We start from the raw sequence: 456,175 nt of genomic DNA, 5'->3' as shown, positions 1-456,175 counted from the left end.
ATGCCGGCGGCGAGTACCGCCCAGCCCAGCGCCAGGATCTGTTTTTCCGGGGTGCCGCCCAGCTGCGGCGCCAGCCATAGCGCACCGGCGATCATGCACAGGTTGAGGATGACCGGGGTCAGCGCCGGCATCGCGAAACGCTGGAAGCTGTTCAGCGCGCCACCGGCCAGCGCGGTCAACGAGACGAACAACAGGAACGGGAAGGTCAGGCGGAACAGGTCGACCAGCAGGGTCTGCTTGACCGGGTCGGTATCAGCACCACTCGAGAATGCGACCGCCAGCTGCGGCGCGAAGATCAGCGCCAGCGCGGTAACCAGCATCAGCACCCCACCCAGGGTGCCGGCGGTGCGGGCCATCAGTTCACGCAGCTCGGCATGGCTGCGGGTTTCCTTCACTTCCGTGAACACCGGCACGAAAGCGGTGGCGAAAGAGCCTTCGGCGAACAACCGGCGCAGGAAATTGGGTACCCTGAAGGCAACCCAGAACGCATCGGTAACCGCATTGGTGCCGAACGTGGTGGTGATCACCTGGTCACGGACAAGTCCGAGCACCCGCGAGACCATGGTCATGCTGCTGAACGACAGCAGGCCTCGCAACATCTTCGGTGAACTCACTCAGCGTCCCTCTTGACAATCGACTTGACGTGCATTTCTCGGGCCATCATACTAGCTAGCTTGCTGTTCCCATAACACCGATTTTTTCAGGAAACCACCACCGTGGCCAATATCAAGTCCGCCAAGAAGCGCGCCAAGCAGACCGTCGTGCGCAACGCGCGCAACGTGGCTCAGCGCTCGATGCTGCGCACCGCTGTCAAGAAAGTGATCAAGGCGCTGGACGCCAACGATGCCGCCGGCGCCGAAGCCGCCTTCGCCGTTGCCCAGCCGATCCTGGATCGCTTCAGCGCGCGTGGCCTGATCCACAAGAACAAGGCTGCTCGCCACAAGAGCCGCCTGAACGACCGCATCAAGGCCCTCAAGGCCGCCTGATCCGGCGTTGCCGCCCTGCCCCTTCGGGGGTCGGGCAGCAGAAAAGAACCCGGCCCCGGCCGGGTTTTTTGTTGCCTGCGATCCACGCGATCCGGTAGTGCCGGCCGCTGGCCGGCAACCCCGAGGAATGCCGGCCCGCGGCCGGCACTAATGGAAAATGAAAAACCCGGCCGAAGCCGGGTTTTTCGCATGGAACCACAACAGCATTACTGCGCGTTGCGGGCTTCCAGCTCGTCTTCCTTCTGGCGATCGAAGAAGGCCATGATCCGGCTCATGATCGGGAAAGTACCTTCGCGGCCCAGCGCGGAGACCAGGAACCACGGCTCCTTCCAGCCCAGCTCGGCAACGATCTGTTCGGCCGCAGCCTTCGCTTCGTCTTCGAACATCAGGTCGGCCTTGTTCAGCACCAGCCAGCGCGGCTTCTGCAGCAGCTCCGGATCATGCTTTTCCAGTTCGCGCTCGATCGCGCGCACCTGCTCGACCGGGGAAATGCCTTCCACCCCACCTTCCATCGGCGAGATGTCCACCAGGTGCAGCAGCAGGCGGGTGCGCTGCAGGTGGCGCAGGAACTGCGCACCCAGGCCGGCACCGTCGGCAGCGCCTTCGATCAGGCCGGGAATGTCGGCAATCACGAAGCTGCGGTAGTTCTCCACCTTCACCACACCCAGGTTCGGGTACAGCGTGGTGAACGGGTAATCGGCCACCTTCGGCGTCGCCGCCGAAACGGCACGGATCAGGGTGCTCTTGCCAGCGTTGGGGAAGCCCAGCAGGCCGACGTCGGCCAGCAGCTTCAGCTCCAGCTTCAGCGTGCGCTCTTCGCCCGGCTCGCCCGGCAGCGCCTGGCGCGGCGAGCGGTTGGTCGAGCTCTTGAAGTGCATGTTGCCGAGGCCACCACGACCGCCCTGCGCCACCAGCAGGCGATCACCATGCTGGGTCAGGTCGCCGATGATTTCATCGGTGGCGACGTTGATCACCACGGTGCCGACCGGCACGGTGATGGTCAGGTCTTCGCCGCCCTTGCCATAGGCCTGGCGGCCCATGCCGTTCTCGCCACGCTGCGCCTTGAAGATGCGGTCATGGCGGAAGTCGACCAGGGTGTTCAGGTTTTCGTCGGCGCGGATGTACACGCTGCCGCCCGCACCGCCGTCGCCGCCGTCCGGGCCGCCGAGCGGAATGAACTTCTCGCGACGGAAGCCAATGCAGCCGTTGCCGCCGTTGCCGGCGAACACTTCGATTTCTGCTTCGTCTACCAGTTTCATTGTTTCGATGCCTGCGATGGGCGCGGCCTGCCAGCCGTCGCCTTGAATGTTATGCCAGCCGCTGGCCGGCAACCCGGCCTGGCCGGTCTTGCTTTCACTCTAACGAAAAGCCCCGCCGAAGCGGGGCTCTTCATGCAGCACCCCCATGCCGAGGCACGGGTGCCGGCGATGCCTGGATCAGGCGTCGGCCGAGACGATGCTGACGGTGCGGCGCTTCTTGGCGCCCTTGACCGAGAACTCCACCTTGCCGTCCACGAGGGCGAACAGGGTGTGGTCACGGCCCAGGCCAACGCCCGAACCCGGGTGGAACTGGGTGCCGCGCTGACGCACGATGATGTTGCCGGCTTCGATGGCCTGGCCGCCGAAGATCTTGACGCCCAGGTACTTCGGGTTGGAGTCGCGACCGTTGCGCGAGGAGCCTACGCCCTTTTTATGTGCCATGACTGCTTCTCCTGATGCTTAGCCGGCGATGCCGGTGATCTCGATTTCGGTGTAGTACTGACGGTGACCCTGACGCTTCATGTGGTGCTTGCGGCGACGGAACTTGATGATCCGGACCTTGTCAGCACGACCCTGGGACAGGACCTTGGCGGTGACGGCAGCGCCCTTCAGCGCATCGCCCAGCTTCACGCCGTCGCTGTCACCCAGCATCAGGATGTTGTCAAACTTGATCTCGCTGCCGACTTCGACTTCGAGCTTTTCAATGCGGAGCTTTTCGCCCTGCGCCACGCGGTATTGCTTACCGCCGGTGACCAGTACTGCGTACATGACCAGGCCTTCCTCTGTAGTTATTGTGGTCTGAGCTGCCGCCATCGAGGGCGGACAGGAGCGGGATTGTACGCAGATCAGCGGGCGCGGGTCAAGTCAACCCCTGAACGGCCTGGAGACCGGGCCCTGTAGAGCCGGGCCATGCTCGGCTGAACGGCCCGGGGGTCCGGCCGGAACGGGGTCAGATCCCTTTTCACGTCGTGAAAAGGGATCTGACCCCTGCCTGTCGGCCTGTCTCATCAGGTGAGACATCGGGCTGGCATTGTCGCCCATTGCCCCCATCTGGTCACCTCGGTAGGCTGACCGATTGCCGTTCCCTGCTGGCCCGGCACCCAGCCAACGCCCCCACAACCGGATCCCCCATGGCGATGGATTTCATCCGCATCCGCGGCGCGCGGACGCACAATCTGAAGAACCTCGACCTCGACCTGCCCCGCGACAAGCTGATCGTGATCACCGGCCTGTCCGGTTCGGGCAAGTCCTCGCTGGCGTTCGACACCATCTATGCAGAAGGCCAGCGCCGCTACGTCGAGTCGCTGTCGGCCTATGCGCGCCAGTTCCTGAGCGTGATGGAAAAGCCGGACCTGGACCACATCGAAGGCCTGTCCCCGGCCATCTCGATCGAGCAGAAGTCGACCTCGCACAACCCGCGCTCGACGGTCGGCACCATCACCGAGATCTACGACTACCTGCGCCTGCTGTACGCCCGCGTCGGCACCCCGCGCTGCCCGGACCACGGCTACCCGCTGGAAGCGCAGACGGTCAGCCAGATGGTCGACCAGGTGCTGACGCTGGACCCGGAACAGCGCTACATGCTGCTGGCGCCGGTCATCCGCGACCGCAAGGGCGAACACGCACAGGTGTTCGACCAGCTGCGTGCGCAGGGCTTCGTGCGTGTGCGCGTGGACGGCGAGCTGTATGAAATCGATGCGGTGCCGCCGCTGGCGCTGCGCCAGAAGCACACCATCGAGGCGGTGATCGACCGCTTCCGCCCGCGCGAGGACATCAAGCAGCGCCTGGCCGAGAGCTTCGAGACCGCACTGAAGCTGGGCGATGGCATGGCCTCGGTGCAGAGCCTGGACACCGCCGACGCCACGCCGGCGCTGTTCTCCTCCAAGTACTCCTGCCCGGTGTGCGACTACTCGCTGCCGGAACTGGAGCCGCGCCTGTTCTCGTTCAACGCACCGATGGGCGCCTGCCCCGGCTGCGATGGCCTGGGCATCGCCGAGTTCTTCGATCCCTCGCGCGTGGTGGTGCATCCGGAGCTGTCGCTGGCCGCCGGTGCGGTGCGCGGCTGGGACCGCCGCAACGCCTACTATTTCCAGCTGATCGCCTCGCTGGCCAAGCACTACAAGTTCGACGTGGACGCCGCCTGGAACTCGCTGCCGGCCAAGGTGCAGCAGGCCGTGCTGTACGGCAGCGGCGACGAAACGATCACCTTCACCTACTTCACCGAAGCTGGCGGCCGCACCCAGCGCAAGCACCGCTTCGAGGGCATCATTCCCAACCTCGAACGCCGCTACAAGGAAACCGAGTCGCCGGCGGTGCGCGAGGAGCTGTCCAAGTACATCAGCGAACAGCCGTGCCCGGAATGCAATGGCGCGCGCCTGAACAAGGCAGCACGCAACGTGTTCGTGGCCGATCGCCCGCTGCCGGAGCTGGTGGTGCTGCCGATCGACGAGGCACTGAAGTTCTTCAGTGAACTGAGCCTGCCGGGCTGGCGTGGCGAGATCGCCGCGAAGATCGTCAAGGAGATCGGCGAACGCCTCGGCTTCCTGGTCGATGTCGGCCTGGATTACCTGACCCTGGAGCGCAAGGCAGACACCCTGTCCGGTGGCGAGGCACAGCGCATCCGCCTGGCCAGCCAGATCGGCGCCGGCCTGGTCGGTGTGATGTACGTGCTCGACGAGCCGTCGATCGGCCTGCACCAGCGCGACAACGAACGCCTGCTCGGCACCCTCACCCGCCTGCGTGACCTGGGCAATACGGTGATCGTGGTCGAACATGACGAGGATGCGATCCGGCTGGCCGACTACGTTCTGGACATCGGCCCGGGCGCGGGCGTGCACGGCGGCGAGATCGTCGGCCAGGGCACCCTGCAGGACATCCTGGAGGCACCGCGTTCGCTGACCGGCCAGTATCTGTCGGGCAAGCGCGCGATCGAGATTCCGGCGCGCCGGCACACGCCGAACCCGAAGATGACCCTGCACCTGCGCGGGGCGACCGGCAACAACCTGAAGGGCGTGGACCTGGCGATTCCGTCGGGCCTGCTGACCTGCGTGACCGGCGTGTCCGGCTCGGGCAAGTCGACCCTGATCAACGACACCCTGTTCTCGCTGGCCGCCAACGAGATCAACGGCGCCTCGCACCCGATCGCTCCGTACAAGGAAATCGATGGCCTGGACCTGTTCGACAAGGTGGTGGACATCGACCAGTCGCCGATCGGCCGCACCCCGCGCTCGAACCCGGCCACCTACACCGGCCTGTTCACGCCGCTGCGCGAACTGTTCGCACAGGTGCCCGAAGCGCGTGCACGCGGCTATTCGCCGGGCCGCTTCAGCTTCAACGTGCGCGGCGGCCGCTGCGAAGCCTGCCAGGGTGACGGTCTGATCAAGGTCGAGATGCACTTCCTGCCGGACGTGTACGTGCCCTGCGACGTCTGCCATGGCAAGCGCTACAACCGCGAGACGCTGGAGATCCTGTACAAGGGCTTCAACATCAACGACGTGCTGGAAATGACCGTCGAGGATGCGCTGAAGCTGTTCGAACCGGTGCCGTCGATTGCGCGCAAGCTGGAAACACTGGTCGACGTCGGCCTGAGCTACATCAAGCTGGGCCAGAGCGCGACCACGCTGTCCGGTGGTGAAGCGCAGCGCGTGAAGCTGTCCAAGGAACTGTCGCGCCGCGATACCGGCCGCACCCTGTACATCCTCGACGAGCCGACCACCGGCCTGCACTTCCACGACATCGAAGCGTTGCTGGGCGTGCTGCACAAGCTGCGCGACGAGGGCAACACGGTGGTGGTGATCGAACACAACCTGGACGTGATCAAGACCGCCGACTGGATCGTTGATCTGGGTCCGGAAGGCGGCCATCGCGGCGGCACCATCCTGGTCACCGGCACGCCGGAAGACGTGGCGGCCTGCCCGCAGTCGTACACCGGCCAGTTCCTTGCGCGCATGCTGCCGTCCACCCACGCGCGCCCGGAGCAGCCGGCCGCCGTGGCGAACAAGCCCGACGCCCGCCCGCCGCGCAAGGTGAAGCCTGAAAAGGCCGAGAAGCCGGCGAAGAAGGCCGTGGCTGCCAAGAGCACCGGCAAGACCAGCAAGACCGCCACTGCCAGCAAGAAGAAAAAGGACGCCTGATGAGCAGCGAACACAAGATCCTGGCCCGCATCCCGATCAGCGTGCGCTGGCGTGACATGGACAGCATGGGCCATGTGAACAACGCCAAGTACATCTCCTACCTGGAAGAAGCGCGCGTGCGCTGGATGCTGGGCGTGGAGGGTGTGTCGATGACCGACCGCATCGCACCCGTGGTGGCCGCGACCAACGTCAACTACCGGCTGCCGATCGTGTGGCCCAACGACATCCTGGTCGAGCTGTTCGTCGAGCGCCTGGGCAACAGCAGCGTGACCATCGGCCACCGCATCGTCGACCAGCAGGACGAATCGAAGCTCTATTCGGACGGCAACGTGGTGGTGGTCTGGATGGACACCCAGACCGGCAAGAGCGCACCGCTGCCGGAGGCGATCCGCAGCGCGTCGACCTGACGCGCCTGTGGTAGTGCCGGCCGCTGGCCGGCAACCTCCAGATGTATCGCGGATGCCGGCCAGCGGCCGGCACTACCGATCCAATTCAAAGGACTGACATGATCCACCAGACTGAACTGCGCGACCTGCTGCCCGGCATGGTCGCCTTCCCCACCGATGTCTTCCCCTCCGACCAGGCCTGGCTCGGCCAGCACCTGCTGCCGCTGCTGAAGATCGACCTCGGCGTGCTGCGCCCGGAACTGGCCGGCCAGGTGGCAACGATGCTGTGCCCGATCGAGCCGTATGACGGCTGCATCGGCGAGACCACAGAAGAACACCACAACGATTTCACCGGCACCAACTGGATCGCCTTCGAACTGACCGCCGGCAACGAGATGCGCTTCCTCGGCAACGCGGGCTATTTCATCGGTGATGCGGTGCAGGACAAGGATGCGCAGGAACACATCGCGCAGATGCGCGAGAGCTACGCCAAGGCCCGCGATTACCATGCCACGCATGGCCGTCTCGCCTGCTACTCGCGCTATGGCAAGGGTGAGGCCAGCGAGCGCGATTATCTGGATACGCTGGGTGGCCCGATCAGTTTCGGCAACTGGACCGAAACCGCAGAGATTCCCGCGGCATTCGAGCTGGGTTTCACCGAAGCTGCCGATGACCCCAACGCTGCGGACGATGCCGAAACAGTGATCATCACCCGCAATGGCAACAAATTCTTCGCCGTGGCCGACGTGGCCGGCTACAACTGGTGCGCCACCGGTGCCGATGCGATCGTGATGCTGTACGAGCCGGAAAGCCGCACGGTGCTGTTCTCGTTCGACTGGTCGTAAGCCCCCTGGTAGTGCCGGCCGCTGGCCGGCATTTCGCGTCCTGCCGGCCAGCGGCCGGCACTACCGGATATTCCGTTCGCGCCCAGCGTCCTCAACGCTACGGCAGCCATCCCAATCGTCGCTTCATCCGTAGAGTCGAGCTTGCTCGACTGCTGCAGGCCGGGGCCGTCGAGCAAGCTCGACGCTACGACGGCCATCCCAACCCCTTGCGTCAGCAGCAGCGTGCCGTTTCCCCGCGCGCTTACGGCGCGGCCTTGCGCACCACCAACGTCGCGCTCGCTTCGCCACCGCCTTCCAGCTGCAGCCGCAGCGGCAGCGCCTGGCCTTCCTTCAACGCGCCCTTGCCCTGCATCAGCATCAGGTGCAGGCCACCGGGCTTGAGCTCGGCGCGCGCGCCCGGTGCCAGCGGCAGACGCTCGATCGCGCGCATGCGGCTGACCCCATCGACGATCGTGGTCTCGTGCAGCGACACATCATTGAAGCTGCTGCTGGTCGCGCCAGTGATCGCCACCGCCTTGCTGCAGCCGTTGTGGATCACGCCGTAGCCGGCGGTCATCGGCATCGCCGGATTCGGTGGCAACCGCGCCCAGCCCTGCTCCACCGTGACGCAGTCCGGTTCCGCCGCCGACGCCGATGCTGCGGCCGCACACAGAACCAACAGTACGCCAACGAATGGTTTGGTTATCATCGCCCAGGTTCCTTCTTCGCAACGAGACCGCAGCATGACGACGCTCATCGAGGTGATCAACCATGGCCCCATCCGCGAACTGCGCCTGGCGCGGCCGCCGGTCAACGCACTGGACACCGAACTGTGCCGGCAGTTGATCCATGCCATCGAGCTGGCCATGGCCGAAGACGCGCACGGCATCGTGCTGTCGGGCAGCGAGCGCATCTTCACCGGCGGCATGGACGTGCCGCACCTGCTCTCGCATGGTGATGACAAGCACAAGTTGCTGGACACCTGGAACGCCTTCTTTGGCGCCGTGCGCACGCTGGCCGAGAGCCGGATCCCGGTGGTCGCGGCGATCACCGGCCACGCACCGGCGGGCGGCTGCGTGCTGGCCCTGTGCTGCGACTACCGGGTGATGGCGCGCAGCGCCGATCCGTCGCGGCCGTATGCCATCGGCCTGAACGAAGTGCAGGTGGGCCTGATCGCGCCGGAGGGCATCCAGCGCCTGCTGCGCCGCGCGGTGGGCGTACACCGCGCCGGCGTCCTGCTGACCACCGGCTCGCTGGTGCCGGCCGAACAGGCGCTGCAGATCGGCCTGGTCGATGAACTGGCCGAAGGCGACCTGGTGGTGGCGCGCGCCATCGCCTGGCTGCAGAACCTGCTCAAGCAGCCGCGCCAGCCGATGCTGCTGACCCGCGCCATTGCCCGTGCCGACCTGCACGAAGCCCTGCACCCGGACCTGATCCAGCTCGACCGCTTCGTCGAGGCCTGGTTCGCCCCGGACGCGCAGAATGCCCTGCAGGCGCTGGTCGCCCGGCTGGGCAAGTAACCGGTAGTGCCGGCCGCTGGCCGGCAACCGCAGGTGCCCCAGGAGGATCATGAGGTTGCCGGCCAGCGGCCGGCACTACCAATGATGGACTGGCCTGCAACGGTATAATCGGGGCCTCTTCATTGCTGTGGCCGCCCCCTTGAACGACACGCCCGAACCCGTCGTCTCCGAGCTGATCGACCTGCTCACCCTGGAGCGGCTGGAGGACAACCTGTTCCGCGGGCAGAGCCGCGACATCGGCACCAAGTACGTGTTCGGCGGCCAGGTGCTGGGCCAGGCGCTGGCTGCGGCGCAGGCCACGGTCGACAACGGGCGCCACGTGCACTCGCTGCACGCCTACTTCCTGCGCGCCGGCAACATCGACCACCCCATCGTCTACGACGTGGACCGTACCCGCGACGGCGGCAGTTTCTCGGTGCGCCGCGTCACTGCGATCCAGCACGGCAAGGTGATCTTCTTCTGCGCGGCCTCGTTCCAGCAGGCCGAGACCGGCGCCGAGCACCAGCACAAGATGCCCGAAGTGCCGCAGCCGGAAGACATCGAACCGAACCGCCCGCTGCCGGCCGAAGTGCTGGAGCGGCTGCCAATCAAGGTGCAGCGCTGGCTGTCGCGCGGCGGCCCGTTCGAGTTCCGCCACGTCTACCCGCGCGATGAACTCAACCCGCCCAAGCGCCCGCCCTACCACCAGGTGTGGCTGCGCCTGAGCGAGCCGGTCGGCGATGCGCCCGAGCTGCACCAGGCGCTGCTGGCCTATGCCTCCGACTTCCACCTGTTGGGCACCGCCACGTTCCCGCATGGCATCAGCTACTACCACCCGCACGTGCAGATGGCCTCGCTCGACCACGCGATCTGGTTCCACCGCCCGTTCCGCGCCGACGACTGGCTGCTGTACTCGCTGGACAGCCCCAGCGCGCAGGATTCGCGCGGCCTGGCCCGCGGCCAGTTCTTCACCCGCAATGGCGTGCTGGTGGCCAGCACCGCGCAGGAAGGCCTGATCCGCGTGGTTCCCGACCAGGCCGCGGCCGCCGCCGTGCCGGCCAAGGACTGATCCGATGCGCCAGATCTTCAGCAGCCAGCGTGTGGAAACCGTTGAAGGCGTCGCCGAGCTCCTGCGCGGGCATGGCATCGACGTCAAGGTGACCAATGGGCGCTCGTACAAGACCCGTCGCCGCGGCCAGTTCAGCTATACCGACCTGGGCAACGCCAACGCCTACCCAGCGGTGTGGATCGTGCGCGCCGACGACCAGCCGCGCGCGCGTGAAATCCTGCGCGAGGCGCGACTGCTCGACACCACCCGCCGCGACCATCCGACCGCCGAATTCGCCTTCCGCGACACCGCAGAGACGACCGGCGGCGGCCGTGGCTGGGCCTGGCGCATCCGCATCGCCCTGCTGGTGGTGATCGCCGGCGTGGCGCTGGTGATCGGCCTGCGCCATCGTGGCGCCCCGGCGCCGGTCGCACCGGCCCCTGCCCCGCAGACCCAGCCGCAGCAGGCGCAACCGGCTCCGCAGGCCGCACCGGAAGAGGAAGAAATCCGGGTTCGCATCCAGCCCTCGAAGTGACGCACGGGTAGTGTCGGCCGCTGGCCGGCAGCCGAAAAAGGGGACGGAGGGGATTAAGTCGTTTGTGGCACAAACGACTTAATCCCCTCCGTCCCCTTTTTTTGTCATGAGGTTGCCGGCCAGCGGCCGGCACTACCGTGCAGAAGGCCGGTCACATTCGGCGCGCGGCTCCGTCTTGGGACACAATCCCAGCAGGAGAGCCGCCGCCATGACGACGTTCGCCGCATCGATCGACCAGACACTGGAACGCGAACTGCCTGCCGCCGCCAGCGGTTGCCAGCACGCCTATGGCCGCATCGTGCTGGCCTGCCAGAACACGGTTACCGCCATCGCGCTGGCCATCACCCGCGATCGTCAGGCCAGTGAGGACATCGCCCAGGAGGCCTTCGTGAAGGGCTGGCAGCAGCTGCACCAGCTGCGCAGTTCGACCAGCTTCCTGCCGTGGCTGCGGCAGATCACCCGCAACCTGGCCCGCGACTGGCTGCGCGCGCAGCGCGGCCGGCCGCTGACCGGCGAGGCCGCCGAGGTGGCGATGGGCATGGCCGCCGACCCGGCCCCGGGCGCGGCCGACCGGCTGCAACGGGTGGAAGAAGAGATCGCCGCCGAGGACATCATTTCCGCGTTGCCGGCCGACAGCCGCGAAGTACTGTTGCTGTACTACCGCGAAGGCCAGCGCTCGCAGCAGGTGGCCGAGCTGCTTGGGCTCAATGACGCCGCCGTGCGCAAGCGCCTGTCGCGTGCCCGCGCGCTGGTGCGCGACGGCCTGCTGCAACGCTTCGGCGAGTTCGCGCGCAGCAGCGCACCCAGTGCCGCGTTCGCTACGGCGGTGGTTTCGATGGTACTGGTGGCTGCGCCCGGCACGGCCAGTGCTGCGGTGCTGCTCGGCACCGGTGTCGGCATCGGCGGCAGCAAGCTTGGCCTCGGCGGTGCCAGCGCTGCGGGCGGCACCGCGATGGGCTCGTTGACCGCCACACTGGGCCAACTGCACGTGCTGCCGGCCGAAAGCTGGGGGGCGGTCATTGGCGGCGTGGTCGGTGGTGCGATCGGCAGCTATCTGGGCGGACGCTTCCTGATGTCGTACACGGAAACGGCGTCCGAGCGCGCCGACGTGCGCCGCTTCCTCTACCTCAACATCATCACGGGCATGTTCTGGTGCCTGGCGATCCTGCTGGCTGTGATGCTGCAGGCGCCGGTCTGGGCGCAGCTGACGGTGCTGGCGGTAGGCCTGGGCGTGGTCAACTACCAGTGCCTGGTGCCGCTGCAGCGGGTGATGGCACCGATGATCGCGCGCGATTCGGCACGGCGCGGGCGCACCGGGACCAACTGGAAGTACGAAGCCATGTATGGCCGCACCGGCATCATCGCCATGAACCTGATGGTCATCGCGCTGGTGGTGTACTCACTGATGCGCAGCGGCCGCCTGTAACGGACAACGCCGGCAGTGCGCCGGCGTTGTCGTCATTCACTGCGTTGAACCTCAGCGCTGCGGCTTCGGCGCCGCGCCATCGCGCGGACCGCCGTGGCGCGGGCCACCGTGCATCGGGCCCTTGGCCGCGTCGAACTCGGCCTTGCTCAGCTGGCCATCCTTGTTGGTGTCGGCGGCGGCGAACCAGGCATCACGACGCTGCTTCATGCGCAGCTCGCGGTCGGCCTTGTCCAGGTAACCGTCCTTGTTGAGGTCGAGCTCGTCGAAGCGCGCGGCCAGGCGCGGATCGGCCTTGGCTTCCTCGCGGCTGATGCGGCCGTCCTTGTTGACGTCCAGCTTGGCCCAGCGCTCACCGCCGTGGCCACCACGGCGACCGTGCTGCCAGCGCGGCAGCTCATCGCGCGAGAGCTTGCCGTCCTTGTTCTTGTCCAGCTCGTCGAACTTCGCGGCCAGGCGCGGGTTGGCAGCGGCTTCGCTGCGGTCGATGACGCCGTCGCCGTTGGTGTCCAGCTTGGCCGGGCGCTGCGCCGGCGCAGTCGGGGCATCGGCGGCCAGCGCGATACCGGTAGCGGAAGTGCCGAGCAGCAGGGCCAGCAGCAGGGGGGTACGGATCATGAGGTCACTCCTGGGGATGGGAACAGCGTCGGGGTGATCACTTCACCCTCGGGGAACAACAACGCCCGGGCGCGACATCGGTTGACGCCACTGCCGGTTCCATTCATCCGGCGGACAGTCGCCACCACTGCGACAGGCTGGGGCTATGCTGTGCCCATGGCGATTCACGGCGACAGAGACGACGAACTGCGACTTTTCCAGACCGGCGAGCACCCCTGCGGGTACTGGTCGGACCGGGTGGCACGCGACCTGGTGCTGGATCCGCACGACCGTCGTCTCGGCGGCCTGTACCCGCTGGCACTGAGCTGGGGCTTCCGCCGCAGCGGCGACCTGGTCTACCGGCCGCATTGCGCGCACTGCCAGGCCTGCGTAGCGGTGCGCATCCCGGTGGCGCGCTTCGCCCCGGACCGCAGCCAGCGCCGTTGCGCGGCCCGCAATGAAGACCTGGAAGTACGCATCACCGCGGCCACCGCCCGCGATGACCTGTTCGCGCTGTATCACCGCTACCTCACCCATCGCCACGCCAATGGCGGCATGGATGACCACGGCCCGCACGAGTTCGAGCAGTTCCTGATCGGCAGCTGGTCACACACCCGCTTCATGGAGATGCGCCTGCCCGGCCACGATGGCCAGCCCAGCCAGCTGCTGGGGGTGGCGGTGACCGACGTCACCGAGCATGGCCTGTCGGCGGTCTACACCTTCTTCGACCCGGACCATGCCGCGCGTGGGCTGGGCACCTTCGCGATCCTGCAGCAGATCGAATGGGCGCGCCGCGAGGGCCTGCCGCACGTTTATCTGGGCTACTGGATCCGCGGTCACCAGAAGATGGACTACAAGCGCCGCTTCCATCCGCTGGAAGCCTACGATGGCCGCCGCTGGCACGATTTCGACAACGATCTGGACGGGCGCTGACAAACCGCTGACACCGGGCCGGGTGCACAATACGGCCCATGAACGCCAAACCCCTGATCCTCGCCCTGGCCCTGCTCTGCGGCGCCACCGCCCCCGCCTTCGCCACGTCCCCTGCGATGACCGAAAAGCCGTCCGCTGCGCTGCGCCTGGCCACCTACAACACCTCGCTGTACTCCGATGAGACCGGTGGCCTGATCAAGGAGCTGGAAGGCGACAGCGAGCACGCGCGCAAGATCGCCGCGGTGCTGCAGCAGGCACGCCCGGACCTGGTGCTGCTGAACGAGTTCGACTTCGACGACGCCCACCGCGCCGCCGACCTGTTCCAGAAGCGCTACCTGGAAGTGGCCCAGCCCGGCGGCGGCAAGCCGCTGCACTTCGCCTACCGCTACCTGGCCCCGGTCAACACCGGCGTGCCCAGCGGCCTGGACCTGGACAACAACGGCGTGGTCGGCGGCGAAGGCCGCAGCCGCGGCAACGATGCCTGGGGCTACGGCCTGCACCCGGGCCAGTACGGCATGCTGGTGCTGTCGCGCTACCCGATCGATGAAGCCAAGGTGCGCAGCTTCCAGCTGCTGAAGTGGAGCGCGATGCCGGGCGCGATCCGTCCGGTCGACCCGCGCACCGGCAAGAGCTTCTACAACGACCATGTGTGGTCGCAGCTGCGGCTGTCGTCGAAGTCACATTGGGACGTGCCGGTGAAGACCCCGGCCGGCGTGGTCCACGCGCTGGTCTCGCACCCGACCCCGCCAGTGTTCGATGGCCCGGAAAAGCGCAACGCCGCGCGCAACCACGACGAACTGCGCCTGTGGCAGGAATACCTGTCCAAGGGAGACAAGCCGTGGCTGTGCGACGACAAGGGCCAGTGCGGCGGCCTGGCGCAGGACGCGCGCTTCGTGATCCTCGGCGACCTCAACAACGACCCGGTCGACGGCGATGGCCGCCATGAGGCGATCGTCGAACTGATCGAGAACGCCCGCGTGTTGCGCTACCCCACCCCGCGCAGCGTTGGTGGCGAGCAGACCAGCCTGGCCTATGCGGCCAAGGGCATCGAGCGCAAGGGCGCACCGTTCCATGCCACCGGCGATTTCGGCCCGAAGTCCGGCACCATGCGCCTGGACTACGTGCTGCCCTCGACCGGTTTCGAGTACATCGGCAGCGGCGTGTTCTGGCCGGCCAATGAAAGCCCGGAAGCGAAGATCGCCGATGGCAGCGACCATCACCTGGTGTGGGTGGATGTGCGGTAGAGCAGCGTACCGACCAACGGTCGGTACCCACCGGGTTTCGGTAGGCGACGACCGTTGGTCGTCGCTCCTTTTTCAGGGGCGCAGTTCGACGCCGATGGCGTCGGCGGCATCACGCGCGATGGCGCGTGCTTCGTCGATGGTTTCCGCGCGCGCCAGGGTCACGCCCACGCGGCGATGGCCGTGCACGCTCGGCTTGCCGAACAGGCGCACGGCGGTGTCCGGCACCTGCAGGGCGGCGGCGACGTTGTTGAAATACGGCACGCCCTCGCCATGCGCCAGCAGCGCGCACGAGGCCGACGGGTCGCTCTGGCGGATCACCGGGATCGGCAGGCCAAGGATGGCGCGCGCGTGCAGCGCGAACTCGCTCAGTTCCTGCGAAACAAGCGTCACCAGGCCGGTATCGTGCGGGCGCGGCGACACTTCGCTGAACCACACCTCGTCGCCCTTCACGAACAGCTCGACACCGAACAGGCCCCAGCCACCGAGGTCATCGGTGATCGCGCGCGAAATCTCTTCGGCACGCGCCAGTGCCGCGCTCGACATCGGCTGCGGCTGCCAGCTTTCGCGGTAATCACCGTCCTTCTGCAGATGGCCGATCGGCGCGCAGAACGAGGTGCCGCCGGCATGGCGCACGGTCAGCAGGGTGATCTCGTAGTCGAAATCGATGAAACCCTCGACGATGCAGCGGCCGGCACCGGCGCGGCCACCGGTCTGCGCATAGTCCCAGGCGGGTGCGATGTCCGCCTCGCTGCGCAGGGTGCTTTGGCCCTTGCCCGAGGACGACATCACCGGCTTGACCACGCACGGCAACCCAATGGCAGCCACGGCAGCACGGTATTCGGCCTCGCTATCAACGAAGCGGTACGGCGAGGTCGGCAGGCCCAGGGTCTCGGCGGCCAGGCGGCGGATGCCCTCGCGGTCCATGGTCAGGCGGGCGGCGCGCGCGGTCGGGATCACCCGCAGGCCCTGCTCCTGCTCCAGCTGGACCAGGGTCTCGGTATGGATGGCCTCGATCTCCGGCACCACCAGGTGCGGCTGCTCCTGGGCGATCAGCGCGCGCAGGGCCATCGCATCCAGCATGTCGATCACATGCGAGCGGTGCGCGACCTGCATGGCCGGGGCATCGGCATAGCGGTCGGCGGCGATCACTTCCACACCCAGCCGCTGCAGCTCGATGGCCACCTCCTTGCCGAGTTCGCCCGAGCCCAGCAGCAGCACGCGGGTGGCGGAGGGGGACAACGGAGTTCCAAGCTTGGCCATGGCGGTTCCAGCAGCGATGTGAAGGCGGGTGGGCATTCTAGCTGGCCGGGCACCCCGGCCATGGCATCCGACGAACGGTAGTCGACAAGTGATATCACTTTGATATCTTAATTCCGAACCCTCAAGGACGTACCGCCATGAAAGAGAAGTCGCTGTCTTCGCTCAACGGCCTCGGCACGCTGGCCGGCGCCCTGCTTGTCGCCCTCGCCGGCGGCGCCCTGTTCGTACTGGGGGTAGCAGCCAAGGCCAGCACCGGTTCCCCCAACCTGCTGCTGATGCTGGCCGGCATCCTGGTGGCGGCGCTGGCGATCTTCGCCCTGGCCGGCCTGTACACCGTCCAGCCCAACCAGGCGGCGGTGCTGAGCCTGTTCGGCAAATACGTGGGCACCGTGAAGGACAACGGCCTGCGCTGGAACAACCCCTTCTACGCCAAGCGCCGGGTCAGCCAGCGCGTGCGCAACTTCGAGAGCGGCAAGCTGAAGGTCAACGAGCTGGACGGCAGCCCGATCGAGATCGCCGCGGTCATCGTCTGGCAGGTGGTCGATGCCTCCGAGGCGGTCTACAACGTGGACGACTACGAGAGCTTCGTGCACATCCAGTCCGAATCGGCGCTGCGCGCGATGGCCACCAGCTACCCCTACGACCAGCATGAGGATGGCCAGCTGGCCCTGCGCAGTCATGCCAGCGAGATTTCCCAGCACCTGAAGAACGAACTGGCCGAGCGCCTGGCCGACGCCGGCGTGCAGGTGATCGATGCGCGCATCAGCCACCTCGCCTACGCCGCTGAAATCGCCCAGGCGATGCTGCAGCGGCAGCAGGCCAACGCGGTGATCGCCGCACGCACGCGCATCGTTGCCGGTGCGGTCGGCATGGTCGAGATGGCCCTGGCCGAACTGCAGAAGAACGGCGTGGTGCAGCTGGACGAGGAACGCAAGGCGCACATGGTCAGCAACCTGCTGACCGTGCTGTGCTCGGACCGCGGCACCCAGCCGATCGTCAATGCAGGCTCGCTGTACTGAGCCACCCTCGCAACGGGGCGCCCCACCGCCCCGCCAGGAGCCCCCATGAGTGAGAAGAAAGCCTATCCGCTGCGCATCAATGCCGAGGTCCTGGCCGCGGCGCAGCGCTGGGCTGATGACGAACTGCGCAGCCTCAACGCTCAGATCGAATACGTGCTGCGCGACGCGCTGCGCAAGGCAGGACGCCTGCCCAAACCCACGCCATCGTCGGAGGACAAGGAATGAGCAAGCGCTGGAGCTACCAGACCATCGAGGTCAAGACCTCCATGATGGGCGTACTCAAGGCCGAGGATGTCCAGGCCGAGCTGAGCCGGCAGGGCCAGCTGGGCTGGGAGCTGGTCAACATCATCATCCCGGCGCCGATGCGCCCGGCGATGCTGGTGTTCAAGAAGGAGGCCTGAACCATGGGCGGCAGTGACCCGAAATCCTTTGACGTGGCCGAGAGTTCGCCGCTGCGCGTGCTGTGGATCGTGCTGCCGCTGCTGGCTGCCTTCGTGGCCTGCCTGTATGCGCAGCTGTACAAGGCACCGGCGAACGCACCCTGGATCGAAGTTACGCTGTCGCCGCCCTGGTTCCGGATGGGCGGCAGTGCGGCATGGAGCCTGATCGTCATCGCTGTACTCGCTGTCGGGCTGGGGGCCGCATTCTTCCGCCGCCGGGTGGAGCTGGCCGGCAACGTGCTGGACGTGCGCTCGACGATGTACCGGCGGCGCGTGCCGGTGGCGCAGCTGCGGCTGGACCAGGCCGAGGTGGTCGACCTGCAGCGTGACCGCCGCTATGGCATCCGTGTCAAAACCAATGGCTATTCAATGCCGGGCTTCTACTCGGGCCACTTCCGCCTGCAGGGTGGCGGCAAGGGCTTCGCGCTGGTCACCGACCGTGCGCGTGTCCTCGCCCTGCCGGTCAGTGATGGCAGCACGCTGCTGCTCAGCGTGGACCGGCCGCAGGCGCTGCTCGATGCGCTGCGCAAGGTGGCCGCGTCGGCACCACGGCAGTAAGCTGAGGCGATGCAACGACGCCCGCCCCTGCTGATCAATTCCGAGGCCATCGAGCTGTGGCCCGCCCACCTGTTGCGCGCACGCAGCAACCTGGATGCACGCCTGCTGTCGCAGGCGCAGTGGGTGCTGCGGCGCAAGCGTGATGGCCGCTATCTGGCGGCGGTACTGCCGCACGGCGTGCATTCGATGGTGCCGCGCCTGCCGCGCGAGCCCGGGGTCGAGGATGCACTGGCGCTGCTGGACACCGCGGCTGCACGGCCCTTCGGCGCCGGACTGGAAGATCAGTGGCTGCCGCTGGCCGGGTTACAGCAGCGCCTGCAGCAGCTTGGCCTGGACCCGCAGCGCTACGCCGACGACAGCGGCCTGCCGCTGGAACCCGAACCCTGCCTGCTGCATTTTGCCGGCCGCGATCGCTTCGCCCGCCCGCTATGGCTGCGCCGTGGCGCCGCGCAGGGCTGGCGACGGATGCGACTGCATGCGGCACAGGATGGCATTGCGCTGGACGCCATCTCCGGCTTCCGCAGCCATGCCTACCAGTTGGGCATCTTCGAACGGAAGCTGGCGCGCGGCCTGAGCGTGGCGGAGATCCTGAAGGTGAATGCCGCACCGGGTTTCAGTGAACACCACAGCGGCCATGCGCTGGACATCGGTACACCGGGCGACGCCCCGGCTGAAGAATCGTTCGAAGCCACCGACGCGTTTGCGTGGCTGCAGGCGAATGCCGGTGGGCATGGCTTCCAGCTGAGCTACCCGCGCGACAACCCGCATGGGATCGTCTACGAACCTTGGCACTGGTGCTGGAGACCGGCCAACGGCTGAGCCCCTCGTGGCGGCTGCACGGCGAACTTCATGGAGCTGTCCGGGCGGATTCCGCGCGCGCCCACCACGAGATGGAACAAGAAGGCAAAGACAGAAGCCGGTCGCTTCGCTCGAAGCCTCTACAACGGATCAGCGCGCGGCTGTTGGGTCCGCCTTCAAGCGAGCCGAGCACCGCAGGTCCGGCGAGGGCGAAGAGGTGCGGGTGTCTGAGCGCAGCGAGTTCCCGCACCGTCCCTCGACGGGCCGAGGAGCACAGGGGACCGGTGCGCAGCACCGGCTCGCGGCCGGCGGCGCGTTTCTTTTGGTTACTTTTCTTTTCGCGCGAAAAGAAAAGTAACGCCCATGGACCATCACGATCGCATCGGCATGGATCGGAGCGACAGCCCTGCGACCGTCACCGCCTCAACGCATTGATCGCCAGCAGCACCCATCCAGCCATCATGCTGGTGCCACCGATCGGTGCCATCCGTGTCGGCCACTGCCACAACGCACCGCCCACCAGGCTGCCGGAAAACAGCAGCACGCCCAGCAGCAGCACGTACAACGCCAGGTGCGCGATCGCGCCCTGCGTGCGCGGCCCGAGCGCCACCAGTACCGCGCCATGCGCGAACGCATAGAGCGCCGCCATGTTCAGATGCTGCTGCGCCAGCGGGTCGGCCACACCGTGCGAGGCATAGGCCGACAGGCCGATAGAGGCGGCGGCCAGCAGCGCCCCCAGGCAGGCCAGCAGTGATGGCTTACGTGCGCGACGTTCGAGATTGAACATGTGGGCTCCTTGCGCAGCGCCCTTGCCGGGCGCCAGATGAAAAAAAACGCGCCGCAATGAGCGGCGCGTTTTCGTGTCCAACACTACATGGGTCAGCCGAGGCTTACTTGACGGCCCAGTAGATGTCGTAGGTCGCTTCCGGGGTGAACGACTTGTCCAGACCGTCCTTCCAGGTTTCGTACGGGCGATCGACCACTTCCGAACCGTTGGTCACAGCCCAGGCACGCAGGCCGTTGCGGGCCACGTCCAGACCCGCCATGTGGCCGGTGTAGGCGGCATGCGCCGAACGGTGCGGGGCCACGTGCACGTACTTGACCGGAGCGCCGCCGTCGATCTTGACGGTCAGCTCTTCAGCGGTGGCACCTTCAGCACCCTTCTTCTTCACCGGCTGGGCGATGTCGAAGGCGTACTTCTCCTGACCGAAATCGGTGGTGATGATGCGGAACGGACCGGCGGCTTCAAGGCCGTTGGCCTCCATCACGCGCTTGATCCACTCCTGGTTGTCCTTGATGGACTTGGTGATCGTGTCCTGACCGCGGTCCACGTTACCGGCGTTGACGACCAGCAGGTCTTCAGCCGGCACATTGACGATGGCCAGATCGGTCAGCGGGGCTTCCGGGGTGCGGTAGTCCACGTTCGGAACGCTGGCCAGCATGTTGGCCATACGCGACAGACCCATCTTGATGTCGTCGCCGATCTGGCGGCTGACATACAGGCCTGCATAACGACCGAACAGGTCGAAGCCGTACTTCACCGAGTAGTCCTGGGTGATCTTGACGTTGCGGCCACCCTTGCCGGTCGGCTCCAGCGTGAAGGTGGTGATCTTGTCGTGACCCTTGGTGGCGTCATCGATGGCGATCGCAACACGCTTGTTCTCTTCGGCTTCGGTGATCTTCCAGGAACCGGTGCCCAGGTCCTTGGAGGTGAAGTCGAGGGTGGCACCGACGCCGGAGGCCGGGCCGGACAGCTTCAGTTCAACGGCGGGATCGCGCAGTACCAGCGGGTTCCAGTCCTTGAAGCGGCGCAGGCTGCTGACCGTGTCGTACACGATCGTCATCTTGCGGTTGGTCTCGATGCTTTCGGTGATGTGACGCTCGCCCGGCAGACATACGCCAATGATGACGAACAGGCCAGCCACGATCCCCAAGGCGATCAGGAACTCGATAATACGGGTCATTCAGAGAGTCTCCGGGGCCGATCCCACGGCCGGGTTGATTGAAGCGAAGCGCCAATCCTAGCAGGCTTCGCGGGCATTGTTTATCGGGATTGGCGCACCGGTTTCCCTGCCGGCTGCGTATTTGTATGGACAAAGAATTCGAAGGGTACCGCATACCGATACCCGTGAAGTAGGGGGCAACCCCACCCGAGGGCCATGACTGGAACTCAAGTCATTGTCCTGAAAAGGTTTTCCTCAGACCAGCTGGAGTTCGAACGCCTTCAGTACGGCGCGCGTACGGTCGCGCACGCCCAGCTTGGACAGGATGTTGGACACGTGGTTCTTGATGGTGCCTTCGGCCACACCCAGCGAGTTGGCGATCTCCTTGTTGGAGAAGCCACTGGCCATCAGGCGCAGGATCTCGGTCTCGCGGTCGGTCAACGGGTCCGGGCGGTCCAGGCTGACGAACTCGTTGCGCATGTGCTCCAGGCCGGACAGCAGGCGCTGGGTCACGGCCGGCTGCACCAGCGAACCGCCGTCGGCCACGGTGCGGATGGCACCGACCAGCTGCGCCAGGGTCACGTCCTTGAGCAGGTAGCCCTTGGCTCCGGCCTTGAGCCCGGCCAGCACCAGCTGGTCGTCATCGAAGGTGGTGAGGATGATGGTCGGTGGCAGCTGCTCCTGGCGCGACAGCACCTGCAGCGCCTCCAGCCCGGACATCACCGGCATGCGCATGTCCATCAGCATCACGTCGGGGCGCACCTGCGGTATCAGTTCGACCGCCTGCCGGCCATCGCCGGCCTCGGCCACCACCTCGATACCGTCGTCGAGCGCCAGCAGGGAGCGGATTCCCTGCCGCACCAGGGTTTGGTCGTCGACCAGGCAGACGCGAATCATCAACGCACTCCTTCAGGAACCTTGGTAAGGGCGGCCACCAGCACCGTTGCCGGCACCGTCGCCCGCAGCCGGAAGCCTTCACCGGGACGGGTTTCGACCTGCAGCTGGCCACCACATTGTTGCAGGCGCTCGCGCATGCCGCGCAAACCATTGCCCACATTGACCATATCCGCGCCGACGCCGTCGTCGCGGGCCTCCACCACCACCCGGTCGGGGGCTTCACGGTACACCTTGATCCACAGGTGGCGGGCGCCGGCATGGCGCACCGCGTTGGTGATGATCTCCTGGGTACAGCGCAGCAGCACGTGGGCCCGCTGCGGGTCCTCCACGTTCAGCGGATCCTCGATCTCCAGCTGGATGTCCAGCGAGGGCACGTTCTCGGTCAGCGGGCGCAGCGCCGCCGCCAGATCGATGGCGCCGGTCTCGCGCAGCTGGCTGACCACCTCACGCACGTTGCCCAGCAGCAGCTTGGCCAAGGCATGCGAGCGCTTCACATGGTCCAGCGCCTGGCCCTCGGCCAGGTGACCGGCCACTTCGAGGTTCAGGGTCAGTGCGGTCAGCTGATGCCCCAGAAGATCGTGCAGCTCACGCGAAATGCGGGTTCGCTCGTTGACGCGAGCGCTTTCGGCCAGCAGGGCACGAGTGGCACGCAGCTCCGAATTGAGCCTGCGCTGCTCGTCGCGGGCCTGGGTCTGCTGTCTCGCGACAAGGCTGGTCACGAAGATGAACATGGAAAAGCCGCCATACAGCAGCGATTGCATCACGGCTTCGAACAGCGGGAAGTTCAGCAGTATGTAATAGACCGGGGCCACCGCCAGCTGGCTGACCAGCAGCCACAGCACGCACAGGCGCGCCGACAGCATCCACGGAATGACGCCGGCAGCCACCATCATCAGGATGCTGCCCAGGCCCGAACCACTGAGGAAACTGACGCCCAGCGCCGAAACCGTCAGCAGCAGCAGCAGGCCGCGGTCCAGCCAGGTGGTGTGACTGTCGCTGTCACTGCGCAGGAGGCGGGTCAGCCAGTAGTACGCGGCGCCGAAGGACAGGTAGGCGACGAACAACAGGATCGCCCAGCTGCCCATATCGCTGCGGCTGTGCAGGTTCTCGAATTGCGAGTACGCCAGTGGCAGGCCGACCATGACCCAGGTAAACAGGCCGGCCAGACGGAGGACGCGGGTATGGCTGAGGACTCCCAACATGCCAGCACTCTACGGGCCCGGCCCGCGTCGCGCACTCCCACGGAAGTCATGCATCCGAGGTCCCCTGTTCATGCCGCAGCCCACCCCGGGCATGCAATAATCGTGCGCAGGGTCCAATTTGACGGACCAACCGCGTTACCCCACGGAGTCACAATGTCGATTGTCATCCGCGACGTGCGCGAGCACGAGCTCGATTCCGTCCTGGCTTTGAACAACAACGCTGGCCTGGCCATCCTTCCCCTGGATGCGGCCCGCCTGCGCCTGTTCTACGAAACCGCTGAGTATTTCCGCGTCGCCGAGCGCGACGGCAACCTGGCCGGCTTCCTGATCGGCTTCGGCAGCGACAGCCAGCACGACAGCAGCAACTTCGCCTGGTTCAAGCAGCAGCTGGACACCCCGTTCTTCTATATCGACCGCATCGTGGTCGCCAGCCGCCGTCGTGGCGGTGGCGTCGGCCGTGCGTTCTATGCCGACGCGCAGAGCTTTGCCGAGCTGCGCTTCCCGCAGATGACCTGCGAAGTCTTCCTCGACCATGGCGCCGATGCCGCCCTGCTCTTCCACGGCAGCTTCGGCTTCCGCGAGCTGGGCCAGAACACCATGCCGCAGGTCGACGTGCGCGCCAGCATGCTGGCCAAGGAACTGTGCAGCTACCCGTGGGTCCAGGAGACCTACGGCGGCAAGCTGCCGGATGTGGCATGGACACGTGCCCGGCATCTGCCGGCGCAGGCACAGCGGCCGACGGGGACCTGAGCGTGGCGGTGAATTTCGATTACGAACAGGCCGGTGAACTGAAGATCGGCCAGGTGGGCATCGCCAACCTGCGCATCCGTACCCTTGATGTCGAACGCCTCGTGCAGGAAATGCGCGAACGCGTCACCCGTGCGCCGAAACTGTTCGGCCGCGCCGCGGTGATCCTCGACTTCGGCGGCCTGAGCCAGGTGCCGGACGTGGCCACCGCGCAGGCGCTGGTCGATGGCCTGCGCAGTGCCGGCGTGCTGCCGGTGGCGCTGGCCTATGGCACCAGCGCGGTCGACCTGCTCTCGCAGCAGCTCGGGCTGCCACTGCTGGCCAAGTTCCGCGCCCAGTACGAGCGTGCCGAGGCCGAGCCGGCCCCGCCGCCGCCGCCCGCGCCGGAACCGCGTCGCGCAGCCCGTGCCGAACCGAAGCCGGCACCGGCCACGCCGGTGGCCAAGGTTGCCGACGCCGCCGCACCGCAGCCGGGCCGCATGCAGCTGGGCAACGTGCGTTCGGGCCAGCAGCTGTACGCAGAAAACTGCGACCTGACCGTGATGGCCACCGTCGGCGCCGGCGCCGAGGTCATCGCCGATGGCAGCATCCACATCTACGGCACCCTGCGCGGCCGCGCGCTGGCGGGGGCACAGGGCAACACCGCGGCACGCATCTTCTGCCGTGATTTCCATGCGGAACTGGTCGCCATTGCAGGCCACTACAAGGTACTGGACGATGTCCCGGACTCCCTGCGCGGCAAGGCCGTGCAGGTGTGGCTGGAACAGGACCAGATCAAGATCGCTGCGCTGGACTGACGCAGCACCCAAACAGAATCATCAGGAGAAGTCCTTTGGCTGAAATCATCGTAGTCACCTCCGGCAAGGGCGGCGTCGGCAAGACCACTTCCAGCGCGAGCCTGGCCTGCGGCCTGGCACGGCGCGGCAAGAAGGTGGCGGTGATCGACTTCGACGTCGGCCTGCGCAACCTCGACCTGATCATGGGCTGCGAACGCCGCGTGGTGTACGACTTCGTCAACGTCGTGCACGGCGAAGCGACCCTCAAGCAGGCCCTGATCAAGGACAAGCGCTTCGAGAACCTGTACGTGCTGGCCGCCTCGCAGACCCGCGACAAGGACGCACTGACCCAGGAAGGCGTGGGCAAGGTCCTGAAGGACCTGGCCGCCGACGGCTTCGACTACATCATCTGCGACTCCCCGGCCGGCATCGAGAAGGGCGCCTTCCTGGCGATGTACTTCGCCGACCGTGCGGTGGTGGTGGTGAACCCGGAAGTGTCGTCGGTGCGCGACTCGGACCGCATCATCGGCCTGCTCGACTCGAAGACCCACAAGGCCGAGTCCGGCCAGGACGTGCCGGCCTTCCTGCTGCTGACCCGCTACACCCCGCTGCGCGTGGAAAGCGGCGAGATGCTCAGCATCGCCGACGTCGAGGAAGTGCTCGGCCTGAAGGCGATTGGCGTGATCCCCGAGTCGGGTGACGTGCTCAACGCCTCCAACAAGGGCGAGCCGGTCATCCTGGATGTCGAGTCCGCAGCCGGCCAGGCCTACGACGACGCCGTCGCGCGCATCCTTGGCGAAGAACGCCCGATGCGCTTCACCAACGTCGAGAAGAAGGGCTTCTTCAGCAAGCTGTTCGGAGGGTAAGCATGGGCCTGTTTGATTTCCTCAAAGCGAAGAAGACCACCGCCGAAACCGCCAAGAACCGCCTGCAGATCATCATCGCGCAGGAGCGCAGCAACCGCGGCGGCCCCGATTACCTGCCGCTGCTGCAGCGCGAGCTGCTGGAAGTGATCAAGAAGTACGTGAACATCGACGTCGATGCAGTGAAGGTCGACCTGGTGAAGGATGGCCAGCACGATGTGCTGGACATCTCCGTGGCGCTGCCTGAAGGCCCGGACAAACCCTGATGCTCTGCCCCGCCCGTGCCTGCACGGGCGGGGCTGCCTGACCCGCATGACCGATACGACAACCGCCGTGGACATCACCTGCGTGGGCGACATCGCCTTCGCTGATGCGCAGTGCCTGCTCGCCGCGCATGGCCTGCAGCTGCACCACGTCGCGGCCGGTGAACCGATTCCCGGCAGCTACTGGGGCGAGCCCGAGGCCGGCATCATCGCCAGCAACGTGTACGTGCGCGATGACACGCCCGTGCACTCGATGCTGCACGAAGCCTGCCATCTGATCGTGCTACCGCCGGAGCGGCGTGCGCAGGTGCATACCGACGCCACCGACTCGGTGGCCGAGGAAGATGCCACCTGCTACCTGCAGATCGTGCTGGCCGGGCAGCTGCCTGGCGTTGGCTGTGCGCGGTTGATGGCCGACATGGATGCCTGGGGGTATACGTATCGGCTGGGGTCGACACAGGCGTGGTTTGAGCAGGATGCCGAAGACGCGAAGGCGTGGTTGATCGAACGCGGATTGCCGGTGGCGTAACGCATCGGTAATGCCGGCCGTTGGCCGGCAACCTCATGAACCCGTGCAGCATTACCTGGTTGCCGGCCAGCGGCCGGCACTACCCCATCAGCCCTGCCCTGCCAGCGCGCGCAGGGTAATGCCGACGATGTAGGCCAGGTAGGTGCCGGTGGCGTAGCCCATCGTGCCCAGCAACACGCCCACCGGCGCCAGGGCCGGATGGAAGGCTGCAGCCACCACCGGCGCCGAAGCCGGGCCACCGATGTTCGACTGCGAACCGATCGCGAAATAGAAGAACGGCACCTTCAGCAGCTTGCTCAGGCACCACAGCAGCGCGATGTGCACGGCAATCCAGATCAGGCCGAGCAGGAACAGCCACGGGCGGTCCAGCAGCGCCAGCAGATCCATCTGCATGCCGATGCAGGCAATCAGGAAGTACAGCAGCAGCGAACCCAGCCGCGAGGCGCCCGCACCTTCCAGCGTGCGGGCACGGGTGAAGCTCAGGCTCAGGCCCAGCGTGGTCGACAGCACCACCACCCACACGAACGGCGCATCCAGGCTGAACTGCGGGGCCCAGCTGACATTGGCCTTGAACCATGCTGCCAGCGGCGCACCGATCGCGTGTGACAGACCCACGCCGCCGAAGGCCACTGCCACGATCAGCATCAGGTCGGTGAGGCTGGGAACGCGCTCATGCTCGGCCTGGAAGCGCGCGATGCGCTCCTTCAGCTCATCGATGGCCGACGTGTCGGCACCGCTGCGCGCGTCGATCTTCGCTGCGCGCCCGGCCAGGAAGATCAGCGCGGCCATCCACACGTAACCGACACCGACATCGACCACCGCGAACTGGCCGAACGTGGTGGCGTTGACGTCGAACACTTCGCGCATCGCCAGCATGTTGGCCCCGCCGCCGATCCAGCTGCCGGCCAGTGCGGCCATGCCGGCCCAGGTGTCACCGGCCACCGTTTCCGGATGCAGCGCGCGCATCACCAGGAAAGCCACCACCGCACCCAGCATGATGCTGGCGGACGCACCCAGGTACATCAGCACCAGCTTCGGGCCGAGCCGCAGGATGCCTTTGATGTCCACCGCCAGGGTCAGCAGGATCAGCGCTGCCGGCAGCAGGATGTCGCGTGCGATCGGGTTGTAGAGCTTGGTGTTCTGGCCGTCGATCAGGCCGACGGTGTTGTAGATGCCGGGAATCAGGTAGCACAGCAACAGTGCCGGCACGAAGGTGTAGAAGCGTTTCCACAGGCCCTGTTCGCGCGAGGCGGTCCAGAACACGGCGCCCAGGGTGGCGGCGATCAAACCGAAGACGACGATGTCGTTCTGGATCAGGGCGGTCGAGGGCATGCAGGCGCTCTGGGTAGAGCCGGCCGCTGGCCGGCTGCTGTTGGCGGCAGATCAGGAAGGTGTGCCGACCAACGGTCGGCACCCACCGGTACAGCAGATGGCGAAACAAAAGCGCCGCCCCGAAGGGCGGCGCTGCAGTCATCAGTTGCCGATGTGCTGCTTCAGCCAGGCATTGACGGTGTCATGCCACAGGATGCTGTTGTTCGGCTTCAGCACCCAGTGGTTTTCATCCGGGAAGTACAGGAACTTCGATTCGATGCCCTGGCGCTGGGCAGCAGTGAACGCGGCCAGGCCCTGCTCGACCGGAATACGGAAGTCCTGCTGGCCGTGGATGACCAGGATCGGCTTCTTCCAGTCCGCCACGTGGTTGACCGGGTTGAACTTCTCGTAGTTCGCCGCCTTCTGGTACGGCGTACCGCCCTGCTCCCACTCGGTGAACCACAGTTCTTCGGTGGCGTAGCCCATCATGCGCTGGTCGAACACGCCGTCATGGTTGACCAGGCACTTGAACGGGCCGTTCCAGTTGCCGGCGATCCAGTTGACCATGAAGCCGCCGTAGCTGGCGCCCAGCGCACAGGCCTTGTCACCGTTGAGGAAGGAATACTTCTTCAGCGCCGCATCCCATCCCTTCTGCAGGTCTTCCAGCGGGCGGTCGCCCCAGTGCTGGCTGATCGCATCGGTGAAGGCCTGGCCATAGCCGGTGGAGCCGTGGAAGTCGATCATCACCACGGCGTAGCCCTGGCCCGCATAGGTCTGCGGATTCCAGCGGTAGCTCCAGCCATTGCCGAAGCTGCCCTGCGGGCCGCCGTGGATCAGGAACGCGACCGGGTACGACTTGCCTTCCTGGTAGTTGTGCGGCTTGACCACATAGCCGTGCACGGTGTCGTTGTTCCAGCCCTTGAACTCGAACTGTTCGTAGTCACCGAAGCTGACGTCCTTGAGCACGTCGCCAGCGGCCGGGGTCAGCGCGCGCAGCTCGCCGATGGCTTCGCCGGCGGCCGGCAGCAGGCCGACCAGCACCTGGTCGTTGCTCTTCAGGCTGTTGCGGGTGATCGCCACGCTGGTGCCGGCCACGTCCACCGAGGTCACGCTGCCGTCGCCGATCAGCTTGGTGGCCTTGCCGCTGGCCACGTCGATCTGGAACAGCGGGTGCTCGCCGAGGTCATCGGCGGTGGTGTAGATGCTGGCGCCGTCGGCGGACAGGGTGATGCCGCCAGCCGAGCGATCCCATTGCGGCGCGATCTCACGGCTCTTGCCGCTGGCCAGGTCCATCGCCATCAGGCCGAAACGGTCGGCCTCGAAGCCCGGGCGCTTCATCGCACGGTAGAACAGGGTCTTGCCGTCGGCACTGAACACCGGACCGGCATCCCAGGCCGGATTGGAGGCGGTCAGGTTGACCGGCGCCTGCTTGCCCGCAGCGTCGAAGCGGTACAGATCGAAGTTGGTCGACCACGGCTCCTGCTTGCCGGCCACGCGGATGCTGGCCACCACGCTGGCGCCATCCGGCGACCACGCGAAATCGTCATTGCCACCGAACGGCTTGGACGGTGCATCGCCGTCGATGGTCGCGCTCAGCGCCGAGGCGCCCTTGACCGCGCCGGCCTTGGCTGCCGGCAGCGGTGCCACGAACAGGGTGTTGCGGCGGCCGTCGTTCCAGGCATCCCAGTGGCGCACGAACAGCGAATCCCACACTTGGCCGCTGGCCTTGGCGTCCTTCTTTTCCTTCAGCTTCTTCTCGGTGCAGGCCAGATCCGAGGCACAGGCCTGGAACACGCCGGCACTGAACAGCACGCGGTCGTCCTGCGGTGACACGTGGTAGCTGTCAACGTCCACCGGGAAGTCGGTCAGCTGGCGCGGGGTGCCGCCGTTGATCGGCTGCGCGTACAGCTGCTGGCTGCCGTTCTTGGCACTGAGGAAATACACGGTCTGGCCATCGGCCGACAGCGACGCGGAATTGACGCTCCAGCCGGCCGGGGTGATCTGCTTCGGCGGGGCCGCGTCACGCGTGCGCAGGTTGCGCGCGAACAGCGCGGTGGAGGCCTTCAGGTTGGCGTCCACGCTGCGCTTGGCGAACACCACAGTGCCACCGTCCGTGGTCAGTACCGGCGCGGAGACGCGGTCCATGGCCACCATGTCGCGGACTTCCAGGCCACGGGCAGCGGCAACGCTGGGCAGGGCAGCCAGCAGGCTCAGTGGCAGCAGGGCATGACGCAGTTTCATCGGGGTCTCCGCAGGACGGCAAAAAACCGATGGTAGGCCCGTGCGGCCGGGGCTGCCAAGGCCATCGGTCATGGCTGCGCGCGGGGTTGGCCCCGCCGCCAGAAAAAGCAAACCGCGCCGTAGCGCGGTTTGCGGTAGTGCCGGCCGCTGGCCGGCAACCAGGGGTATCACGGGATTCCGGGATTGCCGGCCAGCGGCCGGCACTACCCATCCCTTACGCCTTGGTGTACTTGCCGGTGCGGTAGATCAGCCAGCCCACCAGGAACAGCACGGCCAGGCCGATCCACTGCGCGCCCGGCAGGTGGAACGGCACGGCCAGCACGTCGGCGCGGCTGCTGACCACGATCGGAATCGCGATAGCGATGCCCATCAGTGCCTCACCGGTGATCAGGCCCGCAGCGAACAGCACACCCGGCTTGTGCACGCGGTCGCGGCCTTCTTCGTCATCGGCACGCACCTTGTGGAAGCGCTCGACCAGGTGGGCGATCAGGCCGCCGAGGAAGATCGGCACCATCAGCTCCAGCGGCAGGTAGATGCCGATGGCGGCGGCCAGCACCGGCACGCGGAAGCGTGCGTTGCGCGACTTCAGCCAGCTGTCGAAGGCAATGATGGCGGCACCGACCACGGCACCGATGCCGATGAAGGTCCACGGCAGTTCGCCACCGAACAGGCCCTTGGCCACCGAGGCCATCAGGTTGGCCTGCGGCGCAGCCAGCGCGTTCGGGTGCAGCTCGGACTTCACGCCGATGCCGTAGGCGGTGGCCAGCAGGTTCAGCACCGGGGCCATGATCAGCGCACACGAGAAGGCACCGATGCCCAGCATCAGCTGCTGCTTCCACGGGGTGGCGCCGACGATGTAGCCGGCCTTGAGGTCCTGCAGGTTGTCACCGCCAACCGCTGCGGCGCAGCACACCACCGCGCCGATCATGATCGCCGCCACCGCGCCCAGCGGCGCACCGCCGGCACCGACCGGCTTGAGGCCATCGGCGCCCAGCAGCACCACCAGCACGGCCGAGGCGAACAGGATGGTGGAGATGGTGATGCCCGACACCGGGTTGTTGGACGAACCGATCAAGCCGGCCAGGTAGGCCGACACCGACACGAACAGGAAGCCGGCAACGATCATGATGATGGTCATCGGGATCGACACGTGCCACTGGCCGACGATGGCCTGGTACAGGGCCAGCAGCGGCAGCACGAAGACCACCAGGGCCACCAGCATCCACTTCATCGGCAGGTCGCGCTCGGTGTGCGCCAGCACCGGGCCACCGCTCTTGCGGGCAGCGGCAAAGCCGCTCTTGACGCCGTTGAGCAGCGACTTGCGCAGCGAGATCAGGGTCCAGATGCCGCCAATCAGCATCGCGCCCACACCCAGGTAGCGCATCTTCGCGCCCCAGATGGCGAACGCCGCCTCGGTGGAGGATGCGGTAGCCACCGAGGCGGCCAGGCCCGGATCGGTGTTCATGAAGAACGCCTGGTAGATCGGAATGGCGATGTGCCAGGTCAGGATCGAACCGGACACCACCACGATGCCGACGTTGAGGCCGACGATGTAGCCCACGCCCAGCAGTGCCGGCGACAGGTTGGTACCGATGAAGGCGGTGACCTTGGAGCTGCCGACGTAGGCCGAGGTGGCCCAGGCGTCCGGGATCAGGCGCATGCCGCTTTCCGCGGCCAGCTTGACGAAGGCACCGATCACCGCCGACAGGCCGAGGATCTTCAGGCCCGGGCCCGGATTCTCACCGGCCTTGAGCACTTCCGCCGCAGCCTTGCCTTCCGGGAACGGAAGCGGGTCTTCGACGATCATCGAACGGCGCAGCGGCACCGAGAACAACACGCCCAGCAGGCCGCCGAGGCCGGCGATGCCCAGCACCCACCAGTACTTGAAGTCCGGCCAGTAGCCCATGATCACCAGCGCCGGGATGGTGAAGATCACACCGGCGGCGATCGACGAACCGGCCGAAGCACCGGTCTGCACGATGTTGTTTTCAAGGATGGAGCCACCGCCCAGCAGGCGCAGCACGCCCATGGAAATCACCGCGGCGGGAATGGCGGTGGCGATGGTCAGGCCTGCGAACAGACCGAGGTAGGCGTTTGCGGCCGACAGCACCACCGCCAGCACGATGGCCAGGGCCACTGCGCGGAAGGTGAGCTGCTTTGGCGCAGCGTCGTGGTTCATGGAAGCCCCTGCTGGCAAAAAATCCCTGCCACGCTAGCGTTCAGGGCAGATCAAGTCCAGCGTGCCAAAGGATGGGGGCGTGTGCTGCAGCGCAATGGGCCAGTACGTGGACCGGCAATCGACCGACCCGGCAAAGTCCGGCTGGGCGCACAGCAAATGATATGTTATATCTTAATACTACCTTGCTGTTACTGCATCGCATGCCCCCTTCCCCCTCCTCTCGCCTGGCCTCCATCGACCAGCTGCGCGGCACCGTGATGCTGTTGATGTTGCTCGACCACGTGCGCGAGACCTTATTCCTGCAGCATCAGGTAAGCGACCCGATGGACGCGGCGACGGTCTCCCCCGCGCTGTTCGCCTGCCGTCTGCTGGCCCACCTGTGCGCACCCGTGTTCGTCCTGTTGACCGGCCTGTCGGCCTGGCTGTACGGCCAGCGCCAGGCGGATCCGCGCCGGGCCACGGCCGCATTCCTGCTCAAGCGCGGGCTGTTCCTGGTCGTGCTGGAACTGACCCTGGTGAATTTCGCCTGGACCTTCCAGCTGCCGCCGGAAACCCTGTACCTGCAGGTGATCTGGGCCATCGGGCTGAGCATGATCGCGCTGGCCGGGCTGCTGTGGCTGCCACGCCCGGCCCTGCTGGTGCTGGCAATCGCGGTGGTGGCCGGGCACAACCTGTTCGACGGCTTACGGGTGCAAGGCAATGGCCTGCTGGCGGTGCTGTGGAAAGTGCTGCACCAGCGCGACTGGATCGAGGCCGGCGCGCTGCGCCTGCGCACCTCCTATCCGGTGCTGCCGTGGATCGGGGTGATCGCTCTGGGTTATCTGTTGGGACCGTGGTTCGCCCGCGAGCGCGACCCGACGCAGCGCCAGCACTGGCTGCTGTGGGCAGGCGTCGGTGCGCTGGCCATGTTCGCGCTGCTGCGGTTCGCCAACCAATATGGAGATGCACCGTGGCAGTACCAGACCAGCGCGCTGCGCACCTGGATGAGCGTGCTCAACATCACCAAGTACCCGCCGTCGCTGCAGTTCCTGCTGTTGACTCTGGGCGTAGGGCTGTTGCTGCTGCGCCTGTACGAATGGCCGCCACTGGCGCGTGCGCTGCGCCCGCTGGCCGATATCGGCGCCGCGCCGATGTTCTTCTACCTGCTGCACCTGTATGTGCTGAAGGCACTGTACCTGGGCGCGCTGGCGGCCTGGGGGCCGACCCATGGCGAGTTGTATGCCCTGGACTCGGTCAGCGGCCTGCTGCTGGTGGCCTGCGCGCTGGCGGTGGTGCTGTACCCGCCGACCCGGGCATTCGCGCGGTTCAAGGCGCGAAGGCGTGACCTGGCGTGGTTGCGGTACCTGTGATCGCCCAGGCCAGTCCGGCAATCCACGCATGGCGTGGATCTACTGAAAGCGGATCGGGCCACAGGCCTATAATTCCGCGATGAATTCCACCGCTATCGCTTCCGACGACTTCCTGGGCCACCCCAAAGGCGTCTACGTCTGCTTCTTCACCGAAATGTGGGAGCGCTTCTCCTTCTACGGCATGAAGGCGCTGTTGCTGCTGTACCTCACCAAGTACCACCTGTTCGGCGACAAAGCCGGCCTGGACCTGCTCGGCGCCTACGGTGGCCTGGTGTACTGCATCCCTGTATTCGGCGGCATGCTGGCCGACCGCTGGCTGGGCATGCGCCGGGCCGTGCTGTTCGGCGGCATCCTGCTGGTACTCGGCCACCTCGGCATGGCCTTCGAAGGCCACGCTGCGTACCGGGTGAACGGCGACGTGGTGCGCGACACCTCGGCACTGGCGGTGACCTACCTGTCGCTGGCGCTGATCATCATGGGCGTCGGTTTCCTGAAACCGAACATCTCCACCATTGTCGGCAAGCTGTACGCCAAGGACGATCCGCGCCGCGATTCGGGTTTCTCGCTGTTCTACGCCGGCATCAACCTGGGCGCGCTGTTCTCATCGCTGGTGTGCGGCTTCCTCGGCGAGGCCTACGGCTGGAAGTACGGTTTCGGTGCGGCCGGCATCGGCATGCTGGCCGGCCTGGCCATGTTCCTGTGGGGCCAGAAGTACCTGCAGGGCCACGCCGAGCCGCCGCAACCGGCGGCGTTGAAGCAGAAGGTGCTGGGCCTGCCGCGCGAATGGCTCATCTATCTGTGCGCGGTGCTCGGTGTGTTGCCGGTGGCGTGGCTGATGTGGGCGGCCGGCAACGGCGCGTTCGCGCTGGGCGGTGAAATCAGCCTGGCACTGATGTTGATGGTGGTGGTGCTGGGCGGCGTGCTGGTCTGGTTCGCCTGGTTCACCGGCAGCAAGTGCACGCCGGTACAGCGCCAGCAGATGATCGCGCTGATGGTGCTGATCTTCATGGCGCTGGTGTTCTTCACCATGTACGAGCAGTCCTACGGCTCGTGGGTGACCTTCACCGACCGGCTGCTGACCAAGGACATCGTGCCCTCGCTGGTGATCACCGGCGGTACCCCGCTGCCCTGGTCGATCATCTCGCTGCTGCTGGCGCCGCTGGGCTTCGTGGTCAGCGCGCGGCTGTCCGAGCGCCGTCCGGGCTCATCTGCGCCGCGAACGTTCTTCGCCGCCATCGTCGTGCTGATGCTGGTGCTGCTGGTGCGCGACTGCCTGGTGATTCCGCAGACCGCCGGCTCGCTGACCTACCTCGGCGGCCTGTTCCTGGTGCTGCTGGCGCCGGCCTTCGCCGCACTGTGGACGTGGATGGACCGCCGCGGCTGGGAACCGGGCAAGCCGGTCAAATCGGCCTGGGGTCTGGTGATCGGCGCGCTGTCGTTCGTGCCGCTGGCATTGGCCGCACAGCAGGTCGGCGCCACCGGCGAGATGGCCAGCGTGTGGTGGCTGGTGCTGGCCTACTTCCTGCTGGCCAGCGGTGAGATGTGCCTGTCGCCGGTCGGCCTGTCGGCGGTGACCCAGCTGGCCGTGCCGCGGGTGATGAGCCTGATGATGGGCACCTGGTTCCTGGCAACCGCGTTCTCGGAAACGCTGGCCGCGCTGTTCGGCAAGCTGGCCGCGATCGAGGTACCGGAAGGCGAATCGCTGGACATGGTGGCCGCGGCCGGTGCCTATGCGCACCTGTTCTGGCTGCTGATGTGGATCGGCCTGGGCTGTGCGCTGGCCGCCTTCATCGCCGCGCCGCTGCTGAAGAAGATGATGCACGGGGTCAGGTAAGCCCGATGCAGGCGAACTCCGGGGGCGGCGGATCGATCATCCGCCGCCCCCGGCTTGTTCAGGGCGCGCTGCTCTTCTCCGCAGGTGCGGCCTGCCCGGCCACCTGGCCCCCCAGGCTGCGCGAGAGGAAGGCCAGCAACCTGCTGTAGTACGCACGTTGGTTGGCAGGGGAATAGAAACCATGCCCTTCATTCTTGACGTACAGGGTTTCCACCGGCGTGCCGGCCTTCTTCAACGCAGCTTCCATGCGTTCGCTGTGCACGATCGGCGCACGTTGATCCTGACCACCCGCGGCCAGGAATACCGGCACCCGCACCTGCGCGGCCAGATTCACCGGGGAACGCTCTGCAAGATCCTTGGGCGATCCCAGCCAGTTCCGCAGGTAGGCCAGGCCTGACTCGTCGCTCTGGATGTCTCCGCGGGCGTACATCAACGGCAGGTCGTAGATGCCGACGTAGCCGGCCGCGCACTGGTACAGGCCCGGTTCGCGCACCGCCCCCATCATCGCCGCATAGGCACCGTAACTGGCCCCATAGATGCAGATGCGGTTCTTGTCGGCCACGCCCTGTTCGATCGCCCAACGCGTGGCATCGGTGACGTCATCCTGCATCGACAGCCCCCATTGCTTTCGCGCGGCCTGCATGTGGGCCCGGCCATAGCCGGAAGAGCCGCGGAAATTCACCTGCAGTACCGCGTAACCTGCCGCCGCCAGCATCTGTGTCTCGGTGTCATAGGCGCCCTGGTCGGCAACACCGATCGGACCTCCGTGCGGCACCACCACCATCGGCAGCGCACGGGCCTCGCGGCCATGCGGGACGGTAAGGAAGCCATGCAGCGAACGCCCATCACGCGCCGTCAGGCTGATCGGACGCACCTCCGCCGCCAGCGCGGGGTCGATCCAGTCGCTGCGGCTGATCAGGTGCCGTGCACTCTTGCCAACCGTGTCATAGAGATAGAAATCGCCCGGATTGCTGCCTGACCAGGTTTCCACCAGCACCGTCTTGCCATCGCGCGTGCTGGAGGTGATGTAGACCGCTCCGCCAAGGCCGGCTTCGAGGCTGCGGTACAGGCGAGCGTCGTCCGAGGCGTCATCGAAGAATGCCGTTCGCGGCGCACTGCCAAGGAACAGGGCCCCGACCGGCACGCGGCTGCCGGGGCGCCGGATGATGCGCGCCGGGTCGGCACTCCCATCGCGCAGCACGGTGCGTCGTTCATTGCTCTGGGGGTCCCAGCTGACAATGGCATCAGGTCCATCTGCCTGCTCGACCTGCAGGTACGCCAGGCGACCATCGGCCGAGAAGCCGAGCGGCGCCTCGATGCGCTTGCTCAGGGATTCATCATTGAGCAGGACCCAGTCGCTGTTGCTGCCCGTGCGGTAGTAGAGCTTCTGCGTGCCATCGGTAACGACAGCGCGTGCGAAACGCACCTCGCCCTGCTCATCGGTCGTGAAGTCCGCATCGGGAATGGGAGCGCGCGCCACGGCGTTGCGGCGACCGGTGATCACGTCCATGCGCTCGACCTGCGCATGCGAACTGCCGACCAGCGGGATCACCGTCACCAGCGCGTTGCGGTCATCGTCCTTGAGCTCATCACTGAGGTAGGCGGCCACCAGGCCTGCCGGCTTGACCTTGATGTTGGTGCCCAGGCTCTGGTCGGCAACCCGGTACCCCACCAGCAGCTCGCCACCCTTGCCGTTGGCATTGATACCGAACAGTTCGCCGGTCGGCGTCGGCCGGTCCAGCACGCCGAACTTCTGTGCCATGCCCACCAGCAGCCGCTCGTTGCTGACCCAGTCGAAGGTGTGGGCGTGATCGTTGCGGGGCGGGCGGAAGCTGCCGACCATCTTCATGTCGGCAATGCGGTAGATCGCCAATGCGGTTCCCGCCTCCAGCGGAACCGTCGCGGCGATGTACTCGCCCCCTGGTGAAATCTTGATGTCGGTAAACGACTCCTGCCGCAGATAGCGATCCAGGTCCAGCGTTGCGGCCGATGCCCCACCCACAACCGCGCTCAACAGTACAGCCAGCACAATCCTGCGCATCCTTCCCCCATGGAAAACCGGACACCCTGTCCGGATGTACGATTCTAGGCACGTGACCGTTTGCCGCGCCACATCGGCAGAAAAAACGACGGCACCGTTGCCGGTGCCGTCGTTACCACTACCTTGGAGAGAGAGTCAGGACGTGGGTTCGGGGGGCGTGCGCCGGATCAGTGGACCCCGCGCACCGCCAACGTAAGGGCCAGGATGCTGAGGATCACGGCGATGGTGCCGTCGAGCACGCGCCAGGTACTGGGCTTGGTGAACAGCGGCGCCAGCAGGCGTGCGCCCAGGCCCTGCGCGGTCAGCCACAGGCAGCTGGCAGTCACCACACCGGCGGCGAAGGCCATGCGGGCGTTGCCGAAGTTCTCGGCGATCGAGCCGATCACCATCATGTCCAGCCAGAAGTGCGGGTTGATCAGCGAGAAGCCGACCGCGGCCATCAGCACCGCGCGGCGGCTGCCGTCGTCGCTGTCAGCCTCGCCCATGCCGCCGCCACCGGCAATCGCACGGCGTGCCGACTTCATGGCGTACCAGGCCAGGAACGCCACGCCCGTCCACAGCACGGCGGTGGTCAGCCACGGCAGCGCTGAAGTGAGCGTGCGCAGGCCAGCCACGCTGGCAAAGATGAAGATCGCATCGATGGCCGCACAGGTGGCAACCACCGGCACGATGTGCTTGCGCAGGATGCCCTGGCGCAGAATGAAGGCGCTCTGGGCCCCGACCACGGCGAACAGGCCGATGCCGGTAGCTGCACCAGAGAACCAGGCACCGAGGCCGGTGCTGGCGGAGATGACCGAGAACATGGGATTCACTGCCTTTACTTGCTTGGGGGGACGGTGCCTCGCGAAGGCGGACAGCACCGGAACGAGCGCCATTGTCGCGCCGCAACATGAAAAAGACGAGCTAAACTTCCTAAACCAACATTAGCGGAACTTAATTCGATGCGTATCGACCATGCCCAGCTGCGCGCCCTTGCCGCAGTGATCCGCGAAGGCAGCTTCGACCGCGCCGCGCAGTCGCTGAATGTCACCCCGTCCGCCATCTCGCAGCGGGTCAAGGCGCTGGAGGACCGGATCGGCCGGCTGCTGGTCAAGCGCGGCACCCCGGCCACCGCCACCGCCGAGGGGCAGTTGCTGGTGCAGCTGGCCGAGCAGACCGCCCTGCTCGAGCACGATGCGCTGCACCGGATGGGCCTGGCCGATGAGGACCTGCCGCAAGCCAGTATTCCGGTGGCGGTGAACCACGACAGCCTGGAAACCTGGTTCCCGCAGGCGGCCTACCAGTTCGCGCAGACCACCGGCACTACGCTGGACCTGCGCGTGGAGGACCAGGACCACACCGTCGAACTGCTGCGCCAGGGCACGGTGCTGGGTGCGGTGACCACCCTGGACGAGCCGGTGCAGGGCTGCCAGATCCATGCGCTGGGCAGCATCCGCTACGCCGCCACCTGTACCCCCGAGTTCCGCGAGCGTCATTTCGCCAAGGGCGTGACCGCGCAGGCGCTGGCGCAGGCCCCGGTGCTGGTGTTCAACCGCAAGGACGACATGCAGTCGCGCTTCGCCCGGCGCATGGCCGGCGACGACCTGCCCAGCACCGCGCCGACCTGGTGGATTCCGTCCACGCGCGCCTTCGTGCAGGCCAACCTTGGCGGCATGGGCTGGACGATGAATCCGTTGCCGCTGGTCAAGCGGCACCTGGACGCGGGCCGCCTGGTCTACGTGCGCCAGCGCGCGTGGGAAGACGTGCCGCTGTACTGGCAGCATTGGAAGGGCGACGTGCAAACCATGGCCTTGCTGACCCGCGCGGTGCTGGATGCCTCCTCAGCGCTGGTGCGGCGCAAGCGCTGAGGCAGCCCTGCAAAAAAGGGGACGGAGGGGATTAAGTCGTTTAAGGCCCATAGGACATTCTGGGCAAAGACGACTTAATCCCCTCCGTCCCCTTTTTGCTCCATCCAATCTCCACGAAGTCTCCACACCAGGTCCATGCGCGATGCGGATACTGGTCGGCCGATCACTGCAAGGATGCCCTGCATGCCTGTATTCGTCCGCGATGCGCGCCCCGAAGATGCCGCCGCCTGCATCGACCTGCGCGGGCGCACCCGCGAAAACGCCTTCAGCGCCGCGCAGTTGGCAGAGCTGGGCATCACCGAGGACAGCTGGGCGGCCGGCATCGCCCAGGGCGATTCGATCGGCCGCGTCGCCTGGGAGGGCGAGCGCATGGCCGGTTACTGCTTCGCCGACCGCGACACCGGCGAAGTGCTGGTGCTGGCCCTGCTGCCGGACTACGAAGGCCGTGGCGTCGGTCGGCAGCTGCTGCAGGAAGTGGTCAGCCTGACCCGCGATGCGGGCCATACCCGGCTGTTCCTGGCGTGCTCGGCCGACCCGCGTTCGCGCTCGCATGGCTTCTACCGGCGCCTGGGCTGGCGCCCGACCGGGGAGATCGATGAGGCCGGTGACGAGATTCTGGAGCTGGTCTGATTGAAGGCGTCGCCAGGCATGGCCTGGCGCTACTGGGGCTACGATCGCCAGGCTTGGGCCCGCCGCTCACGTGACGGGGCCGCGAAACGTCGGATGCTGCGTTGCATCAAAAACGGACCGGATCCGGTTAGAATCGCGGATGGATGGCGCAAGGCGTTGTTTCTTCACGCCCTTTCCCTGCCCCACGCGCATCCTGACCCCTTCCCCTCCGCCAACGATCCCGCCCCCATGAAGAAATTTGGCAAGGCCCTGCTCGCCCTGCTCGTGCTGCTGTTGCTGGCCGCCGCGCTGTTCCTGTACTGGCCGCTGACCCAGCGCTCGGTGCCCGCCGCCAGCAACGACAAGCCCGTCGACGTTGTGCTGGTCGGCGCCGGCATCATGAGCATCACCCTGGCCACCTACCTGCAGGAACTGCAGCCGGACTGGAACATCCAGGTCTACGAACGCCTCGACGGCGTCGCCGGTGAAAGCTCCGACGGCTGGAACAACGCCGGCACGGGCCACTCGGCCTTCGCCGAACTGAACTACACCCCCGAACTGCCCGACGGCAGCATCGAGACCAAGCGCGCGGTCGGCATCGCCGAATCGTTCGAGGTCTCGCGCCAGTTCTGGTCGCACCAGGTGAAGGAAGGCCGGCTGAGCCAGCCCAGCGACTTCATCAACCCGACCCCGCACATGAGCTTCGTCTGGGGCGATGACAACATCGCCTACCTGCACAAGCGCCAGCAGGCCCTGGTGAAGAATCCGCTGTTCTACGGCATGCAGTACTCCGAGGATCCGGCCCAGATCAAGCAGTGGGCCCCGCTGCTGATGGAAGGCCGTGACCCGAAGCAGAAGGTTGCCGCAACCTGGATGCCGCTGGGCACCGACGTCAACTTCGGCGTGATCACCCGCCAGCTGACCGCCGGCCTGCAGCGCAGCCCGAACTTCAGCCTGCACCTCAACCACGAAGTGAGCGCGCTGCGGCAGAACGCCGACAAGAGCTGGAACGTGACGGTGAAGGACCTCAAGGCCGGCACCGAGTCCACCACCCACGCCCGCTTCGTGTTCATCGGTGCCGGTGGCGCTGCACTGAAGCTGCTGCAGATGTCCGGCATTCCGGAATCGAAGGACTACGCCGGCTTCCCGGTCGGTGGCCAGTTCCTCGCCTTCCAGGGCCAGGACGTGACCTCGCGCCACGGCGTGAAGGCCTACGGCATGGCCGAGACCGGTTCGCCGCCGATGTCGGTGCCGCACCTGGATGCGCGCAAGCTGGACGGCAAGCCGGTGGTCCTGTTCGGGCCGTTCGCGCTGTACAGCACCAAGTTCCTCAAGCACGGCTCGTGGTGGGACCTGTACTCGTCGGTGAACCACAACAACGTCGGCCCGATGCTGGAAGTGGGCAAGGACAACCTGGACCTGGTGCAGTACCTGATGGGCCAGGCGCGCCTGAACGATGCCGACCGCCAGGCCGAGCTGGTCAAGTACTTCCCCAATGCCAAGCCGGGCGACTGGAAGCTGGTCACCGCTGGCCAGCGCGTGCAGATCATCAAGCGTGATCCGTTGAAGGGCCCGGTGCTGCAGTTCGGTACCGAGATCGTGACCGACAAGGATCACACCATCGCCGCCCTGCTCGGTGCCTCGCCGGGTGCATCGACCTCGCCGCCGATCATGCTGGACCTGATGGCCAAGGCCTTCCCGGACCAGATGAAGGCCGGCTGGGAAACCCGCCTGCGCGAGATCGTGCCGTCGTACGGGCGCAAGCTCAACGACAACGCCGCGCTGGTCAACGAGATCCGCACGCTGACCAGTCAGACCCTGCGCCTGCCGTACCTGGAGGTGCCGGTGGACGCGAACGCGGCGGCGCCGGTGCCGGCAGCGGTTCCTGCAGCGGCTCCGGCACCGGCCAAGGAAAAGCGCAACGCCAACGAGGAACTGCAGGCGCTGTAAGCCTGGCAGATTCCCTGCAGCAGACACTGACGGCCACCTTCGGGTGGCCGTTCGCGTTTGGGCCGCTCCCTGCTGCAGAAAGCGATGCCCGGCGCCGGGAATCCTATGCAAAATGACGCGAATTGTAATGTTGTTAAGAATTATTTACATTTGCGTCCTGCGCAGTGACCGCGCCCCTCCCAGATGGACCTGATGTGCCCGAAGCCGCCGCCCCGGGTGCTGGACGACTGTTGCCGCCCCCTTCCCGTCTCCGAGCTTCGAACCCACCATGTCCCTGACGTTCCGTAACCGCCTGCCCCGCCGTGCGCTGCTGCCGGCTGCCCTGCTCTCTTCGCTCGCGCTGGTCGCGTCTCCGGCGTTCGCCGAGGCCGCCGCCGATGCATCCGATGCCAAGACCCTGGACCGGGTCAGCGTCCGTGCCGAGCAGTCCGCTCCGCCATCCAGCACCACCCGCCTGCCGATCACACTGCAGGAAACCCCGCAGTCGGCCACTGCGATCAGCCTGAAGCGCCTGCAGGACGAGTCGCTGTTCAGCATCAACGACGTGATGCGCAACGTCACCGGCGTCAGCGTGTCCTTCTATGACACCCAGCGCCCGCTGTACTACGCACGCGGCTTCGCCATCACCGACTTCCAGGTCGATGGCATTCCCACCTACAGCGGTTCCACCAACCAGGAATACGACACCGCTTTCTACGACCGCATCGAAGTGATCCGCGGTGCCAACGGCCTGCTCAGCGGCGCCGGCGTGCCGTCGGCCACCGTCAACCTGCTGCGCAAGCGGCCGGGCAAGGAGTTCGATGCCTCGTTCGCGATCAGCGCCGGCAGCTGGGACTATCGACGCATGGAGGCGGACGTGACCGCGCCGCTGACCGATGACGGCCGTTTCCGCAGCCGCGTGGTCGCCGCCTATACCGATCGTGGCCTGTATTACGACCGCTACGACGAGAACAAGATGGCCGGCATGGCGGTGCTGGAAGGCGACGTCACCGACAGCACCACGATCACCCTCGGTTACCAGAGCCAGGACAACAATCCGACCGGCTCGACCTGGGGCACCGTGCCGTTCTTCGACAACCAGGGCAATTTCGCGCACCTGCCGCGCTCGACCAACCTGTCGCCGAAGTGGAGCTACTGGAAGCGCGAGAGCAACACTGCCTTCGCCAACCTGGAACAGCGCTTCGGCGACAACTGGCTGCTGAAGATCAACACCGCCTACACCCGTGGCAATGTGCAGAACGTGCGCCTGTACGGCACCGGCAACCCGGACCCGGTGACCGGCTCGGGCATCTTCCTGCGCGCGGCCGCCGGTGATTCGAGGGACACCCGGCGCAACGTCGATGCTTACCTGACCGGAAGCTTCGATCTGTTCGGCCGCGACCACGATGTGACCCTCGGCGCACAGTGGTCGGACCTGGAAGGCACCACCAACACCCTGGCGCTGAACTTCCCGAACGATTGGGCACGCTGCGGCGGCGAACGCTGCTACTACATTCCCAACGTGTACAGCTGGAACGGCGACATCTCCGAGGTCACCTACCGCCGTACCGGCGCGCGCCGCGTGGCCAAGACCACGCAGAGTGGCGTCTATCTGGCCACCCGCCTGCGCCTGGCCGATCCGCTGTCGCTGATTGCCGGCGCACGCCTGAGCCGCTGGGAAACCCTCAGCCGCTCCTACAACGCCGCAGGCGCCTACACCGGCACCAGCGGCGCGTACAAGGTGAGCGATGAAGTCACTCCCTACGTGGGCCTGGTCTACGACATCACCCCGAACGTCTCGGCGTACGCCAGCTACACCGAGATCTTCAACCCGCAGAACTTCAAGGACCGCAACGAGAACCTGCTGGCGCCAGTACAGGGCTCGAACCTGGAAGCGGGCATCAAGACGCAGTGGTTCGATGGCCGCCTGACCGCCAATGCCGCCGTGTTCGAAGCCAAGCAGGACAACTACGCGGTGCGTGACATGGGCGTGCCGGAGGGTTCGCTGAGCGATGGCACCTCCGCCTACGTCGGCGTCAACGGCACCAAGGCGCGCGGTTGGGAGATGGACGTCAACGGCGAGATCCTGCCGGGCTGGACGGTCAACGCCGGCTATACCCACGTCAAGGTCACCCGCGCCGCCACCGATCTGCTGTACGCCAACCCGCCGAAGGACCTGCTGCAGCTCAACACCCAGCTGCAGCTGCGCGGCGCGCTGGAGCGCCTGAGCATCGGCGGTGGCGTGCAGTGGCAGAGCAAGGTGCAGGGCTACAACATCGCCTACCCGCTGGGCGGCACGGTGACGGTGAACCAGCCGGCCTACATGCTGGTCCAGTTCAACGCCAACTACCGCATCAGCGACAACTGGACGGCAACGCTGAGCGTGCGCAACGCGCTGGACAAGACCTACTGGGCGAATCTGGACTACAACAACTACGGCGAACCGCGCTTCGTGTCGGCCAGCCTGCGCTGGAAGTTCTGAGCCACCAGAAACGGTAGTGCCGGCCGCTGGCCGGCTCCAAGCGATGCATCGATGACGCGGAGCCGCCAGCGGCCGGCACTACCCCGATCGATGCGGGTCATCCTCCATTTCAATCTGAATGGGCCCGCCTTCGCGCGGGCCCTTCTTTTTGCTGCAGTGCGGGTTGCATGCCCGAATGTAATTATGCCGTAATTACATCGACACCAATCGGAAGCCGGTCGATGAACCCGAGCTGGGATACGTTGGAACGCAGCCGCCAGGCCCGCCTGGAACGTGCCGCGCCGTGGGCCCGGGGACGTGAGGTCGCCGCCACCGACGTGGGCGAGCTGCTGCACGCACTGCTGGAGCCAGGCGACAAGGTCTGCCTGGAGGGCAACAACCAGAAACAGGCCGATTTCCTCGCCCAGTGCCTGGCCGACCTTGACCCGGCCCGGGTGCACGACCTGCACATGGTGCAGTCGGTGCTGTCTCTGCCGTCGCACCTGGATGTATTCGAGCGTGGCATCGCCTCGAAGCTGGACTTCTCGTTCTCCGGCCCGCAATCGGTGCGGCTGGCCAATCTGGTGGCCGAAGGGCGCATCCAGATCGGTGCCATCCACACCTACCTCGAACTGTTCGGCCGCTACTTCATCGACCTGACCCCACGCGTGGCGCTGGTCGCCGCGCAGGCCGCCGATCGCCACGGCAATCTCTACACCGGCCCGAACACCGAAGACACCCCGGTCATCGTCGAGGCCACCGCGTTCGGTGGCGGCATCGTCATCGCCCAGGTCAACGAGATCGTCGACACCCTCCCCCGCGTCGACATCCCTGCTGACTGGGTCAACTTCGTGGTGCAGGCGCCGAAGCCGAACCATATCGAACCGCTGTTCACCCGCGACCCGGCGCAGATCTCCGAGATCCAGGTGCTGATGGCGATGATGGCGATCAAGGGCATCTACGCCGAGTACGGCGTCAACCGCCTCAACCATGGCATCGGCTTCGATACCGCCGCCATCGAACTGCTGCTCCCCACCTACGCCGAATCGCTCGGCTTGAAGGGAAAGATCTGCCAGCACTGGGCCCTCAATCCACACCCCGCACTGATTCCGGCGATCGAATCGGGCTTCGTCAAATCGGTGCATTCGTTCGGTTCCGAACTGGGCATGGAGAACTACATCGCCGCACGCAGCGATGTGTTCTTCACCGGTGCCGATGGCTCGATGCGCTCCAACCGCGCGTTCTCTCAGACCGCCGGCCTGTATGCCTGCGACATGTTCATCGGTTCCACCCTGCAGATCGACCTGCAGGGCAACAGCTCCACCGCCACGCGCGACCGCATCGCAGGCTTCGGTGGCGCACCGAACATGGGCTCAGATGCACGTGGCCGCCGCCATGCCAGCGAGGCCTGGGTCAAGGCCGGCCAGCAGGCCGCACGCCCCGGTGAGATGCCGCGTGGCCGCAAGTTGGTGGTGCAGATGGTGGAAACCTTCCGCGAACACATGGCACCGGCCTTCGTCGATCGGCTGGACGCCTGGGAGCTGGCCGAGCGCGCGGACATGCCGCTGCCACCGGTGATGATCTATGGCGACGACGTCAGCCATGTACTGACCGAAGAAGGCATCGCCAACCTGCTGCTGTGCCGCACCCCTGAAGAGCGCGAACAGGCGATCCGCGGCGTGTCCGGCTATACCGCCGTGGGCATGGGACGCGACCGCGCGATGGTGGAGAACCTGCGCGACCGCGGCGTGATCCGCCGTCCCGATGACCTCGGCATCTCCGTGCGCGATGCCAGCCGTGACCTGCTTGCGGCGCGTTCGGTGAAGGACCTGGTGCGCTGGTCAGGCGGCCTGTACGACCCGCCCAAGCGCTTCCGCAACTGGTAAGGGGCTGAGCATGGAAACCCTCGACTATCGATTCGAAGGACACACGGCGGTGCAGTTTCCGCGCGATGCAATGCTGGTCGGCGTACTGGCCTCGGGCAACCTGGAAATCCTGCTGGAACCGGCCGCACTGGACGGCGCGATGATGGTGCGCATCATCACCGCCGCGCAGGGCTTTGGCCGCGTCTGGGAGGCGGTGATCGGTGATTTCGCACAGCGCCATCCACTGCGCGATGTACGCGTCTCGATCAACGATGCCGGTGCGACCCCGGCGGTGGTCAGCCTGCGCCTGGACCAGGCAGTGGAAACCCTGCTTGCTGGAGATCCACGATGAGCCGGACGCAGCGCCACAGTTACTACGAAGCCGATGCACGCGAGCGCATCGCCGGCCTGGCCGACGCCGGCTCGTTCCGTGAATTCCTCGGCCCGGCGCGGCGGATGATGAGCCCGCACCTGGCACAGCTCGACCAGCCCGCGGCGTTCGACGACGGCATCGTTGTCGGCGAAGCCACACTGCGCGGCCGACGCGTGCTGCTGGCCGCACAGCAGGGTGAATTCATGGGCGGCGGCGTGGGCGAGGTGCACGGCGCCAAGTTGACCGGGCTGCTGCACCGTGCAGCGGAAACCCGACCTGACGGTGTGCTGCTGCTGCTCGATACCGGTGGCGTGCGCCTGCACGAAGCCAATGCAGGGCTCATCGCCATTTCCGAGATCATGCGCGCCACGCTGGATGCGCGCGCTGCAGGCGTCCCCGTGGTGGCGCTGATCGGCAGCGGCAACGGCGCGTTCGGTGGCATGGGCATCGTCGCCCGCTGCTGCAGCACCGTGGTCATGTCCGAGGAAGGCAGGCTGTCGCTGTCCGGACCGGAAGTGATCGAAACCGTTCGCGGCGTGGAGGAATTCGATTCCCGCGATCGCGCACTGGTCTGGCGCGTAACGGGAGGCAAGCACCGCTACCTGATCGACCAGGCACAGGTGCTGGTGCCCGATGCCATCGAGGCCTTCGCGCAGGCGGCCAGCAACGCGCTGCAGCCTGATACCAGCAGCACCGATCCAGATACTGCACTGGCCGCGCTGCAGGAACGCCATGCGGCACTGAAGGCGCGCGTGCAGGCCTGGGGCGATTGCCGCGATGGCCTGGAGATCTGGGCGCGGCTGGGTATCACTGCCCCCGAGCGACTGCCGCTGCTCGACACCGATGCGTTCCTCATCGCCACCGCCGACCGGAGCCTGCCATGAGCATGCCGCTGCAGACCCTGCTCGATGCCCTGTTCCCGCATGGGCATGCCATTGCCGTGAACGATTCGGTGCTGACCGGCAGCGCCACCACCGAGGATGGCGAGGTGACCGTGATCGGTACCGCCGACAAACTCGAAGTCGGCGTGGACCACGCATTGGCACTGGCCGAAACCGTGCTTGCCAGCACCGCCGCGCTTCCACAGCGACCGATCGTGATGCTGGTGGACACCGCTGGCCAGCGCCTGGCGCGGCGCGACGAACTGCTTGGCATCAACGGCTGTTTCGCGCATCTGGCACAGACGCTGGATCTCGCGCGTCGACGTGGCGCGCGGCTTGTCACGCTGGTCTATGGTGAATCCGTCAGTGGCGGCTTCCTCTCATTCGGCCTGATGGCCGACCACATCCACGCCCTGCCCGATGCACAGGTGCGGGTGATGGACCTGCGCGCGATGGCACGGGTGACCAAGCAACCGCTGGAGAAACTGCAGGCACTCAGCCAGAGCTCGCCGGTGTTCGCGCCGGGCGTGGAGAACTACGTGGCGATGGGTGCGGTGGAATCGCTGTGGGAGGGGGATCTTGCCCAGCACTTGCTGCAGGCGCTGCGCACGCCCGCCGAAGGCGACCTGCGTGCCGCACGCGGCGCACAGCGCGGCGGTCGTGCCCTGGCGGCAGGGGTTTCGACTGCGGTGGCCCACGGCGATGCCTGAGCGGCCCGCCCGCCACACGCTGGCCTGGCTGTCGGCCGATGCCGACTGGCGGGCTGACGTGACTGCACAGGAACCACGCCTGGCAGCGTGGTTCGCGCAGGGCCTGCCGGCCATGGTGGCGCGCTGTGCGGCGGACGACCCCGACCCTCGGCTGCGCCTGGGGGTACCGCTACCGCCAAGCGAAGGCAAGCAACGGCTGGCGCTGCGCGTGGCCCTGCAGGACGTCCAGCAGCTGCAGCCTCCCCCTCCCTTGGATCACGTTCTCGCCGGCGGCGTTCCGGCGGATTGGCAGGCGGCGTTGCAGGCAATGCTGCGGCTTGCACCAGCCCGCGTATTCGGCGCCTTCGCATGGCAGCACCTCAGCGGACTGCCCTATGTGCACCCGCGCTCGGACATCGACCTGCTGTGGCAGGTGGATGACGCGCGCCAGGCCGACCTGCTGGTCGAACGCCTGCAGCACTGGGAAAGCGCCTACGGGCATCGCGTAGATGGCGAACTGTGCCTGGTGGATGGTGGCGCGGTGAACTGGCGCGAATACGCCGGTCGCAGCCGCGAAGTACTGGTCAAACGCATTGATGGTGCCGCTCTGGAACTGCGCGAGGCCTTGTTCAACGCCACTGGAGTTGTCGCATGAACGCTGTCGTGAAGCGCGTCGCCCGGTCCACCCCGGCGGTGGACAGCGCGCGCCTGGGGCGCCTTGCCATCGCCAGCCTGCACGCCGAACTGGCCCTTGCCCCCAAACCGGGACTGGTTACACCGTTCGATCGCGGCAGCCACCACGACATGGATGCCGGCACCTTCCTGCGCAGCCTGTTCGCGTTGCGCCACTATTTCATCGCCGTGGCCGACGCCGGTGCCGGCGCGGCGCCGTTCCAGACGCTGCGCCGGCATGGCATCGCCGCCGAGATATCGATGCTGAACGCCACTGCGGGCATCAACACCCATCGCGGTGCGATCTTCAGCCTTGGCCTGCTGGTGGCCGCGTCCGCTGCCTGCTGGGGCCGCGCGGGCCGTGTCGCCGCAGCCGAGCAGGTCTGCCAGGAAGTGCGCCGTTGGGCGCCCGAGCTCGCCGACGCGCCTCTGGATGCGAACAGCCCTGGCCAGCGCGCGCGTGCACGGCACGGCGTGCAAGGTGTGCGCGAACAAGCGGCCGCCGGCTACCCGCTGCTGCGCGAAGTGGCACTGCCTGCCCTGCGCCACGCACTGGCCAGCGGCCTGCCACGCGAGGCCGCGATGTGCCAGACCCTGATGCAGCTGATCGCGTGCGTGGATGACCTCAACCTGCTGCACCGCGGCGGCGCCGACGGCCTGCGCTGGGCCCAGCGGCAGGCACGCACCTTCCTGGACGCCGGTGGCACCTTCGCGCCGGACTGGCAGGTACATCTGCGTCGCATCGGTGACGGCTTCGTCATGCGCCGGCTGAGCCCGGGCGGCAGCGCAGACCTGTTGGCCTGCAGCGTGTTCCTGCTGCAGCAGGAGCAGGCATGAGCCTGGCCCTGCTCTGCCCTGGCCAAGGCGCGCAGCACGCGGCGATGTTCGATCGCGTGCGCGATCTGGCTGCCGCGCGGCCGGTGCTCGATGCCACGAGCGAACTGCTCGGCCGCGATGTATTCGCCGCTGCGGCGGCCGACGACCGCTTCGACAATGTGCGGGCGCAACCACTGCTGTGCGCAGCAAGCCTGGCGCATTGGCAGGGCCTGCGCGAGGTATTGCCAACGCCGACGGTGATCGCGGGTTACAGCATCGGCGAGCTGGCCGCACATGCCATCGCCGGCGGCGTCGATGCGGCCACCTGCCTTGCCCTGGCTGCGCAGCGCGCGCTGTTGATGGACAGTGCCAGCCCCGCCGATGCAGGCCTGCAGGCAGTGCTTGGCCTGGAACGCCATGTACTGCAGCCGCTGTGCGATCTGCACGGAGCGCACGTGGCCATCGCCAACGGGCAGGACCATTTCATCGTTGGCGGCACGCACGCCTCATTGCAGCGGCTGGCCGATGCCGCGCGGCCGCAGGGTGCGGACATCCGTCCACTGCCGGTGCACGTGCCTGCACACACACCGTTGCTGGCAGCGGCGGTCGCACCGTTCGCTGCCGCACTCGACGCCTCGCCACTGCAGGCCCCACGCCTGCCGCTGCTGGCCGGCATCGATGCGCGACCGGTGCGGGATCGCGCAACGGCAGTCCACACGCTGTCGGCGCAGCTCGCGCAGACCATCGAATGGGCGCAGGTGATGCGCCAGGCCTTCGAGCGTGGCGCGCGGGTGTTCCTGCAGCTGGGCCCGGGCAACGCATTGGCGCGCATGGTCGCGCCGGCCTATCCGTGCTGCGAGGTGCGCGCGGTGGAAGAGTTCCAGAGCCTTGAAGGCGCCGCGGCGTGGGTCCGCAGCGCGCTGGAGAGGCTGCAGTAACGGGTTCGAGCAGTACGTATCACGCAACACGCAGTACGTCGCCTTACCCCGGGATGGCGGGTCTCCATCCGCGCTGTACGTGAGTCACGTGTCTGGGAGGGCGCATGAGTCCACAAATCGCAACGATCATCGGTCTGGTGATCATGTTCATCGTCGCCACCGCGATGCCGATCAACATGGGTGCCGTCGCCTTCGCGCTGGCCTTCATCATCGGCGGACTGTGGGTCGACATGGGGGGCAAAGAGGTGCTGGCCGGCTTCCCCGGCGATCTGTTCCTGACCCTGGTCGGCATCACCTATCTGTTCGCCATCGCGCAGAAGAACGGCACCATCGACCTGCTGGTGCACTGGGCAGTGAAAGCCGTGCGCGGCCATATCGTGGCCATTCCGTGGGTGATGTTCGTGATCACCGCGGTCCTCACTGCGTTCGGTGCACTGGGCCCGGCGGCGGTCGCGATCATCGGTCCGGTCGCGCTGCGCTTTGCCAAGCAGTACAACATCAACCCGTTGATGATGGGCCTGCTGGTGATCCATGGCGCACAGGCGGGCGGCTTCTCGCCGATCAGCGTATACGGCAGCATCACCAACGGCGTGGTGCAGAAAGCCGGGCTGGAAGTGACCGAGATGGCGGTGTTCCTGACCAGTCTGGGCTTCAACTTCATGATGGCGACGATCTGCTTCTTCGCCTTTGGTGGCATCGCCCTGCTGCGCCGTGGCTCGATCACCGCAGCAGGAACACTCGGCAATGCCGAGCTGGCGATGGCCGGTGGCCCGCAGGCGTCGTCGCGCCAGTTCGCGATCGAAGGTCATGGCGCGCTGGTCGCGGCAGGCGGCGGCACGCTCAGCAATGATCCGGTGGCACTGGATGCGGTGAACCTGACCCGCGAGCGGTTGTTCACCCTGATCGGCCTGCTCGGCCTGGGCGTGGCCGCGCTGATCTACAACCTCAACGTCGGCCTGGTCTCGATCACCGTGGCGGTGGCGCTGGCGCTGTTGTCCCCGCAGAGCCAGAAGGGTGCGGTCGATGGCATCAGCTGGTCCACCGTGCTGCTGATCTGCGGCGTGGTGACCTACATCGGCGTGCTGGAACATGCCGGCGCGGTGGACTTCATCGGCAACGGTGTCTCCGACATCGGCATCCCGCTGCTCGGAGCGCTGCTGGTCTGCTATGTCGGCGGCATCGTCTCCGCATTCGCTTCGTCGGCAGCGGTACTCGGCGCGACGATTCCATTGGCGGTGCCATTCCTGATGCAGGGTCACCTCAGCGCCGCCGGCGTGATCTGCGCGCTGGCGGTGTCATCCACCATCGTCGATGTCAGCCCGTTCTCGACCAATGGCGCACTGGTGGTGGCCTCGGCCGCGAAGGAAGAGCGCGAGACCCTGTTCCGCCGCTTCCTGGTCTACAGCGGCCTGGTGGTTGCGCTCGGACCGCTGCTGGCCTGGCTGGTGTTCGTGGTGCCGGGCTGGATGTAACCGCCCAGCGGTAGTGCCGACCGCTGGCCGGCACTCTCATGAAGCCATCCAGCGATCATGGGTTGCCGGCCAGCGGCCGGCACTACCTGGCGGTACACTTCCACCATGGCCATTGCCCCTGCCCCGCGGTCACCGAAGAAGCGCGCACCTCTGTACGAAGAGGTGGCCGAACACGTGCGCGAGCGCATCTACGATTACCGGCTGCCGCCGGGAGAATGGATCGACGAGCCCGCGCTGTGCGAGGAACTGGGCATCAGCCGCACGCCGCTGCGCGAGGCGCTGAAGCTGCTGGCCGCCGAAGGCCTGGTGCAGATCGATGCGGGTCGTGGCAGCCGGGTCACGCGACTGACGCTGGAAGACCTCAACCAGCTGTTCCCGGTGATGGCGATGCTGGAAGGCCGCTGCGCGCATGAGGCGGTGAAGCACATCGACGATGCAGGCGTGCAGCAGTTGGAAGACCTGCATGCAGCGATGGAAACCGCGGCGGCCGAGGGCAACATCGCCGAGTACTACCGCAACAACTACCTGATCCACGAAACCGTGCAGCATTACGCGGGCAACCCGTGGCTGATCCGCATCACCCACGACCTGCACCGCATCCTGAAGATGCATCGTGGCCGTCAGCTGCTGACCCCGGGTCGCACCGCGCAGTCGCTGGCCGAACACCGCGAGCTGATGGAATGCTTCCGCCGCCGCGACGCGCAGGCTGCCGAACGCACCATGGAACGCCACCTGCTGAGCCAGGGCCAGGCGCTGGCCGCCTATGTGGCGGCGGGCGGGCTGTTGAACGTGCCGGCGCCGTTGCCGACCGAAGGCGGCGGCTGAGCTGTTGGGGTTGCCGGCCAGCGGCCGGCACTACCGGCCGCAGCCAACCGCTGTTCTGTAGAGTCGAGCCATGCTCGACTGCCTTTCGATCAGGCACCGCGGCGTTGGAGCGAAGTGCAGTCGAGCATGGCTTGTATGTTCCTCCCGGCTCCTACGCGGTATGTAGGAGCCAGGGTGGAGGGACCGTCAAGCATGCATCTGCGGATACTAGCCGACAGACGAGTCGAGCGATCCCCATCCCGCACACGAACGTCGATAAAGGATCGTACGGCCCCCAAAGGGGATCGTCGATGTAGGCAAGCTAACGTCGGTGCGGTACCACCCCAGCCCCTTAAAGATAGCTGGGAGCCGTACAAATGTCTGATTCTCTCGATATTGGCGTGGACGTGGACTCCAAGGAGTTCGTACCGGCAGTGGCCGACCGCAAGGCCGGCGACAGGATCGCCAACACCCGGGCAGATAGCCCAGTGGCTCAACACCTTGCCCCAGCGATGCCGGATTGGCATGGAGGCGACGGGGCGGTACTACGAGTTGTTGGCTCGGATGGCTGGCCAGGCAGGCCACGTTGTCTATGTGATCAATCCACGTCTGATCAAGTACTACGGCCGGGCGACGGGCTCGCGTGGCAAGACGGACGCCATGGACGCCGAAGCGATCGCCCGGTACGTGAAGAAGGAGAGCGATCGCCTGCGTGAATACGTACCGCGTACCGACGAGCAGCAGCAGATGCACGATTTGCTGCGCAAGCGGCAGACGCTGGTAAAGACACGCGCGCGCCTGGAGCAATCCTTCGGGGTAAGCAAAAGTGCCCCCGGGGAGCTGTCAGATCTGTTCTGCGCTCTGGCTGGGACGCTGTCCGAGCTGGAAAGCGAACTGCAGCGCTTGGGTCGCGATGGAGAGCATGGCGCGCTCTACAAGCGCCTGTTGACCATCCCTGGTATCGGCCCTGCCGTCGCCGCTCACCTGATCTACTACATGACGCGCTGGCCGTTGGCCAACGCCAACGCGTGGATCGCCTGCACCGGCCTGGATCCCCGGCCCAACGAGTCTGGCGGCAGAACGGGACGGCGTCGGCTGTCCAAACAGGGCGCGCCAGTGCTGCGCCAGATGCTCTACATGGCCGCAATGGGGCTCAAGCGGTGTCGCCGGGGGCAACCGCTCTACGACGAGCTGTCAAAACGCGGTCACCCCAGCACCGCCGTCTTCAACATCCTGGCCAGAAAGCTGGCCAGGATCGCCTGGGGTGTCTTCAAAAGCGGCCGGGACTTCGATCCGGCCATGCTGAAGGTGGGTCAAGCCTGCTTCCAGCAGGCTTGACCACGAACATAGGATCTCGACTCTACAGAGACCTCAATCGCTGCAGCTGCCACCACCACCGTCACCGCTGCCGCCGTCGCTTCCACAGTCGGAGCTGCTGTAGCTGTGATGACTGTGGCTGTCCCCGGAATAGCCACCGGAGAAATCGGCGGGCCCACCGCCACTGCCATCGCTCCGCGCGGGTGAGCCATCGGCCGTGGCCACTGCCATGCACAGGATCGCACCGACCAGCGGCAGCAGCCAGACCAGCAGCAGCTGCACCGTCCGGCCGCCCGCCGACAGGCCATCACGCCTGACGATCACCACGGTAGCCACCACGTTCAGGCCCAGCACCAGCAGGACCAGCAGAAGGGCAACGATCAGCATTCGGCGACTCCGTGCCTGGACTGGAGGCATTATGGCCTTCCACCCCGATGTTGGCCCTGCCTGTCATGAAGATGGGACAATGTAGGGCGCGCCGGCCTGCCTCCGGGCCGCCGGCGCCCCCCGCACCACACGGAAGAAGAAGAACAACAACATGCTGAAAGTCATTTTCGATACCGACCCGGGCGTCGACGACGCCCTGGCCCTGCTGTACCTGCACAAGCACGCCCAGATCGACCTGATCGGCGTCACCACCACCTTCGGCAACGCCTCGGTGGAGTCGACCACCCACAACGCGCTGTACCTGAAGCAGGCCTGGGGCTTTGCCGCTCCGGTCGCGCGCGGTGCCGGCGGCCCGCTGCAGCCGGAAGCCACCCCGGAAGCCTGGCCGGTGCACATCCATGGCCACAACGGCCTGGGCAACCACCCGGTGCCGGCCAGCCTGGACGTGGCCGCCGATGCGCGCCCGGCCCATCAGCTGATCATCGACCTGGTCCGCGCCCATCCGGGCGAGGTGACCCTGGTCGCGGTCGGCCGCATGACCAACCTGGCCCTGGCCCTGCAGCAGGCCCCGGACATCGCCGGCCTGGTGCGCGGCGTGGTGATCATGGGTGGCGCTTTCCACGTCAACGGCAACATCACCCCGGCCGCCGAGGCCAACATCTGGGGCGATGCCGAAGCCGCCGACGTGGTGTTCACCGCCAGCTGGCCGGTTACTGCGATCGGTCTGGACGTGACCACCCGCGTGGAAATGGACCGTGACGGCCTGGACAAGCTGGCTGCCATCGGCGGTGCCGACGCCGAGCTGGTGCGTGCGCTGTCGCAGGATTATGTGGACTTCTACCTGCAGGCCGGCCACAAGGGCATGGTCGTGCACGACTGCTGCGCGTGCATCGCGCTGACCCGCCCGGAGCTGTTCCAGTTCGAGCGCGCCAGCGTGCGCGTGGCCACCGACGGTGTCGCCCGCGGCATGACCATTCCCAAGCCGGAAGGCCTGGCGTTCGGTCCCAGCGTGTGGGATGGCCACGTGGTGCAGTCGATTGCCATCGGCGTGGATGCGGCCGCGGTACTGGCCGACATCGAGCAGACCCTGAAGGTCTGACCCGCTAGCGCCTGGCCCTGCCCGGGACCGTCTCGGGCAGGGTCCACAGCACCGGCAGCACCAGCACCGCCACCAGCGCGATCATCGCGCCCGGCGCCGCTGCCCAGCCGCTGCGCTCCACCCACCATTGCGCCAGCCATGGCGTTGCCCCGCCGAAGAAGGCGGTGGCCATGGTCACCCCCAGTGCCAACCCGCTGACCCGGCCCTCGCCCGGGAACTGCTCGGCCGTAGCCGGGGCCGCGACCGCGCTCACGCCACCGGCCACGCAGGCCAGCAGCACCGCCGCCAGCGCGATGCCCAGCGCCGTCGCCTCCGCCATCCACGCGAACAGGGACAACGGCAGCAGCGCCGCCAGCAGAGTCAGACCCAGCAGCATCGGGCGTCGCCCGACGCGGTCGGACAATGCGCCGCACAGCGGCGTGATCGCAATGACCGCCACTGCCGCAATCGTCGACAGCCACAGTGCATCACCTTCGTCATGACCCTGCGCATGCAGGAATGCCGGCACATAGGTGATGCCGACGTAATAAGTGATCGATCCCAGCGCCGAGATCGCAAACGTGCGCGCTACTGCCAGCGGGTGGTTACGCAATACGTGGCGAAGCGGCGTAGCCGGAATACTGCCCTCGCGACGCTGGCGTTCGAACTCCGGCGATTCGTGCATGCCCGAGCGCGCAACCAGGATCACCAGTGCCAGCGCGGCACCGAAGAAGAACGGAATGCGCCAGCCCCAGCTGTCCAGCTGCGCCGTGGGCAGCAGCGCAACCGTAAGCGCCGAGATCGCCACCGCCAGCAGCGCGCCCACCTCGCTGGCCGCCGATGCCAGCGAGGTCACCAGGCCGCGTCGCCGTGCTGGTGCGCTTTCCAGCAGGTACGCCACCACGCCGGTGTACTCACCGCCCACCGAAAATGCCATCACGCAGCGCAGTACCAGCAGCAGCACGCCCGCCGTAGTGCCCGCCGTGGCCGCTGTCGGCAGCAGCGCGGTGGCCAGCATCGCCGCTGCCATCAAGGCCATCGATGCCAGCAGCATCCAACGCCGGCCCAGCCGGTCCCCCAGGTGGCCGAAGCACAGTGCGCCCAGCGGACGCATCAGGTAGGACACCGCGAAGCCGGCCAGGGTGACCAGCAGCGCCTGTTCGCCGCCGCCGAAGAACACCCGCGACAACACCGTCGCGAAGTACAGGTACAGGGTGAAGTCGTACCACTCCACCACCGTGGACAGGCCCGCCACCCACATCGAGCGCTGCCGCGCCACGGTCATTGCGTATTCGCCTTCAACAGCCTCGATCCCGGATGTACAGGTTCCGCGCAGCGTGGCATGGACGGGGTGAAATGCCGGTCATCAGCTATCCACTGCCTGCATGTACTGGGTTTCATGGCCGGTGAAACGCTCACCGTCAAAGCCGAAACAGAAGCGCCCTTCCTCGAACACGCGGTACACCAGCAACGTGCCATCGAGGCAGAACTGCTGCTGGTCCACGCCCGTTTCCAGTGTCCCGTATCCGGTTGCATCACCGCCCTTCCCCGCCGGCCCGGTGAAGGCATCGAACGGCAGTGGCGTCGCCCTGCCCGTGCGGGTATCGACCAGCATCAGCGTGCGCTGGAAGTACTCTGGACGATCATCGACCTGTACCAGCAGGTAGTGCTGGTTGAAATTGGGCTCCTGGTGCTGGAGCGCATCGTCGATGGCTGCGCGGTGCCGCGCATCGCAGAAGTCGACCGGGCTGTAGCGGTAGCTGCAACCGTCGTGGTCGTAGGGCAGGTTCATGCCCGAGTAGCTGACGCCTGCCTGGCTGCCCACGTCGTCTCCCGGTTCCGGCGTGCTGCACAGCAGCCACGAACGCTGCGCATCCTCGGGGTCGGCCAGCAGCTTCGGCTCTCGGCCCTCCTCGTAAGCCGCACCACCCGGGAAGTCCTGGCCGAAACGCTGGCGGACGATGGGACGTGCCTTCTCCAGCGGCAGGCCGATCTTCACGCCACGGAACGAGACGAAGGTCATCGTCGGCAGGATCACCTCCTCCACCGGCAGCCCCTTCCACTGCCCCTGCACGCAGAACGTGGCGATCTCGCTCTCTTCGTCCACCTTGCAGGGTTTCGGCGCATTCGCGGCCAGCCAGGGATGTGCCGGGCGATAGGTCTGAACGTCGATGTACCAGCCGTCCAGCGCACAGCTCGGCAGGGCATCGAGCAGCGGAGAGAGGTCTTCTGCCATGGCCGGGGCGGCAAGCGGTGTGCCCGCTGCGGGTGCCCCGGTCGGCGCATCCGTTGTGCGCTGGCATGCCGCCAGCGCGAGCAGACCAACCAGCAGCGCGACGTGGCGCGGACGCCGGATTGAATGATGCGCTCCCTGCATTGCGTGTTTCCTGGTTTCAGAACCCAGTGCAGATGATCGCCGATCCGGGGCCGGCTGGGACGCTGGGTGCTGCGCGACCTCCACGCATGGCGTGGAGCTACCCGGTGTGCTGGCTTCCCGCCCGGTAGGCAGCGTAGGCATCGAGGTTCTTCTGCATCCGGGCCTGCTGCTTCGCGCCCATCGGCACCCGCTGCACGCGCTTCAGCAGCGTCTTCCACATGTATCCGGAACGGAAGAAGTACGGGCGCACCTCAAGGAAGGTCAGCACGACATCCACCGTATCTGGATCGCGTTCGGCAAGTTGCTTCAGCGCATTGGCGTAGCCACCCGGGAACGCAAGCTGTTCATACCGCTGGCGGTATTCCGCGCAGGCTGCCGCGTGCTGCTGCATTTGTTCCGGGCCACGCCAGCGCGCGCCAGCGGCTTCGCGGATGGCTTGGCGCAGCCGATTGATCTCGTCCGCATTGGCGCGGATCAGACGTTCCATGGGTGCGCGGGGATGGGCAATGGTTCCTTCCATGTGGTTTGTCAGGGGTCACGGGGCGCGGCGCAGGGTGATCAGGGTGATCTCCGAAGGAACGCCGATGCGTGCCGGGAAACCGGCCCACAGGCCAGCACCATTGCTCACGTACAGTGTCATGCCATCCACCTCGTAGCGACCGGACACATAATCGCCATTGGCGCGCTTCACCAGCTGGTCCATGCCGATGATCTGGCCGCCATGTGTATGCCCGGACAGCTGCAGCTTCACCCCGCGTGCGGCAGCCTCGCGCGCATTGCGCGGGCGATGGTCGAGCAGGATCACCGGCGCGCCCGGATCAGCACCGGCAAGCGCGGCCTCCAGATCCGGCAGAGGCAGGCCATAGCGCGCCGCCACCGGGTCGGTGACGCCGGCAATTGTCAGCGCCGCATCGCCCCGTCGTACCTGCAGGTGGCTGTTCTCCAGCACCTGCATGTGCAGCGCGCGAAACGCCTGCATCCACTCCTGGTACTGCGCGTAGTACTCGTGGTTGCCGGTGATGGCGATGACACCATCCGGTGCATGCAGATCGGCCAGTGGCCGCGCGTCGTCGCGGCGGGCCTCGACGCTGCCATCGATCAGATCGCCGGTAATCACGATCAGGTCCGGCTTCAGTGCGTTGCTCTCCTCCACCACCCTGCGCACCCAGTCGCCGGTCAGCAGGCGGCTGGCATGGATGTCGGTCAGCTGCAGCACGCGATAGCCGTCGAACCCGGCCGGCAACCCGGCGATGCTCACCTCGATCTGCCTGGGCTTGGGCACCGCCATTCCCTGGCTGACGCCATAGGCGCTGACCAGCAGCGCCAGTACACCCGCCGCCGGGCGCAGCTTCGGCGCGCGCAACGTCGATACAGCACGTGGCCTGCGCAGGATGCGCGACACCAGCAGGCCCGCGTCCAGCACCAGCAGGACCAGCGCCAGCAGCAGTACGGCAGTCGAACCCGTGGCCAACGAGGCGATGGCCAGCTTCGGGATTTCCGGCGAGGCCATCGTGCCCCAGAACATGGCGACGATGCGCAGCTGCACGGCAACGCTCACCAGCAGCAGCGACAGCACGACCTTCATCCAGAGGGGCATGCGCAGTGGCCAGAACAGGCGCCAGGCCACGTACAGGCCCATCAACAAACCGATCGTACTCAGCACTGCAACCATCCGGGAAGGAAAACGGGCCCGACATGGTGACGGTTGCCGGCAGTGTTGTGTAGAGCCGGGCCCGTACCCGGCTGCTCAGGAAGCAGTCGAGCATGGCTCGACTCTACAGAGGGCCAGTCGAGCATGGCTCGACTCTACGAAAGCCCGATGCGTTCCACCCGCAGGCGGGCGATGCGACGCTTCTCCATTGCCAGTACGGTGATGCGTACATCCGCAATCTCCACCGTGTCACCGATGTCCGGCAGGCGCCCCAGACGCTCCAGCACCAGACCGGAGATGGTCATGTAGTCGGCACTGCGTGGCAGCGAGACGCCGGCCAGGCGCTGCAGGTCGTCCAGGGTCAGTGCACCGTCGGCCTCCCACTGGTTCTCGCCCTGCGCCTCCACGCCATAGCGCTCGTCCTGGGTGTCGACCAGGTCACCGGCAATGGCCGCCAGCAGATCGTTGGCGGTCACCAGGCCTTCCACACTGCCGTACTCGTCCACCGCCACCGCCAACGGCACCGGGTGCTGGCGGATCAGTTCCAGCGCCTGCAGTGCGCTGGCGCTGGACAGCACGTACTGCGGCTCGCGCAGGTTGCCTTCCAGCTGCAGCGGCCTGCCCTGCAGCAGGTCGGCCAGAAGGTCGCGGCTCTGCACCACGCCGCGCAGGCTGTCCAGGTCGCCATCACCCACCAGCAGGCGGGTGTGCGGCGATGCCACCAGGCGTGCCACCACATCCTCCTGCCCACGTGCCAGGTCGATCCACTGCACGTCGGCACGCACGGTCATCACGCTCGACACCGGGCGATCAGCCAGGCCCAGCACGCTGCGGATCATCTCGTGCTCGGCCGGTTGCAACCGCTCTTCGGCATCGACGTGTTCGTCAGCGCTTTCGTCGTCGTGCCCATTGGCCGGGCGCGCGCCCAGCATGCGCAGCACGGCGTCGGCGGTACGCTGGCGGAAGGGCTGGCGGCGCTCGTTGCGCTCACGATTGAAGCGCACCCACTGGTTGAAGGCTTCAACCAGGATCGAGAAGGCGATCGCCGCGTACAGATAACCCTTCGGAATCTTGTAGCCCAGGCCTTCGGCCACCAGGCTGAAACCGATCATCAACAGGAAGCCCAGGCACAGCACGACCACCGTAGGATGCTTGTTGACGAAACGGGTCAGCGGCTTGCTGGCCACCAGCATCAGCACCATCGCGATGGTCACCGCGGCATACATCACGCCCAGGTTGTCGACCATGCCGACCGCAGTGATCACCGAGTCCAGCGAGAACACCGCGTCGAGCACCACGATCTGAGCCACCACCATCGCGAAGCTGGCGTAGACCTTCTTGCCATCCTCGTGATGCTCGCGGCCCTCCAGCCGCTCGTGCAGTTCCATCGTGCCCTTGAACAGCAGGAACAGACCACCGCCCAGCAGGATCAGGTCACGCCCGGAGAAGCTGTGGTCGAACAGCGTGAGCAGCGGTTCGGTCAACTTCATGATCCATGCCAGCGCGGCCAGCAGCACCAGCCGCATCAGCAGGGCCAGCGCCAGGCCGATCACCCGCGCGCGGTCACGCTGGTGCGGCGGCAGTTTGTCGGCCAGGATCGCGATGAACACCAGATTGTCGATGCCGAGAACGATCTCCAGCACGACCAGGGTTGCAAGGCCCATCCATATCGAGGGGTCAGCCAACCATTCCATTTCAGGTCCGTTTCGTCAGTAGGTAAGGGAAAAGGGGAAACACTCAGTCAGCCTCCTGCGCCTGCGCCGGGTCATGCCCGAGCAGGTCACCGGGCGTGCACTGCAGCTCACGGCAGATCGCATCAAGTGTGGAAAAGCGGATGGCGCGCGCCTTGCCGGTTTTGAGGATCGACAGGTTGGCCAGGGTGATGTCGATGCGCCCGGCCAGCTCGGACAGGGTCATGCCCCGTTCCTGCAGCATGCGGTCCAGGGTGATGACAATCGCCATCAGATGACACCGTCGAGGTCATCGCGCATTGCCGCACCCACGACAAACACGCGTGCCAGCACGAACAGCATCAGCACCGCGACCAGGCCGGTGATCGACATGCCGCCGCCCACCTCCATCCAGGTGAAGTCCGGGCCCATCCAGGCGGCGTAGGCGCCGATCAGGATCGACAGCACCTCCATCGACAGCATCAGCCAGGCCATGCGCTGCAGGCGCTGTGCATTGGCGTGGGTGAACGGCCGCTCGCGCGCCGCCGACTTCAACAGCCGCAGCAGGTGGCGCAGGAACATCAGGCACAGCACCAGCAGCGCGACGATCGCGCCCAGGCCCAGGCAGAAATGCAGGAACAGGTCGCTGCCATGCACGGCAGCGGCATCAGCGTCGTGGATGCTGTCGAGCAGCCAGCTGCGGTCGTGGGCGACCAGCGGCACGGCCAGCAGTGCGGCCAGGATGCCCAGCCAGCACATCGCCCGCACCGCCTGTACGGCGGCCTGGGCCAGGGTGAACAAGCCTCGCGCGGGTCTGGCGCGGGCGGGACGAGCGGTCAAGCGGCCTCCGGCATTGGGGTGGCCTCGCCGCCCCGGGTGAATTTATCGATAAACGATATACCACTTGCCGCGTGAAAGGCTGAATCGCGAGCGTGGGCCCTTCAGGGCCCAGGCGCGCCCTGCGCCAGCATCGCTTCGCCCGGGGCCGCCGAGGCCATCGCCTGCACGCCGGCTTCGGCCGCCTGCCGTGTGACCAGGCGGAATCGCACCTGCAGCTTGCCCTGCCCCGGCGTGGCCCAGCCGTACTGGATGGCCACCTGATCGGCCGACAGCGGCCCACGCCCTGGCAGCGACCGCACCTGCAACGGCTTCGGTGCGGCCTGCACCAACCGGGCGAATCCCTTCTGCACGACCGCCGCGTCGGCCTTTTCGGCGTAGACAGTACACGTGCCATCGTCAGCCCAGCTCACCGCATAGCGGCCACTGGCCAGAGGCACCATCCAGGCCACGCCCGATTGCCCCTGCAACAGCGTCGCGGCTTCGGCGGGCTGCAACGGCGACAGCCCATTGGATTCCATCAGCGACTGCAACCGCGCCGGGGCACCGATGTGCTGCATGCAGGCGGTGTCGAACAGCTCGCTGAAGGGATCCTGTGCAGGGGCCTTGGCCTTTGCAGTACGCGCAGGTTGCGCCACCGCCAGGGTGGGCAGCAGGGCCAAAGCCAGCCAGAACGCAGGACGCATCGGGATTCCACGCTACGGAAAACAGCAGGGAGGATGACAAAGCCCGGGCGCCACGCGCAACGGGTCATGGCTTGACAGCCGTCGCTGGCGGGAGGAGTATCAGTTTACGAATTAGTTAATTAGCTTGCCATGGACCGTATCTTCGAAGCACTCGCCTCCACCGCCCGCCGCCAGATCCTGGCCTATCTCAGCGCCGGTGAGCTGAGCGCGGGCGAACTGGCCGAACGCTTCGACTTCAGCAAGCCGGCGCTGTCCAGCCACCTGCGCATCCTCGAGGAAGCCGGCCTGATCGAACGCGAGAAGCGCGGCCAGTTCGTCTACTTCCGGCAGGTGCCCGACCGCTTGGCCAACACGCTGTTTTCTTGGGCCGCCGAAGTCTGCCCGGTCGGCGGCCCGCTGAAGCGCGAAGCACGCGCGCGCCGCAAGCCCCCTGCCCGCTGAACTGCCCCGCCAAGGAGCATGACCATGCCTGGTTCGACCCGCGACCGCCGTTCGTTCCCAGGGGTACAGCTTCCGGGGCAGGAGGGCGGAAGCCCGACCGAAGTCACCTTGATCGCGCAGCTCGGCATCGGTGCCGGTGATGCGCTGGTGACCGACGCCAGCCAGCGCCAGCACCACCACCCGGCCTTCATCGATGCGCTGGACGAGCCTTCGGCGCGACTGGGCGGCATGCATCTGCAGCAGGGCGACGCCTCCTCGCTGTACAGCTTCACCGTCGGTGCCGGTGGTCACCCGTTTCATCGCCATGCAGGCCCGCGCACGTTCACCGCCATCGCCGGAAGCGCGGGCGCCGAGCTGCGCTTCGCCACCGCCTCCGACGCGCAGCTGGCGCGCGATCCCGCTGCCTTCGCACGCACGCTGCGGCGTATCCGCATTCCACCGGACTGCCTGTTCACCGTGCGCTTCGGCGGCGGCACGTGGCACCAGTTCGCATCGAACCACCGCAACCATCCGGCGCTGTTCGCGCTGTCGTGCCACAGCAATGAACTGGCCGGTGCGTTGAGCGAGCACACCCGTGCACAGGTTCAACGCAATGCGGCCGATATCCCCAGCCTGACCGAGGTACTGCCCGATGCCCACTGGCCATCGGCCACTGCACTCTCGGCAGCGCCACTGCTGCGGCTGTCGCTGCAGGCCGCACCCCCCAGCCTGAGTGCCCGGCTGTGTGCGCGTACCCGTGCCCTGCTCGGTCCGCTGCGCCGGATTCCACTGCGGCCGCTGCGCGGGTTCGTCGAACGCGCCACACCGGCCTACCCGGTCCAGTCGCAGGCGCCACACAGCGACGGCCTGCTGGCCACTGCGCTGCCGCTCAGCCACTACCAGGACCTGACTACGCTGCAGCTGGACAGCACACAGCTGCGGCAGCGTTCCGCGTCGGCACTGCTGGCCGACGTACTGGAAGGCTTCCTGCGCAATCCCCCCGGCGGTGTGGGCCGGTTGATGGCGCTGCGTAACCGCCTGGTTGCGCCACTGAGACTGCGCACCTCACCGCTCGGCTGCCCGGTATCGTCACTGCTGTCGACCGACCGCAGCCGGTTGTTCGCCGGTCGCTATCCAGTGTTGGATTCGCACGTCGATGCAGAAGATGACTGTGCCGAAGTGCTGCTCGGCGCCGACGATCGCCATCTGCGTTTCCGCAGCAGCGTGCGCGTGCAGCGGCATGGCGATGGCCGCATCGAGATCAGCCTCGGTTCGCGCGTGCAGACCCACAATGCGTTCGGTCGCATCTACATGGCGCTGATCGACAGCACGCACCGCCACTACGTCGCACCGGCACTGCTGCGGCGTGCGGTCGAACATGCGCTGGCGCCGGAACTGGCCGATCTCGATGACTGGGCGGAGTACTCCGCGTACAGATGATGCCGGCCCGTGGCCGGCACCACCTGCCACATCAGCTCACAGGTGCTGCTTGAAGAAGGGAACGACCGCTGACAGGGCCTCGCGCACCGGCTCCGGCTTGTCATACAGGTCGTAATGCGACCAGCCTTCCACCACCTTCAACTGCTTGTGCTTCGACGCCGCACGGCCATGGATCTCCAGGCCATCGCGGTAGGCACCAAAGCCACCCGGCTTGTCACCGATCACCACCAGCAACGGTTGGGTCAGCAGGACTTCGGCCAGGTGGAAGGCATCCCACCCCACCGCTGCACCGCGATGCGAGAACAGCGCACTGACCACGCCGTTGGGCTGCGGCTCGCGCGTGCGGTAATAGTCCGTGGCCTCCAGCACATCGATATCCGTGATGCCGGCGGCGCGCCCCTGTTCCACCGAAGGCGGCAGGAACAGGTCCACACGGGCCTCGCCGCCGCGCATCTCGGCGGTGCGCTGGGCAGCGATGGCCTCCAGCGTGCCGATCGGATCGAATCCGCCAAAGCCCTCACGACTGAGCCGGCCAAAGTTGACACCGGTGATGCTGGTGACCACCTTGATGCGGCGCTCGGTCATGGTGGCGTTGATCGCGTAGCCACCACCGCCACAGATGCCTAGTACGCCGATGCGTTCGGCATCCACGTACGGCAGGGTGACCAGATGGTCGACCACGCGGCGTACATCCTCCACGCGCTGGGTCGGGTCTTCGACCCGACGCGGCTCGCCACCGCTGGCGCCCTGGAAGCTGGCGTCATAGGCGATCACCACGTAGCCCTCGCGAGCCAGGGCCTCACCGTAGATGTTGCCGGCGGTCTGCTCCTTGCAGCTGCCGATCGGATGCATGCTGATGATCGCGGGATAGACCCGGTTGCGGTCGAAGTCCGGCGGGAAATGCAGGTCGGCGGCGATCGGCCAGGCCATGTCCGGATTCTGGATGTTGATGGTTTCCATGCTGCGGCTCCTCGATAGCGGCGGGAGGCGACGGGTGTCGCCGTTGCAAGCACGATAGACCTGGGATTGGGGCCGAAAAAGCGGCCAATCACAACCAAAGTAGTAAGCTGCAATTACCAAATAGCGACAACCTGTGCCGCCATCTTCTCCCGCCGTCCTGCCGACCGAGCCCCATGAGCGCCCCCAGCCCGATCAACCCGGCCCTGCTGCCCCAGCTGGCCTGGTTTGCCCACATCGCCCACCACCGCAGCTTCACCAAAGCGGCCGTTGAGATGGGGGTCTCGCGCCCGGCGTTGTCGCAGAGCCTGAAGACCCTGGAGAAACAGCTGGGGGTACGCCTGCTGCACCGGACCACCCGTGACATGTCGCTCACCGAGGAAGGCCAGCGCCTGTTCGACGCACTGCGGCCATCGCTGAGCACCATCGAAACCGCAGTACGCGACCTGCGCGCCAGCCATGACGCTCCGTCCGGCCTGCTGCGCATCAACACCGCGCGCCTGACTGCCAAGACGCTGATCGAACCGCATCTACCGGAGTTCTTCGCGCGCTACCCCGAGCTGCGCATAGAGCTGGTGATGGACGACGGCCTGTCCAGCATCGTTGCCGACGGCTGTGACGCCGGCATCCGCCTTGGCGAGCGGTTGGCCGAAGGCATGATCGCCGTGCCGGTCACGCCGATGCTGGAAATGGTGGTGGTCGCCTCGCCGGCCTACCTGGCCCGCCATGGCACGCCCACCACGCCCGCCGAACTGGCCGCCCACGAGTGCCTGGGCTACCGGCAGACCGGCAGCGGCGGGGTCTATGCCTGGGAATTCAGCACGCCGGGCCAGCCCGGTCATGACTTTGAAGTGGAACCGCGCGGACGCTATGTCACCAACGACGATGAGGGCATGATCCGCGCCGCGCTGCAGGGATTGGGCGTGATGCAGCATATCGATCTGTCACTGCAGCCGATGCTGGCCGATGGGCGCCTGGTCCGCCTGATGCCGGCGTGGTCGGCACCGTTCCCCGGCTTCTACCTGTATGTGCCTTCGCGCGAGCAGATGCCACCTCGCGTGCGTGCACTGATGGAGTTCCTGATCGAGAAGCGCGAAGGCGTCGCCAAGGCGCTCGGCCGCACGGTACAGGCCCCCGCCACCCGCGGCTAGGCCTCAACGCGGGTAGCGGTACACCAGATCATCCGCATCGCTGCGCACGGCCTGCACATCGAGCACGCCGCCCAGCCGCTGCGCAACGGCCTGTGATGCCATATTGTCCGGCGCCATGTAGCTGACCAGGGTCGGCAGCTGCGCCACCACGAAGGCCCAGTCGCGCAGCGCGCCGGCCGCCTCGGTGGCGAACCCCTGCCCCTCATGGCCGTCGTACAGCAGCCAGCCCAGTTCCTTTTCCGGGAACAACGGACCGTGGTTGATACCGACCTGGCCGATGCAGGCACCACTGTCGCCGCGCTCGATCATCAGCGCACCGTGGCCGAACAGCTGCCAGCTGGCCAGGTCGTGGCAGAACTGCCCCCACGCGGCGACCTCACCAAACGGACCGCCCATGCCGCACGCACGCGGCGACGCCAGGAATGCGGCGTAGACCTCGAAGTCATCGAGCCGTTGCGGGCGAAGCCGCAAGCGTTCGGTGTAAAGCGTGGGAATCTCGAGCATACCGTCGCGCGACCTCAATACACCGCCAGGTGGCCACAACCGCGGCGCTGCGGCTGCCCTTCCATCGTCACCTGCACGCTGGCCAGGGTGTCCACACCTTCGGCAGTGCGGCACGACTCACGCTTGATCTCGACGATGGCGGGCTGCTGGCCAAGCTCGCCGTTGAGCACGATCAGCGAGCTCGGTGCATCGGCTGGCTGCCCCGGATAGCGCAGCGTGCCCTTGAGGGTACGGCCGTCAGCGCTGAGGCTGGCATCGTGGTTGCCCTGGCCGGTGGAGGCGATCTCAATGCTCCAACCCGCACCGCCGCCGGTGAAAGCCGGCACCGGGCTCAGGTCGGCGGCAACCGAGGGGTGGCGTGGCGCATCCGCAGCGGTCTGCGACGAAGTGGAGGTACAGCCGGCCAGCATCCCGGCCAGCAGCGCTGCAGCAACGACGGGGCGAACGGTCATGATGCGCTCCTGCCAAATGGTCGAAGGTCCAGTCTAGGCAGCCATGCGTGCGCCAGCGATGAACATGATGTTTCAGCGTGGAATGCGCCCACCACCGGCGACCCGCACGCGGTCGCGGCCCTGCGCCTTGGCCTGGTACATGGCCGCATCGGCGGCACGCAGCAGGGTCCGCCAGCCCAAGGCGTCGGTAGCACCGCGGGCCACGCCGAAGCTGGCGGTCACCCGCAGCACGGTACCGCCGGCCACCACGATGTCCAGCTGCTGCAGCGCAAGCCGCAGCGATTCGGCCAGCTGTCGGCCAGCGGCCAGGTCACCGTCGGCCAGCAGCACCAGGAACTCCTCGCCACCATAGCGGGAAATGCTGTCGCTGCGGCGAAGATGGCGCTGCAGCAGTTGTGCCACCTGTACCAGCACTTCATCACCCGCATCGTGGCCATGACCATCATTGATCGATTTGAAGCGATCAACGTCCAGCAGGATCACCACTGCGCTCATCCGCCCCTCGTCGTGGCGCTGCTGCACCAGTTCCTCCAGCGCGCGACGGTTCAGCAGTCCGGTCAATTCATCGGTGCCGGCCAGCTGGCGCAGCTCGCTGGTCAGCGCCGAGCGTTCGCGCGACTTCTCGCGCAGCACTTCAATCGCATCGAACAGGCGCTGCATCTCGGCCAGCGGATGGGTGACATGCTGCTCGGGCCCCGGCGCTTCGGAGGCAATCTGGATCACCTGCCGTTGTGCCTGCAGCAGAGGCCGCAGGATCTGCAGATGCGCGATACGCAGCGCCACACCCAGTACCACCAGGGTTCCCAGCGCGGTGGCCAGAAGTACCGCCAGCCGCGTGGCCTCCCGGTTGCGGGTGTGCTCGAACCTGGCGATGGACACACTCAGGTAACCGTCACGCAGCGCCTCAAGCGACTGCAGGGTCGGCACGTAGCGCGTGGTGAACTCGGCAGCGGTCCACGGCGGCGGCAGGCCACGCCGTCCGTCGTCGATCAGCTGTTCGATCATCGGCAGTGACTCGCCGAAGAACTGCCGGCGCGCCATATCCCAATGCCAGGACAGCGTCGGATCACTGCGGAACACCGATTCGTGGCTGCCGGCCAGCCGCCACAGTTCCAGCAGGCGGCCCTCGGTCTGCAGCGCCGCGCGCACCTGTTCGTTGCGCCAGGCACCGGGTACCGCCACCGGCGCCATCACGTTGGAGGCCAGACGCCCGCCGTGCTCGCGCAGGTCGATCAGCACCTGCCCCTGCATGGCTGGAATCGCCGCTTCGCGGTCGGCCCTGACCAGTACGTTGATCTGTGCCGAGGTCAGCAGGTGCAGGCGGTCGACCACGGCAAACATGCCGCTGATCGCGCGCTCCACGTCTTCGACGCGTCGTGCGTCGCGCGGCTGCGCTGCCACCCGGTCCACGCCCGCGCGCGCCGACTGCAGGCGACGTTGCGCGTCTGCCAGCATCCCATGCTCATCCACCACGCCCGGATCAGCCGTGAACACGGCATCCAGCTGCTGCAGCGCGGTGTCCACACGCCTGCGCACCACCGCCAGCTGCAGCGTAAGCCGCGCATGCTCGCTGGCATCGGCCGGGTCGGCACCGAGCAGGCTGTTGGCCGGGCCGCGTTCGGCCGAGACCAGGTTGGCCAGGTCGAAGGTCTGGCGCAGCTGGCGCAGGCTGACCAGGTTGTCCTCGGCAGCGCTGTAGCGCAGCGTGCCCTGGACCAGCGCGATGGCCATCAACGGCAGCGTACAGACCACGAACGACCCCGCCAGGATCCAGACCCAGGTCCGCAGTCCGATGGGCGATGCCTTGCCGGCCATGCAAATTTCCCCTGAAGTGCGGATCACTGTAGCCGCCGGTCCCGGCAGCGCCAAGCCAGTGCCGCGCGAACCGTGACCATGGGTATACCGCAGCCACCGCGAACGCGCCGGCAAGGTCTCACCCCGCGCCGGGCTGGGGCGAATGCGTCACACCCTGCCGTACTAGATCCAGCGCTGGTCGACCAGTTCGCGCTTCACGTAGGCGTAGAACACCGGCGCCGCCACCAGGCCGGGCAGGCCGAACGCCGCTTCCATCACCAGCATCGCCAACAGCAGCTCCCAGGCGCGGGCCTGGATTTCGCCGCCAACGATGCGCGCATTGAGGAAGTACTCCAGCTTGTGGATCACGATCAGGTACAGCAGCGCCGCCACGGCCACGTAGAACGAGACCGACAGCGCGACGATGGTGATGATGGTGTTGGAAATGATGTTGCCCACCACCGGCAGCAGGCCGGCGATGAAGGTGATCAGTACCAGGGTCTTGGACAGTGGCAGGTGCACGCCGAACAACGGCAGCACGCCCAGCAGGAAGATGGCGGTGAACACGGTGTTGAGCAGCGAGATCTTCACCTGCGCGAACACCACCTGGCGGAACGCAGTGGCCAGGCGGCTGGTGCGGCCGATCAGCTCCTGCGCCAGCGGGCCCATCTTCGGCAGCGGCAGTTCGTCATACAGCGCGATCATCGCGCCCAGCACCATACCGATCAGTACGCGTACGCCCACCTGCACCACCGAGGTACCGGCCACGCCCAGCTGGCGCTGATGCTCGGCGGCCCAGTCGTTCAGTGCCGTGCGCAGCGCCGGCATGTCCTCGGGGATGTACGGCTGCAGCAGCGCCGGCACCTGGTGCCGCGACGAATTGAGGATCTCCATCAGCCGCGCCAGCAATGCGTCCGGTCCACCGGTCTCGTTGCGGAAAAATGACGCCACGCCGATCCCGGCCAGCACCAGCGCGCTGATGATCACCGCTGACAGCACGATCACCGCGATCGCCCGCGCCCGGCCTGGCGGCAGCTTGCCCTCCACGGTGGAGGCCAGCAGGTGGGTCAGCTGGAACACCAGCAGGCCCGACAGCAGGGTCACCACCAGGCCCAGCTTCAACGCCAGCCACATGCCCAGCAGCATCATCAGCCAGGCCGCGATCCTCGGGACGGGGGGCTTGGGCTGGGCAACGAGGGCGTCTTGCATGGGCGGCACGTCCGGGCAGGGTGGCCCATGGTAGAGGATTGGCGGCGATGATTCCGGGTGCAGGATGAACAGGCAACACACGCGGATTCCGCCGCCCCTTCTCCGTCCATCGGCACGTCCGCAATCACGCCCGGATCACACCCGGTCCAGTGCCAGATACCGCGCCGTGCGCACGATCGTCTCACGCTCGCCGAAGCTGGCCAGCTCGCCGGCAACACGCCCGCTGTCGCCAGTCGCTGCGATCTCCTGCAGGGTGCGCTGCATGGCCCGGATCGCAGCGCGCTGCAGGTCCGAGGGAATGATCACCAGCCGGTAATCGAGTTCGGCCAGCCGCGCCACCGGCACCAGCGGCGTCTTGCCGCTGTGGAACATGTTGATCAGCTTCGGCCCGGGAACCTGCTGCGAAATCACCTCGATCTGCTCCAGCGTTTCCGGTGCCTCGACGAAGATCATGTCCGCGCCCGCGTCCACATAGGCCTGCGCCCGTTCGATCGCCGCATCCAGGCCTTCGCAGGCGATGGCGTCGGTACGCGCGATGATCATCAGCTCCGGGTCGATCCGCGACTGGCAGGCGACACGGATCTTCGTGCACATCTCGCCCGCGTCGACCAGCGTCTTGTCATCCAGGTGTCCGCAGCGCTTGGGGAAGGCCTGGTCCTCGATATGCAGGGCGGCAACCCCTGCCCTTTCGAACGCGCGCACCGTGCGTTCAACATTCGCGGTGCCGCCGAAGCCGGTGTCAGCGTCGGCGATCACCGGCAGATCGCAGGCATCGACGATCCGTTCAACCTGCGCAAGCACTTCGCTGAGGCCGAGCAGGCCGATGTCCGGCACGCCGGCCGAACGCGCGATGGCGCCGCCGCTGGCATAGACCGCATCGAAGCCGGCCAGCTCCACCAGGCGTGCCGACAATCCATCGAATGCACCTGGCGCAATCACGCTGCCCTGGCGGAGCAGATCGCGCAGCCGACGTGTCTTTTTCATGGGGTCTCCCTTGTCGTTGGACATCTGCCGTGGGATACCGATGATGTTGCCGCCAGCGGCGACCGTCCAATACCGTGTTCGTACAGCACCAGAACGTTTGAGGTTCCAATGGAACTGCGGCACCTGCGCTACTTCGTCATGACTGCCCAGCTGCAGAGCTTCACCAAGGCCGCCGAGGCCCTGCATATCGCCCAGCCGCCGCTCGGGCAGCAGGTCCGCGCCCTGGAGGAAGAGATCGGCACACCGCTGTTCCGCCGGCAGGGACGCGGCATCGTGCTCAGCGATGCTGGCCAGGTATTCTGGAAAGCCGCGGAGGACATCCTCGCGCGCGTCGACCAGGCCAAGGAGGAAGCGCTGCGCGCCGCACGCGGCGAGGTCGGCACGTTGACATTGGGGCTGACCGAATCGGCGACCTACAACGAGGCGGTCACCGCGCTGATGCGCAGCTTCCAGCGGGCACATCCGGCGGTGCAGGTGCAGCTGGTCGAAGATGGCAGTGAATCGCTGGTCCGGCGCCTCGATGATGGCGAGCTCGATGCAGTGATCGTGCGCCCGCCGTTTTCCGATACCGGTGAACGGATGACACAGCAACTCAGTGCCGAGCCACTGGTGGCAGTACTGCCGGCCGATCACCCGTTGGCGTGCCGGACGAGCATCGCGCTGATCGAGCTGCGCGACGAGCGCTTCATCCTGTTCTCGCGGAAATCGGGCCAGGGCCTGAGTGCAGATGTCGTCGCTGCCTGCCGCAGCCAGGGCTTTGCGCCTACCATCCAGCAGGAAGCGCCCCAGGTGGCTTCGGCGATCAACCTTGCCGCTGCCGGCCTGGGCATCGCCATCGTGCCGGCCTCGATGCAGAGCATGCACCGCAGCGGCCTGGCTTTTGTTGCGCTGGAACTGGGCATGCCGACCACTACGCTGCAGTTGGCGGTGCGCTGCAAGCCTCCGGCAACGGCCGCCCAGCTGCTGGCCTGCGCCAGAGACGTGTCAACACCTCATTCGCCATAGCTGGCGTTGTTCTTGCCCTGGCGCTTGGCGTGGTACAGCGCGCGGTCGGCCAGTGCCAGCCAGTCCTCGACGCTGCCACCGCGCGGCGTCGCCGCGATTCCGATGCTGACGCTGAACTCGATGCCCGGGGTTGCCTGCCGTGCTGCCTCCAGAAGTTGCAGCCGAACCCGCTCTGCCACATGCATCGCATCGACGGGCGCACAGTCCTGCAGCAGCACGACGAACTCGTCGCCTCCCAGCCGCGCAGGGGTATCGCCGGGCCGGGCGAAGGCGCGCAAGGTGGAGGCGATATGGCGCAGCACTTCGTCCCCGGCGCGATGACCGTGCGAGTCATTGATGCGCTTGAAGTCATCCACATCAAGCATCAGCAGGCAGGCAAAACCACCCTGCCCCTGCGCCTTGTCCAGTGCCTGCTGCGCACGGACGATCAGGAAGCCGCGGTTGGCCAGCTCCACCAGCGGGTCCATGCGGCTCAGCCGCTTCAACTGGCGGTTCTGCGATTTCACCCGCCGCGCCAGCTGCCAGCTGAGGATGCTGAGGCCGATGCCGTAGACGAACAGGAATGGCACGCTGAGCACGATCGTGCGCTGCGATGACACCGGCTGGTAAGGAAACCCGAGCCCCCACCAGGTGAGCGCGAATCCCGCTACCAGTGCCAGTGTGGCCCGTACCGCCAGCTTCACCCCACCGGCGGCGATCTTGTCGGCGACCAGCAGCGCGGCGAACAACGCACTGGGTACCACGCTGAGCCCCATGAAGGCGATCCAGCCACCGCCAAAGAAGGAATCAACCACCATGCAACGGAACTGGACCACCGCAGGCTGCCGTGAGCGCTGGGTCAGCACCAGCGCGAGCGCCGGCCAGGCCAGCGCGTTGAGCAGCAGCAACACCCAGGCCCACGGGCCGTCCTGACGTTCAAGAATGATCGAGGCGATGGGAATCGCGCCCAGCCCATTGCCCACGAAGCGCATCCAGCCGATGCGACGTGCCGCGCCGATGCCTTCGACCGCGACTTCCGTCGAGTCCGTCAAGAACGGCATTGCCGACCCCCTTGCGCGATCGCACGCCCTTGCCGGGCGGCCTGTGGTGAGTCTGACAGCTCTGCGTCAATTCGGGATCAAGGATTCACGGCGGTTACCCTGCCTCACCCACGCCTGGGTGGCGCCGTTGAACCCCGCAGCATCAGGCTGAAATCCAGCGTCTGCTGCAGCGGCACATCCATGTGCTCGATGATGGCAAGCAGCAGGTTGACCGCGCGCTCACCGATCTCCCGCATTGGTTGCCGGATGGTGGTCAACGGCGGCGTGAGGTAGCGGGAAGATGCCAGATCATCGAAGCCGACGATGGACAGGTCCTCCGGCACGCGGATGCCCAGATCGCGGCAGGCCGCCAGGGTGCCCAGCGCCATCTGATCGCTGAAACAGAAGATCGCCGTTGGCGCAGACATGCCGTCCAGCAGCGCCATGGCAGCCGCATGGCCGGATTCCACCGAAAAGTCACCCGGCACGATGTTCAGCTGGCGCAGGCGTCCACGCGCCTTGCCAGCCGCCCGCACCCCTTCCAGCCGTTGCTGGTGCAGCGGATTGTCCGGCGGTCCGCCGACCACGGCGATCCGCTCGTGTCCCAGCCCATACAGATGTTCCATCACCACGCGCGCGGCCGCGGCGTTATCGATATGGACGCTGGGAATGCCCAGTGCGGGGTCGAACTCGCAGCCGTTGATCACCGGCGCGGCGGCACCGCGCTGCTGGACGATCTCGCGCGCCGTGGGCGGCAGGCGGTGCCCCAGCACGATCATGCCGTCGGCCTCGTTGCGCCGGAGCATCTGCGCATAGCGCTCCTCGCGGTCGGGTTGATGCTGGGTATCGCCGAGCAGAACCGCATAGCCGACCGCCTGTGCGGCGTCCTCCGCCCCCTGCAGGATCTGCGCGAAGAACGGATTTGCGATGTCCGGGACGGTGACCAGGATCTTGCCGCTGCGCTGGGTCTTGAGCGTGCGGGCCACCGTGTTGGGCACATAGCCCAGTGCGGCGGCGGCCAGCTCGATGCGCGCGCGGGTAGCCGGCAGCACTTTGTCCGGCCGGGAAAGCGCCCGCGACACCGTGCCTGCGGAGACGCCGACGTGCTTCGCGATGTCGTAGATGGTGGCCATGGCGTTAGTTCTCCTGTCTGCTGTGCAGTGCACAACAGGTCCTGCGTGAGCCCCTGCTAGGATAATGCAATCGATTGCATCGAGGGCGAATCACGTTGAAGACGCTCAAGGGTCCAGCGCTGTTCCTGGCGCAGTTCATCGGCGACACGGCTCCTTTTGATCGGCTGGACACGCTGGCCGGATGGGCCGCGGGTCTGGGCTATTCTGGCGTACAAGTCCCCACCGGCGCGCCCCACCTGTTCGATCTGGCCGAGGCCGCGCGCAGCCAGGCGTACTGCGACGACGTCGCCGGCATGCTGGCCGGTCATGGCGTGCAGATCACCGAGCTGTCCACCCATCTGCAGGGGCAGCTGGTCGCGGTGCATCCGGCCTACGACAGCCTGTTCGACGGATTCGCGCCGGCGGACAAGCGCGGCGATCCGGCTGCCCGCCAGGCTTGGGCAGTCGAGCAGCTTCTGCTGGCCGCCAAAGCCAGCCAGCGCCTGGGGCTGACCGCGCATGCCACGTTCTCCGGCGCATTGGCCTGGCCCTATTTCTATCCCTGGCCGCAGCGTCCACCGGGACTGGTGGAAGAAGCCTTCGCCGAACTCGGCCGCCGCTGGCGCCCGATCCTGGATGCGTTCGACGCCTGCGGCGTGGACCTGTGCTTCGAGATCCACCCGGGTGAGGACCTGCACGACGGCGCGACCTTTGAACGCTTCCTCGATGTGGTGGACCATCACCCCCGCGCGAAGATCCTGTACGACCCCAGCCACCTGCTGCTGCAGCAGATGGACTACCTGGGTTTCATCGACCGCTACCACGCGCGCATCGGCATCTTCCACGTCAAGGACGCGGAGTATCGCGCCAGCGCGAGCAGCGGCGTCTATGGCGGCTACCAGGACTGGATCGATCGTCCGGGCCGGTTCCGTTCGCCCGGTGACGGCCAGATCGACTTCAAGGCGATCTTCTCCAAGTTCGCCCAGTACGACTTCCCCGGATGGGCGGTACTGGAATGGGAGTGCTGCCTGAAGCACCCGGAGGACGGCGCACGCGAAGGTGCCGCCTTCATCCGCGACCACATCATCCGGGTGACCGAGCGCGCCTTCGATGACTTTGCCGACAGTGGCACGGACGCCGCATCACTGCACCACATGCTGGGAATCTGAGCCATTACCGCCCCGGGAGGGCAAGCCATGTCGCACGCCATGTCGCGCTTGGGCGCGATGATGTTTCTGCAGTTCTTCATCTGGGGAGCGTGGTTCGTGACCCTCGGGACGTACCTGGTACAGGGCCCGCTGCAGGCCAGCGCCAGCCAGGTGGCCACCGCCTTCCTCAGCCAGTCGATCGGCGCGATCGTGGCGCCGTTCCTGGTCGGCCTGATCGCCGATCGCTACTTCGCCGCGCAGCGCATCCTAGCGGTGCTGCACCTGGCCGGCGCGGTGCTGATGTGGCTGGCGTCCACCGCCACCAGCTTCAGTGTGTTCTCGGCCTGCGTGATGGGCTACATGCTGCTGTTCATGCCGACATTGGCACTGGCCAACAGCGTGGCGATGCGGCACATGCAGTCGCCCGAGAAACAGTTCCCGCTGGTACGCGTGGCGGGCAGCATCGGCTGGATTGTCGCAGGCGTGCTGATCGGCTGGCTGGGCTGGGAGCAGGCCCATCGGCTTGAACTGACGTTCCGCATGGCGGCGCTGGCATCGCTGGTACTGGGCCTGTATGCGTTCACCCTGCCGCACACGCCGCCACTGGCACAGCAGCGCGATGCCGGGCTGGGGCAGATCCTCGGGCTGGATTCATTGCGGCTGCTGAAGTCGCGCGCCTACCTGGTGTTCTTCCTGGCTTCCATCGCCATCTGCATCCCGCTGTCGTTCTACTACAACTTCACCAATCCGTATCTCAACGACCTGGGCGTGCGCGGCGCCGCGGGCCTGCAGTCGCTGGGCCAGGTTTCCGAGGTGCTGCTGATGCTGGCCATGCCGTTCCTGTTCGTTCGCCTTGGCGTCAAGACGATGCTGGCGGTCGGCATGGCGGCCTGGGTGGTGCGCTACGTCCTGTTCGCCTTCGGCGATGCGGGCAGCGGCTTCTCGCTGCTGGTGATCGGCATCGTGCTGCACGGCATCTGCTACGACTTCTTCTTCGTCACCGGCCAGATCTACACCGATGCCCATGCCGGCCCCGCCGTGCGCAGCAGCGCGCAGGGCTTCATCACCCTGGCCACGTACGGCGTGGGCATGCTGATCGGCACCTTCCTGTCCGGCGCGGTGGTGGAGCACTTCACCACCGAGGCCGGCCCCGACTGGCAGCAGATATGGCTGTTCCCGGCCGCTGTCGCGCTGGTGGTGCTGATCGCCTTCCTGCTGCTGTTCCGCGACCGGCCCGCCGTGGCCGCCGCATCTTCCACACCCTGAGGATTCGAGCCGATGCCAACGCTTGGAATCGCCATCGTCGGCGCCGGCATGATCGGCGCCGTGCACCGCCGTGCGGCCTTGCTCGCCGGTGCCGAGGTACGCGGCGTTGCCGCTTCGTCAGCGCAGCGCGCGCGTGAGATGGCGCAGCTGTGGAATGTCCCGCGCGCCTATCGGGATATCGAAGAGGTGATCGCCGATCCGCAGGTGCAGGTCGTGCATGTCTGCACGCCCAACCATCTGCACCGCGCGATGGCGCAGGCCGCACTGGAAGCCGGCAAGCACGTGATCTGCGAGAAACCGCTGGCGACCACGCTGGACGATGCGCAGGCGCTGGCGGCGTTGGCCGCCTCGACCGGCTTGGTTGCCACGGTCCCCTTCGTCTACCGCTACCACCCGGTGGTGCGCGAGGCGCGCGCACGCATCGCCCAGGGCGATCTCGGGCCGCTGCACCTGATCCATGGCAGCTACCTGCAGGACTGGCTGCTGGACCCGGCCAGCAACAACTGGCGCGTGGACCCGGCGTTGGGTGGCGCATCGCGCGTGTTCGCCGACATCGGCTCGCACTGGTGCGACCTGGTGGAATGGGTCAGCGGCGAACGCTTCGCCGAGGTCAGCGCGGCGTTCTCTACGGTCATCGCCGAGCGCGGCGCCGTCAGCGGGCAGAGCTTCAGCACGCCAACCGCAGCCAGCGCAATGCAGGCGGTAACGAGCGAGGACGTAGCGGCGGCGATGTTCAGGACCGGCGCCGGTACGCTGGCATCTCTGACGGTCAGCCAGGTCTCGGCCGGACGCCACAACCGCCTCTGGTTCGAGATCGACGGTGCCAACGCCAGTGTGGCCTTCAACCAGGAGGACGCCGAGCGCCTGTGGATCGGCCTGCCCGACCAGCGCGAGGAGGTCTTCGTGCGCGGACCAGGCGCCGGCAGTGCCGATCAACGCCGCCTTTCCGTGCTGCCGGCCGGCCACGCGCAGGGCTACGCCCAGTGCTTCGAAGCATTCGTCGCCGACAGCTATCGCGCCATCGACGACGAGCGGCCGCGGGGCCTGCCCACCTTCGAGGACGGCCTGCGCTCGGCGCAGATCGTCGATCGTGTCATTGCATCGGCCAGGTCGCGTACCTGGACCACCATCGGTTGAAACCCGGGAGGATCTGTTGATGAAAGCCCTTGTCCATGGAACTGCAAGCCTCATTCTGCTGCTCGCTGCCCTGCCCGCTTTTGCAGTCGAAGCTGTCAGCACGCAGAAGCCGATCGCGGTACAGATGTACACCCTGCGCGATGCCGGCTCGCTCGAGCAGCAGCTGAAGATCGTCCACGACGCTGGCGTCCATGCGGTGGAAACGGTCGGCACGCAGAACACCAGCGCCGCCGAGCTCAAGCAGCTGCTGGACCGGTATTCGATCAAGGCAATTTCATCGCATGTGCCGCTGGCCGAGCTGCGCAGCAACCTGGATGGGGTGGTGACCTTCAACCGGTCGATCGGCAACACGACGCTGGTGGTGCCGTACCTGGACAAGAAGGATCGCCCGGGCGATGCCGCCGGCTGGACCGCCCTGGGCCAGGAACTGGGCCGCATCGCAAAGCAGGTGCGCGGCAAGGGCATGCGCCTGGCCTACCACAACCACGACTTCGAACTGGCCGACTTCGACGGCAGGACCGGACTGGAGCTGCTGTTCGCCGCCGCCGGTCCAGACCTGCAGACCGAGCTGGACCTGGCCTGGGTCGCGCGTGCAGGCCTGGACCCGGCCGTGATGCTGGCAAAGTTCCGCGGCCACGTGTTCGCGGTACACGCCAAGGACAATGCACCGAAGGGCCAGGCCCAGGACGAAGGCGGATTCGCCGCGGTGGGCCAGGGCGTGCTGGACTGGAACGCGATCCTGCCTGCTGCGGCAGCCGCCGGCGTGCATTGGTACATCATCGAGCACGACCAGCCACGCGATCCGGCCAGGATCATCCAGACCGGTGCGGACTATCTGCGTGAACACCTGACCACCCGCGTGCCCGCCCGTGCGCGGCGCTGACGCATCAAGGAGCCCCACATGAAAATGATCCTGGCAATGGCGGTGGCCCTGGGCGGCATGAGCGTTGCGACAACCGCCTGGTGCAAGGACGACCCGGCTGCGGGTGCAAAGCTCTACACCGCGAACTGCGTGGCCTGCCACGGCGCCGATCGTGCGGGCATGCCGGGCGCGTTCCCGGCGCTCACCGATATCGGCAAGCGCATGGCACCCGCACAGATCAAGGAAAAGATCAGCAAGGGCGGCGGGCTGATGCCGCCCTTCTCCCAGCTGTCACAGCAGGAGATCAATGACATCGCCAGCTACCTGGCGAAGTAAGCGGCCGGCGACCACGCCGGCCGCGTGCCCCTACAGCTCGCGCGCCCAGATGTTGCGGTAGCTGACCCTGGAGTCATGTTCCTGCAGATAGAGCGGCGCACACCCATGCGGCGCGTAGGAAGGCGCACCGATGTATTCGGTCTTGCCGGCCAGCACAGTGTCGTCCTGCACCAGCACGCCGTTGTGCAGTACCGTGATGCGCGCGGGCGAGACAAGCCCACCGCCCGCCGAGAAGCGCGGTGCTTTCCAGAGGATGTCGTAGGCCTGCCACTGTCCCGGTGCGCGCGAGGCGTTCACCAACGGCATGGCCTGCTTGTAGATCGAACCCGCCTGGCCATTGGCATAGGTCGGGTTGTTGTAGCTGTCGAGCACCTGCAGTTCATACAGCTCCTGCAGGAAGATGCCGCTGTTGCCGCGGTTCTGTCCGTCGAAGCCCTTCGTGTCGGTGGGCGTACGCCACTCGACATGCAGCTGGACGTCGCAGAAGCGTTGCCTGGTGCGAATGCCCTTGCTGCCGGGCACGACGGTCATGGCGCCATCGGCAATCTTCCAGGGCACGCGCCCGCCCTGCTCCGACTCCCACGCGGAGACATCCTTGCCATCGAACAGCACGATTGCGTCGGACGGTGCCTTGCCTGGCGGCGTGGCAACGGTCGCAGGCACCGGCGTCCACACCTCGGTCTTCTTCGGATCGCGCGCGGCGTCGGCACCGTTCTGCGCGAACAGGGGTGCGGCGGCCAGCACGGTGGCCGCGATCAGCAGCGGCTTGATCATCCTGTTGCACTCCATCAGCTGGTCCCCCAGGCGGGCGTGCCGGGAACATAAGCAAGATCGCCGTCGTAGCGCCCCGGCACGGCAACGTACTGCAGCACCCCGGTGGCACCGACCTTGGAGGTGAAGAAGCCGAAGATGGCCAGCTGCTTGAGCATCGTGAAGTAGTGCGGCATCGCCTCGCCTTCTTCAGGCGTACCGGTTTCGGTCACATCGGCATGACGTGCCTTGGCTTCTGCATCGAGCGTGCGCAGCAATTCGGAGCGGGCGTGCGGCGTGAGCGACACGAAGCGGCCACCGGCCCGTTTGTCGATATCGGTCAGCCCTGCGCGGAACGCCGCCTGCTGCCGGGCGGTGTAGCAGTCAGTGACGAACGTCGCCATGAACAGGCCGGCGCCGGCATCCTTCGCCCCTGGTGTCCGGGTCCGCGGCAGGATGGTCTCGGCGATCTCGTCCAGCGTAGCGACGTCGGTATCGGAGAAATGAATCTTGGTGGCGCCCGCCGGTGCCTGACCCTGCACAAGGGCAGGCAACCCAACCATGGCCGCACCGGTGGCGGCGACGATCATCTTCAACAGCTCGCGGCGATCCATCAGAGATTCCCCGCTTTCAGTTCGCGCACCGCATGATCTGCGGCCCGAGCCGTCAGCGCCATGTAGGTCAGCGAAGGATTCACGCAGGCGCTGGAGGTCATGCAGGCCCCGTCGGTCACATAGACATTGGGTGCATCCCAGACCTGGTTGTGCTGGTTCAGCACCGAGCTCTTCCGATCACGTCCCATGCGCGCGGTCCCCATTTCGTGGATGCCCTTGCCCGGGGCGTAATCGTTGTCGTGCATCTTCACGTCCTTGACGCCGGCCGCCTCCAGCATCTCGGCGGCATCGGCGGCCATGTCCTTGCGCATCGCCAGTTCGTTGGCGCGCATGGCAACGTCCATCGCCAGCACCGGCAGACCCCACTTGTCCTTGCGGTCGCGGTCCAGGCGGATCGTGTTGTCGTGGTGCGGCAGCATTTCACCGAACCCGGTCATGCCGATGCGCCAGTCACCGGGCACGGTCAGCGCCTCCTTCAGATCGGCACCGATGTTCAGCTCGGCGATCTCGCGCGACCAGCCGGTGCGGCTGGCACCGCCCTGGTAGCCGAACCCGCGCAGATAGCCGCGCTTGTCGGCCGCAACGTTGCGGAAACGCGGAATGTAGAAGCCGCAGGGGCGACGCCCGAAGTAGTACTTGTCTTCGTAACCCTCGACCCGGCCGGAGGCGCCCGCACCGAAGTGATGGTCCATCACGTTGTGCCCGAGCTCGCCCGACGATGAGCCCAGCCCGCCCTCCCACACATCAGTGGCCGAGTTCATCAACAGCCACGTCGAGTTGAACGACGACGCGTTGAGGAAGATGACCTTGGCCGTGTACTGGTAGGTCTGGCCGGTTTCGGCATCGATGACCTCCACACCGCGGGCACGCTTGCGGTCCTTGTCGTAGAGCACTTCCTTGACGATCGAGAACGGCCGCAAGGTCAGGTTGCCGGTCTTCATCGCCGCCGGCAGTGTCGCTGCCTGGGTGGAAAAATAAGCGCCGAAAGGGCAACCCAGGATGCACTTGTTGCGGTACTGGCAGTTGACGCGGCCCTGTTCCGGCATGGGCTTTGTGATGTTGGCAGTGCGCGAGTGGATCATATGGCGCGTTCCGCCGAAGGCCTTCTTGATACGCGCGGCCACATCCTTCTCGACGATATTCAAGGGAATCGGCGGCAGGAACTCGCCGTCCGGCAACACGTCCAGTCCTTCGCGCGTGCCGGCGATGCCGGCGAACTTTTCCACATGGTCGTACCACGGCGCGATATCGGCGTAGCGGATGGGCCAATCGGCCGCGATGCCGTCCTTGAGGTTCGCCTCGAAATCCAGGTCGGAGAAGCGATAGCTCTGCCGGCCCCATAGCAATGAGCGGCCGCCGACGTGGTAGCCACGGAACCAGTCGAAACGTTTGGTCTCGATGTAGGGCGAGTCCTGTTCGTTGGCCCACATCCCTTCCAGATTCTCAGCCAGGCCGTAGTCGCGCATCAGCACCGGGAAGTCGGCCTTCATCGCCTGCGTTGGCCGGTTGCGATGCGGGAAGTCCCACGCTTCCTTCATCGCATTGACGTAGTCCTTGACGTGCTCGATGTTGCGTCCGCGTTCCAGCATCAGGACCTTCAGGCCCTTTTCGGTCAGCTCCTTCGCCGCCCAACCGCCACTGATTCCCGAGCCAACAACAATGGCGTCGTAATGATTATCTGCCATGGGTTTCTCACCTGGGTGGATATCGTTTCAGACGTCGCAGAGGCGGATCGCCCCGCGCAATGAGCCAACGGGATCGGGCGCTGCAGGCGTGAACTCCTGCGCCAGATACCCCTTGAAACCGGTGTCGCGGATCGCGCGGCAGATGGCCGGATAGTGGAGCTCCTGCTGGTCTCCGATCTCGTTCCGGCCGGGCACGCCTGCGGTGTGGTAATGCTTGAAGCAGGCGTGATGCTTGCCGATGGTGGCGATGATGTCGCCCTCCATGATCTGCATGTGGTAGATATCGTAGAGCAGGCCGAAGTTGTCCGAGCCGAGTCGCTGGCAAAGCTCCACGCCCCATGCCGAGTGGTCGCACAGGTAGTCGCGATGATCGACCCTGGAATTCAGCAGCTCCATCACCAGCACCACCCCGCGCTTCTCGGCGTGCCCGAGTATGCGCTTGAGGCCGGCCTCGGCATTGGCCATGCCTTCGGCGGGGTCCATGCCGTTGCGGTTGCCGGAGAAGCAGATCAGGTTGCGATAGCCGGCATCGGCCACCAGATCAATGTGCCGCGTGTAGCGCTCCACCAGCTGGTCATGGAACTGGCGGCCGGCAAAGCCCTTGGTCAGGCCCAGCTCCGCGCCGTTGCACATCGAGCTGTACACGCCATTCGCCTTCAGCGTGGACCAGTCTTCCGGGCCGACCAGGTCGATCGCGGCAAAGCCGATGTCCTTCACCGTCGCGCAAAGCTGGGCGACGGACAGCTGCGGGAACGTCCAGCGGGCCACGGAGTGCTTCAGGTTGCCCTTGAGCGCTGCGGTGGCGGCGAATGCAGGCAACGCTCCCGCAGTACCCAGAGCTACGCCTCCAGCAACCGCCATGCGCAACGCATCGCGCCGCGTGAGGCCCGTCGCCGGGGCCGGTCTGATCGAATGGATGGACATCCACCTGCCGGCCTCCCAACCGGTATCAAACGCAACGATTCACGGCAATGCAATCGATTGCACCATAGGGGAGGAAATTGTCTGTTTGCAAGTCGCGGTGCACGAAAACCGATGCTGCGGGGCACAACTCCGAAGGGATTCCGGATAAAGAAAAGCCCCGCATGAGCGGGGCTTTCTTTTCTGCTGCGAACGAGCGTTCGATCAGAACGGAATATCGTCGTCAGCGAAGTCGTCCATCGGCGGCGCCTGCTGCGGCTGCGGGCGCTGGTTGCCACCCTGGTTGCCGTAACCGCCGCCCTGATTGCCGCCCTGGTTGCCATAGCCACCGCCCTGGCCGCCGCGCTGGCCACCGCCACCGCCGCCGTACTCCTGGCGCGGCGCCTGCTGGCGCTGCGGGCGATCGCCGCCGTAGTTGCCGCCACCGCCGCCACCGCCGCCTTCACCACGGCCGCCCAGCATCTGCATTTCATCGGCAACGATGTCGGTGGAGTACTTCTCCACGCCGTCCTGGCCGGTGTACTTGTCGTAGCGCAGGCTGCCTTCGACGTAGACCGAGCTGCCCTTGCGCAGGTACTCGCCGGCGATCTCGCCGAGCTTGCCGAAGAACACCACGCGGTGCCATTCGGTACGTTCCTGCTGGTTGCCATCCTTGTCCTTGCGGACGCTGGTGGTGGCCAGGCTGATGCGGGTGATCGCCATGCCGCTCTGGGTGTACTTCACGTCCGGGTCGTTGCCGAGGTTGCCGACCAGGATGACTTTGTTGATGCCGCGCGCCATAGGTAAGTGATTCCATTGTCCGGGGGCTGGTGCCTGTCATAGCACACAGCCGGAGTTGCCGATACCCGGCCGCCCATGGGTGGGCACTGCCAGAAACCCGGCATTCTATCATCGAGCCCCGGCCCACCGGGCTTGCCTCTACTCCCCCGACCGCCAGCGTGGCGACCGGGGCGGACGTTCACCTCTCCCGGATCAGGCCGCCTGCGACGGCACGCCGCCCAGGGTCACCTTGTCACGCCGGCCGGTGGCCGGATCGGTCCGGTGCATGGACAGACTGCGCCCCGCGAACGGCCCGGTCAGCAGATCGCCCAGCATGGCCTCGGCCAGGCCGTTGCCGGGCTGGGCGAAGGGGGTGATGAACTCGATCAGCCACAGGCGATCGCCGCTGTTCCAGTCGTCCAGTTCCAGCCGCTCGCCGGCTTCCAGCTTGCGCTCGGCCTCCTCTGACAAATTGGCCCAGATTGCAACTCCAAGCGGCAACTGTTCCAGCGCCTGCTGGGTCACCCCGGCGAAGGCCGCACCGGCCTCCTGCATGCCCGGCAACGGCGGCAGGGTGCCGAAACGGAACACCCGGAACTGCTCCTTCAGCAGCGGCGGCATGAATGACCATTCGAGGTCCTTCAACTGCATCTCACGGTGCAGCGGCGACTGTGAAAGCAGCCAGACGATCTGGCCGAGGGCCTCGGCAACGGTACGCGGCGCCCCGTCGGTGGTGGTGGTGGCGGTGGCGGTCGTGGACGTGATCATGAACGGGAAATCCTGTAGTCGGGAATGGCGGTCAACAGTTCCATGGTGGCCGGATCGCGCGCCGCTGTGCTGATGCCCTGGGCATAGGGCTGGGCGTCGAACGTGGACATCGCTTCGATCATCTGGAACCGCTTCTTCTGTGCCAGCGCCAGATTGTCATGCAAGGCTGAGCGCTGTGATGCCTGGCCGGAGGGAATGCTTTCGTCGATGGGAGCACGATGTTCCGAACGAGTCGATTGCTGCATCCGCTCGACGGCTGTGGGCTCAACGCCACCGAAACGATCCCCCGGTTCCGTCACTGCTTGCGCCACCGGGGCCTGCGGCAGGTCAGCTGCAGGCGCGAAGCGTGGATCGCCGCCTCGACGGTTGACCCGGCCGGAGGCGGCATCACCGCTGCCCAGGTCGCGTCCGCCCTTGCCGGCGCCAGCATTCAGATTCAGGCCGTCACCGTTGCCCTCCTCATCGCGCTGGCCGAAAGCGAAGAACATGTCCGACAGGGCCGCCTGGGTGCCATCGATACGGGTGTACTGACCGTTGGCATAGGTGGTGTTGTCCACCGATGTACCCGGCATCTGCCCGGTACGGCGCGCATCGAGGTTGATCGACGCCACGCCGGCCTGCTGCAACGTCAACAGCTCACCCGCCTGGCTGATGCCATCGCGGTTGGCGTCACGCCAGACCTGGAACTCTCCGAAGCGGGCGTCATTGGCATCCAGACGCCGATCACCATTGCTGTCATAGGCAGCCAGACCTTCGAGGTCGGAATGGGCCCCCTCCAGATCCATCGTGAACGAGATTTCGGCGCCGGAATCAATCGTGCCGTTGCGGTTGCGGTCGAGCACCAGTAGACCGTCGTGCGGCCCGACCCAACCGGTCAGATCACGCACGCCATTACCGTCCATGTCAAAGCGCGTGGCGCTCTGCGCCCAGCCCACGGTCTCCACGCCGTCGCCATCCAAGTCAAGTACGACCGGACCGAGGCGCCCGCCCCATTGGTTGACGACAAACTTCAAAGGATCACTCCACTGCCCTGCAGAATCCACCGCCTGAACGACGATTTCATACCAGGTGTCGTAGTAGGTTTCCTGGTAGTAGCCCGCGCCGCTGCCTCGCGGATCGCCCCAGTTTCCAGATATCTCCGTTCGACGGCCGCCACGGCCCACGATGCGCGAATCGAAGATGTTGCTTCCGTAAGAAGTAAGGAAACCATCGCCCGAGATACCGCGCGTTGTAATACCTCCATCGAGCATTTCGGTTTCACCCGAGTAGGTATCCCAATACTGGCTGGAGATGCCAGTGAACTCCACTGCACTGGTGACATGCATGATGGCGTAGAAGTCCTCCTGGTCACTCGCTGAGAGCACCTGATAGAAATTCCCATCCTGCCAAGTCACGACCGTCGGCCGCTCATTGACGTTCTGCACATTGATCGTCACCCAGGTGCTGCTGGACAAGCCACCACGATCGGTGACCGTCACCTGTATCTGGTGGCTCTGCGCGGTTTCATAGTCCAGCTGCCCGTGCAGCGCGATCTGACCCGTGGTGGCGTTGATGCCGAACAGGTTGCTGGCACCACCTGTGATGGCAAACCGGTGGTCGCGGTTGTACCACTGGCTGTCGGGGTCGGACCAGTTGGTGAACTGGAACACGGTCTGGCCCGCGCCCGGCGCCGATTCGGCCAGCGTCAGACTCTGGCCCCAGGTCGTCGGTGCCTCGTTGACGTCTTCGATGCGTACCGTGATCTCGCGATTGCCCGACACCAGCGCACCATCCGTGGCACGGACCGTGACGTTGTAGTAAGCCTCCAGCTGGCCGTCGCCGTCGCCGTCGATCAGCTGCAGGTACGGTGCAACCGCTTCGAAATCGAAACTGCTGACGTTGTACTTGAGCTGGTTTCCGGAAATGACGAACCAGGCAAAGGGGTCGTTGATGATCTGATACGAGGGTACGGTCCCGTCCGGATCAGACGAGGACAGCGTGGCTACCACCTGCCCGGACACGCCGGTGTTCTCGGAGGTGAGCGCCACGTGCTGTACGACGTCCGGCGTTCGTGGTGCTTCGTTGACGTTGGACACGCCCACTTGGAACACCTGGTCGCGGGTCGCGCCGTGGGTGTCGGTCACCCTCACCGTGATTGCATGCGAAGTGGCGGCCTCGTAGTCCAGCAGCCCGCCATTGGCAACGCTCAGTACACCAGCCGCGGTGATGGCAAAGCGGCCGCCAGCGTTGTTGACCAGGGTGAAGGTCAGACCGTCGGTAACGTCCTGGTCCTGGCCGCTGAACCTGCCGACCTCGGTGCCGTTGCCCGAGTTCTCGGCAATGCTGAGCGAGCGGTCGGCAGTGATGCCATGAGGCGCGTCATTGACGTCCTCCAGGCGTACGGTAATGGTGCGCGCACCTGCCGAGGTCAATCCACCGGATACCGCCTTCACCGACACCGAGTACACCACTTCCTGGCGGCCATCGCTGTCAGCATCGCTCAGGGTCATGCCGGCGGCCTTCAGCGCCTCGAAATCCAGTACCAGGCCATCACGGAACTTCAGCTGGTTGCCGACCAGGGTGAACCAGCCGCGCGCGTCGCCCTCCAGCACATAGCTGTAGGTGCCATTGCCACCGCTGGAAGCCAAGTTCGCAATCACCACACCACCCAATGCTGCATTCTCCGCAGCAATCGCCACCGGCTGGCTGGAGACGGTCGGCGTGGCCGGGGCTTCATCGACGTTGGTCACCGCGACGGTGAAGGTCTTGTCGCGGGTCAACCCGCCCGAATCGGTCACCCGCACCACGATCTGGTGCGAGGTGTTGGTCTCGTAGTCGAGCAGGCTGGCATTGGCCACGGTCAGCACACCGGCTGCGGAAATCGCAAAGCGGCCGCCCGCGTTGTTGGTCAGGCTGAAGGTGAAGCCATCGTTGTCCGCATCGACGCGGGCGAAATTGCCGAGCACCGTGCCATTGGCCACCGGTGCATCCGCGGTTGACTCGACCGTACTCAACGCGCGGTCGACAGTGATGTCGGTCGGACGCGCATTGATGGTGACCGACAGCGTCTGCGTCTTGCTGCTGGTCTTGCCCGTCGCGGTCTCCTTGGCGATGGCAGTCACCGTCAGCGCCGCAGTGCCGGTCAGGTCGGCCGACCACGTGGCCGGACCGACCAGCGCCAGACCGGCCAGCTGCGCCGGCGTCAGCGACCACACGCCGTTGCCCAGGTTCGTGCCCTTGTTCAGGGTCAGCCCGGTCGGCAGGTTCGAGATGCGGATCTCCAGGGTCTCCGAACCATCGGCATCGGACAGCGCCGCCTGCACATCCAGCGTCAGCGTGCCACTATCAAGTGTCTTGCCGACCTGCACGGCACGGGTAATCACCGGCGCGTCCACTACCGGCGCCACATTCATGAAGAACACGCGCTCGGTCACCAGCCCACCGGCATCGGTTGCGATCAGCTTGATCGCAACGCGTCCGCTGGCGTTGCCCTTCGGCACCAGCGTCACCGTACGCTCGCCGTTGGCCCCCGCAGTGATCGTCGGAGTATTCATCCAGGCCACCACCGTCGTGAGGTCAGTGGCATCCACCGCCAAGGCACGTACGGTGACCCCGGATGCCGGGGTCAGGTCATCACCGACGGTGAACTGCAGGGCGATCTGGCCATCCTCGTTGATCGACTGATCCGGCACGATGCTGATCGACGGCAAGCCGTTGCCATCCCAGTAGTGCCGCCACTGGTTCTCGAACGTGCCGTCGGCATGCAGTGCCTGATAGGCCGCGACCGTGGCCGGCCTGGTGCGACCGGCCATCAGCGCGACCAGTGCCTCCGCATTGATCGTGCTGCTGGCGTGCTCGCCGGCCAGGAAGAAATCAATCTTGTAGTTGGCGCGATCATTGGCATTGGTGGTCGTGTACCAGCCCTTGATCGTGGTCACCACGCTGGTGCCGATCACCGAGATCACCAGGTCATCGCCGGTTCGACTGAACCACAGATCATTGCGACTGATGTCGCGATAGCCGATGACGTCGATATCGTCGCCACTGGAGTCGTAGTTGCGGATTTCGTCGGCACCGGAGTTGCGGTCGATCAAGTAGACGTCGCTATCATCGCCACCAATCAGGATGTCGTTACCGGCGCCGCCATACAGGGTGTCATTGCCTGCCTGCGCATCGAGCAGGTCGTCACCATCACCGCCATACAGCGTGTCATTGCCAGCGCCGCCGTAGAGCTTGTCGTTGCCCGCGCCACCCTCGATGTAATCATCCCCCGCGCCACCAGTGATGACGTCGTCGAACCCACTGCCGATCACGCGCTCGAACGCATCTTCCAGCACATCGCCGGCGGCCGCCCCGCCATGTGTTCCGGTAGCCAGGTTCAGCACGATGCCCGCCGTCGCCGAGGCGTAGGTCAGCGTATCGACACCGGCGCCTCCGGACAGGGTGTCGGCACCGACGCCGCCATCGAGGATATCGTCGCCATCGCCACCGCGCAGGATGTCGTTGCCGACGCCGCCGCGCAGCGTGTCATTTCCGATGCCCCCTTCCAGCAGGTCATTGCCGGCACCGCCATCGAGGATGTCATTGCCGGCGTCGCCGTACAGGCGGTCATCACCGTCTTCGCCATACAGGTTGTCATCGCCATCACCACCACGCAGTTCGTCGACGCCTGCGCCACCGTACAGCGTGTCGCGACCCAGCTCGCCCCACAGTTTGTCGTCGCCAGCCTCACCGCGCAGATTGTCATCGCCATCGCCGCCGTACAGGTCGTCGTTGCCACCGCCGCCGTTGATGATGTCGTTGCCGCCGAGCCCCTGGATCACGTCCCGGTTGGCCTGGCCGACCAGCGTTTCGCCAGCGGCAGTGCCGTACAGGTAGTCATCCCGGTTGACCACGGTGAAGACCAACTGCTTGCTGACGCTCAATCCGGCGCCGCCGCGATCGGTCGCGGTGACCGTCACGGTGACGTTGCCTCCCGCTTCATAGTCAACGATCGCACCGGCCTTAAGGCGCAGCTGGTTGCCGTTGATGATCTCGAAGCGGCTGTCGGACACGCTGAACACCATCGTGGCGAAATCACTGCCGGCGGTGGTGTCTGGATCGGTGGCCGACAGCGTGCCGAGCAGGATCGCCGGCAGCGCGGTTCCGGTGGGAACGCGATCGGTTTCGCTGAAGCTGGTGGTGGTGGCCGCGAACACCACCGCCGTCGGCGCTTCGTTCTCATCTTCAATGGCATAGGTGAAGCTGAGCGTCGAGGCCGATGCCAGGCTGCCGTCGTACGCCCTCACGCTGGCGGTCAGCAGCACCTCCTTGATGCCATCGCCATCCAGATCGACCAGGGTCGCGCCCTGCGCGGCGGCCAGCGTCTCGAAGTCGATCGCAACGCCCGCACGCACACGCACCTGGTTGCCCACCACTTCCAGCAGGCCACCCGGGTTGGTCACCAGCTGCAGGGTCGGCGTGGTCTTGTCGGGGTCCCCGATCACGAAGGTGCCCACCACCGTACCGGCCCCGGTCTTCTCGCCGGCCAGTACGGCCGCAGTGTTCGGTGGCCGGGTCGGCGTGAACGGCGCCTCGTTGACGTTGCGGACGTCGATCTTGAAGTCCTTCTCGAACCACGCGCCGGCACCGTCGGTCACGCGCACCCGGATGGTGTGCGCGGTGGCGGTCTCATAGTCCAGCTTGGTGCCATCACGAACGCTGAGCGTGCCATCGGCGGTGAGCTTGAAGCGGCCGCCGCCATCATTGATCAGGGTGAAGCTGGCCGTATCTTCCGCGCCGTCGCGATCGACATGGCCGAAGCGGCCCAGCGACAGGTTGTTGGCGGCGTTCTCGTCCACGGCCAGCGGACCGGGTGCGAGGATGTCGCTGGGCGCGTCGTTGACCGAGCGCACCTCCAGATCGACGATCTGGTCGGCGGTATTGCCGTCGGCATCGGTGACCCGGACCACGAAATGGTCATTGCCGTGGCGGTCCGCCGCCGGCGTGTAGACCCAGGCGCCGGTGGCCGCATTAAGCGTGACGGTCCCCATGCCGGGGGCGGTGATCACCGTGTACCCGGTGATGTTCCCGTCATGGTCGACGGCATTGACGCTGCCACTGAGCGGCACGTCCTCGTCGGTGGCCAGGTACTGCGTTTCGACCAGCGGTGCCGGCTTGCTCGAGTTCTGCCAATAGCCGCCGAGCAGGCCCTGCAAGCTGGAGGACATCCCGGCCGGCACGGACGCCGATTCTGCGGCCATTGCCGCGAGCAGCGGCTCGGCGTGGGCAAGGAACAGCGAGCCCGCACCGGTCGCGATCTCGGTGATCCGGCTGGCGCCGGTGTAGTAGCCCGCGATGGTGATCCGCGTGCTGCCCCCGATCACGCTGACCAGCAGATCGTTGCCCACCTTCTGCAGCCAGACCTCGTGGTTGGCCACGTTCTGAAGCACGATGCGATTGACGCCCAGTGCATCTTCGATCCGGTCGTTGCCGCCGTCCCGATCGAACAGGTAGGTGTCATTGCCGTCGCCGCCCCGCAGCAGGTCGTTGCCGGCCTCACCGGCCAGGGTGTCGTTGCCGGTACCGCCGTCCAGCAGGTCGTCGCCCGCGCCGCCCACCAGGGTATCGTTGCCGGCCTCGCCGTAGAGCTGATCGTCTCCGTCCTGGCCCCCCAGGGTGTCATTGCCTTCGCCGCCCCAAGCCTTGTCGTTGCCCACATCGCCGCTGATCTGGTCGTCGCCCAGCCCGCCGTAAAGCTCGTCGGCACCGGCGCCGCCGGCCAGCACATCGTTGCCCCCGCCACCTTCAAGCCGGTCATCGCCGGCATCACCGGACAACGCGTCGTTGCCGTCGCCGCCCATCAGGGTGTCATTGCCATCACCACCGATGAGCACGTCGTCGCCCCCCCGCCCATCCAGCCAGTCGTTGCCACCCAGCCCGATCAAGCGATTCGCGCGTGAATCACCACTGATCGTATCGGCGAAGCCGTCGCTGCCAACTACGTTCTCCAGCGTGCTGACGCCGTTGACTGCAACCAGGGTATCGCCATCGGCGTGCCCGCCCGACAGAGTACCCGCAGCCAGGTCCAGCACCAGCGACGCAGTGGAGGTCACGTATCGGACGGTATCGCCATAGGCTTCACCCGCCACCGCGGCCTGGCCGAGGCTGATGCGATCGCTGCCGCCGTCGAGGATGTCGGCACCGGCGCCGCCCTCCAGCGTGTCGTCGCCGTCGCCGCCCCGCAGCGTGTCATTGCCATCTCCACCCGCCAGCACGTCGTGACCTGCAAGACCCGTAAGCGTGTCCGCGCCATCGGACCCGAACAATACATCGTCACTCGCGCTACCGCCTTGGGAAAGCTGGCGGAACTGGCGCAGATCCAGCACCAGTCCGTCCTTCAACTGCATGAACTCGACGCGACGCTGGGCATTCGTATGATTGGCGAGCTTGATCGTACCGTTCTGTGCGGCGAAGACATCCACCTGGAGCGTCGTCCCGCTCAGCGCCAACCGAAGATTTGAGAGGCTGAGCCCTGCTCCCAGTACCAGCGTATCCTGGCCCCCGTCGGTGGCCTGGAACACTTCGCGCACGATCTGTTGCCCATTTGGCCCGTTTCGCCAGGTCGACGAACGGAACTGCCCCTGCGCCGATGGCCACGTGGTGGAGGCTGGCGCGTTCGCCACTGGGGCGTCAAACAGGAAGTCCACCTTGTCCACGCTCTGGTAGACAACGGTGCCGGATGCGATCTCCTTGACCGTCAACCGATACTGATGCTTGTTGCCCGCCGTTGTCTCGCCAAGGCCCAGATACTCCCAGGACGCCGTGTAGGCTGATCCAAACGTCCCTGAGCTGGACATCACCTCATCCAGATAGAAGGCGCCTTCATAGATGACATCACTACCGTCGCCGACGTTGTACTCATAGGCATCGTCGCCCTCACCGCCGTACAGCGCATCCGCGCCACCACCACCGCGCAGCACGTCCGCGCCGATGCTGCCGCCGAGGCGATCGGCACCGGCACTGCCTTCAATACCCTCGATGCTGCTGTAGACATCTCCCTTGGCGTCGCCGGTATTGGCGAACGTGCCTTCCAGGTAAACGCGCACCGCCGCACTTCCCGCGTAAGAGGCGATGTCCACGCCACCGCCGCCGAACAGGGTGTCCGCGCCGGCACCGCCGTGCAGCAGATCATCGCCCTGGCCGCCGTACAGGATGTCGTCACCCGCACCGCCACGCAGCGTATCGTCGCCTTCGTTGCCCATCAGCAGGTCATTGCCCGCGCCGCCGTCGATGACGTCATCGCCACCGTTGCCGGTCAACCAGTCCTTGCCGGCCGTACCGGCAATGGTGTCATTGCCATCGCCGCCCCCCAGCAGGGTCATGTCGGTGAGCGCATGGCGGCCGGTCGCGGCAAACACCATGTTCTCGATCGATCCACCCAGCGCGTACCAGTCCTTGATTGTGATGCGGTCACTGGACGCCGAGAGGCGCTCCTTCTCACCATCGCGGCCGATCACCAGGCGCAGGTCATTGCCATCGCGCTGCAACATCACATCCTGGATGTCGATGCCAACGCCAAACTCCAGCGAATCAACACCCGCGTTGCGCGCAATCAGGCCATTGAGCGCGCCCTTGTGCCGGCGCAGCACCTGCGCCTCATCATTCCAGTCGTTGTGGCTGATCCAGGTGGAGCCATCGAAGTAGACCACGCCATCCTTGCTGACAGTGCCATCGGCATTGCGCACATAGCCGTTGACATAGGCGCCCCTTTCCCAGACCAGATCCCAGTTGTCGACATAGTCGTCCATGACGATGTCGTCGCCATCGCCGCGCTGGTAGCGGAAGACGTCATCGCCTTCACCGCCGACCACTTCGTCGTTGCCACGGCCGCCGACCACCAGGTCCGAACCCGTACCGCCATACACACGATCATTGCCATCATCGCCAAACACCGTGTCATTGCCCGCGCCGCCCAGCACCTGGTCGTTGCCGGAGCCGCCCATCACCCAGTCCTGGTCGCCGTCGCCAGCAACGAAATCGTCGCCCGAGCCACCATTGCCGAAGTCATTGCCGGCCAGGCCCCGGATCTCGTCATTGCCGGCGCCGCCATAGAGGAAGTCCGCACCGTAGGTGCCCAGGATCACATCCGAGCCACCGGTGCCGATGATGTACGAGGTCATGTCGCCGATGCGGATGTCCTCGCCATCGGCAAACCGCAGCCACTCCACGCGATGCGAGGATTCGAACCAGTCCTTGATGGTCAGCTCATCGCCGGTGAAGGTCGCGTTGCCGGCGGCGTCATAGCTGACCAGGGCGATGATCAGGTCGTTGCCGGCACCGCTGGCCGAGGAGCGGCGCATCTGGATGTTCTGCAGCGACAGGCCGGTGCCGAACACGATCGCGTCCTCACCGCCCTTCACCGAACCGTTGACCTCGTACTCGCCGCCACCGGCCCAGTTGCGCGCCAGCTGTCCATTGGCGATCTTGGCGAGGCGATCATTCAAGCTGTCGCCGCTGCCACGGATGGCGCCTGCGCCCTCTTCGTCGTAGATCACGTCGCGGCCGTCACCGAGCCGGAACAGGTACTGGTCCGCGCCGCCCCCACCGAACAGGCGTGCTTCGCCATTGGCACCCCGATCATCGCCGGCGCCACCGGCGATGATGTCGCCGCCCTCGCCACCCACCAGCAGATCGTTGCCGGCGCCGCCTTCCAGCCAGTCCGAACCGGTGCCGCCATACAGGCGATCGTCGCCGGCACCGCCGTCGAGGTAGTTGCCGTTGCCACCACGCGCGGCGATCGCCAGCGCCTGTGCGCTGGCATCACCGATGGCGAAGTTCACATTGGTGACATTGCCGGCGAACAGCACGTCGTTGCCGTCACCGCCAAGCAGCCAGTCATCGAGCAGGCCCCCCACCAGGGTGTCGTTGCCGCTGCCGCCGAGCAGATCGTTGCCGAGGTCTCCGCCGCGGACCAGATCGTCGCCAGCACCGGCGTCAATGACCGCAGCGATGCCAATGCGATGGGTGGCCGGGGCGGCCTTGCCATTGATCAGCAGGCCGGTGGTGCTGGACAGCGTGGCACCATTGACGATGATGCTGTCGTTGCCGATGCCACCGAGAATGCGATCCTTATCCGCGGTGACGATGGTGTCGCTGATCGAGAAGAGCTCTTCGTCGCTTCCGCCAGTCAGGACGAACTTTCTGCCATCAATGGCATTGTATCGCGCACTGACGTTCGCGGCGTTCAAGCCACGCCCGTCCAGCTCACCGTCAGGAAGCTGGTCCATCCACGCTGCAAATCCCCCTGTCCAATCGGTCGATGCGCGCTTGTTGAGGCCCAATTCGATCGCACGCGCAAGCGTGATCGCCCATTGAGCTGCCAACCCGCTGTCTGGCGCACCGGCGATGAGCGAATTGACCTGGAAAGGATCCATTACATACTGACCATAATCAGCAGCCATGGCCAAGTCGCCAATCATTGACGTCACATTGAAACCGCGAGGCGAAGGCAACATGCCCAGATGTTGGACGATGGCCCGCTTGATATAGATGTTTCCGCCAACCATCTTGTCCGCCATCCCCGCCAGAGCCAGCGCAGAGCCGTGACCGATAAGCTCCTCAGCCGTCGCAAACCCGACGGGCGTTGCAGACCAGTATCGATAGTCCTTTCCGTAGGTACCGTAGGTACCGCCATCGATGCTGGCCCCCGAAGCCACACGGCTTCCCGACATCTTCAGCACCGCGTTGAGGTTGTCCGCTACGGCATTGGCAAGAACCCTCGCCCCAGCCTTGGAGCCACCCGATCGGGAACGAATGCCGGTGACCACGAAGCCGTCCGATGCCTCTTCCCAGCTGACCGACGCCCACGAACGCGGCTTGCCACTTGAGAAGAACGAGCCAACGAGCCCGCCCAGGATGTAGCCCACCAGCGCACCGATTGCCGCTCCGATTGCGCCATACGCGGCACCTCCGACCTTGCTACCTGCTGCAGCCCAGGTGGTCGCAACGGACGCACCGACATAGGCGCCGATCGCCGAACCAACCTGTGCACCGATTTGCCCTCCGACCGTATCGAACTTGACCAAACTAGCGCCCAGCCGTGCGCCAACGTAGCCACCGACTGCGTTGAATATCTGCGTTGCACCCAGACCTTCGAACACGCTGATCTTGGCACCATCGGCGATCAGGTTCGCATTCTGGATAACTTGACTCAGTGCTGCACCAGCAGCGGTCTGTGCAATTTCACCGAGCGTCCCTTCGATACCCAGTGTCCTGAACAGCTCTGCGGTCAGGTAGGAAGAGACAGCTCCAGCCCCTGCGCTCCTGAGATTGGCCTGAAACTCCTCAGGAAGATCGGCAAGAATGCTGCTGAAGTCCCCACTGGACAGCCGAACCCCGAGGCCCCTGGCCGAGATCGCCTCGGCGAAGTTCTCTCCGATGGTCGACAGCGTTGCCGAGGAAATGACCTGCCATGCCGGGTCATTCAACTTCAGGGCAGAAGAGATTGCGCCACCAATCACCCCACCAAGCGCACCCGCCTGGGCAATCTGCTGCAGGCGCGTACGATCGAAGAAGGCATTCCATTGGTCCGGATCAAATCGCGGCCCCGTCGTGGTTCCGCTGCGCTGGAAGCCGTTGTTCGGGCCACCACCAAGGTCGGTATAGAAGAAGATATCTCCTTTGCCTTGGAATGTCAGACCCGCGACCTCCAGCGCTGCCTCTGTCGTTCCCAGAGCGGCAAGATTGATCTGTACCAGTGCCCTGTCGGGATCCCCGTACTGGTTGTTGTAGCGCTCCATGCGCACAATCAGGCTGACGCCGTAGGACAAGTAGTAATCGGTGTAGGAAGACTTTCCTTGAGGCCCCAGGCTTCCCTTGCTGCCATCAAAGTAGCACTTTGCGAATGCTTCAACGGATTGATCTGAAACATTTGCAGTGAGATCGGCATTCAGCACGATTCCGGCAGCCATCTGATAGACGCCATTGACCTCGATGACGCATCGCGGATTAACTTGGGCCATCCTCTCCAGAACTGCGGCTCGGTCTAGAGGACGGCCTCCACTGTCTGCGATCATCTTGGAAATGTTGGCGTTCCAGCCTCCGATAGCTGCGACAGCCTCATTCCTTCGTGCGGCAGCAAGGAAATTCTGGAGGACCGCGGTGTAATTGCGAGTCTCTGTTCTCTCAAACGCCAGCTTCTCTACTTCTTCACTCAGCACATTCAAGGCAAAGTCGTAGCCTTTATAGTGCGCATGCGCGATCTCGTGCCCCAAGGTATCGCGGAGCTGGTCCATGAACTCAGTGGTCGCGTTGCCCACGACGGCATCCCGGCCTATCGCGAGCACTCCCTCGTCCGACATATGAGCTCTTTCGGTCGCCGATCTAGGCAGCAACTCAATCGTTTTCAACTTGCCCTCGGCAATAGCCGATTCGAAGCGCTTGACCAAGCTTGGTGACGAGGAAATTGCCTGACGTAGCCTCTGCGCTGCGGTACGCGTATCCGCATTTCGCGATGCGAACTGGTCCAGCAAGGTGTTCAACCTGATGCTAAGTTCAGACATTGTCATGCTCCGGCGGGGCTATGGTCAGGGTATCTACACACTGTTCAGGCAGCGCGGCATTGATGGCCGCGTCGAACGTCGTGATATGGACAGAGACGGAACCCCGAGAGTAGGTTCGGGTGTCCGGGCTGAGCGGCGCGGCGTTCCTTCCTCCATGGAATCCCGCAGCCAGCATTGAAGACGTCATTGCGTCAGCCTTGAACGTGCATGGCCGTTCAAGATCGTTGAATCGGCGGGACGCCAATGCGTCGAATTTCACCGCGCGACCTTCCCGCCTGTACTCCACCTTGATTGCGGCGGACCACCCTTCACGTGTCAGCAGCCTCGACTGAATCGTTCTCGAGTTGACATCCAGAGATGACAGATGTACACCGAATCTTCGCTCGACATCCGAGCGTTCGACGCCACGCCAACTACCGTGGCGCGGTTGCTCCAGGACCAATGCGATAAGCATCTTCTCCAGCTCGGATGCTGCCCAGACGTGACGCTCCCGCGCGTTTGCCGGGGATGCCGCAGTGAGGCAAAGGACTGAAGCGCCCAGGATTTGCCAGAACGGCATTCTCCTCATCGCTCCCTCCCCGCTTCCTGCACGCGCCTGGACAGCGGCGACAACAGGTATTCAATGATGCGGCGGTCACCGGTCTTGATTTCCGCCGTTGCGGCCAGGCCCGGCGCCAGCGCGCGGCGCCGGCCATCCACTTCGATCCAGGGCCGCAGCAGGCGCACGCGCGCCGGATAGCGCAACCCCTCCTTCTCGGTCTGCACCGCATCACGGCCCACAGTCTCGACCACGCCATCCACCACACCGTAGCGGGTGAACGGATAGGCCTCCAGCTTCACCTCCACCGGCTGCCCGTCGCGGACGAAGCCGGCATCGCGATTGGGCAGCATCGCATCGACCACCAGCTCGCCGTCATGCGGCACCAGCACCATGAGCGCGTCAGCCGGCTTCACCACGCCGCCGATGGTGTGCACCTGTAGTTGCTGCACGACGCCATTCACGGGTGCGCGCAATACCGTGTGCCCAGCCTTGTCATGGGCCTTCTTCAATTCTTCGCCTCGCAACGCGCGTGCCGCTTCCGCCTCAGTCAGGGCGTCCAGTGCTTCACGTGCGAACTCGCTGCGGCTCTTGCTCATCTGCTGGCTGGCCGCCAGCTGCGCAGCGGTCGCTTTACGCTGCTCTTCGCGACGGATCGCCAGGTCCTGGCGCATGCCGACAACACGCTCCTTTACTTCGGCCACCTGCAGTCGCGGCACATAGTTGTCGCGGCTCAGCTCCTCCAGCTTGTTCAACTGGTCGGTAGCCAGCGGCAGCTGCTCTTCCAGCTTGGCGATCTCGGCCAGGATCATGCCGTGCTCGCCATCGCGCTGGCTGCGCTCCTGCTGCAAGCCACCCACAGTGGAATCGAACTCGCGCTGCTTGGCGGCCACCAGTGCCTGCTGGATGGCAATGATGCTGTCAGGTGCTCCCTCCGGTGCGATGAAGCGACCGGCCCGACCGGCAACGTGGTCAACCACGGCCTGCGCCCGTGCCACATCGATCTGCGCGGTCAGCAACGCCTGGCGCGCCTGCTCGACTTCGGCATGGCTGACCGTCGGGTCCAGTTCGAGCAGCGGCGTGCCGGCCTTCACCGACTGCCCTTCAACCACGTGGATCGCACGGACCACACCCTGGTCCGCAGCCTGGATCACCTTCACGTTGCCGCGCGGAATCACCTTGCCTTCGGCCACCGCGACCATGTCCAGGCGGCCAAGGCACGACCAGGCCAATGCGATGGCGAGAAAGGCGATCAGCAGCCAGAGAACGGTGCGGCCGATCGGGTTCGGGGGCTTTTCCAGGATCTCCAGCGCCGCCGGCAGGAAGTCCGGCGCCGCCGAGTCGCGTTGGTCCGGCTGCGCACGCTCCGCGCGCAGGCTCTCGCGCAGGATGCCCAGGTGATGCCTCAGTCCCTTCAACATGCGTGCTGTCCTTGGCTGGGCCCGCGGTGGTCAGTTCAGCGGGGCCGCCACGGCGGGCAGGCCCATCTGTTTGGTGTAGAGCAGTGAGTAACGGCCTCCCGCGCGGAGCAGATCCTCGTGCGTGCCGGTCTCGGTGATGCGGCCACGTTCGAGGGTCACGATGCGGTTGGCCTGGCGTACCGCCGAAAGACGATGCGCGATGATGATCACGGTGCGGCCAGCGGACATCCGCTTGAGGTTGTCCTGGATGACTTCCTCGCTCTCCGCATCCAGCGCCGAGGTCGCTTCGTCGAAGATGAGGATCTTCGGGTCGATGGCCAGCGCGCGAGCGATCGCCAGGCGCTGACGCTGCCCGCCGGAGAGGTTGCCGCCGCGCTCGTCGATGCGCGTGTCGTAGGCCTCGGGCAACTCCAGGATGAAGTCGTGCGCCCCCGCCAGCTTGGCCACCTCCACCACCCGGCTCATCGGCATCGCCGGGTCGGCCATGGCGATGTTCTCGCGCACGCTGCGGTTGAACAGCAGGTTTTCCTGCAGCACCACACCCACCTGTCGCCGCAGCCACGCCGGATCCACCATGGACAGATCGACACCATCCACCAGCACACGGCCGCGCTCCGGGGTGTGCAGGCGCTGGATCAGCTTGGTCAGGGTCGACTTGCCGGATCCCGAGGGCCCGACCACGCCGAGGATCTCACCCGGAGCAATCTCCAGACTGACCGACGACAACACTTCCTGCCCCTCAGGCCGATAGCGGAACGACACGTGCTCCAGCGCGATGCGGCCATCCACTGCCGGCAGGCTGGCACGCGAGGGTGAGCTGGCCGGTTCGGTAGGGGAGTTGAGGATGTCGCCCAGCCGCTCCACGGCAATGCGCGCCTGCTGGAAGTCCTGCGCCAACTGCGCCAGGCGCAGCACCGGCCCGGCAACCTGCCCGGCAAGCATGTTGAACGCCACCAGTTCGCCCACGGTCAGCTTGCCGTCAATCACCAGCCGCGCGCCGAAGAACAGGAGTGCCACGGTGGCCAGCTTGTGGATCAGCTGCACCGCCTGCGAGCCCCAGTTGGCCAGCATGCTGGCGCGGAAGCTGGCCTGGATGTAACCCGCCAGCTGCTTGTCCCAGCGGTTCTGCGCCTGCGGCTCGACCGCCAGCGCCTTGATGGTCTCCACACCGGTCACTGCTTCGACCAGGAACGACTGGTTTTCGGCACCGCGCACGAACTTTTCATCCAGGCGGCGCCGCAGCATCGGCCCGACCACCATGACCACCACCGCGTACAGCGGCAGCGTGATCAGTACGATCAGCAGCAATGCAGGGCTGTACAGCCACATCACGGCCAGGAACACGATGGCGAAGAACAGGTCCAGCACGACCGTCTGCGCCGAAGAGGTGAGGAACTCGCGGATGGTTTCCAGTTCGCGCACGCGCGCCACCGAATCGCCCACCCGGCGCGCCTGGAAATAGGCCAATGGCAGATGCGTGAGGTGGGAGAAGAGCTTCGAGCCAAGTTCGGCATCAACGCGGCTGGTGGTGTGCGAAAACAGGTAGGTGCGCAGTCCGCCCATCAGCACTTCGAACACCGAAACCACCAGCAGGCCGAGGGCAAGCACTTCCAGCGTGGTGATGCCTTTGTGCACCAGTACCTTGTCGATCACCACCTGGAAGAACAGCGGCGTGATCAGTGCCATCAACTGCAGGAAGAACGAGGCTACCAACACGTCACGCAGCAGGCGGCGATACTTCACCAGGGCAGGAATGAACCAACCGACATCGAAGCGCCTCACGGCGCCGGCCACGCTTTCACGCGTGGTCATCAGCAACAGGCGGCCATCGAACTCCTGCGAGAACTCGCCAAGGGACAGCGTGACCGGGCGTCCGTCGGCCGCCGCGTCGAAGCACAACACGTTCTCGGCGTCAGCCTTGAGCACGAGCGTATAGCGCCCGTCGGCCAGGCAGGCGATGGCGGGCAGCGGATGGTCGCGCAGCGCGGTTACCCGCGCCTGTACCACGCGTGCTTTGACGTCCATCCGCTTGGCCAGGCGCAACAGATCCTGTGTATCGATACGGCCTTCGGGGTGGCCCAGCTGGTGCCGGAGCTGGTCGGGGTCGGCAGGCCGATCCAGAAACCCCAACAGGGCGACGAAGCACGCCAGCGCGCCTCCATCGTCCACGCACAGTGACTCCTGCAGATCGATCCCTGATCCGTTACTGCCCACGTCAACTGCCTTGTTGTCCCCTGGTGCGCGGACTCTAGGGCCATGCCATGGCAGCTGTCCATCTGCTGAATGCGCTTTTGTGCAAATCAGGTCAAAGTGACAAATTGGTCACATTTTTCAACATCAATCCCGTTCATCCAGACAGGAGCGCACCTGCGAGCGGAGGGCCAGCCTCATGGCATCATGATCGCTGCACGTTCCCTATCCGTTCCCATGACGATCAAAGGCAAAGCCACCTCCCTGGACATCGCCCACCTGGCCGGGGTCTCCCAGCCGACCGTGTCGCGGGCGCTCCGTGGCAGCCCGATGGTCAATGCCGAGACCCGCGAGCGCATCCTGCGCATCGCCCGCGAACTGAACTACAAGGTCGACAAGAACGCCTCCAGCCTGCGCCTGCGCAACGCCGGCACCCTGGCCCTGCTGTTCTTCGAAGACCCGACCAACGACGACTCGCTGATCAACCCGTTCTTCCACTCGATGCTGGGCTCGATCACCCGCGCCTGCGCCCTGCACGGGCAGGACCTGCTGGTATCGTTCCAGCAGTTGTCCACCGACTGGCAGGCCGATTACGAGGACAGCAACAAGGCCGACGGCATCATCCTGCTCGGCTACGGCGACTACCACGAATCGCGCGACCGCCTGCAGCGGCTGGTTGAACAGGGCACGCACTTCGTGCGCTGGGGCGCCGCCCTGCCCGGCCAGCCCGGCTTGTCGATCGGCAGCGACAACTTCCAGGGCGGGCATGACATCACCACCCACCTGTTGCAGCAGGGCTGCCGCCGCATCGCCTTCCTCGGCCATGCCTCCAGCCATTACCCCGAATTCCAGGAACGCTACCGCGGCCATGTCGCGGCCCTGCAGGACCACGGCCTGGGCGCCGAACCGGCGCTGCAGCACGATGCGATCACCACCGAGGCTTCCGGCCAGGAGGCCTGCCAGGTGCTGCTGGCGCGCGGTGAACCGATCGATGCGATCTGCGCCGCCAGCGACCTGATCGCCATCGGTGCGATGCGCGCGCTCCGCGAGGCTGGCCTGCGGGTGCCACAGGACGTGGCGGTGACCGGCTTCGACGACATCCCACTGGCGGCCTCGGTATCCCCGGCGCTGACCACCGTGCAGCAGGACACCAAGCAGGCCGGACAGCTGCTGGTGGAGCGCCTGCTGGCACTGATCGGCCGGCAACCGGTGGAGAGCCAGAGCATCCCGGTGAAGCTGGTGGTGCGGGAATCTTCGCTGCGCGGGTAAGCGCTGCCAGGCCACCGCCCCACGCCCCAACGTGCGACGGCGGAATTCTCCCCCCATGACCAACGGCGGATGCGCACGGAGGCTGATGCGCGGATAACGCGCAGACATCGCCCATTGAAAGGTGTACGTCGCATGCTGAAGATCGATTCGCTGTCCAAGACGTACGCCAACGGCGTGCATGCCCTCAACAACGTCAACCTGGACATCCCGCGCGGCATGTTCGGCCTGCTCGGCCCGAACGGCGCCGGCAAATCGTCGCTGATGCGCACGCTGTCCACCCTGCAGGAGGCCGACAGCGGCACGGCCGTGCTCACCATCCCCGGCGAGACACCGATCGACGTGCTGCGCGACAAGGACGCGGTGCGCCGCCGGCTGGGCTACCTTCCGCAGGATTTCGGCGTGTACCCGAAAGTCAGCGCGCTGGACCTGCTGGAGCATTTCGCGGTGCTCAAGGGCCTGACCCAGCGCGCGCAGCGCCGCGAGGTGGTCGATGGACTGCTGCAGCAGGTGAACCTGTGGGACGCCCGCAAACGCAAGCTGGGCACCTACTCCGGCGGCATGCGCCAGCGCTTCGGCATTGCCCAGGCGTTGCTGGGTGACCCGCGGCTGGTGATCGTCGATGAACCCACCGCCGGCCTCGACCCGGAAGAACGCAACCGCTTCCTCAACCTGCTGGCGGCCATCGGCGAGAACGTGGCGGTGATCCTGTCCACCCACATCGTCGAGGACGTAACCGATCTGTGCCCGACGATGGCGATCATGAACAAGGGCCAGGTGCTGCTGACCGGCCGTCCTGCCGAAGCCATTGACGCCCTGCAGCACCAGGTCTGGCGCAAGCAGGTCGATCCTTTGGAACTGGCCGACCACGAAGCGCGCTATGTGGTGCTGTCGACCCGCCTGGTCGGTGGCCGCCCGGTGATCCACGTGCACAGCGCCAACGACCCCGGCGACGGCTTTGCGGCCGTAGCTCCCGACCTCGAGGACGTGTACTTCCAGCGCCTGCGCCTGCAGGCCCGTGCCCGCGCGGCAGCCTGAGCGGAGCACGCCATGATCCTCAACTTCTTCCGCTTCGAGCTGCGCGAGCAGCTGCGTTCCCCGCTGCTGTGGCTGCTGGCCGGGCTGTTCGCCCTGCTCGCCTTCGCCGCCGCCTCCAGCGACGCCGTGCAGATCGGTGGCGGCACTGGCAACGTGCACAGCAACGCGCCCACCGTGATCGCGCAGATGCTGGGCATCTTCACCCTGCTTGGCATGCTGGTCACCGCACTGTTCGTCAGCAATGCGCTGTTGCGTGACTTCGAACTCGGCACCGCCGAACTGATCTTCGCCAGTCCGGTGAAGCGCCGCGATTACCTGGCCGGGCGCATCGCTGCCGCCCTGGCGGCCGGGCTGCTGGTCTACGTCCTGATCGCGTTCGGCCTGTGGCTGGCGCCGTTCATGCCGTGGGTCGATCCCGAGCGCATGGGCCCGATCAGCTGGCAGGGCTATGCGTGGACGTTCGCGGTCATCGTCATTCCGAACCTGCTGTTCACCACCGCGCTGCTGTCGCTGCTGGCGGCGCTGACGCGCTCGATCCTGTGGGTCTACATCGGCCTGGTGGCCTACCTCGTGCTGTATGGCGTCAGTGCAGCCCTGCTGCGCGACATCGACAACACGTGGATCGCGGTGCTGAGCGAACCGTTGGGCATGCGCGCACTGGGCCGCACGATCCGCTACTGGTCCACCGCCGAACGCAACAACGGGATTCCCGAGCTGGCCGGTTACCTGCTGGCCAATCGCGCCCTGTGGTTGGGCGTGGCTGCCGCGCTGTTCACCGCCACCTTCGCGCTGTTCCGCACCGAACGCAGCGGCAGTGGCCGTCGGCGCTGGGGCCTCAGGCAGGCGCAACCGGTTGCCGATGCCGGCGCCGTCCGCCCCACCCGCGCAACGCTGCCGCGCGTGGTACCGGCGTTCACTACCACCACGGCGTGGCAGCAGTTCCTGCGCCAGGTCCGCTTCGATACACGTGGCGTCCTGCGCAGCGTGCCGTTCATCGTGCTGCTCGTGCTCGGCCTGGCCAACTTCCTGCCCAGCGCGCTGTTCCGGCAGACCCTGTACGGCACCTCGATCTGGCCGGTCACCTCGCAGATGATCATGGGCCTGCAGGGCGCCTTCAGCTGGCTGCTGGTGATCATCGTGCTGTTCTTCGCCGGTGAGCTGGTCTGGAAGGAACGCAGCGCGCGCATCAATGAAGTGACCGATGCCATGCCGGTGCCGAACTGGGTGCCGCTGCTGGCCAAGTTCACTGCACTGCTGGCGGTGATCGTCTGCTTCCAGGCCGCCGGCGCGCTGGCGGCGATGGGTGTGCAGCTGGCCAAGGGCTACACGCATCTTGAGCCGCTGCTGTACCTGCGCAGCCTGGCCCTGGATTCGGTGGTCTACATCCTGATGGGCGGCCTGGCGCTGGTGCTGCAGGTGCTCACCAACAACAAGTTCGTCGGCTACGCACTGCTGATCGTGGTGATGATCGGCCAGGGTGTGCTCGGCCTGCTCGACTACACGCAGAACCTGTACAACTTCGGCAGCTGGCCCAACGCGCCCTATTCGGACATGAACGGCTACGGCCACTTCCTGACCGGGCAGCTGGCGTTCCAGGGCTACTGGGCCCTGTTCCTGCTGACGTTGATGTGCCTGGCATCGGCATTCTGGGTGCGTGGCGTCAGCCAAGGGCTGCGCCAGCGACTGGCCCTGGCCGGCCGCCGCCTGCGCGGTCCGACCGGCGTCTTCGCTGGAGTAGCGGCCTTGGCCTTCATCGGCGTGGGCGGCTGGCTCTACTGGAGCACCAACATCCGCAACGAGTTCATCTCGCCCGACCAGCAGCTGGATCTGCAGGCCCGCTACGAGCGCGAGCTGTCGAAGTACCGCACTTTGCCGCAGCCTCGCATCGTGGCGGTGGACAACCGCGTGGACCTGTTCCCCGAATCGCAGTCGATGGTGATCGATGCGAACTGGACGGTGCGCAACACGCATGCCGTGCCAATCCAGGACGTGCATGTCTCGATGGGCGACGACAAGCAGCTGGTCGCGGCTGACCTGGGTGGGCAGACCTTGTCGATGCACGACGCCGACCTTGGCTACCGCATCTACCGCCTGGCCGCGCCACTGCAACCGGGTGAAAGCCGCAACGTCCACTTCCGGGTGGTGCAGAAACCCAATGGCATCACCGCCGGCCAGGCGCCGAGCAACATCGTCGACAACGGCACGTTCTTCAACAGCCGCGTACTGCCGTCGTTCGGCTACAACGAAGGCGCCGAGATCAGCGACCGCAACGAGCGGCGCAAGCGCGGCCTGGGTGAGCCGCGGCGCATGCCCAAGCTGGAAGACGAAGCCGCGCGTGCCAACACCTACATCTCCAACGATGCCGATTGGCTCGACTTCCGCACCACGGTCTGCACCGCACCGGACCAGGTGGCGCTGGCGCCGGGCTACCTGCAGAAGGAGACCGCGGTGAATGGCCGCCGCTGCTTCAGCTACGCCATGGATCGGCCGATGCTGAACTTCTACGCCTATCTGTCGGCACGCTGGGAGGTGCGCAAGGCGAAGTACAAGGACATCCCGATCGAGGTCTACTTCGACCCGGCGCACGGCTACAACGTGGACCGGATGATCGAAGCGGTGCAGAAGTCGCTGGCCTACTACGAAGCGAACTTCACGCCCTACCAGCACCGCCAGGTACGCATCATCGAGTTCCCAGGCTATGCGCGCTTCGCGCAGTCGTTCGCCAATACCATCCCCTACTCCGAGGCCATCGGCTTCATCGCCGACCTGCGCGATCCGGACAAGGTGGACTACGTGTTCTACGTGACCGCGCACGAGATCGCGCACCAGTGGTGGGCGCACCAGGTGATCGGTGCCAACGTGCAGGGCGCGACGGTGCTCTCCGAATCGTTGTCGCAGTACTCTGCGCTGATGGTGATGGAGCAGGAGTACGGCCGCCAGCACATGCGCCAGTTCCTCAAGCGCGAGCTGGATGGCTACCTGTCCGGACGCGGTGGCGAGGCCATCGAGGAGCAGCCGCTGGAGCGCGTGGAGAACCAGCAGTACATCCACTACCAGAAGGGTTCGCTGGTGTTCTACCGGCTGCGCGAGGAAATCGGCGAGCAGGCGCTGAACCGTGCGTTGAAGCGCTTCCTGCAGGACAAGGGCTATCAGCAACCGCCGTACACCACCTCACGCGAACTGCTGGGCTACATCCGGGCGGAGACCCCGGCCGACCGCCAGCAGCTGGTCACCGACCTGTTCGAGAAGATCAGTTTCTACGACAACCGGGTGATGGCCGCCAGCGCCCGCAAGCGTGCTGACGGTCGCTACGACGTGACCCTGGACCTGCACGCCGCCAAGCAGTACGCCGATGGCAAGGGCAAGGAGAGCGACGGCACGATGGATGACTGGGTCGAGATCGGCGTGTTCGCCAACGGGCCGTCGGGCAAGGAACGCGACCAGAAGGTGCTGTATCTGCAGCGCCACCACATCACCAGCGCCGCGCCGAAGATCACGGTGACGGTGGATGAAAAGCCGGATGAAGCAGGCTTCGACCCGTACAACAAGCTGATCGACCGCGTGAGCGATGACAACCGGCGCAAGGTGACGATGTGAGGCAACGGGGCGCCGGCCTGTCCGCCGGCGCTCCACGCAACACCTGCGGGCTTGGCTCGGCCTTACTGTAGTGCCGAGCCATGCTCGGCATACTGCCCACGGTGACCGCGAAGCTTCAGCGCACCGTCGCCTTCGGCCCCAGCAACGCCAGCAGCACATAGACCACGATCGAGGCGACGGTACCGAGCGCCGCCGGCAACCCGAATGCCCACGCCGAACGGCCCTGCTGGCGCGCCCACTGGGCCAGATGCCAGGCCGCGCCCAGGTTGATCAGCCAGGCAATGACGAAGACCGGCCACAGCACCATGCCCACCGCGCGCAGCAGGGGCATGGAGACCAGTGCGGCAACGATGGCTGCGATCAGGAAGATCAGTGCTGAGCGGGAGTGCCGGGCCGTTGCGGCGCTCATGCGGCCAACCTGCGCACCATCACCAGCACGCGGTGGCTGCGGTTGTCGGCTTCCTGCAGCGGCTTCCAGCCCAACCGCGCATACAGGCCGCCATCCAGGGATTCGGTCTGCAGGTACAGTTCGGAAACCCCCATCCGCACCGCCTGCGCCGCGGCCTGCTCGACCAGCGCGCCAGCCAGCCCACGCCCGCGATGACTATCGGCCACGAACACGCTGCCCAGCCAATGCTCGTACTGCGGGAAGGCCTGCATTTCCCGGCGCTTGAGCTGCACGGCACCGACCACCTGGTCGCCATCGAAGGCGGCGATCAGGTGCGGGAAACCCTCGGCGTCCTGAGGTGTGTTCAGCCGCTGCAGTTCCTGTTCCAGCGACAGGCCGGCGTCGCGGCCCCATTCGGCGTGGTACCACCGGGCCAACTGCTGCCGTCCCGGTGCGCCGGCGGGTAATACCCTGAATTCCATGGCAATGCCTCGATGGGGAAGCGTTCTGTAGAGTCGAGCCATGCTCGACTGATCTGGCACTGTGCGAAAGGCAGTCGAGCATGGCTCGACTTTACAAATATAGCGCGGTGGCGGTTCAGCTCTGGGCGAAGTCCTTCAGGATCTCGCCGACGCCGCTCGGCGAAATCTCAAAGCCCAGCGAAGTGCCCGGATTGATCACCACGCCATAGCCACCCGGCACGCGGCGCAGCACGTCCAGCATCAGCCAGCGGATCTGGTGTTCGGCCTGCTGGCTGTAGATGCCCACCCGCGACGGGTCGGTGAACACGGCCACGTGCAGGGTGCCCTGCTTGTCGAACAGCAGCGGGTCGAAGCCGCTGCCGTCGGGGGTGACCAGGCTGCCGGTCAGCAGCACCACTTCGGAGGCGACGAAGGCCTCCATGAAGGCGCGGATCGGCACCGCCCCGTCCATCGCCGCCTTCAGCAGGGTTTCGATCGGGGTCTGCGGGGCGAGGTCGGTCATGGCGGTACGGCGGGGCGTGAGGGGCGCCTATTGTGCCGGATGCAGGCAAACCAGGTAGTGCCGGCCGCTGGCCGGCACCTGAAGGTGCCATGGATTCATGGGTTGCCGGCCAGCGGCCGGCACTACCGCCCCAGCCGCTGATCCCGCGCCTTCTGGTCGGCCATCGCCTTGTCCAGCTCGGCCTGCAATGCCGGCTGCTGCACGGCGGCGTCCAGCACGTAGACCTTCACGCCGTGCGCGGGTACGTCGGCCTTCAGGGATGCATCCACCTGCAACGAACCGCCGTCCAGTGCATCGCGCCAGCGGCCCGCCTGCACGTAACGCGACACGGTGAGGGTCCTGGTCCGGTCGCCCTTGTTCAGCAGCACCAGCGCGGTCTGCGCCACGTCGCCCTGCTGCAGCACGCGGAAGAACACCGCTTCATCACCCTGCAGGCGCTCGTTCACCTGCAGGCCACGCTGCAGCGCCGGCGTGGCTTCGCGCAATCGCGCGATACGCTGCAGCGGCGCGAAGATCGGACTCTCCGGTGCGGCATCCACACGCGGCTGGCCGAAGTAGGCACGGTTGCCGGCATGCTCGGCACGACCACGCATGAAGCCGGTTTCCGAGCCGTAATAGACCACCGGAATGCCGCGTGCGGTGAACAACCAGTTGTGCGCATCGATGAAGCCGCTGTCGCTGGCCTGCAGGCGCGGCATGTCGTGGTTGTCGTAGAAGCTCATCAGCTCATACGGGTTGGCGTACGGGCCACCGCTCAGGTGCAGCGGCTCGGCCAGGGTCTCGAAGCCCTTTCCGGCGGTGCCGAAGGTCTGCTCCAGTGCGCCGCGCAGCGGGAAGTCGAGCACGCTGACATTGGCGTTGGCCGGCCAGGTGTGTTCGGCGATGCTCGCGGCGTTGTAGTCGAACGCTTCGCCGAACATGAACATGCCCGGATGCTCGGCGCGGATGCGCTTCACGAAGGCATGCCACCACGGGTGCGGCAGCCAGCCGATGGTGTCGATGCGCAAGGCATCCACGCCCTGCGCGGTCCACTGCAGGTAAGCACCCACCAGATAATCCATCACCGCCGGATTGTCCTGGTTGAAGTCGGACAGCTCGGCAAGGTTGCCGTCGAAGATCGATCCGTTCTTGCCGTCGACCGGACCGATGTTGTTGTAGAACGCGTGCAGCGGGTTGTGCTTCGGATCCAGCTTCCGCGGTGGCAGGTTCTGGTGGTCGGCGATCAGCGTTCCGCCCTTGTCGAAGATCTGGCCGAACTGCGGCTGCCGCGTCGGCATGGTCCAGGCCGGCGAGCCGTGGTTGCCGACGATGTCCAGCACCACCTTCAGGCCTGCGCCATGCAGGCCCTTGGTCAACCCCGCGAAGTCCAGGTCCTTGCTGGGCAGGTGCTCATCGAGCTTGTAGAAGTTGATGCCCCAGTAGCCGTGGTAGCCGGTTTTGCCGCGATCGGTCAGCGTACTGGTGCAGCTGATCGGCTTGCTGCCGGTGAACGCCTCGTCCGGGTTGTCAACGATCGGCGTGATCCATACCGCGCCGAAGCCGAGGTTGCGGATGTACTGCGCATTGTCGAGCACGCCGCGGAAGTCACCGCCGAGATAGCCGATGTTGCCGTCCACCTTGTCCGGGCACGGCACCGGGATATCGAAGGTGCGGTGCGTGCCGCCCTGGTCGCGATGATCATTGGACGGGTCGCCGTTGACGAAGCGGTCGGTGACCACGAAGTACACCGCATCGCTGGCGAACGGCTCAGTGGTGCCCACATAGTCCGGGCGTGGCGCGGCCGCCGCATGGCCGGCCAGCAGTACCAGGGAAACAGCAACAGACAGCGCACCACGCATCACACCACCTCCGGACGGGACGGAACCCGCAGCACGCACAGGCCGGCGACGAACAGGCTGCAGCCGCCCAGCACCAGCACATGCATCGGCTGGCCACCCAGCCAGGCGCGCAGGGCAAAGCCGAGGGCACTGGCCGCGACCAGCTGCGGGATCACGATGAAGAAATTGAAGATGCCCATGTACACGCCCATCTTCGATGCCGGCACGCTGTCGGACAGCAGCGCATAGGGCAGCGAAAGAATGGACGCCCAGGCGAAGCCGACGCCGACCATCGACAGCAGCAGCCAGTGCGGGTCGCGGATGAACATCAGCGAGACCAGGCCGGCGCCGCCCAGCCACAGGTTGACCAGGTGGCTCCAGCGCAGGCCGATCGCACGCACCATCGGCGGGATCAGTACCGCGGCCAGCGCAGCGAAGCCGTTGTAGGCACCGAACAGAACGCCCACCCAGTTGGCGCCCTCGTTGTAGGCCGCTGACTGCGGATCGGTCGAGCCGAAGTGGGTACCCGCCACCGCGGCGGTGGTGTAGATCCACATCGCAAACAGCGCGAACCACGAGAAGAACTGCACCCACGCCAAACGACGCATGGTCACCGGCATCGCGCGCAGGTCGCCGACGATGGCGGCCAGCATATGCGTGGCCGGCAACGCACGCGCGGCCGCCAGCAGCAGGCCGTAGCCGGCGCACAGTCCTGCCAGCACATACAGCATCCTGTCGCCCTGCCGCCAGGCGATCAGCAGCGCCAGCACCACGCCGAGCCCCAGCCACAGCGCCACCTGTGCCCACGGCGCGGGGCCACTGATCGCAGCCCCTGCGTGGTGCGCCGGCGGCTCGGCATCGTCAAACCCGGCCAGCTCCGCCGGCGAGTACTCGCGGGTGCTGACCACCGTCCAGGTGATCGCCGCCAGCAGCACCACCGCGCCGAAGTAGAACGCATAGCGCACGGTATCGGGCACTTCGCCGGCAGCTGCGGTATTGGCAACACCGAAGTGGGCCAGGATGAACGGCAGGAAGCTGGCGACGATGGCGCCCACACCGATGAAGAAGCTCTGCATGGCATAGCCGGCCGGACGCTGGCGCGGCGCCAGCTGATCGCCGACGAAGGCGCGGAACGGTTCCATCGACACGTTGATCGAGGCGTCCAGCACCCACAAGGTACCGGCGGCGATCCACAGCGTCGGCGAATTCGGCATCACCAGCAGCGCCAGCGTAGTCAGTACCGCACCGATCATGAAGAACGGGCGGCGACGGCCCCAGCGCGTCCAGGTGCGATCGGACAGGTAACCGATCACCGGCTGCACCAGCAGGCCAGTCAGTGGCGCCGCGATCCACAGCCCGGGCACCGCGTCCATGTCCGCGCCCAGTGTCTCGAAGATGCGGCTGGCGTTGGCGTTCTGCAGGGCGAATCCGAACTGGATGCCGAGGAAGCCGAAACACATGTTCCAGATCTGCCAGAACGACAACTGCGGTTTGGCGGGACGACTCATCGTGCGCCCTCTTCCATCGCCACCGGCGCCACCGTCAGTGCCTGCACCTGGGCCTGGTTGAGCACACCATCACGCCCGCCCTTGCCGCCGGTGTAGTGCGCGAAGTGCTGCAGCGCGCTCATGTTGAAGCCCTCTTCAAGCGCGACCGTGCATTGCCCCTTGGGCACCGTGAATGTCGCCGAGGTCGAGTCCTGCATCGCCACGCTGTGCGGCAGAGTGACCGTATGCCGCTGCAATGGCTGGCCCGGGCACTGCAGCACCAGCTGCTTGACCGCAGCGGTGACGCCGGTGTTGATCGGCCCGTTCGGGTTGCGGTACTGCAGGCGCAGGCGCACCTGCCCGGCCTTGACCGAGGTGAACTGCCAGCGTTCCTCGCCCTTCAGCACCTGCTGCGGACCGACGCAGAGCGTCGGGCTGTGCAGCGACTCCAGCGCACCCTCGCGCAGGGTCAGGCTGAGGCAGTGCTGCAGGCCATCGTCGCTGATGTGCACCGGGCCATTGCTGGCGACGAGGGCCCTGCCGTCCTTCCACAGAACCTGCTCGGCTTGCACCGGAACGTTCCAGCCCGTGCCCTTGCGCAGGGCCTGCGGTGCCGCCGGTGTTGCGGGCGCACGTGCGTTGGCATCCGCAGTCGTGGCAGAAAAAACGGTTGCTGCCGGGTCGGCGACCAGCTGCACCGTGGTAGTCGTGCCACGTGTGATGGCGCTGCCGGCCACCAGCAGGCCATCGCCCACGTTCTGCGGGCGCTCCAGCACATAGCGCCTGCCGTTGGCTTCCAGCGTGATGCGGGGGTGCGTGCCGAACAGCTCCGGCACCAGCACGGCCGGCAGCTTGGGCTGCACGCGGCCATCGTCCTGCACACCGAACACACCTTCAAGCACCATCGACAGGTAGCCGGCCACCGACCACAACTGGCGTTCGGAGTTGACCACCGGGCCGCTCAGCGCACCTTCCTCGACATGCACGGCCTGGCTGACCAGTTCGTAGTTTTCCATGTTGGAACCGGCCAGCGCCGCGCCCTGCATCAGCGAACGGATCTCAGCGGCGATGCGCGGCGCATCGTCCAGCTGCCGCGCCGCACGCAGAGAGTACGCGCTGACAAACGGCCAGATCGCGCGGTTGTGGTAGATCGGTTGCTGCGATTCCTGCGGCCAGACCACCGGGCTGCCGGCTGGCCCCATCGGGTAGGCAGCCAGTGCACGGCGCGCGCGCTCGGGCGGCAGCACCTCGGCGAGGATGCCCAGCGACAGCCCGAGCAGATCGACCTTGACGTACGGCACCGGGTGCGCGGCTTCGCCGATGTAGCTCATGTACTGGCCGATATCCTCGCGCCAGAAGCGTGCATCGATCTGCTGTGCCAGCGCATCGGCCCACGCCTTGTACTCGGCCGCGCGGGCGTCGCCGTGCTGGCCGGCCAGGCGTTCGGCCAGGCGCAGTGCCTGGTAGTGCAGCACGTTGGTGGACAGTGCGTAGGAATCACCGATGAAGCGCACGTCCTCGCGGGTCCAGTCCGGATAGGTCTGCTCGCGCCAGTCCAGGAACGAGGTCTCACCACGGTACAGGCCCACCTGCGCGTCGAACACCATCGCGCGGTCCTGCGCCAGCGTGCCCTGCAGCGCCTGCCAGACCTGGTCGGCAAACGCGCGATCGTCCAGCAGGTGGCGTGCCGCCAGGAACCACACCACCCGGTCGCTGCTGATCGGCCAGCTGCCGCCGGAACCGGTGTCCTGCGCGACGAACAGGCCGGGCGTATGGCCATCGCGCGCTGCCGAGAGCTTGAACTGAAGCGACTGCCGGGTGCGCTGCGGGTCCAGCCGCGCCAGCGCCAGGTCGGCGGCGAAGCTGACATCGCGGGTCCACACGTAGGGCCAGCGCGCGCCGGTCTGGAAGCACTCGCATGGCACCGGCCGGCCTTCATCGAACGCGGGATCGCGGATCGCATCCACGCGGTCCTGGTCCATCTCCTGCTGGGCCAGCGCGAACAGTGCATCGAACATCACGCTGCCGGTCTGGCTGCGCATCGGCATGGGCGCGATACGCACCTCAGCCTTCGGCGCATGCAGCACGTAGCTGCCGTTGGCAGCGGCTTCGGCGCGCGCATGGCGGCCGTCGAATTGCAGGTCGGCCGCCTGCGCGGTCGATTCCAGCGCTGCCCCCAGGGCAGCGGTCAGGCAAATGATCTTCAGCATCGAAGCGGCGGACCGGCTTTCGCCCGTCGGCCTCCCTCCCTCTCTGCACGCGTTGTAGGTCCGCACCGTCGTTGTCGGCGGGCGGGCGCGGCCCCTCCCTCAAGGTGCCTTGGCCCCATGGTAGACGCGGGGCTGTCGGCTGCGTCCAGCTGCATACGTATTCATGGCGTTGCGCGGTAGCGGGCCTGCCGCGCTGGCTTATGGTCCGGGTCTGCCAACGGCGCCTTGGGAGGGGAAATGCCGATGTCACCCACTGCTGTACGCGCGGTGTTCGCGCACCTGCTCGGTCTGGCTCTGCTGGGCCTGGCCACGCTGGCGCAGGCCGCGCCGCAGGTGGCCAGCGTCGAATCACCGGGAAAGGTGCTCAAGGTCAGCCTGGTGCTGGACGGTGGCACCGCGCGCTATCGCGTCGAGCGTTTCGGCGAGACCGTGGTGGAAGATTCGAAGCTGGGCTTTGCCTTGCGCGATGGGCACCTGGACCGGGATTTCGCCCTGCTCGGCCAACAGCAACGCAGCGTCGATGACCGCTGGGAACAGCCCTGGGGCGAGCGCCGGATTACCCGCAACCGTTTCAATGAGCTGACCGTGCATCTGGCCGAGACCACCGGCAGCAAGCGCCGGCTCGATGTGGTGTTCCGCATCTACGACGATGGCCTCGGCTTCCGCTATGTGTTCCCCGAGCAGCCGAACCTGCACGAAGCGATCATCGATGACGAGCTGACCGAGTTCGCCATCGCGCAGGATTCCACCGCGTGGTGGATCCCTGCCGGCGAACCGATCCACTACGAGTACCTGTACCAGCGCACGCCGCTGCGCGAGGTTCCGCTGGTGCATACGCCGATGACCCTGCGCAGCCGCGATGGCCTGCACGTGGCGATTCACGAGGCTGCGCTGGTCGACTACGCCGGCATGTGGCTGCGCCGCACCGAGGGCCAGCGCCTGCGCGCGCAGCTCTCGCCCTCGGCCGAAGGCTGGAAGGTGCGCCGCGGCCTGCCCTTCGCCACGCCGTGGCGCACGCTGCAGATTGCCGACCGTGCCGGCGGCCTGGTCGAATCGGACCTGATCCTCAACCTCAACGAACCCAATGCGCTGGGTGATGTGAGCTGGGTGAAGCCGGCCAAGTACCTGGGGGTGTGGTGGTCGATGCACCTGGACAACGAGAGCTGGGCGACCGGGCCGAAGCATGCGGCCACCACCGCGAAGACGAAGAAGGTGATCGACTTCGCCGCCGCGCACGGCTTCCGTGGCGTGCTGGTGGAAGGCTGGAATCCGGGCTGGGACGGCATGTGGGTGGGCAATGGCTACGACTTCGATTTCACCCGTGCCACGCCCGATTTCGACATTGAAGCGCTGTCGGCGTATGGCCAGAACAAGGGCGTGCACCTGATCGGCCACCATGAAACCGGCTGCGCCATCGAGCACTACGAGGACCAGCTGGGCGCCGCGCTGGACCTGTATGCGCGGCTGGGCGTGGACCAGTTCAAGACCGGTTACGTCTGCGACGACGGTCAGGTCGACCGCCGCAATCCCTCGGGCGGCCCGCTGTGGCGTGAGTGGCATGACGGGCAGTTCATGGCGCGCCACCACCTGAAGGTGGTCCAGGAAGCGGCGCGGCGGCACCTGTCGGTGAACCCGCATGAGCCGATCAAGGACACCGGCCTGCGCCGCACCTATCCCAACTGGATCTCGCGCGAAGGCGCACGTGGCATGGAGTACAACGCCTGGGGCCAGCCGCCGAACCCGCCGGAACATGAGGTCAACCTGGTGTTCACCCGCATGCTGGCCGGGCCGATGGATTACACCCCCGGCATCCTCAGCCTGAAGGGCCGCCACGGCCAGGCCATTCCCAGCACGCTGGCACGCCAGCTGGCGCTGTACGTGGTGCTGTACAGCCCGATCCAGATGGCCGCCGACCTGCCCGAGCACTACCTGCAGCATCGCGAGGCATTCCGTTTCATCGAAGACGTCGCCGTGGACTGGGAGCAGAGCCGCGTGCTCGATGGCGAAGTGGGCGACTACGTGACGATCGTGCGCCGCGACCGCAACAGCCGCGACTGGTTCCTCGGCAGCATCACCGACGAGCACGGCCGCGTGCTGCCGGTGTCGCTGGGCTTCCTGGAGCCGGGCGTGCGCTATCGCGCCGAGATCTACCGCGATGGCGAGGGCGCGGATTTCCGCAGCAATCCCTTCGCATTCGCGCGCGAAACCCGAGAGGTGACCAGCGCCGATGCACTGACGCTGGTGCTGGCACCGGGCGGTGGGCAGGCCATTCGCTTCACGCCGCTGTGAATGCCCCGGTAGTGCCGGCCGCTGGCCGGCAAGCCGGTGAACGCGATTGACCAGCGGCCGGCACTACCGCAAACAGAACCTGAAAGCGATTACATCCCTGCAAACGCCATTGAATACGTATGCAGGGTGATTCCCGCGAAGAACGCGCTGCCTACCATAGCGGCGACGACAGCGGCCACCGCGTCGCACGTCCACGGTCACTCCGGGACGTTCACGAATCGATCTGCAACATTGCCTGGGAGGGGAAAATGTTGAACCACAAGCGCAGCGCGCTGAGCATCGCGCTGGCCGTTGTCCTGGCGCCGACGCTGGCGTCGGCACAGTCCACGCAGAGCACCACCACGCCGGCCGCCACCGCCGCCACCAACCTGGATACGGTGCAGGTCACCGGCATCCGCCGCGGCATCGAGAACGCAATCGCGATCAAGCAGGACGCCACCTCGGTGGTCGAAGCGATCTCCGCCGAAGACATCGGCAAACTGCCCGACGTCAGCATCGCCGAATCCATCTCGCGCCTGCCCGGCCTGGCTGCCCAGCGCGTGGCCGGCCGTGCGCAGGTGATCAGTGTGCGTGGCCTGTCGCCCGACTTCGCCACCACCCTGCTCAATGGCCGTGAAGTGGTCAGCACCGGCGACAACCGCGGCGTCGAATTCGACCAGTACCCGTCCGAGCTGGTCAACGGCGTGACCGTGTACAAGACCCCGGACGCGGCGCTGGTCGGCCAGGGCCTGTCGGGCACCATCGACATGCAGACCGCACGCCCGCTCAGCTTCGGCGAGCGCGTGATCGCGGTCAGCGGCCGCTACCAGAAGAGCTCCCTGGGCCGCGCCGCCAACATCGATCCGTATGGCAACCGTTTCAGCGCCAGTTACATCGACCAGTTCTTCGACAACACCCTGGGCATCGCCATTGGTTATGCGCACAGCGACATGCCGATCCAGGAGAACCAGGTCGGCCTGTACGAGCCGTGGACCACCGAACACACCGACAAGGGCGAGCGTCGCGGAATCGCACCTGGCACCTACTTCACCGATGGCATCAAGGCGCTGCGCCGTACCGGCAACAACAAGCGCGACGGCGTGATGGCAACGATCCAGTTCCGCCCCAGCAACAGCTGGACCAGCACCTTCGATGCGTTCCATACCGAAGCCGAGCAGATCGACACCGCCAACCAGTTCGAGCTGAGCCTCAGCGGCAACGGCGAGGACAGCAACAATCCCAACGCGATCCTGCCGGTGTTCAGCAATGTCGGTCGCAATGCCGATGGCAGCTTCACCGGTGGCACGATCAACAATGCGTACCCGCTGGTGCGCGGCATGTACAACAAGCGGAAGGACAAGATCGATGCGTTCGGCTGGAACAACGAGTTCAACGTCGGTGGCGTGAAGCTGCTCGCCGACCTGAACTACTCCAAGGCGACCCGCCGCGAGATCAATCTGGAAAACAACCTGCAGCTGGTGCCGCGCCCGCAGTTCGACACGATCGGCCTGGTGGTGAACAACAACAGCTTCTCGCAGATCACGCCGGGTCGTGACTACTCCAATCCGGACAGCCTGTTCCTGACCAACACGATCTATGGTTCCGGCTACGGCAAGGTGCCAGAGGTCGAAGACCGCTTGAAGGGCGCCAAGCTGGCGGCCACGCTGCCGGTTCCCGAGGCCATGTCCAGCTGGTTCTCCGATGTGGACGTGGGCGTGAACTATGCCGACCGTCGCAAGCAGAAGGCTCAGGCCGAAGGCAACATCCTGCTCGGCGCCCAAGGCGAATCCACCATCGCACCGGACCTGCAGTACCGCCCGGTCAACCTCGGTTTCGCCGGCATCGGCTACATCCCGTCGTGGAATGTGCCGGCAGCCGTCGGTCGTTACATGACCTTCAACCCGGTCGACAACCTGGACTACCTGATTCCGAAATCCTGGACGGTCGAGGAGAAGATCACCACGGCGTGGGCACGCCTGAACATCAACACCGACATCGGCGTGGTCGGCGTACGCGGCAACATCGGCGTGCAGATGCAGCACACCGACCAGAGCTCGGATTCGCGCTACTGGGACAGCTCGCAGCCGGCGGGCAGCAACATCCAGCCCTTCTCTGCCGGCAGGACCTACAAGGATTGGCTGCCAAGCTTGAACCTGGTGTTCATGTTCCCGCACCAGCAGACGCTGCGCTTCGCCGCCGCCAAGCAGGTCGCGCGCCCGCGCGTGGACCAGATGCGTGCCGGCCTGGAATTCGGCGTGGATACCAACAACGGCCGCCCCGGTGGCAGCGGTGGCAATCCGCTGCTGGATCCGTGGCGCGCCACCGCGCTGGATCTGTCCTATGAGAAGTACTTCGGCGAGAAGGCCTACGTGGCTGCGGCGATCTTCTACAAGGACCTGAAGAGCTACGTCTACACGCAATCGGTGGACAACTACGACTTCAGCGGCCTGCTCGGCAACTACGTGCCACCGCCGGGAATGACCGCACCGGTGCTGACCACCGGCACCTTCTCCACGCCGCAGAACGGCAAGGGCGGCACGTTGAAGGGGCTGGAGCTGACCGGGTCGTTCCCGCTGGAGATGCTGACCGACAGCCTGCGCGGCTTCGGCGTGCAGGCCAGCGCGACCTTCAACAAGAGCGACATCACCATCCTGGATCCGGAGAGCGCCTCCAGTGTGGGCACCGACCCGATCAGCCTGCCGGGACTGTCCAGGCGCGTGTACAACTTCACCGCCTACTACGAGCGCAGCGGCTTTGAAGCACGTGTGAGCCAGCGCCGCCGTTCGGACTTCATCGGTGAGATCGGCAACTTCAACGGCAATCGCACGCTGCGTTACGTGGTCGGCGAGAACGTGACCGATGCACAGGTCAGCTACACCTTCAGCGACAGCAGCAGCCTGCGCGGGCTGACCCTGCTGCTGCAGGGCAGCAACCTGACCAACGAGCCGTACCGCACCTACGCCGGCAGCAAGGACCGCCCGCTGGAATACATCGAGTGGGGCCGCACCTACATGCTGGGCGTGAACTACAAGTTCTGACCACGACCGGGTAGTGCCGGCCGCTGGCCGGCAGCACAAGGGGAGCAGGACCGGAAACCCGCTGCGCAGGCAGCGGGTTTTCTTTTGCGCAGATGCCGGCCGTTGGTCGGCAAGGCCCATCCACGCATGGCGTGGATAAGGGCCATCCCCAGTAGATCCACGCCATGCGTGGATGCCCTTCACCGCAGGCCCACCCACAAAAAAGGGACGGGGCGCTTCGGCCCCGTCCCCGCAAGTACCGCCACCGGAGAAAACGGTCAGCTGCGTCGGGCGCAATACACCGCGCGCGGCGGCAGCTGGAGTTCATTGCCCTGCACCGTGCCCGCATCCGGGCCTGGCACCGCCACCTGCTGCCAGTTGCCCGGCGGCAGCGGATGGCTCACCGCCTCGGCCGACAGGTTGAAGGCCAGCAGGAGGGTTTCATCTGCAAGCATACGCTCGAACAGCAGCACTGGCTCGGCGCTTTCGATGAATCGGATGCTGCCATGCAGGAGTGCCGGCTGGCTATGCCGCCAGGCCAGGAACCCGCGGAACGCAGCCAGGACCGAGTCCGGGTCGCGCTCCTGCACCGCCACGGCCGCGGCGCGGTGCTCGGGCGGAATCGGCAGCCACGGCTGGCCGGCGGTGAAACCGGCCAGCGGCGCGTCGGTCCACGGCAGTGGGGTCCGGCAGCCATCGCGGCCCTTGAAGTTGGGCCAGAAGGTGATGCCATAGGGGTCCTGCAGGGCCTCGAACGGCACCTCGGCCTCGGCCAGGCCCAGTTCCTCGCCCTGGTACAGGCAGACCGAGCCGCGCAGCGAGCACAGCATCGCCACCAGCATCCTCGCCAGGCGCGGGTCAGCCGGGTGGCCGCCCCAGCGGCTGACCGCCCGCTCCACGTCGTGATTCGAAACCGCCCAGCACGGCCAGCCTTCGGTCATCACGGCTTCCAGGCGCGAGACCGTATCGCGGATGTAGGCCGCGCTGTAGTCGTCCACCAGCAGCTCGAAGCTGTAGCCCATGTGCAGGCGACCATCGCGGGTGTACTCGGCGGTGGTGGCCAGCGAGTCCTCCGAGGAGATCTCACCCAGGCTGACCGCCCCCGGATACTCGTCCAGCAGCGCGCGCAGCCTCTCCAGGAACGGCAGGTTCTCCGGCTGGGTGTTGTTGTAATAGTGGTACTGGTAGGCGTACGGGTTGTCCGGGCTGAAGCCGCGGCCGAAGCGCTTCTCCGCCGGCTTGGCCGGGTTGTCGCGCAGCTGCGCGTCATGGAAGCAGAAGTTGATCGCATCCAGGCGGAAGCCATCCACGCCGCGGTCCAGCCAGAAGCGCACGTTGTCCAGGGTCGCCTGCTGCACGTCCGGGTGATGGAAGTTCAGGTCTGGCTGGTCGACCAGGAAGTTGTGCAGGTAGTACTGCTCTCGGCGCGGCTCCCACTGCCAGGCGCCGCCGCCGAACAGCGACAGCCAGTTATTGGGCGGCGTGCCGTCCTCGCGCGGGTCCGCCCATACGTACCAGTCGGCCTTGGGGTTGGTCCGGTCCTGGCGGCTCTCGCGGAACCAGGCGTGCTCGATCGAGGTATGGCTCAGCACCTGGTCGATCATCACCTTCAGGCCCAGACCGTGCGCCTTGGCCAGCAGGCGGTCGAAGTCGTCCAGGCTGCCGAACAGCGGGTCGACGTCGCGGTAGTCGGCGATGTCGTAGCCGAAGTCGGCCATCGGCGATTTGAAGAACGGCGAGATCCAGATCGCGTCCACGCCCAGCGTTGCGATGTGGTCCAGGCGCTGGATGATGCCCGGCAGGTCGCCTACCCCGTCGCCGTTGGCGTCAAGGAAACTGCGCGGGTAGATCTGGTAGATGACGGCTCCGCGCCACCATGGATAGTGCGACATCGACAGCCCCCCTCCGGGCGTGCGGGACCCGCCGGGAGCGGGCCGAAATCCTGATGCCGCAAGCTTAGCGGTGGCCTCACGGGCATGGCGCAACCTGCATACGTATTCACGCAGGCGGCATCCGTGGCCGGGCCGCGGACGCCGGCCTGCCCGGTTTGCGCCCGAATTCACAGGCAACGCCTATAATCAGCGATGAGCCTGAAAGCCTGATCGCATGACCATCACCGAAGACACCCGTCCCGCCCTGGGCCTGCCCCAGATCCAGTCGCTTGCCGCGGCCGACATGGCCGCCGTCGACGCCCTGATCCGGCGCCGCCTGTCCTCGGACGTCGTGCTGATCAACCAGATCGCCGATCACATCATTTCCGCCGGCGGCAAACGCCTGCGCCCGATGCTGGTGATGCTGGCCGGCCATGCGGTCGGCCAGGCCGGCCCGGACCACCACCAGCTGGCGGCGATCATCGAGTTCATCCACACCTCCACCCTGCTGCACGACGACGTGGTGGACGAATCCAGCCTGCGCCGTGGCCGCAGCACCGCCAACGCGCTGTGGGGCAACGCGCCCAGCGTGCTGGTCGGCGACTTCCTGTACTCGCGCAGCTTCCAGCTGATGGTCGAGCTGGAGCGCATGTCGGTGATGCAGATCCTGGCCGATGCCACCAACCGCATCGCCGAGGGTGAAGTGCTGCAGCTGCTGCACGTGCACAACCCGGATACCGACGAAGCCGCCTACCTGCGCGTGATCGAGCGCAAGACCGCCGTGCTGTTCGCCGCCGGCACCCGTCTGGGCGCGCTGGCCAGCGGCGTGGACGAAGCCACCCAGCAGGCCCTGTTCGACTACGGCATGCACCTGGGCTACGCGTTCCAGATTGCCGACGACGTGCTGGACTACTCGGCCAATGCCGAGGAGCTGGGCAAGAACCTGGGTGACGACCTCGCCGAGGGCAAGGCCACGCTGCCGCTGATCCATGCCATGGCCCATTCGGACGCCGCCACCCGCGAACGCCTGCGCACCATCGTGCAGGACGGCGACGCCTCGGCGATGCCGGAAGTGCTGGCCGCGATCCGCGCTACCGGCGGCCTGGAGTACAGCCGCGCGCGTGCCGAGGAATATGCCGAGGCCGCCGAGCGCGCGCTCGATGGCCTGGCCGACAATGATGCCGTGGCTGCCCTGCGCGGCCTGGCCCGCTACGCGGTGCAGCGCTCGCATTGATGGGTTGAGGTGTGCCGACCAACGGTCGGCACCCACCAAACCGGCATTCCGGTGGCTGCCGACCGTTCGCATTGACCGCATAGTGCAGCTACCGCTGGCCTAGAACCTCATGATGCTGCGGATGTCACGGGAATGCCGGCCAGCGGCCGGCACTACCGCTGCACGGTTCAACGTTTCTCGAAGCGCTCCTCGAAGAACTCATCCAGCGCCTTCCACGCACGCTTCGCCGCGCGCTCGTTGTACTGGCAGCCCGGCGGGCTGTTGGCATCGCGCTCGGCAAAGCAGTGCACCGCGCCGCTGTAGTTGGTGAACTCCCAATCGACCTTGGCCGCGTCCATTTCTTTCTGGAAGCTGCCGATGTCCTCGGCGGTCACGCTGGTGTCGTCGGCGCCATTGAGCACCAGCACCGACGGGTGGCTGCCACCAGCCTGTGCCGGCAGCGGCGAACCCAGCCCGCCGTGCAGGCTGACCACCCCTGCCAGCGGCGCACCGGCACGGGCCAGCTCCAGCACCGTGGTGCCACCGAAACAGAAGCCCACCGCACCGATCCGGCTGGCATCGAGCGGCGCCTTGCCGGCCTGGGCCTTGAGCACGTTCACCGCCTCCAGCGCACGCGCACGCAGCAGCGGCCGGTCGTTGCGGAGCTTGGTCGCCACCGGCCCGGCCTCGGCATCGGTCTTCGGCCGCACGCTCTTGCCGTAGACATCGGCCACCAGCACCACATAGTCATCGCCAGCCAGCTGCTTGGCCTTCTCCACCGCCGACTCGTTCACGCCTTTCCAGTTCGGCACCATCACCAGCCCGGGCGTTTGTCATGCCCGCCATCGTCGTAGACCAGCACACCACTGAAGGTCGTGCCCTGATGCTTCCATTCCACCGGCTGGGTCTTCATCGCCGCCCACGCCGGCATCGCTGCCAGCCCCAGAACCACCGCCACACCGCATCGCCAACGATTCATGCGCCTGCTCCGCAAGAAAAAGGGGACGGAGGGGATTAAGCCGTATTCGCCCCTCCCGCGTCGCATTCTGCATTGGCGACGTGACGCAGGTGTGGTTGGATACGACTTAATCCCCTCCGTCCCCTTTTTTCGCATGAATCTTGTTGATCGCTTCCTGTCTGGCCTTGTTCCGCGTCTGCCTGCCGACGATGCCCCGCAGTGGGCTTGGGTCCAGGGCGCCAGCGCCGAAGACCTGCAGCGCCTGCGAGCGCAGTGGCCGCAGGTGCCGGACAGCCTGGTGGAACTGTTGTCCCGCGTGGATGGCACCCATTTTCGCGAGTACCCCGGCGGCGAGGTCTGCGTGCTGATGCTGGGTTCAGATGTGGGCGATTACCCCTACTACCTGCGCTCGGTCGCGCAGATCTTCGAGGACCAGCAGCAGTGGGACGACAGCATCCGTTCCATCTACGAAGAGTGGCTGGATGACGAGCCGGAGATCCTGGGTGAGGGCATCGACGCCGATCTGCCGATGAACCGCCGCCTGTGCTTCTCGCACTGCATGAACAACGGCGGCACCTCGATGCTGTACCTGGATTTTGATCCCGCGCCGGGCGGTACGGTCGGCCAGGTGGTGCGCTACCTGCACGATCCGGACAGCTATGCGGTGATCGCGCCCAGCTTCGATGCGTACCTGCAGCAGTTGATCGACGGCGGCTACGCGTTCATCGATCAGGAGCAGTAGATCCACGCCATGCGTGGATGAATTTCTCCGGAGGTTGCCGGCCAGCGGCCGGCACTACCTTCAAGCGATACCCAGCCCGGGAATCGCGCTGATGCTCTCCGGGTCAAACCCAGCCAGCTCAGCGAAATGACGGCCACGCGCCACGTAATCCCGGTAGGCACCAAAGCTCGGCGCGCCCGGCGACAGCAATACCACCCCGCCTTCAGAACCCAACGCGGCACGTGCCAGCGCCATTGCCTCAGGCAGATCCGCCGCCGCGTGCAGACCGAAGCGACCGGCATCGGCCAGCGGCTGCAGCATCGCGTGGATGCGCGGGCCGTTGCTGCCCATGGTCACGATCTCCACCGGCGGCACGTCGTGCGCCATGTGCTGCATGAAATCGGTCCAGTCCAGGCCACGGTCATGCCCGCCCACCAGCAACGCGATGCGCTGCCCGGCGAAGCACTCCAGCGCGGCCAGGCTGGCATGCGGCGTGGTGCTGATCGAATCGTTGACGTAGGTCAGGCCATCGGCCGCGCCGATGCGCTGCAGGCGATTCGGCAGCGGACGGAAATCCTGCACCGCAGGTGCCAGCGCCACGGCGTCCAGCCCCAGCGCTTCCAGCGCCGCCAGTACCGCACAAAGGTTGCCACGGTTGTGGCGACCCGGCAGCGGCGTGTTGCGGGTATCGAACACGGGCTGCTCGCCGCGATGCACGATGTCACCGCGCATATGCCAACCCTGCGGCTGGTTGAACCAGACCACTTCGCTGTCGGGCAGCGACAGCGCAGCAAGATGCGGATCGGTGGCATTGAGCACGGCGATGCGCGGTGCGGCTTCAGTCACCAGCCGCAGCTTGTCGTCGATGTAACGCTGCTCGCTGCCGTGCCAGTCCAGGTGCTCCGGGAACAGGTTCAGCACCACCGCCACCTGCGGATGGACGCCACTGCGTGCCACTTCGCCGGTCTGGTAACTGGACAGTTCCACCGCCCAGTACGCGGGTGCGGGCTGCGGGTCCAGCACTTCCAGCAGCGGCAGGCCGATGTTGCCGACCAGACCGGTGCGGTGGCCGGCGGCACGCAGCAGGTGCGCGACCAGCGCGGTGGTGGTGCTCTTGCCCTTGGTACCGGTCACGCACACGGTGTCGTGCACGATGCCATCGGCACCTGCATGTTCGGCAAACCACAGCGCGGTGCCACCGATGAAGGTGGTGCCCTGCCCCGCCGCCGCCAGCGCGACTGGCTGGTAGGGGCTGATGCCGGGCGACTTGATCACCACGTCGAACGCGGCCAGCGCTTCAGCAGAAGGCTCGCCACGCACATCCAGCGCGCCCCGCGTTTCTGCGCGTGCGGCCTCGACTTCTGCCGCCGGGCAGAACAGCCTCAGCGGCAGCGTGGGCAGGCGCTCGCGCAGCACCGCAAACGCAGCGCGGCCCTCACGGCCCCAGCCCCACAGCGCAACGCGCTTTCCTTCAAGCTTCGAAATCTTCACGCACCCGTTCCCACAGCGCAGCCGGAACGCGGTGCTCGCCCTGCAGCTGCAGCAGCGGTGCCAGTTCCAGTTCGGCGGCATCCAGCTGCGGCTGGATCTCATTGCAGAAGCGCTTCACCAGCACGTCTTCCTTCCACTCCGGGCGCTGCGCCAGGGTCGCCATCGCCGCACGCGATTCGCGGCCTTCGCCCACGCACTCGAACGGCTTGTGGTCCTGGAATTCCAGCAGTGCATCGAAGCCACCGGCCTGCTCGGCATCGTCCAGCAGGTTGCGGCCGAAGATGCGCACCAGGCGCGTCTTGGGCATGAACGGGGCCAGCGCCAGGAACACGAAATGGCACTTCGGGCAGACACCGCACCAGCGGTTCACCGGGCGCTCGCCGAGGATGTGGAAGTTACGGTTGCAGCTGGAGAAATGCGCGTCGTAGAAATCGGTCTTGGCGAACTGGCGGGCCACTGCCAGCTCCGACATCGGGCGCAGCAGCGAGTAGTACTGCAGGTCCGCCGCTACGTGCGTCTGCACATGGCTGCCGAACGCCTGCTCGAATGCCCAGCCCTTGGACCACTGGTGGTTCACTTCGCCGGTGCCCGGAATCTGGCTGCCGTAGCTGGCCGAACGTTCGTTGGAGAACACCACCTGGTCCACGCCCTGCAGCAGCGCGGCCAGCACCATGATCGCCGAGTTCACCGCAGTGACCGGGATATGCCCGTTCCACGCACCCTGGCGGTTCAGCTCGAACAGTTCCGGCGCCAGCGCGCGGCCCAGGTTCAGCGTCGGCAGGCCGGTGCGTTCAGCGCAGGCACGGATCAGCTGCGAGCCACCGATCCAGGTCACCGTCTCGTCCACGCCGGCACGGCGCAGCGCTTCGATGCTGACCAGCGAATCCTTGCCGCCACCGATCGCCACCAGCGCGTGCGGCTGCAGGCCCAGCACCGGCGCCTGCACTGCCTCGCCTTGCACCGGCAGGCGGAAGCGCCCGCGCAGGTTCAGGCCGTTGCGGTAGGCAAATTCACCCAGGCCATTGAGGTAGACCGTCTCCACCAGCGCAGCGGTATCGGCATCGATGGCGTAGCTGTCGATGCTGACCGTCTCCGGCACGCCCGCCTTGTAGTAGCTGACACCGGCGATCAGGTGCAGCAGCTGCAGCGCGCGCTGCACAGCGGCGGTACGCGCTTCGTCCAGCATGAACGGGGCGCCCGGCACGGTGATGGTTTCCACCATCTCCGGGCCGTCATCAAAGGCGTAGACCAGCTTGGCCACGCCGGTGTCCGCGGCGAATTCGCAGCGGACGAAGCGGAAGCGGGAAACCTGGTGTTTGTCGAAAGCAGTCATGGTGTATCCGGTCAGGCACGGGCCCGCGCGATGGCGCGGGGCGTGTCGGTGGGCGGGTGCAGGGCGCGCGCGGCGATCATTCGATCACGTCTTCGCGCGGCAGCATCCGCTGGTTGTAGGTGTTGGCCATCGAATAGCCGTAGGCGCCGGCATCGGCGATCAGCATCACGTCGTCCGGTGCGGTCGACACCGGCAGCTTGCGGCGCTTGCCGAACACATCGCTGGATTCGCAGATCGGGCCGACCACGTCGAATGCCGCTTCGGCATAACCGCCCTGGCGGCTGAGGTTCTCGATGTCGTGCCAGGCGTCGTACAGGGCCGGGCGCATCAGTGCGTTCATGCCGGCATCCAGGCCAACACGGCGCACGCCGTCCTTCTCCACCACCTGGGTGACATGGGTCAGCAGCACGCCGGACTCGGCCACCAGGTAGCGGCCCGGCTCGATCGCCAGCCGGAACGCCGGGTGCAGCGCCTTGACCTCGGCCAGGCCCTCGGCCCAGGCATCCAGATCGAACGGCTCGTCTTCGTCGCTGTACGGAATCGGCAGGCCACCGCCGATATCGATGGTGTGCACGCTGCCGATGCGGCGGGCGAAGCCGGCCAGCTCATCGCACATCAGGCGCCAGTGCTGCGCGGTTTCCACGCCGCTGCCCAGGTGCGCATGCAGGCCGACCACGCGGCTGCCCAGATCGGTGGCCGCGCGCACGAACTCATCGACGCGGGCGATCGGCAGGCCGAACTTGGAGTCCTTGCCGCCGGTGCGGACCTTGGCATGGTGGCCTTCGCCACGGCCCAGATCCACGCGCAGCCACAGCTCGCGGTTGCGGAACAGGTCCGGCCAGCGCTGCAGCGCTTCGACGTTGTCGACGGTGACGGTCACGCCCAGCGCGAACGCGGCTTCGTACTCGCTGCGCGGGCAGAAGCTGGGGGTGAACAGCACACGCTTGGGCGACAGTTCCGGCAGGTGCTGGAACACGTGCTTCAGTTCGCCGTGCGAGACGCACTCCAGGCCGAAGCCCTCGGCCTCCAGCAGCTGCAGGATGGCCGGGTGGCTGTTGGCCTTGATCGCGTAGTAGCGCTGGTCGATCGGCTTGATCGCGGCCAGCGCGCGGGCGCGGGCGCGCACCGTCGGCAGGTAGTAGACGTAGCGTGGCGTGCCAGCATCGGCCAGCTGCAGCAGGTGCGCACGCTGGCCCCGCCACCACGGCGTGCCACGCGGGCGCACGGTGCCGGCGATCTCGCGCCAGCGTGGGCCGAACACTTCGGTCTCTTCCACCGGCATCGCACCGCTGTCGATCAGCTCGGCGTGCAGGATCGGCAGCAGGCCATCGGCATCGGCTTCGTCGATGACGAAGGTCAGGTTCAGGTCGTTGGACGACTGCGAGATCATGTGCACGCGCTCGCGGCCGAAGGTGGCCCACACGTCCGACAGCTTGTGCAGCAGCGAGCGCATGCCGCGACCAACCAGGGTGATCGCCGCGCACGGCACGATCACCTTCACCTTGCAGATCTGCGACAGGTCGGCCGACAGCGCGGCCAGCACATCGGTGTTGACCAGGTTCTCGGACGGGTCCAGCGACACGGTGACGTTGGTTTCGGCCGAACCGATCAGGTCCACCGACAGGCCATGCTTCTTGAACAGGTTGAACACATCGGCCAGGAAGCCGACCTGCTGCCACATGCCGATGCCTTCCATCGACACCAGCACGATGCCGTTGCGGCGGCTGATCGCCTTTACACCCGGCACCGGCGCAGCGCTGCCATCGATGCTGGTGCCCGGCAGTTCCGGGCGCTCGGTATCGAGGATGGCCATCGGCACGCCGGCATCACGGCACGGCTTGATCGAGCGCGGGTGCAACACCTTGGCGCCAGTGGTGGCGATTTCCTGCGCCTCGTAATAGTCCAGGCGGGTCAGCAGGCGCGCGTCCGGCACGTCCTTCGGGTTGGCACTGAACATGCCCGGCACATCGGTCCAGATCTCCACGCGGCTGGCACCGAGCAGCGCACCGAAGTACGCCGCCGAGGTATCCGAGCCACCACGGCCGAGGATGGCGGTACCACCATCGGCATGCCGCGAGATGAAGCCCTGGGTGATCAGCAGGCGGGTCGGCTGCGCGCGGAAGCGCTGCATCCACTCCGCATCGGCGCGCCACTGGCAGTTCACCGACAGCCGCTGCGACCAGTCGCTCTGGTTCGGCTGCGGCGGCATCGCGTCCAGCCACTGGCGGGCATCCATCCAGCCCATGTCCAGGCCCGAGGCGTGCAGGTAGGCCGCGCCCAGGGTGGAGGACAGCAGTTCGCCCTGGCCCAGCACTTCGGCCTGCCACTGCAGCGGCCGGGTGGCCGCGCGCGCGTCGTCGAGCAGCCCCTGCAGCGCCGCCAGGCGCTCGGCCAGCACCTCGCGGCCCAGGCCGAGTTCAACCAGGAAGGCCTCGTGGCGTTCGACCAGCGCCGCCACGCGATCACGGCTGTCCGGCGCGCCATCGGCGATCGCGGTCAGTTCGTTGGTGACCCCGGACAGCGCCGAAACCACTACCAGCACGCGCGAGCCAGTCTCTTCCGCACGTTTTTTCGCCAGCTTCCCGATCGTGTCCCAGCGATGACGACGCGACACCGAGGTGCCACCGAACTTCAGTACGATCCAACGATCGACAAGGGGGGAAGCTGACATGGATTGGCTATGTAGAATGTGGGGAAGCCGCCCTCGGGGGCGGAACCTTTGATTCTAAGCGCAATATCCTCGTAGATGGCCGTCCTCCGTTACCTGCAGCTCGATGTCTTCGCCCCCCGCCCCGGCACCGGCAACCCACTGGGCGCCATCCTGGACGCCGACGAGCTCTCCAGCAGCCAGATGCAGGCCCTGGCCGCCTGGCTGAACCTGTCCGAGACGGTGTTCTTCCTGCGCCCCAGCGCGCCCGGCGCCGATTACCACATCCGCATCTTCACCCCGACCCGCGAGCTGGCATTTGCCGGCCACCCCAGCGTCGGCGCCGCCTGGGCGGCGGTGATCTGCGGCCTGGCGCAACCACGCGACGGTGCCCTGCTGCAGCAATGCGCGGCGGGGTTGCTGCCGGTACGGGTGAGCGGCCCGGCCGAGGCACTGCAGATCCAACTGGCCAGCCCACCGGCGCAGCAACTGGACACAGCGGCGGACGGAGCGCCGGAAACGCTGCTGGCGCTGGCTGCCAGCGGGCACGTACCCGAACTATGGGACAACGGCGCTCGCTGGTGGCTGCTGCCGCTGCGCGACGCCTCCGCCGTACGCAACCTGGTGCCGGACATGGCCGCACTGGCCGACTGGAGCCTCGCCACTGATGCCACCGGCCTGGCCGTGTTCGCCGACGAAGCTGGCACCGACCACACCCGGGTGGTGCGCGCTTTCTGCCCCGCTGATGCGGCCGCCGTACCCGAGGACCCGGTGACCGGCAGCGCCAATGCCCTGATCGGTGCTTGGCTGCGGCGGCGCGATGCCCTGCCGGGCCGCGAGGGCCACTACGTGGCGAGCCAAGGCCGCGAAGTCGGCCGCGATGGCCGCGTGCAGGTGCAGGTCGATGCGCAGGGCACGGTCTGGATCGGCGGCCAGGTGCAGCCGGTCATCGACGGCCACATCCGCTGGTAGCCCACGGAAAAAAGGGGACGGAGGGAATTAAGTCGCTTATGGCACATGGGGCAAAAGCGACTTAATTCCCTCCGTCCCCTTTTTGGTGCCCCGCGCTACGCTATGCGGCCTGTTTACTGGAGTGCCGCCTGATGTCCACCCGCCGTTTCCTGCAGCTGGATGTGTTCTCCCCGCGCGCCGGCGCCGGCAATCCGCTGGCCGTGGTGCTCGATGCCGAGGGCCTGGACGACGCCAGCATGCAGGCCATCGCGCGCTGGACGCGCCTGCCCGAGACCACCTTCGTGTTCCCGCCGCAGGTCGCCGGTGCCAGTTACCGGCTGCGCATGTTCAGCCCGCAGAAGGAAGTTCCGTTTGCCGGCCACCCCAGCGTCGGCACCGCGCATGCGGTGCTGCAGGCCGGCCTGGCCGTAGCGGTCGATGGTGTGCTGGTGCAGGACGGCATTGCCGGTGCCCTGCCGCTACACGTCAGCGGTGAGGGTGTGCAGCAGCGCATCGCCATCCGCACGCCGCGCGCGCAGCTGGCCGAGACTGCCGAGGCGACCGATCCACGCCTGCAGGCCGCACTGAAGGACTGGCCGCTGGGCACGCTGCCGCCGGCGCGGATGCAGGGCGGACGCAGCTGGTGGGTGGTGCAGGTGGCCGATGAGGCCGCATTGCGCGCGCTGCAGCCGGACTGGGATGCGGTGGCCGCACTGGCCGAGTCCACCGACAGCATGGGCGTGTTTGCCTATGCCTTCAGCGATGGCAGCGAGGGCTTCGATCTGGCCGTACGTGCCTTCGTCGGCAATGGACGCCGCTTCGAGGACGCCGCCTCCGGTGCCGCCAATGCGGTGCTGGCCGCATGGTTGGACCTGCGCGATGCGCTGCCCCGTGGTCGCGCACCGTTCGAAGTCAGCCAGGGCCGCGAAGTCGGCCACGACGCGCGCCTGACCCTTTTCGTCGATGAAGACGGGGAAGTCTGGTCCGGCGGCCAGGTGCAGACGGTGATTACCGGCACCCTTGATTGGTGATTGTGATGGGGGGTGGTAGAGCCGAAGGCAGCGGCAGGAGCCGCTGCCAACGTCGGACGCGACGGCCCGGAGGGTGGCGGCCAGGAAGGCCGCCATAACGCTGGCCGGCTGTTACCTGGACCTCGACATCATGCGGTTGCCGGCCAGCGGCCGGCACTACCCTCAGCCCAGCTCGGCTTCCAGGCTGATCGGCACCGCGCTCAGTGCCTTGGATACCGGGCAGTTCTGCTTGGCGTCATCGGCAATCGCACGGAACTGCGTCGCGTCGATGCCCGGCACCACGGCCTTCACCTTCAGCCGGATCTGCGACAGCTGCGGGCCGCCTTCCAGCGACAGATCGACCTTGGCTTCGGTATCCAGCGAGGTCGGGGTAAAGCCGGCTTCGCCGAGCTTGGCCGACAGCGCCATGGTGAAACAGCCGGCGTGCGCGGCAGCGATCAGCTCTTCCGGATTGGTGCCCTTTTCGTCGCCGAAGCGGCTGTTGAAGCCGTAGCGGGTCTTGTCCAGCAGCCCACTCTGCGGCGTGCTCAACTGCCCCTTGCCCGACTTCAGATCGCCTTCCCAATGCGCGGTGGCGTGTCGCGAGATTCCCATGTGCTGCTCCTGCGTGACGGTGATGAACGGTCACCCTCGCACGGGAGGCGTTAGCCCTGCGTCGCTCCGCCGCACGCCACAGGTCCGCCGGAAACCGGACAACTGGTCACTTCTTCGCCAGGCCGGCGCGCATTTTTCCCTTGTTTTCAGTGGTTTCGCGCATTCCTCCGATGGGCAGGCGCTGGCCATCGCGCGCGCTGCCACACCCCCTTCCCCCACTGCCGGCCATGTACTGAATCGGCCTGGATATGAAAAAACATGCACTTTCCGCGCTTCGGGCTATTGGCGGCGCCCGAGAGTTGCCCTACATTGCGCTTGCCGACGGGGTTCGGCGCCGACCAAACAACCAACCGTTCACGGAACAGGAAACCATGGCAAAGACCGCTAAGAAGGCTGCCCCGAAGAAGGCAGTGAAGAAAGTCGCGACGAAGGCAGCCGCCAAGCCGGCCGCTCCGAAGCCGATCAAGGAAGTGCTGACCAAGTCCGGCCTGGTTGCACACATCGCTGAAGCCTCCGGCGTCATCGCCAAGGACGTCCGCGCTGTGCTGGCCTCGCTTGAAAGCGCCGTCGCCTCCTCGGTGCACAAGAAGGGCGCTGGCTCCTTCACCCTGCCGGGCCTGCTGAAGATCACCACCGTCAATGTGCCGGCCAAGCCGAAGCGCAAGGGCATCAACCCGTTCACCAAGGAAGAGCAGTGGTTCGCTGCCAAGCCGGCCACCACCAAGCTGAAGGTGCGTCCGCTGAAGAAGCTGAAGGACGCCGCGCTGTAAGCGCGCGCCCCAACGCGGATTCCGACGGGACGGCTCTGGCCGTCCCGTTTTTTTTGTCCCAACCACAGCCCGCAACACAGCGTTGCCGCATCCCCGGGAATGCGCGTACAGGCCCGTCGCCATTGGCTGGGCGTGGTCCGTTGCGGCCCCGGAACGTACCGGGTGGAACACTGCGTGCAGCCCCGGCCATCGCCGCCGGGCACGGCCTTGCCTAAGGTGGGCACATCCTCCACAGCTACGGCGAGCACACCCTCATGGCCAGCCCCTCCACCCGCTACCGGATCTCGGTGACCCCCATCGAAAAGGACGGGTTGCAGTGCACCGGGCGCTGCACCATCGAACTGGAACATCGCGCAAGCCGCGACCTGATGCGCCTGCTGGAAGCAGCACCGCGTACCGCTGGTATCAGCGGTGACGAGCGCGCGACCCTGGTGATCGCCACCCAGCTGCTGCGCGACATCGTGCAGCGCCACGCCGACACCGAAGGCCATGCCCTGGCCGCCATCGCCACGCAGGTGCTGCCAGCGCTGGATGCACTGGAACAGCTGCCCTCCTCCCGCTGATCGCGGAACAGCCGATACACTGCCTCCTTCCGTTCGCCTCGGGGAGGAGGCAGACATGCGCAGGTTCCTGATACTGCTCGCACCGCTGGTGCTGCTGGCCTGTTCCCGGCCGACATCGCAATCCGATCCAGCGGATGCCACACCGTCGGTCACGGCCGAGGCAGCTGCCCGCACGAAGTCACAGGCCGCCGCAGAAGGCGATGCACCGGCCGTGCAGGCCATCGATGTTGATCCCCTGTTTGCCGCCGTCGCGGCCGAGGCCGAGCTGCCGGCGGGAATGCTCAATGCCTATGTCATGGCCCTGCTCAATCGCGATCGCAAGGCCGTCGACGCCGCGTGGACATTCCCGCCCAGCGATGCACGACGCGCCGACGATGCCGCATTGCGCCAGCTCAGGGACGTGCGCAGCCTGCGCCTGACCAGCGAACTACCGATCGCGCGCGACGGTCACCAGCCGCCGCAGCTGCTGGAGGTTCCGGTACAGATCCGCGCAGTGACCCCTGAGGGCACCTTCCGCTTCGGTGGCTGGTACCGGGTGCAACCCCGTGCCGATGGCCGCGCCTGGCAGATCCAGTCGGCGCAACTGCGCCCATCGCTGGACTGAACCGTTGCAGCGGCATGCACGCGCGATTCAGCCGGCACGGCTACTCTTTGACTCGTCCATTCATATCCACCGGTCACCGCCATGCGCCTGCGTTCCCTGATGACCCGCCTTGCCGCCTCCACCGTACTGATCGCCGCTGCGATCGGCGCCCAGGCCGCCCCTTCCATTTCCGGCCGCGAACTGTCGGTCGGCGCCAGCGACGTGCAGCAGTACCTCGATGGCAGCTTCCCGCGCACCCAGGACGCCCTCGGCGGCCTGATCGCCCTGACCATGAGTCACCCGCAACTGAGTCTTCCGGCCGGCGAACGGTTGAACCTGGGCATGGATGTGGCACTGGCCACCGCCGGTGGCAACCCGGCCAAGCTGGGCACAGTGAAGCTCAGCAGTGGACTGCGCTACGACGCGCAGACCCAGGGCTTCCACCTGCAGCAGCCGAGCGTGGATGACTTCACCCCGGCCAACCAGGGCGGTCGCCTCGATTCGCGCACCCGCGGCCTGCTCAATGCCTGGCTGAGCGACTACGCCCAGCGCGAACCGATCTACAAGCTGGACCCGGCCGTGGCCGGCCTGCTCGGCGCCCTGCAGGTGCAGTCGGCGCAGGTGAAGAACGGCAAGCTGGTGGTCACCTTCAACCAGAACCTGGGCAACCTGGTGCCGGCAGGCGTGCTGGGTAAGTAAGGTAGTGTAGGCCGCTGGTACGCGCCTTTTCACATGTGTGTAGGCCAGCGGTAGCTTCACCCGCTGCGGGTCAGCGCTTGGGCTGCAGCATGGTGCCGGTGCACTTGGGCGAGCCGCAGCGGCACTCCCAGATCTTCTTCAGCTTGGCGGTGTGACGCTCGGCCAGGGTGATGCCGTAGTTGTAGGTCAACTCTTCGCCGGCCTTGATATCGCGCAGCGCCTCGATGAACACCTTGTCGCCGCGGCTGTCGCCGTCCTCGTCTTCCTCGATCACCGCCTCGCAGTTCGGGTCGCAGCTGTGGTTGATCCAGCGCGCGTCATTGCCCTTGTAGTTGGCATCGATCACCCAGTCGTCGTTGAGGGTGAACAGGAAGGTATGGCCACTTTCGACGTCGCCGCTGTCATCGGCATCAACGTCGCCGTGGCTGCGCAGCAGGCCCTTGTACTGGATCACGCGCTCGCCCTGCTTGATCGGGGCCACGGCGAACACGCCGTTGCCATGGATGGCGGACTTGCGGGCTTGGATCTTCTTCGGCATCGGCACGGGCTGTTTGCAGCGAATGGAACAGGGATTCTCGCCCATTCCGGGTGATTGCGAAAATCACCCCGTTGGCGCAGCATTGCGCCCTGGCAACGGCCCCGGTGTGTCCTCCCGGCCCGGCCCCAGCGCCGGCTGAATGCCTGGAATGCCCGGGTTGGATGGCGGCGAATAAAAGCGTACAATTTCAGTCCGCTTTAAGAACCACTCGCATCCCCATGTTGCGCGTCACCAAACTCACCGATTACGCCACCGTCGTGCTGACCGTGCTCGCCGCCCGTCCGGGCGAGGTGCTCAGTGCCACCGAGCTGGCCGAATTCACCGGTCTGGAGCCGCCCACCGTCAGCAAGGTGCTCAAGCCGCTGGCCCAGGCCGGCCTGGTTGAAGGCCTGCGCGGCGTCCGTGGCGGCTATCGCCTGACCCGCCCGGCTATCGAGATCTCGCTGTTCGAAGTGGTCGAAGCGATGGAAGGGCCGCTGGCCCTGACCGAATGCAGCCACGACCACCATCAGTGCGGCATGGCGCCCAAGTGCGGCGCGCGCAGCAGCTGGCGGCTGATCAACGACGTGGTTTCCGAGGCCCTGCGCGATGTCACCCTTGCGCAGATCCTGCCCCCTCTCCCCCTTGCCGATGACGAACAGCGCCGCACCATCGCTGTCGACGTCGTCTCCTGATCCGTAGGCAGCCCCCCATGGCCACCGAAACCATCGAAAACGTCGCCCACGACGACACCCCCAACCGCGAGATCCACGAGCAGCTCGGCCGCAAGTATTCGGCCGGCTTCATCACCGAGATCGAATCGGACTCCCTGCCGCCGGGCCTGGACGAGGACACCATCCGTGCCCTGTCGGCCAAGAAGGAAGAGCCGGAGTGGATGACGCAGTGGCGCCTGGACGCCTACCGCCACTTCCTGACCATGCCGATGCCGGACTGGGCCAAGCTGGAGATCGCGCCGATCGACCTGCAGGCGCTCAGCTACTACTCCGCGCCGAAGGGCCCGAAGTACGCCTCGCTGGATGACGTGCCGAAGGAACTGCTGGACACCTACGACAAGCTGGGCGTGCCGCTGCACGAGCGTGCCAAGCTGGCCGGCGTGGCGGTGGACGCGGTGTTCGACTCGGTGTCCGTCGGCACCACGTTCCGCAAGGAACTGGCCGAGAAGGGCATCATTTTCTGCTCGATGTCCGAGGCCATCAAGGAACACCCGGAACTGGTCCGCCAGTACCTGGGCACCGTGGTGCCGGTGGGCGACAACTACTTCGCCGCGCTCAACTCGGCGGTGTTCTCCGATGGCAGCTTCGTGTTCATTCCCAAAGGCGTTCGCTGCCCGATGGAACTGAGCACCTACTTCCGCATCAATGCCGGCCACACCGGCCAGTTCGAGCGCACCCTGATCGTGTGCGAGGACAAGGCCTACGTGTCCTACCTGGAAGGCTGCACCGCGCCGATGCGCGACGAGAACCAGCTGCACGCTGCGGTGGTCGAGCTGGTCGCGCTGGAAGACGCGGAGATCAAGTACTCCACCGTGCAGAACTGGTACCCGGGCGACGAGAACGGCGTCGGCGGCATCTACAACTTCGTCACCAAGCGTGCCGAGTGCCGTGGTGCGCGCAGCAAGGTCACCTGGACCCAGGTCGAAACCGGCTCGGCGATCACCTGGAAGTACCCGTCCTGCGTGCTGCTGGGCGACGACTCGGTCGGTGAGTTCCACTCCGTGGCGCTGACCCATCACCGCCAGCAGGCCGACACCGGCACCAAGATGATCCACGTCGGCAAGCGCACCAAGAGCAAGATCGTCAGCAAGGGCATCAGTGCCGGCCGCGGCCAGAACACCTACCGCGGCCTGGTACGTGTGGACCGCAATGCCGATGGCGCGCGCAACTACACCCAGTGCGATTCGCTGCTGATCGGCAAGCAGTGTGGCGCGCACACCTTCCCCTACATCGAGGTGAAGAACCCGGGCGCCACCGTCGAGCACGAGGCCACCACCTCGAAGATTTCCGACGACCAGCTGTTCTACTGCCGCGCCCGTGGCATCAGCCAGGAAGACGCGGTGTCGATGATCGTCGACGGCTTCTGCAAGCAGGTGTTCCGCGAACTGCCGATGGAGTTCGCGGTGGAAGCCAAGAAGCTGCTGGAAGTCTCGCTGGAAGGTTCGGTGGGCTGACCGCCCGCCCCTGCCCCTCGCAAACGCATTCTCTTTACCGGCGGGCCGCGGCCCGCCCCACGGAAACCCCCACCATGCTGAAGATCGAAAACCTCCACGCCCGCATCGGCGACAAGGAAATCCTCAAGGGCCTGTCGCTGGACGTCCAGCCGGGCCAGGTGCACGCCATCATGGGCCCGAACGGCGCCGGCAAGTCCACCCTGGGCAATGTCCTGGCCGGCCGCGACGGCTACGAAGTGACCGGAGGCAGCGTGCAGTTCGACGGCGTCGACCTGCTGGAGCAGGACCCGGAAGCGCGCGCCGCCGCCGGCCTGTTCCTGGCGTTCCAGTACCCGGTGGAAATCCCGGGCGTGAACAACACCTACTTCCTGCGCGCGGCACTGAACGCCCAGCGCAAGGCGCGCGGTGAGGAAGAACTCGATTCCATGCAGTTCCTCAAGCTGGTGCGCCAGAAGCTGGCCGTGCTGCACCTGAAGGACGAACTGCTGCACCGTGGCGTCAACGAAGGCTTCTCCGGCGGCGAGAAGAAGCGCAACGAGATCTTCCAGCTGGCCGTGCTCGAACCGAAGCTGGCGATCCTGGACGAAACCGACTCGGGCCTGGACATCGATGCGCTGAAGAGCGTGGCCGATGGTGTCAATGCACTGCGCGCCGCCGACCGTTCGTTCCTGGTCATCACCCACTACCAGCGCCTGCTGGACTACATCAAGCCGGACGTGGTGCACGTGCTGGCCGATGGCCGCATCGTCAAGAGTGGCGGCCCGGAGCTGGCCCTGGAACTGGAAGCGCACGGCTATGATTTCCTGAAGGACCGGGTCGTGCCCGAGGCGGCGGTCTGATGAGCGCCCTGCTTGATTCGATGGCCCAGGCCTTCTGCGGCAGCGATGCGCGCCGCGAAGTGCTGGACGCGGCCCTGCGCGACGGCCTGCCGGCCGCCCGCAACGAAGCCTGGAAGTACACCTCGCTGCGCCAGCTGGAGCGCCGTGCGTTCGCGGCTGCACCACTGCAGGGCCCGGCGCTGGATGCCGCGCTGCTGGAGGACATCCCGGCACCGCGCCTGGTGTTCGTCAACGGCCGCCTGGATGCCGCGCTGAGCGACGTGCAGGCGCTGCCGGCCGGCGTGCAGCTGCAGCCGCTGTCGGCCGCACTGGCCTCCGGCGAAGACGCCGTGCGTTTCCTTGGCCGTCGCTACGAGCGCAGCGAAGAGATCTTCTCCCGCCTCAACGCTGCGCTTGCCGATGAAGGCGCGGTGCTGCGCGTGGATGAAGGCGTGCAGGTCGAAACGCCGCTGCAGCTGGTATTCGCCAGCGTCGCCGGCGACACCGACCTGGCCTGGCACCACCGTCACCTGATCGAACTGCGTGCCGGCGCCAGCCTGGGCGTGGTCGAGCATCGCTTCAGCGTGGGTGACTCCGCCCACCTGGACAACACCGTGCTGCATGCCCACGTCGCCCGTGATGCCGTGCTCAAGCACGCCCGCGTGCAGGCAGGCAGCGCGCGCCAGACCAGCTTCCTGCGCACCGACGCGGTGCTGGCCCGCGACGCGCAGTACCACCGCGTCGACCTGGAACTGGGCGCCGCGCTCAGCCGCCATGAACTGAACGTGCGCCTGGAAGGCGACAATGCCCAGCTGACCGCCAACGGCGTGCTGCTTGGCAATGGCCGCCGCCACGTCGAAACCCGCCTGGGCATCGACCACATCGCACGCGATACCGCCTGCGAACTGCTGTGGCGCGGCGTCGCCGCCAACCGCAGCCGCGTGGTGTTCCATGGTGGCATCCAGATCCGCGAAGGCGCCGATGGCACCGACGCGAACCTGTCCAACAAGAACCTGCTGCTGTCGGCCGATGCCGAGATCGACACCCAGCCGACGCTGGTGATCGACGCCGATGAAGTGAAGGCCGCGCACGGCGCGACCGTCGGCCAGCTCGATGCCAATGCGCTGTTCTACCTGCGCTCGCGCGGCCTGCCGCAGGCACAGGCGCAGGCACTGCTGAGCGCCGCGTTCTGCCACGAGCCGCTGAAGATTCTGCCCGATGCGCTGCGTGCGCAGCTGGCACGCCGCCTGGACAAGGCGCTGGCCGAGGCGGGTGTCGCATGAACCTGTCCACGCCGCGACCGATCGAAGAACGCACCGGCGCCCCCGACTGGGACCGCGTCCGTCTCGACTTCCCGCTGCTGATGCGTGAAGTGCACGGCAAGCCGCTGGTCTATTTCGACAACGCCAACACCGGCCAGAAGCCGGTGCAGGTGATAGGCGCGGTGGATGAGTTCTACCGTCGCTATAACGCCAACGTCAGCCGCGCGGTGCATGCACTGGGCAGCGAAGCCACCGATGCCTACGAAGGCGCACGCAACAAGCTGGCGCGCTTCCTCAACGTGCGGCCCAGCGACCTGGTGCTGTGCAGCGGCACCACCTTCGCCATCAACCTGGTGGCCTACTCGTGGGCGCTGCCGCGATTGAAGGCCGGCGACGTGATCCTGATCACGCGCATGGAGCACCACGCCAACATCGTGCCGTGGCAGCTGGTCGCGCAGCGCACCGGCGCCACCATCCGGGTGGCCGAGATCACGCCCGACGGCGCACTCGATCTGGATGCGCTGCGCGCGGCGATGACCCCAGAAGTCAAGCTGCTGGCGGTCACCCATGTCTCCAACGTGCTGGGCACGGTCAACCCGGTGCGCGAGATCTGCCGCGAAGCGCGCAAGCGCGGCATCATCACCGTGGTCGATGGCTCGCAGGCGGTGCCGCACCGCAAGGTCGACGTCGCTGCGATCGGCTGCGATTTCTACGCCATTACCGGCCACAAGATGTGCGGCCCGACCGGCACCGGTGCGCTGTGGGCCCGTCGCGAGCATCTGGATGCGATGCCGCCGTTCCTCGGCGGCGGCGAGATGATCAAGGAAGTCAGCTTCGACGGCACCGTGTTCAACGATGCCCCGCACAAGTTCGAAGCCGGCACCCCGAACATCGCCGGTTTCATCGGCCTGGGTGTGGCTGCCGACTACCTGCAGCAGCTTGGCCAGGAGAACGTGGAAGCCCGCGAAGCCGAACTGCTGGCGCACTTCACCGAAGAGCTGCGCCGCGTCGACGGCCTGCGCATCATCGGCGAAGCGCCGGAGAAGGCTGCGGTGGTCTCTTTCCTGATCGATGGCGCGCATGCGCACGACCTGGCGACCCTGCTCGACCTGGAAGGCGTGGCCGTGCGCTCGGGCCAGCACTGCGCGCATCCGCTGCTGCAGTACTTTGGCGTTGCCGCTACCTGCCGTGCCTCGCTGGCGTTCTATAACACGCACGCCGAGATCGAGCGGTTCATGACGGCATTGACGAAGGTGCGAAAGCTGCTGGGGTGAAGATTCGCCAGAATCGGGAAAGCATGAGAACGCCGCAGGAAACTGCGGCGTTTTTTATTGCGCGCTGGACGCAAGCAAGCAGAGGTGTGACCTGGAAACACCGAGTGATGCCAGGAATGGGCAATCTCACCGTAATGCCGATCCATCCACCATCAACAGCCTTGAGGCGCCGCCCCCTACATGCCGACAAGCATGGATACCCCGGAGGCAATCAAGAAGACGTACATCATCACGACGCCCCTCAACACCCACCGTTCCCCCTGATGGAGCGTCTGCCCTTTGGAAGTAAGGGCAAGCACTGCAATACCGCGCAAGCACCTAAGCCACCAATCAACCTTGATGATTCCGACTGCAGCGAGTACTTCCGGCCGTTCACGCTCGATTTTAAGCAACATCCTGTGAGCCGCAAATGCGTTTATCCACATGGCGCCTAGAATAATGGAAGCCAAAATGGGGAAGCTTTCAACAAGGCTTTTCATCGCTCTTCACCCTGGCGCCCCGCTATAAAAACTCGTCAAACACGCTCCGCAGATCAAATCAATCCGCAATTTCTGCAATACGGCAAACCCCTCCACCCACATCCACCCCAATCTTGACGTAGAGATTATTCGTAAAATACACATCCCCATGGCAAACCACGCGGACACTGCTCTCGTAGTAAGTTACAAGAAGTGAGGAATCAGTAGCGACCTCAGGCTTCACAACCCTACTTTCACCGACAGGAATTGATTCTACGCCTACCACATCACCACCAACCTCCAAGCTGACGCCATAAATCACGTCCCTTCCAACATTCTTTACAACAATCACCGGATCCGACAACCAATCACAACCCTGCAACCCCAGCGAAAGAACCACAGCAGCCAGGCATGATTGGATTCGACCACTCCACGCGGTTGAATACTCAGCATCCAGCTTGCATTTCGCCATCTCTTGCAGCCTCCGAACATGGAAACGGATTCCTGTGCGACTGCCGGAGCCACACAAGCCACGAGCACCCCCAACCGCGAGTACCACCCGAATCAACAGCGAACAGAGCCATTCATGGCTTAGTCCCAATTCAATACGCCGCGGGTGACGGGAAAGCCTGCGGAGCATGCCGAACAACCACCGGCGTTGCAGGCCCTTTGAAGCTACTCCATCACATAGCACCTGCACGCCCAATCTTCTACGCAGCAATCAGCTATGGAGTCGATGCGTTCAAGGGCGCAAGAAGCCCCTTGACGTACCCACCGAGGCCAACAACGTCCTCAGCTGTACCAATCAGGTCCCGTCGCATCATCTTCTCGACATGCTCTACACCACCAAGTCGCGCGACAACATCCGCAAGGAAAGTGACATCTCCCGCAAACAACGTCACGTCCTGATCCAGCTTTACAACCCAGCGACTATTACGCGAGAACAAAAAATGATCACGCATGAAGTTCCCATCTGCCAGCCAGTAGGAGCGCAGGCCATCCAGACCTCGCTCAATTTCCACGGGGCTCCCCCCGTCGGAGCACTCGGAACATGGAACCGCGCACATCGCGATATCTGCAAAGTGCTCCGAAAGTACTTTCAGCCACGCCACCCAAACATCATTCGGAGCAAAATCCTCATACAGGTTGCGATCAAACGCCATCCCCGCCCAGTCTTCCCGGAGAAGAGGGAGATCCGGAGGGGTAGCATCCGAGAGGGATGCCGCAATGAAGTCTGGCAAGCAACATTTATTGTTCATGGCTTCTCTGACTGCACTCAAGCCCACTCATCAATACTCTGCCTAACGGCCAACACCTGTGCTTCGGCATAGCGGGGATCGCGAATACGGATATCGGCGTCATCAAGATAGTGCCATATCACGTGAGGAACCCCGATTTCATACGAAATTTACCGAAGCACGTCCTTGATAAATTCCGCCCTCTGGCACCAGCCAGACGCCTGTTCCACGGAAGCAGGCTCGGATTCCAACAGTCTCCGCAGACAGGCTAAAACGAGATTCTTTTCATCGATAGCGCTCAATGCGAAACCTCATATTCATCAACCAAGAGGAAATTCCCACAAAGCCTATCGACGTGATCGATCAGTTCGCAATGGAAGCCGTGGCGTTGTCCTTCCCGTGGTTGCCCATGCTGCCCCACTGCACGTCGACCTTAAACATCATCTGCAGAGGTATGTAGTGACCTGTCGGCACCCGCCTCGGACACCAGCAGAAGAATCCCTGTTATCACGAACCGCTTCATGGGAGCCGCGATTGATACTTGAAACTCACTTCAGATCTTCGAGATCAACGGACACGTCTCCGAAAGTCGCTCTTGGAATCGGACCTGGGACCCTCAACGACTGAACGTCAAGCGGGGCATGCATTTCGCCGAGAAGAAGATCATCCGTCGACCCGTCCGTCTTCCTAAGCCTGAACTCTCCAGTCACTGATACCCACGAATAGGCATACCGATTAAACACGTCACGCTGGAGATCTATTGGGCCCTTGATGCGAACTTGGGTCTCATCAGTCACTCCAGCTTCGAACAGCTCCTTGCTGGAGTTCAATACAAAGAGCCCCCGACTAACTCCGAGATAGCCCTCCACGCGTATCGATTTCCCATCGAATAGACGGGGGGTCGAAGCCAGCGCCCGGAAGCTGACTCGGCAAACTGGTTTCTGACCGATCCCACAATCCTTTGCGAGCGGCATCTGCCGTCTTTCCTGATCACCGCAACCGACCACGAAAATCGCCAAGAAGAAGGCCACGAAAAGCTGATAATTTATTCTCATTTCACAACCTCCGACACACCATCCTTGTTCAGCCTATAGACACCCGACGGGTCCGAAACGTAATTGATCGAATTTGTTTTCTTGTACGTTTCCACATCCCAATAAGAGAATGGCGAGTAGGCACGCTTGTATCCGTCCAATGCTGGATGCGTGTGGATATTGATCCCCCCTACGAGAGGCCTACCGGCAGTCCCACCCAGCCAGTCCACGTCACGAACCTGACTGGATATCCCAATATCGGAAAGGTGAAAGGCACCGCTATTCTTCATCACGATTTCCGCACTCACTTCCCATCCAAATCTAACAGAGTACTTCTGATAAACCTTTGAAAAAATCTTGGCAGCGTTGTCTGAATTCGCGTTCGGAATTGACTCCATCTTTTCCTTCGTAGCATCAACAACACCCTTCATAGCATCATACCGAGCCTGTGCATTTTCCTTTGTAAAGCCAGACGGGAGAGCCCCTCCGATTGCCGCCACTCTTACCCCGGCCGCAATGCCATTGTTTTTTATTTTGCTCCCAGTAATAGCCTGCCGAGCATCCTTGGGCTGCCTTCCATCCGGATCAAGGAACCGATACGGGTTCCCCAGCGCATACGCGTAGCGCCCAAAAGCAGCCACTGATGAAGCTATTGGATCGGCGGATAGAAATGCCCCAGTCTCCACATCATAGTACCGCTGCTGCATGTAACTCAGCCCCGTGCCCGAGTCCGTCACATGCCCCGTATACCCCGGCCCATCCTTCAACGGCCGATTCACCACCGCCCCATACGGCTCATACACCGTACGCTCGATGACGTTTCCGCTGGCATCGGTGATCGCCACCGGTGAACCCAGTGCATCAGTGTGGATGTACTCGACGACTTCCTGTGCGACCGCCGGAGCCACACAGGCCGCCAGCACCACCACCGCGAGTACCGCCCGAATCAACAGCGAACAGAGTCCATTCATGGCTTAGTCCCAGTTCAATACGCCACGGGTGACGGGGAAGTCTGCGGACCATGCCGAACAACCACCGGCGTTGCAGGCCCTGACAATGTAGAGACTGGCGCAGTAGGTCCCGCCGCTCGACTGCACATAGGTCTTGGGGCCGGTGTACAGGCGCCGTCCAGCTCCGGAAGGCTCCAGCTGATACTCCGTTGCCCCCGGAACCGCGCGCCAGCCGACGCTGCACTGCACCTGATAGGGCGCCTTGCGCGTGCTGAGCCACTCCGCCACGTAGATCTGAGTGGCCGCGGGAGGAAGCACGACGGAGACACTGGCGATGCCCGAATAGGGACTGCACCCCGCGAAATTGCACGCCCTCACGCGATAGGCATAGCTGCCATTACCACGGCTGGCACCAAAGCTGTTCCCGCCGCCGTTATGCACCACCGTCCAGCCACCACCGTTGGCACTCTCCTCCAGCACGAAGCTCTCGCTGTTGGTCGGCACCGACCAGCTCAGGCTGTACTGCGGCACGTTCACCAGGCCCGGCGCGCTGATCACCGGCTCGATCGTCGGCGGCCCGATCACCGCTACCGTCGACGTGGCCGACCACGGCCCGCAGCCTGCGCCATTGCAGGCGGCAACCCGATAGCCATAGTTGCCCGCACCGCGCGCAGCGGTGGCATAGGAACCTGCGTTGCCGTCGAACAGCGTGACCCATCCGCCACCATTGCTGCTCTCCTGCAAGGTGTAACGCGTGGCACCAGCCACCCCGTTCCAGCCAATACCAATACTGCCCGGCGCAGCGCGTGCCGGCGCAGAGAGTCCGGGCGCAGTGGCAGGCGGATATACGACCGTCACCGCAGCCGTGGCGCTGTATCCCGTGCACCCCACCGGGTTACATGCGCGAACCCGGTAGTTGTAGCTTCCCGCTGCCTTGCCACTGAAGGCCTTGGACTGACCGATGGCGTTATGCACCTGGACCCAGGCGCCACCATTGGCGCTTTCCTCCAGCTCATAGCGCTCGGCACCGGAAGCCGCAGACCAAGCCACGTTGTAGCTGCCGTTGAAGGCCGTGGCAGGCAGGTTCAAGGTCGGCACGGTGGATGGCGCCAATGCCACGGCCACTGACGCGACATTGCTCCATCCGCCGCACACCGCCCGGCAGCCGCGCACCCGGAATTGATAGGTCCCCGTGACCAGGCCGGTGCTGGTGAACGATTGCGCCGCGCCATCGAAGACCGTGCTCCAGGTGCCCGCAAGGGCACGCTGCAACTCATAGCGGTTGGCACCGCCGGCCGGGCTCCAGGTCAGGTTCACGCTGCCCTGGGTGATGTAGCCCGGCGCACTCAGCGCGGGAACGCTGGGTGCCGCTTCGCCATGCACCTGGGAAACCAAACTGCCTGACAGGTAGAGATAGTCGGTCTGCTTGCCGGTACGTTCGTTGCGCTGGAATCGCAGCACGCCGCCGTTGTCGTAGAACGAGTAGATTGCCCCCTTGCCACTGGCACCAGCCTTCACCCGGCGACCGTGGGCGTCGTACTCGTAGCTCTCTGCTGTTCCGGCCGCGCGCAGCCGGTTGCCGTAGTCAAACGCGAAAGCCTGACCATTGCGCACCGAAAGATTGCCCTGCACGTCATAGCCAAGACCGGTCACGGTCGCCCCGGTTCCGGTTTCGATCACGTTGACCAGCCGATTGGTCGGATCGAAGTAGTGCGTACGATCGCGACTGCCGACCTTGGCACGGCGCAGGTTGTCCAGCGCGTCGTACTCATACAACGCGTTGCCGAAGCCCGGCGCAGTGACCGTCCGCAACCGGTCCAGGCCGTCATAGGTCATGTCCCGGTTGCCGGGCGCCCCGGGCAGGCCATCGGAAATGGCCATCACGTTGCCGCCGGCATCGTAGTCGTAGCTGTCATCCAGCACTGCGGCCGCTGCGGTGGCATCGCGGCTGCGGTCGGGCAGCCCTCGGGCATTCTGGGTCAACGTGTGCACGATCCCGTTGCCATAGACGAAGCGGGCCAACGCGCCGCTGGCGAAGTAACTGGCCTCCTTTGCATAGCCGCCGACCGTCGTCGCCCGACCCAGTGCATCCGGCGCATAGCTGACCACACGCCCACCCGGATAGGTATTGCTGGCCAGCGTGCCGTTGGCATCGTAGCCATATACCAGGCTCAGGCTTCCCAGATCCGGATGCTGCAGGGTTTCGCCGCTGAGCAGGCGGCGGCGGTTGTACTGGTAGCGGTTGACGACCATCGGCCGGGCCGGATCGTTCTGCGTGCTGATCTCGGCCGGCAGACCATCAGGCGCGTAGGACCAGTTCTGATTTCCGCGCCCATCCGGGAAGATCAGGGACGACAAGCGGTTGGCGGCGTCGTAACTACGCTTCACCGCACGTCCGCTGGCCAGGGCTTCACTTCGGTTGCAGTCGGTGGTGCTGGTCAAACCCGTGCCGGCCGCCGACCACAGCACGTTGCCTGCCGCGTCGTAGTCCTGCACGGTCGCACCGGTTTCCGGCTCGATGGTCTTGCACAGCTGCTGGTAGCCGTCATAGACGTAGCGGCGGGTGAGCGACTGGCTGCCGTCTGCATTGCGGCGGGTGATCGCCAGCGGCTTGCCCAGCGTGTCGCGCTGGATCTCGGTCACCACGCCTTCCGGGTGCTGCAGCGTCAGCGGCATCTCGTAGCTGGGCTGGTCGTAGGCAAGATGACGGGTCGTCGTGGCCTGGCCGCGGGGGTTGGTCACCTTCACCGACAGGTTGCCCACGTACTCGGTGCGGGTAACCAGTGCCCCAAGCTCGGACGATTGACTGACCACGGTGGGGCGGCCCAACGCGTCGTACTGCGTCGTGGTGCCGGTCAGGGCGGCATTGATATCGGAGAGCTGCCGCGTGGGATACGAGGCAAACACGGTCTTGCCGCTGGTGTCGTAGCGGGTCACCACGGCGCTGTCCAGCACGTTGTTGGCGTTCTCGGTCACCAGCACCGGGCGGAACATCGCATCCAGGTAGGTATCCGTACGCCGCCCGCCCTGCGTGCGCGAGTGCTTCCATGCGCCGGCGGGCACCCCCAGCTGCGCGCCACCCAGTCGCTGCAGGTCCATGGTTACGCCATTCCAGTTCACGCTGTCGCCGCCAGGGAACTGCTGGCTGCGCAGCCTGCCCATGCTGTCGTAGCTGAAGCTGGTGGTTGCGCCGGTTTCGTCGGTCAGCGAGGTGATCCAACCGTTGTCGTCGACGGCAACCGTGCGCACCGCACCATTGGGCGCTTCGGGCGTGGCCGGCATGCGGAGCTGCTGCGGAACACCACGCTTCCATCCCGATAGATGGCTGGTATTTCCACGGCCATCGGCCACCGAGGCAACCGTGCCGTCGGCTGCATAGGTCACCTGCTGCGCCAGGCGGCCAAATGCGTAGGCGCGCAGCGGCAGTGCTTTGGCCGTATCGAATTCGGTGCGGGACTGTTCGATGCCATTGAGCACACTGCGCGCTGTCTGGCCGTTCACCCATAGCGCAGGATTGTCGTAGTAGCTGGTGCTGGTGGTGCGACTCTGGCCTGCGGAATTCGCTTCAACGACGGTGACTTCGCGCGCAAATGCATCAAAGGCCTGCACGGTGCGGGTGAACTGCACGCCATCCTGTTCCACCACAGTGGATTGGACGGGGCGGTTGTAATGGGCCTTGAGATCGCTCGCACCGTACTTGAAGTCCTTGCCGGCCTCTTTCGGGAAGGGCGCCGCATCCAGCTGGGCATCTGGATAGTAGTTATTGCGGTCAACGCGCACGACCGAGCCGCCCGATCGCGTTGTCGTGGACAGCAACAGGCCGTCGTTGTAGGCAACTTCCTTGCCGAACTCGTAGACGCGAACGACACCATCGGGCAACGTCTCGGTGGTGATCTTCGGCTCTGCCTGGCCTACGGGGATTACTGGACCGCCCAGGTCCTGGGCGAAAGCACCATTGAGATTGGTGTATTGATAGGTCCACTGTGCAGTGGGCATGCCCGGACCGCTGATGGTCTTGGTCACCAGCGACATTGCGTCACGGTAGACCGGCGTGTAGTTCCAGCCATCGGCAAACAGGTGATTGTCGCCAGAGGTCTGGCAATCCAGCTTCACATTCTTGCGCCCATGGCGGAACGGCCGGAACAGGAACGTCCCCAGCGCACCCGACGGATGCTGGATGCTCAGGGTGATCTCGCTGGGCACGATCTTGTTGACGCGCGAACATGTGGCCGGGTAGTCCATGTACTCCCAGATGCTCTGCCCGTTATAGTCGGCGTACTTGTGGGTGACTGACAGCGGCGGCAGGTTGTAGACCCATTGGGTTCCGTCCGGCAGCGTCACTGTCCGCAGGATATCGGCCTCCGTGTATCCGTAAGTCCAGGTACGCCCAGCAGCGGTTGCGGATGCGATCAGTCCTTTCGCGTTGTAGCCCAGGCTGATCTCGCGGCCATCGTTGGCAACCATGCGCAACAGCCGGTCGCCACTCCACTCGTAGCGCACCCAGTTGCCGAAGCGATCCACAACCTGCGATGGGTACAGGAACACACGCTTTCGATTCAGCAGTGCATTGCTTTCTGGCCCGTAGGGTTGCAGCGTTGCACCGTTGTGGTGCTTGGCGACCATCCAGTCGAAGTAGTACTTGGTACCGTCCGGCGCATGACCAAGGAAGCCTTGTCCCGGCTGTCCGCTCTTCAGGGCGGTCAGGCAACTGAACGTCCAGCCGCCCTTGGTATTCCAAGGCGCCGGTTCGCCAAACTGTGGCTGCGGCTGGCGCGCATCTCCGCTGCCTCCCAGCACCGGCTCACTGCCACCACCCGGTAGAGAGAGTCGCACGCCATCCCAGAATGTAGTGGGACTGAAATTGACGGTCTGGGTTTTGCGACGGTTCCAGACCTCTAATGACGGAGGCGCCGCCACCGTACTGCAGCGCGCGGCAGGCGCCCAATAGCCGACAGACGCGGTCTCCGGCAGATCACCATAGACGCCGGACATGGACGGGATATCCAGGCCCCAATTCGAGAATGAGTTCTCTCCGCCGCCATCGTCATCGCTGTAGCTGCGGCCCAAGGTCATCGTCAGACTGCCATTGCCTGGAATCGAAATATCCGTGGCCTTGAAGCTGATCGAGCCGTCATAGAGGTTGACCTGCTCGCCGAAGATCTCGCCCTTCAGCGGTTCGACAAGGTCCCCGTACTTCAGCCGCTTGTCGTACTCCTGGCGCCAGGTGGGAACGATCTGGGCTGAAACGCCGACCGGTGCCAGCACACACAGGGCAATGACACCGAGAAACAGACCCTTGGCAGCCGTTGCGGCGCGCGGATGAGAAATGAGGCCAGACTGCATGAAGATCCTCCCTGGATCGACGTCCCTGTGTGCCCCACCTGCGCCGAACGGCAGTTGGCCTTCGACCAGGCGGCACCCACTCCGGCAGACAGCCACGCGTTGCTTCACGGTGGGCGGGTGCTGACCATGGATATGAACGAATAATGAAGACGACGTCAACCCTGCGTATTGGCCACACTCGGCAAAGTCGACCCAAGCGGCAGCCTCCCGCGCCCTTCCCCGCTCCACCTAGAATGTCCCCATGAGCACCCTGACCTTCCGCGCCGCCACGCCGGCCGACATCCCCGCCCTCATTGCCCTCGTCACCTCGGCCTACCGGGGTGATGCCAGCCGCGTCGGCTGGACCACCGAAGCCGACCTGCTGGACGGCGCCCGCATCGATGCCGAAGGCATCCAGGCCGACCTGGACCGCCCGCGCTCCACCATCCTGCTGGCCGAACGCGACGGCCAACTGGTAGCCTGCGCCCACGTCGCCGATGTCGACGGCAAGGGCTACTTCGGCATGTTCTCGGTCGACCCGGCCCAGCAGGGTGGCGGCGTCGGCAAGCAGCTGATGGACGCCGCCGAAGCGCACGCCGCACGCGAATGGAAGGTGCCGGTGATGCAGATGACGGTGATCGACGTGCGCGACGAGCTGATCGCCTTCTACGAGCGCCGCGGCTATCTGCGCACCGGCATCAAGAAGCCGTTCCCGTACGGCGACGAGCGTTTCGGCATTCCCAAGCGCGACGACCTGCGCTTCGAGATCCTGGAAAAGCCGCTGGCCGGAGCCGCCGCGTGAGCGATACCTGGACCTTCGTCTGTGCCGGCACCGAGCTGCTGCCGGGTGAAATGAAGAGCGTGTTCGACGAGGTAACCGGCACGCCGATCGTGGTGTTCAACCTCGACGGTGAGTTGTACGCGCTGGAAGACCAGTGCACGCATGAAGAGTTCGAGCTGTCCTCGGGCGAGTTCAACACCATCGAGGGCAGCGTGGAGTGCGTGCTGCACGGCGCGCGCTTCGACGTGCGTGACGGCCGCGCCCTGTGTGCCCCGGCCTACAGCCCTGTGCCCAAGTTTCCGGTGAAGCGCGAGCACGACGCTGTCTGGACCCGCGACGACCGGGATTGAGGCGGCGCTCGGCCCAGAGAGCCCCGCAGAGGGCGCCCCGCGGGAGAGCATCCACCCATGGGGTGGATCTACCGGAAGGCCATGAGGGCGCCCCCAGGCCGCTCCGGGGCGGCCCCAGCGGCCCGTCACGCCCCGCACATGCGAATCATTATCGTTGATGTTATTCTACGTAACATCTTCGTAACGACTCCGCCCCCGCGCCATGGCTTCGCCCGCGCCCACCGCCACGCTGTGCCAGCTTGCCCGTCAAGGGTGGCCGCTGCTCGTGGCCGCGCTGCTGACGCTGCTGCTGGGCTGGTCGGCACTGCACGAAGGACGCGGCAACAACCCGGCTACCCACGGCTGGCAGGCACACGCTGAAGATCTGCAGCAGGTCATGCCGGTGCCGGCCCCGCCGGCGGACGAGTGCCCGCACCATGCCGCGCCAGCACCCGAGCCGCCGCTGGATGGCGAGGGCGCCACGCCTTGTACCGGACTGGCTCCCCCGCGCGCCGCCCTGGTCGCGCATGTTCCGCTGTGGCGTTCCGACGCCCTGCACTGGCAGCTGCGCGATCCCGCACTGCGGTTGAACCCCGGCCACGCTCCGCCCGCACCGCACGCCAGCTGAGGCGCCCTGCGGCCGTTGCCGTGCGCCTGATTGCGTTTCCTGCCAGCCGAGCATGGCTCGGCTCTACAGAACCCACCTCCCGCCTGTCGCCGCACGTCCATCTGCGCCGGCTCGCGCTCGCCCTTTCCCGATCCAAGCCACCGCCACCCAGACCATGACCCACATCACGTCCCGCAAGCACGCCCCGCGCGTTTCCCTGCTCGCCAGCGCCACCCTGGCCGCGGGCTTTGCTCCGCTGGCTGCGCAGGCTGCCGACGGCGCCGACGCCGGTTCCCGCAACGCCACCGAGCTGGACAAGGTGCAGGTGCGCGGCAGCTGGTTCAACCCGTCCTCGCCGAAGTTCACCGCCGAGCTGCTGGACACCCCGAAGTCGGTGTCGATCGTGTCGGAGAAGCTGATCGCCGAAACCGGTGCGACCAACCTGCAGGATGCGCTGCGCATGGTGCCGGGCATCACCTTCGGTGCCGGCGAAGGCGGCAATCCGACCGGTGACCGCCCCTTCATCCGTGGCTTCGATTCGCAGAGCAACGTGTTCGTCGACGGACTGCGCGACGTCGGCTCGCAGACCCGCGAGATCTTCGACCTGGAGCAGGTGGAAGTGGTCAAAGGCCCGAGCTCGGCCTACGGCGGCCGTGACTCCGGTGGTGGCAGCCTGAACCTGGTGAGCAAGACGCCGAAGCTGAAGAACGAGACCAGCGCCAGCATGGGCATCGGCACCGACAGCTACGCGCGCGGCACCGTGGACGCCAACTACGTGCTGGGGGATGGCATCGCCGCCCGCCTGAACCTGATGAAGCACGAGTCGGACATCGCCGGCCGCGACGCTGCCAATGTCAGCCGCTGGGGCATCGCACCGTCGATCGCGTTCGGCCTGAACGGTCCGGCACAGCTGATCGCCAGCCACTACCACATGCAGAGCGATGACCTGCCGGACGCGGGTGGCTTCCCCTACAACAATCCGTTCTCCAGCGGCCCGAACGTGGCCAAGAACGGCGATGGCCGCCCGATGGTACCGGACCGCAACAACTACTACGGCCTGGTCGATCGTGACTTCCAGCGCACCCGTGCCGATATCAGCACTCTGGACGCCAGCTACGACTTCGGCGGCCACAAGCTGCGCAACATCGCGCGCCTGGGCAACACCAGCAACGACTACCTGTGGACCCAGCCGGACGACAGCAAGGGCAACCCGAACAATTACGGCACCTTGTGGCGCCGCACCAACAGCCGCGCCGTCGACGTCAAGAGCTTCGCGGACCAGCTGGGCCTGACCGGCGCGTTCCAGACCGGCGCACTGAAGCACAGCTACAGCGCCGGCGTGGAATACAGCGACGAGAAGATGACCCGTGGCAGCTACCAGATGACGCCGGGTACCGCCAACCCGCTCGAACCCCTCGCGGCCAACAGCTCGGTGTGCCGGGTGTCCGGCGCTGCCACCAACTACAACTGCACCGACTTCAATAATCCGAATCCGAACGATCCGTGGGCGGCCGGTCAGATCGTCTATCGCAGCAACAAGGCGCTGGACGTTGAACAGCGCACCAAGACCAAGTCCGCCTACCTGTTCGACACCATCGAGCTCAATGCACAGTGGAGCTTCAACGTCGGCCTGCGCTATGACGACTACTCCACCACCCTGCTCACTCCGGGCAGCGCCACTCCCCGTGTGCGCAATGACAACGACTTCCTGAACTACCAGGCCGGCGTGGTGTTCAAGCCGGCCGCCAACGGCAGCATCTACCTGTCCTGGGGCACCTCCTCGACCCCGCCGGGCATGGACGGTGGCGACGGTTCGGACGGCCTGAATGCCGGCGTCGCCGACCTCAAGCCGCAGGACACCAGGAACCTCGAACTGGGCACCAAGTGGGACCTGCTCGACAACCGCCTGAACCTGACCGCGGCGATCTTCCACACCGTGATGAACAACGCACGTGTGACCATCGACAACGGCACCAGCCAGAACGCCGGCAAGAAGGAAATCAACGGCTTCGAGCTGGGCTTCAATGGCCAGTTGACCGATGCCTGGAGCCTGTACGGCGGCTACACCTACCTGGATTCGGAACTGAAGGACAACGGCTTTGTCTGCGCCGTATCGGGCCGCACCTGCCCGAGCGGCATCTACGTGCCGTCGCCGAACAACGGCAACGTGTTCCCCAACACCGCCAAGCACAGCGCCAACCTGTGGACCACCTACCGCTTCCCGATCGGCCTGACCATCGGCGCCGGTGCGTTCTACTCGGACAAGCAGTACGGTGACGTCGCCAACACCAAGTGGATTGCCAGCTACACCCGCTTCGACGCGATGGCCAGCTACGCGATCCAGGACAACATCAGCCTGCAGCTCAACGTGCAGAACCTGACCGACAAGACCTACTTCACCAAGGCCTATGCCTCGCACTACGCGAGCATCGCCCCGGGTCGCTCGGCCACCCTGGCACTGAACGTGAAGTTCTGATGTAACTCCGCTCCACCACGGCGGCAGGCTCTCCTGCCGCCGTTTTTGTTTCCGGCGATACTCACCTCATGGCAACCCGTACCCCCATCGACAGCGACGCCCTGGCCGAGCTCCTGCAGCACGATCCGCAGGCCGCGTTCGCACGCGTGCGCGACGCCGCGCAGGCTGGACAGGTCGATGCACAACTGCTGCTCGCGCAGATGCACATGGAAGGCAAAGGCACCGCGCAGGACGCCTCGGCCGCGCTGCTCTGGTACGAAACCGCCGCCAACAACGGCGCGCCGATGGCGATGAACATGCTCGGCCGCTGCCATGAGCTGGGCCAGGGCACCGTCGCCGACCCGACGCTGGCCGCGGTCTGGTACCGGCGCGCGGCCGACACCGGGCTGGACTGGGGCCTGTACAACCTGGCCAACCTGCTGGCCACCGGCCGCGGTGTACCGCAGGACCGCGCGCAGGCGCTGGCCCTGTACACCCGCGCCGCGCACCTGGGCCACGCCAAATCGATGAACCTGCTGGCCCGCCACCTCGAAGACGGGCTGGACACCACGCCCGATCCGCAGGCGGCGCTCGCCTGGTACAAGCGCGCGGCCGAGGCCGGTGATTTCCGCGGCCAGGCCAACTACGCCTCGATCCTGCTTCAGGCCGGCCAGGTCGAACAGGCCGTGCATTGGCTGCGGCTCGCACTGGCGCACGGCAGCCCTTCGTTCATGGCGCACATCGTGCCGGAGCTGGCCGCGTCGCCGCATCCACAGGTGCGCGCCCTGGTCGCACCGCCGTCCCTCTGAGGAGTCCCGCATGCTGCTGCACATCCCCGACATTCTCAGCGCAGACCAGGTGGCCGACTTTCGCCGCCGACTGGATGCCGCCGACTGGACCGATGGCCGCGAGACCGTCGGCCACCTGGGCGCACAGGCCAAGCACAACCAGCAGCTGCCCGAGGCCTCGCCGCTGCGCCGCGAACTGGGCGAGATCATCCTTGTCGCGCTGGCCCGGCACCCGCTGTTCTTCAGCGCGGCGCTGCCACTGAAATACCTGCCGCCGCGCTTCAACCGCTACAGCGGGGGCGGCACCTATGGCTTCCACGTCGATGGTGCGGTGATGAACCTGGCCAACGGCGAGCAACTGCGCTCGGACATCTCCTGCACCCTGTTCCTGTCCGCGCCCGAGGAGTACGAGGGCGGCGAGCTGATCATCAGCGATACCTACGGCGAGCACGAGGTAAAGCTGCCGGCCGGCGACCTGATCGTGTATCCGTCCAGCAGCCTGCACCAGGTGCGGCCGGTCACCCGCGGTGCGCGCGTGGCCTCGTTCTTCTGGGTACAGAGCATGATCCGCGACGATGTGCAGCGCCGCCTGCTGTGGGAAATGGATGGCTCGATCGAGCGCCTGCGGCAGACCGGCGGTGACGCCGAGGCGATCCTGCAGCTGACCGGCGTGTACCACAACCTGCTGCGACGCTGGAGCGAAGTCTGAGCCCCATCCGGCCGACCCGCGACAATTTGGCAATCATTCTCATTTGCAACAGCTAACAGCTCTCATTACAATCACGCCCCGTTGATGCCGGCCGCTGCTGGCAGACCCTTGGGGACCCCTGCTTGCTGCGCCCGCTTCGCCCTCGCCCACTCATCCATCGAAAGATGGGCACCGCCATGCGCGGCCAGCGTCCTGCGCTGGCCAGCCTGCTGGCGTGGGTGGCGATGCTGGCTTTGCTGCTGGGCACCCTGCCGCTGCTGCCACACGGCCAGGCCGGAATGGCCGTGCAGATGCCGCTGGAAGAGCGCGGTGGCGAAGCGTCCCCGCAGGAAGAAGCACCGGCCAAACTGCGCCGCTGTGCTGCCGCCCCAGTGAAATCGGCCGAGAAGGCACGCCCGCCGTTGCTGCTGGCCAGCCAATGGCTGCGCACCGAGCTTGAACTCGTACCCACCACGCCGGCCATGCCCGGCGTGCGCCCGGACTGGCCGCTGGCCGCTCCGGACACGCCCTGGGCCGATGCGCCCGGGCGCCGCCAGCAACGCGGCCAGGCGCCGCCGCTCGCCTGATTCACGGCCCCGCGTGACCGCCTGCGCGGTCGTGCCCGCGCGCCGCTGCCTGCTTCATCCCTGCCGCCCCTGACCGGGCCTCCCCGTGCATGCCGCGCCGTTCGCGCCTGGCATCGCACCACCCTGCATCCTTCGAGGTTACTGCCATGGCCCAGCGCCATCGTGTCCGTTCGTCCCTGTCCCGTACCCTGCTGACCAGCGCCGTGCTGGCAGCCATGACCGCCCCTGCCTTCGCCCACGGTGACGCTTCCGGCGCGCCACAGACGCTGGACAAGGTGGTGGTCACCGCCTCCGGCTTCGAGCAGAAAATTACTGACGCGCCGGCCAGCATTTCAGTCATCACCCAGGAAGAGCTGACCAAGCGCCCATACATGACCCTGTTGGATGCAGTCCGCGATCTGGAAGGCGTGGACGTTGGCGAGACCCGCGACAAGACGGGCCAAGGCACCATTTCCATGCGCGGCATGGGCTCGGACTACACGCTGATCCTGATCAATGGCCGCCGCCAGAACAATCACGGCGACATCTACCCGAACAACTTCGGCGGCAACCAGTTCAACCACATCCCACCGCTGGACGCGATCGAGCGCATCGAAGTCATCCGCGGCCCGGCTTCCACACTGTACGGCGCCGACGCCATGGGTGGCGTCATCAACATCATTACCAAGCGATCGCTGGACCGCTGGAGTGGCTCGGCCACCCTTGCAGGCACCTTCGAGACCGATGACGATTTCGGTGACGACCGCACTGCAGACCTGTATGTGACCGGCCCAATCGTTCCCGGTGTACTGAACCTCAGCGCACGCGCCAGTTGGTATGACCGCGATGCTTCCAATCCCGTCTACTCGCCGGCGATCGACCCCAACGGCACCCCCCATGCGCGCACGCTGGGCTTTGGCGGCGGTGGTAAAACAGTCGACAACACGAATAAAGCAGGTGGTCTGAGCCTTGAATGGAACATCAACGAAGATCAACGCCTGACGCTTGACTACGACACTTCGCGCCAGGAATACGACAACTCGATCAAGATCAATGATGCCGGTGTCGAGGAGTACCCGGTTGGTACGGTAGACAACATCAACAGCATCTGGCGCACGGCCAATTTCTGCCGCAACGGCGGCGGTGCCAATGCCAACGCGTGCCGGACCAGTGGTGGTACGTGGGCACGCCGGGCCGACCCGCGCGTGGGCTATGGACCGACCCAGGAATTCACCCGCGATGCATGGGCGTTGACCCACGAGGGCAAGTGGGGCTTTGGTAACAGCCTGGTGTCCCTCTCGCACGTATCAACCAACAACGATGGCCGGACGATGCCATTCACTGTCGCGGAACGCGAGTTGCTGCTGCAGATGATCGACGGCACCGGTGCCTATAGCGGCCGCTCAACGGCTGAACGCCGCGCGCTGGCTGAATCGACCTTCCTGCCACGGCCTCGACGCACGCTCGAAAGCGCCCAGTACACCTTCGATGCAAAGTTGGACATTCCCTTCCAGGCCGCAGGCCAGCATGTCGCTGTTGTCGGTGCGCAGGTCATCCGTGGTGAACTGACCGACGGCGTGTTCGGCACCGAGCGCGGAATGCCCGGCCAGAAGCAGGAGCACAACATGTACTCGCTGTTCGCTGAGGACACCTGGACCGTCATCGCGCCGCTGGGAATCACCTATGGCCTGCGCTACGACGACCACGAGGTATTCGGCGACCACTTGAGCCCGCGCCTGTACGGTGTGTACACCGTCAATGAACAGTGGACGGTGAAGGGTGGTGTCAGCACGGGCTTCAAGACACCCAAGACCACTCAGCTGTACGACGGCGTCACCGGCTTCGGCGCGCAAGGCACGCTACCGATGTTCGGCAATCCGAACCTGAAGCCCGAAACCAGCACCAGCACCGAACTGGCGGTCTACTGGCAGCATCCAGACGGGCACAACTTCAATGCCACGGTGTTCCACAACCGCTTCGACGACAAGATCGCCTCACAACCCTGCGGCGGCCGCTTCGCTCTGGCCTGCACCTCAACGGGCGACTACGCCGAGCTGGGCTACGCCAACAGCAGCAAAACGGTGAACATCGATGAAGTGATCATTCAGGGCGCCGAAGTAGCTGGTCGATGGAACATCGGCGAGCGTTTCGGCCTGCGTGCGAACTACACCTACACGGACAGTGAGCAGAAGAGCGGCGCGGAGAAGGGCCTCCCGCTGGGCAACAGCGCGCGGCACATGGCCAATGCGACCTTCGACTGGCAGGTCAGCGAGCGCTTCAATATGTTTCTGACTGCAGAGGCGCGCTCCAAGCGCTTCCGTGGGCTCAACGCCACTACGCGCGAGAAGCTCTACTACAAGGACTACACCACTCTGCATCTGGGTGCTTCGTTCGAAGCGACGCAGTGGCTGACGGTCAATGCACGTATCAACAACCTGCTGGACCGCGATTTCACCACCTACCAAGCCAGCTTCACCGACCTGGACGGCAGTGGGGTATATGGCGATTCGAGCAATGAAGTGCTGTTCGAAGACGACTACAACAACAAGGACAAGGCCCGCAGCGTCTGGGTGAGCCTGAACTTCAAGTTCTGATCGTTAGCGCTCCATCCACGCATGGCGTGGATCTACTGATCCGCGGGATTGCCGGCCAGTCGGTAGTGCCGGCCGCTGGCCGGCAATTCCCCTCCAGGGATACAAAACGACACGCAATTGCGAGCTATTCTCATCAATGATGTAATGGGGAGTCCCCGTCCGCCTCGAACCGTGCCGTGAGCCGTCCTGCCTCTTCCACCGTGCAGCAGCAACAGAACCGTGGCTTCTGGCTGCGGACGCTGCACCAGTGGCACTGGATCAGCTCGGCGGCCTGCCTGATCGGCATGCTGCTGTTTGCGGTGACCGGCCTGACCCTCAACCATGCCGCGAAGATCGAGGCCAAGCCCGAGGTGCAGAACCAGCATCTGGAACTGCCGGCCGCGCTGCTGGGCCAGCTGGGCACGCGCGAGGACGGCAACGCGCCGATCCCGCGCCCGGCCCGGCAATGGCTGGACACGCAGCTGGGCATCGCCATCGGCGGGCGCCCGGCCGAGTGGTCGGCTGAAGAGATCTACCTGTCACTGCCACGCCCGGGTGGCGACGCCTGGCTGAGCATCGATCGCGCGACCGGCGCGGTGGAGTACGAATCAACCTCGCGCGGCGCGGTGTCCTACCTCAACGACCTGCACAAGGGCCGCAACGCGGGCCCAGCGTGGGGCTGGTTCCTGGACCTGTTCGCCGTGGCCTGCCTGGTGTTCTGCATCACCGGCCTGTTCCTGCTTCACCTGCATGCACGGCAGCGGCGCATGACCTGGCCGCTGGTCGGCCTCGGCCTGATGATCCCGCTGCTGATCGCCCTGCTGCTGATTCACTGACTTTCCTTCGTTTCCGGAGCCGCCCCATGCGCGTCACCCTGACCATCGCCCTCAGTGGCCTGCTGGCCACCTCGCCGGCCTATGCCACCACCCTCGACATCAACGTCGAAGTGCCCAAGCTCAACGTGGCCGAGTACCACCGCCCATATGTGGCGGTGTGGCTGGAAGGCGCCGACCAGAAGGTCGCTGCCAACCTGTCGGTCTGGTACCAGCAGACCAGCAACAGCGAAGGCCACGGCACCAAGTGGCTGCCCGACCTGCGCCAGTGGTGGCGCAAGAGCGGCCGCACCCTGCAGGTGCCGGTGGACGGCGTGACCGGCCCGACCCGCCCGGCCGGCAAGCACGCGCTGTCGTTCAACGACAAGCAGCCGGCGCTGAAGCAGCTGGCCCCGGGCAACTACACCCTGGTGGTGGAAGCGGTGCGCGAAGTCGGCGGCCGCGAGCTGCTGAAGATCCCCTTCACCTGGCCGGCCACCGCCGCACAGAACGGCAAGGCGCAGGGCGCCACCGAACTGGGCCAGGTCACCCTCGCCGTCAAACCCTGAAAAGGGGACGGAGGGGATTAAGTCGTAATTCCCCTCCCCTCGCCGCACCACCCTGCATCCACCTGGAGTCTTCCGCATGAAGCGCACGCTCGTCCTCGCCGCCGCTCTGGCCGCTGCCCTTCCCTTCTCCGCCCTGGCCCACAAGGCCTGGCTGCTGCCCTCGCAGACCGTGATCGCCGGCAACGCGCCGTGGATCACCGTCGACGGTGCGGTCTCCAATGACCTGTTCTATTTCAACCACGTTCCGCTGCGCCTGGAATCGGTGGTGATCACCGCCCCCGACGGCAGCACCGTGCAGGCGCAGAACGCCGCCACCGGCAAGTACCGCAGCGTGTTCGACGTTGAGCTGAAGCAGCAGGGCACTTACCGCATCGCGTCGGTCAATGACGGCCTGTTCGCCACCTACGAGCAGAACGGCGAGCGCAAGCGCTGGCGTGGTACCGCCGCCACCTTCGGTGAACTGCCGAAGGACGCGAAGAAGCTGGAAGTGAGCCAGTCGGTCGGCCGCGTGGAAACTTTTGTCACCAACGGTGCACCGAACGACACTGCGCTGAAGCCGACCAACCGCGGCATCGAACTGGTGGCCGTGGGCCATCCGAACGATCTGTTCGCCGGCGAGGAAGCGACCTTCCGCGTGCTGGTCGATGGCAAGCCGACCGCCGGACTGGAATTCGAGATCGTGCGCGGCGGCACCCGCTACCGCAACGCGCAGGACGAGCTGAAGCTGACCAGCGACGCCAAGGGCGAGATCAAGGTGACCTGGCCGGAAGCTGGCATGTACTGGCTGGAAACCGGCACCGAGGACAACAAGACCTCGGTGAAGCAGGCCGCCAAGCGCCGCCTCAGCTACGTCGCAACGCTGGAAGTGCTGCCGCAGTAATGTGGACTGCGATGCCGGGCAGCCCCCGGCATCGCCGCCGCTACGCATCACCATGACCGATTCCCTGCTCGACATCGCCCGCCTCGGCGGCACCACCATGGGCACCACGTGGAGCGTGTCGCTGGTCGCATCGCGCCAGCGCGACCTGCACCCGCTGCACGCTGGCATCCAGGCGCGGCTGGATGAAGTGGTCGCGCAGATGAGCACCTGGGAGCGTGGTTCGGATCTGAGTCGCTACAACCGCGCCGACGCCGGCCAATGGTGCGTGCTGCCGGCCGAAACCCGTCACGTTCTGGTCTGCGCACAGGCCATCGCTTCCGCCAGTGGCGGCGCCTTCGATCCCACCATCGGTCCGCTGGTTGCACTGTGGGGCTTCGGGGCACATGCCGGTGAACGCCGCCAGCCCGACGACGCTACCCTGCAGGCCACGCGTGATCGCTGCGGTTGGCAGCGCCTGCAGTGGCAGGACGATGCGCTGCTGCAGCCGGGTGGACTGGCACTGGATCTCTCTGCGATCGCCAAGGGCTTCGGCGTCGATCACGTGGCCGCCTGGTTGCCTGGACAAGGCATCACTGCCGCGCTGATCGAAGTCGGCGGCGAACTGGCCGGCTACGGCCGCAAACCGGACGGCCAGCCGTGGCGCGTACTGGTGGAATCCGCACCCGAAGAAGACGTGCACACCGATACCCCGCCACGGGTGCTGGCGCTGGACGGCAAGGCGGTGGCCACCTCCGGCGATCGCTGGCACCAGTACCAGGCCGATGGCGAGGCCTACAGTCACAGCCTGGACCCGCGCTCCGGCAGACCGGTGCGGCAGGTTGCCGCGGCAGTAACCGTGGTGGCCGACGACGCCATGCACGCCGATGCCTGGGCCACCGCACTGACCGTACTCGGTCGCGAACAGGGCATGGCACTGGCCGAGCGCGAAGGACTGGCTGCGCGCTACCTGCAGCGTGCGGCAGACGGCCCGCAGGAATTTCTCAGCAGCGCCTTCCAGCGCCTGCTCGACGAGCAGGACGCATGAGCGCACGTCCATCGCGCGCCTGGCTCGGCAACGCACTGGTTCTGCTCCTGCTGGCAGCGATCGGCTGGGCACTGCTTCGCCTGCATCTCGGCGAAGCGTGGTGGCGGGGCGCACCACCGGCGCGGCAGTCGCAGATCGCGGTGCTCGCCACGGTGCTGTATGCGCTGGCCTGCGCGGCCCTGTGGTGGCGTGGGCGCCCGCGCGACGACGCTGCAACCGGAGACACCGCGCCCATCCTGCTGGTCTGGTCCAGCCAGACCGGCTTCGCCCGCGAACTGGCCGAACGCAGCGCCGAGGCCCTGCGCGGTGCCGGCATGCCAGTGCGCGTGCGCGGGCTGCATGAGGTGGATGCAGCACTGCTGGCTTCCAGCCAGCGCGCGTTGTTCATTGCCAGCACCACCGGCGAAGGCGATCCACCCGACCACGCCCTGCCGTTCCTGCGCGGGGTGATGGCCACCCCGCCCCCGCTGCAGCACCTGCACTACGGGGTGCTCGCGCTGGGCGACCGCAGCTATGGCCACTTCTGCGGATTCGGCCACCAGCTGGACACTTGGCTGCGCCAACACGGCGCGCATCCGCTGTTCGACGCCATCGAGGTCGACAACGCCGATCCGGCAGCGCTGCGTCATTGGCAACAGTTGCTGGGACAACTCGGCGGTAACGCCAGCGAACTGCCCGACTGGAGTCCGGCCGAGTACCAGCCGTGGACGCTGCTGCAACGCGAGCATCTGAACCCGGGCAGCCCCGGTGGTCCGGTGTACTGGTTGCGCCTGCAGCCACCGGCCGATGCAAATGCGCAGTGGCAGGCCGGTGACATCGCCGAGATCGGCCCGCAGCACGCATCGCACACCGTGCGTGCATGGCTGGATGCACAACGCTTCGACGCGGACACCGTGCTGGATGACGGGCAGACGTTGCTGGCACGCGTCGCGCGCTCGCACCTGCCCTCATTGGTTCCCCCGGGTGATCTGCCTGCCTTGCTGGCGACCCTGCAACCGCTGCCGCATCGCGAGTATTCCATCGCCTCGGTCATGGCCGACGGTGCGGTTGAGCTGCTGCTGCGCCGCCAGCTGCGCGCTGACGGTACACCCGGCATCGGCAGCGGCTGGCTGTGCGACCACGCTGCCATCGGCGAACCGGTACAGCTGCGTCTGCGCCGCAACGACAATTTCCATGGCGCGCCCGCCGACGTGCCGCTGCTGCTGATCGGCAACGGCACCGGCATCGCCGGCCTGCGCGCGCATCTGCACGAACGCGTACGCAGTGGCGCACGCCGCACCTGGCTGCTGTTCGGTGAGCGCACCGCCGCGCATGACTTCCACTTCGGTGAAGAACTGCAGGCGATGCTGGCCGACGGCACGCTGGTGCGGTTGGATGCAGTGTTCAGCCGCGATGGCGGTGCGCACCGCTATGTGCAGGACCGGCTGCTGGCCGAAGCGGCAACGCTGCGCCAGTGGGTGGATGAAGGCGCCACGATCCTGGTCTGCGGCAGCCTGCAGGGCATGGCCCCGGCGGTGGATGCAGTGATCGAGCAGGTGCTGGGTACCGCGGGCAAGGAAGCGCTGTTGCTGGCCGGTCGTTACCGGCGCGATGTGTATTGAGGCCGCCGCATCCACGCATGGCGTGGATGTACTGCTCCACTTCAGCGGATGCGAATCGCCTTCTGGTGGGTGCGAACCGCTTTCTGGTGGGTGCGAACCTTGGTTCGCACCATGACGCGGTATCGGCGGCCGCATCCACGCATGGCGTGGATCTACTGAACAGATTCGGCTGGCGAACCGCATTCTGGTGGGTGCGAACCTTGGTTCGCACCGTGACGCGGTGTCGGTGGCCCCATCCACGCATGGCGTGGATCTACTGAACGGTGTGTCCAGACATGGTGGCAACCGCACCCCAGTAGATCCACGCCATGCGTGGATAGTGCCAACCGGCGCCCAGGAATCATCCCGCCGCCGCACTGATCCGGATCGCCAGCAATTCGCCACCGCCCTGCACCGCATGACGCTGCCGTTCACCGGCCGCCAACCACGCAGTGTCTCCCGCCTGCAGCGCCGGCAAGCCGCTATCTGCACCGAACTCCGCCTGACCAGCCAGCAGATGCAGCGCCCAGGCCACACCCGGTTCGCAGAAGAAGAACATCGTGCCCACCAGCGGCCGGTGCAGCAGTTCGGCCTGCAGCAGCTCGCGCTTCCACATCAGGTTGAAGTCGTGGGTGGTGCCGTCCACCAATTCGCCGTGCAGCGCTTCCTCGCCGGCAAAGCGCACGTGTCCGTGCGGCGGCAGCACCTCGGCCACACGGCCATCCTCGAAACGCAGGCGCACGCCATTGCCCTGCAGCAGCACCAGTTCGCGCTCCACGCCGGGGAAAGCAGAGAACGCGGCGTCCTGTTCGATCTCGGCCACCGACAGGCGCAGCGCCCAGTCGTCACCCTGCGCCGGCAGTCGCAGGATCTCGCGGGTCCAGCCCAGGCCGTTGCGCCAGCGTTCGCGGCGATAGTCCAGGCGGGAGATCACCTGGCTCGGAGTGTGCAGCAGGGAGTCGATGTTCATCGGCGCATTGCATCATGCCGCGCGCCGTCATGCATCACCGCGTGGCGAGCGTGCCCTGGCCACCGCACTCACCGCCTAGCAGCTGCGAGTGCTTCAGCCAATCCTGGTCGGGGTAGTAGGCGAACACCATCGTGCCGCCACGCAATGCGTCGATCAGTGGCTTGGCCACCGACAGGCGCACTGCCGGACAGCCCAGGCTCCGGCCGAGCCGCCCCTGCAGCTGTGCGGTGGCCGGATTCACGTAGGGTGCGCCGTGGATGACGATCGCGCGTTCGCGCGCGCGGTCGTTGAAGCCCGGCTCCAGGCCGGCCAGGCGCAGCGAATAGCCGTTGCCGCCCATGTAGGTCTCCTGCGCGGTGAACGCGCCAAGACTGGACATGAAGCTGCCATCGCGGTTGGAGAAGTGCTCGGTGCGGTTCTCGCCGCTGTTGCGGCCATGCGCCACCCATTCCTCGAACAGCAGGCGCTGGTGGGCCAGGTCGAACACCCACAGGCGCGGCTCGGTGGACGGCCGCGAATAATCGATCACGCTGAGGCGATCACCATTGATGCCCAGCTCCGGCCGCTGCAGCGCGCAGCGCATGGCGTGCGCCGCCAGCTGCAATACGTGGCGGTCGGCCTTGGGCGCACTGCGCGACAGCAAGGCGGCCAGATCATCGGCACTGGTGGCAAGGGCGGGCGTCTGTGCCAGCGCCGGGGCGCTGGCCGAGGTCGCCAGCAGGCCGAACGCGGCCAGCCGGCACAGGCGGGATGCAGTCATGGGCACAACAGGGGGACTCAGTTGCCCTTGAGGGTGGACCCTGGCGGCTCGGATTCCAAGACCGGCTGCATTCCGGATTCAGCCGGGCTTGGGCGGACCGCCGGCAGCGAGGTCACCAGCAGGGTCGTGCCCGGTACCAGCACCTGGTACAGCTGACGGGCGAAATCGGCCGGCAACGCCATCGGCAGCGAGGGCGTGGCCAGCAGGTCCGGCGTGGCCTGGGCACGGTCCTGGCCCAGCAGCGGATAGGCCGTCCACTGGTGCAGGCGCTGGTTCGCGTCCAGCGGGCTGGGCGTATCGCTGTAGCCCTGCCCCATCACGAACAGGGTGGTGCCCTGGAACGCCGGCAGGGCGTCGGCCTTCAGCGGCGACTCGCCAATCATCACGCCATCGCGCAGCACGTACAGGCGCTGGTGGTGCAGGCTGACCAGGATGCCGACCTGCCCGGCCGGGGCCGCGCTGTCATCCCACCAGGCCTGCGCCGGCGCCGCGCCCTCGGTCTCCGGCAGGGCCTGGCCGCGCGCGTTGACCGGTGCCAGCACCGACGGATAGGCCAGCGTCATCGGCGAGCTCTTGGCATCGGCCACGACCACGGTATCGCCGCGCTGGGTTTCACTGAACAGCTTCTGCGCGAAGGCCTGCGGCAGCCGCACGCAGCCATGCGAGGCCGGATGACCGGGCAGGCTGCCGCCATGCAGGGCGATGCCGTCCCAGGTCAGCCGCTGCATGTAGGGCATCGGCGCGCTGTTGTAGAGGTTGGACTTGTGGTCCTTGTCCTTCTGCAGGATGGTGAACACGCCGGTCGGCGTCTCATGCCCGGCCTTGCCCGAGCTGATCGTGGTCAGGCCGATGGCAATGCCGTTGCGGTACACGTACGCGCGCTGCTCATCGAGGCTGACCACCAGCACGATCGGGCCGGTCGGTGAAATTTCCGGATGCCACAGGTATTCGCCCGGCTTGAGGTCGGTCGGTCCGCGCACTTCGGCGGTGCTGGCTGCGCCAGCGGCAGGCTTGGCGGCCGGCGTCGGCGCAGCGGCATGGCCCAGCAGCGGCAGGGCCAGTGCAAGGGCGAGCATCAGGGTAGTGGGGCGGTGCAGAAGCATCCAGCGGGGGTCCTTTCCATGCGGTGCGGCCACCGTACACCATCGACCCGTGGTGGCCGCGGCAAAACCAGGCGCCGGAAATGAAACTGCCCGGCGACACAGCCATGTGTCGTACCGGGCAATCGTTACGTCCTTGTCGGCCTGCTGCCGCCCCCTCGCATCCTGCGCTGTGGGGGTAGCGTTGCATCCTGCACGCGGCCGCGTCTGTCCTGTTTGTATCTCAGCCCCTTCCACAGGTCTGTGATGCCACCATCCTGGTGATTGGTGCCGCGTCCTGCGGCGGTCGGTGGTCACGGCCTTCCTGTCCGTGTCCGGTGAACCAGCCTCCTGCCGGTTCCGACGATTCCTGCTGTCAGCGCCTGGGTACGGTTCGCACCGGTACCGATCCGGGTACCGGATCCGCCGGCAACAACCTGTTGCCTACGGTGATCCGCTGTCGATTCCGTTCGACGATTGCTTTCCCTATCCCCTTCACCTGCGTCAGGTCCTCGACGCGATGAAACGGGCCGTGTCTGCGCCGGTGCTCGACGATCGCCTCGGCCTTGGCGGCTCCGACCATCGTCAATCCCTGCTGCAGCGCCTGGGCATCGGCGCGGTTGATGTCGATCGGTTCGGCGGCATGCGCCCCAGCGATCCACACGACCAGCACCAGTGCCCTCAACACGACACTCCAAGGCACGACGTGTATCTCCTTGTGATTCTGGCCGTCCCGACCGGCAATCCCGTCGGTAGGAACAGTGTCCGTCACCACATGCACACAGCCTATCGGTTTCCTGGATTTCTAAAAGCCAGCCAAATACCCGACGTGATGTAGGAAAAACCCTACCCACGGCACAGGCGTAGAATGGCTGGATCAGCCCATGCAACCGGAGTTTCAGATGGACAGCGCCAAGCTCGGCCAATTCGTCAATGACAAGTGGGACAGCGAAATCGTCCCGCAGTTGGTCGACTACATCCGCATTCCCAACAAGTCGCCGATGTTCGACGCCAATTGGGTGCAGAACGGCTACATGGAACAGGCGGTCACCCTGATGGAGAACTGGGCCAAGGCCCAGCAGCTGCCCGGCCTGAAGGTTGAAGTGGTGCGTCTGGAAGGCCGTACCCCGCTGATCTTCCTGGAAATTCCGGCTACCGGCGCCGAAACCGGCGACGACACCATCCTGCTCTACGGCCACCTCGACAAACAGCCGGAAATGACCGGCTGGGACGACGACCTCGGCCCGTGGACCCCGGTCCTGCGCGGCGACAAGCTGTATGGCCGCGGCGGTGCGGACGACGGCTACGCCATCTTCGGCTCGCTGGCCGCGGTGCTGGCGCTGCAGGCCCAGGGCCTGCCGCACGCCCGCTGCGTGGTGCTGATCGAAGCCTGTGAAGAGTCGGGCAGCTATGACCTGCCGGCCTACGTCGACCACCTCGCCGACCGCATCGGCAAGCCGTCGCTGGTGGTCTGCCTGGATTCGGGCTGCGCCAACTACGACCAGCTGTGGTGCACCACCTCGCTGCGCGGCCTGACCGGCGGCAACTTCACCGTGAAGGTCCTCAACGAAGGCGTGCACTCCGGCGATGCCTCCGGCGTGGTGCCGTCCAGCTTCCGCCTGCTCCGCCAGCTGCTGTCGCGCATCGAGGACCAGGACACCGGCCGCATCCTGATCGACGGCATGAACGTTGAGATCCCGGCCGAGCGCCAGGAACAGGCCAAGCGCGCCGCCGAAGTGGTCGATACCGAGATCTTCGAGAAGTTCCCGATGGTCGACGGTCTGCGTCCGATGAACGAGGACCTGACCGAGCTGGTGCTCAACCGCACCTGGCGCCCGGCACTGTCGGTCACCGGCGTCGGTGGCATGCCGGCGCTGGAATCGGCCGGCAACGTGCTGCGCCCGCAGACCTCGGTGAAGCTGTCGCTGCGCCTGCCGCCGACCGCCGATGGCAAAACCTGCGGCGAGCTGCTGAAGGAAGCGCTGCTGCGCGATCCGCCGAACGGCGCGCAGGTCACTCTGGATCTGGAAAAGGCCTCCACCGGCTGGAACGCCCCGGCCATGGCGCCGTGGCTGACCCAGGCCATCGACGACGCCAGCCAGGCCTTCTTCGGCAAGCCGGCGATGTACATGGGCGAAGGTGGCTCGATCCCGTTCATGGGCATGCTGGGTGAGAAGTTCCCGGGCGCCCAGTTCATGATCACCGGCGTGCTCGGTCCGCACTCCAATGCACACGGCCCGAACGAGTTCCTGCACATTCCGATGGGCAAGAAGGTCACCGCCTGCGTGTCCAAGGTGATCAGCGAGCACTACGCCGCCAGCCTGCGCGGCGAGACCAGCGGTTCGCCGGTGGCTGCCGACAGTGGCACCCGCCACGGCGACCACGGCTGCTGCTGAATCCGGCACACCGTGACGGACGCAGCCTGGCCTTGCTAGGCTGCGTCCACCCTTGGTGGAAATCGCGCGCATGAATGGTCTGTTCGGCAGCAGCAGCTGGCTCTACATCATCCTGGTCGGCTTCTTCGTCGGCCTGCTCGGGCGATTCTTCATGCCCGGCAACAACCGCATGGGCTGCCTGCTGACCATCGTGCTGGGCATCGTCGGCGCGCTGCTGGCGGGGTGGTTCGGCCAGTACATGGGCTGGTACGCCCCCGGTGAGCCGGCCGGCTTCCTCGGTGCGGTGCTGGGCGCGGTGGCCGTGCTGGCCGTCCTGCGTCTGTTCAGCGGTCGCCGCTGATCCCGCACCCTCTTCCCTTCCTGTTCCCGACGTAGGCGCGCCCGGCGCGCCCGGATATGCCTGCATGACCGAACCCGCCTCCGATCCCCAGCGCAGCGCGCAGCGCCTGCAGTGGGCCCGTACCCAGCTCGATGACTCCAGTGCGGTGGTCGAACGCGCCTCGGTCGATGCCGGCATGCGCAGCTACTGGCGCACCACCAGCACGCGCGGCAGCCACATCGTGATGGATGCCCCGCCGGGGCTGGAAGATCCGCGCCCGTGGCTGCGCATGCGCGGCCTGCTGGATGACAACGGCCTGCGTGTGCCCGCGCTGCTGGCACAGGATCTGGATGCCGGCTTCCTGCTGCTGGAAGATCTCGGCGGCCCGACCCTGGCGAAGATCCTCGACGAGCGCAACGCCGATGAATGGTTCGGCCGTTCGATCGAACAGCTGCTGCGCCTGCAGGCGATCCCGGTGCCGGCCGACTTCGGCCAGTTCGGCGAAGCGCTGCTGCAGCGCGATGCCGGCCTGTTCGACGAATGGTTCCTGCAGCGCCACCTGAACCTGGAACTGGACTGCGGTGAGATTGAAGGGCTGCAGCTGGTACACCGCCGTTTGATGGACAACGCGCTGGGCCAGGCCCAGCTGATGAGCCATCGCGACTACATGCCGCGCAATCTGATGCCGGTCGAGAATGGTCCGGCAGTGCTGGATTTCCAGGACCTGGTGCGCGGCCCGATCGCCTACGATGCGATGAGCTTGTTCAAGGACGCGTTCCTGAGCTGGCCGCTGCAGCGTGTGGACGAGTGGCTGGCGCAGTATCACGAGCGCGCCCGCAACGCCGGCCTGCCGGTGCCCGACCGTGCCACCTTCCTGCGCGATGCCGACTGGATGGGCATCCAGCGCCACGTGAAGATCCTCGGCCTGTTCTGCCGCCTGCGCTATCGCGACAACAAGGGCCATTACCTCGACGACGCGCCGCGCTTCATCACCTATCTGGATGAAGTGCTGCCGCGCTACCGCGAGCTGGCACCGCTGCAGCAGCTGCTGGAAGACCGCATCAAGCCAGCGCTGGCCGACCTGACCGCACCGATGCGCGTGGCCCGATGAAGGCACTGGTCTTTGCTGCCGGCCTCGGCGAGCGCATGCGCCCGCTGACCCTGCACACGCCCAAGCCGCTGCTGGACGTGGCCGGCAAACCGCTGATCGTCTGGCACCTGGAACGCCTGGCCGCACTCGGCGTGCGCGAGGTAGTGGTCAACACCGCATGGCTGGCCGAACAGTTTCCAGCGACGCTGGGCGATGGCAGCCAATGGGGCTTGCGCCTGCATTTCATGTACGAAGGGCAGACCCCGCTGGAAACCGGCGGCGGCATCCTCAACGCGTTGCCGGTGCTGGGCGACGCCCCGTTTCTGGTCGTGAACGGCGACATCTGGACCGATTTCGATTTCGCCACGCTGCCGCGCGAGCCGCAGGGCCAGGCGCATCTGGTGCTGGTCGACAATCCGGTTCAGCACCCGAACGGTGACTACCGGCTCGACGCGCAGGGCGTGTTGCATCACGACCGCGAAGGCCCGTGCCTGACCTATGCCGGTATCGGCGTGTATCGCCCTTCCATCGTGGCCGACTGGCGCACGGTGATCGGTGATGCACCGGGCAGCGAGCGGCTGCCGCCGAAGTTCTCGGTGGTGCCGCTGCAGAAGCACTTCATGGCACAGGGGTTGATGACGGGGCAGCACCATCGCGGGCGCTGGACCGATGTCGGCACCGTGGATCGCCTGCGTGCGCTGGATGCGGAGTTGGCAGCGAACGGCTGAGCCCCTCGTGGCTGGGCTTATTGAAAGCAGAAGCCTTGCTTGGCCGGGCGGGGTGGGCTGCGCAGGGGACGCTGCAAGTCCCCCTCCGGGGCCCGGCCCAGCCGCTGGCGGCTGTGCGTTCAGGCGCTTGCGAAGCAGTGCTTCGCAAGCAAAGCGCCTTCACCCCTGTAAGCTCGGTCGCCGCATCCATGCGGCTCACGCCCCTGCGCAGCCCACCCCGCCCGGCCTCTGACAGTTTCCGTGGGCGACCAGCCACGGAAAAGAAAAAAGAAAAGCAAAAGCGGGTCGCGTCGCTGCGCTTGCTCTGGTGACGACCAACGGTCGTCACCCACCACAAGCAAGACACGTGTCGACCAAGGTCGACACCCACCAACAGCAGTGCAGTATGCAGTCCCGGCAGATCGCGGGAACCTGTCGAAGGCGGGGTGGCTCAGGTTGCGGGGGCGTGAGCGCCATGGATGGCGCGACCGAGGCTACATGGACGTACTTGCGCCGTCCCCCGCAACCTGAGCCACCCCGCCTCCCCTCAGGAAGCCAGCTTCTGCTGTTGCTTCAGCTCTTGCTGTTGCCGGCCAGCGGCCGGCACTACGGCGGGTGCAGGGCGCAGCCCTGCAAAGCAAACCCCACCCTCAGTAACGCGGCCGGCCTTCTTCCAGCACCTGGCGCAGGAACGGCACGGTGATCCGCCGCTTCGCCGCCAGCGACTCCCGGTCCAGCCAGTCCAGCAGCGTGATCAATCCACCCAGCTCGCGACCGGTGTGCGACAGCAGCCACTCGATCGAGGCCTCGTCGATCGCCAGCCCACGCCGCAGCGCGCGCTCACGCAGCACCGCTGCCCGTCCTTCCTCATCCAGCGGCTGCAGCAGCACACGCACGCACTGACCCAGCCGCGAACGCAGATCGGGCAGTACCAGGCCCAGTTCTTCCGGCGCCTTCTGCGCCGTGTACAGCACGGTCACGCCCGCAGCGCGCGCGCGGTTGTGGAAATCGAACAGCGCGATCTCGTCCTCGCGGTTGCCGGCCACCTCGTCCAGGCCGTCCAGCGCCACCAGCTCGCGCGCCTCCAGCCCATCCAACGCCGCGCGTACGCGGCCGGCGGCGCTGGCCAGCGGTACGTAGGTCGGCAGTCGCCCGGCCTGCTCGGCGCTGGAGCACATCGCCAGTGCCTGGTGGGTCTTGCCCGTGCCCGCCGCACCTTCCAGATAGACCCAATCGTGGCTGGCACCCACCGCGATCGCGCGCAGCTGCGCCAGCGCGCCGTCCGGCGCGCCGATGAAGGTCTCCAGGCGCTGGTCCCGCGGGTAATGCAGGGCCAGCGGCAGTTGCGGCACACCCATCACTTCAGGTCGGGGCCCTTGTCGTTCGGAATGATGATATGGGGGGCATCGACCACGCCATCAAGCACGATCGCCGGCTTCTCACCCACGTACAGCTCGCTCTGGCGATAACGCTGGTGCGCGTAGCGCAGCAGCACGTTGGTCACCGCTGCCACCGGCAGCGCCAGCAGCATGCCGAGGAAGCCGAACAGCTGGCCGCCGGCCATCACCGCGAAGATCACTGCCACCGGGTGCAGGCCGATCTTGTCGCCGACGATGCGCGGGGTCAGTACGTAGCTTTCCAGCAGCTGGCCCACGGTGAACACCACGCCGACCAGGATCAGCAGCTTCAGGTCGAAGCCCTGTGCCTGCACCAGTGCGGCGACCACCGCCATCAGGATGCCGGTGGTCGCGCCCAGGTAGGGAATGAAGCTGATCAGGCCGGCAATCAGGCCGATCAGCAGACCCAGCTTGAGGCCGACCAGCGACAGGCCGCCGGCATAGATCACGCCCAGCGCCAGCATCACCAGGAACTGACCGCGGATGAAGGCGCCCAGCACCTCGTTGGACTCACGCGCCAATGCGCTGATGGTGCCGATCTGGTTGCGCGGAATCACCGACGCCACGCGCTCGACCAGCTTGTCCCAGTCACGCAGGAAGTAGAACGCCAGGATCGGCAGCAGCAGGATGTTGACCACCCAGGTCACCATCGCAAAGCCCGAACGCGAGACGTAGCCCATGAACGTGGTGGCGAAGCCGCCGGCCTGCTGCCAGTGGCTGCGCACCCATTCGATCAGGCGGTCCGGGTCCAGCCACTGCATCACTTCCAGGCCGGTCTTCTGCTCGAACCAGGGAATGCCCTTTTCCATCAGCCACGCCTGTGCCTGCGGCGCGACCGCAATCAGGGTGGTGATCTGGCGCTCGATCATCGGCACCAGCACCAGCAGCAGCGCCACGATCACCAGCACCATCGCCGCGAACACCAGCACCACGCCGGTCATGCGCGAACGGCCGGTGGCCTCGATGCGGTCCACCAGCGGATCGCCCAGCCAGGCCAGCGCCAGCGCCAGCACGAACGGGGTCAGGATCGGCGCCAGCAACCACACCACCCAGCCGATCAGGCCGGCGAACAGGATGTACTTCAGGCGGCGCAGGAACTGCGCGATTTCCGCTTCCGGGGTCAGGTTCATCGCAGGCGGTACTCGTTGCTGACCGGCGCAGCGACCGGGGCACCGGTGGTGTCGTCGATCGGCGTCGGCAGGGCCGGCAGCGGTGCGCTCGGCACCAGCACGCCGTTGTCGCCCAGCATGCGGTTGAAGCCGGCCAGGCCGGTGGTCATCTCCAGGCTCAGCTCCAGCTGGCCGGCCGAAGCGTGCAGCGGGGTGACGTTGCGCACCACCGGCACCTCACGCAGGCCGGCAGCCAGGCGCAGGTAGTCGTCGGCACTGTTGATGCCGGTGACCACCACCCGATAGGTGCCGGCCTGGCCGACGGCCGCGCCGGCCTTGGCATAGCGCTTGACCAGCGCATCGGCGGCACCATCGGCACCGGCGGCCATCGCGCGCATGGCGTTGGCGTCCTTGCTGGTCCACTTGTTCAGCTCACGGCCGTTGTCGACGAACACCCAGTCCGCCTGCCAGCCGCCGTTGGCGCGGTACAGCTTGCCGATCAGCTGCATCGGCGGCGAGTAGCGCGAAGAGGCACGGGCCACGGCGGCACTGTCCTGGCGCCAGATGGCACCGGCCAGCGCCTGTTCGGCGGCACCACCGCTGGGCAGGCCCAGCTTGTAGCCGCGCTCGATGGCGCGGTTCAGCAACGGGCGGGCGGCATTGGCCTGCTGCACGCTGACCAGGCGCGGACCGCTGCCGTCATCGACGGCCAGCCACAGCACCGGCTTCGGTCGCGGCTGCGGCCACAGCGGCAGGCCCAGCGCCGACACCAGCGAATCGACATCGTCCTCGCGGAAGCGGGCCACCAGCAGGGTACGGAAGCTGGGGGCGCCACTGGCGCTCACGCTCTGGTCCTGCTTGTAGTCGTAGCTGGCCACGTAATCCTTGGCATTGCGCAGCGCCTGCGCCACGCCAGGGCGCGACATCACGCTGCGATCGCCGGACAACTTGCCCAGTACAACGCTCAAGGCGCGGGCCAGGGCGCCGTTGCGGTCGGCTTCGGCCTGGCTGTTGACGGGCACTTCGGCCTCGTACGCGCCAGTGGCGGTGGCAACATCACCCTCGGTGCGCAGGCCGCTCTGGGCCATCGTGGCCACCGGCAGGCTCAGCGCAAGGAGCAGGGTCAGAATCAGGCTGCGGCGCATCAGGACATCCATTGGCTCGACGTATCCGGGGGAATTGTTGCCCGAATACGGCCTTTGCGCCAATGCGGCCTGTTAAAATCGCCCGTTCAACCCCTGCCAGCGCCGACGCCCGTGACCAACACCCCGTCTTCCGCCCCCTCCCCCCTCACCTACCGTGACGCGGGTGTCGACATCGACGCCGGCAACGAACTGGTCGAGCGGATCAAGCCCCTGGTCAAGCGCAGCTTCCGCCCGGAAGTGATGGGCGGCCTGGGCGGCTTCGGCGCCCTGTTCGACCTGTCCAACAAGTACCGCGAGCCGGTGCTGGTGTCGGGTACCGACGGCGTGGGCACCAAGCTGAAACTGGCCCACCAGCTGAACCGCCACGATACGATCGGCATCGATCTGGTCGCCATGTGCGTGAACGACGTGCTGGTGCAGGGTGCCGAGCCGCTGTTCTTCCTGGACTACTTCGCCACCGGCAAGCTGGACATCGACACCGCCGCGGCGGTCGTGGGCGGCATCGCCAACGGCTGCACCGAGGCCGGCTGCGCGCTGATCGGCGGCGAAACCGCTGAAATGCCCGACATGTATGCCCCGGGCGAGTACGACCTGGCCGGCTTCACCGTCGCCGCCGTCGAGAAGAGCGAGCTGAAGGATGGCGCCAGCGTGGCTGCCGGCGACGTGCTGATCGGCATCGCTTCGTCCGGCCCGCATTCCAACGGCTACTCGCTGGTGCGCCGCATCTACGACCGCGCCGGCCGCCCGGCCGAGCTGGAGCTGGAAGGCGGCGTGAAGCTGGTCGATGCGCTGATGGCGCCGACCCGCCTGTACGTGAAGCCGATCCTGTCGCTGCTGAAGTCGCACGGCGCGGCCATCCACGGCATGGCCCACATCACCGGTGGCGGCCTGACCGAGAACATCATCCGCGTGGTGCCCGACGGCCTCGGCCTGGACATCCAGGCCTCGTCCTGGACCCTGCCGCCGGTGTTCCAGTGGCTGCAGAAGGAAGGCGCGGTCGCCGACAGCGAGATGTGGCGCACCTTCAACTGCGGTATCGGCTTCGTGCTGATCGTGGCGCCGGACCAGGTGGCCGCGGTATCCGATGCGGTCAAGGCGCAGGGCCTGGAGCACTGGACCATCGGCCAGGTGGTCACCGCCGAAGGCGCCGAGCGCGTCCACATCGCCTGATCCCGACAACCCAGGAGCCCGCATGGACGCAACGCCCCCCTTGTCGCCCGCCCCCGTGCCGCCGCCGCTGGCGACGGTACCGGTGTTCAACGCGCAGGATGCCGACCACCTGCGCATGCTGGCCATCGCGCACTACGTGGTCGGCGGCCTGATCGTGCTGTTCTCGCTGATCTTCATCATCCACATCGTGCTGGGCATCACCGCGCTCACCGGCAACCTGCCGATGAATTCCGGCGGCCAGCCGTCGTCGCCGGCCGAACAGCGCCTGTTCGGCTGGATGTTCACCCTCATCGGTTGCGTCGCCGTATTCGGTGGCGTCACCCTGGGCGCGTTCGTCGCCTATGCCGGCCGCTGCCTGGCCCAGAGACGCCGCTACCTGCTGTGCCTGATCGCGGCCGGCCTGGCCTGCCTGTTCACCCCCGTCGGCACGGTGCTGGGGGTGTTCAGCCTGATCACCCTGCTGCGCCCGCAGGTGAAGGCCGCCTTCGACCTTCCCGCCACGCCCGCATGACCGCCTCCGGCAATCCGCCGCCGCTGCCGCATCAGACCCTGGCGCAGCTGCAGCTGACCAGCCATCTGCAGACGCTGAAAGTGCTGTTCTACGCGTTGGCCGGCTTCCATTGGTTCGCCACAGTGGCGTTCCTTGGCCTCAGCGGATGGGTGGCCCACTCGCGCGGACTGGACGATGCCTGGATGCTGACCACGGTCTATGCGTCCATCGCCGTGCTGGCGGCCGTGCTGGGGTTCGTGCAGTTGTATACCGCGCGCCAGCTGTCACATCGCACCGGGCTGGCCTGGTGCCGGCGCGCGGCGTGGCTGGGCGTACTGGCCGGCCCGCTGGGCATGGCCTTGGCCGCCTATGCCTGGGTGTTCCTGTCCAAACCTGACATGGCCGCGCTGTTCGACCGCGGCGACCACCTCAGTGTCTGAACCTGCCGGCAAACGCCCCGTCCTTTCCTGATCGATTTCCCATGTCCGCGCCTGCCCTCCCGACGTCCGCTTCGCCCACCACCCACCGTTTCTCGGGCCCCAAGAAGCTGGCCTTTGCCGCCGTGCTGGCGGTGTTCGCAATCAGCTGGGTCCACCCGCTGTGGCCTACCGAACAGGCCCTGCACAGCACCCTGACCGTGATCGGGCTGGCCGCGCTGCTGTGGGTCGACCGTCGCGGCGGCTGGCTGGGCAATGGTGCCTTCATCGCGATCTGCGGCTTCATCGCCCTGCACTGCGTGGCCGCGCGCTGGCTGTATTCCAACGTGCCCTACGACGACTGGGCGCAGACGCTGAGCGGCTGGTCGCCGAATGCGGCCTTCGGCTGGCAGCGCAACCATTTCGATCGCCTCATCCACTTCCTGTTCGGCGTCTGCTTCACTCCTGCGCTGCTGCAGCTTGCCCGTCATGCGTGGCCGGCGCTGCGCCTGGGCCAGGCCTTCACCCTGGCGGTGATGACGGTGATGTGTGCCAGCCTGGTCTACGAATGGTTCGAGTGGGCCATCGCGCTGGCGCTGTCGCCGGATGCTGCCGAGGCCTACAACGGGCAGCAGGGCGACATGTGGGACGCGCACGCCGACATGCTGATGGCCACCCTCGGCAGCCTGCTGATCTGGCCGCTGATCCGCCGGAGCGCCCAGCAGTGACCGCGACCACCCGCATTGCCGTGCTCGCCTCCGGTCGCGGCAGCAACCTGCAGGCCATCCTCGATGCCATTGCCGACGGCCGACTGCCCGCCGAGGTGGTCGGCGTGTTTTCCGACCGCCCCGCCGCAGAGGCCCTGCAGCGCGTCGCACCGAACCTGCGCTGGGCGCATGCACCGAAGTCCTTCAGCGACCGCGCCAGCTACGAGCAGGCGCTCGGCGATGCGCTGGCCGCAGTACAACCGGACTGGATCGTCTGCGCCGGCTACATGCGCATCCTCAGCGCGGCCTTCGTACAGCGCTTCAATGGCCGGCTGGTCAACATCCATCCATCGCTGCTGCCGCTGCACAAGGGCCTGGACACCCACGCCCGGGCGCTGCAGGCGGGCGACGCCGAGCACGGTGCCAGCGTGCATCTGGTCGTGCCCGAGCTGGATGCGGGCGCCGTGCTGGCGCAGGTGCGGGTGCCGGTGCTGCCCGGCGATGACGCCGACAGCCTGGCCGCGCGCGTGCTGGCGGTGGAGCATCCGCTGCTGATCGCCACCCTGCAGCTGTTGTGCGCCGGCCGCCTGGCTGAACGGGAGGGCCAGCCGCAACTGGACGGTCACCCCCTGTTTAGCCCGTTGGCCCTAGATTCCGCCGGGAACCTGAACCGGTAGTCCCCATGCACACGCCCCGCTGACTGCGGGGCTGGCATCCTGCCCCCTCCTGCGGTCCCTGTCCTCCATGAAGACCACGACCCTGCTGTCCACTCCATTGCTGTTGTCGCTTGCCGTGTTCCCCGGCGTGGGCTGGGGCCAGGCACAGGGGCCCGCCCCCCCGCCGGCACCGGTGCCCGCAGCGCAGCCGCCAGCCGATGCGCCGGCCGTACCGATGCCACCGGCACTGGCCTGGGAGCCACCGCCGCTGCAACCGTTCAGCGCCACCTACCAGGCCTTCTACAAGGGCAAGGAAGCGGGCGATGCCAGCATGCAGGTCACCCACACCGGCGGCAGCCAGTGGCGGGTGGACATGCAGGTGGTCGGCCGCCGCGGCTTTGCCAGCGTGCTGGGCCTGAACATCGAACAGAGCACGGTGTTCGAGGAGCGCAGCGGCGTGTATGCGCCGCTCAGCCAGAGCACGGTGCGCAAGGGCCTGTTCCTGGGCAAGAAGGCGGTCGGCACCTACAACTGGCAGGCCGGCACCGCGCAATGGACCGGTGACGTCAAGAAGGAACGCGCGCAGCCGATCCCGCTGCAGGCAGGCGACCAGAGCGCGCTGCTGATCAACCTGGCGATCATGCGCGATGCGCGTCCAGGCGCCTCCATGCATTACCGCTACGTGGACATGGGCAAGGTCCGCGAACACGACTACCAGGCCGCGCCGCAGACCGAGAACGTCGAGGTCGGCGACCTGTCCTACAACGCACTGCGGGTCTACCGGACCAACGGTGGCAGAAACGAAACCATTCTCTGGATCGCCAACGGTGTCCCCACCCCGGTGCGCATCCTGCAACGCGAAGACGGCGAAGACCGTGTCGATCTGCGCCTGATCGAATACCAAGGAGTCTGAGCATGAATACCCTGACCCGCCCCCTCACCTGGATCGCAGCCGCTGCCCTGACCGTGGCCAGCCTGCCGGCCATGGCGCTGGAACCGTTCAAGGCCGATTACCTGGCCAGCTACATGGGCATGCAGGCCAACGGCACCATGACCCTGGCCAGCGAAGGCAGCAACAAGTGGCGCTACAGCCTGCAGGTGAAGAACCAGCTGGCCGACCTCAGCCAGAGCACGGTGTTCGAGGAAGTGCGTGGCCAGCTGCGCCCGCTCAGCAGCCAGGACCGTTCGGCGCTGCTGGTGAAGAAGCGCAACGTGCAGGCCAACTACAACTGGACCAGCAACCAGGCCACCTGGACCGGTGACATCAAGCCGGATCGCGCTGGCCCGATTGCGCTGAAAGCCGGTGACATGGACGCGCTGCTGATCAACCTGGCGATCGCCCGTGACCTGGCGGCGGGCAAGCCGCTGACCTATCGCATGGTCGACGAAGGCCGCATCAAGAACATGACGTACCGTGTGATCGGCAAGGAATCGATCACCGTGGGCGGCAAGAGCTACGAGGCCACCAAGGTCTCGCGCGCCGACGGCAACAAGGAGCTGATCGCGTGGATCGTGCCGGAATTCCCGGTGCCGGCGCGCATGCTGCAGCGTGAGAGCGGCCGCGATGCGCTGGACCTGACCATCAAGGCGATGAACTGACGGGAGATCCACATCATCCACGCATGGCGTGGATCTACTGGAAACCTGAAGTAGATCGACGCCATGCGTGGATGGGTGTACCCCAAAGAAAACGCCCGCTTTCGCGGGCGTCTTCTTATTTCTTCGCTTCAGCCGGTTTCTGTTCCTCGGCCGGCTTGAACTCGGTCCGGCAGTCCACGCGGATCTGCTCACCGGTGCTGCGCCAGACGAAGGTGCGGCAATGACGGTTGCCGTCCTGGCTGTCGTTCACTGCGACCGCATAGAACGACTCGATGATTTCATCACGCGAGACCGTGCCATCGCCGTTCCAGTCCATGTCCTTCTGCTCGATGCCCTGGGTGATGGCGATGTTGGCGTACCAGGCATAGCCCAGCCACGCCAGCACGATCAGCACCAGGGCCAGCAGCGCCTTGCGACGCGGGCTGAACTTGCCGCGCAGGATCATGGCACGCGCCGGATGGTGGCGCCGAGCGAAGACAGCTTCTCTTCGATGTTCTCGTAGCCACGATCAAGGTGGTAGATGCGGTCGATGGTGGTCTCGCCGCTGGCCATCAGGCCGGCCAGGATCAGCGAGGCCGAGGCGCGCAGGTCGGTGGCCATCACCGGCGCGCCGCTCAGGTGCTCGTTGCCACGCACGATGGCGGTATGCCCTTCGACCTGGATGTCCGCGCCCAGGCGCAGCAGTTCGTTGACGTGCATGAAACGGTTCTCGAAGATCGTTTCGTTGATCACGCCCACGCCGTCGGCCACGCAGTTGAGCGCCATGAACTGCGCCTGCATGTCGGTCGGGAACGCCGGGTACGGCGCGGTGGTCAGGTTGACCGCCTTCGGCCGCTTGCCCTGCATGTCCAAGGTGATGCTGTCGTCGGTGGTCTCGATCTTCGCACCGGCTTCGACCAGCTTGGACAGCACCGCGTCCATGGTGTTCGGGCGCGCACGGTTGACCGTGACCTTGCCACCGGTCATCGCTGCGGCCACCAGGAAGGTGCCGGTCTCGATGCGGTCGGGCAGCACTTCATGGCGGCCGCCGGACAGGCGCTCGACACCTTCGATCACCAGGCGGGCAGTGCCCAGGCCTTCGATCTTCGCGCCCAGCGCGATCAGGCAGTGCGCCAGATCGGTCACTTCCGGTTCCATCGCGCAGTTGTCGAGGATGGTGGTGCCTTCGGCCAGCACCGCGCCCATCAGCACGTTCTCGGTGCCGGTGACGCTGACCATGTCGAAGGTGAAGTGGCCCCCCTTCAGCCGCTTGGCGGTGGCCTTGATGAAGCCGTTCTCGACCACGATCTCGGCGCCCAGCGCCTGCAGGCCCTTGATGTGCTGGTCGACCGGTCGCGAGCCGATCGCGCAGCCGCCCGGCAGCGACACTTCGGCGGCGCCGAAGCGGGCCAGCAGCGGGCCCAGCACCAGGATCGAGGCGCGCATGGTCTTGACCAGCTCATACGGTGCGACGTGCTGGTTGACCGGACGCGGGTCGACCACGATCGCGCTGCCGCGCGACAGCGTGCCCTGGTCGATGGTGACCTTGGCGCCCAGCTCGCCGAGCAGCTTCACCGTGGTGACCACGTCGTGCAGGTGCGGCACGTTGGTGATCTCCACCGGCGCATCGGCCAGCAGGGTCGCGCAGAGAATGGGGAGGACGGCGTTCTTGGCGCCGGAGATGCTCACTTCACCGTGCAGCGCAGCGCCGCCGGTCACAACGATCTTGGCCATGTATTCGGGATCTTCTGCGGTTCAGCCGGCTTCGGCCGGGGTCACGGTTTTCAGCGCCAGCGCGTGGATCGCGCCGCCCATCAGGTCGCCCAGCGTGGCATACACCATGCGGTGGCGGGCCAGCGGCATCTTGCCGGCGAAGGCCTCGCAGACCACGGTCGCTTCGAAATGCACGCCATCGTCGCCCTGCACGTCGGCGCGGGCGCCGGGCAGGCCGGTTTCGATCAGATTGCGGATGGTGTCGGCGTCCAACGGGCTTTCCTAATAAAATGTGCCTCCATTCTACTTCCGCTGCGTGGCGTCCGCATGGCCGAATCCCTGTTGCCCCCCCGTTCCGTCGACCCTGCCGGCCTGGTCGCCAGCGGCCGCCGCGTCTTCGAGATCGAGCGGCAGGCGCTGGACGCCGTGGCCGACCGCCTTGGCGAGGCGTTCCAGCAGGCCTGCCAGGCGATCCTGGCCAGCCGCGGCCGGGTGGTCGCCACCGGCATGGGCAAGTCCGGGCACATCGCCCGCAAGATCGCCGCCACCCTGGCGTCCACCGGTACGCCGGCGTTCTACGTGCACCCGGGTGAAGCCGGCCACGGCGACCTCGGCATGATCACCGAGGACGACGTGGTGCTGGCGCTGTCCTATTCGGGCGAGTCGGACGAAGTGCTGATGCTGCTGCCGGTGCTCAAGCGCCAGGGCAACGTGCTGATTTCCATGACCGGGCGCCCACAGTCCAGCCTGGCCACCGCCGCCGACATCCACCTGGACGTGAGCGTGCCGGCCGAGGCCTGTCCGCTGGCGCTGGCGCCGACCTCCAGCACCACCGCCTCGCTGGCGATGGGCGACGCGCTGGCCGTGGCCCTGCTCGACGCACGCGGCTTCACCGCCGACGATTTCGCCCGTTCACACCCGGCCGGCAGCCTCGGCCGCCGCCTGCTGCTGCACATCACCGACGTGATGCACACCGGCGACGACCTGCCCAGCGTGGGCGCCGACGCCAGTCTCAGTGAAGCGCTGATGGAGATGAGCCGCAAACGGCTGGGCATGACCGCCGTGGTCGATGCCGGCGGCGTGCTGATCGGCCTGTTCACCGACGGCGACCTGCGCCGCGCGCTGGACAGCGCGCTGGACGTGCGCACCGCCAAGATCGCCGATGTGATGACGCGCAACCCACGCACCATCGGCGCCGACCAGCTGGCGGTGGAGGCGGCCCGGCTGATGGAGACCCACAAGATCACCGGCCTGATCGTGGTCGATGACCAGGGCCGTGCGGTCGGCGCCCTGAACATTCATGACCTGTTGCGGGCCCGGGTGGTTTAACCGACAGTCCGTAGACCCCATTCAGTCTGTACTGCCCCACCCGAACCCACCGAGCCTGCCGCCCTGATGCCCTGGTCCCCCCTGCCCGCCTTCCCTGCCCACCTGCATGCCGCCGCGGCCCGTATCCGCCTGGCCTGCTTCGACGTGGACGGCACCCTCACCGACGGTCGGCTGTACTACGACAAGGACGGCAACGAGAGCAAGGCATACTTCGTGCAGGATGGCCTGGGCCTGAAACTGCTGCAGCAGCACGGCATCCACCCCGTGCTGATCACCGCGCGCAACAGCCAGTCCGCGCTCAAGCGCGGCGCCGACCTCGGCATCGACACCCAGATCGCCGTGGGCGACAAGCTGGCCAGCGTGCAGGCGCTGTGCGCGCAGCATGGCATCGGCCTGGAACAGGTGGCCTTCATGGGCGATGACCTGCCGGACCTGGCGCCGCTGGGCGCGGTCGGCCTGGCCGTGGCGCCGGCCAACGCCCATCCGTGGATCGCCGAGCGCGTGCACTGGCAGACCCGTGCCGATGGCGGGCGTGGCGCCGCGCGCGAGCTGTGCGACATCCTGCTGGCCGCGCAGGGGCATGTGGATGCGGTGCTGGCGAGGTTCGGCGCATGAACCTGCCGACCGTGAACTGGCGCACCCTGCTCGGCATCGGCCTGCTGCTGGCCGCCCTGCTGAGCAGCTGGGCGGCGCTGCGCAACCGCGACAAGGGGCCAGCCAGTGGCGGCCAGGAAGTGGGCGTGGATTACATCCTGCACGACTTCCAGATCGTCGCCCTGGATGAGCAAGGCAAGGAATCGACCACGCTGCGTGCGCCGTTGCTGGAACGCCAGCGCGGTGACCAGACCATCAACATCGCCACGCCGTTGTTCGAGATGCCGGACAAGGATGGCAGGCACTGGACCCTGCGTGCCGAAACCGGCTGGCTCAGCGCCAAGGGCGACGAGATGAAGCTGCGCGGCAATGTCGCCGGCGACAGCCCGGTCGGCCCGGGCACGGTGCCGACCACCTTCCGCACCGATCATCTGGACGTGTTCCCGAAGGAAAACCGCGCCCGCACCGACGCCCTGGTGACCATGACCCGCCCGGGCATGGAACAGTCCGGCGTCGGCTTCGAAGTGGATTCGAAGAACAACACGTATCATTTCCTCAGCCAGTCCAAGGGCCGCTACACGCCCAAACGCTGATTCCGCCGCCAGCCTGCGACGTCTCCGGACAGGCGCAAGGCCGGCAGCCCCACCCGCCCGCCCCCGGTCCACCCGGGAGGCCCCCACCGGTAGAACGGACCCCGATGAAGATTCCCTTTGCCGCCGTACTCGCGCTTGGTCTTCTTGTCCCCAGCGCCGCCTTCGCCAAGTCCACCGACCGCAACGAAGACATGCACATCGATTCCGGCGCCCAGTCGGGCATGCTCACCGGCGACGGCAAGACCGTGCTGTCGCAGGGCGTGATCATCACCCAGGGCACGCTGGACCTGCGCTCGTCCGAGGCCGAGATCTACCTCAAGGACGGCGAAGCGGTGCGTGTGGTGTTCACCGGCAAGCAGGCCAAGATGAAGCAGCAGCTCGATGATGGCACCTGGATGGACGCGCTGGCCGATCGCATCGACTACGACATCAAGACCGAGATCATCACCCTGACCGGCAACTACAAGGTCACCAGCGCGCGCGGCACCAATGCCGGCCAGCGCATGGTCTACAACACCCGCACCGGCGAAATGAACTCCGGTGGTGACGGCAGCCGCGTGCGCACCGTCATCCCGCCGAAGAACAAGACCCCGGCCGCACCTGCGGCACAGCCCAAGGCCACCACAGCAAGCTGCAGCGGCAGAGCAGGAAGTAATGCTCGTCGCCAAGGGCCTGCGCAAGAAGTACAAGCAACGCGAAGTCGTCAAGGACTTCGGGCTGACCCTCGACGCCGGTGAAGTGGTCGGCCTGCTCGGCCCCAACGGCGCCGGCAAGACCACCTGCTTCTACATGATCGTCGGCCTGGTTGCCGCCGATGCTGGCAGCATCGTGCTCGACGGCAAGGACATCACCGGCGACCCGATGTATACCCGGGCCAAGCAGGGCGTGGGTTACCTGCCGCAGGAGCCGTCGGTGTTCCGCAAGCTGACCGTGGCCGACAACATCCGCCTGGTGCTGGAGCTGCGCGAGGGCCTGGATTCGGCTGGCCGCGAGCGTGAATTGAACAGCCTGCTCGACGAACTGCAGCTGGGCCACGTCGCCGACCAGCTCGGCGCCAGCCTGTCCGGTGGCGAACGTCGCCGCTGCGAGATCGCCCGTGCCCTGGCCGCGCAGCCGCGCCTGATCCTGCTCGACGAACCGTTCGCCGGCGTCGACCCGATTTCCGTCGGCGAGATCCAGCGCATCGTCACCCATCTCAAGCAGCGTGGCATCGGTGTGCTGATCACCGACCACAACGTGCGCGAGACCTTGGGTATCTGCGACCGCGCGTATATCCTCGCCGAGGGCAGCGTGCTGGCCCAGGGTTCGCCGGAAGCGATCCTGGACAACGCCGATGTACGTCGCGTCTACCTCGGGGATTCCTTCAAGCTGTGAAGCAGTCGCCGGGTTCCTCTCCTTCCCTTCGGCACAGGCATGAAGACTCGGCTGCAGACATCGTTGGGACAGCAACTGGTGCTCACGCCCCAGTTGCAGCAGGCGATCAAGCTGCTGCAGATGTCCACCACCGAGCTGGAGCTGGAAATCGCCCAGGCGGTGGAAAGCAATCCACTGCTGGACTGGGCCGACAGCAGTGACAGCAGCGGTGCCGCCAACGAAACCGGCGATGGCAACGACAGTGACGCGCCCGCAGAACGCACCGCTGCCGGCGACGACTGGGCACCGGCCGAACTGGACTGGAGCGCGGCCGGCAGCGGCGGCAGCTTCGACGATGACGACGACAATGGCAGCGCCGCCGAGCGCGTAGCCGAAACCGAAACACTGGCCGACCATCTGCTGTGGCAGCTGCATCTGTCGCATCTGTCCTCGCGTGATCGCAGCATCGGTGCCGCACTGATCGATGCACTGGACGACGACGGTTACCTGCGCGAGCCGCTGGCCACCATCGCTGAAACCCTGCTGCCGGCGATCCACGCCGGCGAGGACGAGATCCTCGCCGTGCTGCATCGCATCCAGCGCTTCGATCCGGTGGGTGTGGCTGCACGCACGCTGGGCGAATGCCTGCTGCTGCAGCTGGATGTGCTGGCCGGCGACACGCCCGGCCTGATCCTGGCGCGACAGATTGCCGCAGGCCCGCTGGAACGTTTGCCGCGCAGCGGCGTCGCCGGGCTGGCCCATGAACTGAAACAGCCCCTGGACGAGGTCGAGACGGCAGTCACCCTGCTGCGCTCGCTGGACCCGCGCCCGGGCACGCAGATCGCACCGCTGTCGCAGGACACCTACGTGGTGCCGGATGTGGTGGTGTGGCGGCAGAACGGCGTATGGCGCGCTGCGCTGGCCGCGCATGCCGGACCGAAGGTGGTGATCCACCGCGGTTACGAGCAGCTGATCCGACGCTGTGGTGATGCCGATGCCGGCTACCTGCGTGCCCAGCTGCAGGAAGCGCGCTGGCTTCTGAAAGGGCTGCAGCAGCGTGGCGAAACCCTGCTGCGGGTGGTACGCAGCCTGATCCTGCAGCAGGCTGGCTTCCTCGAATTCGGCGAGCAGGCGCTGCGTCCACTGACCCTGCGCGAGATCGCCACCGAGCTCGGCCTGCACGAATCCACGGTCTCGCGTGCGATCGCCCGCAAGCACGTGCGTACCCCGCGCGGCACCCTGCCGCTGCGCGCCTTCTTCGCCTCGGGCATCGATACCGAGGGCGGTGGCGAGGCGTCCAGCACGGCCATCCAGGCGATGATCCGGCGCCTGATCGACGACGAGAACCCGCGCAAGCCGCTTTCTGACGCCAAGCTGGCTGACCTGCTCAAATCGTCGGGAATTCCAGTAGCGCGACGCACCGTGGCGAAGTATCGTGAAGCCATGAACATTTCCGCCTCGCACGAAAGGGTCAGAATCGCTTGACGCGCCGCCGCGCCCGGCGGAGAGGTTCATTGGCACATCCGAACACAGGAGAAACCCGATGCGCATCGAAACGTTTGGCAAAGATGTCGAAGTCACCCCGGCCCTGCAGTCCTATGTAGAGGAGAAGCTGGCCCGGATCGGCAAACACTTCGACCAGCACTGCGAAGCGCGGGTGACCCTCAAGCTGCAGAAGACCGAACACCACGTCGACGCCAGCCTCAACATCCCCGGCCAGACCCTGCACGCCGAGGCCAATGCCCAGACCATGTATGCCGCGATCGACCTGCTTGCGGACAAGCTTGACCGTCTGGTGATCAAGCACAAGGAGAAAAAACAGCAGCACGCACCGCTGCCGGTGGGCGACAATGGTGGCTGATCGCCACCGTTCCCCGCAGACATGCCCCTGACTGACCTCCTGGCGGCCGTGCAGACCCAGCTCTGCACGGCCACCGACCGCGACAGCGTCCTGCAGGCCGCCGCCGGGTTGCTGGCCTGCCGCCAGGCCAACGCCGAACAGATCTATCTGAACCTGTGTCAGCGCGAAGCGCTGGGCAGCACCGCGATCGGTCACGGCATCGCCATTCCCCACGGCCGCGCGCCAACCCTGGACCGCCCCCGCGGCGCCCTGCTGCGGTTGGCCACCCCGGTCGACTTCGGTGGCGACGAGCCGGTGGACCTGGTGTTCGCCATGGCCGTCCCCGCCCACTACACCCACCAGCACCTGATGCTGCTGTCCGAGCTGGCCGAGCTGTTTTCGGCGCCCGACATCCGCCAAGCCCTGCGCGAAGCGGGCGATGCCCGGGCGCTGCGCGAGGCGCTGGACATGACCCCACCTGCGAGTGCCGCATGAATACCAGCATCACCGCCCGTGAACTGTTCGAACAGCAGCGCGAGCGGCTGGGGCTGCGCTGGGCTGCCGGCAAGTCCGGCGAGAAGCGCGAGCTGGAGGCCGGCAACACGGTCTCGCGGCGTCCATCGCTGGCTGGTTATCTCAATGCGATCTACCCCAACAAGGTGCAGATCCTGGGCACCGAGGAACTGTCCTGGCTGGATGCACTGGAACCGCGCCAGCGCTGGGAGACCATCGAAAAGATCATGCAGTCGCACCCGCTGGCGCTGGTGCTGACCCGCAACCAGGCCTGCCCGGAAGACCTGCGCGCCGCTGCTGACGAATCCGGCACGCCGCTGTGGCTGTCGCCCAAGCGCGGCCACGAACTGCTCAACCATCTGTCCTACCACCTGGCGCGTACGCTGGCGCCGCGGGTGATCCTGCATGGCGTGTTCATGGAGATCTACTCCATCGGCGTGCTGATCACCGGTGAGGCCGGATCGGGCAAGAGCGAGCTGGCGCTGGAACTGCTCAGCCGCGGCCACCGCCTGGTCGCCGATGATGCGCCCGAATTCACCCAGATCGCGCCCGACGTGCTCGATGGCACCTGCCCCGAACTGCTGCAGGACCTGCTGGAAGTGCGCGGCCTGGGCGTGCTGAACGTGCGCGAGATGTTCGGCGATACGGCTGTAAAGAAGAACAAGTACCTTCGGCTGATCGTCCACCTGACCAAGCCGATGACCGAACCCACCCCGCATGGCTACGAGCGCCTGACCGGCGACTCGGGCACCCGCCATGTGCTGGACCTGGATGTACCGCTGATCACCCTGCCGGTGATGCCCGGCCGCAACCTGGCCGTGCTGACCGAGGCCGCGACCCGCCTGCACATCCTGCGCACCAAGGGCATCGACCCGGCAGCCATGTTCATCGCCCGCCACAGCAACCTGCTGGAACGGCGAACACCCTGATTCCCCTGTCCTTCGAAGAGCCTGTCCATGAGCACCGTCACCCCCTCCGCCCCGACCCTGATCATCGTCAGCGGCCTGTCCGGCTCGGGTAAATCCGTCGCCCTGAAGACCTTCGAGGACCAGGACTACTACTGCTCGGACAACCTGCCGATCAATCTGCTGCCCGACTTCGTGCGCAGCCTGCTGGCCAACCACGACGGCAGCGCACCACGCCGCCTTGCCGTAGGCATCGACGTGCGCGGCCAGGCCGACCTGAGCCAGCTGGGCGACTGGCGGCAGCTGGCCACCGATGCCGGCGTGGAAGTGAAGGTGCTGTTCTTCGAGGCCAGCGACGAGGCCGTGCTCAAACGCTACGCCGACACCCGCCGCCGCCATCCACTGAGCCAGCTGGGCCTGTCGCTGCCCGAAGCGATCGCGCGTGAGCGTGAATTGACCGCACCGCTGCGCCGCGAGGCCGATGCGGTGATCGATACCAGCAATCTCAACGTGCATCAGCTGCGGCGGCGGATCATCACCGAGTTCACGATGGACCATGCCACCGGCCTGTCGTTGCTGTTCGAATCGTTCGCCTACAAGCGCGGCGTGCCGGCCGAGGCTGACTTCGTGTTCGATGCGCGGGTGCTGCCCAATCCACACTGGGACCCGGATCTGCGTGCGCTGAGTGGCCGCGAACCGGGCGTGCGCGACTACCTGGAAGCGCAGCCGGACGTGCAGCGCTACCTGACCCAGCTGATGGATTTCCTCGATACCTGGCTGCCGAAGCTGGGGGATGGCACCCGCAGCTATGTGACCGTGGCCTTCGGCTGCACCGGCGGCAAGCACCGTTCGGTGTTCCTGGCCGAGCGCCTGGCCCGGCATGCCCGCGAGATGGGCTGGGAAGACGTGGCGACCTACCACCGCGAACAGGATTGAGGGGTGCGGCCGGGCTGCGCCCGGCACCCGCGGGTAGCCACTGCCGGCTTGGCAACAGCAAAAGCAAAAGCGGCATTCCCTGGGATGGCGAGGCGGTGTGCTGTTGGTGGGTGTCGACCTTGGTCGACACAGTAGATCCACGCCATGCGTGGATGAATCCCGGTCAGGCATCGAAAAACGGATGGGGTCGGATCCTTTTCCAACGGAAATGGGCTCCGACCCGAGCAACACTGAATACGGGACACAGTGCCCCTCATCTGCTGCTATCGCCAATTCACCTTGACCTGTTAACGTGCAGTAATGACCTGTGGCATTCTCCTCGTAACACATCCCGGGGTCGGGACCGCCCTGCTAGACGTGGCGACCCGGCTCCTGCGGCAATTGCCGCTGAAAACCGAAGCTTTCGAAGTACCGTTCGACGCAGACCTGGACGCCCTGCTCCCGCTCGCCTCAGCCGCTCTGCGGCGGGTCGACAATGGTGAAGGCGTGCTGATCCTGACCGACCTGTACGGCGCCAGCCCCGCCAACCTTGCCGGGCAGCTGGCCCGGCTGGGGACCCCGGTTCGCCGGGTGTCGGCGCTGAGCCTGCCGATGTTGCTGCGGGTGATGAATTATCCGGAACAGGGACTGGATCAACTGCCCGCCACAGCCGCGGCGGGTACCCGTAATGGAGCGATAGTCGACGATGCTTGAACGAGAACTCACCGTGAGCAACCGCCTGGGCCTGCACGCCCGGGCCACCGCCAAGCTGGTGCAGACCCTGGCGCCGTTCCGCTGCAACGTGACCATGGCCGCCAAGGGCCGTGAGATCAACGCCAAGAGCATCATGGGCGTGATGCTGCTGGCCGCCGGCCAGGGCACCCCGGTCACGGTGCGCATCAACGGCGAGGACGAAGCCGCCGCGATGGAAGCGGTGGTCGGCCTGTTCGAACGCCGCTTCGACGAGGACAGCTGAGCGTGCCACGCGCGCGCGCCGGCCAGGTCCCTTCCGGCCAGCGGCCGGTACAGCTGCTGGCCGGGCACGGTGCTGCCCGTGGCGCGGCGATGGGCCGGGCGCGGGTGCGCCTGCCACATGCGCTGGAAGTGGCCGAGCAGCGCGTCGCCGCCCATCAGGTCGAGGCCGAGCTGGCCCGCCTGCACCGCGCGGTGGATGCCGCGCGCACCGAAATGCACGAACTGCGGCAGCGCCTGCATGGCGCCCTGAACCAGGAGGTGGGCGAGTTCCTCGACCTGCATGCCCTGCTGCTGGACGACCCCGAGCTGTTGTTCGGGCTGGACGAGCTGATCCGCAGCGGCCCGTACAGCGCCGGCTATGCGCTGCGCCTGCAGCGTGACCGCTTGGCCAAGGTCTTCGATGGCATGGACGATGCCTATCTGAAGAGCCGCATGGACGACCTCGACCATGTGATCGGCCGCATCCACGCCTTCCTGCAGCCCGAACGCCCGCCGGTGATGAAAGGCCTGGCCGGTGAAATCCTGGTCTGCGACAACATCGCGCCCTCCGAGCTTGCCCAGTTGCAGGCGCAGGGCGTGGTCGGCATCGTCACCGCCGCCGGCAGCGCGCTGTCGCACAGTGCGATCCTGGCGCGCAGCCTGCACCTGCCCTTGATCGTCAACGTGCCGCAGCTACTCAGCCGCATCGCCGATGGCGACGTGCTGATCATCGATGGCGCCGACGGCAGCATCACCGCCAACCCGCAGGCCGACAACCTGCGCGACTACCGCGCGCGCCTGAAAGAACATGCGCGCGAGCAGCGCGAGCTCGGCCGCCTGCGCAGCAAACCCAGCCGTACCCGCGACCAGGTCGACATCGCCCTGCTGGCCAATGCCGAATCGCTGGAGGACGTCACCCAGGCGCATGCGCTGGGCGCGCAGGGGCTGGGCCTGTACCGCACCGAATTCCTGTTCCTGCAGCGCAACGAGCTGCCGGACGAAGAAGAACAGTTCCAGACCTACCGCGATGCCGCGTTGGGCATGAGCGGGCGACCGGTCACCATCCGCACGCTCGATCTGGGCGCGGACAAGGCCGACCGCACCGGCCTGACCCTGAGCAACGAAGAAAACCCGGCCCTGGGACTGCGCGGCGTACGCCTGTCGCTGGCACGGCCCAAGGTGGCCGACACCCAGCTGCGCGCGATCCTGCGCGCCTCGGCCTACGGCAAGCTGCGCGTGCTGGTGCCGATGGTCAGCACCCGCGAGGAACTGCTGGCGGTGCGCCGGCGCATGCTCAAGCTGACCGAACAGCTGCGCAGCGAAGGCCACATGGTGTCCGACCATGTGCCGCTGGGGGCGATGATCGAGGTGCCCGCTGCGGCGTTGGCGCTGGAGAGCTTCATCGACCTGGTCGACTTCCTGTCGATCGGCACCAACGACCTGGTGCAGTACCTGCTGGCCGCCGACCGCAACAACGAGGCACTGGGCGAGCTGTATTCGCCGCTGCATCCGGCCGTGCTGCGGTTGCTGCAGATGGTGATCGAGACCGGCGCGCGGCATCGCATTCCGGTGGCGGTCTGCGGTGAGATGGCCGGTGATGCACGGATGACTCCGCTGCTGCTGGCGCTGGGCCTGAGCGAATTCAGCCTGCACCCCGGCACACTGCTGGAGGTGCGCCGCGCGATCCGCGAGGCCGACCTGGCCGCGCTGCGCGCGCGCGCACCGAAGCTGCTGGCCGCACGCGACCGCCGCGCGATCGAGCGCTGGCTGGCGCTGGTGGCGGATACGCCCTGAGCGCCAAGGGTAGTGCCGGCCGCTGGCCGGCAACCTCATGGCCTTCGATGGGGCCGCTTGCCGGCCAGCGGCCGGCACTACCACCGCCCGGCGGCTATGCGTTGAAACATCCCCTTGCGATAATGACGCGCTGAACACCCCTGTTGCCGCATCCTTGCCGGGATCGCGGCTTTTCTTATCCCGCGGGAGCTGCGATGGCTGAAGCTGTACGCCACGACAAGACTGCGCGCCAACTGCGGATGCTGTCCGACGCACTGGACAGCGGTCGGCTGGGCCCGGTGCGCCGCCTGGTCAACACCCTGGCCCCGGCCGAGATCGGCAACCTGCTCGAATCGCTGCCGCCGGGCAAGCGCGAGGTGGTCTGGGGCCTGGTCGATCCGGAAGATGACGGTGAGGTGCTGGTCCACGTCGGCGACGACGTGCGCGAGAGCCTGCTCGCCGACATGGACCCGGACGAGATCATCGCCGCGGTCGAAGACCTGGACATCGACGATCTGGCCGACCTGGTCGAAGATCTGCCGGACACGGTCATCGACGAAGTCCTCAAGTCGATGGACCGCGAGAACCGCGAGCGCTTGGAGCAGGTGCTGTCCTACCCCGAGGACAGCGCCGGCCGCCTGATGAACCCGGACGTGGTGACCGTGCGCGCCGACGTCAACGTTGACGTGGTGCTGCGCTACCTGCGCCTGCGTGGCGAACTGCCCGACCACACCGATCATCTGTTCGTGGTCAGCCGTCGCCATCAATACCTCGGCCGGGTGTCGCTGGCGGCACTGGTGACCCACGAGGACACCACCCCGATCAACCGCCTGATCGACGACGAGCAACCGGCGATCGATGTCGGCGAAAGCGACCAGGAGGTCGCCCGCCAGTTCTCCGACCATGACTGGATCTCCGCGCCGGTGGTGGACGACAACAACATCCTGGTCGGCCGCATCACCATCGATGACGTGGTCGACATCATCCGTGGACAGGCCGAGCACCAGGCGCTTGGCGCCGCCGGCCTGGACGAGGACGAGGATCTGTTCAGCCCGGTCTGGCGCGCCATGCGCCGCCGCCTGATGTGGCTGTCGGTCAATCTGTGCACGGCATTCCTGGCGTCCAGCGTGGTCGGCCACTTCGAGGGCACCATCGACAAGCTGGTGGCGCTGGCGGTGCTGATGCCGATCGTTGCGGGCCTCGGAGGCAACGCCGGCACCCAGGTGCTGGCGCTGATGGTGCGTGGCCTGGCGTTGGGCCAGGTGGGCGCCTCCAACGCGCGCACGCTGCTGTGGAAGGAAGTGCGGGTCGCCTTGTTGAACGGCGTGATGCTGGGTTCGGTGCTGGGCCTGATCGTACTCGCTTGGTTCCACTCGCCCGGGTTGTCGGCGGTGATCGCCATCGCGCTGACCTGCAACCTGCTGTTCGCCGCGTTGGCCGGCGTGCTGGTGCCACTGACCCTGAAACGCTTCGGCTTCGACCCGGCGCTGGCCAGCGGCATCTTCCTGACCGCCGTGACCGATTCGATGGGCTTCTTCACCTTCCTCGGCCTGGCCACCCTGGTGCTGCTGCACTGACCGCATCAAGGATCGGGCCCCGCCAAGCGGGCTCGGACCCCACTCAACGGGAACACCCATGGCAACAACGATAGAAAACTACTTCCAGCCCGGCTGGCGCGACCAGCAGCACACCTGCCCGGCCTGCGAATGGAAGGGCAGCTCGCGTGCCATGGAGATGGAGCTGGACGAGGACGCCACCGAGTACGACTGCCCGGTCTGCGAGAACCCGCTGCTGGTGGTGCTGCACCCGGATATGGCGCAGGTGCAGGCTGCGGCCGCCGAAGGCAATGCCGAGGCACAGGAGCAGCTGGACATCATCGCCAGCTTCCCGCGCCCGCAGTGACGCGGCGCATGATGCCGGGCCGACGTTGGCGGACTACGATGCAGGCGTTCTCGCCGCTTCGGAAAACCCCATGGTCCGTTTGCTGTCGCGCTGGCTGCCATTGCTGGCCCTTCTGATGATGAGCGGTTGCACTTCGCTGCCGGACAGCGCGCGTGGCCGCTTCGAAGCACGTGCGGTGAAGGTGGACGGGCACACGGCTTACTACCAGGTGTTCATTCCCGCGGGCCTGCAGGCCCGCAGCCCTGGTGGGCAGACGCCCGCAACCTCCAACGTCCCGGTCATCCTGTTCCTGCACGGTTCGGGCGAGCGCGGCGCCGATGGCATCAAGCAGACCCACGCCGGGCTGGGGCCTTATCTGCGCGAGCATCCCGACTTCCCTGCCCTGGTGGTGTTTCCACAGGTACCGGGCCATGAGGAATGGAGCGGCCGCAACAACCGTGCGGCCGTTGCCGCGCTGGACGCGACGATCACCGAGTTCGGCGCCGACCCGGCACGGCAGTACCTGACCGGCATGTCGATGGGCGGCTACGGCAGCTGGAACATCGCCCTGGATGACCCGCGCCGCTTTGCCGCGATCGTCCCCGTGTGCGGTGCCGTGCTGGCACCACGCGCAAAGCGCCCGACCCTGTTCGTCGAGCAGGTCGCCCAGGAAACCGATCCGTATGCCGTGATCGCGCAGCGCCTGCAGCACACGCCGGTCTGGATCTTCCACGGCGCGCTGGACGACGTGGTGCCTCCGGATGACGACCGCAGGCTGCATGCCGCATTCCAGAGCGCCAACGCACGCGATGTGCGCTACACCGAGTACCCGGAAGGCAATCACAATGCCTGGGACGCTACCTACGCCGACCCGGCCATGTGGGCGTGGCTGTTCGCGCAGAAGCGCTGAACCGCAGTTTCTGCTGGGAAACAACTGTTGGTGGATGCCTACCCGTTGCTCGGCTTGGGTATTGGTGGATGCCTACCGTTGCTCGGCTTGGGTATTGGTGGGTGCCGACCGTTGGTCGGCTTGGGTATTGGTGGGTGCCGACCGTTGGTCGGCACTATCTCTCCGCCTCGGGGTAATCCATTGCTTGGTACCTCCCATCGATCTCCCATCGGCACCAGGCATACGGATACTCTCCCACGCAGCTCACCAAGTTCGCCCTGACCGGGTTGGCGACGATGTACATCGCATGGCGAAACAGTGATTCTTCAGAACGAATGGCATGATCGTGATAGCTCGATTGCCAGAATGGTCCTGTCCTGCCCAGCATGCGGTTGATCCGCAATTCACTGCTCGATTTGAATCGTTGCATGATGTAGTCCAGCGAGAACGCACGGAGCTCCACAAGCCAATGGATGTGGTCCGGCATGACTACATAGGCAAGTGAGTACGTCAGGCCTTCAGTATCAAGGCGACGGACCACGTCCATCACCAACTGCGCCGCTGTGGCATCGTCGAAGTAGCGTCGACGCCCCTGGGTGACGGTCGTCAGGATGTAGGATTGCCCGATCCGGGAATGGCGGCCAAGCCTCAGGCGTGCGCGGTTCATGGGTACAAGCGTGTGCCTCCCGACCGCCTTCTTCTATCGGGCAACCCCATCAGTCCAGGTAGGCCCGTAGCTATTCAATGTCTGAGCCCGGCACTTCACGGGACTGATGGTTCTGTGCCGACCAACGGTCGGCACCCACCCAGACAGTTCAAGGTGAATCCTATTTGTGCCGACCAACGGTCGGCACCCACCCAGACAGTTCAAGGTGAATCCTATTTGTGCCGACCAACGGTCGGCACCCACCCAGACAGTTCAGGGTGAATCCCTTTTGTGCCGACCAACGGTCGGCACCCACCAGGGCAGGTCAGCCCAGCAGCGTTTCCAGCACGGCCATGCGCACGGCGACGCCGTTGGCGACCTGGCGCAGCACCCACGACTGCGGGCCGTCGGCCACCTCGTCGGTCACTTCCACGCCGCGGTTGATCGGGCCTGGATGCAGCACCGCGGCATCCTTGCCGGCGCGGGCCAGGCGTTCGTTGGTCAGGCCGTACTGCGCGTGGTACTGCTCCAGCGACGGCACCAGGCCTTCTTCCATGCGCTCGCGCTGCAGGCGCAGCATCATCAGCGCGTCGACGCCTTCCAGCATCGCGTCGAAATCATCGCCGACCACGCAGCCCTTCAGGGTCTCGTCGTCCGGCAGCAGCGACTGCGGGCCGCACACGCGGATCTCGCCCACGCCAAGCGTACGCAGCGCATGCAGGTCGGTGCGGGCCACGCGCGAGTGCTTCACGTCGCCGACGATCACCACTTTCATCTTCGAGAAATCCGGGCCCTTGGCCTGGCGCAGGGTCAGCATGTCCAGCAGGCCCTGGGTCGGGTGCGCGCTGCGCCCGTCACCGGCGTTGATCAGTGCAGTGCCCTCACCCGCTGCCTCGGCCAGTGCGGCCACGGCGCCATCATCGGGGTGGCGCACCACGAAGCCGCGCACGCCCATCGCCTCCAGGTTGCGCAGCGTGTCGCAGGCGGTTTCGCCCTTGCGCGTGGACGAGGTCGATGCATCGAAGTTCAGTACGTCGGCGCCCAGGCGCTGCGCGGCCAGCTGGAACGAGCTGCGGGTGCGTGTGGACGGTTCGAAGAACAGCGTGCACACCGCCGAACCGGCCAGCACGTGGCGCTTGTTGCCGACACGACCGACCGCGGCGTCGCGGATCTGCCCTGCCCGGTCAAGCAGCTGCAGCAGGGTGTCGCGCGGAAGGCCTTCGAGGGTCAGCAGGTGGCGCAGGCGGCCGGAGGCATCGAGTTGCTGGGCGGTCATGGCGGTGTCGGGCAGTCAGGGAATGGGGGTGGCGTCGTCCGGCGACGACAGCCAACGGTCGATGATCACCGCCGCGGCCACGGCATCGAGGGCGGCCGCATCACGGCGGCGCTTGCGCCCTTCGGCGCGCTCGACGGCGAAGCGGCGGGCGGCCTCGACCGAGCTGGAACGCTCGTCGATCATCACCACCGGCAGCTTGAAACGTTCCCGCAGCTGGCGGGCAAAGCCCTGCGCGCGCTTGCGGTTGGGCTGGTCCTGGCCGTCCAGGGTCAGCGGGTCGCCGACCACCAGGCCGTCGGGCTTCCATTCCTTGAGCAGGCGTTCGATCGCGGTCCAGTCCGGGCCGTTGCCGTGCACATCGACCACGGCCACCGCGCGCGCATGCGCAGCGAAGGCACTGCCGATGGCCACGCCGATACGCCGCGAGCCAACATCGAAACCCAGAACGGTGCCATCACGGCGGATGGCCGGGGCAGCAGAATCCGGCGCGGGCGCGATGGGCTCAGACATGGCCGCTGTAGTCGGTCAGCCGGAACAGGTCCACACCGATACGCGAGGCTGCACCCTGCCAGCGCTGCTCCAGCGGCAGCTGGAACACCAGCTCGGCATCGGCCGGCACGGTCAGCCAGCTGTTCTCGGACAGCTCGCTTTCCAGCTGCCCTGCGCCCCAACCCGCACAGCCCAGCGTGACCACGGCATTGGCCGGGCCTTCGCCACGTGCCATCGCTTCGAGGATGTCGCGCGAGGTGGTCAGGTACAGGCCTTCACCCACGATCAGGCTGGAATCCCATGCGCGTGCGTCGTCATGGATGACGAAGCCGCGCTCGGGATGCACCGGGCCGCCGTTGAGCACCATGCGCGCCTGCAGGTCGCCATCACCGGTGGTGATGTCCATCTGTGCAAGCACTTCCCCCAGCGTGTACTCGGAAGGCTGGTTGACCAGCACGCCCATCGCCCCGTTCTCGTCGTGCTGGCAGATCAGCGCGACGCTGCGGGCGAATGTCGCGTCGAGCAGCGACGGCAGCGCGACGAGCAGGTGATCGGCAAGGGAAGTCGGCGTAACAGGCATGGGCCCATTCTACCTGCTGGGGGCGGGATGGTCGCGCGATGGCGCCGAACCGCGATGGGCTAGGATGGTGCTTTGCCATGGAAGGTCATCGATGCAGTCTTCATCGCCCCTGACCCTGCCGGCACGCAGCGCCATCGTCCTGATCGCGCTGCTGCAGGGCCTGATGCTGTATGCCGCGCAGGAGCTGTCCGATGCGTGGCCGTTCCGCGATATCGGCTGGCGCTACTGCTGGTACGCCTGGGTGCTGGCCATTCCCAGCGCGGTGGCGCTGAGCCTGGTCGAGCTGGGCCAGCGCCGCCTGTGGCTGCAGGCCGCGCTCGGCTCGGCGGTGGTGCTGGCGCTGGCCGCCTGGACCGGCTGGAACCTCAACGGCGAGACCGCACTGGAATCGGGCGCGCTGCAGTTCCCGCTGACCCTGGGCATGGCCGTGGCGGTGTTCGTGGCCCTGCCCTGGTGGCAGTTCCAGCTGCAGCACGGGCATTGGCGTGCCAGCTACCCGGAGCTGTTCGAGCGCGCCTGGCAGAATGGTTTGACCCTGGCCCTCGCCGCGCTGTTCACCGGGCTGACCTGGCTGCTGTTGTGGCTGTGGGCGGCGCTGTTCCAGCTGCTCGACGTGACCGTCTTCCGCGACCTGTTCCGGCAGGACGCGTTCATCGCGCTGGCCACCGGCAGCCTGGCCGGGTTCGGCGTGCTGATCGGGCGCACCCAGCACCGCGCGATCCAGATCACCCGCCAGGTGCTGTTCGCGATCTGTCGCGGGCTGCTGCCGCTGCTCTCGTTCATTGCCGTGCTGTTCGTGCTGAGCCTGCCGCTGACCGGGCTGGAACCGCTGTGGAAGACCCGCTCGGCCGCCAGTCTGCTGCTGGTGCTGTCGCTGCTGCTGGTGTCATTCACCAATGCGGTCTACCAGCAGGGCGACGACACCGCGCCCTACCCCGTCGTGCTGCGCCGGCTGGTCGAGGCCAGCCTGCTGGCGCTGCCGGTCTATGCGGTGCTGGCGCTGTATGCACTGGGCCTGCGCGTGGTGCAGTACGGCTGGACCCTGGACCGCTTCTGGGCGGTGCTGATCGCGTTGGCCGTGGCCGGCTATGCACTGGGCTACGCGCTGGCGGTAGTGCGCCGGCAGGGCCGCTGGCTGCAGACGCTGGAGCCGGTCAACCGCTGGATGTGTTGGGCGGTGCTGGCACTGGCATTGCTGGGCAACTCGCCGCTGCTGGACCCGGTGCGGCTGACCCTGTCCAGCCAGTTGGCGCGCCTGCGTGCGGACCCGCCAGCGATCACCAGCAGTGACGTCAACGTGCTGCGCTTCGATCTTGGGCGCCGTGGCGTGCAGGCGCTGCGCGAGCTGCAGCGTGATCCGGCCATCACCGCCGATGCCAACGCGCCACAGGTGATCGCTGCCGCGCTGGCACGTACCTCGCGCTGGGACGATGGACAGCGCCTCGACAAGGGTCTGCAGGACGTCGCCGCCCTGCAGTGCGCGCTGAAGCTGGCCAAGGGATCCAGCTCGCCACCGGACGATTGGTGGCAGGCACTGGCCACCCGCGCGATCAATGGCGAATCGTGCGCCCAGAGCGAGCGCGACTGCCTGATCGTGCATCGCGACCTGGATGGCGACGGCAACGCCGAGGTACTGCTGTGCGAGCTGTACACCCACCGCGGGCCGGACTGCGTGCTGTACGCACGTGGCAGGGATGCCCAGTGGCGCCGCGCCGGTTCGCTGTTCGGCACCGTCAGCGGCCAGGCCGAGGCGATCAACCAGGCCCTGCGTGACGGCGAACTCATGCTTGTGCCACCGCGCTGGCCGATGCTGTCCATCGGCGGGCGCCCCGCGGTGGCCATCGATCCCGAACCCGAATCCAACGAGTCTTCTCCATGAGCGGTTACTGCCTCATCGCCCCGGGCCATCCGGTGCACGACTACTACCACGCCAACGAATACGGCTTCCCGCAGCGTGACGAGCGCGAGCTGTTCGAGCGGCTGGTGCTGGAGATCAACCAGGCCGGGCTGAGCTGGGAGACCATCCTGAAGAAGCGCGAGGGCTTCCGCGCGGCCTATGACGGCTTCGATGTGGACCGCGTGGCGGCGTATGCCGAGCAGGACATCGAACGCCTGCTGTCGGACGCGGGCATCATCCGCAACCGGCTGAAGGTGCTGGCGGCGATCCACAACGCACAGGTGATCCAGCAGCTGCGGGCCAGCCACGGCAGCTTCGCGGCGTGGCTGGACGCGCACCATCCGCGCAGCAAGGCCGACTGGGTGAAGCTGTTCAAGAAGACGTTCCGCTTCACCGGCGGCGAGATCACCGGCGAATTCCTGATGAGCCTGGGCTACCTGCCCGGTGCGCACGCCGAGGACTGCCCGGTGCATGCGCGGCTGCTGACGCTGTCGCCGCCGTGGTTGCAGGCCTCCCGGTAGCGCCGGCCGCTGGCCGGCAACCTCGGAACGCCTCAGGTGTTGCGCCACCAGCGGCCGGCACTACCGTCGAATCGTCACACGCCCATGTAACGGCCCGGGCGGTGGTTGAACATCAGCACCAGGCTGAGCACCACCGCGCCGATCGCCGAGTACAGCACCTTCGACGGCGACAGCACGAAGAACGCGGCCACCATCAGGCAGGCGTCGTAGGACATCTGCACCTTGCCCGCGCTCCAGCCGCGGGTGCGCTGCAGGTACACCGCCAGGATACCGATGCCGCCGAGGCTGGCGCGGTGGCGGATGAAGAACAGGATGCCCAGGCCGGACAACGCACCACCGACGATCGCCGAATACAACGGGTTGATGTGCGAGAAGTCGATCCAGCGCGGCAGCAGGTCGGTCAGCACGCCACAGGCGGTGACCGCGGCGAAGGTCTTCAGGGTGAATTCCCAGCCCATGCGCCGCAGCGCCACCCAGTAGAACGGCAGATTGACCAGCACGAACACCAGGCCGAAGTTCCAGCCCATCGAGTAGTGCAGCAGGAAGGCCATGCCGGCCATGCCGCCGATCATCAGCCCACCCTTGGCGAAGATGGCCAGGCCCAGCGAGGCCACCATCGTAGCCAGCACCATGCCCTGCACGTCCTCGGCAATCGAGTGGCGAAGCGCTTTTTCGTCGGCGGTGGTGCCGGCGCTGTCGGGCGGCGGGGTCAGCGGACCAGCGGTGACCAGGTGGCCGTCAGCGTCGTCGCACGGCGCAGAGCCATGGGCGGGAAGGGACATACGGGTGGGGAACAGCAGGTGGGGAGCGGTATTAGACACGATCTGCATGACAGTTGCAGATGAAATCGTTCAGCTGAATGCGCCCCGCCCGATCTCCGGCCCGCCGCTGCTCAGCCCTTGCCGGCCAGATGGTGCGCCACCAGCGCATTGGCATGGCCATGGCCCAGCCCATGCTCACTTTTCAGGAAGCTGACCAGTTCCATGTGTTTCAGGCCCTTCTTCCCGGCCAGCAGCCCGAACCAGTGCGCCACCGGCTGCCCGTAGGTCTTCTCGATGGAGGGGAAATACGAGGCCGGGCCTTTCGGCTTGGTGTCAGTGCTCATGTGCAGCTCCCGTTGAAGTCATTCATTCGACGAACCACAGTCCCTGAAATCGACACACCCTCACGTCGTGGGGCCGGATCCCGTGCCGACCAACGGTCGGCACCCACCAACAGCAGCGGGAAATTGTCGAAGGCGGGGCGGCTCAGGTTGCGGGGTGTAAGCCGCATGGGCCCGAGGCATGCCTCGGGCGGGTTGGGCAGGATGCCCAGCCCCGGTCTTGCCGTGTGCGCAGGACAGCGCACACGAGCAAGCGCGACCGAGCTTCATGGGTGAGGGCGCTTTGCTTGCGAAGCACTGCTTCGCAAGCGCCCGAACGCACAGCCGCCAGCGGCTGGGCCGGGCCCCGGAGGGGGACTTGCGCCGTCCCCCGCGACCTGAGCCACCTCGCCTCCCACGGGAAGCCAGCTTTTGACGTTGCCGTTGACGTTGATTCGGCAAGTGCCGGGCGCAGCCCGGCCGTATCATCCCGTCATGCCCCGCGAAAACCTCAACGACCTGCAGGCCTTCGTCCACGTTGCCCGCGAGGGCAGCTTCACCAAGGCCGCCGCCCAGCTGGGCGTGTCCCAGTCCGCGCTCAGCCATGCCATGCGCGGCCTGGAAGAGCGCCTCGGCGTGCGCCTGCTGACCCGCACCACCCGCAGCGTGTCCACCACCGAAGCCGGTGCGCGCCTGCTCGAGACCCTCGCCCCGCGCCTGGCCGAGATCGAGGACGAACTGGCCGCACTGGCCGAGTACCGCGAACGCCCGGCCGGCACCATCCGCATCAATGCCACCGGCCATGCCGCCGAATACATCGCCTGGCCGCGGCTGGCGCCATTGCTGCAGCAGTATCCGGACCTGAAGGTGGAACTGGCTGCAGACTACGGCCTGGCCGACATCGTCGCCGAGCGCTACGACATCGGTATCCGCCTCGGCGAACGGCTGGCGCGCGACATGATCGCGGTACCGGTCAGCCCACCGCTGCGCATGCGCGTGGTCGGTGCGCCCAGCTACTTCCGCCAGCATGTGGTGCCACGGCATCCGCACGACCTGGCCAACCACAACTGCATCACCCTGCGCCTGCCTACGCATGGCGGACTGATGCCGTGGGATTTCGGCCGGGACGGCAACGAACTGAGCGTGCGCGTGACCGGTCAGTGGACCTTCAACACCATGGGCATGACCCGCGCGGCTGCACTGGCCGGCAGCGGGCTGGCCTGGCTGCCGGAAGACCAGGTGCAGCCGATGCTGGACGATGGCCGGCTGCAGTCGGTGCTGGACGATTGGTGCCCGCACTTCGATGGCTACTACGCGTATTACCCGTCACGCCGCCACGTCACCGTGGCGATGCGCACGGTGCTTGATGCGTTGCGCGGGCCGATGGCTGGATGAGGTGTGCGGACCAACGGTCCGCACCCACCTCAGTTTGCACCCACCCCGGTCCGCACCCGCCAGAGTCAGGGTGGCCCGGCGGTCAGCCCTTGGCCTGCGCGGCGCGCTGCGCGTTGTAGCGCTCGCCGACGATGGAGATTTCCTCCAACGTCAGCGCGATGCGCTGCAGTTCCTCCGGCGCCAGCTGCAGGTCAGCCGCGCCCAGGTTTTCTTCCAGGCGATGGACCTTGGTGGTGCCCGGAATCGGCACGATCCACGGTGCCTGCGCCAGCAGCCAGGCCAGCGCTACCTGCGCCGGCGTCGCGCCACGTGCGGCAGCGATCGTGCTGATGCGGTCAACCAGCGCCTGGTTGGCACGACGCGCCTCCACTTCAAAACGCGGTACGGTGTTGCGGAAGTCGTTGGCGTCGAAGGTGGTATCGGCGTTGATCGCGCCGGTCAGGAAGCCACGGCCCAGCGGGCTGAACGGCACGAAGCCGATACCCAGTTCCTGCAACGTCGGCAACAGTTCGCGCTCCGGCTCACGCCACCACAGCGAGTACTCGCTCTGCACGGCGGCCACTGGCTGCACCGCATGCGCACGGCGAACGGTCGCGGCGCTGGCCTCGGACAGGCCGAAGTGGCCGACCTTGCCCTCGGCGATCAGGTCGCGAACGGTGCCAGCGACATCCTCGATCGGCACGTTGGGGTCGACGCGGTGCTGGTAGAACAGGTCGATATGGTCGGTGCGCAGGCGCTTGAGGCTGGCCTCGGCCACCGCGCGGATGTTCTCGGGGCGGCTGTCCAGCCCGGTATCGACGCGCGCATCCTTGAAGCCGAACTTGGTGGCGATCACCAGCCTGTCGCGGTACAGCGCCAGCGCCTCGCCGAGCAGGTCTTCGTTGGTGTAGGGGCCATACACTTCGGCGGTGTCGAAGAAGGTCACGCCACGCTCGACGGCGGCCTGCAGCAGGGCGATGCCCTGGCTGCGCTCCACCGGTTGGCCGTAGCCATGGCTCAGGCCCATGCAGCCCAGGCCCAGGGCGGAGACCTTCAGGCCACTGCGGCCGAGTTCACGTGTCTGCATCGTCGTGCTCCAGAGGGGGAGCGCTGACGATACGCCTGCAAGGGCAACCGATTGAATGGGCAGCGTTGCAGTTGGTCATGACTGGAATTCATCAATACGCGCAGCCGCCCGCCCGTAGCGTCGAGCTTGCTCGACTCGACAAGAACAGTCGAGCAGGCTCGACGCTACGGAACACCCAGGTCACCGGATCTCGGAAATCTCCACGCCATCCAGCCCCTGCGACAGGGTGCGGGCGTCGCCGCCCTGGCTGAGCTTGATGCGCAGGCGCACTTCGTTCTGCGAATCGGCGTAGCGCAGCGCGTCCTCGTAGCTGATCTCGCCCGCCTGGTACAGCTCGAACAGGCTCTGGTCGAAGGTCTTCATGCCCAGCTGGACCGAGTCCTTCATCACTTCCTTCAGCTTGTGGATCTCGCCGTCGCGGATGTAGTCCTGCACCAGCGGCGTGCCCAGCAGGATCTCCATCGCCACCTTGCGCGAGCGGCCATCGGGCGACGGCACCAGCTGCTGCGCGACCACGCCCTTGAGGTTCAGCGACAGGTCCATCAGCAGCTGGTTGCGGCGGTCTTCCGGGAAGAAGTTGACGATGCGGTCCATCGCCTGGTTGGCGTTGTTGGCATGCAGGGTGCACAGCACCAGGTGGCCGGTTTCGGCAAACGCGATGGCGTGGTCCATGCCTTCGCGGGTACGCACCTCGCCGATCATGATCACGTCCGGCGCCTGGCGCAGGGTGTTCTTCAACGCGGCTTCCCAGCTGTCGGTATCGATGCCGACTTCGCGCTGGGTGATGATGCAGCCCTCGTGCTTGTGCACGAATTCGATCGGGTCTTCAATGGTGATGATGTGGCCAGTCGAGTTCTGGTTGCGGTAACCGATCATCGCCGCCAGCGAGGTCGATTTACCGGTACCGGTGGCACCGACGAACAGGATGATGCCGCGCTTGGTCATCGCCAGCGTCTTGATGATCGGCGGCAGGCTCAGCTCTTCCACGGTCGGAATGCGCGTCTCGATGCGACGCAGCACCATGCCGACCTGGTTGCGCTGGTAGAAGCAGCTGACACGGAAGCGGCCGACACCGGACAGGCCGATGGCGAAGTTGCACTCATGGGTCTTTTCGAATTCCTCGCGCTGCGCCGGGGTCATCACGTTCAGGACCAGGTCGCGGCTCTGCTGCGGGGTCAGTGGTGTCTGGGTGATCGGCGAGATCTTGCCGTTGACCTTCATCGCCGGCGGCATGCCTGCGGTGATGAACAGGTCCGAGGCGCGCTGGTGCGCCATCAGCTTGAGGAACGAAGTGAAATCGATGGTGGTCGCGGTGGTGTTCACGGCGGGCTCCCAATGGGGCATGTACCAGGAAACGGTCGGAGGCGGAAACGGCGCGGAAACGGCGGCGCACTGGCGCCCGCCGCCCCGTTGCTGCCCGCCTTACTCGAACAGGCGCTTGTCCTTGGCGTAGTCGCGGGCCTGGTTGCGGGTGATCAGGCTGCGCTTGACCAGGTCCTGCAGGTGCTGGTCCAGGGTCATCATGCCGTACTGCTGGCCGGTCTGGATCGCCGAGTACATCTGCGCCACCTTGTCCTCGCGGATCAGGTTGCGGATGGCCGGGGTGCCGACCATGATTTCCCACGCAGCGGTACGCCCGCCACCGACCTTCTTCAGCAGCGCCTGCGAGATCACCGCACGCAGCGATTCGGACAGCATCGAACGCACCATCGGCTTTTCGCCGGCCGGGAACACGTCGATGATACGGTCGATGGTCTTGGCCGCCGAGCTGGTGTGCAGAGTGCCGAACACCAGGTGGCCGGTTTCCGCGGCGGTCAGTGCCAGGCGGATGGTTTCCAGGTCGCGCAGTTCGCCGACCAGGATAATGTCCGGGTCCTCACGCAGTGCCGAGCGCAGCGCTTCGTTGAAGCCATGCGTGTCGCGGTGCACTTCGCGCTGGTTGATCAGGCACTTCTGCGAGGTGTGCACGAATTCGATCGGATCCTCGACGGTGAGGATGTGGCCGTATTCGTTTTTGTTGATGTAGTCGATCATCGCCGCCAGCGTGGTCGACTTGCCCGAACCGGTCGGACCGGTCACCAGGATCAGGCCCTGCGGCTGCTGGATCACTTCGCGGAACAGCGGCGGGCAGGCCAGGTCCTCGAGGGTGAGCACCTCGGACGGAATGGTACGGAACACCGCACCGGCACCGCGGTTCTGGTTGAACGCGTTGACACGGAAGCGCGCCAGCGACGGGATCTCGAAGGAGAAGTCCACTTCGAGGAATTCCTCGTAATCGCGGCGCTGCTTGTCGGACATGATGTCGTACACCAGCGCGTGGACCTGCTTGTGGTCCAGGGCTGGGATGTTGATCCGGCGCACGTCGCCGTCCACGCGGATCATCGGCGGCAGGCCTGCGGACAGGTGCAGGTCGGACGCTTTGTTCTTTACGGAAAACGCCAACAGCTCGGCGATATCCATGAGCGGCTACTCCCCAATAACGGCTTCGACTGGAAGGATCTTTCCCCGGGCGGCAGTATAGCCTCCTGATTCAACGGAACGCGTTACGTGGCCACTCCCCTGCCCCAGATCCTGAGCAACCTGCACGCCGCCGCCGAGGCCGCTGGCAGGCCCGACCCACGCCTGCTGGCGGTGTCCAAGACCCAGCCGGCCGAGGCCGTGGCCGCGCTGGCCGCACAGGGCCAGCACGCCTTCGGCGAGAACTACGTGCAGGAAGCACTGGCCAAGATGCAGGCGCTGCAGCACCTGGCGCTGGAATGGCACCTGATCGGCCACCTGCAGTCGAACAAGGCCGATGCCGTGGCCAGCCATTTCGACTGGGTGCAGAGCGTGGACCGTTCCAAGCTGGTGACCGCGCTGGCACGCCATCGCCCGGCCGCGCGTGGCCCGCTGAACGTACTGATCCAGGTCAACATCGACGATGAATCCAGCAAGCATGGCTGTGCACCGGAAGAAGTGGATGCACTGGCCGCCGCGATTGCCGCCGAACCCAGCCTGCGCCTGCGTGGCCTGATGGCGATTCCCGCACCGTGGCCGGAAGCGGAGCGCCGTCGGGATGCATTCGTGCGCATGCGCACACTTTTCCAGTCGCTGGCTGCCCAGCACGCGCAGATCGACACGCTGTCGATGGGCATGAGCAGTGACTACGCCGAAGCCATCGCCGAGGGTGCCACCCTGGTACGCATCGGCACCGCCCTGTTCGGCGCCCGCCCGCGCCCGGCCTGATTTTCCAAGGAGACTTCCATGGCAGCTGATTCCATCACCTTCATCGGCGGCGGCAACATGGCCCGCAGCCTGATCGCCGGCCTGATCCGCCAGGGCGTGCCTGCCGCACACATCCACGTGGCCGAACCGATTGCAGCACTGCGCGAGTCACTGGCGGCGGACTTCGGCGTGCAGGTGCACGACAACGCCGCCGATGCCGCCGCGCACGGCCGCACCTGGCTGCTGGCGGTGAAGCCGCAGGTGCTGCGCGATGTGTGCCAGTCGCTGCAGGCGCTGGCGCAGGCGAACCAGCCGCTGGTGGTGTCCATTGCCGCCGGCATCACCAGCGCGCAGCTGGAACGCTGGCTGGGCGGCAATCTTCCGGTGGTGCGCGCGATGCCCAACACCCCGGCCCTGCTTGGCGCCGGCGTGACCGGCCTGTATGCCACGCCATCGGTGGATGCACAGCAGCACGCGCGCGCCGAACAGGTGCTGGCCAGTGCCGGGCGCACGGTGTGGATCGACAGCGAATCGCTGATGGATTCGGTCACTGCGGTGTCCGGCAGCGGCCCCGCCTACGTATTCCTGCTGGCAGAAGCGATGGAAGCGGCGGGCATAGCCCAGGGCCTGCCGGCCGACGCTGCGCGTGCGCTGGTGGTGCAGACCCTGCTGGGAGCCTCGCGCATGCTTGATGAGGCCGGTGAAAGCCCGGCCGAGCTGCGCCGTCGCGTGACCTCGCCGAACGGCACCACCCAGGCCGCGATCGAGAGCTTCCAGGCCGGTGGTTTCGAGGCGCTGGTGGACACCGCGCTGCGCGCCGCGCAGGTACGTGGGCAGGAACTGTCTGCGGCGAATGATTGATCCCGATGTGTGCCGACCAACGGTCGGCACCTACCATCATCCACGCATGGCGTGGATGTTCATTGCCCCAATGTGGCCATGACGAAATCGACGAAGCACTGCAGGCGCGGGCGCGGCCGTCGATCCGGCAGGTAGATCAGGTGCATCGGTCGCGGTTCGGGCAGGTAGTCGCGCAGCAGCGGCTTCAACCGCCCGGCCGCGATTTCGCCGGCCAGCAGCGCGGTCGGCTGCAGCACCAGCCCTGCGCCGGCCACGGCGGCCTCGCGCAACGCGACACCATCATTGCAGGTCAGGCGCGCTTCCCAGTCCACCTGTTCGCCGTTGGCCAGCTGCCAGCCATGGCCGCCGCGCCAGGCCAGGTGGCTCAGGCAGTCATGCCCGGCCAGATCCCCAGGGGTGCGCGGCGTGCCACGCCGGCGCAGATAGGACGGTGCCGCGCACAGGCTCATCGCGTACGGCGGCAACGGCCGCGCCACCACTTCCTGTGACGGCAGCGGCCCAACGCGGATTGCCACGTCGAAGCCATCCTCGATCAGGTCCACGCGGCGGTTGCTCAGGTCCAGTTCGATGTTCAGCAACGGCTGCTCACGCAATAGTCCGGACAGTACCGGCGCCAGCACGCAGCTGCCCCAGGTAGTCGGCGCGCTGACCCGCAGCAGCCCGCGGGGTTGTACCTGCAGTCCGGCCACGTCCGCCTCCGCCTGCTGCACCTGCTCCAGCACCTGCCGGCACCCGGCCAGGTAGGCGCTGCCGGCTTCGGTCAGGCGCTGGCGGCGGGTGTTCCGTTGCAGCAGCGCGGTACCCAGGTGCGCCTCCAGCTGCTGGATGTACTTGCCGACCATCACCGCCGACACCTGCAGCTGTTCGGCGGCGCCTGCAAAGCTTCCGCACTCGGCCACGGCGACGAAGGCCTGCATGCAGCGAAGCGTATCCATTGCTAATCCAGAGTTAGGAATCTGCGAAGCATACGCCGCTTACCTAACCCCACTGTGAGGGCGCAGACTGCGCCCATTCCCCCTCTCGCAAGGAACGGCCATGAAGATCCTCCTCGTCGGTGCCAGCGGCACCCTCGGCCAGGCAGTCGCCCACCAGCTCGGCCAGCAGCATCAGATCCTCGCCGCCGGCCGCAACAGCGGTGAGCTGCGCGTCGACCTGACAGACGACGCCAGCGTCGCCGAACTTTTCGCGCGCACCGGTCCGGTCGATGCAGTGATCTCCACCGCTGGCAAGCTGCACTTCGGTCCGCTGAAGGACATGACACCCGAGCAGTTCAACCTCGGCCTGCAGGACAAGCTGCTGGGCCAGGTGCGGCTGGCACTGGTCGCCCAGCACCACCTCAACGCCGGCGGCTCGATCACCCTGACCAGCGGCATCGTCAGCGCACAGCCGATCCGCGATGGCGCCAACGCCACCTCGGTGAATGCCGCGCTGGAAGGCTTCGTGCGTGCCGCCGCGTTGGAGCTGCTGCCGCGTGGCCTGCGCATCAACGTGGTCAGCCCGAACGTGCTGATCGAATCGATGGCGGCTTACGGCCCCTATTTCCCAGGCTTCGAAGCGGTGAGCGCGCAGCGCGCGGCGCTGGCCTTCCAGCGCGCGGTGGAAGGCATCCAGAGCGGCGAGACGATCACGGTCTGGTAAGAAAAAAGGGGACGGAGGGGATTAAGTCGTTAATGCACAAGCGACATAATCCCCTCCGTCCCCTCTTCGCGGATCACTCCCAGCGCATCGGGCCGTCGCCGCGTTCGCCGAGGACGTCTTCGGGGTTGGCCAGGCGGCAGCGCTGCAGCGACAGGCAGCCGCAGCCGATGCAGCCGGTCAGTTCATCGCGCAGCAGTTCCAGCATGTGGATGCGCTCCTCCAGCTCGGTGCGCCAGCGCGCGGACAGCTTTGCCCAGTCGGCCTTGGTCGGCGCGCGGCCCTCGGGCAGGCTTTCGAAGGCACGGCCGACAGCTTCCAGTGGCATGCCCACCCGTTGCGCGACGCGGATCACGGCCAACCGTCGCAGCACATCACGGCTGTAGCGCCGCTGGTTGCCCGAGGTGCGCAGGCTGCTGATCAGCCCCTTGCGCTCGTAGAAATGCAGCGCGGAAACCGCCACGCCACTGCGCTGGGAGACTTCGCCAACGCTGAGTTCCTGGGAAACCATTGCTTGACCTAAACTGCAGTTGAGGTGGCATGCTGCTATCTTCGCCGCCAGTTGACAAGCGCGGCCCGCATCTGACTCGTATGTCCCCCACTCTTTCGCCCGCCGACGCCCGTGCGCCGGCTGATACGTCGATCCTGTCTCCCCGCTATCGCGCCACCACCATCGGCATGGTGGCACTGGTGGCGCTGCATGCCTTCGAGGCCCTGGCGGTGGCCGCCGCCATGCCGACCGTGGCCGAGGCGCTGGATGGCCTGCGCCTGTATGCGCTGGCCTTTGGCGGCACCCTGGCCACCAGTGTCATCGGCATGACCCTGGCCGGACGCTGGGCCGACCTCCATGGGCCAGCTCGGCCGCTGTGGTATGGCCTGGGCTGCTTCGTGCTGGGCCTGCTGCTGGCCGGCTTCGCCATGCGCATGGGCATGCTGGTGGCCGGGCGCCTGCTGCAGGGCCTGGGTGCGGGCGCGATCTCGGTTTCACTGTACGTTATGGTCGGGCGCAGCTATCCCGAGCACCTGCGCCCGAAGGTATTCGCCGCGTTCTCGGCCGGCTGGGTGGTGCCGTCGATGATCGGCCCCGCGCTGAGCGGGTTGATCGTGCAGCATCTCGGCTGGCGCTGGGTGTTCCTGGCGGTACCCCTGCTGGCGGTCCCGGCCGCGCTGCTGCTGCGCCCGGCGCTGGCGCGCATGCAACCGACCGATGCAGGAAACAGCGACGATGGTCGCGGCAACGTGGTGCGTTGGGCCAGCGGCGCCTCGCTGGCGGCGCTGCTGCTGTACTTCGGTGGCCAGCAGCGCGGCCTGCCCGCCCTGCTCTGCATTGGCGCAGCGCTGCTGGCGCTGCTGTTCTGCGTGCACCGCCTGCTGCCGGCCGGCACGCTGCTGCTGCGCCGCGGGTTGCCCAGCGTGATCGCGCTGCGCGGCATCGCCGCTGCGGCCTTCTTCGCCTGCGAAGCCTATCTGCCGCTGCTGCTGCAGCGCGAACGCGGACTCTCGCCCAGCTGGGCCGGCGCGGTGCTCAGTCTTGGTGCACTGGGCTGGTTCGCCGGTTCATGGCTGCAGGGCCACCAGCAGCGCGGCTGGTCACGCCAGCAGCTGCTGCGCGTTGGCACACCGCTGATGACGATCGGTATCGCCGCCACACTGGCCGTGCTGTTCAACGCAGTGCCGCTGCCGGTGGCATTGGTCGGCTGGGCCATGACCGGCTTCGGCATGGGCATGATCTACGCTAGCCTGTCGGTGCTGACGCTGTCGTTGTCCGCACCGCACGAGCAGGGTGCCAACACCTCGGCGCTACAGTTGAGCGAGGCGCTGTCGGTGACCACCGCGCTGGCGGTTTCCGGTGCGCTGTTCGCGCTGTTCGTGGAAGCCGCGCCACACACCGGCTACCTGTTGTGCCTGGCGATCACCTTCGGCCTGGCGCTGCTGGCCACGGTGATCGCACGACGGGTGTAGCACCGCCGCATTGCGGTAGTGCCGGCCGCTGGCCGGCAACCTCCGCGCACTCGGGAATCCCGTGATGATGCCGGCCAGCGGCCGGCACTACCGGCTGCCGGTCCCCATGTCATCGATATCCCGGTGCAGGATGCGCCGCACTTCCAGCACCGCCTGCGGGGTCTCCTGCACGCTGTGACCGGAAATGATCACCTTCTCCGACAACGCACCCGGCAGGTGCGCACTCCAGTACGGCACCAGCCCATCATCGGATTTCTCCACCGGCAGCTCCGGCTTGCGCTGGGCGATGATCGAGTGGTACTTCAGGCCCGCCTCAATCGGCAGCTGTGCGGCGGCCTTCACGAACGGATCGCTGGCCTTGAGGTTGTCGATGCTGTTCGGGATCTTCGGCTTGGCGGTGCCATCGACCTGCTGCTCGGCCTGTGCCAGTGCCATGAACACGTCCTCGAACTTGCCGAGAATGGTCAGCGGCAGGCGTACCAGGCGACCGATCAGGCGACCGACCTTGTTGCCGGCAATGTCGGTGCCCTGGTGCGGCGCGGCGATGAAGATCGCACGCTCCACGTTCGGCTGTGCCTTGAAATGCAGCAGCGGGCCCAGCTTGTTCTGCACCCGCTTCAGCCGTTCCCCCTTCAGGTCGTAGTTGGCCAGCAGGTCGTTCCACAGTACATCGCCGGAATCGCTCACCAGCAGGCGGGCCAGCACGCCGCCCATGCTGTGACCGATGTAGACCATGTCCTTCGACGCACGCGTGCTGCCGTTGGGATCGAAATGCTTCAGCGTGTCGTTGAATGCATTGGCGATCTCGTAGCGGTTCAGCGCGATCGGCGCATTGGTCGGGTAATAGACCTGCCACACCTGGAACTGCTGGCGCAGCTCGGGGTCACCCATGATCTCGTTGGCCAGGTTCACCCACGCTTCCGGGCTGCTGGCCAGGCCGTGCAGCATGAAGATGATGCGGCGGTTCGGGTCCCACGGCTGCATCAGGTAGATGTGCGGCTCGCCGATGCCCTCGCTCATGCCGAACAGGGTACGCAGCGACTGCCGGGCGAAGCCACTCTGCGCCAGCCACAGGCCGTAGGCGGCAGTGAAGTTGCCGGCCAGCGGTACCTGCTCACCGTGCAGAGTGATGCGCTCGGTCGCTTCCGGCGAATAGGCATCCAGCTCGACCCGGCGCGTGCGCATCACGTCTTCCAGGCTGCTGCCCTCGAACCGCAGCAGTGCGGTGACGTTGATCGAGGACATCTCACTGAACTCGGGCACCGAATCGTCATGGCGGTGGCGGCGGCCACGACGCTCGTCGTCCTCGTCGTCCTGCGCGGTTTCAGCCTTCGGGCCGTCGGGCGCGATCACTGGCGCGACCAGTTTCGGCGGGTCCATCACCATCACCAGTTCGGCACCGAAGCCATCGCGGCGATAGGTGCTGCGCAGGCCAACGAAGCTGACCGTTCCCGCTGGCACCAGCTGCGCCGGAATGCTCTTCAGGCCCAGCTGCTGGTAGTTGGAGGCCAGCGACCAGCTACCGACCGTGAGCGGCTTCGTATAGTCCTCGCCGGCCAGCGCAGCGGCGCGTGCGCGCACGAACAACACCACCGCCGCCTTCTCGGCCGCGTAGTTGTAGTAGTCGCGCACCTGCGTCTGCCGGTCCTCGAAGGCCCGGTCGGACGGTGAGCGGCCACTGTAGAACAGGTAGGCATAGGCATAGCGCGCGGCTTCCAGCCAGGCATCCAATGCCGCATCGCTCATCGGCGGATCGCCTGCGGCGGTCTTCTTCGGCGTCATCGCCAATGCAGCCTTCACCCACAGCTCGGACAGCGCCGACAGCCGCTGCTCGACATTGAGGTCGTCGGTCATCAGCAACGTGCTGCGGCAGACCAGGAAGTCCTTCTCGCACTGCGATTCGTCCAGGCCCGCTGCGCTGAGCGTTTCACGCGCGGCGGGGCTGAGCTTGCCAGTGTTGAGCACATCCGCGCGCTTGTTGACCAGTGAATCACTGGATTTGACCTGCTTGACGGTAACCATCGCGCAGCCGCTGCTGCCCAGCAGCAGGAAGGCGGCGAACAACACCGGCAGCAGGCGCTGCCAGCGGGTCAGAAAGAGTTGGGTCATTACTGCGGGTCCTGCTCGGTGCCGGGCACGCCCTGGCGGATCACGGTGGAGAAATGCTCGCCATCACCCAGGTCCAATGCGCGCTGGGTGATGCGGCCCTTGTCGTGCAGCTCGGCGTACGGCATGCCCGGCGTGAGCGCACCGACCTCCTGCGCGTACTCGGCCAGATAGCCGGACAGCAGCAGGCGGTAGTCCAACGGCAGGCGCGGTGCGATGTGGCGGGCCAGGTCGAAGACGATGGTCGTGCAGTTGCTGGTCAGCGTGTTGTAGAAACCCGGCTTGGCATCCAGTTCACGCGCCTGTTCGATGTACGCAGCGAACAGTTCCTTCAGCTGCGCGCGGTCCATGCCATGCAGACGGTACAGGTAGACATCCTCGCCCCGCGCGTTGGTGCGGGTGCGGATGATGTCGGTCTCCTCCGAAGCCACCAGGGTCATCTCGAACTTGCGGAAGAAGCCGCCCAGCGCGGAGAACGACTCACCGCGCTCCTTGCGGATCTCCAGCGAGAACACCACGTGGCGACCATCCTCGAAACCGAACGAGATCAGCGTGTGGGCGATCGCCGGGCCCATCCAGTACGACAGCACCAGGTCGGCCGAGCGCAGCTGGTCCAGGTCGTATTCGCGGCGCACCCAGTGCGCGTCGTAGTCGGTTTCACTGCGCCAGCTGAAGTCGCGCACGTTGTCCAGCACCACATGGCGCCCGTCGAAGGACACCACATGCAGGCGCTGGGCCACGTCGTCGGCCCATACGCGGTCCTGGCGCGGGGTCAGCAGCAGCCACCACAGGCCGGCCAACGCCAGCGCCACACCGAAGGCCGTGCCCAGGCGGCGCGAGGCACGTCCCCGCGCGCCCCGCCAGGACGCCCACAGCGCCACCAGCAGCCACAGCACGGCCACACCGGTGGCCAGCCAATCCGGCCCCGGCAGCTGGTAGGCCAGCAGCCCGCTCACCCACAGCGCCGCCAGCGCCATGGCACTCCCTGTCATCCAACGTCCTGCGGCGTTCACTGGCATCCTGTCGCGGTCTTGAAGCCGCATAGTTAGCCACAAGCGGGTTCACCGTGGCATCTACGGACCGTTCAGGCTGGGCAGCGCACCGTCGGCGGCGGCCTCTGCGGCCAGGTTCACTTCACAGGAGCAACGATGGGCATCACTTCCGTGGCCGGCGTTCCGGTCCAACCCCGGCACCGAGCCACCTGCCACTGCGGCACGGTCGAACTGCTGCTGGACCTGCCGGACGGTATTGTCGAACCCCGCCGCTGCGACTGCTCGATGTGCCGGCGCCGGGGGGCCATTGCCGCCAGCGTCAGCCGCGCGGGCCTGCAGGTGGTGCGCGGGCAGAACCACCTGCAGCGGTACCAGTTCAACACCCATGTGGCCGAGCACTATTTCTGTGGCGTGTGCGGCATCTACACCCATCACCGGCGCCGCTCCAACCCGGAACAGTACGGCTACAACGTGGCCTGCCTGGAAGGCATCGACCCGTTCGCGCTGGGTGTGATCCCGGTCAACGATGGGGTCAACCATCCCGCCGACCGCACCGGTTAGTGGCGCGTGCGCCGTGGCGGTGCGGCAACCTTCTGCCAGGGGGCCATGCCGCTGCGGCCTGCCCGCACCGGGCGCTTCAGCCAGGGCCGGCGGGGCGTCGCCTGCGGTTCGGTGACGACCGGGGGAGGAACAGGCCTGCGGCCAGGCCAGAGATGGTCGAGCAGCCACATGGCAGGTCTCCGTGGGGGACGGGGACGACCTACGCTAGCGGCACCTGGGCAAAGAACGGGTGAGGGTGCTGCGGCAGCCAGATGACAGCCGCGCCCCCCTCAGTCCTGCGGCCGTGACCGGCCCAGGCGGCGCACCAGCACGAAGAACAACGGCACCAGCACCACTGCCAGCACCGTGCCGGAGACCATGCCGCCGATCACGCTCATGCCGATTTCACGGCGGCTGACCGCGCCTGCACCGGTGGCCAACGCCAACGGAATCACACCAGCCACGAAGGCCAACGACGTCATCACGATCGGGCGCAGGCGCAGGCGTGCGCCCTGCAGGGCCGCTTCCACCGCTGAACTGCCGGCACGATAGCGAGCCTCGGCAAACTCCACGATCAGGATCGCGTTCTTGGCCGACAGGCCGATGGTGGTCAGCAGCCCCACCTGGAAGTAGATGTCGTTGACGAACCCGGCCGCGGTGGTCGCCAGCACGGTGCCGATCACGCCCAGGGGAATCACCAGCACCACCGCCACCGGCACCGTCCAGCTCTCATAGAGCGCCGCCAGGCACAGGAAGATGAAGGCAATGGAGGCGGTGTACAGCCACAACGTCTGGTTGCTGGCCAGTTGTTCCTGGTAGGACAGGCCACTCCACTGCAGGTCGAACCCGGGTTGATCGGCAACCAGCGCCTGCATGCGCTGCATCGCTTCGCCCGAGCTGCGCCCTTCAGCGGCGCTGCCCTGGATCTGCATTGCCGGCAGGCCATTGAAACGCTGTTGTAGCTGCGGCCCGCGTGCCCAATGGCTGCTGGCGAAACTGGCGAACGACGCCATCTGGCCGTTGCCACCACGCACATACCACTGGCCGATGTCGTCGGGCACGCTGCGGTAGGGCTGGTCGCCCTGCATGTAGACCCGCTTGACCCGGCCACGGTCGAGGAAATCGTTGATGTAACTTCCGCCCCAGGCCGCGGACAACGTTGAATTGATGTCGGCCTGGGCCAGGCCGAGCGCGCTGGCCTGGGCATGGTCGATGTCCAGCCGCAGCTCGGCCTTGTCGCCCAGACCGTTCAGGCGCACCGAGGTGAGCCCGTCGTCTTCGCCGGCCGCACGCACCACCTGTTCCTGCGCTGACTGCAGGGCCACGCGCCCGGCCGCGCTGGTGTCCTGCAGCCACAGTTCGAAGCCGCTGGACTGGCCCAGTCCACGCACCGCCGGCGGTGCCAGTACATTGACCTTGGCATCCGGCAAGCTGCGGAAGTAGGCATTGGCGCGTGTGATGATCGCTGCAGCGGTGTTGTCGCCCGTGCGCTCATCCCAGGGTTTCAGTGCGAGAAAGCCCTGCCCCGCGTTCTGGCCGGTGCCGGCATTGTTGCGGCCGACCACCACGAACACCACATCCAGGTTCTGCTTTTCGTGCTCCATGAAGTAGCGGCTGATCTGCTCGCCCAATGCTTCGGTACGCGCCATCGGCGTGCCTTCCGGCGTGGAGAACTGGAAGGTTACCTGGCCCTGGTCTTCCACCGGCAGGAAGCCGGTGGGCATGCGCGCGTACAGCGCGACCATGGCGACCACCAGCAGCAGGTAGAACGCCATCCAGCGCCGCGGCCGGGTAACGACGCCACCGAGCTTTCCCTGGTAGGCCAACTGGCTGCGCTCGACGCCCCGGTTGAACGCCCGGAAGAAACGACCCTGTGGCTTCTGCGCCGAAGACGGCTTGAGCAGGGTCGCGCACAGCGCCGGGGTCAGCGTCAGCGCCACCAGCGCCGACAATGCCATGGCAGATGCAATCGTGATCGAGAACTGCCGGTAGATGATGCCGGTGGAACCACCGAACAGCGCCATCGGCAGGAACACCGCGCCCAGCACCACGGTGATGCCGATCAACGCGCCGGTGATCTCGCCCATCGATTTTTCGGTCGCTTCGCGCGGCGGCAGATGCTCGTCGTGGATGATGCGCTCCACGTTCTCCACCACCACGATCGCATCGTCGACCAGCAGCCCGATCGCCAGCACCATCGCGAACAGGGTCAGTGTGTTGATGGTGAATCCGGCAACGGCCAGCACGCCGAACGTGCCCAGCAGCACCACAGGCACCGTGATCGCCGGAATCAGCGTGGCGCGCAGGTTCTGCAGGAACAGGAACATCACCACCACCACCAGAACGATGGCTTCGATGAGGGTATGGATGACCCCCTCGATCGAGACCCGCACGAACGGTGTGCTGTCACGCGGGTAGGCCACCTGCAGGCCGGGCGGGAAAGTCGGCCGCAGCCGCTCGATCTCCGCGCGCACCGCATCGGCCGTGGCCAACGCATTGGCGCCGGAGGCCAGAGTGACCGAGAAGCCAGCCGCCGGATAGCCATTGAGATAGCTGCTGGTCTGGTAGTTCTCCGCGCCGATCTCGACCCGTGCGACGTCGCCCAGCAACACCGCCGCGCCATTGGGCAGCGTGCGCAGGATGATCGCGCGGAACTGTTCGGGCGTCTGCAGGCGCGACTGCGCGGTGACCGTGGCGTTGAGGCTCTGCGTCGGGCTGGACGGCATCGCGCCCAGCTCACCCGCCGTCACCTGGGTGTTCTGCGCCTGGATCGCAGCGCGAACGTCCGACGGCATCAGGTCGTAGGCGCGCAGCTTGTGCGGGTCCAACCACACCCGCATCGCATAGGCCGAGCCGAACACGTTGATCTCGCCGACACCGGGAATGCGGCTGATCGGATCCTGCACATTGCTGACAAGGAAATCGGAGACGTCCACGCGCTCCATGCGCCGGCTGGTGTCGTACAGCGAGACCACCATCAGCGAATCGCCCTGCGACTTGGCGACCGTCACGCCCTGCTGCTGCACTTCCTGCGGCAGCCGGTTGATCGCCTGATTGACGCTGTTCTGCACCTGCACCTGGGCGATATCCGGGTTGGCGCTCTGGTCGAAGGTGACCGTGATGCGCGCCTGCCCGGACGAGGAACTGGTGGACGAGAAATACAGCAGGTGGTCGATGCCCTTGATCTGCTGCTCGATCACCTGGGTGACGCTGTCTTCCACCGTCTGCGCCGAGGCACCGGTGTAGTTGGCGGTGATGTTGACCTGCGGCGGCGCGATGTCCGGGTACTGCTCCACCGGCAGCTGGGTCACCGCGATGGTGCCGAAGGCCATGATGCAGATCGCCAGGACCCAGGCGAATACCGGGCGATGGATGAAGAAGCGCGGCAGCATCTGCTCAGTCCTTCCCGACCGGTGCCGGTGCAGGCTTCACCCGCACCGTCATGCCATCGGCCAGGCCCTGCGCGCCGGCCACCACCACCTGCTCGCCGGCGGCCAGGCCATCAAGGACCAGCCACTGGTCGCCGATCGCACGCGCGGTGCGGAACAGCCGCAGCCGCGCCTTGCCGTCCTTGTCCACCAGCCACGCCTGTGCCTCGCCCTTGGGGCTGCGGTCGACCGCAGCCTGTGGCACCAGCAGCGCCTGCTGGCGGATTCCCTGTCCCACCAGCGCGCGCACGTACATGCCTGGCAGCAGCTGCCCATCCGGGTTGGGGAAACGCGCCCGCAGGGTGATGCTGCCGGTCTCCTGCTGCACGTCCACGTCGGCGAATTCCAGCGTGCCGGGCAGCGGGTAGTCGGTGCCATCGGACAAGCGCAGCCGCACCGGTGCTGTGTCGGCCTGCACGCCACCGTCGGCGATGGCGCGGCGCAGTGCCAGGTACTCATTGCTGGACTGGGTGATGTCCACGTTCATCGGGTCCATCTGCTGCACCCGTGCCAGTGGATCGGCCTGGCCCGAGGTGACCAGCGCCCCCGGCGTGAACAGCGCGCGGCCGATGCGCCCGGCAATCGGCGAGGTCACCGTGGCGAACCCCAGCCGTGTGCTGGCCGTGTCACGCGCGGCCTGTGCGGCCTGCGCCGCGGCGGCAGCCTGCTGGTCGCTGGCGATCGCATCGTCCACGTCCTGGCGCGCGGCCAGCTGGTCCTTGCCCAACGCCTGCATGCGCTGCGCCCGCAGGCGCGCGGTCACCGCAGCGGCCTCGGCGGTCTTCAGGTTGGCCTGCGCCTCGTTCAGCGCCGCCTGGTACAGCGCGGGCTCGATCTGGAACAGTGGCTGCCCGGCCTTCACCCACTGGCCCTGCTCGAACAACCGCTTCACCAGCACGCCATCGACCTGCGGGCGCACGTCCGATTCCTGCGAGGCGACGCTGCGCCCGGGTAGTTCCTGCTGCAGTGCCAGCGGCTGGCTGCGCAGGGTCAGCACGGTCACCTCCGGTGCCGCGGCGCCGGGCTTGGGCGCGTCCTTGCCGCAGGCGCTGAGCAGGCCCGCCAGGGCAAGCGCCAGCAGCGGCAGGCCCGCGGTTCGCGGCAGCCGCCAGGCACGGTACGGACGGGAGGGGTTCGGAAGGATCATCGGCTGCAGGGTTCCACGCGTGGGGGAGCGTTCGGCGCCGAATATAGAAGACGTGGCGGCACGATCCTGCTAAATCGCGCATGAAACATTTTTCATTTGCAGTCGCTGCCCACGATTGCGAGGATGCCCCTGTCCCACTCTGCACACTGGCCCATGCCGCGCGTACTCACCATCGAGGACGATCTTGTCACCGCCGAGGAGATCGCCACCGAACTGCGCAGCCACGGCTTCGACGTGGACCTGGCCAGCGACGGCAGCAACGGCCTGGCGCTGGCACGTGCAGGCGACTACGCGGTGATCACCCTGGACCGCATGCTGCCCGGCATCGACGGGCTGGCCCTGGTCACCGCCTTGCGCCGTGAAGGCATCACCACGCCGGTGCTGATGATCAGCGCACTGTCTGACGTGGATGAGCGCGTGCGCGGCCTGCGCGCCGGCGGCGACGACTACCTGACCAAGCCCTTCGCTTCCGACGAAATGGCTGCACGCGTGGAAGTGCTGATCCGGCGCCAGGGCCAGGCCGCTGCCATCGACAACGTGCTGCGCGCCGGTGACCTGGAACTGGACCTGATGGCCCGTTCGGCGCGACGCGGCGGGCATGAAATCGCGCTGCTGCCGACCGAGTTCAAGCTGCTCGAATTCCTGGTCCGCAACGCCGGCCAGGTGGTCACCCGCAGCATGCTGTTCCAGGAAGTCTGGGGCTACCACTTCGATCCGGGTACCAACCTGATCGACGTGCATATCGGCCGCGTGCGCAAGCGCATCGAACAACCCGGCCGACCGCAGCCGATCATGACCGTACGGGGAACCGGCTATGTCTTCGACGCGCAATCCTGACCACTGGCGCTCTTCCAGCAGCAGACTGCTGGGCCTGTACTGCATCCTGTTCGTGGCGTGGTCGAGCCTGCTGCTGGGCGTGATGTACTGGCGCATCTCGGATTACCTGAGTGACCTGACCGAATCGGGCCTGCAGCAGCGCGCGCACCTTTTCATGAGCTTCGACGGCCCGGCACTGGATGAAGCATTGCGCGACAGCCAGCGCTTCGATCTGCACCAGGTCTATACCTATGGGTTGTTCGACAAAGCCGGCATGCCGATGGCAGGCCCGCTGACAGCGATCCCCGCGGGACTGCCGCTGGATGGCAACTCGCATGCGGTGGACGGTTGGACGCTGGCTGATGGCCGCCACGACAACGGCGGCAGTGCGCTCGGCGTGGTGACCCGCGATGGCCGCACGCTGGTATTTGTGCGCCAGAACGGCAAGCTCATGGCGGTCAACAGCATCATCCTTGATGCACTGCTGTGGGGCGTGTCGCTGACCGTCATTCCCGGCCTGGTGGGCTGGCATCTGCTGCGCCGGCGCCCGTTGAAACGGATCCAGCAGATCGAAGCGGCCACCAACCGCATTGTTGCCGGCGACCTCGGCCAGCGCCTGCCGGTCTCCAGCCGTCGCGACGAGATCGATCGGCTGTCGAGCATCGTCAATGCCACGCTGGAACGCATCGAACAGCTGATGACCGAAGTCAAAGGAGTCTGCGACAGCATCGCCCACGATCTGCGCACCCCGCTGACCCGCCTGCGCGCGCATCTGTACCGCATGCGCGTGGGCCTGGACGAACAGAACCCGCATGCCGATCCACTGGACAAGGCGCTGGCCGAGACCGACATGCTGATGGCGCGCTTCGCCGCGCTGCTGCGGGTATCCGAGCTGGAGAGCCACCAGCGGCGTTCGGCCTTCGACGCGGTGGACATCGCCGATCTGCTGCAGGAACTTCACCAGTTCTACCTGCCGCTGGCCGAAGAGAAGCAACAGCTGCTGGAACTGCAGGTGGACCCGAAGCTCGGGCAACTTCGTGGCGACCGCGAACTGCTGTTCGAAGCGCTGGCCAACCTGCTGTCCAACGCCCTGCAGTTCACGCCGGCGCAGGGCCGCATCCTGCTGCGTGCGGTCGATGACCAGGGCGTCCCCAGGATCGATGTGATCGACAACGGGCCGGGCATTCCGCCACAGGACCGCACGCTGATCTACCAGCGCTTTTTCCGCGGCAGCAGCAGTGCCGGCCAAGGACCGGGATTCGGCCTGGGCCTGTCGATCGTGGCCGCCATTGCCGGCCTGCACGGCTTCCGTGTCCGCGCCGGCAGCGCCCCCGGCGGCGGCGCCTGGATGAGCATCCGCGGCGCGACGGACGGCCTGCCCTGAGCAATGGCCTTCGAGCCAATGCGCGGCCCCGCGCAGGAAAGGAAAATCAGCTGGCAACCGCCGCCCCCCCGGCTACCCGCGCGTGGTGACCGGCACCATCAGCTATCGGTTCTGATCACGGCCAACCCTGGCCGCCGCAGCAGCAGGTGCAACAGCACAGCGCATGCGGCAGTCAGCAGCGCCAGGACACGCAGCAGTATCGCCAGCGCCTCGGCACTGGCCTGCTGCAGCTGTGCGCCGCTCATCGCCGGAAGCAGTGCCTGCGCCTGTGCCTGCGCCCCCGTGGCCAGATAGGCACCGGCACGCGCCAGCGATGCAGGCGATGCTCCCTGCAACTGGTGGCCGATCAGCAGCGCAAGCAAGGCGGTGACTGCGGCCAATGCGATGCCTTCACCGGCCACCCGCACGGTTCCGAAGATGCCGGCGGCCATGCCCGCACGCTGTACCGGCACCACGCTGACCGACAGCCCATCCATCAGGCCCCACGGCAAGGCCGTTCCTGCGCCGATCAGCATCAGCAACGGCACCCACTGCGACGGCGACGGATGCGATGCATGGCGCGACAACAGGTACAGGCCAGAGGCACAGACCAGCAGGCCCAGCGTGCACAGCCGCGCACTTCCAACGCGCTCCGCCCAGCGCGCGGCCAGCATCGGCAGCACCAGCATCGGCGCAGACAAGGCCAGCATCTGCAGCCCGACCAATGTCGTGCTCTGTCCATGCACGCCCAGCAGCTGCAGAGGCAGCACCACCAGCAGCACCACGTAGCCGAAGCAGGTTGCGACCGGCAGCAGCTGGACACCGAGGAACGCCGGTTGCGAGAACAGCGAGAGGTCCAGCAACGGTGAGCGGTGCAGCCGTTCGATGTAGACGAACGCTCCACCCAGCAGCAGCGTCGCCAACAGCGCCAGCTGCACGCGCACGGCATGCAGGCCGAACTCACCCAGCCACAGCAGGGCCAGGGTCAACGCCGCCAGCATCAGGCTGAAGCCCAGCATGCCGCCGACATCCAGCCGCCCGCGTTCGCCATGGCTTTCGGACAACGCGCGCGCGCCCACGGCGAACGCCGCCAGCGTCAGTACACCGCCCGCGGCGAACACACTGCGCCATCCCAACGCCTGCAGCAGCAGACCCGCGAGCAGCGGCCCCAGCGCCAGCCCCGCACCGAATGTGGTGCCCAGCAGCGCGAACACACGGGCACGCACCGGGCCCTGCCAGGCATGCGCCAGCGCAGCGGTGCCGGACGCCAGCGCCGCTGCAGCGGCAACGCCCTGCAGCCCGCGCGCCAGATCCAGCCACAGCAGCGTGGGCGCAAGGCAGACGACGGCAGTGGCGATGCTGAAGCCCGCGGTACCCAGCAGGAACAACCGCCGTCGGCCATAGCGGTCCGCCAGGCCACCGGCAGCAAGCAACAGGCTGCCGAAGGTGAGCATGAAGGCGTTGGTCACCCAGGCCAGCGCAGTCGGCGACGACGCCGCGGAACGGGCCAGCGCCGGCACCGCGACGGCACCGGCCGAGAAGGACAACGGCAGCGCCAGTGCAGCCAGGCAGACGGCAAGCAGGGCCCAGCGCTGCTGCGTGTGGGAAGGTACGGGAAGCATCGAAACCGGGGCCATGCGGGCCTCCATCCATCAGGGGCATTGATGATGGACAGGCCGCTATTCCAGAAAAACAGGCTCGATGGACGTTGATTACGGCCCATGGTTCCGTAATCATGCCCCGCATGGATTCCATCTCTGCCCTGCTGGCCTTCGTCCGTACCGCCGAAGCAGGCAGCATCGTCGGCTCCGCTCGCGTCCTCGGCCTGTCCGCGTCGGCCGTGGGCAAGCGCATCGCCCGCCTTGAACAGGAACTCGGCACCCGCCTGTTCCAGCGCACCACCCGCCGCGTGCACCTCACCGACGAAGGCGAACTGCTGCTGCAGCGCTGCCGGCGGGCACTGGATGAGCTTTCCGAAGCGCAGGCGGATCTGGCGCAGCGACAGCACGCCCCGAGTGGACTGCTGCGCATCGGCCTGCCCACCATCGGCTACCGCTTCCTGCTGCCGGTGCTGCCTGGCTTCCAGCAACGCTACCCGCAGGTGCAGCTGGAACTGGACTTCAACGATCGCATCGTCGACGTGGTCAGCGAAGGCCTCGACGCGGTGATACGCAGCGGTGAACTGGCCGATTCCACCCTGACCGCGCGGCGACTGGGTGGCTTTCGCTTCATCCTCTGTGCGGCGCCCGGCTATCTTCAGGCGCACGGCACGCCCGGTGATGTGGGCGAGCTGCGCCTGCATACCGCGCTGCGCTTCCGTTACCCCACCACCGGAAAGCTGCACCCTTGGCAGCTGCCGGGCATCGAAGGCGATGCTGGAGCGCGCCTTCCCACGGCGATGACCTGCAACAACATGGAGGCCGTGCTGGCCGCTGCGATCGGTTGCATGGGCCTGGCCTGGATGCCTGACTTCCTCGCAGCCGACGCGCTGGCCGATGGCCGCCTGCAGCGGGTACTGCCCGCGCTGCCCACGCACCAGGGGCAGTTCTCATTGCTATGGCCCGGTGGGCGCCATCCCAGTGCACGCCTGCGGGTGTTCATCGACTATGCCGTTGCGCATCTGTTCCAAGGCGACAAGGCGTAGCAGGTCCACAGAATCAGTTGGTGCCCGCCGTCTGCAGGAAATTGCGCAGCACCGGCGACGGCTGTTCCGGCCGCATGCAGAACGGCAGGTCGAAACGCGCTGCTTCGTCCTCCAGCACGCGATAGACGATCTCCTGCGGGCGGAAGCTGGCCATGCTGGCCGGGACGATCGCCACGCCGGCATCCACCGCCACCAGCGACAGGACCGCATGCATGCCCTGCGCTTCCTGCACGACGCGCGGGGTGAATCCCGCCGCAGTGCACAGGCCCAGCACCTGCGCGTGGAAGCCGATGCCCTCGCCCGCCGGCCATGAAACGAACGGTTCTTCAGCCAGCATCGCCACACTGACCTCCGGCGCGTCGGCCAGCGCATGAGCGCGCGGCAGCGCAATCGCCAGGCGGTCATGGTCGAAGTCGTGCAGTACCAGCTCGGCGGCGGGAATCGGTGGAATCAACACGCCAACGTCGATGCGCTGCTCACGCAGCCACAACTGCTGCTGGCGCGACGTGGCTTCCTGCAGGTGCAACTGCACCTGCGGGTACTGCTGGCGGAAGCGGCGGATCAAACCTGGCAGGCGGCCATACAGCGCACTGCCGACATAGCCTACGCGCAGGCTGCCGGACTGCCCCGCTGCAGCTTCGCGCGTGCGCTGCAACCCCTGCTCGGCCTGCTGCAGCGTTGCCCGCGCCTCCACCAGCAAGGTCTTCCCGGCCACGGTCAGGCCCAGCGTGCGGTTGCCGCGCACGATCAGTTCACTTCCGAGCTCGTCTTCCAGCCGTCGTATCGCCGCGGTCAGCGGCGGCTGCGACATGTGCAGGCGGGCGGCGGCGCGGTGGAAATGCAGTTCTTCGGCCACGGCCACATACTGGCGAAGCAGGCGCAGGTCGATCATCTCGAAGCAGGCAGTGGGAACCCGCCTAGGGTACGCCCTCAGCCGCGCACGTCGACGCTGGCGCGGGCGATGGCCGGCCACTGCAGCGCCACCGACTCGATGCTGTCGGCACTGACCGCGCGCAGATCCCTTGGGTACGCCACATGCTCGGCCTCCTGCAGGCGCAGTGCGTGGAACTGGCCATTGCTTGCGCGCAGCACCCAGCCGCCGTCCTGGCAGCGCGTGGATGCCAGATAGGCCACACCTTGCGCAACAGCTTCCGGATGCAGCTCATCGGGCTCACCCTCGATGCCCCACATGCGCGTCTTTGCCACCGGCGAAACCCCATTGACCACGATGCCATGCTCGGCACCTTCCAGTGCCAGCACATTGACCAGACCGAGCGCGGCCAGTTTGGCCATCGCGTACGCAGACAGCCCACGCTGTGCGTACTGCGGATACAGCGCGCGATCGGACGTGGTGATGACGATGCGCCCACCGCCCGCCGCGCGCATTGCCGGCCACGCCGCCTGCGCCAGCCACAACGGCGTCTTCGCGGCCAGGCACAGCATCTGCTCCAACGCATCGTCCTCGATCGCTTCCAGTGGCTGGTACTCGACCCAGCCCGCGTTGTGGATCAGGAAGTCGATGCGGCCGTGCGCCTGCAGCAGTTCCTGCACCAGCGCATGGCAACCGCTGCGATGATCGATGGGACCATTTGCGGCCTGCACTGGCAAACCCTGCCGCTGCAGCGCTTCGACGCTGCGCAGGATGCGCTGTGGATCGGCGCCGCGGCCATCGGTACCGGCACCGACGTCATGCATCACCACCTGCGCACCGCGCTCGGCCAGCAGGCGGCTGTAGGCCAGGCCCAGTCCACCGGCGGCGCCGGTCACCAGACCCACCTGGCCTTCGAAGGAAATACGCGAGATCGGCTTCATGCGCCCAGCTTCAACCAAGCACGCAGGCCGCAGCCAATACTGTTCACCACCCTCCACGATACGCGCACGCTATCGTCGGAAAGGGGACGGAGGGGATTAAGTCGTTTCAGGCACAGCAGGGCCGATTACGACTTAATCCCCTCCGTCCCCTTTTTCGCTCAGCGGCTGAAGCGGCGCGCGCCGGCGACGCAGATCACCGCGACCACGGTCACCAGCACCATGCTGAGGCTGACCGATTCGTGCAGCAGCAGCGCGGCCAGGGCCAGGCCGAAGAACGGCTGCAGCAACTGCAGCTGGCCAACAGCGGCGATGCCGCCCTGGGCCAGCCCGCGGTACCAGAACAGGAAGCCGATCAGCATGCTGAACACCGCCACGTAGCCCAGCGCCCACCACGCCGACGCACCGACCGCGGTGAACGAGGCCGGGCGCATCAGCACTGTCAGCGGCAGCATCACCGGCAACGCCAGCAGCAGCGCCCAGCTGATCACCTGCCAGCCACCCAGATGGCGGGCGAGCCGACCGCCCTCGGCATAGCCCAGCCCGCACACCACGATCGCCGCCAGCATCAGCAGGTCAGCCTGCAGCGAGGCCTCGATGCCGTTGCGCACCGCATAGCCGACCACGCAGGCACTGCCCAGCAGCGAGAACAACCAGAACGCCGGGCGCGGTCGATCGCCGCCGCGCAGCACGCCGAACACCGCAGTGCTCAGTGGCAGCAGGCCGAGGAACACGATGGTGTGTGCCGATGACGCATGCCGCAGCGCGAGCGCGGTCAACAGCGGAAAGCCGACCACCACCCCCAGACTGACCACCACCAGGCCTGGCAGGTCATTGCGCCGCGGCCACGGCTGGCGCAGCAGAAGGAGCAGGCCAAGGCCGAGCACAGCGGCAATGGTCGCGCGTGCAGCAGTGACGAATCCGGCGTCCAGCTGCAGCACCGCCAAGCGGGTGGCCGGCAGGGAGCCCGCGAAGATCACTACACCGATGAAGCCATTGATCCAACCACTCGCCGACCGTTCCACGCCTGTACTCCTGAAGGTGCCGGACGATGCCCGGCTGGACCTGTATGGAAGCATCCAGCGCGGAACGACCCCAGCTACAATCCAGTACAGTCGCAAGTAACTGTACTGCCTACACTTCCACTACGGTTCCCACATGCCACGTTCGCTCACCCGCATTGAATCGGTCATCCAGACTGTCCGCGCCCGCATCGGTGCGCGGGTGGATGGCCCCGGCTCGCGCCTGCCTTCGGTACGTGCGCAGGCGGCGGCGATGGGGGTGTCGGTCTCCACCGTGGTCGAGGCCTACGAGCGCCTGGCCGCCGAAGGTCTGATCAGTGCGCGCGCAGGATCCGGCTTCTACGTCAGTGGGCCGACCGCCCCGCTGGCGCTGGCTGAAATGGAGCCGCGGCTGGACCGCGCGGTGAATCCGCTGTGGGTGTCGCGGCAATCGCTGGAAACGCCCGCGGGCCACCTCAAGCCGGGTTGTGGCTGGATGCCCAGCGATTGGCTGTACCACGATGGCGTGCGCCGCGGCCTGCGTCGGCTGGCGCGTGCCGATGCATCACAGCTGGTCGACTACGCCGGCCCGCTCGGGCTGCCCCCATTGCGCCAGCTGCTGCAACGGCGCAGCGCGGCACTGGGCATCGATGCGCCGATGGAGCAGATCCTGCTGACCGAATCCGGTACGCACGCGGTCGATCTGCTCTGCCGTTTCCTGCTGAAGCCCGGCGACTGCGTTCTGGTGGATGACCCGAGCTACTTCAACTACCACGCGTTGCTGAAGGCGCACCAGGTGCAGGCCATCGGCGTGCCGTACACGCACAGCGGCCCGGACCTGGAGGCGTTCGCGCAGGCAGTTCAGGCGCATACGCCGCGGCTGTACATCACCAACTCGGGCCTGCACAACCCGACCGGCGCCGTATTGTCGGCCAGCACCGCCCACCGCCTGCTGGGCCTGGCCGAACGCAATGAACTGATCATCGTCGAGGACGACATCTTCGCCGACTTCGAACTGCAGCCTGCACCGCGGCTGGCCGCGCTCGATGGGCTGTCGCGGGTGATCCACGTCGGCAGTTTCTCCAAGACGCTGTCGGCAGCTTCGCGCTGCGGCTACATCGCTGCGCGCCATGACTGGATCGAGGCGCTGACCGACCTGAAGCTGGCCACCAGCTTCGGCGGCGGCCATCTGGCGATGCAGTTGATGCACATCGCGCTGACCGACAGCGGCTACCGCCGCCACATGCAGTCGGTACGTTCGCGCCTGGCCGATGCGCGCCGGCACACGCTGCGGAAGCTGCAGGCGCTGGGCATCACGCCGTGGCTGCAGCCGGAAGCCGGGCTGTTCCTGTGGTGCCAGCTGCCCGATGGCCGCGATGCCGCCGCACTGGCCCGGCAATGCCTGCGCGAGGGCATCGTGCTGGCACCGGGCAACGCGTTCAGTCAGTCGCAGCGCGCGGCCGACTATGTACGTTTCAACGTTTCGCAGTGCCAGGACCCGAGGATCTGGCAGGTATTGGCGCGGGAACTGCGCTGAGCCGAGCACCGACCAGGCAGCGTCCACGCTCAGTCGCCCCGCAGGTAGGTTTCCGCTGGAATTTCCATCAACTCCGGCCCCGAGAGCATCGCACCCTTCAGATCGGCGCCTGCGTTCAGGGCATTGTTGATGGCGTTGAGCGACGAACTGCGTTGGCAGATCGCCTTGAATGCGCCACGTGGTCCCTGGTGGTACATCTTCAATGCACGCTCGAGACCCTCCGCCAATATCGGCTCGCAGTCCAGCGGCAGTTCATGCAGGACGCCCTGCCCATCGCGCGCGGTGAATGTATGCGGCAAACGCACTCCCAGTTCCATATGCGCGATCAGGGCCATGGCAAACGCTTCCGGCAGCCAGATCAGCAGACGGATCACCAACCCGCGGGCCACGCCACGCGCGACCAGGTCCCGCTCGGCCTGTTCCTCATCGACGTCTTCCCGGCCAAGCAACGACAACGCGAGCTCGAAGGCCTCGGTCGAGGGCATTGGAGGTGGGCGATGTTCCATTCGCTGTGTCCTTCAGCTCCAGACAGGCGCGCACCTTAGGCAAAGCAGCGCCGGCGCGCAATGCCTCTTGCGCGCCGCGCTACAGTGGTATGTCCCCCGCTGCAGGAATCCGCGCATGTCCACGTTCTCCGATCCGCAGGCGGTGGCCCGCTATGCCGAAGCGCCGCTGCGCCAGGTGCCCGGCTTCCTCGCCCTGCAGCAGATGAGCCGGCTGCTGCTGGCCGAACGTGTCCCTGCGCAGGGCCGCGTGCTGGTGCTGGGTGCCGGTGGCGGGTTGGAACTGAAGGCCTTCGCCGAGGCGCAGCCGGGCTGGCAGCTGCTGGGGGTCGACCCGGCCGCGCCGATGCTGGCCCTGGCCGAGCAGACACTGGGTCCGCTGATGTCGCGCGTGCAGCTGCTGGAAGGCTATATCGACGATGCACCGGATGCGCGCTTCGACGGCGCCAGCTGCCTGCTGACCCTGCACTTCCTCGATGCCGCGCAGCGCCTGCACACGCTGCGCGAACTGCACCGGCGCCTGCAACCCGGCGCGCCACTGGTGGTGGCGCACCACAGCGTGCCGCAGGACCCGGCCGGCAAGCTGCGCTGGTTACAGCGCTACGCAGCGTTCGCCGAAGCCTCGGGGGTTGCCCACGCCGATGCGCAGCGCGCGATCGACGCCATTGCCGAACGGTTGCCGCTGCTGGCACCCGAGCAGGAGGTCGCACTGCTGCAGGAGGCCGGCTTCGACGGTGTGGAGCTGTTCTACGCCGGCTTCAGCTTCAAGGGCTGGGTGGCGTACACCGGGTGATGCCTACGGCACCACGGTAATGCCGATACGCTGCATCAACAGCGCCACCTGCTGCACATCCAGCGTGGCGCCACGCAGGTTGGTGCTGCGCAGGTCCAGCTCGCCCAGCTCGGAGTTGGTCAGGTTGCAGTCGGTGAAGTTGGCACTGTTCCAGTCGATCCCCTCGAACTGGGCACCGGACAGATCCGAACCGGCGAAACTGGCACCGCTCACGTTCGCGCCATCCCAGCGGTTCTCCCACAGTTCGCACTTTTCCAATGTCACCCGCGAGAAATTGGCGTAGCGCAGGTTCGATTTCTTGATGAAGGCACTGCAGAACCAGCTGCGCGTGGTGATCTGGTTCATGAAGCTGGCGTTGCTGAAGTCCGCGCCCTGCGCACGGCACTCACTGATCTCCAGGCCCAGCGCCTTGATGAAACTGAAGTGGCACATGCTGATGTCGCAACTACGGAAGCTGGCTTCCTTCAATGTGGCGCCGTTGAAGCGGCAACCGGCGCGGTTTTCAGCGTCATAGAAGCTGCAGTTGATGAACTCGGTGGCGGTGAGGTCAGCGCCGGAGAAATCGCATTCGTAGAACTGCTGGTCGACCACTTTCTGGCCGGTGTACTGGTCCGCGCCGATGCGCAGCTTGCGGTGAACGGTGGAGGACATCAGGGATTCCATGCCAGGTGCCCCGCCATCATGCCGGGCCGCGAGGGCGATCCATAGACGTGGACGCGGGCGAATTCACCAGCAGTCCAGCCGCCCTGTGTCCCCCCAATGCCGGATGCACGTTGTTGCACGTTAATGCACGAATGTGCAGACTTGCGGCATGAGCTCCGATCCCAGCCCCCTCCCCGCCCAGCGCACCCTGCAGATCCTCGAGGAACTACGCCAGCAGGGCCGCGTGGTCGCCGCCGAACTGGCGCGCCGCTATGCCGTCTCCGAAGACTCGATCCGCCGTGATCTGCGCGAGCTGGCCGCCCAAGGCCTGTGCCAGCGTGTCTACGGCGGCGCCGTGCTGCCGCCCCCCAAGGAACGCCCGCTACGCGAGCGACTGACCCGCGACCGCGGCGACAAGGCCGAGCTGGCCGCCCGCGTCTGCGCGCTGCTGCAGCCCGGCCAGGTCGTACTGCTCGACGCCGGGTCGACCAACCTGGCGATCGCCCAGCAGCTGCCGACCGCTCTCGGCCTGACGGTGATCACCAATGCTCCGCAGATCGCCACCGCCGCCAGCATGCTTGAAGGCACCTCGGTGCAGCTGATCGGCGGCCGCCTGGCCAGCGGTGGCGGCGCGGTCGGCGCTGAAGCGTTGGCGCAGGTGCAGCGCCTGCGCGCCGACGTATACCTGCCCGGCCCCTGCGCGGTGGACGGCGACACCGGCGTCTGGGCAATGGATTCGGAAGAAGCCACGCTGAAACGCGCGATGGTGGCCTGCAGCAGCCGCGTCATCGTCGCCGCCACCATTGAAAAGCTCGGTGCCCGCGGCAACTGGCAGATCGCCAGCCTCGATGAAATCGACGATCTGGTGCTGACCACCTCGGCTCCGCCGGCGCTGGCCGCGCGCTTCCGCGCAGCCGGCATCGCGGTACACCCCACTCCGCCCTGACCGTACCGCCCATGTCCCTTGCCAACCGCGCGCGTGCCGAACAGCACGCGACCCGCGCTGCGTTCTTCATTCCCGGCTTCGCCACTGCGTTGTGGGCCACCCTGGTGCCATTCGCCAAAGCACGCACCGAGATCAATGACGCCACGCTGGGGCTGGTGCTGCTCTGCCTCGGTGCCGGTTCGCTGCTGGCGATGCCGTTGTCCGGCGTGCTGGCCGCGCGCCTCGGTTGCCGCCGGGTGATGGTGGCCAGCAGCCTGCTGATCTGCCTGACCGTGCCCGGCCTGGCGCTGGCCGGTTCGGCCTGGACGCTGGGGCTGGTGCTGTTCGTGTTCGGCGCCGCCGTGGGCGCGATGGACTGCACGATGAACGTGCAGGCCGTCATCGTCGAGCGCGAAGCACGGCGCGTGATGATGTCCGGCTTCCATGCCTTCTTCAGCATCGGCGGCTTCCTCGGCGCGGCCACCATGACCGTGCTGTTGTCCGCACAGCTGCCGCCACTGGCATCGGTGCTGATCGGCGTTGGCGCCATGCTGCTGGTGATGCTGTTGTCGGCAGCGCACTGGCACAGCGAACGCATGCCACACGACACACCAATGCTGGCCCTGCCGCACGGCATCGTGCTGTTCATCGGCGTGCTGGCCTTCGTTGCCTTCCTCGGTGAAGGCGCGATGCTGGACTGGAGCGCGGTCTTCCTCAGCGATGTGCGTCGCGTCGATGCCAGCCTCGCCGGTATCGGCTATGTGACCTTCACCCTGACCATGACCGTCGCGCGCCTGTTCGGCGACGCACTGGTGGAGCGCGTTGGCCGTGAGCGCGCGATCGTGTTCGGCGCGCTGCTGGCCGCCGCGGGCGTGCTCGTGCTGACCCTGGTCACGCCGTGGCAGGCGTCACTGCTCGGCTATGTGCTGGTCGGCCTTGGCTGCGCCAACATCGCACCGGCGCTGTTCTCGCTGGCCGGCCACCAGACCCGCATGCCCGGCGCACTGGCAATCACCGCGGTTTCCACGCTGGGCTTTGCCGGCATCCTTGCTGGCCCAGCACTGATCGGTTTTGCTGCCAACCACTTCGGCCTGATCGCCGCCTTCATCGGCGTGGCCATGGCCTTGTTGCTGGTGGCGATGTCCACGCGCTGGCTGCGGTTGTAACCCAAGGCATCAGCGCCGCCTGCGCCGCAGCTTCATCCGCAATCGCCGATAGCCGATCACCGTCGCCGTGGCACACAACGCGGTGCCAGCAGCGCTCAGCAGCAGCAACACCGCCAGCCGGGCACCCTCTTGGCGCAGCATCGCGGGCAGATCCCAGCTGTGCAGGAAGTAGAACAGCCAGCGTCCCACTCGTTCCCGATGCCCCATCGTCAGCAACGGATCGCCGGTAGCCAGATCGAGATAGACGCGCGTCGCCTCGGCATCACCGAAATCCGCCACCGCAACCGGGAAGCGCCGCACCGCCGCGCCGTTCATGGCTTCCGGTGCACGCGGATAGAAGTAGGCATCCGCTGCCTGCTGCACCACGAACTCCTGCATCGGCGCATCGGACAGCGCACGCACCTTCTGCTGCAGCCACGCGGCCGGCAGCAACCGCGCAACCTGCAGATGCCCATCGCTGCCGGACACGATGCGGGTATCGCCTTTCCCATCCAGCAGCACCGCGAACAGCTCGCCTCCGATGCGGCGCCACTGGATCTCGACCGGTTGGAAGCGCTCAGCACCGGCCACCGCCAGAAGCTTCGCCGGCTCACCCAACGCGCCATCCACCGTTACCGCGCTGCCACGATAGCGTTCAACATCGATCGCCTCGCGCGTGCTGCTGAAGACCCCCAATGGATTCATCGACATCAGCCCGCTGAAGATCCAGGTGAACACGAAGGCCGCAGCCATCAGTCCGATCAGATGGTGCCAGCGCATCCACGGTTCGACGTACGGCGTCTTCGCACCGGAGCGGTAGCGCCCGCGGAAACGCCAGCGCCACACACCCACCACGATGCCGCTGACCGCCGCCACCGTGCACAGCGCGGACAGCACGATCATCACCCACGTCCAGACCGGATCCACCGACTGCATGCGCAGGAAATACAGCCAGTGCAGCCAGGCCCCCACATAGTTCCAGCGCTGCTGCACATGCGGTGCGTCCAGCACCACTTCACCGGTGCGCGAGGACACATACAGGTCACCGGGCTGTGCGCCCCCCACCTCCACCCGGTACAGCGGCCGGTGCGCGTCCAGCGCGCGCGAATGCGTCCAACGGTCCTCTTCCACGCCCATTGCACCGACAAAGGCCGGGCCGCCAGCAAACTGTGCCGCTGACGCTTCGGCGCGCTGTGCCGACACTGGCAGCAGGGCCTGGCCGGTGACGGCTGACCACGCCCCCACGTTGCTTCCCGTGCGCACCACATACGCAGGCTCGCCACGCAGCGTGGTCAGCGCCACGGCCTCCGGCTCGGCCTGCACGGCTGCAGGCAGCACCGACAGCCCGCGCAGATCGCGGGCCTCCGGCAGCACCGGCAATGCCGCCAGACGTTCACCGGGCGTCAGCTTCGGGTAGCCAATGAACAACATCACCATGCCGCTGACGAACCACAACAGCATCAGCAGGCATCCGCCGATGCCGAGCCAACGGTGCACCAGGTAGGTCCAGCGCTTGGCAGTGGATCGCAGCGACATGGTGCGTGTCCTCAGAAGCGATGGTCGACGGTGAACTCGACGCGACGATCCGCGCCCAGCAGCCACTGCGTGCTGGTGTAGTACGCGGTGGCGTAGTACGCCTTGTCGAATACGTTGAACAGGCGCGCTGACAATCGCGTGCGCGGTGCTGCCTGCCAGGTCAGCGCCAGATCAGTGGTGCTGTAGCTGGGCAACTCCAGCGTGTTGGCATTGTCTGCGTAGCGCTTGCCGACATAGCGAACGCCACCCGCCGCGCTCCAGTCCGGTGCGAACTGCCAGCTCAACCACACATTGGCCAGGCGTTCGGCCACGTTCGGCGGCACGTTGCCATCGCGCGACACCAGCAGCGGCGGCGAACCGGTGGTCTCCAGGAAGTCCTCGAACTCGGCCTTCAGCACCGTGGCGTTGGCATCCAACGTCCAGTGCGGCGCGACGTTCCAGTTCAACGACGCCTCGATACCACGCGAGGTCTGCGCGCCCACCTGCACGCGGCGGTCCGGCACCAGCGGATCGCGGCTGAGCAGCCCGGTCTTGCGGATGCGATACGCCGCCAGCGTCCACTCGCCGCCATCGAAGGCCTGCTTCAGGCCCACCTCGATCTGCCGCCCCTTGGCCAGGTCGAAGGCACCGTTGGCCGGGCTGATCATCAGCAGGCCACTGACCGGGTCCGCCGCCTGCGAGTACTGCGCATACAGGCTCAGCGTCGGCTGCAGCGCGAATACCGTGCCTGCACGCCAGCCGGTGCTGCTGTAGGTCTTCGAGAACGCGTTCTGGCCGCTGATCAGATCGGTACGGTCGATGCGCGCGCGGTCGTGGCGCAGCCCCCCCAGCACCGACCAGCGCTCGCTCAGCGCCAACCGGTCTTCCGCGAACAGCGCGTACTGCTCGGCACGATTGCGGTAGCGCGGCAGGTTCGGCGCGTCGCTGACGAACTGGCCCGGCACCGGTTCGAACGGATCGACCGGGCCCGAGCTGCCGGCATAGGTGTTGTTGGTGTGCTTGAAGTGCGCGCGGTTGGCGTCCAGGCCCACCGCGAAGCTGTTCTGCAGGCCACCTGCGGTCCCCTGCACGCGCAGCGTCGAGGTCAGTCCGGTCTGGTCCTGGTTGTGGGTGATCTCGGTGTTTCCCGAGCGATCGATCAAGCCGGTAGCGCGGCTGTAGACATAGGCTTCGGCATTGCGCCAATCGCGCTGGCTGTCGATCTGGTAGAGGCGCGTGCGCCATTCCACGTTCGCGTTCGGCGTCCACAGCGCATCGAGCTGGGTCCAGCGGTCGCGATAGCGGATCTGGCTGTCTTCCACGTTGTGGTTGCGGTGGCGCAGCGCCTCCAGCTGGCGGCCCTCGACCAGCGGCGTGCCGAAGTAACGCATCGGTTGCTGGTAGCCCTGCGCATGGGAGAGGGTCAGCTGCAGGTCCGCGCGCGGCTGCCACAGCAACGCACCGGAGAATGTCGCGTCACTGTTGCGCCCACGATCGACCCAGCCACCGCTGTAGTTGCCACTCACGTCCAGCCGGTAGGCCAGCTCGGGCGTCAGCGCGCCACCGCTGCCGAAGCCCAGGCGCGCGGTGTCCTCGCTGCCCACGGTTACGCTGATCTCGCTCTCGATCGCACCACGCGTGGGCTTCTTCGGCACGATGTTGATCACGCCGCCGATCGCACCGTCGCCATGGATGACCGAGGCCGGGCCGCGCAGCACTTCGATGCGCTCGATCGACCAGGTATCGAACGGGAAGGTGATACCCACGCCACCGTACTGGCGCAGCCCGTCGTACAGGCGCATCACCGAAGCGCCATCGGTGAAGCCGCGGCTGGACAGCGCGCTCAGGCCGTTGCCCGGGTGCGGCATCGCACTGATCGCACCCGCCCGGCTGATCGCATCGTTGAGGTTGCTGTCGCCACGCTGCTCCAGTTGTTCGCGCGAAATCACCGTCAGGCTGGCCGGTGTCTGCAGCACGCTCAGGCCCAGCGCGGAACCGGCGTTGGCGGTGGACGAGAGCTCACCGCTGCGGGTATCGACCACCCGCACGGTGTCCAGCGTGGTCGGTGGTGCCGCATCGGCGGCAAGTACGGGGGCGGTGTGCAGGAGCAACGCGCACAGGACAGGCAGCGTCGCCCGGCGCAGGTGCGCGGAGTTGGGGTTCGTTTTCATTTTTTTCACGGCATGCAAGGCCACCCCGCAATGGCAGGGCAGCAATCAGAAAGGGGCAAACACGCGCGTGCGGGCACCGGCCGTGGCCGGCAACCTCATGGAAAAATGTTCAATGCAACGCGCGTGCGGCTCAGGCAGCCATCATGGCTGGCGGCCCACGCGCTCCCAATGTGCCGCTGATCCGTTGCGGCAACGCCCGCACCGCACCGCGCAGCGCGCGGCACACCGGTGCCATCGGCGCCAACAGCAGCACTGCCGCCACCAGCAGCGTGATGAGCCGTGCAGCGATCAGGCAGTAATCGCAGTCCACGCCCATCTCATGATCGGCGTGTGGATCGGCAGGTGGCTTCTTTGCGGCCTCGCCGTGCGGCATCGCCATCGCGTGGTGGTCGTGATGGCCTTCCATCGCGTGCTGCGCATGCTCTGCGTGCATCGCGTGGTCCATGGCGGCCACCGGTGCTGCAGCAGCCACGTGACCGTGCGCCTTCCAGCGGCTCACCAGCGGAGCGAGCAGCACCAGCAGCATGGCGAGCCATGCCAGGGCCTGGAACCGGCGGTGGAGGACAGAACGACGCACGCCGCCATTCTACGGGGCCATGGCCAACCTTGGACCCCGTTCAGGGTTTACCCCCTGCGACACGGTGACGCAGGGCTGTGCTGCCGGCCACAGCGATGGGCACGCCCTCCCTGCGCACGCCCACCACGCTGTGGATCCACGCCATGCGTGGATGCGCTTCGCGCATCAACTCACGTACTGCGCCTGCCCGTTCCCGAACGACCAGTTTTCCCGCTTCACTTCCACCAGGTTGATGAACACATCCTCTCGGCGGATACCCACCGCCGCGTGCAGGCCCTCGGCGATGCCGGCATACAGCGCCTTCTTCTGCTCCAACGTGCGCCCTTCGTTCCAGGTGATCTGGATGCAGATGAAGTCGTCGGTGCGGTCCACGCCCAGGTAGCCGGGGTCATAGATCAACGTGCCCGGCTCGTGTTGCTGGAAGATCTGGAAGCGATCATTCTCCGGCACGCCCACCGCGCGCATGGCCTGGTAGATGGTTTCGCCGACGCGTTGCAGGTAGTCGGCGGATTTACCTTTGCGCAGATCGATGCGGGCGAGCGGCATGGTGGCACTCCAGAGTGGATGGGCACGGCAACGGGCCGAGACTACGCCTGCCCAGGGCGGTGGGACAGCGCAGGAATGGAACCCTCTGCTTCCATTTGTGGCACGGGCCCGCCCACGTGCGTAACGAAGGCGACCCGGACGAACAGTTGGGCGCCTTCCACACCGACGGGCTGATCGTGGCCGCGCGACAGCTGGTACGCGAGGCACATCATTGCCTCTCCGGCGACGACGCCTGACCGGCCCGGATATGCGCCCGCTACAATCGCGCAGGGAGCGCAGGAGACCGCAATGGACGCCGAATACCTGGAGTACTTCAAGGCCGCACTGGAAGGCCGCGCAAGCGTGGGCTGGAACGTCTGGTTCACCGCCAACCAGCAGGCGCTGGCACAACACCTGAGCCGTCCTGCACTGCTGCGCTTGAAGTTCAGCAAATTGGATGAAGCCGAACGCCTGCTGGCCGAGGCCGGCATCGTGCCCTGCAGCACAGCGGGCAAGCGCTACGAAATGTACTGCGCGCAGTTCTCGGCGGACGTGGTGGACGCGAACGGTCGCCCGCTACCGGCCATCTGGCGCGCGGCGCACGGCGGTGCCATCGGCCTGCTTGCCGATGGTGAGCAGGAGGCCGGCCAGGCGAAGCTGCTCGCGGAGTTCCGCCGCGTCCGCAAGCGCGGACTGCAGCAGGCCCATGAATGGTTGGCCGATCTGTGCTTTGAAGGCGAGATGGAACTGAGCGGCGGCAATGCCGATGTGGGCCGTAGCCTGCTGGCGGTGGTGGTGCGGGCCGGCAGCGGTCACGACCTGCTGGATGCAACCGCGATGATCGCGCGCGAGCTGCTGGAGGACCTCGGCTGAAACGGTGATCGCTTCGGCGGGCACCACGGAATCACAGGCAACAAAAAAGCCCCCATTGCTGGAGGCTTCTTTCGTTCTGCAACATGGTGGGCGGTACAGGGATCGAACCTGTGACCCTTGCCGTGTGAAGGCAATGCTCTACCGCTGAGCTAACCGCCCGGTGTGTTGCTGAGCCGCTCATTATAGGGGCTTTTCAGAGGCCGTCAACACTTTTTCACATGGGTGTTCACGGGCATTTCGAGGGGCGCCGCCGGGCATGGCCCGGCGCTACCGAGGGCGGCTATCCGCGCGCCGTTACATCGTATGCGTCGGCTTGTCCGAGCTGGTCAGGCCGGCCAGCAGGGTCTCGATCTTGTGGCGCACGCCCTCGCCTTCGGCACCGTCGGCCAGCTGCACGCCGATGCCGGCGGTGCGGTTACCCTGCGCGCCGGCCGGGGTCACCCAGATCACCTTGCCGGCCACCGGCAGGCGCTCGCTGGAATCGGGCAGGGTCAGCAACAGGAACACTTCGTCACCCAGGAAGTAGCGCTTGGGCGTGGGCACGAAGATGCCGCCGTTCTTCACGAATGGCATGTACGCGCTGTACAGCGCGGCTTTGTCCTTCACGGCCAGGGACAGGATGCCCTGGCGGGCGTTGCTGGCACTCATCGATTTCCCCTTGCGGCAGGCCGCTCGTTCACCTTGTTCCAGGCCAGCAGCAACTCGACCACGGCAAGGTCTGCACGCACCGTGGTGCGCAGCAGGTCGCGGGTGCGGTTGGCCGCATCGAACCAGGCTGCAAGCTTGTGCAATCGCTCCGGCGTGGTCAAGGCATCGGTGCTGGCCTGGGCCAGCGCCAGGTCGGCGGCAAAGCGCAGGCGCAGCGCCGCGTTGTCATCGGCGCACCACTTCTGCGCCAGCTCCACCGCGCCGGTCTTGCCGGCGGCCAGCTGTTCCAGCTCGCGGCCCACTTCGCGGCGCAGGCTCAGGCCATCTTCGCGCAGCCAGTTGTCGGCCTGGCCGGGGTGGCCGCGCGCCGCGTCCAGCGCTTCGCGTGCCGATGCTTCGCTGTGGCCCTGCTGCTGCAGCCAGGCCAGCGCTTCGTGCTGCGGCGGCAACTTGAATTCCAGGCGCTGGCACCGGCTGCGGATGGTCTGCGGCAGGCGTGCCGGGTCGCTGCTGATCAACCACAGATAGCGGCCGGGCTGCGGCTCTTCCAGCGTCTTCAGCAGCGCGTTGGCCGCCGAGCGGTTGATCGCATCGGCCGGGTCGACGATCACCACCTGCGCCACGCCGTACTGCGGGGTCAGCGCCAGCTTGTCGGTGATCTCGCGCACCTGCTCGATGACGATCTCGGTGCGCAGCTTGTCGCCGCTCTTGTTCGGAATGAAGCTGACCAGCTGCAGGTCAGGATGGGTGCCGGCGGCGATCAGCTGGCGCGTGCGCATGGCATGCGCGGCATCGCCGCGCGCCAGCACGTGGTCGGCCAGGGCCAACGCCACCTCGCGCTTGCCCAGCCCGGCCGGGCCGCAGATCAGCAGGCCATGACCAAGGCGGTCGGCATCGAGTGCGGCCACGGTCTGATCGAAGGCGCGCTGCTGCCAGGGCGAGAACGTACTCATGCGCCCTCCCCGCCCTGCAGCCAGCGCTCGACCTGCGCGACCACATCGGCCGCTACACGCGCCTGCACCTGGCCGGCGTCGATCAGCGCGAAGCGCTGCGGGTCCTGCTGCGCGCGGCTGCGGAACACTTCGCGCACGCGCTGGAAGAAATCATCCTGTTCGCTCTCGATGCGGTCTGGCCACAGGTCGCGGCCATTGGCGCGCGCGCGGCCCACTGCCACGTCCACGTCCAGCAGCAGGGTCAGGCCCGGCAGCAGGCCCACCGCGCGTCGTTCCAGATCGGCAATCCACTGCGGGTCGAGGCCACGGCCACCGCCCTGGTAGGCATAGCTGGAATCGGTGAAGCGATCGCTCAGCACATAGGCGCCGCGCTGCAGTGCCGGCTGTATCACCTGGCGCACATGCTGCGCACGTGCAGCGAACACCAGCAGCAGCTCGGCTTCGGCGCTGAGCGGTTCGGCAGCAATCTCGGCATCGGGTTTCAGCACCAGGCCACGGATGCGCTCGGCCAGCGGCGTACCGCCCGGCTCGCGGGTCAGCACCACCTCATGACCGTGGCTGCGCAGGCAGTCACGGATGGCATTGATGGCGGTGGTTTTGCCTGCGCCCTCGCCGCCTTCCAGGCTGACGAAACGCGGGTGGCGAAGCAGCGCGGGACTCATTGCGCCGGGGTCTCCTTGGTACGTTGCTGGCGCAGCTGCTGCAGGTAGCGGGCCACTGCGGCGTTGTGCTGGTCCAGGCTGGGCGAGAACACGTGCGCGCCACTGCCATCGCCCACGGCGACGAAGTACAGCGCGTCGCCCGCTGCGGGTTGCGCGGCTGCCATCAGCGCATCGCGGCTGGGCATGGCGATCGGGGTCGGGGTCAGGCCGGCGCGGGTATAGGTGTTGTAGGGCGTATCGGTGGTCAGGTCGCGGCGGCGGATGTTGCCGTCATACGCAGCACCGATGCCGTAGATCACGGTCGGGTCGGTCTGCAGGCGCATGCCGATCTTCAGGCGGCGCATGAACACGCCGGCGATCTGCGGACGCTCGCTGGCCAGCGCGGTTTCCTTCTCGATGATCGAGGCCATCGTCAGCAGTTCGTAGGGCGTGTTGATCGGCAGGTCCGGCGCACGGCTTTCCCAGGCTTCATCCAGTGCGTCCTGCATTGCAGCGTGAGCACGCTTGAGCACATCAAGATCGCTGTCGCCACGCTGGTAGACGTAGGTCTCCGGCAGGAAGCGGCCTTCCGGATGCTGGCCACCGAAGCCGAGGCGCTGCATCAACGCGGCGTCATCGAGGTTGTCGGTGGTGTGCAGCAGCGGCTCGGCGCGCTTGAGCGCGGCACGCAACTGGCGGATGTTCCAGCCTTCAATGATCGTGACGCGGTGCTGCAGCACCTTGCCGGCGCGCATGCGCAGCAGCAGATCACGCGGGGTCAGGTCGTTGCTGAGCGCGTACTCACCCACCTTCAGTTTGCCGGCCGCATCGAGCTGGCGCGCCAGCAGCTGCCACTGCGCGTCCTGGCCCTCGTCCACGCCGGCGTCGCGCAGCTTGCGCAGCACCGTGTTCATGCCGTCGCCACTGGCGATGACCACGCTTTCGGCGGACGGGGTGATCGGAGCGTCGGCGAACCGGGTCTGCTGGTAGAAGAACCACGCGCCCGCGCCGGCCACGACGGCGGCCAGCACCACCACCAGCGTTACCACGAACAGACACCCGCGCTTGGCTCCCGCCATGGACTACCTCTGAACTCGATTCCGTCGTGCAGGATACCGTGCCGGTGGATTGGGGTCATGACCGGGGTGGCAGACGTCCCCATCCGTGCCGACCAAGGTCGGCACCCACCGTGGGGGAATGGGGTTGCCGGCCAGCGGCCGGCACTACCCCTGCTGGCCGAGCGCGCGCAGCAGACCGCGGGCCTTGGCGCGGGTCTCGTCCAGTTCCTTGTCCGGGTCCGAATCAACCACGATGCCGGCGCCGGTGCGGAAGCTCACCTCGTGGCCATCCACTTCGGCGGTGCGGATCAGGATGTTCAGGTCCAGGTCGCCATCGCGGTTCAGCCAGCCGAACGCGCCGGTGTAGGCACCACGCGGCACCTGCTCCAGCTCGCTGATGATCTGCATGCAGCGCACCTTCGGGCAGCCGGTGATGGTGCCGCCGGGGAAGGTGGCGGCGATCACCTCGCCGGGGGTGACCTCCGGCCGCAGATGGCCGCTGACGTTGCTGACGATGTGATGCACGTGCGCGTAGCTCTCCACGGTCATCAGCTCATCGACCACCACGGTGCCGGGCAGGCAGATGCGGCCCAGGTCGTTGCGTTCCAGGTCGATCAGCATCACGTGCTCGGCACGCTCCTTGGGGTGACCGACCAGCTCCTGGATGCGCGCGGCATCATCATCCCCTTCGAAGCGCGGACGCGTGCCGGCAATCGGCCGGGTCTGCGCGTGGCCGGCATGCACCGACACCAGCCGCTCGGGCGAGGAACTGACCACATGGCGGCCGTGCGCGCTGAACAGGCCGGCGAACGGTGCCGGGTTGGCACGGCGCAGCTGCGCGTACAGCGCCTGCGGGCTGACCGGTGCGGCAAACTGCGCGCTCCAGCGCCGCGACAGGTTCACCTGGAACACATCGCCGGCACGCAGGTATTCGATCACCCGCCGCACGCCGTCGGTGAAGCGCTGCGGCGCGTCCTCGCCGACCGACTGTGGCGGCTGCCAGCCCTGCCCGGCTTCGGGCAGCGCGGCCGAGGCCAGTGCCACCAGCGCATCCAGCAACGCCTGCTCGCCGGCTTCGGCGATGACGAAGCTGGCCTCGTTGTGGTGGTCGTGCAGCACCGCGGCCGGGCAGCGCAGCGCCAGCGCGGTCGGGCGGCCGTCCTCGCGTGCGCGCGCCGGCAGCACCGGTTCTATCTGGCTGGCCACTTCGTAGTCCAGCATCAACGCCCAACCGCCGCGGAACGGCAGGCGGTGGCTGCCGTCATGCGGCAGGCGTTCGTGCTGCCAGGCGCGGTCCAGCACCTGCAGGAAGTTGCCGGCCTGCACCGCATCATGCTGGTCGCGCACCTGGCCATCGGCATCCAGCCGCAGGCTATCGCCCTGCGCGGCCAGCAGCAGGCTCCAGCGGCCCTGGGCGGTGCCCGAGGCGGTGGATTCCATCAGCAGCGGGAAGCGCGACGGGTCGTGCTGCTGCAGGGCCAGCAGATCGATCGGGTGCGGCAGCGGGTGGATCAGCGGTGCGTGGGTCATGGCGGCCAGTTCGGGGATTCAGATGCACGGAAGCCGCCTTGCGGCGGCCTCCTCGTGCGTAGAGTCGAGCTTGCTCGACTGTGTTGCACGTTCAGTCGAGCATGGCTCGACTCTACACAAGGGCGGAGTCGAGCAAGCTCGACTCTACAACGTCGGTCAGACGCGCTTGAAGATCAGCGTGCCGTTGGTGCCGCCGAAGCCGAAGCCATTGGACATCACCACGTCGACCTTGGCCTGGCGTGCTTCATTGGGCACGTAGTCCAGGTCGCAGCCTTCGCCCGGCTGCTGCAGGTTGATGGTCGGCGGGATGACGTTGTCCTGCAGCGCCATCACCGAGAAGATCGCTTCCACGCCACCGGCAGCGCCGAGCAGGTGGCCGGTCATCGACTTGGTGGAGCTGACCATCATCTTGTAGGCGTGGTCGCCGAAGGCGGTCTTCATCGCCATGGTCTCGCCCAGGTCGCCCAGCGGCGTGGAGGTGCCGTGCGCGTTGAGGTAGCCCACCTGTTCCGGGGTCACGCCGGCGTCCTTCATGGCCATGACCATGCAGCGCGCGGCGCCTTCGCCGTTCTCGCTCGGTGCGGTCATGTGGTACGCGTCGGAGCTGGCGCCGAAGCCGGCCAGTTCGCAGTAGATCTTCGCGCCACGTGCCTTGGCGTGCTCGTACTCTTCCAGGATCAGGATGCCGGCGCCGTCGCCCAGCACGAAGCCGTCACGGTCCTTGTCCCACGGGCGCGAGGCCTGTTCCGGGGCGTCGTTGCGGGTGCTCATGGCCTTCATCGCGCAGAAGCCGCCCAGTGCGGTCGGCGACGAGCCACGCTCGGCACCACCGACCACCATCACGTCGGCATCGCCGTACTGGATCATGCGCATGGCGGTGCCGATCGAATGGTTCGAGGTCGCGCACGCAGACACCGCCGAGAACGACGGGCCCTTCAGGCCGGTGATGATGCTCAGCTGGCCCGGCAGCATGTTGATGATGGTCTTGGGCACGTAGAAGGGCGAGATCTTCTTGCCCTCATGGAACTCGATGGTCTGCTCTTCGATGCCGAGCAGGCCGCCGATGCCGGCGCCGACGATGGCGCCGATGCGCTCGGCATTGGCGTCGGTGATCTCAAGGCCCGAGTCGTGCAGGGCCATGAACGAGGCACCGAGGCCGTAATGGATGAACGGGTCCATCTTCTTGGCATCCTTGCCGCTGACCCGGAACTTGCCGAACAGTTCATTGTCGGCGGTGATGTCGAATCCCTTGACCTCACCTGCAATCTTGGTGGTGAACCGATCCAGATAGGCATCAGAAACGTTGGTCAGCGGACCGATGCCCGAACGACCCTGGGTGATGCCTTCCCAGCTGCTGGCCAGATCATTGCCCAACGGCGAGACGATACCCAGGCCGGTTACGACGACGCGACGCTTCATTGCTGATTCTCCTGGCCCGGATGATTTCAACGGGCAACTCGGTTTGCTTCGGTGTGATGCTCAAACACACGGGGCCGCAACAGCGGCCCCATGGGGTGCGGTGCGCGGCGAGCATGGGCCCGCGCGCGCACTGCCGTCTGACATCAGGCCTTGACGTGGGCCTTGATGTAGTCGATGGCGGCCTGCACGGTGCTGATCTTCTCGGCTTCTTCGTCCGGGATCTCGCACTCGAATTCTTCTTCCAGGGCCATCACCAGCTCGACGGTGTCCAGCGAGTCAGCGCCCAGGTCATCGACGAACGATGCGCTGTTGGTGACTTCTTCTTCCTTGACGCCAAGCTGTTCGACGACGATTTTCTTGACGCGTTCTTCGATGGTGCTCATGGGATCTCGCTCCAGATGGAGTTGTGGTTCAAAAGTGGTCGCCATCAAAGGCGATGGCCGTGGGATAGTGTAGTGGAAACCGGCGCGGCCTTGCATCGCAGCAAAAACCTCCGCAGATCAACCACTTGCGGCGCAATCCCTGCGCCCCTTGCTTACGGCATGTACATGCCACCGTTCACATGGAGGGTTTCGCCGGTGATGTAACCGGCAGCCGGGCCGGCCAGGAAGGCCACCGCATGGGCGATGTCTTCCGGCGAACCCAGGCGTTCGAGGGCGATGTCGTTGATCAGCGCGGTACGCGCTTCTTCCGGCAACGCCTTGGTCATGTCGGTGTCGATGAAGCCGGGTGCGACAACATTGACGGTGACACCGCGCGAACCGATTTCCTTGGCCAGCGACTTGCTGAAGCCGATGATGCCGGCCTTGGCGGCAGCGTAGTTGGCCTGGCCGGCATTGCCGGTCACGCCCACCACCGATGCGATGTTGATGATGCGGCCCTTGCGCGCCTTCATCATGCCGCGCATCACCGCCTTGCTGGTGCGGAACACGCTGGTCAGGTTGGTGTCGATGATCGACGCCCAGTCCTCGTCCTTCATGCGCATCAGCAGGTTGTCGCGGGTGATGCCGGCATTGTTGACCAGGATCGAGATCGGGCCGAATTCCTTGGCGATGCCATCGAGCACACTGTCCAGCGCGGCGGCGTCGGTGACGTTCAGCGCGCGGCCGTGGCCACCGTGGGCGGCCAGGCGCTCACCGATCGCGGCGGCGCCGGATTCGGTGGTGGCGGTGCCGATGACGGTGGCGCCCTGGGCGGCCAGCAGATCGGCGATGGCGGCACCAATGCCACGGCTGGCGCCGGTGACCAGTGCGATTTCACCCTGCAGGGGCTTGCTCATGATGTTTTCCTCAGGCTGGGACGGCCGCCGTTCCCGTACCGCTTGCAGCGGCCACCGGTACGGTCGGCAGGAACAAGGGGGATCAGGCCGACCATGCCTCGCGGGCGGCTTCGAAGTCGCCTGGCGTGGCCAGCGAACGGCCGTCGATGGCCTTGTCGATGCGCTTGACCAGACCGGTCAGCACCTTGCCCGGGCCGCACTCGGCGATCCGGGTGACGCCACGGCCACCCAGCGCCTGCACACACCCGGTCCACTGCACCGGCTGGTACAGCTGCTGGACCAGCGCGGTACGGATCGCGTCAATGCCGTCATGCACCTTGGCGTCGACGTTCTGCACCACCGGCAGCTGCGGCGCCTGCCAGGCCAGGCCGGCCATCACTTCGGCCAGGCGGTTGGCGGCTTCGCGCATCAACGGGGTGTGCGAGGGCACGCTCACGGCCAGCTTGACCGCCTTGCGCACGCCCTTCTCGGCCAGCAGCGCCAGCGCACGGTCGACCGCGTCGGCGTCGCCACCGATCACGATCTGGCCCGGCGAATTGAAGTTGGCCGGCACCACCACCTGGCTGCCTGCGGCTTCGGCGCAGACGTCCAGCACCAGCTGGTCTTCGGCGCCGAGCACGGCGGCCATGGCACCGACGCCGGCCGGTGCGGCTTCCTGCATCAGCTGGCCGCGCAGGCGCACCAGGTGCGCACCGTCATGCAGGCTCAGCGCGCCAGCGGCGACCAGGGCGGTGTACTCGCCCAGGCTGTGACCGGCCAGCACCGACGGGCGCGGACCGCCCACGGCGTTCCAGGCGCGCCACACGCCGATGCTTGCGGCCAGCAGGGCCGGCTGGGTGTATTCGGTGCGGTTGAGCATTTCCTCCGGGCCACCCTGGGACAGCGCCCACAGGTCCACGCCGGCACCATCGGATGCCTCGGTGAAGGCTTCACGCACCTGCGGGTGCAGTTCAGCCAGCTCGGCCACCATGCCCACAGACTGCGAGCCCTGGCCGGGGAAGACAAAAGCGAGGGTGGATACGGTCACGCGGTCATCCGCTTGTTGCAATCGAAGCGGGCCATGATAAGGGGGAACATGCCGTGTCGTCTGTACGTGCGCGTATGCACGCGTATGGTGGGCCAGCCGCGGAACGCCGCCGGGCATGGCCCGGCGGACGCACAGTCAGCAGAACAGCTGCAGGACGTCCAGATCGCCGTCGGCGAGGAAATCCACGCACAGGCCCACCAGCATCAGCACGCCAGCGGTGCTGGCGCCATGGGCGATGAAGATGGAGTGGGCCAGCGCGCGCGCCGAGCGGCCCAGCTTCATGCAGACCCGGGCCAGGCTGCGCAGGCGGCCAGTGACCGCGTGCACGTGCTCGCGCACCGGCGCCTGCGCATCGCCCATCGCCTCGGCCATCATCGCCTGCAGGTGCTCGGGGCGGTCGGCGTAGTACTTGGCCACGCCATAGCCGAACATCAGCCAGTCGCGGGCCTGCGCTTCGGACAGATCCATCACTTCCAGCGGATCTTCCTCGAAGTCGATGAAACCGACCTTCTCGCCATCCCAGGTGAGATTGCGCGGCAACGGCTGACCGAAATAGGCGCCGCGCGCATGCGCTGCGGCAATGGCCAGCATGGCCGCCATCACCAGGCGGTCGCGACCGGCCTCGTCGGCTTCGCGCAGGCAGGTATTGAACGAACTGCCGTTGTCGCCGATCACCAGCGCAGCATGGCCGGTGCCCAGCACATCGGGCACGTTCACGCCCTGCGCCTGCAGTTCTGCAAGGCGACGGGCTTCGGTTTCGCGCGCGGCGTCACCGCCACGGTGCGGCGGCGGGCGCAGGGCATCCAGATGAAAACGACGGGCAACAAAATTGAGCAGGCCAAGGGCCAGCGCGCGGCTTCCCTTGCCGTACTGCTTCAGCCAGGCACGTTGCCCTTCGATGACGATGGGCTCAACCATGACAGGTCCTCCTTAAACGCGTTACGGCCCCAGAGGGGCCGCAACGACAAAGCTTCACGTTGTCGTAACTTGCACTATCAATAGCGCAGCAGAGCCGAACCCCACGTGAAGCCGCCGCCGAAGGCTTCCAGCAGCAGCAGCTGGCCACGTTCGACCTTGCCCGAGCGCACGGCGGCGTCCAGCGCCAGCGGCACCGAGCCGGACGAGGTATTGCCGTGCTTGTCGACGGTGACCACGACCTGGTCCATCGACATGTCCAGGCGCTTGGCGGTGGCTTCGATGATGCGCAGGTTGGCCTGGTGCGGAATCAGCCAATCCAGGTCGGACTTGTCCAGGCCGTTGGCAGCCAGAGTCTCGTCCACGACCGAGTCCAGCGCCTTGACGGCGTACTTGAACACGTCGTTGCCCTTCATGTTGATGGTGCCGCCGCCATTGGCGCCGTCCTTGAAGCCGGTCGAAACGCCAACCGGGTTCCACAGCAGCTCCTTCTTGCTGCCATCGGCATGCAGGTGGGTGCTGAGGATGCCGGTGTCTTCGTCGGCCTTGAGCACGACAGCACCGGCGCCATCGCCGAACAGCACGCAGGTGGTGCGATCGTTCCAGTCGACCATGCGGGTCAGCGTTTCGGTGCCGATCACCAGCACGTGCCTGCAGTCGCCGGAGCGGATGAACTTGTCGGCCACGCCCAACGCGAACACGAAGCCCGAGCAGGCGGCGTTGACGTCGAAGGCGGGGCACCCGGCCACACCGAGCTTTGCCTGGATCAGGCACGCGGTGGACGGGAAAATGAGATCAGGGGTGGTCGTGCCGACCACGATCATGTCGAGCTGCGAGGCGTCGATGCCTGCGGCTTCAAGCGCGCGCAGGGCGGCGTTGTAGCCAAGGTCGCTGGTGGTTTCGCCTTCGGCCGCGATGTGCCGCTCACGAATGCCGGTGCGCGACTGGATCCACTCATCCGAGGTTTCGACCATTTTTTCCAGGTCGGCGTTGGTCAGGACTTTTTCCGGCAAATAGCTACCGGTGCCCGCGATCCTCGAGTAGATCCGCTTGCTCATCATGTTTCCTGTTGCGCGGGCCGCCGATCACCGGCACACCCGGGAAAGAAGGCAAAGGCCGCTGCCCGGGGGCAGCGGCCTTCCCGGCACATCAATCTTCTTCGACGGCCGAGGTCTTGGTCTGGATGACCTTCTTGCCGCGGTAGAAACCATCGGCAGTGATGTGGTGACGCAGGTGCACTTCGCCGGTGGTCGGGTCGGTCGACAGCTGCTTGGCGCTCAGGGCGTCATGCGCACGACGCATGCCGCGGCGGGACGGGGTGACACGGGATTTCTGCACAGCCATGGGATTGCTCCAAACTCGGTTCGTTTTGCTTCGTCGTATCGTCGCGCAGGACGCCAGCGCCCAGCACACTTTCGCTTTCGCCGCAGCCGCCGACGACAATCCGGCTGCTATTGTTTCTTCAGTGCCGCCAACGCCGCGAACGGGTTGGCCTGCTTTGTTTCTTCTTCGCTCGGCGCCCAGTCCTTGTCGACTGCTTCACCGTCGGGCGACAGCGGCACCACAGGCACCGCCAGCACCAGCTCGTCCTCGACCAGGTCCAGCGGACGCAGCTGGCCGTCTTCCGGCACCAGCAACGCCTCGTACTCCTCCGGCAGGGACGATTCCTCGTCCTCGTCGCGGATCAGGCCAAGCCTCTGGGTCATCTTCACCGGCAACAGGAATCGCTGCATGCTGCGCTGACAGGTCAGCGGCAACGCGGTGTCGATGGTCAATTCCACATAGGATACCCGCAAGACGTCGTCGCGACCGAATTCAAGCGAGTAATTGCACTCACCGTCGGTATCTGCGACCAACCCCTGCAGGCGGGTCAATTCAGCCAGGGACACCTGACCGTCGAAGCGCCTTCGCGCTACAACCATCCGCCAGGCATCCAGCGTTTCGGGCACGTTCGCGGACATAAGCCGCTGAATACTAAGGATCGGGGCGGCGGCTGTCAAATGCCCGCCATACAGGACTTGCCGCTGGCGCTGCGGACACGCCAGACTGCCGCGCCCTGCCCCGGTATTCTCGCATGTCACTGGTCCTGGCCTCCACCTCCCGCTACCGCCGCGAGCTGCTGCAGCGATTGGGCCTTGCCTTCGACTGCGCGCGCCCGGAGGTGGATGAAACCCCGTTGAATGGCGAAGCGCCGCGGGCTCTGGCCACGCGCCTGGCTGCGGCCAAGGCCGCCGAGGTGGCTGCCCGCCATCCGGGCGCCTGGGTAATCGGCTCGGACCAGGTCGCGGACCTGAACAGCCAGCCGCTGGGCAAGCCCGGTACGGTCGAGGCCGCCTGTGCGCAGCTGGCAGCGATGTCCGGGCAGACCGTGCGCTTCCACACCGCCGTCTGTCTCAGCCGTGATGGAGAATCATTCACGGCCGTCGATCTGACCGAAGTCTGCTTCCGCGCACTGGAACCGGACGAGATCGCCCGCTACGTGACCACCGAGCAGCCACTGGACTGCGCCGGCAGCTTCAAATGCGAGGGCTTGGGCATCAGCCTGTTCGACGCCATCGACAACCGCGACCCGACCGCGCTGGTCGGCCTGCCGCTGATTGCGGTATGCGGATTGCTGCGCAGGGCGGGATACGCGGTGCCCTGAGGGCTTCCGCCAACCTGTAGAGCCGAGCCCATGCTCGGCTGCCCTTTTTGTAGAGTCGAGCCATGCTCGACTGTCTTTGGAGAAGCAGTCGAGCATGGCTCGACTCTACAAAAGCAGGACTCAACGAACTTCGAACGGCTGCTCCTGCCACTCTTCCACGCTGCCATCGCGGCCATACAGGCGCAGGCCCAGCCAATGCCTGCCCGGCGCCAGCGTGGTGGTATCCAGCGATGCGTCGAAGCCCACCGCCGGGTGCTGCGGATCGGTGCTGTCCGGCCACACGGGGCGCACGTCGAACACACGCCCATAGCGGGCGTCACCGATGGAACGGCCATCGACCAGCACTTCGACGCGTGCCAGGCCGACGCCATCCTTGAACGCCCAGCCCTTGATCGCGAACGTGCCGGACACCTTCTCGCCATTGGACGGCGCATCCAGCCACGCCATCGCCGGCGTCACGCACGGCCCTTCCGCGCGCTGCACCGGCAGGCGGAACAACAGGAAGCGCTGGAACCCGTGATCACTGCTGACCACGCGTGGCGCCGGCATCGGCCCCACCTGATCGCAGATGGCGTGATAGCGCTCCAGCAGTTCGCGATAGCGCTGGTCGCTGGGTGACAGCACCAGCAGCATCGGCGCCGTGCGCTCGCCCTCATGCAGCAGGCCCCACTGTGCCAGCTGCGCGGTGCGGCCATGCTTGTCATTGAGCGGATGCGGCAGCACCTCGATGTTGCCATTGCCCAGCTGGAAGCCCAGTTCGGCGCCGACCTTGAAGTTGCCGGCCAGCACGCGCGTCCCTTCCGGCATCTGCCGAAGCTCTTCATGGACCGCTACGGCCAGTGGTTGCCAGCCAGCGAAATTGCGCGGGTAGTACTTGCTGCCGGCCATCTGCTCGCGCAGTGCCGGCGTGGATGCCATCAGGTAGTAGCCGAACGCCAGCACCATGCCCGCGCCTGCCAGCCACCAGCCGGTGCGGCGCAGCCAGCGCGGCCAGCCGTTGAGCACTACCGGCACCGCCACCAGCAGTGCGAGGTAGCCCGGCAGCGGCCAATGGAAACTGATCCGCTCGACGTCAGTGAAGAAGCCAAGCACGAAAATGCCCAACGTGGATACGCCGCCCACCAGGCCGAAATAGCGCCACTGCACGCGCGCACCGCCACCGCTCCGGGTTCCTGCCAGCGCCACCTTCCACATCGCCATGCACAGGATCGGCGTCACCAGCATCGGCTGGATCACCAGGAACCACAGCCCGCCCCATTCAAAGGCCCAGGGATGACGCTCGACCACCTGGAATTTCAGACCGGCATCGTGGTTGTCCGCATTCCACGCCAGCAGTGGCAGCCATGCCAGCACGCCCACCGCCAGTGCGACCCACACGCGCGGATCGGCCAGCATGCGCCGCCCCTGCGGCAATGCCAGCAGCGCGATGAAACCGACGCCGATGACACCGATGAAACGGTAGTGGCTGAGCGCACCGATCAGCAGGCCCAGCGCCAGCTTCATCGCCGAGGAGGCATCCACGTTGTGCAGCAGGCGCGCACCGGCGTGCAGGCAGATCACCGCCGCCAGCGCCATCGGCACGTCGGGTACCGCCAGCAGGCCCAGCGTCGCCGACAACGGCATCAACAGCGTGAGGCTGCCCGCCTGCCAACCCGCCACATTGCCGAACCAGCGCGTGGCCGTGCGCACCACCAGCAGCGGCAACAGCGCACCGATGGCCAGGAACGGCAGGCGCAGCGCAAGCACGTGATGACCGCCGAGCTCCACGCCCAGGCGGGCCAGCCAGGCGGTCAACCCGGGCAGATCCGAATAGGCCGCGGCCAGATGCTGGCCTTCCTGCCAATAGAACGCTTCGTCGACGAACAGCGGCAAGCGCGCGGCAACGATCAGCTTGGCCGCTGTGACCAGCGTCCATAACCAGAGAAATATCGTCCGTGCGCGCTGTTCGCCTTGCATTGCTCTATGGATAATCGAGTGGATTCCAGATCTGAGACGATCATGCCAGCTTCGTCCCCCAACCCCAGCATGCTAACCGATCAATTGCGTCAGGCCCTGCGGGAGGCACAGGATCAGGTGAACGCACTGGTACTGGGCAAGGTGCCGGAAGTCAGGCTGGCGTTCGTCGCATTGCTGTCCGGCGGTCACCTGCTGATCGAAGATCTGCCCGGCCTGGGCAAGACCACGCTGGCGCATGCGCTGGCCAGCAGCCTCGGCCTCAGCTTCCAGCGCGTGCAGTTCACCTCCGATCTGTTGCCCGCCGATGTGCTGGGCGTGTCGGTGTATGAAGCCGGCAGCCGTCAGTTCCAGTTCCACCCCGGCCCGGTGTTCACCCACGTACTGCTGGCCGACGAGATCAACCGCGCACCACCGCGCACGCAGAGCGCGTTGCTGGAAGCGATGGCCGAGCAGCAGGTCACCCTGGATGGACAGACGCATCCGCTGCCCGACCCGTTCTTCGTGATCGCCACGCAGAACCCGGTCGACCTGTCCGGCACCTTCCCGTTGCCGGATTCGCAGCTGGATCGTTTCCTGCTGCGGCTGGCGATGGGCTACCCGAGCGCGCAGGCCGAGCGCGAGCTGCTGCGTGGCAGCGACCGTCGCGACCTGATCGCGCGTGCCGTACCGAAACTGGATGACACCCAGGTGCGCGCGCTGCGCGACGCAGTGAACCAGGTGCATGCCAGCGACGCGCTGATCGACTATGTGCAGGCGCTGCTGACCCGCAGCCGCCAGCATGCCGGTGTGCGCGTGGGCCTGTCGCCACGTGCGGGCCTGGCGCTGCTGCGCGCGGCCAAGGCACATGCACTGCTGCTGGGGCGCGGCCATGTGGTGCCCGAAGACGTGCAGACCCTGTTCGTGGCGGTGGCCGGTCACCGACTGGTGGCGGAAGCCGAATCCAGTTCGGGTCCGGCACTGGCGCGCGCGATCCTGCAGACCGTCGCGGTGGACTGAGCGTGGCCACACGCTGGGCACGCATGCAGCTGCTGGCTCGGCCACGCAGGCCCGAAGCCTTGCCGAGGCGGCTGGACCGCCATCGCATCTATGTGCTGCCCACCCGCTTCGGCCTGTTCGTTGCCACCCTGCTGGCGGCCATGCTGCTGGGCGCACTGAACTACAACAACAACCCGGCGCTGCTGCTGGCCCTGCTGCTCGCGGCAGCAGCAATCGCCAGTGCCATTGCCGCGCATCTCCAGTTGTCCGGCGTGCAGATCGATGCGATCTCCGCCGAGCCGGTAGCGGCCGGGCAACCATTGCGTCTGCGCGTGGACCTCTCACTGCGTGACCCGCGTGCGCGGCACGGCCTGCATCTGCAGCTGGGTGACAGCAACGCCTGGACCTCGCTGCCTGCGCACGGCCGTGGCGAAGTGGAACTGGACGTCCCCAGCGAGCGCCGTGGCTGGCTGGAACTGCCGCGCATCCGACTGTCCACCACCCAGCCGCTGGGCCTGGTGCGGGCGTGGTCGTGGGTGTGGCCGGAACAGCCGCTGCTGGTCTACCCGCTGGCCGAAGCCGTGGCGCCTGCACTGCCGGAGAGCGGCAGCGATCCGCTGCACACCCGCGCCCATGCCAGCGGCGAGGAACTGCATCAGCTACGCCCCTACCGGGCCGGCGATGCGCCGCGCAGCATTTCCTGGAAGCACTCGGCACGCCGCGACAGCCTGCTGGTGCGCGAGTACGAAAAGCCGGTCGGCATCGAAGTGATCCTCGACTGGCGCGCATTGGCGCCGTTGGGCCATGAAGCACGCATCGCTCGATTGGCGCGCTGGGTGGATGTGGCCGAGCGCGAGGGCCGCCGCTACACCCTGCTGCTGCCTGCACACCCGCCGTTCGGGCCCGGTCAGGGCGCCAGCCACCATCACCTGTGCCTGCGCGCGCTGGCGCTGATGCCGCATGACTGAGACCCCGGCCCTGCTCGACCGCAATGCCCGCAACTGGACCCTGGCCAGCGCGGCGCTGGCCTTGTTGCCGTTGCTGCTGCAGCTGCCGCCACTGCTGGCTGGTGTGATCGCGCTGGCGGCGATCATCACCGCCGCCCTGTCGTGGCGGACAGTGTTGCCGATGCCGGTACGCCTGCTGCTGGTGCTGGGCATGCTCGGCGCCATCGTCTGGCAGATGGGCATGGTGCGCCCCGGGCGCGATACCGGTTGCGCACTGCTGGCCGCGATGCTGGCGATCAAGTCCAGCGAGCTGCGCAGCCTGCGTGATGCCCGCAGCCTGCTCGGCTTCGCGCTGTTCTCGCCCTTTGCAGCATTCCTGCTCGACCAGGGGCCGCTGACAACCGCGCTGGCCGCGCTGGCCGGGGGCAGCGCACTGATCGCGCTGCAACGCCTGGCCCAGGATGAAGGTCATGCCGGCCGCCTGCCACTGCGCGGGCAGCTGCATGGTGTCGGCCGCCTGTTGGCGATCGGCCTGCCGCTGGCATTGGCCTGTTTCTGGCTGTTCCCGCGCCTGGCCACGCCACTGTGGGGTGTTCCCGAGCGCGCCGTGGGTACGCCGGGGTTGTCCGACAGCATGGAGCCCGGCCAGTGGTTGGACCTGATGGCCGACGACAGCCCGGCGCTGCGCGTGCAGTTCTTCGGCACTCCACCCGAGCCGGCGCAGCGTTACTGGCGCGGCCCTGTACTGACCGCCTTCGATGGACGGCGCTGGACACGCGACCGCGCCAGCGCGCGGCGGCCTGCTGCGGTGGTTGAAGCAAGTACACAGGGCTGGGATTACCAGATCGACTACGAGCCGACCGACCGCCGCCAGCTGGTGGCGCTGGACCTGCCCAGCCGCGCGCCTGCAGGCAGCATGCTGGATGCGGACATGAGCCTGAGCAGCGAACGCCCGCTGGCCTCGCTCAGCCGCTGGCGGTTGCATTCAGCCCCTCCACTGCGTTTCGACAGCACGCTGTCGCCCTATCTGCGCCGCGCGACGCTGCAGCTGCCGACCGGCTTCAACCCGCGCACCGCCACGTTGGCGCAGCAATGGCGACAGGAGGCTGGCAGCGATGACGAGGCCATCGTGCGCCGCGCGCTGCAGTGGATCACCACCGACTTCTCGTACACGCTGGACACCCCTGCGGCGGGACGCGACCCGATCGACGAGTTCCTGTTCGGCTACAAGGCCGGCTTCTGTGAACACTTCAGCTCGGCCTTCGTGGTGCTGATGCGCAACGCCGGCGTCCCGGCGCGGGTGGTGACCGGTTTCGCCGGCGGCACCCGCAACCGCATCGGCGACTACTGGGTAGTGCGGCGAATGGATGCCCACGCCTGGGCCGAGGTGTGGCTGCCGCAGCGCGGCTGGGTCCGGGTCGACCCGACCGCAGCCGTGGCACCGGAACGCATCCTGGACACACTGGATGACCGCCTGCAGGCCGGCACGGACACGCCACTGCAGCAGCGTTGGCTGCAGCTGGGCCAGCTGGGCGACTGGCTGCGCCGCGGCTGGAACGACCTGGTGCTGTCATTCGATGCGCGCCGCCAGCAACAGCTGCTCAAGCCGTTCGGGCTGGACGATCTGGGCCCCGGGCAGCTGGTCGCTGGCTTCGTGGTGGCCGCACTGCTGGCGCTGGCGTGGATGGCCTGGCTGCTGGCCCGTGGCGAGCGCGAACGCGACCCTCTGCTGCGCGCCTGGCACCGGCTCGGACGGCGCTACGCCCGCCTCGGCCTGGCCCGTGAACCGCACGAAACCGCCCAGGACTGGGCACAGCGCGTACACCGGCAGCGTCCTGACCCGGCCCTGCTCGCGCTCAGCCAGCGTTTCGCTGATGCGCGTTACGCTGGAACTTGCACCGACCTCGCTTCATTATTGCGGGACCTGCGCAGGCATCGCCCGACTTCCGGAGCCTCCCCATGAACACCAAGTTCCTTCTCACCGCTGTGGCCACGCTGGCCCTGTCGGCCTGCGCCACGGCCCCCAAGCCGCTGCAGGGACAGTTCAGCCTGGTCTCTCCTCGCGATTCAGTCGCTACCCAGCAGGTCGGCACGCCGGTCCGTTGGGGCGGTCGCATCATCGAAACCAAGCCCGGCCAGGGGGAGACCTGCTTCCAGATCATCTCGCGCCCGCTCAATGGCAGTGGCCGCCCGAACACCACTTCGTCCGATGCCAGCGACGGTCGTTTCATCGCCTGCCGTGCCGGCTTCTACGACCCGGCGGTGTTCGAAGCCGGTCGTGACGTGACCTTCATCGGCAAGATCGACGGCTACCAGAACACCCGCATCGGCGAATACGACTACCGCCTGCCGAAGCTGTCGGCCGATGTGATCTACCTGTGGCCGGAACAGCGCCAGGTCGACGTGGTGCCCTACCCCTATGGCCCGTGGGGCCCGAGCCCGTATGGCCCGTACTGGGGCGGCTATGGTCGCTGGGGCTGGTGGTGATCATCACCGCACAGGCATGACGGAAAAGGCCGCCCTCGGGCGGCCTTTTTCATCCACGCCGGGATACGGTAGATCCACGCCATGCGTGGATAGGGGCTTCAACGCCCCGGGGTACCGAAGTGCCCCAGCGGCGCACCGGCCAGCAGGTGCATGTGGATATGGAACACGGTCTGCCCGGCATCCTCGCGGCAGTTCATCACGATGCGGTAGCCGTCCTGAGCAAAGCCCTCGCGGCGCGCATACACGGCGGCAGCCAGCGCCAGCTTGCCGATCAGGTGCGCCTGCGACGGCTGCAGGTCATCCAGGGTCGGAATGATCTCGTTCTTCGGAATGAACAGCACGTGCACCGGCGCCTGCGGTGCGATGTCCTTGAAGCCCAGCACCTCGTCATCCTCGTAGACGATGGTGGCCGGGATCTCGCGACGGATGATCTTGCTGAAGAGGGTTTCGTTGCTCATGATCGGCCTCGGCGGGTATGTCGTCCGCATTGTAGGCCGCCCGCGCCCGGCCATGCCGGCCGTTGCTCAATCGCGGAATTCGCTGCGGGTCCCGAACGCGTGCGACAGCGTGCCACGATCGACGTATTCCAGTTCACCGCCCAGCGGCAGGCCCTGCGCCAGGCGGCTGGGCTGCACCTTGCGTGCGCGCGCCAGCTGCGCCAGGTAATGCGCGGTGGCCTCCCCCTCCACAGTGGCGCTGGTGGCGATGATCAGCTCCTGCACCTCGCCTTCGGCCAGCCGCCGCTCCAATTGCTCCAGGCCCAGCTCGCGCGGGCCGATGCCATCGAGCGGCGACAGCCGCCCCTGCAGCACGAAGTAGACACCGCGGAAACCTGTGGCGTTTTCGATGGCCAGGCGGTCGGCCGGCGATTCGACCACGCACAGCTGGCTGCGTTCGCGGCTGCTGTTGGCACAGGTCGGGCACAACTCGGTTTCGCTGAAGTCGCGGCATTGCGAGCAGTGGCCAATGCGCTCCACCGCCAGCGCCAGGGTTTCGGCCAGGCGCTGGCCACCTTCGCGCTCGCGCTCGAGCAGGTGGTAGGCCATGCGCTGCGCCGTCTTCTGGCCCACGCCAGGCAGCACCCGCAGTGCGTCGATCAATTGTTCAAGCAGGGGTGCGGACACGGCGGCAGGCTTTCATTGCGTCGAGCAGGCTCGACGGCTGTTTGTAGAGTCGAGCCATGCTCGACTGAAGGTTGGAGCAGTCGAGCAAGCTCGACTCTACGGGATCCGTGGCACCCGGTTACACGGGTGCCACGCTGAAAATCAGAACGGCAGCTTCATGCCCGGCGGCAGCTGCATGCCGGCGGTGGCCGAACCCATCTTCGACTTCGACTCGGCATCGATCTTGTTCGAGGCATCGTTGAAGGCGGCGGCGATCAGGTCTTCCAGCATCTCCGGGTCGCTGGCCAGCGACGGGTCGATGCGCACCTTGCGGCATTCCTTGGCGCCGGTCAGAGTCACGCTGACCATGCCGCCACCGGCGCTGCCGGTCACTTCGATCTTGGCGATTTCTTCCTGGGCCTTCTGCAGGTTTTCCTGCATCTTCTGGGCCTGCTGCATCAGTTGGGCGATGTTGCCGCGCATAGTGTCCTACTCGTCAAAAGAACGGATGGAATCGGAAACAACCCGGGCGCCGTGCTGTTGGATCAGCACCTGCACTTCCGGATCGTCCATGAAAACAGCCTCTGCCACCTGCTGCCGCTCGCCACGCTGGCGATCGGCACGCTGGTGCAGGGTCTCGGCCGGAACGTGTTCGGTTTCCACGGTCTCGACCACGATCTTCGGCGCCTGGCCGAGGGCCTTCTCCAGCATCTCGCCCAGGGCGGCCAGCGCGCGCTCCGAGCGCAGATATTCAAATCCGGGCGAAAGACCCAGTTTCAAGGTCCCGTGCTGGCAACTGATGAAGGCGGCGTTGGCGGCCAACTGCCGCGACGGGCCGCTCAGGCCACTGTTGGCGACCAGATCCAGCCAATCCTCGGCGCTGGCCAGATCGCTGACACCTTCCTGCGGCACGGCATCACGTGCCGGGGCCGGCTCGGCCGGCGCGATGGCAATGCCTTCAGTGCGGAACGGGCGCTCGAGCGGCGCAGGCTCGCTGGGAGCCGCGACGGGAGCTGGCGGTTCATGCCAGGGCGCCACCATGGCAGCGTCCGGCCCAGCCATCTCGGCCGCCAGCGCCTCGTCACGCGCCTCGGCTTCGTCGGTGGCCCACGGCGGCAGGTCGTCGCCCGCTTCGGCTTCAACGGATGCCGGTGCCGCTGCTTCGGCCTTCACCGGCGGCGGTGACACGGGCTCTTCCACCGGAACCGGCTCGGGCTCAGGGGTCGGGTCCGGTTCGGGTCGTGGGGCCGGCTCAGGTTCGGGTTCAGGTTCGCGCGGCGCGGCCTGCGCCGGAGCGGCCACCTGCGCTACTACGGCCGGGCTTGCCGAAGTGGCGGCAGCAACCGGTGTCGCTTCGTGGGTACCCGTACCGCTGCCACCACCGGCAGCATTGCCACCCGGCGCATTGCCTGCACCGTCCACCGACTTCGGCACCGGCGGGACCGCCGCGGCCGGGCGGAACGCCAGCATGCGCAGCACAGCCATTTCAAAGCCCGCGCGCGGGCTAGGCGCCAGCGGCAGGTCACGACGGCCGTTCAAGGCCATCTGATACCAGAGCTGCACCACTTCCGGACGCAGGCGTTCGGCGAACACCGTCGCGTCCAGGCCTTCGGCAGCCGCTGCGGCACCCGGTACCAGCTGCTGCACCTGGATGCGATGCAGGCCTTCGGCCAGCGCTTCCAGCACGCCGCTCCAGTCCGGCGAGAACTCCGCCAGCGCAGCCACTACCTGCAACAGGCGCGGACCATCGCCTTCGGCCAGCGCATCGAGCATCGCTGCCACCTGGGTGCGGTCGACCGTGCCCAGCATGGTGCGCACCACGTCCTCGCGCAGCGCGCCGCCGGCGTAGGCGATCGCCTGGTCCAGCAGCGACAGGCCGTCACGCAGGCTGCCGTCGGCGGCCTTGGCCAGCTGCACGATGGCGCTGCCGTCGGCCTCGATTTCCTCAGCCGCCAGGATGCGGGTCATCTGGCCCTGGATCTGATCCTCGTCCAGGCGCTTGAGGTTGAACTGCAGGCAGCGGCTGAGCACGGTGACCGGCAGCTTCTGCGGGTCGGTGGTGGCCAGCAGGAACTTCACGTGCTCCGGCGGCTCTTCCAGCGTCTTCAGCAGCGCGTTGAACGCCGCCTTGGACAGCATGTGCACTTCGTCGATCAGGTAGACCTTGTACTTGCCACGCGAGGGCATGTACTGCGCGTTCTCGATCACCTCGCGCACGTCATCCACACCGGTGTTGGACGCGGCGTCGATTTCCAGCAGGTCGATGTAGCGGCCAGCGTCGATGTCCAGGCAGGCCGCGCACTGGCCGCATGGGTCTGCGCTGGTGCCCTGCTCGCAGTTCAGCGACTTGGCGAAGATGCGCGCGATGGTGGTCTTGCCCACGCCGCGGGTACCGGTGAACAGGAACGCATGGTGGACCCGGCCGCTGTCCAGCGCGTTGCTGAGCGCACGGACCACGTGTTCCTGGCCCACCAGCTCGGCAAAACGCTTCGGACGCCACTTGCGGGCAAGGACGAGATAGGACATCAGGCCACCGTTTTCCATCGGATGTTCCATTGTGCCATGCCTGTCCAGCCCCCTCGCCTCCGGCACGTCCTTCGCAGGTTCCTGACCGGGGTGCTTGTGAAGTGCCGCGCAGCCCGCTAGAATCTGCGCCCCTGCTGAGGCGTTTGCCGATGGCAGGGATCCGGAGAGGTGTCCGAGTGGTTGAAGGAGCACGCCTGGAAAGTGTGTAAGCGTCTAAACCGCGCTTCGGGGGTTCGAATCCCCCTCTCTCCGCCAGACTCTGCAAACCCCTGAGAAATCAGGGGTTTTGCTTTTCTGGGCCCAGCAAGGGGCAGGACACAAATCGGGACACATCCCGATGAGAGTTCCCCATCACTTGATCAAGACGCCAGCGGGCTTTTCGTTCCGTCAGCGTGTGCCCGTCGATCTACAGCCCCTCTTGGGCTGCCGAATTCTCAAGCGAAGCCTTCGAACGCGCGAAATGCGCAGCGCCCAGGCTTGCGCCCTGGTCCTAGCCGCCCGCTATGCTGAGGTCTTCAGCGCCATCAGGAAGAACGGCATGGGCGAGAAGACGGCAGAGCAATGGCTCCAGGAGCTTCGGGGACAAAGACTCCAGGACTACACCCTCGAACGAGACGCCAACGGCACCCTGCGTATCCAAGCGGAGCCAGGCGAAGACACAGAGGCGCTGACTCGCGCTATCGAGAGCATTGGCCGGGTCAACCCTGCGTTCTTCGGCGCGGCAGCCGCCCCGGCAGTCCCCTCCAAGCCCCAGCCCAGCAAAGTCCTGTCGCTGATGGAAGCACGCAATCTTTGGCTCAAAGCTATTGCCCCAGACACCATCCCCAAGACCTACAGCATCAAGAAGTCGGCCATTGACGGGTTCGTGCGCACCACCGGCCCTGACTACCCTTTGCCCAGCATCAACCGGATCGACCTGTCGAACTTCTATCAGTCACTCGCCGATGCTGGCATCTCAACCCCGACCCGAGTGAACAAGCAGTCCTATCTGGGCGGCTTCTTCGACTGGTTGATTGCCGCTGGCTACTACACAGACAGCAATCCGGCCCGAAGCCATGTCTCATACGGCAATAGCGCCAAGCGTAAGCGGCGCAAGCTGGGCTTCAAGGCCTTCGACGTGAAGCAGATCAGCCTGCTCTTTGCTCCATCGGCCTTTGCCACCTTGTCACCTGCCGCGCGCTGGGCAGCCTTGTTGGGCCTTTATACCGGTGCCCGTGCCTCTGAAGTCGGGCAGCTGCTGGTGAGCGATGTGCAAACGGAAGGAGGCGTGGCCTACATCCATATTAATGACGACGGCGAGCACCAGCGCCTCAAGAGCGAGGCCAGTATCCGGACTGTCCCGATCCACGCTGACCTGATGGCCCTGGGCTTCGGCGACTATGTTGCCAGCCTGCCCACCTCAAGCCGTCTCTTCCCTCAAGCGAAGGCCAATGCCGTCAATGGCGCGGGGAACTGGATCTCCAAGGCCTTTACCCGTCACCTCGCCGAGCACGGGAAGACCTGGCCCAAGGCCAAGCGCGGTTTCCATTCCCTGCGTAAGACGGTCATCCAGCAGATGCAGGGCTTCGGTGTCGCCTCAGAAATGCGCGCCCAGATCGTCGGCCATGAGCTTGATGATGAGCACCATCCCGTCTACAGCCGGGAATTCACCCCGGCAGAAAAGCTCAATGGGCTGATCACTCCTGAATTCAAAACAGCAGGGCTCTCATCCTTGAGCTTCAATCTTGAGCTCGCTGCACTGAAGGAGTTGCTGGGATAGAGGATCTCCGCGCCAGGAAAATTACATGGAACGTCTAGGAGTATCTCTAACGGGCCAACATTGGCACTGACAAACGCCACAACTATTGCGATCAACGCAAATGGTGGTTTTATGAAAGCTCCCCCACGTTAGGAGCTTCATATGCCGTTAGAAAGAAAGCTGGCTATCGCTAGTCGAGTGCTATGCCCTTTGATTGCCCAAGACAGGACACGAGACACGCAAGAGCGAATCGAGGACATCATCCATGCCCTCGAAATTGCCGACGAACTGATCAACCGATGCATCACTCCAAAACCCCCGGCTGACGACCACACTCTGAAACCTGCAGTGAGAGTCAGGGAGAGCCTAGTAGAGCGCGATCAGGTGCAGCTCAGCGACATGATTTCAGAGCGCCGTGGTGCAGTGTCCAAGACCACTCGCGGACCTACCTACCACTGAGTCTTCGAAATGAGGTTGGCTAAAGCCCCGGCGAGCCGGGGCCTTCGCTTGTCTATCAGTGAAACCGCACTCCTGGTTCCTTGCTCTGCTTCATTACCGGTAAGACATCAGCCGGAATGGGGGCCGCAGGAGGGTCAATGAGCGCATCCTCCACCGGATATCTCCGAAGCAACACTTCGCTCCAATTCTCCAGCTGCGAGAGGGACTCATCTGTCTGACGGCTGTAGTCCTTCTGAGCGGCGGGGCCAGTGGCCTCGTGAGCGCGTTGATACTCCTCGCGCCCCAGCTCAACAGCCCTGACCCGGCGCGCCCGACGCCGCGACCAGTCTGAGCGACTCAAGAGGCCCGGCTTTGGGTTCTGGCTTTCGAAGCTCTCCAGAGCAAATTCCGCCTGTGCTAGCCCATGCTGAGCACGGTCTTCAGCTTTCAGCCTACGCTTGAAACGCAGCGCATCCCGCTTCAACTTCTTCAGTCGCGCGAGCAGTTCTTCCAAGTCGCCACGGAGCCTAGGCGCTGCGACATGAGTGGATATCAGAGCAGCACTGCTGCGGAGCAACCTGCGCGTAAATCTAAGCCGATCTCGCAGCACCTCAATCCACGCCTCCGCCCAAATTTCTAACACAGCCTTCAACGCCTGCTTGGATGCGGCGGCCTGCGGCTGCCGCGCCCCGTCATCGGCAATCGCTTCAACTGGGAGGCTTCCCTCCACCGCTTCAACCACAGGGCTCACCACGTCGGAAGACAGCATTGGCCCCATGGCGGGGCCCAGTGGAACCTGGCGCGAGCCGACCAGCATGGGTTGATCGGATGCCGGTTCCATCAATCTGCCCTGCTCTGCCATGTCAGCGACGGCACGATCCCAAGCAGCGCTGTTAGCCTGAGCAATTCCGTCATTGCCCTGCTTCAAATCTATATCCATGCCTCGGCGGTGCAAGGCAGTGGCGTCTTTGCCCAAATGAAGCCCTGGGGTGCGTGAAAGCTCCGCCGCTGTAAGCTCGTCTCCTTGCTCTGCGGCCTCGGCGGCCTGATCTTTTAAGCTGCGGTGATCGACACGGGCCGAGACACCGGCTGCGGCCAGGTGAGCATTGATAGCCTCTCCTACCATCTGGCGGATCCATTCCACTTCCCCTCGACCTGAGGGGCCACCATCAAGCTCTCTAGTCTTGTCCTTCAGGCCCTTTGAGTCCACCCGCCTGGTCGTAGCCAAGATGTGGACGTGGTAGTTAAGGCCATCTGCCGTTTGCGGCTCGTGGATACTGGATTGGACAGCGAACCTGTAACGCTGGACCAAGCAGCGCGAAATCTCAGCCGCCAGATCGGAACGCTGCTCGTTGCTCAGTTCGTGGGGCAGCGCCACTTCGAACTCACGGGCAACGGTAGCGTCTTTGCGCCGCTCTGAAGCCTCGGCTGCAGGCCAAAGCTGCCGAGGATCGAAAGCCCAATCGGGAGCGTCGTCGGGAGCGAGGCAACGGGTCTCAACGACCCCGCCGCGCCTTCGGTAGTCGTGTCGAAGCCCCGTTCGCTCATCGAGGATCAGCAGGCCTGCGCGATAGGCCGCTGCAGCGGTAGAAGCGTGCCCCTGGGCACGACTGAAGGTCTTTACTCTTGTGTGATAGATGGCCATTAATGCTCCTTGTTCTGGCCCCCGCACTTGCCTTTATGCCTACGTTTTAGGCTTTGGCAAGCGCTTTTTTAGGGGGTCAAGGGGCACAGCCTCTTGCGCACGCATTGCCCAACGGGCAATGCCTAAGTGCGCTCTTGCTCCAATGACGCTCCGGCTGAGACGCCCTACAAATAGGCCAGTGCTATTATCCGCCGACGCTATCCCTGTTGTCTGACGAGTGACGATGAGCGCACGAGAGCGTGGGACATGGCCAGCCGTCCTAGAACAAATCGTTAGAGCAATATGGCTGCATCTAGTGCCCACCACCCAAAATGCTCAGACAGCTCTTGCGGGTTGCACGCCCGTCTGAGTGGAAATGAAAAATAGCAACACCTATCAGACTCCGCCAACTCCCGAACGCGAGCTATGACTAAAATGGACAGCAATGAGCGCATCACGATCACCTCGATTCCTACCCCTGTCCTTTCCGAAACGGCCGCAAAGAAAGACGTAATCATCCTGCCCGAATTGGCCAGCCTAGGATCCGGCAGCCATGTATATGCATCCACTTCCATCTCTCTGAAGAAGTATGCTGAAAAACAGGTGGAGATCGACTTCCTTACGCAAATGGATGACTTGTATGAACAACGGTCTTCGGCCATCTATCTGCCACCGATACTGTTCGTTGCCCAAGCCTTAATCGATAACCAGGAACTCGTAAAGGCGACACTTGATATCATCATCGCCTTCATTCGAGACTCAGGGAAACCTGAAAGCGCACCCGTAGAACTGTCCTGTTTGGTAGAAGAAAAAGAGGGGGCACGAAGCGTCAAACTGGACTACAAAGGGCCTGTCGACGGGCTATCCGCCCTTGAAGCCGCCCTAAAAGAGGCAGTGCGTCGTGGAAAGTAAATTTTTTGGCTCAGCTCCTTTCACCCCTAAGGGAGTCGTGGAAACGTGCCTTGCCTACATAGGCTCGGCAATCCAGCTCAACCTCATCGTTCGCTCAAGCAAACTCCAAGAAGAAAAGATCAAAGAGATAAATGATTTCATCGCAGAACTTAAGGGCTTCAAAAACTGGGCCACTGATAAGGAGGTCGAGCAATTTGCCAACGATCTATTTCACTTCCAATGCTTCCTCAGAAGTGTCCAATCCACCCTAGAGACTTGGATCAACATAAAGAATAGTGAGCCGGAGAGGGCTTGGCACTCCCTTATGGATGCGATTGACTACAAAGACATAGCCCTGAGGATCAACGATTACGAAGGAATCCGAAAACATGAAGCACTGCTCGTAGACGCGCGGCGACTACTCTTTCCTGAAAACATGATCTTCAACAGCCCCGCGTTCCGATCCACAATAGGCGACTGTTCGATCTGCAGCACCCCATTCCAACACTGCGACCATATTGAAGACTTCATATATTCGGGCAGACTTTGCCGCAGGATTAACATTTCAATCATTGAAGCAAATCATTCTGCCATTGTGAAGAATCCACGTGATCCGCGTTGCATCATGACCGAACGTTCTGATGATGACGGAAACATGATTAACATGCTCTCACTGGAGCTAACTGGAGAACGGCGCGAGAAGGGTCATGAGGCGATGCACCTGACCGGGATCTTGCTAGCAACCCAGCCTCTAGACTTTGACTAGCGGCTTAATTTAATTAAGCATACAACTCTAATATCAAAACTAACTTCAGCCAAACTAATCGGAAGCTGTTTGTTAGAACATTTGGCTTAAACAGTGCGCGATGCGATCAACCTGTAGGTCAACGACTTGACCGAGATATCCAGATGCCTTGCTGCAACGGCAGGGCCATTGGACTCAACCAGCGCGACGACTTGCGACTTGAAGTCGTCCGTATAGCGGCGGTGGGTGAGACATGACATGAAGAACCTCCAAGTGCGATCAAATCATCGCCTCTTGGTGTCCGTTTCAGCAGGCCAGGATCACCTCGCCCCTCGGGACACTGACACATGAGCCGTACCTCAGGTCACCTGACCGCCACCTCAGCAGGTGGCAATCACAATCGGCTCGAAAGCACCCAGGTGTCGGGACTGCAATCAGAATATCGACTGCCGCCCCCTTCGAGCAAAGCGGCGGCGGATCAGCCACGGCAGCCCCCACAGAAGCAAGAGAGGCCAGAAGACAGCCTGGCCGAAGAGCATCAGCCCGAACACGGCCCCTTCAGCGGTAGTGCCCTTCTCAAACACCACGCTACAAAGCCACCACAGTGCCACGACCGTGATGAGCCAACGCACCAGGTAAAAAAACATCCACATCTGAACCTCCTAGCCAGTGCTTGGTGGCGGACTTGAATTCAGCGACGATCTACGACAGTCCAAGTGCCATCGACCTTGTCGATGACGAAAGTACCGACAAGCTGCTGTTGCTCAGTGCGAGTGCCCAGCTGATACCGCGCGGTTCCAGTGACACTGCACACATAGCCCGGGCTGTCCCCACGCACGCACTCGCCCACCTTGAGACGTTCAAAGGTCATCGTCGTTCCTGTTGCGTCCTTGAAATACACGGCCAAGGCCTTCTCAACATCGCCACTACCAGGGCCACCCGAGCAGGCGGCCAGCAGCACTGCGGCGGAAAGCGTCCAAAGCTTCTTCATGTCAGCTCCTTGATCAGTCGATGAGTAGGCAGTGACTGCCCGGATTCGTTGCAGTGCCGGGCAGGACTTCGCTATCAATCACTGACCCGACTTTGTTGATGACGATGACGATCTGACTAGGCCGCGCAGAGGAGTCCTCCTCACGCTCGCCGAGGTAAGCCAGAGCGATGGCGTCCTTGAAGTCATAGACCTTGCCGAAGCCAATGACGCTTTGTGCGTCCGGAGGCAACAGAACGGGCTTGCCATCGAGCTTAATAGCGCGTTTGTAGTCTCGGCCCTCTACAGGGTCGATGCGGCCGATCCGCGTTCGGATGGGGCCGGTGGGGGGAACGGAGGCGTGTCCGGTGGCCCAGATGAACTCAGAGACTTTAGGGCGCCCTCCCCCATCCACCCGAAATTGGCCGCTCTGCAGTTGGCACGACAGGCTGGGCGCTGCCCCGGCAGAAGCAGCGAACGCCAGGAGACCCACCACTGCCCAGCACCTCATATCCATACGATTGCCTCCCTCAACGAATATTTGCGTTGAACGCAAATGACCCGCTAAGCTTAGATCGGCACACTTCTGGGAGTCAACGTCTTTGTTGTTCTTGGATGCCCGCCCCTCAACCTACGCCTACTGTTCTTGGCCAACGTCTTCGCGCCGCCCGTGTGGCTAAGGGGTGGACGCAGGCGCAGCTTGGGGAATTGCTTTTGGGCGTGGACGACCCGAACACGGTGGCTCCCCGCATCAGCCGTTACGAACGAGGCATGCACAAGCCCGATCTGGCGACCATCGAGAGACTTGCGGAACTGCTGGATCTTCCAGCGGCTTACTTTCTTGCTGCCTCCGACACAATGGCTGAAGCCATCCTGGTGCTATCGCAGCTTGATGCTAGGAAGCAGAAAGAAGCACTAGCACTGCTAAAGCAGCTTGCTGCGCTCTAGCCTTTCATCGCATGTCTTGAGCCGGAATGTTGTCGAGGATCACCTTGCAGAAAGAACCAGCTTCCGCGATTTTTCAAGCGAATGACAGTGGTACTCTCTTTAAAGACCAGACGCGAAGCGGATCCATTAGTGCTTTTCAGCCGGAACACCGATTAGAACAAGCATAGGTCTGGCGCGGTTGACGAAGCAGGAGTTAATCTAGAAGCATCGGGAACGAGTCACAGGGGACTTGAAGGATGCAAGAAGCTCTGGATCGAAGAACCAATCACGAATACACCGCTTTAGAGATTTCACTGCTCACGGAGGCCCAGCGGGAGCCCTTGAAGGGCCACTTAAAGTGTTTGGGCTGTGAATCTACCGCGCACTTTCGCCGAAAGACTGATCCAAGTCCTGGAAGGAATGGGAGAATTGCGCACTTCTATTGTCGTCCGCATGCGCCCAACTGCAGCCTCATCCAGCGCAACGCAGATCCATGGGAAACAAATGAGAGTGATGCGACTGTCGCTCAATGGGTGGAACGCAATCAGACACTGATTGTCAGAATTCAGACGCCAGTCGAATCCTCGGAGGTTAATTCTGAAGAAGGCGAAGACGTTGACGAAGGCAGCAGAGCTGGTGGAGGCTCGGCCTCCCGGACACGCCGGTCGACGACCATATCTCGCGGGCCGCAGCGATTGCTTGAACAATTGGTCCACTGGCCGAGCTTCAAAACGAGTCCAGTTCGCATACGGCTTCCAGATCCAGCCCAGACGGAGGTTCCAGTCCACGACGCCTTTGTACGGTTCGAGGACGCCCGAGTTGATCTACATACGGAGCGTTGGCTTGGATTCTGGGGAATAGTGCGCTCTTTTAGCTTTTGGCCCCTTGGCAGTAGCTACTACTCAAACTTTGGCGCCGAAAACAGCAGCTTCCGCATCTCGATTCACCAGAGCCACGCCGACGCTATAGTGCAAAGGTATCGGCTAGAGAGCATTCATGACCTGGTTGGCCACTATCTCTTGCTCTTCGACCGTGCTCGCGAATCTGCGTCAGGCCGGTTCACTGCAGACGTAAACTCAGTTCATCATGTTGGATTTGTCCGCAATACAGATTGAAGTGGCATCACAAGTAAAATCCGCGTCAGGAACAACCCATCAATGAAACGAACTACGGCAACCACCAAGGAGAGAGCCTCATGAAATCTTCCATTCTAATTTTCGCTCTTGCCGGATTTGCAGCTACATGTGTGTTTTTTCTTATTATCAAATTACTATTTAAGCGTAATGAGAATTTTATATCCACATGCCTCTCCATGGCACTGGGGATCGTCACCATCTTCTTCACCCCTGCCCAGACTTTTGCAGCAAAAACTCTCGGAGACTTGGCATCCAATACTGCAGGACTAATCTGGTCCATCACTTTTATGATCGCATGGGCCGTAGGCTTGGTCTGCGCACATGCAATACTAAATAAATTCCAAAATTAGATAATATTTTCAGCCACTGATGCAGCCGCCACAAGGATGGCAAGCAAACACAGGGATCCGATTAGTATCTGATTTGCCTGCTTATTCGAGTATTGCGCCCTCGGAATGACGAACCTTCTTTTCTTATTCATAAATCCCCATGCTTTTTGACATCGGAATCGAATACCAGAAAAATATGGGGGCGCAAGCCCCCCTATACTTCAGGCAAGGCTCGATCTACAACTCTCGCATATGTCTTTCCGTCAACGACTTTTTGGATTTGCTCGCGGTTGCCCCCTATTTGTTTAGCAATACCGTCGACCGAAACACCGCCTGAGGCCAGAAGCCTGATCTGAAGCACCTGGTCAACATTCAATCTGTCATCCCGACCGCAGATCACCTGTGACGCGTATTCAGGCCTCTGCCAAGCCTCAGCAATCCATGGCGCCGGACTCCCCTTTCGAGGATGGTCTTTTGCCCACTCTTCCAAGGCCCCCTCCACCTTGTCAGGAGTAGGCCTAACCTGCTCATCAAGCATTCGATGCCGATGAAGATAGGCGATCCCTGCTTTGCCGCCAGGGATCATGTTCAGGAGGCGCTCGTCGTCCCAGTGGCCCTGTACGAAGGCCTCCTCCAGGTCTTGTATCTGGTCAAGGCTAGGCGCCACACCCATTACCTTATGATGGACATAGGTCAAGGCGCGCTCCGCCATCCTTTCCCGGTAAACCCTGTGAAACTTGTGGCCTGAACCACGCTGTATAGCGGCCCAGTGCTCCCTCCAACGCTTCTTCCAGTCTCGTGATGTGATGCCTATATAGAACGGGCCATCATTGGGGTATTCCGCTCCAGAGCCGAAGATGTGTTGATAGAGCGTGTATTTCTGTTGCAAGAAACGCCCGGCGACTCCTCGCCTAAGCAGTGCGATAGGGGCTGTGAGCAACACTGAGGGGATCGCAACATCTTTCCCGCCTTCGTTAAACTTTCGCATAAGTTCAGCGTCGGCACGCAACTCATCTGCCGAGGCATAGGACCGACCTTTCATCGTTTCGAAGACATTGAGAGAAGGGTCAGCTACGACTTCAAAACAGAATTGGGGTTGAGCTATCGCCTTCGTTGAAGCCCCATCCTCACTGACAAAGCGGTGCCCTTCTTTGATTGCGTAGGTTTCAAATGGAAGCTGGAAATAGCGCCATCGTTCCCTGTCTTTCATAGCCACAAGGTGGATGACCGGGTATCGCTTTTTCGCAGAAAATAGATGCAACGGATTGGCAACCAGCGTAGCCGTGCCGCGATCCCGGCGAACCGCTGACGCGAGCAACCTGTCAAAAGCAGCGAAGTGATCATGCAACTCGCTAGGGGCATAGTGCCTATAGGCTTGCCGATCCAAGATCAGTTCCATAGACATCCGTATCGCCCCCTCAGCGCGAAATTCCAAGTTTGCTACCCAAACCCCACCTCCAACACAGTTGAAGATGGCGCTTGATCAGTCTTGATTCCAGCGTCGCCTCAGCAGAACGACAAAGTCCTCGATCACACGACGCGAATCCATCGACAGCACCTGCCTGACTTGGTGCGCGGGAGCCAGGAACACAGGCTCCTCATGCTCACCCTGTCGCCATGGAAATTGGCCCGAGTTGGGGCTCGCGTCATGCTCCGCCCTGGTGCGCCACGCGCCGCCCCCCTCCCCACTGAGCCTGACGGCTGGCACGATGTGGGTGATTCTCTCAGTGGGATCGATCTGCGACAGCAGCCATGCCGCATATCCAACAGCGCTGGCCAGTTTGCTAGCCACGTCTTCTTCCAAGACCACGGGGAGTCCCATCCCCCGCGTGGGAGGCGGCACCGGAAGGCTGATCAACAGATCACCGTTTGGCCAAAGGCGCACCGATGCCCCAGACCTGTGGCCGTCCTCTTGGTCCACAACGAGCGCCTCACCTTCCAACCGAGATCGGCTACCGGCCGCCCTATCAAAGATTGGGTGACTGCCAAAGAGTGCGCTCTGCTGCATCTCCGCAATCAGGGACGGAGCCTCCATCTCTGCAGGTCGAAGGATGGCTGAGACGGGACCGCTGGCTATTGCCAGCTGAAGCGTATTCGCCCCATACCCCCTCTCCAGCGCAGGAAGGAGCCTAGTCGCCCTGGCCTTCAACTCTTCAGGATTCAGTGGCGCTACGGCATGCGCCAGCTCGTGCCGATGAATGGCGCGGGTCACCTTGTCTTCCAAGTCCTCTGGGGACGTAAATCCCTGTCGGAAAAGCCCTCCCTCCCAACCTCCGACTTCATTGATCAAAGCAACCTGGCTGTCTTCCGGCTCAGCACCTGCCTGCAGGAAGACGAGGATCGGTTTCCGGTTTCGCGCTTCCAGAATCTCTTCGTGAGTGGCCGAGACCCCGCCCGCCTGGGGCACACCGTAGCGAGACCCCAAGATCAGGATCACAAGATCGGACTCTCGCACTCCGCCAAGGCAAGCGACCTGGGGGGAGCTAGGCCTAGCGCCGAAGTCCTCCGCCATGATGGGAGCGTGCCCCAGCCTCTCGACGGCATGCTTCACGGCGGCTCGTTCGGCTTCCATCCCGGAAATCAACGAACTAATGAAAACCTTCATCTCGACATCCCCAGATACGACGGTTGAGCGCCAGCCTTAAGCCGGACCAAGAGCCAAGGCCACATTAGACGATGAGGCGGTCTCCCAACATGAGACCGCAGGGGCACCAGACTGCCCCTGCTTAGATGAATTATCCAGGGAAAGCCGGGAATTTGTCGTTGGGATGGGAGGCCCTCCAAGTCGTGTAAGCCGAAGTCCCTTCCCAGGCAGCGAATGCACGAGGGGTTCTGCCTCGACCGGTCCAAGTCTCGCCGGTGTGGGGAAGCCAATACTTGGGCGCGACTTCCTTCTTCACACCTCCCGACTTCTTAGGGACATCCGCCGCCAACATGCTGACGATCTCGGCGCGCTGCTTCGTAGAGAAGCTCCTACCGTACCGAGAAACGAGGTTGGCGACCTCTGCAAAGGCATCAGCGGCTTGTTCCTGGAGAAGCTGGACTTCCTGTTCCTCAAGCTTGCGCAGCTCTTCAGCAAGCTTGGCTTTAGCGGAGGCAATGGAATCGAGTGACGGCTTGGTCATTCTTAAGAACCTAATGTGGGTGACGAAGAAATGTAGCAATGGCCCATGCAGAAGCACGGCGAAGTCGGCCGGGCCAAGGTATGCAACCTATCTGCTCTTGGCGTGTGGCACAAGCTATGTCCACCTCAACGCTATTCCTACAGCGCCGACTGCAGCAAATGGGCTAGACCTTCTTAAAGCACTAGCGAAACATGGATACATATGCATCTTTGAAATTTGATCTTTGACTTCTAATTACTTCGTGCGTATTCCATACTAAGCTCCCGGCCACGCCACTCATGACGGGTGCGACCTAAACCCGCTTCCGAGCCAGGCTACTGCATTGGCTTCCGCTCAGATCAATCAAGGAATTACCAATATGCCTATCGTTGGTGCAAAGATCAAAGGACTCAATTGCTTTACACAGGAATTCTGCGGATTTGATGAGTTTCGTGCGATCAACGTCATCATCGGTCGCAACAATACCGGAAAATCTCAGCTCGTAAAATTAGTTGATATTTTGTGCGCAGATGAACGTCGCAACACGAATGAAAAAATCATGCATGAATTCCGCGCAACCCTTAGCGAAGATGAAATAAAAGATGCAATCGGTAAAATAAGGATATTTAACGGATCCGTCGCTGAAGAATTAGACAGGATTTGGAACACTCATGCCCCGCACCTTGTCGGGTCAGAGGCAATATGGACAGAATCAGCGTCCCGCTATATAGCTTCCAGGGATTTTACTTTACGCCCAGCCTCATCATCAAAAAAAAATGATTCCAACTATCCTCCAGATAATATACGCAGCGCAATAAAGGACACATTGTTAAAGCTAGAAAGCCCATACAAATCGAAAGTTTTTTGCCAACTATCTGCAGATCGCGACATACAAGATGAAACTTCTAACGAAGAATTAAGCTTGCAGCCAAGCGGCGCCGGTGCAACAAACATAATAAGAAGTCACCTTATTGACTCTTACAACATCATGATTAATCGCACCCTTATTCAGGAAAGTCTCCGGGCAGCCTTAAATGAAGTTTTTGGTCGAGATGGTAACTTTATCGCCATCTCGGTGCACCAGCACAACAATTCCAGGTGGGAAATATTCCTGGAGGAGAAAGAAAAGGGGCTTATTCCATTGAGTAGCTCTGGAAGTGGACTGAAGACCGTAATATTGGTCCTTTTGAATCTTATAGTCGTTCCCTCCTTGACTGGAAGACCCAAAAGCGAATTTGTGTTCGCGTTCGAAGAACTTGAAAACAATGTGCACCCAGCGCTTCTTCGTCGACTACTTACTTTTATAGAAAATTTCAGCCAGGAGCATAAATGCACTATATTCCTGACAACGCATTCAAGCGTAACACTTGACCACTTCGCTAGGTCCAAGGACGCTCAGTTTGTAAGAGTTTCCCATAACGGAAATCACGCGACCACACAAACCATCACAGCCCACCTTGATCGCTCACTGGTCGTAGGCGAACTAGGGGCGCGCGCCTCAGATATATTGCAAGCTAACGGGATAATCTGGGTGGAGGGGCCCTCCGATGCCATCTATATAAATCACTGGATACACCTAATCTCGCAAGGATCAATAATTGAAGGCCGCGACTATGCTTGCGCATTCTATGGCGGCTCGCTACTGGCCCGGTTAACGCTCGAAGACCCCACAGGACCTAACCCGGAGGACCTAATACGATTGCTGGCACTGAACAGAAATGCCGCCATAGTTTGTGATAGTGATAAATCTTCGGATAATAGCGAGCTCAAGCCTCGCGTAAAACGGGCCAAGGAACAGGTCGAAGCTCTCCCTTATGGATTTATCTGGATTACGGCCGGAAAAGAAATAGAGACCTACCTCCCGGGCTCCGTAATCGCCCCCTCTCTCAACATCGAATCTGCGCCAGATCCCGATCAATTCGAATTGTTCTTCCCAAGCCGTGTGGCAGAAAAAAACAATTCATCCTATATAGAAAAGAATCTAAATAGAAGTTCCATCGATAAGGTCGAGCTGGCACTAGCCTCACGCAGCCACATGACAGCAGAAGTAATGAGCAGCCGCTTTGATTGGGCAGATAAGATGGAAAATCTTATCGATACCATTAGGAAATGGAACGAATAGCATCGCCTGCCACACAGCAGCCTGGCGCAGGCCAGGCGAGTGCGGGATTGCACAGATTGAACCTATGCTCAGCGTGGGAAATTGAATGCAGCAGCCATTTCCTAAAATGGCTGCTCATCTAAGCGCGAATTAATAAATCAAAGACCTTCGCACAGTTCTCATCCATGGTAGGCAAGAGACGCGTAAAGACGTGTAGATAAGGCCTTATCGATTATGAAATTATTCTCAGAAAATCAGATCCCATCATCCCACCCTACGCCATCAGGAGGGTGGCGAAAATGGGCCAAGATAGTCAGTGCCGTGACATCGCGCGTCCCGCTACCGGCAGGAAAATTAAATTAATCCGTGTTAATCCTAATCCCGCCATCAATGGCGATGGCTGAACAGCACACCAGCGGACAGCCAGATAAATTACGCTCTTTGTGTGACCGACATTCCAATGCCTAACTGCCATTAATGTAAGAAAGCACGCTTAGGCGTAAGCACACTCAAAATCGTACAGTACAAAAATGACTGCAAGATAGAAGCGGTCACCCAAGGCAAACCCTTGCGCCACAGCGCCTCGCAACGCACACCCCACTAATTTCCTCTAAAAGTTTTCGCGCTAATTTCTACGTTCCGGCGAATGCCTAAGCAACGCGGCAACCCTCTAGATCTCGTTTGACGAATCAAAGCCAGGCCTTAGCACTGCTCCCATCATCTACGGAGACAGTGCAATGCCAAAAACAGTAAAGAACTTCCTTCAAGACTTCCCTTTCAATCCCGACGCCGATGACACGCTGCACCTTAAGGGCATCAGGATCGGGCGCTTCCGGATTGATGAGCTGGTCATCACCGGACGCGAAGCGGCCATCCATGCGCAAGAGATCCTTAACGCGGCTATGGAGCGCTCCCGACGCTCTCGCATCAATGCCGCAGGCACGCGCTACCTTGAGCCACTATCCGCAGGCCACCCTGCCCGGCTTCTGTCCGTAGAGATCAAGGACTACTTAGGCGACCGAGAACGCCGCTGCCTCGCACAAGAGACCATCGACTCCACGGCCCGAACCCTGCGGCTTCTCCAGATGACCTGCGGCGACATCCCCGTGTCGCGTATTGACCACCCTCACATCTACCGCCTCTGGGACCTTATGCGTTGGTCGCCCCCAGGCCTCTTCTCTGACCCCGCCTATCTAGGAATCAGCTATGAGGAAGCCATTGCCTGCGGCAAGGAGCTAGATGTTCCTCAGCTCGCCCCTGCAACGCTTGAACGTCATCGACGCTTCCTGGTCTCCTTCTTCAATCAGCTGGTCAAGACCAAAGCTATTGATGCGTCCCCCATGGCTGCGTTCGCAGAGATCAAGAAAGACCTGGTCACCGATCCCAACAAGCCAGAGCGGCTCTTTGATGAAGACGACCTCCGCCGCATCTTCGACCCGAAGACGTTCATTCCCTGGGCGAGCAAATACCCCCACCGATGGTGGCTCCCCATAATCGGCCTGTATACAGGCGCACGCATCAACGAAGTCGCTCAGCTGAAGGTCGCCGACATCGTCCAGGAGAGCGATGTCTGGTGTATCCGCATCCAGAAGACTGTGGATCCTGACTTGGCGCACCGGACCCGGCTCAGGAGTCGGCAAAGCCTAAAGGGCAAGGCATCTATCCGAACGATCCCCATCCCGAAGCCCCTGTTGGACGCAGGCTTCCTAGACTTCATGGATGACATCAGAGAGTGCGGCCACCCTCGCCTCTTCCCACACCTATCCGCTGGTGTGAACCGTAAGACCGGCGAGACCAATGCTCGCTACAGCCTGGCGGCGCTTAGCCAGTTCAGCCGCTACATGAAGGACCTTGGCTTCCCTAGAGGGGTCGGGTTCCATGCCTTCCGCCACACCATCGCTACAGAGCTCCACCACCAGAACGTCCCTGACGAAGACATTGCTCTGATCACGGGCCACTCTGTCAGCAAGCGCGTGCCCGTGCTTCACGATGCTTACTTCCACAAGAAGCCTGCCGTGATGCGCAGGAAGCAGATAGAGACCTTGGAGAAATACAGGCCTGCCGTGGTGCTTCCAGTCTATGCCAAGGGGCAATTCAAGCGATGCTTGAAGGACAAAAAGAGGTTCTATCCTTAAGCATCGAAGCAGAATCAGCCCAGCCGGGAGGTAGTCCAGCCTCCACGCTGACTAGCCTTGCTACATGGGATACATTCGAGGCCTATGGGCAAGGCTAGGACGCCGCCGAGCCGTGCCCCTGACATTTCTGGTCCCAGAAGGAGCTGGTAGCTAAATGGATTCAACTCGATTGCGGGCACCTGTTACCCATCGTTTCAAGCCATTCGGCGCCTGCATCTATTGTGGTGCTACACAAGGGCGCTTGACCGAAGAGCACATCGTGCCGAAAGGCCTTGGTGGAACTCTCGTACTGCCAGATTCAAGTTGCGATCCGTGTGCAAAGCTTACGTCCCAGTTCGAAATGAGAGTGCTTCGCGGATTTTTGGATCGCGGCCGCCAATCTTTGGGAATAAAGGGTCGAAAATCTCATCGACGGCCCGCCACGGAATCGATGAAACAGACCTTCATACGCGCCGATAATTCCCTGGTTGAGCACGATGTCCCTTGGGATCAAAGCGTCAAAGTCATGCACCTCCCCGTCCTTCCTCTGCCCGGTTTCCTCGACCCAAAATTTCCGCCCGATCCTTCTGCAGAGGGCATAGAGGTTTCCGCCATGGATACGCTGACCATGGGACTTGGCGAGGGGGAGACAGTTCGCGAGCACACCTCTGTCGGCATCCAGTTTCAGGACAGGATGGACATCTGGTCATTCGTCCAGATGCTGGCCAAGATTGCACACGGCTACCAGGTCGCGGTGCACGGTGCTTTTCCTATTGAGCAAAGCCCACTGGTGCCCATCATTCTTGGCAAGCGATGGGATGCGCGAAACTGGATTGGTTGCACAGAGCAGGATCCGCTTCCATCTGATCGTCAGTGCTTGCACCTTCTCCAAGACGTTCCATTGACGGGCGGTGATGGCTCCAGCGCTTCGGTGATCCGCATCAAGCTGTTCGCCGACTATCCGAGCCCGACCTACGCTTTAGCGGCCAGACTTCAAGCCTGAAACGAGAGCGTTGCCTTCCTACCAATAGGCGCTGCGCCTGGACTTCGAACTAGACCAGCGTAAAGACATAGGACACCTTCATGGCTCAACCGCAGGAATCGACCGTCGCAGTAATGATTGACTGCGACAACGTTGCCCCCGAAATCGTGGACTTCGCGCTCCTCATGGCTGCGCAGGCCGGGCGCGTAACGCTTCGACGGGGCTACGGCAATCGCGCTACCTTGGGCAACTCTTGGCAAGAGGCCCTGGTTCGCCAGGCCTTCACTCCATGCCTTCAGTTCCAATACGCAGCGAAGAAGAACACCTCCGATATCGCCCTGGCCTTGGATGCACTGGAGGCGCTCTTCGATCAGCGGGCAGACATCTTCTGCCTAGTGACCAGCGACTCCGACTTCGCCTACCTCTGCAGGAAGCTCCGAGAGCGCGGCGCCACGGTTCTGATCGTCGGCGAAGCCAAGACTCCCGATGCTTTGCGCAATGCCTGTGACCAGTTCTTCGAGTGGTCCGCCCAAGAAGCCTCATCGCCAGAGCCGCCAGATCTTCAGGACCCGCCGCACCCTGCTGAGCACAGCAGCGAGGCAAAGAGCAACGGCAGCGCGCCGCTCCCCAAACGCCGTCCTCGGTTCGTCATCGAGGCTGTCTCCCTGCTTGCCGGTAGCACGCCAGAGGGCAAGGTTAGCCTCAATTCTTTAGGCTCTTATCTGAAGCGAGCAGATTCCGGCTTCTCGCCTGGCATCTATGGGCATTCCGGTCTTCTCAATATGGTGAAGACCTACGATCTCCTGTCACTCAAGCAGGAAGAGAATGGGCAGTGGTCCGTAAGCTTGGCGCCTAAGCCAGAGACAGCCTGACGCGGGCCACTACTGCCGCTTGGCGCATCGCACCAAAAAAGGGCCCCGCGTCTGCGGGGCCCTAGACTTCAGTAGCCGTAACCAGATCGACGCGGCTGCGTCCTCGGCTGGTTGTAGGGGCTACCGTATGGATTGCTCTGCGTTGGCTTGTAAGGATCTACAGTCCCGGACTTCCCGTTGTAGGGGTTGTAATTTCCTTGGGTGCTGTAGTTGTCCAGCTTGGTGGAGTTCGCATTGCTACGGTGGTGAGGCTGGACGTAGGTACCGTCCGAGCGATAGTGCCCCTTCACCGAATGGCTCTGAGCCGAAACAGCAAAAGAGCCCGCCAGAGCGACACCAGCGGCAAGGGTGAGCAACAGCTTTTTCATTTCCTTCTCCTTGGATGGGGCATCAGTCCCCACAGCCTCGTGCCCCTGCATAGGCTGCAGTCCCCTACTCTTTATTTTACCGGGGTGCCATCAGGAACGTCATACATGATGTCAGTGATCTCACTCACAAGACGGTGATCAAGCAAGAGAGTAATGATCACCTTTGCAGTCGCTGCAGTCGGAATTATTTTTCCAGCCTTATCGAAGGTTACGCCCCACTTCCGTTTCGTCGCAACGGTCTTGAGCGCCTTGAGATATTTGGGGTCAGAGTAAAGAGACTTCTCCTGAATGACCGCCATCCTCTTCAGGTGCGTACCGTTCTCACCGACATATTCCAACAATGGCGCCATATCAGTGAAGAGAGCGGAGAAAGACGGCTCCGCTTTGAGCTCGCCAAACGCCTGAACGTAACCAGCGCGATACTGCATCATTGACTCAAAGCCCCTCTTGTTCGACACCAGAAGAACATCGTCCAAGGCGAAGATGTCAAATCGCGGCTCAAGGGTGAACTCATCACCTGCTACAGCGGACAACTGCCCATTCTTAAAAATGGCATTAATCACATTTTTCTTTTTGTAGACAGGCTTCCAAGTCATCGGCGTGCGCCGCGTGGCGTAGAGGGTCTCCCCGTCCTTCACAAACTTCACCAGATAGCCGACAGCGCCTTTGAGCTTCTTAAGATCATTAGTCGCATGGTCAGACTCCGACTCGTCAACAAGATCCTTTAGAATCTGAAAGTCGGTATCACCAACAGCAATAGTCAGGCACCCATCATCGGTGGGCTGAGAGAGATGACCATATGGAATCCACTCATTAATTCGGGCCCTCTCATTTTCCGCAAAACCCTTGAGAGCATCCTCCAGGACTGGATCCGTCTTGATGTAGTAAGCCTTGAACTTCTTCGTGCCAGCGCTCTTCTTAAACACCCAAAGGAACACGTTTGACCCGGCGAGGTCAAATGCCTTGAGGCTTTTCAATGCCAAATCGCTCATGGGTCCCCCATCAAATATACTTCCTGAACATCCTCAATAAGCTGCTTGCCAGGCAACAGCTTTCCTTGCTTCAGTGCGCGCACGGTCTTACGGACCTGTTTTCCACCGACAGTAATATCGACCTCATACAGTCGCCAGCCGAAAGCAATCAGTACGGGGTTCATCAGAATCTGCCCCGACCTATACGTAATCAAAAACAAGAGCACAAGAAAAACGAAGAATCCCGCCAACTTCTGTGGATCTCCGTAACTCAACCCCATGAATGATACAACGTAGGGGAAAACATAATTAATCAGGTCATTCGGAACGGGCTTCGCGGACAGAACTTCAGCTTCGATCTTCAATCGGACAGCCTTTATGGAATACATCGTCAGCCACAGTGCGGCTGATGTAACCACTATTGCGGCCAAGGATGCCCAAGGGTGCTCAAAGATCTGAAGTTCGCAATCAAACTGTCCTCTCCAACCACATACGGGCTCTCCCCACAGCTCTTTTTTGATGTCTTGCGCCGCCAGTACAAAGGCCAGCGGGGCATACGACCCTAGAAAAAGCACTCCTGCTGACCACATCCGAAATTGCATTCCGGCATTTCCTTCTAGTCCACCCCTCTGTTGCCAAGCATAGACCGGCCTCGTCTCATCGACCGAGAACTCCGCCAGGTCAAGGACGCCTGCTAAAGACACCCATTGATTAGAGGCCCTCATAGATAACGGCTCGCCTGCGGGGATCTTTAGGATGGCCCAATCCGACGAACTCCAGGCCGTACCCAAGTTCGCATCATGGTGCGAACTTGGGTAGCATCCGGGACACACCACAGGACACAAATCCGGTTTGTGGACGCCTCCGGAGCTAGGCGGGACGGTCAAGGTACTGTTTCCCCCTCTCTCCGCCAGACAAACGCAAAAGGGCCGCCCACAGGGTGGCCCTTTTGCGTTTGTCTGGCGGATGGGATGGGTGGTGAGAAGCCACGCCGGGGTTCGACGGTTCTGCAGGAGCAGAACCGGACCGCCGCAGGCGGGTCCCGAGGCGCAACGCGCATCGGGATCGGGTGCATGGATGCACACGACAATCCCCCTCTCTCCGCCAGATTACGCAAGCCTCTGTTTACGCAGGGGTTTTTGCTTTTCTGGGGTAACCTTCGGCGGGACACGAATCGGGACACATCTGACGATGCACATCCCACACCATCTTGTTCGCGCGCCCTCTGGGCTCTGGTCGTTCCGGCAACGGGTCCCGCCGATCTCCAGGCCATCGCGTCTTCAAACGCCGACTGCGCAAGACCGAGCTGCCCGTGGCCCAGCTGCGCCCTGCAACTGACGGCGCGCTATGCTCGGGCTTTCGAGGCGCTGAGAGAGCAACGCATGGGAATCAAGGAAGAGGACATCGGCGCGCTTCCAAGCACCTGACCGATGGCGACCCGCTACAGCAGTTGATCTTGAACCGGACCAAGGCGGCAGACGGGACGGTGACCGAGCACTAGCAAATCGACTGGCCTCGCTGCCGCTCGGCCCCCTCTCGGCAAAACGGTAATGGCGGCGCTCCTGCGCCGCCGGGCTTGCGCAACGGCGAAAACGCGTTATGCACTAAGGGTGGGCAAACGTCCTAGCAGCGGCACGCGCCGCCGACAAACTCCTGAAAGCCGCTGGTTACGACACGAGCGGCGAAGCTTGCGCCGAACCATGAAGAAAAAGCGAAAAGCAGCCAATGCCGCCAAGCAAGGGAAGAAGAAGGGAAAAATGCGGAGAGCTCTGGCGCGCTGGTCGATGGCTTACATCGACCAGCACTGCATTATTGCCCATGCCTGCGAAGTCAGGGTGCCCTTAAGAGGGCACCCTGCTGCACCATATACGACTACCCTTGTGGGCGCGGATCAGGCACCTGGTCTCCTGCGAATCCCTTGTAGAGCAAAGACGCTCTCCTGTCGGCAGCCGCCAGCTCCGCAGAGCTGAGACCCATCTTCGCAATCTCGGTCGCTGCTTTGTGGTCGCCCATGATGTAAGCCAGACGGAGATATGCTGCACCATCTACCGCGTTTGGCACTTTCGATTCGCGATACGACTCTGAGATCGCGTAAAGCGCATAGAAGTTGCCCGATAGCACCTGATTTCGGAGCATGACTTGGCCGTCCATGAAGTTCTTCTCCAAGGCAATCCGTTTTCCCAGCACCGCGGCTGCGGTGGAGTCGCCCACTGACGCCTTTTGCTGCAATACATCCAGCGACTCCGATCGAAGCCGCTCGAGTTCAGCCTGCGAAGGATATTGATGCCGAATTAGCCATTCAGCCTCTTCTTGCGATCTTGCTTGCAGAGGGCCGGCGTCACGGCAGTCTCCAGTGCACAAGCGCTGCGCAACCACGGCCGCGTCAAAGCTATGGGATTCACCACCCGTCGAGTGCTGGGACGTGGTAGCGCGTGGTGTCTGTCCCGGAACAGAGTGGGACGACTCGGCGCCTTCTGCCGCCGGTGTCACTGCGCCCTTGTCTGGGGCGGGTTGTTCTGAACAAGCCGTGGCGATGACTGCCAAAATGGCCGTAAACAGAATCGATCTCGCGTGCATTACTTTACCCCGCACATGTTTTTCTGGACCTGTGTCCACCATTTTGAGCAGGATGCGTCTTCCGTCACTGCACGCCATTTCTCGCCGATAGAGTTTCGCGTGTCAACGAGCTCGACGATCCCATACGGAACGTAGTTTTCGAGGGGTACGCCAACCTTTCGTTGATGTTCAATGAACCAAATCATGAAATTCTGATTGTCGTTGGCCTCAGCATCGAATGCTTTCAGCATCTCGATACAATACTGTTCCGGCTTGGTCAGCGTTCCCCCGACGCGATACTGACTCGACGCATCGAGCTGAATGTCACATGTCAAACCAAGCTGAATCCGCATGCGAGCATTGGTCTCCACAAGGCTGGCGCCTGAGGCGAAACTGTTGACCTGTTCCTGCAAAGCTACTTGAAGGAACCAGATGGCTAGGGAATCCATCTGGATCGGCGTTCCTTCCCAATAGGCCTTGCCATTGACGAACGAATGAGCCATCCGCATGGAAGAGCGTTGTCCCGCGGGTATTCGATCATCCCCAAACAGCGGATCCGTTGGCATGGGAATAGGATTAGGGCATGCGGCGGGACGAGTGGCAAGCAGGAATTCACAAGATTGTTGCTGGTCACTACCAGCCCCGCCACCGCCCCCACCACTTGAATCGCCGGGATCATATCCTAGGTCAGGCGGGCGAGCCGGCGGTTCCATCGGAGGAGTGTATGGAGGAACGTAGGGAGGAGGGGTTGCGTCCACCGGAGGAAGATTGGTAGTGCCCCTGTCCGTCGAGGTGTCTGCGAAGCCGGGCTGAACGGCAAAGAAGCATCCTGCAACTACCAAGGTCAATCTGATGCTATGCCGTATTGCGGCACTCAGATCCGAGCCCCGAGTTGTCGAGTTTTTTGAGCGGTGCACGTGTCGCATTTTTCTCAATTCATCCTTGTGCATTTATCGATTGAGGAGGGCAATTTTCTCCCGAAGCACTGTCCTCGCAGATCTTCCGGAGAAGGGTGCGAAGCGTTTCGCTATAGAACTTGATGTGGCGACAGTCCTCGTGTTTGGAAACTATTTTTGCGGAAAGCCCATGATTTACCGTGCTGTTGAGTGCACAGATGCCGGCTGGGGAAATCTGTCCGAAGGCTGCTAGACAATCCAGAACGCGGGTATCGCACCCTGCCGCTGCTGCATCGAGATAGGCTTTCCCGATGTTAGAGCTGGTATGACGCCATTGGATGTAGTGGTTCACATCGAATAAGGTTCCACCGTCCATGGATCGCTCCCGCCATGATCTAGTTAGGCCAATTTTGTCGAACATGAGCCGCCACGCAATGTAAAGCGGATACAAGCTACGTTTCCTGGAGGCCATTTTGATCAAGAGGGTTCGGGCCACTCTGCCGTTGCCGTCATGCAACGGATGGATCGTCAAGAACTGAAATGCCGCGGCTTCGTCAATCTCCTCATTGGGGTTGTCGAGATGATCTGCGAGGAATGACACTAGATCCGCCATCTGTTGCGGCACTCTTGCCATTGCGGGGCAAACAAGACTTGCCTCTAAGGGCGATGCTGCCCCGACCCAGGAGCGATCTGAGCGAAGTTGGAACGGTGCAATTCCGGAGCACTGAGCCATCTGCTCCAGAAAACTCCTCCAATCCTGAACATCGCTAGTTGCCAGCGGTCGGATGCTTTGAATGATTCCGTCCTTGGCACTGGGTGAAAGTGAATAGCTCTCAGCCACGTGGACTCTGTGGACACGATTGAATCGGGCTGTAATCAGCAGCAGTGCCCGAGCCGCTTTCATGTCCATCCGCCAGTCAGTGTGCGTCACTGAGGAAAATGAGTGCCCTGACAGTGGCTGGGGACTGGAGACAACGACTCCATGGTCTTCCCATATGCGGGGATCGGCCGCTTCCTTGATCAACGGCAGCGGTGTGAATAGGCAGCCCGGATGGATTTCAACAGCCGACGGCATTCTTCATGTCCCCGATAGCGAATTGAGAGCTTGGGCGGCGCTTATGAGTCGTCCCGATACGTACTAACGTAGAAGTGGCATGATCACCCCCGGTGATTGGGAGAAGATCCTCTCCCCTCGCCGGGTGCCCGTTGTTCGCAGTGAAGTGGTTAGCCACTAGGAGGCCCTGAGATGGCTCATTGAGCAGTCGGGTCCAGCGGGTAGGACCAATTGGAGTAGCTATCCCGCGACCAGCCCTCGGCGATCCAGGCGGCATTCTCTAAAGGCACACGGAGGAGCCCCGGAGCTATCCGTGCATGCTTGGATAGTCCTACAATGCGCCGGGCACAAAACAGGGCACTCCCGGTTTGTGAATGCCAAGCGGTTCAAGGGGTTGGATCCGACTCAACTGGATCCCCCCTCTCCGCCAGATAACTGAAAAAGGCTGCCCCCAGGGGCGGCCTTTTTCAGTTATCTGGCGCGGGACGCGAAGTGCGCTGCGCGCGCTTCGCCCCAAACGTTGCTGCGCAACCTTTGGGCCCCTCCCTTTGCCGGCCTCTCCCCGCCCCTGTCGGGGCAGCCCCTCAACAGAGGGACTTGTTCCTCCAGATCCATCAGTAGATCCACGCCACGCGTGGATGCTTTTGATCGCCTTACGCACGCTCGTTGGCACTCCAAAACAAAGCTGAACGAAACCTGAAAATTCGCTATCGTAGACGCCTTCATCCGACGCCTGGCCCATTGCCCATGAGTTCGACCGACAGCGCTCACGCCGACTGCGAGAACTGCAACACCGCCCTGCAGGGCCACTACTGCCATCGCTGCGGGCAATCGGCGCACAACCCGCTCAAGCACGTGGGCCATGCCATCGAAGAAGTGTTCGAATCCTTCTGGCACCTGGACGGGCGCATCTTCCGCACGCTGCGCGATCTTTGGGTTCCCGGCCGCATCACGCAAAACTACCTCAAGGGCCGCCGGGTCGGATACGTGCAGCCTTTGCGGCTGTTCGTCATCCTCACCCTGTTTACGTTCTTCATCGGCAAACTGTTCGTGCACGTCGACGACATCCGCATGGGCGGAGGCGATTCGCTGTATGCCAAGTCCAACACCGTTGAACAGGTCGAGGCCGCACGCGCGAAACAGCTCGCGACGATCGATCGCCAGCAGGCCAACTCACCCGCTACCGGCAACGCCGGCTTCGCCATGGCCAGAGCGGCGGTGAATGCGGCAGCCGCACAGCGTAAAGCCGAGCTCACCGGCACCAGCAAGGAGGTCGCCACGACCGAGCCCGGCACCTTCTTCAACCACACCGTCAACGGCAAACCGTGGGACGCTGACACCAACCCCATCGTGGTGGCCGGCTGGCCCCGGTTCGCCAACAACTGGCTCAACAAGCGCCTGCACAACGGCAACGCCAACATCCAGCGCATGGGGGGCAAGACCGATCTGTACATGCAGGCGATCCTGACCGCATTGCCCGGTGCCCTGTTCTTCCTGATGCCGGTGTTCGCGCTGGTACTGCGCATCGCCTACGTGCCACGGCAGATGGGGTATCTGGAACATCTGGTGGTGGCGCTGTACAGCCACTGCTGGCTGATGATGGTGCTGCTGGCAACCTTCCTCATCGCCGGCATCAGCAGCGCGCTCGCATCCCCCGCCTTCGCCGCCGCCAGCCAATGGCTGTATGCCCTGCTGTGGCTGGCGGTCCCGGTCTATCTGCTGTGGATGCAGCAACGCGTGTATGGCGGCAACAAGGCGCTGACCGTGTTGCGCTACCTTGCCATCGGCGGCGTCTACCTGTTCCTGGTGAGCTTCGTGGTGATGTATGCGGTGCTGGCGGGAATCTCGGCCTGAGGGATACACGCACGGCATCCGGCCCATGAATCCACGTGTAGCGTGGATCTACTGACGATCGTCTATCGTGGGCCCATGAACCTCCGCCTCTACCGACCCGCAGATGCCAGCGCCTGCCTGTCGATTTTCGACAGCAACGTGCCCACCTACTTCGCGCCCGAAGAGCGCAGCGACTTTGAACGCTTCCTGCGTGAGCAGGCCATGGACTGCGCCTTCCAGGTGATCGAGCGCGACCACCGTGTCGTTGCCTGTGGCGGCCTGTCGCGCCGCGGCGATGGCAGCGCCGGTTTCTGTTGGGGCATGGTGCAGCGCGCGCTGCACCGGCAGGGGCTGGGCCGCGAACTGGCGCTGGCACGCCTGCGCCAGGCCGAAGCGGATCCCTCGATCAATCGCGTCACGCTCAGCACCAGCCAGCACACCCAGGGCTTCTACGCCGGCCTGGGCTTCCAGGTGACACGTGTGGTGCCCGATGGCCACGGCGCCGGGATCGACGCTGTGGAAATGGAGCGGGAGCTCTAGCGCTCCCGCCCCGGTCCCATCCACGCCCGCCGTGGTTCTACCGCTGGCCCGCTCCCCTCAGAAGCCCACGCGCAGGTTGATCTGCCCGCCGACATCGCGGCGACCGTCGCCGTGCTGGCCCTGCACGAACATCGACAGCTGGCTGTTGCGGCCGAGCCCAACCGCCACGCCCAGCTGGCTGACCAGCGCGTTGCGTGCCATCACCGCGCTGTACACATCGAACGCATTGCCGCCGACCGCGAAGCGGTTGCGGCTGGCCACGTCGGTGTCACCCGAAGCATGCTGCCAGCCGAGGCCGACCGTCAGCTGTGCCGGGAAGCGCTCGCCGCTGCCCACGTCCCAGCGGCCCCGCACACCCACGGTGCTGACATTGAGCGTGTCCTTGCCGCCTTCCAGCTCCAGCGCAGCAGTGCCGCCCTGCTCCACCGCGCGATCACTGTCGACCCAGTGCTTGGTGAACTGCACGTACGGCTGCAGCTGGGTCCTGCCGTGGGTCCAGGTCCAGCTGCCCTCCACCTGGGCGATGGTCACATCCGAGTCCTGGCGGCTGTACAGGGTCTGGCCCAGCAGCGGCACCTCACGTGTGGTGCGCGTGCGATAGTCGCCGCGCGACACGCTGCCACCGACCGCAAAGCCGTTGTTCCACTGGCCCTGCGCATACAGACCGAAGGTGTTGCCACGCAGGCGGGCGCGCGAGCTGCGATCGTACAGGCGCGTATCCAGCCGTTCGTTGCCGGCCGCTGCACCCAGCACCACGTGCTCGCCCAGCTGCCAGTCCACGCCGGCCATCAGCGCATTGCGGTTGGAGCGGATGTCGTCGCCGTTGCCATCACCATCCTGCCTGAACACCTTGCCGCTGCCGGCCAGCCAGGCCGAGGCACGCTCACCGCGCACGGTCGGCAGCTCACTGCCCAGACGCTGGCGGATACCCTCTTCCAGGTAATTGTCGTATAACAGCACCGCACGGCTGGCCGCATGCACTTCACCGGACAGCTGGTCGAAGGCCGCGCGCGCGGTACCCGCGTCATAGATCAACACCGTGTTGTACAGCCCCAGTGCCGAGCCACTCTGCGGCAGGCTGTCCAGCGCCGCAGCGGTGTTGTACTGGTTGCGCGTCTTCGCCGCCGTGGTGAAGGCTGCGGTCTGCGCCACATCGATCTGCAGATTGGCCGTGTTCGCCGTGTAGACCGGGGTGATGGTCAGGAAGGCCGACGGCGTCTTCGCCGAAGCGAACTGCCCGCTCACGCCACCGCCCGCATTGACCACGGTGTACTGCTGGCCCTGCTGGTAGCTGGTGCTCGGCGAGATGGTATTCACCTGCACGCTGCTGCCACCCACGTTGGCACTGCCACCCACCTGCACCGTGTCGCTGCCGGTGGCACCCAGATCGATGCCCAGCGTGCTGCCCGGCGACAAGGTCAGGTTGCCACCCACCGTGATCGTGCCGGTGCCATTGCCCGCACCGCTGCCATTGCCTGGGCCATTACCCGGCGACAGCACGCCGCCACTGGATACCGTCACGCCACCACCGGTACCCCCGATGGTGCCGGTGCCGGACAGCGTGGTACCGCTGCCGATGGTCCACTGGCCGCCGATGTTGCCGGTGACATTCAGGCCACCGCCGGTGACCTGGCCGGTACCGCTGAAACCACCGCTGTTGCCGCCAAGGTTCAGGCCCCCCGGACCGGCCTGCACGATGCTGCCGCCACCGCTGATGCTGCCGCCCAGCGTGGTGCTGCCACCGGTGTTGATGATCAGCCCACCGTTGTTGGTGATGTTGCCGGTGATCGAGCCACTGGCGCCGCCATTGCCAACCTGCACGGTGCCGCCCGCATTGATGGTCGTGCCACCGGTATAGGTGTTGTTTCCGATAAGCGTAATGGTGCCGTTGCCAGCCTGGGTCAGGCCACCGCTGCCGCTGATGGTGCCACCCACGGTGGTATTGCCACCGACGTTGAACACCAGGCTGCCGTTGTTGCTGACGTTGCCGGCAATCGATCCGCTCGCGCCGCCGTTGCCGACCTGCAGCGTGCCGGTGTTGATGGTGGTGCCGCCGGTATAGGTGTTGTTGCCGCCCAGGATCAGCGTGCCGCTGCCGGCCTGGGTCAGGCCACCGCTGCCGCTGATGGCGCCGCCGACGGTGGTGTTGCCACCCACGTTGAAGATCAGGCTGCCGTTGTTGGTGACGCTGCCGCCAATCGCACCGGTCGCGCCGCCATTGCCCACCTGCAGGGTGCCACCGGCAGTGATGGTGGTCGGGCCGGTGTAGGTGTTGTTGCCGGTCACGGTCAGTGTGCCGCTGCCGGCCTGGGTCAGGCCACCGCTGCCGCTGATGGTGCCGCCCAGCGTGGTGTTGCCCGCGACGTTGGACACAAGCGTGCCGTTGTTGGTGATGTCGCCGACGATCGAGCCGGTCGCACCACTATTGCCCAGCTGCAGCGTGCCGCCGGCATTGATGGTGGTACCTCCGGTGTAGGTGTTGGTGCCGGTCAGCACCAGCGAGCCACTGCCCGCCTGGGTCAGGCCACCCGTACCACTGATGGTGCCGCCCAGCAGGGTGTTGCCCGCGACGTTGGAGATCAGCGAACCATTGTTGGTGATGTCGCCAGCGATCGAACCGGTCGCTCCACCATTGCCCACCTGCAGCGTGCCACCGGCAGTGATGATGGTGCCGCCGGTGTAGGTGTTGTTGCCGACCAGCGTCAGCACGCCGGCACCGGCCTGGGTCAGGCCACCACTGCCACTGATCGCGCCGCCGACCGTGGTATTGCCCGCCACGTCGAACACCAGGCTGCCGTTGTTGGCGACGTTGCCGGTGATCGCACCGGTCGCACCGCCATTGCCGACCTGCAGCGTGCCACCGGCATTGATGGTGGTGCCGCCGGTATAGGTGTTGTTGCCGGTCAGAGTCAGCGTGCCAGCGCCGGCCTGGGTCAGGCCACCGCTGCCGCTGATGGTGCCGCCCAGCGTGGTGTTGCCCGCCACGTTGGAGACCAGCGCACCGTTGTTGGTGATGTCGCCGACGATCGCCCCGGTCGCACCGCCATTGCCGACCTGCAGCGTGCCGCCTGCATTGATGGTGGTACCGCCGGTGTAGGTGTTGTTGCCGGTCAGCACCAGCGTTCCGCTGCCAGCTTGGGTCAGGCCACCGCCACCGCTGACCACACCGCCTACGGTTGCCGTGGTGCCCAGGTTGTAGACCAGGCTGCCGTTGTTGGTGATGTTGCCCAGCACCGAACCGGAGCTGCCGCCGTTGCCGATCTGCAGCGTGCTGCCACCATTGATGGTGGTGCCGCCGGTGTAGACATTGTCACCGCTCAAGGTCAGCGTGCCGGTGCCGCTCTGCACCAGGCCGCCGGTGCCACTGAGCACACCGCCGAAGGTGGTGCTGCCGTTGTTGCCGCCGGTGGTCAGGGTCGCACCGCCCAGCACCACGCTGGATCCGGCTACACCGGCCAGGCCACCAATGCTCTGGTTGCCACCGGCACTGATGTCCAGCGTACCGGCACCGGTCAGATTGACCGTGCTCGCACCCGACAGGGTGCCACCGGCCGCAACCGCCAGCGTGCCGCTGTTGATGGTGGTGTTACCGGTGTAGGTGCTGGCACCGCCCAGGGTGACCGTTGCTGCGCCATCCTTGAGCAGGCCGCCAGCGCCGCTGATCGGGCCGTTCAAGGTCAGCGCGTTGCTGCCGGCAAGGGTCAGCGTGCCGCCGGCCAGCTGCACGGTATTGGCCAGCGTCAGCGCGCTGGTGCCGTCCAGGCTGGCATTGCCGCCCACGGTCAGCGTGCCGGTTCCCAGTGCATTGTTGTTACCCAAGGCAAGGCCACCGGCGTTGAGTGCCACGCCACCGCTGAAGGTACTGCTGCCGGTCAGGCCCTGGATGCCTGCACCATTCTTCACCAGGCCACCGGTACCGGTAATGTCACCAGCGAAGGTCGTGTTTCCTACGCCATTGAGGGTCAGCGTGCTGCCGCCGAGCGCGACCGTACTGCCGGCAACACCGGCCAGTGATCCGATGCTCTGCGCACCACCGGCAGAAATATCGAACCCTGTTCCGGCGTTGGCCAGTGTCACCGCGCCATTCGCTGCCAGGCTTCCTCCGGCGCCAATCGCCAGCGTGCCCGCATTGATGGTGGTGCCACCAGTGAAGGTATTGGCACCGGTCAGGGTCTGGGTGCCGGTGCCTTCCTTGATCAGCCCACCGGTACCCCCCACCGAACCACTGAACGTGCCATTGACGGGACCACCAATGGTCAAGGTGTTGCCGCCCAGGTTCACCGTGCCGTTGCCGATCAGGGTACCGAACTGCTGCGTGCCGCTGCCCGCCGACAGATCGAAGGTCGCGCCCGAAGCCAGATTGACGATGCCACTGGCATGCAGGCTCGCGCCGGCGCCCAATGCCAGCGTACCGGCATTGATGAAGGTGCCACCGGTATAGGTATTGGCACCGTTCAAGGTCAGCGTTGCCGCGCCCTCCTTGGTCAGCGAGCCGGTGCCACTCAGGCTGCCGTTGAGGGTGAGGTTGTTGCTGCCGAGCACGGTCAGCCCGGCATTGAGGACGAAGTTGTTGGCCAACGTCACCGCAGTGTTCGAATCGAGCGTACCGTTGCCACCCACCGTTACCGCCCCGGTGCCGAGAGCGGCATCGTTGCCGACCACCAGGCCGCCTGCATTGAGCGTTACACCGCCACTGAAGGTGCTGGCGCCGTTGAGGGTCTGCACGCCTGCGCCGTTCTTGACGAGGCCACCATTGCCGGTGATCGCACCGTTGAACGTGCTGTCTACCGTGCCGCCCAGGGTCAGCGCACTGCCCCCCAGCGCCACGGTGCTGCCGGCCACACCGGCAAGCGAACCGATGCTCTGGTTGCCCGCAGAGATATCGAGGGTACCGGTACCGGCCAGGTTCACCGCGCCGGTCGACGCCAGGCTGCCGCCGGCGCCGATCGCCAGCGTGCCGCTGTTGATGGTGGTGCCTCCGGTGTAGGTATTCGCACCGGTCAGGGTCACGGTGGCCGCACCGTTCTTGATCAGCCCACCGGTACCGGAAGCGATGCCGCCCAAGGTCAGTGCATTGCTGCCCAGCAGGTTGAGGTTGGCACCTGATGCCAGCGTGATGTTGTTGGCCAGGTTGGCCGCGGTCGAAGCATCCAGCGTAGCGCTGGCCCCCACCGTCAGCGCACCGCTGCCGAGCGCAGCGTTGTTGCCGACCACCAGGCCACCGCCGTTGAGCGCCAGGCCGCCGCTGAACAGGTTGGCGCCGCCCAGCGTGAGGATGCCGGTGCCGTTCTTGACCAGGCCACCGGTGCCGGAAATCGCGCCGTCGAACACGCTGTTGCCGTTGCCGCCGAGGATCAGCGACTGCGCGCCCAGAGTGACCGTGGAGCCGGTCACGCCGGCCAACGAACCAATGGTCTGGCTGGCACCGGACGTCGAGATGTCGAAGCCGGTTCCCGCTGCGGTAAGTGTCACTGCACCGGTGGCCGCCAGGCTGCCGCCCGGACCGATCGCCAGTGTGCCGGCATTGATGAAGGTGCCGCCGGTGTAGGTGTTGGCACCGGTCAGCGTCTCGATGCCCGCACCGACCTTGGTCAGGCCACCCGTACCTGCGATAGAGCCACTGAAGGTGCCATTGGTCGCCCCGCCGACTTCGATCGAATTGGCGCCCAGGTTGACCGTACCGTTGCCGACCAGGGTGCCGAACACCTGCGTGCCACTGCCGGCCGACAGATCCAGCGTAGCGCCGGTGGCGAGGTTCACGGTACCGCTCGCCGCCAGGCTTGCACCGGCACCCAGCGCCAGTGTGCCGGCGTTGATGTTGGTACCACCGGTATAGGAGTTGATACCGTTCAAGGTCAGCGTTGCGCCACCATCCTTGGTCAGGCTGCCGGTACCGGAAATCACCCCGTTGAGCGTCAGCGCATTGGTGCCCAGTACGGTCAGGCCTGCGTTGAGCGCGATGTTGTTGGTCAGTGCTGCCAGGCCGGTGGTGTCCAGCGTGGCGGCACCGCCGACGGTCAATGCACCCGTGCCCAGCGCCGCGTCATTGCCGAGCACCAGCCCGCCAGCGTTGAGCGTCACGCCGCCGCCAAACGTGTTGGCACCGGACAGCGTCTGCACGCCCGCGCCCACCTTGACCAGACCGCCACCACCACTGATCACGCCGTCGAAGGCGGCATTGCCGGCCGTGCCGAAGGTCAACGAATTACCGCCCAGCGCCAGCGTGCTTCCGCCCGCACCGTTGAGCGCGCCGATGGTCTGGCTGCTGCCGGCACCGGAGATATCGAAGCCAGCGCCTGCGCCCAGCGTGACATCACCCGCCGCGGCAAGGCTGCCACCTGTTCCCAGTGCCAGCGTACCGGCGTTGATGGTGGTACCGCCGGTATAGGTGTTGGCACCGGACAGCGTCAGCGTGGTGGCACCGTTCTTGATCAGGCTGCCGTTGCCATCGATCACACCCGACAGCGTCAGCGCATTGCTACCCGGCAATGTCAGTGCGACACCCGAGCCCAGCGTGACCGCATTGCCGAGCGTCGCTGCAGCACCCGCATCCAGCGTGGTGCTGGCATTCACCGCCAGCGTGCCGGAACCGAGTGCGCCGTTCGCGCCGACCACCAGGCCACCACCGTTCAAGGTCAGGCCGCCACCGAAGGTATTGGTGTTGTTGAGCGTCAGCAGGCCTGCACCGTTCTTGATCAGGCTGCCGCTGCCGGCCACCACGCCTGCAAGGGTGAGATCGCTGCTGCCGCCCAGCGTCAGCTGCGTACCCCCACCGAAGTTCACGGCGTTGGCCAGATTCAGTGACGTCGTTCCGTCCAGGCTGACGTTGCCGCCGATGCCCAGCGTGCCCGTGCCCAGCGCCCCCGAATTCCCGAGGATCAGGCCACCTGCATCAAGCGCGACACCGCCACTGAAGGTATTGGCACCGGACAGCGTCTGCACGCCAGCACCGACCTTGATCAGCCCACCGCTGCCATCGATGACACCGGCAAAGCTGCCATTGCTGGCGCCACCGAAAGTAAGGGTCTGCGTGCCCAATGCCACATGGCTGCCTGCCACGCCGTTCAACGCGCCAATGGTCTGCCCGGCACCCGCTGCGGAGATGTCCAGCGTCGCGCCGGCACCGGCGAGGTCCACCGCACCGATGGCGGCAAGACTGCCACCCGCGCCGAGTGCCAGCGCACCTGCGTTGACCGTGGCGCCACCGAGGAAGGTATTGGCACCGGACAAGGTCAGCGTCGAGGCGCCGTCCTTGATCAGGCCACCGGCACCACTCACCACACCGCTCAGAGTGAGATTGCTGCTGCCCGGCAGGGTCAGCGTATTGGCGCCCAGGTTCACTGCATTGACCAGCGAAACCGGGGCGCTCGCATCCAGAGAAACATTGCCGCCGATGTTCAGTGCACCGGTACCCAACGCACCGTTGGCGCCGACCGACAGACCGCCCGCGTTCAGCGCCAGACCACCACTGAAGGTGTTGCTGTTGTTCAACGACAGCACGCCAGTGCCGGTCTTGATCAGGCCACCGGTGCCGGTGATCAGTCCGCCCAGAGCAACATTCTCATTGCTGGTCAGGCTCAGCTGCGCACCGGCATCGAGATCGATGGCATTGCCCAGGTTCAATGCCACCGTACTGCCCAGGGTCGCGTTCGCGCCCACGGCAAGCAGCCCGGTTCCCAGTGCGCCAGCGTTGCCCAGCATCAGGCCACCGCCGTTGAGCGTCAGCCCACCGGCGAAGTTGTTGGCGCCGTTGAGCGTGAGCGTGCTGGCGCCGTTCTTGACCAGGCCACCGGCTCCGGAAACCACCCCGCCAAGCGTGATCGCCTGCGAACCCGGCAGCGACAGCGCAGCCCCACTACCCAGAGTGACATTGTTGACCAGGTTCAACGCCGTGCTGCCATCGAGCGATGCATTGCCACCCACGCTCAATGCGCCCGTCCCGAGTGCACCGCTGTTGCCCAGCAGCAGGCTGCCGGCATTGAGGTTCAGGCCGCCGCTGAATGCATTGGTGCCGTTCAAGGTCAGCAGCGAGGCACCGTTCTTGATCAGGCTGCCGGTGCCGGTGATGTTGCCGCCCAGGGTGAGGTTCTGGCTGCCCGGCAGGGTCAGCACCGCGCCAAGGTTGATGGCATTGCCCAGATTCAGTGCTGCGGTTGCGTCGAGCGAGCCATTGCCGCTGACCGTCAACGCGCCGGTACCGAGTGCACTGCCGTTGCCCAGCAACAGGCCACCGGCCGCCAGGTTCAGGCCACCACTGAAGGTATTGGCGCCGCTGAGCGTCTGCGTGCCCGTTCCCTGCTTGACCAGGCCACCGGTACCGCCGATCACGCCGCCGAATGTCTGGTTGGTGGCATCACCGAAGGTGAGCGTGCTGCCGCCCAGCGAGAGGATGCTGCCTGCCGCACCGGACAGCGCACCGATGGTCTGGTTGCCGCCGAGCGAGATGTCCAGTTCGGCGCCGGCCCCCGCCAGGCTCACCGCCCCGGTGGCCGCCAGACTGCCGCCACTGGCCAGTGCCACCTTTCCTGCGTTTACGTTCAGACCGCCGGTGAATGCGTTGGCCCCACCCAGCGTGAGCGTGGAGGCGCCGTTCTTGACCAGGCTGCCGGTACCACCGATCACGCCGCCCAGCGTCAGCGCGTTGGAGCCCAGCACGTTGAGCGAACCACCCACCCCCAGGTTGATGCCGTTGCCCACGGTCAGTGCCGAGCTGGCATCAAGCGTCACCGCGCCACCGACATTCAATGCGCCGGTTCCCAGCGCACCGCCGTTGCCGAGCACCAGTCCTCCAGCCGTGAGCGACAGCCCTCCACCAAACGTGTTGGCGTTGTTGAGGGTCAGGGTGGCCGCGCCGTTCTTGACCAGGCTGCCGGAGCCACCGATCACGCCGTTGAAGGTCAATGCCTGGTTCCCGGACAGATTGAGGATGCTGCCCGCGCCCAGATTGACCGCGTTGGTGAGAGCGAGCGCCCCGGTGCCATCGAGAGACACGTTGCCGCCAACACTAAGTGTTCCAGTACCCAGCGCGCCTGCATTGCCCAGCAGCAGGCCACCGCCGTTGAGCGTGACGCCACCTGTGAAGGTATTGGCGCCCGACAGGGTCTGGGTACCCGTACCGACCTTGACCAGCGCGCCGCCGACACCGCCGATGACGCCGGAGAAGCTGGTGCTGGTGTTCAGGCCACCCAACGTGAGGCTGCGCGCGCCAAGGTTGAGCGCACCGGATCCGGCGAGTGAGCCGATGGTCTGGCTGGCCGCAACCGAGAGATCGAGGTTGGTACCTGCGCTCAGCGAGATCGCACTTGTCGGTGACAGGCTGCCACCGGCGCCCAATGCCAGCGCACCACCGGTGACCGCGAAGGAGCCCGTAAGCAGGTTGGCACCATTCAAGGTGAGGGTACCCGGACCCGCCTTGACCAGGTCGCCAGCGCCGGAGATCGAACCATTCAGGCCCAGCGCGTTGCTGCCCAGCAGGTTGAGCGTGCCGCCACCGTTGATGACGAGGTTGTTGCCCAGATTGAAGTTGGCCGAGGTATCCAGCGAAGCGTTGCCACCGACGGTCAGACTGCCGCTGCCGAGCGCACCGGCATTGCCGAGCACCAGGCCGCCAGCATTGAGGTTGACGCCACCGCTGAACAGGTTCGCACCGCCCAGGGTGACGATGCCGGTGTTGTTGACCGTCAGCCCACCGGTACCGGATAGCACGCCACTCAAACCGAAGCCTTGGGCACCGCCCAGGTTCAACCCGCCATTGAGGGTGAAATTGTTGCCCAGCGACAGGCCTGCACCACTGGCCGCGATCGAGCCGCCAGTGACGGTAAACAGGCCGGAACCGAATGCGGCGTTGTTGTTGAAGTTCACCACGCCGCCACCGAGGGTGATCGCGCCCGTGCCCGACCACGGCCCCTGCAGGTTCCAGGTGCCGCTGTTGACGGTGAGCTTCTGGAAGCCGATGTAGTTGGTCCAGCCGATGCTCGACGCAGGCCCGTTGTTACTGGCGTTGTCCTGCAGCACCAGGGTGTTGTTGGCGGCACCGGTGCCGATGCCTGCATCAACCGTGCCCGCCTCTGCGACCTTGACCCCGGTTACGCCGGCGAGCAGGCCTGCAGGTGCGCTACCGCCACCGGTAACCACGGTGGACCCTGCCACGGCAGTGAAAGTATTGCCGCCGGTGGAATCACCCAGATGCACACTGCCCGAGATCGTGCCCGAATTGGTGAACGTATTGCCTGTCGAAGCGCCCAGGCCGACACGACCGGTGATGCTGCCACGGTTGGTCACGTTGGCCTGTGCTCCGCCATAGGTCACCACCGACGTCGCATCCGCAAGCTGCCCTATCCCCAGCAGCGACATTCCAATCGAACCATCATTGACCAGCGTGGTGGTCCCACCTGCGGCATTCTGCGCGGTGACCGCCTGGCCGCCGAAACCCAGCAAAGTGCCGATGTTGAAGATGCCCTTGATCTGGCCGCCAGTCTGGTTGTTGACCGTGATCGCGCTGCCACCGGCGGTGTTGTTGCCGACCACCAGGCCGGCCGCGGCCAGGCTGAGACCACCGGTCAGGAACGGATCGATCGTGCCGGCGTTGTTGACCGTGGTGTTGCTGCCGCTCAACGTCACCGCATTGCCGCCCAACAGCAGAGGCACGCTGAACACCGCGCCATTGGCGATGTTCAACGTCAGGCCGCTGGTCGGGTTGACGTAGTTGTTGATGTTGGTGGAGCTGTCGCAGTTGACGGTCGTGGTGCCAGTGCACGCTGCGAAGGCCGAACCACTGGCCAGCGTGGCAGCCAATGCCACCGCCAACTGGTGCGCCCGCAATCGCGGCACCCGCCCTGCGCAGACCGCGCTTCCGCCGGGATTCTGGGTGACCTCCGAAGCAACCTGCATTACGCCGAGGGCGCGATTGAAAACCAGACGGTAAATGCGGTTCATCGGTAAATCTCCATGAAAAGACCGGATGGCACTGCAGGCAGGCTTTTTTTGAAGACAATGCGGCCCACCCCGGCTCCCGACACGGGAACAAGGCCTGGCTTCATTAACTTCTGAAAATCTTCACATCTTCACGCGACCGCACCTGGAAAAGGCAGGTCAACGTGTCCGTCAAGGCGAAAACTCCCCGATTTCGCATGACGAATGGCGGCACTGTGCGGCCGATGGCGCCAGCGGCATGTGAATCACGCTCGTTATTTTCATGACGCACGTCAAATAAAACGGGCGGACAAAATGGTTTTGCCGAAAATGCATATACCTGCAGCAGGCGGAGATTCCTTTCTCCGCCCAACTAAATGCATTCAGCTACTCGAGAGTTTCATCAGCACCAGGCCGGAAACGATCAGCACCGCCGCACCGATCCGCATCGGGCTGACCTGCTCACCGAGGAAGACGATGCCGACCACGAACGCACCGACCGCGCCGATGCCGGTCCAGATCGTGTAGGCGGTGCCCAGCGGCAGGCTGCGCATGGCCACCGCCAGCAGCCAGAAGCTGGCGATCATGCCGATGATGGTGACCACGGTAGGGGTGAGCTTGGTGAAGCCTTCGGACTGCTTCATGGACACGGCCCAGACGATTTCCAGCAGGCCGGCGAACAACAGATAGATCCAGGCCATGACAGCCCTCCTCTTGGTAGGGCCAGGCCGTCCTGGTCATTGATTCCCGATGTGGGGGAGGTCGTTCCTCCTGGCCGGCATTCTAGCAACGCCGGTCGGCGCGGGGCGTTGCCGGCAGACGCGGGTTACAGCCGATTCAGTGCACGAAGCTGGCGTCGATGTACCTGCCTGCGCTATAGTTGCCGTCTGCCATCGGCCAGCCGATGTGCAGTCCGGCTGTGGTCTCCGGCGCATCGCGCGCTGCTTCCCCTGATCCGTGAACCGGCCGCCCACTGGGCGGCCAACGTCTCTATGGTGGCCCCGTCGGCCCCTCGCGACGCTAGGTCGAAAATCCCGCCAGGGCCGGAAGGCAGCAACGGTATCGATCGACGCGGGCGCCGAGGTCAGCCGGCGGGGCCATCGCCTTTTCGGGCGTGGCCCCACTTCTGGTAGCTGCCAGCCTTGGCTGGCGCCCTTCACCGGGCATCGCCCACCACTACCCCGCCGCGGGCGTGCCCTGGTGAAACACCACCCTCCATTCCTGCGCATGCCGTCGCCACAGCGAACTGCGCAACACCCAGCCCTGGGCCTGGCCATCAACGTGATAGCGGCTGCGGTAGCGCACCTGGGCCAGATCCTCGGCCAACAGCCACACCGCGTACTGTTCCGATTCGATCAGCACCTGAGCGCGCTCCAGCGGGATCTCCTGCAACGCCGCATCACGGCCGTAGCATCGCCCGGAACTGCCGATCTCGCTGAAATCCTCGTCCAGAAGTGCCGCCAGTTGCTCGCGATCGGCCCGCACCTGCGGCGCATGCAGCGCGCGTTCCAGCGCCTCCAGCTCGGCAGCCAGCGCCGCGTCGGCGGGCTGGCCAGCACCGCTCACGGCGGATCCTGCACCAGCACGTGCGCTGCAGTGGGGTTGGCCAGCGGCACGCACTGCCCCGGCTGCGCCACACGGTGCCCCCGCGCGGCCAGCGCCTGGCCGTCGGCCGCGCTCGCATAGTGGTAGAGCATCATCCGCGCCTGCAGTTCGGCGCTGTACTCGCGCTCCAGGTCGTCCACGCCAGTATGCGACGGGTTGCCGTGCAGGCCGCAGTCGTGCGCGATCAGTTCATTGTCGTTGGCGAAGCGGGCCAGCATCTCCGGAATCGGCCGGGTATCGCCGCTCCAGGTCAGCGCGCCCTGCAGGCGCAGGCCATAGGCCGTCTCCGGCCAGTGGTGGCGCACCGGGAACACTTCCAGGCGCACGCCCTCGTGCCAGAACGCCTCGCCCACCACGACCAGCTGGAACGCATCCCAGAAGTTGGCACCGCCCTCGGCCAGCACGTTCGGGTAGTCCCCGATGCGCTTGTGCAGCAGCGGCACCACGGTGGCAGGCACATACAGGCGCACCTTGCCGCGCCGGTGCGCGTTGAAGAAGGTATCGACGAACAGGCGCTCGAAGCCCGCTACGTGGTCCAGGTGCACATGGGTGACGAACAACGCCTGCGGCATGTGGCCGTAGTGCGCCTTGAACGCGGTCAGGCCTTCGCCGCCACAGTCGATGGTCAACCACGGCCGACCGTCCCGTTCGATCACCGACATCGGCGACCCCAGCTCGACCGCCGACGCATTGCCGACGCCGAGGAAACGCAACGACCAGTCCATCAGGTGCCCCGGTTCCAGGCCATGTCATAGGCGCGGCGCAGCCGCGCGTAATCCTTCTGCACGTCTTCCATGCTGCGCTCGCCGCGCAGCTTGATCAGCGAGCGCAGCAGGCGCTTGAGATTGCGTTCGCGCCAGGCGGTCGCCGGGATGCGGATCACCCCGCGGTCGAAGTCGATCAACCAGCCGTGGCCGTTGCCGTCGAACAGGATGTTGTGCGCATTGAGGTCGGCATGGTCCAGGCCGGCACGATGGAAGCGGGCGATCAGCCGCCCGGTCTCCTCCCACGGTGCGCCCCGGCCCGCGACCAGCGCGCGGTCGGCCAGCGAACGGACACCCTCGATCCGCTCCATCAGGATCGCAGCCCGGTAGCGCAGGCCCTCGCGCATGTAGAACGCCGCCAGTGGCCGGGGCACCGGCAGCTTTTTCTCGCGCAGCGCGCGCATCAGCCGGAATTCGGCGAAGCTGCGCGTCCGGTCCGCGCCGCGCCAGAGGTACTGGTCATGGCTGATCTTCGCCGCCAGGCCACCGCGCAGGTAGTGGCGCAGCACGCTGGCGCCGAACGGCGCATCGACGAACCAGGCGCTGCCACGACCGCCCTCGCCCACCGGCCGAGCCCTGCTGCCCCAGTGCTGGGGCGAGAACAGGCCGATCTCGGCTTGCCGCAGCCGCTCGCGGTCGAACAGAATGGCCCCGATGCCGCGACCCTCGCGGCATGGCGTCAGCGCTTCATTGGCGTCGAATGCGACCATTTCATTGAGTCTAACAACACATGGCATCAGCGTCCTCCTCCTTGTGCCTCCTGCGCCTGTCCGCACTTGGCGATGTCACCCACGTGGTGCCCCTGGTGCGCACCCTGCAGGCTGCGCGCCCGGATACGCCGATCCACTGGATCATCGACAAGGCCGGCCACAAGCTGCTCGACGGCCTGCCCGGTGTCACCTTCCATGCCTACGACAAGAAGAGCGGCATGGCCGGGGTCAAGGAACTGCGCAGGCAGCTGCCGCCGGGGCGCTTCGAAGCGCTGTTGCAGATGCAGGTGGCGTTCCGCGCCAACCTGCTGTCGGCCTTCATTCCCGCAGAGCGTCGCATCGGCTATGACCGCAGCCGCTCGAAGGACCTGCATGGTCTCTTCATCAACGAACGCATCCCCGACCGCCCCGGCATCCATGTGCTGGATGCCATCGGCAGTTTCTGTGAACCCCTTGGCCTGCGCCAGACCGAGGTCAGCTGGGACCTGGCGGTGCCACAGTCCGCGTATGAGTGGGCTGCCGCGCAATGGCAGGACGATGGCCGCCCGGTGTTGATGATCTCGCCCTGTTCCAGCCACGTGCGCCGCAACTGGTATGCAGACCGCTACGCCGCCGTGGCCAACCACGCCGCACAGCGCGGTTGGCAGGTGGTGCTGTGCGGAGGCCGCAGCGAACTGGAGCGCAGCATGGCCGATGCCATCCAGGCGCAGCTGCACACACCGGCGCTTGACCTGGTCGGCAAGGACACCTTGAAGCAGCTGCCGGCGCTGCTGGCCCGCGCCAATCTGGTGATGACCCCGGACTCGGGCCCGATGCACATCGCCAACGCGATGGGCGCCAAGGTACTGGGCCTGCACGCGGCCAGCAACCCGAACCGCAGCGGTCCCTATTCCGACCGCCGCTACTGCGTGGACCGCTACGACGATGCCGCGCGCAAGTACCTGGCCAAGCAGGCCACCGATCTGAAGTGGGGCACCAAGATCGAGTTCGACGATGTGATGGAACTGATCACCGTGGAAGACGGTATCGCTGCGTTCGAACGCTACGTCGCCGACCACCTGGGGTGAGCGGCAGGCTGCCCCGGATTACGCGCGCTGCGCGTAATCCTGGTAGGACTTCTCTTCCACGTACGCCGAACCCAGCGCCAGGTTGATCGCCTTCTTGATGCGCGCGCGTTCGTCATTGCGCAGGTAGACGCTGCGCGCCAGGTCGATGAAACCCTGGTCGAACGCCTGCGCCTTCTCTTTCAGGCGGATGTCGTCCTCGATGTCCCACAGCTGCTCGTTGACCGCCTTCAGCTCGGCACGCAGCTTGGCGATGTCCTTCACCGCCGCCGGGTGTGCCATCCAGGTCTGCTCCAGCGCCGACAGTTCTTTGCGCACATTGGCCAGCTTGCCCTCGTCACTGATGCGCTCGGACTTGATCTGCAGGATCGAGATCTTGTCCAGCAGCTCGCCGAAAGAAACGGGGACGAGGATTTCAGCGGTCATGGGAAAAAGCTCCAACAGGTGATGCAGGCAGTTTAACCCGCAGCTCGCGATGGAATGGGTAGATCCACGCCATGCGTGGATGAGCCTGCCAGCAGGAACAGCATCCACGCATGGCGTGGATCTACTGATGCACCTGCCCCGACAGGGGCGGGGAGAGGCCGGCAAAGGGAGGGGCCCACAGGTTGCGCTGCAACGTGTGGGGCGACGCGCAGAGCGCGGCGCGTCCCCAGCCAGATCAGGATATGGTCACTACGGCGTGATTCCCGCCGCGCATCCACACATGGTGTGGATCTACTGGTGCATCTGGAGGAACAAGCCCCTCTGTTGAGGGGCTGCCCCGACAGGGGCGGGGAGAGGCAGGCAAAGGGAGGGGCCCACAGGTTGCGCAGCAACGTGTGGGGCGACGCGCAGAGCGCGGCGCATCCCGCGCCAGATTAAAGAAAAAGGGCTGCCTTTCGGCAGCCCTTTTTCTTTAATCTGGCGGAGAGGGGGGGATTCGAACCCCCGAGGCGCTATAAACGCCTGCCTGATTTCGAGTCAGGTACATTCAACCACTCTGCCACCTCTCCGGGTGGTCCCCGGCGGACCGGGGACGCGCATCATACGAGGAAGTGAGGCCGACGACAAGTCATTCCGGCCAACGAAGTGAAAATTTCCTGAGCGCATGCCTTGCCGGATGCGCGCAGCCACCCGATGATGCCTGTCTCCCCAGCAACACCCCGCCCCAGCGCCCATGATCGAATTCGGACACCTCACCCACCCCGGCATGCGTCGCGAGCTCAACGAGGACACCTACTACGGTGACAGTGAGCTGGCCCTGTGGCTGGTGGCCGATGGCATGGGCGGGCACGCCTGCGGTGAAGTGGCCAGCGCGCTGGCGCGCGAGACCATCGTGCGCGAGATCCGCCGCGGCGCACCGCTGGCGCAGGCCATCCGCACAGCCGACGAAGAGATCATCCGCGCCTCGCGCCGGCGCAACGACACGTTGCCGATGGGCACTACCGTGGTCGCCGCACGGGTACAGGGCAACCGCTATGAAGTGGCGTGGGTCGGCGACAGCCGTGCCTACCTGTGGCGCGACGGACAGCTGGCCCAGCTCAGCCAGGACCACAGCGTGGTGCAGGAGCTGGTCGCGCAGGGCAACCTGACCGCCGAACAGGCGCGTGCGCATCCGCACCGCAACGTGGTCACCCAGGCGCTGGGCGTGACCGATCCGGCGCATCTGAACGTGGCCACCACCAGCGGCGAACTGCGTCCGGGCATGCAGCTGCTGCTGTGCAGTGACGGCCTGACCGAAGAAGTGGACGACCGCAGCATTGCCCGCACCCTCGCCTTCGAGGATGCCAGCGCACAGGAATGCGTGGACACGCTGGTTGCCGCCGCGCTCGACGGCGGCGGCCGCGACAACATCAGCGTGATCCTGGTGCGCTGCCACTAACCGGTAGATCCACGCCATGCGTGGATGCGGCGCTGCCGGCCAGCGGCCGGCACTACCCCACTCCAGGCATTACGCGCTGGCGGGCTCTTCCACCTTCGGGCCATCCCACAGCGCGTGGCCAGCCTTCTTGCGCAGCCGCTCCAGTCGCGCCGCATGCGCTTCCAGCTCCGACGGCGTGGCCACCACGCGCGGGCGCGGCAGCAGCTTGCTGGTGTCGAAGGCCTGCAGCGCCGCACCGGCACTACCGCCATCGTCATCGCCCAGACCGAAGCCGATTTCTTCCTGGCCCGAGGTCAGCGCGATATAGACGTCGCCCAGGATCTGCGCATCGAGCAGGCCGCCGTGCAGCGCACGGTGCGAGTTGTCCACGCCCAGCCGCTTGCACAGCGCATCCAGCGAGTTGCGCTGGCCCGGGAAGCGCTCACGCGCCATCACCAGGGTATCGATCACGGCGCAGCGGTCGGTGATCTTCCCGTACTGCGGCCCCAGCAGCGACAACTCGTTGTCGAGGAAGCCGAGGTCGAACGCCGCGTTGTGGATGATCAGCTCGGCGCCATCGATGAAGGCCAGGAACTCGTCGGCAATCTGCGCGAAGTCCGGCTTGTCATCGAGGAACTCCAGGGTCAGGCCGGTGACTTCCTGCGCGCCCTGTTCGAACTCGCAGTCCGGCTTGATGTACTGGTGATAGTTGTTGCCGGTCGGGCGGCGCTTGAACAGCTCCACGCAGCCGATTTCGACGATGCGGTTGCCCTTCTTCCACTCCAGGCCGGTGGTTTCGGTATCGAGGATGATCTGACGCATGGGCTCAGTTTACCGGGCTGGCGTCGCGGATCTGGATCGCCGCGTTGCGGGCCAGCGTATCCACCCGCTCATTGTCCGGGTCGCCGGAGTGACCCTTCACCCAGCGCCAATCGATCTGATGCCGCAGCGTGGCCGCCTGCAGGCGCTCCCACAGCTCGCGGTTCTTTACCGGATCGCCGCCAGCCGTCTTCCAGTTCTTGCGGATCCAGCCCGGCATCCACTGGGTCAGACCCTGCCGCACATACTGCGAATCGGTATAGAGCACGATGTTGCACGGCTCGGTCAGCGACTCCAGCCCGGAAATGGCCGCCATCAGCTCCATCCGGTTGTTGGTGGTGTGCGCCTCGCCACCGCTCAGTTCGCGCTCGTGGCCCTTGTAGCGCAGCAGCGCAGCCCAGCCGCCGGGGCCGGGATTGCCAAGGCAGGAACCGTCGGTGTGGATTTCGATGGTTTTCAATACAACTCCAGAATCAGGTAGCTACGGTGCCGTGCCAGCGCACCGGCAGCGGTTTCGGCCCAGGCAGGGCCAGCGTACGTTTTTCCGCATGGAACAGGCAGGCCGCGCGCAGCGGTGCCCAACCTCCGGGACGACGGCTGCCCGCACCGCGCCAGAGCGGGCCCAGGTAACGCATATCGTCGCATTCCAGCCCATGACGGCCGAGCAGCAGGCGGATCCGCTGCGGCGTGCGCACCACCAGCCCATGCTGGCGCCAGCGCGTGCGATACGGACTGAACGGATTGAGGCTGCTCAGCCACAGATGGCCGCCCGGCATCAGTACGCGCTCGCACTCGTCGAGCAGCCGGTCGGCGTCGGCCGCGGTGACATGCTGTAGCACGATCGCATTGACACTCTCATTGGCCAGCGGCAGCGGCAGCGCACAGCGGGTGTCGCCGGCATAGCCCTGTCCCTGCCGATACAGGCGCAGACCGCGTCCACCCAGCTGTGCATCGTCCAGCCAGGCTGCACTTGGTGCGATCCACAGCCAGGGCTGCGCCGGCAGCACCGACAGCTGCGGCAGCAGCAATTGCCGCTCCAGCACACGCAAGGCCTCCGCCGGTTCGCTGTCGAACCACGGGGTCTGGCTCGCTTGACGGGTGCTCTGCAGCGCGGGCATGGTCCAATTCTATGCGACTGACTGCCCTGCCCGCATTTGCGGATAACTACATCTGGACGCTGATCGACAACGAGGGCGCTGCCGTGGTCGTCGACCCCGGCGATGCCGCGCCAGTGCTCGCACTGGCCGATCAGGGCCTGCGCGTGGACACGATCCTGCTCACCCATCACCACGATGACCACATCGGTGGCGTGCCCGCGCTGCAGGCACGTTTTCCCGGCGTCCGGGTCATCGCGCCGGTCGAAGAGCGCATCCCCACGGCAACCGAGCGGGTCGGCGAAGGTGAACGCGTTCAGGCACTGGGCCGGACGTTCCACGTACTATCCGTGCCCGGGCATACCCGCAGCCACATCGCGTTTCACACTGCTGAACATCTTTTCAGCGGAGATTCGTTGTTCAGCCTGGGCTGTGGACGCCTGTTCGAAGGTACGCCGTCCCAGCTTCTGGCATCGATGCGCAAGCTGGGTACCTTGCCCGCGCAACTGCTGCTTTGTTGCGCCCACGAGTACACCGTGTCAAATGCCGTCTTCGCGCGGCATGTCGACCCCGCCAACGCTGCCTTGTGGCAGCGCCAAGAGGAGGCTTTGGCCATGCGCCGCGATGACCGTTCCACCCTGCCGGTAACCCTGGCCAACGAATTCGACTGCAATCCCTTCCTGCGTGTGCACGCTGCACCGATCCGTGCGTCGGTGTCGGCACACCTGGGCCGTGACGTCGTGGACGACGTCGACGTGATGGCCGGTCTCCGGCACTGGAAAGACGGCTTCCGCGCATGATGCGCCGAAGTCTGCCGCTGGCCCTGGGCCTTGCCCTGGGGCTGGCCGGAACCGCGGGCGCACAGTCGCTGGGCGCCGGCATCAGCCAGAACCTGACCGCCGCTGCGGCGCTGCCGCTGGATCCGTCCGCGCTGCCTGCGCCCTCGGTGCGCAATGGCCAGGAGATCTTCACCAGCTTCCGCGACGGCCTGGCCGAGCCCAGCTGCGATGCCGAGGCTACCAGCCCGCGCTGGCAGAAGCAGTTCGCCCACGCCCCCTCGCGCCTGGCCAACCAGGATGACGACGCACTGGTGCTGTTTGGTTACGTGGTTGAAGAACTGCGCAAGGCCAACCTGCCCACCGAATTCGCCCTGATTCCCTTCGTGGAAAGCGGCTACCGGCCCAATGCCCGCAACGGCAGCGGCCCGACCGGCCTGTGGCAGTTCATCGCCACCACGGCGCGCAACCACCGCGTACCCATGGCCAACGGCTACGACGGCCGCCTGTCGGCGGTTGATTCCACCCAGGCCGCGGTGCGCTACCTGAAGACTCTGCACGGCATGTTCGGCGGCGACTGGCGCCTGGCCACCATGGCCTACAACGCCGGCGAGTACCGGGTACTGCAGTCCATGCGCAAGGCCGGCATGAACGCGCAGAATGCCAAGCCGGCAGCCCTGCCGGGGCTGTCGCCGGTTACCCATGCCTATGTCGAAAAGCTGCATGCCCTGGCCTGCGTGCTGGAAGACGTGGAGGACCAGCCTCGCGTGATGGCCTCGCTGGACCGCACCGTGCCGGTGTTGAAGGACCACACCCTGGTAGCTACACCAGCGTCCAGCAGTGGGCCGCACAGCGCGCCCTGGACCCCGCCAGGATCGCCCGCCTCAACCCGGCCCTGGCCGCCGGCAACCGCGCCTCCGGAACCACCCGGGTCCTGGCCCCGGTCTCGGCCGCTAATGCGACGGTGACGGAAGCCGCGACCACGCTGGTGGCCAGCACTGCACCGGTTGCCACGACCACGCCGACGCCGCAAGTGGCCAAGACCGTGGCCGCGATCGCCGACCGCCCGCGCAGCCGCCGCCACACCGTGCGTGATGGCGAGTCGGCCTGGACCATCGCCCGCCGCTACGGCATGCCGGTAAAGGCCCTGCTGTCGCTGAACGGCCTGAGTGGCAGCAGCGTGCTGAAGCCCGGCGCAGTGCTGCGCGTGGAAGACTGACGGCCCCAACACCGCGGTATCTGCTCTCTGTAGAGTCGAGCCATGCTCGACTTCCGCTCGCGGGATGGTCGGCGCAAAAAGCAGTCGAGCATGGCTCGACTCTACATAGCCGCAAGCACAAAAAAAGGCCCGGCAATGCCGGGCCTTCTTCGATCCTGCCCCGCCGCGAGGCTTACAGGTTCTCTTCGGTGGTCTGGATCACGAACTTCCTGCGCATCGCCTCGACGTAGGCCTTGGCTGCGGCCATGCCGTCAATCTGGCTCAGCTGATCCTTGAGCTGCTTCTGCTGCTCGGCGGTCACTTCCTTGATGTCGCCCGGGTTGACCTTGTTCACGGCGAACAGCAGCGCGTGGCCGTTGACGTCGACCTTGCCGTAGCTCGGCTTGCCTTCCGCCGGCACCGGCGCACTGAAGATCGCGCGGTTGATTTCCGGGGTCGGCACCGGCTGGCTGCGCGGCAGGCCCGGCATCGGGCTCAGCTGCAGCTTCTCGCTGGCGGCCAGCGACTGCAGGGTGGCGCCCGCCTTCAGCTTGGCCAGCACGGCGTCGGCGGCCTTGTCGCTGGCCTGGCGCTGGCGGTCGGCACGGATCGCGGCGATCACCTGCTCACGCGCCTTGTCCAGCGGCATCGCCTGCTCCGGGGTATGCGCGGCCACGCGGATGACCACGCTGTGGTTGGTGGCACCGCCCAGGGCGATCGGGTCGCTGGCAGTACCATCCTGCACCAGCACTTCGGAGAAGGCCGCACGCAGCACAGCCGGATCGGTGGCGATGCCACTGGCGGTTGCGCGGGTGATCGGGCCCAGGGTCTGCAGCGGCAGGTTCACTTCCTTGGCCGCAGCAGCCAGATCACTCGGGCTCTTGTTGATGGCATCGACCAGGTGGCCGGCCAGCTCGTTGAAGCCGCGCTCGCCGTCGGCCTTCAGCTGCTCGGCGGCCAGCGTGTCACGCACTTCCTCGAACGACTTGCCTTCGCCGCCACGCACCGCGGCGACCTTGATGATGTGGTAGCCGAAGTCGGTCTTGACCGGGCCGATCACGTCACCCGCCTTGGCGGCGAACAGGGCGTCTTCGAATGGCTTGACCATCGCGCCACGCTCGACCCAGCCCAGATCACCGCCCTGGTCCTTCGAACCCGGGTCTTCCGAATTGGCCTTGGCCAGTGCAGCGAAGTCGGCACCCGCCGCCTTGGCTTCGGTGGCGATCTTGTTCGCCTTGGCTTCGGCACCGTCACCGGTGATCAGGATGTGCGCGGCCTGGCGCTGTTCCGGCGAAGTGAACTTCGCCTTCTCGTCCTCATAGCGCTTGCGCAGGGTCGCTTCGTCGGCCGCGGTCGGTGCCGGCAGGTTGGCGCCATTGATCTCGACGTATTCCAGCGACACGCTTTCGGCCTGGCGGAAATCCTTGCCGTGGCTGTCGTACCACTGCTTGATCTGCTCATCGGTGACCGGCGCGGTATCGGCCGGAACCTCCGGCAGCGCGGCCAGTTCGACGTCGCGGGTCTCACCCAGCAGCTTCAGCAGGCGCTCGGTCTCGGCCTGGGTGACGAAGCCCGAATTCTGCAGGCCCGACGGGATCACCGACTGCTGCAGGCTCTCGCGCACCAGCTCCTGGAACTGCGTGGGGGTACGCGGCGGATTGCCACCGGCCAGGGCCAAGCGGTAGTTGTTCTCGTTGAACTTGCCGTTCGAATCGAGGAAGGCCGGGATGGTGGCGATGTACTCGCGCACCGCGCCATCGCCGATCACAACACCGGCCTGCTCGCCCACCAGGCGCACGACCTGCTCGTCGATCAGCTGATCGAGCACGGCCATCTTGTTTTCAGTGCTTTCGAACGCGCGCGGGTCGAAGTTCTCGCCCTGCTGCTGGCGCTCACGCATGCGCTCCTGCTCGAAGCGGGTGCGGAAATCCTGCGCGCTGATCTCGTGGTGCTGCCACAGCATGCGCACCGGCCACCACGACGGTGCCGAACGCCACCAGGTCGGAGGCGCGGAAACCTTGGCCACGTTCTGTGCGCCAACGCCACCCAGGTAGCTGTTGTCGATCACGAACAGGAACGGAATCATCAGCAGCCCCAGGATCACGGTGACGATCCAGCCTGAGGTCTTGTCGCGGAGTTTCTGCAGCATGGTGAGGAATCACAAGGCCTGATTGGCGAGCCCGGCAGTGTAACCCGCTTCGTCGCAGGGACCAAAAGCAGCGCCGGCGCGGCCTGCGCCGATCTCCGCGGACCTGTGCCGTCAGCACCTCGGCAGGCCTGCCGCAGGGCACAAAGAAAAAGCCCCCGGCTTGCGCCGAGGACTTTTAAAGTTGGCGGAGCGGACGGGACTCGAACCCGCGACCTCCGGCGTGACAGGCCAGCATTCTAACCAGCTGAACTACCGCTCCGCGCTGAAACTTTGCAGGCGCCCAGTATATCCGAAGACTCCCTGGAAACCCAGCCCGATGAACACTTTTTTCAAAGTTTTTTCACAGGGACTTAAGAATTCTGCAATGGCGGAGCGGACGGGACTCGAACCCGCGACCTCCGGCGTGACAGGCCAGCATTCTAACCAGCTGAACTACCGCTCCGTTCTTGCAAAAACCTTTCGCCTTCCTTCCGAACCTGTCGGTGAGAAGACAAGGCCCCCAGCTTTAGGCCGGGGGCCTCGATGTAGTGGCGGAGCGGACGGGACTCGAACCCGCGACCTCCGGCGTGACAGGCCAGCATTCTAACCAGCTGAACTACCGCTCCGCATTGTTGCTATTTCCTGTTTTCCCACCGGCCTGGACCGGGGAGAAAACAAAGCCTCCAGCTTTTGGCCGGAGGCCTCGTTGAATGGCGGAGCGGACGGGACTCGAACCCGCGACCTCCGGCGTGACAGGCCAGCATTCTAACCAGCTGAACTACCGCTCCACACTCAAACTTTTACCGCGGTGCTGTGGTGGGTGCTGAGGGTTTCGAACCCCCGACCCTCTCCGTGTAAAGGAGACGCTCTACCGCTGAGCTAAGCACCCCAGCGAGCCGCTTAGTTTACAGCATCCTTCAGGGCCTTACCAGCCTTGAACGACGGATTCTTCGAAGCAGCGATCTTGATGGTGTCGCCGGTCTTCGGGTTGCGGCCGGTGCGGGCAGCACGGTCGCGGACCTGGAAGGTACCGAAGCCAACCAGGGTGACCGCATCGCCGTCCTTCAGCGCCTTGGTGACGGCAGCAACGACGGCATCGACAGCGCGGCTGGACTCGGCCTTGGTCAGGTCGGCAGCTTCAGCAACGGCATCGATCAATTCGGTCTTGTTCATTCTCTACAACTCCTTTGGCGGTGGGTTCCGCTTATTCGACAGGGAAGCAACCGCACGCCTTCTGCATGCGGCCGCCATGTGGAAACGGTTCGCCGATTCAGTCATCGCTGACAGCGATCACTCATTCGCGAGTGCTGCTTTTATACCAGTGGCCCTACCCCCACGCAAGCTGGAAAGCCAGCAACGACGCGGGTTTCGGGCCATCGGACAGCGCGCGTCAATGCTTGACGCGCGCGCTTCCACTCGGTTTGGCCTTGCTGCGCACCGTGACACGCTGCGCACTCTTGCGCGCCTTCTTCGGTGCCAGCGGGCGCTCCAGCGCCAGGTCCAGGACTTCTTCGATGTACTTCACCGGCACGATCTCCAGATCGCGGGTGACGTTGGCCGGAATATCTGCAAGGTCCTTGCGGTTCTCTTCCGGAATGATGACCGTGCGGATACCACCGCGCAGTGCGGCCAGCAGTTTCTCCTTCAAGCCACCGATGGCGGTGACACGACCACGCAGGGTGATCTCACCGGTCATCGCCACGTCGGCACGCACCGGCACCTTGGTCAGCATCGACACCAGCGAGGTGACCATTGCCGCACCGGCACTCGGTCCGTCCTTCGGCGTGGCACCATCGGGCACGTGCAGGTGCACGTCGTGCTTCTGCAGGAAGTCGCTGTCGATGCCAAAGCCCACGGCGCGCGAACGCACCACCGACAACGCCGCCGAAGCCGATTCCTTCATCACGTTGCCGAGCTGGCCGGTCAGGATCAGCTGGCCCTTGCCCGGCACCAGCGTCGATTCGATCTGCAGCAGATCGCCACCGACTTCGGTCCACGCCAGGCCGGTGACCAGGCCGATCTCGTTCTCTTCCTCGGCGCGGCCGAAATCGAAGCGACGCACACCCAGGTACTTGTCCAGGTTCTTGCTGGACACGCTCACCAGCGCCTTGGACTTCTTCGCGCCCTTCTTCGCCTTCACCGGCTGCGGGCCCGCCAGCGCGATCTCCTTCACCACCTTGCGGCAGATCTTGGCGATCTCGCGTTCCAGGTTGCGCACGCCCGATTCGCGCGTGTAGTAGCGCACGATATCCTGGATGGCATCGCTGCCGATCTCCAGCTCTTCCGGCTGCAGGCCGTTGGCCTTGACCTGCTTGGGCACCAGGTAGCGGGTGGCGATGTTGAGCTTCTCATCCTCGGTGTAGCCGGGGATGCGGATCACTTCCATGCGGTCCAGCAGCGGGCCGGGAATGTTGAGCGAGTTCGAGGTGGCCACGAACATCACTTCGGACAGGTCCAGGTCCACTTCCAGGTAATGGTCGTTGAACGCGTTGTTCTGCTCCGGGTCGAGCACTTCCAGCAGCGCCGACGACGGATCGCCACGGAAGTCCATCGACATCTTGTCGATCTCGTCGAGCACGAACAGCGGGTTCTTGCTGCCGACCTTGTTGAGGTTCTGCACGATGCGGCCCGGCATCGAACCGACGTAGGTACGACGGTGGCCACGGATCTCGGCCTCGTCGCGCACGCCGCCCAGCGACATGCGCACGAACTTGCGGTTGGTGGCCTTGGCGATGGACTGGCCCAGCGAGGTCTTGCCCACGCCCGGCGGCCCGACCAGGCACAGGATCGGGCCCTTCATCTGCTTCACGCGCGACTGTACCGCCAGGTATTCAAGGATGCGTTCCTTGACCTTCTCCAGGCCGTAGTGATCGGCGTCGAGGGTGTCCTGCGCAGCCTTCAGGTCCTTGCGCACCTTGCTGCGCTTCTTCCACGGCACGCCCAGCAGCCACTCCAGGTAGTTGCGCACCACCGCGGCTTCGGCCGACATCGGCGACATCTGCTTGAGCTTGTTCAGTTCGTTGCGCGCCTTGGCTTCAACCGCCTTCGGCATGCCGGCTTCGGCGATCTTGCGGGCCAGTTCTTCCAGCTCGCCGGGTGCGTCGTCCAGGTCACCCAGTTCCTTCTGGATGGCCTTCATCTGTTCATTGAGGTAGTACTCGCGCTGGCTCTTCTCCATCTGCGACTTCACGCGGCCGCGGATGCGCTTTTCCATCTGCTGCACGTCGATCTCCCCATCGACCAGGCCGACCAGCATCTCCAGGCGGTCACCGACGGCCAGCGTTTCCAGCAGGCGCTGCTTGTCGGCCAGGCGCACGCTGATGTGCGCAGCGATGGTGTCGGCCAGGCGGGCCGGCTCATCGATGCCCGACAACGTCTGCAGCAGCTCCGGCGGCAGCTTGCGATTGGTCTTCACGTACTGCTCGAACAGCGACATCAGCGAGCGGGCGATCGCCTCCACCTCGCGTGCTTCGCGCTCGTCGGTGGCGTCGATCTCCACGGCCTGGCCGTGCAGCGAGCCGTTACGCTCGTCGACGTGGGTGACCTGCACGCGCGACAGGCCTTCGACCAGCACCTTGATGGTGCCGTCGGGCAGCTTCAGCAGCTGCAGCACCTGCGCCAGCGTACCGACCTGGTAGAGGTCGGCCGCATGCGGGTCGTCGGTCTCGGCCGACTTCTGCGCCAGCAGCAGGATGCGCTTGTCCGACTCCATTGCCTGTTCGAGCGCGTGCATGGACTTGTCACGGCCGACGAACAGCGGGATGACCATGTGCGGGAACACCACTACGTCGCGCAGCGGCAGGACCGGCAGGTCGAGGGTTTCACTTGGGGAACGGGCCATGGGGGCTCCAGGGAAGGGGAAAACCGCCTCCGGGAGGGCATCTTCCGGAGACAAAAAAAGCCGATGGCCCCGTTATGGGGCCATCGGCTTTCAGATGCAAGGCATTCCTTGAAAATCCTTTCCAATCAACAACCTGGAAGGATCACTCGGCGCCTGCGGCCTTCTGTTCAGGGGCCGCCGGGGTCTGGTAGATCAGGTACGGCTCGGACTTGTGCTCGATCACCGACTCGTCCACCACCACCTTGCTGACGTTTTCCTGCGACGGCAGGTCGTACATGGTGTCCAGCAGGACCGATTCGACGATGGTGCGCAGGCCACGGGCACCGGTCTTGCGCTTGAGCGCCTTCCTGGCGATGGCCGACAACGCGTCCGGACGGAACTCCAGCTCGACGTTCTCCATCTCGAACAGCTTCTTGAACTGCTTGGTGATGGCGTTCTTCGGCTCGGTCAGGATCCTGATCAGGGCCGGCTCGTCCAGCTCCTCCAGGGTCGCCACCACCGGCAGGCGGCCGACGAACTCGGGGATCAGGCCGAACTTGATCAGGTCTTCCGGCTCGACTTCGGCCAGCACCTTGCCCACTTCCTGCTTGCGCTCGCTGCTCTTCACCTTGGCGCCGAAGCCGATGCTGCCGACGTCGGTGGAACGGGCCTGAATCACCTTGTCCAGCCCGGCGAACGCGCCGCCGCAGATGAACAGGATGTTCTTGGTGTCCACCTGCAGGAATTCCTGCTGCGGGTGCTTGCGGCCGCCCTGCGGCGGAACGCTGGCCACGGTGCCTTCGATCAGCTTCAGCAGGGCCTGCTGCACGCCTTCGCCGGACACATCGCGGGTGATCGACGGGTTCTCGCTCTTGCGCGAGATCTTGTCGATTTCATCGATGTAGACGATGCCCTGCTGTGCCTTCTCGACGTCGTAGTCGCACTTCTGCAGCAGCTTCTGGATGATGTTCTCCACGTCCTCGCCCACGTAACCGGCTTCGGTCAGCGTGGTGGCGTCGGCCATGGTGAACGGCACGTTGAGCAGGCGGGCCAGGGTCTCGGCCAGCAGCGTCTTGCCCGAACCGGTCGGGCCGACCAGCAGGATGTTCGACTTCGCCAGTTCGACGTCGTCGTTCTTCTGTCGGCTCTCGATGCGCTTGTAGTGGTTGTACACGGCCACGGCCAAGGTGCGCTTGGCGCGGTTCTGGCCGATCACGTACTGGTCGAGGACCTCGAGGATCTCGCGCGGCTTGGGCAGCGAACTGCGCGCCGACTGCGCCTTTTCCTCAAGTTCCTCACGGATGATGTCGTTGCACAGCTCCACGCACTCATCGCAGATGAATACGCTCGGACCCGCAATCAGCTTGCGCACTTCATGCTGGCTCTTGCCGCAGAAAGAGCAGTAGAGGATCTTGCCGGTGTCCGTGGAACGACCTTGGCGGTCTTCGCTCATGCTTCGCTTACCCAGTTACCCCACCCGCTGAACGGGGGTTCGATTCGAGAATAGCACAGGGCCGAGGGGACACCAGTCCCGCCCGACCCTGCAGGAACGGGGCCTCCCTGGCCCCGTGATGGCCGGTCAGCCGGCCTGGATCGACTCGTCCGGACGACGCTCCAGGACCTGGTCGACCAGACCATAGGCCTGCGCCTCGAAGGCGCTCTTGAAGTTGTCGCGCTCGGTGTCGCGGGCGATCGTCTCCAGCGACTGGCCGGTGTGCTTGGCCAGCACCTCGTTCAGGCGCGAACGCAGGGTCAGGATCTCACGCGCGTGGATGTCGATGTCGGTGGCCTGGCCCTGGTAGCCACCCAGCGGCTGGTGGATCATCACGCGCGAGTTCGGCAGCGCATAGCGCTTGCCAGCTTCGCCCGCGGCCAGCAGCAGGGCGCCCATCGAGGCGGCCTGGCCGATGCAGGTGGTGCTCACATTCGGCTTGATGTACTGCATGGTGTCGTAGATCGCCATGCCGGCGGTGACCACGCCACCCGGCGAGTTGATGTAGATGTTGATGTCCTTTTCCGGGTTCTCCGACTCCAGGAACAGCAACTGCGCCACCACCACGTTGGCCATGTGATCGTCGATCGGGCCCACGAGGAAGATCAGGCGCTCTTTCAACAGGCGCGAATAGATGTCGTAGGCACGCTCGCCGCGGCTGGTCTGCTCGACCACCATCGGAACCAGGTTCAGGGCTTTGGTTCGGTTGTCCATTACGTGAGGTACCTATCTTGGGGGGCAACAACCCCGCGCCGGCAAAGGCGCGGGGCATCCGGTGATCCGCCCGGGCTTACTGGCGGATCGCGTCCTGGAACGACAGCTTCTCTTCGGTGTGCTGGGCACGTTCGGCGATCCAGTCGATCACCTGCTCTTCCATCACACGGTTCTGCAGGCCAGACATCAGCTGGGGGTCGTTGCGGTACATCTCAATGACCTGTTCCGGCTCTTCGTAGGTCGAAGCGATCAGACGCATCGTTTCGTTCAGGCGCTTGGCTTCCAGGCGCAGGTCGTTGATGCGGGCCACTTCACCGACCAGCAGGCCGACCAGCACGCGCTTGGCGGCCGCTTCCTTGAAGCCTTCGTGGGCATCGGCCGGGATCTCGCCGACGTTCTGGCCGTTGCGGCGGATCTGCTCGACCTGCTGGGCCAGCATGGCGCGGGCTTCGTTCTCGACCAGGCGCGGCGGCATTTCCACCGACGAATAGGCGGCGATCAGCTGCTCGCCCACTTCGCGGCGCAGGCGGTTCATCAGGGCACCCTTCAGCTCGCGCTCCAGGTTGGCGCGGATGTCGCTGCGGAACTGCTCGACGTCGCCGCCCTTCACGCCGAAGCTCTTGATGAAGGCTTCGTCGACCGCCGGCACGACCGGCTCGGACACTTCGGCAACCTTGACGGTCACCTGCACGGTCTTGCCGGCCAGCACCGGCACGCGCCAGTCAGCCGGGAACTCGACGTCCAGGGTCTTTTCTTCGCCCTTGGCCAGGCCGACCAGGCCCTTTTCGATGGTGTCGAACATCATGCCCTGGCCGAGCACGATCGAACCCTTCTCGGTGCCCTCGGCCGGCAGGCGCTCTTCGCCGGCCTGCGACCAGGTTTCCACCGCGACCAGGTCACCGTCCTGCGCGCCACGGCTGACCGGGGCCCAGGTACGACGCTGGTTCTGCAGGTTCTCGATCATCTGGTCGATGTCGGCGTCGGTGATCTCGGCGCTGTGGCGCACGACGGTCAGCTTGCTGACGTCGATGTCGCCGAAGTCCGGCACCACTTCCACGGTGGCCACGAAGGAGAATTCACCCTCGTCGCCCTTGTCGATGCGCGGGCTGCCGACGATGCGCAGGTCGTGCTCACGCACGGCGGCATCGAAGGTTTCGCGCAGCAGGCCGTCCAGCGCCTCGCCACGGACCTGCGCGCCGAAGCGCTGCTCGATCACCTTGGCCGGCACCTTGCCCGGACGGAAACCCTTGATGCGGGTGGTACGGGCGATTTCGCCCAGGCGGCCGACGATGTGGCTCTGCAGACGCTCTTCCGGCAGCGAGAAGCTCAGGCGGCGTTCCAGGTTGCCGGTGGATTCGATCGAAGCTTGCATGTTGACTCCTGCCACCGGTGGCCCACGCCCCCGGCTCGATGATTGGGATGAAACGGTTGTAAGGACACGACGTCTGGGACGCGCCTGCTTGCCGCAGCCCTTTAGTTTCGCCCAATTCGGCCTGCACTGCCAGCGCGTGCCGGTCAAGGGGGCGCAGATGGCCCGATCAGGGCGGGGACAGGCCGGCACTGGTGCGAAAGGGGGGACTCGAACCCCCACGCCTTGCGGCACTGGAACCTAAATCCAGGGCGTCTACCAATTCCGCCACTTTCGCGTGGCCGGCTCAGGCGTTCATTGTCGCAGGCGGGGGCAGGAAGCGGAAGGCCTGCACAAAACTGAATCTGCCGCGATGGCCGCGCCCCCTGCATCGCTGCCGCCCCGGCGGGCGCACCGCCCGCCAGGACGACTGCGGCTTACTGCTGCGGTACAGCGCGGGCCGGTGCCATGCCGGCATGTTCGGCGGGCGCCTCCCCCTTGCGGATCTCCACGCCCCCGTCGTCGGTACGGCGCAGGGCCACCGACTCCGGCATGGCCTTGCGCACATCCACCGAACCGTCCGCATTGCGCTGCACATCCACCGCGTCAGGCAGGACCTCCGCTTCCGCAGGCTGAGCCGGCTGCATCTGCATGGCGTCACCCACCGGGCGCGCCGGAGTGCTCTCCGTGCCCGCATCGCGTTCAACGGTCTTCGCGGGATCATTGGCCGGCGCGCAGGCAGCCAGCGCCATCAACGCGAAGGGAACCCACAGCGTGCGGTGCAATCGATTGATATCAGCCATCAACATCTTCCTTCGTGCATGCGCCTTCGGCGCGGAAGATCCATTGGGTGCGATGCAGGAAGGATGCGGTGAGAAGCAGCGCACAGCATTGAAAACACTGATGACGCGTATGCCCCTGATTTCAGCATCGCTTCAGTAGATCCACGCCATGCGCCGTTTCAGCAGATCCACACCATGCGTAGATGAAGCGCAACCCGGCGCGCAGACAAGAAAAAAGCCACTTGGCGAACCAAGTGGCTTTCGTCTGGTGGGCTGTCAAGGATTCGAACCTTGGACCTATTGATTAAGAGTCAACTGCTCTACCAACTGAGCTAACAGCCCGAAATCGGGGCGCGAATTATGACCCGATCCGCTCGGTGGGTGCAAGCACTTTTTTCAACATCGTTGAAACCAGCACTGCGGTCCCGCTGCATTGCAGATCCACGGCCAAGCGGGGCTCTGCAACCCGTGATCCATCGAAACGATGGGAGTCACACTTATAAGAAAAAAGCCACCTGGGATACCAGGTGGCTTCTGTCTTGGTGGGCCGTCAAGGATTCGAACCTTGGACCTATTGATTAAGAGTCAACTGCTCTACCAACTGAGCTAACGGCCCGTGAAACTCAGACACACATTGTAGCGTGCTTTCTGTTTATTGCAATACCGTTTCGGCTGCGCCGATGCGGTTGAATCAGTGGGGTGGCTGAGGGGATTCGAACCCCCGACCACCGGAATCACAATCCGGTACTCTAACCAACTGAGCTACAGCCACCACTGAAACTTTCGCTCCACCGCCGATGAGGCTGACGCTGGACCTTGATGCTTTGCTAGCGGGTGGAACCAGAAGTCCGTCCCCCAAGCGAGTCCGGCATTTTCCGGGAGTCGCGAAGGAATTGCAAGCACTTCTTCACATTGATGTGCAGGGGCCGGAACAGGAGATCAATGCTGCTCCGCCGAGGTCACGCGCGCGATGTCCGCATGCCCATCCAGGAATGACAGCGTGGCCTCCCCTTTCGGCGTGACCTGCAGCTGCAGGCGTGGCTGGCCAGCTCCGTCGAGCAACTGAAGCATCACGTTGCGCGACTGCGTCCTGCCAAGAAGCAACTCGACGGGTAATCGCTTGCACACCCTGCGCGTGCAAGCGCTCATCGTCGGCCCAGAACATCGGTCGCAACCGTCCATCGGCGACATCGTTTCGATCAAGTCGAACGACGTGTTGCGTTCGGCCGTCACCCCCATCAGCAGGCCAGCAAACGCCCGCGAGGCGACAGCGCCGAGGCAGAAAGGTAAGCCGCCGTTGGCGCCTGCGCCGCCGATGTACTTCGACCAGCACCTGCTTCACCTCACCCACGCCGTTCGAATCTGCATCCATCCCGAGCTAGAGAAGGCGCGTGCCGCACGCACCGGATGTCAGGCGCTGGCGAACAGCCCGCCCGTCGTCGGGCACGCCCCGAGAGCATGAACGCTTAGTGAACAAATCGTGAATGAATCTCAAATAGGGATGGGGGAGATCCATTCATACAACGTTAGCTGCAGGACATGGAACGCAGGGCGCGCGTTTGCAACCATGCCGGTTCCTGCAATGAAGGTGAGATCAATAGATGAGCAAGCGGCTAATCGGATTCGTCGCGCTGGCAGCCGTGCTGGCAGTGGCAGCCGTTGCAATGTCCGGCTACCGGCAGCAGGCAACTGCGGATGCCACGGCAGAGGAATCCGGGAAGAGTGGCAGCCTCGATGAACGGCCTGACCAGGGAAGGCAGCTTCCGGCGTCAGGTGCGGCGGCCGCGCAAAGGCTTGAGCGGGACAACAAAATCCCGCCGGGCTCGTACAAGGCCGTGGGCCCCAAGGCCTACGAAATCGTAAGAGGCAATGAGTTCCGGCCTCCCGGTGACGCACTCGCCCACGTCAAGCAACTGATGCTGCGCTCCGAATCCGGAGATGCCACGGCAACCTACGAAATCTATCGAACCATCGAGCAATGCCAGACCTTCATCTCGGATCGCGCTGACAAGCTGGCGGATTCGGCCACCACGGTCGGGGCCGGCAACTGGTTCCTGGAGCGGTCGGAACGAATCCTCAAAGAGTGTGAGTCGCTGGCTCTGGATCAGGACATCTATCACGCCGATTGGCTTTCGAAGGCCGCCGCCATGGGCTCGCAGGAAGCGATGCGCGCCTACTCGCGATCGCCGGAGAAAGTCATCGGTTCGCTTGATGACGCAATCCGTGATCCCGCGGCGCTCGAGGCGTGGAAGGACACCGCCACCGGATATCTGCGCGAGCTGGAATCACAAGGGAACGTCAATGTCATCAGCGACATGGCGATGGCCTACACCTATGGCGGCATCGTTCCTGCGGATCCCGTTGCGGCCCTGGCGTACACCCGCGTCCTCAACCGGCTGGACCCACGTTTTGCCACCACCGATGACATTGCCAACCATGAGAAAAACCTGAGCAGCCAAGAGAAAGAGAAAGCCCGCATTTCATCGAACGAAATCTTCAAGAACTGTTGCATCCCACGATAAGGACCTATTGTGAAAGCTAGACTGATTGGGATTATCCCTTCGCTTGGTAGAAACTCCATTCCCGCCATTGCAGGCGTGCTGCTGTTCATGGCGGCCGGGAGCCTTCAAGCGAAAAAGCTTCCTGGCGTCATCAACTGCACCGCCGGATGCACGCTGACAACCCCGTATCCCGATCCGGTGACCAACCAGCAGCTTTCCCAAGAGGTCAAGAATCTCAATGCCGGCCGGACCACGGTCTGGACAGCCCAGACGCGCGTCCAGACCGGCGATGTCCTGACCGTCTGCAACGGTATTTCCTGCGTCAACTACACGTGGCGAGGTGCAGGTTTCGACTCCGGCGAAGTGATTTCGACCGTCCTCCCGCCCAACTCCCGCGGCGGTGGTGGTGGCGGCGGCGGTGGCGGCGGCAGCGGCCCGATCAGCGGCGGCTGCCACGGCAACTGCGGCGGTGGCGGCAAGGTGCGAGTGGGCGAACTGGAACAGATGTGATCCATCCGGGGTGCACTCGACCAGAGTGCATCCATCGCGACCATCGCGACATGAGAAAGGCCAGCGCATAGCGCTGGCCTTTTTTCTTTGCCGGGTGCATTGCCCCATCCCAGGCGGCGCTGCTCAAGCACCTGCGGAGTGAGCCGATCGACGTCAGACGCCGGTCAACCGCAACCGGAATGACATCACGTCGTGCGACTGCACCCCATGCAAAGGGTATCTTTCATCGGAAAAGAGGAAGGTGGAATGCTCGCCACCCAGGGTCGTGCAGCCATCGAATGGGAACCAATGTTCACGGATGTGAGCACTTAAACCATTGATTCCAATGGCGCGCCCGACAGGAATCGAACCTGTAACCGCCGGCTTAGAAGGCCGGTGCTCTATCCAGTTGAGCTACGGGCGCCCGAACCGGAACGGTGTCCAATCCGACGTGATGTGGGATTGGTCGGGGTAGAGGGATTCGAACCCCCGACATCCTGCTCCCAAAGCAGGCGCGCTACCAGACTGCGCTATACCCCGGTCTTGCAATCCCCTCGGGTCAGGCCCGGGGAGCTGGTCATTGTCGCCAAGCGCATTGGGAACTGTCAACGCAGGATGCGCAGATCCGGCGCCTGCCACAACGCCGAAAGCGGTCATCGGCTATGCTCACGCCCATCGGCCGGATGGCCGTCCTGACCTTCATTCGCACGGAGAACGCGTATGCGCAGCGGCAACCCGGCTCTTTCCGAGTCCACCTTCCTCGACCTCGCCAGTGGCTCGGTGGTGACCAGCCCCGACCAGGCCATGACCCTCAACGGCACCGTCAACAAGACCGGTTTCCTGCTGCTGTTGACCGTATTAACGGCCGCTTTCGCCTGGAACCAGACCATCGGCGACTACGGCCAGGTCTTGCCCGGTGCCAGGCTGTATGCCATGGGCGGCGCCATCGGCGGCCTGGTGCTGGCGCTGATCACCGTGTTCAAGAAGGAGTGGTCGCCGGTCACCGCACCGATGTACGCGCTGGTGGAAGGCCTGTTCCTGGGCGCCATCTCGGCCGTGTTCAACGCCAAGTTCCCGGGCATCGTGTTCCAGGCGGTGCTGCTGACCTTTGGCACCCTGTTCGCGCTGCTGTTCGCGTACCGCAGCGGCCTGATCAAGGCCACCGAGAACTTCAAGATGGGCGTGGTCGCCGCCACTGGCGGCATCGCCCTGCTCTACCTCGCCTCGTTCGTGCTGGGCTTCTTCAACATCGACGTGCCGGTGATCCACGACTCCGGCTGGCTGGGCATTGCTTTCAGCCTGTTCGTGGTGGTCGTGGCCGCGCTGAATCTGGTGCTGGATTTCGACTTCATCGAAACCGGTGTCGCCCAGCGTGCACCGAAGTACATGGAGTGGTATGGCGCATTCGGCCTGATGGTGACCCTGGTCTGGCTGTATGTTGAATTCCTGCGCCTGCTGTCGAAGATCCAGCAGCGCTGAGCCGAAACATGCCGTAGACGACAAAGGGCGCCCTTCGTGGCGCCCTTTTTTGTTCTTCCCTCAGTGCGCCAGCAGTACCGGCAGCGACGACGCCAGCAACGCGATGCCTGACGCGGTCAGCAGGCCCAGCACGACCTGCCGGAAGCGTGCCTCGCTGATGCCGATGTAGACCCGCGCGCCCAGCAGGGTCGGCACCAGCATGGCCGGTGCCACGATGGCGAAGTACGGCAACATCTGCCGGCTCACCAGGCCGCTGCCGACATAGGTGGCCATGGTCACCGCCAGCATCGCCAAGTTGAAGTTCTGGATGACCGCGCGCTGTTCGTCCTTGCCGAAGCCTCGCAGGGTGCTCCACAACGTCGGCACCGGCCCGGCAAAGCCGCCGATGCCACTGAGCACGCCACCGGCCATGCCAGCAATCGCATCACCGATACGGCCGCCGACGCGGACCGGAGGCAACGAGCGCGCCATCAGCATCACCGGGCACCACAGCGCCAGGAAGCCACCCAGCAGCGCCTTGAACCAGTCCATGTCCAGCTGTGGCAGCACCGTCACGCCCAGCGGAATGCCGGCCAGCCCACCCAGCACGAACGGCAGCAGCAGGCGCAGGTTGAAACCGCGGCGCACGGTGAACACTGCGACCAGCTGCCCGACCAGCGCACCAAACACCGAAAGCGTCGCCGCCAGCCGCGGCTCCAGTCCCCACGCCCAGAACGACATCGCCACCATGCCAAAGGCGAAGCCGGACAGGCCCTGCACGAATCCGGCGACGATCGCGCCCAGCGCGACCAGCAGATACACCGACTCCATCACCACCTCGGTTGCTGCCGCGCGACTACCCCGCCGCGCCCACCGGTGCAGCGTAGTGCGCCGCAAGGTGCTCGACCAGCGCACGCACCTTCGGCGCCAGCGCCCGCGCGTGCGGATACAGCGCGAAGTAGCGCCGCTGTCCGGCGTGCCAGGCGGGCAGCACGCGGATCAGGCGGCCGGCACGCAGGTCCTCCTGCACGGTCAGCGCAGTGAACAGGCTGATGCCCATGCCAGCCAACGCAGCGGCATACAACGCTGGCGTCGCATCCACCCGCAGGCGCTGCCCCGCCTCGATGCTCGCGGCGGCACCGCGTGGCCCCTGCAGCTGCCAGGGCGACATCGCCGCTGTGGGACTGAAACCCAGCAGCGTGTGCTGTGCGAGGTCCGAAGCCTGCCGGGGCAGACCGTGCCGCGCCAGATAGGCCGGTGCGGCGACCAGGATGCGTGGGCAGCTGGCCAGCTCGCGCGCGACCAGCTGGCTGTCCGGCAAGGAAGGCGCGATGCGCAGCGCCAGGTCGAAGCCGCCCCCGACCACATCAACCAGCTGGTCGTCGGCGGAAAGATCCAGCGTGACCTGTGGGTAGCGCTGCAGGAACGACGGCAACCAATGCGGCAGCTCCTGGCTGGCGACCACCTGCGGCACGCTGATCCGCACGGTGCCGCTGGGCTGTGCCTGCCCTGCGCGTGCGCGGTCATCCGCCTCCTGCAGGCGATCCAGCAGCGCTGCCGCCTCGCGGTAGTAGTCGCGACCGGCTTCCGTCAGTGACAGCCGGCGGCTGTTGCGATCGAGCAGTCGAACCTCTAGATGTTCTTCCAGCTGCCGCAGTTGCCGTGACATCGCCGAATGGGTGGTACCCAGTCGTTCGGCGGCGGCGGTGAAACTGCCTGCATCGACGATGGCGCGCAGCGCACGCAGGGCGGCGAAATGGTCCATCGGCGGGCAGCTCCAGGTGGCGGGGCCCGCGGCGTGCGGGCCCCGTCAGCTTATCAAGCGCCGTCGCCGGCCTTGCGCACCGGCAGTGCCAGGATCGCGTCAGTCGCCATGACATCGCCGAAGGTGTCCTCAATCTGCGCCAGCGAGGCGTCATGCAGCGCGCGATGACCGATGCGCTGGCCTCCGGCAAGATCCAGATCACGGCTGGCAGTTGCATCGGACGACACGATGACGCGGTAGCCACGCGGTGCCGCTGCGGCATCGCGGGCGGCACCGGCCACGCAGGCATGGGTCTGCAGGCCGGTGACGATCAGGGTGTCGATGCCGGCATCCTTCAGCACCTGGTCGAGCACTGCGGCCGAGTCACCGGCGAACACGCTGACGTTGTCCTTCTGCACCACGGTCTCACCTTTGCGCGGCTGCAGGTCGCGATGGAAGGCGGCATTGACGCTGCCCTGCGCGAACAGCGGCGCACCAGCCGGCAACACGTGCTGCACATGGATCACGCGGATGCCGTGGGCATCGGCGAACTCGACCACCCGCTTCGCCTGCCGCAGTGCGGCCACGCCATCGGGGATGACCATGCGGCCACCGGCGAAGCCCGGCGCAGCGCTGCCGTCGAAGTATTCGTTCTGGAAGTCGATCACCAGCACGGCGGTCTTCGCCGCATCCAGCGAAGCCACAACGGGTGCGCCAGCCATGTGGCGAATGGTGGGATGGGCCGGTTCGGCAGCGGTGACGGGGGTAACGGCGGCCATGCCGATCAGGCTGGCCAGACCAAAGGCGGTGAGGTTCATGTTCAAGCTCCTGTGCGGTGGAAAGTGGGCACATGATGCGGAGCGGACGGCGCACGAACCAGCCATGCAAAAGCACATGATCTGTGCAAATTTCGCACAGAATGTCCTTGTAGCGTCGAGCCATGCTCGACTACGCAGGAGCAGTCGAGCATGGCTCGACTCTACTGGGCCAGCTTGACCCCATTGAGTCGCACGATCATCGCGTGGTCACGACCCAGCACCACTTCGGCGGTATTGCTGCCCGCGCGCACGGCACGTGCAAGGCCCGCCGGATACTTCACTGGGACGCCGGCCAGGGTCTGCACATGCTGGGCCGGAGAGATCCTGCTCCTGATCACGAACTCGGCACAGCTGCCTTCGAGCAGATACACAGGCGATCCTGCCGGAAATTCGATCAACCGCAGGATGCGCGCCTCGCCCTCCTGCATGCTGCGGAGGGGCGCCCCCTGCGTCCGCAGGCGGCGCAGCGCGCGCTGGGCGCGGGACCACGGCCAGTAGAAGATGGCGTAGATCGCCACGCCGACAGCATAGACGGCAACGGCCGCCACGACCCACACGGCCGCCTCAGGCATCTGAAAAAATCCTGTCGGTGAAAAACCGCAGTTGAAAACGCAGACGGGCCGTACAAGGACGGCCCGTCTTCAACGCATGCAGGCCCGGCCTGGACATCGCCGAGACGATCTCCAGCCGGATCGCCGGCCGCTTACAGGCGGCTGGCGATGGCCTGGGCGAAGCTCATGGTGGTGCCGGTGCCGCCCAGGTCGCCGGTCAGCGAATCCTTGGCTTCCATGGTCGCCACGATGGCCTTGCGCAGGCGCTCGGCATTTTCCGGCTGGCCGACATGGTCCAGCATCTGCGCGGCTGCCAGCAGCAGCGCGCACGGATTGGCCTTGCCCTGGCCAGCGATGTCCGGCGCGGTGCCGTGCACGGCTTCGAAGATCGCCGCGTCCTTGCCGATGTTGGCACCCGGGGCCAGGCCCAGGCCGCCGACGAGGCCGGCGCACAGGTCGGAGATGATGTCGCCGAACAGGTTGGTGGTGACGATCACGTCGAACTGTTCCGGACGCATCACCAGCTGCATGCAGCAGTTGTCGACGATCATTTCCTGGAATTCGATGTCCGGGTACTGCGCAGCCACTTCACGGGCGACATTCAGGAACAGGCCCGAGGTCGACTTGATGATGTTGGCCTTGTGTACGGCGGTGACCTTCTTGCGGCCGGTGCTCTTGGCCAGCTCGAAGGCGTAGCGCACGATGCGCTCGGAGCCCTTGCGGGTGATGCGGGTGCCGGAGAAGGCGGTCTCGCCGTCGGCCGACACTTCCTGGCCTTCGGCCAGGTAGGCACCTTCGGTATTCTCACGCACGGTGATCAGGTCGACGTTGTCGAAACGCGACTTGGTGTTCGGGAAGGTGTGGGCCGGACGCACATTGGCGTACAGGTCGAAGTGACGGCGCAGGCTGACGTTGATCGAGGTGAAGCCACCACCGACCGGGGTGGTCAGCGGGCTCTTCAGCGCGACCTTGTTGCGCGCGATCGATTCCAGGGTCACCGCCGGCATCAGGTCGCCGTGCTTTTCCAGGGCCACCAGGCCGGCGTCGGCGTCTTCGTACTCCAGGCCAGTCTTGAGCTGGTCGAGCACGAACAGGGTGGCGTCCATGATTTCCGGGCCAATGCCGTCGCCGCGGATGACCGTAATTTTCTGCGTCATTGATCGATGTTCCGAACAGGGGGAAAAACGCCGTCCGGACGTGCCCGGAAACGCCGGCGCAAAGGAAGTTTCACCGGCAATTATGCCTGAGCCGGGGCCGAGGTCCCAAATAGACCATGGTCCCAGTGCCCGGCTCAGGCAGAATTGCCCGCGCATCCCACCTTATCCCCGCACCTGTCGGCGCGCCCCCTTGAGCAAACCGCTCTGCGGTTTGCCCGCGCATTCCACCTTATCCCCCCGCCTACCGGCGCGCCCCCTTGAACAACAAGGGGGCTCCTGGGCTGTTGGATCGCGGGAACGGCCCCTGCGTACCAGGTAGCGCCGGGCCACGCCCGGCGGCCGTTCGTTCAGGTGTCCGCCGGGCATGGCCCGGCGCTACCTCAGTGCGCGTGCGCTTCGGGGGCGGCGGCGCCGCCTTCGAGCTGGTCGAGGAAGTCGACCGCGCGGCGCAGGTGCGGGATCACGATCGAGCCGCCGACCACCAGGCCGACCGAGAAGGTCTCGAAGAACTCTTCTCGGGTCACCCCGGCGTCCTTGCACTGGGCCACGTGGTAGCTGATGCAGTCGTCGCAGCGCAGCACCATCGAGGCCACCAGGCCCAGCAGTTCCTTGGTCTTCACATCCAGCGCGCCGGCCTGGTAGGTCTGCGTGTCCAGCGCGAAGAAGCGGCGCACCACCTGGTTCGGCTCGCCCAGGATCCGCTCGTTCATGCGCTTGCGGAAGTCGGTGAACTCGGCGATGCGGTCCTTGCTGCCGTCGTCGGCCGCGCTCATGCCTGGCCCTGCCCGGCCAGCAGCGGCTCGAGCTTGCCTTCACGGTGCAGGGCCATCATGTCGTCGTAGCCGCCCACGTGGACGTCGCCGACGAAGATCTGCGGCACGCTGGTACGGCGGGTCAGTGCCATCATCTTCTCGCGCTCGACCGGGTCCAGGTCGATGCGGACCTCGGTCCACTGCTGGCCCTTGCTCTTCAGGAAGTTCTTGGCGGCCACGCAGTACGGGCAGACGGCGGTGGAATAGATGGTGATGGCGGGGGCACCGCCGGCGGTCTGGGCTGTCACGGGAAACTCCACGATGGATCGACGGTCTACATATGGTACCGGTGCGCTGGAATTTCCACGCCACGGCCGCAACACTGTGGATTAACGAATGGTTGCCCCCCACCCTGCCACGCTTGGCGCGCCCTGCCCGAGGACCCACTGCTTGCGAGCCCTGCTGCTGACTACCGCCGTCACCCTGGCCCTGGCCATGCCGCTCGCCCAGGCCCAGGAGAAGCTGCCCGACATCGGCTCCTCGGCCGGCGAGCTGCTGACCCCGGCCCGCCAGGCCGAGTACGGCGCGATGATGCTGCGCGAGCTGCGCAACTACGGCTACCTGCTGGATGACCCGCTGGTCAACGACTGGCTGCAGACCATGGGTACCCGGCTCGGCTCCAACAGCGACCAGCCTCGCCAGCCGTACACCTTCTTCGTGATGAAGGACCGCCAGATCAACGCCTTCGCCACGCTGGGCGGCTACATCGGGGTCAATGCCGGCCTGGTGCTGACCGCCGAGCGCGAAGACGAGGTGGCTGCGGTGCTGTCGCACGAAATCGCGCACGTCACCCAGCAGCACGTGCTGCGCGGGGTCGAGCGTGCCCAGCGCGACCAGATCCCGATCCTGCTCGGCATGCTGGCGGCGGTGGTGGCCGCACAGGCCAGCAACAGCACGTCGTCCGGCAACGCGACGATGGCCGCGATCAGCTCGGGCATGGGCCTGATGCAGCAGCGCCAGATCAACTACACCCGGTCCAACGAGTCCGAGGCCGATCGCCTCGGCATCCGTACCCTGTCGCGCAGCGGTTACGACGTGGACGCCATGGCCGGCTTCTTCGAGCGGATGGCATCGGCGATGCGCGGCAACGAGGGTGGCTACAGCGTGCCCGAATTCCTGCGCACCCATCCGGTCAACATCACCCGCATCAGCGAGGCGAAGGCCCGCGCCGACCAGATGAAGAAGGACACGGTGCTGCTGACCACCAGCACCCCCAGCGGCGAGCGCAGGGAGCGCGTGGACCCGGCCGATCCCAGCCTGGCCGAACCCCTGTTGCGCGGAACCAACCCGCTGCTGCCCAGCAGCGTGCTGCGCATCCCGATGGGCCAGCTCAGCCGCGGCGCCAGTGGCGACTTCGACTGGGCCCGCGAGCGCCTGCGCGTGCTCAGCGCGGATTCCACCCCCGAGCTGGAACGCGAGTATGCCGATCTGGCCAAGCGTCAGAAGGACGGCCTCAACGATGCCCAGCGCTATGGCCAGGCGCTGGCGGTGATGCGCAGCGGTCGCGCCGGCGCCACCCAGGCCCGGCAGACCTTGGCAGGCCTGCTGCAGACCCGCCCGGACAACCTGTGGCTGGCTCTGGGGCTGGGCGAGGCCGAATCGCGTGCAGGCCAGACCGCCCAGGCCAACAGCCGCTTCGAGCAGCTGCTGCGCCAGCACCCCAACAGCCGTCCGGTGGCGCTGACCTATGCCGAGATCCTGAACGAACAGGGCAGCCGCGAGGCGGGCCAGCGCGCGCAGGCCATGCTGCGGCCCCTGCTGTCGCAAAGCGGTAACGATCCGGTCTTCCAGCAGCGGTACGCCCGCGCCAGCGAGTTGGCCGGCGACAGCGTGCGTGCCAGCGAGGCCTACGCCGAGGCGGCCTTCCTCAGCGGCCGGCCGGAACAGTCGCTGATGCAGCTGCAGGCGCTCAAGCGCAATCCGGCGCTGGACTACGTAGGCCGGGCACGGGTGGATGCGCGCATCGAGGCGATCACCCCCACCGTGCTGGAGCTGCGCCGGCAGGGCGTGCAGGACCCGGACCTGGACCGCCGCTGAGCGCTGCATGACCGGCCGATGGCAATCCCGACCGGTTCCGGCCAGGTAGTCACAAACATGTCATCAAACCGTAGTCTACTGGCACCACTCCAGTAACCGAGCCCTACGGTGTCCTCGTGCAGAAACGCATCCTGATCGTCGATGACGAGCCCGCGATCCGTGAAATGGTCGCCTTCGCCCTGCGCAAGGGCGATTACGAACCGGTCCACGCCGGCGACGCCCGTGAGGCCCAGACCGCCATCGCCGACCGCGTCCCCGACCTGATCCTGCTGGACTGGATGCTGCCCGGCACCAGCGGCCTGGACCTGGCCCGCCGCTGGCGCAAGGAAACCCTGACCCGCGAAGTGCCGATCATCATGCTGACCGCCCGCGGCGAAGAGAACGACCGCGTGGGTGGCCTTGAAGCCGGCGTCGACGACTATGTGGTCAAGCCGTTCTCGGCGCGCGAGCTGCTGGCCCGCATCCGTGCGGTGATGCGCCGCGCCCGCGAGGACGACGAGGACGGCAGCGTGGCGGTCGGCCCGATCCGCATCGACGGTGCCGCCCATCGCGTGTTCGCCAACGACCAGCCGGTGCCGATCGGCCCGACCGAATACCGCCTGCTGCACTTCTTCATGACCCACCCGGAGCGCGTCTATACCCGCGCCCAGCTGCTGGACCATGTGTGGGGCGGCAGCGTGTACGTGGAGGAGCGCACCATCGACGTGCACATCCGCCGCCTGCGCAAGACGCTGGAACCGTTCAACGCCGAAAACATGGTGCAGACCGTGCGCGGCGCCGGCTACCGCTTCTCCACTGCTACCTGAGCCTCGTCGTGCCGGCGCCGGCAACTCTGCTATAACCCTCGGTTCACCCCAGTGAACCGCCGCACCTCAACGACGAGATCGCAATGCCCCGCCACATCCGCTCTGCCTGGTTGAAGACCCTGGCCACCGTTGCCGCGGTACTGCTGTTCGCCGGACTGGTGGGGTGGTTCACGGGCCATCTGTGGTTGTGCATCGCGTTGGGCGCGCTGGCCACGCTGGCATGGCATTACTGGCGCCTGCGCAGCGTGCTGCGGCGCCTGACCGCGCGCCAGCGCTGGGATACCGCCGAAGAAGGCACCGGCGTCTGGAACGAGCTGGACCGCCTGCTGTACCGCAACCAGGTGGAAATGCGCGTGCGCAAGCGCCGCCTGCTGGACATGCTGCGCAGCTATCGCGCTGCGGCCGCCGCATTGCCCGATGCGGTGGTGGTGCTGGACCGCAACAGCCAGCGCGTGCAGTGGTTCAACGAAGCGGCCACCGCCCTGCTCGGCCTGCATCACCCCGGCGACCTCGGCGAAGCCCTGGTCGAACGCCTGCAGCCGATGCCGCTGGCGCACTGGCTGGCCGGCGGCCGCAATGCCGAGCCGATCCTCGACGTGCCTTCGCCGGTCGATCCGGCGATCCGCCTGAACCTGCGCCTGATTCCCTATTCGTCGGATTACTGGCTGCTGATCGCCCGCGACGTCAGCAAGCTGCTGCGCCTGGAACAGGTGCGCCGCGATTTCGTGGCCAACGTTTCACACGAACTGCGCACGCCGCTCACCGTGGTGCACGGCTATCTGGACATGATGGACCCGGAGGATTTCCCGGGAACCGGACCGATGCTGGAAGAAATGCGCAAGCAGAGCCAGCGCATGGCCCAGCTGGTGGAAGACCTGCTGACCCTGTCGCGCCTCGAATCGCAGGAACACAGCGAGGAAGAGACCGTGGCCATGCAGCCGATGCTGGCGACGCTGCGCCGCGAAGCCGAAGCGCACAGCCAGGGCCGCCACCAGATCAGCATCGACGACCTGGCCGGCGTTGACCTGCAGGGCTCGACCAAGGAACTGCACAGCGCCTTCTCCAACCTGGTCACCAATGCGGTGCGCTATACGCCGGCCGGTGGCCGCATCGCCGTGGAGTTCCGCCGCGAAGGCGACGGTGCCGTGCTGGCGGTGCGCGATTCCGGCTATGGCATCCCGGCCTCCCACCTGCCGCGCCTGACCGAACGTTTTTACCGTGTCTCCAGCAGCCGCTCCCGCGAAAGCGGCGGTACCGGCTTGGGCCTGTCCATCGTCAAGCACATCCTCGGCCTGCACCACGCACGGCTGGAGATTGAAAGCGAGGTCGGCAAGGGCTCGGTGTTCTCCTGCCATTTCGATGCCGACCACGTGCGCCCGCGCGAGTCCGCCCCCCTGACCTCCATCGAAGAATGACGCCATGAGCAGCCTCGGATCCCTCCCCCTCCCCGTGAGCCCGGACAACGATCCGTTGCGCGACCCGGCGCTGTACATCAACCGCGAGCTGTCGCAGCTGGATTTCAACTTCCGCGTGCTGGCGCAGGCGATGGACCCGCAGGTGCCGCTGCTGGAGCGCCTGCGCTTCATGTGCATCTCCTGCACCAACCTCGACGAGTTCTTCGAGATCCGCGCCGCTGCCGTACGCCACGCACAGGAATTCGGCCTGCCGCCGGCACCGGACGGGATGAGCCCGCAGGCCATCCTCAACGCCATCCATGACCGCGCCGCGGAACTGGTGGACCAGCAGTACCGCTGCTGGAACGAGACGCTGCGCCCGGCGCTGATGGAGGCCGGCATCGGCGTGCTCGGCCGCCATTCCTGGACCGATCGCCAGAAGCGCTGGCTGCGTGCGTACTTCCGCAACGAGATCATGCCGGTGCTGTCGCCGCTGGGCCTGGACCCGGTGCACCCGTTCCCGAAGATCCTCAACAAGTCGCTGAACATCGTGGTGGTGCTGAAGGGCACCGACGCGTTCGGCCGCGCCGGCCACCTGGCCATCGTGCGTGCGCCGCGCTCGCTGCCGCGCATCATCCAGCTGCCGGAGAAGCTCGGCGGTCCGCAGAACTTCGTGTTCCTGTCGTCGGTGCTGTCGACCTTCGTCGATGAGCTGTTCCCGGGCATGGAAGTCCAGGGGGCCTACCAGTTCCGCGTCACCCGCAATTCCGAGCTGGTGGTGGACGAGGAGGAAGTGGAGAACCTGGCGCTGGCGCTGCGCGATGAACTGGTCGACCGCGGCTACCGGCCGGCGGTGCGCCTGGAGATCGCGCAGGACATGCCGCGCGACATCGTGCGCACCCTGCTGCAGAACTTCGGCCTGACCGAGAACGCGGTGTACCGCATCGACGGCCCGGTCAACCTCAACCGCATCATCCAGCTGTACGACCTGATCGCACAGCCAGACCTGAAGTACCCGCCGATGACCCCGCGCACCCTGCGCGACAGCGACGGCATTTTCGAGACAGTGGCGCGCCACGACCTGCTGCTGCATCACCCGTTCGATGCCTTCACCGCCGTGCTGGACCTGATCCGGCAGGCGGCGGTCGATCCCAACGTGCTGGCGATCAAGCAGACCCTGTACCGCACCGGCAAGGATTCGCTGATTGTCGATGCACTGATCCAGGCCGCACGCAACGGCAAGGACGTGACCGTGGTGGTCGAACTGCGCGCCCGCTTCGACGAGGAAGCCAACCTCGGCCTGGCTGATCGCCTGCAGGAGGCCGGCGTGCAGGTGGTGTATGGCGTGGTCGGCTACAAGACCCACGCCAAGATGCTGCTGATCGTGCGCCGCGAGGGCCGCAAGCTGCGCCGCTATGTGCACCTCGGTACCGGCAACTACCACAGCGGTACCGCCCGTGCGTACACCGACATCAGCCTGATCACCGCCGATGCGGACATCGGCAACGATGTGCACCTGCTGTTCCAGCAGCTGTCCGGGCTGGCGTCGAAGATGAAGCTCAAGCGCCTGCTGCAGTCACCCTTCACCCTGCACACCGGCATCCTCGGCCGCATCGAGCGCGAGACGCGCATCGCCGCCGCAGGCCGCCCGGCGCGGATCATCGCCAAGATGAACGCCCTGAACGAACCGCAGGTGGTGCGCGCGCTGTACGCCGCCTCGCAGGCCGGCGTGCAGATCGACCTGATCATCCGCGGCGCCTGCACCCTGCGCCCGGGTGTGCCGGGCATCTCGGACAACATCCGCGTGCGCTCGATCGTCGGCCGCTTCCTGGAGCACAGCCGCGTCTACTGGTTCGGCAACGACGGCGCACCGGAGATGTACTGCGCCAGCGCCGACTGGCTGGAGCGCAACCTGCTGCGCCGGGTCGAGACCTGCTTCCCGATCCTCGACCCGGAGCTGGCCAAGCGGGTCTACCGCGAGGTCCTGCAGAACTACCTGGACGACAACCTCAACGCCTGGGAACTAGATGCCGACGGCATCTACCACAAGCGTGCGCCCGCCCACGACGAGGCACCGCATTCTGCGCAGATGGCACTGATGCAGGGTCTGTAACCCGGTGTGTCGACCCAGGTCGACACCTACCAGGAGCGGTAGGCACCGATTTGGGGCTGGATAGGATCAGTGCCGACCAACGGTCGGCACCCACCATCAGATCGCAGAAATCTGTCGAAGGCGGGGTGGGTCCGGTTGCGGGGGCGTGAGCGCCATGGATGGCGCGACCGAAGCTACATGGGTGAGGGCGCTTTGTTTGCGAAGCACCGCTTCGCAAGCGCCCGAACGCCCAGCCGCCAGCGGCTGGGCCGGGCCCCGGAGGGGGACTTGCGCCGTCCCCCGCAACCGGACTCACCCCGCCATCCCACGGATAGCCCGCTGTTGCTATTGCTGTTGCTTCGGCAGGTGCAGGGCGCAGCCCTGTCGCACTCCCCTCTTCCAAAATGTGAAGGCCGCGCGGTGACGAGCACACCGCCCCTTCGGCTAACATTCGTCCATGCCGCACACCACCACGACTCCGCCCGCATTGCAGGATGGCGACCTGCTGGCCGCCATCGACCTTGGCTCCAATAGTTTCCACATGGTCATCGCGCGCTACACGCTCGGCCAGCTGCGGGTAATCGACCGCCTGCGCGAGACGGTGCGCATGGCCGACGGCCTGGATGGCAAAGGGGGACTCTCCTCCGCTGCCCGGCAGCGCGCGCTGGAATGCCTGGCCCGCTTCGGCCAGCGCATCCGCAATGTACCGCCGCACCGGGTGCGCGCACTGGCCACCAACACCGTGCGCCAGCTGCGTTCACCGCAGTCGTTCCTGGTTCCCGCCGAAACCGCGCTCGGGCACGCCATCGAAGTGGTCAGCGGCCGCGAAGAAGCGCGCCTGATCTACCTGGGCGTGGCCCATGCACAACCGCCCAAGCCCGGCCAGCGCCGGCTGGTCATCGACATCGGCGGCGGCTCCACCGAATTCATCATCGGCATGGGCATGCAGACCCTGGAGCGCGAAAGCCTGCAGGCCGGCTGCATTGCCAGCACCCGGCGTTTCTTCCCCGGCGGCAAGCTGAGCAAGAAGCGCTGGAAGGACGCGCTGGCCGAGATCGGTCGCGAGTTCCAGCCCTTCGCCAGCAAGTACCGCGCGCTGGGCTGGCAGGAAGCGCTGGGTTCTTCGGGCACGCACAAGGCGATCAGCGAGATCTGCGCGACGATGAAGCTGAGCAAGGGCGCGATTACCGCCGAGGCCCTGCCGCAACTGCGCGACGAACTGCTGAAGGCCAAGAAGATCGACGACATCCAGTTGCCGGGACTGTCCAGCGACCGCCGCCCGATCATTGCCGGCGGCATCCTGGTGCTGGAGGCCGCCTTCCAGGCGCTGGGCCTGCAGAAGCTGCTGGTCAGCAAGGCCGCGATGCGCGAAGGCATCCTCTACGACATCGTCGGCCGCGCTGGCGAGAACGATCTGCGCGATGAATCGGTGTCCGCGCTCAGCCAGCGCTACGGCATCGATACCGTGCAGGCCGACCGTGTGCAGGACACCGCGCTGTCACTGCTGGAACAGGTGCAGGAACGCTGGCGGCTCGATGCCGACGACGCGCGCATGCTCGGCTGGGCCGCGCGCCTGCACGAGCTGGGCCTGATGATCGCGCACAGCGGCTACCACGTGCATGGCAGCTACGTGCTGGAACACTCGGATATCGCCGGCTTCTCGCGGCAGGAACAGCAGATGCTGGCCGCGCTGGTGCGCAGCCATCGCCGCAGCGTGACCAAGACCGCCTTCGACGCCCTGCCCGAGCGCCTGCTGCTGACCGCTCGCCGGCTGGCCGCCCTGCTGCGCCTGGCGGTGCTGCTCAATCGTGCCCATGAGGACGATCCACTGCCGACGTTGGAACTGACCGCCGACGACAACCGCCTGTCGTTGATCGTGCCGCAGGCCTTCATTGATGCCCGGCCACTGCTGCGCGCCGATCTGATCGGCGAGACCGACGGCATCGCCGGGCTGGGCATCCAGTTCCGCCCCTTCGTAGCCTGAGGCTCACGCTTTCCCGCGAGGGAAAGAAGGTCACACACCGTTACGGTTCGCGCATGCGCCCCCGGTTGACCTGCTGCGACGCAGCAGATCAAGTCGGGGGAGCGCATTCAGCGTTACAGCTAAGCGACTGCTTTTGTTGAGCTTTCGTGAAATCTGACGATGAAGCCTGGTACAAATCGACACGACCTCTTTACAGAGCATTAACCAACGAGACTACTATCGGGTCATCGGTCCGCTTGTGGGCGGCCGATTTCTTCGACGCCCCTTTTGGCGTCCCTGCACGACCTGAGAGAGAGAGAGCTCGTCATGACTTCACGTACCACCCCCCTGGGGCAGGCCATCCGCTACGCCCTGGCAACCACTGCGACGCTGGCCGCCCTGCCTGCGTTCGCCCAGAGTGGCAGCACCGCCGCGCCGACCACCCTGGATCGCATCGAGATCACTGGCTCGCGCATCCGCCAGGTGGACGTGGAGACCGCTCAGCCGGTCCTGGCACTGAGCCGGTTGGACATCGAGCGCCAGGGCTTCAGCTCGGTGGCCGACATCCTGCAGAACGTGACCGCCATGGGCAGCCCGGCGATCAGCCGTGCAAACGCACTGAGCTCGGGCGAAAACACCGGCGGCACCTACATCGACATGCGCAACCTGGGCGCGCAGCGCACCCTGGTGCTGGTCAACGGCAAGCGCCTGGGCATCAGCACCTCGGGCCTGCAGGACGTGTCCTCGCTGCCGGTGTCGGCGGTGGAGCGTATCGAAGTGCTGAAGGATGGCGCGTCGGCCATCTACGGTTCCGATGCGATGGCCGGCGTGGTCAACATCATCACCCGTTCCAACGTCAACGGTGTGACCGCCAACGTCTACCACGGCCAGTACAGCGAAGGTGACGGCGCGCGCGACCGCTTCGACGTGGTGGGTGGCTGGAGCAATGACCGCGTGTCGCTGACCCTGGCACTGGAGCACTCCGAAGAAAAGAGCGTCTGGGCCAAGGACCGCTGGTTCAGCAAGTACGGCGTGAGCGACCGCCACCCGAACGATGCCTCCAACTGGACCACGCTGAGCCAGTGGGGCCAGGTCACCGGCCTGAAGGGCGGCCCGGGCTGCACCAACACCAAGGACGGCTGCGGCTATTCGCTCAACCGTGGTGCTGACCCGACCAACCCGGCCAACTACCACCTGACCGATGCGACCCCGTTCACCGGCGACGTCAGCAACGCCAACGAACAGATGCACGTCATGTATCCGCTCAAGCGTGATTCGGTGTACTTCGACGGTCGCTTCAAGATCACCGACCAGGTCAACCTGCGCACCGAATTCGGCTACAACAAGCGTTCGGCCGAGCGCCAGATTGCAGGCTACCCCCTGCAGTCCAGCTCGGTGTCCATCTCGGGCGACCCGACCGCCACCGGCCTGATGTCCAAGGACAGCTACTTCAATCCGTTCGGCAACCAGCACGGCTATGCCAAGCCTACCGACGTGGCCTGGAACCGCCGCACCTGGGAAATCCCGCGTGTGAGCACCAGCGAACTGAAGACCTACCGTGCGGTAGTGTCGCTGGATGGCAGCTTCGAGATCGGCCAGCGCTACTTCGACTGGGACGTGGGCTACCAGTACAACCGCAACGAGCTGACCGCTACCGCCACCGGCAACCTGCACAAGAAGCGCGTGCGCGATGCTGTGGGTCCGTCGTTCCTGGATCCGGCCACCGGCAAGGTGATGTGTGGCCGTCCGGGCGCGGTGATCAGCGGCTGCACGCCGTGGAACCCGCTGGTGCCCTACGGCAAGAACGATCCGAACGGGCTGACCGGCAATGAAGAACTGATGGCCTGGCTGTTCCCGGCGGAACGCACCACCGGCCGCACCACCACCAAGAACGCGTTCGCCAACCTGTCCGGCAGCATCATGACCCTGCCGGCCGGCGACCTGGGCTTCGCTTTCGGCGTGGAAAGCCGCAAGGAAGATGGCCGCTACACCCCCGATGCCCTGGCCCAGACCGGCGCCACCACCAACCTGGCCGCAGGCCCGACCGGTGGCAGCTACAACGTGAAGGAAGCCTACCTGGAGCTCAGCGTGCCGGTGCTGGCCGACCTGCCCGGTGCGCGTGAGCTGAGCTTCAGTGCCGCCACCCGCTATTCCAAGTACAACACCTTCGGCAACACGCTCAACAGCAAGTTCGGCTTCAAGTGGAAGCCGATCGACCAGCTGCTGGTCCGTGGTACCTGGGCAGAAGGCTTCCGCGCCCCGACCATCAACGACCTGTACGGTGGCGGTTCGGAAACCTTCGCGCAGTTCAGCGATCCGTGCGACACCGTGTTCGGCTCGGCCAAGGGCAGTGCTGAAGTCCGCGCGCGATGCGCACGTGACATCGCCGATGCCGGCAACTTCCGCCAGCTGAAGCAGGGCAACACCCCGGTGACCACGGCGCAGGATGCGACCCCGACGCCGTTCGTGTCCGGTTCGAACCCGCTGCTGGTTCCGGAAACCTCGACCAGCAAGACGCTGGGCCTGGTGTGGAGCCCGACCTTCCTCAGCAACCTCAACGTGGCACTGGACTGGTGGAAGATCCGCATCGACAACACCATCGTCGGTGACAGCCCGAACCAGATCCTGAGGGACTGCTACGAGCAGGGCATCGAATCGCGCTGCAGCCGCTTCAGCCGTGACCCGTCCAACGGCATCGTCACCGGCCTGAAGTTCGGCAACCGCAATGCCGGCTTTGCCGAGACCGAAGGTTACGACCTGGATGTCAGCTACCGCGTCGACACCAGCTACGGCAAGCTGAGCGCAGGCTGGACCAGCACCTATGTGAGCAAGAACGTCTACCGCTCCACCAACGATGTCCGCGAAGCGATCACGCCGATCAACGGCGTTGCCAACACCATCGGCACCGCCACCAGCCTTGCGTTCCGCGTGCGCTCGAACCTGGTGCTGGGCTGGGATGTGGGTGACTTCGGCGTCAGCTGGACGGCACGCTACTACTCCGGTGTGAAGGAGCGCTGCCTCAACGCCTCGCGTTATGCGGACGAATGCTCCGATCCGACCTTCCTGGCTCCGTGGCTGAAGTCGCCGACCGCGTACAACGAGCGCGGTGCCGTGACCTTCCACGACGTGCAGTTCCGCTACAACCTGCCGTGGGATGCCACCGTTTCGGTGGGCGCGAACAATGTGTTCGGCAAGGAAGCGCCGGTGATGTACAGCAAGCCGAACTCGTCGTTCTCCTACTACGGTGGCTACGACATCGGTCGTTTCATGTACATGAAGTACCAGCAGCGCTTCTGATCCATCCGCGCTGTTGAAGCTCGACGACCACGGCCCTTCGGGGCCGTGGTTTTTTTCTGCCTCCGCGCAGACTGTCGCTTTCCACATTGACCGTGATGCGTTCAATCAGGGACACGGTCCTCTGCGCTGCGTCCGCCGCGATGCCACAGGTTGGAGCAATCGATTGATTTGCTTCCGCTTTGTGCAGAAGCGTCACGGCCGTCTGCAGCGCTTTCGTCGCTTGCCCATACGTCTCCCCATCCATCTTCACTAGGTTCGAACATCCACCGCCGCGGTGGAGTTGACGCAGCCCCGCTTGGCTGTGTTCCGAAGACTTCGAAGACTGAGAGAGAGACCCATGACCATCCGTATTCCCGAGCTCGGGTTGGCGATCCGTCGTGCACTGGCGATGACGGCCACCACCGCACTGGCCCTCCCCGCATTCGCCCAGCACGCACCGGAAGCCACCACGCTGGACCGTATCGAGATCACCGGTTCGCGCATCCGCCAGGTCGACCTGGAAACCGCGCAGCCGGTGCTGACCATCAGCCGCGCCGACATCGAGCGGCAGGGCTTCAATTCCGTTGCCGACATCCTGCAGAACCTGACCGCAACCGGCAGCCCGGCCTTGAGCCGTGCCAGCCCGCTCAGTGCGGGCGAGGCCGCAGGCGGCAGCTACGTGGACATGCGCGGCCTCGGTGCACAGCGCACCCTGGTGCTGGTCAACGGCAAGCGCCTGGGCATGACCACTTCGGGTTACCAGGATATATCCAGCATTCCCGCCGCTGCCGTGGAACGCATGGAAGTGCTGAAGGACGGCGCCTCGGCCATCTACGGTTCCGACGCGATGGCCGGCGTGGTCAACATCATCACCCGGCGCAACGTCCAGGGCGTGACCGCCAACGTCTACCACGGGCAGTTCAGCGAAGGCGATGGTGCCCGCACCCAGTACGACGTGGTTGCCGGCTGGTCGAATGACCGCGCTTCGATCAGTGTCGCCGCCGAGCATGTCGAAGAAAAGGGCGTTTGGGCGAAGGACCGCGGCTTCAGCGCCTACACCTATACCGATCGTCATCCGGACGATGGCTGGACCACGGTCGGGCAGTGGGGGCGCATCGTCGGCTTCAAGGGCCCGGGCTGCAGCAGCGCCCGTGGCTGCAGCTATTCGCTCGATCGCGGCAGCCAGCCGGGCGGGCCGGACAGCTTCCACCTCAGTGACAACACACCGTTCACCGGTGATGTCAGCAACAGCAATGAACAGATGCACGTGCAGACGCCGATCAAGCGCGATTCGCTCTTCGTCGATGCACGCATGGACCTGAACGACCAGATCCGCTTCAACACCCAGCTGGCCTACAACCGACGCACCACCACGCGCCAGATTGCCGGCTATCCGTTCCAGTCCGGTGCGGCCGGCATCACGCCGATGTCCGCCGACAGCTGGTTCAATCCGTTCGGCAGCCACCACGGCTATGAACGCCCAAGCGACGTGCACTGGAACCGCCGCACCTGGGAGATTCCACGCATCAGCACCAGCGAACTGACCACCTGGCAGGGTATTGCAGCGTTTGAAGGCAGCTTCCAGTTCGCCGGTCGCGACTTCGATTGGGAAGCCGGCTACCAGTACAACCGCAGCGAGCTGGAGCAGCGTGCCACCGGCGACCTGCACAAGCAGCGCGTTGCCGATTCCACCGGTCCTTCGTTCTACAACCCGGCCACCGGCAAGGTGGAATGCGGTACACCGGATGCACCGATTGCCGGCTGCAAGCCCTGGAATCCACTGGTGCCGTATGGCCAGGATGACCCGTACGGCCTGACCGGCAATGGCGAACTGCAGGACTGGCTGTTCCCCGAGGAACTCACTCGTGGCCGCAACACCACCCGCAACCTGTTCGCCAGCCTCAGTGGCGGCCTTGCCACGCTGCCTGCCGGGGAACTGGGCTTCGCCCTGGGTGTGGAGAGCCGCCGCGAGGAGGGTCGCTTCATTCCCGATGCGCTGGCCCAGACCGGCGCCACCACTAATCTGGCGGCGGGCCCCACCGGCGGTGGCTACCGTGTCGACGAGGCCTATCTGGAGCTGAGCGTGCCGGTGCTGAGCGACCTCCCCGGTGCACGCCAGCTGACCCTGGACATGGCAACGCGCTACTCGGACTACACCACCTTCGGCGGAACCCTCAACAGCAAGTTCGGCATCTCGTGGAAGCCGATCGACCAGTTGCTGGTCCGTGGCACCTGGGCCCAGGGTTTCCGTGCGCCGACCATCTCGAATCTGTACGGCGGCGGCTCGCAGACCTTCACCACCGGCTTCCGTGACCCCTGCGATACGGTCTATGGCGCCGCCGCCAGCAGCCCGGAGGTACGTGCACGTTGCGCCGCCGACATCGCCAACGCGGACAGCTACCGCCAGCTCGGCCAGGGCAACGAGCCGATCACCGGCAGCAGTGGGCAGACGCCCCTGCCCTTCACCAACGGCTCCAATCCCGACCTGAAGCCGGAAACCTCGACCAGCCGCACGCTGGGGCTGGTCTGGAGCCCGACGTTTGCCGAAGGACTGAACATTGCGTTGGACTGGTGGAAGATCCGTATCGACAACACCATCGTCGCCGACCATCCCAACGACATCCTCCGCGACTGCTACGAACTGGGCATCGCCGAGCGCTGCGGCAGTTTCACCCGCGACCCGGAACTGGGCATCGTCAACACGCTCAACTATGGCAGCCGCAACAGCGGGTTCCGCCAGGCCGAAGGCTATGACCTGGAGATCGGCCACAAGATCGAAACGTCCTGGGGCACGCTGAGCGCCGACTGGAAGACCACCTATGTGGTCGCCGCGGAAGAACGGACCACCAACGAGGCGGATGCGCCGCCCATTCCCAGCAATGGCATCGCCAGCAACGGCGGCATCGGCTTCCGTGTGCGCTCCAACGCATCGTTGGGCTGGGAGCGTGGCAACCTCGGCCTTAACTGGGGCCTGCGCTATTTCTCCGCGGTCAAGGAGCGTTGCCTGGATGCAGCCACGTATCCGGGTGAGTGCTCGCACCCGGGCCAGCGCGCGCCGTGGTTCAGTGGCAGCCGTGACTACAACCGTCGCGGATCGGTCACCTTCCACGACGTGCAGGCGCGCTACAACCTGCCATGGGATGCGACCGTCTCGATCGGTGCCAACAATGTGTTCGGCCGCCAGGGACCGGCCATGTACAGCCAGCCGAGCGCCAACTTCTCCTACTACGGTGGCTTCGACATCGGTCGTTTCATCTACATGAAATACCAGCAGCGCTTCTGATCCACCGCGCCCCCTGCACGACCGCCACGGCCCTTCGGGGCCGTGGCTTCGTACAGGGACCTGACCACCGTCATCCCGTGGTCGCAAAGCGGTCATATCGGCTACATCGCCAGGCCCGAGCATGCCGGAAACCCGGAGGCCCGCCATGCGCTATGCCATCGTCACCGAGACCTACCCGCCGGAAGTGAACGGCGTTGCCCTCACCGTGCAGGGCCTGGAGCAGGGACTGCGCAATTCCGGCCATGACATCGACCTGATCCGGCCACGCCAGACCAGCGAAGCACTGGACTCGGCACCGGGCACGCTGCTGGTGCCGGGCGCCGCACTGCCGCGCTACCCCGGCCTGCGCTTTGGCCTGCCTGCACCGATCCGGCTCAACCGCCACTGGCAGCAGCAGCGTCCCGATGCGGTCTACATCGCCACCGAAGGCCCGCTGGGCTGGTCGGCGCTGCGCACCGCGCGCCGCCTTGGCATTCCGGTCGCCAGTGGTTTCCATACCCGCTTCGACGAGTACCTGCCCGACTACGGCGTGGCTTGGCTGCAGGCTGCCGCGATGCGCTGGATGCGCCGGTTCCACAACCAGGCCGATGCAACCCTGGTGCCCACCCGCGAGCTGCAGCAGTTCCTCGGTGAACAGGGCTTCGAACGCGTGCGCCTGCTGGCACGCGCGGTCGACAGCCAGCAGTTCGATCCGGGCCGGCGCGACCCGGCGCTGCGCGAGGAATGGGGCGTGGACGGCAACGGCCTGGTCGCGATCCATGTCGGCCGCATCGCTGCGGAAAAAAACCTTGGCCTGGCGGTGAAAGCCTTCCGCCGCCTGCAGCTGATCCGGCCCAAAGCCCGCTTCGTCTGGGTGGGTGATGGTCCGGCCCGCGAAAAACTGGCACATGAAAACCCCGATTTCATTTTCTGCGGCATCCAGCGCGGCGAAGCCCTGGCACGGCATTTCGCCAGCGGTGACCTGTTCCTGTTCCCCAGCCGCAGCGAGACCTTTGGCAACGTGACCCTGGAAAGCATGGCCAGCGGCCTGGCCACCGTCGCTTTCGACTACGGTGCGGCCCGCGAATACCTGCGTGATGGCGAGAACGGTGCGGCCGTGGAAAACGATGAGCAGTTCATCGAGGCAGCGGTGCAGCTGGCCGCCGATGATGCACGGCGCCGCGAATTCGGCAGCAGCGCCGCGCGTGCGATGAAGCGCCTGCATCCACAGCAGGTGGTTGCCGAATTCGATGCCCTGCTGGCCGAGCTGGCCCAGTCGCGGAGGAGCGGCCATGCGCACCACGCCGCTTGAGCTGCTGGCTGGCCGCGAGGCGCGGCTCTGCCGCCGGGCCAACCACTACTGCCGGCGTCGCCGCGTGCGTCGCCTGTTCTCGGTCATCAGCCGGCTCGGCGATGGCGTGTTCTGGTACGTACTGATGGGCGCGCTGGTGGCGCTGGACGGCTTCGACGGACTGCGTGCATCGGTGCACATGGCCGCCACCGGCCTGGCCGCACTGCTGCTCTACAAAGGCCTCAAGCGCTGGACCCGGCGTCCCCGCCCGTATGCGGCCGATCTGCGCATCCGCGCCTGGGTGGCGCCGCTGGACGAGTTCAGCTTCCCCTCCGGGCACACCCTGCACGCGGTGTCGTTCACCATCGTCGCGCTGGCCTACTACCCGTGGCTGGCGCCGCTGCTGGTGCCGTTCACCTTCGGCGTCGCGCTGTCGCGGGTGGTGCTGGGCCTGCACTACCCGTCCGATGTACTGGCCGCCACCGGCATTGCCATCCTGCTGGCATCGGCCAGCCTGGCCTGGTTGCCGCTGCCGGTGTAGCCCCCGGGGTCAGATCCCTTCGGTAGCGCCGGGCCATGCCCGGCGGTGGATGCCCTAGAATGCCTGCATGACCACGCTGTTCATTTCCGACCTGCACCTGGACCCCAGCCGTCCGGAGATCACCGACCTGTTCCTGCGCTTCCTGCGCGAGCAGGCGCCCGGCGCCGATGCGCTGTACATCCTCGGCGACCTGTTCGAAGCCTGGATCGGCGACGACACGCCCTCGCCTGCTGCCGATGCGGTGGCCGACGCGCTGAAGGTACTTTCCGACAGCGGCGTACCGGTGTACTTCATCCGCGGCAACCGCGACTTCCTGCTCGGCGAAGACTATGCGCGCCGTGCCGGCCTGCGCATCCTGCCTGACCCGTGCGTGATCGACCTGTACGGCCGCCCGGTGCTGCTGCAGCACGGCGACCTGCTGTGCACGGACGACATCCCCTACCAGCAGTTCCGTGCACAGACGCGCGACCCGGTCTTCCAGGCGCAGTTCCTGTCGCAGCCGCTGGCCGCACGCATCGCCTTCGCGCAGAAGGCACGCGACGCCAGCCAGGCCCGCCAGTCGGAAATGAAGCAGGATGATCGTGCGCAGTTCGAGTCGGTAACCGACGTGTCACCCGCCGAAGTCGATGCCACCTTCGTGCGCCATGGCGTGGACACCATGATCCACGGCCACACCCATCGCCCGGCGGTGCACACGCTGCAGGCCGGTGGCCGCGCCTGCAACCGCATCGTGCTGGGTGACTGGTACGAACAGGGATCGGTGCTGCGCGTGGATGCCGGCGGCTGGTCGCTGGATACGCTCGCGCGCGAATGATGGATCGCGGGGTGCCAACCAAGGTTGGCATCTACCAGGGCAGGTGAACACACCCGGGTAGACGCCGACCTCGGTCGGCGAGTGGCCTCAGCGGAAGGCCGCGATGGTGGCCTTGGTATTGACCAGCACGCGCTGGTTGTCGGCGGTGCTGGCATTGCCCATCGGGATGCCGTTGTAGTTGATGTTCGGGTTGGACCAGTAGTTCAGGCGCGGGCAGCCGGCCGAGCAGTCATAAGCCATGATCGTGCGCCAGCGCGAACCGGAGGACGGCTCGTAGCGATAGCCGTGCCCATAGGCATAGGGCGACGTGCTGGGATCACTGGCGATATCGTGCCGCGCACTCTGCAGGTGGCCGATCTCATGCGCGAAGGAGTAATAGCCGGTCGCGCAATCCCAGTACACCGCCGCGAACGCCGTCGATGCCGTCGAACCGATGCCCGAGGCCAACCCGCAGTAGCTCGTGTTGTTGATCAGCAGCACGCCGACATCGGCCGCAGTGTTGTTGCGACTGGTGTGGATGCTGTCCATGTAGCCGTCGCTGGTGTTGCGGAAGCGGGTCAGGTCGGTGGTGAAGTTGCCGGATTCGGTGTAGCTGGTGGTTTCATAGCCGGCCAGCTGCAGGGTGATGCCCACGTTGCTGTTGACGTAGCCCTGGTTGGATTCGGCCACCGCCAGCTGCACCAGCGACTGCATGTTGCCGCCATAGGCCGTTACCGCTGCATTGGTTGCCACCACCAGCACGCGGATGGTGGCCGGGGTACCGGACGAGGCCTGCGCGATGCCGATGCGGTCATTGTTGCCCATCGGGATTTTCGGCAGCTGGTTGTAGTCGGCCGGATGGTCGGCCGGCATCCGCGATTCATCCACTTCCACCAGTACATGCCGGTTGCCCAGTGGGCGCAGGCGATACAACTTGCCGTCCTTGCGGATCGAACCGGTGAGGGTGTTGCCCGAACGCACCAGGATCACTGAATTACCAGGATCATCCTGGCCATTCGAAGTGGCGGCAGTCAGCCGATCGGACGGCGAGCGCAACTGGCCGTACCAGATGCTGCCGCCATCGGGCAGGGCTTCCACCTTGCTGCGCACCGCCTGCACGCGCTGGCCAAGCAGTTCGAACTCCAGCTGCGGCTGCGCAGTGGCAGCAGCGTCGACACGCACTTCCTGTACCGTCGCGGTGGACGGGGTGGCCAGCAGCTTGCCCAGCGCGGGCTCACTGTTTGCCGATGCGCGGCTGATGACCGTCACCGGCTCGAACAACGGTGCCGCATGCGCGGCCGCTGCCACCGACAAACCCAACACCAGGCCACCTGCCGCTTTGCCAATCGATCTGGACAACATTGCGTCGCTCCTTGAATGATGTGAACAGCGTTGATGCAGCACGCCCGGGTCTACCGGGTCTGGCCATCTGGCCTGCGCGGGTCATGTGAATTCAATAGAAGATGGGAATGAAAATCAGGAACTGTGATCGACCGCATCTGCGTTAAGTAAGGTCAAAAGCGTCACTACACTTCGCCAATACACCGCTTTCGCGCTACCGTGACGCAGCCACGACGGGGAATGCACATGGCACCATCGCAGGACACGGACGAAGATGTCGGCTTGCTGCGGATCGGCCTGTTCTTCGATGGCACCCGTAACAACGCACACAACCTGGCACGCGGTCGCCCACAGGTTCCGCAGCCACGCCCGGCGCAGCTGCGCGCGGATGATGATTCGACCTACCAGAGCCGGCTGACCAGCAGCTACGACAACGGCCTGACCAACATCGCGCGCCTGCAGCAGCTGTATCCGGACAGCCGCCGCGATGCGATGGCCGCGCCTTCGCTGTCGATCTATGTCGAGGGCGTGGGGACCCGCGATGATGCCGATGACGATCTGATCGGACTGGCCTTCGGCATCGGTGCCAGTGGCGTTCGCGCGAAAGTGCAGCGCGCGCTGCAGGTGCTGCTGCCGGCGGCACTGGCCGAGCTGTCCGCGCGCTGGCAGCGACCGCTGCGTGGCGTGCAGCTGGATCTGTTCGGCTATTCGCGCGGTGCTGCCGCGGCACGTGATATCTCAAACCAGCTGCAGGCCTGGGACAGCGCGCGCTGGCGCCAGCTGCTGCAGGGCGCCGGCCTGCCCTGCACTGCGGACTTCGCCGCCGTCACGCCGGTGCTGCGCTTCATCGGACTGTTCGACACCGTGGTTGCAGTCAATGGTGGCCGCGCCGATGAACACCCGCAGCTCGCCCTGCGCAGTGGCATCGCGGCACACGTCGTGCAACTGGCCGCGCGTGACGAGCATCGCCAACACTATCCATTGACCAGCGTCGCGCCAACGTTCACCGAGGTCGCCCTGCCCGGCGTGCACGCCAACATCGGCGGTGGCTACAACCAGCTGGAAGAAGGGCCCAAGCTGCTCAGCCGTCCGCGCCGGCAGCAGCTGCGCCGCCCAGCGGTTTCCGACTACCAGGTCCCTTCACTGGCGTTGCTGCAGGCCACCACGGCCTACGCCGAAACGCAGGCCGACGCCGAACGCTGGCGGCAGCAGCTGGGCGTGGGTGAAAAGGAGATCTGGGTGGATGTCTGGCACCAGTGGCAGCAGCAGCGTCGCGCCGGCAGCCGCAGCGTGCTGTTGTCGCCGGTGCTGTATGTGACCGCCGCGGTGGTGCTGCGTCGGCGCATCGACTGGCGTTACCAGCTGATCGCACTGCAGGTGATGCAGCAGCAGGCCATCGATGCTGGCGTGCAATGGACCGCCAATGCCGCTGGAGTTCCCGGCTGGGAGCTGCCGTCCGCCCTGCAGCCGATCGCACGCCGACTGGTTGCCGGACAGCCGCTGACGCAGACACAGGAGGCGCTGCTGCGACGGCGTTACCTGATGCAGTCGGCGCACTGGAACTTCGATGCACTGGGCGACACCGCACTGACCTACGCCGCCGATGCCGGCGTCAGCGAACTGCCGTACCGGCCGGGACCCGGCCTGTTCTACATCAACCGGCCAACGGTGGATGGCAAGCGCGTGGTGTTGCCGAACGCATGAAAAAAGGGACGGAGGGGATTAAGTCGTTTGTGGCACAAACGACTTAATCCCCTCCGTCCCCTTTTCTTCAACCGGCCTGTTCAACCAGGTTGGCCAGCTCATCCGCATCGAACCCGGCCAGCAGGCGCGCTTCGATGTTGAATGGCCCATGCAGGTAGCCGCCGGCGTACTCCACCAGCAGTTCCTTGAAGCGCGCACGCGGCTCGACAGCGGCGCGGTCGCAGTACCAGCGATACCAGCGCGAACCGGCAGCGACGTGCGCCACTTCCTCGCGCAGGATCACTTCCAGCACATCGGCGGTTTCGCCATCGCCGACATTGCGCAGCTTCCCGATCATGCCGGGCGTTACGTCCAGGCCGCGCGCTTCCAGCACGCGCGGCACCAGCGCCATGCGTGCCAGGCCGTCATGCGCGGTCTTTTCGCACATTTCCCACAGGCCGTTGTGCGCTGGGAAATCGGCATAGTCGTGGCCATGCACCTGCAGGCGCTCGCGCAACAGCATGAAGTGCCGCGACTCGTCGTCGGCACAGCTGACCCAGTCGGCATGGAACGCCGACGGCAGGCCACGGAAGCGGTATACCGCATCCCAGGCCAGGTCGATCGCGTTGAGTTCGATATGGGCGATGGCGTGGATGAAGGCGGCACGCCCTTCCACACCGCCCAGTCCACGCCGCGGCACTTCACGCGGATGCACCAGCACCAGCTGCGCCGGCCGGCCGGGCATGCGGATCGGCTCCGGCGGCGGTGCATCGGCCGCCACCTTCAGGCGGCCAGCACGGAACGCGGCGGCATAGGCCTGGGTCAGCGCGACCTTGCGCAGCGGGTCGGCTTCGGCCAGGCACTGCTGCGCAGCGCGCAGCAGGTCGCCACCAACGTCGGGTACATCGACCACGCCTGGACCTCAGGCGCGGCGCTTGTGCTTGGCGTCGTCCGAACGCAGCTGCTGGATGCGCTCGAAGTAGCCCGGCTCGATACCCGTCGGGTAGTGGCCGTTGAAGCAGGACGAATCGAAGTTGCGCAGCGCCGGGTTGCCCTCGCTCACCGCCGCTTCCATGTCTTCCAGGTCCTGGTAGATCAGCCAGTCGCAGCCCAGGTGGGCTTCGATCTCTTCCACGGTGCGGTTGTGCGCGACCAGCTCTTCGGCCGCCGGCATGTCGATGCCGTAGATGTTCGGGTAGCGCACCGGCGGTGCCGCGCTGGCCAGGTAGACCTTGCGCGCGCCCGCATCACGGGCCATCTGCACGATCTGCTGGCTGGTGGTGCCGCGCACGATCGAGTCGTCCACCAGCAGCACCACGCGGTTGCGGAACTCCAGGTGGATCGGGTTGAGCTTGCGGCGCACCGACTTCACGCGTTCGCCCTGGCCCGGCATGATGAAGGTGCGGCCGATGTAGCGGTTCTTGATGAAGCCTTCGCGGTACTTCACCCCGAGCACGTTGGAGATCTCCAGCGCGGCATCGCGCGAGGTATCCGGAATCGGGATGATGGTGTCGATGTCGTGGTCCGGGCGCAGGCGCAGGATCTTCTCGCCCAGCTTGATGCCCATGCGCATGCGCGCCTTGTGCACCGAGACGTTGTCGATCATCGAATCCGGGCGCGCGAAGTACACGTATTCGAAGATGCACGGGGTGTGCTCGGCCGGCTCGGCGCAGATCTCCGAGAACAGCTCGCCACGCGCGGTGATCACCAGCGCTTCGCCCGGCTGCACGTCGCGCACGCGCTGGAAGCCCAGCACGTCCAGCGCGGCCGACTCGGAGGCGACGATGTACTCGTCACCTTCGGCGTGGCTGCGCTTGCCCAGTACCAGCGGCCGGATGCCATGCGGGTCGCGGAAGGCGACCAGGCCCAGGCCCAGCACCACGCTGACCACCGCATAGCCGCCCTTGCAGCGGCGGTGCACGCCGGCCACCGCGCGGATCGCGGCTTCCGGGCTGAGCTGGCGCTGCTGCTCCAGTTCATAGGCGAACACGTTCAGCAGCACTTCGCTGTCCGAATCGGTGTTGACGTTGCGGCGGTCCTGCTCGAACACCTGCTGGCGCAGCGCTTCGGTGTTGATCAGGTTGCCGTTGTGGGCCAGCGCGATGCCGTACGGCGAATTGACGTAGAACGGCTGTGCCTCGTCCATGCCTTCCGAACCGGCGGTCGGGTAGCGCACATGGGCGATGCCGACGCTGCCTTCCAGGGTGGACATGGTGCGGGCATCGAACACATCGCGGACCAGGCCAGTGGCCTTCTGCACGCGCAGGCGGCTGCCGCTGGCGGTGGCGATGCCCGCCGCATCCTGGCCACGGTGCTGGAGAACGGTCAAGCCGTCATACAACTGCCCGGCGACGTTCTGGTTGCCGACGATTCCGACGATGCCACACATGGTGCGAGGTCTCCGCTGGGCTGTGCCCAGTTACAAGGAAGGTGGCCGTACCTGGCCGCGGTGGTCGCCGCGCGCGCGGTCGACGTTGGCCGGATCGCCCGGCTCGATACTGTCCGGCAGTGCAGGAGCGTCCGGGCGCACTTCGGCCGGATCGTAGGAATCGCCCTGTTCCGCTTTCGCAGGCCGCAGCCATCCGCCGCCTGCCACTACCTGGTTGAGGATGCCATTATCGCCTGCCGCGCCCGGCTTTCCCAACCCGGCGCCTGCGTTCTTGCCCAACTCCATCAATGCAGATGGGGACAGCGCGTCGGTCGGCAAGGCCTTGGGCAGCAGATCGGCCCCGGGAACCTCCCAGTGCGGCAGTTTGCTGTTCATCCAGGCCACGGTCGGGTTCAGCAACGGACGCACCGCCGAGCGCTGCCACGAGGGTTCGGCGGTCAGCGGGGTGAAGCTGCCCAGCAGCAGCAGGACCGCGGCGATCAGGCCGCCTCGCACCGCGCCCAGCACCCCGCCCAGCAGGCGGTCCAGGCTGGTCAGCATGCTGCGGTGGACCAGGGCCTTGATGACCATGCCGATGACCGCGACCACGATCATCACGCCGATGCCGACCCCCAGGTAGCCACCGACGAAGTGTTCGCCACCGGGGGCCGCCGGCGCGGCCCACCAGTGGGCGGCATCATTGCCGAAGGCGAAGGCCGCCCACGCGGCCAGCAGCCACGACAGGGTGCCGATGACGATTCCGACGAAGCCGCGCAGCATCCCCAGCAGGGTCGAGGCCGCGATCACGATCAGCAGCACCACGTCGATCATGGCGCCCCGCTCCTTCGGCGGCGCTGGCAACGGGGCTGCGCGTGGGTCATGGGTGCGGTCGGACCATGCCGGCCACGCCGACCTTGGCGGCGACCTGCGCCTTCAGCTGCTCGGCGTCAGCGCGGTTGGCCACCGGCCCGACGCGGACGCGATGCAGGGTTCCCTTGTCCGTGCGCACCTGCTCGACGAAAGCGCTGAAACCAGAGGCACGAACCTTGTCGCGCAGGGCATTGGCATCGTTGGCCTGACCGAACGCGCCCAGCTGCACGGCAAAGCCGACGCCGCTGGCAGCCGGTGCCGCCGGTGTGGTCGGCACCGTCGCCGGCTTGCTGGCGGTGGCCTCCGGCTTCGGTTCGGGCTTCGGCGCCGGCTTCGGCGGTTCCGGCTTGGCGGCCGGCGGCGCGGTCGCCGTTGGCGTGCTCGGCGGCAGGCTTTCGCTGCGGACCGGGTTGCCGCTGGCCGAGGGCGCAACAGCTGCGGACGGGGTGCTGGCGCTCGGCGCAGCCGGTGCCGGGGTGGCCGCAACCGGGGCACTGCTGCCGGCCGCCGCGTCAAGGGTGATCACTTCGGCCTTCACATCCGCACGGATCTTCACCGCCTGCAGGCGGGCCGCTTCGGCCTGGGCACGGTCGGCGTAAGGTCCAACGCGCACGCGCCATGCCTGGCGGCCGTTGATGGTGGCCGTTTCAGCGAAGCCCGGCAGCTGCGAGCGCTTCAGGTAGGCGATCACCGCATCGGCGTCGGCCTTGCTGCCGTAGGCACCGAAGGTGACCGCATAGTTGCCGGCGGCGACTGCCGGCGAGGTGTCCACGGTCGGCGGCGTAGCCGGCGTGGCAGCCTCCTGCAGCGGCTTGGTCTGCCCGGTCTGCAGGCCGGTGGCGCCACCGGCCGGGGCGACCAGAGGCAGCTCACGGGTTTCGAACTGGCCATCGGCCGGCGCATCCGGCGCGGCGATCGGCACATTGGCGACACCGCTGTCGGGTGCGGGTCCCTTGACCAGCATCGGCAGGAAAATCACGGCCAGTGCCACCAGCACGATGGCACCAATCAGACGCTGTTTCAGAGGCGTATCCACGTGAGGCAGGCAACTGTCCGGAGATTGCCGTCGATTATACGGGTGCCGGACCGGCCGGCGTCGGCGTTGGCTGAACGCGGATCAGGCGTCGCCCTGCAGCCACTGCAGGGCCGCAGCGGCGGTATGGAAGGAGCCGAACACCAACACCCGGTCACCCCGCTCAGCCTGGGCCAGCACCTGCGCCAGCGCCTGTTCGACGCTATCGGCCAGCGGTGCCTTGGCTGCCACCGTACCGCTCAGGCGTGCCTGCAGCTGCTGGGCGCTCTGCCCACGCGGACCGTCCAGCCCGGCCAGGGTCCACTCGCCCACCACGTCCTGCAGGGCCTGCACCACACCCGTCGCGTCCTTGTCCTGCAACGCGGCGTACACCGCCAGGGTGCGGCCGGCTGACACTTCGGCCTTCAGCGCACGCGCCAGCTGGCCCGCCGCCTGTGGGTTGTGGCCCACGTCCACGCGGATCTGCACGCCGTCGCGCTCGAATGCCTGCATGCGGCCGGAGATTCGCGCTGCTGCGATACCCGCGGCCCACGCCGCACGCGGCACCGGCTTGTCCAGCGCGCGCAGGGCGGCGATGGCAGCACCGGCATTGGCCAGCTGGATCGGGCCGGCCAGCGCCGGGGTCGGCAGCTCCATGCGCAGGCCGACATCGCGCCAGCGCCAGCGCTGGGCGTCGATCGGCTCGTAGAAGTAATCGCTGCCGCCGCGGATCGCGTTGGCACCGACCAGATAGGCACGCGCCAGCACGCTGGACGGCGGATCGGTCTCGCCCAGGATCACCGGCTTCCAGCCACGGATGATGCCGGCCTTCTCGGCGCCGATCGCTTCGCGGTCCTCGCCCAGCCACTCGGCATGGTCGATGTCCACGGTGGTGATCACCGATACATCGGCGTCGACGATGTTGACCGCATCCAGGCGGCCGCCCAGGCCCACTTCCAGAACCGCCAGGTCCAGCCCGGCGTCGGCGAACAGCTGCAAAGCAGCGAGCGTGCCGTACTCGAAATAGGTCAGCGTGGTGTCGCCGCGTGCCGCTTCGACGGCATTGAACGCAGCAACCAGCGCCGAATCGTCCACGTCCTGCCCGTCGATGCGCACACGTTCGTTGTAGCGCAGCAGATGCGGCGAGGTGTAGGCACCCACCTTCCAACCGGCAGCACGGCCGATGGCCTCGATGAAGGCCACGGTGGAGCCTTTGCCGTTGGTGCCACCGACCACGATGGTGCGCCCGGCCGGCGCGCCAAGACCCATCGCCGTGGCCACGGCGCGCACGCGCTCCAGGCCCATGTCGATGGTCGCCGGGTGCTGGCGTTCAATGTAATCCAGCCAATCGGCCAGGGTGGTCGGGGTGTTCGTCACGGCAGTGCTTCCAGCAGGTACAGGTGGTTCGGTGTGGCGGGTCAGAGTGCGCGGTGCTTGGCTTCGCCGAAGAACGGCGTGTGGTGGGCGCAGTCGTTCAGGCGCACCACTTCCAGGCTATCCAGGTCGGCACCTTCGAGCAGGTTGAGCGTGGTCGGTGCCTGGCGGAAGGTCCACAGGCGGGAAATCGGCAGGCCCAGCACCTTGCACAGGATCACGCGGTTGACCGCGTCATGGGCAACCACCAGCAAGGTGTCGTGCTCGCCGAGGCCTTCGGTGGCACGGGCCAGGCCACGCCAGCTGCGTTCCAGCACCAGGCGCAGCGATTCGCCACCGGGCATCAGCACGGTATCGGGCTCCTCGCGCCAGGCCTGCAGGCGCGACGGATCCTTTTCGTTGATCTCGCTGGCGAGCAGGCCTTCCCACTCACCGTGGGCGATTTCCTGCAGCTCCGGCTCGGTCAGCAGCATGTCGGCACGCGCGGCGCCAAGCGCCAGCTGCGCGGTGCGCTGGGCGCGCGACAGCGGCGAGGCGACGGCACGGGTGATGTCCACCGAGGCCAGGCGGGCACCCAGTGCCTGGGCCTGGGCTTCACCGATCGGCGAAAGCGGAATATCGATCTGGCCCTGGTAGCGGCCTTCGGCGTTCCACGGCGTTTCGCCGTGGCGGGCAAGCAGGATGCGCATGCGTGCAAGGGGTCCTGGGGGGAGGAGGTTTCCGCGTTTCGTTCACATCCTGTGAAGTACGCGGAACAGGGATGATACCTGTTCGGCGCACCCGGCCGGGCCGGGCATGAAAAAACCCCGCGACGTGGATCGCGGGGTTTCGGAAACTCCGGCTATCTGGTCGAGGTTGCCGGCCAGCGGCCGGCACTACCATCGGTACAGGCAGTAGATCCCCGCCATGCGTGGATGGACCGCCCCGAACCGCGAACCTTACTTGACCAGGTTCAGTTCCTTCAGCAGCTGCGGCGCCGGCGCCACTTCCTGCATGATCCACTGCATGTAGCGGCTGTCGACGGCGATCATGCGGGTCATCACCGGGTCGAACACCCAGTTGGAGCTGACCGATTCCCAGTTGCCATCGAAGGCCAGGCCGACCAGCTTGCCGTTGGCATCCAGCACCGGCGAACCGGAGTTGCCGCCGGTGATGTCCAGGTTGGACAGGAAGTTCACCGGCACCGAACCAATGCGCTTGTCTTCCAGGCCGCCGTAACGCTTGGCCTTGACCGCATCGAGCAGCGCCTTCGGCGAATCGAACGGATCTTCACCGGTTTCCTTCGCCGCCACGCCTTCCAGGGTGGTGAACGGGGTGTACTTCACGCCGTCCTTGCCATAGCCCATGACGTTGCCGAAGGTGATGCGCAGCGACAGGTTGGCATCCGGATAGACGAACTCGCCCTGGCTCTTCTTGTAGTCGGCCACGGCCTGCAGGTACAGCGGGCGGGCGGTCAGTGATTCGCCTTCGCGGATCTTCTTCTGCTCTTCCTGCTTCAGCAGTGCCGGCATGACGGCCACGGCGTACTGGATGGCCGGATCGCTGCTGGCTTCAAACGCGGCACGGTCGGCCTTGAACCACTTCAGGCGATTGTCCAGGCTGCCCAGCTCGGTGCCGCCCAGCTTGTTCACCAGCGACTTGACCGCAGCGGCATCGCTGCCGGCCAGCCACTTGTTCAGCACTTCGTTGTCGCGCTGCGCGGCCGGCAGGGCCACGTACTGGTCCAGCCAGTAGGTCTGCAGCTGCTGGTCCATCTTTGCCACGTAGCGACGGTCCATCTGCTTCAGGCCACCTTCGATGGTGGTCAGGTCGCGTTCCTGGTAACCGGCTTCGCGCTCGGCATCCGGCTTGCTGCGCTCGATCGACAGGCGGTACAGGGTGATCGCTGCGCCAACGGCCGAGGTGTTGTTGAACTGGCCGACGAACAGGTCGCGTTCGCGGGTCGACTTGCTGGTATCCAGATGCTTGAGCAGCTGCGCGTGGGCGGCCAGGGCCGGCTTGCCGGCAGCACCCTGCTTCTTCAGCCAGGCCAGCACGGCGGCTTCTTCAGCCTGCTTCTGGCCGGCGGCGTCGATGCGCTTGAAGCCTTCCAGCTGGCCCAGGTAGTTCTTGGCCACGTTGTTCATGCTGGCGGCGGTCGCGGCGTACTTCACCTTGACGTCGGCGTCGGCCTTGCCGGCATCGGCGATCATCTTCAGCACCGCGTTGTAGTGCTTGGCGATGGTCGGGTAGGTGAAGCTGGCGGTTTCGTTGAACTCACCGGCCAGTGCATAGCGGTTGGTGCGGCCCGGGTAGCCGGCCACCATCACGAAGTCGTCGGCGCCCAGCGGCTGGTCGGCGAACTTCAGGAAGTGCTTGGGCTGGTACGGCACGTTGTCGGCGGCGAAGGCGGCCGGCTTGCCGTCCTTGCCCACATAGGCCCGGTAGAACGAGAAGTCGCCGGTGTGGCGCGGCCACATCCAGTTGTCGACGTCGCCACCGAACTTGCCGACGCTGCCCGGAGGCGCGTAGACCAGGCGCACATCCTTGATTTCCATGTTGCGGAACAGGCGGTAGGTATTGCCGCCGGAGAAGCTGTACAGGCGGCAGCGGAAGCCGGCATCGGCTTCGCAAGCGGCGACCTGGGCCTTGTCGAAGGCGTCCAGCGCGCGGCTGCGGGCCAGCGGGTCGTTGCCGGCGCCGGCAATGGCGGCCTTGGCCTGGGCGGTGACGTCGGTGATCTGGTCGAGCACGAACACGCGGGCGTTCGGGCCGGCGCTCAGTTCGTCCTTCAGGGTCGGCGCATTGAAGCCGTCCTTGATCAGGTTCTTCTGCGCGGTCGAATTCAGCTGGATGGCGCCGTAGGCACAGTGGTGGTTGGTGACCACCAGGCCCTGCGGCGAGACGAAGCTGGCGGTGCAGCCGCCGAGGGCAACGACGGCGCCCATCGGGTCGCCGGTCAGGTTGGCCAGCTGTTCCGGGGACAGCTTGAGGCCGGCCTTCTGCAGCGGGCCGGCGATTTCCGGCAGCTGCTGCGGCACCCACATGCCTTCAGCGGCTTGGGCGACCTGGGCCAGCCCGAGGCTGGCGACGATGGAGAATGCAAGCAGGTTCGAGCGCATGGAGCGGCCCCTGGTAGTGGAACCTTCGATTGTAGCCCGCCGCCCTGCCCCGGCCCGAACCCCGGAAGTCATGGGCCTGCTTCTTGCTCTGCCACGCGCACGTCGGCCGCGCACACGGAAATCGTCCAGAGGGGGCGTGGTCATCCTGGACGGGACCGTTGGCGCCATGGATGGCGCCATCGAGCACCATGGAGGGGCTTTTGCGTGTCCTGGCCAGGGTGACCACGCCCCCTTTCCCGGATCAGGGAGGCGCCGCTGTTCGCAGCACGTTCGAAACGCCCGCCAACACACGCCTTTCGTTCCGCCACTGCACCCGCAGCGCAACATGGGAAATCCGCGCGGCACCCTATAATCCGCGCTTTCCCCCTGATGAGTTCCACCCCGATGGCGCAGCAAACGATGAAGGCCCTGGTCAAGCGCGAAGCGGCCAAGGGCATCTGGCTGGAAGAAGTTCCGGTTCCGACCCCGGGCCCGAACGAGGTCCTGATCAAGCTCGAGAAGACCGCGATCTGCGGTACCGACCTGCACATCTACCTGTGGGACGAGTGGAGCCAGCGCACCATCAAGCCGGGCCTGACCATCGGCCACGAATTCGTCGGTCGCGTCGCCGCACTCGGCTCGGCCGTGACCGGCTATGAAATCGGCCAGCGCGTCTCGGCCGAAGGCCACATCGTCTGCGGCCACTGCCGCAACTGCCGTGGCGGCCGCCCGCACCTGTGCCCGAACACCGTCGGCATCGGCGTCAACGTCAACGGCGCCTTCGCCGAGTACATGGTGATGCCGGCCAGCAACCTGTGGCCGATCCCGGACCAGATTCCGTCCGAGCTGGCCGCGTTCTTCGATCCGTACGGCAACGCCGCGCATTGCGCGCTGGAGTTCAACGTGATCGGTGAAGACGTTCTGATCACCGGTGCCGGCCCGATCGGCATCATCGCCGCCGGCATCTGCAAGCACATCGGTGCACGCAACGTGGTGGTGACCGACGTCAACGACTTCCGCCTGAAGCTGGCCGCCGACATGGGTGCCACCCGCGTGGTCAACGTGGCCAACCAGTCGCTGAAGGACGTGATGAAGGAACTGCACATGGAGGGCTTCGACGTGGGCCTGGAAATGAGCGGCAACCCGCGCGCGTTCAACGACATGCTCGACTGCATGTACCACGGCGGCAAGATCGCCATGCTCGGGATCATGCCCAAGGGCGCCGGCTGCGACTGGGACAAGATCATCTTCAAGGGCCTGACCGTGCAGGGCATCTACGGCCGCAAGATGTACGAGACCTGGTACAAGATGACCCAGCTGGTGCTGTCCGGCTTCCCGCTCGGCAAGGTGATGACCCACCAGCTGCCGATCGACGACTTCCAGAAGGGCTTCGACCTGATGGAAGAAGGCAAGGCCGGCAAGGTTGTATTGAGCTGGAATTGACCCTTCGCCGCGCGCGATGGGTGGGTGGGTGCCGAGCTTGCTCGGCACACCTTGAAACTGAAAAAGGCGCCCGATGGGCGCCTTTTTCTTTGCCATCCCGATGTTGCCGGCCAGCGGCCGGCACTACCGGTAACGCCTGCGGCGTTACTTGCCGATGGCCACGCTCAGCATCACGCGGCTGTGGGCCAGCTTGCCGGAGTTGTCGCGGCCGTTGCCGTCGGTGCCGTAGTAACCCAGGCCGACCTTGGCCATCCCGAACTGGCGCTCAACGCCGACATTCCAGTCGGTGTAATCCTTGGCGATGCCGTCTTCAAACGTGCTGCGGCCGACATTGGCATTCAGGGTGAAGTCCTTCGGCAGGCCCCAGCTGCCGCCCAGGCCGAAGTACCAGCCATCGGTGCTGCTGTTCCATACATCGTTGGTGTAGGCCACCGTCAGCTTGTAGGTGTCATCCAGCGTGGTGGTGGTGATCAGCTCGTTGTAGTTCTGGTGGCTGGACTTCAGGTAGGTGTAGCGGTTCAGCAGCACGTCGACGTTGACGCGCTCGGTGACGTCCACGCCGTAGCCGATCAGGTAGTCGACCTCGGTCTTCGGATCACCTGCACCGAAGTCCACGCCCGAACCCCACACGCCGGCATACAGGCCAACCGGGCTGGTGTAGGTGAAACCGGCCTGCAGGGTCGGATCCTCGTCGGTCTGCGACACACCACGGAACAGGTAATCGGAAACAGCGGTGACGTTCCAGCTGTACGGCGATTCGTTTTCCTGGGCGCTGGCGGCGAACGGGGCGGCCAGGGTCAGGGCAGCGGCAATGGCGAGGCAGGCACGGGCGTGCTTCATGAGCGTCTCCGGTGGGGGCGGTGGCGTGGAAGGCGGGGAGCGGGCGTAGCGGCCGGAGCGGGACAGCTCCGGTTCACGAATTTTTAACCAGTTTGCTATTGCGATGCAACATGTGCCGGCCGTGGCGATGCCCCATCCGGGCCGGTCGGCAAGCGGCGATGCCCGGTAGAATCAGCGGTTTCCCCGTTCAGAGCCGTGCCCACGCCATGACCGACGCCTCCTCCGCCCTGACCCGCCACTACGCCGAGGAACTGGACGCCATCCGCGCCCAGGGCCTGTTCAAGTCCGAGCGGATCATCACCAGCCCGCAGTCGGCCGAGATCACCCTCGAGGACGGCCGCACGGTGCTGAACTTCTGTGCCAACAACTACCTGGGCCTGGCCGACCATCCGGACCTGATCCAGGCCGCCAAGGATGCGCTGGATACCCACGGCTTCGGCATGGCCTCGGTGCGCTTCATCTGCGGCACCCAGGACCTGCACAAGCAGCTGGAGAAGCAGATCGCCGACTTCTTCGGCAAGCAGGACACCATCCTGTACGCGGCCTGCTTCGATGCCAACGGCGGCCTGTTCGAGCCGCTGCTCGGCGAGAACGACGCGATCATTTCCGATGCGCTGAACCACGCCTCGATCATTGACGGCGTGCGCCTGTGCAAAGCCAAGCGCTTCCGCTATGCCAACTGCGACATGGCCGACCTGGAAGCCCAGCTGCAGGCCGCCGACGCCGCCGGCTGCAAGACCAAGCTGATCACCACCGACGGCGTGTTCTCGATGGACGGCTTCATTGCGCCGCTGGACGAGATCACCGCGCTGGCGAAGAAGTACAACGCGCTGGTGCACATCGACGAATGCCACGCTACCGGCTTCCTCGGTGCCACCGGCCGCGGCTCGGCCGAAGTGAAGGGCGTGCTGGAAAAGATCGACATCATCACCGGCACCCTGGGCAAGGCCATGGGTGGTGCACTGGGCGGCTTCACCTGCGCCAGCGCCGAGGTGATCGAGCTGCTTCGCCAGCGTTCGCGCCCGTACCTGTTCTCCAACTCGCTGCCGCCGCATGTGGTGGCCGCCGGCATCAAAGCGTTCGAGATGCTGGCCGCCGCTGACGATCTGCGCGACACCCTGGTGGAAAACACCCGCTACTTCCGCGAAAAGATGGTCGCCGCCGGTTTCGACGTGAAGCCGGGCGTACACCCGATCAGCCCGGTGATGCTGTACGACGCACCGCTGGCGCAGAAGTTCGCCGAGCGCCTGCTGGAAGAAGGCATCTACGCGATCGGCTTCTTCTTCCCGGTGGTGCCCAAGGGCCAGGCCCGCATCCGCACCCAGATCAGCGCCGCGCACAGTCGCGAGCATCTGGACCGCGCGATCGATGCGTTCACCCGCATCGGTGTCGAGCTGGGCGTGATCAAGGGTTGATCCCCACCGGCCAAAGCGTGCCGACCAAGGTCGGCACCTACCGGCCGTGAGGGCGTGCCGACCGAGGTCGGCACCTTCCCGGCATCACTTCTTTTTCTTCTTGCCCTTCGGCTCGTCCTTGCTGGCCACCACCACCGGCTTGGCGGCAGCATCCTGGCCGTTACCCTTGGCAACGCGGATGCCATTGGCCTTCATCCAGGCATCGAACTCATCGGCGGTCATCTTCTTGTCGCCGTTGCTCATCAGGAAGCGGTAGCTGCCGCGACCATCCAGCTCCGGGGTCTTCACTTCCACCACCGGGGTCTCGGCCGGCATTTCCGCCTTGGCCACCTTCTTGTGGCCACCACAGGCGGTCAGCAGCACCATCGGCAGCAGCAGGCCTGCGCAGCGCAGGGTTTGGTTGAGGGTCGGGTGGTACATGGGCAGGCTCCGTTCGGGAAATTCAGCGGCCAGACGCCCCCTACGCCTGGAACGGTGGCCGGCAACCGCCGGCCGCGGGCGATGATCAGCCCGGTGCAGCGGCCCCCAGCCGCTGCTGGTCACTGACCTCCAGCACCCGCCACTGGCCCTTGCCGAGATCGCCGAGCTGCAGCCCGCCGATCGCAACCCGGACCAGGCGCAGCACCTGCAGGTCGAAGGCCGCCAACAGGCGGCGGATGTGGCGGTTGCGGCCCTCGTCGAGGACCACCTCCAGCCACGCGGTCTTATCGCCGCTGCGCAGCACGCGCACAGCCTGGGCGACGAGGAACTCGCCCTCGTCGTCCACGCCGGCCTGCAGGGCCGCCAGCGTGGCGTCATCGGGCAGGCGGTCGACCTGCACGTGGTAGGTCTTGTCCGGCCCGGTCTGCGGGTCGGTCAGGCGCGCCGCCCACTGCGGATCGTTGCTGAACAGCAACAACCCTTCACTGGCCTTGTCGAGGCGCCCGACCGGCGCGATCCACGGCAGGCCGGCACCATCGAAGCACCGGTACACGGTATCGCGGCCACGCTCATCCTGCGCGGTGGTCACCACCCCACGCGGTTTGTTGAGCATCAGGTACAGGCGCTGCGGCGCGCCCATCGGCTGGCCATCGACCTCGATCGGCGGCGCCGGCTGCCCAATCGGGAATTCGGGATCCCGCACGATGCGGCCGGAGACGCGCACGCGGCCATCGGCGATCCAGCGCGCGGCCTCGCTGCGCGAACACACGCCGGCCTTGGACAGCACGCGCGCCAGGCCATGACGGACACCGGCGGCTGTGGCAGCGGGAGTCGCACGCCCACGCGGTGCGTGGGAGCGGGCGGCGGGGGCGGCAGGTGGGCGGCGCGTGCGCAAGCCTCTGCTCCCCGCGGTGCTTACTTCTTGTCGACCGGCTTGGTCTCAGCCGGTGCTTCGGCCGGGGCCGGAGTGGCGGCCGGAGCCGGACGCGCCTTGACCACACGCACGCCACGCGCCTTCATCCAGGCGTCGAACTCTTCGGCGGTCATGCGCTTGCCGTTCTGGCTCATGTCGAAGCGCCAGGGCGTGTTGTCGAATTCGGTCTGCGGCTTGTAGGCCGCCGGATCGTTCGGCTTCACTGCGGGGGCGCTCGGAATGGCCTTGGCGATGTTCTGGCAACCATCGATGCGCAGGCGCTGCAGCACCTGGTCCAGCGACTGCGACGGATCGTAGTTGCTGCTCAGCACGCCGGCCGGCATGCCCAGCTGGTTGCCACGGATGTAGAGCTCGTCGGCCACCGGCGCGATGGTCGTGGCCGGCAACGGCAGCGGCGAGGCGCTGGTGTTGACCGAGCAATCGACCGCAGCGTGGGCGGCGGGAACCAGGGCCAGCGCCAGGAAGGCGGCCGATGCAGAGCGCAGCATGAAGGGCATCCAGGAAAGGAAGTGACGCGGCGAGTTTAGCAATGCCGCGACAGCTTTCAAGCGCCACTTTCAATGAATACGGCAACTCATTGGTTTTACGGATAAAAACCCGACGAACGGTTGTTCCCGGAGCGACGGACACGCGGATTCCGGGCCGCAGAAACAACAAGACCCGGCCGAAGCCGGGTCCTGCTGTGTCCTACTGGCAGAGCGTCAGAACTTAGTTCTGGACGTTCAGCTCGGTACGACGGTTCTTGGCGCGACCTTCCGGGTTGTCCGAACCATCCGGGTTGGTGTTCGGAGCAATCGGACGGCTCTCGCCGTAGCCGATCGGGCCGACCAGGCGACCGGCGTCAACGCCGTTCTTGGTCAGGTAGTTGTACACGGCGGTAGCGCGACGCTCCGACAGCTTCTGGTTGTAAGCGTCGGTACCCTTCGAGTCGGTGTGACCGGCAACTTCAACGCGCAGATCCGGGTAACGCTTCAGGATCTCGGTGGCTTCGCTCAGGATCGCCACGGCGTCCGGACGCAGGTTCGACTTGTCGAAGTCGAAGTTGACGCCCTTCAGGTCGATGGAGACCGGCACCGGGCAACCGTCCGGACCGATGGTCTGACCCGGCTGCGAGTTCGGGCACTTGTCGTCGCAGTTGTTGACGCCGTCACCGTCGTCATCCAGGTCGGCGCAGCTCGGGGCAACCGGAGCCGGAGCCGGAGCAGCCGCGACCGGAGCCGGGCCCAGCGGGATCACGACGCCGACCGAGGCCAGCACGTCACCGAACCAGTCTTCCTTCGGAGCGGCAACGCTCTGGTCGTCGAAGTCAGCGCGGTAGGCCACTTCGGCGCGGACAGCAACGCGCTTTTCGAAGGTGGTCTGCAGGCCGACGCCCAGCTTGGCGGCAAGGTTGCCGTCCTTACGCTGGCGCGGACCATTGGCATTCAGCGCCGGGTACTCTTCTTCCGACTTCTGGTAGCCCAGGCCACCGACGATGTACGGGTTCCAGCCGCGGCCTTCCTTGATGAAGTGGCGACGCAGGTCCAGCGAGACGCCGTACTGCGACCAGTTCAGGTCCTTGTTCGAATCGAAGTTCGGGTTCTGATAGTTCAGCTCACCGTCCAGCGACCAGTTCGGGCTGATGAACTTGCCCAGGCCCAGGGTCACGAACGGAGCGTCATTGGTCAGACGGTCGCTGTCCTGGAAGTTGAAGCCGGCCGAACCGGTCAGGTACCAGCGGTCATCGAACTCCTGCGCCGAAGCTGCCTGGGCAAAAGCCAGGCCGCCCAGCAGCGCGGCAGTAAGGATCTTCTTGTTCATTGAGTACAGCTCCTATTTCGGGGGTATGAAACCGGTAGAGGCATGGGCCAGCACAAGTGCGTCGATGTACGACAGCCGATTCAGCACGCCACCGCCGCGAACATTATGCTCAGGCGGGTGAAGGCCATGTTAACAGTCCCGTAACATGTGAAGTGTTGCGCCCGACCGTCCGCCGGTCCGACGTTGAAACCCTATACAGGATGATGAAAATCCGCAAGACCCTCACGCTGCAAGGGTTTGACGGGGTTTAGGCGGGGAAAACGACATATTGCGCGGCGCGCTGCATCAAACGGTTCAGCGCGTCTGCGGAAACGTGAGGAACCTTATGATGGAGCCACGAACCCAGCCGGAGCCGTGATGAAAGCCGTCGCCCTGAGTCGTGAATCCGCCCCTGCCCTGTGCGATATCCACCTGCCTCCGCCGCTGCCTCCCCGGGGGCGTGACCTGCTGGTCCGGGTCGAGGCGGTTTCAGTCAACCCCGTCGATGGCAAGCAGCGTGCCAGCACGGATCCGGCCACGCTCCAGGCACCCCGCGTGCTGGGTTGGGACGCTGCCGGCGTGGTCGAGGCAATCGGCGACGAGGCGAGCCTGTTTGCCTCCGGTGACGAGGTTTATTACGCAGGCGATGTCACCCGCCCCGGCTGCAATGCGCAGTACCACTGGGTGGATGAACGCCTGGTCGCGCGCAAGCCAACCACGCTGGATTTCGCTGAAGCCGCAGCGCTGCCGCTGACCACGCTCACCGCCTGGGAGCTGCTGTTCGAGCGCATGCCGCTGCGGCTGGACGATCGCCGCCACGCCGGCCAGCACCTGCTGGTGATCGGCGGTGCGGGCGGGGTCGGCTCGATGGCAATCCAGCTGGCCCGCCATGCGGGTTTCGAGGTGATCGCCACGGCGTCGCGCGAGGCCTCGGCCGACTGGTGCCGGCGGATGGGTGCCCGGCACGTGATCGACCACCGGCAACCACTTCAGGCCCAGCTGCAGGCGCTGGGCATCGACACGGTGCAGGTCGCACTCAACCTGGCCGACACCGATCACTACTGGGACGAACTGGGCCTGCTGCTGGCGCCGCAGGGACATGTGGGCCTGATCGTCGAGCCGCGTGGGCCGCTGCGCATCGGCGATCCCTACAAAGCCAAGTGCATCGGCATCCACTGGGAGTTCATGTTCGCGCGCGCGCGCTTTGCCACTGCCGACTGCATCGAGCAGCACCGCATCCTCAGCCGCACGGCCAGCATGATCGATGCCGACCAGCTGCGCGGCACCCTCAGTGAAAGCCTGGGCCCGATCAATGCGGCAAATCTGGACATCGCGCATCAGCGCCTGGCCAGCGGACGCACGGTGGGCAAGCTGGCGCTGGCAGGCTGGGGCGACTGAGCCAGGCTGGAACGCCGATGTAAAGCCGAGCCCATGCCCGGCCGTGCGGTCTGATCGTAGCGTCGAGCGTGCTCGACTGATTCATCAGGAGCAGTCGAGCACGCTCGACGCCACTGTAGCGGCGGATTGATCGGCATCTGTATCTATGGAAGTGACTGAATCGGGATTACGGTGGGAACAGATCCCCCTCCCCCGAGACCGTCATGCCCACCGCCCTGCCCTTGCGCCTGCTGCAACTGATCACCGGCCTGTTCCTGTACGGCTTCGGCGCCTCGCTGATGATCCGTGCGGCCATCGGCGTGGCGCCCTGGGACGTGCTGTCGCAGGGCATCGCCGCGCAGACGCCGCTGTCGTTCGGGCTGGCCACCAACGTGATCGGTGCACTGGTGTTGCTGCTGTGGTGGCCGCTGCGGCAGAAACCGGGTGTCGGCACCGTGCTCAACGTGATGCTGATCGGCCCTTCCGCGCAGTTCGGGCTATGGTTGCTGCCGCCGGCCGTCGGCCTTGGCTGGCAGCTGGCGATGTTCTGCGCGGGCATGCTGCTGGTCGCGCTGGCCACCGGCCTGTACATCGGCGCCAGGCTTGGCCCTGGCCCGCGCGACGGCCTGATGACCGGCCTGCATGCCCGCACCGGCTGGCCGATCTGGAAAGTGCGCAGCCTGATCGAGGGCAGCGTGCTGCTGCTGGGCTGGTGGCTGGGCGGCAATGTTGGGCTCGGCACCCTCGCCTTCGCTCTGCTGATCGGTCCGCTGTGTGGTGTCACGCTGGGCTGGTTCGGGATCGGTCGCACCCCGGTAGTGCCGGCCGCTGGCCGGCAGCCGCAAGCACCCTGATCTGCCCAGGATGCCGGCCAGCGGCCGGCACTACCCCCCGGAGTTCGGGGGCAGCGCCGCAGGCGCGGGGGCGTGGAAGCCGGTAAGTGGGGCCCGCGGTTCGCGCAGCGAATTGCGGGAGCGACAGCACGCATGTGCCGAGCGTACCCGGCCAGCGGCCGGCACTACCCAAAGGCCGGCCCTTGCCCCGGCCGCCGTTTCGCGGCACGCTTCGCGCTTCCGTACGCAAGCGTATCGACAATGTCGCCAGCCAACGAAAGCGCCTACCCCCATCTGTTCGCCCCGCTGGACCTGGGCTTCACCCAGCTGCGCAACCGCGTATTGATGGGCTCGATGCACACCGGCCTGGAGGATCGCGCCCGCGACTTCCCGCGGCTGGCGGCCTACTTCGCCGAACGCGCCGAGGGCGGTGTCGGCCTGATCGTCACCGGCGGCTTCGCGCCGAACGTGGTCGGCTGGCTGAAGCCGTTCGGCGGCAAGCTGTCCTGGCCCTGGGAAGTACGCCCGCACCGTCAGCTCACCGCCGCCGCGCACCAGCACGGCGCGAAGATCTGCCTGCAGCTGCTGCATGCCGGCCGCTATGCCTATCACCCTTTGTCGGTGGCGCCGTCGAAGCTGAAGGCACCGATCAACCCGTTCACCCCGCGTGCGTTGTCGGCCAGCGGCGTCGAGCGGCATATCGCCGACTACGCACGCAGCGCGAAGCTGGCCCGCGAGGCTGGCTACGACGGTGTGGAAGTGATGGGCTCGGAGGGCTACCTCATCAACGAGTTCATCGCCCCGCGCACCAACAAGCGCACCGACCGCTGGGGCGGCGATGCCAACCAGCGCATGCGCTTCGCGGTCGAGATCGTGCGCCGCATCCGCGAGGCCTGTGGCCCGGACTTCATCATCATCTACCGCCTGTCGCTGGTGGACCTGGTGGAAGACGGCAGCAACTGGGAGGAGATCGTGCAGCAGTCGCAGGCCATCGAGGCCGCCGGCGCGACGATCATCAATTCCGGCATCGGCTGGCACGAAGCCCGTATTCCGACCATTGCCACCTCGGTGCCGCGCGCTGCCTTCGCCGGGGTCACCGCCAAGCTCAAGCCGCATGTGAAGGTGCCGCTGGTGGCGACCAACCGCATCAACATGCCCGACGTCGCCGAGCGCATCCTCGCCAGCGGCGGTGCCGACATGGTGTCGCTGGCGCGCCCGCTGCTGGCCGACCCGCAATGGCCGAACAAGGCCCGTGCCGGCCGCGCCGAGGCGATCAACACCTGCATCGCCTGCAACCAGGCCTGCCTGGACCACGTGTTCGAGAACAAGCTGGCCAGCTGCCTGGTCAATCCGCGCGCCGCCCACGAGACCGAGCTGGTCTATCGCCCCACCGCCACGCCGAAGAAAGTTGCCGTGGTCGGTGCTGGCCCGGCAGGCCTGGCGTGTGCCACCGTCGCTGCCCAGCGCGGCCACCAGGTCACCCTGTTCGATGCCAACGAGGAGATCGGCGGCCAGTTCAACGTGGCCAAGCGCATCCCCGGCAAGGAAGAGTTCCACGAGACCCTGCGCTACTTCCGCCACACGCTGGCTGAAACCGGCGTGCAGCTGCGCCTCGGCACCCGCGCCGATGCCGCCACCCTGGCCGGCTTCGACGAGGTGGTGCTGGCCACCGGCATCACCCCGCGCAAGGTCGACTTCCCCGGCGCCGACCACGCCAAGGTGGTCAGCTACCTGGACGTGCTGCTGGGCCGGGTTGAAGTGGGCACCAATGCGGCGATCATCGGCGCCGGCGGCATCGGCTTCGATGTCGGCGAGTTCCTCAGCCACGCAGGTGAGTCACCCTCCCTCGACCCGCAACGCTGGATGGCCGAATGGGGCGTGGACAGCGCGTTCGAGGCCCGCGGCTCGCTGGGCCGGCCCGAGGTCGAGGCGTCACCGCGTCGGCTCTGGCTGCTGCAGCGCAGCCCGGGCAAGCCCGGCGCGCGACTGGGCAAGACCACTGGCTGGATTCACCGCGCCACACTGAAGGCCAAGGGCGTGCGCATGCTCGGTGGCGTCGAGTACCTGGGCGTGGACGACGAAGGCCTGCGCATCCGCGTGGAAGGCAGCGAACAGCTGCTGCCGGTCGACCATGTGGTGATCTGCGCCGGGCAGGAACCGAACCGTGCATTGCAGGCCGAACTGCAGGCCGCCGGCATCAACGCGCAGCTGATCGGGGGTGCCGATGTGGCCGCCGAACTGGATGCGAAGCGGGCCATCGACCAGGGCAGCCGGGTGGCCGCCGCGCTCTGATGAGCGCCTGAATGGGGGGCGGAATGTGATTTCCGTCACCCCTGCCGAACCTGAATGTCAAGCCGGGCGGTTCACGATGCGTTCGGCTACCCCCCCCTACCTTGCGCCATCTTTCCGCTCACCAGCCAGTTTCCGGTGAGCCGGCGCAGCCCCCTCGATCGGTACTGATCGTTTCTTTTGGGGCTGCCCACGGGGCGGCCCCGATGGCCGCCTCCCCATGACGCCAAGTCGTACCCCGCCTCCTGTCGCCCCTGCGGCCGGAACCGGAGGGTGCGGCCCACACGGAGCAAGGAGTTATATGAAACTGGCCTGGATTCTCTGGCTGTCGCAGTTGTTGCCTCAACCGGCCGCTGATTCATTGTGTTTGAGCACCACCGTTTACCTGGAAGCCCGCGACCAGACCCTGCGTGGCCAGCAGGCCGTCGCCGAGGTCGCCCTGCGCCGCCTCGACAGTGGCCTGTGGGGCGACTCCATGTGCCAGGTGGTCACCGCGCGCAAGCAGTTCGCACCGACCATCGTCTCGCCCGGCACCCAGCTGGGCAATGATGCGGCCTGGAGCGAGGCGATGAACGTGGCCTTCGACGCCGAGCGCAACTGGGCGCTGCCGGCTGGCGAGCGCCGCGAGATCGTGCCCGGTGCCAGCCACTTCGCCGCGCTGTCCATTGCCAGCCCGAACTGGCGCAATGCCTACCAGGTGGCCACCATCGGCGATCACACCTTCTATAAGGTGCAGAACCTCAAGCCGCGGCAGTCGTAACGATCCGTGCTGGCGGCAGCGTTGCCGCCCGCTGGCAAGCTCTGGGATAGTGGGCGTTTCCCGCCCGCATCACCTGGAGTTCCCATGAAGCTGTACAGCAAGCCCGGTGCCTGTTCCACCGCCGACCACATCGCCCTGCAGTGGACCGGCCAGCCGTTCGAGGTTGAACTGCTGAACAAGGACACCCTGAAGGGCCCGGAATTCCTCAAGATCAATCCGGCCGGTGCCGTCCCCGCACTGGTCGACGGCGACTTCGTGCTGCTGCAGAACGCCGCGATCATGGGCTATATCGCCGACAGCTTCCCGCAGGCCGGCCTCGGCGGCGACGGCAGCCCGCGCCAGCGCGCCGAAGCCACCCGCTGGCTGGCCTTCGTCAATTCCGATGTGCATCCTGCCTTCTCGCCGCTGTTCGCGCCGGGCAAGTTCATTGCCGACGAGAGCCACTTCGATGCGATCCGCGCCGCCGCGCACAAGCGCCTGCGCGCCCTGTTCGAGACCGCCGACAAGCAGCTGGCCGACAAGCCGTGGCTGGCCGGCTTCCGCAGCTTCGCCGACCCGTACTTCTACATCACGCTGCGCTGGGCCGCCGGCACCAAGGTCGACCTGTCCGGCCTGGACAACCTGGCCGCCTACAAGGCGCGCATGGATGCCGATGCCGGCGTGCAGGCCGCGCTGAAGGCCGAAGGCCTGGCCTGAGCCAGACCATGGGTCGGAGCCGTCTGCACAGCAGACGGCTCTGCCCCCATCGGTGCAATCGCCACACTCAGCCGATCTGGCGGATCACTTCGCCCTTGGCATCGCGCAGGTAGGTCGGCACCACTTCGATGCGCAGCGCCGCCGCCACCGGGTAGATGCCGCGCTCGGCACGCACGCCCGCCAAGGCTTCCAGACCCGTCTCGTCCAGTGCCCAGCGCGCGCTGTCGGCCGATACCTCGCCGGTTTCACCGAGCGCGGCCGGAATGAATTCCCACTGCCGCTCGCGGCTGACCAGTTCCAGCGATTTGCCGTGGCGCAGGCGCAATGGCAGCAGCTCGCACACGCTGGCCACCTGGCCCGCACCGAGCACCAGGGTGGTGACGCCCGCCTCCTGGCGCCAGTCCAGCGTCTCGATGAACAACATGCCGGTGCTGGAGCCCTCGCGCTCGCTGCCGGCCTGCACCTGTGCGGCCAATGCCGGATCCTCCAGCAGGTTGCCGCGATGCAGATCGCTGATCCACAGTGGCATCGCCGGTTGCAGCGCCTGCAGCACGCCGCGCGTTGACCAGCGCTTGACCGCTTCCATCTCCTCATCGGTCAGCCCGACCAGCTGCAGGAACTGCAGGTGGCCATTGGCGGTGTCGCGTGCGGGTAACTGCGGATCTGCGACGAAGGCCAGATGGCACAAGCGCGTGTTGGTCTCCAACGCGATCGGGCCGTTGGCATTGAGGTGGTGGCCATCCTCGAACACGTTGCCACTGCCGAACACATAGCGCGCCAGGTTCTGCAGCAGGTTCATCGGCCACACCGGCGGCGTGCTGCCGGCGTTCTCACCGGCGTCGGCAGCGAGGCGGAAGGTCAGCTCGAAACCATAGCCGCTGGCGGTGGCATCACTGCTCTCCTTGGCGTACAGCTCGGAGAAGCCGTAGGTGATGTAATGCCAATGCGGTACCGGCGCATCCGCCCAGTACACGCTGATGCCATCCAGCGGATCCTGGCCACCGAGCGTGTACGGAAGCGCGGTGCCGTAGTGACGCGGCTCCTGCCCGGCATACAGCGGCGCCAGCGCCGCATTGATCGCGTCCCAGCCGGGGGTATCGGTGTCGTCGTGGTCGTCCTGCACGCGGGACTCCTTGTGGGGAAGTGAACCGATCACTTTACGCGGTGGCTCAGGCCTGCACGACCTCGCCGCCACCATTGACCACGGCCGCCTGGGTCTCCTGCCACCAGCGCTGCGCCAATGCCGGGCTGCGCGCCTTGCCCACCGCCGCCAGCAGTTCCGGGCACAGGCGTTCCAGTGCCAGCGCATCGGTGCAGCGTTCGATCTTCAACTGCATGAAATAGCCCTTCAGGCCCAGATGCCGACGCACGGCCTCACTCATCGCGTCGTACAGCTGCTGGTACAGCGCCGGGTCCTGTTCGCGGCCGGTACTGATGCCGCGCGCCGATGTGGCTTCGGCACAGCCACCGATCACTTCGATCAGGCCCTGCGCGGCCAACTGCTCCAGTGCATCCGGCGGTGCCCGCAGGCCTTCGAACAGGCCGCGCAGTTCGGTGTCGTCGCGATGGCCGTCGACCATCAGCAGGATCGAACGCAGTGCCGCCGGCAGGCGCCGACCACGGTCTTCGATTTCCTGACGGCCAGCCGCCGTCTTGGCGTGCAGCAATGCCATTGCTTCCCCCTCCCTCGATGCGCAATGCCTGCGCGCCCTTGAGGGCACGCTCCCCTGTGTGCCATCCCCGGACGGCACGCGCCTTCCCCGGCGCGCACCGCGTGTTGCAGGTCGATGACAGGCCGAGCTTAGCGCAAGTGCTGCGGGTAGTGCCACGGCCGGCGTACAACCTCAGGATTGATGGGGGTGCTACCAGCGGCCGGCACTACCAGGTCAACGTCCCAGCGCGCGGCGGATCTCCTCCAGCGCGCTGGGATCATCCAGCGTCGACAGGTCACCCGGGTCGCGCTGCTCGGCCAGCGCCTGCAACGAGCGCCGCAGCAGCTTGCCAGAGCGGGTCTTGGGCAAGGCATTGACCACGTGCACGTGCGCCGGGCGCGCGACCGCACCAAGCGAAGTCGTCACCGTCGCCATCATCTCGGCCACCACCGGCGCCGGATCCTCGCCATCGAGCCCCTGCTTGAGAGTGACGAACACCAGCGGCACCTGCCCCTTCAGTTCGTCCTTGACCCCGATCACCGCCGCCTCGGCCACGCGCGGATGACTGGAAATGGCCTCCTCGATCTCGCGCGTGCCCAGGCGGTGCCCGGCCACGTTGATCACATCGTCGGTACGGCCGAGGATGAAGGTGTAGCCATCGTCGTCACGGATCGCCCAGTCCAGCGAGCTGTACAGCAGCTCCTTGAAGTGGCTGAAGTAGCTCTGCAGGAAACGGCTGTCGTCGTTCCACACCGTGCTCATGCAGCCCGGCGGCAGCGGCGGCGACACCACCAGCACGCCCTTCTGCCCCGGTGCCACTTCCTCGCCGGTGTTCTCGTCGATCACCTTCATCCGGTAGCCGAGATTGGGGAACCCGGGCGAGCCGAAACGCACCGGCTTCATCTCCAGGCCCGGCAGCAGGGTCAGTGCCGGCCAGCCGGTTTCGGTCTGCCAGTAGTTGTCGATGATCGGCTTGCCGAGCGCTTCGCTGATCCAGTGCGCGGTCGGTTCGTCCAGCGGCTCGCCGGCCAGGAACAGGTACTTCAGCGCGCCCAGGTCGTGGCGATGGATGAAGTCCGCGTCGTGCTTCTTCAGCACGCGGATGGCGGTGGGCGAGGAGAACATCGTGCGCACGTTGTACTGCTCGCACAGTGCCCACCAGATGCCGGGATCCGGATTGGTCGGGAGCCCTTCGTACAGCAGCGAGGTGCAGCCACCGATCAGCGGGCCGTACACGTTGTAGGAGTGGCCCACCGCCCAGCCGACATCGGAGGTGGAGAACATCACCTGGCCCGGCTTGCAGTCGAACACCGTTTCCATCGACTGCGCCATCGCCACTGCATAGCCGCCCACATCGCGCTGCACGCCCTTCGGCTTGCCGGTGGTGCCGGAGGTGTACAGCAGGTAGCTCGGTTCGCTCGCTTCCAGCCACTGTACCGGCACGTCGACTTCACCGATCTGCGCACGCAGCGTGGCGTAGTCCACGTCACGGCCCGGCACGCGGGGTTCGGCGGCATCCAGCCCACGCGACACGATCAGCACGTGCGGTGGCGGCGAAGTCGCTTCGGCGCAGGCGGCGTCGACCATCGGCTTGTACGGAATCAGCTTGCCACCGCGCATACCGGCGTCGGCGGCGATCAGCAGCTTGGGCTTGGCATCGTCGATGCGCAGCGCCAGGTTGTGCGCCGCAAAGCCCCCGAACACCACCGAGTGCACCGCACCGATGCGCGCGCAGGCCAGCATCGCGAACACCGCTTCGGCCATGTTCGGCATGTAGATCACCACGCGGTCACCGTGACCGACGCCGAGGTGCTTGAGCACGGCGGCGAAGTCGTTCACTTCGCGATACAGCTGGCGATAGGTGATTTCGCGGGTGCTGTTGGTTTCGGTGGAGATGGCGACCAGCGCGAGCTGGTCGGCGCGCTCGGCCAGGTGGCGGTCGACGGCGTTGTAGCAGAGATTGGTTTCACCACCGACGAACCAGCGCCGGAACGGCGGGTTGCTGTAGTCGAGCACCTGCTGCGGCGGTTTGTGCCAATGGATGCGCTTGGCTTCCTCGCTCCAGAAGGCCTCCGGCTCGTCGATCGAGCGACGGTAGGTTTCCTCGTAGTTCATGACGCAGCCCTCCCAGACAAAGTCATGGGTTCGAGGATAGTCCGGCGCTGGCGCGCGGGCCGCCCTACCTTGGTAGGGGGTGGGGTTTTGTTCTGCAGGGCTTGCAGCCCTGCACCTGCAGAATCAACGTCAACGTCAACGTCAACGTCAACGTCAAAAGCGGGGCCATTGAGGGATGGCGGGGTGGGTCCGGTTGCGGGGGGCGCCGTAAATCCGTCCATGGAGGCTCGGTCGCCGCGTCCATGCGGCTCACGCCCCCGCAACCGGACCCACCCCGCCTTCGACAGTTTCCTGCGATCTGTCGGAAAGGCGTATTGCTCTGGTAGATGTCGACCTTGGTCGACTGCTCTGGTGGGTGTCGACCTTGGTCGACACGGTAGATCCACGCCATGCGTGGATGATTCATTCGATATCTGACAGAAGAATCGTGTCGACCAAGGTCGACACCTACCAACAGCCGCGCGGAACAAAGCCGCAGTTACCAACAGCCGCGGGAACCTGTCGAAGGTGGGACGGTGTCGGAGTGCGGGGTGTCAGCCGCATGGATGCGGCTGCCAAGCCTACAGGGACGTACTTGCGGCGTCCCCGCACTCCCACACCGTCCCGCCAACCCACGGATAGCCCGCTTCTGACGTTGACGTTGATTCTGCGGGTGCAGGGCTGCAAGCCCTGCCGAACCCCTAGAACGGAGTCGCGGACTCGAACGCGAGCGCTTCGCCCGTCACCGGATGGGTGAACCGCAGGCTGCGCGCATGCAGATGCACACGCTGCGCCGGCGCGGCGTCATACAGCACATCGCCAACGATGGGATGGCCGAGACTGGCCATGTGCAGGCGCAGCTGATGGCTGCGGCCAGTGATCGGTTCCAACGCCACGCGGGTGCGCTGCGCTTCAACATCACGTGCCATTACGTGCCAACGTGTCAGCGCCGGTTTGCCGCGTTCGTGATCGACCATCTGCTTCGGCCGGTTCGGCCAGTCCACGATCATTGGCAGGTCCACCTCGCCAGCATCGCCTTCAAGCAGCCCCTCCACGATCGCTTCGTAACGCTTGCCAACCTGGCGCTGCTCGAACTGCATCGACAACGCCACCTGCATCTCCTTGCCGCGCGCATGCAGCAGCAGGCCGGAGGTCACCTGGTCCAGGCGATGCACGGTCAATGCATCCGGGTACAGCGCCTGCAGGCGCGCGACCACGCAGTCCTGGTTCTCGGCGCTGCGGCCAGGCACGGACAGCAGGCCGGCCGGCTTCTCGGCCACCAGCAGCGCGTCGTCGATGTAATGCAGGTGGATCATCAGTTCCTGTATTCCTCAAACAGAAACGGGGAAGCCTGAGCTTCCCCGTTGCTGCGTACCGACCAGCGGTCGGTACCTACCTTGATGGAAGACGTACCGGCTCGCGCCGGTACCGCCTGCATCAGCCCAGCAGGTGGGCGACGCCGGCGCGCTCTTCTTCCAGCTCGGCCAGGGTCTTGTCGATGTACTTCTGGCTGAAGTCGTCGATCGGCAGATCCTTGACCAGGGTGTACTTGCCGTTCTCGGTGGTCACGGCGAAGCCGAAGATCACGCCTTCCGGAATGCCGTAGGAACCGTCGGACGGCACGCCCATGGTGACCCACTTGCCGTTGCTGCCCAGCACCCAGTCACGCACGTGGTCGATGGCTGCGTTGGCGGCCGAAGCAGCCGAGGACGAGCCACGGGCTTCGATGATCGCCGCGCCGCGCTTGCCGACGGTCGGGATGAAGGTGTTGGCGTTCCACTCCTGGTCGTTGATCGCATCGGCGATCGACGCACCATCAGCGGTGGCGAAACGGTAGTCCGGGTACATGGTCGGGCTGTGGTTGCCCCACACCACCAGCTTCTCCATGCCACCGACCGGCTTGCCGAGCTTGGTCGACAGCTGGCTCAGCGCGCGGTTGTGGTCCAGGCGCAGCATGGCGGTGAAGTTCTCCGGCTTCAGGTCCGGGGCCGACTTCATCGCGATGTAGGCGTTGGTGTTGGCCGGGTTACCGACCACCAGCACCTTCACGTCACGGCTGGCGACCTTGTTCAGCGCCGCGCCTTGGGCGGTGAAGATCTTGGCGTTTTCCAGCAGCAGGTCCTTGCGCTCCATGCCCGGGCCACGCGGACGCGCGCCGACCAGCAGGGCGATGTCGGCGTCCTTGAACGCGACTTCGGCGTCATCGGTGCCGACCATGCCGGCCAGCAGCGGGAAGGCGCAGTCTTCCAGCTCCATCATCACGCCCTTCAGGGCGGCCTGGGCCTTGTCCACCGGCAGTTCCAGCAGCTGCAGGATGACCGGCTGGTCCTTGCCCAGCATTTCGCCGGAGGCGATGCGGAACAGCAGGGCATAACCGATCTGGCCGGCGGCGCCGGTCACGGCAACACGAACGGGTGCTTTCATGGGGGTTTCCTCTTGCTTGCAAGCGTTTGATGGGACGCCGCGGGCGTGGCCACGCAGGCCTGACGGGCGGCAGGGAACAGGGAAACGGCCACCCGAGGGTGGCCGTTTCGAAGGGGGATCAGGCGGCGAGGTGCTTGTTCCACTCCGCGACGCGCTCGGCCTGGGCGGCCAGCACGGCGTCGACGTCGCCTTCCAGGGTGATCGAATGGATCACGTCGCCCTGCTTGACCGAATCGACGATGGCCTGGCCTTCCAGGACCTTGCCGAAGACGGTGTGGCGGCCGTCCAGCCAGTCGGTCTTGATGTGGGTGATGAAGAACTGGCTGCCGTTGGTGTTCGGGCCGGCGTTGGCCATCGACAGCGAGCCGACCTCGTGCTTCACGCCATTCTTCTCGTCTTCGAACTTGTAGCCCGGGCCGCCGGTGCCACGACCCTGCGGGCAGCCGCCCTGGATCATGAAGTCGGCGATCACGCGGTGGAAGATCAGGCCGTCATAGAAACCGTGCTTGACCAGGTTCACGAAGTTGGCCACGGTCAGCGGCGCCTTGTCGGCGAACAGCTCGACCTTGATCGGGCCCTGGGTGGTGTCGAAAGTGGCGATGAGGGACATGAAGATCCTTGATGCAGAGGGGAACGCGTCTAGCCACCTAGTTTACACCTGCCTCGTGGCGGCGGCGGCTTCGACCATGGGCGCAGATCCGGGCTTCAGCCACGGGACGGGGGGCCCCGCGGTGCAGGCCAGGCGGCCTCGACCGGCGCCACGGCCTCCCAGCTGAATGGGCCCCATGACGGGTGTGAAATCCACCTTTTCGCGAATCGTCAAGTTCGACGTATAATGTTGGACTTCTTTTTCCAAATCCGGCGCCGACTGGCCCCCTTTCGTATGTCCATCGAAAATCTTCGCAACATCGCCATCGTCGCCCACGTCGACCATGGCAAGACCACCCTGGTCGACCAGCTGCTGAAGCAGTCCGGCACCCTGTCCGAGCGTACCGTCCTCGCCGAGCGCGTGATGGACAGCAACGACCAGGAAAAGGAACGCGGCATCACCATCCTGGCCAAGAACACCGCCATCACCTGGGAAGACAAGAAGACCGGCATCAAGAACCGGATCAACATCGTCGACACCCCCGGCCACGCCGACTTCGGTGGTGAGGTCGAGCGCGTGCTGTCGATGGTCGATACCGTGCTGATCCTGGTCGACGCGATGGACGGCCCGATGCCGCAGACCCGCTTCGTGACCCAGAAGGCCTTCGCGATGGGCTTCAAGCCGATCGTCGTGGTCAACAAGGTCGACCGTCCGGGCGCCCGTCCGGAATGGGTGATCGACCAGGTCTTCGACCTGTTCGACAAGCTCGGCGCCACCAACGAGCAGCTGGACTTCCCGATCGTCTACGCCTCCGGCCTGAACGGCTATGCCGGCCTGGAAGACACCGTGCGCGACGGCGACATGACCCCGCTGTACGAAGCGATCATGCAGCACGCGCCGCGTCCGGAAGTGGACCCGGAAGGCCCGTTCCAGATGCGCATCAGCCAGCTGGACTACAACAACTTCGTGGGCGTGATCGGCATCGGCCGCATCCAGCGCGGCACCCTGAAGAAGAACATGCAGGTCGCGGTCATCGACCGTGAAGGCAAGAAGCGCAACGGCAAGGTGCTGCAGGTGCTGGGCTTCATGGGCCTGGAGCGCATCGAGCAGGATACCGCCGAGGCCGGCGACATCGTGGCCATCTCCGGCATCCAGGAGCTGACCATCTCCGACACCATCTGCGCCCCGGATACCCCGGAAGCGCTGCCGGCACTGACCGTCGACGAGCCGACCATCTCGATGACCTTCCAGGTCAACAACTCGCCGTTCGCCGGCAACAAGGACCTGTCCGGTGGCAAGTTCCTGACCAGCCGCCAGATCAAGGACCGCCTGGACCGTGAAAAGGTCCACAACGTGGCCCTGAAGGTCGAGCAGCTGGAAGACGCCGACAAGTTCCTGGTTTCCGGCCGTGGCGAACTGCACCTGTCGGTGCTGATCGAGAACATGCGTCGCGAAGGCTACGAGCTGGCCGTGTCGCGCCCGGAAGTGATCATCAAGGAGATCGACGGCCAGATGATGGAGCCGATCGAGCAGCTGGTGGTGGACATCGAAGAAATCCACCAGGGCGGCGTGATGGAAAAGCTGGGCACCCGCAAGGGCCAGCTGAAGAACATGGAATCGGACGGCAAGGGCCGCGTGCGCCTGGAATACTCGATCCCGGCCCGTGGCCTGATCGGTTTCCAGAACGAGTTCAAGACCCTGACCCAGGGTTCGGGCCTGCTGTTCCACGTGTTCGACCACTACGGCCCGAAGGAACAGGGCGCGATCGCCAAGCGCATCAACGGCGTGATGATCGCCAATGCGCCGGGCACCACGCCGGCCTACTCGCTGGGCCCGCTGCAGGAACGCGGCAAGCTGTTCGCTGCTGAAGGCGACAACGTGTATGAAGGTCAGCTGGTCGGCATCCACTCCAAGGACAACGACCTGACCGTCAACGCGATCAAGACCAAGCCGCTGACCAACATGCGCGCTTCGGGCAAGGACGATGCGATCCAGCTGACTCCGGCGATCAAGTACTCGCTGGAACAGGCCCTGGACTTCATCGAAGACGACGAGCTGGTCGAGATCACCCCGAAGGAGATCCGTCTGCGCAAGAAGTTCCTGACCGAAAGCGACCGCAAGAAGGCTTCGCGCGGCGGCTGAGCCAGCACCCCGTGAACCTGAGCGGCTACAACCCGGATCCACACCGGCATCCGGGTCTCCATGTCATCGCCCTGCTCGAAGCGAGCAAGGCGATGCTGGCGCTGTTGGCCGCCACCGGGCTGGAAGTGCTCGGACCGCAGCCGCTACGGCACGGCATCATGGCCCTGATCCGGCGTTTCAGCCTGGATCCGGACCATGGCACCCTGCCCTCGCTGCTGCACATGATCAGCCCCGACGCGGTCCACCTGGCCGCGGCGGGGATGATCGGCTACGGCCTGCTGCACCTGGTCGAAGCCTGGGGCCTGTGGCGGGCCAAGGCCTGGGCCTCCTGGCTGGGCTGCCTGACCGCCGCCCTGTACCTGCCTTTCGACATCTTCGCGATCATCCGCCACCCCGGCTGGCCGTCGTGGACGATCCTGGCGATCAACCTGATCGTGGTCTACGTGCTCGCCCGCGACCTGCGCAAGCGCCACCGCTGAGCACCAGCTACACTGGGGCTTGGAGCCGACCAAGCCGCCCCATGCGCCCGTCCTTGCCGCCTCTGCTGACCTGCCTGCTCGCCGCGCTGCCGGCGCTGCTTTCGGCTGGCTGCAGCCCGGCCACGCCCAGCGCGCATGCGGCCGAACCTGCGAGCCGCAACGTGCCGTTCCCGTACGCCGAAACTGATGTCGCCGACCTGCAGGCGCGGATGACCGCCGGGGAACTGGACAGCACCACCCTGACCCAGGCCTACCTGCAGCGCATCGCCGCGCTGGACCGTACCGGGCCGCGCCTGCGCGCGGTGATCGAGCTCAACCCCGATGCCTTGAAGGAAGCCGCCGCGCGCGACCGCGAACGCCGTGACGGCCGCCTGCGCGGCCCGCTGCATGGCATCCCGCTGCTGTTGAAGGACAACATCAACGCCGCGCCGATGGCCACCAGTGCGGGTTCGCTGGCCCTGCAGGGCTTCCGTCCGGACGATGCCTACCTGGTGCGTCGGCTGCGCGATGCCGGTGCGGTGGTGCTGGGCAAGACCAACCTCAGCGAATGGGCCAACTTCCGCGGCAATGATTCGATCTCCGGCTGGAGCGCGCGTGGCGGCCAGACCCGCAACCCCTATCGCATCAGCCATTCGCCGTGTGGTTCCAGCAGCGGCAGCGCGGTGGCCGTGGCCGCCAACCTGGCCAGCGTGGCGATCGGCACCGAAACCGACGGCAGCATCGTCTGCCCGGCGGCGATCAACGGCGTGGTCGGCCTGAAGCCGACGGTCGGCCTGGTCAGCCGCGAGGGCATCATCCCGATTTCCTTCAGCCAGGACACTGCCGGGCCGATGGCACGCAGCGTCGCCGACGCTGCCGCCGTGCTGACCGCGATCGCCGGCCGCGACGATGCCGATCCGGCCACTGCGACCATGCCCGGCCGTGCGGTCTACGACTACACCGCGCGACTGGACCCGCAGGGCCTGCGCGGCAAGCGCATCGGCCTGCTGCAGACACCGCTGCTGAAGTACCGTGGCATGCCGCCACTGATCGAACAGGCGGCAACCGAGCTGCGCCGCGCCGGCGCCGTGGTGGTGCCGGTGGAGCTGCCCAACCAGGGCGCCTGGGCCGAGGCCGAGCGCACGCTGCTGCTGTACGAATTCAAGGCCGGGCTGGAGCGCTATTTCAGCACCCACCGCGCACCATTGCGCAGCCTGGCCGAACTGATCGCCTTCAACCAGGCGCACAGCAAGCAGGAACTGGGCCTGTTCGGCCAGGAGCTGCTGGTGGAGGCCGATGCCACCGCCGGCCTGGCCGACCCCGCCTATATCCGCGCCCGCAGCGATGCGCGCCGGCTGGCCGGCCCGGAAGGCATCGATGCTGCCCTCGCCGCCCATCAACTCGATGCGCTGGTGGCGCCGACCACCGGCGTGGCATGGCCGATCCGCAGCGAAGGCGACGACTTCCCCGGTGAAAGCTACAGCGCCGCCGCCGTGGCCGGCTATCCCAGCCTCACCGTGCCGATGGGGCAGATCGATGGTCTGCCGGTGGGTCTGCTGTTCATGGGCACCGCCTGGAGCGAGCCGAAGCTGATCGAGATGGCCTACGCCTACGAACAGCGCACGCGCGCGCGGCGCCCACCGCACTTCGATACCGACGCACTGATCGACGCTGGCGAGCCGTGATCCGGTAGTGCCGGCCGCTGGCCGGCAGATCCGGAGTTGCCGGCCAGCGGCCGGCGCTACCGTCCGGGTTCCGGCTCCACCGGCACGATTGCCGCCTCACCATCTTCAGCACCCGGCGAACGCACATCCGCGGTGCGTGCACGTGGACCGCGCGGCATATCCAGCTCATCTTCGTGTTGCAGCCGCGCACGCACCTGCGGCAGCGACTGCGGATGCTCACGGGCGAGGAAATCGAGCATGCGCTCGCGCACCAGGCAACGCAGATCGAAGGCATCGCCCGAGCTGCGCGCGCTGACCAGCAGGCGCACCTGGATCGCACGCTCGCTGGTCTCGGTCACCTGGGTCACGCAGACCCGGCCATCCCACAGCGCTTCGCCACGGCAGATGCGTTCCAGCTCAGCGCGGATCGCGGCAATCGGCGCACGGTAGTCCAACCACAGGAACGCGGTGCCGAGCAGATCGGCGCTGCGCCGCGTCCAGTTCTGGAACGGGTTTTCGATGAACCAGGTCAGCGGCACCACCATCCGTCGCTCATCCCAGATACGCACCACCACATAGCTGCTGCCGATCTCTTCGATGCGGCCCCACTCGCCCTCGACGATCACCACGTCATCCAGCCGGATCGGCTGCGTCACCGCAATCTGCAGGCCAGCGATCAGGTTGCCGAACACCGGCTTGGCCGCGATACCCGCCACCAGGCCGATCAGGCCTGCCGATGCCAGCAGCGCGGTGCCGATCTTCTGCACCATCGGGAAGGTCAACAGCACCAGCGATGCGCCCAGCACGATGATGCCGCCCATCAGCACGCGGCTGAGCACCCGCGTCTGGGTCTGGATGCGGCGCGCTTCCAGATTGTCGGAGACATCGATGGGATGACTGCGCAGGATCGCGCGCTCGCCCGCCGCCACCGCGCGTACCAGCAACCAGATGAAGCACGCGGTCAGCGCGATGTGCAGCACATGCTGCAGGTTGCCCAGCACCGGCTCCTGCAGTGGCGTGGCCTGCAATGCGGGGATCAACAACAGCAGCGGCCATGCGGTGGCCAGTGGTAACCCGAGCACGCGACCGATGCGTGCACGCCGGCGATCACGCCCTTTCAATCGATGGTAGATCCAGAGGATCAGCCACGCGCCGATGCCACCCACTACTGCTGCCAATCCCAACGGCCATGCGTAGGCCTGTGCGCTTTGCCAGTGCACCGTTGCCACCTCCACTCGAACAGCCAAGCGGACAGCCTCGCGCATGACGCATGAGTGTCACGTCAGTCGTTCGTAAGGAGGGTGTTGATCGGCAGGGCTTGCAGCCCTGCACCTGCTGCGAGCCGAAGCAACAGCAACAGCAACAGCCGAAGCAGAAGCGGGTTTCCTGTGGGGTGGCGGGGCGGGTCCGGTTGCGGGGGACGCTGCAAGTCCCCCTCCGGGGCCCGGCCCAGCCGCCGGCGGCTGTGCGTTCGGGCGCTTGCAAAGCAGTGCTTCGCAAGCAAAGCGCCCTCACCCATGTAAGCTCGGTCGCCGCTTGCTCGTGTGCGCAGTCCTGCGCACACGGCAAGACCAGGGTTGGGCGTCCTGCCCAACCCGCCCGAGGCATGCCTCGGGCCCATGCGGCTCACGCCCCCGCAACCGGACCCACCCCGCCTTCGACAGTTTTCTGCGATCTGTCGGCATTTTTTGTAGAGCCGAGCCATGCTCGGCTCAAATCTCACAGATATCGAAATATTCGATTCCATTGGAAATTCATCCACGCATAGCGTGGATCTACCGTGTCGACCAAGGTCGACACCTACCAACAGCCGCCGGAATCTGTCAGAGGCGGGGCGGTGTCGGAGTGCGGGGTGTCAGCCGCATGGATGCGGCTGCCAAGCCTACATGGACGTACTTGCGGCGTCCCCGCACTCCGACACCGCCCCGCCAACCCACGGAATGCCCGCTGTTGACGTTGACGTTGACTGCAGCAGGTGCAGGGCTGCAAGCCCTGCCGAAAAACCCTTACCGCACTTGTTCCTGCTTGCGCACGATCGCCATCGCGATCTCCAGCGACTGCTCGTAGTTCAACCGCGGGTCCACCGTCGAACGGTAGGCGCGCTCCAGGTCACGCTCGGTCAGTTCGCGCGCGCCACCGATGCACTCGGTCACGTCTTCGCCGGTCAGCTCCAGGTGCACACCGCCCAGTCGCGTACCTGCGGCCGCGTGCAGATCGAACGACATCTCCACTTCGCCACGCACGTTGTCGAAGCGGCGTGTCTTGAAACCATTGGCAGTGCTTTCGGTGTTGCCATGCATCGCATCGCACACCCACAGCACGCGGCGGCCATCGCGCTTGACCGCATCCAGCAGCGGCGGCAGCTTCTCGGCGATCTGCGCTGCACCCATGCGGTGAATGAAGCTCAGTCGACCCGGCTCGTCATGCGGGTTGAGCACATCGATCAGGCGCAGCAGCTGGTCCGGCGTCACCGACGGGCCGACCTTGATCGCGATAGGGTTGCGCACGCCACGCAGGTATTCCACGTGCGCGCCATCGAGCGCGGCCGTGCGCATGCCGATCCACGGGTAGTGCGTGCTCAGGTTCAACCAGCCCTGCTGGCGCGGCACCTGCCGGGTCAACGCCTGCTCGTAGGGCAACAGCAGCGCTTCATGCGAGGTGTAGAAATCGATGCGGTTGAGGTTGTGCACGCGGGCCCCGGCCAGGGTCTCCATGAAATGCACTGCATCGCCGATCGAGGCCACCATCTTCTGGTAGTCGGCGGCCAACGGCGAATGGCTCACCCATTCCAGGTTCCAGTACTCGGGGTGGTGCAGGTCAGCGAAACCGCCGTCGATCAGCGCACGCACGAAGTTCATGGTCATCGCCGAGTGCGCGTGGGCCTGCAGCATCCTCTTCGGATCCGGCAGCCGCGCCGCTTCGGTGAAGGCCGGCGCGTTGATGACATCACCGCGGTAGCTGGGCAGGGTCACGCCGTCGCGGGTCTCGGTATCGGCCGAACGTGGCTTGGCGTACTGGCCGGCGAAACGGCCGACGCGGATCACCGGCTGGCGCAGGCCATGCACCAGCACCAGGCTCATCTGCAGCAGCACCTTCAGCCGGTTGGAAATGGTGCCCGATTCGCAGTCGCTGAAGTTCTCCGCGCAGTCGCCGCCCTGCAGCAGGAAGCGCTTGCCTTCCTGCGCCTCGGCCAGCTGCTGCTTCAGCGCCAGGATTTCCCAGGAGGTGACCAGCGGCGGCAGCCGCTTCAGTTCGTGCAGAGCGGCGTCCAGCGCCACCGGGTCCGGGTAGGTCGGCATCTGCAGCGCGGTCTTGCCACGCCAGCTCTCCGGCGACCAGGCGGCGCCAGTGGCGGCTGCGGCGGGATCGGGCACGGGCGGAACGGCGGACAGGCTCATTGCAGACTTCCGGGATGGGGGCGGTCATGGTCGCAGAGCCAGCCGCTGGCGCAAAGGGCCGACCTGCTCGGCCAGGCCGCCTGAACGGCAGGGAAAGGCCGATGCGAGCAGCCAGATCCCGCATGGTCAGCCGCTCAAGGCAGGCGCATGATCTGTTACGGAGTAACACTTCCACGTCATGGACCGGCCCCTTCCACGCCCTGCCATCACTCTTCCCATCATGAAGCCCTCGCCCCTCGCTACCGGCATCACCTTCGCCCTGGCCCTGGCCAGCCTGCCCGCCTTCGCGGCCGCCGCCGATGGCGCCGGGCCTGCGGTCAAGGACCTGGACACGGTCACCGTCAGCGCCCAGCTCGACCAGGCCCGCAACGCGTTGTCGCCGGACATCGGCAGCAGCCAGTACCAGATCACCGCCGAGGACATCCAGAAGCAGCCGCTGGGCGCCTCCGCGCCGCTCAGCCAGGTGCTGCTGCAGGCACCCGGCGTGGTCCAGGATTCCTATGGCGGCGTGCACGTGCGCGGCGACCACGCCAACCTGCAGTACCGGATCAACGGCGTGTTGCTGCCCGAGTCGATTTCCGGCTTCGGCCAGACCCTGGATGCGCGCACCATCAAGAGCATCCGCCTGATGGACGGCGCGTTGCCGGCGCAGTTCGGCGAGCGCACCGCGGCGGTGGTCGACATCACCACCCGCAATGGCGCCGAGCTGGGCAACGGTGGCAGCGCCGGACTGACCACCGGCTCGTTCGGCAAGGTGAACCCGAATGCCTCCTGGTGGGGCAACCAGGGACGCTGGAGCTGGTTCCTGACCGGCAACTACGACCAGAACGAAGTCGGCCTGGAGAATCCGACCAACTCGCGCAAGCCGCTGCACGACGATACCCACCAGGGCAAGGCCTTCGCCGACCTGACCTACCTGGTCAACGAGAACACCCGCCTGAGTGTGTTCGCCGGTTTCGCCAACAACCGTTTCCAGATTCCGGTCAATCCGGGGCAGACGCCGCAGTTCGGTTACCTGGACACCACCACCTTCGATTCCAGCCAGCTGGATGAGACCCAACGCGAGACCACCCGCTTCGGCATGCTGGTACTGCAGGGCACGCTGGGCAACACCGCCTACCAGCTGTCCGCCGGGCAGCGCTACAGCGATGCAGCGTTCAACCCGGACGTCATCGGCGATCTGGTGTTCAGTGGCGTCGCCTCGCAGGTGCAGCGCAGCAACCGTGCCAACACCCTGCAGGCCGACTTCTCCACACCACTGGGCAACGACCACACGCTGCGCTACGGCTTGTACGGCAACTACGAGAACGCACGGGCCAGCAGCAACACCTGGGTGTTCCCGGTTGATGACGGCGGCCAGCAGTCCAGCACCACGCCGCTGCTGATTCCTGACCACAGCGCCTTCCATGCCAGCACGCTGGCGTTGTACGTACAGGATGAGTGGAAAATCGGCGACGACTGGACCGTCAACTACGGTCTGCGCGGTGACCGCTACAAGGCCTTCGGCCGCACCGAGGGCCAGCTCAGCCCGCGCGTGGGCGTGGTCTGGAATGCCAGCGACAGCACCACCGTGCATGCCGGCTATTCGCGCTATTTCACGCCACCGGCCAGTGAACTGATCGCCAGCAGCGACATCGCCCTGTACGACGGCACCACCAACCAGCAGCCCAGCGGCGGCAACAACACGCCGCTGGCCGAGCGCAGCGACTACTACGACATCGGCGTCTCGCAGCAACTGGGCGAACACCTGACCCTTGGACTGGATGCGTACGACCGCCGCGTCGCGCGCCTGCAGGACGAAGGCCAGTTCGGCGCCGCCTACATCTACTCGACCTTCAACTACCGCCGCGGACACATCCGTGGCCTGGAGTTCAGTGCCGACTACAGCAACGGCCCGTTCAGCGCCTACTTCAATGCGGCGCTGAACAAGGCCATCGGTACGGATGTCATCACCAGCCAGTACAACCTCGATCCCGAGGCGCTGGCCTATGTGGCCAACCACTGGATCCACCTGGACCACGACCAGAAGCTGACCTCGTCGGGTGGCCTCAGCTACGCCTTCGCCGGGCACAACCGGATCGGGGCCAACTACGTGTTCGGCAGTGGCCTGCGTTCGGACATCGAGGGCGTACCCAACGGTGGCGAGCTGCCGTCCTACCTGCAGGTGAACCTCAGCGCCGGGCACGACTTCAACGTCGACAGCGGCCATCCACTGCATGTGCAGCTGGCGGTGATCAACGCGTTGGACCGCAGCTACCAGCTGCGCGATGGCGGTGGCGTCGGCGTGTTCGCCCCGCAATGGGGACCGCGCCGCGGCGCCTACCTGAGCCTGCAGCAGGATTTCTGAGATAGTGCCGGCCGCTGGCCGGCATTCCCGCGGTGTGCCGGCCAGCGGCCGGCACTACCCTGCTTCAGCGCTTGACCTTGCGCAGCGACACCACCAGCGCCCACAGCGCCAGCAGCACGAACCACACGCCCGACCACATCGGCATGGTCAGGCCCAGGAAGGTCCAGTCGATGTTGCCGCAGTTGCCAGTGCCGGTCAGCACCGTGCGGAACACTTCCAGCGGCCCCATGGTTTCGCTCAGGAAGGCCAGCGGCGGGCCACAGGTGGACCCCATTTCCGGCGGCAGCATCTGCACGTAGACGTGGCGCGCGGCGATGCCCACGCCCACTGCGGCGGCAATGAACGCCAGCACGCCATAGGTCGCGCGTCCGGGGCGGTTGGACGGACCATGCAGTGCACCGATCAGGAACAGCAGGCCAAGCGCAGCGAAGGCGAGGCGCTGGAAGATGCACAGCGGACACGGCTCCAGGCCCATCTTCAGCTGCAGGAAGATCGCGTAGCCAAGCAGGCCCGCGCAGATCAGGAAGCCCAGGAAGAACTGGGCGCGGAAGGGCCAGCGCAGTGGATTCATCGTCAACGCTCGAATGGATCAGGCGCCAAGCGTAACCGAGAGTGCGCGCCATTCGAACCGCCACAGGTGACGCCTGTCGGAACGGTGTGGGTCAGAGCCCTTTCCTGCAGAAAGGGATCCGCCCCCGGAAACGCAAAAGCCCGGCAGAGGCCGGGCTTTCGCTGTGTCGCATTGGAGCGGTCCGATTACTCGGCCACTTCCTCGGCCACGACCGGACGGTCAACCAGCTCGACGTAGGCCATCGGCGCGTTGTCGCCAGCGCGGAAGCCGCACTTCAGCAGACGCAGGTAGCCGCCCGGACGGTTCGCGTAGCGCGGGCCCAGGATGGTGAACAGGTTGCCCACGGCTTCGTTGTCGCGCAGGCGGGCGAAGGCCAGACGGCGGTTGGCGACGGAATCGACCTTGGCCAGGGTGATCAGCGGCTCGGCAACGCGGCGCAGTTCCTTGGCCTTCGGCAGGGTGGTCTTGATCAGCTCGTGCTTGAACAGCGAGGCAGCCATGTTCTTGAACATCGCTTCGCGGTGGGCGCTGGTACGGCTGAACTTACGGCCAGACTTCTGGTGACGCATGGTGATATTCCTTGGTTAATGATGAGACTGTGCGGATCGTTGTCGCCATCCTGGCGTTGCTGCGCGGACTGCGGTTGGTCCTGGCCGCCCGTCCTGGACGACCTGCCACGCGAACCTGGGGTTCGTCATGGCATGTTGTGTTGCGTTGAAGGCCCCACCGCGAACGGTGGAGCCTTCAGACATTACCGATATCAGCCCAGCATGCCGTGGCTGGCGACACCGGCCGGCGGCCAGTTCTCCAGCTTCATGCCGAGCGACAGGCCGCGCTGAGCCAGCACTTCCTTGATCTCGGTGAGCGACTTCTTGCCCAGGTTCGGGGTCTTCAGCAGCTCCACTTCGGTCTTCTGGATCAGATCGCCGATGTAGTAGATGCTTTCAGCCTTCAGGCAGTTGGCCGAACGCACGGTCAGCTCCAGATCGTCGATCGGGCGCAGCAGCACCGGATCCACGCCGTTGTTGGCCGGCTTGGCTGCACCGCGGTCGCGGTGGGTGAAGTCACCGAACACCGACAGCTGGTCGCTGAGGATGTCGGCGGCGGTGCGCACGGCTTCCTCGGCGTCGATGGTGCCGTTGGTCTCGATATCGATGACCAGCTTGTCCAGGTCGGTACGCTGTTCGACGCGGGCCGCTTCCACGGCATAGGCGACGCGGCGGACCGGCGAGAACGAGGCATCCAGGACCAGACGGCCGATGGCACGGGTTTCTTCGTCCGGACGACGACGCGCGGCAGCCGGCTGGTAGCCGAAACCACGTTCGATCTTCAGACGCATGTTGATCGCCGTATCCTTGGTCAGGTGGCAGATCACGTGTTCGCCGTTCAGGATCTCCACATTGTGGTCGACCTTGATGTCGGCAGCGGTGACAACGCCCGGGCCCTGCTTGGACAGGGACAGGGTGGCGCTGTCGCCGGAGTGCATACGGATGGCCACGTCCTTGAGGTTCAGCAGGACTTCGAGCACGTCCTCCTGCAGACCTTCGACCGTGGTGTACTCATGCAACACGCCGTCGATTTCGACTTCCGTGATGGCGAAGCCCGGGATGGACGACAGCAGCACGCGACGCAGGGCATTACCCAGCGTATGCCCGTAACCCCGCTCCAAAGGTTCGATAACGACCTTTGCACGGGTGTCGGTAAGGCGTTCGATCTGCGGACCGCGAGGACGCAGAACCTGGTTGGCGGTAACCGTCATGTTGCGGGTTCTCCTAGTGAACCCCCGGCCGTCGCCGGGGGCTCTCCAATGTGAATTACTTCGAATACAGCTCGACGATCAGCGCTTCGTTGATGTCCGCAGGCAGATCCGAACGATCCGGAACAGCCTTGAAGATGCCGGTGAACTTGCCGGAATCCACTTCAACCCACGACGGGCTCAGGTCATGCTGGGCGGCGACGGTCAGGGCTTCCTGGACGCGCAGCTGCTTGGCAGCCTTTTCAGACAGAGCGATGGCGTCGCCAGCCTTGACCTGGTACGAAGCCAGGTTGACCGACTTGCCATTCACGGTGACGCCGCGGTGCGACACCAGCTGACGGGCAGCCGGACGGGTCACGGCGAAGCCCATGCGGTAGACGACGTTGTCCAGGCGGGTTTCCAGCAGCTGCAGCAGGTTCTCGCCGGTGTTGCCCTTCTTGGTCGAGGCCTTCTTGTAGTAGTTGCGGAACTGACGCTCCAGCAGGCCGTAGATACGCTTGACCTTCTGCTTTTCACGCAGCTGGGTGGCGTAGTCGGACAGCTTGCCCTTGCGGGCAGTGGCGCCGTGCTGGCCGGGCTTCTGCTCCAGCTTGCACTTCGAGTCCAGCGCACGCGCCGGGCTCTTCAGGGACAGGTCGGCGCCTTCGCGACGGGCGAGCTTACAGGTAGGACCGATATAACGAGCCATTTCTTATCGCTCCCTTTAGACGCGACGCTTCTTCGGCGGACGGCACCCGTTGTGCGGGATAGGCGTCACGTCGATGATGTTGGTGATCTTGTAGCCGACGTTGTTCAACGAACGCACGGCCGACTCACGGCCCGGACCCGGGCCCTTGATGCGGACTTCCAGCGACTTCACGCCGTAGTCCAGCGCAGCACGACCGGCCTTTTCAGCAGCCACCTGGGCAGCGAACGGGGTCGACTTGCGCGAACCGCGGAAGCCAGCGCCACCGGAGGTCGCCCACGACAGAGCGTTGCCCTGGCGGTCGGTGATGGTGACGATGGTGTTGTTGAACGAAGCGTGGACGTGGGCAACGCCGTCGGTGACGACGCGCTTGATCTTCTTCTTGGTCTTAGCAGCGGGCTTAGCCATTTCTCAGTCCCTTACTTCTTGATCGCCTTGCGCGGACCCTTGCGGGTGCGGGCGTTGGTACGGGTGCGCTGGCCACGCAGCGGGAGGCCACGACGGTGACGCAGGCCGCGGTAGCAGCCCAGGTCCATCAGGCGCTTGATCGCGATGCCGATCTCACGGCGCAGATCGCCTTCCACGATGTACTTGCCGACTTCGGCGCGCAGGCGCTCGATTTCCGGCTCCGACAGATCGCGGATCTTGGTGGTCGAAGCAACGCCTGCGACTTCGCAGACCTTCTTCGAACGGGTACGGCCGATGCCGTAAATGCTTTGCAACCCGACCCAGACGTGCTTCTGGGCTGGCAGGTTGACGCCTGCAATACGCGCCATGACGCGGTTCTCCAGCTGAGTGATGGCCGACAGCGCGCCTCGGGCACGCCAATCCGGCAGGATGGATCAAAAAAGTGAACTAGCGATACTAACAAGGTTCCGGTTTACATGGAAGCCCGTGAAACCATTGGTTTCATGAACCCGGCCTGGGGAGTGTGCCCAGGCTCCGGCGCCGGATGGGGTTGGACCTGGGGTTTCCCCCGGAGCCGCCCGCGCTACTCCAGCGCGGGACCACCTCATCACACCCCCACCCGGAACCGCTGCGGGGGCCGCCCTTCGTTTGTGTGGCCGGAGTCCGCGAAGCGGAGGGACCATCACGTCAGGAAGACGAAAGTATAACAGGCCAATCAGCCGCGGGCAAAACCGCCGCGGTTGCCGCCCTTCAGGTTGGCCTTCTTCAGCAGGCTCTCGTACTGGTGGGACATCAGGTGCGCCTGCACCTGGGCGATGAAGTCCATCACCACCACCACCACGATCAGCAGCGAAGTACCGCCGAAGTAGAACGAGGCGTTCAGCTGCGTGCGCATCAGTTCCGGCAGCAGGCAGACGATCACCAGGTAGGCCGAGCCGGCTGCGGTCAGGCGGGTCAGCACGCCGTCGATGTAGTCGGCGGTTGCCTTGCCCGGACGGATGCCCGGAATCAGCGCGCCCGACTTCTTCAGGTTGTCGGCGGTTTCCTGCGAGTTGAACACCAGCGCGGTATAGAAGAACGCGAAACCGGTGATCAGCGCAGCGAACACGATCATGTGCAGCGGCTCGCCCGGGCCGAGCGCGTTGGCGACCTTCTGCAGGACCTGGCCGAAGCTGCTCTGGTTGGCAGCCTGGCCGGACCACATGGCCAGGGTGGCCGGGAAGGCCAGCAGGCTCGAGGCGAAGATCGCCGGGATGACGCCGGCCATGTTGAGCTTCAGCGGCAGGAACGAGGTCTGGTTCATGTACGCGTTGCGACCGCCCTGGCGGCGCGCGTAGTTGACCGTGATCCGGCGCTGGCCACGCTCGACGAACACCACGAAGAAGGTGAAGGCGAGCACGACGATGGCGATCAGCAGCAGCTGGATGAACTGGATGTTGCCGTCGCGGTAGGCGTCGAAGGTGTGGATGATCGCACCCGGCAGGCCAGCGACGATACCGGCGAAGATGATCAGCGACACGCCGTTGCCGATGCCGCGCTCGGTGACCTGCTCACCGACCCACATCAGGAACATGGTGCCGGCGGTCAGCGCGACCACGGCGGTGAGCACGAAGCCCATGCCCGGCGCGTACACGACCGGAGCGCCCGACGGCGAGACCTGACCCTGCAGGGCCAGTGCGATCGAGCCACCCTGCACCACTGCCAGCAGCACGGCGCCGATGCGCGAATACTGGGTGATCTTGCGGCGGCCGGACTCACCTTCCTTCTGCATCGCCTTCAGGGCGGGGAAGATGTGCACGGCCAGCTGCATCACGATCGATGCCGAAATGTACGGCATCACGTTCAGCGCGAAGATGCTGAAACGGTGCAGGGCGCCGCCCGAGAACATGTTGAACATGTCCACGATGCCGCCGCCCTGCTGTTGCATCATGGCAAGCATGGCATCGGGATTGACGCCCGGCACCGGCACGTAGCAGCCGATGCGATAGACGATCAAAGCCCCGACGACGAACAGCAAACGTTGGCGAAGTTCAGTGAACTTGCCCATTCCGCCCGCGAGGTTACCGATGCCAGCTTGCGCCATGATTTTCTTACTCCGTTACGCTGCCGCCGGCAGCTTCGATCGCAGCCTTGGCACCAGCCGTGGCAGCGATACCCTTCAGGGTGAACGCCTTGGTCACTTCGCCCTTGACGACGACCTTGGCCTTCTTTGCAGTGCTCGGGACCAGCTTGGCAGCACGCAGGGCGGCGAAGTCGATCTCACCGGCCGGCAGCTTGTCCAGCGCGTACAGCAGCACTTCAGCGGTGTCCTTGGCGATCGGCGAACGGAAGCCGATCTTCGGCAGACGACGCTGCATGGGGGTCTGGCCGCCTTCGAAGCCAGCCTTGATCTTGCCGCCACCCTTACGGGCGAACGAACCCTTGTGGCCGCGGCCGGCAGTCTTGCCCAGGCCCGAGCCGATACCGCGACCGACGCGGGTGCGCTCGGTGCGGGCGCCCGGTGCCGGGCTCAGTTCATTGAGACGCAGAGTCATGATCGATTACTCCTCAACCTTGACGAGGTAGTGAACGGTGTTGATCAGACCGCGAACCTGCGGGCTGTCCTTCAGTTCACGCACATCGTTGAGCTTGTTCAGACCCAGAGCACGCACCGACAGGCGGTGACGCGACTGAGCACCACGCAGGCCGCGCACCAGGCGCACCTTCACAGTCTTGTTGGACTCATTAGCCATGGTTGAGTTCCTCCACCTTCTTGCCGCGCTTGGCCGCGATGCGAGCCGGCGACTGCGCAGCAGACAGGCCCTTCACGGTGGCACGCACCAGGTTGATCGGGTTGCGCGAACCGGTGGCCTTGGCCAGCACGTTCTTCACGCCAACGGCTTCCAGCACGGCGCGCATGGCACCGCCGGCGATGACGCCGGTACCTTCCGAAGCCGGCTGCATGAACACGCGGGCTGCGCCGTGACCATCCTTGATGGTGTGCCACAGGGTGCCGTTGTTCAGGTCAACGCTGACCAGGTTCTTGCGGGCCTGTTCCATCGACTTCTGGATGGCGACCGGCACTTCGCGGGCCTTGCCATAGCCGAAACCGACCTTGCCTTCGCCGTCGCCGACCACGGTCAGGGCGGTGAAGGTGAACTGGCGGCCACCCTTGACGGTCTTGCTGACGCGGTTGACCGCGACCAGCTTTTCGATCATGCCGTCATCGACTTTCTCTTCGCGGTTACGGTCGCGATCGCGACCCCGCTGCTGACGCTCTTCTGCCATTTTGATTCCTTGGTAGTTTGGGTATGTACGGCTCGGGGCCGCTTATGGTTGTGGAATGTCGCGTTGTTCCGGTGGGCCACTGCAGAAGAGTGGCGCCGTCCAGCCTCACTCAGGCGGGCGAGCAGGCGGGCAGGAGACCACAGGTCCCCTGCCCTTATCCCTTAGAACTGCAGGCCGGCTTCGCGGGCGGCTTCTGCCAGGGCCTTGATGCGGCCGTGGTAGCGGTAGCCCGAACGATCGAAGGCAACCTTCTCGACGCCGGCGGCCTTGGCGCGCTCAGCGACGATACGGCCGACCTTGGCGGCGGCGTCGGCGTTCTTGCCGTTCTTCAGGCCTTCCATGACGTCGGTCTGGGTGGTGTTGGCAGCAGCCAGCACCTTGGAACCGTCGGCGGTGAAGACCTGGGCGTACAGGTGCTGGCCGGTGCGCAGCACCGACAGGCGGGCGACGCCGAGCTCACGGATGTGGGCGCGGGTCGACTTGGCGCGACGCAGGCGGGCGATGTTCTTGTTCATTTTGATTATTCCTTGAAAGCTGAAGGTTGGGCTTTTCCCTGAGGAGTCCGCACAAGGATGTGCGGGCTCTTGCGAGGGACTCGCACTTACGCCTTCTTGGCTTCCTTACGGATGATGACTTCGTCGGAGTACTTCACGCCCTTGCCCTTGTACGGCTCCGGCTTGCGGAACGCACGGATCTTGGCGGCAACTTCACCGACGACCTGCTTGTCAGCGCCCTGGACCAGGATCTCGGTCTGGGTCGGGGTGGTGATGGTGATGCCTTCCGGCGCCACGAACACGACCGGGTGCGAGAAGCCCAGCGACAGGCTCAGGTCCTTGCCCTGCATGGCAGCGCGGTAACCCACGCCGACCAGCTCCAGCTTGCGCTCGAAGCCTTCGGACACGCCCTTGACCATGTTGGCCAGGATCGCACGCACGGTACCGGTCAGTGCAACCAGCTCGGCGTTCTCGGTGCTCAGGGTGGCAACGCCGTTGTCGACGTTGATGGCAATACCGGCCGGCTTGGCCAGCGACAGGGAACCCTTCGGGCCCTTGGCGGTGACGCTGTCCGACTGGACGTTCAGTTCAACCTTACCCAGGTCGATCGGCTTCTTGGCTACGCGGGACATAGTTCTACTCCTTTCGCCTTAGGCCACGAAGCACAGGACTTCGCCGCCGACGCCCAGCTGGCGCGCCTGCGCATCAGTCATGATGCCCTTGGAGGTGGAAATGATGGAGATACCCAGGCCGTTCATGACCTTCGGCAGCTCGCTCTTGCCGCGGTACTGGCGCAGGCCCGAACGCGAGAAGCGCTTCAGGGTCGCGATGACCGGCTTGCCTTCGAAATACTTCAGCACGATTTCCAGCTCGGACTTGTTGTTTTCCAGCTGGGTCACGCGCAGGTCGGTGATGTAACCCTCGTCCTTCAGGACCTGGGCGATCGCAACCTTGATCTTGGACGACGGGGCTTTCACCGTCTGCTTGCCAACCGCGGCCGCATTCTTGATGCGGACCAGCAGGTCGGCGATGGGATCAGTCATGCTCATATGAGTACCTTTGAGTGCACCGATATCCGCTTTCGCGAAAATCTGTTGTCTCCTGGAAACGGGCCAGGTCCCTTGATGCAGCGGGCCAAGGGCCCACTCCTACAACCCCGTTTGCACAGGGCAAGACGCGGGAGTATACGCCAAAAGAGCCCGGCTTGCGCCGGGCTCTTCGGTTTTTTTGCGTCGGGAAAGCTGAATGCCTCCCCTGCCCGGTTCAGGCACCCCCGAAGGGGCGCCTGATCGCAGGGCCGGCTGGGATTACCAGCTGGCCTTGCGCAGACCCGGGACGTCGCCACGCATGGTGGCTTCACGCAGCTTGTTACGGCCCAGGCCGAACTTGCTGTAGACGCCACGCGGACGACCCGACAGCTCGCAACGGTTGCGCTGGCGGCTCGGCGACGAATCGCGCGGCAGCTTGGCCAGCTTGGTTGCGGCGTCGATCTTCTCTTCGTAGGTCGCGTCCACGGAGGACACGATCTTCTTCAGAGCTGCACGCTTTTCAGCGTACTTCTTTGCCAGCTTTTCCCGCTTGATGTCGCGGTTGACCATGGAGGTCTTTGCCATTTCGGTTTCCTCGACAGATCAGTTACGGAACGGGAACTTGAACGCTGCCAGCAGCGCCTTCGCTTCCGCATCGGTCTTCGCAGTGGTGGTGATGGCGATATCCATACCGCGGATCGCGTCGACGGCGTCGAAGTCGATTTCCGGGAAGATGATCTGCTCCTTCACACCCATGTTGAAGTTGCCGCGGCCGTCGAAGGAACGACCGGAAACACCACGGAAGTCGCGCACGCGCGGCAGCGAGATGTTGATCAGGCGATCCAGGAACTCGTACATCTTGTGGCGACGCAGCGTGGTCTTGCAGCCGATCGGCCAACCATCGCGGATCTTGAACGACGCAACCGACACACGCGACTTGGTGACAACCGGCTTCTGGCCGGAAATCTTGGTCATGTCGCCGACGGCGTTTTCCAGGATCTTCTTGTTGGTGGCCGCTTCGCCGACACCCATGTTCAGGGTGACTTTGACCAGCTTCGGCACTTCCATCGGATTGGTGTAGCCGAACTGCTTCATCAGCGCCGGCACCACTTCGTCCTTGTAGAACTTTTCGAGACGGGAACTCATCTTCTCATTCCTCAGGCGTCGAGCGCCTCACCGCTGGAGCGGAACACACGCAGTTTGCGTCCATCCTCCAGCACCTTGAAGCCAACGCGTTCGCCCTTGCCCGAAGCCGGGTTCAGAACATTCACGTTGGAGATATGGATCGAAGCTTCGCGCTCGACCACGCCGCCGGCAACACCTGCCTGCGGGTTCGGCTTGGTGTGGCGCTTGACGATGTTCACGTTGGCGACGACCACACGGTCGCCGTCGACGCGGACGACTTCGCCCTGCTTGCCCTTGTCCTTGCCAGCGTTGACGACAACCTGGTCGCCCTTCTTGATACGGTTAGCCATGATTATCTCCTGTCGCTCACAGCACTTCGGGAGCGAGCGAGACGATCTTCATGAACTTCTCCGAACGAAGTTCACGGGTCACCGGCCCGAAGATACGGGTACCGATCGGCTCCTGCTTGCTGTTCAGCAGAACGGCAGCGTTGCCGTCGAAGCGGATCAGCGAGCCGTCGGCGCGACGCACACCCTTGCGGGTACGCACCACGACGGCGTCATACACTTCACCCTTCTTGACCTTGCCGCGCGGAATCGCATCCTTCACGGTGACCTTGATGATGTCGCCGATGCCGGCGTAACGGCGCTTGGAACCACCCAGCACCTTGAAGCACATCACCTGCTTGGCACCCGAATTGTCCGCGACGTCAAGGTAGCTCTGCATCTGGATCATGATTCAGCTCCTTATTCAGCCGCGCGCGTGATGACTTCCACCACGCGCCAGTTCTTGGTCTTGGACATCGGAGCAATCTCGGTCACGCGGACGACATCGCCTTCCTTGCAGGCGTTGTCGGCATCGTGGGCGTGCAGCTTCGTCGAGCGCTTGATGTACTTGCCGTACAGCGCGTGCTTGACCTGACGCTCAACCAGGACGGTAACCGTCTTGTCCATCTTGTTGCTGACGACACGGCCTTCGACCGTGCGCAGCGTCTTCTTTTCAGTATTGTCGCTCATAGCGGCCATCCTTACTTCGTGCTGCCGAGCAGGGTCTTGACGCGAGCAATCTCGCGACGGACCCGGCGAATGTCGTGGGTCTTCGGCAGCTGGCCGGTGACCTGCTGCATACGGACAGAGAACTGTTCCTTACGCAGGTCGATCAGGTGGGCCTTGAGTTCGTCAGCCGACTTTTCACGGAGAGTTTTGATATCCATCAGCGCACCGTACGGGTCACGAAAGTGGTGGTGACCGAGAGCTTGGCGGCGGCCAGGCGGAACGCCTCGCGAGCCACTTCCTCGGAAACACCCTCGATTTCATAGATCATGCGGCCGGGCTGGATCTGGGCCACCCAGTATTCCACGTTGCCCTTACCAGAACCCATTCGGACTTCGATGGGCTTCTTGGTGATGGGCTTGTCGGGGAACACGCGGATCCACATCTTGCCGCCGCGCTTGACGTAGCGGCTGATCGAGCGGCGGGCCGCTTCGATCTGACGCGCGGTCAGCTGACCGTGTGCGGTTGCCTTCAGGCCGTATTCGCCGAAGCTGACAGCGTTGGCGCTCCAGCTCAGGCCATCGTTACGGCCCTTGTGTACCTTGCGGTACTTGGTTCGCTTGGGTTGCAACATTGTCGTTACCTCGCTTCACGGGCCGGGCGCTGACGGTCACCACGGTCGCCGCGATCGTGACGATCGTTGCGCGACGGGGTGTCGTCCTGCTTTTCCTGGCCAACCTGGGAGAAATCGAAGACCTCGCCCTTGTAGATCCAGACCTTGATGCCGATGATGCCGTAGGTCGTCTTGGCTTCAGCGAAGCCATAGTCGATGTCGGCACGCAGGGTGTGCAGCGGCACGCGGCCTTCGCGGTACCACTCCGAACGGGCGATTTCTGCACCGTTGAGGCGGCCACCGACGTTGACCTTGATGCCCAGGGCACCCAGACGCATCGCGTTGCCGACCGAGCGCTTCATTGCACGGCGGAACATGATGCGACGCTCCAGCTGCTGGGCGATCGACTCGGCAACGAGCTGCGCGTCCAGTTCCGGCTTGCGCACTTCGGTGACGTTGATGTGCGCCGGGACGCCCATCATCTCGCTCACTTCCTTGCGCAGCTTCTCGATGTCCTCACCGCGCTTGCCGATCACCACGCCCGGACGGGCGGTGTGGATCGTCACGCGAGCGGTCTTGGCCGGACGCTCGATCAGGATCTTGCTGATGCCGGCCTGAGCCAGCTTCTTGCGCAGCATTTCGCGCACTTTCAGGTCGGCTGCCAGGTAACCAGCGAACTCGGCCTTGTTGGCGTACCACTTGGAGTTCCAGTCCTTGGAAATGCCGAGGCGGATACCAATCGGATGAACTTTATGACCCATGGTCTTTTCCTTATCCGCTTACTTGGCGGCGCCCACAACCACAGTGATGTGGCTGGTGCGCTTGAGGATGCGGGTACCGCGGCCTTTCGCCCGCGCCATGAAACGCTTCAGGGTCGGACCTTCATCAACCATGATGGTCTGAACCTTCAGCTCGTCGACGTCGGCGCCCTGGTTGTTCTCGGCGTTGGCAATTGCCGACTCCACCACCTTCTTGATCAGGTGGGCAGCCTTCTTGTCCGAGAACTTCAGCAGGTTGACCGCACGCTCGGCCGGCAGACCGCGCACCTGGTCAGCGACCAGACGAGCCTTCTGCGGGGAGATGCGCGCAGTGCGCAGGATGGCTTTCGCTTCCATTGTCATCTCTCCTTACTTGCCCGACTTCTTGTCACCACCGTGACCCTTGAAGGTCCGGGTGATGGCAAATTCGCCGAGCTTGTGGCCGACCATGTTCTCGTTGACGAGAACCGGGATGTGGTTCTTGCCGTTATGCACGGCAATGGTGACGCCTACCATGTCAGGCAGGATCATCGAACGGCGCGACCAGGTCTTGATCGGCTTCTTGCTGCCCGCAGCGGCCTCCACCTTCTTGACGAGGTGGTGATCGACGAACGGGCCCTTCTTGAGTGAACGTGCCATGGTCGATTAGCCCCTACGATCGCGGACGATGAACTGCTGAGTGCGCTTGTTATGGCGCGTCTTGTAACCCTTGGTCGGGACACCCCACGGGGTGACCGGATGCGGATTACCCTGGCCGGCCTTCGCCTCACCACCACCGTGCGGGTGGTCAACCGGGTTCATGGCAGCACCACGAACGGTCGGGCGGACGCCGCGCCAACGCTTGGCACCGGCCTTGCCCAGCTTTTCCAGGCTGTGCTCGTCGTTGCCGACTTCGCCGATGGTGGCGCAGCACTCGACCGGAACCTTACGCATTTCACCCGAGCGCAGGCGCAGGGTGGCGTAGATGCCTTCGCGAGCCACCAGCTGCACGGCCGCACCAGCGGCGCGAGCGATCTGAGCGCCCTTGCCCGGCTTCAGTTCGATGCAGTGGATGGTGGTGCCGACCGGGATGTTGCGCAGCGGCAGGGTGTTGCCAGCCTTGATCGGAGCATCCGAACCAGCGATCACCTGATCACCAGCCTTCAGGCCCTTCGGGGCGATGATGTAGCGACGCTCACCGTCGACGTAGCACAGCAGAGCGATGTGCGCGGTGCGGTTCGGATCGTATTCGATGCGTTCCACGCGCGCCGGGATGCCCAGCTTGTTGCGCTTGAAGTCGATGATGCGGTAGTGCTGCTTGGCACCACCACCGACGTGACGCACGGTGATGCGGCCATGGTGGTTACGACCACCCGAGCGGCTCTGCGACTCGACCAGCGCAGCGTGCGGAGCACCCTTGTGCAGGTCGGGAGTGACCACGCGCACGGCCGAACGGCGGCCGGGGGAAGTGGGCTTGAATTTCATCAATGGCATGGGATGTACCTCAGGCCTTGGCCGTTACATCGATCGACTGGCCATCGGCCAGGCGAACGTACGCCTTGCGCCAATCGCCGCGGCGGCCAGCACGGTTACGGAAGGACTTGTTCTTGCCCTTGACGTTGACCACGTTGACGGCTTCGACCTTGACGTCGAACAGCTGCTCAACCGCGGCCTTTACATCGGCCTTGGTGGCTTCGTTCGAAACTTCGAAGACATACTGGTTGGAGAGTTCCTGCAGGCGCGCGGTCTTTTCGGAGACACGCGGGGCACGCAGCACGCTGAAGATTTTTTCGTTGCTGTTCATGCCAGCCACTCCTCGACCTTCTTGACCGCGTCAGCGGTGATGACGACCGTGTCGGCACCCACCAGCGAGACCGGATCCAGACCCTGGACGTCACGCACCTGCACGTACGGCAGATTGCGGGCGGACAGGTACAGGTGCTCGGACGCTTCTTCGGTGACGATCAGCGGGCGCTTGCCCACTTCCAGGCCGGCCAGCTTGGCGATCAGACCCTTCGTGTTGGTCACTTCGACGTCGAAGGACTCCACGATGGTCAGACGGCCCTGACGGTTCAGCTCGGACAGGATCGCGCACATGGCGGCACGGTACTGCTTACGATTGACCTTCTGCTCGAAGCTGCGCGGCTTGGCCGCGAAGGTGACACCGCCGCCGACGAAGATCGGAGCCGTCAGTGCGCCATGACGCGCGCCGCCGCCCTTCTGCTTCTTCGACTTCTTGGTGGTACCAGCCACTTCGGAGCGAGTCTTCTGTGCCTTGGTGCCGGCGCGACCGGCGTTGCGGTAGGCAACGACGACCTGGTGGACCAGATCTTCGCTGAAATCGCGACCGAACACGGCGTCGGAGACCGAGACCTTGTTGTTGCTACCCGTGATAACGAGTTCCATCGTCATCTCTCCTTATGCCTTGCTCGCCGGACGGACGATCACGTCGCCACCCGCCGCGCCCGGAACGGCGCCGCGAACGGCGATCAGACCGCGCTCGACGTCGACCTTGACCACTTCCAGGTTCTGGGTGCTCTGCTGCACCGCGCCCATGTGGCCCGACATCTTCTTGCCCGGGAAAACGCGACCCGGGGTCTGGCGCTGACCCAGCGAACCCGGCGCGCGATGCGACAGCGAGTTACCGTGGGTTGCATCGCCCATACGGAAGTTGTGGCGCTTGATGGTGCCCTGGAAGCCCTTACCCTTGGTGACACCCTGGACGTCGACGATCTGGCCGACTTCGAAGATGTCCGCCTTGACTTCGCCGCCAACGGCGAAATCGCCGAGCTGCGCGTCTTCAACGCGGAATTCCCACAGGCCACGACCCGCTTCCACCTTCGCCTTGGCGAAGTGGCCGGCTTCCGGCTTGTTGACCAGGGCAGCGCGACGCGCGCCGACGGTCACCTGCACGGCGCTGTAGCCGTCGGTTTCGACGGTCTTGATCTGCGCGATGCGGTTCGGGGTTGCTTCGATCAGGGTCACCGGGATGGAGCGGCCATCTTCAGTGAACACGCGGCTCATGCCAGCCTTGCGGCCCACGAAGCCCAACGAATACTTCTTCGTCATGGTCGTAGTCCTCAGGTCAGCTTGATCTGAACGTCGACGCCGGCAGCCAGTTCGAGCTTCATCAGCGCGTCCACGGTCTTGTCATTCGGGTCAACGATATCGAGCACGCGCTTGTGCGTGCGGGTCTCGTACTGGTCACGCGCGTCCTTGTCGACGTGCGGGGAAACGAGAACGGTGTAACGCTCGATCTTGGTCGGCAGCGGGATCGGGCCACGCACTTGCGCGCCGGTCCGCTTTGCCGTTTCAACGATCTCGCTGGCCGAACGGTCGATCAGACGATGATCGAACGCTTTCAGCCGGATCCGGATCTTTTGGTCCGCCATGGCGGTAGGTTCCTTCGTTAAAAGAGCGACAGACAAAGCCTCTGGGTTGCTTTGTCCCATGAAATTCCTGAATACGGACGACCCACAGTCCTGCAGGCCGCCAAGGTCACTCCATAGACCTCAAAAACGTAGGCAGACCAGTTACCCGGCCTGCCCAGACGTAGAAGCATAATGGCACGCAAGGCAGCTGTCAACAGTCGCCTGTTGACGCCGCCTGAATGGCATTGACCCTTCCTGGTCCGGGGAACACAAGGCACATCCTGTGCCTGCTTTCCCATTTGATACGCCCCGATGCCCTACCCAGGCAACATCGGGGCGCAGATACTACCAGATTACTCGATGATCTTCGAGACCACGCCGGCGCCGACGGTACGACCGCCTTCGCGGATGGCGAAGCGCAGGCCTTCGTCCATTGCCACCGGGTTGATCAGGGTGACGACCATCTTGACGTTGTCACCCGGCATCACCATTTCGACGCCTTCCGGCAGAGCAGCTGCGCCGGTGATGTCGGTGGTGCGGAAGTAGAACTGCGGACGGTAGCCGTTGAAGAACGGGGTGTGACGGCCGCCCTCGTCCTTCGACAGGACGTAGACTTCGCCTTCGAACTTGGTGTGCGGCTTGATCGAACCCGGCTTGGCCAGAACCTGGCCACGCTCGACGTCGTCACGCTTGGTGCCGCGCAGCAGCAGGCCAGCGTTGTCGCCTGCCTGACCCTGGTCCAGCAGCTTGCGGAACATTTCAACGCCGGTCACGGTGGTCTTCTGCACCGGACGGATGCCGACGATTTCGATCTCGTCGCCAACCTTGATCACGCCGCGCTCGATACGACCGGTCACCACGGTGCCGCGGCCCGAGATCGAGAACACGTCTTCCACCGGCATCAGGAACGGCTTGTCGATCGCACGCTCCGGCTCCGGAATCCAGCTGTCCAGGGCATCGACCAGCTTCAGGATGGCCGGCACGCCGATGTCGCTCTGGTCGCCTTCCAGCGCCAGACGGGCCGAACCGGCGATGATCGGGGTGTCGTCGCCCGGGAAGTCGTACTTGCTCAGCAGCTCGCGCACTTCCATCTCGACCAGCTCGAGCAGCTCGGCGTCGTCAACCATGTCGGCCTTGTTCAGGAACACGACGATGTACGGCACGCCGACCTGACGCGACAGCAGGATGTGCTCGCGGGTCTGCGGCATCGGGCCGTCAGCGGCCGAGCACACCAGGATCGCGCCGTCCATCTGGGCGGCACCGGTGATCATGTTCTTGACGTAGTCAGCGTGGCCCGGGCAATCGACGTGGGCGTAGTGACGGACCGGGGATTCGTACTCGACGTGCGCGGTCGAGATCGTGATACCACGCGCCTTTTCTTCCGGCGCGGCGTCGATCGAGGAGTAATCCTTGAACTCGCCACCGAAGCGCTCGGCACCGATCTTGGTCAGTGCAGCGGTCAGCGTGGTCTTGCCGTGATCGACGTGACCGATGGTGCCGACGTTGACGTGCGGCTTGGTGCGCTCGAACTTACCCTTTGCCATTGTTCTATACCTTGATTGTTCGTAAGTGGTTTCAAGAGAGGCTGAGCGAGGCTCAGCCCTTCTTCATGACGGCTTCGGCGATGTTGGTCGGAGCCGGCTCGTAGTGATCGAATTCCATGGTGAAGGTGGCGCGGCCCTGGGTCTGCGAACGCAGCGCAGTGGCGTAGCCGAACATTTCACCCAGCGGGATCATCGCGTTGATGATCGAAGCGGAGCCGTCACCGGTGGTGTCGGAACCCTGCAGCACGCCGCGACGACGGCTGACGTCGCCCATCACGTCACCCTGGTAATCCTCCGGGGTCACGATCTCGACCTTCATGATCGGCTCCAGCAGCACCGGCTTGGCCTTGGCGAAGCCCTGCTTGAAGGCCATCGACGAAGCCAGCTTGAACGCCATTTCCGAGGAGTCGACGTCGTGGTACGAACCGAACACCAGCTTCACCTTGACGTCCACGACCGGGAAGCCAGCCAGCGGACCGCTGGTGATGGTTTCGCGCAGGCCCTTTTCAACCGACGGAATGAATTCCTTCGGGATCACGCCGCCGGTGATGTCGTTGATGAACAGGAAGTCGTCCTTGATGGCCGGAGCCAGCTTCGGATCGGCACGGTCGGCAGCGGTGATCGGCGACAGTTCGATCACGACGTGACCGTACTGACCCTTACCACCGGACTGCTTGGCGTGCTTGTAGTCCGACTTGACGTCGGCCAGGGTGATGGTTTCGCGGTAGGCCACCTGCGGCGCGCCGACGTTGGCTTCAACGTTGAACTCGCGCTTCAGGCGGTCGACGATGATGTCCAGGTGCAGCTCGCCCATGCCCGAGATGATGGTCTGGCCGGATTCTTCGTCGGTCTTGACGCGGAACGACGGATCTTCCTGCGCCAGACGGCCCAGGGCCAGACCCATCTTTTCCTGGTCCGACTTGGTCTTCGGCTCGACGGCCATCGAGATCACCGGCTCCGGGAACGTCATGCGCTCCAGGATGATCGGGGCGTCCACGGCGCACAGGGTGTCACCGGTGGTGGTGTCCTTCAGGCCCACGGCAGCGGCGATGTCACCGGCCAGAACTTCCTTGATTTCCTCGCGGTTGTTCGAGTGCATCTGCAGGATGCGGCCGATGCGCTCCTTCTTGCCCTTCACCGAGTTCAGCACGGTGTCGCCACCGTTCAGGGTGCCCGAGTAGACACGGAAGAAGGTCAGCGCGCCGACGAACGGGTCGGTGATGATCTTGAAGGCGAGCGACGAGAACGGAGCCTTGTCGTCCGACTTGCGGGTCATTTCGACGGTGTCGTCGTCAACGTCCACGCCCTTCACGTCCGGCACGTCGACCGGCGACGGCAGCAGCTGGATCACGCCGTCCAGCATGGCCTGCACGCCCTTGTTCTTGAAGGCCGAGCCGCAGTACATCGGCACGATCTCGGTGGCCAGGGTGCGGGTACGCAGCGCGTTGATGATTTCAGCCTCGGCCAGCTCTTCGCCGCCCAGGTACTTTTCCATCAGCTCTTCGCTGGCTTCGGCAGCGGTCTCGACCATGAACTGGCGAGCCTCTTCAGCCGGGCCCTGCAGCTCGGCCGGGATTTCACCGTATTCGAACTTCATGCCCTGCGAAGCCTCATCCCAATGGATGGCCTTCATCTTCAGCAGGTCGACGACGCCCTTGAAGTTGTCTTCAGCGCCGATCGGCAGCTGCATCGGCACGGCAACCGCGCCCAGCTTGGCCTTCAGCTGGCCGACGACCTTCTGGAAGTTGGCACCGGTGCGGTCCATCTTGTTGACGAACGCGATGCGCGGCACGTGGTACTTGTTGGCCTGGCGCCACACGGTTTCCGACTGCGGCTGCACGCCACCGACGGCGCACAGGACGAAGACGGCACCGTCGAGCACGCGCAGCGAGCGCTCCACTTCGATGGTGAAGTCGACGTGCCCGGGGGTGTCGATGATGTTGAAGCGGTGCTCCGGCAGGGACTTGTCCATGCCCTTCCAGAACGCGGTGGTGGCAGCGGACTGGATCGTGATGCCACGCTCCTGCTCCTGCTCCATCCAGTCCATGGTGGCGGCGCCGTCGTGCACTTCACCGATCTTGTGGCTCTTGCCGGTGTAGAACAGGATGCGCTCGGACGTGGTGGTCTTGCCGGCATCGATGTGAGCCATGATGCCGAAGTTACGGTAACGCTCGATGGGAGTGGAACGGGCCACGGGAGCCTCTCAGATTTCTTGGATTTCGGATGGCCGAACGCCGCCTTTCGGCGGCCTTCGGATTGGCGCAGTCCTTCTGGGACCGCGAGGCAGCACGCACCGAAGTGGTGCTGCCCTGCCTGTTTTACAAGGCCGTCAAACTCACCAGCGGTAGTGGGCGAATGCCTTGTTGGCTTCGGCCATGCGGTGGGTTTCTTCGCGCTTCTTGATGGCGCCGCCACGGTTTTCCGAGGCGTCGATCAGTTCAGCAGCCAGCTTCTTCGGCATGGTGTTCTCACCACGCTTGCGCGCGGAGTCGATCAGCCAGCGCATGGCCAGGGCCATCTTGCGCGACGAACGCACTTCGACCGGCACCTGGTAGGTGGCACCACCGACGCGACGCGACTTGACTTCGACCGCCGGAGCGACGTTGTCCAGAGCCTTCTGCACCAGTTCAATGGCGTTGGCGCTGCTGTTCTTCTCGGTGATCACGTCCATGGCGCCGTACACGATCTTTTCGGCGACGGACTTCTTGCCGCTCTGCATGACCATGTTGATGAAGCGGGCGATGGTTTCGCTTCCGTGCTTCGGATCGGGCAGGACGGAACGCTGCGGAGTATTACCCTTACGCGACATAGTGCTCTCTCCTTATGCCTTCGGACGCTTGGCGCCGTACTTGGAACGGGCCTGGCGACGCTTGGCAACGCCGGCGGCGTCGAGCGAGCCACGAACGGTGTGGTAACGCACACCCGGCAGGTCCTTGACGCGACCGCCGCGGATCAGGACCACGGAGTGCTCCTGCAGGTTGTGGCCTTCACCACCGATGTAGGAAATCACTTCTTCCTGGTTGGTCAGGCGGACCTTGGCAACCTTGCGCAGAGCCGAGTTCGGCTTCTTCGGAGTGGTGGTGTAGACACGGGTGCAGACGCCACGGCGCTGCGGGCACTTGTCGAGCGCCGGCGAGGCACTCTTGTAGGTGGTCGCTTGCCGCGGCTTGCGGACCAGCTGGTTGATCGTCGCCATCAGTAGGTTCTTCTGATTGGTGGCCGGAAAATCCGACCAGAGATGCGGAAATGTTAAAGCAGGCCAAAATTCTGGCCTGCTGAGACAGACGATTGTAGCAACCTGCCAGGAAAGCAGTCAAACGCCTCCTGTCAAGCCCGTTCCTGATCCCGGAACGTTACTGGGGGGCCTCCATGTACCCCGTTCAGGTTGGCCGGGTCGATCGCGGACGATCTCCCCTGCCCTTTCCCTATCCCATCGATGGACCGATGGGGTGGTCCGGCCCTGCGGCCGGACCGGATACCTCATTCTTCGCCCGAGGCCTGTTCAGCTTCGGCTTCAACCACCGGTGCCTCGACCGCAGCCGGGGTGCCGGCCAGGGTCTGCATTTCCGACTCGGTGAGACCGGAAGCACCGCGACGGCGGTTGCTGTGGTACGCCAGGCCGGTACCGGCCGGAATCAGGCGACCCACGATGACGTTTTCCTTCAGGCCACGCAGGTTGTCCGAGGTGCCGCGGACGGCCGCTTCGGTCAGCACGCGGGTGGTTTCCTGGAACGACGCGGCCGAGATGAACGATTCGGTCGCCAGCGAGGCCTTGGTGATACCCAGCAGGACCGGATCGAAGTGCGCCGGCAGCTCGTTGCGGGTCGACAGGCGCGCATTCTCCTCGATAACACGCTGACGCTCCACCTGTTCGCCGTTCAGGAACTTGCTGCTGCCCTGGTCGGTGATCTCGACCTTGCGCAGCATCTGGCGGGTGATCACCTCGATGTGCTTGTCGTTGATCTTCACGCCCTGCAGGCGGTACACGTCCTGGATTTCCTTCACCAGGTAGGCCGCCAGCGGTTCGACACCCAGCAGACGCAGGATGTCCTGCGGGCTCGGCTCGCCGTCCACGATGGTTTCACCCTTGGTGACATGCTCGCCTTCGAACACGATGACCTGGCGGTACTTCGGGATCAGCTCTTCGTGCTCCGAACCATCGGTGTCCTTGATGATCAGGCGCTGCTTGCCCTTGGTGTCCTTGCCGAAGCTGATGATGCCCGAACGCTCGGCCAGCACCGCCGGATCCTTCGGCTTGCGCGCTTCGAACAGATCGGCCACGCGCGGCAGACCACCGGTGATGTCGCGGGTCTTCGACGCTTCCTGCGGAATCTTGGCGACCACGTCACCCACGCCGACGGCAGCGCCGTCCTGCAGGTTGACGATCGAGCGCGGCGGCAGCAGGTACTGCGCCGGCAGGTCGGTGCCCGGGATCGACAGGTCGTTGCCCTTGGCGTCGACGATGCGCACGATCGGGCGCAGGTCCTTGGCCTGGGTACCACGACGCTTCGGATCGGTGATTTCGCGCGACGCCAGGCCGGTCAGCTCGTCGGTCTTCTCGATGACGGTGATGCCGTCGACGAAGTCGATGAAGCGGATGAAACCGGCCACTTCCGACACGATCGGGTGGTTATGCGGATCCCAGTTGGCCACGGTCTGGCCAGCCTTGATCGCATCACCGTCCTTGGACGTGATGGTCGCACCGTACGGCAGCTTGTAGCGCTCACGCTCACGGCCGTGGGCATCGAGCACCGAGATTTCGCCCGAGCGCGACACTGCCACCAGCGAGCCGTTGGCATGCTCGACGGACTTGAGGTTGCTGAACTTGACCGAGCCGGTGGTCTTGACGGTGATGTTGTCGACCGCAGCAGCTCGCGACGCCGCACCACCGATGTGGAACGTACGCATGGTCAGCTGGGTACCCGGCTCACCGATGGACTGGGCGGCGATGACGCCGACCGCTTCACCGATGTTGACCAGGTGGCCACGGGCCAGATCGCGGCCGTAGCAGCGACCGCAGACACCGAAGGCCGATTCGCACGAGATCGTCGAACGCACCTTGATGCTCTGCACGCCGGCGTCTTCCAGCTTGGCGACCCAGGCTTCGTCCAGCAGGGTATTGCGGGTGACGATCGGATCTTCGTCGTTGCCCGGCAGGAACACGTCCTCGGCAACCACGCGACCCAGCACGCGGTCCTTCAGCGGCTCGACCACGTCGCCGCCTTCCACGATCGGGGTCATGATCAGGCCTTCGGTGGTACCGCAATCCACCTCGGTGATCACCACGTCCTGCGCGACGTCGACCAGACGACGGGTCAGGTAACCCGAGTTCGCGGTCTTCAGCGCGGTATCAGCCAGACCCTTACGGGCACCGTGGGTGGAGTTGAAGTACTCCTGCACGTTCAGGCCTTCACGGAAGTTCGCCTTGATGGGCGTCTCGATGATCGAGCCGTCCGGACGCGCCATCAGGCCACGCATACCGGCCAGCTGACGGATCTGCGCCTGCGAACCACGCGCACCGGAGTCGGCCATGATGTACAGCGAGTTCATCGACTTCTGGTCGATGGTCTCACCCTTGGCATTGACGACCTTCTCGGTACCGATGGTGTCCATCATCGCCTTGGCGATGCGCTCGTTGGTGCGCGACCAGATGTCGACCACCTTGTTGTAGCGCTCGCCGGCGGTGACCAGGCCCGACTGGTACTGCTCCTGGATTTCCAGCACTTCGGCTTCGGCCTCGGTGAGGATGCCCTTCTTCTCGTCCGGGATCAGCATGTCATCGATGCCGATCGAGACGCCGGCGCGGGTCGCGTAGGCGAAGCCGGTGTACATCAGCTTATCGGCGAACACGACCGTGTCCTTCAGACCCAGCTGGCGGTAGCTGGAGTTGATCAGGCGGCTGATGTTCTTCTTGGTCAGCTCGGTGTTGGCCAGCGCGAACGGCAGACCTTCCGGCAGGATTTCAGCCAGCAGGGCGCGACCGATCGTGGTGTCCACGATCGAGGTCTTGTTCTGCTTGACGCCGTCTTCGTCGGTCACCACCTCGGTGATGCGGACCTTGACGCGCGCGTGCAGTTCCACCACGCGGTTGTCGTAGGCACGCTTCACTTCGGCGATGTTGGCGAAGGCCATGCCCTCGCCCTTCTTGTTTTCCAGCGAGCGGGTCATGTAGTACAGACCCAGCACGACGTCCTGCGACGGCACGATGATCGGCTCGCCGTTGGCCGGCGACAGGATGTTGTTGGTCGACATCATCAGCGCACGCGCTTCCAGCTGGGCTTCCAGCGAGAGCGGCACGTGGACGGCCATCTGGTCACCGTCGAAGTCGGCGTTGAACGCGGTGCAGACCAGCGGGTGCAGCTGGATGGCCTTGCCTTCGATCAGCACCGGCTCGAACGCCTGGATGCCCAGACGGTGCAGGGTCGGCGCACGGTTCAGCATCACCGGATGCTCGCGGATGACCTCTTCCAGGATGTCCCAGACTTCGGCTTCTTCGCGCTCGACCAGCTTCTTGGCGGCCTTGATGGTGGTGGCCAGGCCACGACGCTGCAGCTTGGCGAAGACGAACGGCTTGAACAGCTCAAGCGCCATCTTCTTCGGCAGGCCGCACTGGTGCAGGCGCAGGTACGGACCGACCACGATGACCGAACGGCCCGAGTAGTCGACGCGCTTGCCCAGCAGGTTCTGGCGGAAGCGACCCTGCTTGCCCTTGATCATGTCGGCCAGCGACTTCAGCGGGCGCTTGTTGGTGCCGGTGATGGCACGGCCACGACGGCCGTTGTCCAGCAGCGCATCGACCGATTCCTGCAGCATGCGCTTTTCATTGCGCACGATGATGTCCGGCGCGCTCAGTTCGAGCAGGCGGCGCAGGCGGTTGTTACGGTTGATGACGCGGCGGTACAGGTCGTTCAGGTCGGAGGTCGCGAAGCGGCCGCCATCCAGCGGAACCAGCGGACGCAGGTCCGGCGGCAGCACCGGCAGCACGGTCATGACCATCCACTCCGGACGGTTGCCCGATTCCAGGAAGGCTTCGATCAGCTTGATGCGCTTGGTGAGGCGCTTGAGCTTGGTTTCCGAACCGGTAGCGGCGATTTCCTCGCGCAGGCGGGTCATTTCCGACTGCAGGTCGATGGTGCGCAGCAGTTCGTACACGGCCTCGGCGCCCATCGCGGCGTCGAAGTCGTCACCGTGCTCCTGGCGGGCCTGCAGGTACTGTTCTTCGGTCAGCAGCTGGCGGCGCTCCAGGGCGGTCAGGCCCGGCTCGGTCACCACGTAGGCTTCGAAGTACAGCACGCGCTCGATGTCGCGCAGGGTCATGTCCAGCATCAGGCCGATGCGCGACGGCAGCGACTTCAGGAACCAGATGTGCGCGACCGGCGAAGCCAGGTCGATGTGGCCCATGCGCTCGCGACGCACCTTGGCCAGGGTCACTTCGGTGCCGCACTTTTCGCAGACCACGCCGCGGTGCTTCATGCGCTTGTACTTGCCGCACAGGCACTCGTAGTCCTTCACCGGGCCGAAGATGGCGGCGCAGAACAGGCCGTCACGCTCCGGCTTGAAGGTACGGTAGTTGATGGTTTCCGGCTTCTTCACTTCGCCGAAGGACCACGAACGGATCAGGTCCGGCGAGGCCAGCGCGATCTTGATCGCGTCGAAGTCCAGCGTCTGGCGCTGCTGGTTGAAGAGGTTGAGCAGGTCTTTCATGGTGTTCTCCAGAAGGAGGAATGCTGTGTCGATGGGCTTTCAGTTGACTGCCAGCGGCGCGGCGGCAGAGGCCGCCGCGCCGGCATGGATCAGTTGTCTTCCAGTTCCATGTTGATGGCCAGCGAGCGGATTTCCTTCACGAGCACGTTGAAGGATTCCGGCATGCCCGCGACCATCTCGTGCTCACCGTCGACGATGTTCTTGTACATCTGGTTGCGGCCCTGCACGTCATCGGACTTCACCGTCAGCATTTCCTGCAGGGTGTAGGCCGCGCCGTAGGCTTCCAGCGCCCAGACTTCCATTTCACCGAAGCGCTGGCCGCCGAACTGCGCCTTGCCGCCCAGCGGCTGCTGGGTGACGAGCGAGTACGGACCGGTCGAACGGGCGTGCATCTTGTCGTCGACCAGGTGGTTCAGCTTCAGGTAGTGCATGTAACCCACGGTGGTGTGGCGATCGAACGCTTCACCGGTGCGGCCGTCGTACAGCTGGGTCTGGCCACTGCTCGGCAGGTCGGCCAGTTCCAGCATGCGCTTGATTTCCGCTTCGGTGGCGCCGTCGAACACCGGGGTGGCCATCGGCACGCCGTCGGTGAGGTTACGGGCCAGACGCAGCAGTTCCTCGTCGCTGAACTGCGACAGGTCGACACGGTTGGCCACGTTGGTGTCGTCGTGGTTGTAGATGTCGTCCAGGAACTTGCGCAGGTCGGCAACCGCCGCCTGGGCTTCCATCATCGCCTGGATCTTGCGGCCCAGGCCCTTGGCAGCCCAGCCCAGATGCACTTCCAGGATCTGGCCGATGTTCATACGCGACGGCACGCCCAGCGGGTTCAGCACGATGTCCACGGTTTCGCCCGAGGCCATGTACGGCATGTCCTCGACCGGCACCACGTTGGAGACCACACCCTTGTTGCCGTGGCGGCCTGCCATCTTGTCGCCCGGCTGGATGCGGCGCTTCACGGCCAGGAACACCTTGACCATCTTCAGCACGCCCGGGGCGAGGTCGTCACCGGCGGTGATCTTGCCGCGCTTGTCGGCGAAGCGACGCTCGAATTCCTTCTCGTGCGCCTGGATCTGCTTCTGCGCGCGCTCGATGGCTTCCGAGGCGTCCTCGTCCTTCATGCGCAGGGCGAACCAGTCAGCCTTCTTCAGGCCGTCCAGGAACGCGTCGCTGATGACGTCGCCCTTCTTCAGGCCAGCGCCACCGTTGACCACCTTGCCCACGATCTGCGAACGCAGACGCATGTAGATGGCGGCTTCCAGGATGCGGAACTGGTCGTCGAAGTCCTTCTTGACGCGCTTGATTTCAGACTCTTCGATCTGGCGGGCGCGCTTGTCCTTCTCGATGCCGTCGCGGGTGAAGACCTGCACGTCGATGACGGTGCCGTCCATGCCCGGCGGAACGCGCAGCGAGCTGTCCTTCACGTCCGAAGCCTTCTCGCCGAAGATCGCGCGCAGCAGCTTCTCTTCCGGGGTCAGCTGGCTTTCGCCCTTCGGGGTGACCTTGCCGACCATGATGTCGCCGGCGCGGACTTCCGCACCGATGTACACCACGCCGCTCTCGTCCAGGCGGTTCAGCGCCTGCTCGGAGACGTTCGGGATGTCGGCCGAGATTTCCTCCGGCCCCAGCTTGGTGTCACGCGCGACGCAGGTCAGCTCTTCGATGTGGATCGTGGTGTAACGATCCTCTTCCACCACGCGCTCGGAGAGCAGGATGGAGTCTTCGAAGTTGTAGCCGTTCCACGGCATGAACGCGATCAGCATGTTCTGGCCCAGGGCCAGTTCGCCGATGTCGGTGGACGGACCGTCGGCCAGCACGTCGCCGCGGGCGATGACGTCACCCACCTGCACCAGCGGACGCTGGTTGATGCAGGTGTTCTGGTTCGAACGGGTGTACTTGACCAGGTTGTAGATGTCCACGCCTGCGTCGGTGGCGCCAACGATCTCTTCCTCGTTGACCTTGACCACGATACGGGCGGCATCGATCTGCACGATCTCGCCACCACGACGGGCATTCACGGTCACACCGGAGTCACGCGCCACGGCGCGCTCGATGCCGGTACCGACCAGCGGCTTCTGCGCACGCAGGGTCGGCACGGCCTGACGCTGCATGTTGGCGCCCATCAGTGCACGGTTGGCGTCATCGTGCTCCAGGAACGGAACCAGCGCGGCCGCGATCGACACGGTCTGCATCGGCGAGACGTCCATGAAGTGGACTTCCGCCGGCGGCTTCAGCAGCGACTCGCCCTGGAAGCGGCACGGAACGAACTGCTCGGTCAGCACGCTGTCGGCATTGGTCAGGGCGTTGGCCTGCGCAATGACGTACTCGTTTTCTTCGATGGCCGACAGGAACTCGACTTCGTCATAGACCTTGCCGTCCACGACCTTGCGGTACGGGGTCTCGAGGAAACCGTACTGGTTGGTGCGGGCGTACACGGCCAGCGAGTTGATCAGGCCGATGTTCGGGCCTTCCGGGGTTTCGATGGTGCAGACGCGGCCGTAATGGGTCGGGTGCACGTCGCGCACTTCGAAGCCGGCGCGCTCACGGGTCAGGCCGCCCGGGCCCAGGGCCGAGACGCGACGCTTGTGGGTCACTTCCGACAGCGGGTTGTTCTGGTCCATGAACTGCGACAGCTGCGAGGAGCCGAAGAACTCCTTGATGGCAGCGGCGACCGGCTTGGCGTTGATCAGCTCCTGCGGGGTCAGGCCTTCCGACTCGGCCATCGACAGGCGCTCCTTGACCGCGCGCTCGACGCGGACCAGGCCCACGCGGAACACGTTCTCGGCCATTTCGCCGACCGAACGCACGCGACGGTTGCCCAGGTGATCGATGTCATCGACCACGCCGCGACCGTTGCGGATCTCGGTCAGGACCTTGATCACGTCCAGGATGTCGGAGCTGTCGCCATGGGCGGCAACCAGGCGCTTGGACTCTTCGTCGTTGCGCTCACCGTAGTACTTGCGGTCGTACAGCACGGCTTCGCCGGTGGTTTCCTTGCGGCCCACGCGACGGTTGAACTTCATGCGGCCGACCGCGGACAGGTCGTAGCGCTCGAAGGTGAAGAACAGGTTGTGGAACAGGTTCTGCGCGGCGTCCTTGGTCGGCGGCTCGCCCGGACGCATCATGCGGTAGATCTCGACCAGGGCTTCCAGCTGGGTCTTGGTCGGGTCGATGCGCAGGGTGTTGGACAGGTACGGGCCACGATCCAGATCGTTCACCCACAGGGTGCCCACGGCATCCACACCGGCCTTGCGGAAGGCCTGCAGTTGCTCGTCGGTGATCTCGTCGTTGGCCTGGGCCAGCAGTTCGCCGGTCGAAGCATCGACCACGTCGTGCGACAGGATGCGGCCGACGATGTAGTCGTCCGGCACGGCCAGGGCGGCGATGCCCGAGGCTTCCAGCTGCTTGATGTGGCGCGCGGTGATGCGCTTGCCGGCTTCCACGATGACCTTGTCGCCGTCGGCGAGGTCGAAGCCCAGGGTTTCGCCGCGCAGGCGCTCCGGCACCAGCTCCAGCTGGACGCCTTCATCCGGGTTGATGTGGAAGGTGTTGATCTCGAAGAACTCGGCCAGCATCTCTTCGTTGCTGTAGCCGAGCGCGCGCAGCAGGATCGACACCGGCAGCTTGCGGCGGCGGTCGATACGGGTGAACAGCGCATCCTTCGGGTCGAACTCGAAGTCCAGCCAGGAACCGCGGTAAGGAATGATGCGGGCGCTGTACAGCAGCTTGCCCGAGCTGTGGGTCTTGCCACGGTCGTGGTCGAAGAACACGCCCGGCGAACGGTGCAGCTGCGAGACGATGACGCGCTCGGTGCCGTTGACGATGAAGGTGCCGTTCTCGGTCATCAGCGGGATTTCGCCCAGATAGACCTCCTGCTCCTTCACGTACTTGATGGCCTTGGTCGACGACTCACGGTCGTAGATCACCAGGCGCACGGTCACGCGCAGCGGGGCGCCGTAGCTCATGCCACGCTGGCGGCACTCACGCTCGTCGAAGACCGGTTCGCCCAGCTTGTAGCCGACGTATTCCAGGGCAGCGTTGCCGCTGTAGCTGGCGATCGGGAAGACCGACTTCAGCGCAGCGTGCAGGCCGTGGTCCGTGCGCTTGGCCGGATCGACGTTTTCCTGCAGGAATTCACGATAGGAATCCACCTGGATGGCGAGCAGGAACGGCACTTCGAGAATCGAGCGCTGCTTGCCGAAATCCTTGCGGATACGCTTTTTTTCGGTGAACGAATAGGACGTCATGAGGTCTTCCACCTTGTTGTGCGGATCGTGCGCCCACGATCCGAAGGGAACTTGAAATTGTCAGTTGGAAGTCGCTGGTATTGCCGGCACCAGCACGCCTTCTCCCGCTACTTCCAACTGCCAACTCGTCTGCATCCACTCCCCCGCTGCCGCGCTCTGCGCTGGCCTGCCGGGGTCTGACCGCAGCCCGTGTTGGGCTTTTTCTGCTTTTGAAACAGTCGACTAACAGTCGACCCTACCGGTACTGCAACAACGACCAAAGGCCGGGGGCTTACGCCCCCAGCCTTGGCTGCATCGCCGTGAATCGGTGACGATGCAAGGTAACTGCTTACTTGACTTCGACAGTCGCGCCAGCAGCTTCCAGGTCCTTCTTCATCTTCTCGGCGTCGTCCTTCGAAGCGCCTTCCTTCAGGACGCCACCGGCTTCGGCCAGGTCCTTCGCTTCCTTCAGGCCCAGGCCGGTGATGGCGCGGACGGCCTTGATGACTTCGACCTTCTTGTCGCCGGCCGACTTCAGGGTGACGGTGAACTCGGTCTGCTCTTCAACAGCAGCGGCCGGGCCAGCAGCAGCAGCCACGGCAACCGGAGCAGCGGCGGAGACGCCGAACTTCTCTTCGATGGCCTTGACCAGCTCCATCACTTCCATCAGGGACTTCTCGGCGATGGCGTCGACGATCTGTTCGTTGGTAAGGGACATGATTAATACCTTTGGATGATTTTCTGGGTTGAGGTTCCGTCAGGAACCACGGTAAGTCGAAACTCAGGCGGTCTCGGCGGCCGGCTCGGCAGCGTCGGCGGCGACGTCGCCACCACCCTGCTTCTCGCCAACGGCCTTGATGGCGCGGGCAAACATCGTGACCGGCTCGGTCAGGACGCGGGCCAGCATGGCCAGGGCCTGGTCGCGGGTCGGCAGCGAGGCCAGCACTTCGACGTGGCTTGCCGGGAACACTTCGCCACCGATGGCGACGACCTTAGCCTTCAGCTTGTCGTTGCCCTTGGCGGCTTCCTTGATCAGGCGACCGGCAGCGCCGGGCTCCTCGAGCGAGAACGCGTACAGCAGCGGACCAACCATCTGGTCCTGGGCGACTGCGAACTCGGTGCCTTCAACGGCGCGCGAAGCCAGGGTGTTCTTGACAACCTTCAAGAAAACACCGGTTTCACGAGCCTGCTTGCGCATCGCGGTCATCTGGGCGACCGTGGTGCCAGCGTATTCGGCTGCGATCAAGGAGTGGGCCTTGGCGGCGACGTCTGCCAGCTCGGCGACTACTTCTTGCTTCTGGGACAGATTGAGAGCCATTGCACTCCTCCTATTGAACTCCGCTTACGGCTCCTGCCGTGTGCGGTCCTGTGCGGCATCCGTCCTGGACGCCGGGAACATCGGGATGATGTTCCGGGGGTGGGCCGTTCTAGACCTGGAGTGGGCCAACCTGGGAAACCCAGACGTGCGTGAACCAGAAAAACTCCAGAAGGGCACCATCTACGCAGGGTGATTCCGGGGAATCGATTAAGCGCTCATGACTGCTCCGGCGGCGACTCCTTGCCAGATCGAGCTTCCGTGCCCGTCGCCGGTATTGCCACGACCGCGCCTGCGGTCTTTGACGGCTACCGCGGGCGATGTACGGCCAGCGATGCCTTCAAATGTCACGGTCACGGCACCGAAGGTACCGTGACCGCTTGAAACAATTACTTCAGGGTCAGCGACGACTGGTCGACGGTGACGCCCGGGCCCATCGTCGAGCTGACCGAAACCTTCTGCAGGTAGGTGCCCTTCGAGGTGGCCGGCTTGGCCTTGATCAGGTCCAGCAGCAGCGCGGTCAGGTTCGACTTCAGCGCGTCTTCGGCGAAGTCGGCCTTGCCGATGGTGCAGTGGATGATGCCAGCCTTGTCGGTGCGGTAACGGACCTGACCCGACTTGGCGTTCTTCACGGCTTCACCCGGGTTCGGGGAAACGGTGCCGACCTTCGGGTTCGGCATCAGGCCGCGCGGGCCCAGCACGGTGCCCAGCTTACCGACGACGCGCATGGCGTCCGGGGTCGCGATGACGACGTCGTAGTTCAGATCGCCGGCCTGCATCTTCTCGGCCAGATCATCCATACCGACGGCTTCGGCGCCAGCGGCCAGGGCTTCGTCAGCCTTGGCACCGGCCGGAGCGAACACGGCGACGCGGACCGACTTGCCGGTACCGGCCGGCAGCACGGTGGAGCCACGGACCTGCTGGTCGGACTTCTTCGCATCGACGCCCAGGCGCACAGCGACGTCGATCGACTCGACGAACTTGGCCTTGGTGGCGCTCTTCAGGATGTTGATCGCGTCCTCGAAGGCGTATGCCTTGCCCGGAACGACGGCGGCCTTGATGGCCTTCTCACGCTTGGTCTGTGCCATCTTATTAACCCTCCACCACGAGGCCCATGGAACGGGCAGAGCCAGCGATGGTACGCACGGCGGCGTCCAGATCGGCGGCAGTCAGATCCGGTTCCTTCGCCTTGGCGATCTCTTCCAGCTGCTTACGGGTGACCTTGCCGACCTTCTCGGTGTTCGGGCGCTTGGAGCCCGACGAGATGCCAGCGGCCTTCTTCAGCAGGGTGGTGGCCGGGGTGCTCTTGGTGATGAAGGTGAACGTACGGTCCGAGTAGGCCGTGATGATCACCGGAACCGGCAGACCCGGCTCGAGCTTCTGCGTGGCAGCGTTGAACGCCTTACAGAATTCCATGATGTTCAGACCGCGCTGACCCAGCGCAGGACCGACCGGCGGCGAGGGGTTGGCCTGACCGGCCTTCACCTGCAGCTTGATGTAACCGACAACTTTCTTTGCCATGTGAGTACTCTCCGGGTGCTAGCGCCTTTCGACAACAGGCTCCCCATCGGACCGGGAATCACGCGTCCCGGCATCGCGTTTTGAAATCATGCTGAAGGCCACCTTGCGGCGGCCTCGTCCTGCTGGCTTCCCAGCGGGGAGCCGCGCACTATATCAGGTTTTTTCTTCACATGCCTGAAGCGGCACGTAAACGGACGAAACCGGGCAAAGCCCGGTTCCCCTTGTAGAGTCGAGCCATGCTCGACTGCACCGCCATCCGGAGCCTGGAGTCGAGCATGGCTCGACCCTACAGGACCGGTCAGACGGCCTTTTCGACCTGGCCGAACTCGAGTTCGACCGGAGTGGCACGACCGAAGATCAGCACCGAGACGCGCAGACGGCTCTTCTCGTAGTTGACTTCTTCGACGACGCCATTGAAATCGTTGAACGGGCCGTCGGTAACGCGGACCATCTGGCCCGGCTCGAACAGCACCTTCGGACGCGGCTTCTCGACACCTTCCTGAACGCGATTCAGGATGGCTTCGGCCTCGGAATCGGCGATCGGCAGCGGACGGTCGGCGGTGCCGCCGATGAAGCCCATCACGCGCGGGGTTTCCTTGACCAGGTGCCAGCTTTCGTTGTCGATGCGCGGAATACCGGCTTCTTCGTGGGTCTCGATCTGGACCAGCACGTAACCCGGGAAGAACTTGCGCTCGGAGCGGCGCTTCTGGCCAGCGCGCATCTCGACCACTTCTTCGGTCGGGACCAGGACATCGCCGAAGCGCTCTTCCATGCCGTCACGGACGATGCGATCGCGCAGAGCCTGCGCCACCGACTTCTCGAAGCCCGAATAGGCGTGAACGACGTACCAACGCTTCATGCAATTCTCCTTAGCGGCTCAGGAACAACTGAACCAGCCACTGAATGACGTAATCGAACCCACCCAGCAACAGACTGAGAATGGTCACCACCACCATCACGACCCAGGTCATGCGGATGGCTTCTTGGCGCGTCGGCCAGACCACCTTGCGCAGTTCGAAGCGCGACTCGGAGAGGAATTCGCGGGTGTCGCGCCCCTTGCCGGTCAGCATGAACACGCCGATACCGCCAACCAGACCGACCACAACCGCCAACGCACGCAGCTGACCCGCCCACGCACCCAGCTGGGTGGCGCGACCGGAGTCGGCGGAGAACCAGAACCAGACGAACAGACCGGCCAGCACCAGCAGCGATGCGGCGACGTACTTGACGATATCCCCGCCGTTGGCGGAGTTGTCCTTGGAGTGTTCGATCTTGCTATTCATCCGGCTGTGTCTGCTTTAGCGGCCCAGGCCGCTGGATAAGGTGGGCAGATGGCACGCCAGGAGGGACTCGAACCCCCAACCTGCGGTTTTGGAGACCGCTGCTCTGCCAATTGAGCTACTGGCGTACGTGTTGAAACTTGCCTTCCCTTAGACGGCGAAGGCGGACCGAGGTTCCCGGCCCGCCATTCGCGTAACCGGCGGCGCTATGCAACCACCGGTACTGCAGGCTTACTCGATGATCTTCGAGACCACGCCGGCGCCGACGGTACGGCCGCCTTCGCGGATAGCGAAGCGCAGGCCTTCGTCCATTGCCACCGGGTTGATCAGGGTGACGACCATCTTGACGTTGTCACCCGGCATCACCATTTCGACGCCTTCCGGCAGAGCAGCTGCGCCGGTGATGTCGGTGGTGCGGAAGTAGAACTGCGGACGGTAGCCGTTGAAGAACGGGGTGTGACGGCCGCCCTCGTCCTTCGACAGGACGTAGACTTCGCCTTCGAACTTGGTGTGCGGCTTGATCGAACCCGGCTTGGCCAGAACCTGGCCACGCTCGACGTCGTCACGCTTGGTGCCGCGCAGCAGCAGGCCAGCGTTGTCGCCTGCCTGACCCTGGTCCAGCAGCTTGCGGAACATTTCAACGCCGGTCACGGTGGTCTTCTGCACCGGACGGATGCCGACGATTTCGATTTCGTCGCCAACCTTGATCACGCCGCGCTCGATACGACCGGTCACCACGGTGCCGCGGCCCGAGATCGAGAACACGTCTTCCACCGGCATCAGGAACGGCTTGTCGATCGCACGCTCCGGCTCCGGAATCCAGCTGTCCAGGGCATCGACCAGCTTCAGGATGGTCGGCACGCCGATGTCGCTCTGGTCGCCTTCCAGCGCCAGACGGGCCGAACCGGCGATGATCGGGGTGTCGTCGCCCGGGAAGTCGTACTTGCTCAGCAGCTCGCGCACTTCCATCTCGACCAGCTCGAGCAGCTCGGCGTCGTCAACCATGTCGGCCTTGTTCAGGAACACGACGATGTACGGCACGCCGACCTGACGCGACAGCAGGATGTGCTCGCGGGTCTGCGGCATCGGGCCGTCAGCGGCCGAGCACACCAGGATCGCGCCGTCCATCTGGGCGGCACCGGTGATCATGTTCTTGACGTAGTCAGCGTGGCCCGGGCAATCGACGTGGGCGTAGTGACGGACCGGGGATTCGTATTCGACGTGCGCGGTCGAGATCGTGATACCACGAGCCTTTTCTTCCGGCGCGGCGTCGATCGAGGAGTAGTCCTTGAACTCGCCACCGAAGCGCTCGGCACCGATCTTGGTCAGTGCGGCGGTCAGCGTGGTCTTGCCGTGGTCGACGTGACCGATGGTGCCGACATTGACGTGCGGCTTGGTGCGCTCGAACTTACCCTTGGCCATGGCTGCTTATCTCGAATTCGTCTGAGAGGTGATGCTTAAGATGGTGCTCACGAAAGGAATCGAACCTTCGACCTCTTCCTTACCAAGGAAGTGCTCTACCGACTGAGCTACGTGAGCCGAGTTTTGCATTATGACATGAACTCGATAATATTCAAAGTTCATTCAATGGAGCGGGAGACGGGAATCGAACCCGCACCATCAGCTTGGAAGGCTGAGGTTCTACCATTGAACTACTCCCGCGCCGGGAATGTCACAACGTGAAACTGGTGGAGGGAGGTGGATTCGAACCACCGAAGGCGTAAGCCAGCAGATTTACAGTCTGCCCCCGTTGGCCGCTTGGGTATCCCTCCTTACCACCCCATTCCGTTGCCGCCGAAGCGTTGCGGTGTGTGGTGGTGAGCCGCTTATTCTGCTGATGGGACGGGGGGCTGTCAACGCTTTTTTCCACTTTTTTCACACGCTGTCGCAAACCCATTGATACGCAAGGTTATTGCCCCGGGACCGCAAGGGTCTCGTTGGCGAAAATTGCGACATGAGGGACGCCGTCGCCGCCGATCCAGCCCCGATACATGCCCTGGGTGTTGAATGGCGTGGCCATTTTTCCGTCTGCAGCGAGCACGATCGCACCGCCGTCACCCCCCATCTGCGGAATCGTCTCGTTGATCACGCCCTTGCCGGCCTGTTCCGGCGTCTGCCCCTGGTAGCGCATGCGTGCGCAGATCTCGTGCGCGGCCGCGGTGCGGATGTAGTACTCGCCCCAGCCGGTGCCGGACACCGCACAGCGCGCATCGGCCCAGGTGCCTGCACCGATGATCGGCGAGTCACCCACCCGGCCATAGCGCTTGTTGGTCATGCCGCCAGTGGAGGTACCGGCGGCCAGGTGCCCCTGCACATCCAATGCGACTGCACCGACGGTCCCGAAGTGCTTTGCAGTCTCCAGGTCGGCATGCGCCTGGCCACTGGCCTCTTCTTTCAGTGCACGCTGCAGCTGCTGCCAACGCTTCTCCGTACGGAAGTAGGAGGGATCGACCAGAGACATCCCCTGCTCGACCGCGAAGGCTTCGGCGCCCTGCCCCACCATCATCACGTGCCTGGATTGCTGCATCACGGTCTGCGCCAGCAGGATCGGGTTGCGCACCCGCTGCACGCCGGCCACCGCGCCCGCCGCCTGGCTCGCGCCATCCATGACAGCCGCATCCAGCTCGTTATGGCCGTCGTGGGTGAACACCGCACCCTTGCCGGCGTTGAAGGTGGGATCGTCCTCCAGGACGGTGATCGCAGCGGTGACTGCAGCCAACGCGGGGCGACCCGCCGCCAGCTCCGCATGCCCCTTCAACAGGGCCGCCCGCAGCGCGTCACGTGCGGCCTTTTCCTCGGCCGGCGACAGGTCCTTGCGCTCGACGCCGGCGCCGCCGTGGATGACCAGCAGCGGTGAAGCCGCCGGTGCGGCCTGGGCAAGCATGGGCAGGGACAACAGTGCGGACAGCGCCAGGCGCAGTTTCATCGGGTACGTCTCCAGCAGAACGAGTGAATGGATTGCGGGGTAGTGTAGGCCGCTGGTAGCAAGGGGCGCATCAGGGAAGATGAGTTGCCGGCCAGCGGCCGGCACTACCGAAGCGTGAACTCAATCTCGCCGTCGCTGACGTCGGCCATCGCCTGGTAATCGGCGTCGGCCTGGAAATCGTCCAGGCGCATGCGGCTGCCGCTGGCGACCACCGTCACCGGCACTGCATGGAAGCGCAACGGCTCACCTTCGACCATGCGGTCCGCATCACGCCCGGGGCTGACCACCCAGACCTTGCCTTCGCCGTCGGCGCTGTAGACCTGTGCCTGGCCATCGGGCTCCACGCACAGGGCGGTGTCCTCGTCGACGCCGATGCCGACGATGTCGGGGTCGCCACTGTCCTGCGCGGCGCGCGCCACGAACACGATCAGGCGGCCGAGCCGATCGCGCTTGTCGAAGTGGGTGTCGGTGACCACGCGCTGCAGGTAGGGCATCTGCAGGAAGCCACTGTCCATGGTCACCGCACTGCCCATCGGGTCGGCCAGCGCACCGGCGGAGGTGATGCTGCCGCCGTCCATCGCGCCGTAGGCATAGCCACCGAGGATGGCCAGCCCGGCGCTGGTACCGGCAATCGGCTTGCCGGCGCGCACATGGGCATTGAGCGCGCGGTTGAGCGCGGTGCCCTTCCAGAAGCGGATGTAGCGCGACTGGTCACCACCGGCAATGAAGATGGCATCGGCCGCAGCCACCACGCGCAGCACGGCCGGATCGTCGGCGCCGCGGCGGCTGTCGAAGACCAGCGTCTGCACTGCGGTGGTCCCGCCAATCTCGCGATACAGGCGGTCCTGCAGCTCATCACTGCCAGAAGCGCGCAGGATCAGCACGCGGCCGTTACCGGCCTGCTTCAGCCACCAGTGAAAGGCCTCCGGCACCCATTCGCCACCGCCCATCAGCATCATGGCCGGCGCGCGCGGGCCGGGCCGGGGTGCGTCAAGATCCCCGGCTTCGTAGTAGGCGAAGCCCGGGCCCTGCAGGTCCTGCGCAAGGGCGGCCAACGGCACGGCCAACACCAGCAGCGCCAGCCAGGCGAAGGGGGCACGCAGGGTGCAATGGAGGCGTCGCATCTTGATCTCCCTGAACAAAATCGACTTGCAAGCGTTTTCACTCTTTGCCAGATAGGGACCCAGTAGTCAAGGGCATAAAAAAGGCGTTAAATGCGCGCGCCCATTCCGGAAATCTGAATGGGGGACAGGGCCCCTCCTCTGCGGGCCGGCTTCATTTCCGAGAATTCCTCATGCGTAGAAAGGCGATGGCGTGGTCGATCCAGCTGGCGTTGATGGGCGTGGCTGCTTCCGCGGCGGCCCAGGCACCGGCCTCCTCTTCGGTTCAACAACTGGATGCGGTGCAGGTCACCGGTTCGCGCATTCCGCGCGCCCAGGTGGAAGGCCCCGCCCCGATCACGGTGATCAGCGCCGAGCAGATCCGCTCCAGCGGCTTCACCAGCGTGCCCGACGTGCTGCGCTCGATGACCCAGAACGGCGGTGAGACGCAGAGCCAGCAGTCGTCCAGCGGCGCCGACTTCTCGCCGGGCGCCCAGCAGGTGGACCTGCGCGGGCTGGGCCCGAACCACACGCTGGTGCTGGTCAATGGCCGCCGCATCGCCGACTTCCCGATGCCGTTCAAGGGCCGCAGCAACTTCACCGATGTCTCCAACATTCCGCTGGGCATGATCGAGCGCATCGAAGTGCTGACCGGCAGTGCCTCGGCCATCTACGGTTCGGACGCGATCGCCGGCGTGGTCAACTTCATCCTGAAGAAGAAGGCCGACGGCACCACCGTCGACATGCGCATGGGCACCACCAGCGAAGGCGGTGGCGAGTCGTTCGACATGAGCCTGGCCAGTGGCTTCAGCCGTGGCAACTTCAACGCCGTGTACAGCGTTGAACTGCAGTCGCAGACCCCGCTGTGGGCGTACGAGCGCGATATCCAGGATTCGACCCAGGACGCACCGACTGAACGTACGCGTGCCGCTCGTCGCGCCTATCTGCGCACGGACTACAACGACGACTATCTGGATCCGGGCGCGACCACCTGCGAAGCGCTGGCCGGGCAGAACCAGGGCAGTACTTACCATGCCTACCGGCCGCGCTCCGGCTGGTATTGTGGCAGCGATACGTCAATCGGCTACGGCACCATCCTCAGCAAGCGCCGCGGCGCCAATGGCTACGCCTCGCTGAGCTACGACTTCGACAACGGTCAGCAGTGGTTCGCCGACGTGCAGCTGGGTTATCACACGATGTCGCTGATGCGCGATGTGACGTCCTGGGGCTACATGAGCTCAGACGGCAATGAAGCGGGCTATTTCAGAAACATTGCCAGCACGGAGGCCGATCAACAGATCGAATCCTGGAACCGCCAGTTTTCGCCGGAGGAAATGGGCGGCCTGCGCAACGGCATGGTGCGCAGCACGCAGAAGACCTTCAGCGTGACCACTGGCTTCAAGGGCAATCTGACCGGCAACTGGGACTACGAGGCCGCGCTGAGCCATTCGCAGTACCAGTCGCGGATCAGCTGGGCGAAGATCATCGCCGCTAAGGCCAATGACCTGCTCCTGGGCCCGCAGTTGGGCGATTACACCGATGACGAAGGCAACGTATTCCCGATTTTCAATGCCGACCCGTCACGCCTGTACCGGCCGCTGACCCGCGCCGAGTACGATTCGATCGCAGCGCGCACCACCTACACCCCGAAGTCGCGCACCGAAACGGCTGCGTTAACGCTGACCAATTCCGCGCTGTTCGGCCTGCCGGGGGGGGATGCCGGCTTTGCCGCGACCGTGGAAGTGGGCCAGCAGGCGTACTCGCTCAATCCCGATCCGCTGGCGACCCAGTACTACTACTACAGCTGGAAGGATTCGGACGGCAACGGTTCGCGCAACCGCTGGGCCACAGCGGCCGAACTGCGCATGCCCCTGCACGAGACGGTCAACCTGAGCGTGGCAGGCCGCTACGACCAGTACCGCTATTCCGGCCACACCATCGGCAAGGCAACTTGGAGCGGCGGCCTGGAATGGCGCCCGATCGACACGCTTCTGGTACGCGGTTCGTATGGCACCGCGTTCCGCGCACCGGACCTGCACTACGTGTTCGCCGGCCCGGGCAACGACGAGACTGACGTAGTGGATCTGTACGACTGTCGCGCCAATGGCACCGAATGCGACGAAGACGTCAGCATCATCCGCAGCCGCACCGGCAATCGCCAGCTCGACCCGGAAACCAGCACCTCGTGGAGTGCCGGCTTCGTCTGGTCGCCGGCAATCGGCCTGGATCTGTCGGTGGACTGGTTCGACATCGACATGCGCAAGCAGGTGCAGGACATGGAAGTGCGCACGATTCTGGCCAGCGAAGCGAACTGCCGCCTCGGCAGTGCCGACATCAATTCACCGACCTGCGTGGACGCGCTCGACCGCGTTACCCGCACCAGTGATGGCCGCCTGTACGGCGTGCGTGTCGCCCCGATCAACGTCGCCCGCGAATCCACCTCCGGCATCGACATCGGCTTGCGTTACCGCCTGCAGACCGGTATCGGCGACTTCATCCTCAACGGCACCCACACCTGGGTGAAGAAGCACGACTTCCAGCGCTACCCCGGCGACCCCGTCGAAGATCAGTTCGCGGTCAACAGCGGTTTCGATATTCCACGCACCAAAACCAGCCTGAGCGTGACCTGGGAGAAGGCTGCGTGGTCGGCGACAGTCTACGGTTCACGACTTGGCAAGCTGCCAACCTATGACAGCTACGGCCAGACCTTCGACTGGGACAGCGGTGACAGCCCGTACATCAAGGCAACCTACCGCTACAACGCGTCGCTGCAGTACCGCTTCGACGACCACTCGCGCCTGTCGCTGTCGGTGGTCAACGTGTTCAACAAGATGCCGCCGAAGGACGCCACGTACACCGCGTATCCGTACTACGACGTGTCCTGGTTCGACAGCGTCGGCCGCACCATCAACCTGCAGTACACCCACAAGTTCGGTGGCAGCGCGCTGTAAGGCACGCCGCATTGCAGAACGTGGACGACAGGGCCCGCCATTGGCGGGCCTTGTTGTTTGGGAACCTGGCTCTGGTAGATGCCCATCTTGGTAGGCATTCGTTGCCGCGCACCCGCCCTGGGTTTTCCACACCGCACGTGGAAAGCGATGGGGGTTTGGTGTGGACAAGTCCCTGCGAGCCACGCATTGCAATGGTTTCGAAGGGTGGCAATTTTTTGTCCAGACAGAATCCGGGTTCTCCACATGCGCCGTGGAAAGCGATGGGAACTACGTGTGGACAAGTAAGTGGGAGTGTTGCCACGCAAGCGTTTCGAAGCATGGCGAAAATTTATCCACACTGCCCGGGCAATCCCTGCAGAGCCGACCCCATGCTCGGCTCCGGCTGGCATCAGCCGAGCATGGGCTCGGCCCTGCAGCGATACGCAGGGTTTTCCACACCGTGCGTGGAAAGCGGTGGGGGTTTGGTGTGGACAAGTACTTGCGAGCCCTGTGCCGCAGGCGCTTCAGAGCATGATCAATTTTTGTCCACGCATGCAACCGACGCCGGAAACGCGAACGCCCCGCACAAGGCGGGGCGTCTTGGGTCGATCCGATGCCGCTGGATCAGACGTTGAAGCGGAAGTGCAGGATGTCGCCTTCCTGCACTCGGTATTCCTTGCCTTCCAGGCGAAGGCGACCGGCTTCCTTGGCGCCGGCTTCGCCCTTGTACTTGATGAAGTCGTCATACGCGATGGTTTCGGCGCGGATGAAGCCCTTCTCGAAGTCGGTGTGGATGACCGCGGCGGCCTGCGGGGCGGTGGCGCCCTTGCGCACGGTCCACGCGCGGACTTCCTTCACGCCAGCGGTGAAGTAGGTCTGCAGGCCGAGCAGGCTGTAGGCCGCGTTGATCACGCGGTTCAGGCCCGGCTCGCTCAGGCCCAGATCGGCCAGGAAGGTATCGCGGTCTTCGTCATCGAGCTGGGACAGCTCCTCTTCGATCGCGGCCGACACCGGCACCACTTGCGCGCCTTCGGCGGCAGCATGCGCGCGCACGGCTTCCAGGTGCGGGTTGTTCTCGAAACCGTCTTCCAGCACGTTGGCGATGTACATCACCGGCTTCAGGGTCAGCAGGAACAGATCGCGCACCAGCGCCTTCTCTTCCTCGTCCAGGCCCACCGAACGGCCGGACTTGCCGTCGGACAGCGCCGCCTGCAGCTTGGCCAGCACCGGCTTGCGCGCCGCGGCGTCCTTGTCACCACCCTTGGCCGCACGCTCGGCGCGGTTCAGCGCCTTCTCGACGCTGTCCAGGTCGGCCAGCGCCAGCTCGGTATCGATGGTTTCGATGTCCGAGATCGGGTCGACCTTGTTGTTGACGTGGATGACGTCGGCGTTCTCGAAGCAGCGCACCACGTGGGTGATCGCATCGACTTCACGGATGTGCGCCAGGAACTTGTTGCCCAGGCCTTCACCGCTGGCGGCACCGGCCACCAGGCCGGCAATGTCGACGAATTCGACCGCGGTCGGGATGACCTTCTGCGGGTTGATGATCGCTGCCAGCTCGTTCAGGCGCGGATCCGGCACCGGCACGATGCCGACGTTCGGTTCGATGGTGCAGAACGGGAAGTTCGCCGCGGCGATACCCGCCTTGGTCAGCGCATTGAACAGGGTCGACTTGCCGACGTTGGGCAGGCCGACGATGCCGCATTTGATACCCATGGGTTGAATCCGGGTTTGAGTGTAAGTGGATGATTCGGGATTCAAGGCTCGCCTGCGGGCATGCCTTCAATCCCCAATCGTCCTTCCAGTAGCCCGCGCTAGAACGCGGCGTACAACCTGTGACGTTCTGCGTACGCTTTCAGCAGTTCTTCAAGCTGGCCCTCGTCGACCAGTGCATAGAATCGCCCATCCAGCGCATCAAGTGCTGTTTCGACTTCATCGTCGAGCCACCCGTCAGCACGATAGATCTGCAGGCGTCTTTGCGCATGATGATCTTCCATGGCCTCATTGCCAAACAGTAGCTGCTGGGCAGCGAGCACGATGTCTCGCACGCCAAGCTGCTGCATCTCCCCAAGCCCTGCAAGCGCTTCAGCAATGTAGGCGCCAGCAGAATTGAGGAAATAGGCATCAAGCCCTCCACGATAGACATCATTGATGAGCGCGTTGATCGCAAAGTAACGCTGATCCTGCACTGACAATCCGGCAAATCCACAACCGTTCCCGTGGACCTGTTCGATCAACCAATGCCAATGCCGCCCCTCTGCGGATTCTCCGAAGCGCTTCCGCTCTTCGCGAATCTCCCGATCCCGCGTTCTCGCCATTTCCATGCTTTGCCGCGTTCCATTCCGGCACGGCATGCAGAGCCCATTGTTCCGGGCCGCCGTCGCCAGCAGGATCATGGCGCCACACACGGTGCAGGGAGTACGCGGGTCGGTCATGGTCAGCGCGGAGTGTGCAGCCGCTTCATCGCTTCGCTGAAATCGCCCTGCACCGCCAGCGGCAGCACGTCGATCGCATCATCGATGGCGCGCGCGATCAGCACGTCGTCGTCCTTGGACGGGCGCCCCAGCACCCAACCCACCACGCGGTCCTTGTGGCCAGGATGGCCGATACCCACGCGCAGGCGATGGAACTTGCCGTGGCCGAGCAGGCGGATGGTGTCGCGCAGGCCGTTCTGGCCACCGTGGCCACCGTCGAACTTCAGCCGCGCCACGCCGGGCGCCAGGTCCAGTTCGTCGTGGGCCAGCAGGGTTTCTTCCGGCTCGATCTTCCAGAACCGCTGTGCGGCGGTGACCGACTTGCCGCTGAGGTTCATGAAGGTGGCGGGCTTGAGCAGCCACACCGTCTGCCCGGCGATCTCGACCTTGGCGGTCTCACCGAACAGCTTGCTGTCCACATTCCATCGCGCACCGGCTTTTTCCGCCAGGGCCTCAACGAAATGAAACCCGGCATTGTGCCGGGTCCGGGCGTGTTCCGATCCGGGGTTGCCCAGACCGACGATCAGTCGCAGTCCTGCCATGGTTCCTTCCAATACGGTGCCTGCCCGGAGGCAGGCACCGTAGCGGTATTACTCGGCGGCAGCCGCTTCTTCGTCAGCCGCGTCGGCCTTGCCGGCCTTGGCGGTGACGATGGCGTCGTCGTGGTCCTTGCCCAGCGCCAGGGCCGGGATTTCCACGCCCTTCGGCAGCTTGATGTTGGACAGGTACACCACGTCACCGGCCTTCAGCTCGCCCAGGTCGACTTCGATCGACTCCGGCAGGTCCTTCGGCAGGCAGGTGATGGTCACTTCCTTCAGTTCGTGGGTGACCACGACGTCGGCAGCCTTGCCAGCCGGCGAGGTGTCTTCGTTGATGAAGTGCAGCGGGACCGAAGCGGTCAGGGCTTCGTTCTCGTTCACGCGCTGGAAGTCCAGGTGCATGATCAGCTGCTTGTACGGGTGGCGCTGCATGTCACGCAGCAGGACCTTCTGCACCTGGCCGTCCAGGTTCAGGTCCAGGATCGAGGCATAGAACCACTCGTTCTGCTGGGCCAGCCAGATTTCGTTGTGGTCCAGGCTGATGGCGACCGGCTCGGCGTTGCCGCCGTACACGATGGCCGGGATCACACCAGCGTGACGCAGGCGGCGGCTCGCACCCTTACGCTGCAGTTCACGCTTGGTGACCTTGATTTCATGGGTCTTCGACATTTTCGACTACTCAGGTTGTTGCCGCGCCTTGCGGCGTGGCGGTTGAAGATGCTTCCGCGACCAGAAGCACCCGGGGTATGTCCCCGCCGTTGCCGGCAGGGACGAAAAACTCAGTCGACGTACAGCGAGCTGACCGACTCGCCGAAGGCGATGCGGCGCATCGTTTCGGCCAGCATTTCCGCCACGCTCAGCTGGCGGATCTTGCTGCACACCCGCGCTGCGTCTTTCAGCGGGATGGTGTCGGTCACCACCAGCTCGTCGAGCTGGGAATTGGTGATGTTGTCCACCGCCGGGCCCGACAGCACCGCGTGGGTGCAGTAGGCGGCGACCTTGAGCGCACCGCGCGCCTTCAGGGCAGCGGCAGCGGCGCACAGGGTGCCGGCGGTATCGACGATGTCATCGACCATCACGCAGGTCTTGCCTTCGACGTCACCGATGATGTTCATCACGGTGGAGACGTTGGCGCGCGGGCGGCGCTTGTCGATGATCGCCAGATCGGCGTCATCCAGGCGCTTGGCGACCGCACGGGCGCGGACCACGCCGCCCACGTCCGGCGACACAACGATCAGGTTCTCGGTGCCGTAGGCGCGCCAGATGTCGGCCAGCAGCAGCGGGGACGCATACACGTTGTCCACCGGAATATCGAAGAAGCCCTGGATCTGGTCGGCGTGCAGGTCGACGGTCAGCACGCGATCAGCGCCAGCGGTGCTGAACATCTTCGCCGCCAGCTTGGCGGTGATCGGCACGCGCGAGGAACGCATGCGGCGATCCTGGCGCGAGTAGCCGAAGTACGGCACCACGGCGGTCACGCTGGCCACCGATGCGCGCTTGAGCGCGTCGATCAGCACCAGCAGTTCCATCAGGTTTTCCGCGCTCGGCGCGCAGGTCGGCTGGATCACGAACACGTCCTGCTTGCGGACGTTCTCTTCGATTTCCACCTGCACTTCACCATCGGAGAAATGCGAGACCAGCGCCTTGCCCGGGCGAACCCCCAGTTCCTTGCAGATGTTCTGCGCCAGACGTTTGTTGGCGTTGCCGGAAAAGACCAGCAGGTTCGGGGACTCTTGCATCATGATTGTCTCGGGCGGGGACGAGTGGCGGGGATCCGGAGTCGGCAAGGACCCGATGGACCCTTGCTGCTGACAACACCGCGGTTGTTTCCACGTCCCGCGCAGGCGATGCGCTGGAAGGCGCGGACACAGCCGCTATTGGCAGGGGCGGTAGGATTCGAACCTACGAATGCCAGGATCAAAACCTGGTGCCTTGGGCCTCTTGGCGACGCCCCTGCATTGATAAATCAGTGTTGCTCGAGTGCATCCAGCAGTGGCGAACGCGCAACGCCCGCTGCCACCCTTGCCCGCAACTCCTTCGGCAACTTCGACCGTCCCTGCTCTGCGGCAGACTGCGATGCGAACTCGACGAAACAACCACTTCCCGAACCGGTCAGCCGCGCCGTGCCGATGTCGCTCAACGCTGCGAACGCTGCCTCGACGGCAGGCTCACGGCGGCGCAGCACCGGTTCGAACGCGTTCCCGACCAGGGTTCCGGAAGCGAAGTCCTCTATTTTCGCCACTGGGCTGTCGCGCGTCAAATCCGGGTCTGCGAACAGGGCCGGGGTGGGAACATGAACGCCCGGTTCAACCACCACATACCAGGCCGGTTCCAGCGCGATCGGCTGCAGGCGCTCGCCCACCCCTTCGGCCCAGGCATTGCGCCCGCGCACGAACACCGGCACGTCCGCCCCCAGGCGCAGGCCCAGCGCGGCAAGCGCGTCCTCGTCCAGACCGGCCCGCCACAGGCGGTTCAGCACCACCAGCACGGTGGCGGCATCGGACGAACCGCCGCCGAAGCCGCCACCGGCAGATACATGCTTTTCAACGACGATGTCCGCACCTTGCGCGACATTTGCCACTTCTTTGAGCAATCGCGCGGCACGCACCGCCAGATCATCGGCCTCGGCGACGCCAGCCAGCCCCTCGCCCTGCCGGCGCACCTGGCCGTCTTCACGCAGGCGCAGGCCGATGCGGTCGCCCCAGTCCAGCAGCCGGAACACGGTCTGCAGCTCGTGGTAACCGTCGGCGCGGCGGCCGGTGATGTGCAGGAACAGGTTCAGCTTGGCCGGGGCCGGCCACCAGGACCAGCCCGCGTCGTCGACTGCCCCGCTCATGGCGCGCCCTGCCCCCACTGGTCCACCAGCAGGCGTACCTTGGCGTCGCCATTGCTGGCTTCGATCCGGCGCGGCAACGCCGGGTGCCCGGCCTCGGCCGGGTACCAGTCCAGGTACTGCACCTGCCAGCCCATATGCTGCATGCGACGCGGCCGGCCTTCACCGTCGCGCTCGACCTTCTCCGGGCCAGCGGCGTCGCCGGCCACCAGGCCACGCATCCACTCCGGCAGCTGGTTGACCGGAATGTCCCAGCCCGTCGCCTCCAGCAGCAGCTGCTGGGCGTCCTCGCCATCGCGCGGACCGCCGGCCAGCCCTTCCAGGCGGCCAGCTTCGGAATGGGTATCGCCGGTCAGCTTCCAGCTCTGCCGGGTCACCGGCGCGCTCAGCTCGACCACATAACGGCGCCCTTCCTGCTTCCAGTCGATGCGACCGCTGCCACCGTCCTTGCCCTTGCTGACCGCGACCCGGCCCTGGAAGGCCCAGTCCGGCTGTGCCTGCAGCGCGGCCACGCGTGCGGCCTCGGCCTGCGCCGCTTCGGCCGAAACGATCTCGACCACCGCCGGCGCCGGGGTCTTCTGCGTGCCCACGCTGGTGCAGGCGCTGACCGCCAGGGTCGCGGCCGCCAACAGCAGCGGCCGGATCAGGGAAACACTCATGGATTGAATTTCTCGCGGGCGCGCAGCAGCGCGCGGTTTTCAGGGTCGAGCTTGGCCGCTTCCTCGAAGAAATGACGGGCCTCATCGTGCTTGCCCAGCACCCACAGCACTTCGCCAACGTGCGAAGCGATCTCCGGGTCCTTGGCCAGGGTCCAGGCCCGGCGCAGCTGCACCAGTGCCTCTTCCTTGCGGCCCAGGCGATACAGCACCCAGCCGTAGCTGTCGACGATGGCGGCGTTGTCCGGTTCGGCCACGCGGGCGCGGTCGATCAGCTCCAGTGCTTCCTGCAGGCGGCCGGTGCGGTCGGCCAGGGTGTAACCCAGCGCGTTCAAAGCCGGAACGTTCTCCGGTTCGGTCACCAGGATCTTGCGCAGATCCGCCTCGGCGCGCGGGATATCGTCGCGGCGTTCCCAGGTGAGCGCACGGGCGTACAGCAGGCCGTTGTCATCCGGGTAAGCGGCCAGGCCGCGGGCCAGCGCATCCAGTTCACCGGCGCTGTCGTCGGCGCGCTGGCGCAGTTCGGCTTCCAGCAGGTAGGCGTCGCGACGCACGTCGTCGTCGACCACCGCATCGGACTGGATCGCATGCACTTCTTCCAGCGCCAGCGGCAGGCGCCCGGCCAGGGCCTGGGCATTGGCTGCGCGCAGGCGCGCTTCGCTCAGCTCATCGCCACCGGGCACGCTGTGGTACCACTGCACTGCCTCGGGATAACGCTTCAGGTACTCGGCGATCTTGCCCAGCAGCAGGCGCTGCGCCGGGTCCGGCTTGGCCGCCTGCCGCGACAGTTCGTTGTAGAGATTGGACAGCGCGGCCTTGTCGCCCTGCTTGGCCAGCAGCGAGGCGCGCATGCCCCAGGTCTGCACGTCCTGCGGGCCGAACGCCAGCACGCGCTCGGCGGCGGACGGCTGGCCGAGACTGTCATAGGCAATGGCCACCGCATTGCGCAGCTCCGGGTCCTGGCGGGTCTTCGGCTCCACATCGTGCAGCAGCGACAACGCCTTGCCGGTCTCGCCCGCCTGTTGCAGCTGGCTGGCACGCAGCAGCGCCACACGTGGCTCTTCCGGGAAGCGCTTGACCACTTCATCGATCATGCGCCGGGCCAGCTCGGGCTTTTCCATGCGCAGGGCAAGGCGGCCAAACTCCTGCCAGGCTTCAATCTTCGGCGGAATGGCATTGGCGTCGACCAGCTCACCCAGCACCTGCGCGGGCACCGCCGGATCACGGCCGCCACCGATCAGTGCGGCCAGGGCGAACTTCCAGCCGCGCTCGTCGGGGTCGGCCAGCAGGCCCTGCAGTTCGGTGCGGGCAGCCTTCACATCGCCCTGGCGCATGGCCAGCGCACCGGCCGCACTGCGCATGGTCAACGAGCGCGGGGCGCGCTGCTGCCACAGTGCCAGGCCCTTGGCCGCGCTGGCATCATCGTTGGCGAGCATGGAAATGCGGGTCGCGCGCTCGGCCAGGCCGGCGTCGCCGTCGGTCTGCTGGGCCGCCTGCAGGTACCAGCGCGCGGCCTCGGCCAGCTTGCCGGCCTGCAGGGCGAACTCACCGGCCATCACCGGTTCCAGCGCCAGTTCCTCAGTGGCCGCGGCCCGCACGGGGGCCTTGGCCGGCACCGCCGCCAGGGCCTGGCTGCACGCCAGGGACAGCAGCAGAACACTGGGGATGCGAATCAATGCGGGCATCGTCGGCATCGGGGCCTTAAAATGTCGTCCAATGGCCAGCAGCTTATCGCAAGCAACTGAACAATGACCCTGTGGGTGCTCGGACTGAATCACCAGACCGCACCGGTGGAGCTGCGCGAACGCGCGGCCTTCGCCGGTGAGGCGTTGCCGCGCGCGCTCGGTTCGCTGCGCGATACTCCGCAGATCGCCGAGGCGGTGCTGCTGTCCACCTGCAACCGCACCGAGCTGTACGCCGTGGCCGATTCGGCACAGGCGCTGGACCAGTGGCTGCACACCCAGGCCGGCGACCTGCAGGGCTACCTGTACCAGCACGCCGACGCCGAGGCCGTGCGCCACCTGTTCCGGGTCGCCACCGGGCTGGACTCGATGGTGCTGGGTGAACCGCAGATCCTCGGCCAGGTGAAAGATGCCTGGTCGACCGCGCGCGACCATGGCCTGCTCGGCCAACGCCTGGACCGCCTGTTCCAGCAGACCTTCTCGGTGGCCAAGCGTGCGCGCACCGATACCCAGGTCGGCGCCAACCCGGTATCGGTGGCGTCGGCTGCGGTGCGCCTGGCGCAGAACGCGTTCGCGCGGCTGGACGATTCCACCGTACTGCTGGTCGGTGCCGGCGAGACCATCGAACTGGCTGCACGGCACCTGAGCGAAGGCAAGGTACGCCGGCTGCTGATCGCCAACCGCACCCTCGCCCACGCGCAGGAACTGGCCAGCCGACATGGTGGCGTGGCGCTGCCGCTGACCGAACTGGACCGCCACCTGGGTGAGGCCGACGTGGTGTTCTCGGCCACCGCTGCGCGCGAACCGGTGATCCATCGCGAAATGGTGGCCAAGGCCCTGCGCGCGCGCCGGCACAAGCCGATGCTGCTGTTCGACCTGGCCGTACCGCGCGACATCGAGGCCGAGGTCGGCACGCTCAACGACGCCTTCCTCTACACCGTTGATGACCTGGAACGCGCGGTGGAAGACAACCGCCGTGGCCGTCGCGAGGCCGCCGCCGAAGCCGAGGCGATCATCGACCTGCAGGTGTCGCGCTTCGTCGAGACCCAGCAGGCCAGCGCCCATCAGGCGCCGCTGCGGCAGCTGCGCGCGTTCGGCGAAGCCACCCGCACCGAACTGCTGGAGCGCGCGCGACAGCAGCTGGCCAACGGCAAGCCGGCCGACGAAGTGCTGGAACTGCTGGCCCACGGCCTGACCAATCGACTCCTGCACCCGCCCACTGCTGCGCTGCGCGCGGCCGCGCTGAGTGGCGATGCTGACCTGACCCGCGCCGCCGAGCGCCTGTTCCCGGCCACGCCGGGTTACCGCCACCCACCCGTGAGACCCGATGACGCCGACCCTGCGCCGTAAGCTGGAAGCGCTGGCCGAGCGCCGCGAAGAACTGGAACGCCTGCTCGCCGAACCCGATGTGGTCGCCGACAACACTCGTTTCCGCGACCTTTCGCGCGAATTCGCCCAACTTGAACCGATCGCCATCGCCCTGGCCGATGAAGCCCGTGCCAAGGCCGATCTGGCCGCCGCCGAAGGCATGCGCGCCGACCCGGACCTGCGCGAGCTGGCCGATGAGGAAATCGCTGCTGCACAGGCGCGCCTGCAGGAACTGGAGCAGGAGCTGGCGCTGCTGCTGGTGCCGCGCGACCCGCGTGACGAAGGCAACCTGTTCCTGGAAGTGCGCGCCGGTACCGGCGGCGACGAGGCCGCGATCTTTGCCGGCGACCTGTTCCGCATGTACGCCCGCTACGCCGAGCGCCAGGGCTGGAAGGTCGAGATCGAATCGGACAGCCCGGGCGAGCATGGCGGCTACAAGGAAGTGGTGGCGCGCGTGGTCGGGCGTGGCGCGTTCTCGCGCCTGAAGTTCGAATCGGGCACGCACCGCGTGCAGCGCGTGCCGGCCACCGAATCGCAGGGCCGCATCCATACCTCGGCGGCCACCGTGGCGATCATTCCCGAGGCCGATGAGGTCGATGACATCGTCATCAACCCGGCCGACCTGAAGGTGGATACGTTCCGTTCGTCCGGTGCCGGCGGCCAGCACGTCAACAAGACCGAATCGGCCATCCGCATCACCCACGTGCCGACCGGCGTGGTGGTGGAATGCCAGACCGAGCGCAGCCAGCACGCCAACCGCGACAAGGCGATGAAGCGCCTGAAGGCACAGCTGCTCGATGCCGAGCGCCAGCGCCAGGACGCGGCGCAGGCCGAGTCGCGGCGCCTGCAGGTGGGCAGCGGTGACCGCAGCCAGCGCATCCGCACCTACAACTTCCCGCAGGGCCGGATCACCGACCATCGCGTGGAAGGCCTGACCCTGTACGACCTGCCCAACGTGCTGGCCGGCGACCTCGACCCGCTGCTGCAGCGGCTCAGCCACGAGCACCAGGTCGACGCCCTGGCCCAGTTGTCGGCGGGCTGAGTCGCATGTCGGCCTGGCAGCAGCGGCAGCACCTGCAACAGGCGATTGCACGCCAGCCGGGCGACTTCGTCGCCTGGGTGATGCTGGCGGACCTGGAACTGGAAGCCGGCGACATCGCCGCCGGCGAGCAGGCCGCGCGCCGTGCACTGCAGCTGCGCCCGAACCACCCTGAAGCGCTGGCGCGGCTGGGCCGCGTGGCCTGGATGGCCGGCGCGCATGCCGATGCGGCGAAACTGCTCGGCCAGGCCTCGGCGTTGGCCCCGCAGCACCCGGGCATTGCCCTGTGGCTGGGCCATGCGCTGGAAGATGCCGATGATGCCGAAGGCGCGGCGGCAGCCTATCGCCGTGCGCATGCACTGATGCCGGGCGAACCCTATATCGCCGCCCAGCGCCTGGCCTGGCAGCGTCGCCTGTGCGACTGGCAGGACGTGGACGCGCTGGCGGCACAGGTACGTGGTGCACTTGCCTCTGGGCAGGGCGTGGTCGAACCGTTCGCGTTCCTCAGCGAAGATGCCAGCGCAGCCGAGCAGTTGGCCTGCGCGCGTGCCCGTGCATCCGCCGTTGCCACTTCAGTGCGGCCGTTGCCGCCAGTGAAGGTGCGTTCCCAGGGCCCGCTGCGGGTCGGCTTCCTTTCCAATGGTTTCGGCGCCCATCCCACCGGATTGTTGACCGTGGCCCTGTTCGAGCAGTTGCGTCGTGACCCGGCGTTGCAGCTGCACCTGTTCGCGTTGAACCACGATGACGGCAGCCGCATCCGCCAGCGCCTGCAGGTGGCCACGCAGCTGCATGATGTGGCCGCGCTGCGCCATGCAGACACTGCTGCACGCATCCGCGCACAGGGCATCGACCTGCTGTTCGACCTGCGCGGCTGGGGCGGCGGCGGTACGCCGGAAGTGCTGGCGATGCGCCCTGCCCCGCTGCAGTTGAACTGGCTGGCCTATCCCGGCACGTCCGGTGCGCCGTGGATGGATGCGGTGATCGGCGACAGCTTCGTTCTGCCGCCGTCACTGGAAGCCCACTACAGCGAGCGCGTACTGCGCCTGTCGCGTGCGTTCCAGCCCTCGGACAACACCCGCTTGCTCGAACCGGCACCGTCCCGGGCCGAGTGCGGCCTGCCCGAACAGGGCGTGGTGTTCTGCTGCTTCAACAACAGCTACAAGCTCAATCCACGCAGCATGGGCCGCGCCTTCGCGGTGCTGCAGGCGGTGCCCGGCAGCGTGCTGTGGCTGCTGTCCGGCCCCGGCCAGGCCGACGCCCGCCTGCGCACCGCCGCGCAGGCTGCCGGCCTGGACCCGGCCCGCCTGGTGTTCATGGCCAAGCTGCCACATCCGCAGTACCTGGCTCGCTATCCGCTGGCCGACCTGTTCCTCGACACGCATCCGTACAACGCACACACCACCGCCTCCGATGCGCTGTGGGCCGGCTGCCCGGTACTGACCTGCCCGGGCGACACCTTCGCCGCGCGCGTGGCCGGCAGCCTCAATCACCATCTGGGGCTGGCACGGATGAATGTCGCCGACGATGCGGCATTCATCGCCACCGCCAGCGTGCTGGGCAACGACCCGGCAGCACTGGCAGCGTTGCACGCCGAGCTGGCGCAGGCACGCGAGCGCAGTGGATTGTTCGACATGGCCAGCTTCGCCCGCGACCTGTCGGCGCTGCTGCAGCGACTGGCCGGCGAGCATGGCTGGCAGGGCCTCGACATCGCCTGAGCGATCCCTGCGCTACGCTCGGGCTCCCTCCCCGCGTGGTGTGATGATGGCCAAGCTCAAGCGCAAGGACTACGACGAATTGCTGCTGCCGCTGCAGCTGGAACTGACCGCGATGGCGCGCTGGGTGCAGCACAGCGGGCAACGCCTGCTGGTGCTGTTCGAAGGCCGAGATACCGCAGGCAAAGGCGGCGCGATCCAGGCCATCAGCCAGCACCTCAACCCGCGTCAATGCCGGGTGGTGGCACTGCCCAAGCCGACCGACCGCGAAGCCACGCAGTGGTATTTCCAGCGCTACGCCTCGCACCTTCCGGCCGCCGGCGAGATCGTGCTGATGGACCGCAGCTGGTACAACCGTGCCGGCGTGGAGCGGGTGATGGGCTACTGCAGCGAAACCGAGTACCAGCAGTTCCTGCATCAGGCGCCGGTATTCGAGCAACTGCTGGTGGACGACGGCATCCTGCTGTTCAAGTACTGGCTGTGCGTGGATCAGGAACAGCAGGAAAAACGCTTCGCCGAGCGCCACCTCGATCCGCTGAAGGGCTGGAAGCTCTCCCCGGTGGACCTGAAATCCCGCAGCAAGTACAGCGCCTACACCGAGGCCCGCGAGGCGATGCTGCGCGCGACGCATCGCGAGGCGGCACCGTGGACGCTGGTGGATTTCAACGACCAGCGGTTGGGCCGGCTGACGCTGGTGCGCAACCTGCTGGACCGGTTGCCGGACACGCGGGTGGATGCGCCGTTGCCGGAGCTGCCGAAGCTGAAGGGCAAGCTGCATCGCGAGCACTACGATGTACTGAAGCCGATCGAGGAGTTCCCGGTCGAAGATTAGGGTGGGTCGGCAGGGCTGCGCCCTGCACCTGCAGAGGCCAGAGCAACAGCAACAGCGGGTATTCCGTGGGGTGGTGGGGCGGTGTCGGAGTGCGGGGACGCCGCAACCGGCCCCACCCCGCCATCCCTCAGGAGACCCGCCTTTGCTTCGGCTGTTGCCGTTGCTGTTGCTCTGGCCTCCACGGGTGCAGGGCCGCAGGCCCTGCCGACCAACCCACTACTTTACGCTGGCGATCTGCTTTTCGATGTCGGCGGCCGTCACTGGGCCGAGGAAGGTGTGCGCCAGCTTGCCCTGCGGATCCAGCAGATGCGTCAACGGCAGGCCTCGCGGCGTGGCGAAGTCCGCCGGCGGATCGAACGGGTCCACGATCACGATCGGATAGGTCACCGGGTGCTTGGTCAGGAACGACTGCATCTCCGGCACCTCGATATCCTCATAGGCCAAGCCAACCACCTCGATGTTGCTACGCATCGCATGCAGCGCCGACAGCTCCGGCATCTCCTTGCGGCACGGGGCACACCAGGTCGCCCAGAAATTCACGATCACCCACTTGCCGCGGTGCGCGGCCAGGTCGTAGTCGCTGCCATCCACCGCCTTCATCCTCAGCGTCGGGAACTCGGCAGTGGTGCGCTCGGCCGGGGTCTCTTCGACCGGTGCCGGTGTGGTCGGCGTCGGTGCCTGTGCTGGCGGCTGGCTGCTGGCGGGGGTCGGCTCCTGGGCCGGTTTGCAGGCCGACAGCGCCAGCAACAGGGCCAGCGGGAGCAGCAACGGGGTCTTGCGGGTCATGGCATGTCTCCGGAATCGGTGTAGATATCGCTGACCTTGCGCTTGAGGCGTTCGCGCAGGGGCAGTCGCAGATCGTCCAGTGCCGCCAGCGCAGCACGGCCCAGTGTGTCGTCGCGGTATGGCAGATGCTGCTCGGCTACCGGAATGCGCAACTGGGTACATTCGTACAGATCGGCCAGGCTGACCTGGTCCAGGTCGCGCGAGAGCAGCCATTCGCCACGTTCATCGCGGCGCAGCAGGCCGATCTCCTGCAGGTTGCAGGCCAGGTCCTGCAGCAGCGAATCGGTCAGCATCGGCTCCAGCCGCAGGATTTCATCATCGGCCAGGCCCTTGCCCTTGGCTCGGGCATGGTGGAAGCGGCCGAGCAGGCGCAGCAGGCCATAGAACTCGTAGCCCTGCGGCAGGCGCAGTTCCACCGGCTGGTAGCGGAAGGCGGCCATCGACGAGGACAGCGACGCGCCCAGCAGCACCGCCACCCAGCACAGGTAGATCCACAGCAGCAGGATCGGCACGAAGGCGACCGTGCCGTAGAGCTTCTGGTAGGACTGGAAGCTGCCCAGGTAGGCGCCGATGCCCCACTTCACCAGTTCCAGGATGACCGCCGCGAGAATCGCGCCGGGCACCGCGTGCCGCCATTTCACGGTGTGGTGCGGCACCACCCGGAACATCAGCGTGATGCAGACGAACTCGATCAGGATCGGCGCCAGCCGCAGCGCGAACTCGGCCAGCCAGCGGCCCTCCTGGGTGCCGAACAGTGGCATCGCGAACACCCGCGCCGACACCGCCAGCGAAGCGGCAGCGAGCATTGCGCCCAGGGTCAGCACGGTCCAGTAGACCAGGAAGCGGGTCAGCTTGGGCCGGGTCGAGCCGACCCGCCAGATCTGGTTGAAGGTCTCTTCAACGCTGTTGAGGGTGATCAGCAACGAGACCACCAGTGCGATGAAGCCGGCAGCCGTGAGCTGGCCGGCACTGGCCGAGAACTGCCGCAGGTAGCCTTCGGCCGCACGCGCGGCGTTGGGCACGAAGTTGGAGAAGACGTAATCGCTGAGCTGGTCGCTCCAGCGGTCGAAGACAGGGAAGGCCGAGAGCACGCCGAACACCACGATGGCCAGCGGCACCAGGGCGAACACCGTGGTGTACGCGAGCGCCGCCGCCGCCTGGAACAGGCGGTCGTCGAGGAAGCGATGCCACAGGAAGCGGCCGAAGCTGATGGCGCGTGCGCGATCCCGCGCGCGCTCCATCCACAGGTTGAGCGTATCCAAAGGTTCCATCGGCGAAAGGGTACCCGATGCGGAATGCTCGCAGGATAGCCATACTGGTGACCACACGACGAGGAGAAGCGGGCACGATGGGCGAGATTCTGGTGCTGTACTACAGCCGGGGCGGTTCAGTGGCACGGCTGGCGCGCCAGATCGCGCGGGGCATCGGCGAAGTGCCGGGCATGACCGCGCGCCTGCGCACAGTGCCGCCGGTGGCCGCCGTGACCCAGACCGCACAACCTCCGGTCCCCGACGATGGTGCCCCCTACGTGAGCGTGCAGGACCTGGTCGAATGCCAGGGCCTGCTGCTTGGCAGCCCGACCCGCTTCGGCAACATGGCGGCGCCGGTCAAGCATTTCCTGGACGGGCTCGGCGCCGAATGGGTCAACGGCACTCTCTCCGGCAAGCCGGCCGGCGTATTCACCTCCACCGCCTCGATGCATGGCGGCCAGGAATCGACCCTGCTGTCGATGCAGGTGCCGTTGCTGCACCATGGCTGCGTGATCGTCGGCATCCCGTTCACCGAACCGGCGCTGAGTCACACCACCAGTGGCGGCACGCCGTATGGCGCCAGCCACGTCGCCGGCGCCGCCGACGACCCGCAGCCGACCGACGATGAAGCCGTGCTGGCGCGCGCGCTGGGCCGCCGGGTGGCCGACATCGCGCAGCGGTTGGCCCGATGAGCGCCGCACCGCGCACGGCCCTGCTGCTGGCCCTGATGGGGCTGGCCGCGCTGTTCGCCGGCTGGTTCATCAATGACAAGCACTGGCTGGCCACCCAGCTGGTGTTCACCGCGCCGCCGCTGGCGTTGGCCGTTGCCCTGCGACTGGGCTGGCGCAAGGCCGGTTTCTGGGCCTCGGTGCTGGCCCTGGGCTGGTTCAGCCACGGGGTGATGAGTGCCTGGAGCCACCCGGAAACACGCTGGCTGGCGCTGATCGAGATCGCGCTGGCCCTGCTGGTGATCTTCAGCGCCAGCCTGCCGGGGCTGCGCGCCCGCTTCGGCAAGCGACGCTGACGCTGCGCCCGCCGGGCCGTATCATCTGTGTTCCTGGCCCCGCGCCGCTGTACCTGTCCTGGTTTCGCGCATGCACATGATGGAAGAGCTCCTGGTCGTCACCACCGGTGGCACGATCGACAAGATCTACTTCGACGACAAGTCGGACTACCAGATCGGCGACCCCCAGATCGGCATGATCCTGCGCGAGCTGGGCGTGACGTTCCGCTTCAACGTGATTCCGATCCTGCGCAAGGATTCGCTGCACATCAACGATGAGGACCGCGAACTGATCCGCGCCACCATCGCCGCGCAGCCGACCCGCCACGTGCTGGTGACCCACGGCACCGATTCGATGGTGCAGACCGGCCAGGTGCTGGCGACGATCCCGGACAAGACCATCGTGATGACCGGCGCGCTGAGCCCGGCGCGTTTCCGCGGCTCGGATGCGGAGTTCAACATCGGCTGCGCGATCGGTGCGGTGCAGTCGCTGCCGAGCGGCGTGTACATCGCGATGAACGGGCGGATTTTCGACCCGCAGCACGTGCGCAAGAACGTGGCCGCGAACCGCTTCGAATCGGTCTGAGGAACAGCGTGCCGACCAAGGTCGGCACCTACCACGACGCGGCGGCTCGTATCACCACGCGTCCCCATGCAAAAACGCCCCGGCCGGAGCCGGGGCGTGCCCATGGAGAGGGGCTTGGGCTCAGTACTGGGCGTTGAGAGTCAGGCCCGAGAAGGTGCTGTAGGCCTTCACCCGCACATACCACGTGCCGGCAGCCGGACTGTTGATGGTGCAGGTCTCGCTGTTGCCGCTCAGGTACGGGCGGCAGGTGTAGGCGGTATCGGTCGGGGCACTGCCCTGGCGCACGTACAGGTCGGCATCACCGCTGCCGCCACTGATCGCCACGCGCAGCTGGGTGCTGCCGGCCGGAACGTTCACGGTGTAACTCAGCGAAGCGCCGCTGGCAGCGCCGAGGCCGGTGACCGGAACGTTGTTCTGCAGGACGTTGCCACCCGGGTTCGGGCCGCCGCCGTTGATCGCCGCAGCCACGGCCGCGTCGGCGTCGATGATGCCGGCGCCGCAGCCACCCGAGCAGGCGCCCGGCAGCGGACGTGCAGTGCTCTTGATGATGCTCTCCACCTGCGCCGGGCTCAGCGGGCTCGGGGCTACGGACTGCATCAGCGCGACTACGCCGGCCACGTGCGGTGCCGCCATCGAGGTGCCGTTGTACGAAGCGTAGCTGGCACTGCCCGGGGTGGTGGTGCCGCTGTTGAGGGTGGACAGGATGCCCTGGCCCGGTGCCGAGATGTCGATGCCGTTGCCATAGTTGGAGAAGCTGGCACGCGCACCGGCCGAGGTGGTGGCCGCCACTGCGATCACGTTCGGGCAGTTGGCCGGCACCGACGAGGACACGTTGGTGTTGCTGTTGCCGGCGGCGACCACCACGGTGGTGCCACGCCCGACAGCGCCATTGATCGCGTTCTGGTAGGTGGTCGAGCAGCTGCCGCCGCCGCCCAGCGAGAGGTTGATGACCTCGGCCGGATTGGCATTGGCCGGCACGCCGCTGACGCTGCCGCCGGACGCCCACACGATCGCGTCGGCAATGTCGGAGGTGTAACCGCCGCACTTGCCGAGCACGCGCACCGGCACGACCTTGGCGTTGAACGCAGTACCTGCCACGCCGGTGCTGTTGTTGGTCACCGCCGCTACCGTGCCGGCCACGTGGGTACCGTGCCAGCTGGAGTTCGAACCCGGGTAGCCCGCCTGGCACTCGTTGTCGCCGTACCAGTCGCCCTCATCGTTCGGGTTGTTGTCGCGGCCGTTGCCGTCGCGCGCCATCGCCGCATCACTGATGAAGTCGTAGCCCGGCAGGATGTTGGCATTGAGGTCGGCGTGATTGGTGATGCCGGTGTCGATCACCGCCACGACCACACCGGTGCCGGTGGCCTTGTCCCAGGCCGGCCGGATGTTGATGCCGGCATTGGAGGTGCCGAAGCCCCATTGCTCGCTGAAGCGGGTGTCGTTCGGGGTCAGCGTGGCACGCATGATCTGGTCGACTTCAACGTACTCCACGTTCGGGTCGGCGGCCAGCTTGCGCATCAGCTGCTCGGATTCGGCCTGGTCGAGCGGACGATCGGTCTTGACCAGGGTCGGGCCGACGGCCAGCTTGCGGACCTGCTGCAGGCCCAGCGCGCGGCCCTGGCTGCTGGCCAGGCCGGCGGCGGCGCTCTTCAGCGAAGAGGCCAGTGCGGTGGTGTTGGCCACCGGCGCGCTGCCGTCGCGGTACTTCACGATGAAACGCTGGTGGGTCTGTGCGGACTGCAGGCCGCTGAGCTGGACATCACCGGCCAGCGCAGGCGTGGCCAGCAGCAGCGATGACAGAACGGACGCACCAAGGACCACCCACACTCGACGCACACGCGGTTGCGTTACCTGGGACATCGTATTTCCCTTTCTTGTGGTGTGAATGCCGGAATCGGCAGAAGCACCGGCCCGAACCCTGGGCTGGCTTGCATTGGCGAGGTTCGAAGTCCGGCGAGTCAGCGGATCCCCCTAACGATCCGCCGTGCAGATGACGCTAATGACCAAAACCGGACACCACAAGATTTTCAGCGTCTTTTCAGCAAGATGAAATGTTCGTTCTGAGACTTTTCGGGTCGAGGGTTTGTGAAGGTGAAGGAACTTTCTCCTGCCCTGCACGCACCTGACTGGGTCATCACGTGTCCTGCGATGACTTTGCCGACATCGGCGTCCACTGCTGACACCAACGACGGCGCAGCGTGCCCGCGGCGTGCCTGCCCATCGCGTCGGACGCGCTGACTACTTTGCCTGCGGAAGGCGCGCCGGCCGGATCCGCTGACCTTTGACCGGCTCGCCGCGTGCAACCGGCTGGCCATCGGCCACGTAATCGGAGAACTGTGCTGGCAGCGCTTCGCCGACACCGAACACGGGCCCGGCCTGCAGCTGGTAGTGCAGGTGCGGCTCGGAGGAGTTGCCGCTGTTGCCACAGTCACCGAGGTGCGCGCCGCTGCGGACAGCCTGTCCCTGCGCCACACGCACACTGCCCTGGCGCAGGTGCGCCAGCACCGAGTATTCCTCGTTGCCGTGGTCGAGGATGACGCGGTTGCCGGTGAGCTGGGCGGCATTCATCTGGCCCGGCACGTTGTCGGCGACACCCTCGATCACCTCCACCACCGTGCCGTCGGCGGGCGCGAGGATCGGGCGACCGAAGCAGTAGTAATCATCGTTGCGCAGGCCATCGCCACGGTGCGACCGGCCATCGCGGACCACCAGCAGATCCAGCGCGAAGCGCTGGCCGGCATGCGCCGCATGGTAGTTCTGTTCGACACTGCGCCCGCCCCAGAACACGAAGTACTCATCGTCGAACGGCAGTTGCAGCCGTGTGCGGGTCTGGTAGTCGAGGAACCCGCTCGCTGCGGCCTGCGGCGGCGTGGTCTGTAGCGGGCGGATGTAGAAGCCGCCAATCCGCCCGTCGGCATCGATGGCCCACAGCACCTGGATCAGGTCCGGGCTCCTGGCGAAGCGCGCCTGCCGCAGATAGGTGTCGAATCCATCAACCTTCTCGACCTTCTCACTGACCAGCTCGGTTTCTGCGCCCCAGCCCGCCAGCACCTGCTCGCGCAGCGCCACCAGGTTCTGCGGGGACTGCAGCCCCGCCTGCATCTGCGGCGTCATCCGTTCCCACAGTGCGTCGATGTGCCCTTCGTAGAACTGCGTGGTCAGCGCAGCTCCCTGTTGGCGCGGATCTGCAGCCGCAGCCGCGCCGATGAGGGCAGAGAAGGAAACAACCAGAACTGCAAACAGGCGCGGGAGCAATGTCATGTCAGGCGTCCTTTCGATCCGGATCGGGAATGCCGGCAACGATCGCCGCCAGCTGCGTGCGGTACTCGGCCAGGGCAGTGCGGCCCATCGGCGTCAACTGCAGGGTGGTCAATGGGCGCTTGCCGCGGAACGACTTGTCGATGGCGACCAGTCCAGCAGCCTCCAGCTTGCTCAGATGGCTGGACAGGTTGCCCTTGCTCAACCCGCTGAGATGTTCGACAAAACCGAACTCGGCGGATTCGGCACCTGCCAGGATCGACAGGATCAGCAGGCGTGCCGGCTCGTGGATCAAGCGGTCGAGCTGGAGCAGCGCTCTGGAGTCAGGCAGCTGGGTCATTCGGCGTTCGTCCGCGCCGCCATGAACGCGCGCATCTCTACCTGCAGCCGCTGGAAGCGCTGGTGGTCACGCCAGCCGACCACGATCAGTGCGATGGATGCCAGCGGGAACACCGCCGTGCTCGGGCCGAAGCCATACGCCTGCCCGGTGAAGGCCAGCGCGGCCTGGCACAACAGGAACACGCCCACGATGAACTCCAGCGGTGTACGCAGCCAGCGCCACACCACCCAGGGCAGCAGCGCTACCACGGCCAGGTAACCGATGGCGCGCAGGTCCCAGGGCAGCTCGCCCATCGGCGCCAGCCGGGTCAGCACGCTGCCGATCACCAGCACGCTTACCAGCGCGGTGAAGGCAATGAAGAAGCGCTGGAAATTGCGCTCGACCGGCGTGACCTGCTCCTCGACCTGGCCCAGCCGCTGGTAGTAACGGCGTGCCAGCCATTGCTTGCCGACGATCCACAGCACCGGCACGGCAATCAGCACGATGCGCAGCGCCAGGGTGGTCGGCAGCAGCGCGCCGGCAAGGAACGAGGCCAGGCAGGCAATGCCGCCTGCCATCGCCGACAGGCCCCCGGCACTTCGCGAGTACCGCGAATATTCACGGGTCAGCGCCTGCAGGCGCGAGGAAGGATCAATGACGGACGGCTGCTGCATGACACGCTCCATCGGGGTCGCTTGAATTTAGTTTGCAGTGCAAACCTATTTGCGTCAAGCGCCCGTCTGCTGCGGTCGCCGGGCGGGCCCACAACGCAGAAAGCCCGTCACTGGGACGGGCTTTCAAGAAGAACCGCCGGGCATGGCCCGGCGCTACCGGTTCAACGCGGGCGATCAGCCCAGCTTGACCAGCCAGTTGTGGCGGTCCGGCAGGCGGCCGTACTGGATGTCGGTCAGTTCCTTGCGCAGCGACATGGTCACTTCGCCGGCCGGTGCGTTGATGTCGCCCACCGAGAAGCCCTCGCCCTTCAGCTGGCCGATCGGGGTGACCACCGCCGCGGTGCCGCAGGCGAACACTTCGGTGATCTCGCCGGAGGCAACGCCGTCCTTCCACTCGTCGATGCTGACCTTGCGCTCTTCGACCTTCATGCCGCGGTCGCGGGCCAGCTGCAGGATGCTCTCGCGGGTGATGCCTTCGAGGATGCTGCCGGACAGCTGCGGGGTAACCAGCGTGCCGTCCTTGTAGACCAGGAACACATTCATGCCACCCAGTTCTTCCAGGTACTTGCCTTCGACCGGGTCGAGGAACAGCACCTGCGAGCAGCCCTGTGCCTGTGCCTTCTGCTGCGGCAGCAGCGAAGCCGCGTAGTTGCCACCGCACTTGGCGGCACCGGTGCCGCCCTTGGCTGCACGTGCGTATTCGGTGGACAGCCAGATCGACACCGGGGCGACGCCCTTGGCGAAGTACGGGCCGGCCGGGCTGGCGATCACGTAGTAGCCGGCCTTGTGCGCGCCGCGCACGCCGAGGAAAGCTTCGTCGCCGATCATGAACGGACGGAAGTACAGGCTCGACTCATCGGCCGACGGCACCCAGGCGCTGTCGACGGCGATCAACTGCTTCAGCGATTCAACGAAGATCTCCACCGGCAGTTCCGGCAGCGCCAGGCGCTGCGCCGAACGCTGCAGGCGACGGCCGTTGGCATCCGGGCGGAAGGTCCAGATCGAACCGTCGGCATGGCGGTAGGCCTTGATGCCCTCGAAGATTTCCTGGCCGTAGTGCAGCACGGCCGCGGCCGGGTCCAGCTGCAGCGGGCCATAGGCGCGCACGTTGGCGTTGTGCCAGCCGGTGTCCTTGTCCCAGCGCACTTCCACCATGTGGTCGGTGAAGTGCAGGCCGAAACCCGGCTTCTCCAGGATCTGGGCGCGCTCTTCAGCGCTGCGCGGGTGGTCCGAACGGGTGACGGCGAAGCTGGGAATGGACTGGGACACCGGAGATTTCCTGTTCTGGTTGCGGGTAATGCCCGGCCCGCGTCACTGCGGGCCGTGGGTCAAAGCATGCCGGTCTCGAGCCGGGCCGCCTCGGACATCATGTGCTGGTTCCACGGCGGGTCGAACACCAGGTCGACGTCGGCCTCGGCCACCGTCGGAATCATTTCGAGCTTGCTGCGCACGTCGTCGACCAGGATCTCGCCCATGCCGCAGCCCGGTGCGGTCAGGGTCATCTTCACGTCGATCTCGCGCTTGCCTTCGTCCAGGTGCTTGATCTCGACCTCGTAGACCAGGCCCAGTTCGACGATGTTCACCGGAATTTCCGGATCGAAGCAGGTGCGCAGCTGCTGCCACACCAGCTGTTCCACCTGTTCATCGGTGGCGTCAGCCGGCAGCTCGAGCGGTGCCGGTGCCTCCTTGCCGATGGCGTCGCCGTCCTTGCCGGCGATGCGGAACAGGTTGCCCTCGACGAACACCGAATAACTGCCGCCCAGCGCCTGGGTGATGTACCCATAGCTGCCGGCGGGCAGGGTCACGGTGTCGCCCTGCGGGACCATCACGGCCTCGCAATCGCGTTCGAAGTGGACAGGTTCGCTGCTACGGGAATACATGGGGACCGATATGGGGCCGTGGCCAAGGCCACGCAAGACGGCATTCTAGCCCAGCCGCCCTGCCGTCGCCGGTGCACTGCGGCAAACCACAGTATCCTGTGGGTGATCTTCAGGGAGCTTCGATGTCCTCCAATGCCGCGCGTGCCAGGACCGTGACCTGGCTCTGGCCCATCATGCTGTTGCTGGGTCTGCTTGTTGCTCCCCTCGCCTGGATGATGCTGGCGCTGATGACCGGCCGGCAGGTCGGCTGGATGGCGGTACTGACCGCCCTGGAACTGGTGTTCATGCTGCGCATGGGCACGCTGGGCCCGGGCCGGCTGCGCATCGCCCTGGTCGTGCTGGGCACCGTGCTGGTGGCGGCCGTGGCCAACTGGGCCATCGCCAGCGCGTGGATGGGCGGCTCGATCGGGCTGGACCTGTGGGACGCCACCCTGCGGATGGGCCCGCACCTGGCCTGGACCCTGATCACCCTCGCCAATGGCGCGATGGAATGGCTGTGGCTGGCCCTGGGCGTGGCCGTGGGCGCCTGGCTGGCGCGCTGACCCACCGGTAGGTAGTGCCGGCCGCTGGCCGGCAGAAGCGTGCGGACCAAGGTCCGCACCTACCCGATGCAACCGCCGCTCAATGCCCGCCGTCGAGCGCCTTCAGTTCGCTCACCAGCGAGGCCGCCGCTTCCGCACCATCGCCGTACAGCATGCGGGTGTTGTCGGCGTAGAACAGCGCATTCTCGATGCCGGCAAAACCGGTGCCCTTGCCGCGCTTGATCACCACCACGTTGCGCGCGTTGACCACATCCAGCACCGGCATGCCGTAGATCGGGCTGGCCGGGTCGGTACGTGCCACCGGATTGACCACGTCGTTGGCACCGATCACCAGCACCACATCGGTGTTGGCAAATTCCGGGTTGATGTCGTCCATGTCGGCGATCAGGTCGTAGGGCACACCCGCTTCGGCCAGCAGCACGTTCATGTGCCCAGGCATGCGCCCAGCCACCGGGTGGATCGCGAACTTCACCTTCACCCCGCGCTGGCCCAACCGCTGTGCCAGCTCCCAGATCTTGTGCTGGGCCTGCGCCACCGCCATGCCGTAGCCGGGCACGATCACCACGCGTTCGGCGTAGGCCATCATCGCCGCGACGTCCGACGCTTCAATCGGCTTCTGCGCGCCAGTGATCGCCTGCGCTTCGCCGCCGGCGCCGCCGCCGAAGTTGGAGAACAACACGTTGCGGATCGGCCGGTTCATCGCCTTGGCCATCAGCCGGGTCAGCAGGATGCCCGCCGCGCCGACCATCATGCCGGCGATGATCAGCGCCTCGTTGCCCAGCACATAGCCTTCGAACGACACCGCCAGGCCGGTGAACGCGTTGTACAGCGAGATCACCACCGGCATGTCGGCGCCACCGATCGGCAGCGTCATCAGCACGCCCAGTGCCAGTGCCAGCACGAAGAACGCGACGATCGCCCAGGTGTTGAGCGTGCTGGCCGCGATGATCGCCAGCACCACCACCGCCAGTGCCACCAGCAGGTTCATCACCTGCTGGCCCGGCCAGGTCACCCGCTTGTCCAGGCGGCCATCGAGCTTGGCCCAGGCAATCACCGAGCCGGACAGCGACACCGCACCGATGGCCGCGCCGACCACCGCCAGCAGCAGCACCATGCCCGAGGGTTGGCGGGCAGCGAGGTCGGCCAGCGCCTGTGCGCTCCAGTGGCTGGTATCACGGTTGGCGAGGAAGGCGTAGCGCAGCAGTTCCACTGCACCGATGGCCGCGGCCGAGCCGCCGCCCATGCCGTTGTACAGCGCCACCATCTGCGGCATGTCGGTGATGGCAACCTTGCCGGCCGACCACCAGGCCAGGCCCGCGCCAAGCAGCAGCGCCACCAGGATCAGCGGCACGTTATGCAGTTCGGGCAGGAAGAACGTCGCCACCGTGGCCAGCAGCATGCCCAGCCCGGCCCAGCGGATGCCGCTGCGCGCGGTCAGCGGCGAGGCCATGCGCTGCAGGCCCAGCAGGAACAGCGTGGCGGCGACGAGGTAGCTGGCCTTGACCAGCCAATCGAGCAGTTCGACGGTGCTGATGTTCAAGCCTGCGGCTCCTTCGGCTCGTCCTTGCCGCCCTTGGGCGCGCTCGGCTTGAACATTTCCAGCATGCGCGCGGTGACCACGTAGCCACCGGCGGCGTTGCCAGCACCAAGCACCACGGCGAGGAAGCCCAGGGCTTTCTCCAGCGGTGTCTGCGCGTGCCCCAGCACCACCATTGCACCGATCAGCACGATGCCGTGGATGAAGTTGGAGCCCGACATCAGCGGGGTATGCAGGATCACCGGCACCCGCGAAATGATCACGTGGCCGGCGATGGCTGCCAGCATGAAGATGTACAGCGCTACGAACCCGTCACTCACCGGCAACGCTCCTGCTCTGTCTTCGTCGTCCCATCATAACCATGGGCTGAACCCGGTGCGCGCCCGGCGTCAACCGAAGCCGCGCTCACGCGTTGTCGATGGTGACCCCGAGCGAGGAACCGTACCCTGTGCTGGTGAGCAGCCCCGTCCCCCCGAGCGCCGAGACCGATGCCCTGCCGGCGTCGCTGGAGGCGTTCCTGGCCAGTGTTGGCCCGCGCGCGTTCCGCTTCGCCGAGGCCGGCCTGCGCCAGCGCGAAGACGCCATGGACGCGGTGCAGGACGCGCTGCTGCGCATGCTGGACTACGCCGACAAGCCGGCTGCCGAATGGGCCCCGCTGTTCTGGAGCATCCTGCGCCGGCGCGTGATCGACGTGCAGCGCCGGCGCCGCTTCCGACTGCCGTTCTGGCGCGACAACCAGGACGCCGACGGCGGCGAGATCGACTGGGCCGACCCCGGCCCGGACCCGGCACAGGCGCACGAACAGCGCCAGCAGTACCAACGGCTGGTGGACGCGTTGCGCCGCCTGCCCGCCCGCCAGCGCGAGGCCTTCACCCTGCGCGTGCTGCAGGACCTGGACGGGGCCACCACCGCCCGCGCCATGGGCTGCAGCGAAGGCGCGGTAAAAACCCATCTGGCACGCGCCCGCCAGGCGCTGCAGGATTATCTGGAGACCCACCCGTGAACCGCTCCCTGCCTTCCGATGACACCCTGCGCAGCCTGCACGCGCAGTCGCTGCACGCGCTGTCGCCGGCAACGCTGGCCCGGCTGCGCCAGGCTCGCCACGGCGCCACGGCCGCCCATCGCGGGCGCTGGCGCTGGTGGCTGGCCAGTGCCTGTTCACTGGTGGTGGCACTGGGTATCGGCCTGCAGTTCACCGGCCACGGCACCCTGACGGGCCCTGCGCCGGCACCTGTGCTTGCCTCGGCGGAAGACAACAGCGCGCTCTACGACGAAAATCCCGATCTGTACCTGTGGCTGGGCGATACCGACCTGGCGATGGAGTGAATCATGTCCCGACTGCACACCCTGCCCCTGCTGATGACCCTGTTGCTGCTGCCGGCCTTCCCGGCACTGGCGCAGAGCGCCGCGCCCGCCCCTGCCGCACGCCCTGCGCCGGCCGCACCGCTGCCGGCGTGGGAACACCTGAGCGAAGCGCAGCGCGAATCCCTGCTGGCGCCGCTGCGCGACCGCTGGAACAGCGCCGATGCCGGCCAGCGCCAGCGCATGCTTTCGCATGGCCAGCGCTGGCAATCGATGAGCCCGGAGGAGCGCGACAAGGCCCGCCGTGGCCTGCGCCGCTTCGAGCACATGAACCCGGAACAGCGTGAGCAGGCCCGGGCCCTGTTCGGTCAGATGCGGAACATGCCGCCGGAACAGCGCGACGCCCTGCGCGAGCGCTGGTCGCAGATGACGCCGGAACAACGCAAGGACTGGGTGCGCGACAACCCGCCGCCGGCGAAGCCGCGGTAACGCCGGCATCCGCAGGGTGGGTGCGGACCCTGGTCCGCACGCTGGGCCGTTCCTCCACGCATGGCGTGGATCTACCGGGAAGGCAACCGGCGCTACCGGCTCACGCCTGCCAGCGTGTCTTCGCCAGCAACTCGTCGTCCCAGTCGAAACTGAGCTCCCCTTCGCGCACGAACAAGGCGACGAAGTTGAGCAGGTTGCGCGCGTACATCTCGCTGGCCTGGGTCGCGCCGCGGCTGGCCAGGCCAAGCGGGCCATCGATGGTCACGCCCTGATGTTCGATGCACTGCCCCGGCTGGGTCAGTGCGCAGTTGCCGCCGCTCTCTGCCGCCAGATCGACAATGACGCTGCCGGTGGCCATGCCTTCCACCATCGCGGCAGTCACGATCGTCGGCGCCGGTCGCCCCGGTACCGCTGCCGTGCAGATCACCACATCCACGCTGCGCAGGTGGTCGGCCAGCCGGCGCTGCTGCTCGGCGCGTTCCTCATCGGTCAACGCACGCGCATAGCCGCCTTCACCGGCTGCACTCACACCAAGATCAAGGAAGCGCGCGCCCAGCGACTGGATCTGCTCGCGGGTTTCCGGGCGCACGTCGAAACCTTCCACCTGTGCACCGAGACGACGCGCGGTGGCGATGGCCTGCAGACCGGCCACACCGGCACCGATCACCAGCACCTTGGCCGGGCGCACGGTACCGGCGGCGGTGGTCAGCATCGGGAAGAAACGCGGCGCACGCTCGGCCGCGATCAGTGCCGCCTTGTAACCGGCCATGCCGGCCTGCGAGCTGAGTACATCCATCGCCTGCGCGCGGGTGGTGCGCGGCAGCTGCTGCAGTGGGAACAGGTGCAGGCGGTCGCCAGCGGCCAATGCCGCAAGCGCCGGATCGCTGGCCGGGGTCAGCAGGCCGACCACGCTGGCAGTGGGCTTGAGCTGCTCCAGCACCGCCACCGGCGGTGCCTGCACGCACAGCAGGATATCGATCTCGGCCCAGCGACCTACATCGAACACACGTGCACCGGCGTCGTCATAGGCAGCATCGGTAAATCCCGCCGCCAGACCGGCGCCGGCCTCATACCAGACAGTGATGCCCAAGGCACCGAGCTTGCGCGCGGTTTCCGGCGTCAACGCCACGCGCCGTTCGCCCGGCGCGGTCTCCTTGATCCCCAGCAACGCCACGGCCATGCAGGTCCCCGCTGATCGGTGAGTTTTCCCGATCCTAGCAGGCGGCCACGGCTCAGTGCAGTGTTGCGCTGCCCGGGTCCAGCCGATCGATCACACCCTGCATCGCGCTGTCGAAGGCGCCATCGTCGACGTGGGCGCGCAGGCGGCCCAGCCGCACCATCACCGCCAGTTCTTCCGGCGAGGCCACGCAGAAGCGCACGCCGCGGCGGTTGACAAACAGCAGGCGCGAGGAAATCGGGCTGACCCAGGACAGCTTGCCGGCCTGCACCTTGCCGTCCTTGTCGACGAAGTCCAGCCAGTTGCCGATTTCCATACGGCGGAAGCGGTCGGCGTCGGCGTTGTCGAAATCGTCGGCGTCGATCTGCCCGCCGAGCTCCACCGCTGGCGACTCAGCCACCGGCGGCGCCGGCAAGGCAACCTGCGGCAGCTCCGGCAACGCGCGCTGCAGTTCCGGTCGCGATTCCGCAATGCCCTGCAGGGTGTCGTGCAGGGCGTCGATGGCACCGGTGGCGGCATCGCCGTGCACGCCGACACTGGCAAATACCTTGGCCAGCACCGGCTGCCAGGCCTGCAGCCACGGCTTGCCGACGATCTGGCGGCGGGCCTCGGCCACTTCCTCCAGCAGGCCGTCAGCCAGGCTCAGTGCCTCGGCCACCGACGCGCCCTCCTCGCCCTCGCGCAGCAGCGCCAGGGTCAGGTGGTGCTGCCACGGCTGGCGCAGGAACTCGGCGATGGCCGGCGGCAGGGTGGCATCGCCGATGCGGCGATCCAGTTCGGCACCCGCCCGGCTGCGGGCCATTTCCAGCTTCTCCTGGCCGCGCTGCGTTTCGGCGGCGCGGCGCTCGGCGATTTCCACGCGGCGGCGGTGCTGCACGAGGAATTCGCGGAATTCTTCTTCCAGGGTCAGGAAGATCGCCAGGTTCTCGTTGAACTCGGCCACCAGGCGCTCGATGATCTCCTCGACCTTGGCCATCAGCATCCGCTCGGCCTGGCTTTCGCCAGTGTTGCCTTCGCAGGCCTCGGCCAGCGAGTTGAGCAGCTTGCGTGCCGGGTGGGTCTTCTGCACGAACATGCGGCGGTCGAGCATCGCCACCTTGACGAAGGGCACCACCAGGCGGCCGATCAACTCGCGCGAACGGCCCTCCAGCTCGCGTTCGTCCAGCATCACGTCGAACAGCATGCCGACCAGATCGATCGCATCTTCGTCCTGCGGGTCCAGCCGGGTCTGGCCAGGATCGACGCCGAGACGGGTGGCGCTGGACAGCACTTCACTCTTCAGCCGCTGCGCCAGTGATTCGCCGTCCTCGCCGATGGCCGCACGCAGGGTGGCGCTGGGCGTGGCCTGCAGCAGCGACAGCACCGACATCATCTCGCGCTGGCTCAACGGGCGGTGCTGGCCAACCGCGACCTGCGCTGCCGAGGTGGCGTCCTCGCGGACATGACGGGTCTGCTGCAGCAGCTCATGCAGGGCCTCCAGCAGCATTCCCTGCTGGCCGGCATACGCCTCGCCGTTGCCGGCATCCTCGCTCCCGAGGTGCTGCTGCATGTGGCCACGGCGCTCGGACCAGCGCGCAGCGAAGCGCTGTGCCCAGGCCGGCGCGGCCTGTTCATCATCGGTGAATTCGGATTCGAAGCCCGCCGCGTGGCGCGGCTCGACCAGATCGTCCGACCCGGGCGCCATGCGCGGGTCGGGCGCGGCCGACAATGGACGCCGCGGCGCCCCCATCTGCGACATCACGCCAGCGGCGGCCAGCTGCTCGTCCAGCTTCTCGTAGATGCGGCCCACCGGCGCGCGCAGGTCGCGCTCGCACAGCTTTATCAGCACCAGGTGCACTTCCGGCGCCAGTTCGCAGCCGGCAAAGGCCTCATGGATGGCCACGCCCAGATGTTCGGGGCTGACCGGGTTGTGATCGGCATCCAGCTCGGCGCCGCCGATCAGGCGGCCGAGGCGGCGGTCCAGCCGCGCCAGCACCGGCTTGAAGTCACGCAGCAGCACGGTGGCGAAATTGCGCACCGCCAGCCGCGATTCCAGTACATGTTCAGCCAGCAGGCTCAGGCCATCCTCGGCCGGCCCGGACAGGGTGGCTTCGGCCGACAACGGCTCGCCACTGGCCAGTGCATCCCAGGCCCGCTGCAGGTGGCCGGCGAAGGCGGCGGCGATGTCCTCACGGCGACGGCGCAGCTCGCGCATCGCATCCAGGAACAGCAGCTGCGACGAGCCAGCATTGCCGGCGCGGTCGAACAGTGCATCGTCGAAACGCGCCAGTGCGGCCCCGAACGCCTGGCACAGCGCCGGCAGGACCATGTCCCGGGCACGCTGAAGCTGGACCGGGTCACGGCCCGGCGATCCCATCGGTGTGGGCGCGCTCATCATTCGGGAAGGCTCCCCACCTTCTCTGGTACGACAGACAGCATGGACATCGCGACGGCCGGCACACCCCATGTGCCGGTACGTCGATG

General features: G+C 65.6%; 411 protein-coding genes, 19 tRNA genes, 1 other RNA gene and 4 pseudogenes (1 of these 435 cut by a window edge). 182 read left to right on the top strand and 253 right to left on the bottom strand.

Annotated features, from left to right (window positions below; all coding sequences use genetic code 11):
* A protein-coding gene (gene murJ / locus ACZK45_RS05720; protein WP_125895443.1) for a murein biosynthesis integral membrane protein MurJ crosses the window boundary here: on the bottom strand, positions 1–599 show its beginning. Its footprint begins 1,006 nt before the window's first position; only the first 599 of its 1,605 coding nucleotides appear in the window; the start codon lies at positions 597–599; its stop codon lies beyond the left edge, outside the window.
* 117 nt (positions 600–716) lie between these two features.
* Between murJ and rpsT the strand changes: the two genes are divergently transcribed.
* Positions 717–986 (top strand): 30S ribosomal protein S20, encoded by a 270-nt coding sequence (gene rpsT / locus ACZK45_RS05715; protein ID WP_005408560.1) that lies wholly within the window; start codon positions 717–719, stop codon positions 984–986.
* A 206-nt stretch (positions 987–1,192) separates the two neighbouring features.
* Here the strand turns inward: rpsT and cgtA are convergent, their stop codons facing one another.
* The 3 genes from cgtA to rplU form a co-directional block, all read right to left on the bottom strand.
* The gene (gene cgtA / locus ACZK45_RS05710; protein ID WP_032127584.1) at positions 1,193–2,245 is read right to left on the bottom strand and encodes an Obg family GTPase CgtA; all 1,053 of its coding nucleotides are present in this window, start codon (positions 2,243–2,245) and stop codon (positions 1,193–1,195) included.
* 177 nt (positions 2,246–2,422) lie between these two features.
* Positions 2,423–2,686 carry a 50S ribosomal protein L27 gene (gene rpmA / locus ACZK45_RS05705; protein WP_005415704.1) on the bottom strand — a complete coding sequence of 88 codons (264 nt, stop codon included), beginning with the start codon at positions 2,684–2,686 and terminating at the stop codon, positions 2,423–2,425.
* An 18-nt stretch (positions 2,687–2,704) separates the two neighbouring features.
* Positions 2,705–3,013, bottom strand: coding sequence for a 50S ribosomal protein L21 (gene rplU / locus ACZK45_RS05700; RefSeq protein WP_005408557.1), 309 nt, complete (start codon positions 3,011–3,013; stop codon positions 2,705–2,707).
* A 362-nt stretch (positions 3,014–3,375) separates the two neighbouring features.
* On the opposite strand from rplU, the gene uvrA reads away from it, so the two are divergent.
* The 3 genes from uvrA to ACZK45_RS05685 all read left to right on the top strand — a co-directional run bounded on the left by uvrA (position 3,376) and on the right by ACZK45_RS05685 (position 7,609).
* Positions 3,376–6,378: an excinuclease ABC subunit UvrA gene (gene uvrA / locus ACZK45_RS05695; protein ID WP_125895431.1), complete on the top strand. Its 3,003-nt coding sequence runs from the start codon at positions 3,376–3,378 to the stop codon at positions 6,376–6,378.
* Positions 6,378–6,785 carry an acyl-CoA thioesterase gene (locus tag ACZK45_RS05690; RefSeq protein WP_125895430.1) on the top strand — a complete coding sequence of 136 codons (408 nt, stop codon included), beginning with the start codon at positions 6,378–6,380 and terminating at the stop codon, positions 6,783–6,785. Before uvrA ends, ACZK45_RS05690 begins: the two co-directional genes overlap by 1 nt.
* Positions 6,786–6,883: 98 nt before the next feature.
* The gene (locus ACZK45_RS05685) at positions 6,884–7,609 is read left to right on the top strand and encodes an enolase (protein WP_125895429.1); all 726 of its coding nucleotides are present in this window, start codon (positions 6,884–6,886) and stop codon (positions 7,607–7,609) included.
* 241 nt (positions 7,610–7,850) lie between these two features.
* On the opposite strand, the gene ACZK45_RS05680 is transcribed toward ACZK45_RS05685, so the two are convergent.
* The gene (locus tag ACZK45_RS05680) at positions 7,851–8,297 is read right to left on the bottom strand and encodes a copper chaperone PCu(A)C (RefSeq protein ID WP_125895428.1); all 447 of its coding nucleotides are present in this window, start codon (positions 8,295–8,297) and stop codon (positions 7,851–7,853) included.
* Between the two features lie 34 nt (positions 8,298–8,331).
* Here ACZK45_RS05680 and ACZK45_RS05675 point away from each other — a divergent pair, with 34 nt between their 5' ends.
* The 4 genes from ACZK45_RS05675 to ACZK45_RS05660 all read left to right on the top strand — a co-directional run bounded on the left by ACZK45_RS05675 (position 8,332) and on the right by ACZK45_RS05660 (position 12,096).
* Positions 8,332–9,108: an enoyl-CoA hydratase/isomerase family protein gene (locus ACZK45_RS05675; protein ID WP_032127589.1), complete on the top strand. Its 777-nt coding sequence runs from the start codon at positions 8,332–8,334 to the stop codon at positions 9,106–9,108.
* 127 nt (positions 9,109–9,235) lie between these two features.
* Positions 9,236–10,156, top strand: coding sequence for an acyl-CoA thioesterase II (gene tesB, locus ACZK45_RS05670; protein WP_004148214.1), 921 nt, complete (start codon positions 9,236–9,238; stop codon positions 10,154–10,156).
* A gap of 4 nt (positions 10,157–10,160) precedes the next feature.
* A complete protein-coding gene (locus ACZK45_RS05665; protein WP_032127591.1) occupies positions 10,161–10,670 on the top strand; it encodes a pathogenicity-like protein in 510 nt (169 codons plus the stop codon).
* Positions 10,671–10,878: 208 nt separating this feature from the next.
* On the top strand, positions 10,879–12,096 hold the full coding sequence (locus ACZK45_RS05660; RefSeq protein ID WP_478445572.1) for an RNA polymerase sigma factor: 1,218 nt from the start codon (positions 10,879–10,881) through the stop codon (positions 12,094–12,096).
* A 51-nt stretch (positions 12,097–12,147) separates the two neighbouring features.
* Here the strand turns inward: ACZK45_RS05660 and ACZK45_RS05655 are convergent, their stop codons facing one another.
* Positions 12,148–12,711: an EF-hand domain-containing protein gene (locus ACZK45_RS05655; protein WP_049398907.1), complete on the bottom strand. Its 564-nt coding sequence runs from the start codon at positions 12,709–12,711 to the stop codon at positions 12,148–12,150.
* A gap of 156 nt (positions 12,712–12,867) precedes the next feature.
* On the opposite strand from ACZK45_RS05655, the gene ACZK45_RS05650 reads away from it, so the two are divergent.
* Both ACZK45_RS05650 and ACZK45_RS05645 read left to right on the top strand, forming a co-directional pair.
* Positions 12,868–13,623 carry an arginyltransferase gene (locus ACZK45_RS05650; protein ID WP_201118406.1) on the top strand — a complete coding sequence of 252 codons (756 nt, stop codon included), beginning with the start codon at positions 12,868–12,870 and terminating at the stop codon, positions 13,621–13,623.
* Between the two features lie 38 nt (positions 13,624–13,661).
* On the top strand, positions 13,662–14,867 hold the full coding sequence (locus ACZK45_RS05645; RefSeq protein WP_478445571.1) for an endonuclease/exonuclease/phosphatase family protein: 1,206 nt from the start codon (positions 13,662–13,664) through the stop codon (positions 14,865–14,867).
* A 72-nt stretch (positions 14,868–14,939) separates the two neighbouring features.
* Here the strand turns inward: ACZK45_RS05645 and purT are convergent, their stop codons facing one another.
* Positions 14,940–16,127: a formate-dependent phosphoribosylglycinamide formyltransferase gene (gene purT / locus ACZK45_RS05640; protein ID WP_478445570.1), complete on the bottom strand. Its 1,188-nt coding sequence runs from the start codon at positions 16,125–16,127 to the stop codon at positions 14,940–14,942.
* A gap of 137 nt (positions 16,128–16,264) precedes the next feature.
* On the opposite strand from purT, the gene ACZK45_RS05635 reads away from it, so the two are divergent.
* Genes ACZK45_RS05635 through ACZK45_RS05615 form a run of 5 tightly spaced genes read left to right on the top strand, consistent with a single transcriptional unit; the run spans position 16,265 to position 18,963 of the window.
* Positions 16,265–17,146: an SPFH domain-containing protein gene (locus ACZK45_RS05635; protein WP_032127597.1), complete on the top strand. Its 882-nt coding sequence runs from the start codon at positions 16,265–16,267 to the stop codon at positions 17,144–17,146.
* 45 nt (positions 17,147–17,191) lie between these two features.
* A complete protein-coding gene (locus ACZK45_RS05630) occupies positions 17,192–17,371 on the top strand; it encodes a type II toxin-antitoxin system antitoxin (RefSeq protein WP_065178114.1) in 180 nt (59 codons plus the stop codon).
* A complete protein-coding gene (locus tag ACZK45_RS05625; RefSeq protein WP_032127598.1) occupies positions 17,368–17,547 on the top strand; it encodes a DUF4177 domain-containing protein in 180 nt (59 codons plus the stop codon). Before ACZK45_RS05630 ends, ACZK45_RS05625 begins: the two co-directional genes overlap by 4 nt.
* Positions 17,548–17,550: 3 nt before the next feature.
* Complete coding sequence (locus tag ACZK45_RS05620; protein ID WP_180838699.1) at positions 17,551–18,144, top strand: PH domain-containing protein; 594 nt, start codon at positions 17,551–17,553, stop codon at positions 18,142–18,144.
* 9 nt (positions 18,145–18,153) lie between these two features.
* Complete coding sequence (locus tag ACZK45_RS05615) at positions 18,154–18,963, top strand: M15 family metallopeptidase (protein ID WP_180838698.1); 810 nt, start codon at positions 18,154–18,156, stop codon at positions 18,961–18,963.
* 394 nt (positions 18,964–19,357) lie between these two features.
* Here the strand turns inward: ACZK45_RS05615 and ACZK45_RS05610 are convergent, their stop codons facing one another.
* The 4 genes from ACZK45_RS05610 to ACZK45_RS05595 all read right to left on the bottom strand — a co-directional run bounded on the left by ACZK45_RS05610 (position 19,358) and on the right by ACZK45_RS05595 (position 22,984).
* Complete coding sequence (locus tag ACZK45_RS05610; protein ID WP_478445569.1) at positions 19,358–19,729, bottom strand: DUF423 domain-containing protein; 372 nt, start codon at positions 19,727–19,729, stop codon at positions 19,358–19,360.
* 103 nt (positions 19,730–19,832) lie between these two features.
* Positions 19,833–20,906: a polyketide cyclase gene (locus tag ACZK45_RS05605; protein WP_032127602.1), complete on the bottom strand. Its 1,074-nt coding sequence runs from the start codon at positions 20,904–20,906 to the stop codon at positions 19,833–19,835.
* Between the two features lie 234 nt (positions 20,907–21,140).
* A complete protein-coding gene (locus ACZK45_RS05600) occupies positions 21,141–21,782 on the bottom strand; it encodes a response regulator (protein WP_478445568.1) in 642 nt (213 codons plus the stop codon).
* Entirely contained in the window at positions 21,782–22,984 is a 1,203-nt protein-coding gene (locus ACZK45_RS05595) for a sensor histidine kinase (protein ID WP_049461775.1), read from the bottom strand. The genes ACZK45_RS05600 and ACZK45_RS05595 overlap by 1 nt, the downstream gene beginning before the upstream one ends.
* A gap of 153 nt (positions 22,985–23,137) precedes the next feature.
* Between ACZK45_RS05595 and ACZK45_RS05590 the strand changes: the two genes are divergently transcribed.
* Genes ACZK45_RS05590 through ACZK45_RS05570 form a run of 5 tightly spaced genes read left to right on the top strand, consistent with a single transcriptional unit; the run spans position 23,138 to position 26,162 of the window.
* Positions 23,138–23,734 carry a GNAT family N-acetyltransferase gene (locus ACZK45_RS05590; protein ID WP_180838697.1) on the top strand — a complete coding sequence of 199 codons (597 nt, stop codon included), beginning with the start codon at positions 23,138–23,140 and terminating at the stop codon, positions 23,732–23,734.
* Positions 23,680–24,528, top strand: coding sequence for a septum site-determining protein MinC (gene minC, locus ACZK45_RS05585; RefSeq protein WP_050509775.1), 849 nt, complete (start codon positions 23,680–23,682; stop codon positions 24,526–24,528). Before ACZK45_RS05590 ends, minC begins: the two co-directional genes overlap by 55 nt.
* Before the next feature lie 35 nt (positions 24,529–24,563).
* On the top strand, positions 24,564–25,373 hold the full coding sequence (minD, locus tag ACZK45_RS05580; protein WP_010483375.1) for a septum site-determining protein MinD: 810 nt from the start codon (positions 24,564–24,566) through the stop codon (positions 25,371–25,373).
* A gap of 2 nt (positions 25,374–25,375) precedes the next feature.
* Positions 25,376–25,636: a cell division topological specificity factor MinE gene (gene minE, locus ACZK45_RS05575; RefSeq protein WP_004148073.1), complete on the top strand. Its 261-nt coding sequence runs from the start codon at positions 25,376–25,378 to the stop codon at positions 25,634–25,636.
* 46 nt (positions 25,637–25,682) lie between these two features.
* On the top strand, positions 25,683–26,162 hold the full coding sequence (locus tag ACZK45_RS05570; protein ID WP_125893775.1) for a hypothetical protein: 480 nt from the start codon (positions 25,683–25,685) through the stop codon (positions 26,160–26,162).
* Between the two features lie 87 nt (positions 26,163–26,249).
* On the opposite strand, the gene ACZK45_RS05565 is transcribed toward ACZK45_RS05570, so the two are convergent.
* From ACZK45_RS05565 to ACZK45_RS05555, 3 genes are all read right to left on the bottom strand, one after another.
* On the bottom strand, positions 26,250–27,494 hold the full coding sequence (locus ACZK45_RS05565) for a DUF819 family protein (protein ID WP_478445567.1): 1,245 nt from the start codon (positions 27,492–27,494) through the stop codon (positions 26,250–26,252).
* Positions 27,495–27,635: 141 nt separating this feature from the next.
* Complete coding sequence (locus ACZK45_RS05560; RefSeq protein WP_180838695.1) at positions 27,636–29,714, bottom strand: prolyl oligopeptidase family serine peptidase; 2,079 nt, start codon at positions 29,712–29,714, stop codon at positions 27,636–27,638.
* A 214-nt stretch (positions 29,715–29,928) separates the two neighbouring features.
* Positions 29,929–31,893, bottom strand: coding sequence for an OPT family oligopeptide transporter (locus ACZK45_RS05555; protein ID WP_125893769.1), 1,965 nt, complete (start codon positions 31,891–31,893; stop codon positions 29,929–29,931).
* Positions 31,894–32,093: 200 nt separating this feature from the next.
* On the opposite strand from ACZK45_RS05555, the gene ACZK45_RS05550 reads away from it, so the two are divergent.
* On the top strand, positions 32,094–33,242 hold the full coding sequence (locus ACZK45_RS05550; RefSeq protein ID WP_125893767.1) for an acetyltransferase domain-containing protein: 1,149 nt from the start codon (positions 32,094–32,096) through the stop codon (positions 33,240–33,242).
* A gap of 79 nt (positions 33,243–33,321) precedes the next feature.
* Positions 33,322–35,076, top strand: a complete 1,755-nt coding sequence (locus ACZK45_RS05545) for a peptide MFS transporter (RefSeq protein ID WP_478445566.1) — start codon at positions 33,322–33,324, stop codon at positions 35,074–35,076.
* A 58-nt stretch (positions 35,077–35,134) separates the two neighbouring features.
* Here the strand turns inward: ACZK45_RS05545 and ACZK45_RS05540 are convergent, their stop codons facing one another.
* Both ACZK45_RS05540 and ACZK45_RS05535 read right to left on the bottom strand, forming a co-directional pair.
* Entirely contained in the window at positions 35,135–37,117 is a 1,983-nt protein-coding gene (locus tag ACZK45_RS05540; protein WP_253145491.1) for an alpha/beta hydrolase family protein, read from the bottom strand.
* Between the two features lie 167 nt (positions 37,118–37,284).
* Complete coding sequence (locus ACZK45_RS05535) at positions 37,285–37,920, bottom strand: LysE/ArgO family amino acid transporter (protein WP_005408523.1); 636 nt, start codon at positions 37,918–37,920, stop codon at positions 37,285–37,287.
* A gap of 138 nt (positions 37,921–38,058) precedes the next feature.
* Between ACZK45_RS05535 and ACZK45_RS05530 the strand changes: the two genes are divergently transcribed.
* The 14 genes from ACZK45_RS05530 to ACZK45_RS05465 all read left to right on the top strand — a co-directional run bounded on the left by ACZK45_RS05530 (position 38,059) and on the right by ACZK45_RS05465 (position 53,811).
* The gene (locus tag ACZK45_RS05530; RefSeq protein WP_125893762.1) at positions 38,059–38,964 is read left to right on the top strand and encodes a LysR family transcriptional regulator ArgP; all 906 of its coding nucleotides are present in this window, start codon (positions 38,059–38,061) and stop codon (positions 38,962–38,964) included.
* Between the two features lie 183 nt (positions 38,965–39,147).
* Positions 39,148–39,594 carry a GNAT family N-acetyltransferase gene (locus ACZK45_RS05525; RefSeq protein WP_125893760.1) on the top strand — a complete coding sequence of 149 codons (447 nt, stop codon included), beginning with the start codon at positions 39,148–39,150 and terminating at the stop codon, positions 39,592–39,594.
* Positions 39,595–39,822: 228 nt separating this feature from the next.
* Complete coding sequence (mqo, locus tag ACZK45_RS05520; protein ID WP_293794346.1) at positions 39,823–41,523, top strand: malate dehydrogenase (quinone); 1,701 nt, start codon at positions 39,823–39,825, stop codon at positions 41,521–41,523.
* 268 nt (positions 41,524–41,791) lie between these two features.
* Complete coding sequence (locus ACZK45_RS05515; RefSeq protein ID WP_125893756.1) at positions 41,792–43,984, top strand: TonB-dependent siderophore receptor; 2,193 nt, start codon at positions 41,792–41,794, stop codon at positions 43,982–43,984.
* Positions 43,985–44,205: 221 nt separating this feature from the next.
* Positions 44,206–45,849 carry a malonate decarboxylase subunit alpha gene (mdcA, locus tag ACZK45_RS05510; protein ID WP_253145487.1) on the top strand — a complete coding sequence of 548 codons (1,644 nt, stop codon included), beginning with the start codon at positions 44,206–44,208 and terminating at the stop codon, positions 45,847–45,849.
* Positions 45,850–45,859: 10 nt separating this feature from the next.
* A complete protein-coding gene (mdcC, locus tag ACZK45_RS05505) occupies positions 45,860–46,180 on the top strand; it encodes a malonate decarboxylase acyl carrier protein (RefSeq protein WP_180837932.1) in 321 nt (106 codons plus the stop codon).
* On the top strand, positions 46,177–47,085 hold the full coding sequence (locus ACZK45_RS05500; protein ID WP_049422772.1) for a biotin-independent malonate decarboxylase subunit beta: 909 nt from the start codon (positions 46,177–46,179) through the stop codon (positions 47,083–47,085). Before mdcC ends, ACZK45_RS05500 begins: the two co-directional genes overlap by 4 nt.
* 2 nt (positions 47,086–47,087) lie before the next feature.
* Positions 47,088–47,792, top strand: a complete 705-nt coding sequence (mdcE, locus tag ACZK45_RS05495) for a biotin-independent malonate decarboxylase subunit gamma (RefSeq protein WP_125893798.1) — start codon at positions 47,088–47,090, stop codon at positions 47,790–47,792.
* A complete protein-coding gene (gene mdcG / locus ACZK45_RS05490; protein WP_329810850.1) occupies positions 47,785–48,426 on the top strand; it encodes a malonate decarboxylase holo-[acyl-carrier-protein] synthase in 642 nt (213 codons plus the stop codon). The genes mdcE and mdcG overlap by 8 nt, the downstream gene beginning before the upstream one ends.
* A complete protein-coding gene (gene mdcB / locus ACZK45_RS05485) occupies positions 48,423–49,280 on the top strand; it encodes a triphosphoribosyl-dephospho-CoA synthase MdcB (RefSeq protein WP_478445565.1) in 858 nt (285 codons plus the stop codon). Before mdcG ends, mdcB begins: the two co-directional genes overlap by 4 nt.
* On the top strand, positions 49,277–50,197 hold the full coding sequence (gene mdcH, locus ACZK45_RS05480) for a malonate decarboxylase subunit epsilon (RefSeq protein WP_201118385.1): 921 nt from the start codon (positions 49,277–49,279) through the stop codon (positions 50,195–50,197). The genes mdcB and mdcH overlap by 4 nt, the downstream gene beginning before the upstream one ends.
* A 104-nt stretch (positions 50,198–50,301) precedes the next feature.
* Positions 50,302–51,669, top strand: a complete 1,368-nt coding sequence (locus ACZK45_RS05475; RefSeq protein WP_032127621.1) for an SLC13 family permease — start codon at positions 50,302–50,304, stop codon at positions 51,667–51,669.
* Between the two features lie 105 nt (positions 51,670–51,774).
* A complete protein-coding gene (locus ACZK45_RS05470) occupies positions 51,775–52,494 on the top strand; it encodes a GntR family transcriptional regulator (RefSeq protein ID WP_057499721.1) in 720 nt (239 codons plus the stop codon).
* A 504-nt stretch (positions 52,495–52,998) separates the two neighbouring features.
* Complete coding sequence (locus ACZK45_RS05465; RefSeq protein ID WP_478445310.1) at positions 52,999–53,811, top strand: IS110 family transposase; 813 nt, start codon at positions 52,999–53,001, stop codon at positions 53,809–53,811.
* Between the two features lie 33 nt (positions 53,812–53,844).
* Here the strand turns inward: ACZK45_RS05465 and ACZK45_RS05460 are convergent, their stop codons facing one another.
* On the bottom strand, positions 53,845–54,177 hold the full coding sequence (locus tag ACZK45_RS05460) for a hypothetical protein (protein WP_125893745.1): 333 nt from the start codon (positions 54,175–54,177) through the stop codon (positions 53,845–53,847).
* Positions 54,178–54,328: 151 nt separating this feature from the next.
* Between ACZK45_RS05460 and ACZK45_RS05455 the strand changes: the two genes are divergently transcribed.
* Positions 54,329–55,276: a nucleoside hydrolase gene (locus tag ACZK45_RS05455; protein WP_004147861.1), complete on the top strand. Its 948-nt coding sequence runs from the start codon at positions 54,329–54,331 to the stop codon at positions 55,274–55,276.
* Positions 55,277–55,280: 4 nt separating this feature from the next.
* On the opposite strand, the gene ACZK45_RS05450 is transcribed toward ACZK45_RS05455, so the two are convergent.
* From ACZK45_RS05450 to ACZK45_RS05415, 8 genes are all read right to left on the bottom strand, one after another.
* Positions 55,281–56,540, bottom strand: coding sequence for an MFS transporter (locus tag ACZK45_RS05450; protein WP_125893743.1), 1,260 nt, complete (start codon positions 56,538–56,540; stop codon positions 55,281–55,283).
* 81 nt (positions 56,541–56,621) lie between these two features.
* Positions 56,622–57,632, bottom strand: a complete 1,011-nt coding sequence (locus ACZK45_RS05445) for a hypothetical protein (protein ID WP_478445564.1) — start codon at positions 57,630–57,632, stop codon at positions 56,622–56,624.
* A gap of 97 nt (positions 57,633–57,729) precedes the next feature.
* Positions 57,730–58,152, bottom strand: a complete 423-nt coding sequence (locus ACZK45_RS05440; protein WP_478445563.1) for a hypothetical protein — start codon at positions 58,150–58,152, stop codon at positions 57,730–57,732.
* Positions 58,153–58,167: 15 nt separating this feature from the next.
* Entirely contained in the window at positions 58,168–59,304 is a 1,137-nt protein-coding gene (locus tag ACZK45_RS05435; RefSeq protein WP_478445562.1) for a metallophosphoesterase, read from the bottom strand.
* Positions 59,305–59,438: 134 nt separating this feature from the next.
* Positions 59,439–60,977, bottom strand: coding sequence for a TerC family protein (locus ACZK45_RS05430; protein WP_100437521.1), 1,539 nt, complete (start codon positions 60,975–60,977; stop codon positions 59,439–59,441).
* 43 nt (positions 60,978–61,020) lie between these two features.
* Positions 61,021–61,245, bottom strand: coding sequence for a helix-turn-helix domain-containing protein (locus tag ACZK45_RS05425; RefSeq protein WP_032127628.1), 225 nt, complete (start codon positions 61,243–61,245; stop codon positions 61,021–61,023).
* Entirely contained in the window at positions 61,245–61,712 is a 468-nt protein-coding gene (locus tag ACZK45_RS05420) for a DUF2975 domain-containing protein (protein WP_478445869.1), read from the bottom strand. Before ACZK45_RS05420 ends, ACZK45_RS05425 begins: the two co-directional genes overlap by 1 nt.
* 182 nt (positions 61,713–61,894) lie before the next feature.
* Positions 61,895–62,476, bottom strand: coding sequence for an NMCC_0638 family (lipo)protein (locus ACZK45_RS05415; RefSeq protein WP_032127629.1), 582 nt, complete (start codon positions 62,474–62,476; stop codon positions 61,895–61,897).
* A gap of 129 nt (positions 62,477–62,605) precedes the next feature.
* Here ACZK45_RS05415 and ACZK45_RS05410 point away from each other — a divergent pair, with 129 nt between their 5' ends.
* Positions 62,606–62,917, top strand: coding sequence for a metalloregulator ArsR/SmtB family transcription factor (locus ACZK45_RS05410; RefSeq protein WP_478445561.1), 312 nt, complete (start codon positions 62,606–62,608; stop codon positions 62,915–62,917).
* Positions 62,918–62,941: 24 nt separating this feature from the next.
* Positions 62,942–64,336 carry a DUF2867 domain-containing protein gene (locus ACZK45_RS05405; RefSeq protein ID WP_478445560.1) on the top strand — a complete coding sequence of 465 codons (1,395 nt, stop codon included), beginning with the start codon at positions 62,942–62,944 and terminating at the stop codon, positions 64,334–64,336.
* A gap of 36 nt (positions 64,337–64,372) precedes the next feature.
* Here ACZK45_RS05405 and ACZK45_RS05400 read toward each other — a convergent pair whose 3' ends face one another.
* On the bottom strand, positions 64,373–65,296 hold the full coding sequence (locus tag ACZK45_RS05400) for an alpha/beta hydrolase (RefSeq protein WP_478445559.1): 924 nt from the start codon (positions 65,294–65,296) through the stop codon (positions 64,373–64,375).
* Positions 65,297–65,469: 173 nt separating this feature from the next.
* Here ACZK45_RS05400 and ACZK45_RS05395 point away from each other — a divergent pair, with 173 nt between their 5' ends.
* Positions 65,470–66,444: a LysR family transcriptional regulator gene (locus tag ACZK45_RS05395; protein WP_478445558.1), complete on the top strand. Its 975-nt coding sequence runs from the start codon at positions 65,470–65,472 to the stop codon at positions 66,442–66,444.
* Positions 66,445–66,447: 3 nt separating this feature from the next.
* Here ACZK45_RS05395 and ACZK45_RS05390 read toward each other — a convergent pair whose 3' ends face one another.
* The 5 genes from ACZK45_RS05390 to ACZK45_RS05370 form a co-directional block, all read right to left on the bottom strand.
* On the bottom strand, positions 66,448–66,948 hold the full coding sequence (locus ACZK45_RS05390) for a GNAT family N-acetyltransferase (protein ID WP_478445557.1): 501 nt from the start codon (positions 66,946–66,948) through the stop codon (positions 66,448–66,450).
* Between the two features lie 14 nt (positions 66,949–66,962).
* Positions 66,963–67,400 carry a hypothetical protein gene (locus tag ACZK45_RS05385; protein WP_125893731.1) on the bottom strand — a complete coding sequence of 146 codons (438 nt, stop codon included), beginning with the start codon at positions 67,398–67,400 and terminating at the stop codon, positions 66,963–66,965.
* A gap of 72 nt (positions 67,401–67,472) precedes the next feature.
* Complete coding sequence (locus ACZK45_RS05380) at positions 67,473–69,215, bottom strand: GGDEF domain-containing protein (protein ID WP_032127635.1); 1,743 nt, start codon at positions 69,213–69,215, stop codon at positions 67,473–67,475.
* Between the two features lie 162 nt (positions 69,216–69,377).
* Positions 69,378–70,403 (bottom strand): AI-2E family transporter, encoded by a 1,026-nt coding sequence (locus tag ACZK45_RS05375; RefSeq protein ID WP_012510371.1) that lies wholly within the window; start codon positions 70,401–70,403, stop codon positions 69,378–69,380.
* 135 nt (positions 70,404–70,538) lie between these two features.
* Complete coding sequence (locus ACZK45_RS05370) at positions 70,539–71,387, bottom strand: isocitrate lyase/PEP mutase family protein (RefSeq protein WP_125893729.1); 849 nt, start codon at positions 71,385–71,387, stop codon at positions 70,539–70,541.
* Between the two features lie 108 nt (positions 71,388–71,495).
* Here ACZK45_RS05370 and ACZK45_RS05365 point away from each other — a divergent pair, with 108 nt between their 5' ends.
* Positions 71,496–72,392, top strand: coding sequence for a LysR family transcriptional regulator (locus ACZK45_RS05365; RefSeq protein ID WP_478445556.1), 897 nt, complete (start codon positions 71,496–71,498; stop codon positions 72,390–72,392).
* Here the strand turns inward: ACZK45_RS05365 and ACZK45_RS05360 are convergent.
* Together ACZK45_RS05360 and ACZK45_RS05355 are read right to left on the bottom strand one after the other, a co-directional pair.
* Positions 72,380–73,432 (bottom strand): sensor domain-containing diguanylate cyclase, encoded by a 1,053-nt coding sequence (locus tag ACZK45_RS05360; RefSeq protein WP_032127639.1) that lies wholly within the window; start codon positions 73,430–73,432, stop codon positions 72,380–72,382. The genes ACZK45_RS05365 and ACZK45_RS05360 overlap by 13 nt on opposite strands.
* A gap of 104 nt (positions 73,433–73,536) precedes the next feature.
* Positions 73,537–74,544 (bottom strand): LacI family DNA-binding transcriptional regulator, encoded by a 1,008-nt coding sequence (locus tag ACZK45_RS05355; RefSeq protein ID WP_125893725.1) that lies wholly within the window; start codon positions 74,542–74,544, stop codon positions 73,537–73,539.
* 95 nt (positions 74,545–74,639) lie between these two features.
* Here ACZK45_RS05355 and ACZK45_RS05350 point away from each other — a divergent pair, with 95 nt between their 5' ends.
* Genes ACZK45_RS05350 through ACZK45_RS05330 form a run of 5 tightly spaced genes read left to right on the top strand, consistent with a single transcriptional unit; the run spans position 74,640 to position 79,272 of the window.
* Entirely contained in the window at positions 74,640–75,692 is a 1,053-nt protein-coding gene (locus ACZK45_RS05350; RefSeq protein WP_049422750.1) for a sugar phosphate isomerase/epimerase family protein, read from the top strand.
* A gap of 27 nt (positions 75,693–75,719) precedes the next feature.
* A complete protein-coding gene (locus tag ACZK45_RS05345; RefSeq protein ID WP_049461480.1) occupies positions 75,720–76,937 on the top strand; it encodes a nucleoside permease in 1,218 nt (405 codons plus the stop codon).
* A gap of 12 nt (positions 76,938–76,949) precedes the next feature.
* Positions 76,950–78,074 carry a Gfo/Idh/MocA family protein gene (locus tag ACZK45_RS05340; RefSeq protein WP_478445555.1) on the top strand — a complete coding sequence of 375 codons (1,125 nt, stop codon included), beginning with the start codon at positions 76,950–76,952 and terminating at the stop codon, positions 78,072–78,074.
* Between the two features lie 19 nt (positions 78,075–78,093).
* Complete coding sequence (locus tag ACZK45_RS05335) at positions 78,094–78,957, top strand: sugar phosphate isomerase/epimerase family protein (RefSeq protein ID WP_125893717.1); 864 nt, start codon at positions 78,094–78,096, stop codon at positions 78,955–78,957.
* An 18-nt stretch (positions 78,958–78,975) separates the two neighbouring features.
* The gene (locus ACZK45_RS05330; RefSeq protein ID WP_125893715.1) at positions 78,976–79,272 is read left to right on the top strand and encodes a c-type cytochrome; all 297 of its coding nucleotides are present in this window, start codon (positions 78,976–78,978) and stop codon (positions 79,270–79,272) included.
* Between the two features lie 30 nt (positions 79,273–79,302).
* Here ACZK45_RS05330 and ACZK45_RS05325 read toward each other — a convergent pair whose 3' ends face one another.
* From ACZK45_RS05325 to ACZK45_RS05280, 10 genes are all read right to left on the bottom strand, one after another.
* Positions 79,303–80,046, bottom strand: coding sequence for a 3-keto-disaccharide hydrolase (locus ACZK45_RS05325; RefSeq protein ID WP_253145364.1), 744 nt, complete (start codon positions 80,044–80,046; stop codon positions 79,303–79,305).
* A gap of 14 nt (positions 80,047–80,060) precedes the next feature.
* Positions 80,061–80,636: a gluconate 2-dehydrogenase subunit 3 family protein gene (locus ACZK45_RS05320; RefSeq protein ID WP_125893711.1), complete on the bottom strand. Its 576-nt coding sequence runs from the start codon at positions 80,634–80,636 to the stop codon at positions 80,061–80,063.
* Positions 80,636–82,321: a GMC oxidoreductase gene (locus ACZK45_RS05315; protein ID WP_125893709.1), complete on the bottom strand. Its 1,686-nt coding sequence runs from the start codon at positions 82,319–82,321 to the stop codon at positions 80,636–80,638. Before ACZK45_RS05315 ends, ACZK45_RS05320 begins: the two co-directional genes overlap by 1 nt.
* 27 nt (positions 82,322–82,348) lie before the next feature.
* Entirely contained in the window at positions 82,349–83,245 is an 897-nt protein-coding gene (locus ACZK45_RS05310) for a hydroxypyruvate isomerase family protein (RefSeq protein ID WP_478445554.1), read from the bottom strand.
* A gap of 201 nt (positions 83,246–83,446) precedes the next feature.
* Positions 83,447–84,022, bottom strand: a complete 576-nt coding sequence (locus tag ACZK45_RS05305) for a single-stranded DNA-binding protein (protein ID WP_010483495.1) — start codon at positions 84,020–84,022, stop codon at positions 83,447–83,449.
* 192 nt (positions 84,023–84,214) lie between these two features.
* Complete coding sequence (locus ACZK45_RS05300; protein ID WP_132809494.1) at positions 84,215–84,769, bottom strand: toxin-activating lysine-acyltransferase; 555 nt, start codon at positions 84,767–84,769, stop codon at positions 84,215–84,217.
* Complete coding sequence (locus tag ACZK45_RS05295; protein ID WP_478445553.1) at positions 84,766–97,290, bottom strand: cadherin domain-containing protein; 12,525 nt, start codon at positions 97,288–97,290, stop codon at positions 84,766–84,768. The genes ACZK45_RS05300 and ACZK45_RS05295 overlap by 4 nt, the downstream gene beginning before the upstream one ends.
* A complete protein-coding gene (locus ACZK45_RS05290) occupies positions 97,283–97,849 on the bottom strand; it encodes a hypothetical protein (RefSeq protein WP_125893701.1) in 567 nt (188 codons plus the stop codon). Before ACZK45_RS05290 ends, ACZK45_RS05295 begins: the two co-directional genes overlap by 8 nt.
* 5 nt (positions 97,850–97,854) lie before the next feature.
* Positions 97,855–99,249, bottom strand: coding sequence for an HlyD family type I secretion periplasmic adaptor subunit (locus tag ACZK45_RS05285; RefSeq protein WP_125893699.1), 1,395 nt, complete (start codon positions 99,247–99,249; stop codon positions 97,855–97,857).
* A 30-nt stretch (positions 99,250–99,279) separates the two neighbouring features.
* Positions 99,280–101,418 (bottom strand): type I secretion system permease/ATPase, encoded by a 2,139-nt coding sequence (locus tag ACZK45_RS05280; RefSeq protein WP_235202901.1) that lies wholly within the window; start codon positions 101,416–101,418, stop codon positions 99,280–99,282.
* 258 nt (positions 101,419–101,676) lie between these two features.
* Here ACZK45_RS05280 and ACZK45_RS05275 point away from each other — a divergent pair, with 258 nt between their 5' ends.
* The 3 genes from ACZK45_RS05275 (at position 101,677) to ACZK45_RS05265 (ending at position 107,340) form a co-directional block, all read left to right on the top strand.
* Positions 101,677–102,708, top strand: a complete 1,032-nt coding sequence (locus tag ACZK45_RS05275) for a LacI family DNA-binding transcriptional regulator (protein ID WP_180837910.1) — start codon at positions 101,677–101,679, stop codon at positions 102,706–102,708.
* 132 nt (positions 102,709–102,840) lie between these two features.
* Positions 102,841–103,743 carry an ABC transporter ATP-binding protein gene (locus tag ACZK45_RS05270; protein ID WP_180837909.1) on the top strand — a complete coding sequence of 301 codons (903 nt, stop codon included), beginning with the start codon at positions 102,841–102,843 and terminating at the stop codon, positions 103,741–103,743.
* A 12-nt stretch (positions 103,744–103,755) separates the two neighbouring features.
* A complete protein-coding gene (locus tag ACZK45_RS05265) occupies positions 103,756–107,340 on the top strand; it encodes an ABC transporter permease/M1 family aminopeptidase (protein ID WP_346485540.1) in 3,585 nt (1,194 codons plus the stop codon).
* Between the two features lie 115 nt (positions 107,341–107,455).
* On the opposite strand, the gene ACZK45_RS05260 is transcribed toward ACZK45_RS05265, so the two are convergent.
* From ACZK45_RS05260 to ACZK45_RS05235, 6 genes are all read right to left on the bottom strand, one after another.
* Positions 107,456–107,749: a hypothetical protein gene (locus ACZK45_RS05260; protein ID WP_336685778.1), complete on the bottom strand. Its 294-nt coding sequence runs from the start codon at positions 107,747–107,749 to the stop codon at positions 107,456–107,458.
* Positions 107,746–108,210: a GNAT family N-acetyltransferase gene (locus ACZK45_RS05255; RefSeq protein ID WP_317217222.1), complete on the bottom strand. Its 465-nt coding sequence runs from the start codon at positions 108,208–108,210 to the stop codon at positions 107,746–107,748. Before ACZK45_RS05255 ends, ACZK45_RS05260 begins: the two co-directional genes overlap by 4 nt.
* Before the next feature lie 115 nt (positions 108,211–108,325).
* Positions 108,326–108,712, bottom strand: a complete 387-nt coding sequence (locus ACZK45_RS05250; RefSeq protein WP_032129588.1) for an SseB family protein — start codon at positions 108,710–108,712, stop codon at positions 108,326–108,328.
* Between the two features lie 122 nt (positions 108,713–108,834).
* Positions 108,835–110,550, bottom strand: a complete 1,716-nt coding sequence (locus tag ACZK45_RS05245; protein WP_478445552.1) for an alpha-amylase family glycosyl hydrolase — start codon at positions 110,548–110,550, stop codon at positions 108,835–108,837.
* Complete coding sequence (locus ACZK45_RS05240) at positions 110,550–112,037, bottom strand: MFS transporter (protein ID WP_293794709.1); 1,488 nt, start codon at positions 112,035–112,037, stop codon at positions 110,550–110,552. Before ACZK45_RS05240 ends, ACZK45_RS05245 begins: the two co-directional genes overlap by 1 nt.
* Positions 112,034–114,226, bottom strand: coding sequence for a glucosidase family protein (locus ACZK45_RS05235; RefSeq protein ID WP_478445551.1), 2,193 nt, complete (start codon positions 114,224–114,226; stop codon positions 112,034–112,036). Before ACZK45_RS05235 ends, ACZK45_RS05240 begins: the two co-directional genes overlap by 4 nt.
* 237 nt (positions 114,227–114,463) lie before the next feature.
* Here ACZK45_RS05235 and ACZK45_RS05230 point away from each other — a divergent pair, with 237 nt between their 5' ends.
* Both ACZK45_RS05230 and ACZK45_RS05225 read left to right on the top strand, forming a co-directional pair.
* Positions 114,464–116,515: a glycoside hydrolase family 97 protein gene (locus ACZK45_RS05230; protein ID WP_478445550.1), complete on the top strand. Its 2,052-nt coding sequence runs from the start codon at positions 114,464–114,466 to the stop codon at positions 116,513–116,515.
* A 248-nt stretch (positions 116,516–116,763) separates the two neighbouring features.
* Entirely contained in the window at positions 116,764–119,532 is a 2,769-nt protein-coding gene (locus tag ACZK45_RS05225; protein ID WP_478445549.1) for a TonB-dependent receptor, read from the top strand.
* 257 nt (positions 119,533–119,789) lie between these two features.
* Here ACZK45_RS05225 and ACZK45_RS05220 read toward each other — a convergent pair whose 3' ends face one another.
* Positions 119,790–121,403: an alpha-glucosidase gene (locus tag ACZK45_RS05220; RefSeq protein ID WP_032129592.1), complete on the bottom strand. Its 1,614-nt coding sequence runs from the start codon at positions 121,401–121,403 to the stop codon at positions 119,790–119,792.
* A 214-nt stretch (positions 121,404–121,617) separates the two neighbouring features.
* Here ACZK45_RS05220 and ACZK45_RS05215 point away from each other — a divergent pair, with 214 nt between their 5' ends.
* The gene (locus ACZK45_RS05215) at positions 121,618–122,616 is read left to right on the top strand and encodes a polyprenyl synthetase family protein (RefSeq protein ID WP_100437486.1); all 999 of its coding nucleotides are present in this window, start codon (positions 121,618–121,620) and stop codon (positions 122,614–122,616) included.
* A 167-nt stretch (positions 122,617–122,783) separates the two neighbouring features.
* On the opposite strand, the pseudogene ACZK45_RS05210 reads toward ACZK45_RS05215, so the two are convergent.
* Positions 122,784–123,574 (bottom strand): annotated as a pseudogene (locus ACZK45_RS05210) (dienelactone hydrolase family protein).
* A 133-nt stretch (positions 123,575–123,707) separates the two neighbouring features.
* On the opposite strand from ACZK45_RS05210, the gene ACZK45_RS05205 reads away from it, so the two are divergent.
* Positions 123,708–124,295: an SMI1/KNR4 family protein gene (locus ACZK45_RS05205; RefSeq protein WP_478445548.1), complete on the top strand. Its 588-nt coding sequence runs from the start codon at positions 123,708–123,710 to the stop codon at positions 124,293–124,295.
* Between the two features lie 60 nt (positions 124,296–124,355).
* On the opposite strand, the gene murD is transcribed toward ACZK45_RS05205, so the two are convergent.
* The 3 genes from murD to ACZK45_RS05190 form a co-directional block, all read right to left on the bottom strand.
* On the bottom strand, positions 124,356–125,765 hold the full coding sequence (gene murD, locus ACZK45_RS05200; RefSeq protein ID WP_478445547.1) for a UDP-N-acetylmuramoyl-L-alanine--D-glutamate ligase: 1,410 nt from the start codon (positions 125,763–125,765) through the stop codon (positions 124,356–124,358).
* Complete coding sequence (gene murL, locus ACZK45_RS05195) at positions 125,746–127,098, bottom strand: UDP-N-acetyl-alpha-D-muramoyl-L-alanyl-L-glutamate epimerase (RefSeq protein ID WP_125894208.1); 1,353 nt, start codon at positions 127,096–127,098, stop codon at positions 125,746–125,748. The genes murD and murL overlap by 20 nt, the downstream gene beginning before the upstream one ends.
* Before the next feature lie 76 nt (positions 127,099–127,174).
* Entirely contained in the window at positions 127,175–129,769 is a 2,595-nt protein-coding gene (locus ACZK45_RS05190) for a bifunctional aspartate kinase/diaminopimelate decarboxylase (RefSeq protein WP_478445546.1), read from the bottom strand.
* A gap of 75 nt (positions 129,770–129,844) precedes the next feature.
* Here ACZK45_RS05190 and ACZK45_RS05185 point away from each other — a divergent pair, with 75 nt between their 5' ends.
* Both ACZK45_RS05185 and ACZK45_RS05180 read left to right on the top strand, forming a co-directional pair.
* A complete protein-coding gene (locus ACZK45_RS05185) occupies positions 129,845–130,717 on the top strand; it encodes a PhzF family phenazine biosynthesis protein (RefSeq protein WP_478445545.1) in 873 nt (290 codons plus the stop codon).
* A gap of 131 nt (positions 130,718–130,848) precedes the next feature.
* Positions 130,849–131,727, top strand: coding sequence for a PhzF family phenazine biosynthesis protein (locus ACZK45_RS05180; protein ID WP_478445544.1), 879 nt, complete (start codon positions 130,849–130,851; stop codon positions 131,725–131,727).
* Positions 131,728–131,889: 162 nt separating this feature from the next.
* Here ACZK45_RS05180 and ACZK45_RS05175 read toward each other — a convergent pair whose 3' ends face one another.
* Positions 131,890–132,321 (bottom strand): OsmC family protein, encoded by a 432-nt coding sequence (locus ACZK45_RS05175; protein ID WP_005408443.1) that lies wholly within the window; start codon positions 132,319–132,321, stop codon positions 131,890–131,892.
* Between the two features lie 371 nt (positions 132,322–132,692).
* On the opposite strand from ACZK45_RS05175, the gene ACZK45_RS05170 reads away from it, so the two are divergent.
* From ACZK45_RS05170 to ACZK45_RS05155, 4 genes are all read left to right on the top strand, one after another.
* On the top strand, positions 132,693–133,091 hold the full coding sequence (locus ACZK45_RS05170; protein WP_010483539.1) for an HU family DNA-binding protein: 399 nt from the start codon (positions 132,693–132,695) through the stop codon (positions 133,089–133,091).
* Between the two features lie 254 nt (positions 133,092–133,345).
* Positions 133,346–133,654 carry a DUF3861 family protein gene (locus tag ACZK45_RS05165; RefSeq protein ID WP_032129232.1) on the top strand — a complete coding sequence of 103 codons (309 nt, stop codon included), beginning with the start codon at positions 133,346–133,348 and terminating at the stop codon, positions 133,652–133,654.
* A gap of 55 nt (positions 133,655–133,709) precedes the next feature.
* The gene (locus ACZK45_RS05160; protein WP_478445543.1) at positions 133,710–134,258 is read left to right on the top strand and encodes a hypothetical protein; all 549 of its coding nucleotides are present in this window, start codon (positions 133,710–133,712) and stop codon (positions 134,256–134,258) included.
* An 81-nt stretch (positions 134,259–134,339) separates the two neighbouring features.
* Positions 134,340–134,936: a YceB family lipoprotein gene (locus tag ACZK45_RS05155; protein WP_012510326.1), complete on the top strand. Its 597-nt coding sequence runs from the start codon at positions 134,340–134,342 to the stop codon at positions 134,934–134,936.
* Positions 134,937–135,006: 70 nt separating this feature from the next.
* Here ACZK45_RS05155 and ACZK45_RS05150 read toward each other — a convergent pair whose 3' ends face one another.
* Positions 135,007–135,474, bottom strand: coding sequence for an SET domain-containing protein (locus tag ACZK45_RS05150; protein WP_012479369.1), 468 nt, complete (start codon positions 135,472–135,474; stop codon positions 135,007–135,009).
* A gap of 218 nt (positions 135,475–135,692) precedes the next feature.
* On the opposite strand from ACZK45_RS05150, the gene ACZK45_RS05145 reads away from it, so the two are divergent.
* The 5 genes from ACZK45_RS05145 (at position 135,693) to ACZK45_RS05125 (ending at position 140,995) form a co-directional block, all read left to right on the top strand.
* Positions 135,693–136,148 (top strand): SUF system Fe-S cluster assembly regulator, encoded by a 456-nt coding sequence (locus tag ACZK45_RS05145; protein WP_005408436.1) that lies wholly within the window; start codon positions 135,693–135,695, stop codon positions 136,146–136,148.
* 17 nt (positions 136,149–136,165) lie between these two features.
* Positions 136,166–137,641 (top strand): Fe-S cluster assembly protein SufB, encoded by a 1,476-nt coding sequence (sufB, locus tag ACZK45_RS05140; RefSeq protein WP_043396952.1) that lies wholly within the window; start codon positions 136,166–136,168, stop codon positions 137,639–137,641.
* Between the two features lie 74 nt (positions 137,642–137,715).
* Positions 137,716–138,480, top strand: coding sequence for a Fe-S cluster assembly ATPase SufC (sufC, locus tag ACZK45_RS05135; RefSeq protein WP_171952363.1), 765 nt, complete (start codon positions 137,716–137,718; stop codon positions 138,478–138,480).
* A complete protein-coding gene (gene sufD / locus ACZK45_RS05130) occupies positions 138,480–139,742 on the top strand; it encodes a Fe-S cluster assembly protein SufD (RefSeq protein WP_346485945.1) in 1,263 nt (420 codons plus the stop codon). Before sufC ends, sufD begins: the two co-directional genes overlap by 1 nt.
* The gene (locus tag ACZK45_RS05125) at positions 139,739–140,995 is read left to right on the top strand and encodes a cysteine desulfurase (protein ID WP_005408431.1); all 1,257 of its coding nucleotides are present in this window, start codon (positions 139,739–139,741) and stop codon (positions 140,993–140,995) included. The genes sufD and ACZK45_RS05125 overlap by 4 nt, the downstream gene beginning before the upstream one ends.
* A gap of 176 nt (positions 140,996–141,171) precedes the next feature.
* Here ACZK45_RS05125 and ACZK45_RS05120 read toward each other — a convergent pair whose 3' ends face one another.
* The 5 genes from ACZK45_RS05120 to ACZK45_RS05100 all read right to left on the bottom strand — a co-directional run bounded on the left by ACZK45_RS05120 (position 141,172) and on the right by ACZK45_RS05100 (position 150,018).
* Positions 141,172–141,474 (bottom strand): hypothetical protein, encoded by a 303-nt coding sequence (locus ACZK45_RS05120; protein ID WP_346485943.1) that lies wholly within the window; start codon positions 141,472–141,474, stop codon positions 141,172–141,174.
* Positions 141,475–141,532: 58 nt separating this feature from the next.
* On the bottom strand, positions 141,533–141,925 hold the full coding sequence (locus tag ACZK45_RS05115) for a hypothetical protein (protein WP_346485942.1): 393 nt from the start codon (positions 141,923–141,925) through the stop codon (positions 141,533–141,535).
* A gap of 253 nt (positions 141,926–142,178) precedes the next feature.
* Positions 142,179–142,712, bottom strand: coding sequence for a hypothetical protein (locus ACZK45_RS05110; protein WP_346485940.1), 534 nt, complete (start codon positions 142,710–142,712; stop codon positions 142,179–142,181).
* Between the two features lie 1,030 nt (positions 142,713–143,742).
* Positions 143,743–144,696, bottom strand: coding sequence for an RHS repeat domain-containing protein (locus ACZK45_RS05105; protein ID WP_478445542.1), 954 nt, complete (start codon positions 144,694–144,696; stop codon positions 143,743–143,745).
* Between the two features lie 3 nt (positions 144,697–144,699).
* Positions 144,700–150,018 carry a wall-associated protein gene (locus tag ACZK45_RS05100; protein WP_478445541.1) on the bottom strand — a complete coding sequence of 1,773 codons (5,319 nt, stop codon included), beginning with the start codon at positions 150,016–150,018 and terminating at the stop codon, positions 144,700–144,702.
* A gap of 241 nt (positions 150,019–150,259) precedes the next feature.
* Here ACZK45_RS05100 and ACZK45_RS05095 point away from each other — a divergent pair, with 241 nt between their 5' ends.
* The 13 genes from ACZK45_RS05095 (at position 150,260) to ACZK45_RS05035 (ending at position 163,670) form a co-directional block, all read left to right on the top strand.
* Entirely contained in the window at positions 150,260–150,799 is a 540-nt protein-coding gene (locus tag ACZK45_RS05095) for a GNAT family N-acetyltransferase (RefSeq protein ID WP_032129242.1), read from the top strand.
* Positions 150,796–151,128, top strand: a complete 333-nt coding sequence (locus ACZK45_RS05090; protein WP_032129243.1) for a non-heme iron oxygenase ferredoxin subunit — start codon at positions 150,796–150,798, stop codon at positions 151,126–151,128. The genes ACZK45_RS05095 and ACZK45_RS05090 overlap by 4 nt, the downstream gene beginning before the upstream one ends.
* Before the next feature lie 202 nt (positions 151,129–151,330).
* Positions 151,331–151,735 (top strand): hypothetical protein, encoded by a 405-nt coding sequence (locus ACZK45_RS05085; RefSeq protein WP_478445540.1) that lies wholly within the window; start codon positions 151,331–151,333, stop codon positions 151,733–151,735.
* Between the two features lie 154 nt (positions 151,736–151,889).
* Positions 151,890–154,190 (top strand): TonB-dependent receptor, encoded by a 2,301-nt coding sequence (locus ACZK45_RS05080; RefSeq protein ID WP_478445539.1) that lies wholly within the window; start codon positions 151,890–151,892, stop codon positions 154,188–154,190.
* 68 nt (positions 154,191–154,258) lie between these two features.
* Positions 154,259–154,978 carry a tetratricopeptide repeat protein gene (locus tag ACZK45_RS05075; protein WP_478445538.1) on the top strand — a complete coding sequence of 240 codons (720 nt, stop codon included), beginning with the start codon at positions 154,259–154,261 and terminating at the stop codon, positions 154,976–154,978.
* 10 nt (positions 154,979–154,988) lie between these two features.
* Positions 154,989–155,666: a Fe2+-dependent dioxygenase gene (locus ACZK45_RS05070; RefSeq protein WP_061479225.1), complete on the top strand. Its 678-nt coding sequence runs from the start codon at positions 154,989–154,991 to the stop codon at positions 155,664–155,666.
* 164 nt (positions 155,667–155,830) lie between these two features.
* Complete coding sequence (locus tag ACZK45_RS05065) at positions 155,831–156,232, top strand: hypothetical protein (protein ID WP_049398800.1); 402 nt, start codon at positions 155,831–155,833, stop codon at positions 156,230–156,232.
* Positions 156,233–156,378: 146 nt separating this feature from the next.
* On the top strand, positions 156,379–158,805 hold the full coding sequence (locus ACZK45_RS05060) for a TonB-dependent receptor domain-containing protein (protein ID WP_478445537.1): 2,427 nt from the start codon (positions 156,379–156,381) through the stop codon (positions 158,803–158,805).
* A gap of 176 nt (positions 158,806–158,981) precedes the next feature.
* Positions 158,982–159,620 carry a PepSY-associated TM helix domain-containing protein gene (locus ACZK45_RS05055; RefSeq protein ID WP_478445536.1) on the top strand — a complete coding sequence of 213 codons (639 nt, stop codon included), beginning with the start codon at positions 158,982–158,984 and terminating at the stop codon, positions 159,618–159,620.
* A gap of 26 nt (positions 159,621–159,646) precedes the next feature.
* Positions 159,647–160,165 (top strand): DUF2271 domain-containing protein, encoded by a 519-nt coding sequence (locus ACZK45_RS05050; RefSeq protein ID WP_004147429.1) that lies wholly within the window; start codon positions 159,647–159,649, stop codon positions 160,163–160,165.
* A gap of 76 nt (positions 160,166–160,241) precedes the next feature.
* Complete coding sequence (locus tag ACZK45_RS05045; protein ID WP_032969161.1) at positions 160,242–161,045, top strand: DUF4198 domain-containing protein; 804 nt, start codon at positions 160,242–160,244, stop codon at positions 161,043–161,045.
* A 52-nt stretch (positions 161,046–161,097) separates the two neighbouring features.
* Complete coding sequence (locus ACZK45_RS05040) at positions 161,098–162,069, top strand: FAD:protein FMN transferase (protein ID WP_478445535.1); 972 nt, start codon at positions 161,098–161,100, stop codon at positions 162,067–162,069.
* A complete protein-coding gene (locus ACZK45_RS05035; RefSeq protein ID WP_478445534.1) occupies positions 162,066–163,670 on the top strand; it encodes a sulfite reductase subunit alpha in 1,605 nt (534 codons plus the stop codon). The genes ACZK45_RS05040 and ACZK45_RS05035 overlap by 4 nt, the downstream gene beginning before the upstream one ends.
* A gap of 340 nt (positions 163,671–164,010) precedes the next feature.
* On the opposite strand, the gene ACZK45_RS05030 is transcribed toward ACZK45_RS05035, so the two are convergent.
* The 4 genes from ACZK45_RS05030 to ACZK45_RS05015 all read right to left on the bottom strand — a co-directional run bounded on the left by ACZK45_RS05030 (position 164,011) and on the right by ACZK45_RS05015 (position 167,161).
* Positions 164,011–164,619 carry a HutD/Ves family protein gene (locus ACZK45_RS05030; RefSeq protein ID WP_478445533.1) on the bottom strand — a complete coding sequence of 203 codons (609 nt, stop codon included), beginning with the start codon at positions 164,617–164,619 and terminating at the stop codon, positions 164,011–164,013.
* Positions 164,620–164,653: 34 nt separating this feature from the next.
* Positions 164,654–165,379 (bottom strand): murein L,D-transpeptidase catalytic domain family protein, encoded by a 726-nt coding sequence (locus ACZK45_RS05025; protein ID WP_004147404.1) that lies wholly within the window; start codon positions 165,377–165,379, stop codon positions 164,654–164,656.
* A gap of 17 nt (positions 165,380–165,396) precedes the next feature.
* Positions 165,397–166,482: a L,D-transpeptidase gene (locus ACZK45_RS05020; protein WP_478445532.1), complete on the bottom strand. Its 1,086-nt coding sequence runs from the start codon at positions 166,480–166,482 to the stop codon at positions 165,397–165,399.
* Positions 166,483–166,834: 352 nt separating this feature from the next.
* Positions 166,835–167,161 carry a ComEA family DNA-binding protein gene (locus tag ACZK45_RS05015; RefSeq protein ID WP_012510302.1) on the bottom strand — a complete coding sequence of 109 codons (327 nt, stop codon included), beginning with the start codon at positions 167,159–167,161 and terminating at the stop codon, positions 166,835–166,837.
* A 199-nt stretch (positions 167,162–167,360) separates the two neighbouring features.
* Here ACZK45_RS05015 and ACZK45_RS05010 point away from each other — a divergent pair, with 199 nt between their 5' ends.
* From ACZK45_RS05010 to murU, 4 genes are all read left to right on the top strand, one after another.
* The gene (locus ACZK45_RS05010) at positions 167,361–168,854 is read left to right on the top strand and encodes a M20 family metallopeptidase (protein ID WP_010483606.1); all 1,494 of its coding nucleotides are present in this window, start codon (positions 167,361–167,363) and stop codon (positions 168,852–168,854) included.
* A gap of 70 nt (positions 168,855–168,924) precedes the next feature.
* Positions 168,925–169,194: a GlsB/YeaQ/YmgE family stress response membrane protein gene (locus tag ACZK45_RS05005; protein ID WP_125894171.1), complete on the top strand. Its 270-nt coding sequence runs from the start codon at positions 168,925–168,927 to the stop codon at positions 169,192–169,194.
* A gap of 64 nt (positions 169,195–169,258) precedes the next feature.
* Entirely contained in the window at positions 169,259–170,284 is a 1,026-nt protein-coding gene (locus ACZK45_RS05000; RefSeq protein WP_180838134.1) for an aminoglycoside phosphotransferase family protein, read from the top strand.
* Positions 170,281–170,991 (top strand): N-acetylmuramate alpha-1-phosphate uridylyltransferase MurU, encoded by a 711-nt coding sequence (gene murU / locus ACZK45_RS04995; protein ID WP_180838133.1) that lies wholly within the window; start codon positions 170,281–170,283, stop codon positions 170,989–170,991. Before ACZK45_RS05000 ends, murU begins: the two co-directional genes overlap by 4 nt.
* 629 nt (positions 170,992–171,620) lie before the next feature.
* Here the strand turns inward: murU and hda are convergent.
* The 3 genes from hda to ACZK45_RS04980 are packed head-to-tail and all read right to left on the bottom strand — an operon-like array spanning position 171,621 to position 174,633.
* Positions 171,621–172,328, bottom strand: a complete 708-nt coding sequence (hda, locus tag ACZK45_RS04990) for a DnaA regulatory inactivator Hda (protein WP_032130359.1) — start codon at positions 172,326–172,328, stop codon at positions 171,621–171,623.
* Complete coding sequence (locus tag ACZK45_RS04985; RefSeq protein WP_032130360.1) at positions 172,328–173,497, bottom strand: AI-2E family transporter; 1,170 nt, start codon at positions 173,495–173,497, stop codon at positions 172,328–172,330. Before ACZK45_RS04985 ends, hda begins: the two co-directional genes overlap by 1 nt.
* Positions 173,494–174,633, bottom strand: coding sequence for a DUF2066 domain-containing protein (locus ACZK45_RS04980; protein ID WP_032130361.1), 1,140 nt, complete (start codon positions 174,631–174,633; stop codon positions 173,494–173,496). Before ACZK45_RS04980 ends, ACZK45_RS04985 begins: the two co-directional genes overlap by 4 nt.
* A gap of 99 nt (positions 174,634–174,732) precedes the next feature.
* Here ACZK45_RS04980 and purM point away from each other — a divergent pair, with 99 nt between their 5' ends.
* The 7 genes from purM (at position 174,733) to ACZK45_RS04945 (ending at position 179,659) form a co-directional block, all read left to right on the top strand.
* Positions 174,733–175,791, top strand: a complete 1,059-nt coding sequence (purM, locus tag ACZK45_RS04975; protein ID WP_049421530.1) for a phosphoribosylformylglycinamidine cyclo-ligase — start codon at positions 174,733–174,735, stop codon at positions 175,789–175,791.
* Between the two features lie 22 nt (positions 175,792–175,813).
* Positions 175,814–176,302 (top strand): hypothetical protein, encoded by a 489-nt coding sequence (locus tag ACZK45_RS04970; protein ID WP_180838130.1) that lies wholly within the window; start codon positions 175,814–175,816, stop codon positions 176,300–176,302.
* Entirely contained in the window at positions 176,299–176,721 is a 423-nt protein-coding gene (locus ACZK45_RS04965; protein WP_032130364.1) for a hypothetical protein, read from the top strand. Before ACZK45_RS04970 ends, ACZK45_RS04965 begins: the two co-directional genes overlap by 4 nt.
* 41 nt (positions 176,722–176,762) lie before the next feature.
* Complete coding sequence (locus ACZK45_RS04960) at positions 176,763–177,425, top strand: DUF2238 domain-containing protein (protein ID WP_478445531.1); 663 nt, start codon at positions 176,763–176,765, stop codon at positions 177,423–177,425.
* Positions 177,422–178,081, top strand: coding sequence for a phosphoribosylglycinamide formyltransferase (gene purN, locus ACZK45_RS04955; RefSeq protein WP_478445530.1), 660 nt, complete (start codon positions 177,422–177,424; stop codon positions 178,079–178,081). The genes ACZK45_RS04960 and purN overlap by 4 nt, the downstream gene beginning before the upstream one ends.
* Before the next feature lie 67 nt (positions 178,082–178,148).
* Positions 178,149–178,973 carry a DUF3108 domain-containing protein gene (locus ACZK45_RS04950; RefSeq protein WP_180838128.1) on the top strand — a complete coding sequence of 275 codons (825 nt, stop codon included), beginning with the start codon at positions 178,149–178,151 and terminating at the stop codon, positions 178,971–178,973.
* Between the two features lie 2 nt (positions 178,974–178,975).
* A complete protein-coding gene (locus tag ACZK45_RS04945; RefSeq protein WP_010483632.1) occupies positions 178,976–179,659 on the top strand; it encodes a DUF3108 domain-containing protein in 684 nt (227 codons plus the stop codon).
* A 115-nt stretch (positions 179,660–179,774) separates the two neighbouring features.
* Here the strand turns inward: ACZK45_RS04945 and ACZK45_RS04940 are convergent, their stop codons facing one another.
* The 3 genes from ACZK45_RS04940 to ACZK45_RS04930 are packed head-to-tail and all read right to left on the bottom strand — an operon-like array spanning position 179,775 to position 181,624.
* Entirely contained in the window at positions 179,775–180,104 is a 330-nt protein-coding gene (locus tag ACZK45_RS04940) for a hypothetical protein (protein WP_032130368.1), read from the bottom strand.
* Complete coding sequence (murA, locus tag ACZK45_RS04935) at positions 180,101–181,372, bottom strand: UDP-N-acetylglucosamine 1-carboxyvinyltransferase (RefSeq protein WP_125894155.1); 1,272 nt, start codon at positions 181,370–181,372, stop codon at positions 180,101–180,103. The genes ACZK45_RS04940 and murA overlap by 4 nt, the downstream gene beginning before the upstream one ends.
* A 21-nt stretch (positions 181,373–181,393) precedes the next feature.
* Positions 181,394–181,624: a BolA family protein gene (locus ACZK45_RS04930; protein WP_005408396.1), complete on the bottom strand. Its 231-nt coding sequence runs from the start codon at positions 181,622–181,624 to the stop codon at positions 181,394–181,396.
* A gap of 54 nt (positions 181,625–181,678) precedes the next feature.
* On the opposite strand from ACZK45_RS04930, the gene ACZK45_RS04925 reads away from it, so the two are divergent.
* The 16 genes from ACZK45_RS04925 to ACZK45_RS04850 all read left to right on the top strand — a co-directional run bounded on the left by ACZK45_RS04925 (position 181,679) and on the right by ACZK45_RS04850 (position 194,911).
* Positions 181,679–182,680: a KpsF/GutQ family sugar-phosphate isomerase gene (locus tag ACZK45_RS04925; protein WP_032130370.1), complete on the top strand. Its 1,002-nt coding sequence runs from the start codon at positions 181,679–181,681 to the stop codon at positions 182,678–182,680.
* 66 nt (positions 182,681–182,746) lie between these two features.
* Positions 182,747–183,295, top strand: a complete 549-nt coding sequence (locus ACZK45_RS04920; RefSeq protein ID WP_049398160.1) for a KdsC family phosphatase — start codon at positions 182,747–182,749, stop codon at positions 183,293–183,295.
* Entirely contained in the window at positions 183,292–183,867 is a 576-nt protein-coding gene (lptC, locus tag ACZK45_RS04915) for an LPS export ABC transporter periplasmic protein LptC (protein WP_071228064.1), read from the top strand. Before ACZK45_RS04920 ends, lptC begins: the two co-directional genes overlap by 4 nt.
* Positions 183,868–183,971: 104 nt before the next feature.
* Complete coding sequence (gene lptA / locus ACZK45_RS04910) at positions 183,972–184,604, top strand: lipopolysaccharide transport periplasmic protein LptA (RefSeq protein WP_478445529.1); 633 nt, start codon at positions 183,972–183,974, stop codon at positions 184,602–184,604.
* A complete protein-coding gene (lptB, locus tag ACZK45_RS04905; RefSeq protein WP_049400688.1) occupies positions 184,522–185,241 on the top strand; it encodes an LPS export ABC transporter ATP-binding protein in 720 nt (239 codons plus the stop codon). The genes lptA and lptB overlap by 83 nt, the downstream gene beginning before the upstream one ends.
* Positions 185,242–185,280: 39 nt before the next feature.
* Positions 185,281–186,705 carry an RNA polymerase factor sigma-54 gene (locus ACZK45_RS04900; protein WP_478445528.1) on the top strand — a complete coding sequence of 475 codons (1,425 nt, stop codon included), beginning with the start codon at positions 185,281–185,283 and terminating at the stop codon, positions 186,703–186,705.
* A gap of 58 nt (positions 186,706–186,763) precedes the next feature.
* Complete coding sequence (gene hpf / locus ACZK45_RS04895) at positions 186,764–187,081, top strand: ribosome hibernation-promoting factor, HPF/YfiA family (RefSeq protein WP_004147311.1); 318 nt, start codon at positions 186,764–186,766, stop codon at positions 187,079–187,081.
* Between the two features lie 21 nt (positions 187,082–187,102).
* Entirely contained in the window at positions 187,103–187,555 is a 453-nt protein-coding gene (locus ACZK45_RS04890) for a PTS sugar transporter subunit IIA (protein WP_032130191.1), read from the top strand.
* Positions 187,552–188,502 (top strand): HPr(Ser) kinase/phosphatase, encoded by a 951-nt coding sequence (gene hprK, locus ACZK45_RS04885; protein ID WP_005408388.1) that lies wholly within the window; start codon positions 187,552–187,554, stop codon positions 188,500–188,502. The genes ACZK45_RS04890 and hprK overlap by 4 nt, the downstream gene beginning before the upstream one ends.
* Positions 188,503–188,529: 27 nt before the next feature.
* Positions 188,530–189,414 carry an RNase adapter RapZ gene (gene rapZ / locus ACZK45_RS04880; RefSeq protein ID WP_032130190.1) on the top strand — a complete coding sequence of 295 codons (885 nt, stop codon included), beginning with the start codon at positions 188,530–188,532 and terminating at the stop codon, positions 189,412–189,414.
* Positions 189,415–189,714: 300 nt separating this feature from the next.
* On the top strand, positions 189,715–190,107 hold the full coding sequence (locus ACZK45_RS04875) for a PTS sugar transporter subunit IIA (protein ID WP_049462131.1): 393 nt from the start codon (positions 189,715–189,717) through the stop codon (positions 190,105–190,107).
* Positions 190,100–190,369 (top strand): HPr family phosphocarrier protein, encoded by a 270-nt coding sequence (locus tag ACZK45_RS04870; protein WP_005408385.1) that lies wholly within the window; start codon positions 190,100–190,102, stop codon positions 190,367–190,369. The genes ACZK45_RS04875 and ACZK45_RS04870 overlap by 8 nt, the downstream gene beginning before the upstream one ends.
* A 2-nt stretch (positions 190,370–190,371) precedes the next feature.
* Positions 190,372–192,141: a phosphoenolpyruvate--protein phosphotransferase gene (gene ptsP, locus ACZK45_RS04865; RefSeq protein WP_100437450.1), complete on the top strand. Its 1,770-nt coding sequence runs from the start codon at positions 190,372–190,374 to the stop codon at positions 192,139–192,141.
* A 194-nt stretch (positions 192,142–192,335) separates the two neighbouring features.
* Positions 192,336–193,697 (top strand): magnesium transporter, encoded by a 1,362-nt coding sequence (mgtE, locus tag ACZK45_RS04860; protein WP_010483662.1) that lies wholly within the window; start codon positions 192,336–192,338, stop codon positions 193,695–193,697.
* A 58-nt stretch (positions 193,698–193,755) separates the two neighbouring features.
* Positions 193,756–194,022, top strand: a complete 267-nt coding sequence (locus tag ACZK45_RS04855) for a hypothetical protein (protein WP_010483664.1) — start codon at positions 193,756–193,758, stop codon at positions 194,020–194,022.
* Between the two features lie 70 nt (positions 194,023–194,092).
* Entirely contained in the window at positions 194,093–194,911 is an 819-nt protein-coding gene (locus ACZK45_RS04850) for a carboxylesterase family protein (RefSeq protein ID WP_180838214.1), read from the top strand.
* 154 nt (positions 194,912–195,065) lie between these two features.
* Here the strand turns inward: ACZK45_RS04850 and ACZK45_RS04845 are convergent, their stop codons facing one another.
* The 4 genes from ACZK45_RS04845 to ACZK45_RS04830 form a co-directional block, all read right to left on the bottom strand.
* The gene (locus ACZK45_RS04845; RefSeq protein WP_180838213.1) at positions 195,066–195,557 is read right to left on the bottom strand and encodes an REP-associated tyrosine transposase; all 492 of its coding nucleotides are present in this window, start codon (positions 195,555–195,557) and stop codon (positions 195,066–195,068) included.
* A gap of 304 nt (positions 195,558–195,861) precedes the next feature.
* Complete coding sequence (locus ACZK45_RS04840) at positions 195,862–196,812, bottom strand: aspartate carbamoyltransferase catalytic subunit (RefSeq protein ID WP_032130186.1); 951 nt, start codon at positions 196,810–196,812, stop codon at positions 195,862–195,864.
* Positions 196,813–196,827: 15 nt separating this feature from the next.
* On the bottom strand, positions 196,828–197,322 hold the full coding sequence (gene ruvX / locus ACZK45_RS04835) for a Holliday junction resolvase RuvX (protein ID WP_049400682.1): 495 nt from the start codon (positions 197,320–197,322) through the stop codon (positions 196,828–196,830).
* Positions 197,315–197,881: a YqgE/AlgH family protein gene (locus ACZK45_RS04830; protein WP_004147177.1), complete on the bottom strand. Its 567-nt coding sequence runs from the start codon at positions 197,879–197,881 to the stop codon at positions 197,315–197,317. Before ACZK45_RS04830 ends, ruvX begins: the two co-directional genes overlap by 8 nt.
* Before the next feature lie 91 nt (positions 197,882–197,972).
* Here ACZK45_RS04830 and ACZK45_RS04825 point away from each other — a divergent pair, with 91 nt between their 5' ends.
* Both ACZK45_RS04825 and ACZK45_RS04820 read left to right on the top strand, forming a co-directional pair.
* Positions 197,973–199,760: a DUF4153 domain-containing protein gene (locus ACZK45_RS04825; RefSeq protein ID WP_478445527.1), complete on the top strand. Its 1,788-nt coding sequence runs from the start codon at positions 197,973–197,975 to the stop codon at positions 199,758–199,760.
* On the top strand, positions 199,757–200,299 hold the full coding sequence (locus tag ACZK45_RS04820) for a DNA-3-methyladenine glycosylase I (protein WP_049400680.1): 543 nt from the start codon (positions 199,757–199,759) through the stop codon (positions 200,297–200,299). Before ACZK45_RS04825 ends, ACZK45_RS04820 begins: the two co-directional genes overlap by 4 nt.
* Positions 200,300–200,373: 74 nt before the next feature.
* Here the strand turns inward: ACZK45_RS04820 and ACZK45_RS04815 are convergent, their stop codons facing one another.
* On the bottom strand, positions 200,374–201,081 hold the full coding sequence (locus tag ACZK45_RS04815; RefSeq protein ID WP_012510275.1) for a YitT family protein: 708 nt from the start codon (positions 201,079–201,081) through the stop codon (positions 200,374–200,376).
* Positions 201,082–201,191: 110 nt separating this feature from the next.
* Entirely contained in the window at positions 201,192–201,404 is a 213-nt protein-coding gene (locus ACZK45_RS04810; RefSeq protein ID WP_014646220.1) for a DUF4287 domain-containing protein, read from the bottom strand.
* Positions 201,405–201,875: 471 nt separating this feature from the next.
* Here ACZK45_RS04810 and ACZK45_RS04805 point away from each other — a divergent pair, with 471 nt between their 5' ends.
* Positions 201,876–202,775 (top strand): LysR family transcriptional regulator, encoded by a 900-nt coding sequence (locus ACZK45_RS04805; RefSeq protein WP_180838211.1) that lies wholly within the window; start codon positions 201,876–201,878, stop codon positions 202,773–202,775.
* 82 nt (positions 202,776–202,857) lie between these two features.
* Here the strand turns inward: ACZK45_RS04805 and ACZK45_RS04800 are convergent, their stop codons facing one another.
* The 3 genes from ACZK45_RS04800 to ACZK45_RS04790 form a co-directional block, all read right to left on the bottom strand.
* Positions 202,858–203,841, bottom strand: coding sequence for an aldo/keto reductase (locus ACZK45_RS04800; RefSeq protein WP_180838210.1), 984 nt, complete (start codon positions 203,839–203,841; stop codon positions 202,858–202,860).
* A gap of 180 nt (positions 203,842–204,021) precedes the next feature.
* A complete protein-coding gene (locus ACZK45_RS04795; protein WP_049400675.1) occupies positions 204,022–205,185 on the bottom strand; it encodes a PilT/PilU family type 4a pilus ATPase in 1,164 nt (387 codons plus the stop codon).
* A 78-nt stretch (positions 205,186–205,263) separates the two neighbouring features.
* Complete coding sequence (locus tag ACZK45_RS04790; RefSeq protein WP_006422551.1) at positions 205,264–206,301, bottom strand: type IV pilus twitching motility protein PilT; 1,038 nt, start codon at positions 206,299–206,301, stop codon at positions 205,264–205,266.
* A gap of 87 nt (positions 206,302–206,388) precedes the next feature.
* Here ACZK45_RS04790 and ACZK45_RS04785 point away from each other — a divergent pair, with 87 nt between their 5' ends.
* On the top strand, positions 206,389–207,066 hold the full coding sequence (locus tag ACZK45_RS04785; RefSeq protein WP_125895217.1) for a YggS family pyridoxal phosphate-dependent enzyme: 678 nt from the start codon (positions 206,389–206,391) through the stop codon (positions 207,064–207,066).
* Positions 207,067–207,084: 18 nt separating this feature from the next.
* Positions 207,085–207,906, top strand: a complete 822-nt coding sequence (gene proC / locus ACZK45_RS04780; protein WP_125895219.1) for a pyrroline-5-carboxylate reductase — start codon at positions 207,085–207,087, stop codon at positions 207,904–207,906.
* A 59-nt stretch (positions 207,907–207,965) separates the two neighbouring features.
* Here proC and ACZK45_RS04775 read toward each other — a convergent pair whose 3' ends face one another.
* Positions 207,966–208,841 carry a LysR family transcriptional regulator gene (locus ACZK45_RS04775; protein ID WP_049421550.1) on the bottom strand — a complete coding sequence of 292 codons (876 nt, stop codon included), beginning with the start codon at positions 208,839–208,841 and terminating at the stop codon, positions 207,966–207,968.
* A 100-nt stretch (positions 208,842–208,941) separates the two neighbouring features.
* Between ACZK45_RS04775 and ACZK45_RS04770 the strand changes: the two genes are divergently transcribed.
* Positions 208,942–209,544, top strand: coding sequence for a short chain dehydrogenase (locus tag ACZK45_RS04770; protein WP_125895221.1), 603 nt, complete (start codon positions 208,942–208,944; stop codon positions 209,542–209,544).
* 73 nt (positions 209,545–209,617) lie between these two features.
* Here ACZK45_RS04770 and soxR read toward each other — a convergent pair whose 3' ends face one another.
* Positions 209,618–210,052, bottom strand: a complete 435-nt coding sequence (gene soxR / locus ACZK45_RS04765) for a redox-sensitive transcriptional activator SoxR (protein WP_032127734.1) — start codon at positions 210,050–210,052, stop codon at positions 209,618–209,620.
* A 29-nt stretch (positions 210,053–210,081) separates the two neighbouring features.
* On the opposite strand from soxR, the gene ACZK45_RS04760 reads away from it, so the two are divergent.
* On the top strand, positions 210,082–211,503 hold the full coding sequence (locus ACZK45_RS04760; protein ID WP_346486163.1) for an MFS transporter: 1,422 nt from the start codon (positions 210,082–210,084) through the stop codon (positions 211,501–211,503).
* 87 nt (positions 211,504–211,590) lie between these two features.
* Here ACZK45_RS04760 and ACZK45_RS04755 read toward each other — a convergent pair whose 3' ends face one another.
* Together ACZK45_RS04755 and ACZK45_RS04750 are read right to left on the bottom strand one after the other, a co-directional pair.
* Positions 211,591–213,612: an esterase/lipase family protein gene (locus tag ACZK45_RS04755; RefSeq protein ID WP_032127736.1), complete on the bottom strand. Its 2,022-nt coding sequence runs from the start codon at positions 213,610–213,612 to the stop codon at positions 211,591–211,593.
* Complete coding sequence (locus ACZK45_RS04750) at positions 213,612–214,586, bottom strand: Lnb N-terminal periplasmic domain-containing protein (RefSeq protein WP_125895274.1); 975 nt, start codon at positions 214,584–214,586, stop codon at positions 213,612–213,614. Before ACZK45_RS04750 ends, ACZK45_RS04755 begins: the two co-directional genes overlap by 1 nt.
* Positions 214,587–214,757: 171 nt before the next feature.
* On the opposite strand from ACZK45_RS04750, the gene ACZK45_RS04745 reads away from it, so the two are divergent.
* On the top strand, positions 214,758–215,162 hold the full coding sequence (locus ACZK45_RS04745; protein WP_049421554.1) for a GFA family protein: 405 nt from the start codon (positions 214,758–214,760) through the stop codon (positions 215,160–215,162).
* A gap of 269 nt (positions 215,163–215,431) precedes the next feature.
* Here the strand turns inward: ACZK45_RS04745 and ACZK45_RS04740 are convergent, their stop codons facing one another.
* Together ACZK45_RS04740 and ACZK45_RS04735 are read right to left on the bottom strand one after the other, a co-directional pair.
* Complete coding sequence (locus ACZK45_RS04740) at positions 215,432–218,533, bottom strand: efflux RND transporter permease subunit (protein ID WP_180854080.1); 3,102 nt, start codon at positions 218,531–218,533, stop codon at positions 215,432–215,434.
* Between the two features lie 4 nt (positions 218,534–218,537).
* The gene (locus ACZK45_RS04735; RefSeq protein WP_125895230.1) at positions 218,538–219,716 is read right to left on the bottom strand and encodes an efflux RND transporter periplasmic adaptor subunit; all 1,179 of its coding nucleotides are present in this window, start codon (positions 219,714–219,716) and stop codon (positions 218,538–218,540) included.
* A gap of 153 nt (positions 219,717–219,869) precedes the next feature.
* Between ACZK45_RS04735 and ACZK45_RS04730 the strand changes: the two genes are divergently transcribed.
* Both ACZK45_RS04730 and ACZK45_RS04725 read left to right on the top strand, forming a co-directional pair.
* Positions 219,870–220,553: a response regulator transcription factor gene (locus ACZK45_RS04730; protein ID WP_478445526.1), complete on the top strand. Its 684-nt coding sequence runs from the start codon at positions 219,870–219,872 to the stop codon at positions 220,551–220,553.
* The gene (locus tag ACZK45_RS04725; protein WP_478445525.1) at positions 220,531–221,916 is read left to right on the top strand and encodes a sensor histidine kinase; all 1,386 of its coding nucleotides are present in this window, start codon (positions 220,531–220,533) and stop codon (positions 221,914–221,916) included. Before ACZK45_RS04730 ends, ACZK45_RS04725 begins: the two co-directional genes overlap by 23 nt.
* Positions 221,917–222,014: 98 nt before the next feature.
* Here ACZK45_RS04725 and ACZK45_RS04720 read toward each other — a convergent pair whose 3' ends face one another.
* Complete coding sequence (locus ACZK45_RS04720; protein WP_478445524.1) at positions 222,015–223,532, bottom strand: MFS transporter; 1,518 nt, start codon at positions 223,530–223,532, stop codon at positions 222,015–222,017.
* Between the two features lie 107 nt (positions 223,533–223,639).
* On the opposite strand from ACZK45_RS04720, the gene ACZK45_RS04715 reads away from it, so the two are divergent.
* On the top strand, positions 223,640–224,539 hold the full coding sequence (locus tag ACZK45_RS04715; RefSeq protein ID WP_478445523.1) for a LysR family transcriptional regulator: 900 nt from the start codon (positions 223,640–223,642) through the stop codon (positions 224,537–224,539).
* Between the two features lie 13 nt (positions 224,540–224,552).
* Here the strand turns inward: ACZK45_RS04715 and ACZK45_RS04710 are convergent, their stop codons facing one another.
* The 3 genes from ACZK45_RS04710 to ACZK45_RS04700 all read right to left on the bottom strand — a co-directional run bounded on the left by ACZK45_RS04710 (position 224,553) and on the right by ACZK45_RS04700 (position 227,373).
* Positions 224,553–225,431 (bottom strand): LysR family transcriptional regulator, encoded by an 879-nt coding sequence (locus tag ACZK45_RS04710; protein ID WP_478445522.1) that lies wholly within the window; start codon positions 225,429–225,431, stop codon positions 224,553–224,555.
* A 38-nt stretch (positions 225,432–225,469) separates the two neighbouring features.
* Positions 225,470–226,351, bottom strand: a complete 882-nt coding sequence (locus ACZK45_RS04705; RefSeq protein ID WP_478445521.1) for an SDR family NAD(P)-dependent oxidoreductase — start codon at positions 226,349–226,351, stop codon at positions 225,470–225,472.
* A gap of 158 nt (positions 226,352–226,509) precedes the next feature.
* A complete protein-coding gene (locus ACZK45_RS04700; RefSeq protein WP_049463495.1) occupies positions 226,510–227,373 on the bottom strand; it encodes a DMT family transporter in 864 nt (287 codons plus the stop codon).
* A 133-nt stretch (positions 227,374–227,506) separates the two neighbouring features.
* On the opposite strand from ACZK45_RS04700, the gene ACZK45_RS04695 reads away from it, so the two are divergent.
* The gene (locus ACZK45_RS04695; RefSeq protein WP_478445520.1) at positions 227,507–228,886 is read left to right on the top strand and encodes an aminotransferase-like domain-containing protein; all 1,380 of its coding nucleotides are present in this window, start codon (positions 227,507–227,509) and stop codon (positions 228,884–228,886) included.
* A gap of 29 nt (positions 228,887–228,915) precedes the next feature.
* On the opposite strand, the gene ACZK45_RS04690 is transcribed toward ACZK45_RS04695, so the two are convergent.
* On the bottom strand, positions 228,916–229,392 hold the full coding sequence (locus tag ACZK45_RS04690) for a hypothetical protein (RefSeq protein WP_152593481.1): 477 nt from the start codon (positions 229,390–229,392) through the stop codon (positions 228,916–228,918).
* A gap of 115 nt (positions 229,393–229,507) precedes the next feature.
* On the opposite strand from ACZK45_RS04690, the gene ACZK45_RS04685 reads away from it, so the two are divergent.
* Entirely contained in the window at positions 229,508–230,182 is a 675-nt protein-coding gene (locus ACZK45_RS04685; RefSeq protein WP_279943139.1) for a class I SAM-dependent methyltransferase, read from the top strand.
* 3 nt (positions 230,183–230,185) lie between these two features.
* Here ACZK45_RS04685 and smqnr read toward each other — a convergent pair whose 3' ends face one another.
* Entirely contained in the window at positions 230,186–230,833 is a 648-nt protein-coding gene (smqnr, locus tag ACZK45_RS04680; protein WP_478445519.1) for a SmQnr family pentapeptide repeat protein, read from the bottom strand.
* Positions 230,834–230,993: 160 nt separating this feature from the next.
* Here smqnr and ACZK45_RS04675 point away from each other — a divergent pair, with 160 nt between their 5' ends.
* Positions 230,994–231,770 carry a DeoR/GlpR family DNA-binding transcription regulator gene (locus ACZK45_RS04675; protein ID WP_478445518.1) on the top strand — a complete coding sequence of 259 codons (777 nt, stop codon included), beginning with the start codon at positions 230,994–230,996 and terminating at the stop codon, positions 231,768–231,770.
* A gap of 11 nt (positions 231,771–231,781) precedes the next feature.
* A complete protein-coding gene (locus tag ACZK45_RS04670; protein WP_293794955.1) occupies positions 231,782–232,915 on the top strand; it encodes an MFS transporter in 1,134 nt (377 codons plus the stop codon).
* A gap of 9 nt (positions 232,916–232,924) precedes the next feature.
* On the opposite strand, the gene ACZK45_RS04665 is transcribed toward ACZK45_RS04670, so the two are convergent.
* The 4 genes from ACZK45_RS04665 to ACZK45_RS04650 form a co-directional block, all read right to left on the bottom strand.
* A complete protein-coding gene (locus ACZK45_RS04665) occupies positions 232,925–234,430 on the bottom strand; it encodes a PepSY domain-containing protein (RefSeq protein WP_478445517.1) in 1,506 nt (501 codons plus the stop codon).
* An 11-nt stretch (positions 234,431–234,441) separates the two neighbouring features.
* A complete protein-coding gene (locus ACZK45_RS04660) occupies positions 234,442–236,580 on the bottom strand; it encodes a TonB-dependent receptor (protein ID WP_478445516.1) in 2,139 nt (712 codons plus the stop codon).
* A gap of 130 nt (positions 236,581–236,710) precedes the next feature.
* Positions 236,711–237,106 carry a DUF2946 family protein gene (locus ACZK45_RS04655; RefSeq protein ID WP_100434139.1) on the bottom strand — a complete coding sequence of 132 codons (396 nt, stop codon included), beginning with the start codon at positions 237,104–237,106 and terminating at the stop codon, positions 236,711–236,713.
* 216 nt (positions 237,107–237,322) lie between these two features.
* The gene (locus tag ACZK45_RS04650) at positions 237,323–237,703 is read right to left on the bottom strand and encodes a tautomerase family protein (RefSeq protein WP_049400651.1); all 381 of its coding nucleotides are present in this window, start codon (positions 237,701–237,703) and stop codon (positions 237,323–237,325) included.
* A gap of 288 nt (positions 237,704–237,991) precedes the next feature.
* Between ACZK45_RS04650 and ACZK45_RS04645 the strand changes: the two genes are divergently transcribed.
* Positions 237,992–238,555, top strand: coding sequence for a hypothetical protein (locus tag ACZK45_RS04645; protein ID WP_180838194.1), 564 nt, complete (start codon positions 237,992–237,994; stop codon positions 238,553–238,555).
* 84 nt (positions 238,556–238,639) lie between these two features.
* On the opposite strand, the gene ACZK45_RS04640 is transcribed toward ACZK45_RS04645, so the two are convergent.
* The 14 genes from ACZK45_RS04640 to ACZK45_RS04575 all read right to left on the bottom strand — a co-directional run bounded on the left by ACZK45_RS04640 (position 238,640) and on the right by ACZK45_RS04575 (position 249,986).
* Positions 238,640–238,714: transfer RNA gene (locus ACZK45_RS04640), tRNA-Val, on the bottom strand.
* A 135-nt stretch (positions 238,715–238,849) separates the two neighbouring features.
* Positions 238,850–239,203 carry a PilZ domain-containing protein gene (locus tag ACZK45_RS04635; RefSeq protein WP_004146965.1) on the bottom strand — a complete coding sequence of 118 codons (354 nt, stop codon included), beginning with the start codon at positions 239,201–239,203 and terminating at the stop codon, positions 238,850–238,852.
* Entirely contained in the window at positions 239,200–240,156 is a 957-nt protein-coding gene (locus ACZK45_RS04630) for a DNA polymerase III subunit delta' (protein ID WP_125895262.1), read from the bottom strand. Before ACZK45_RS04630 ends, ACZK45_RS04635 begins: the two co-directional genes overlap by 4 nt.
* Positions 240,153–240,818: a dTMP kinase gene (tmk, locus tag ACZK45_RS04625; protein WP_032127760.1), complete on the bottom strand. Its 666-nt coding sequence runs from the start codon at positions 240,816–240,818 to the stop codon at positions 240,153–240,155. The genes ACZK45_RS04630 and tmk overlap by 4 nt, the downstream gene beginning before the upstream one ends.
* The gene (gene mltG / locus ACZK45_RS04620; protein ID WP_317217318.1) at positions 240,815–241,876 is read right to left on the bottom strand and encodes an endolytic transglycosylase MltG; all 1,062 of its coding nucleotides are present in this window, start codon (positions 241,874–241,876) and stop codon (positions 240,815–240,817) included. The genes tmk and mltG overlap by 4 nt, the downstream gene beginning before the upstream one ends.
* Positions 241,877–242,020: 144 nt before the next feature.
* Complete coding sequence (locus ACZK45_RS04615; RefSeq protein WP_478445515.1) at positions 242,021–243,385, bottom strand: aminodeoxychorismate synthase component I; 1,365 nt, start codon at positions 243,383–243,385, stop codon at positions 242,021–242,023.
* Positions 243,386–243,541: 156 nt separating this feature from the next.
* Entirely contained in the window at positions 243,542–244,804 is a 1,263-nt protein-coding gene (gene fabF / locus ACZK45_RS04610; RefSeq protein WP_049463472.1) for a beta-ketoacyl-ACP synthase II, read from the bottom strand.
* A 143-nt stretch (positions 244,805–244,947) separates the two neighbouring features.
* Positions 244,948–245,187 (bottom strand): acyl carrier protein, encoded by a 240-nt coding sequence (acpP, locus tag ACZK45_RS04605; protein WP_005415509.1) that lies wholly within the window; start codon positions 245,185–245,187, stop codon positions 244,948–244,950.
* Between the two features lie 152 nt (positions 245,188–245,339).
* On the bottom strand, positions 245,340–246,083 hold the full coding sequence (gene fabG, locus ACZK45_RS04600; protein ID WP_004146899.1) for a 3-oxoacyl-ACP reductase FabG: 744 nt from the start codon (positions 246,081–246,083) through the stop codon (positions 245,340–245,342).
* Positions 246,084–246,165: 82 nt separating this feature from the next.
* The gene (gene fabD / locus ACZK45_RS04595) at positions 246,166–247,110 is read right to left on the bottom strand and encodes an ACP S-malonyltransferase (protein ID WP_478445514.1); all 945 of its coding nucleotides are present in this window, start codon (positions 247,108–247,110) and stop codon (positions 246,166–246,168) included.
* Positions 247,111–247,245: 135 nt separating this feature from the next.
* Entirely contained in the window at positions 247,246–248,028 is a 783-nt protein-coding gene (locus ACZK45_RS04590; RefSeq protein WP_032127765.1) for a BUD32 family EKC/KEOPS complex subunit, read from the bottom strand.
* Positions 248,029–248,105: 77 nt separating this feature from the next.
* Positions 248,106–249,083 (bottom strand): beta-ketoacyl-ACP synthase III, encoded by a 978-nt coding sequence (locus ACZK45_RS04585; protein ID WP_032127766.1) that lies wholly within the window; start codon positions 249,081–249,083, stop codon positions 248,106–248,108.
* A gap of 91 nt (positions 249,084–249,174) precedes the next feature.
* Positions 249,175–249,369: a 50S ribosomal protein L32 gene (gene rpmF, locus ACZK45_RS04580; RefSeq protein WP_004154640.1), complete on the bottom strand. Its 195-nt coding sequence runs from the start codon at positions 249,367–249,369 to the stop codon at positions 249,175–249,177.
* 107 nt (positions 249,370–249,476) lie between these two features.
* Positions 249,477–249,986, bottom strand: a complete 510-nt coding sequence (locus ACZK45_RS04575) for a YceD family protein (RefSeq protein ID WP_032127767.1) — start codon at positions 249,984–249,986, stop codon at positions 249,477–249,479.
* A 113-nt stretch (positions 249,987–250,099) separates the two neighbouring features.
* Here ACZK45_RS04575 and ACZK45_RS04570 point away from each other — a divergent pair, with 113 nt between their 5' ends.
* The gene (locus ACZK45_RS04570) at positions 250,100–250,669 is read left to right on the top strand and encodes a Maf family protein (RefSeq protein ID WP_125895272.1); all 570 of its coding nucleotides are present in this window, start codon (positions 250,100–250,102) and stop codon (positions 250,667–250,669) included.
* 120 nt (positions 250,670–250,789) lie between these two features.
* On the opposite strand, the gene ACZK45_RS04565 is transcribed toward ACZK45_RS04570, so the two are convergent.
* Entirely contained in the window at positions 250,790–252,625 is a 1,836-nt protein-coding gene (locus ACZK45_RS04565) for a glycosyltransferase family 39 protein (protein WP_253143542.1), read from the bottom strand.
* 42 nt (positions 252,626–252,667) lie between these two features.
* Here ACZK45_RS04565 and ACZK45_RS04560 point away from each other — a divergent pair, with 42 nt between their 5' ends.
* From ACZK45_RS04560 to ACZK45_RS04545, 4 genes are read left to right on the top strand one after another with little or no spacing between them, the layout of a single operon-like run.
* The gene (locus ACZK45_RS04560; protein ID WP_049400642.1) at positions 252,668–253,621 is read left to right on the top strand and encodes an AAA family ATPase; all 954 of its coding nucleotides are present in this window, start codon (positions 252,668–252,670) and stop codon (positions 253,619–253,621) included.
* A gap of 23 nt (positions 253,622–253,644) precedes the next feature.
* Complete coding sequence (locus ACZK45_RS04555) at positions 253,645–254,568, top strand: DUF58 domain-containing protein (RefSeq protein WP_164171388.1); 924 nt, start codon at positions 253,645–253,647, stop codon at positions 254,566–254,568.
* Positions 254,561–256,510 carry a transglutaminase TgpA family protein gene (locus ACZK45_RS04550; RefSeq protein WP_149908909.1) on the top strand — a complete coding sequence of 650 codons (1,950 nt, stop codon included), beginning with the start codon at positions 254,561–254,563 and terminating at the stop codon, positions 256,508–256,510. Before ACZK45_RS04555 ends, ACZK45_RS04550 begins: the two co-directional genes overlap by 8 nt.
* Positions 256,507–257,034, top strand: coding sequence for a Slp family lipoprotein (locus tag ACZK45_RS04545; RefSeq protein ID WP_032127773.1), 528 nt, complete (start codon positions 256,507–256,509; stop codon positions 257,032–257,034). Before ACZK45_RS04550 ends, ACZK45_RS04545 begins: the two co-directional genes overlap by 4 nt.
* Positions 257,035–257,132: 98 nt before the next feature.
* Here the strand turns inward: ACZK45_RS04545 and ACZK45_RS04540 are convergent, their stop codons facing one another.
* The 4 genes from ACZK45_RS04540 to dnaX all read right to left on the bottom strand — a co-directional run bounded on the left by ACZK45_RS04540 (position 257,133) and on the right by dnaX (position 260,681).
* Complete coding sequence (locus tag ACZK45_RS04540; RefSeq protein ID WP_478445513.1) at positions 257,133–257,492, bottom strand: histidine triad nucleotide-binding protein; 360 nt, start codon at positions 257,490–257,492, stop codon at positions 257,133–257,135.
* A 66-nt stretch (positions 257,493–257,558) separates the two neighbouring features.
* Complete coding sequence (gene recR / locus ACZK45_RS04535; protein WP_121504037.1) at positions 257,559–258,158, bottom strand: recombination mediator RecR; 600 nt, start codon at positions 258,156–258,158, stop codon at positions 257,559–257,561.
* 141 nt (positions 258,159–258,299) lie between these two features.
* Positions 258,300–258,620 (bottom strand): YbaB/EbfC family nucleoid-associated protein, encoded by a 321-nt coding sequence (locus tag ACZK45_RS04530; protein WP_004154630.1) that lies wholly within the window; start codon positions 258,618–258,620, stop codon positions 258,300–258,302.
* A gap of 6 nt (positions 258,621–258,626) precedes the next feature.
* Positions 258,627–260,681: a DNA polymerase III subunit gamma/tau gene (gene dnaX, locus ACZK45_RS04525; protein ID WP_125894625.1), complete on the bottom strand. Its 2,055-nt coding sequence runs from the start codon at positions 260,679–260,681 to the stop codon at positions 258,627–258,629.
* A gap of 144 nt (positions 260,682–260,825) precedes the next feature.
* Here dnaX and ACZK45_RS04520 point away from each other — a divergent pair.
* Positions 260,826–260,918 (top strand) — tRNA-Ser (locus tag ACZK45_RS04520).
* An 82-nt stretch (positions 260,919–261,000) separates the two neighbouring features.
* Positions 261,001–262,422, top strand: a complete 1,422-nt coding sequence (locus tag ACZK45_RS04515) for a DUF6538 domain-containing protein (RefSeq protein WP_478445512.1) — start codon at positions 261,001–261,003, stop codon at positions 262,420–262,422.
* 493 nt (positions 262,423–262,915) lie between these two features.
* Here ACZK45_RS04515 and ACZK45_RS04510 read toward each other — a convergent pair whose 3' ends face one another.
* Positions 262,916–264,484 (bottom strand): MobA/MobL family protein, encoded by a 1,569-nt coding sequence (locus tag ACZK45_RS04510; protein WP_478445511.1) that lies wholly within the window; start codon positions 264,482–264,484, stop codon positions 262,916–262,918.
* Between the two features lie 414 nt (positions 264,485–264,898).
* Between ACZK45_RS04510 and ACZK45_RS04505 the strand changes: the two genes are divergently transcribed.
* Together ACZK45_RS04505 and ACZK45_RS04500 are read left to right on the top strand one after the other, a co-directional pair.
* Positions 264,899–265,375 carry a hypothetical protein gene (locus tag ACZK45_RS04505; RefSeq protein WP_478445510.1) on the top strand — a complete coding sequence of 159 codons (477 nt, stop codon included), beginning with the start codon at positions 264,899–264,901 and terminating at the stop codon, positions 265,373–265,375.
* Positions 265,365–266,120, top strand: a complete 756-nt coding sequence (locus ACZK45_RS04500; protein WP_478445509.1) for a hypothetical protein — start codon at positions 265,365–265,367, stop codon at positions 266,118–266,120. The genes ACZK45_RS04505 and ACZK45_RS04500 overlap by 11 nt, the downstream gene beginning before the upstream one ends.
* A gap of 413 nt (positions 266,121–266,533) precedes the next feature.
* Here ACZK45_RS04500 and ACZK45_RS04495 read toward each other — a convergent pair whose 3' ends face one another.
* The 3 genes from ACZK45_RS04495 to ACZK45_RS04485 are packed head-to-tail and all read right to left on the bottom strand — an operon-like array spanning position 266,534 to position 267,562.
* Entirely contained in the window at positions 266,534–266,752 is a 219-nt protein-coding gene (locus ACZK45_RS04495) for a hypothetical protein (protein ID WP_478445508.1), read from the bottom strand.
* A 38-nt stretch (positions 266,753–266,790) separates the two neighbouring features.
* Entirely contained in the window at positions 266,791–267,090 is a 300-nt protein-coding gene (locus ACZK45_RS04490) for a hypothetical protein (protein ID WP_478445507.1), read from the bottom strand.
* Between the two features lie 13 nt (positions 267,091–267,103).
* Positions 267,104–267,562: a hypothetical protein gene (locus ACZK45_RS04485; RefSeq protein WP_478445506.1), complete on the bottom strand. Its 459-nt coding sequence runs from the start codon at positions 267,560–267,562 to the stop codon at positions 267,104–267,106.
* Between the two features lie 119 nt (positions 267,563–267,681).
* On the opposite strand from ACZK45_RS04485, the pseudogene ACZK45_RS04480 reads away from it, so the two are divergent.
* The 3 genes and pseudogenes from ACZK45_RS04480 to ACZK45_RS04470 form a co-directional block, all read left to right on the top strand.
* Positions 267,682–267,837: pseudogene (locus ACZK45_RS04480) on the top strand (helix-turn-helix domain-containing protein); the annotation flags it as partial.
* Positions 267,838–268,014 carry a helix-turn-helix domain-containing protein gene (locus ACZK45_RS04475; RefSeq protein WP_478445868.1) on the top strand — a complete coding sequence of 59 codons (177 nt, stop codon included), beginning with the start codon at positions 267,838–267,840 and terminating at the stop codon, positions 268,012–268,014.
* Between the two features lie 1,174 nt (positions 268,015–269,188).
* Complete coding sequence (locus ACZK45_RS04470) at positions 269,189–269,479, top strand: hypothetical protein (protein WP_478445505.1); 291 nt, start codon at positions 269,189–269,191, stop codon at positions 269,477–269,479.
* Between the two features lie 193 nt (positions 269,480–269,672).
* On the opposite strand, the gene ACZK45_RS04465 is transcribed toward ACZK45_RS04470, so the two are convergent.
* The 3 genes from ACZK45_RS04465 to ACZK45_RS04455 all read right to left on the bottom strand — a co-directional run bounded on the left by ACZK45_RS04465 (position 269,673) and on the right by ACZK45_RS04455 (position 272,583).
* Positions 269,673–270,857 (bottom strand): GIY-YIG nuclease family protein, encoded by a 1,185-nt coding sequence (locus ACZK45_RS04465; protein WP_478445504.1) that lies wholly within the window; start codon positions 270,855–270,857, stop codon positions 269,673–269,675.
* Between the two features lie 84 nt (positions 270,858–270,941).
* A complete protein-coding gene (locus tag ACZK45_RS04460) occupies positions 270,942–272,063 on the bottom strand; it encodes a DUF4062 domain-containing protein (protein ID WP_478445503.1) in 1,122 nt (373 codons plus the stop codon).
* A gap of 130 nt (positions 272,064–272,193) precedes the next feature.
* On the bottom strand, positions 272,194–272,583 hold the full coding sequence (locus ACZK45_RS04455) for an H-NS histone family protein (protein WP_478445502.1): 390 nt from the start codon (positions 272,581–272,583) through the stop codon (positions 272,194–272,196).
* 322 nt (positions 272,584–272,905) lie between these two features.
* On the opposite strand from ACZK45_RS04455, the gene ACZK45_RS04450 reads away from it, so the two are divergent.
* From ACZK45_RS04450 to ACZK45_RS04430, 5 genes and pseudogenes are all read left to right on the top strand, one after another.
* Complete coding sequence (locus ACZK45_RS04450) at positions 272,906–274,684, top strand: AAA family ATPase (RefSeq protein WP_478445501.1); 1,779 nt, start codon at positions 272,906–272,908, stop codon at positions 274,682–274,684.
* 716 nt (positions 274,685–275,400) lie between these two features.
* Positions 275,401–276,798 (top strand): site-specific integrase, encoded by a 1,398-nt coding sequence (locus ACZK45_RS04445; RefSeq protein ID WP_478445500.1) that lies wholly within the window; start codon positions 275,401–275,403, stop codon positions 276,796–276,798.
* A gap of 154 nt (positions 276,799–276,952) precedes the next feature.
* Positions 276,953–277,069: pseudogene (locus ACZK45_RS04440) on the top strand (hypothetical protein); the annotation flags it as partial.
* Positions 277,070–277,228: 159 nt separating this feature from the next.
* Entirely contained in the window at positions 277,229–277,780 is a 552-nt protein-coding gene (locus ACZK45_RS04435; protein ID WP_478445908.1) for a hypothetical protein, read from the top strand.
* 80 nt (positions 277,781–277,860) lie between these two features.
* Positions 277,861–278,631, top strand: coding sequence for an NYN domain-containing protein (locus tag ACZK45_RS04430; protein WP_478445499.1), 771 nt, complete (start codon positions 277,861–277,863; stop codon positions 278,629–278,631).
* Positions 278,632–278,699: 68 nt separating this feature from the next.
* Here ACZK45_RS04430 and ACZK45_RS04425 read toward each other — a convergent pair whose 3' ends face one another.
* From ACZK45_RS04425 to ACZK45_RS04400, 6 genes are all read right to left on the bottom strand, one after another.
* Positions 278,700–278,999: a hypothetical protein gene (locus tag ACZK45_RS04425; protein ID WP_478445498.1), complete on the bottom strand. Its 300-nt coding sequence runs from the start codon at positions 278,997–278,999 to the stop codon at positions 278,700–278,702.
* Positions 279,000–279,070: 71 nt separating this feature from the next.
* Positions 279,071–279,991, bottom strand: coding sequence for a Kiwa anti-phage protein KwaB-like domain-containing protein (locus ACZK45_RS04420; protein WP_478445497.1), 921 nt, complete (start codon positions 279,989–279,991; stop codon positions 279,071–279,073).
* On the bottom strand, positions 279,988–280,572 hold the full coding sequence (locus tag ACZK45_RS04415) for a hypothetical protein (RefSeq protein WP_478445496.1): 585 nt from the start codon (positions 280,570–280,572) through the stop codon (positions 279,988–279,990). The genes ACZK45_RS04420 and ACZK45_RS04415 overlap by 4 nt, the downstream gene beginning before the upstream one ends.
* 1,270 nt (positions 280,573–281,842) lie before the next feature.
* The gene (locus ACZK45_RS04410) at positions 281,843–282,181 is read right to left on the bottom strand and encodes a hypothetical protein (protein ID WP_152593484.1); all 339 of its coding nucleotides are present in this window, start codon (positions 282,179–282,181) and stop codon (positions 281,843–281,845) included.
* Between the two features lie 365 nt (positions 282,182–282,546).
* A complete protein-coding gene (locus ACZK45_RS04405) occupies positions 282,547–283,239 on the bottom strand; it encodes a hypothetical protein (RefSeq protein ID WP_152593485.1) in 693 nt (230 codons plus the stop codon).
* A gap of 223 nt (positions 283,240–283,462) precedes the next feature.
* Positions 283,463–284,263: a Fic family protein gene (locus ACZK45_RS04400; RefSeq protein ID WP_478445495.1), complete on the bottom strand. Its 801-nt coding sequence runs from the start codon at positions 284,261–284,263 to the stop codon at positions 283,463–283,465.
* Between the two features lie 879 nt (positions 284,264–285,142).
* Between ACZK45_RS04400 and ACZK45_RS04395 the strand changes: the two genes are divergently transcribed.
* The gene (locus tag ACZK45_RS04395) at positions 285,143–286,330 is read left to right on the top strand and encodes a DUF3667 domain-containing protein (protein WP_440566574.1); all 1,188 of its coding nucleotides are present in this window, start codon (positions 285,143–285,145) and stop codon (positions 286,328–286,330) included.
* Positions 286,331–286,405: 75 nt separating this feature from the next.
* Positions 286,406–286,849 carry a GNAT family N-acetyltransferase gene (locus tag ACZK45_RS04390; RefSeq protein ID WP_478445494.1) on the top strand — a complete coding sequence of 148 codons (444 nt, stop codon included), beginning with the start codon at positions 286,406–286,408 and terminating at the stop codon, positions 286,847–286,849.
* A gap of 57 nt (positions 286,850–286,906) precedes the next feature.
* Here ACZK45_RS04390 and ACZK45_RS04385 read toward each other — a convergent pair whose 3' ends face one another.
* Both ACZK45_RS04385 and ACZK45_RS04380 read right to left on the bottom strand, forming a co-directional pair.
* Complete coding sequence (locus ACZK45_RS04385; RefSeq protein ID WP_478445493.1) at positions 286,907–297,784, bottom strand: autotransporter-associated beta strand repeat-containing protein; 10,878 nt, start codon at positions 297,782–297,784, stop codon at positions 286,907–286,909.
* 359 nt (positions 297,785–298,143) lie between these two features.
* Positions 298,144–298,461: a DMT family transporter gene (locus ACZK45_RS04380; protein WP_010483859.1), complete on the bottom strand. Its 318-nt coding sequence runs from the start codon at positions 298,459–298,461 to the stop codon at positions 298,144–298,146.
* A 300-nt stretch (positions 298,462–298,761) separates the two neighbouring features.
* On the opposite strand from ACZK45_RS04380, the gene ffs reads away from it, so the two are divergent.
* An RNA gene (ffs, locus tag ACZK45_RS04375) (signal recognition particle sRNA small type) lies at positions 298,762–298,858 on the top strand.
* 78 nt (positions 298,859–298,936) lie between these two features.
* Here the strand turns inward: ffs and ACZK45_RS04370 are convergent.
* The 3 genes from ACZK45_RS04370 to ACZK45_RS04360 are packed head-to-tail and all read right to left on the bottom strand — an operon-like array spanning position 298,937 to position 300,839.
* Entirely contained in the window at positions 298,937–299,326 is a 390-nt protein-coding gene (locus tag ACZK45_RS04370) for a nuclear transport factor 2 family protein (protein ID WP_125894644.1), read from the bottom strand.
* Positions 299,323–300,090: an MBL fold metallo-hydrolase gene (locus tag ACZK45_RS04365; RefSeq protein ID WP_121504042.1), complete on the bottom strand. Its 768-nt coding sequence runs from the start codon at positions 300,088–300,090 to the stop codon at positions 299,323–299,325. The genes ACZK45_RS04370 and ACZK45_RS04365 overlap by 4 nt, the downstream gene beginning before the upstream one ends.
* Positions 300,090–300,839 carry a 3-deoxy-D-manno-octulosonic acid kinase gene (locus tag ACZK45_RS04360; protein ID WP_049400634.1) on the bottom strand — a complete coding sequence of 250 codons (750 nt, stop codon included), beginning with the start codon at positions 300,837–300,839 and terminating at the stop codon, positions 300,090–300,092. Before ACZK45_RS04360 ends, ACZK45_RS04365 begins: the two co-directional genes overlap by 1 nt.
* Before the next feature lie 20 nt (positions 300,840–300,859).
* Here ACZK45_RS04360 and ACZK45_RS04355 point away from each other — a divergent pair, with 20 nt between their 5' ends.
* Positions 300,860–301,906 (top strand): glycosyltransferase family 9 protein, encoded by a 1,047-nt coding sequence (locus tag ACZK45_RS04355; RefSeq protein WP_049421589.1) that lies wholly within the window; start codon positions 300,860–300,862, stop codon positions 301,904–301,906.
* An 18-nt stretch (positions 301,907–301,924) separates the two neighbouring features.
* Here ACZK45_RS04355 and ACZK45_RS04350 read toward each other — a convergent pair whose 3' ends face one another.
* Together ACZK45_RS04350 and ACZK45_RS04345 are read right to left on the bottom strand one after the other, a co-directional pair.
* A complete protein-coding gene (locus tag ACZK45_RS04350) occupies positions 301,925–302,329 on the bottom strand; it encodes a DUF6165 family protein (protein ID WP_046982834.1) in 405 nt (134 codons plus the stop codon).
* 478 nt (positions 302,330–302,807) lie between these two features.
* A tRNA-Ser gene (locus tag ACZK45_RS04345) sits at positions 302,808–302,898 on the bottom strand.
* 164 nt (positions 302,899–303,062) lie between these two features.
* Between ACZK45_RS04345 and ACZK45_RS04340 the strand changes: the two genes are divergently transcribed.
* Positions 303,063–303,767 (top strand): PP2C family protein-serine/threonine phosphatase, encoded by a 705-nt coding sequence (locus ACZK45_RS04340; protein WP_032129328.1) that lies wholly within the window; start codon positions 303,063–303,065, stop codon positions 303,765–303,767.
* Positions 303,768–303,836: 69 nt separating this feature from the next.
* Here the strand turns inward: ACZK45_RS04340 and dnaQ are convergent, their stop codons facing one another.
* The 3 genes from dnaQ to ACZK45_RS04325 are packed head-to-tail and all read right to left on the bottom strand — an operon-like array spanning position 303,837 to position 305,683.
* Positions 303,837–304,568: a DNA polymerase III subunit epsilon gene (gene dnaQ / locus ACZK45_RS04335; protein ID WP_478445492.1), complete on the bottom strand. Its 732-nt coding sequence runs from the start codon at positions 304,566–304,568 to the stop codon at positions 303,837–303,839.
* Between the two features lie 4 nt (positions 304,569–304,572).
* Positions 304,573–305,025: a ribonuclease HI gene (gene rnhA / locus ACZK45_RS04330; protein WP_032129326.1), complete on the bottom strand. Its 453-nt coding sequence runs from the start codon at positions 305,023–305,025 to the stop codon at positions 304,573–304,575.
* Between the two features lie 13 nt (positions 305,026–305,038).
* Complete coding sequence (locus tag ACZK45_RS04325; RefSeq protein WP_121504044.1) at positions 305,039–305,683, bottom strand: methyltransferase domain-containing protein; 645 nt, start codon at positions 305,681–305,683, stop codon at positions 305,039–305,041.
* Positions 305,684–305,694: 11 nt separating this feature from the next.
* Here ACZK45_RS04325 and gloB point away from each other — a divergent pair, with 11 nt between their 5' ends.
* The gene (gloB, locus tag ACZK45_RS04320; RefSeq protein WP_478445491.1) at positions 305,695–306,459 is read left to right on the top strand and encodes a hydroxyacylglutathione hydrolase; all 765 of its coding nucleotides are present in this window, start codon (positions 305,695–305,697) and stop codon (positions 306,457–306,459) included.
* Positions 306,456–307,654: pseudogene (locus tag ACZK45_RS04315) on the top strand (lytic transglycosylase domain-containing protein). The gene gloB and the pseudogene ACZK45_RS04315 overlap by 4 nt, the downstream one beginning before the upstream one ends.
* A gap of 172 nt (positions 307,655–307,826) precedes the next feature.
* Here ACZK45_RS04315 and ACZK45_RS04310 read toward each other — a convergent pair.
* From ACZK45_RS04310 to ACZK45_RS04230, 17 genes are all read right to left on the bottom strand, one after another.
* On the bottom strand, positions 307,827–309,782 hold the full coding sequence (locus tag ACZK45_RS04310; RefSeq protein ID WP_032129322.1) for a peptidyl-prolyl cis-trans isomerase: 1,956 nt from the start codon (positions 309,780–309,782) through the stop codon (positions 307,827–307,829).
* A 182-nt stretch (positions 309,783–309,964) separates the two neighbouring features.
* Positions 309,965–310,041: transfer RNA gene (locus ACZK45_RS04305), tRNA-Asp, on the bottom strand.
* A gap of 106 nt (positions 310,042–310,147) precedes the next feature.
* A tRNA-Asp gene (locus ACZK45_RS04300) sits at positions 310,148–310,224 on the bottom strand.
* An 86-nt stretch (positions 310,225–310,310) separates the two neighbouring features.
* Positions 310,311–310,387 (bottom strand) — tRNA-Asp (locus tag ACZK45_RS04295).
* A gap of 85 nt (positions 310,388–310,472) precedes the next feature.
* Positions 310,473–310,549, bottom strand: a tRNA-Asp gene (locus ACZK45_RS04290).
* 26 nt (positions 310,550–310,575) lie between these two features.
* Positions 310,576–310,650, bottom strand: a tRNA-Val gene (locus ACZK45_RS04285).
* An 11-nt stretch (positions 310,651–310,661) separates the two neighbouring features.
* The gene (locus ACZK45_RS04280) at positions 310,662–310,934 is read right to left on the bottom strand and encodes an HU family DNA-binding protein (protein WP_004146343.1); all 273 of its coding nucleotides are present in this window, start codon (positions 310,932–310,934) and stop codon (positions 310,662–310,664) included.
* A 217-nt stretch (positions 310,935–311,151) separates the two neighbouring features.
* Positions 311,152–313,602 (bottom strand): endopeptidase La, encoded by a 2,451-nt coding sequence (lon, locus tag ACZK45_RS04275; RefSeq protein ID WP_478445490.1) that lies wholly within the window; start codon positions 313,600–313,602, stop codon positions 311,152–311,154.
* Positions 313,603–313,744: 142 nt separating this feature from the next.
* Positions 313,745–315,034 (bottom strand): ATP-dependent Clp protease ATP-binding subunit ClpX, encoded by a 1,290-nt coding sequence (gene clpX / locus ACZK45_RS04270; RefSeq protein WP_032129320.1) that lies wholly within the window; start codon positions 315,032–315,034, stop codon positions 313,745–313,747.
* Positions 315,035–315,160: 126 nt separating this feature from the next.
* Positions 315,161–315,787 carry an ATP-dependent Clp endopeptidase proteolytic subunit ClpP gene (gene clpP, locus ACZK45_RS04265; RefSeq protein ID WP_004146318.1) on the bottom strand — a complete coding sequence of 209 codons (627 nt, stop codon included), beginning with the start codon at positions 315,785–315,787 and terminating at the stop codon, positions 315,161–315,163.
* Between the two features lie 76 nt (positions 315,788–315,863).
* Positions 315,864–317,159 (bottom strand): trigger factor, encoded by a 1,296-nt coding sequence (gene tig / locus ACZK45_RS04260; protein WP_049400909.1) that lies wholly within the window; start codon positions 317,157–317,159, stop codon positions 315,864–315,866.
* Positions 317,160–317,348: 189 nt separating this feature from the next.
* A tRNA-Leu gene (locus ACZK45_RS04255) sits at positions 317,349–317,433 on the bottom strand.
* A 139-nt stretch (positions 317,434–317,572) separates the two neighbouring features.
* Positions 317,573–317,938 carry a hypothetical protein gene (locus ACZK45_RS04250; protein ID WP_071228865.1) on the bottom strand — a complete coding sequence of 122 codons (366 nt, stop codon included), beginning with the start codon at positions 317,936–317,938 and terminating at the stop codon, positions 317,573–317,575.
* Positions 317,939–318,183: 245 nt separating this feature from the next.
* Positions 318,184–318,259 (bottom strand) — tRNA-Lys (locus ACZK45_RS04245).
* Positions 318,260–318,457: 198 nt separating this feature from the next.
* Positions 318,458–318,533, bottom strand: a tRNA-Lys gene (locus tag ACZK45_RS04240).
* 79 nt (positions 318,534–318,612) lie between these two features.
* Positions 318,613–318,689, bottom strand: a tRNA-His gene (locus ACZK45_RS04235).
* 167 nt (positions 318,690–318,856) lie between these two features.
* The gene (locus ACZK45_RS04230) at positions 318,857–318,991 is read right to left on the bottom strand and encodes a hypothetical protein (protein ID WP_478445489.1); all 135 of its coding nucleotides are present in this window, start codon (positions 318,989–318,991) and stop codon (positions 318,857–318,859) included.
* Positions 318,992–319,037: 46 nt separating this feature from the next.
* Here ACZK45_RS04230 and ACZK45_RS04225 point away from each other — a divergent pair, with 46 nt between their 5' ends.
* The 3 genes from ACZK45_RS04225 (at position 319,038) to ACZK45_RS04215 (ending at position 320,928) form a co-directional block, all read left to right on the top strand.
* Positions 319,038–319,379 (top strand): hypothetical protein, encoded by a 342-nt coding sequence (locus ACZK45_RS04225; protein WP_478445488.1) that lies wholly within the window; start codon positions 319,038–319,040, stop codon positions 319,377–319,379.
* A gap of 139 nt (positions 319,380–319,518) precedes the next feature.
* A complete protein-coding gene (locus tag ACZK45_RS04220; protein ID WP_071228867.1) occupies positions 319,519–320,439 on the top strand; it encodes a hypothetical protein in 921 nt (306 codons plus the stop codon).
* Between the two features lie 75 nt (positions 320,440–320,514).
* Entirely contained in the window at positions 320,515–320,928 is a 414-nt protein-coding gene (locus ACZK45_RS04215; RefSeq protein WP_478445487.1) for a hypothetical protein, read from the top strand.
* A gap of 326 nt (positions 320,929–321,254) precedes the next feature.
* Here the strand turns inward: ACZK45_RS04215 and ACZK45_RS04210 are convergent.
* Both ACZK45_RS04210 and ACZK45_RS04205 read right to left on the bottom strand, forming a co-directional pair.
* Positions 321,255–321,331, bottom strand: a tRNA-Arg gene (locus ACZK45_RS04210).
* Between the two features lie 39 nt (positions 321,332–321,370).
* Positions 321,371–321,447: transfer RNA gene (locus tag ACZK45_RS04205), tRNA-Pro, on the bottom strand.
* Between the two features lie 180 nt (positions 321,448–321,627).
* On the opposite strand from ACZK45_RS04205, the gene ACZK45_RS04200 reads away from it, so the two are divergent.
* A complete protein-coding gene (locus ACZK45_RS04200) occupies positions 321,628–322,386 on the top strand; it encodes a Bax inhibitor-1/YccA family protein (protein WP_032129086.1) in 759 nt (252 codons plus the stop codon).
* Between the two features lie 60 nt (positions 322,387–322,446).
* On the opposite strand, the gene ACZK45_RS04195 is transcribed toward ACZK45_RS04200, so the two are convergent.
* The 7 genes from ACZK45_RS04195 to grxC form a co-directional block, all read right to left on the bottom strand.
* Positions 322,447–323,196, bottom strand: coding sequence for a sulfite exporter TauE/SafE family protein (locus tag ACZK45_RS04195; RefSeq protein WP_293796629.1), 750 nt, complete (start codon positions 323,194–323,196; stop codon positions 322,447–322,449).
* A gap of 25 nt (positions 323,197–323,221) precedes the next feature.
* On the bottom strand, positions 323,222–324,130 hold the full coding sequence (locus ACZK45_RS04190; RefSeq protein ID WP_478445486.1) for a LysR family transcriptional regulator: 909 nt from the start codon (positions 324,128–324,130) through the stop codon (positions 323,222–323,224).
* A gap of 53 nt (positions 324,131–324,183) precedes the next feature.
* Positions 324,184–324,927 (bottom strand): cysteine hydrolase family protein, encoded by a 744-nt coding sequence (locus tag ACZK45_RS04185; protein WP_478445485.1) that lies wholly within the window; start codon positions 324,925–324,927, stop codon positions 324,184–324,186.
* Between the two features lie 161 nt (positions 324,928–325,088).
* Entirely contained in the window at positions 325,089–325,499 is a 411-nt protein-coding gene (locus tag ACZK45_RS04180; RefSeq protein ID WP_125895358.1) for a hypothetical protein, read from the bottom strand.
* 131 nt (positions 325,500–325,630) lie between these two features.
* The gene (locus tag ACZK45_RS04175) at positions 325,631–326,635 is read right to left on the bottom strand and encodes an isocitrate dehydrogenase (RefSeq protein ID WP_032129081.1); all 1,005 of its coding nucleotides are present in this window, start codon (positions 326,633–326,635) and stop codon (positions 325,631–325,633) included.
* A gap of 380 nt (positions 326,636–327,015) precedes the next feature.
* Positions 327,016–327,408: a carboxymuconolactone decarboxylase family protein gene (locus ACZK45_RS04170; protein WP_004146041.1), complete on the bottom strand. Its 393-nt coding sequence runs from the start codon at positions 327,406–327,408 to the stop codon at positions 327,016–327,018.
* A complete protein-coding gene (gene grxC, locus ACZK45_RS04165; protein WP_049400919.1) occupies positions 327,405–327,695 on the bottom strand; it encodes a glutaredoxin 3 in 291 nt (96 codons plus the stop codon). The genes ACZK45_RS04170 and grxC overlap by 4 nt, the downstream gene beginning before the upstream one ends.
* A 142-nt stretch (positions 327,696–327,837) precedes the next feature.
* Between grxC and ACZK45_RS04160 the strand changes: the two genes are divergently transcribed.
* The 10 genes from ACZK45_RS04160 (at position 327,838) to lpxH (ending at position 344,923) form a co-directional block, all read left to right on the top strand.
* Positions 327,838–329,484, top strand: a complete 1,647-nt coding sequence (locus ACZK45_RS04160) for a M48 family metalloprotease (protein ID WP_032129079.1) — start codon at positions 327,838–327,840, stop codon at positions 329,482–329,484.
* A gap of 116 nt (positions 329,485–329,600) precedes the next feature.
* A complete protein-coding gene (gene phoB / locus ACZK45_RS04155; protein ID WP_005408258.1) occupies positions 329,601–330,290 on the top strand; it encodes a phosphate regulon transcriptional regulator PhoB in 690 nt (229 codons plus the stop codon).
* An 83-nt stretch (positions 330,291–330,373) separates the two neighbouring features.
* Positions 330,374–331,705 (top strand): phosphate regulon sensor histidine kinase PhoR, encoded by a 1,332-nt coding sequence (gene phoR, locus ACZK45_RS04150; protein ID WP_032129078.1) that lies wholly within the window; start codon positions 330,374–330,376, stop codon positions 331,703–331,705.
* 4 nt (positions 331,706–331,709) lie between these two features.
* On the top strand, positions 331,710–333,797 hold the full coding sequence (gene ppk1, locus ACZK45_RS04145) for a polyphosphate kinase 1 (RefSeq protein WP_049400920.1): 2,088 nt from the start codon (positions 331,710–331,712) through the stop codon (positions 333,795–333,797).
* 436 nt (positions 333,798–334,233) lie between these two features.
* Complete coding sequence (ppx, locus tag ACZK45_RS04140) at positions 334,234–335,760, top strand: exopolyphosphatase (protein WP_478445484.1); 1,527 nt, start codon at positions 334,234–334,236, stop codon at positions 335,758–335,760.
* Positions 335,761–336,066: 306 nt separating this feature from the next.
* Complete coding sequence (locus ACZK45_RS04135; RefSeq protein WP_032129076.1) at positions 336,067–339,036, top strand: TonB-dependent receptor domain-containing protein; 2,970 nt, start codon at positions 336,067–336,069, stop codon at positions 339,034–339,036.
* Between the two features lie 337 nt (positions 339,037–339,373).
* The gene (locus ACZK45_RS04130; protein ID WP_478445483.1) at positions 339,374–342,298 is read left to right on the top strand and encodes a TonB-dependent receptor domain-containing protein; all 2,925 of its coding nucleotides are present in this window, start codon (positions 339,374–339,376) and stop codon (positions 342,296–342,298) included.
* 145 nt (positions 342,299–342,443) lie between these two features.
* Positions 342,444–343,589, top strand: a complete 1,146-nt coding sequence (locus ACZK45_RS04125; RefSeq protein ID WP_478445482.1) for a glycosyltransferase family 4 protein — start codon at positions 342,444–342,446, stop codon at positions 343,587–343,589.
* Positions 343,570–344,109 carry a phosphatase PAP2 family protein gene (locus ACZK45_RS04120; RefSeq protein ID WP_049400923.1) on the top strand — a complete coding sequence of 180 codons (540 nt, stop codon included), beginning with the start codon at positions 343,570–343,572 and terminating at the stop codon, positions 344,107–344,109. Before ACZK45_RS04125 ends, ACZK45_RS04120 begins: the two co-directional genes overlap by 20 nt.
* Positions 344,110–344,176: 67 nt before the next feature.
* Positions 344,177–344,923, top strand: coding sequence for a UDP-2,3-diacylglucosamine diphosphatase (gene lpxH / locus ACZK45_RS04115; RefSeq protein WP_182267322.1), 747 nt, complete (start codon positions 344,177–344,179; stop codon positions 344,921–344,923).
* An 87-nt stretch (positions 344,924–345,010) separates the two neighbouring features.
* Here lpxH and ACZK45_RS04110 read toward each other — a convergent pair whose 3' ends face one another.
* Positions 345,011–346,264, bottom strand: coding sequence for a zinc-dependent metalloprotease (locus ACZK45_RS04110; protein WP_032129071.1), 1,254 nt, complete (start codon positions 346,262–346,264; stop codon positions 345,011–345,013).
* Between the two features lie 225 nt (positions 346,265–346,489).
* Between ACZK45_RS04110 and ACZK45_RS04105 the strand changes: the two genes are divergently transcribed.
* Positions 346,490–347,947 carry a DUF2235 domain-containing protein gene (locus ACZK45_RS04105; protein WP_478445481.1) on the top strand — a complete coding sequence of 486 codons (1,458 nt, stop codon included), beginning with the start codon at positions 346,490–346,492 and terminating at the stop codon, positions 347,945–347,947.
* A gap of 67 nt (positions 347,948–348,014) precedes the next feature.
* Here the strand turns inward: ACZK45_RS04105 and ACZK45_RS04100 are convergent, their stop codons facing one another.
* The 7 genes from ACZK45_RS04100 to ACZK45_RS04070 all read right to left on the bottom strand — a co-directional run bounded on the left by ACZK45_RS04100 (position 348,015) and on the right by ACZK45_RS04070 (position 356,651).
* A complete protein-coding gene (locus ACZK45_RS04100) occupies positions 348,015–348,839 on the bottom strand; it encodes a ferritin-like domain-containing protein (protein ID WP_317218148.1) in 825 nt (274 codons plus the stop codon).
* Positions 348,840–348,848: 9 nt separating this feature from the next.
* Positions 348,849–350,315, bottom strand: coding sequence for an amidophosphoribosyltransferase (purF, locus tag ACZK45_RS04095; RefSeq protein ID WP_032129068.1), 1,467 nt, complete (start codon positions 350,313–350,315; stop codon positions 348,849–348,851).
* A gap of 30 nt (positions 350,316–350,345) precedes the next feature.
* Complete coding sequence (locus ACZK45_RS04090) at positions 350,346–351,125, bottom strand: CvpA family protein (protein WP_478445480.1); 780 nt, start codon at positions 351,123–351,125, stop codon at positions 350,346–350,348.
* 46 nt (positions 351,126–351,171) lie between these two features.
* The gene (locus tag ACZK45_RS04085; RefSeq protein ID WP_478445479.1) at positions 351,172–352,200 is read right to left on the bottom strand and encodes an SPOR domain-containing protein; all 1,029 of its coding nucleotides are present in this window, start codon (positions 352,198–352,200) and stop codon (positions 351,172–351,174) included.
* A gap of 81 nt (positions 352,201–352,281) precedes the next feature.
* Positions 352,282–353,553, bottom strand: coding sequence for a bifunctional tetrahydrofolate synthase/dihydrofolate synthase (gene folC / locus ACZK45_RS04080; RefSeq protein WP_478445478.1), 1,272 nt, complete (start codon positions 353,551–353,553; stop codon positions 352,282–352,284).
* Between the two features lie 41 nt (positions 353,554–353,594).
* Positions 353,595–354,239, bottom strand: coding sequence for a histidine phosphatase family protein (locus tag ACZK45_RS04075; RefSeq protein WP_010483945.1), 645 nt, complete (start codon positions 354,237–354,239; stop codon positions 353,595–353,597).
* A 249-nt stretch (positions 354,240–354,488) separates the two neighbouring features.
* A complete protein-coding gene (locus ACZK45_RS04070) occupies positions 354,489–356,651 on the bottom strand; it encodes a S46 family peptidase (RefSeq protein ID WP_478445477.1) in 2,163 nt (720 codons plus the stop codon).
* Positions 356,652–357,050: 399 nt separating this feature from the next.
* Here ACZK45_RS04070 and tdh point away from each other — a divergent pair, with 399 nt between their 5' ends.
* Complete coding sequence (tdh, locus tag ACZK45_RS04065) at positions 357,051–358,073, top strand: L-threonine 3-dehydrogenase (RefSeq protein WP_010483949.1); 1,023 nt, start codon at positions 357,051–357,053, stop codon at positions 358,071–358,073.
* Positions 358,074–358,217: 144 nt separating this feature from the next.
* On the opposite strand, the gene ACZK45_RS04060 is transcribed toward tdh, so the two are convergent.
* Positions 358,218–358,913, bottom strand: a complete 696-nt coding sequence (locus tag ACZK45_RS04060; RefSeq protein ID WP_071229157.1) for a TorF family putative porin — start codon at positions 358,911–358,913, stop codon at positions 358,218–358,220.
* Between the two features lie 206 nt (positions 358,914–359,119).
* On the opposite strand from ACZK45_RS04060, the gene kbl reads away from it, so the two are divergent.
* Complete coding sequence (gene kbl / locus ACZK45_RS04055) at positions 359,120–360,328, top strand: glycine C-acetyltransferase (protein WP_032129062.1); 1,209 nt, start codon at positions 359,120–359,122, stop codon at positions 360,326–360,328.
* A gap of 84 nt (positions 360,329–360,412) precedes the next feature.
* Here kbl and ACZK45_RS04050 read toward each other — a convergent pair whose 3' ends face one another.
* From ACZK45_RS04050 to ACZK45_RS04035, 4 genes are all read right to left on the bottom strand, one after another.
* Entirely contained in the window at positions 360,413–360,748 is a 336-nt protein-coding gene (locus tag ACZK45_RS04050; protein ID WP_049463434.1) for a hypothetical protein, read from the bottom strand.
* A gap of 85 nt (positions 360,749–360,833) precedes the next feature.
* Complete coding sequence (locus tag ACZK45_RS04045; RefSeq protein ID WP_197616478.1) at positions 360,834–361,643, bottom strand: pseudouridine synthase; 810 nt, start codon at positions 361,641–361,643, stop codon at positions 360,834–360,836.
* 20 nt (positions 361,644–361,663) lie between these two features.
* Positions 361,664–362,170: a hypothetical protein gene (locus ACZK45_RS04040; protein WP_010483956.1), complete on the bottom strand. Its 507-nt coding sequence runs from the start codon at positions 362,168–362,170 to the stop codon at positions 361,664–361,666.
* Between the two features lie 220 nt (positions 362,171–362,390).
* On the bottom strand, positions 362,391–363,482 hold the full coding sequence (locus tag ACZK45_RS04035; RefSeq protein WP_132809311.1) for an OmpA family protein: 1,092 nt from the start codon (positions 363,480–363,482) through the stop codon (positions 362,391–362,393).
* Between the two features lie 357 nt (positions 363,483–363,839).
* On the opposite strand from ACZK45_RS04035, the gene ACZK45_RS04030 reads away from it, so the two are divergent.
* The 5 genes from ACZK45_RS04030 (at position 363,840) to ACZK45_RS04010 (ending at position 369,416) form a co-directional block, all read left to right on the top strand.
* Positions 363,840–364,859 carry a zinc-binding alcohol dehydrogenase family protein gene (locus ACZK45_RS04030; RefSeq protein ID WP_478445476.1) on the top strand — a complete coding sequence of 340 codons (1,020 nt, stop codon included), beginning with the start codon at positions 363,840–363,842 and terminating at the stop codon, positions 364,857–364,859.
* Between the two features lie 203 nt (positions 364,860–365,062).
* Positions 365,063–365,692 (top strand): membrane protein YczE, encoded by a 630-nt coding sequence (gene yczE, locus ACZK45_RS04025; protein WP_032130480.1) that lies wholly within the window; start codon positions 365,063–365,065, stop codon positions 365,690–365,692.
* A 240-nt stretch (positions 365,693–365,932) separates the two neighbouring features.
* The gene (locus tag ACZK45_RS04020) at positions 365,933–367,963 is read left to right on the top strand and encodes an FAD-dependent oxidoreductase (protein ID WP_478445475.1); all 2,031 of its coding nucleotides are present in this window, start codon (positions 365,933–365,935) and stop codon (positions 367,961–367,963) included.
* A gap of 298 nt (positions 367,964–368,261) precedes the next feature.
* Positions 368,262–368,720, top strand: a complete 459-nt coding sequence (locus ACZK45_RS04015; protein WP_004154513.1) for a cell wall hydrolase — start codon at positions 368,262–368,264, stop codon at positions 368,718–368,720.
* Between the two features lie 84 nt (positions 368,721–368,804).
* The gene (locus ACZK45_RS04010; protein WP_478445474.1) at positions 368,805–369,416 is read left to right on the top strand and encodes a glutathione S-transferase N-terminal domain-containing protein; all 612 of its coding nucleotides are present in this window, start codon (positions 368,805–368,807) and stop codon (positions 369,414–369,416) included.
* Positions 369,417–369,483: 67 nt separating this feature from the next.
* On the opposite strand, the gene ACZK45_RS04005 is transcribed toward ACZK45_RS04010, so the two are convergent.
* From ACZK45_RS04005 to ACZK45_RS03980, 6 genes are all read right to left on the bottom strand, one after another.
* Entirely contained in the window at positions 369,484–370,539 is a 1,056-nt protein-coding gene (locus ACZK45_RS04005; protein WP_478445473.1) for a suppressor of fused domain protein, read from the bottom strand.
* A 46-nt stretch (positions 370,540–370,585) separates the two neighbouring features.
* Positions 370,586–371,089, bottom strand: coding sequence for a hypothetical protein (locus ACZK45_RS04000; RefSeq protein ID WP_478445472.1), 504 nt, complete (start codon positions 371,087–371,089; stop codon positions 370,586–370,588).
* A 213-nt stretch (positions 371,090–371,302) separates the two neighbouring features.
* Positions 371,303–373,183: a propionate--CoA ligase gene (gene prpE, locus ACZK45_RS03995; RefSeq protein ID WP_478445471.1), complete on the bottom strand. Its 1,881-nt coding sequence runs from the start codon at positions 373,181–373,183 to the stop codon at positions 371,303–371,305.
* 680 nt (positions 373,184–373,863) lie between these two features.
* A complete protein-coding gene (locus tag ACZK45_RS03990) occupies positions 373,864–374,478 on the bottom strand; it encodes an RluA family pseudouridine synthase (RefSeq protein ID WP_478445470.1) in 615 nt (204 codons plus the stop codon).
* A gap of 121 nt (positions 374,479–374,599) precedes the next feature.
* On the bottom strand, positions 374,600–375,586 hold the full coding sequence (locus ACZK45_RS03985; RefSeq protein ID WP_004153634.1) for a malate dehydrogenase: 987 nt from the start codon (positions 375,584–375,586) through the stop codon (positions 374,600–374,602).
* A 118-nt stretch (positions 375,587–375,704) separates the two neighbouring features.
* Complete coding sequence (locus tag ACZK45_RS03980) at positions 375,705–376,196, bottom strand: peptidylprolyl isomerase (protein ID WP_004153629.1); 492 nt, start codon at positions 376,194–376,196, stop codon at positions 375,705–375,707.
* A gap of 273 nt (positions 376,197–376,469) precedes the next feature.
* On the opposite strand from ACZK45_RS03980, the gene typA reads away from it, so the two are divergent.
* The 3 genes from typA to ACZK45_RS03965 are packed head-to-tail and all read left to right on the top strand — an operon-like array spanning position 376,470 to position 380,460.
* A complete protein-coding gene (gene typA / locus ACZK45_RS03975) occupies positions 376,470–378,317 on the top strand; it encodes a translational GTPase TypA (protein ID WP_032129766.1) in 1,848 nt (615 codons plus the stop codon).
* 11 nt (positions 378,318–378,328) lie between these two features.
* A complete protein-coding gene (locus ACZK45_RS03970) occupies positions 378,329–378,796 on the top strand; it encodes a DUF2127 domain-containing protein (protein ID WP_049422416.1) in 468 nt (155 codons plus the stop codon).
* Between the two features lie 41 nt (positions 378,797–378,837).
* Positions 378,838–380,460 carry an amidase gene (locus tag ACZK45_RS03965; RefSeq protein ID WP_049401441.1) on the top strand — a complete coding sequence of 541 codons (1,623 nt, stop codon included), beginning with the start codon at positions 378,838–378,840 and terminating at the stop codon, positions 380,458–380,460.
* Positions 380,461–380,516: 56 nt separating this feature from the next.
* Here the strand turns inward: ACZK45_RS03965 and ACZK45_RS03960 are convergent, their stop codons facing one another.
* Together ACZK45_RS03960 and ACZK45_RS03955 are read right to left on the bottom strand one after the other, a co-directional pair.
* Positions 380,517–381,704, bottom strand: a complete 1,188-nt coding sequence (locus ACZK45_RS03960) for a mechanosensitive ion channel family protein (protein ID WP_478445469.1) — start codon at positions 381,702–381,704, stop codon at positions 380,517–380,519.
* A gap of 741 nt (positions 381,705–382,445) precedes the next feature.
* A complete protein-coding gene (locus ACZK45_RS03955; protein ID WP_279913946.1) occupies positions 382,446–383,837 on the bottom strand; it encodes a class II 3-deoxy-7-phosphoheptulonate synthase in 1,392 nt (463 codons plus the stop codon).
* Between the two features lie 220 nt (positions 383,838–384,057).
* Here ACZK45_RS03955 and ACZK45_RS03950 point away from each other — a divergent pair, with 220 nt between their 5' ends.
* Positions 384,058–386,184 carry a TonB-dependent receptor gene (locus ACZK45_RS03950; protein WP_478445468.1) on the top strand — a complete coding sequence of 709 codons (2,127 nt, stop codon included), beginning with the start codon at positions 384,058–384,060 and terminating at the stop codon, positions 386,182–386,184.
* 64 nt (positions 386,185–386,248) lie between these two features.
* Here the strand turns inward: ACZK45_RS03950 and ACZK45_RS03945 are convergent, their stop codons facing one another.
* The 47 genes from ACZK45_RS03945 to ACZK45_RS03715 form a co-directional block, all read right to left on the bottom strand.
* Positions 386,249–386,755 carry a disulfide bond formation protein B gene (locus ACZK45_RS03945; RefSeq protein ID WP_010483974.1) on the bottom strand — a complete coding sequence of 169 codons (507 nt, stop codon included), beginning with the start codon at positions 386,753–386,755 and terminating at the stop codon, positions 386,249–386,251.
* A gap of 185 nt (positions 386,756–386,940) precedes the next feature.
* A complete protein-coding gene (gene rplQ, locus ACZK45_RS03940; RefSeq protein WP_005408217.1) occupies positions 386,941–387,324 on the bottom strand; it encodes a 50S ribosomal protein L17 in 384 nt (127 codons plus the stop codon).
* Between the two features lie 191 nt (positions 387,325–387,515).
* Positions 387,516–388,514, bottom strand: a complete 999-nt coding sequence (locus ACZK45_RS03935) for a DNA-directed RNA polymerase subunit alpha (protein ID WP_010483975.1) — start codon at positions 388,512–388,514, stop codon at positions 387,516–387,518.
* A 55-nt stretch (positions 388,515–388,569) separates the two neighbouring features.
* Positions 388,570–389,199: a 30S ribosomal protein S4 gene (rpsD, locus tag ACZK45_RS03930; RefSeq protein WP_004145446.1), complete on the bottom strand. Its 630-nt coding sequence runs from the start codon at positions 389,197–389,199 to the stop codon at positions 388,570–388,572.
* A 15-nt stretch (positions 389,200–389,214) separates the two neighbouring features.
* On the bottom strand, positions 389,215–389,604 hold the full coding sequence (gene rpsK / locus ACZK45_RS03925) for a 30S ribosomal protein S11 (RefSeq protein WP_004145443.1): 390 nt from the start codon (positions 389,602–389,604) through the stop codon (positions 389,215–389,217).
* An 11-nt stretch (positions 389,605–389,615) separates the two neighbouring features.
* On the bottom strand, positions 389,616–389,972 hold the full coding sequence (rpsM, locus tag ACZK45_RS03920; protein ID WP_004154500.1) for a 30S ribosomal protein S13: 357 nt from the start codon (positions 389,970–389,972) through the stop codon (positions 389,616–389,618).
* A 347-nt stretch (positions 389,973–390,319) separates the two neighbouring features.
* Positions 390,320–391,687, bottom strand: coding sequence for a preprotein translocase subunit SecY (secY, locus tag ACZK45_RS03915; protein ID WP_005408215.1), 1,368 nt, complete (start codon positions 391,685–391,687; stop codon positions 390,320–390,322).
* Between the two features lie 7 nt (positions 391,688–391,694).
* Positions 391,695–392,138: a 50S ribosomal protein L15 gene (rplO, locus tag ACZK45_RS03910; protein WP_004154498.1), complete on the bottom strand. Its 444-nt coding sequence runs from the start codon at positions 392,136–392,138 to the stop codon at positions 391,695–391,697.
* Between the two features lie 6 nt (positions 392,139–392,144).
* Positions 392,145–392,336 carry a 50S ribosomal protein L30 gene (rpmD, locus tag ACZK45_RS03905; protein ID WP_004145412.1) on the bottom strand — a complete coding sequence of 64 codons (192 nt, stop codon included), beginning with the start codon at positions 392,334–392,336 and terminating at the stop codon, positions 392,145–392,147.
* Complete coding sequence (gene rpsE, locus ACZK45_RS03900) at positions 392,329–392,871, bottom strand: 30S ribosomal protein S5 (RefSeq protein WP_004145411.1); 543 nt, start codon at positions 392,869–392,871, stop codon at positions 392,329–392,331. The genes rpmD and rpsE overlap by 8 nt, the downstream gene beginning before the upstream one ends.
* Before the next feature lie 161 nt (positions 392,872–393,032).
* A complete protein-coding gene (gene rplR / locus ACZK45_RS03895) occupies positions 393,033–393,392 on the bottom strand; it encodes a 50S ribosomal protein L18 (RefSeq protein ID WP_024957318.1) in 360 nt (119 codons plus the stop codon).
* 80 nt (positions 393,393–393,472) lie between these two features.
* Positions 393,473–393,997, bottom strand: coding sequence for a 50S ribosomal protein L6 (gene rplF, locus ACZK45_RS03890; RefSeq protein WP_010483977.1), 525 nt, complete (start codon positions 393,995–393,997; stop codon positions 393,473–393,475).
* A gap of 18 nt (positions 393,998–394,015) precedes the next feature.
* On the bottom strand, positions 394,016–394,414 hold the full coding sequence (gene rpsH, locus ACZK45_RS03885; protein ID WP_005408210.1) for a 30S ribosomal protein S8: 399 nt from the start codon (positions 394,412–394,414) through the stop codon (positions 394,016–394,018).
* 258 nt (positions 394,415–394,672) lie between these two features.
* Positions 394,673–394,978, bottom strand: coding sequence for a 30S ribosomal protein S14 (gene rpsN, locus ACZK45_RS03880; protein WP_005408209.1), 306 nt, complete (start codon positions 394,976–394,978; stop codon positions 394,673–394,675).
* Between the two features lie 18 nt (positions 394,979–394,996).
* Positions 394,997–395,539 (bottom strand): 50S ribosomal protein L5, encoded by a 543-nt coding sequence (gene rplE, locus ACZK45_RS03875; RefSeq protein ID WP_004154491.1) that lies wholly within the window; start codon positions 395,537–395,539, stop codon positions 394,997–394,999.
* 11 nt (positions 395,540–395,550) lie between these two features.
* Positions 395,551–395,868, bottom strand: coding sequence for a 50S ribosomal protein L24 (gene rplX, locus ACZK45_RS03870; RefSeq protein WP_004154490.1), 318 nt, complete (start codon positions 395,866–395,868; stop codon positions 395,551–395,553).
* 16 nt (positions 395,869–395,884) lie between these two features.
* Complete coding sequence (gene rplN, locus ACZK45_RS03865) at positions 395,885–396,253, bottom strand: 50S ribosomal protein L14 (RefSeq protein ID WP_004145357.1); 369 nt, start codon at positions 396,251–396,253, stop codon at positions 395,885–395,887.
* 11 nt (positions 396,254–396,264) lie between these two features.
* Entirely contained in the window at positions 396,265–396,534 is a 270-nt protein-coding gene (gene rpsQ, locus ACZK45_RS03860; RefSeq protein ID WP_004154489.1) for a 30S ribosomal protein S17, read from the bottom strand.
* Between the two features lie 11 nt (positions 396,535–396,545).
* Positions 396,546–396,731, bottom strand: a complete 186-nt coding sequence (gene rpmC / locus ACZK45_RS03855; RefSeq protein ID WP_004154487.1) for a 50S ribosomal protein L29 — start codon at positions 396,729–396,731, stop codon at positions 396,546–396,548.
* Positions 396,731–397,144 (bottom strand): 50S ribosomal protein L16, encoded by a 414-nt coding sequence (rplP, locus tag ACZK45_RS03850; RefSeq protein WP_004154486.1) that lies wholly within the window; start codon positions 397,142–397,144, stop codon positions 396,731–396,733. Before rplP ends, rpmC begins: the two co-directional genes overlap by 1 nt.
* Positions 397,145–397,149: 5 nt before the next feature.
* Entirely contained in the window at positions 397,150–397,884 is a 735-nt protein-coding gene (gene rpsC, locus ACZK45_RS03845) for a 30S ribosomal protein S3 (RefSeq protein WP_004145350.1), read from the bottom strand.
* A gap of 18 nt (positions 397,885–397,902) precedes the next feature.
* Positions 397,903–398,238, bottom strand: a complete 336-nt coding sequence (rplV, locus tag ACZK45_RS03840) for a 50S ribosomal protein L22 (RefSeq protein ID WP_004145348.1) — start codon at positions 398,236–398,238, stop codon at positions 397,903–397,905.
* Positions 398,239–398,250: 12 nt separating this feature from the next.
* Positions 398,251–398,520: a 30S ribosomal protein S19 gene (rpsS, locus tag ACZK45_RS03835; RefSeq protein ID WP_004154485.1), complete on the bottom strand. Its 270-nt coding sequence runs from the start codon at positions 398,518–398,520 to the stop codon at positions 398,251–398,253.
* Between the two features lie 6 nt (positions 398,521–398,526).
* Complete coding sequence (gene rplB / locus ACZK45_RS03830; RefSeq protein WP_004145339.1) at positions 398,527–399,354, bottom strand: 50S ribosomal protein L2; 828 nt, start codon at positions 399,352–399,354, stop codon at positions 398,527–398,529.
* A 10-nt stretch (positions 399,355–399,364) separates the two neighbouring features.
* Entirely contained in the window at positions 399,365–399,664 is a 300-nt protein-coding gene (gene rplW, locus ACZK45_RS03825; protein ID WP_004145338.1) for a 50S ribosomal protein L23, read from the bottom strand.
* Entirely contained in the window at positions 399,661–400,266 is a 606-nt protein-coding gene (gene rplD, locus ACZK45_RS03820; RefSeq protein ID WP_004145337.1) for a 50S ribosomal protein L4, read from the bottom strand. The genes rplW and rplD overlap by 4 nt, the downstream gene beginning before the upstream one ends.
* Positions 400,267–400,278: 12 nt before the next feature.
* On the bottom strand, positions 400,279–400,929 hold the full coding sequence (rplC, locus tag ACZK45_RS03815) for a 50S ribosomal protein L3 (RefSeq protein WP_004145336.1): 651 nt from the start codon (positions 400,927–400,929) through the stop codon (positions 400,279–400,281).
* 11 nt (positions 400,930–400,940) lie between these two features.
* Complete coding sequence (gene rpsJ / locus ACZK45_RS03810; RefSeq protein ID WP_005408208.1) at positions 400,941–401,252, bottom strand: 30S ribosomal protein S10; 312 nt, start codon at positions 401,250–401,252, stop codon at positions 400,941–400,943.
* 332 nt (positions 401,253–401,584) lie between these two features.
* Entirely contained in the window at positions 401,585–402,775 is a 1,191-nt protein-coding gene (gene tuf, locus ACZK45_RS03805) for an elongation factor Tu (RefSeq protein ID WP_004154360.1), read from the bottom strand.
* Between the two features lie 52 nt (positions 402,776–402,827).
* Positions 402,828–404,969 (bottom strand): elongation factor G, encoded by a 2,142-nt coding sequence (gene fusA / locus ACZK45_RS03800; RefSeq protein ID WP_005408207.1) that lies wholly within the window; start codon positions 404,967–404,969, stop codon positions 402,828–402,830.
* A gap of 141 nt (positions 404,970–405,110) precedes the next feature.
* On the bottom strand, positions 405,111–405,584 hold the full coding sequence (gene rpsG, locus ACZK45_RS03795; protein WP_004145321.1) for a 30S ribosomal protein S7: 474 nt from the start codon (positions 405,582–405,584) through the stop codon (positions 405,111–405,113).
* A gap of 12 nt (positions 405,585–405,596) precedes the next feature.
* The gene (gene rpsL / locus ACZK45_RS03790) at positions 405,597–405,971 is read right to left on the bottom strand and encodes a 30S ribosomal protein S12 (protein ID WP_004145320.1); all 375 of its coding nucleotides are present in this window, start codon (positions 405,969–405,971) and stop codon (positions 405,597–405,599) included.
* A gap of 284 nt (positions 405,972–406,255) precedes the next feature.
* Positions 406,256–410,479 carry a DNA-directed RNA polymerase subunit beta' gene (gene rpoC, locus ACZK45_RS03785; RefSeq protein ID WP_125895178.1) on the bottom strand — a complete coding sequence of 1,408 codons (4,224 nt, stop codon included), beginning with the start codon at positions 410,477–410,479 and terminating at the stop codon, positions 406,256–406,258.
* Between the two features lie 89 nt (positions 410,480–410,568).
* A complete protein-coding gene (gene rpoB, locus ACZK45_RS03780; protein WP_049401089.1) occupies positions 410,569–414,723 on the bottom strand; it encodes a DNA-directed RNA polymerase subunit beta in 4,155 nt (1,384 codons plus the stop codon).
* A gap of 328 nt (positions 414,724–415,051) precedes the next feature.
* The gene (gene rplL, locus ACZK45_RS03775; RefSeq protein ID WP_010480374.1) at positions 415,052–415,420 is read right to left on the bottom strand and encodes a 50S ribosomal protein L7/L12; all 369 of its coding nucleotides are present in this window, start codon (positions 415,418–415,420) and stop codon (positions 415,052–415,054) included.
* 63 nt (positions 415,421–415,483) lie between these two features.
* Positions 415,484–416,020 carry a 50S ribosomal protein L10 gene (gene rplJ / locus ACZK45_RS03770; protein WP_010480377.1) on the bottom strand — a complete coding sequence of 179 codons (537 nt, stop codon included), beginning with the start codon at positions 416,018–416,020 and terminating at the stop codon, positions 415,484–415,486.
* A gap of 386 nt (positions 416,021–416,406) precedes the next feature.
* The gene (gene rplA, locus ACZK45_RS03765; protein ID WP_004154350.1) at positions 416,407–417,105 is read right to left on the bottom strand and encodes a 50S ribosomal protein L1; all 699 of its coding nucleotides are present in this window, start codon (positions 417,103–417,105) and stop codon (positions 416,407–416,409) included.
* Positions 417,106–417,109: 4 nt separating this feature from the next.
* Positions 417,110–417,538 carry a 50S ribosomal protein L11 gene (gene rplK / locus ACZK45_RS03760; RefSeq protein ID WP_004145248.1) on the bottom strand — a complete coding sequence of 143 codons (429 nt, stop codon included), beginning with the start codon at positions 417,536–417,538 and terminating at the stop codon, positions 417,110–417,112.
* Between the two features lie 298 nt (positions 417,539–417,836).
* Positions 417,837–418,397, bottom strand: a complete 561-nt coding sequence (gene nusG, locus ACZK45_RS03755) for a transcription termination/antitermination protein NusG (protein ID WP_004154362.1) — start codon at positions 418,395–418,397, stop codon at positions 417,837–417,839.
* A 10-nt stretch (positions 418,398–418,407) separates the two neighbouring features.
* Positions 418,408–418,821: a preprotein translocase subunit SecE gene (secE, locus tag ACZK45_RS03750; RefSeq protein ID WP_005408202.1), complete on the bottom strand. Its 414-nt coding sequence runs from the start codon at positions 418,819–418,821 to the stop codon at positions 418,408–418,410.
* A 49-nt stretch (positions 418,822–418,870) separates the two neighbouring features.
* Positions 418,871–418,946: transfer RNA gene (locus ACZK45_RS03745), tRNA-Trp, on the bottom strand.
* Positions 418,947–419,049: 103 nt separating this feature from the next.
* Positions 419,050–420,240 (bottom strand): elongation factor Tu, encoded by a 1,191-nt coding sequence (gene tuf / locus ACZK45_RS03740; protein ID WP_478445467.1) that lies wholly within the window; start codon positions 420,238–420,240, stop codon positions 419,050–419,052.
* A gap of 41 nt (positions 420,241–420,281) precedes the next feature.
* Positions 420,282–420,357 (bottom strand) — tRNA-Thr (locus tag ACZK45_RS03735).
* Positions 420,358–420,406: 49 nt separating this feature from the next.
* Positions 420,407–420,480: transfer RNA gene (locus ACZK45_RS03730), tRNA-Gly, on the bottom strand.
* Between the two features lie 24 nt (positions 420,481–420,504).
* Positions 420,505–420,590, bottom strand: a tRNA-Tyr gene (locus tag ACZK45_RS03725).
* A 137-nt stretch (positions 420,591–420,727) separates the two neighbouring features.
* Positions 420,728–421,744 carry an isoaspartyl peptidase/L-asparaginase family protein gene (locus ACZK45_RS03720; protein ID WP_253144850.1) on the bottom strand — a complete coding sequence of 339 codons (1,017 nt, stop codon included), beginning with the start codon at positions 421,742–421,744 and terminating at the stop codon, positions 420,728–420,730.
* A 104-nt stretch (positions 421,745–421,848) separates the two neighbouring features.
* Positions 421,849–422,868, bottom strand: coding sequence for a cyanophycinase (locus ACZK45_RS03715; protein ID WP_478445466.1), 1,020 nt, complete (start codon positions 422,866–422,868; stop codon positions 421,849–421,851).
* Between the two features lie 170 nt (positions 422,869–423,038).
* Here ACZK45_RS03715 and ACZK45_RS03710 point away from each other — a divergent pair, with 170 nt between their 5' ends.
* Entirely contained in the window at positions 423,039–425,795 is a 2,757-nt protein-coding gene (locus tag ACZK45_RS03710; protein ID WP_478445465.1) for a TonB-dependent receptor plug domain-containing protein, read from the top strand.
* Positions 425,796–426,398: 603 nt separating this feature from the next.
* Here ACZK45_RS03710 and ychF read toward each other — a convergent pair.
* The 9 genes from ychF to ACZK45_RS03665 form a co-directional block, all read right to left on the bottom strand.
* Positions 426,399–427,490 carry a redox-regulated ATPase YchF gene (gene ychF / locus ACZK45_RS03705; RefSeq protein ID WP_014036087.1) on the bottom strand — a complete coding sequence of 364 codons (1,092 nt, stop codon included), beginning with the start codon at positions 427,488–427,490 and terminating at the stop codon, positions 426,399–426,401.
* Between the two features lie 98 nt (positions 427,491–427,588).
* Complete coding sequence (locus ACZK45_RS03700) at positions 427,589–428,170, bottom strand: DMP19 family protein (protein ID WP_232528226.1); 582 nt, start codon at positions 428,168–428,170, stop codon at positions 427,589–427,591.
* A 41-nt stretch (positions 428,171–428,211) separates the two neighbouring features.
* The gene (gene pth, locus ACZK45_RS03695) at positions 428,212–428,790 is read right to left on the bottom strand and encodes an aminoacyl-tRNA hydrolase (protein WP_125895169.1); all 579 of its coding nucleotides are present in this window, start codon (positions 428,788–428,790) and stop codon (positions 428,212–428,214) included.
* Positions 428,791–428,838: 48 nt separating this feature from the next.
* Positions 428,839–429,456, bottom strand: a complete 618-nt coding sequence (locus ACZK45_RS03690) for a 50S ribosomal protein L25/general stress protein Ctc (RefSeq protein ID WP_014036085.1) — start codon at positions 429,454–429,456, stop codon at positions 428,839–428,841.
* Positions 429,457–429,566: 110 nt separating this feature from the next.
* Positions 429,567–430,526, bottom strand: coding sequence for a ribose-phosphate diphosphokinase (locus ACZK45_RS03685; protein ID WP_005415400.1), 960 nt, complete (start codon positions 430,524–430,526; stop codon positions 429,567–429,569).
* 139 nt (positions 430,527–430,665) lie between these two features.
* A tRNA-Gln gene (locus ACZK45_RS03680) sits at positions 430,666–430,742 on the bottom strand.
* Between the two features lie 11 nt (positions 430,743–430,753).
* Positions 430,754–431,623: a 4-(cytidine 5'-diphospho)-2-C-methyl-D-erythritol kinase gene (gene ispE / locus ACZK45_RS03675; protein ID WP_049462699.1), complete on the bottom strand. Its 870-nt coding sequence runs from the start codon at positions 431,621–431,623 to the stop codon at positions 430,754–430,756.
* The gene (gene lolB, locus ACZK45_RS03670) at positions 431,620–432,279 is read right to left on the bottom strand and encodes a lipoprotein insertase outer membrane protein LolB (protein WP_478445464.1); all 660 of its coding nucleotides are present in this window, start codon (positions 432,277–432,279) and stop codon (positions 431,620–431,622) included. Before lolB ends, ispE begins: the two co-directional genes overlap by 4 nt.
* Positions 432,276–433,961, bottom strand: coding sequence for a tetratricopeptide repeat protein (locus tag ACZK45_RS03665; protein ID WP_183080233.1), 1,686 nt, complete (start codon positions 433,959–433,961; stop codon positions 432,276–432,278). Before ACZK45_RS03665 ends, lolB begins: the two co-directional genes overlap by 4 nt.
* Positions 433,962–434,024: 63 nt before the next feature.
* On the opposite strand from ACZK45_RS03665, the gene hemA reads away from it, so the two are divergent.
* The 4 genes from hemA to ppk2 are packed head-to-tail and all read left to right on the top strand — an operon-like array spanning position 434,025 to position 438,909.
* Complete coding sequence (gene hemA / locus ACZK45_RS03660; protein ID WP_285303435.1) at positions 434,025–435,308, top strand: glutamyl-tRNA reductase; 1,284 nt, start codon at positions 434,025–434,027, stop codon at positions 435,306–435,308.
* Positions 435,286–436,368, top strand: coding sequence for a peptide chain release factor 1 (gene prfA / locus ACZK45_RS03655; protein WP_010481754.1), 1,083 nt, complete (start codon positions 435,286–435,288; stop codon positions 436,366–436,368). The genes hemA and prfA overlap by 23 nt, the downstream gene beginning before the upstream one ends.
* A 5-nt stretch (positions 436,369–436,373) precedes the next feature.
* Positions 436,374–438,080, top strand: a complete 1,707-nt coding sequence (locus ACZK45_RS03650; protein ID WP_478445463.1) for an O-linked N-acetylglucosamine transferase, SPINDLY family protein — start codon at positions 436,374–436,376, stop codon at positions 438,078–438,080.
* A gap of 46 nt (positions 438,081–438,126) precedes the next feature.
* Entirely contained in the window at positions 438,127–438,909 is a 783-nt protein-coding gene (ppk2, locus tag ACZK45_RS03645) for a polyphosphate kinase 2 (protein WP_032130438.1), read from the top strand.
* A gap of 216 nt (positions 438,910–439,125) precedes the next feature.
* On the opposite strand, the gene ACZK45_RS03640 is transcribed toward ppk2, so the two are convergent.
* Complete coding sequence (locus ACZK45_RS03640) at positions 439,126–439,695, bottom strand: TlpA family protein disulfide reductase (RefSeq protein ID WP_478445462.1); 570 nt, start codon at positions 439,693–439,695, stop codon at positions 439,126–439,128.
* Positions 439,692–440,966 carry a YihY family inner membrane protein gene (locus ACZK45_RS03635; RefSeq protein ID WP_032130426.1) on the bottom strand — a complete coding sequence of 425 codons (1,275 nt, stop codon included), beginning with the start codon at positions 440,964–440,966 and terminating at the stop codon, positions 439,692–439,694. The genes ACZK45_RS03640 and ACZK45_RS03635 overlap by 4 nt, the downstream gene beginning before the upstream one ends.
* A gap of 77 nt (positions 440,967–441,043) precedes the next feature.
* Between ACZK45_RS03635 and wrbA the strand changes: the two genes are divergently transcribed.
* The 3 genes from wrbA to ACZK45_RS03620 all read left to right on the top strand — a co-directional run bounded on the left by wrbA (position 441,044) and on the right by ACZK45_RS03620 (position 442,534).
* On the top strand, positions 441,044–441,637 hold the full coding sequence (gene wrbA / locus ACZK45_RS03630; protein ID WP_012510135.1) for an NAD(P)H:quinone oxidoreductase: 594 nt from the start codon (positions 441,044–441,046) through the stop codon (positions 441,635–441,637).
* Positions 441,634–441,969 carry a DUF2069 domain-containing protein gene (locus ACZK45_RS03625; RefSeq protein WP_049422884.1) on the top strand — a complete coding sequence of 112 codons (336 nt, stop codon included), beginning with the start codon at positions 441,634–441,636 and terminating at the stop codon, positions 441,967–441,969. Before wrbA ends, ACZK45_RS03625 begins: the two co-directional genes overlap by 4 nt.
* Positions 441,970–442,048: 79 nt before the next feature.
* Complete coding sequence (locus tag ACZK45_RS03620) at positions 442,049–442,534, top strand: asparaginase domain-containing protein (protein WP_032130424.1); 486 nt, start codon at positions 442,049–442,051, stop codon at positions 442,532–442,534.
* 120 nt (positions 442,535–442,654) lie between these two features.
* On the opposite strand, the gene ACZK45_RS03615 is transcribed toward ACZK45_RS03620, so the two are convergent.
* The 6 genes from ACZK45_RS03615 to sufT all read right to left on the bottom strand — a co-directional run bounded on the left by ACZK45_RS03615 (position 442,655) and on the right by sufT (position 448,665).
* Positions 442,655–444,394 (bottom strand): S8 family peptidase, encoded by a 1,740-nt coding sequence (locus ACZK45_RS03615; RefSeq protein WP_004144921.1) that lies wholly within the window; start codon positions 444,392–444,394, stop codon positions 442,655–442,657.
* A 378-nt stretch (positions 444,395–444,772) separates the two neighbouring features.
* A complete protein-coding gene (locus tag ACZK45_RS03610; protein WP_478445461.1) occupies positions 444,773–445,795 on the bottom strand; it encodes a M23 family metallopeptidase in 1,023 nt (340 codons plus the stop codon).
* Position 445,796: 1 nt separating this feature from the next.
* A complete protein-coding gene (locus ACZK45_RS03605; protein WP_012510131.1) occupies positions 445,797–446,132 on the bottom strand; it encodes a transcriptional regulator in 336 nt (111 codons plus the stop codon).
* Positions 446,129–446,785 carry a hypothetical protein gene (locus ACZK45_RS03600; RefSeq protein ID WP_049399977.1) on the bottom strand — a complete coding sequence of 219 codons (657 nt, stop codon included), beginning with the start codon at positions 446,783–446,785 and terminating at the stop codon, positions 446,129–446,131. Before ACZK45_RS03600 ends, ACZK45_RS03605 begins: the two co-directional genes overlap by 4 nt.
* Positions 446,786–446,959: 174 nt before the next feature.
* Positions 446,960–448,054 carry a branched-chain amino acid aminotransferase gene (locus ACZK45_RS03595; RefSeq protein WP_049463521.1) on the bottom strand — a complete coding sequence of 365 codons (1,095 nt, stop codon included), beginning with the start codon at positions 448,052–448,054 and terminating at the stop codon, positions 446,960–446,962.
* 59 nt (positions 448,055–448,113) lie between these two features.
* Positions 448,114–448,665 carry a putative Fe-S cluster assembly protein SufT gene (gene sufT / locus ACZK45_RS03590; RefSeq protein WP_005415385.1) on the bottom strand — a complete coding sequence of 184 codons (552 nt, stop codon included), beginning with the start codon at positions 448,663–448,665 and terminating at the stop codon, positions 448,114–448,116.
* Between the two features lie 122 nt (positions 448,666–448,787).
* Between sufT and ACZK45_RS03585 the strand changes: the two genes are divergently transcribed.
* Positions 448,788–449,207: a hypothetical protein gene (locus ACZK45_RS03585; protein ID WP_100437932.1), complete on the top strand. Its 420-nt coding sequence runs from the start codon at positions 448,788–448,790 to the stop codon at positions 449,205–449,207.
* Positions 449,208–449,286: 79 nt separating this feature from the next.
* Here the strand turns inward: ACZK45_RS03585 and ACZK45_RS03580 are convergent, their stop codons facing one another.
* Positions 449,287–450,747 carry an NAD(P)(+) transhydrogenase (Re/Si-specific) subunit beta gene (locus ACZK45_RS03580; protein WP_032130084.1) on the bottom strand — a complete coding sequence of 487 codons (1,461 nt, stop codon included), beginning with the start codon at positions 450,745–450,747 and terminating at the stop codon, positions 449,287–449,289.
* Positions 450,744–451,064: an NAD(P) transhydrogenase subunit alpha part 2 gene (locus ACZK45_RS03575; protein ID WP_005408173.1), complete on the bottom strand. Its 321-nt coding sequence runs from the start codon at positions 451,062–451,064 to the stop codon at positions 450,744–450,746. The genes ACZK45_RS03580 and ACZK45_RS03575 overlap by 4 nt, the downstream gene beginning before the upstream one ends.
* A 98-nt stretch (positions 451,065–451,162) precedes the next feature.
* Here ACZK45_RS03575 and ACZK45_RS03570 point away from each other — a divergent pair, with 98 nt between their 5' ends.
* From ACZK45_RS03570 to ACZK45_RS03560, 3 genes are read left to right on the top strand one after another with little or no spacing between them, the layout of a single operon-like run.
* Positions 451,163–451,747, top strand: a complete 585-nt coding sequence (locus ACZK45_RS03570; RefSeq protein WP_164080377.1) for an RNA polymerase sigma factor — start codon at positions 451,163–451,165, stop codon at positions 451,745–451,747.
* On the top strand, positions 451,744–452,070 hold the full coding sequence (locus ACZK45_RS03565) for a hypothetical protein (protein ID WP_032130086.1): 327 nt from the start codon (positions 451,744–451,746) through the stop codon (positions 452,068–452,070). Before ACZK45_RS03570 ends, ACZK45_RS03565 begins: the two co-directional genes overlap by 4 nt.
* A gap of 3 nt (positions 452,071–452,073) precedes the next feature.
* On the top strand, positions 452,074–452,535 hold the full coding sequence (locus ACZK45_RS03560; RefSeq protein WP_049463518.1) for a DUF3106 domain-containing protein: 462 nt from the start codon (positions 452,074–452,076) through the stop codon (positions 452,533–452,535).
* A 100-nt stretch (positions 452,536–452,635) separates the two neighbouring features.
* On the opposite strand, the gene ACZK45_RS03555 is transcribed toward ACZK45_RS03560, so the two are convergent.
* Positions 452,636–453,715 carry an NAD(P) transhydrogenase subunit alpha gene (locus ACZK45_RS03555; RefSeq protein ID WP_032130088.1) on the bottom strand — a complete coding sequence of 360 codons (1,080 nt, stop codon included), beginning with the start codon at positions 453,713–453,715 and terminating at the stop codon, positions 452,636–452,638.
* A gap of 52 nt (positions 453,716–453,767) precedes the next feature.
* On the bottom strand, positions 453,768–456,089 hold the full coding sequence (locus ACZK45_RS03550; protein ID WP_049399982.1) for a DUF1631 domain-containing protein: 2,322 nt from the start codon (positions 456,087–456,089) through the stop codon (positions 453,768–453,770).
* Between the last annotated feature and the right edge of the window lie 86 nt (positions 456,090–456,175).

This window comes from Stenotrophomonas sp. 63632_Sma, assembly GCF_056482875.1.
This window is presented reverse-complemented; position numbering and strand designations above follow the sequence as displayed.

Excerpts from the sequence above, each read along its gene's own strand:
- cgtA (WP_032127584.1), bottom strand. The coding sequence starts at position 2,245 with ATGAAACTGGTAGACGAAGCAGAAATCGAAGTGTTCGCCGGCAACGGC.
- rpmA (WP_005415704.1), bottom strand. The coding sequence starts at position 2,686 with ATGGCACATAAAAAGGGCGTAGGCTCCTCGCGCAACGGTCGCGACTCC.
- rplU (WP_005408557.1), bottom strand. The coding sequence starts at position 3,013 with ATGTACGCAGTACTGGTCACCGGCGGTAAGCAATACCGCGTGGCGCAG.
- uvrA (WP_125895431.1), top strand. The coding sequence starts at position 3,376 with ATGGCGATGGATTTCATCCGCATCCGCGGCGCGCGGACGCACAATCTG.
- ACZK45_RS05690 (WP_125895430.1), top strand. The coding sequence starts at position 6,378 with ATGAGCAGCGAACACAAGATCCTGGCCCGCATCCCGATCAGCGTGCGC.
- ACZK45_RS05685 (WP_125895429.1), top strand. The coding sequence starts at position 6,884 with ATGATCCACCAGACTGAACTGCGCGACCTGCTGCCCGGCATGGTCGCC.
- ACZK45_RS05680 (WP_125895428.1), bottom strand. The coding sequence starts at position 8,297 with ATGATAACCAAACCATTCGTTGGCGTACTGTTGGTTCTGTGTGCGGCC.
- ACZK45_RS05675 (WP_032127589.1), top strand. The coding sequence starts at position 8,332 with ATGACGACGCTCATCGAGGTGATCAACCATGGCCCCATCCGCGAACTG.
- ACZK45_RS05665 (WP_032127591.1), top strand. The coding sequence starts at position 10,161 with ATGCGCCAGATCTTCAGCAGCCAGCGTGTGGAAACCGTTGAAGGCGTC.
- ACZK45_RS05660 (WP_478445572.1), top strand. The coding sequence starts at position 10,879 with ATGACGACGTTCGCCGCATCGATCGACCAGACACTGGAACGCGAACTG.
- ACZK45_RS05655 (WP_049398907.1), bottom strand. The coding sequence starts at position 12,711 with ATGATCCGTACCCCCCTGCTGCTGGCCCTGCTGCTCGGCACTTCCGCT.
- ACZK45_RS05650 (WP_201118406.1), top strand. The coding sequence starts at position 12,868 with ATGGCGATTCACGGCGACAGAGACGACGAACTGCGACTTTTCCAGACC.
- ACZK45_RS05645 (WP_478445571.1), top strand. The coding sequence starts at position 13,662 with ATGAACGCCAAACCCCTGATCCTCGCCCTGGCCCTGCTCTGCGGCGCC.
- purT (WP_478445570.1), bottom strand. The coding sequence starts at position 16,127 with ATGGCCAAGCTTGGAACTCCGTTGTCCCCCTCCGCCACCCGCGTGCTG.
- ACZK45_RS05635 (WP_032127597.1), top strand. The coding sequence starts at position 16,265 with ATGAAAGAGAAGTCGCTGTCTTCGCTCAACGGCCTCGGCACGCTGGCC.
- ACZK45_RS05630 (WP_065178114.1), top strand. The coding sequence starts at position 17,192 with ATGAGTGAGAAGAAAGCCTATCCGCTGCGCATCAATGCCGAGGTCCTG.
- ACZK45_RS05625 (WP_032127598.1), top strand. The coding sequence starts at position 17,368 with ATGAGCAAGCGCTGGAGCTACCAGACCATCGAGGTCAAGACCTCCATG.
- ACZK45_RS05620 (WP_180838699.1), top strand. The coding sequence starts at position 17,551 with ATGGGCGGCAGTGACCCGAAATCCTTTGACGTGGCCGAGAGTTCGCCG.
- ACZK45_RS05615 (WP_180838698.1), top strand. The coding sequence starts at position 18,154 with ATGCAACGACGCCCGCCCCTGCTGATCAATTCCGAGGCCATCGAGCTG.
- ACZK45_RS05610 (WP_478445569.1), bottom strand. The coding sequence starts at position 19,729 with ATGTTCAATCTCGAACGTCGCGCACGTAAGCCATCACTGCTGGCCTGC.
- ACZK45_RS05605 (WP_032127602.1), bottom strand. The coding sequence starts at position 20,906 with ATGACCCGTATTATCGAGTTCCTGATCGCCTTGGGGATCGTGGCTGGC.
- ACZK45_RS05600 (WP_478445568.1), bottom strand. The coding sequence starts at position 21,782 with ATGATTCGCGTCTGCCTGGTCGACGACCAAACCCTGGTGCGGCAGGGA.
- ACZK45_RS05595 (WP_049461775.1), bottom strand. The coding sequence starts at position 22,984 with ATGTTGGGAGTCCTCAGCCATACCCGCGTCCTCCGTCTGGCCGGCCTG.
- ACZK45_RS05590 (WP_180838697.1), top strand. The coding sequence starts at position 23,138 with ATGTCGATTGTCATCCGCGACGTGCGCGAGCACGAGCTCGATTCCGTC.
- minC (WP_050509775.1), top strand. The coding sequence starts at position 23,680 with ATGGACACGTGCCCGGCATCTGCCGGCGCAGGCACAGCGGCCGACGGG.
- minE (WP_004148073.1), top strand. The coding sequence starts at position 25,376 with ATGGGCCTGTTTGATTTCCTCAAAGCGAAGAAGACCACCGCCGAAACC.
- ACZK45_RS05570 (WP_125893775.1), top strand. The coding sequence starts at position 25,683 with ATGACCGATACGACAACCGCCGTGGACATCACCTGCGTGGGCGACATC.
- ACZK45_RS05565 (WP_478445567.1), bottom strand. The coding sequence starts at position 27,494 with ATGCCCTCGACCGCCCTGATCCAGAACGACATCGTCGTCTTCGGTTTG.
- ACZK45_RS05560 (WP_180838695.1), bottom strand. The coding sequence starts at position 29,714 with ATGAAACTGCGTCATGCCCTGCTGCCACTGAGCCTGCTGGCTGCCCTG.
- ACZK45_RS05555 (WP_125893769.1), bottom strand. The coding sequence starts at position 31,893 with ATGAACCACGACGCTGCGCCAAAGCAGCTCACCTTCCGCGCAGTGGCC.
- ACZK45_RS05550 (WP_125893767.1), top strand. The coding sequence starts at position 32,094 with ATGCCCCCTTCCCCCTCCTCTCGCCTGGCCTCCATCGACCAGCTGCGC.
- ACZK45_RS05545 (WP_478445566.1), top strand. The coding sequence starts at position 33,322 with ATGAATTCCACCGCTATCGCTTCCGACGACTTCCTGGGCCACCCCAAA.
- ACZK45_RS05540 (WP_253145491.1), bottom strand. The coding sequence starts at position 37,117 with ATGCGCAGGATTGTGCTGGCTGTACTGTTGAGCGCGGTTGTGGGTGGG.
- ACZK45_RS05535 (WP_005408523.1), bottom strand. The coding sequence starts at position 37,920 with ATGTTCTCGGTCATCTCCGCCAGCACCGGCCTCGGTGCCTGGTTCTCT.
- ACZK45_RS05530 (WP_125893762.1), top strand. The coding sequence starts at position 38,059 with ATGCGTATCGACCATGCCCAGCTGCGCGCCCTTGCCGCAGTGATCCGC.
- ACZK45_RS05525 (WP_125893760.1), top strand. The coding sequence starts at position 39,148 with ATGCCTGTATTCGTCCGCGATGCGCGCCCCGAAGATGCCGCCGCCTGC.
- mqo (WP_293794346.1), top strand. The coding sequence starts at position 39,823 with ATGAAGAAATTTGGCAAGGCCCTGCTCGCCCTGCTCGTGCTGCTGTTG.
- ACZK45_RS05515 (WP_125893756.1), top strand. The coding sequence starts at position 41,792 with ATGTCCCTGACGTTCCGTAACCGCCTGCCCCGCCGTGCGCTGCTGCCG.
- mdcA (WP_253145487.1), top strand. The coding sequence starts at position 44,206 with ATGAACCCGAGCTGGGATACGTTGGAACGCAGCCGCCAGGCCCGCCTG.
- mdcC (WP_180837932.1), top strand. The coding sequence starts at position 45,860 with ATGGAAACCCTCGACTATCGATTCGAAGGACACACGGCGGTGCAGTTT.
- ACZK45_RS05500 (WP_049422772.1), top strand. The coding sequence starts at position 46,177 with ATGAGCCGGACGCAGCGCCACAGTTACTACGAAGCCGATGCACGCGAG.
- mdcE (WP_125893798.1), top strand. The coding sequence starts at position 47,088 with ATGCCGCTGCAGACCCTGCTCGATGCCCTGTTCCCGCATGGGCATGCC.
- mdcG (WP_329810850.1), top strand. The coding sequence starts at position 47,785 with ATGCCTGAGCGGCCCGCCCGCCACACGCTGGCCTGGCTGTCGGCCGAT.
- mdcB (WP_478445565.1), top strand. The coding sequence starts at position 48,423 with ATGAACGCTGTCGTGAAGCGCGTCGCCCGGTCCACCCCGGCGGTGGAC.
- mdcH (WP_201118385.1), top strand. The coding sequence starts at position 49,277 with ATGAGCCTGGCCCTGCTCTGCCCTGGCCAAGGCGCGCAGCACGCGGCG.
- ACZK45_RS05475 (WP_032127621.1), top strand. The coding sequence starts at position 50,302 with ATGAGTCCACAAATCGCAACGATCATCGGTCTGGTGATCATGTTCATC.
- ACZK45_RS05470 (WP_057499721.1), top strand. The coding sequence starts at position 51,775 with ATGGCCATTGCCCCTGCCCCGCGGTCACCGAAGAAGCGCGCACCTCTG.
- ACZK45_RS05465 (WP_478445310.1), top strand. The coding sequence starts at position 52,999 with ATGGAGGCGACGGGGCGGTACTACGAGTTGTTGGCTCGGATGGCTGGC.
- ACZK45_RS05460 (WP_125893745.1), bottom strand. The coding sequence starts at position 54,177 with ATGCTGATCGTTGCCCTTCTGCTGGTCCTGCTGGTGCTGGGCCTGAAC.
- ACZK45_RS05455 (WP_004147861.1), top strand. The coding sequence starts at position 54,329 with ATGCTGAAAGTCATTTTCGATACCGACCCGGGCGTCGACGACGCCCTG.
- ACZK45_RS05450 (WP_125893743.1), bottom strand. The coding sequence starts at position 56,540 with ATGACCGTGGCGCGGCAGCGCTCGATGTGGGTGGCGGGCCTGTCCACG.
- ACZK45_RS05445 (WP_478445564.1), bottom strand. The coding sequence starts at position 57,632 with ATGCAGGGAGCGCATCATTCAATCCGGCGTCCGCGCCACGTCGCGCTG.
- ACZK45_RS05440 (WP_478445563.1), bottom strand. The coding sequence starts at position 58,152 with ATGGAAGGAACCATTGCCCATCCCCGCGCACCCATGGAACGTCTGATC.
- ACZK45_RS05435 (WP_478445562.1), bottom strand. The coding sequence starts at position 59,304 with ATGGTTGCAGTGCTGAGTACGATCGGTTTGTTGATGGGCCTGTACGTG.
- ACZK45_RS05430 (WP_100437521.1), bottom strand. The coding sequence starts at position 60,977 with ATGGAATGGTTGGCTGACCCCTCGATATGGATGGGCCTTGCAACCCTG.
- ACZK45_RS05425 (WP_032127628.1), bottom strand. The coding sequence starts at position 61,245 with ATGGCGATTGTCATCACCCTGGACCGCATGCTGCAGGAACGGGGCATG.
- ACZK45_RS05420 (WP_478445869.1), bottom strand. The coding sequence starts at position 61,712 with ATGTGCTGGCTGGGCATCCTGGCCGCACTGCTGGCCGTGCCGCTGGTC.
- ACZK45_RS05415 (WP_032127629.1), bottom strand. The coding sequence starts at position 62,476 with ATGCGTCCTGCGTTCTGGCTGGCTTTGGCCCTGCTGCCCACCCTGGCG.
- ACZK45_RS05410 (WP_478445561.1), top strand. The coding sequence starts at position 62,606 with ATGGACCGTATCTTCGAAGCACTCGCCTCCACCGCCCGCCGCCAGATC.
- ACZK45_RS05405 (WP_478445560.1), top strand. The coding sequence starts at position 62,942 with ATGCCTGGTTCGACCCGCGACCGCCGTTCGTTCCCAGGGGTACAGCTT.
- ACZK45_RS05400 (WP_478445559.1), bottom strand. The coding sequence starts at position 65,296 with ATGGAAACCATCAACATCCAGAATCCGGACATGGCCTGGCCGATCGCC.
- ACZK45_RS05395 (WP_478445558.1), top strand. The coding sequence starts at position 65,470 with ATGAGCGCCCCCAGCCCGATCAACCCGGCCCTGCTGCCCCAGCTGGCC.
- ACZK45_RS05390 (WP_478445557.1), bottom strand. The coding sequence starts at position 66,948 with ATGCTCGAGATTCCCACGCTTTACACCGAACGCTTGCGGCTTCGCCCG.
- ACZK45_RS05385 (WP_125893731.1), bottom strand. The coding sequence starts at position 67,400 with ATGACCGTTCGCCCCGTCGTTGCTGCAGCGCTGCTGGCCGGGATGCTG.
- ACZK45_RS05380 (WP_032127635.1), bottom strand. The coding sequence starts at position 69,215 with ATGGCCGGCAAGGCATCGCCCATCGGACTGCGGACCTGGGTCTGGATC.
- ACZK45_RS05375 (WP_012510371.1), bottom strand. The coding sequence starts at position 70,403 with ATGCAAGACGCCCTCGTTGCCCAGCCCAAGCCCCCCGTCCCGAGGATC.
- ACZK45_RS05370 (WP_125893729.1), bottom strand. The coding sequence starts at position 71,387 with ATGAAAAAGACACGTCGGCTGCGCGATCTGCTCCGCCAGGGCAGCGTG.
- ACZK45_RS05365 (WP_478445556.1), top strand. The coding sequence starts at position 71,496 with ATGGAACTGCGGCACCTGCGCTACTTCGTCATGACTGCCCAGCTGCAG.
- ACZK45_RS05360 (WP_032127639.1), bottom strand. The coding sequence starts at position 73,432 with ATGCCGTTCTTGACGGACTCGACGGAAGTCGCGGTCGAAGGCATCGGC.
- ACZK45_RS05355 (WP_125893725.1), bottom strand. The coding sequence starts at position 74,544 with ATGGCCACCATCTACGACATCGCGAAGCACGTCGGCGTCTCCGCAGGC.
- ACZK45_RS05345 (WP_049461480.1), top strand. The coding sequence starts at position 75,720 with ATGTCGCACGCCATGTCGCGCTTGGGCGCGATGATGTTTCTGCAGTTC.
- ACZK45_RS05340 (WP_478445555.1), top strand. The coding sequence starts at position 76,950 with ATGCCAACGCTTGGAATCGCCATCGTCGGCGCCGGCATGATCGGCGCC.
- ACZK45_RS05335 (WP_125893717.1), top strand. The coding sequence starts at position 78,094 with ATGAAAGCCCTTGTCCATGGAACTGCAAGCCTCATTCTGCTGCTCGCT.
- ACZK45_RS05330 (WP_125893715.1), top strand. The coding sequence starts at position 78,976 with ATGAAAATGATCCTGGCAATGGCGGTGGCCCTGGGCGGCATGAGCGTT.
- ACZK45_RS05325 (WP_253145364.1), bottom strand. The coding sequence starts at position 80,046 with ATGATCAAGCCGCTGCTGATCGCGGCCACCGTGCTGGCCGCCGCACCC.
- ACZK45_RS05320 (WP_125893711.1), bottom strand. The coding sequence starts at position 80,636 with ATGGATCGCCGCGAGCTGTTGAAGATGATCGTCGCCGCCACCGGTGCG.
- ACZK45_RS05315 (WP_125893709.1), bottom strand. The coding sequence starts at position 82,321 with ATGGCAGATAATCATTACGACGCCATTGTTGTTGGCTCGGGAATCAGT.
- ACZK45_RS05310 (WP_478445554.1), bottom strand. The coding sequence starts at position 83,245 with ATGTCCATCCATTCGATCAGACCGGCCCCGGCGACGGGCCTCACGCGG.
- ACZK45_RS05305 (WP_010483495.1), bottom strand. The coding sequence starts at position 84,022 with ATGGCGCGCGGCATCAACAAAGTCATCCTGGTCGGCAACCTCGGCAAC.
- ACZK45_RS05300 (WP_132809494.1), bottom strand. The coding sequence starts at position 84,769 with ATGATCACGTCCACGACCGCCACCGCCACCACCACCACCGACGGGGCG.
- ACZK45_RS05295 (WP_478445553.1), bottom strand. The coding sequence starts at position 97,290 with ATGTCTGAACTTAGCATCAGGTTGAACACCTTGCTGGACCAGTTCGCA.
- ACZK45_RS05290 (WP_125893701.1), bottom strand. The coding sequence starts at position 97,849 with ATGCCGTTCTGGCAAATCCTGGGCGCTTCAGTCCTTTGCCTCACTGCG.
- ACZK45_RS05285 (WP_125893699.1), bottom strand. The coding sequence starts at position 99,249 with ATGTTGAAGGGACTGAGGCATCACCTGGGCATCCTGCGCGAGAGCCTG.
- ACZK45_RS05275 (WP_180837910.1), top strand. The coding sequence starts at position 101,677 with ATGACGATCAAAGGCAAAGCCACCTCCCTGGACATCGCCCACCTGGCC.
- ACZK45_RS05270 (WP_180837909.1), top strand. The coding sequence starts at position 102,841 with ATGCTGAAGATCGATTCGCTGTCCAAGACGTACGCCAACGGCGTGCAT.
- ACZK45_RS05265 (WP_346485540.1), top strand. The coding sequence starts at position 103,756 with ATGATCCTCAACTTCTTCCGCTTCGAGCTGCGCGAGCAGCTGCGTTCC.
- ACZK45_RS05260 (WP_336685778.1), bottom strand. The coding sequence starts at position 107,749 with ATGAGCGCCGCAACGGCCCGGCACTCCCGCTCAGCACTGATCTTCCTG.
- ACZK45_RS05255 (WP_317217222.1), bottom strand. The coding sequence starts at position 108,210 with ATGGAATTCAGGGTATTACCCGCCGGCGCACCGGGACGGCAGCAGTTG.
- ACZK45_RS05250 (WP_032129588.1), bottom strand. The coding sequence starts at position 108,712 with ATGACCGACCTCGCCCCGCAGACCCCGATCGAAACCCTGCTGAAGGCG.
- ACZK45_RS05245 (WP_478445552.1), bottom strand. The coding sequence starts at position 110,550 with ATGCGTGGTGCGCTGTCTGTTGCTGTTTCCCTGGTACTGCTGGCCGGC.
- ACZK45_RS05240 (WP_293794709.1), bottom strand. The coding sequence starts at position 112,037 with ATGAGTCGTCCCGCCAAACCGCAGTTGTCGTTCTGGCAGATCTGGAAC.
- ACZK45_RS05235 (WP_478445551.1), bottom strand. The coding sequence starts at position 114,226 with ATGCTGAAGATCATTTGCCTGACCGCTGCCCTGGGGGCAGCGCTGGAA.
- ACZK45_RS05230 (WP_478445550.1), top strand. The coding sequence starts at position 114,464 with ATGCCGATGTCACCCACTGCTGTACGCGCGGTGTTCGCGCACCTGCTC.
- ACZK45_RS05225 (WP_478445549.1), top strand. The coding sequence starts at position 116,764 with ATGTTGAACCACAAGCGCAGCGCGCTGAGCATCGCGCTGGCCGTTGTC.
- ACZK45_RS05220 (WP_032129592.1), bottom strand. The coding sequence starts at position 121,403 with ATGTCGCACTATCCATGGTGGCGCGGAGCCGTCATCTACCAGATCTAC.
- ACZK45_RS05215 (WP_100437486.1), top strand. The coding sequence starts at position 121,618 with ATGACCATCACCGAAGACACCCGTCCCGCCCTGGGCCTGCCCCAGATC.
- ACZK45_RS05205 (WP_478445548.1), top strand. The coding sequence starts at position 123,708 with ATGAATCTTGTTGATCGCTTCCTGTCTGGCCTTGTTCCGCGTCTGCCT.
- murL (WP_125894208.1), bottom strand. The coding sequence starts at position 127,098 with ATGACTGCTTTCGACAAACACCAGGTTTCCCGCTTCCGCTTCGTCCGC.
- ACZK45_RS05190 (WP_478445546.1), bottom strand. The coding sequence starts at position 129,769 with ATGTCAGCTTCCCCCCTTGTCGATCGTTGGATCGTACTGAAGTTCGGT.
- ACZK45_RS05185 (WP_478445545.1), top strand. The coding sequence starts at position 129,845 with ATGGCCGTCCTCCGTTACCTGCAGCTCGATGTCTTCGCCCCCCGCCCC.
- ACZK45_RS05180 (WP_478445544.1), top strand. The coding sequence starts at position 130,849 with ATGTCCACCCGCCGTTTCCTGCAGCTGGATGTGTTCTCCCCGCGCGCC.
- ACZK45_RS05175 (WP_005408443.1), bottom strand. The coding sequence starts at position 132,321 with ATGGGAATCTCGCGACACGCCACCGCGCATTGGGAAGGCGATCTGAAG.
- ACZK45_RS05170 (WP_010483539.1), top strand. The coding sequence starts at position 132,693 with ATGGCAAAGACCGCTAAGAAGGCTGCCCCGAAGAAGGCAGTGAAGAAA.
- ACZK45_RS05165 (WP_032129232.1), top strand. The coding sequence starts at position 133,346 with ATGGCCAGCCCCTCCACCCGCTACCGGATCTCGGTGACCCCCATCGAA.
- ACZK45_RS05160 (WP_478445543.1), top strand. The coding sequence starts at position 133,710 with ATGCGCAGGTTCCTGATACTGCTCGCACCGCTGGTGCTGCTGGCCTGT.
- ACZK45_RS05155 (WP_012510326.1), top strand. The coding sequence starts at position 134,340 with ATGCGCCTGCGTTCCCTGATGACCCGCCTTGCCGCCTCCACCGTACTG.
- ACZK45_RS05150 (WP_012479369.1), bottom strand. The coding sequence starts at position 135,474 with ATGCCGAAGAAGATCCAAGCCCGCAAGTCCGCCATCCATGGCAACGGC.
- ACZK45_RS05145 (WP_005408436.1), top strand. The coding sequence starts at position 135,693 with ATGTTGCGCGTCACCAAACTCACCGATTACGCCACCGTCGTGCTGACC.
- sufB (WP_043396952.1), top strand. The coding sequence starts at position 136,166 with ATGGCCACCGAAACCATCGAAAACGTCGCCCACGACGACACCCCCAAC.
- sufC (WP_171952363.1), top strand. The coding sequence starts at position 137,716 with ATGCTGAAGATCGAAAACCTCCACGCCCGCATCGGCGACAAGGAAATC.
- sufD (WP_346485945.1), top strand. The coding sequence starts at position 138,480 with ATGAGCGCCCTGCTTGATTCGATGGCCCAGGCCTTCTGCGGCAGCGAT.
- ACZK45_RS05125 (WP_005408431.1), top strand. The coding sequence starts at position 139,739 with ATGAACCTGTCCACGCCGCGACCGATCGAAGAACGCACCGGCGCCCCC.
- ACZK45_RS05120 (WP_346485943.1), bottom strand. The coding sequence starts at position 141,474 with ATGAAAAGCCTTGTTGAAAGCTTCCCCATTTTGGCTTCCATTATTCTA.
- ACZK45_RS05115 (WP_346485942.1), bottom strand. The coding sequence starts at position 141,925 with ATGGCGAAATGCAAGCTGGATGCTGAGTATTCAACCGCGTGGAGTGGT.
- ACZK45_RS05110 (WP_346485940.1), bottom strand. The coding sequence starts at position 142,712 with ATGAACAATAAATGTTGCTTGCCAGACTTCATTGCGGCATCCCTCTCG.
- ACZK45_RS05105 (WP_478445542.1), bottom strand. The coding sequence starts at position 144,696 with ATGAATGGACTCTGTTCGCTGTTGATTCGGGCGGTACTCGCGGTGGTG.
- ACZK45_RS05100 (WP_478445541.1), bottom strand. The coding sequence starts at position 150,018 with ATGCAGTCTGGCCTCATTTCTCATCCGCGCGCCGCAACGGCTGCCAAG.
- ACZK45_RS05095 (WP_032129242.1), top strand. The coding sequence starts at position 150,260 with ATGAGCACCCTGACCTTCCGCGCCGCCACGCCGGCCGACATCCCCGCC.
- ACZK45_RS05085 (WP_478445540.1), top strand. The coding sequence starts at position 151,331 with ATGGCTTCGCCCGCGCCCACCGCCACGCTGTGCCAGCTTGCCCGTCAA.
- ACZK45_RS05080 (WP_478445539.1), top strand. The coding sequence starts at position 151,890 with ATGACCCACATCACGTCCCGCAAGCACGCCCCGCGCGTTTCCCTGCTC.
- ACZK45_RS05075 (WP_478445538.1), top strand. The coding sequence starts at position 154,259 with ATGGCAACCCGTACCCCCATCGACAGCGACGCCCTGGCCGAGCTCCTG.
- ACZK45_RS05070 (WP_061479225.1), top strand. The coding sequence starts at position 154,989 with ATGCTGCTGCACATCCCCGACATTCTCAGCGCAGACCAGGTGGCCGAC.
- ACZK45_RS05065 (WP_049398800.1), top strand. The coding sequence starts at position 155,831 with ATGGGCACCGCCATGCGCGGCCAGCGTCCTGCGCTGGCCAGCCTGCTG.
- ACZK45_RS05060 (WP_478445537.1), top strand. The coding sequence starts at position 156,379 with ATGGCCCAGCGCCATCGTGTCCGTTCGTCCCTGTCCCGTACCCTGCTG.
- ACZK45_RS05050 (WP_004147429.1), top strand. The coding sequence starts at position 159,647 with ATGCGCGTCACCCTGACCATCGCCCTCAGTGGCCTGCTGGCCACCTCG.
- ACZK45_RS05045 (WP_032969161.1), top strand. The coding sequence starts at position 160,242 with ATGAAGCGCACGCTCGTCCTCGCCGCCGCTCTGGCCGCTGCCCTTCCC.
- ACZK45_RS05040 (WP_478445535.1), top strand. The coding sequence starts at position 161,098 with ATGACCGATTCCCTGCTCGACATCGCCCGCCTCGGCGGCACCACCATG.
- ACZK45_RS05035 (WP_478445534.1), top strand. The coding sequence starts at position 162,066 with ATGAGCGCACGTCCATCGCGCGCCTGGCTCGGCAACGCACTGGTTCTG.
- ACZK45_RS05030 (WP_478445533.1), bottom strand. The coding sequence starts at position 164,619 with ATGAACATCGACTCCCTGCTGCACACTCCGAGCCAGGTGATCTCCCGC.
- ACZK45_RS05025 (WP_004147404.1), bottom strand. The coding sequence starts at position 165,379 with ATGACTGCATCCCGCCTGTGCCGGCTGGCCGCGTTCGGCCTGCTGGCG.
- ACZK45_RS05020 (WP_478445532.1), bottom strand. The coding sequence starts at position 166,482 with ATGCTTCTGCACCGCCCCACTACCCTGATGCTCGCCCTTGCACTGGCC.
- ACZK45_RS05010 (WP_010483606.1), top strand. The coding sequence starts at position 167,361 with ATGGACAGCGCCAAGCTCGGCCAATTCGTCAATGACAAGTGGGACAGC.
- ACZK45_RS05005 (WP_125894171.1), top strand. The coding sequence starts at position 168,925 with ATGAATGGTCTGTTCGGCAGCAGCAGCTGGCTCTACATCATCCTGGTC.
- ACZK45_RS05000 (WP_180838134.1), top strand. The coding sequence starts at position 169,259 with ATGACCGAACCCGCCTCCGATCCCCAGCGCAGCGCGCAGCGCCTGCAG.
- murU (WP_180838133.1), top strand. The coding sequence starts at position 170,281 with ATGAAGGCACTGGTCTTTGCTGCCGGCCTCGGCGAGCGCATGCGCCCG.
- hda (WP_032130359.1), bottom strand. The coding sequence starts at position 172,328 with ATGGGTGTGCCGCAACTGCCGCTGGCCCTGCATTACCCGCGGGACCAG.
- ACZK45_RS04985 (WP_032130360.1), bottom strand. The coding sequence starts at position 173,497 with ATGAACCTGACCCCGGAAGCGGAAATCGCGCAGTTCCTGCGCCGCCTG.
- ACZK45_RS04980 (WP_032130361.1), bottom strand. The coding sequence starts at position 174,633 with ATGGATGTCCTGATGCGCCGCAGCCTGATTCTGACCCTGCTCCTTGCG.
- ACZK45_RS04970 (WP_180838130.1), top strand. The coding sequence starts at position 175,814 with ATGGACGCAACGCCCCCCTTGTCGCCCGCCCCCGTGCCGCCGCCGCTG.
- ACZK45_RS04965 (WP_032130364.1), top strand. The coding sequence starts at position 176,299 with ATGACCGCCTCCGGCAATCCGCCGCCGCTGCCGCATCAGACCCTGGCG.
- ACZK45_RS04960 (WP_478445531.1), top strand. The coding sequence starts at position 176,763 with ATGTCCGCGCCTGCCCTCCCGACGTCCGCTTCGCCCACCACCCACCGT.
- ACZK45_RS04950 (WP_180838128.1), top strand. The coding sequence starts at position 178,149 with ATGAAGACCACGACCCTGCTGTCCACTCCATTGCTGTTGTCGCTTGCC.
- ACZK45_RS04945 (WP_010483632.1), top strand. The coding sequence starts at position 178,976 with ATGAATACCCTGACCCGCCCCCTCACCTGGATCGCAGCCGCTGCCCTG.
- ACZK45_RS04940 (WP_032130368.1), bottom strand. The coding sequence starts at position 180,104 with ATGATCCTGCGCGGCAAGTTCAGCCCGCGTCGCAAGGCGCTGCTGGCC.
- murA (WP_125894155.1), bottom strand. The coding sequence starts at position 181,372 with ATGGCCAAGATCGTTGTGACCGGCGGCGCTGCGCTGCACGGTGAAGTG.
- ACZK45_RS04925 (WP_032130370.1), top strand. The coding sequence starts at position 181,679 with ATGGCCGAATCCCTGTTGCCCCCCCGTTCCGTCGACCCTGCCGGCCTG.
- ACZK45_RS04920 (WP_049398160.1), top strand. The coding sequence starts at position 182,747 with ATGCCCTGGTCCCCCCTGCCCGCCTTCCCTGCCCACCTGCATGCCGCC.
- lptC (WP_071228064.1), top strand. The coding sequence starts at position 183,292 with ATGAACCTGCCGACCGTGAACTGGCGCACCCTGCTCGGCATCGGCCTG.
- lptA (WP_478445529.1), top strand. The coding sequence starts at position 183,972 with ATGAAGATTCCCTTTGCCGCCGTACTCGCGCTTGGTCTTCTTGTCCCC.
- lptB (WP_049400688.1), top strand. The coding sequence starts at position 184,522 with ATGCTCGTCGCCAAGGGCCTGCGCAAGAAGTACAAGCAACGCGAAGTC.
- ACZK45_RS04900 (WP_478445528.1), top strand. The coding sequence starts at position 185,281 with ATGAAGACTCGGCTGCAGACATCGTTGGGACAGCAACTGGTGCTCACG.
- hpf (WP_004147311.1), top strand. The coding sequence starts at position 186,764 with ATGCGCATCGAAACGTTTGGCAAAGATGTCGAAGTCACCCCGGCCCTG.
- ACZK45_RS04890 (WP_032130191.1), top strand. The coding sequence starts at position 187,103 with ATGCCCCTGACTGACCTCCTGGCGGCCGTGCAGACCCAGCTCTGCACG.
- hprK (WP_005408388.1), top strand. The coding sequence starts at position 187,552 with ATGAATACCAGCATCACCGCCCGTGAACTGTTCGAACAGCAGCGCGAG.
- rapZ (WP_032130190.1), top strand. The coding sequence starts at position 188,530 with ATGAGCACCGTCACCCCCTCCGCCCCGACCCTGATCATCGTCAGCGGC.
- ACZK45_RS04875 (WP_049462131.1), top strand. The coding sequence starts at position 189,715 with ATGACCTGTGGCATTCTCCTCGTAACACATCCCGGGGTCGGGACCGCC.
- ACZK45_RS04870 (WP_005408385.1), top strand. The coding sequence starts at position 190,100 with ATGCTTGAACGAGAACTCACCGTGAGCAACCGCCTGGGCCTGCACGCC.
- mgtE (WP_010483662.1), top strand. The coding sequence starts at position 192,336 with ATGGCTGAAGCTGTACGCCACGACAAGACTGCGCGCCAACTGCGGATG.
- ACZK45_RS04855 (WP_010483664.1), top strand. The coding sequence starts at position 193,756 with ATGGCAACAACGATAGAAAACTACTTCCAGCCCGGCTGGCGCGACCAG.
- ACZK45_RS04850 (WP_180838214.1), top strand. The coding sequence starts at position 194,093 with ATGGTCCGTTTGCTGTCGCGCTGGCTGCCATTGCTGGCCCTTCTGATG.
- ACZK45_RS04845 (WP_180838213.1), bottom strand. The coding sequence starts at position 195,557 with ATGAACCGCGCACGCCTGAGGCTTGGCCGCCATTCCCGGATCGGGCAA.
- ACZK45_RS04840 (WP_032130186.1), bottom strand. The coding sequence starts at position 196,812 with ATGACCGCCCAGCAACTCGATGCCTCCGGCCGCCTGCGCCACCTGCTG.
- ruvX (WP_049400682.1), bottom strand. The coding sequence starts at position 197,322 with ATGTCTGAGCCCATCGCGCCCGCGCCGGATTCTGCTGCCCCGGCCATC.
- ACZK45_RS04830 (WP_004147177.1), bottom strand. The coding sequence starts at position 197,881 with ATGCCTGTTACGCCGACTTCCCTTGCCGATCACCTGCTCGTCGCGCTG.
- ACZK45_RS04825 (WP_478445527.1), top strand. The coding sequence starts at position 197,973 with ATGCAGTCTTCATCGCCCCTGACCCTGCCGGCACGCAGCGCCATCGTC.
- ACZK45_RS04820 (WP_049400680.1), top strand. The coding sequence starts at position 199,757 with ATGAGCGGTTACTGCCTCATCGCCCCGGGCCATCCGGTGCACGACTAC.
- ACZK45_RS04815 (WP_012510275.1), bottom strand. The coding sequence starts at position 201,081 with ATGTCCCTTCCCGCCCATGGCTCTGCGCCGTGCGACGACGCTGACGGC.
- ACZK45_RS04810 (WP_014646220.1), bottom strand. The coding sequence starts at position 201,404 with ATGAGCACTGACACCAAGCCGAAAGGCCCGGCCTCGTATTTCCCCTCC.
- ACZK45_RS04805 (WP_180838211.1), top strand. The coding sequence starts at position 201,876 with ATGCCCCGCGAAAACCTCAACGACCTGCAGGCCTTCGTCCACGTTGCC.
- ACZK45_RS04800 (WP_180838210.1), bottom strand. The coding sequence starts at position 203,841 with ATGCAGACACGTGAACTCGGCCGCAGTGGCCTGAAGGTCTCCGCCCTG.
- ACZK45_RS04795 (WP_049400675.1), bottom strand. The coding sequence starts at position 205,185 with ATGCCCCATTGGGAGCCCGCCGTGAACACCACCGCGACCACCATCGAT.
- ACZK45_RS04790 (WP_006422551.1), bottom strand. The coding sequence starts at position 206,301 with ATGGATATCGCCGAGCTGTTGGCGTTTTCCGTAAAGAACAAAGCGTCC.
- proC (WP_125895219.1), top strand. The coding sequence starts at position 207,085 with ATGGCAGCTGATTCCATCACCTTCATCGGCGGCGGCAACATGGCCCGC.
- ACZK45_RS04775 (WP_049421550.1), bottom strand. The coding sequence starts at position 208,841 with ATGGATACGCTTCGCTGCATGCAGGCCTTCGTCGCCGTGGCCGAGTGC.
- ACZK45_RS04770 (WP_125895221.1), top strand. The coding sequence starts at position 208,942 with ATGAAGATCCTCCTCGTCGGTGCCAGCGGCACCCTCGGCCAGGCAGTC.
- soxR (WP_032127734.1), bottom strand. The coding sequence starts at position 210,052 with ATGGTTTCCCAGGAACTCAGCGTTGGCGAAGTCTCCCAGCGCAGTGGC.
- ACZK45_RS04760 (WP_346486163.1), top strand. The coding sequence starts at position 210,082 with ATGCTGCTATCTTCGCCGCCAGTTGACAAGCGCGGCCCGCATCTGACT.
- ACZK45_RS04755 (WP_032127736.1), bottom strand. The coding sequence starts at position 213,612 with ATGACCCAACTCTTTCTGACCCGCTGGCAGCGCCTGCTGCCGGTGTTG.
- ACZK45_RS04750 (WP_125895274.1), bottom strand. The coding sequence starts at position 214,586 with ATGGCGCTGGCGGCGCTGTGGGTGAGCGGGCTGCTGGCCTACCAGCTG.
- ACZK45_RS04745 (WP_049421554.1), top strand. The coding sequence starts at position 214,758 with ATGGGCATCACTTCCGTGGCCGGCGTTCCGGTCCAACCCCGGCACCGA.
- ACZK45_RS04740 (WP_180854080.1), bottom strand. The coding sequence starts at position 218,533 with ATGCTGCCGCGCTTCTTCATCCATCGCCCGGTATTCGCCTGGGTCCTG.
- ACZK45_RS04735 (WP_125895230.1), bottom strand. The coding sequence starts at position 219,716 with ATGATCCTTCCGAACCCCTCCCGTCCGTACCGTGCCTGGCGGCTGCCG.
- ACZK45_RS04730 (WP_478445526.1), top strand. The coding sequence starts at position 219,870 with ATGCCGCGCGTACTCACCATCGAGGACGATCTTGTCACCGCCGAGGAG.
- ACZK45_RS04725 (WP_478445525.1), top strand. The coding sequence starts at position 220,531 with ATGTCTTCGACGCGCAATCCTGACCACTGGCGCTCTTCCAGCAGCAGA.
- ACZK45_RS04720 (WP_478445524.1), bottom strand. The coding sequence starts at position 223,532 with ATGGCCCCGGTTTCGATGCTTCCCGTACCTTCCCACACGCAGCAGCGC.
- ACZK45_RS04715 (WP_478445523.1), top strand. The coding sequence starts at position 223,640 with ATGGATTCCATCTCTGCCCTGCTGGCCTTCGTCCGTACCGCCGAAGCA.
- ACZK45_RS04710 (WP_478445522.1), bottom strand. The coding sequence starts at position 225,431 with ATGATCGACCTGCGCCTGCTTCGCCAGTATGTGGCCGTGGCCGAAGAA.
- ACZK45_RS04705 (WP_478445521.1), bottom strand. The coding sequence starts at position 226,351 with ATGAAGCCGATCTCGCGTATTTCCTTCGAAGGCCAGGTGGGTCTGGTG.
- ACZK45_RS04695 (WP_478445520.1), top strand. The coding sequence starts at position 227,507 with ATGCCACGTTCGCTCACCCGCATTGAATCGGTCATCCAGACTGTCCGC.
- ACZK45_RS04690 (WP_152593481.1), bottom strand. The coding sequence starts at position 229,392 with ATGGAACATCGCCCACCTCCAATGCCCTCGACCGAGGCCTTCGAGCTC.
- ACZK45_RS04685 (WP_279943139.1), top strand. The coding sequence starts at position 229,508 with ATGTCCACGTTCTCCGATCCGCAGGCGGTGGCCCGCTATGCCGAAGCG.
- smqnr (WP_478445519.1), bottom strand. The coding sequence starts at position 230,833 with ATGTCCTCCACCGTTCACCGCAAGCTGCGCATCGGCGCGGACCAGTAC.
- ACZK45_RS04675 (WP_478445518.1), top strand. The coding sequence starts at position 230,994 with ATGAGCTCCGATCCCAGCCCCCTCCCCGCCCAGCGCACCCTGCAGATC.
- ACZK45_RS04670 (WP_293794955.1), top strand. The coding sequence starts at position 231,782 with ATGTCCCTTGCCAACCGCGCGCGTGCCGAACAGCACGCGACCCGCGCT.
- ACZK45_RS04665 (WP_478445517.1), bottom strand. The coding sequence starts at position 234,430 with ATGTCGCTGCGATCCACTGCCAAGCGCTGGACCTACCTGGTGCACCGT.
- ACZK45_RS04660 (WP_478445516.1), bottom strand. The coding sequence starts at position 236,580 with ATGAAAACGAACCCCAACTCCGCGCACCTGCGCCGGGCGACGCTGCCT.
- ACZK45_RS04655 (WP_100434139.1), bottom strand. The coding sequence starts at position 237,106 with ATGCTGCTGGTGCTGCTCGCTCCGCTGGTGAGCCGCTGGAAGGCGCAC.
- ACZK45_RS04650 (WP_049400651.1), bottom strand. The coding sequence starts at position 237,703 with ATGCCGCTCGCCCGCATCGATCTGCGCAAAGGTAAATCCGCCGACTAC.
- ACZK45_RS04645 (WP_180838194.1), top strand. The coding sequence starts at position 237,992 with ATGGACGCCGAATACCTGGAGTACTTCAAGGCCGCACTGGAAGGCCGC.
- ACZK45_RS04635 (WP_004146965.1), bottom strand. The coding sequence starts at position 239,203 with ATGAGTGCCAGCAACGCCCGCCAGGGCATCCTGTCCCTGGCCGTGAAG.
- ACZK45_RS04630 (WP_125895262.1), bottom strand. The coding sequence starts at position 240,156 with ATGAGTACGTTCTCGCCCTGGCAGCAGCGCGCCTTCGATCAGACCGTG.
- tmk (WP_032127760.1), bottom strand. The coding sequence starts at position 240,818 with ATGAGTCCCGCGCTGCTTCGCCACCCGCGTTTCGTCAGCCTGGAAGGC.
- mltG (WP_317217318.1), bottom strand. The coding sequence starts at position 241,876 with ATGGCGGGAGCCAAGCGCGGGTGTCTGTTCGTGGTAACGCTGGTGGTG.
- ACZK45_RS04615 (WP_478445515.1), bottom strand. The coding sequence starts at position 243,385 with ATGACCCACGCACCGCTGATCCACCCGCTGCCGCACCCGATCGATCTG.
- fabF (WP_049463472.1), bottom strand. The coding sequence starts at position 244,804 with ATGAAGCGTCGCGTCGTCGTAACCGGCCTGGGTATCGTCTCGCCGTTG.
- acpP (WP_005415509.1), bottom strand. The coding sequence starts at position 245,187 with ATGAGCACCATCGAAGAACGCGTCAAGAAAATCGTCGTCGAACAGCTT.
- fabG (WP_004146899.1), bottom strand. The coding sequence starts at position 246,083 with ATGAGCAAGCCCCTGCAGGGTGAAATCGCACTGGTCACCGGCGCCAGC.
- ACZK45_RS04590 (WP_032127765.1), bottom strand. The coding sequence starts at position 248,028 with ATGGTTGAGCCCATCGTCATCGAAGGGCAACGTGCCTGGCTGAAGCAG.
- ACZK45_RS04585 (WP_032127766.1), bottom strand. The coding sequence starts at position 249,083 with ATGAGCAAGCGGATCTACTCGAGGATCGCGGGCACCGGTAGCTATTTG.
- rpmF (WP_004154640.1), bottom strand. The coding sequence starts at position 249,369 with ATGGCTGTGCAGAAATCCCGTGTCACCCCGTCCCGCCGCGGCATGCGT.
- ACZK45_RS04575 (WP_032127767.1), bottom strand. The coding sequence starts at position 249,986 with ATGTCCGCGAACGTGCCCGAAACGCTGGATGCCTGGCGGATGGTTGTA.
- ACZK45_RS04570 (WP_125895272.1), top strand. The coding sequence starts at position 250,100 with ATGTCACTGGTCCTGGCCTCCACCTCCCGCTACCGCCGCGAGCTGCTG.
- ACZK45_RS04565 (WP_253143542.1), bottom strand. The coding sequence starts at position 252,625 with ATGCAAGGCGAACAGCGCGCACGGACGATATTTCTCTGGTTATGGACG.
- ACZK45_RS04560 (WP_049400642.1), top strand. The coding sequence starts at position 252,668 with ATGCCAGCTTCGTCCCCCAACCCCAGCATGCTAACCGATCAATTGCGT.
- ACZK45_RS04555 (WP_164171388.1), top strand. The coding sequence starts at position 253,645 with ATGCAGCTGCTGGCTCGGCCACGCAGGCCCGAAGCCTTGCCGAGGCGG.
- ACZK45_RS04550 (WP_149908909.1), top strand. The coding sequence starts at position 254,561 with ATGACTGAGACCCCGGCCCTGCTCGACCGCAATGCCCGCAACTGGACC.
- ACZK45_RS04545 (WP_032127773.1), top strand. The coding sequence starts at position 256,507 with ATGAACACCAAGTTCCTTCTCACCGCTGTGGCCACGCTGGCCCTGTCG.
- ACZK45_RS04540 (WP_478445513.1), bottom strand. The coding sequence starts at position 257,492 with ATGAGCAACGAAACCCTCTTCAGCAAGATCATCCGTCGCGAGATCCCG.
- ACZK45_RS04530 (WP_004154630.1), bottom strand. The coding sequence starts at position 258,620 with ATGCGCGGCAACATCGCCCAACTGATGCAGCAGGCCCAGAAGATGCAG.
- dnaX (WP_125894625.1), bottom strand. The coding sequence starts at position 260,681 with ATGGAAAACGGTGGCCTGATGTCCTATCTCGTCCTTGCCCGCAAGTGG.
- ACZK45_RS04515 (WP_478445512.1), top strand. The coding sequence starts at position 261,001 with ATGAGAGTTCCCCATCACTTGATCAAGACGCCAGCGGGCTTTTCGTTC.
- ACZK45_RS04510 (WP_478445511.1), bottom strand. The coding sequence starts at position 264,484 with ATGGCCATCTATCACACAAGAGTAAAGACCTTCAGTCGTGCCCAGGGG.
- ACZK45_RS04505 (WP_478445510.1), top strand. The coding sequence starts at position 264,899 with ATGGACAGCAATGAGCGCATCACGATCACCTCGATTCCTACCCCTGTC.
- ACZK45_RS04495 (WP_478445508.1), bottom strand. The coding sequence starts at position 266,752 with ATGTGGATGTTTTTTTACCTGGTGCGTTGGCTCATCACGGTCGTGGCA.
- ACZK45_RS04490 (WP_478445507.1), bottom strand. The coding sequence starts at position 267,090 with ATGAAGAAGCTTTGGACGCTTTCCGCCGCAGTGCTGCTGGCCGCCTGC.
- ACZK45_RS04475 (WP_478445868.1), top strand. The coding sequence starts at position 267,838 with ATGCACAAGCCCGATCTGGCGACCATCGAGAGACTTGCGGAACTGCTG.
- ACZK45_RS04470 (WP_478445505.1), top strand. The coding sequence starts at position 269,189 with ATGAAATCTTCCATTCTAATTTTCGCTCTTGCCGGATTTGCAGCTACA.
- ACZK45_RS04465 (WP_478445504.1), bottom strand. The coding sequence starts at position 270,857 with ATGGAACTGATCTTGGATCGGCAAGCCTATAGGCACTATGCCCCTAGC.
- ACZK45_RS04460 (WP_478445503.1), bottom strand. The coding sequence starts at position 272,063 with ATGAAGGTTTTCATTAGTTCGTTGATTTCCGGGATGGAAGCCGAACGA.
- ACZK45_RS04455 (WP_478445502.1), bottom strand. The coding sequence starts at position 272,583 with ATGACCAAGCCGTCACTCGATTCCATTGCCTCCGCTAAAGCCAAGCTT.
- ACZK45_RS04445 (WP_478445500.1), top strand. The coding sequence starts at position 275,401 with ATGCCAAAAACAGTAAAGAACTTCCTTCAAGACTTCCCTTTCAATCCC.
- ACZK45_RS04435 (WP_478445908.1), top strand. The coding sequence starts at position 277,229 with ATGAAACAGACCTTCATACGCGCCGATAATTCCCTGGTTGAGCACGAT.
- ACZK45_RS04430 (WP_478445499.1), top strand. The coding sequence starts at position 277,861 with ATGGCTCAACCGCAGGAATCGACCGTCGCAGTAATGATTGACTGCGAC.
- ACZK45_RS04425 (WP_478445498.1), bottom strand. The coding sequence starts at position 278,999 with ATGAAAAAGCTGTTGCTCACCCTTGCCGCTGGTGTCGCTCTGGCGGGC.
- ACZK45_RS04420 (WP_478445497.1), bottom strand. The coding sequence starts at position 279,991 with ATGAGCGATTTGGCATTGAAAAGCCTCAAGGCATTTGACCTCGCCGGG.
- ACZK45_RS04415 (WP_478445496.1), bottom strand. The coding sequence starts at position 280,572 with ATGCAATTTCGGATGTGGTCAGCAGGAGTGCTTTTTCTAGGGTCGTAT.
- ACZK45_RS04405 (WP_152593485.1), bottom strand. The coding sequence starts at position 283,239 with ATGGAACCGCCGGCTCGCCCGCCTGACCTAGGATATGATCCCGGCGAT.
- ACZK45_RS04390 (WP_478445494.1), top strand. The coding sequence starts at position 286,406 with ATGAACCTCCGCCTCTACCGACCCGCAGATGCCAGCGCCTGCCTGTCG.
- ACZK45_RS04385 (WP_478445493.1), bottom strand. The coding sequence starts at position 297,784 with ATGAACCGCATTTACCGTCTGGTTTTCAATCGCGCCCTCGGCGTAATG.
- ACZK45_RS04380 (WP_010483859.1), bottom strand. The coding sequence starts at position 298,461 with ATGGCCTGGATCTATCTGTTGTTCGCCGGCCTGCTGGAAATCGTCTGG.
- ACZK45_RS04365 (WP_121504042.1), bottom strand. The coding sequence starts at position 300,090 with ATGGACTGGTCGTTGCGTTTCCTCGGCGTCGGCAATGCGTCGGCGGTC.
- ACZK45_RS04360 (WP_049400634.1), bottom strand. The coding sequence starts at position 300,839 with ATGGTCGCATTCGACGCCAATGAAGCGCTGACGCCATGCCGCGAGGGT.
- ACZK45_RS04355 (WP_049421589.1), top strand. The coding sequence starts at position 300,860 with ATGGCATCAGCGTCCTCCTCCTTGTGCCTCCTGCGCCTGTCCGCACTT.
- ACZK45_RS04350 (WP_046982834.1), bottom strand. The coding sequence starts at position 302,329 with ATGACCGCTGAAATCCTCGTCCCCGTTTCTTTCGGCGAGCTGCTGGAC.
- ACZK45_RS04340 (WP_032129328.1), top strand. The coding sequence starts at position 303,063 with ATGATCGAATTCGGACACCTCACCCACCCCGGCATGCGTCGCGAGCTC.
- dnaQ (WP_478445492.1), bottom strand. The coding sequence starts at position 304,568 with ATGCGTCAGATCATCCTCGATACCGAAACCACCGGCCTGGAGTGGAAG.
- ACZK45_RS04325 (WP_121504044.1), bottom strand. The coding sequence starts at position 305,683 with ATGCCCGCGCTGCAGAGCACCCGTCAAGCGAGCCAGACCCCGTGGTTC.
- gloB (WP_478445491.1), top strand. The coding sequence starts at position 305,695 with ATGCGACTGACTGCCCTGCCCGCATTTGCGGATAACTACATCTGGACG.
- ACZK45_RS04310 (WP_032129322.1), bottom strand. The coding sequence starts at position 309,782 with ATGCTGCAGAAACTCCGCGACAAGACCTCAGGCTGGATCGTCACCGTG.
- ACZK45_RS04280 (WP_004146343.1), bottom strand. The coding sequence starts at position 310,934 with ATGAACAAGACCGAATTGATCGATGCCGTTGCTGAAGCTGCCGACCTG.
- lon (WP_478445490.1), bottom strand. The coding sequence starts at position 313,602 with ATGGCCCGTTCCCCAAGTGAAACCCTCGACCTGCCGGTCCTGCCGCTG.
- clpX (WP_032129320.1), bottom strand. The coding sequence starts at position 315,034 with ATGAGCGAAGACCGCCAAGGTCGTTCCACGGACACCGGCAAGATCCTC.
- clpP (WP_004146318.1), bottom strand. The coding sequence starts at position 315,787 with ATGGACAACCGAACCAAAGCCCTGAACCTGGTTCCGATGGTGGTCGAG.
- tig (WP_049400909.1), bottom strand. The coding sequence starts at position 317,159 with ATGCAAGCTTCGATCGAATCCACCGGCAACCTGGAACGCCGCCTGAGC.
- ACZK45_RS04250 (WP_071228865.1), bottom strand. The coding sequence starts at position 317,938 with ATGGCTGATATCAATCGATTGCACCGCACGCTGTGGGTTCCCTTCGCG.
- ACZK45_RS04220 (WP_071228867.1), top strand. The coding sequence starts at position 319,519 with ATGAGCAAGCGGCTAATCGGATTCGTCGCGCTGGCAGCCGTGCTGGCA.
- ACZK45_RS04200 (WP_032129086.1), top strand. The coding sequence starts at position 321,628 with ATGCGCAGCGGCAACCCGGCTCTTTCCGAGTCCACCTTCCTCGACCTC.
- ACZK45_RS04195 (WP_293796629.1), bottom strand. The coding sequence starts at position 323,196 with ATGGAGTCGGTGTATCTGCTGGTCGCGCTGGGCGCGATCGTCGCCGGA.
- ACZK45_RS04190 (WP_478445486.1), bottom strand. The coding sequence starts at position 324,130 with ATGGACCATTTCGCCGCCCTGCGTGCGCTGCGCGCCATCGTCGATGCA.
- ACZK45_RS04185 (WP_478445485.1), bottom strand. The coding sequence starts at position 324,927 with ATGAACCTCACCGCCTTTGGTCTGGCCAGCCTGATCGGCATGGCCGCC.
- ACZK45_RS04180 (WP_125895358.1), bottom strand. The coding sequence starts at position 325,499 with ATGCCTGAGGCGGCCGTGTGGGTCGTGGCGGCCGTTGCCGTCTATGCT.
- ACZK45_RS04175 (WP_032129081.1), bottom strand. The coding sequence starts at position 326,635 with ATGACGCAGAAAATTACGGTCATCCGCGGCGACGGCATTGGCCCGGAA.
- ACZK45_RS04170 (WP_004146041.1), bottom strand. The coding sequence starts at position 327,408 with ATGAGCGCGGCCGACGACGGCAGCAAGGACCGCATCGCCGAGTTCACC.
- phoR (WP_032129078.1), top strand. The coding sequence starts at position 330,374 with ATGCCCCGCCACATCCGCTCTGCCTGGTTGAAGACCCTGGCCACCGTT.
- ppk1 (WP_049400920.1), top strand. The coding sequence starts at position 331,710 with ATGAGCAGCCTCGGATCCCTCCCCCTCCCCGTGAGCCCGGACAACGAT.
- ppx (WP_478445484.1), top strand. The coding sequence starts at position 334,234 with ATGCCGCACACCACCACGACTCCGCCCGCATTGCAGGATGGCGACCTG.
- ACZK45_RS04135 (WP_032129076.1), top strand. The coding sequence starts at position 336,067 with ATGACTTCACGTACCACCCCCCTGGGGCAGGCCATCCGCTACGCCCTG.
- ACZK45_RS04130 (WP_478445483.1), top strand. The coding sequence starts at position 339,374 with ATGACCATCCGTATTCCCGAGCTCGGGTTGGCGATCCGTCGTGCACTG.
- ACZK45_RS04125 (WP_478445482.1), top strand. The coding sequence starts at position 342,444 with ATGCGCTATGCCATCGTCACCGAGACCTACCCGCCGGAAGTGAACGGC.
- ACZK45_RS04120 (WP_049400923.1), top strand. The coding sequence starts at position 343,570 with ATGCGCACCACGCCGCTTGAGCTGCTGGCTGGCCGCGAGGCGCGGCTC.
- lpxH (WP_182267322.1), top strand. The coding sequence starts at position 344,177 with ATGACCACGCTGTTCATTTCCGACCTGCACCTGGACCCCAGCCGTCCG.
- ACZK45_RS04110 (WP_032129071.1), bottom strand. The coding sequence starts at position 346,264 with ATGTTGTCCAGATCGATTGGCAAAGCGGCAGGTGGCCTGGTGTTGGGT.
- ACZK45_RS04105 (WP_478445481.1), top strand. The coding sequence starts at position 346,490 with ATGGCACCATCGCAGGACACGGACGAAGATGTCGGCTTGCTGCGGATC.
- purF (WP_032129068.1), bottom strand. The coding sequence starts at position 350,315 with ATGTGTGGCATCGTCGGAATCGTCGGCAACCAGAACGTCGCCGGGCAG.
- ACZK45_RS04090 (WP_478445480.1), bottom strand. The coding sequence starts at position 351,125 with ATGATCGACGTGGTGCTGCTGATCGTGATCGCGGCCTCGACCCTGCTG.
- ACZK45_RS04075 (WP_010483945.1), bottom strand. The coding sequence starts at position 354,239 with ATGCGCATCCTGCTTGCCCGCCACGGCGAAACGCCGTGGAACGCCGAA.
- ACZK45_RS04070 (WP_478445477.1), bottom strand. The coding sequence starts at position 356,651 with ATGCGCTCGAACCTGCTTGCATTCTCCATCGTCGCCAGCCTCGGGCTG.
- tdh (WP_010483949.1), top strand. The coding sequence starts at position 357,051 with ATGAAGGCCCTGGTCAAGCGCGAAGCGGCCAAGGGCATCTGGCTGGAA.
- ACZK45_RS04060 (WP_071229157.1), bottom strand. The coding sequence starts at position 358,913 with ATGAAGCACGCCCGTGCCTGCCTCGCCATTGCCGCTGCCCTGACCCTG.
- kbl (WP_032129062.1), top strand. The coding sequence starts at position 359,120 with ATGACCGACGCCTCCTCCGCCCTGACCCGCCACTACGCCGAGGAACTG.
- ACZK45_RS04050 (WP_049463434.1), bottom strand. The coding sequence starts at position 360,748 with ATGTACCACCCGACCCTCAACCAAACCCTGCGCTGCGCAGGCCTGCTG.
- ACZK45_RS04040 (WP_010483956.1), bottom strand. The coding sequence starts at position 362,170 with ATGCTGCGCTCTGCATCGGCCGCCTTCCTGGCGCTGGCCCTGGTTCCC.
- ACZK45_RS04035 (WP_132809311.1), bottom strand. The coding sequence starts at position 363,482 with ATGAACAAGAAGATCCTTACTGCCGCGCTGCTGGGCGGCCTGGCTTTT.
- ACZK45_RS04030 (WP_478445476.1), top strand. The coding sequence starts at position 363,840 with ATGAAAGCCGTCGCCCTGAGTCGTGAATCCGCCCCTGCCCTGTGCGAT.
- yczE (WP_032130480.1), top strand. The coding sequence starts at position 365,063 with ATGCCCACCGCCCTGCCCTTGCGCCTGCTGCAACTGATCACCGGCCTG.
- ACZK45_RS04020 (WP_478445475.1), top strand. The coding sequence starts at position 365,933 with ATGTCGCCAGCCAACGAAAGCGCCTACCCCCATCTGTTCGCCCCGCTG.
- ACZK45_RS04015 (WP_004154513.1), top strand. The coding sequence starts at position 368,262 with ATGAAACTGGCCTGGATTCTCTGGCTGTCGCAGTTGTTGCCTCAACCG.
- ACZK45_RS04010 (WP_478445474.1), top strand. The coding sequence starts at position 368,805 with ATGAAGCTGTACAGCAAGCCCGGTGCCTGTTCCACCGCCGACCACATC.
- ACZK45_RS04000 (WP_478445472.1), bottom strand. The coding sequence starts at position 371,089 with ATGGCATTGCTGCACGCCAAGACGGCGGCTGGCCGTCAGGAAATCGAA.
- prpE (WP_478445471.1), bottom strand. The coding sequence starts at position 373,183 with ATGAACTACGAGGAAACCTACCGTCGCTCGATCGACGAGCCGGAGGCC.
- ACZK45_RS03990 (WP_478445470.1), bottom strand. The coding sequence starts at position 374,478 with ATGATCCACCTGCATTACATCGACGACGCGCTGCTGGTGGCCGAGAAG.
- ACZK45_RS03985 (WP_004153634.1), bottom strand. The coding sequence starts at position 375,586 with ATGAAAGCACCCGTTCGTGTTGCCGTGACCGGCGCCGCCGGCCAGATC.
- ACZK45_RS03980 (WP_004153629.1), bottom strand. The coding sequence starts at position 376,196 with ATGTCCCTCATCGCCACTTTCGACACCACCCAGGGCCCGATCAAGGTC.
- typA (WP_032129766.1), top strand. The coding sequence starts at position 376,470 with ATGTCCATCGAAAATCTTCGCAACATCGCCATCGTCGCCCACGTCGAC.
- ACZK45_RS03965 (WP_049401441.1), top strand. The coding sequence starts at position 378,838 with ATGCGCCCGTCCTTGCCGCCTCTGCTGACCTGCCTGCTCGCCGCGCTG.
- ACZK45_RS03960 (WP_478445469.1), bottom strand. The coding sequence starts at position 381,704 with ATGCGCGAGGCTGTCCGCTTGGCTGTTCGAGTGGAGGTGGCAACGGTG.
- ACZK45_RS03955 (WP_279913946.1), bottom strand. The coding sequence starts at position 383,837 with ATGAGCCTGTCCGCCGTTCCGCCCGTGCCCGATCCCGCCGCAGCCGCC.
- ACZK45_RS03950 (WP_478445468.1), top strand. The coding sequence starts at position 384,058 with ATGAAGCCCTCGCCCCTCGCTACCGGCATCACCTTCGCCCTGGCCCTG.
- ACZK45_RS03945 (WP_010483974.1), bottom strand. The coding sequence starts at position 386,755 with ATGAATCCACTGCGCTGGCCCTTCCGCGCCCAGTTCTTCCTGGGCTTC.
- rplQ (WP_005408217.1), bottom strand. The coding sequence starts at position 387,324 with ATGCGTCACCAGAAGTCTGGCCGTAAGTTCAGCCGTACCAGCGCCCAC.
- ACZK45_RS03935 (WP_010483975.1), bottom strand. The coding sequence starts at position 388,514 with ATGACGGTTACCGCCAACCAGGTTCTGCGTCCTCGCGGTCCGCAGATC.
- rpsD (WP_004145446.1), bottom strand. The coding sequence starts at position 389,199 with ATGGCTCGTTATATCGGTCCTACCTGTAAGCTCGCCCGTCGCGAAGGC.
- rpsK (WP_004145443.1), bottom strand. The coding sequence starts at position 389,604 with ATGGCTAAGCCCGCTGCTAAGACCAAGAAGAAGATCAAGCGCGTCGTC.
- rpsM (WP_004154500.1), bottom strand. The coding sequence starts at position 389,972 with ATGGCGCGTATTGCAGGCGTCAACCTGCCAGCCCAGAAGCACGTCTGG.
- secY (WP_005408215.1), bottom strand. The coding sequence starts at position 391,687 with ATGGCGCAAGCTGGCATCGGTAACCTCGCGGGCGGAATGGGCAAGTTC.
- rplO (WP_004154498.1), bottom strand. The coding sequence starts at position 392,138 with ATGACTCTGCGTCTCAATGAACTGAGCCCGGCACCGGGCGCCCGCACC.
- rpmD (WP_004145412.1), bottom strand. The coding sequence starts at position 392,336 with ATGGCTAATGAGTCCAACAAGACTGTGAAGGTGCGCCTGGTGCGCGGC.
- rpsE (WP_004145411.1), bottom strand. The coding sequence starts at position 392,871 with ATGGCAGAAGAGCGTCAGCAGCGGGGTCGCGATCGCGACCGTAACCGC.
- rplF (WP_010483977.1), bottom strand. The coding sequence starts at position 393,997 with ATGTCCCGCGTAGCCAAGAAGCCGATCGACCTGGGTAAGGTTGAACTG.
- rpsH (WP_005408210.1), bottom strand. The coding sequence starts at position 394,414 with ATGAGCATGACTGATCCCATCGCCGACCTGCTGGTCCGCATCAAGAAT.
- rpsN (WP_005408209.1), bottom strand. The coding sequence starts at position 394,978 with ATGGCAAAGACCTCCATGGTCAACCGCGACATCAAGCGGGAAAAGCTG.
- rplE (WP_004154491.1), bottom strand. The coding sequence starts at position 395,539 with ATGAGTTCCCGTCTCGAAAAGTTCTACAAGGACGAAGTGGTGCCGGCG.
- rplX (WP_004154490.1), bottom strand. The coding sequence starts at position 395,868 with ATGGCTAACCGTATCAAGAAGGGCGACCAGGTTGTCGTCAACGCTGGC.
- rplN (WP_004145357.1), bottom strand. The coding sequence starts at position 396,253 with ATGATCCAGATGCAGAGCTACCTTGACGTCGCGGACAATTCGGGTGCC.
- rpsQ (WP_004154489.1), bottom strand. The coding sequence starts at position 396,534 with ATGAGCGACAATACTGAAAAGAAGACGCTGCGCACGGTCGAAGGCCGT.
- rpmC (WP_004154487.1), bottom strand. The coding sequence starts at position 396,731 with ATGGATATCAAAACTCTCCGTGAAAAGTCGGCTGACGAACTCAAGGCC.
- rplP (WP_004154486.1), bottom strand. The coding sequence starts at position 397,144 with ATGTTGCAACCCAAGCGAACCAAGTACCGCAAGGTACACAAGGGCCGT.
- rpsC (WP_004145350.1), bottom strand. The coding sequence starts at position 397,884 with ATGGGTCATAAAGTTCATCCGATTGGTATCCGCCTCGGCATTTCCAAG.
- rplV (WP_004145348.1), bottom strand. The coding sequence starts at position 398,238 with ATGGAAGCGAAAGCCATCCTGCGCACTGCGCGCATCTCCCCGCAGAAG.
- rpsS (WP_004154485.1), bottom strand. The coding sequence starts at position 398,520 with ATGGCACGTTCACTCAAGAAGGGCCCGTTCGTCGATCACCACCTCGTC.
- rplB (WP_004145339.1), bottom strand. The coding sequence starts at position 399,354 with ATGCCATTGATGAAATTCAAGCCCACTTCCCCCGGCCGCCGTTCGGCC.
- rplW (WP_004145338.1), bottom strand. The coding sequence starts at position 399,664 with ATGAACAGCAACGAAAAAATCTTCAGCGTGCTGCGTGCCCCGCGTGTC.
- rplD (WP_004145337.1), bottom strand. The coding sequence starts at position 400,266 with ATGGAACTCGTTATCACGGGTAGCAACAACAAGGTCTCGGTCTCCGAC.
- rplC (WP_004145336.1), bottom strand. The coding sequence starts at position 400,929 with ATGACGAAGAAGTATTCGTTGGGCTTCGTGGGCCGCAAGGCTGGCATG.
- rpsJ (WP_005408208.1), bottom strand. The coding sequence starts at position 401,252 with ATGGCGGACCAAAAGATCCGGATCCGGCTGAAAGCGTTCGATCATCGT.
- tuf (WP_004154360.1), bottom strand. The coding sequence starts at position 402,775 with ATGGCAAAGGGTAAGTTCGAGCGCACCAAGCCGCACGTCAACGTCGGC.
- rpsG (WP_004145321.1), bottom strand. The coding sequence starts at position 405,584 with ATGTCGCGTAAGGGTAATACTCCGCAGCGTTCCGTCCTGCCCGATCCG.
- rpsL (WP_004145320.1), bottom strand. The coding sequence starts at position 405,971 with ATGGCGACGATCAACCAGCTGGTCCGCAAGCCGCGGCAAGCGACCACC.
- rpoC (WP_125895178.1), bottom strand. The coding sequence starts at position 410,479 with ATGAAAGACCTGCTCAACCTCTTCAACCAGCAGCGCCAGACGCTGGAC.
- rpoB (WP_049401089.1), bottom strand. The coding sequence starts at position 414,723 with ATGACGTCCTATTCGTTCACCGAAAAAAAGCGTATCCGCAAGGATTTC.
- rplL (WP_010480374.1), bottom strand. The coding sequence starts at position 415,420 with ATGTCCCTTACCAACGAACAGATCGTCGACGCCATCGCCGAGAAGTCC.
- rplJ (WP_010480377.1), bottom strand. The coding sequence starts at position 416,020 with ATGGCTCTCAATCTGTCCCAGAAGCAAGAAGTAGTCGCCGAGCTGGCA.
- rplA (WP_004154350.1), bottom strand. The coding sequence starts at position 417,105 with ATGGCACAGACCAAGCGTGAGAAGGCCATCAAGGCCGCCGTCGTTCCG.
- rplK (WP_004145248.1), bottom strand. The coding sequence starts at position 417,538 with ATGGCAAAGAAAGTTGTCGGTTACATCAAGCTGCAGGTGAAGGCCGGT.
- nusG (WP_004154362.1), bottom strand. The coding sequence starts at position 418,397 with ATGAAGCGTTGGTACGTCGTTCACGCCTATTCGGGCTTCGAGAAGTCG.
- secE (WP_005408202.1), bottom strand. The coding sequence starts at position 418,821 with ATGAATAGCAAGATCGAACACTCCAAGGACAACTCCGCCAACGGCGGG.
- tuf (WP_478445467.1), bottom strand. The coding sequence starts at position 420,240 with ATGGCCAAGGGTAAGTTCGAGCGCACCAAGCCGCACGTCAATGTCGGC.
- ACZK45_RS03720 (WP_253144850.1), bottom strand. The coding sequence starts at position 421,744 with ATGAAACTGCGCCTGGCGCTGTCCGCACTGTTGTCCCTGCCCATGCTT.
- ACZK45_RS03715 (WP_478445466.1), bottom strand. The coding sequence starts at position 422,868 with ATGCGACGCCTCCATTGCACCCTGCGTGCCCCCTTCGCCTGGCTGGCG.
- ACZK45_RS03710 (WP_478445465.1), top strand. The coding sequence starts at position 423,039 with ATGCGTAGAAAGGCGATGGCGTGGTCGATCCAGCTGGCGTTGATGGGC.
- ychF (WP_014036087.1), bottom strand. The coding sequence starts at position 427,490 with ATGGGTATCAAATGCGGCATCGTCGGCCTGCCCAACGTCGGCAAGTCG.
- ACZK45_RS03700 (WP_232528226.1), bottom strand. The coding sequence starts at position 428,170 with ATGATCCTGCTGGCGACGGCGGCCCGGAACAATGGGCTCTGCATGCCG.
- pth (WP_125895169.1), bottom strand. The coding sequence starts at position 428,790 with ATGGCAGGACTGCGACTGATCGTCGGTCTGGGCAACCCCGGATCGGAA.
- ACZK45_RS03690 (WP_014036085.1), bottom strand. The coding sequence starts at position 429,456 with ATGTCGAAGACCCATGAAATCAAGGTCACCAAGCGTGAACTGCAGCGT.
- ACZK45_RS03685 (WP_005415400.1), bottom strand. The coding sequence starts at position 430,526 with ATGCAAGAGTCCCCGAACCTGCTGGTCTTTTCCGGCAACGCCAACAAA.
- ispE (WP_049462699.1), bottom strand. The coding sequence starts at position 431,623 with ATGAGCGGGGCAGTCGACGACGCGGGCTGGTCCTGGTGGCCGGCCCCG.
- lolB (WP_478445464.1), bottom strand. The coding sequence starts at position 432,279 with ATGAGTGTTTCCCTGATCCGGCCGCTGCTGTTGGCGGCCGCGACCCTG.
- ACZK45_RS03665 (WP_183080233.1), bottom strand. The coding sequence starts at position 433,961 with ATGCCCGCATTGATTCGCATCCCCAGTGTTCTGCTGCTGTCCCTGGCG.
- hemA (WP_285303435.1), top strand. The coding sequence starts at position 434,025 with ATGACCCTGTGGGTGCTCGGACTGAATCACCAGACCGCACCGGTGGAG.
- prfA (WP_010481754.1), top strand. The coding sequence starts at position 435,286 with ATGACGCCGACCCTGCGCCGTAAGCTGGAAGCGCTGGCCGAGCGCCGC.
- ACZK45_RS03650 (WP_478445463.1), top strand. The coding sequence starts at position 436,374 with ATGTCGGCCTGGCAGCAGCGGCAGCACCTGCAACAGGCGATTGCACGC.
- ppk2 (WP_032130438.1), top strand. The coding sequence starts at position 438,127 with ATGGCCAAGCTCAAGCGCAAGGACTACGACGAATTGCTGCTGCCGCTG.
- ACZK45_RS03640 (WP_478445462.1), bottom strand. The coding sequence starts at position 439,695 with ATGACCCGCAAGACCCCGTTGCTGCTCCCGCTGGCCCTGTTGCTGGCG.
- ACZK45_RS03635 (WP_032130426.1), bottom strand. The coding sequence starts at position 440,966 with ATGGAACCTTTGGATACGCTCAACCTGTGGATGGAGCGCGCGCGGGAT.
- wrbA (WP_012510135.1), top strand. The coding sequence starts at position 441,044 with ATGGGCGAGATTCTGGTGCTGTACTACAGCCGGGGCGGTTCAGTGGCA.
- ACZK45_RS03625 (WP_049422884.1), top strand. The coding sequence starts at position 441,634 with ATGAGCGCCGCACCGCGCACGGCCCTGCTGCTGGCCCTGATGGGGCTG.
- ACZK45_RS03620 (WP_032130424.1), top strand. The coding sequence starts at position 442,049 with ATGGAAGAGCTCCTGGTCGTCACCACCGGTGGCACGATCGACAAGATC.
- ACZK45_RS03615 (WP_004144921.1), bottom strand. The coding sequence starts at position 444,394 with ATGTCCCAGGTAACGCAACCGCGTGTGCGTCGAGTGTGGGTGGTCCTT.
- ACZK45_RS03610 (WP_478445461.1), bottom strand. The coding sequence starts at position 445,795 with ATGACATTGCTCCCGCGCCTGTTTGCAGTTCTGGTTGTTTCCTTCTCT.
- ACZK45_RS03605 (WP_012510131.1), bottom strand. The coding sequence starts at position 446,132 with ATGACCCAGCTGCCTGACTCCAGAGCGCTGCTCCAGCTCGACCGCTTG.
- ACZK45_RS03600 (WP_049399977.1), bottom strand. The coding sequence starts at position 446,785 with ATGCAGCAGCCGTCCGTCATTGATCCTTCCTCGCGCCTGCAGGCGCTG.
- sufT (WP_005415385.1), bottom strand. The coding sequence starts at position 448,665 with ATGTATTCCCGTAGCAGCGAACCTGTCCACTTCGAACGCGATTGCGAG.
- ACZK45_RS03585 (WP_100437932.1), top strand. The coding sequence starts at position 448,788 with ATGTCCTCCAATGCCGCGCGTGCCAGGACCGTGACCTGGCTCTGGCCC.
- ACZK45_RS03570 (WP_164080377.1), top strand. The coding sequence starts at position 451,163 with ATGGTGACCCCGAGCGAGGAACCGTACCCTGTGCTGGTGAGCAGCCCC.
- ACZK45_RS03560 (WP_049463518.1), top strand. The coding sequence starts at position 452,074 with ATGTCCCGACTGCACACCCTGCCCCTGCTGATGACCCTGTTGCTGCTG.
- ACZK45_RS03555 (WP_032130088.1), bottom strand. The coding sequence starts at position 453,715 with ATGGCCGTGGCGTTGCTGGGGATCAAGGAGACCGCGCCGGGCGAACGG.
- ACZK45_RS03550 (WP_049399982.1), bottom strand. The coding sequence starts at position 456,089 with ATGATGAGCGCGCCCACACCGATGGGATCGCCGGGCCGTGACCCGGTC.